General features: G+C 62.2%; 426 protein-coding genes, 1 tRNA gene, 14 pseudogenes and 1 other annotated feature (2 of these 442 only partly in view). Of the genes and pseudogenes, 190 read left to right on the top strand and 251 right to left on the bottom strand.

Features of this window, described 5'->3' with window-relative positions; all coding sequences use genetic code 11:
- Positions 1–299 carry the start of an MFS transporter gene (locus V1279_RS12265; RefSeq protein WP_334435885.1) on the bottom strand. The gene continues 913 nt to the left of window position 1, outside the view, so 299 of the gene's 1212 nt are visible here — the first part of the coding sequence; its start codon is at positions 297–299; its stop codon lies off the left edge, out of view.
- A 366-nt stretch (positions 300–665) separates the two neighbouring features.
- Between V1279_RS12265 and V1279_RS12260 the strand changes: the two genes are divergently transcribed.
- Positions 666–1670: a calcium-binding protein gene (locus tag V1279_RS12260; protein WP_334435883.1), complete on the top strand. Its 1005-nt coding sequence runs from the start codon at positions 666–668 to the stop codon at positions 1668–1670.
- 141 nt (positions 1671–1811) lie between these two features.
- Here the strand turns inward: V1279_RS12260 and V1279_RS12255 are convergent, their stop codons facing one another.
- Complete coding sequence (locus tag V1279_RS12255) at positions 1812–2690, bottom strand: NAD(P)/FAD-dependent oxidoreductase (RefSeq protein WP_334435881.1); 879 nt, start codon at positions 2688–2690, stop codon at positions 1812–1814.
- 133 nt (positions 2691–2823) lie between these two features.
- Here V1279_RS12255 and V1279_RS12250 point away from each other — a divergent pair, with 133 nt between their 5' ends.
- The 3 genes from V1279_RS12250 (at position 2824) to V1279_RS12240 (ending at position 4261) form a co-directional block, all read left to right on the top strand.
- The gene (locus V1279_RS12250) at positions 2824–3234 is read left to right on the top strand and encodes an Rrf2 family transcriptional regulator (RefSeq protein WP_334435878.1); all 411 of its coding nucleotides are present in this window, start codon (positions 2824–2826) and stop codon (positions 3232–3234) included.
- Between the two features lie 113 nt (positions 3235–3347).
- On the top strand, positions 3348–3782 hold the full coding sequence (locus V1279_RS12245; protein ID WP_334435875.1) for an antitoxin Xre-like helix-turn-helix domain-containing protein: 435 nt from the start codon (positions 3348–3350) through the stop codon (positions 3780–3782).
- The gene (locus V1279_RS12240; RefSeq protein WP_334435871.1) at positions 3779–4261 is read left to right on the top strand and encodes an RES family NAD+ phosphorylase; all 483 of its coding nucleotides are present in this window, start codon (positions 3779–3781) and stop codon (positions 4259–4261) included. Before V1279_RS12245 ends, V1279_RS12240 begins: the two co-directional genes overlap by 4 nt.
- An 81-nt stretch (positions 4262–4342) precedes the next feature.
- Here the strand turns inward: V1279_RS12240 and V1279_RS12235 are convergent, their stop codons facing one another.
- The gene (locus V1279_RS12235) at positions 4343–5188 is read right to left on the bottom strand and encodes a helix-turn-helix domain-containing protein (protein WP_334435868.1); all 846 of its coding nucleotides are present in this window, start codon (positions 5186–5188) and stop codon (positions 4343–4345) included.
- Between the two features lie 173 nt (positions 5189–5361).
- Here V1279_RS12235 and V1279_RS12230 point away from each other — a divergent pair, with 173 nt between their 5' ends.
- Complete coding sequence (locus V1279_RS12230; protein WP_334435865.1) at positions 5362–5829, top strand: hypothetical protein; 468 nt, start codon at positions 5362–5364, stop codon at positions 5827–5829.
- Positions 5830–5924: 95 nt separating this feature from the next.
- The gene (locus V1279_RS12225; RefSeq protein WP_334435862.1) at positions 5925–6422 is read left to right on the top strand and encodes a peptide deformylase; all 498 of its coding nucleotides are present in this window, start codon (positions 5925–5927) and stop codon (positions 6420–6422) included.
- 660 nt (positions 6423–7082) lie between these two features.
- Here the strand turns inward: V1279_RS12225 and V1279_RS12220 are convergent.
- From V1279_RS12220 to V1279_RS12210, 3 genes are all read right to left on the bottom strand, one after another.
- The gene (locus V1279_RS12220; RefSeq protein ID WP_334435859.1) at positions 7083–8504 is read right to left on the bottom strand and encodes an amidase; all 1422 of its coding nucleotides are present in this window, start codon (positions 8502–8504) and stop codon (positions 7083–7085) included.
- Positions 8505–8829: 325 nt separating this feature from the next.
- A complete protein-coding gene (locus V1279_RS12215; RefSeq protein ID WP_334435856.1) occupies positions 8830–9489 on the bottom strand; it encodes a DNA alkylation repair protein in 660 nt (219 codons plus the stop codon).
- A 236-nt stretch (positions 9490–9725) separates the two neighbouring features.
- Entirely contained in the window at positions 9726–10733 is a 1008-nt protein-coding gene (locus V1279_RS12210; protein WP_334435853.1) for an alpha/beta hydrolase family protein, read from the bottom strand.
- 206 nt (positions 10734–10939) lie between these two features.
- Here V1279_RS12210 and V1279_RS12205 point away from each other — a divergent pair, with 206 nt between their 5' ends.
- Positions 10940–11542, top strand: coding sequence for a TetR/AcrR family transcriptional regulator (locus V1279_RS12205; RefSeq protein ID WP_334435850.1), 603 nt, complete (start codon positions 10940–10942; stop codon positions 11540–11542).
- Between the two features lie 140 nt (positions 11543–11682).
- On the opposite strand, the gene V1279_RS12200 is transcribed toward V1279_RS12205, so the two are convergent.
- On the bottom strand, positions 11683–12756 hold the full coding sequence (locus V1279_RS12200; RefSeq protein WP_334435848.1) for an alkene reductase: 1074 nt from the start codon (positions 12754–12756) through the stop codon (positions 11683–11685).
- 85 nt (positions 12757–12841) lie between these two features.
- Between V1279_RS12200 and V1279_RS12195 the strand changes: the two genes are divergently transcribed.
- The 3 genes from V1279_RS12195 to V1279_RS12185 all read left to right on the top strand — a co-directional run bounded on the left by V1279_RS12195 (position 12842) and on the right by V1279_RS12185 (position 14455).
- Entirely contained in the window at positions 12842–13717 is an 876-nt protein-coding gene (locus tag V1279_RS12195) for a LysR family transcriptional regulator (RefSeq protein WP_334435845.1), read from the top strand.
- A 113-nt stretch (positions 13718–13830) separates the two neighbouring features.
- Positions 13831–14061, top strand: coding sequence for an AbrB/MazE/SpoVT family DNA-binding domain-containing protein (locus V1279_RS12190; protein ID WP_247511663.1), 231 nt, complete (start codon positions 13831–13833; stop codon positions 14059–14061).
- Complete coding sequence (locus tag V1279_RS12185; protein ID WP_334435840.1) at positions 14051–14455, top strand: PIN domain-containing protein; 405 nt, start codon at positions 14051–14053, stop codon at positions 14453–14455. Before V1279_RS12190 ends, V1279_RS12185 begins: the two co-directional genes overlap by 11 nt.
- Positions 14456–14517: 62 nt before the next feature.
- On the opposite strand, the gene V1279_RS12180 is transcribed toward V1279_RS12185, so the two are convergent.
- From V1279_RS12180 to V1279_RS12170, 3 genes are all read right to left on the bottom strand, one after another.
- On the bottom strand, positions 14518–14853 hold the full coding sequence (locus tag V1279_RS12180; protein ID WP_334435837.1) for a hypothetical protein: 336 nt from the start codon (positions 14851–14853) through the stop codon (positions 14518–14520).
- 40 nt (positions 14854–14893) lie between these two features.
- Positions 14894–17404 (bottom strand): DEAD/DEAH box helicase, encoded by a 2511-nt coding sequence (locus V1279_RS12175; RefSeq protein ID WP_334435835.1) that lies wholly within the window; start codon positions 17402–17404, stop codon positions 14894–14896.
- 814 nt (positions 17405–18218) lie between these two features.
- Positions 18219–19115 carry a LysR family transcriptional regulator gene (locus tag V1279_RS12170; RefSeq protein ID WP_334435832.1) on the bottom strand — a complete coding sequence of 299 codons (897 nt, stop codon included), beginning with the start codon at positions 19113–19115 and terminating at the stop codon, positions 18219–18221.
- Between the two features lie 260 nt (positions 19116–19375).
- Here V1279_RS12170 and V1279_RS12165 point away from each other — a divergent pair, with 260 nt between their 5' ends.
- Positions 19376–20110, top strand: coding sequence for an SDR family NAD(P)-dependent oxidoreductase (locus V1279_RS12165; RefSeq protein ID WP_334435830.1), 735 nt, complete (start codon positions 19376–19378; stop codon positions 20108–20110).
- A 41-nt stretch (positions 20111–20151) separates the two neighbouring features.
- Positions 20152–20751, top strand: coding sequence for an NADPH-dependent F420 reductase (locus tag V1279_RS12160; RefSeq protein WP_334435828.1), 600 nt, complete (start codon positions 20152–20154; stop codon positions 20749–20751).
- A 263-nt stretch (positions 20752–21014) separates the two neighbouring features.
- Here the strand turns inward: V1279_RS12160 and guaA are convergent, their stop codons facing one another.
- Positions 21015–22610, bottom strand: coding sequence for a glutamine-hydrolyzing GMP synthase (guaA, locus tag V1279_RS12155; protein WP_334435826.1), 1596 nt, complete (start codon positions 22608–22610; stop codon positions 21015–21017).
- A gap of 232 nt (positions 22611–22842) precedes the next feature.
- Between guaA and V1279_RS12150 the strand changes: the two genes are divergently transcribed.
- A complete protein-coding gene (locus tag V1279_RS12150; protein WP_334435824.1) occupies positions 22843–23175 on the top strand; it encodes a DHCW motif cupin fold protein in 333 nt (110 codons plus the stop codon).
- Positions 23176–23276: 101 nt separating this feature from the next.
- Here V1279_RS12150 and V1279_RS12145 read toward each other — a convergent pair whose 3' ends face one another.
- Entirely contained in the window at positions 23277–24575 is a 1299-nt protein-coding gene (locus tag V1279_RS12145) for an RsmB/NOP family class I SAM-dependent RNA methyltransferase (RefSeq protein ID WP_334435822.1), read from the bottom strand.
- Positions 24576–24585: 10 nt separating this feature from the next.
- Complete coding sequence (locus V1279_RS12140) at positions 24586–25008, bottom strand: MAPEG family protein (protein WP_334435820.1); 423 nt, start codon at positions 25006–25008, stop codon at positions 24586–24588.
- Between the two features lie 195 nt (positions 25009–25203).
- Here V1279_RS12140 and V1279_RS12135 point away from each other — a divergent pair, with 195 nt between their 5' ends.
- The 3 genes from V1279_RS12135 (at position 25204) to V1279_RS12125 (ending at position 27938) form a co-directional block, all read left to right on the top strand.
- On the top strand, positions 25204–25896 hold the full coding sequence (locus tag V1279_RS12135; protein WP_334435817.1) for an acriflavin resistance protein: 693 nt from the start codon (positions 25204–25206) through the stop codon (positions 25894–25896).
- Positions 25897–26066: 170 nt separating this feature from the next.
- Positions 26067–27035: a dienelactone hydrolase family protein gene (locus tag V1279_RS12130; RefSeq protein ID WP_334435814.1), complete on the top strand. Its 969-nt coding sequence runs from the start codon at positions 26067–26069 to the stop codon at positions 27033–27035.
- A 69-nt stretch (positions 27036–27104) separates the two neighbouring features.
- The gene (locus V1279_RS12125; RefSeq protein WP_334435812.1) at positions 27105–27938 is read left to right on the top strand and encodes a metallophosphoesterase family protein; all 834 of its coding nucleotides are present in this window, start codon (positions 27105–27107) and stop codon (positions 27936–27938) included.
- A 65-nt stretch (positions 27939–28003) separates the two neighbouring features.
- On the opposite strand, the gene V1279_RS12120 is transcribed toward V1279_RS12125, so the two are convergent.
- The 5 genes from V1279_RS12120 to V1279_RS12100 all read right to left on the bottom strand — a co-directional run bounded on the left by V1279_RS12120 (position 28004) and on the right by V1279_RS12100 (position 32059).
- The gene (locus V1279_RS12120; protein WP_334435810.1) at positions 28004–28273 is read right to left on the bottom strand and encodes a hypothetical protein; all 270 of its coding nucleotides are present in this window, start codon (positions 28271–28273) and stop codon (positions 28004–28006) included.
- 118 nt (positions 28274–28391) lie between these two features.
- Positions 28392–29414 carry an NADP-dependent oxidoreductase gene (locus V1279_RS12115; RefSeq protein ID WP_334435808.1) on the bottom strand — a complete coding sequence of 341 codons (1023 nt, stop codon included), beginning with the start codon at positions 29412–29414 and terminating at the stop codon, positions 28392–28394.
- A 70-nt stretch (positions 29415–29484) separates the two neighbouring features.
- Positions 29485–29883, bottom strand: coding sequence for a hypothetical protein (locus V1279_RS12110; RefSeq protein WP_334435806.1), 399 nt, complete (start codon positions 29881–29883; stop codon positions 29485–29487).
- Positions 29884–30111: 228 nt separating this feature from the next.
- Positions 30112–31602 carry an IMP dehydrogenase gene (gene guaB, locus V1279_RS12105; protein WP_334435804.1) on the bottom strand — a complete coding sequence of 497 codons (1491 nt, stop codon included), beginning with the start codon at positions 31600–31602 and terminating at the stop codon, positions 30112–30114.
- A 208-nt stretch (positions 31603–31810) separates the two neighbouring features.
- Positions 31811–32059 (bottom strand): hypothetical protein, encoded by a 249-nt coding sequence (locus V1279_RS12100; protein WP_028346604.1) that lies wholly within the window; start codon positions 32057–32059, stop codon positions 31811–31813.
- 139 nt (positions 32060–32198) lie between these two features.
- On the opposite strand from V1279_RS12100, the gene V1279_RS12095 reads away from it, so the two are divergent.
- The 3 genes from V1279_RS12095 (at position 32199) to V1279_RS12085 (ending at position 34827) form a co-directional block, all read left to right on the top strand.
- The gene (locus tag V1279_RS12095) at positions 32199–33674 is read left to right on the top strand and encodes a DHA2 family efflux MFS transporter permease subunit (protein ID WP_334435802.1); all 1476 of its coding nucleotides are present in this window, start codon (positions 32199–32201) and stop codon (positions 33672–33674) included.
- 346 nt (positions 33675–34020) lie between these two features.
- Positions 34021–34500, top strand: coding sequence for a phasin family protein (locus V1279_RS12090; protein ID WP_334435801.1), 480 nt, complete (start codon positions 34021–34023; stop codon positions 34498–34500).
- 114 nt (positions 34501–34614) lie between these two features.
- The gene (locus V1279_RS12085) at positions 34615–34827 is read left to right on the top strand and encodes a hypothetical protein (RefSeq protein ID WP_334435798.1); all 213 of its coding nucleotides are present in this window, start codon (positions 34615–34617) and stop codon (positions 34825–34827) included.
- Between the two features lie 36 nt (positions 34828–34863).
- Here V1279_RS12085 and V1279_RS12080 read toward each other — a convergent pair whose 3' ends face one another.
- Together V1279_RS12080 and V1279_RS12075 are read right to left on the bottom strand one after the other, a co-directional pair.
- Positions 34864–35697, bottom strand: coding sequence for a Crp/Fnr family transcriptional regulator (locus tag V1279_RS12080; RefSeq protein ID WP_442894758.1), 834 nt, complete (start codon positions 35695–35697; stop codon positions 34864–34866).
- Between the two features lie 207 nt (positions 35698–35904).
- Positions 35905–36594, bottom strand: a complete 690-nt coding sequence (locus V1279_RS12075) for an RlmE family RNA methyltransferase (RefSeq protein WP_334435796.1) — start codon at positions 36592–36594, stop codon at positions 35905–35907.
- 323 nt (positions 36595–36917) lie between these two features.
- Between V1279_RS12075 and V1279_RS12070 the strand changes: the two genes are divergently transcribed.
- Complete coding sequence (locus tag V1279_RS12070) at positions 36918–37514, top strand: phasin family protein (protein ID WP_334435793.1); 597 nt, start codon at positions 36918–36920, stop codon at positions 37512–37514.
- A 140-nt stretch (positions 37515–37654) separates the two neighbouring features.
- Here V1279_RS12070 and V1279_RS12065 read toward each other — a convergent pair whose 3' ends face one another.
- Positions 37655–38698, bottom strand: coding sequence for a Ppx/GppA phosphatase family protein (locus V1279_RS12065; protein WP_334435790.1), 1044 nt, complete (start codon positions 38696–38698; stop codon positions 37655–37657).
- A gap of 210 nt (positions 38699–38908) precedes the next feature.
- On the opposite strand from V1279_RS12065, the gene V1279_RS12060 reads away from it, so the two are divergent.
- Entirely contained in the window at positions 38909–41278 is a 2370-nt protein-coding gene (locus V1279_RS12060; protein WP_334435788.1) for a xanthine dehydrogenase family protein molybdopterin-binding subunit, read from the top strand.
- 204 nt (positions 41279–41482) lie between these two features.
- On the opposite strand, the gene V1279_RS12055 is transcribed toward V1279_RS12060, so the two are convergent.
- Positions 41483–41863, bottom strand: a complete 381-nt coding sequence (locus V1279_RS12055) for a rhodanese-like domain-containing protein (protein WP_334435786.1) — start codon at positions 41861–41863, stop codon at positions 41483–41485.
- A 195-nt stretch (positions 41864–42058) separates the two neighbouring features.
- On the opposite strand from V1279_RS12055, the gene V1279_RS12050 reads away from it, so the two are divergent.
- Positions 42059–43129, top strand: coding sequence for an AraC family transcriptional regulator (locus tag V1279_RS12050; RefSeq protein ID WP_334435784.1), 1071 nt, complete (start codon positions 42059–42061; stop codon positions 43127–43129).
- A 78-nt stretch (positions 43130–43207) separates the two neighbouring features.
- A complete protein-coding gene (locus tag V1279_RS12045) occupies positions 43208–44380 on the top strand; it encodes an IS110 family transposase (RefSeq protein ID WP_334435782.1) in 1173 nt (390 codons plus the stop codon).
- Positions 44381–44952: 572 nt separating this feature from the next.
- On the opposite strand, the pseudogene V1279_RS12040 reads toward V1279_RS12045, so the two are convergent.
- Positions 44953–45745: pseudogene (locus V1279_RS12040) on the bottom strand (hypothetical protein).
- A gap of 150 nt (positions 45746–45895) precedes the next feature.
- On the opposite strand from V1279_RS12040, the gene V1279_RS12035 reads away from it, so the two are divergent.
- From V1279_RS12035 to V1279_RS12025, 3 genes are all read left to right on the top strand, one after another.
- Positions 45896–46393 carry a YaiI/YqxD family protein gene (locus tag V1279_RS12035; protein ID WP_334435779.1) on the top strand — a complete coding sequence of 166 codons (498 nt, stop codon included), beginning with the start codon at positions 45896–45898 and terminating at the stop codon, positions 46391–46393.
- 8 nt (positions 46394–46401) lie between these two features.
- Positions 46402–48210, top strand: a complete 1809-nt coding sequence (locus V1279_RS12030; protein ID WP_334435777.1) for an ABC-F family ATP-binding cassette domain-containing protein — start codon at positions 46402–46404, stop codon at positions 48208–48210.
- A gap of 118 nt (positions 48211–48328) precedes the next feature.
- Positions 48329–49411 carry a D-TA family PLP-dependent enzyme gene (locus tag V1279_RS12025; RefSeq protein WP_334435774.1) on the top strand — a complete coding sequence of 361 codons (1083 nt, stop codon included), beginning with the start codon at positions 48329–48331 and terminating at the stop codon, positions 49409–49411.
- Positions 49412–49484: 73 nt separating this feature from the next.
- Here the strand turns inward: V1279_RS12025 and V1279_RS12020 are convergent, their stop codons facing one another.
- The 8 genes from V1279_RS12020 to V1279_RS11985 form a co-directional block, all read right to left on the bottom strand.
- A complete protein-coding gene (locus V1279_RS12020; RefSeq protein WP_334446342.1) occupies positions 49485–50714 on the bottom strand; it encodes an NAD(P)/FAD-dependent oxidoreductase in 1230 nt (409 codons plus the stop codon).
- A gap of 187 nt (positions 50715–50901) precedes the next feature.
- Positions 50902–51819, bottom strand: coding sequence for an SDR family NAD(P)-dependent oxidoreductase (locus tag V1279_RS12015; RefSeq protein WP_334435772.1), 918 nt, complete (start codon positions 51817–51819; stop codon positions 50902–50904).
- Between the two features lie 125 nt (positions 51820–51944).
- Positions 51945–52424, bottom strand: a complete 480-nt coding sequence (locus tag V1279_RS12010) for a MaoC family dehydratase (protein ID WP_334435770.1) — start codon at positions 52422–52424, stop codon at positions 51945–51947.
- A gap of 3 nt (positions 52425–52427) precedes the next feature.
- Positions 52428–54158 carry an AMP-binding protein gene (locus tag V1279_RS12005; protein WP_334435767.1) on the bottom strand — a complete coding sequence of 577 codons (1731 nt, stop codon included), beginning with the start codon at positions 54156–54158 and terminating at the stop codon, positions 52428–52430.
- Between the two features lie 10 nt (positions 54159–54168).
- Positions 54169–55056 carry a 3-hydroxyisobutyrate dehydrogenase gene (gene mmsB, locus V1279_RS12000; RefSeq protein ID WP_334435764.1) on the bottom strand — a complete coding sequence of 296 codons (888 nt, stop codon included), beginning with the start codon at positions 55054–55056 and terminating at the stop codon, positions 54169–54171.
- Between the two features lie 34 nt (positions 55057–55090).
- Positions 55091–56170 (bottom strand): enoyl-CoA hydratase/isomerase family protein, encoded by a 1080-nt coding sequence (locus V1279_RS11995; RefSeq protein ID WP_334435761.1) that lies wholly within the window; start codon positions 56168–56170, stop codon positions 55091–55093.
- Complete coding sequence (locus V1279_RS11990) at positions 56167–57312, bottom strand: isobutyryl-CoA dehydrogenase (protein ID WP_334435759.1); 1146 nt, start codon at positions 57310–57312, stop codon at positions 56167–56169. Before V1279_RS11990 ends, V1279_RS11995 begins: the two co-directional genes overlap by 4 nt.
- Before the next feature lie 26 nt (positions 57313–57338).
- Positions 57339–58835 (bottom strand): CoA-acylating methylmalonate-semialdehyde dehydrogenase, encoded by a 1497-nt coding sequence (locus V1279_RS11985; protein ID WP_334435756.1) that lies wholly within the window; start codon positions 58833–58835, stop codon positions 57339–57341.
- A 101-nt stretch (positions 58836–58936) separates the two neighbouring features.
- Between V1279_RS11985 and V1279_RS11980 the strand changes: the two genes are divergently transcribed.
- Complete coding sequence (locus V1279_RS11980; RefSeq protein WP_334435753.1) at positions 58937–59851, top strand: LysR family transcriptional regulator; 915 nt, start codon at positions 58937–58939, stop codon at positions 59849–59851.
- Positions 59852–59855: 4 nt separating this feature from the next.
- On the opposite strand, the gene V1279_RS11975 is transcribed toward V1279_RS11980, so the two are convergent.
- Both V1279_RS11975 and V1279_RS11970 read right to left on the bottom strand, forming a co-directional pair.
- Entirely contained in the window at positions 59856–60473 is a 618-nt protein-coding gene (locus V1279_RS11975) for a TetR/AcrR family transcriptional regulator (RefSeq protein ID WP_334435751.1), read from the bottom strand.
- A gap of 62 nt (positions 60474–60535) precedes the next feature.
- Positions 60536–61072, bottom strand: a complete 537-nt coding sequence (locus V1279_RS11970; RefSeq protein ID WP_334435749.1) for a PaaI family thioesterase — start codon at positions 61070–61072, stop codon at positions 60536–60538.
- A 138-nt stretch (positions 61073–61210) separates the two neighbouring features.
- Between V1279_RS11970 and V1279_RS11965 the strand changes: the two are divergent.
- From V1279_RS11965 to V1279_RS11950, 4 genes and pseudogenes are all read left to right on the top strand, one after another.
- Positions 61211–61982: pseudogene (locus V1279_RS11965) on the top strand (enoyl-CoA hydratase).
- A gap of 12 nt (positions 61983–61994) precedes the next feature.
- Entirely contained in the window at positions 61995–63686 is a 1692-nt protein-coding gene (locus V1279_RS11960; protein WP_334435746.1) for an FAD-dependent monooxygenase, read from the top strand.
- Positions 63683–63868 (top strand): hypothetical protein, encoded by a 186-nt coding sequence (locus V1279_RS11955; RefSeq protein ID WP_334435744.1) that lies wholly within the window; start codon positions 63683–63685, stop codon positions 63866–63868. The genes V1279_RS11960 and V1279_RS11955 overlap by 4 nt, the downstream gene beginning before the upstream one ends.
- 286 nt (positions 63869–64154) lie before the next feature.
- Complete coding sequence (locus V1279_RS11950; protein ID WP_334435741.1) at positions 64155–65435, top strand: MFS transporter; 1281 nt, start codon at positions 64155–64157, stop codon at positions 65433–65435.
- A gap of 115 nt (positions 65436–65550) precedes the next feature.
- Here V1279_RS11950 and V1279_RS11945 read toward each other — a convergent pair whose 3' ends face one another.
- Positions 65551–67110 (bottom strand): acyl-CoA carboxylase subunit beta, encoded by a 1560-nt coding sequence (locus V1279_RS11945; RefSeq protein ID WP_334435738.1) that lies wholly within the window; start codon positions 67108–67110, stop codon positions 65551–65553.
- Positions 67040–68017 carry an IclR family transcriptional regulator gene (locus V1279_RS11940; RefSeq protein ID WP_334435735.1) on the bottom strand — a complete coding sequence of 326 codons (978 nt, stop codon included), beginning with the start codon at positions 68015–68017 and terminating at the stop codon, positions 67040–67042. The genes V1279_RS11945 and V1279_RS11940 overlap by 71 nt, the downstream gene beginning before the upstream one ends.
- Positions 68018–68149: 132 nt before the next feature.
- Between V1279_RS11940 and V1279_RS11935 the strand changes: the two genes are divergently transcribed.
- The 4 genes from V1279_RS11935 to glsA all read left to right on the top strand — a co-directional run bounded on the left by V1279_RS11935 (position 68150) and on the right by glsA (position 73694).
- A complete protein-coding gene (locus V1279_RS11935) occupies positions 68150–68371 on the top strand; it encodes an acetyl-CoA carboxylase biotin carboxyl carrier protein subunit (RefSeq protein ID WP_334435732.1) in 222 nt (73 codons plus the stop codon).
- Between the two features lie 171 nt (positions 68372–68542).
- The gene (locus V1279_RS11930) at positions 68543–69703 is read left to right on the top strand and encodes a TAXI family TRAP transporter solute-binding subunit (protein ID WP_334435729.1); all 1161 of its coding nucleotides are present in this window, start codon (positions 68543–68545) and stop codon (positions 69701–69703) included.
- Between the two features lie 45 nt (positions 69704–69748).
- On the top strand, positions 69749–71812 hold the full coding sequence (locus V1279_RS11925) for a TRAP transporter permease (protein ID WP_334435727.1): 2064 nt from the start codon (positions 69749–69751) through the stop codon (positions 71810–71812).
- A 22-nt stretch (positions 71813–71834) separates the two neighbouring features.
- Positions 71835–73694, top strand: coding sequence for a glutaminase A (gene glsA, locus V1279_RS11920; RefSeq protein WP_334435724.1), 1860 nt, complete (start codon positions 71835–71837; stop codon positions 73692–73694).
- A 187-nt stretch (positions 73695–73881) separates the two neighbouring features.
- Here the strand turns inward: glsA and V1279_RS11915 are convergent, their stop codons facing one another.
- Positions 73882–76215, bottom strand: coding sequence for a Tex family protein (locus tag V1279_RS11915; protein ID WP_334435721.1), 2334 nt, complete (start codon positions 76213–76215; stop codon positions 73882–73884).
- 234 nt (positions 76216–76449) lie between these two features.
- Between V1279_RS11915 and V1279_RS11910 the strand changes: the two genes are divergently transcribed.
- Positions 76450–77706: an Hsp70 family protein gene (locus V1279_RS11910; protein ID WP_334435717.1), complete on the top strand. Its 1257-nt coding sequence runs from the start codon at positions 76450–76452 to the stop codon at positions 77704–77706.
- A 22-nt stretch (positions 77707–77728) separates the two neighbouring features.
- Here V1279_RS11910 and V1279_RS11905 read toward each other — a convergent pair whose 3' ends face one another.
- The 14 genes from V1279_RS11905 to V1279_RS11840 all read right to left on the bottom strand — a co-directional run bounded on the left by V1279_RS11905 (position 77729) and on the right by V1279_RS11840 (position 91432).
- Entirely contained in the window at positions 77729–78256 is a 528-nt protein-coding gene (locus V1279_RS11905; RefSeq protein WP_334435714.1) for a carboxymuconolactone decarboxylase family protein, read from the bottom strand.
- 525 nt (positions 78257–78781) lie between these two features.
- The gene (locus tag V1279_RS11900; protein WP_334435711.1) at positions 78782–79141 is read right to left on the bottom strand and encodes a Zn-ribbon domain-containing OB-fold protein; all 360 of its coding nucleotides are present in this window, start codon (positions 79139–79141) and stop codon (positions 78782–78784) included.
- Positions 79138–80277 carry a thiolase family protein gene (locus V1279_RS11895; RefSeq protein ID WP_334435708.1) on the bottom strand — a complete coding sequence of 380 codons (1140 nt, stop codon included), beginning with the start codon at positions 80275–80277 and terminating at the stop codon, positions 79138–79140. The genes V1279_RS11900 and V1279_RS11895 overlap by 4 nt, the downstream gene beginning before the upstream one ends.
- Positions 80278–80292: 15 nt before the next feature.
- Entirely contained in the window at positions 80293–81459 is a 1167-nt protein-coding gene (locus tag V1279_RS11890) for an acyl-CoA dehydrogenase family protein (RefSeq protein WP_334435706.1), read from the bottom strand.
- A gap of 10 nt (positions 81460–81469) precedes the next feature.
- On the bottom strand, positions 81470–82672 hold the full coding sequence (locus V1279_RS11885; protein ID WP_334435704.1) for a CaiB/BaiF CoA transferase family protein: 1203 nt from the start codon (positions 82670–82672) through the stop codon (positions 81470–81472).
- A gap of 124 nt (positions 82673–82796) precedes the next feature.
- On the bottom strand, positions 82797–83012 hold the full coding sequence (locus tag V1279_RS11880) for a hypothetical protein (protein WP_334435702.1): 216 nt from the start codon (positions 83010–83012) through the stop codon (positions 82797–82799).
- 121 nt (positions 83013–83133) lie between these two features.
- Positions 83134–84303, bottom strand: coding sequence for an acetyl-CoA acetyltransferase (locus V1279_RS11875; protein ID WP_334435699.1), 1170 nt, complete (start codon positions 84301–84303; stop codon positions 83134–83136).
- Positions 84304–84358: 55 nt separating this feature from the next.
- Positions 84359–85009: a bifunctional 4-hydroxy-2-oxoglutarate aldolase/2-dehydro-3-deoxy-phosphogluconate aldolase gene (gene eda, locus V1279_RS11870; protein WP_334435696.1), complete on the bottom strand. Its 651-nt coding sequence runs from the start codon at positions 85007–85009 to the stop codon at positions 84359–84361.
- A complete protein-coding gene (locus V1279_RS11865) occupies positions 85006–85953 on the bottom strand; it encodes a sugar kinase (protein ID WP_334435693.1) in 948 nt (315 codons plus the stop codon). The genes eda and V1279_RS11865 overlap by 4 nt, the downstream gene beginning before the upstream one ends.
- Before the next feature lie 33 nt (positions 85954–85986).
- The gene (gene denD / locus V1279_RS11860; RefSeq protein ID WP_334435690.1) at positions 85987–86973 is read right to left on the bottom strand and encodes a D-erythronate dehydrogenase; all 987 of its coding nucleotides are present in this window, start codon (positions 86971–86973) and stop codon (positions 85987–85989) included.
- A 48-nt stretch (positions 86974–87021) separates the two neighbouring features.
- On the bottom strand, positions 87022–87957 hold the full coding sequence (locus tag V1279_RS11855; protein ID WP_334435686.1) for a carbohydrate ABC transporter permease: 936 nt from the start codon (positions 87955–87957) through the stop codon (positions 87022–87024).
- Positions 87950–88909: a carbohydrate ABC transporter permease gene (locus tag V1279_RS11850; RefSeq protein ID WP_334435684.1), complete on the bottom strand. Its 960-nt coding sequence runs from the start codon at positions 88907–88909 to the stop codon at positions 87950–87952. Before V1279_RS11850 ends, V1279_RS11855 begins: the two co-directional genes overlap by 8 nt.
- A 95-nt stretch (positions 88910–89004) precedes the next feature.
- Positions 89005–90324: an ABC transporter substrate-binding protein gene (locus tag V1279_RS11845; protein ID WP_334435681.1), complete on the bottom strand. Its 1320-nt coding sequence runs from the start codon at positions 90322–90324 to the stop codon at positions 89005–89007.
- A 40-nt stretch (positions 90325–90364) separates the two neighbouring features.
- The gene (locus tag V1279_RS11840; protein WP_247778446.1) at positions 90365–91432 is read right to left on the bottom strand and encodes an ABC transporter ATP-binding protein; all 1068 of its coding nucleotides are present in this window, start codon (positions 91430–91432) and stop codon (positions 90365–90367) included.
- A 181-nt stretch (positions 91433–91613) separates the two neighbouring features.
- On the opposite strand from V1279_RS11840, the gene V1279_RS11835 reads away from it, so the two are divergent.
- The 8 genes from V1279_RS11835 to V1279_RS11800 all read left to right on the top strand — a co-directional run bounded on the left by V1279_RS11835 (position 91614) and on the right by V1279_RS11800 (position 98422).
- Positions 91614–92645, top strand: coding sequence for a LacI family DNA-binding transcriptional regulator (locus V1279_RS11835; RefSeq protein WP_334435670.1), 1032 nt, complete (start codon positions 91614–91616; stop codon positions 92643–92645).
- A gap of 184 nt (positions 92646–92829) precedes the next feature.
- Complete coding sequence (locus V1279_RS11830) at positions 92830–94650, top strand: IlvD/Edd family dehydratase (RefSeq protein WP_334435668.1); 1821 nt, start codon at positions 92830–92832, stop codon at positions 94648–94650.
- Between the two features lie 125 nt (positions 94651–94775).
- Positions 94776–95510, top strand: coding sequence for an SDR family oxidoreductase (locus V1279_RS11825; protein ID WP_334435665.1), 735 nt, complete (start codon positions 94776–94778; stop codon positions 95508–95510).
- Positions 95511–95525: 15 nt separating this feature from the next.
- Positions 95526–96272, top strand: a complete 747-nt coding sequence (locus V1279_RS11820; protein ID WP_334435662.1) for an SDR family NAD(P)-dependent oxidoreductase — start codon at positions 95526–95528, stop codon at positions 96270–96272.
- Between the two features lie 110 nt (positions 96273–96382).
- Positions 96383–96766 carry a RidA family protein gene (locus V1279_RS11815; RefSeq protein WP_334446340.1) on the top strand — a complete coding sequence of 128 codons (384 nt, stop codon included), beginning with the start codon at positions 96383–96385 and terminating at the stop codon, positions 96764–96766.
- Positions 96767–96821: 55 nt separating this feature from the next.
- On the top strand, positions 96822–97214 hold the full coding sequence (locus V1279_RS11810) for a GFA family protein (RefSeq protein WP_334435659.1): 393 nt from the start codon (positions 96822–96824) through the stop codon (positions 97212–97214).
- A gap of 50 nt (positions 97215–97264) precedes the next feature.
- Positions 97265–97945 (top strand): site-2 protease family protein, encoded by a 681-nt coding sequence (locus V1279_RS11805; RefSeq protein ID WP_334435656.1) that lies wholly within the window; start codon positions 97265–97267, stop codon positions 97943–97945.
- 42 nt (positions 97946–97987) lie between these two features.
- Positions 97988–98422 carry a hypothetical protein gene (locus tag V1279_RS11800; RefSeq protein ID WP_334435653.1) on the top strand — a complete coding sequence of 145 codons (435 nt, stop codon included), beginning with the start codon at positions 97988–97990 and terminating at the stop codon, positions 98420–98422.
- 46 nt (positions 98423–98468) lie between these two features.
- On the opposite strand, the gene V1279_RS11795 is transcribed toward V1279_RS11800, so the two are convergent.
- Positions 98469–99380, bottom strand: coding sequence for a helix-turn-helix domain-containing protein (locus V1279_RS11795; RefSeq protein WP_334435650.1), 912 nt, complete (start codon positions 99378–99380; stop codon positions 98469–98471).
- A gap of 168 nt (positions 99381–99548) precedes the next feature.
- On the opposite strand from V1279_RS11795, the gene V1279_RS11790 reads away from it, so the two are divergent.
- Genes V1279_RS11790 through V1279_RS11765 form a run of 6 tightly spaced genes read left to right on the top strand, consistent with a single transcriptional unit; the run spans position 99549 to position 105562 of the window.
- Entirely contained in the window at positions 99549–100775 is a 1227-nt protein-coding gene (locus V1279_RS11790) for an amino acid ABC transporter substrate-binding protein (RefSeq protein WP_334435647.1), read from the top strand.
- 27 nt (positions 100776–100802) lie between these two features.
- Complete coding sequence (locus V1279_RS11785; RefSeq protein ID WP_334435644.1) at positions 100803–101672, top strand: branched-chain amino acid ABC transporter permease; 870 nt, start codon at positions 100803–100805, stop codon at positions 101670–101672.
- Positions 101669–102613, top strand: coding sequence for a branched-chain amino acid ABC transporter permease (locus V1279_RS11780; protein ID WP_334435641.1), 945 nt, complete (start codon positions 101669–101671; stop codon positions 102611–102613). Before V1279_RS11785 ends, V1279_RS11780 begins: the two co-directional genes overlap by 4 nt.
- Positions 102610–103359, top strand: a complete 750-nt coding sequence (locus V1279_RS11775; RefSeq protein ID WP_334435639.1) for an ABC transporter ATP-binding protein — start codon at positions 102610–102612, stop codon at positions 103357–103359. Before V1279_RS11780 ends, V1279_RS11775 begins: the two co-directional genes overlap by 4 nt.
- Entirely contained in the window at positions 103352–104086 is a 735-nt protein-coding gene (locus V1279_RS11770; protein ID WP_334435637.1) for an ABC transporter ATP-binding protein, read from the top strand. The genes V1279_RS11775 and V1279_RS11770 overlap by 8 nt, the downstream gene beginning before the upstream one ends.
- Before the next feature lie 24 nt (positions 104087–104110).
- Complete coding sequence (locus V1279_RS11765; RefSeq protein ID WP_334435635.1) at positions 104111–105562, top strand: aldehyde dehydrogenase; 1452 nt, start codon at positions 104111–104113, stop codon at positions 105560–105562.
- A gap of 137 nt (positions 105563–105699) precedes the next feature.
- Here V1279_RS11765 and V1279_RS11760 read toward each other — a convergent pair whose 3' ends face one another.
- From V1279_RS11760 to V1279_RS11745, 4 genes and pseudogenes are all read right to left on the bottom strand, one after another.
- On the bottom strand, positions 105700–106491 hold the full coding sequence (locus tag V1279_RS11760; RefSeq protein WP_334435633.1) for an energy transducer TonB: 792 nt from the start codon (positions 106489–106491) through the stop codon (positions 105700–105702).
- A complete protein-coding gene (gene exbD, locus V1279_RS11755; protein WP_334435628.1) occupies positions 106488–106958 on the bottom strand; it encodes a TonB system transport protein ExbD in 471 nt (156 codons plus the stop codon). Before exbD ends, V1279_RS11760 begins: the two co-directional genes overlap by 4 nt.
- Before the next feature lie 3 nt (positions 106959–106961).
- Entirely contained in the window at positions 106962–107936 is a 975-nt protein-coding gene (gene exbB, locus V1279_RS11750; RefSeq protein ID WP_442894757.1) for a tonB-system energizer ExbB, read from the bottom strand.
- Positions 107933–108382 (bottom strand): annotated as a pseudogene (locus tag V1279_RS11745) (Fe2+-dependent dioxygenase); the annotation flags it as partial. The gene exbB and the pseudogene V1279_RS11745, both read right to left, overlap by 4 nt.
- 486 nt (positions 108383–108868) lie before the next feature.
- On the opposite strand from V1279_RS11745, the gene V1279_RS11740 reads away from it, so the two are divergent.
- From V1279_RS11740 to V1279_RS11725, 4 genes are all read left to right on the top strand, one after another.
- Complete coding sequence (locus tag V1279_RS11740; protein ID WP_334435622.1) at positions 108869–110041, top strand: efflux RND transporter periplasmic adaptor subunit; 1173 nt, start codon at positions 108869–108871, stop codon at positions 110039–110041.
- A complete protein-coding gene (locus V1279_RS11735; protein WP_334435619.1) occupies positions 110038–113184 on the top strand; it encodes a multidrug efflux RND transporter permease subunit in 3147 nt (1048 codons plus the stop codon). Before V1279_RS11740 ends, V1279_RS11735 begins: the two co-directional genes overlap by 4 nt.
- A 57-nt stretch (positions 113185–113241) precedes the next feature.
- Complete coding sequence (locus tag V1279_RS11730; protein ID WP_442894756.1) at positions 113242–113808, top strand: invasion associated locus B family protein; 567 nt, start codon at positions 113242–113244, stop codon at positions 113806–113808.
- An 884-nt stretch (positions 113809–114692) separates the two neighbouring features.
- Positions 114693–115130, top strand: a complete 438-nt coding sequence (locus V1279_RS11725; RefSeq protein WP_161855475.1) for a hypothetical protein — start codon at positions 114693–114695, stop codon at positions 115128–115130.
- Between the two features lie 101 nt (positions 115131–115231).
- Here the strand turns inward: V1279_RS11725 and tnpC are convergent, their stop codons facing one another.
- The 4 genes from tnpC to galE form a co-directional block, all read right to left on the bottom strand.
- Positions 115232–116848 (bottom strand): IS66 family transposase, encoded by a 1617-nt coding sequence (gene tnpC / locus V1279_RS11720; protein WP_334446238.1) that lies wholly within the window; start codon positions 116846–116848, stop codon positions 115232–115234.
- A gap of 95 nt (positions 116849–116943) precedes the next feature.
- Positions 116944–117291 carry an IS66 family insertion sequence element accessory protein TnpB gene (gene tnpB / locus V1279_RS11715; protein ID WP_334433644.1) on the bottom strand — a complete coding sequence of 116 codons (348 nt, stop codon included), beginning with the start codon at positions 117289–117291 and terminating at the stop codon, positions 116944–116946.
- Positions 117288–117662: an IS66-like element accessory protein TnpA gene (tnpA, locus tag V1279_RS11710; RefSeq protein ID WP_334433643.1), complete on the bottom strand. Its 375-nt coding sequence runs from the start codon at positions 117660–117662 to the stop codon at positions 117288–117290. Before tnpA ends, tnpB begins: the two co-directional genes overlap by 4 nt.
- A gap of 1092 nt (positions 117663–118754) precedes the next feature.
- Positions 118755–119783 (bottom strand): UDP-glucose 4-epimerase GalE, encoded by a 1029-nt coding sequence (gene galE, locus V1279_RS11705; RefSeq protein ID WP_334435617.1) that lies wholly within the window; start codon positions 119781–119783, stop codon positions 118755–118757.
- A gap of 754 nt (positions 119784–120537) precedes the next feature.
- Here galE and V1279_RS11700 point away from each other — a divergent pair.
- Positions 120538–120849 carry a hypothetical protein gene (locus V1279_RS11700; protein WP_334435615.1) on the top strand — a complete coding sequence of 104 codons (312 nt, stop codon included), beginning with the start codon at positions 120538–120540 and terminating at the stop codon, positions 120847–120849.
- Positions 120850–120872: 23 nt separating this feature from the next.
- Here the strand turns inward: V1279_RS11700 and V1279_RS11695 are convergent, their stop codons facing one another.
- A complete protein-coding gene (locus V1279_RS11695) occupies positions 120873–122210 on the bottom strand; it encodes a polysaccharide biosynthesis/export family protein (RefSeq protein ID WP_334435612.1) in 1338 nt (445 codons plus the stop codon).
- Between the two features lie 37 nt (positions 122211–122247).
- Positions 122248–123804 carry an oligosaccharide flippase family protein gene (locus V1279_RS11690; protein ID WP_334435609.1) on the bottom strand — a complete coding sequence of 519 codons (1557 nt, stop codon included), beginning with the start codon at positions 123802–123804 and terminating at the stop codon, positions 122248–122250.
- Between the two features lie 169 nt (positions 123805–123973).
- Between V1279_RS11690 and V1279_RS11685 the strand changes: the two genes are divergently transcribed.
- Complete coding sequence (locus V1279_RS11685; RefSeq protein WP_334435606.1) at positions 123974–124756, top strand: glycoside hydrolase family 16 protein; 783 nt, start codon at positions 123974–123976, stop codon at positions 124754–124756.
- Positions 124757–124761: 5 nt separating this feature from the next.
- On the opposite strand, the gene V1279_RS11680 is transcribed toward V1279_RS11685, so the two are convergent.
- Genes V1279_RS11680 through V1279_RS11630 form a run of 11 tightly spaced genes read right to left on the bottom strand, consistent with a single transcriptional unit; the run spans position 124762 to position 137272 of the window.
- Entirely contained in the window at positions 124762–125826 is a 1065-nt protein-coding gene (locus V1279_RS11680; RefSeq protein WP_334435603.1) for a glycosyltransferase, read from the bottom strand.
- Positions 125823–126716 carry a hypothetical protein gene (locus tag V1279_RS11675; RefSeq protein ID WP_334435600.1) on the bottom strand — a complete coding sequence of 298 codons (894 nt, stop codon included), beginning with the start codon at positions 126714–126716 and terminating at the stop codon, positions 125823–125825. The genes V1279_RS11680 and V1279_RS11675 overlap by 4 nt, the downstream gene beginning before the upstream one ends.
- Positions 126717–126718: 2 nt before the next feature.
- Entirely contained in the window at positions 126719–127966 is a 1248-nt protein-coding gene (locus V1279_RS11670; protein WP_334435597.1) for an acyltransferase family protein, read from the bottom strand.
- The gene (locus V1279_RS11665) at positions 127963–129252 is read right to left on the bottom strand and encodes a glycosyltransferase family 4 protein (RefSeq protein ID WP_334435594.1); all 1290 of its coding nucleotides are present in this window, start codon (positions 129250–129252) and stop codon (positions 127963–127965) included. The genes V1279_RS11670 and V1279_RS11665 overlap by 4 nt, the downstream gene beginning before the upstream one ends.
- Before the next feature lie 12 nt (positions 129253–129264).
- Entirely contained in the window at positions 129265–130191 is a 927-nt protein-coding gene (locus V1279_RS11660; RefSeq protein ID WP_334435591.1) for a glycosyltransferase family 2 protein, read from the bottom strand.
- Positions 130188–130865 carry a class I SAM-dependent methyltransferase gene (locus V1279_RS11655; protein ID WP_334435589.1) on the bottom strand — a complete coding sequence of 226 codons (678 nt, stop codon included), beginning with the start codon at positions 130863–130865 and terminating at the stop codon, positions 130188–130190. The genes V1279_RS11660 and V1279_RS11655 overlap by 4 nt, the downstream gene beginning before the upstream one ends.
- Before the next feature lie 29 nt (positions 130866–130894).
- Positions 130895–132688 carry a Wzz/FepE/Etk N-terminal domain-containing protein gene (locus tag V1279_RS11650; protein ID WP_334435585.1) on the bottom strand — a complete coding sequence of 598 codons (1794 nt, stop codon included), beginning with the start codon at positions 132686–132688 and terminating at the stop codon, positions 130895–130897.
- Positions 132685–134118, bottom strand: a complete 1434-nt coding sequence (locus tag V1279_RS11645) for a hypothetical protein (protein ID WP_334435583.1) — start codon at positions 134116–134118, stop codon at positions 132685–132687. Before V1279_RS11645 ends, V1279_RS11650 begins: the two co-directional genes overlap by 4 nt.
- Positions 134115–135359 carry a polysaccharide pyruvyl transferase family protein gene (locus tag V1279_RS11640; RefSeq protein ID WP_334435581.1) on the bottom strand — a complete coding sequence of 415 codons (1245 nt, stop codon included), beginning with the start codon at positions 135357–135359 and terminating at the stop codon, positions 134115–134117. Before V1279_RS11640 ends, V1279_RS11645 begins: the two co-directional genes overlap by 4 nt.
- Before the next feature lie 42 nt (positions 135360–135401).
- A complete protein-coding gene (locus tag V1279_RS11635) occupies positions 135402–136571 on the bottom strand; it encodes a glycosyltransferase (protein ID WP_334435578.1) in 1170 nt (389 codons plus the stop codon).
- Positions 136571–137272: a sugar transferase gene (locus V1279_RS11630; RefSeq protein ID WP_334435575.1), complete on the bottom strand. Its 702-nt coding sequence runs from the start codon at positions 137270–137272 to the stop codon at positions 136571–136573. The genes V1279_RS11635 and V1279_RS11630 overlap by 1 nt, the downstream gene beginning before the upstream one ends.
- 510 nt (positions 137273–137782) lie before the next feature.
- Between V1279_RS11630 and V1279_RS37805 the strand changes: the two genes are divergently transcribed.
- On the top strand, positions 137783–138250 hold the full coding sequence (locus tag V1279_RS37805) for a transposase (protein WP_442894755.1): 468 nt from the start codon (positions 137783–137785) through the stop codon (positions 138248–138250).
- 409 nt (positions 138251–138659) lie between these two features.
- Here V1279_RS37805 and V1279_RS11625 read toward each other — a convergent pair whose 3' ends face one another.
- Positions 138660–140114 (bottom strand): family 16 glycosylhydrolase, encoded by a 1455-nt coding sequence (locus V1279_RS11625; RefSeq protein WP_334435573.1) that lies wholly within the window; start codon positions 140112–140114, stop codon positions 138660–138662.
- A gap of 987 nt (positions 140115–141101) precedes the next feature.
- Between V1279_RS11625 and V1279_RS11620 the strand changes: the two genes are divergently transcribed.
- The gene (locus tag V1279_RS11620; protein WP_334435571.1) at positions 141102–141251 is read left to right on the top strand and encodes an FAD-dependent oxidoreductase; all 150 of its coding nucleotides are present in this window, start codon (positions 141102–141104) and stop codon (positions 141249–141251) included.
- Positions 141252–141347: 96 nt separating this feature from the next.
- Positions 141348–142211 (top strand): NAD(P)/FAD-dependent oxidoreductase, encoded by an 864-nt coding sequence (locus V1279_RS11615; protein ID WP_334435568.1) that lies wholly within the window; start codon positions 141348–141350, stop codon positions 142209–142211.
- A gap of 684 nt (positions 142212–142895) precedes the next feature.
- Here V1279_RS11615 and V1279_RS11610 read toward each other — a convergent pair.
- The 6 genes and pseudogenes from V1279_RS11610 to V1279_RS11585 all read right to left on the bottom strand — a co-directional run.
- Positions 142896–142973, bottom strand: a pseudogene (locus V1279_RS11610) (ferredoxin FdxA); the annotation flags it as partial.
- Between the two features lie 63 nt (positions 142974–143036).
- Entirely contained in the window at positions 143037–144014 is a 978-nt protein-coding gene (locus tag V1279_RS11605) for a HEAT repeat domain-containing protein (protein ID WP_334435566.1), read from the bottom strand.
- Positions 144015–144016: 2 nt separating this feature from the next.
- On the bottom strand, positions 144017–144250 hold the full coding sequence (locus tag V1279_RS11600; RefSeq protein WP_334435564.1) for a 4Fe-4S dicluster domain-containing protein: 234 nt from the start codon (positions 144248–144250) through the stop codon (positions 144017–144019).
- Between the two features lie 32 nt (positions 144251–144282).
- Complete coding sequence (locus V1279_RS11595) at positions 144283–146025, bottom strand: fumarate reductase/succinate dehydrogenase flavoprotein subunit (RefSeq protein WP_334435562.1); 1743 nt, start codon at positions 146023–146025, stop codon at positions 144283–144285.
- A gap of 162 nt (positions 146026–146187) precedes the next feature.
- Positions 146188–146961 (bottom strand): ferredoxin--NADP reductase, encoded by a 774-nt coding sequence (locus V1279_RS11590; RefSeq protein WP_334435559.1) that lies wholly within the window; start codon positions 146959–146961, stop codon positions 146188–146190.
- Positions 146962–147103: 142 nt separating this feature from the next.
- The gene (locus V1279_RS11585; protein ID WP_334435557.1) at positions 147104–148345 is read right to left on the bottom strand and encodes a YeiH family protein; all 1242 of its coding nucleotides are present in this window, start codon (positions 148343–148345) and stop codon (positions 147104–147106) included.
- Between V1279_RS11585 and V1279_RS11580 the strand changes: the two genes are divergently transcribed.
- The 6 genes from V1279_RS11580 to V1279_RS11555 all read left to right on the top strand — a co-directional run bounded on the left by V1279_RS11580 (position 148272) and on the right by V1279_RS11555 (position 153091).
- Positions 148272–148577: a gamma-butyrobetaine hydroxylase-like domain-containing protein gene (locus V1279_RS11580; RefSeq protein ID WP_334435555.1), complete on the top strand. Its 306-nt coding sequence runs from the start codon at positions 148272–148274 to the stop codon at positions 148575–148577. The genes V1279_RS11585 and V1279_RS11580 overlap by 74 nt on opposite strands.
- A gap of 101 nt (positions 148578–148678) precedes the next feature.
- On the top strand, positions 148679–149461 hold the full coding sequence (locus V1279_RS11575) for a Crp/Fnr family transcriptional regulator (protein ID WP_334435553.1): 783 nt from the start codon (positions 148679–148681) through the stop codon (positions 149459–149461).
- 163 nt (positions 149462–149624) lie between these two features.
- Positions 149625–151046 carry an ABC transporter substrate-binding protein gene (locus V1279_RS11570; protein WP_334435550.1) on the top strand — a complete coding sequence of 474 codons (1422 nt, stop codon included), beginning with the start codon at positions 149625–149627 and terminating at the stop codon, positions 151044–151046.
- Entirely contained in the window at positions 151043–151948 is a 906-nt protein-coding gene (locus V1279_RS11565; RefSeq protein ID WP_334435547.1) for an ABC transporter permease, read from the top strand. The genes V1279_RS11570 and V1279_RS11565 overlap by 4 nt, the downstream gene beginning before the upstream one ends.
- Complete coding sequence (locus V1279_RS11560; RefSeq protein ID WP_334435544.1) at positions 151945–152817, top strand: ABC transporter ATP-binding protein; 873 nt, start codon at positions 151945–151947, stop codon at positions 152815–152817. Before V1279_RS11565 ends, V1279_RS11560 begins: the two co-directional genes overlap by 4 nt.
- 79 nt (positions 152818–152896) lie before the next feature.
- A complete protein-coding gene (locus V1279_RS11555; protein WP_334435541.1) occupies positions 152897–153091 on the top strand; it encodes a hypothetical protein in 195 nt (64 codons plus the stop codon).
- Positions 153092–153147: 56 nt separating this feature from the next.
- Here the strand turns inward: V1279_RS11555 and V1279_RS11550 are convergent, their stop codons facing one another.
- A complete protein-coding gene (locus V1279_RS11550) occupies positions 153148–154629 on the bottom strand; it encodes a SulP family inorganic anion transporter (RefSeq protein WP_334446336.1) in 1482 nt (493 codons plus the stop codon).
- A gap of 80 nt (positions 154630–154709) precedes the next feature.
- Positions 154710–154763, bottom strand: a sequence feature (sul1 is cis-regulatory element that is thought to sense ions involved in sulfur or methionine metabolism; They are found in Alphaproteobacteria).
- A gap of 474 nt (positions 154764–155237) precedes the next feature.
- Between V1279_RS11550 and V1279_RS11545 the strand changes: the two genes are divergently transcribed.
- Positions 155238–155311 (top strand) — tRNA-Gln (locus V1279_RS11545).
- A gap of 34 nt (positions 155312–155345) precedes the next feature.
- Here V1279_RS11545 and V1279_RS11540 read toward each other — a convergent pair.
- The 10 genes and pseudogenes from V1279_RS11540 to V1279_RS11495 all read right to left on the bottom strand — a co-directional run.
- A complete protein-coding gene (locus tag V1279_RS11540; RefSeq protein WP_334435538.1) occupies positions 155346–156560 on the bottom strand; it encodes a cytochrome P450 in 1215 nt (404 codons plus the stop codon).
- A gap of 127 nt (positions 156561–156687) precedes the next feature.
- Positions 156688–157638: a catechol 2,3-dioxygenase gene (locus V1279_RS11535; protein ID WP_334435535.1), complete on the bottom strand. Its 951-nt coding sequence runs from the start codon at positions 157636–157638 to the stop codon at positions 156688–156690.
- Between the two features lie 12 nt (positions 157639–157650).
- Entirely contained in the window at positions 157651–158496 is an 846-nt protein-coding gene (locus V1279_RS11530) for a hypothetical protein (protein WP_334446334.1), read from the bottom strand.
- A gap of 7 nt (positions 158497–158503) precedes the next feature.
- On the bottom strand, positions 158504–159196 hold the full coding sequence (locus V1279_RS11525) for a 4-carboxy-4-hydroxy-2-oxoadipate aldolase/oxaloacetate decarboxylase (RefSeq protein WP_334435532.1): 693 nt from the start codon (positions 159194–159196) through the stop codon (positions 158504–158506).
- The gene (locus V1279_RS11520; RefSeq protein ID WP_334435529.1) at positions 159193–159918 is read right to left on the bottom strand and encodes a PIG-L deacetylase family protein; all 726 of its coding nucleotides are present in this window, start codon (positions 159916–159918) and stop codon (positions 159193–159195) included. Before V1279_RS11520 ends, V1279_RS11525 begins: the two co-directional genes overlap by 4 nt.
- 55 nt (positions 159919–159973) lie before the next feature.
- Entirely contained in the window at positions 159974–160972 is a 999-nt protein-coding gene (locus V1279_RS11515; protein ID WP_334435526.1) for a Bug family tripartite tricarboxylate transporter substrate binding protein, read from the bottom strand.
- Between the two features lie 13 nt (positions 160973–160985).
- Positions 160986–161855 carry an amidohydrolase family protein gene (locus tag V1279_RS11510; protein WP_334435523.1) on the bottom strand — a complete coding sequence of 290 codons (870 nt, stop codon included), beginning with the start codon at positions 161853–161855 and terminating at the stop codon, positions 160986–160988.
- Positions 161856–161900: 45 nt separating this feature from the next.
- Positions 161901–162626: a TetR/AcrR family transcriptional regulator gene (locus tag V1279_RS11505; RefSeq protein ID WP_334435520.1), complete on the bottom strand. Its 726-nt coding sequence runs from the start codon at positions 162624–162626 to the stop codon at positions 161901–161903.
- Positions 162627–162763: 137 nt separating this feature from the next.
- Positions 162764–164023, bottom strand: a complete 1260-nt coding sequence (locus V1279_RS11500) for an MFS transporter (RefSeq protein ID WP_334435517.1) — start codon at positions 164021–164023, stop codon at positions 162764–162766.
- Between the two features lie 96 nt (positions 164024–164119).
- Positions 164120–165871, bottom strand: a pseudogene (locus V1279_RS11495) (EAL domain-containing protein); the annotation flags it as partial.
- Between the two features lie 587 nt (positions 165872–166458).
- On the opposite strand from V1279_RS11495, the gene V1279_RS11490 reads away from it, so the two are divergent.
- The 11 genes from V1279_RS11490 to V1279_RS11440 all read left to right on the top strand — a co-directional run bounded on the left by V1279_RS11490 (position 166459) and on the right by V1279_RS11440 (position 177444).
- Positions 166459–168219 (top strand): ATP-binding protein, encoded by a 1761-nt coding sequence (locus V1279_RS11490; RefSeq protein WP_334435512.1) that lies wholly within the window; start codon positions 166459–166461, stop codon positions 168217–168219.
- A gap of 108 nt (positions 168220–168327) precedes the next feature.
- Complete coding sequence (locus V1279_RS11485; RefSeq protein WP_334435508.1) at positions 168328–168912, top strand: peroxidase-related enzyme; 585 nt, start codon at positions 168328–168330, stop codon at positions 168910–168912.
- 129 nt (positions 168913–169041) lie between these two features.
- Positions 169042–169419: a hypothetical protein gene (locus V1279_RS11480; protein ID WP_334435505.1), complete on the top strand. Its 378-nt coding sequence runs from the start codon at positions 169042–169044 to the stop codon at positions 169417–169419.
- A gap of 991 nt (positions 169420–170410) precedes the next feature.
- Positions 170411–171370, top strand: a complete 960-nt coding sequence (locus V1279_RS11475) for an alpha/beta hydrolase (RefSeq protein ID WP_334435502.1) — start codon at positions 170411–170413, stop codon at positions 171368–171370.
- 79 nt (positions 171371–171449) lie between these two features.
- The gene (locus tag V1279_RS11470) at positions 171450–171980 is read left to right on the top strand and encodes a hypothetical protein (protein WP_334435499.1); all 531 of its coding nucleotides are present in this window, start codon (positions 171450–171452) and stop codon (positions 171978–171980) included.
- 126 nt (positions 171981–172106) lie between these two features.
- Positions 172107–172685, top strand: coding sequence for a GyrI-like domain-containing protein (locus V1279_RS11465; protein WP_334435497.1), 579 nt, complete (start codon positions 172107–172109; stop codon positions 172683–172685).
- Between the two features lie 511 nt (positions 172686–173196).
- Positions 173197–173490, top strand: a complete 294-nt coding sequence (locus tag V1279_RS11460) for an acyl carrier protein (RefSeq protein WP_028346689.1) — start codon at positions 173197–173199, stop codon at positions 173488–173490.
- A 9-nt stretch (positions 173491–173499) separates the two neighbouring features.
- Positions 173500–173973 carry a 3-hydroxyacyl-ACP dehydratase FabZ family protein gene (locus V1279_RS11455; RefSeq protein ID WP_334435495.1) on the top strand — a complete coding sequence of 158 codons (474 nt, stop codon included), beginning with the start codon at positions 173500–173502 and terminating at the stop codon, positions 173971–173973.
- Complete coding sequence (locus tag V1279_RS11450) at positions 173966–175168, top strand: beta-ketoacyl-ACP synthase (protein WP_334435493.1); 1203 nt, start codon at positions 173966–173968, stop codon at positions 175166–175168. Before V1279_RS11455 ends, V1279_RS11450 begins: the two co-directional genes overlap by 8 nt.
- Before the next feature lie 43 nt (positions 175169–175211).
- Entirely contained in the window at positions 175212–176489 is a 1278-nt protein-coding gene (locus V1279_RS11445) for a beta-ketoacyl-ACP synthase (RefSeq protein WP_334435490.1), read from the top strand.
- 19 nt (positions 176490–176508) lie between these two features.
- Positions 176509–177444 (top strand): lipid A biosynthesis lauroyl acyltransferase, encoded by a 936-nt coding sequence (locus V1279_RS11440; protein WP_334435487.1) that lies wholly within the window; start codon positions 176509–176511, stop codon positions 177442–177444.
- 394 nt (positions 177445–177838) lie between these two features.
- On the opposite strand, the gene V1279_RS11435 is transcribed toward V1279_RS11440, so the two are convergent.
- The 9 genes from V1279_RS11435 to V1279_RS11395 form a co-directional block, all read right to left on the bottom strand.
- Entirely contained in the window at positions 177839–178903 is a 1065-nt protein-coding gene (locus V1279_RS11435) for a polyamine ABC transporter substrate-binding protein (protein WP_334446332.1), read from the bottom strand.
- Between the two features lie 45 nt (positions 178904–178948).
- Positions 178949–180121 (bottom strand): aminotransferase, encoded by a 1173-nt coding sequence (locus V1279_RS11430; protein ID WP_334435484.1) that lies wholly within the window; start codon positions 180119–180121, stop codon positions 178949–178951.
- A gap of 8 nt (positions 180122–180129) precedes the next feature.
- Positions 180130–180459 (bottom strand): rhodanese-like domain-containing protein, encoded by a 330-nt coding sequence (locus tag V1279_RS11425; RefSeq protein WP_442894754.1) that lies wholly within the window; start codon positions 180457–180459, stop codon positions 180130–180132.
- Positions 180460–180622: 163 nt separating this feature from the next.
- Positions 180623–181078, bottom strand: a complete 456-nt coding sequence (locus V1279_RS11420; RefSeq protein ID WP_334446329.1) for a GNAT family N-acetyltransferase — start codon at positions 181076–181078, stop codon at positions 180623–180625.
- Between the two features lie 85 nt (positions 181079–181163).
- Positions 181164–182201, bottom strand: a complete 1038-nt coding sequence (locus V1279_RS11415) for an ABC transporter ATP-binding protein (RefSeq protein WP_334435481.1) — start codon at positions 182199–182201, stop codon at positions 181164–181166.
- Entirely contained in the window at positions 182194–183174 is a 981-nt protein-coding gene (locus V1279_RS11410) for an ABC transporter ATP-binding protein (protein WP_334435478.1), read from the bottom strand. The genes V1279_RS11415 and V1279_RS11410 overlap by 8 nt, the downstream gene beginning before the upstream one ends.
- Entirely contained in the window at positions 183171–183992 is an 822-nt protein-coding gene (locus tag V1279_RS11405) for an ABC transporter permease (protein WP_213253539.1), read from the bottom strand. Before V1279_RS11405 ends, V1279_RS11410 begins: the two co-directional genes overlap by 4 nt.
- 67 nt (positions 183993–184059) lie before the next feature.
- Positions 184060–184992, bottom strand: coding sequence for an ABC transporter permease (locus tag V1279_RS11400; protein WP_334435474.1), 933 nt, complete (start codon positions 184990–184992; stop codon positions 184060–184062).
- 61 nt (positions 184993–185053) lie between these two features.
- Entirely contained in the window at positions 185054–186643 is a 1590-nt protein-coding gene (locus V1279_RS11395; protein ID WP_334435472.1) for an ABC transporter substrate-binding protein, read from the bottom strand.
- Positions 186644–187116: 473 nt separating this feature from the next.
- Here V1279_RS11395 and V1279_RS11390 point away from each other — a divergent pair, with 473 nt between their 5' ends.
- Complete coding sequence (locus tag V1279_RS11390; protein WP_334435470.1) at positions 187117–188595, top strand: serine hydrolase domain-containing protein; 1479 nt, start codon at positions 187117–187119, stop codon at positions 188593–188595.
- Between the two features lie 142 nt (positions 188596–188737).
- On the opposite strand, the gene V1279_RS11385 is transcribed toward V1279_RS11390, so the two are convergent.
- The gene (locus tag V1279_RS11385; RefSeq protein WP_334435467.1) at positions 188738–190009 is read right to left on the bottom strand and encodes a serine hydrolase domain-containing protein; all 1272 of its coding nucleotides are present in this window, start codon (positions 190007–190009) and stop codon (positions 188738–188740) included.
- A gap of 482 nt (positions 190010–190491) precedes the next feature.
- Here V1279_RS11385 and V1279_RS11380 point away from each other — a divergent pair, with 482 nt between their 5' ends.
- The 3 genes from V1279_RS11380 (at position 190492) to V1279_RS11370 (ending at position 194119) form a co-directional block, all read left to right on the top strand.
- On the top strand, positions 190492–191730 hold the full coding sequence (locus tag V1279_RS11380) for a vanadium-dependent haloperoxidase (protein ID WP_334435465.1): 1239 nt from the start codon (positions 190492–190494) through the stop codon (positions 191728–191730).
- Positions 191731–192475: 745 nt separating this feature from the next.
- Complete coding sequence (locus V1279_RS11375) at positions 192476–192799, top strand: hypothetical protein (RefSeq protein ID WP_334435463.1); 324 nt, start codon at positions 192476–192478, stop codon at positions 192797–192799.
- 948 nt (positions 192800–193747) lie between these two features.
- The gene (locus V1279_RS11370; protein ID WP_334435461.1) at positions 193748–194119 is read left to right on the top strand and encodes a nuclear transport factor 2 family protein; all 372 of its coding nucleotides are present in this window, start codon (positions 193748–193750) and stop codon (positions 194117–194119) included.
- Positions 194120–194297: 178 nt separating this feature from the next.
- On the opposite strand, the gene V1279_RS11365 is transcribed toward V1279_RS11370, so the two are convergent.
- The 3 genes and pseudogenes from V1279_RS11365 to V1279_RS11355 form a co-directional block, all read right to left on the bottom strand.
- Positions 194298–194747, bottom strand: a complete 450-nt coding sequence (locus tag V1279_RS11365) for an ATP-binding protein (protein WP_334435459.1) — start codon at positions 194745–194747, stop codon at positions 194298–194300.
- A pseudogene (locus tag V1279_RS11360) lies at positions 194653–196206 on the bottom strand (PAS domain-containing sensor histidine kinase); the annotation flags it as partial. The pseudogene V1279_RS11360 and the gene V1279_RS11365, both read right to left, overlap by 95 nt.
- Positions 196207–196389: 183 nt before the next feature.
- Positions 196390–196848, bottom strand: a pseudogene (locus tag V1279_RS11355) (CHASE3 domain-containing protein); the annotation flags it as partial.
- Between the two features lie 212 nt (positions 196849–197060).
- Between V1279_RS11355 and V1279_RS11350 the strand changes: the two are divergent.
- The 4 genes from V1279_RS11350 (at position 197061) to V1279_RS11335 (ending at position 201913) form a co-directional block, all read left to right on the top strand.
- Positions 197061–198452 (top strand): ABC transporter substrate-binding protein, encoded by a 1392-nt coding sequence (locus V1279_RS11350; protein ID WP_334435456.1) that lies wholly within the window; start codon positions 197061–197063, stop codon positions 198450–198452.
- A 447-nt stretch (positions 198453–198899) separates the two neighbouring features.
- A complete protein-coding gene (locus V1279_RS11345; RefSeq protein ID WP_334435453.1) occupies positions 198900–200639 on the top strand; it encodes a pyrroloquinoline quinone-dependent dehydrogenase in 1740 nt (579 codons plus the stop codon).
- A gap of 124 nt (positions 200640–200763) precedes the next feature.
- Positions 200764–201123, top strand: coding sequence for a c-type cytochrome (locus tag V1279_RS11340; protein ID WP_334435450.1), 360 nt, complete (start codon positions 200764–200766; stop codon positions 201121–201123).
- Positions 201116–201913, top strand: coding sequence for a substrate-binding periplasmic protein (locus tag V1279_RS11335; protein WP_334435448.1), 798 nt, complete (start codon positions 201116–201118; stop codon positions 201911–201913). Before V1279_RS11340 ends, V1279_RS11335 begins: the two co-directional genes overlap by 8 nt.
- A gap of 11 nt (positions 201914–201924) precedes the next feature.
- Here the strand turns inward: V1279_RS11335 and V1279_RS11330 are convergent, their stop codons facing one another.
- The 11 genes from V1279_RS11330 to V1279_RS11280 form a co-directional block, all read right to left on the bottom strand.
- The gene (locus V1279_RS11330; protein ID WP_334435445.1) at positions 201925–202497 is read right to left on the bottom strand and encodes a hypothetical protein; all 573 of its coding nucleotides are present in this window, start codon (positions 202495–202497) and stop codon (positions 201925–201927) included.
- A gap of 1205 nt (positions 202498–203702) precedes the next feature.
- The gene (locus V1279_RS11325; RefSeq protein ID WP_334435442.1) at positions 203703–204569 is read right to left on the bottom strand and encodes an SMP-30/gluconolactonase/LRE family protein; all 867 of its coding nucleotides are present in this window, start codon (positions 204567–204569) and stop codon (positions 203703–203705) included.
- Positions 204570–204779: 210 nt separating this feature from the next.
- The gene (locus V1279_RS11320) at positions 204780–206705 is read right to left on the bottom strand and encodes a potassium transporter Kup (protein ID WP_334435439.1); all 1926 of its coding nucleotides are present in this window, start codon (positions 206703–206705) and stop codon (positions 204780–204782) included.
- A 155-nt stretch (positions 206706–206860) separates the two neighbouring features.
- Positions 206861–208765 (bottom strand): potassium transporter Kup, encoded by a 1905-nt coding sequence (locus V1279_RS11315; RefSeq protein WP_334435437.1) that lies wholly within the window; start codon positions 208763–208765, stop codon positions 206861–206863.
- 158 nt (positions 208766–208923) lie between these two features.
- Entirely contained in the window at positions 208924–209751 is an 828-nt protein-coding gene (locus V1279_RS11310) for an OmpA/MotB family protein (protein ID WP_334435434.1), read from the bottom strand.
- 34 nt (positions 209752–209785) lie between these two features.
- Complete coding sequence (locus tag V1279_RS11305) at positions 209786–210559, bottom strand: motility protein A (protein ID WP_334435431.1); 774 nt, start codon at positions 210557–210559, stop codon at positions 209786–209788.
- A gap of 189 nt (positions 210560–210748) precedes the next feature.
- Positions 210749–211717, bottom strand: a complete 969-nt coding sequence (locus V1279_RS11300) for a Bug family tripartite tricarboxylate transporter substrate binding protein (protein ID WP_334435428.1) — start codon at positions 211715–211717, stop codon at positions 210749–210751.
- 36 nt (positions 211718–211753) lie between these two features.
- Positions 211754–212425, bottom strand: a complete 672-nt coding sequence (locus V1279_RS11295) for an RraA family protein (protein ID WP_442894886.1) — start codon at positions 212423–212425, stop codon at positions 211754–211756.
- A 180-nt stretch (positions 212426–212605) separates the two neighbouring features.
- Positions 212606–213487: a CDP-alcohol phosphatidyltransferase family protein gene (locus V1279_RS11290; RefSeq protein WP_334446328.1), complete on the bottom strand. Its 882-nt coding sequence runs from the start codon at positions 213485–213487 to the stop codon at positions 212606–212608.
- A gap of 80 nt (positions 213488–213567) precedes the next feature.
- Complete coding sequence (locus V1279_RS11285) at positions 213568–214266, bottom strand: phosphatidylserine decarboxylase (RefSeq protein ID WP_334435422.1); 699 nt, start codon at positions 214264–214266, stop codon at positions 213568–213570.
- A gap of 58 nt (positions 214267–214324) precedes the next feature.
- Positions 214325–216313 (bottom strand): ABCB family ABC transporter ATP-binding protein/permease, encoded by a 1989-nt coding sequence (locus tag V1279_RS11280; protein ID WP_334435420.1) that lies wholly within the window; start codon positions 216311–216313, stop codon positions 214325–214327.
- Between the two features lie 212 nt (positions 216314–216525).
- Here V1279_RS11280 and V1279_RS11275 point away from each other — a divergent pair, with 212 nt between their 5' ends.
- Entirely contained in the window at positions 216526–217146 is a 621-nt protein-coding gene (locus V1279_RS11275) for a TIGR00730 family Rossman fold protein (protein WP_334435417.1), read from the top strand.
- 12 nt (positions 217147–217158) lie between these two features.
- Here V1279_RS11275 and V1279_RS11270 read toward each other — a convergent pair whose 3' ends face one another.
- From V1279_RS11270 to cysS, 4 genes are all read right to left on the bottom strand, one after another.
- Positions 217159–217536 carry a VOC family protein gene (locus V1279_RS11270; RefSeq protein ID WP_334435414.1) on the bottom strand — a complete coding sequence of 126 codons (378 nt, stop codon included), beginning with the start codon at positions 217534–217536 and terminating at the stop codon, positions 217159–217161.
- Between the two features lie 127 nt (positions 217537–217663).
- Entirely contained in the window at positions 217664–219262 is a 1599-nt protein-coding gene (cimA, locus tag V1279_RS11265) for a citramalate synthase (RefSeq protein WP_334435412.1), read from the bottom strand.
- Positions 219259–219771 (bottom strand): GNAT family N-acetyltransferase, encoded by a 513-nt coding sequence (locus V1279_RS11260; protein WP_334435409.1) that lies wholly within the window; start codon positions 219769–219771, stop codon positions 219259–219261. The genes cimA and V1279_RS11260 overlap by 4 nt, the downstream gene beginning before the upstream one ends.
- A gap of 117 nt (positions 219772–219888) precedes the next feature.
- Positions 219889–221304 carry a cysteine--tRNA ligase gene (gene cysS / locus V1279_RS11255; RefSeq protein WP_334435406.1) on the bottom strand — a complete coding sequence of 472 codons (1416 nt, stop codon included), beginning with the start codon at positions 221302–221304 and terminating at the stop codon, positions 219889–219891.
- Between the two features lie 304 nt (positions 221305–221608).
- Between cysS and V1279_RS11250 the strand changes: the two genes are divergently transcribed.
- Both V1279_RS11250 and V1279_RS11245 read left to right on the top strand, forming a co-directional pair.
- Entirely contained in the window at positions 221609–221917 is a 309-nt protein-coding gene (locus V1279_RS11250; RefSeq protein WP_334435404.1) for a hypothetical protein, read from the top strand.
- Between the two features lie 168 nt (positions 221918–222085).
- Positions 222086–223246, top strand: coding sequence for a DUF2865 domain-containing protein (locus V1279_RS11245; protein WP_334435402.1), 1161 nt, complete (start codon positions 222086–222088; stop codon positions 223244–223246).
- A gap of 86 nt (positions 223247–223332) precedes the next feature.
- Here the strand turns inward: V1279_RS11245 and V1279_RS11240 are convergent, their stop codons facing one another.
- Positions 223333–224247 carry a DUF2189 domain-containing protein gene (locus tag V1279_RS11240; RefSeq protein ID WP_334435400.1) on the bottom strand — a complete coding sequence of 305 codons (915 nt, stop codon included), beginning with the start codon at positions 224245–224247 and terminating at the stop codon, positions 223333–223335.
- Positions 224248–224790: 543 nt separating this feature from the next.
- Here V1279_RS11240 and V1279_RS11235 point away from each other — a divergent pair.
- The 5 genes from V1279_RS11235 (at position 224791) to V1279_RS11215 (ending at position 229334) form a co-directional block, all read left to right on the top strand.
- Positions 224791–225624, top strand: coding sequence for a cytochrome c oxidase subunit II (locus V1279_RS11235; RefSeq protein ID WP_334435398.1), 834 nt, complete (start codon positions 224791–224793; stop codon positions 225622–225624).
- Between the two features lie 82 nt (positions 225625–225706).
- Positions 225707–227485: a cbb3-type cytochrome c oxidase subunit I gene (locus tag V1279_RS11230; RefSeq protein WP_334435396.1), complete on the top strand. Its 1779-nt coding sequence runs from the start codon at positions 225707–225709 to the stop codon at positions 227483–227485.
- Positions 227482–228186: a cytochrome c oxidase subunit 3 gene (locus V1279_RS11225; RefSeq protein WP_334435393.1), complete on the top strand. Its 705-nt coding sequence runs from the start codon at positions 227482–227484 to the stop codon at positions 228184–228186. The genes V1279_RS11230 and V1279_RS11225 overlap by 4 nt, the downstream gene beginning before the upstream one ends.
- 11 nt (positions 228187–228197) lie before the next feature.
- On the top strand, positions 228198–228920 hold the full coding sequence (locus tag V1279_RS11220; protein ID WP_334435391.1) for a heme-copper oxidase subunit III family protein: 723 nt from the start codon (positions 228198–228200) through the stop codon (positions 228918–228920).
- A gap of 9 nt (positions 228921–228929) precedes the next feature.
- On the top strand, positions 228930–229334 hold the full coding sequence (locus V1279_RS11215; protein WP_334435389.1) for a cytochrome C oxidase subunit IV family protein: 405 nt from the start codon (positions 228930–228932) through the stop codon (positions 229332–229334).
- 106 nt (positions 229335–229440) lie between these two features.
- On the opposite strand, the gene V1279_RS11210 is transcribed toward V1279_RS11215, so the two are convergent.
- The 3 genes from V1279_RS11210 to V1279_RS11200 are packed head-to-tail and all read right to left on the bottom strand — an operon-like array spanning position 229441 to position 232981.
- Entirely contained in the window at positions 229441–231192 is a 1752-nt protein-coding gene (locus tag V1279_RS11210) for an NAD+ synthase (protein ID WP_334435386.1), read from the bottom strand.
- A gap of 45 nt (positions 231193–231237) precedes the next feature.
- Positions 231238–231591, bottom strand: a complete 354-nt coding sequence (locus V1279_RS11205; protein ID WP_334435383.1) for a diacylglycerol kinase — start codon at positions 231589–231591, stop codon at positions 231238–231240.
- Between the two features lies 1 nt (position 231592).
- Positions 231593–232981 (bottom strand): class II 3-deoxy-7-phosphoheptulonate synthase, encoded by a 1389-nt coding sequence (locus V1279_RS11200; RefSeq protein WP_334435380.1) that lies wholly within the window; start codon positions 232979–232981, stop codon positions 231593–231595.
- A gap of 171 nt (positions 232982–233152) precedes the next feature.
- Here V1279_RS11200 and V1279_RS11195 point away from each other — a divergent pair.
- Positions 233153–234058 (top strand): annotated as a pseudogene (locus V1279_RS11195) (alpha/beta hydrolase family protein).
- Positions 234059–234141: 83 nt separating this feature from the next.
- Here V1279_RS11195 and V1279_RS11190 read toward each other — a convergent pair.
- From V1279_RS11190 to V1279_RS11155, 8 genes and pseudogenes are all read right to left on the bottom strand, one after another.
- A complete protein-coding gene (locus V1279_RS11190) occupies positions 234142–234498 on the bottom strand; it encodes a hypothetical protein (protein WP_334435377.1) in 357 nt (118 codons plus the stop codon).
- Between the two features lie 413 nt (positions 234499–234911).
- Positions 234912–235763, bottom strand: a complete 852-nt coding sequence (locus V1279_RS11185) for a 3-hydroxybutyryl-CoA dehydrogenase (protein ID WP_334435374.1) — start codon at positions 235761–235763, stop codon at positions 234912–234914.
- 89 nt (positions 235764–235852) lie between these two features.
- Entirely contained in the window at positions 235853–236116 is a 264-nt protein-coding gene (locus V1279_RS11180; RefSeq protein WP_334435371.1) for a hypothetical protein, read from the bottom strand.
- A 146-nt stretch (positions 236117–236262) separates the two neighbouring features.
- Entirely contained in the window at positions 236263–237648 is a 1386-nt protein-coding gene (gor, locus tag V1279_RS11175; protein WP_334435368.1) for a glutathione-disulfide reductase, read from the bottom strand.
- A 140-nt stretch (positions 237649–237788) separates the two neighbouring features.
- Positions 237789–238328: a DUF2059 domain-containing protein gene (locus V1279_RS11170; RefSeq protein ID WP_334435365.1), complete on the bottom strand. Its 540-nt coding sequence runs from the start codon at positions 238326–238328 to the stop codon at positions 237789–237791.
- Between the two features lie 24 nt (positions 238329–238352).
- Positions 238353–239051, bottom strand: coding sequence for a ribose-5-phosphate isomerase RpiA (gene rpiA, locus V1279_RS11165; RefSeq protein WP_334435362.1), 699 nt, complete (start codon positions 239049–239051; stop codon positions 238353–238355).
- Positions 239052–239144: 93 nt separating this feature from the next.
- On the bottom strand, positions 239145–239420 hold the full coding sequence (locus V1279_RS11160) for a hypothetical protein (RefSeq protein WP_334446770.1): 276 nt from the start codon (positions 239418–239420) through the stop codon (positions 239145–239147).
- 25 nt (positions 239421–239445) lie between these two features.
- Positions 239446–239978, bottom strand: a pseudogene (locus V1279_RS11155) (SDR family NAD(P)-dependent oxidoreductase); the annotation flags it as partial.
- Positions 239979–240056: 78 nt separating this feature from the next.
- Between V1279_RS11155 and gph the strand changes: the two are divergent.
- The 5 genes from gph to V1279_RS11130 all read left to right on the top strand — a co-directional run bounded on the left by gph (position 240057) and on the right by V1279_RS11130 (position 244687).
- Positions 240057–240743 carry a phosphoglycolate phosphatase gene (gph, locus tag V1279_RS11150; RefSeq protein ID WP_334435360.1) on the top strand — a complete coding sequence of 229 codons (687 nt, stop codon included), beginning with the start codon at positions 240057–240059 and terminating at the stop codon, positions 240741–240743.
- 77 nt (positions 240744–240820) lie between these two features.
- Positions 240821–241006 (top strand): hypothetical protein, encoded by a 186-nt coding sequence (locus tag V1279_RS11145; protein ID WP_334435358.1) that lies wholly within the window; start codon positions 240821–240823, stop codon positions 241004–241006.
- A gap of 136 nt (positions 241007–241142) precedes the next feature.
- Positions 241143–242171: a GTP 3',8-cyclase MoaA gene (gene moaA, locus V1279_RS11140; RefSeq protein ID WP_334435356.1), complete on the top strand. Its 1029-nt coding sequence runs from the start codon at positions 241143–241145 to the stop codon at positions 242169–242171.
- Between the two features lie 378 nt (positions 242172–242549).
- Positions 242550–243089: a TRAP transporter small permease subunit gene (locus V1279_RS11135; protein ID WP_334435354.1), complete on the top strand. Its 540-nt coding sequence runs from the start codon at positions 242550–242552 to the stop codon at positions 243087–243089.
- Complete coding sequence (locus V1279_RS11130; protein WP_334435351.1) at positions 243086–244687, top strand: TRAP transporter large permease; 1602 nt, start codon at positions 243086–243088, stop codon at positions 244685–244687. Before V1279_RS11135 ends, V1279_RS11130 begins: the two co-directional genes overlap by 4 nt.
- A gap of 96 nt (positions 244688–244783) precedes the next feature.
- Here V1279_RS11130 and V1279_RS11125 read toward each other — a convergent pair whose 3' ends face one another.
- From V1279_RS11125 to V1279_RS11110, 4 genes are all read right to left on the bottom strand, one after another.
- On the bottom strand, positions 244784–245872 hold the full coding sequence (locus V1279_RS11125) for a TRAP transporter substrate-binding protein (protein ID WP_334435349.1): 1089 nt from the start codon (positions 245870–245872) through the stop codon (positions 244784–244786).
- 164 nt (positions 245873–246036) lie between these two features.
- Entirely contained in the window at positions 246037–247125 is a 1089-nt protein-coding gene (locus V1279_RS11120) for a TRAP transporter substrate-binding protein (RefSeq protein ID WP_334435347.1), read from the bottom strand.
- Positions 247126–247309: 184 nt separating this feature from the next.
- Positions 247310–248443, bottom strand: coding sequence for an Mrp/NBP35 family ATP-binding protein (locus V1279_RS11115; RefSeq protein ID WP_334435344.1), 1134 nt, complete (start codon positions 248441–248443; stop codon positions 247310–247312).
- Between the two features lie 178 nt (positions 248444–248621).
- Complete coding sequence (locus V1279_RS11110; protein ID WP_334435341.1) at positions 248622–249059, bottom strand: VOC family protein; 438 nt, start codon at positions 249057–249059, stop codon at positions 248622–248624.
- Positions 249060–249230: 171 nt separating this feature from the next.
- Between V1279_RS11110 and V1279_RS11105 the strand changes: the two genes are divergently transcribed.
- The 4 genes from V1279_RS11105 to V1279_RS11090 all read left to right on the top strand — a co-directional run bounded on the left by V1279_RS11105 (position 249231) and on the right by V1279_RS11090 (position 252736).
- Complete coding sequence (locus V1279_RS11105; RefSeq protein ID WP_334435338.1) at positions 249231–250103, top strand: NAD(P)-dependent oxidoreductase; 873 nt, start codon at positions 249231–249233, stop codon at positions 250101–250103.
- 199 nt (positions 250104–250302) lie between these two features.
- Positions 250303–251907 (top strand): sensor histidine kinase, encoded by a 1605-nt coding sequence (locus V1279_RS11100; RefSeq protein WP_334435336.1) that lies wholly within the window; start codon positions 250303–250305, stop codon positions 251905–251907.
- 45 nt (positions 251908–251952) lie between these two features.
- A complete protein-coding gene (locus V1279_RS11095) occupies positions 251953–252156 on the top strand; it encodes a DUF1289 domain-containing protein (RefSeq protein ID WP_334435332.1) in 204 nt (67 codons plus the stop codon).
- A 28-nt stretch (positions 252157–252184) separates the two neighbouring features.
- A complete protein-coding gene (locus V1279_RS11090; RefSeq protein ID WP_334435329.1) occupies positions 252185–252736 on the top strand; it encodes a TIGR02281 family clan AA aspartic protease in 552 nt (183 codons plus the stop codon).
- 26 nt (positions 252737–252762) lie between these two features.
- Here V1279_RS11090 and V1279_RS11085 read toward each other — a convergent pair whose 3' ends face one another.
- Positions 252763–254106 carry an IS5 family transposase gene (locus V1279_RS11085; RefSeq protein ID WP_334431663.1) on the bottom strand — a complete coding sequence of 448 codons (1344 nt, stop codon included), beginning with the start codon at positions 254104–254106 and terminating at the stop codon, positions 252763–252765.
- A gap of 346 nt (positions 254107–254452) precedes the next feature.
- Here V1279_RS11085 and V1279_RS11080 point away from each other — a divergent pair, with 346 nt between their 5' ends.
- Positions 254453–254707 (top strand): hypothetical protein, encoded by a 255-nt coding sequence (locus V1279_RS11080; RefSeq protein WP_334435326.1) that lies wholly within the window; start codon positions 254453–254455, stop codon positions 254705–254707.
- 315 nt (positions 254708–255022) lie between these two features.
- The gene (locus tag V1279_RS11075; protein ID WP_334435323.1) at positions 255023–255217 is read left to right on the top strand and encodes a hypothetical protein; all 195 of its coding nucleotides are present in this window, start codon (positions 255023–255025) and stop codon (positions 255215–255217) included.
- A gap of 63 nt (positions 255218–255280) precedes the next feature.
- Here the strand turns inward: V1279_RS11075 and V1279_RS11070 are convergent, their stop codons facing one another.
- On the bottom strand, positions 255281–255763 hold the full coding sequence (locus tag V1279_RS11070; protein ID WP_334435320.1) for a MarR family winged helix-turn-helix transcriptional regulator: 483 nt from the start codon (positions 255761–255763) through the stop codon (positions 255281–255283).
- A gap of 174 nt (positions 255764–255937) precedes the next feature.
- On the opposite strand from V1279_RS11070, the gene V1279_RS11065 reads away from it, so the two are divergent.
- From V1279_RS11065 to V1279_RS11045, 5 genes are all read left to right on the top strand, one after another.
- On the top strand, positions 255938–256456 hold the full coding sequence (locus V1279_RS11065) for a flavin reductase family protein (protein WP_334435318.1): 519 nt from the start codon (positions 255938–255940) through the stop codon (positions 256454–256456).
- A 53-nt stretch (positions 256457–256509) separates the two neighbouring features.
- Positions 256510–257742 (top strand): flavin-dependent monooxygenase, encoded by a 1233-nt coding sequence (locus V1279_RS11060; RefSeq protein WP_334435316.1) that lies wholly within the window; start codon positions 256510–256512, stop codon positions 257740–257742.
- A gap of 27 nt (positions 257743–257769) precedes the next feature.
- The gene (locus tag V1279_RS11055) at positions 257770–258795 is read left to right on the top strand and encodes an amidohydrolase family protein (RefSeq protein WP_334435313.1); all 1026 of its coding nucleotides are present in this window, start codon (positions 257770–257772) and stop codon (positions 258793–258795) included.
- Positions 258796–258838: 43 nt separating this feature from the next.
- Positions 258839–260215: an MFS transporter gene (locus V1279_RS11050; RefSeq protein ID WP_334435310.1), complete on the top strand. Its 1377-nt coding sequence runs from the start codon at positions 258839–258841 to the stop codon at positions 260213–260215.
- Between the two features lie 80 nt (positions 260216–260295).
- Positions 260296–261366 (top strand): maleylacetate reductase, encoded by a 1071-nt coding sequence (locus V1279_RS11045; protein ID WP_334435307.1) that lies wholly within the window; start codon positions 260296–260298, stop codon positions 261364–261366.
- Between the two features lie 22 nt (positions 261367–261388).
- On the opposite strand, the gene dusA is transcribed toward V1279_RS11045, so the two are convergent.
- On the bottom strand, positions 261389–262378 hold the full coding sequence (gene dusA, locus V1279_RS11040; protein ID WP_334435305.1) for a tRNA dihydrouridine(20/20a) synthase DusA: 990 nt from the start codon (positions 262376–262378) through the stop codon (positions 261389–261391).
- Positions 262379–262821: 443 nt separating this feature from the next.
- Positions 262822–263313 (bottom strand): TRAP transporter large permease subunit, encoded by a 492-nt coding sequence (locus V1279_RS11035; RefSeq protein ID WP_334435303.1) that lies wholly within the window; start codon positions 263311–263313, stop codon positions 262822–262824.
- A gap of 520 nt (positions 263314–263833) precedes the next feature.
- On the opposite strand from V1279_RS11035, the gene V1279_RS11030 reads away from it, so the two are divergent.
- Positions 263834–264805, top strand: a complete 972-nt coding sequence (locus V1279_RS11030; protein ID WP_334435301.1) for a Bug family tripartite tricarboxylate transporter substrate binding protein — start codon at positions 263834–263836, stop codon at positions 264803–264805.
- A 55-nt stretch (positions 264806–264860) separates the two neighbouring features.
- Here the strand turns inward: V1279_RS11030 and V1279_RS11025 are convergent, their stop codons facing one another.
- The 3 genes from V1279_RS11025 to V1279_RS11015 are packed head-to-tail and all read right to left on the bottom strand — an operon-like array spanning position 264861 to position 267487.
- Entirely contained in the window at positions 264861–265694 is an 834-nt protein-coding gene (locus V1279_RS11025; RefSeq protein ID WP_334435298.1) for an N-acyl homoserine lactonase family protein, read from the bottom strand.
- 23 nt (positions 265695–265717) lie between these two features.
- A complete protein-coding gene (locus V1279_RS11020; RefSeq protein WP_334435295.1) occupies positions 265718–266095 on the bottom strand; it encodes a carboxymuconolactone decarboxylase family protein in 378 nt (125 codons plus the stop codon).
- A gap of 48 nt (positions 266096–266143) precedes the next feature.
- On the bottom strand, positions 266144–267487 hold the full coding sequence (locus tag V1279_RS11015; RefSeq protein WP_334435293.1) for an MmgE/PrpD family protein: 1344 nt from the start codon (positions 267485–267487) through the stop codon (positions 266144–266146).
- 183 nt (positions 267488–267670) lie between these two features.
- On the opposite strand from V1279_RS11015, the gene V1279_RS11010 reads away from it, so the two are divergent.
- The 14 genes and pseudogenes from V1279_RS11010 to V1279_RS10945 all read left to right on the top strand — a co-directional run bounded on the left by V1279_RS11010 (position 267671) and on the right by V1279_RS10945 (position 282243).
- Positions 267671–268564, top strand: a complete 894-nt coding sequence (locus V1279_RS11010) for an NAD(P)-dependent oxidoreductase (RefSeq protein ID WP_334435291.1) — start codon at positions 267671–267673, stop codon at positions 268562–268564.
- A 33-nt stretch (positions 268565–268597) separates the two neighbouring features.
- Complete coding sequence (locus V1279_RS11005) at positions 268598–269995, top strand: MmgE/PrpD family protein (RefSeq protein WP_334435289.1); 1398 nt, start codon at positions 268598–268600, stop codon at positions 269993–269995.
- A gap of 115 nt (positions 269996–270110) precedes the next feature.
- Complete coding sequence (locus tag V1279_RS11000; protein ID WP_334435286.1) at positions 270111–271061, top strand: branched-chain amino acid ABC transporter permease; 951 nt, start codon at positions 270111–270113, stop codon at positions 271059–271061.
- A pseudogene (locus tag V1279_RS10995) lies at positions 271058–272852 on the top strand (branched-chain amino acid ABC transporter ATP-binding protein/permease). Before V1279_RS11000 ends, V1279_RS10995 begins: the two are co-directional and overlap by 4 nt.
- Entirely contained in the window at positions 272839–273546 is a 708-nt protein-coding gene (locus V1279_RS10990) for an ABC transporter ATP-binding protein (protein ID WP_334435280.1), read from the top strand. The pseudogene V1279_RS10995 and the gene V1279_RS10990 overlap by 14 nt, the downstream one beginning before the upstream one ends.
- A gap of 26 nt (positions 273547–273572) precedes the next feature.
- Positions 273573–274829, top strand: a complete 1257-nt coding sequence (locus V1279_RS10985; protein ID WP_334435277.1) for an ABC transporter substrate-binding protein — start codon at positions 273573–273575, stop codon at positions 274827–274829.
- 36 nt (positions 274830–274865) lie between these two features.
- The gene (locus V1279_RS10980; protein WP_334435274.1) at positions 274866–276101 is read left to right on the top strand and encodes an ABC transporter substrate-binding protein; all 1236 of its coding nucleotides are present in this window, start codon (positions 274866–274868) and stop codon (positions 276099–276101) included.
- Between the two features lie 31 nt (positions 276102–276132).
- Positions 276133–276513, top strand: a complete 381-nt coding sequence (locus V1279_RS10975) for a carboxymuconolactone decarboxylase family protein (protein WP_214486147.1) — start codon at positions 276133–276135, stop codon at positions 276511–276513.
- Positions 276514–276528: 15 nt separating this feature from the next.
- Complete coding sequence (locus tag V1279_RS10970) at positions 276529–277302, top strand: SDR family oxidoreductase (RefSeq protein WP_334435267.1); 774 nt, start codon at positions 276529–276531, stop codon at positions 277300–277302.
- A gap of 33 nt (positions 277303–277335) precedes the next feature.
- Positions 277336–278076, top strand: coding sequence for an SDR family oxidoreductase (locus V1279_RS10965; protein ID WP_334435265.1), 741 nt, complete (start codon positions 277336–277338; stop codon positions 278074–278076).
- A gap of 28 nt (positions 278077–278104) precedes the next feature.
- A complete protein-coding gene (locus V1279_RS10960) occupies positions 278105–278821 on the top strand; it encodes a GntR family transcriptional regulator (RefSeq protein ID WP_334435263.1) in 717 nt (238 codons plus the stop codon).
- A gap of 58 nt (positions 278822–278879) precedes the next feature.
- Positions 278880–279848, top strand: a complete 969-nt coding sequence (locus tag V1279_RS10955) for a tripartite tricarboxylate transporter substrate-binding protein (protein ID WP_334435261.1) — start codon at positions 278880–278882, stop codon at positions 279846–279848.
- 1083 nt (positions 279849–280931) lie between these two features.
- The gene (locus V1279_RS10950; protein ID WP_334435259.1) at positions 280932–281258 is read left to right on the top strand and encodes a hypothetical protein; all 327 of its coding nucleotides are present in this window, start codon (positions 280932–280934) and stop codon (positions 281256–281258) included.
- 205 nt (positions 281259–281463) lie between these two features.
- Positions 281464–282243, top strand: coding sequence for a response regulator transcription factor (locus V1279_RS10945; RefSeq protein ID WP_334435257.1), 780 nt, complete (start codon positions 281464–281466; stop codon positions 282241–282243).
- 32 nt (positions 282244–282275) lie between these two features.
- On the opposite strand, the gene V1279_RS10940 is transcribed toward V1279_RS10945, so the two are convergent.
- The 4 genes from V1279_RS10940 to V1279_RS10925 form a co-directional block, all read right to left on the bottom strand.
- Positions 282276–283784: an HlyD family type I secretion periplasmic adaptor subunit gene (locus V1279_RS10940; protein WP_334435254.1), complete on the bottom strand. Its 1509-nt coding sequence runs from the start codon at positions 283782–283784 to the stop codon at positions 282276–282278.
- Positions 283781–285514: a type I secretion system permease/ATPase gene (locus tag V1279_RS10935; RefSeq protein WP_334435251.1), complete on the bottom strand. Its 1734-nt coding sequence runs from the start codon at positions 285512–285514 to the stop codon at positions 283781–283783. Before V1279_RS10935 ends, V1279_RS10940 begins: the two co-directional genes overlap by 4 nt.
- A 112-nt stretch (positions 285515–285626) precedes the next feature.
- Entirely contained in the window at positions 285627–286148 is a 522-nt protein-coding gene (locus V1279_RS10930) for a hypothetical protein (protein ID WP_063791843.1), read from the bottom strand.
- Between the two features lie 269 nt (positions 286149–286417).
- Positions 286418–287602: a hypothetical protein gene (locus V1279_RS10925; protein ID WP_334435243.1), complete on the bottom strand. Its 1185-nt coding sequence runs from the start codon at positions 287600–287602 to the stop codon at positions 286418–286420.
- Positions 287603–288317: 715 nt separating this feature from the next.
- On the opposite strand from V1279_RS10925, the gene V1279_RS10920 reads away from it, so the two are divergent.
- Positions 288318–289136 (top strand): universal stress protein, encoded by an 819-nt coding sequence (locus tag V1279_RS10920; protein WP_334435240.1) that lies wholly within the window; start codon positions 288318–288320, stop codon positions 289134–289136.
- A gap of 95 nt (positions 289137–289231) precedes the next feature.
- Here the strand turns inward: V1279_RS10920 and V1279_RS10915 are convergent, their stop codons facing one another.
- The 9 genes from V1279_RS10915 to V1279_RS10875 all read right to left on the bottom strand — a co-directional run bounded on the left by V1279_RS10915 (position 289232) and on the right by V1279_RS10875 (position 300271).
- Entirely contained in the window at positions 289232–290080 is an 849-nt protein-coding gene (locus V1279_RS10915; protein ID WP_334446326.1) for an ABC transporter ATP-binding protein, read from the bottom strand.
- A gap of 80 nt (positions 290081–290160) precedes the next feature.
- Positions 290161–291480: an ABC transporter substrate-binding protein gene (locus tag V1279_RS10910; RefSeq protein ID WP_334435238.1), complete on the bottom strand. Its 1320-nt coding sequence runs from the start codon at positions 291478–291480 to the stop codon at positions 290161–290163.
- 108 nt (positions 291481–291588) lie between these two features.
- A complete protein-coding gene (locus V1279_RS10905; RefSeq protein WP_334435235.1) occupies positions 291589–292716 on the bottom strand; it encodes a branched-chain amino acid ABC transporter permease in 1128 nt (375 codons plus the stop codon).
- A gap of 15 nt (positions 292717–292731) precedes the next feature.
- Positions 292732–293661, bottom strand: coding sequence for a branched-chain amino acid ABC transporter permease (locus V1279_RS10900; protein ID WP_334435232.1), 930 nt, complete (start codon positions 293659–293661; stop codon positions 292732–292734).
- Between the two features lie 10 nt (positions 293662–293671).
- The gene (locus V1279_RS10895) at positions 293672–294457 is read right to left on the bottom strand and encodes an ABC transporter ATP-binding protein (protein ID WP_334435229.1); all 786 of its coding nucleotides are present in this window, start codon (positions 294455–294457) and stop codon (positions 293672–293674) included.
- Entirely contained in the window at positions 294454–296424 is a 1971-nt protein-coding gene (locus tag V1279_RS10890; protein ID WP_334435226.1) for an AMP-binding protein, read from the bottom strand. The genes V1279_RS10895 and V1279_RS10890 overlap by 4 nt, the downstream gene beginning before the upstream one ends.
- Before the next feature lie 274 nt (positions 296425–296698).
- Positions 296699–297055: an Mth938-like domain-containing protein gene (locus V1279_RS10885; protein WP_334435222.1), complete on the bottom strand. Its 357-nt coding sequence runs from the start codon at positions 297053–297055 to the stop codon at positions 296699–296701.
- 164 nt (positions 297056–297219) lie between these two features.
- A complete protein-coding gene (locus tag V1279_RS10880) occupies positions 297220–298875 on the bottom strand; it encodes an amidase (protein WP_334435219.1) in 1656 nt (551 codons plus the stop codon).
- Positions 298876–299542: 667 nt separating this feature from the next.
- The gene (locus V1279_RS10875; RefSeq protein WP_334435216.1) at positions 299543–300271 is read right to left on the bottom strand and encodes an SAM hydrolase/SAM-dependent halogenase family protein; all 729 of its coding nucleotides are present in this window, start codon (positions 300269–300271) and stop codon (positions 299543–299545) included.
- Between the two features lie 153 nt (positions 300272–300424).
- Here V1279_RS10875 and V1279_RS10870 point away from each other — a divergent pair, with 153 nt between their 5' ends.
- The gene (locus V1279_RS10870) at positions 300425–300631 is read left to right on the top strand and encodes a DUF2905 domain-containing protein (protein ID WP_442894753.1); all 207 of its coding nucleotides are present in this window, start codon (positions 300425–300427) and stop codon (positions 300629–300631) included.
- Here V1279_RS10870 and V1279_RS10865 read toward each other — a convergent pair.
- Positions 300621–300953, bottom strand: coding sequence for a hypothetical protein (locus V1279_RS10865; RefSeq protein WP_334435213.1), 333 nt, complete (start codon positions 300951–300953; stop codon positions 300621–300623). The two genes, V1279_RS10870 and V1279_RS10865, sit on opposite strands and share 11 nt — an antisense overlap.
- Positions 300954–301237: 284 nt before the next feature.
- Between V1279_RS10865 and V1279_RS10860 the strand changes: the two genes are divergently transcribed.
- Positions 301238–301723, top strand: coding sequence for an adenosine-specific kinase (locus V1279_RS10860; protein WP_334435210.1), 486 nt, complete (start codon positions 301238–301240; stop codon positions 301721–301723).
- A 157-nt stretch (positions 301724–301880) separates the two neighbouring features.
- Here the strand turns inward: V1279_RS10860 and V1279_RS10855 are convergent, their stop codons facing one another.
- Positions 301881–303662: a Rieske (2Fe-2S) protein gene (locus tag V1279_RS10855; RefSeq protein ID WP_334435207.1), complete on the bottom strand. Its 1782-nt coding sequence runs from the start codon at positions 303660–303662 to the stop codon at positions 301881–301883.
- A 338-nt stretch (positions 303663–304000) separates the two neighbouring features.
- Between V1279_RS10855 and V1279_RS10850 the strand changes: the two genes are divergently transcribed.
- From V1279_RS10850 to V1279_RS10840, 3 genes are all read left to right on the top strand, one after another.
- Positions 304001–305278, top strand: a complete 1278-nt coding sequence (locus V1279_RS10850; protein ID WP_334435205.1) for a S41 family peptidase — start codon at positions 304001–304003, stop codon at positions 305276–305278.
- A 585-nt stretch (positions 305279–305863) separates the two neighbouring features.
- Positions 305864–306454 (top strand): ubiquinol-cytochrome c reductase iron-sulfur subunit, encoded by a 591-nt coding sequence (locus V1279_RS10845; RefSeq protein WP_442894752.1) that lies wholly within the window; start codon positions 305864–305866, stop codon positions 306452–306454.
- 81 nt (positions 306455–306535) lie between these two features.
- A complete protein-coding gene (locus V1279_RS10840; RefSeq protein ID WP_334435200.1) occupies positions 306536–308263 on the top strand; it encodes a methanol/ethanol family PQQ-dependent dehydrogenase in 1728 nt (575 codons plus the stop codon).
- A gap of 140 nt (positions 308264–308403) precedes the next feature.
- On the opposite strand, the gene V1279_RS10835 is transcribed toward V1279_RS10840, so the two are convergent.
- Positions 308404–310719 (bottom strand): xanthine dehydrogenase family protein molybdopterin-binding subunit, encoded by a 2316-nt coding sequence (locus tag V1279_RS10835; RefSeq protein ID WP_334435197.1) that lies wholly within the window; start codon positions 310717–310719, stop codon positions 308404–308406.
- 1 nt (position 310720) lies between these two features.
- Positions 310721–311170 carry a (2Fe-2S)-binding protein gene (locus tag V1279_RS10830; protein ID WP_334435194.1) on the bottom strand — a complete coding sequence of 150 codons (450 nt, stop codon included), beginning with the start codon at positions 311168–311170 and terminating at the stop codon, positions 310721–310723.
- 453 nt (positions 311171–311623) lie between these two features.
- Between V1279_RS10830 and V1279_RS10825 the strand changes: the two genes are divergently transcribed.
- Complete coding sequence (locus V1279_RS10825) at positions 311624–312484, top strand: c-type cytochrome (protein ID WP_334435191.1); 861 nt, start codon at positions 311624–311626, stop codon at positions 312482–312484.
- Positions 312485–312908: 424 nt separating this feature from the next.
- Here V1279_RS10825 and V1279_RS10820 read toward each other — a convergent pair.
- From V1279_RS10820 to hydA, 4 genes and pseudogenes are all read right to left on the bottom strand, one after another.
- Positions 312909–313097 (bottom strand): annotated as a pseudogene (locus tag V1279_RS10820) (pimeloyl-CoA dehydrogenase large subunit); the annotation flags it as partial.
- An 80-nt stretch (positions 313098–313177) separates the two neighbouring features.
- On the bottom strand, positions 313178–313915 hold the full coding sequence (locus V1279_RS10815; RefSeq protein WP_334435188.1) for an SDR family oxidoreductase: 738 nt from the start codon (positions 313913–313915) through the stop codon (positions 313178–313180).
- 14 nt (positions 313916–313929) lie between these two features.
- Positions 313930–314118 (bottom strand): hypothetical protein, encoded by a 189-nt coding sequence (locus V1279_RS10810; protein WP_334435185.1) that lies wholly within the window; start codon positions 314116–314118, stop codon positions 313930–313932.
- Between the two features lie 169 nt (positions 314119–314287).
- Positions 314288–315757: a dihydropyrimidinase gene (gene hydA / locus V1279_RS10805; RefSeq protein ID WP_334435183.1), complete on the bottom strand. Its 1470-nt coding sequence runs from the start codon at positions 315755–315757 to the stop codon at positions 314288–314290.
- 219 nt (positions 315758–315976) lie between these two features.
- On the opposite strand from hydA, the gene V1279_RS10800 reads away from it, so the two are divergent.
- The gene (locus tag V1279_RS10800) at positions 315977–316639 is read left to right on the top strand and encodes an aspartate/glutamate racemase family protein (protein WP_334435181.1); all 663 of its coding nucleotides are present in this window, start codon (positions 315977–315979) and stop codon (positions 316637–316639) included.
- A 56-nt stretch (positions 316640–316695) separates the two neighbouring features.
- On the opposite strand, the gene V1279_RS10795 is transcribed toward V1279_RS10800, so the two are convergent.
- Positions 316696–317628 (bottom strand): N-carbamoyl-D-amino-acid hydrolase, encoded by a 933-nt coding sequence (locus tag V1279_RS10795; protein WP_334435178.1) that lies wholly within the window; start codon positions 317626–317628, stop codon positions 316696–316698.
- Between the two features lie 519 nt (positions 317629–318147).
- On the opposite strand from V1279_RS10795, the gene V1279_RS10790 reads away from it, so the two are divergent.
- From V1279_RS10790 to upp, 3 genes are all read left to right on the top strand, one after another.
- Entirely contained in the window at positions 318148–319404 is a 1257-nt protein-coding gene (locus V1279_RS10790; RefSeq protein ID WP_334435176.1) for a GTP cyclohydrolase II, read from the top strand.
- 92 nt (positions 319405–319496) lie between these two features.
- Positions 319497–320663, top strand: a complete 1167-nt coding sequence (locus V1279_RS10785; RefSeq protein ID WP_442894885.1) for a DUF1688 family protein — start codon at positions 319497–319499, stop codon at positions 320661–320663.
- 16 nt (positions 320664–320679) lie between these two features.
- Positions 320680–321309: a uracil phosphoribosyltransferase gene (gene upp / locus V1279_RS10780; RefSeq protein ID WP_334435170.1), complete on the top strand. Its 630-nt coding sequence runs from the start codon at positions 320680–320682 to the stop codon at positions 321307–321309.
- A gap of 24 nt (positions 321310–321333) precedes the next feature.
- On the opposite strand, the gene V1279_RS10775 is transcribed toward upp, so the two are convergent.
- From V1279_RS10775 to V1279_RS10755, 5 genes are read right to left on the bottom strand one after another with little or no spacing between them, the layout of a single operon-like run.
- On the bottom strand, positions 321334–322332 hold the full coding sequence (locus V1279_RS10775) for an ABC transporter ATP-binding protein (protein WP_334435166.1): 999 nt from the start codon (positions 322330–322332) through the stop codon (positions 321334–321336).
- Positions 322329–323318 (bottom strand): ABC transporter ATP-binding protein, encoded by a 990-nt coding sequence (locus V1279_RS10770; protein WP_334435163.1) that lies wholly within the window; start codon positions 323316–323318, stop codon positions 322329–322331. Before V1279_RS10770 ends, V1279_RS10775 begins: the two co-directional genes overlap by 4 nt.
- 50 nt (positions 323319–323368) lie before the next feature.
- Complete coding sequence (locus V1279_RS10765) at positions 323369–324292, bottom strand: ABC transporter permease (RefSeq protein WP_334435161.1); 924 nt, start codon at positions 324290–324292, stop codon at positions 323369–323371.
- Positions 324289–325230, bottom strand: coding sequence for an ABC transporter permease (locus tag V1279_RS10760; RefSeq protein WP_334435159.1), 942 nt, complete (start codon positions 325228–325230; stop codon positions 324289–324291). The genes V1279_RS10765 and V1279_RS10760 overlap by 4 nt, the downstream gene beginning before the upstream one ends.
- A gap of 17 nt (positions 325231–325247) precedes the next feature.
- On the bottom strand, positions 325248–326852 hold the full coding sequence (locus tag V1279_RS10755) for an ABC transporter substrate-binding protein (protein WP_334435156.1): 1605 nt from the start codon (positions 326850–326852) through the stop codon (positions 325248–325250).
- A 95-nt stretch (positions 326853–326947) separates the two neighbouring features.
- Between V1279_RS10755 and V1279_RS10750 the strand changes: the two genes are divergently transcribed.
- Positions 326948–327220 carry an Lrp/AsnC ligand binding domain-containing protein gene (locus V1279_RS10750; RefSeq protein ID WP_334435153.1) on the top strand — a complete coding sequence of 91 codons (273 nt, stop codon included), beginning with the start codon at positions 326948–326950 and terminating at the stop codon, positions 327218–327220.
- 123 nt (positions 327221–327343) lie between these two features.
- On the opposite strand, the gene V1279_RS10745 is transcribed toward V1279_RS10750, so the two are convergent.
- Positions 327344–329065, bottom strand: coding sequence for a methanol/ethanol family PQQ-dependent dehydrogenase (locus V1279_RS10745; protein WP_334435151.1), 1722 nt, complete (start codon positions 329063–329065; stop codon positions 327344–327346).
- Between the two features lie 73 nt (positions 329066–329138).
- A complete protein-coding gene (locus V1279_RS10740; protein ID WP_442894751.1) occupies positions 329139–329699 on the bottom strand; it encodes a ubiquinol-cytochrome c reductase iron-sulfur subunit in 561 nt (186 codons plus the stop codon).
- Between the two features lie 347 nt (positions 329700–330046).
- Here V1279_RS10740 and V1279_RS10735 point away from each other — a divergent pair, with 347 nt between their 5' ends.
- Genes V1279_RS10735 through V1279_RS10725 form a run of 3 tightly spaced genes read left to right on the top strand, consistent with a single transcriptional unit; the run spans position 330047 to position 333214 of the window.
- The gene (locus tag V1279_RS10735) at positions 330047–330463 is read left to right on the top strand and encodes a hypothetical protein (protein WP_334435146.1); all 417 of its coding nucleotides are present in this window, start codon (positions 330047–330049) and stop codon (positions 330461–330463) included.
- Positions 330444–330896 (top strand): (2Fe-2S)-binding protein, encoded by a 453-nt coding sequence (locus tag V1279_RS10730; protein WP_334435144.1) that lies wholly within the window; start codon positions 330444–330446, stop codon positions 330894–330896. The genes V1279_RS10735 and V1279_RS10730 overlap by 20 nt, the downstream gene beginning before the upstream one ends.
- A 2-nt stretch (positions 330897–330898) precedes the next feature.
- Complete coding sequence (locus V1279_RS10725) at positions 330899–333214, top strand: xanthine dehydrogenase family protein molybdopterin-binding subunit (protein ID WP_334435141.1); 2316 nt, start codon at positions 330899–330901, stop codon at positions 333212–333214.
- 160 nt (positions 333215–333374) lie between these two features.
- Here V1279_RS10725 and ald read toward each other — a convergent pair whose 3' ends face one another.
- On the bottom strand, positions 333375–334490 hold the full coding sequence (ald, locus tag V1279_RS10720) for an alanine dehydrogenase (protein WP_334435138.1): 1116 nt from the start codon (positions 334488–334490) through the stop codon (positions 333375–333377).
- Between the two features lie 147 nt (positions 334491–334637).
- Between ald and V1279_RS10715 the strand changes: the two genes are divergently transcribed.
- A complete protein-coding gene (locus tag V1279_RS10715) occupies positions 334638–335108 on the top strand; it encodes an Lrp/AsnC family transcriptional regulator (protein WP_057851215.1) in 471 nt (156 codons plus the stop codon).
- Between the two features lie 47 nt (positions 335109–335155).
- Here V1279_RS10715 and cbbX read toward each other — a convergent pair whose 3' ends face one another.
- The 7 genes from cbbX to V1279_RS10680 form a co-directional block, all read right to left on the bottom strand.
- Positions 335156–336049: a CbbX protein gene (gene cbbX, locus V1279_RS10710; RefSeq protein ID WP_334435135.1), complete on the bottom strand. Its 894-nt coding sequence runs from the start codon at positions 336047–336049 to the stop codon at positions 335156–335158.
- A 152-nt stretch (positions 336050–336201) separates the two neighbouring features.
- Positions 336202–336621: a ribulose bisphosphate carboxylase small subunit gene (locus tag V1279_RS10705; RefSeq protein ID WP_334435132.1), complete on the bottom strand. Its 420-nt coding sequence runs from the start codon at positions 336619–336621 to the stop codon at positions 336202–336204.
- A gap of 12 nt (positions 336622–336633) precedes the next feature.
- A complete protein-coding gene (locus V1279_RS10700) occupies positions 336634–338094 on the bottom strand; it encodes a form I ribulose bisphosphate carboxylase large subunit (protein WP_334446322.1) in 1461 nt (486 codons plus the stop codon).
- Between the two features lie 55 nt (positions 338095–338149).
- Positions 338150–339235: a class II fructose-bisphosphate aldolase gene (gene fba, locus V1279_RS10695; RefSeq protein WP_334435129.1), complete on the bottom strand. Its 1086-nt coding sequence runs from the start codon at positions 339233–339235 to the stop codon at positions 338150–338152.
- Positions 339236–339269: 34 nt separating this feature from the next.
- Positions 339270–341309 (bottom strand): transketolase, encoded by a 2040-nt coding sequence (tkt, locus tag V1279_RS10690; RefSeq protein WP_334435126.1) that lies wholly within the window; start codon positions 341307–341309, stop codon positions 339270–339272.
- On the bottom strand, positions 341306–342181 hold the full coding sequence (locus tag V1279_RS10685) for a phosphoribulokinase (RefSeq protein ID WP_334435123.1): 876 nt from the start codon (positions 342179–342181) through the stop codon (positions 341306–341308). Before V1279_RS10685 ends, tkt begins: the two co-directional genes overlap by 4 nt.
- An 11-nt stretch (positions 342182–342192) precedes the next feature.
- Positions 342193–343230: a class 1 fructose-bisphosphatase gene (locus tag V1279_RS10680; RefSeq protein WP_334435121.1), complete on the bottom strand. Its 1038-nt coding sequence runs from the start codon at positions 343228–343230 to the stop codon at positions 342193–342195.
- 149 nt (positions 343231–343379) lie between these two features.
- Here V1279_RS10680 and V1279_RS10675 point away from each other — a divergent pair, with 149 nt between their 5' ends.
- Positions 343380–344351, top strand: coding sequence for a LysR family transcriptional regulator (locus V1279_RS10675; RefSeq protein WP_334435118.1), 972 nt, complete (start codon positions 343380–343382; stop codon positions 344349–344351).
- Positions 344352–344567: 216 nt separating this feature from the next.
- Positions 344568–345878, top strand: coding sequence for an ABC transporter substrate-binding protein (locus V1279_RS10670; RefSeq protein WP_334435115.1), 1311 nt, complete (start codon positions 344568–344570; stop codon positions 345876–345878).
- 182 nt (positions 345879–346060) lie between these two features.
- Here V1279_RS10670 and V1279_RS10665 read toward each other — a convergent pair whose 3' ends face one another.
- The 6 genes from V1279_RS10665 to xoxF5 all read right to left on the bottom strand — a co-directional run bounded on the left by V1279_RS10665 (position 346061) and on the right by xoxF5 (position 353087).
- Positions 346061–347230 (bottom strand): Gfo/Idh/MocA family protein, encoded by a 1170-nt coding sequence (locus V1279_RS10665; RefSeq protein WP_334435112.1) that lies wholly within the window; start codon positions 347228–347230, stop codon positions 346061–346063.
- 34 nt (positions 347231–347264) lie between these two features.
- Positions 347265–348455, bottom strand: a complete 1191-nt coding sequence (locus V1279_RS10660; protein ID WP_334435109.1) for a fumarylacetoacetate hydrolase family protein — start codon at positions 348453–348455, stop codon at positions 347265–347267.
- Positions 348456–348915: 460 nt separating this feature from the next.
- Positions 348916–349485, bottom strand: a complete 570-nt coding sequence (gene gfa / locus V1279_RS10655) for an S-(hydroxymethyl)glutathione synthase (RefSeq protein ID WP_334435106.1) — start codon at positions 349483–349485, stop codon at positions 348916–348918.
- A gap of 33 nt (positions 349486–349518) precedes the next feature.
- Positions 349519–350625, bottom strand: a complete 1107-nt coding sequence (locus V1279_RS10650) for an S-(hydroxymethyl)glutathione dehydrogenase/class III alcohol dehydrogenase (RefSeq protein WP_334435103.1) — start codon at positions 350623–350625, stop codon at positions 349519–349521.
- A gap of 73 nt (positions 350626–350698) precedes the next feature.
- Entirely contained in the window at positions 350699–351175 is a 477-nt protein-coding gene (locus V1279_RS10645) for a c-type cytochrome, methanol metabolism-related (RefSeq protein WP_334446321.1), read from the bottom strand.
- Positions 351176–351281: 106 nt separating this feature from the next.
- A complete protein-coding gene (gene xoxF5 / locus V1279_RS10640; protein ID WP_334435100.1) occupies positions 351282–353087 on the bottom strand; it encodes a lanthanide-dependent methanol dehydrogenase XoxF5 in 1806 nt (601 codons plus the stop codon).
- Positions 353088–353491: 404 nt separating this feature from the next.
- On the opposite strand from xoxF5, the gene V1279_RS10635 reads away from it, so the two are divergent.
- A complete protein-coding gene (locus tag V1279_RS10635) occupies positions 353492–354460 on the top strand; it encodes a helix-turn-helix domain-containing protein (RefSeq protein ID WP_334435097.1) in 969 nt (322 codons plus the stop codon).
- Positions 354461–354568: 108 nt separating this feature from the next.
- On the opposite strand, the gene V1279_RS10630 is transcribed toward V1279_RS10635, so the two are convergent.
- Positions 354569–357007, bottom strand: a complete 2439-nt coding sequence (locus V1279_RS10630; protein WP_334435095.1) for a TonB-dependent receptor — start codon at positions 357005–357007, stop codon at positions 354569–354571.
- Between the two features lie 163 nt (positions 357008–357170).
- The gene (locus V1279_RS10625) at positions 357171–358523 is read right to left on the bottom strand and encodes an ATP-binding protein (RefSeq protein WP_334435093.1); all 1353 of its coding nucleotides are present in this window, start codon (positions 358521–358523) and stop codon (positions 357171–357173) included.
- A gap of 187 nt (positions 358524–358710) precedes the next feature.
- Here V1279_RS10625 and V1279_RS10620 point away from each other — a divergent pair, with 187 nt between their 5' ends.
- The 7 genes from V1279_RS10620 (at position 358711) to V1279_RS10590 (ending at position 364761) form a co-directional block, all read left to right on the top strand.
- Positions 358711–359331 (top strand): response regulator transcription factor, encoded by a 621-nt coding sequence (locus V1279_RS10620; protein ID WP_334435090.1) that lies wholly within the window; start codon positions 358711–358713, stop codon positions 359329–359331.
- A gap of 28 nt (positions 359332–359359) precedes the next feature.
- Positions 359360–360205 carry an S-formylglutathione hydrolase gene (gene fghA, locus V1279_RS10615; protein WP_334435088.1) on the top strand — a complete coding sequence of 282 codons (846 nt, stop codon included), beginning with the start codon at positions 359360–359362 and terminating at the stop codon, positions 360203–360205.
- A 114-nt stretch (positions 360206–360319) separates the two neighbouring features.
- The gene (locus V1279_RS10610) at positions 360320–361501 is read left to right on the top strand and encodes an ABC transporter substrate-binding protein (protein WP_334435086.1); all 1182 of its coding nucleotides are present in this window, start codon (positions 360320–360322) and stop codon (positions 361499–361501) included.
- Complete coding sequence (locus V1279_RS10605) at positions 361498–362490, top strand: YVTN family beta-propeller repeat protein (RefSeq protein WP_334446320.1); 993 nt, start codon at positions 361498–361500, stop codon at positions 362488–362490. The genes V1279_RS10610 and V1279_RS10605 overlap by 4 nt, the downstream gene beginning before the upstream one ends.
- Positions 362487–363308 (top strand): ABC transporter ATP-binding protein, encoded by an 822-nt coding sequence (locus tag V1279_RS10600; RefSeq protein ID WP_334435084.1) that lies wholly within the window; start codon positions 362487–362489, stop codon positions 363306–363308. The genes V1279_RS10605 and V1279_RS10600 overlap by 4 nt, the downstream gene beginning before the upstream one ends.
- The gene (locus tag V1279_RS10595; RefSeq protein WP_334435082.1) at positions 363305–364153 is read left to right on the top strand and encodes an ABC transporter permease; all 849 of its coding nucleotides are present in this window, start codon (positions 363305–363307) and stop codon (positions 364151–364153) included. The genes V1279_RS10600 and V1279_RS10595 overlap by 4 nt, the downstream gene beginning before the upstream one ends.
- Positions 364150–364761 carry a hypothetical protein gene (locus tag V1279_RS10590; RefSeq protein ID WP_334435079.1) on the top strand — a complete coding sequence of 204 codons (612 nt, stop codon included), beginning with the start codon at positions 364150–364152 and terminating at the stop codon, positions 364759–364761. The genes V1279_RS10595 and V1279_RS10590 overlap by 4 nt, the downstream gene beginning before the upstream one ends.
- Positions 364762–364886: 125 nt before the next feature.
- On the opposite strand, the gene V1279_RS10585 is transcribed toward V1279_RS10590, so the two are convergent.
- On the bottom strand, positions 364887–365462 hold the full coding sequence (locus tag V1279_RS10585; protein ID WP_334435078.1) for a PQQ-dependent catabolism-associated CXXCW motif protein: 576 nt from the start codon (positions 365460–365462) through the stop codon (positions 364887–364889).
- Positions 365459–366343, bottom strand: coding sequence for a substrate-binding domain-containing protein (locus tag V1279_RS10580; RefSeq protein WP_334446318.1), 885 nt, complete (start codon positions 366341–366343; stop codon positions 365459–365461). The genes V1279_RS10585 and V1279_RS10580 overlap by 4 nt, the downstream gene beginning before the upstream one ends.
- 236 nt (positions 366344–366579) lie before the next feature.
- On the opposite strand from V1279_RS10580, the gene V1279_RS10575 reads away from it, so the two are divergent.
- Together V1279_RS10575 and V1279_RS10570 are read left to right on the top strand one after the other, a co-directional pair.
- Positions 366580–367503: a quinoprotein relay system zinc metallohydrolase 2 gene (locus V1279_RS10575; protein WP_334435076.1), complete on the top strand. Its 924-nt coding sequence runs from the start codon at positions 366580–366582 to the stop codon at positions 367501–367503.
- A 63-nt stretch (positions 367504–367566) separates the two neighbouring features.
- A complete protein-coding gene (locus V1279_RS10570; protein ID WP_334435073.1) occupies positions 367567–368385 on the top strand; it encodes a quinoprotein dehydrogenase-associated SoxYZ-like carrier in 819 nt (272 codons plus the stop codon).
- A gap of 20 nt (positions 368386–368405) precedes the next feature.
- On the opposite strand, the gene V1279_RS10565 is transcribed toward V1279_RS10570, so the two are convergent.
- Positions 368406–368765, bottom strand: coding sequence for a hypothetical protein (locus V1279_RS10565; RefSeq protein ID WP_334435071.1), 360 nt, complete (start codon positions 368763–368765; stop codon positions 368406–368408).
- A 105-nt stretch (positions 368766–368870) separates the two neighbouring features.
- Between V1279_RS10565 and V1279_RS10560 the strand changes: the two genes are divergently transcribed.
- From V1279_RS10560 to V1279_RS10540, 5 genes are read left to right on the top strand one after another with little or no spacing between them, the layout of a single operon-like run.
- Positions 368871–369827 carry an ABC transporter substrate-binding protein gene (locus V1279_RS10560; protein WP_334446317.1) on the top strand — a complete coding sequence of 319 codons (957 nt, stop codon included), beginning with the start codon at positions 368871–368873 and terminating at the stop codon, positions 369825–369827.
- A gap of 1 nt (position 369828) precedes the next feature.
- On the top strand, positions 369829–370566 hold the full coding sequence (locus tag V1279_RS10555; protein ID WP_334435069.1) for an ABC transporter permease: 738 nt from the start codon (positions 369829–369831) through the stop codon (positions 370564–370566).
- Positions 370556–371284 carry an ABC transporter ATP-binding protein gene (locus V1279_RS10550; protein ID WP_334435067.1) on the top strand — a complete coding sequence of 243 codons (729 nt, stop codon included), beginning with the start codon at positions 370556–370558 and terminating at the stop codon, positions 371282–371284. Before V1279_RS10555 ends, V1279_RS10550 begins: the two co-directional genes overlap by 11 nt.
- A gap of 47 nt (positions 371285–371331) precedes the next feature.
- Positions 371332–372123 carry a pentapeptide repeat-containing protein gene (locus V1279_RS10545; RefSeq protein ID WP_334435064.1) on the top strand — a complete coding sequence of 264 codons (792 nt, stop codon included), beginning with the start codon at positions 371332–371334 and terminating at the stop codon, positions 372121–372123.
- Between the two features lie 35 nt (positions 372124–372158).
- Entirely contained in the window at positions 372159–372503 is a 345-nt protein-coding gene (locus V1279_RS10540) for a hypothetical protein (protein WP_334435062.1), read from the top strand.
- Positions 372504–372531: 28 nt separating this feature from the next.
- On the opposite strand, the gene V1279_RS10535 is transcribed toward V1279_RS10540, so the two are convergent.
- From V1279_RS10535 to V1279_RS10515, 5 genes are all read right to left on the bottom strand, one after another.
- Positions 372532–372768 carry a hypothetical protein gene (locus tag V1279_RS10535; RefSeq protein WP_334435060.1) on the bottom strand — a complete coding sequence of 79 codons (237 nt, stop codon included), beginning with the start codon at positions 372766–372768 and terminating at the stop codon, positions 372532–372534.
- Positions 372769–372877: 109 nt separating this feature from the next.
- Complete coding sequence (locus tag V1279_RS10530) at positions 372878–373708, bottom strand: hypothetical protein (protein ID WP_442894750.1); 831 nt, start codon at positions 373706–373708, stop codon at positions 372878–372880.
- A 336-nt stretch (positions 373709–374044) separates the two neighbouring features.
- On the bottom strand, positions 374045–374125 hold the full coding sequence (gene pqqA / locus V1279_RS10525; protein ID WP_108512900.1) for a pyrroloquinoline quinone precursor peptide PqqA: 81 nt from the start codon (positions 374123–374125) through the stop codon (positions 374045–374047).
- 323 nt (positions 374126–374448) lie between these two features.
- Positions 374449–374778 carry a hypothetical protein gene (locus tag V1279_RS10520; protein ID WP_334435056.1) on the bottom strand — a complete coding sequence of 110 codons (330 nt, stop codon included), beginning with the start codon at positions 374776–374778 and terminating at the stop codon, positions 374449–374451.
- Positions 374779–375266: 488 nt separating this feature from the next.
- Positions 375267–376709, bottom strand: coding sequence for an amidase (locus V1279_RS10515; protein ID WP_334435053.1), 1443 nt, complete (start codon positions 376707–376709; stop codon positions 375267–375269).
- A gap of 116 nt (positions 376710–376825) precedes the next feature.
- Here V1279_RS10515 and V1279_RS10510 point away from each other — a divergent pair.
- Positions 376826–377712 (top strand): annotated as a pseudogene (locus tag V1279_RS10510) (LysR family transcriptional regulator).
- An 86-nt stretch (positions 377713–377798) separates the two neighbouring features.
- Here V1279_RS10510 and V1279_RS10505 read toward each other — a convergent pair.
- From V1279_RS10505 to phnG, 9 genes are read right to left on the bottom strand one after another with little or no spacing between them, the layout of a single operon-like run.
- Positions 377799–378410, bottom strand: a complete 612-nt coding sequence (locus V1279_RS10505) for a pyridoxamine 5'-phosphate oxidase family protein (protein ID WP_334435051.1) — start codon at positions 378408–378410, stop codon at positions 377799–377801.
- Between the two features lie 13 nt (positions 378411–378423).
- A complete protein-coding gene (phnN, locus tag V1279_RS10500) occupies positions 378424–379023 on the bottom strand; it encodes a phosphonate metabolism protein/1,5-bisphosphokinase (PRPP-forming) PhnN (protein ID WP_334435049.1) in 600 nt (199 codons plus the stop codon).
- Positions 379020–380171: an alpha-D-ribose 1-methylphosphonate 5-triphosphate diphosphatase gene (locus V1279_RS10495; RefSeq protein ID WP_334435046.1), complete on the bottom strand. Its 1152-nt coding sequence runs from the start codon at positions 380169–380171 to the stop codon at positions 379020–379022. The genes phnN and V1279_RS10495 overlap by 4 nt, the downstream gene beginning before the upstream one ends.
- Before the next feature lie 15 nt (positions 380172–380186).
- A complete protein-coding gene (gene phnL, locus V1279_RS10490) occupies positions 380187–380885 on the bottom strand; it encodes a phosphonate C-P lyase system protein PhnL (protein ID WP_334435043.1) in 699 nt (232 codons plus the stop codon).
- An 8-nt stretch (positions 380886–380893) separates the two neighbouring features.
- On the bottom strand, positions 380894–381694 hold the full coding sequence (phnK, locus tag V1279_RS10485) for a phosphonate C-P lyase system protein PhnK (RefSeq protein WP_334435041.1): 801 nt from the start codon (positions 381692–381694) through the stop codon (positions 380894–380896).
- The gene (locus V1279_RS10480; RefSeq protein WP_334435039.1) at positions 381687–382571 is read right to left on the bottom strand and encodes an alpha-D-ribose 1-methylphosphonate 5-phosphate C-P-lyase PhnJ; all 885 of its coding nucleotides are present in this window, start codon (positions 382569–382571) and stop codon (positions 381687–381689) included. Before V1279_RS10480 ends, phnK begins: the two co-directional genes overlap by 8 nt.
- The gene (locus V1279_RS10475) at positions 382568–383671 is read right to left on the bottom strand and encodes a carbon-phosphorus lyase complex subunit PhnI (protein WP_334435036.1); all 1104 of its coding nucleotides are present in this window, start codon (positions 383669–383671) and stop codon (positions 382568–382570) included. Before V1279_RS10475 ends, V1279_RS10480 begins: the two co-directional genes overlap by 4 nt.
- A 2-nt stretch (positions 383672–383673) precedes the next feature.
- Positions 383674–384279, bottom strand: a complete 606-nt coding sequence (gene phnH, locus V1279_RS10470; protein WP_334435033.1) for a phosphonate C-P lyase system protein PhnH — start codon at positions 384277–384279, stop codon at positions 383674–383676.
- Position 384280: 1 nt separating this feature from the next.
- On the bottom strand, positions 384281–384694 hold the full coding sequence (phnG, locus tag V1279_RS10465; RefSeq protein ID WP_334446315.1) for a phosphonate C-P lyase system protein PhnG: 414 nt from the start codon (positions 384692–384694) through the stop codon (positions 384281–384283).
- Between the two features lie 173 nt (positions 384695–384867).
- On the opposite strand from phnG, the gene phnF reads away from it, so the two are divergent.
- Positions 384868–385596 (top strand): phosphonate metabolism transcriptional regulator PhnF, encoded by a 729-nt coding sequence (gene phnF / locus V1279_RS10460; protein ID WP_334435030.1) that lies wholly within the window; start codon positions 384868–384870, stop codon positions 385594–385596.
- A gap of 15 nt (positions 385597–385611) precedes the next feature.
- On the opposite strand, the gene phnE (V1279_RS10455) is transcribed toward phnF, so the two are convergent.
- From phnE (V1279_RS10455) to phnC, 4 genes are all read right to left on the bottom strand, one after another.
- A complete protein-coding gene (gene phnE / locus V1279_RS10455; RefSeq protein WP_334435028.1) occupies positions 385612–386466 on the bottom strand; it encodes a phosphonate ABC transporter, permease protein PhnE in 855 nt (284 codons plus the stop codon).
- Positions 386463–387350: a phosphonate ABC transporter, permease protein PhnE gene (gene phnE, locus V1279_RS10450; protein WP_334435026.1), complete on the bottom strand. Its 888-nt coding sequence runs from the start codon at positions 387348–387350 to the stop codon at positions 386463–386465. Before phnE (V1279_RS10450) ends, phnE (V1279_RS10455) begins: the two co-directional genes overlap by 4 nt.
- A 68-nt stretch (positions 387351–387418) precedes the next feature.
- The gene (phnD, locus tag V1279_RS10445) at positions 387419–388327 is read right to left on the bottom strand and encodes a phosphonate ABC transporter substrate-binding protein (RefSeq protein ID WP_334435023.1); all 909 of its coding nucleotides are present in this window, start codon (positions 388325–388327) and stop codon (positions 387419–387421) included.
- Between the two features lie 75 nt (positions 388328–388402).
- Positions 388403–389218, bottom strand: a complete 816-nt coding sequence (phnC, locus tag V1279_RS10440) for a phosphonate ABC transporter ATP-binding protein (protein ID WP_334435021.1) — start codon at positions 389216–389218, stop codon at positions 388403–388405.
- A gap of 189 nt (positions 389219–389407) precedes the next feature.
- Here phnC and V1279_RS10435 point away from each other — a divergent pair, with 189 nt between their 5' ends.
- The 3 genes from V1279_RS10435 to V1279_RS10425 are packed head-to-tail and all read left to right on the top strand — an operon-like array spanning position 389408 to position 391982.
- Positions 389408–390073: a transferase hexapeptide repeat family protein gene (locus tag V1279_RS10435; RefSeq protein ID WP_334435019.1), complete on the top strand. Its 666-nt coding sequence runs from the start codon at positions 389408–389410 to the stop codon at positions 390071–390073.
- Positions 390070–391263 carry an alpha-D-ribose 1-methylphosphonate 5-triphosphate diphosphatase gene (locus V1279_RS10430; RefSeq protein WP_334435017.1) on the top strand — a complete coding sequence of 398 codons (1194 nt, stop codon included), beginning with the start codon at positions 390070–390072 and terminating at the stop codon, positions 391261–391263. Before V1279_RS10435 ends, V1279_RS10430 begins: the two co-directional genes overlap by 4 nt.
- A 20-nt stretch (positions 391264–391283) precedes the next feature.
- A complete protein-coding gene (locus tag V1279_RS10425; protein ID WP_334435015.1) occupies positions 391284–391982 on the top strand; it encodes a DUF1045 domain-containing protein in 699 nt (232 codons plus the stop codon).
- 12 nt (positions 391983–391994) lie between these two features.
- Here V1279_RS10425 and V1279_RS10420 read toward each other — a convergent pair whose 3' ends face one another.
- The 3 genes from V1279_RS10420 to V1279_RS10410 all read right to left on the bottom strand — a co-directional run bounded on the left by V1279_RS10420 (position 391995) and on the right by V1279_RS10410 (position 395047).
- On the bottom strand, positions 391995–393494 hold the full coding sequence (locus tag V1279_RS10420; RefSeq protein ID WP_334435013.1) for a tripartite tricarboxylate transporter permease: 1500 nt from the start codon (positions 393492–393494) through the stop codon (positions 391995–391997).
- A gap of 112 nt (positions 393495–393606) precedes the next feature.
- Entirely contained in the window at positions 393607–394056 is a 450-nt protein-coding gene (locus tag V1279_RS10415) for a tripartite tricarboxylate transporter TctB family protein (protein ID WP_334435011.1), read from the bottom strand.
- Between the two features lie 10 nt (positions 394057–394066).
- Positions 394067–395047, bottom strand: a complete 981-nt coding sequence (locus V1279_RS10410) for a Bug family tripartite tricarboxylate transporter substrate binding protein (protein WP_334435008.1) — start codon at positions 395045–395047, stop codon at positions 394067–394069.
- A gap of 232 nt (positions 395048–395279) precedes the next feature.
- On the opposite strand from V1279_RS10410, the gene V1279_RS10405 reads away from it, so the two are divergent.
- Both V1279_RS10405 and kdgD read left to right on the top strand, forming a co-directional pair.
- Positions 395280–396206, top strand: coding sequence for a LysR substrate-binding domain-containing protein (locus tag V1279_RS10405; RefSeq protein WP_334435005.1), 927 nt, complete (start codon positions 395280–395282; stop codon positions 396204–396206).
- A gap of 63 nt (positions 396207–396269) precedes the next feature.
- The gene (gene kdgD / locus V1279_RS10400; protein WP_334435002.1) at positions 396270–397220 is read left to right on the top strand and encodes a 5-dehydro-4-deoxyglucarate dehydratase; all 951 of its coding nucleotides are present in this window, start codon (positions 396270–396272) and stop codon (positions 397218–397220) included.
- Positions 397221–397229: 9 nt separating this feature from the next.
- Here kdgD and mmsB (V1279_RS10395) read toward each other — a convergent pair whose 3' ends face one another.
- The 11 genes and pseudogenes from mmsB (V1279_RS10395) to ytfQ form a co-directional block, all read right to left on the bottom strand.
- The gene (gene mmsB, locus V1279_RS10395) at positions 397230–398411 is read right to left on the bottom strand and encodes a multiple monosaccharide ABC transporter permease (RefSeq protein ID WP_334434999.1); all 1182 of its coding nucleotides are present in this window, start codon (positions 398409–398411) and stop codon (positions 397230–397232) included.
- The gene (gene mmsA, locus V1279_RS10390; protein WP_334434996.1) at positions 398408–399970 is read right to left on the bottom strand and encodes a multiple monosaccharide ABC transporter ATP-binding protein; all 1563 of its coding nucleotides are present in this window, start codon (positions 399968–399970) and stop codon (positions 398408–398410) included. The genes mmsB (V1279_RS10395) and mmsA overlap by 4 nt, the downstream gene beginning before the upstream one ends.
- An 89-nt stretch (positions 399971–400059) precedes the next feature.
- A complete protein-coding gene (chvE, locus tag V1279_RS10385) occupies positions 400060–401133 on the bottom strand; it encodes a multiple monosaccharide ABC transporter substrate-binding protein (RefSeq protein WP_334434993.1) in 1074 nt (357 codons plus the stop codon).
- A gap of 110 nt (positions 401134–401243) precedes the next feature.
- Positions 401244–402128 carry an SMP-30/gluconolactonase/LRE family protein gene (locus V1279_RS10380; RefSeq protein WP_334446313.1) on the bottom strand — a complete coding sequence of 295 codons (885 nt, stop codon included), beginning with the start codon at positions 402126–402128 and terminating at the stop codon, positions 401244–401246.
- A gap of 122 nt (positions 402129–402250) precedes the next feature.
- Complete coding sequence (locus V1279_RS10375) at positions 402251–403333, bottom strand: aldose epimerase family protein (RefSeq protein ID WP_334434991.1); 1083 nt, start codon at positions 403331–403333, stop codon at positions 402251–402253.
- Entirely contained in the window at positions 403330–404262 is a 933-nt protein-coding gene (locus V1279_RS10370) for a Gfo/Idh/MocA family protein (protein WP_334434989.1), read from the bottom strand. The genes V1279_RS10375 and V1279_RS10370 overlap by 4 nt, the downstream gene beginning before the upstream one ends.
- Positions 404259–405038 (bottom strand): FadR/GntR family transcriptional regulator, encoded by a 780-nt coding sequence (locus V1279_RS10365; protein ID WP_334434987.1) that lies wholly within the window; start codon positions 405036–405038, stop codon positions 404259–404261. Before V1279_RS10365 ends, V1279_RS10370 begins: the two co-directional genes overlap by 4 nt.
- Positions 405035–406018 carry a galactofuranose ABC transporter, permease protein YjfF gene (gene yjfF / locus V1279_RS10360; RefSeq protein ID WP_334434985.1) on the bottom strand — a complete coding sequence of 328 codons (984 nt, stop codon included), beginning with the start codon at positions 406016–406018 and terminating at the stop codon, positions 405035–405037. The genes V1279_RS10365 and yjfF overlap by 4 nt, the downstream gene beginning before the upstream one ends.
- Positions 406015–407000, bottom strand: a pseudogene (locus tag V1279_RS10355) (ABC transporter permease). Before V1279_RS10355 ends, yjfF begins: the two are co-directional and overlap by 4 nt.
- Entirely contained in the window at positions 407000–408544 is a 1545-nt protein-coding gene (locus tag V1279_RS10350; protein WP_334434982.1) for a sugar ABC transporter ATP-binding protein, read from the bottom strand. The pseudogene V1279_RS10355 and the gene V1279_RS10350 overlap by 1 nt, the downstream one beginning before the upstream one ends.
- Before the next feature lie 130 nt (positions 408545–408674).
- Positions 408675–409640, bottom strand: a complete 966-nt coding sequence (gene ytfQ / locus V1279_RS10345) for a galactofuranose ABC transporter, galactofuranose-binding protein YtfQ (RefSeq protein ID WP_334434980.1) — start codon at positions 409638–409640, stop codon at positions 408675–408677.
- A 325-nt stretch (positions 409641–409965) separates the two neighbouring features.
- Here ytfQ and garD point away from each other — a divergent pair, with 325 nt between their 5' ends.
- Positions 409966–411501, top strand: coding sequence for a galactarate dehydratase (gene garD / locus V1279_RS10340; RefSeq protein ID WP_334446311.1), 1536 nt, complete (start codon positions 409966–409968; stop codon positions 411499–411501).
- Between the two features lie 60 nt (positions 411502–411561).
- On the opposite strand, the gene V1279_RS10335 is transcribed toward garD, so the two are convergent.
- Positions 411562–412017 (bottom strand): host attachment family protein, encoded by a 456-nt coding sequence (locus tag V1279_RS10335; RefSeq protein WP_334434978.1) that lies wholly within the window; start codon positions 412015–412017, stop codon positions 411562–411564.
- A 202-nt stretch (positions 412018–412219) separates the two neighbouring features.
- Here V1279_RS10335 and V1279_RS10330 point away from each other — a divergent pair, with 202 nt between their 5' ends.
- The 4 genes and pseudogenes from V1279_RS10330 to V1279_RS10315 all read left to right on the top strand — a co-directional run bounded on the left by V1279_RS10330 (position 412220) and on the right by V1279_RS10315 (position 413639).
- Positions 412220–412543 carry a hypothetical protein gene (locus V1279_RS10330; protein WP_334434976.1) on the top strand — a complete coding sequence of 108 codons (324 nt, stop codon included), beginning with the start codon at positions 412220–412222 and terminating at the stop codon, positions 412541–412543.
- A gap of 143 nt (positions 412544–412686) precedes the next feature.
- Positions 412687–413118 (top strand): CBS domain-containing protein, encoded by a 432-nt coding sequence (locus tag V1279_RS10325; RefSeq protein WP_334434973.1) that lies wholly within the window; start codon positions 412687–412689, stop codon positions 413116–413118.
- A gap of 45 nt (positions 413119–413163) precedes the next feature.
- Positions 413164–413238, top strand: a pseudogene (locus V1279_RS10320) (SDR family NAD(P)-dependent oxidoreductase); the annotation flags it as partial.
- Between the two features lie 248 nt (positions 413239–413486).
- A complete protein-coding gene (locus V1279_RS10315) occupies positions 413487–413639 on the top strand; it encodes a hypothetical protein (protein WP_334434971.1) in 153 nt (50 codons plus the stop codon).
- A 5-nt stretch (positions 413640–413644) separates the two neighbouring features.
- Here the strand turns inward: V1279_RS10315 and V1279_RS10310 are convergent, their stop codons facing one another.
- Positions 413645–413791 carry a DUF6496 domain-containing protein gene (locus V1279_RS10310; protein WP_334434969.1) on the bottom strand — a complete coding sequence of 49 codons (147 nt, stop codon included), beginning with the start codon at positions 413789–413791 and terminating at the stop codon, positions 413645–413647.
- A 421-nt stretch (positions 413792–414212) separates the two neighbouring features.
- Between V1279_RS10310 and V1279_RS10305 the strand changes: the two genes are divergently transcribed.
- Complete coding sequence (locus V1279_RS10305; protein ID WP_334434967.1) at positions 414213–414524, top strand: hypothetical protein; 312 nt, start codon at positions 414213–414215, stop codon at positions 414522–414524.
- Between the two features lie 13 nt (positions 414525–414537).
- A complete protein-coding gene (locus V1279_RS10300; protein WP_334434965.1) occupies positions 414538–414795 on the top strand; it encodes a hypothetical protein in 258 nt (85 codons plus the stop codon).
- Positions 414796–414802: 7 nt separating this feature from the next.
- Here V1279_RS10300 and V1279_RS10295 read toward each other — a convergent pair whose 3' ends face one another.
- Positions 414803–415039, bottom strand: coding sequence for a hypothetical protein (locus tag V1279_RS10295; protein WP_334434963.1), 237 nt, complete (start codon positions 415037–415039; stop codon positions 414803–414805).
- Between the two features lie 296 nt (positions 415040–415335).
- Positions 415336–415494 carry a hypothetical protein gene (locus V1279_RS10290; RefSeq protein WP_334434960.1) on the bottom strand — a complete coding sequence of 53 codons (159 nt, stop codon included), beginning with the start codon at positions 415492–415494 and terminating at the stop codon, positions 415336–415338.
- 460 nt (positions 415495–415954) lie between these two features.
- Between V1279_RS10290 and V1279_RS10285 the strand changes: the two genes are divergently transcribed.
- From V1279_RS10285 to V1279_RS10275, 3 genes are all read left to right on the top strand, one after another.
- Entirely contained in the window at positions 415955–416182 is a 228-nt protein-coding gene (locus V1279_RS10285; RefSeq protein WP_334434958.1) for a DUF2188 domain-containing protein, read from the top strand.
- A 327-nt stretch (positions 416183–416509) separates the two neighbouring features.
- The gene (locus V1279_RS10280; protein ID WP_334434955.1) at positions 416510–416737 is read left to right on the top strand and encodes a hypothetical protein; all 228 of its coding nucleotides are present in this window, start codon (positions 416510–416512) and stop codon (positions 416735–416737) included.
- A 93-nt stretch (positions 416738–416830) separates the two neighbouring features.
- Positions 416831–417106 (top strand): hypothetical protein, encoded by a 276-nt coding sequence (locus V1279_RS10275; protein WP_334434953.1) that lies wholly within the window; start codon positions 416831–416833, stop codon positions 417104–417106.
- Between the two features lie 134 nt (positions 417107–417240).
- On the opposite strand, the gene V1279_RS10270 is transcribed toward V1279_RS10275, so the two are convergent.
- The 13 genes from V1279_RS10270 to V1279_RS10210 all read right to left on the bottom strand — a co-directional run bounded on the left by V1279_RS10270 (position 417241) and on the right by V1279_RS10210 (position 428604).
- Positions 417241–418572, bottom strand: a complete 1332-nt coding sequence (locus V1279_RS10270) for a c-type cytochrome (RefSeq protein ID WP_334434950.1) — start codon at positions 418570–418572, stop codon at positions 417241–417243.
- An 11-nt stretch (positions 418573–418583) separates the two neighbouring features.
- Positions 418584–418964, bottom strand: coding sequence for a DUF971 domain-containing protein (locus tag V1279_RS10265; RefSeq protein WP_334446309.1), 381 nt, complete (start codon positions 418962–418964; stop codon positions 418584–418586).
- A 14-nt stretch (positions 418965–418978) separates the two neighbouring features.
- Positions 418979–419134, bottom strand: coding sequence for a hypothetical protein (locus V1279_RS10260; protein WP_334434948.1), 156 nt, complete (start codon positions 419132–419134; stop codon positions 418979–418981).
- A gap of 35 nt (positions 419135–419169) precedes the next feature.
- Positions 419170–420192 (bottom strand): formate dehydrogenase subunit gamma, encoded by a 1023-nt coding sequence (locus tag V1279_RS10255; protein ID WP_334434946.1) that lies wholly within the window; start codon positions 420190–420192, stop codon positions 419170–419172.
- A 67-nt stretch (positions 420193–420259) separates the two neighbouring features.
- A complete protein-coding gene (gene fdh3B, locus V1279_RS10250; protein ID WP_028348819.1) occupies positions 420260–420856 on the bottom strand; it encodes a formate dehydrogenase FDH3 subunit beta in 597 nt (198 codons plus the stop codon).
- Between the two features lie 14 nt (positions 420857–420870).
- Positions 420871–423837 carry a formate dehydrogenase subunit alpha gene (locus V1279_RS10245; RefSeq protein WP_334434943.1) on the bottom strand — a complete coding sequence of 989 codons (2967 nt, stop codon included), beginning with the start codon at positions 423835–423837 and terminating at the stop codon, positions 420871–420873.
- Positions 423838–423850: 13 nt separating this feature from the next.
- On the bottom strand, positions 423851–424081 hold the full coding sequence (locus V1279_RS10240) for a hypothetical protein (protein WP_334434941.1): 231 nt from the start codon (positions 424079–424081) through the stop codon (positions 423851–423853).
- A 31-nt stretch (positions 424082–424112) separates the two neighbouring features.
- Positions 424113–424901: a molecular chaperone TorD family protein gene (locus V1279_RS10235; RefSeq protein WP_334434939.1), complete on the bottom strand. Its 789-nt coding sequence runs from the start codon at positions 424899–424901 to the stop codon at positions 424113–424115.
- A 124-nt stretch (positions 424902–425025) separates the two neighbouring features.
- Entirely contained in the window at positions 425026–425730 is a 705-nt protein-coding gene (locus V1279_RS10230; RefSeq protein WP_334434937.1) for a DUF3306 domain-containing protein, read from the bottom strand.
- Positions 425727–426239, bottom strand: coding sequence for a DUF3305 domain-containing protein (locus tag V1279_RS10225; protein WP_334434935.1), 513 nt, complete (start codon positions 426237–426239; stop codon positions 425727–425729). Before V1279_RS10225 ends, V1279_RS10230 begins: the two co-directional genes overlap by 4 nt.
- 28 nt (positions 426240–426267) lie before the next feature.
- Complete coding sequence (locus tag V1279_RS10220) at positions 426268–427290, bottom strand: DUF6352 family protein (RefSeq protein ID WP_334434933.1); 1023 nt, start codon at positions 427288–427290, stop codon at positions 426268–426270.
- Positions 427287–427862: a DUF6505 family protein gene (locus V1279_RS10215; RefSeq protein ID WP_334434931.1), complete on the bottom strand. Its 576-nt coding sequence runs from the start codon at positions 427860–427862 to the stop codon at positions 427287–427289. The genes V1279_RS10220 and V1279_RS10215 overlap by 4 nt, the downstream gene beginning before the upstream one ends.
- Before the next feature lie 7 nt (positions 427863–427869).
- A complete protein-coding gene (locus V1279_RS10210; RefSeq protein WP_334446307.1) occupies positions 427870–428604 on the bottom strand; it encodes a biotin/lipoate--protein ligase family protein in 735 nt (244 codons plus the stop codon).
- A 189-nt stretch (positions 428605–428793) separates the two neighbouring features.
- Between V1279_RS10210 and V1279_RS10205 the strand changes: the two genes are divergently transcribed.
- Positions 428794–430830, top strand: coding sequence for a 4Fe-4S binding protein (locus V1279_RS10205; RefSeq protein ID WP_334434929.1), 2037 nt, complete (start codon positions 428794–428796; stop codon positions 430828–430830).
- Between the two features lie 7 nt (positions 430831–430837).
- On the top strand, positions 430838–431689 hold the full coding sequence (locus V1279_RS10200) for an Mrp/NBP35 family ATP-binding protein (RefSeq protein WP_442894749.1): 852 nt from the start codon (positions 430838–430840) through the stop codon (positions 431687–431689).
- 27 nt (positions 431690–431716) lie between these two features.
- Here the strand turns inward: V1279_RS10200 and V1279_RS10195 are convergent, their stop codons facing one another.
- Both V1279_RS10195 and V1279_RS10190 read right to left on the bottom strand, forming a co-directional pair.
- Positions 431717–432742, bottom strand: coding sequence for a histone deacetylase family protein (locus V1279_RS10195; RefSeq protein WP_334434927.1), 1026 nt, complete (start codon positions 432740–432742; stop codon positions 431717–431719).
- On the bottom strand, positions 432739–433479 hold the full coding sequence (locus tag V1279_RS10190; protein WP_334434924.1) for a GntR family transcriptional regulator: 741 nt from the start codon (positions 433477–433479) through the stop codon (positions 432739–432741). Before V1279_RS10190 ends, V1279_RS10195 begins: the two co-directional genes overlap by 4 nt.
- 128 nt (positions 433480–433607) lie before the next feature.
- Here V1279_RS10190 and V1279_RS10185 point away from each other — a divergent pair, with 128 nt between their 5' ends.
- The 8 genes from V1279_RS10185 (at position 433608) to V1279_RS10150 (ending at position 442812) form a co-directional block, all read left to right on the top strand.
- Positions 433608–434396: a class II aldolase/adducin family protein gene (locus tag V1279_RS10185; protein ID WP_334434922.1), complete on the top strand. Its 789-nt coding sequence runs from the start codon at positions 433608–433610 to the stop codon at positions 434394–434396.
- A gap of 53 nt (positions 434397–434449) precedes the next feature.
- Positions 434450–436003 (top strand): ABC transporter substrate-binding protein, encoded by a 1554-nt coding sequence (locus tag V1279_RS10180; protein WP_334434920.1) that lies wholly within the window; start codon positions 434450–434452, stop codon positions 436001–436003.
- A 72-nt stretch (positions 436004–436075) separates the two neighbouring features.
- On the top strand, positions 436076–437047 hold the full coding sequence (locus V1279_RS10175; protein ID WP_334434918.1) for an ABC transporter permease: 972 nt from the start codon (positions 436076–436078) through the stop codon (positions 437045–437047).
- Complete coding sequence (locus tag V1279_RS10170; protein WP_334434915.1) at positions 437044–437883, top strand: ABC transporter permease; 840 nt, start codon at positions 437044–437046, stop codon at positions 437881–437883. The genes V1279_RS10175 and V1279_RS10170 overlap by 4 nt, the downstream gene beginning before the upstream one ends.
- 2 nt (positions 437884–437885) lie before the next feature.
- Entirely contained in the window at positions 437886–439493 is a 1608-nt protein-coding gene (locus V1279_RS10165; RefSeq protein WP_334434912.1) for an ABC transporter ATP-binding protein, read from the top strand.
- A 15-nt stretch (positions 439494–439508) separates the two neighbouring features.
- Positions 439509–440444, top strand: coding sequence for a 2-hydroxyacid dehydrogenase (locus V1279_RS10160; protein ID WP_334434909.1), 936 nt, complete (start codon positions 439509–439511; stop codon positions 440442–440444).
- Between the two features lie 9 nt (positions 440445–440453).
- Positions 440454–441530 (top strand): phosphotransferase, encoded by a 1077-nt coding sequence (locus tag V1279_RS10155; RefSeq protein WP_334434907.1) that lies wholly within the window; start codon positions 440454–440456, stop codon positions 441528–441530.
- A 4-nt stretch (positions 441531–441534) separates the two neighbouring features.
- Positions 441535–442812: an aspartate aminotransferase family protein gene (locus V1279_RS10150; protein WP_334434905.1), complete on the top strand. Its 1278-nt coding sequence runs from the start codon at positions 441535–441537 to the stop codon at positions 442810–442812.
- 354 nt (positions 442813–443166) lie between these two features.
- Here the strand turns inward: V1279_RS10150 and V1279_RS10145 are convergent, their stop codons facing one another.
- Positions 443167–444033 carry an alpha/beta fold hydrolase gene (locus tag V1279_RS10145; RefSeq protein WP_334434902.1) on the bottom strand — a complete coding sequence of 289 codons (867 nt, stop codon included), beginning with the start codon at positions 444031–444033 and terminating at the stop codon, positions 443167–443169.
- Between the two features lie 30 nt (positions 444034–444063).
- Complete coding sequence (locus V1279_RS10140; RefSeq protein WP_334434900.1) at positions 444064–445113, bottom strand: hydroxyacid dehydrogenase; 1050 nt, start codon at positions 445111–445113, stop codon at positions 444064–444066.
- A gap of 339 nt (positions 445114–445452) precedes the next feature.
- Here V1279_RS10140 and V1279_RS10135 point away from each other — a divergent pair, with 339 nt between their 5' ends.
- The 3 genes from V1279_RS10135 (at position 445453) to V1279_RS10125 (ending at position 447060) form a co-directional block, all read left to right on the top strand.
- On the top strand, positions 445453–446007 hold the full coding sequence (locus V1279_RS10135; protein ID WP_334434898.1) for a decarboxylase: 555 nt from the start codon (positions 445453–445455) through the stop codon (positions 446005–446007).
- 8 nt (positions 446008–446015) lie between these two features.
- Positions 446016–446630, top strand: a complete 615-nt coding sequence (locus V1279_RS10130) for a thiamine pyrophosphate-dependent enzyme (RefSeq protein WP_334434896.1) — start codon at positions 446016–446018, stop codon at positions 446628–446630.
- Positions 446631–446706: 76 nt separating this feature from the next.
- A complete protein-coding gene (locus V1279_RS10125) occupies positions 446707–447060 on the top strand; it encodes a VanZ family protein (protein ID WP_334434893.1) in 354 nt (117 codons plus the stop codon).
- A 63-nt stretch (positions 447061–447123) separates the two neighbouring features.
- On the opposite strand, the gene V1279_RS10120 is transcribed toward V1279_RS10125, so the two are convergent.
- The 4 genes from V1279_RS10120 to gcl all read right to left on the bottom strand — a co-directional run bounded on the left by V1279_RS10120 (position 447124) and on the right by gcl (position 451175).
- Positions 447124–447507, bottom strand: coding sequence for a DUF1236 domain-containing protein (locus V1279_RS10120; RefSeq protein ID WP_334446305.1), 384 nt, complete (start codon positions 447505–447507; stop codon positions 447124–447126).
- Between the two features lie 143 nt (positions 447508–447650).
- Positions 447651–448538, bottom strand: coding sequence for a 2-hydroxy-3-oxopropionate reductase (locus tag V1279_RS10115; RefSeq protein ID WP_334434891.1), 888 nt, complete (start codon positions 448536–448538; stop codon positions 447651–447653).
- A gap of 34 nt (positions 448539–448572) precedes the next feature.
- On the bottom strand, positions 448573–449358 hold the full coding sequence (hyi, locus tag V1279_RS10110; RefSeq protein WP_334434889.1) for a hydroxypyruvate isomerase: 786 nt from the start codon (positions 449356–449358) through the stop codon (positions 448573–448575).
- Between the two features lie 17 nt (positions 449359–449375).
- Positions 449376–451175 (bottom strand): glyoxylate carboligase, encoded by a 1800-nt coding sequence (gene gcl / locus V1279_RS10105; RefSeq protein WP_334434887.1) that lies wholly within the window; start codon positions 451173–451175, stop codon positions 449376–449378.
- A gap of 334 nt (positions 451176–451509) precedes the next feature.
- On the opposite strand from gcl, the gene V1279_RS10100 reads away from it, so the two are divergent.
- Positions 451510–451851, top strand: a complete 342-nt coding sequence (locus tag V1279_RS10100) for a hypothetical protein (RefSeq protein WP_334434884.1) — start codon at positions 451510–451512, stop codon at positions 451849–451851.
- A gap of 99 nt (positions 451852–451950) precedes the next feature.
- Here the strand turns inward: V1279_RS10100 and V1279_RS10095 are convergent, their stop codons facing one another.
- Positions 451951–452202, bottom strand: coding sequence for a PepSY domain-containing protein (locus V1279_RS10095; protein WP_334434882.1), 252 nt, complete (start codon positions 452200–452202; stop codon positions 451951–451953).
- Positions 452203–452564: 362 nt separating this feature from the next.
- On the opposite strand from V1279_RS10095, the gene V1279_RS10090 reads away from it, so the two are divergent.
- Positions 452565–453983 (top strand): APC family permease, encoded by a 1419-nt coding sequence (locus tag V1279_RS10090; RefSeq protein WP_334434880.1) that lies wholly within the window; start codon positions 452565–452567, stop codon positions 453981–453983.
- Between the two features lie 36 nt (positions 453984–454019).
- Here the strand turns inward: V1279_RS10090 and V1279_RS10085 are convergent, their stop codons facing one another.
- The 4 genes from V1279_RS10085 to V1279_RS10070 form a co-directional block, all read right to left on the bottom strand.
- Positions 454020–455081 (bottom strand): ketopantoate reductase family protein, encoded by a 1062-nt coding sequence (locus V1279_RS10085; protein WP_334434878.1) that lies wholly within the window; start codon positions 455079–455081, stop codon positions 454020–454022.
- Between the two features lie 154 nt (positions 455082–455235).
- Complete coding sequence (locus V1279_RS10080; protein ID WP_334434876.1) at positions 455236–456297, bottom strand: aminoglycoside phosphotransferase; 1062 nt, start codon at positions 456295–456297, stop codon at positions 455236–455238.
- A 299-nt stretch (positions 456298–456596) separates the two neighbouring features.
- Positions 456597–457361 (bottom strand): NYN domain-containing protein, encoded by a 765-nt coding sequence (locus V1279_RS10075; RefSeq protein WP_334434874.1) that lies wholly within the window; start codon positions 457359–457361, stop codon positions 456597–456599.
- A gap of 136 nt (positions 457362–457497) precedes the next feature.
- A protein-coding gene (locus V1279_RS10070; RefSeq protein WP_334434871.1) for a HupE/UreJ family protein crosses the window boundary here: on the bottom strand, positions 457498–458172 show its 3' portion. 348 nt of this gene lie beyond the right edge of the window; 675 of the gene's 1023 nt are visible here — the last part of the coding sequence; its start codon lies off the right edge, out of view; its stop codon occupies positions 457498–457500.

The following is a 458172-nucleotide window of genomic DNA, read 5'->3' as shown; positions in this document are numbered from 1 at the left end:
AAGACGACCAGCGAGGTCGCAAGGCTGGCCAGCCCCAGGCTCACCGCCAGCACGACTGAGCCTGTCAGCACCACTGGCAGCGGCCCCAGCCGATCGGACAAAGTGCCCCAGACCATGCTGGTGAAGGCCATGGCGAGAAAGCCGATGGTCATGGCGCTGGATATGCCGGTGACCGACCAGCCGGTGTCCCGCGCGATCGGCTGCAAAAACACCGGCAGCGAAAACATGCCTCCGATCGCGACACAGCCGAGCAGGCCACCGGCCGCGACGATCACCCAGCGATAGTGAGAATTTTCCATTCCTGGTCTCCACTTCAGATCTCTCTGGGTGGAAGACGAGCGGGATGGACCGAAGCCGACATGCCGGCGAGCAGGCCACCTCACTTTTTCGCGAGGGAACGGTGAAGCGGCAATGCGAGGCTCCTCGCAGTTTCCGACCCGACCGAAACGAACTCCTTGCAGGGAGGCATGATCCATCCACCTTCAAAGGTGATGGCATCGGTATCTCAACCTGCAACCTGGGAATGTCACCACTCACACCTCGCCTGCGGCAGATTGACCCCGCGCACAACATGTCAGCTTTGCTTTGACACATCATTAATTCTTCTGGGGCAAAAGAACGAAACAACACCAGAGGTTGTACATCCAGAACGGGAGTAAACAGTCATGCAGATCGGAACCTTGAGCGCTTGGAATGTGACGCTGACGCTACTTCAACCGCCGTCACCGCCTCGATTCTCCTGGCCCAGTCCGACCGCAGAGCAGAATACGGCCGCTACGGGCATGCCTGCAGTTGACCCGGGTGCAGCGGAGAAGGCGACAAGCAGCATTGGTCTTTCCCCGGTTGTTCAGGCGTTCCTGCTCCGTCTTCAGGAGCTCGGAATGACATCCGTCAGCGGAACGGACGGCCACGACAGGCTTGCAGGGTGGAGCAAAAGCCTTGTTGATGGCGGTAACGGCAACGATACGGTCGATGTCTGGTCGGACAGCGTGGTGGACAGTGGCGCCGGCAACGACTCCATCCGGGCCTGGTCTGGATCCGGCGTCCACGGCGGGGCTGGAAACGACCAGATCGATATCTGGTCGGACAGTGCGGCGGACGGCGGGGATGGCGACGACACCATACGAGCCTGGTCCAACACTGTGGTCCTCGGCGGCAACGGCAACGATTCCATCAGTGCGTGGTCCGACAGTCAGGTCGACGGCGGCGCCGGCAACGATGTAATCAGCGCCTGGTCCAATAGCCGCGTGAGCGGTGGCGAGGGCGATGATCGGATCTCCGCATGGAGCAACGGCTTCGTCGACGGTGGTTCCGGCAACGACACACTTACGGTCTTTACCGACTCTCTCGCGTCTGGCGGCACGGGAGATGACACGATCTTCGCCAACCGCGGCTCCACGGTTTTGTTCTCAGCCGGCGACGGCAAGGACACGGTTCATGCCGGTCTCGACACCACCCTCAGACTGGGAGAGGGATTGACGGCCGACAAGATGCAGGTCGCGGTTTCCGGCAACACTGCCACGATTTCCTTCGGCGATGGATCAGATCAGATCACGCTCCATCTTGACCCTCGCTCTCCCGTGACCGTGGCGTTTGCAGACGGAACGACGACCGAGATCAAAGGCAATGGCCCCACGGCGCGAGCTATCGAAGTGCGCCGACTGGCATAGGCTGCGTAGCGCCCTGCTCAATATCGAATTGCAGGTTGAACGCGCCACACAGCTCGACTTGATGAGAGGATGTGGTGGATTACGCCCATCGGGCCGCGCTTCGCGCGGGCCCGTTGAGCTAATCCCCCCTTCGAGCCGAGATCAAAAGATGAGGGATCGATGGGCGGCCACGCCCGCCATGCTTCCGTCTGATACCGCGAGCGCGATCGATCCGGCGGCGCGCGCGACGTCGCCACAGGCAAATACTTTGGGAACTGACGTTTGCTGCTGCTCATCAACCCCGATGAATTTTCCGAGCGGTCCGTCCTTCAAATCGCAGCCAAGCTGTTCGGCAATCGGCCCTCCCATGGTCCGGCCAAGCGTGAAGATGCCGGCGAATTCAATCGTGCGGCCATTTGCGAGTTCAACGGTCGGGCGCTGACCGAATATCTGCCGGACGCGCCCCTCCTCCACCGAGACCCTCCGCATAGCCAGAGCTGACAATTGTGCTTCGTCGGGGATAAAGCTGTCGTTGATCAGAAGCGTGGTTGGACCCCAGTCGGGCAGCATCATGGCATGATGCATGGAGAACGCACTGGTGGCCAAAACGCCGATCGGGCCTCGTTCGAGTTCGTAACCATGACAATAGGGGCAGTGGAAGATCGAGGTGCCCCAGCGATCGGCGAGGCCCGGGATGTCAGGCAGGATATCGGCGACGCCACCGGCAAGGATCAGCCGCTTGCCGCGGAAGATGTCGTTGTGCGTCTCGACGTAAAACCCCTCCTCCGTGCGCCCCGCCTTTGATGCGGATCCCTTCAGGGTTGCGACGGTAACATAGCGCGCCAACTGTCTCGTTGCTTCGGCGATGATCTCGCCCGGCGCAACGCCATCCCGGCCCAGAAAACCATGAGAGGCCGATGCAAAGCGGTTGCGCCGCTGCCCCGCATCGATGACGAGCACGGTCCGACGCGCCCGGCCCAGTTGAAGCGCCGCCGACAGGCCGGCGAAACTGCCGCCAATAATGATGACATCAAAGTGCATGCTGATTTCCTGTCGCTACTCGTAACTGTTACTAGTACGATATTCGGAAAATGCGTCAATAATTTGTCACTGTGTCTGTTGCGATAACGGGGGAAGCGGTCTAGGCTGCGATGACATCAAGCGAGGTACCGCCGTGAGCAAGGACACCCGGCTCGCCCGCGTGGCTCATGTGCTGGTTCACATGAGCTTCAACGAGGGCACAGCAACATCCGAGACGATCGCTGCCATGCTCGACACCAACCCGGTCGTCGTCCGACGAATCATGGGTGCGCTCCGCGAAGGCGGCTATGTATCTTCCGAGCGGGGGCCGAAAGGCGGATGGCAGCTCGAGCGGCCGCTTCACGAGATCACGTTCCTGAATATCTACAAGGCGTTCGAGCCGGGATCGCCGTTTACGATCGCAACCAGCGACGATCATCCCAAATGCGTCGTCGAACGTTCCGCCAACCGCGCTTTGTCGCGCGCATTGTCCGAAGCTGCAGCCCGCTTTGAGCAGGCGCTTTCGAAAATTACGCTCGACCAATTGCTGCCCGGAAAGCGCTAGGCTGCGGCGGCCCTGGCCCGCGACGGGCACGGCAACGGGCCCCTTGACTTTGCCTCATCTGAGGCATATCTTTGCCTCAACTGATGCAAGGGATTTCAGTTTCAGAGGGCTTCATGGGCTACCAGGCTGCGACCGCCGCCGAACTGCTCGGCGTCAAACCAAAGAACACCGAGACGACGCTGACGCTGGCCTACTCCGTCGAGAAGGGCCTGCCGGTCTCGGCGCTGGACAAACTCGCGGGCCGTGTCAGCCCGAACGATGTCCGCCGCTTCACCTATCAGGTCGTGCCAAAGCCGACGCTCGAACGCCGGCGCAAGCACAAGCAGCTTTTGACCATCGATGAAAGCGACCGCCTCGCGCGCGTCGCCAAGGTGTTCGCCTTTGGGATCGATGTCTTCCGTGACGAAACCAAGGTCCGCGCTTTTCTCGAGCGGCCGCACCCGATGCTCGACGACAAGGCCCCGCTCGAAGTGGCGCTGGCGACCGGCCCCGGCGCCGATGCGGTGATCAACCTGATGGGCCGGGCGGCGTATAGCGGCGGCGTATGAGCTTTCAGAAGACCGACCGGGTCCTGAAATGCTATCGCATCGGGGATCCGGACGGCGCGTTCCCGATCTATGATGCCGAAGGCGCCCGCCTGTATCCCGGACGCTGGAACACGCATACGAGCCCGACCATCTACACCTCGGAGCACTATTCCACCGCGCTGCTGGAAAAGCTGGTGCACGCCAATCAGGTGATGCCCGCCAATCAGCACTTTATCGAGATCACGATTCCAAACGGTGTCTCTTACGAAGTCTTTCAGACCGCCGCGCATACGGGCTGGGATTCCCGAAACGAAACCATCTGCAAGACTTTCGGCCAGCAATGGTACGAGGAGAAGCGTTCGGCGCTCCTGATCGTCCCCTCACTGCCGGCGCGGCCGGAGCGCAACTTTCTGATCAACCCGGCTCACTCCGACGCCAACGGCATCACGCACACCCTGCCCGAGCCGGTGTGGTGGGATGAGCGGCTTTACGGGCGGTAACCAGCTCGTACGACGGATAGCGAAGCGCGTCGTGTCGGCGATACCGATTGGTGGAATACGCTGCGCTATTCCACCCTGCAGCTAAGTCGCGAACAACTGAGCGTTGCTGCTGGGCACGTTGTTGAGCTGGACCTCGTGCTCCCGCACCATGCTTCCCGCAATCTCAATTGTCCTGGCATCGGCAGGGAAGAGCATTTCCAACGCGAGCTCGGCCAGCGTCACGTCATTGGGAGTGCCGAAAACAGTCACGGTATTCAGGAACGACACCGTGCCCAGGCGCGTCGCGATACGCAGTGGCGTTGCCAGATGCTGCCTGGCCTCGAAGCCACCGAGCGGTTCGGAATTGGGCGGCACGGGATAGGCCGCTATTTCTGCATGCAACCGCTGAATCGCCGGATCGGCTCCCGTCTCGATCTGCTGGCGAAGGACGCTCAGTGAATGCACCCGCCACTCTTCGAAATTCAAGATGCGCGGCCCCATTCCAGCCGGATGCAGGATGAGACGCATGGCATTGACAGGCTTGCGCAAGAGCTCCGCCGAACAACCTTCGTAAAGTTGCGGAAGCGCCGAATTCGATAGCACCACGTTCCAGTGCCGATCTACCGCGAACGCAGGATACGGCCTGTGAGCGCTCAGCACACTATCAATGGCGCTCTTTGCCGCCTCCAGTTCCTCCAGCGCCCGCTCCTGGAAAGCGGGGGCGAAGCCCGCGGCGAGAAGCAGCTTGTTCTGATCGCGAAGCGGAAGATCCAGGTGCTCGGCAAGTCGCATGATCATTTCACGACTGGGTTGCGACCTGCCGGTCTCAAGACAAGACAGATGCCTGGTCGAGCTCTCCGCTGCGTGTGCGAGGTCGGCCTGCGTCATGCGGCGCCGCTCGCGCCAACGCCGGAGAAGGATGCCGAAAGGAAGCTGATAGGCACTCATCGCGCGAATCTAGCGTCCGACACGGCCGCTCTCAATGACCTCAGAGGTCAAGTTGGCTGCGCGGAACATGCGCTTTTTGACCTGTGGGGTCATCGATTTCGGCTGACGTTCAAGCGAATGCTGACGCGGGGCTTTGGTTCGAACTTGAGACCAGCGAAACTTCGAGGTGGAACATGCCCAGGCTTGATCACTACCTGCTCGCACTTTTGATGAGCGCAGTGCTTGCGATCCCTGCTCTCGCCCAGAACACCAGATCGCCAATTGGAGAAAAAGCGATGCTCGACCCACAGACGCTAGCCGATCGATACGTTGCCGTATGGAATGAAGCCGACGAGAAGCGCAGGCGGGACGCCACATCAGCGCTTTGGGTGCCAAACGGCCAGCACTTCGTCGAAGGCCGGCAGGCCCGCGGCTATGAGGAGTTGGAGAAGCGGATCCAAGGATCACACGAAAAGAATGTCAGGGATAACGGCAACAGATTTCGCGCAGCGCCCGGCGCCCGCCGTCTGCACGACGTCGTTACGTTCCATTGGGAGATGCTGCCCGCCAATGGTGACACCGTCCTGGCCAGAGGATTGGAGTTTCTGATCATCGACGACGACGGCCGGATCCTGATCGATTATCAGTTCTTCCCGGCTTAGGGCATGATCCGGAAAAGACAGAGCGGGATGACGATTCGAAGAAAAATCATCCCGCTCTGGTCAGACACATCCCGCTTCCCTGTGCCAACCGGATCATGACCATCCGCCCCATCGTCCGTTATCCCGACCCGCGGCTTGCGCTCCCGGCGCAACCCGTGACTGTGTTTGACGACGCGCTGGGCGACCTTGCCAGCGACCTGCTCGAGACCATGCACGCCGCGCCGGGAATCGGGATTACCGCCCCGCACATCGGCATCCCGCTGCGGGTCGTGGTGCTCGACCTCGACCCCGTCGATGGTGCGCGGACCTACGTCAATCCGGAGATCATCTGGGCGTCGCCCGAGATGATCCTGCATCGGGAAGGCAGCGTCTCGATGCCCGGTGTCAACGACGAGGTAAGTCGTCATGCGCGGGTCCGGATCAGCTATCAGGACGTCCATGGCAACCTGCAGACCGAGGAATCGGAGGGTCTGCGCGCGGTCTGCCACCAGCATGAGATCGATCAGCTCAACGGCCTGTTCTGGATCCAGCGGCTGTCCCGCCTCAAGCGCGAGCGGCTGATCAGGCGCTTTGAGAAGATGTCGCGCAGTTGAGATGAATGCGGCCCTCCGTTAAGATTACGCCTTAACTAATAATTAATTATGCCTTTGCGGGCACAAAAGGCACGGCTTAGCGTCTTAGGAATGCTGCTCGGTAACCTACGAATGGGTGAGTGCCATGACCTATAGAACGACGTTTATCGCGTCCCTCGGTGCAGTCGCGCTTGTCCTTGCCGCGAGCGAGGCAATTGCCGATCCGGGAGCACGCGGTGCGGGGGTTGCTCCGGCGCGCCCGGCTTTCCCGTCTTTCCCCCGATCGACGCATCATCACCATCACCGGCCAACAGGCGGCTTCTTCCCTGCGACCGGAGGCGTCTTCTATGGTCTACCGAATGAGGTTCGGGAGCCGGTGGTAGAGGCTCCGCCACCAAAGATGTCAGACGATCTCCGCTTCACGTGCGTATATGATATTCCCTGGGATTACGTGCATCGTTGTCCGCAGTTTCGGTAGTCGTTTTCGGAGCATGGTGTGCCGGGCGCAAATATCGTTCGTGCATGGCAATGAGATCGGCTCGAACGGCGAGTTAGCGAAAGCGTAGTCCGCCATTACGGGCATGCGGTGGATTACGCCGGAGCCTGTCATCGGGCCACGCTTCGCGCGGACCCGTTGGACTTATGCCCCTCCTCCCACTCGATTATCCAGACGCATCATAGCTATTGTTTTTCCTCTTGAGGAGGGCCGCCTGCTCCAAGGCTCGGCCGCGCACCGGTGGCGCAGGCCTGCTCGACGCAGCGGCTCGCCCGGAGGATGTTCTGCTCGCCGAACATCGGTCCCACGATTTGCAAGCCGATCGGCAGACCCTCGACAAATCCGCAGGGCACCGAGGCCGCAGGCTGGCGGGTGAGGTTGAACGGCCATGTCAGCGGCGTCCAATCGAACCATTGGGGGAAGCGCGTGATGTCGGGCGTGTCGACGCCGGCCGCGAACGCGGTGATGGGAACGGTCGGCGTCAGCAGCAGATCATAGTCCTGATGAAACAACTGCATCTTCTGGCTCAGCGCGCGCATCTCGGCATAGGCCGCCTGCAATTGGATCGCGGAAATATTTTGGGCTGATATGACTAGCCGCCGCAGGCCCGGATCGAGCGCCGCCAATTGCGCGCCATCGAAATCGCGCACCAATGCGGCATGCGATGCGCCCCAGATCACTTCCAGCGTATGCTGCGCACCGGAAAGATCGAGAGAAACATTCTGCACGTCAGCACCGGCCTTCACCAGCGCGTTGATGGCCGGCTGCATGCCGGCCACGACGGCAGGATCGGCGACCGGAAAGCCGAGATCGGGCGACCACGCGGCCCGCATGCCCGCCACCCCGCCGTCGAGGCCATCGAGATAATCGACGCCACGATAGGGAATGGCGAAGGAATCACGCGCGTCCGGCCGCGTGAGCACGTTCAACATCAAGGCGCTGTCAGCGACATCGCGCGACAGGCCGCCATAGACCGCGAGCGTGCCCATTGGGCCCAGAAAATTCGGCACCACGCCGTAGCTCGGCTTCAATCCGAACACACCGCTGAACGCCGCCGGGATGCGGATGGAGCCGCCGCCGTCGCCGCCGGTGGCCAGGGGTACGACGCCTGCCGCCACCAATGCGGCCGAGCCGCCGCTGGAGCCGCCGGGCGTGCGGGATATATCCCAGGGATTACGCGTGATGCCGGTCAGCGGGCCGTGCGTGATGCCCTTCCAGCCGAATTCGGGAGTAGTCGTCTTGCAGAAGAACACCGCGCCGGCCTCACGCAGGCGGGCGACACCGGGCGTATCCTCCGTGCTCGGCGCCGCTGCCGTCGCGTGCGAGCCGATGCGCGTCGGCCAGCCGGCGACATGCGCCGTGTCCTTGATGGCGACAGGCAAGCCGTCGAACGGTCCGAGCGGCGCGCCGCTGTGCCAACGTTCCGCCGACTCGGCGGCCAGACGCCGCCCCTGCGCTTCATCCAGCAAGCAGATGGCATTGAGAACCGGATTGACCGTGTGCAGCTGCGCCAGGGTGGCTTCCAGCACATCGACCGGCGACAACTCGCCTTTGGCGAAGCGCCGCGTCATCTCGCGGGCGGAAAGCCAGTTCAAGTCGTCAGACATGCCGCCCGACCCGAAAATGTGGTGAAGCCTTCGAACATTCCGTCGAACATGCCACGACGAGCAGTGGGCCGCAGCCCCTCGACCAGAATGGCAGATCTGCTTGATGCTTCAGGTCGAACACTGCGCAGTTGCGTGCAAATGGTTCATGCAAGATACAACCTTCTGATTCGAGACCGGGGTTTTCGGAGGCCGACATCGTCCTGCAAACTTTTTCCACGTTGAGGCGCAGAGCCGCGAATAGCCGCTTCCAGGTCAGGTATCGCGATAGCGCGATGAGTTGACCGGCCTTAGACCTAGGCGCAGCTCCCTCAGACATCAATCAGTATCAGCGACGTCGCAGGCGCTGCGTGTCCTCGCTGCGGCGAACCATCTCAGCGATCCAGACCGGCGCATAAGGCGGCGTGCAGCCGGGCGATGCAGGATAGTCGATCAGGACCGCGAGTTGCTCGCCGATCCTGATGGCGCGCGCGCGATGTTCGGCGTGACGAATGCCGATCTCGGCGAGGCAATGATTCATGGCCCACTGTTTTTGAGCTGGTGCCTGCTTCATCTCTTTCTCGATCTGGTCGAGCAGCGCGTCGAGGTCGAGGCCTGCAGCCTTCTTGACGACCCTTTCGGTTGTCAGACTCCAGCCCGCCCGACCGACGAGGTCGTCGCCGGCCTTCCAGCGCTGACGAAGCTCCTCGGCATGGGGAGAAGGCTTCACCACGTTCACGATGAACCAATCGAGGAGCTTGGGCGAGCGAATGTCGCGGATCATCGCATCGAGCTCGGCCGCCGAGAAGGCCTTTGGTCTGCACACCAACGTTGCAAGAAGGCGGCCGGCCGTGTCGCCTGTGGCCCACAGCTCTAGCGCGAGATCGTGCTGCGTCTTGAGACGCTTGGCTAAAGCGCGCAGATGCGTGAGGTTCACGCCATGGTCGTCGCCGCGGCGCCTGTTGGCTTCCCGCATCGTCGGATCTTCGAGCGCGGCAAGCTCGCGCATGACGTCCTTGATCGTCTTTCCTGATGACATGATGCCTCCTTCGCCGTTCTTCCTTCGCGGTTGGCTCGATCCGCGCGGTCTTCGCGGCGAGAACATCAGCCTTGCTGACGCGAACCTGCGACTTCGTCAGAAGCCCGTCGGACGGCGTCAGATTGTCGTAGGAGGCTAACGACCCGGAGCGTTCCAACGGTGCGGTCGCGCAACCAGCAGCCATCAGGCTTATACCAGGACCCATCTCATGGCGAGGCAACCGGGCCAACCGCCGATCCGTGCACAATGCGCCGGGAACGCGCGACCGGAACAGGAGAAAGCGCGGTGCCGGGCGACGATGCCAGGATTGGCTGCCAAGTCGCATTCCAGCGCGTCAGCATCGTCCCGTTGCCGTCGAAGGCCAGGTCGAGGAAAGCCAGAGTGAGTTCCGCCGTGGCAGCCTTCACTTTCGGGTTTAGAGCCGGACCGCCTGTGAACGAGCGATCGGTAAAGATGCTGTGCGAGCCGCCTTCAAACACGGCGAGCAGCTTGCGCGGAGTGGCAATGGCGTCGAAGACGGCTAGCCGGTCGGCGGCGGGCGAGTGGTATCCGGGAATTTCGATGACGTCGTTGGTCGCAGTCACGTGCAGGCTCGGAACGGTGATTTTGCTCAGCACCGAAGCAAGATCGGACTCGCCGTAGAACGGCGGCGCAGAGATCACGATCGCCGCCGCAAAGCGCGGGTCACGGGCCTCGACCCACTGCCCTTCGCGCATCACGCGCGCGCCGACCGCAAGAAGAGCCGTGTTTGCGCCATACGAATGGCCGGCCACGACGATACGCCGACGGTCGATCTGGGCGCCGGCGCCGCTCGACAGCAGGCGATCCAGGGCGAAGCGCAGATCCCAGGCCCGCGCAAGCGCTTCGCTCTCGTGAGCCGCTCGCTGCAAACGGTCTACGACGGTAAGAGGATTGCCTACCCAGAGCGACGAGTCGCTGCCGGCATGCTGAACATGCAGACTGGCAATGCCGCGCGCAGCCCAATAGCGGCCCAGATAACTGTATCCCCGGCGGGAGCCGCCCATGCCATGGGAGAACACGATGAGCGGCACACGCGCCCCCGGCGCAATGCTCGTGGGCCAATGCAGGCGCGCCGGAACGGCCCGCGAACGCGCGGAGTCGATCCAGTTGAAATCAATGAAAGAGGGCGCGGCGGACTGCGCTCGCGCTGGATCTATAGGAACCGCGGACGTGACTGCAACGGCGAGCAGCATGGCACCGAGGCACCGCCGCGTCATGTTGACCGATACGATTGCGTCGCCCCGGCTGCCCGCGAGAGTGGATTGAACACGCCGCGAGGGAGTATCGCCGCCCACCCTGCCCTTCATAAACACACCTTGAACACAATTCGCACTGGGTGTAATATTATATTACACTGAGTGTAATTTTGCAAGATCACAAATTCGTGTCAGAATTGGTCATGGAAAGTTCGGCCCCCAACGAGGAACGTCCACGCGAGCGGAAGCGGCGCGAGACGCTGCATCGTATCGCCGAGCAAGGCCTGAAACTGTTTTTGACCCGCGGCTACGAGGCCACCACGCTCGACGCGATCGCGGAGGCCGCGGGGATCTCGCGGCGGACGTTCTTCTACTATTTCAAATCCAAGGAAGAGATTCTGCTGGCGTGGCAGGACGGCGGTTTCACCGAGACCCTGCGAGCCGCCGTGCTGGAGCAATCGACCAAACAGTCGCCACTCAACGCCGCGAAGAACGCCTTATTGGAGCTGATGAGCCGCTTTCAGGCCGATTACAAGCAAACCCGGGTGATCGAACGCCTGATGTGTGCGAACGAGTCGCTTCGCATACGACACCAGGCAAAATATGTAGAGAAGGAACAAGCGGTGTTCGACGCGCTCTGCCAGATGTGGCCGCAGCCCAAGCGGCAGCCTGCACTGCGCATTGTCGCGATGATGTCGATCGGAGCACTTCGTCTTGCGATCGACAACTGGAACCGCGACCAGGGGAAGAGACCTATCGCCATTTATCTAAAAGAGGCGTTCGCCGACCTGAAGTCGGAGATTTGAATTGGGCCGGCAGCGGACTGACCGCTTTCGAGAACTGAGACCATGAAAGCTGCCGATCCGCGGCAACCTTATGAGAACGGCGGCCATTCAAGGCGGGCCCGCCCGCTGGAGCGGAACGACGACTGGAATGGCCGCGAACCCTAGGCGCTCAGGGCGGGGTAATCGATGTAGCCTCGCGCGGTGCCACCGAAGAAGGTGTTGTGGTCTGCCTCGTTCATCGCTGCATTGGCCTTCAACCGCACGACGAAGTCCGGATTGGCCAGGACCATCTGGCCATAGGCTTCCAGATCGGCCAGCCCCGAAGCCACGTCGGCGCCGATCTGGTCGCGCGGATGACCCGGCCGGTTCAGGATCAGCGATTGGTGCCAAAGCTTGCGAATATCGGCCAGCAACGGCTCGTTGCCCTGGTGCATGACGTGCACATACGCGAGCCCGAGCTTGTCGAGTTCGGCGACGAGATAGCGGTAGAGGTCCGGCCCTTCGGCGCCTTCGTCGATCCCCCATATCGTCGTGCCGGGGGACAGGCGGATCGCGGTGCGGTCCGCGCCGATCTCCTCGGCGATCGCCGTGGCGACCTCGATGGCGAAGCGGGCGCGGTTCTCGATGGAGCCGCCATATTCGTCGGTGCGCGTATTGGCGCTCGGCGCGAAGAACTGCTGGACGAGGTAGGCGTTCGCGCCGTGAATCTCGACGCCGTCGGCGCCGGCCTCGATCGCTGAGCGGGCCGCGTGGCGGAAACCGGCGACGGTCTGACGCACCTCTTCGGTCGTCAGCGCGCGCGGCGTGGGAATGTCCTGCATCCCGGTCGCCGTGAACATGCCCGTCCCCGGCGCGATCGCGGACGGCGCGACGCCCTGGCGGTGATGCGGCGTGTTGTCGGGATGCGACATGCGTCCGGCATGCATGAGCTGGATGAAAATGTGACCGCCCCCGTCGTGCACGGCGAAGGTGATCTTCCGCCAGCCGGTGACATGTGCGGGAGTGTAGATACCCGGGGTGGTGAGATAGCCCTGCCCGTCATCCGAGGGCTGGGTACCTTCGGTGACGATCAGGCCGACGTCGGCGCGCTGGGCATAATATTCGGCAGCCAGCTCTCCCGGCGTACCGTCGAAGGCGGCGCGGCTGCGGGTCATGGGCGCCATGACCAGCCGGTTGGGAAGCATGTAGCGGCCAATGCGGACCGGGGTGAACAGTGGATTCATCGGGTTCTCCATTCGTTGGAGAGTCCTTGTCCACCATTCCGATTTCGGGATAAATCCGGCAGAATTGAAATCACCTTTCCATCTATGGAGCAATCAGTTGAGCCATTTGAACGACATGGCGCTGTTCGTGGAGGTGGCCAGAGCCAGGAGCTTTCGGAAGGCCGCGGAGGCTCTCGGCATGCCAAACTCCACTCTGTCGCGACGTATCAGCGAGCTGGAGAAGGCGATCGGCCTGAGACTGCTGCATCGCACGACGCGCAAGATCGAGCTCACCGCGGCCGGTCAGCTCTATTATGAGCGAAGCAAGCGAATCGTCGACGAGGCACGGCTCGCGCACGAGCAGCTCGGCGCGATGCTTGAGCAGCCGAGCGGTGTCCTGCGGGTTTCGCTCCCTGTCGACTTCGCTACGCTTTACCTCACGCCGATCATCGGCGATTTCGCGCGGCACTATCCCGGCATCACGTTCGAATTCGACCTGACCCCACGCCGTATCGATTTGGTGGCCGAGCCGTTCGATGTGGCGATCCGCATCGGCAAACTGGAAGATTCCAGTCTGATCGCGCGCCTGATCGGGCGGCATTCGCGCCACCTCTATGCGTCTCCTGGCTATATCAAAGCGTCAGGCGAGCCCGCGACACCGGCGGACCTGGCGGAGCATGAATGCATCTGCATGCCGCGGATCCCGACCTGGACTTTGCACCAGGGGATGAACAAGGTCGATGTCGGCGTTCGCGGCCGCTTCACGCTCAACAGCGTCGGGATGATCCGCGCCCTGGCGGTCAACGACCAGGGCATCGCCTTGCTTGCCGAGAAGATCGTCGCCGACGATCTCGCCTCTGGCCAGCTCCGACGCATCCTGCCCGAATGGCAGGGGTCGTCGGTCAGCATTTACGCCGTCACCGAAACTCGCCTTATTCCAGCCAAGACCCAGCGCTTCATCGAATTCCTGTCCTCCAGGCTGATGGAAGCTTGAACATGCTGGCGGTTCTCATGGAAGCTCGCGGGCCTACTCTGCTTCCTTGACCTTCAGCATCATGAGATATACATTCAAAAATATGTATATCCTGATGAACGGAGGAGCTGACAATGCAGGTCGCAAAATGGGGGAACAGCCTTGCGGTTCGGCTTCCCGCCATCGTGGTCGAGGCGCTCGGCCTCAAGGAGGGCGACGAGATCGAAATCCACGTCGCTGACGGGCGACAGTTTGGCGTCGCGCGCAAGCCCGGGCGCGACGAGCTATTGAAACGCCTTCGCGCGTTCCGCGGCCGTCTCCCTGCCGATTTCAGGTTCGACAGGGACGAGGCCAATGCCCGTTAGTTTTTTCGATACCAACATCCTCGTCTACCTCGCATCCGGCGATGCCGCGAAGGCCGATCGGGCGGAGGCGGCCATCGCCGGCGGCGGTTCAATCAGCGTGCAAGTTCTGAACGAACTTGCCAACGTCGCGCGCCGAAAAATGCAGATGTCCTGGGACGAGACGCATGCATTCCTCAACACGTTGCGCGGCCTGCTGACGGTTCATCCCCTCACCGTCGAGACCCACGAAACGGGACTTCGACTGGCGGAGCGATACGGCCTTTCAATCTATGACTCGATGATTGCAGCCTCGGCACTTGACGCCGGTTGCGACACGCTCTGGTCGGAGGATATGCAGCACGGCATGAAGCTCGACGAGGGTTTACGCATCGCCAATCCGTTTCGCGGTGGATAGCGCTTCGCGGTCGCGCCGCTGTGCTCATGGCCCGAGCCAGACGTGGAGCACGGCTGCCGCCGCTACCCCTTCGCAGCGAAAGTAAGGAACGAGCGAATGATCTCGCGCTTCTCTTCCGACAGATCGGAAAGGAGGCTTTCATCCAGATGCCCCTCTCGAATGAGACGGGCAAAGACAAGAGGAAGTTGCGAGTACCGATAATCGAATGTTTCATCGATCTCCCGCCGTTGCTGACGCAGATAGTCTTCGATCTCCCACATCTCGGACGGCGTCGACGCGGCGTTAGCCTTTCGCTTGAATTCGGCCATTACCTTGGCGAGTGCCGATTCCAGCGCGATGTCGAAGGCCCTGCGTGTGATCTTCTTTTCGGATGGAGACCATTTAAGATCATGGAACACTGCGGACCTCCATCCAGGATGTTGGCGAAACTACGCATCGTCACGCAATCTTGCCGCGCAGGCCGTCCGCGAGCGCAGAAAGTGCATTGGCAAGTTGTCGCGCGATTTCCGGCGGCGGCAGAGGCATTTTGAGGCTTTGCGCGCCGGTTGCCGGATCGCGCTCGATCCAGGGATGCGCCGCAGCCTTGGGATCGTTAGCAGCCTTGGGATCATTGGCCGCCGCCAGTGCGGCAACAAACTGCGCACCGACCTGCATCAGGGCTTGCCACGGATCGGGAGCGGTATCGCGAGGCGGTGCCGCGAACCCGTCAGTCTGCGCTATCTCACCAGCGCGAATGTTCCGATCGGCATTTATTTTTTCCGCCGATCCGGCATCGTCATCAACAGCGGCGACGATGCTCCCCACCTCCTCGGCCGGCGTCACCGCTTCGCCCTCGCCCATGCTTCCGGTGACGCTTTCCACGTCCTTCATGAAGCGGTTGAGGCGCGAACCGCCGAGCGAAATCTCGCCACTGCTACCGTCGAGAATTCCTGCCGACAAGGAGCGCTTGAACGCCAGCACCGAAAGCATGCCCTCCTCGATGGTGCCCTTTGCCACGAAATTGATGACCCGCACTGGCCGCTTCTGGCCCATGCGATGGATGCGTCCGATGCGCTGTTCGAGCACCGCCGGATTCCACGGCAAGTCCATATTCACCAGGGTCGAAGCATGCTGCAGATTGAGGCCCGTGCTGCCGGCATCGGTCGAGAGAAACACGCGGCAGGCCGGATCATCGCGGAACCGATCGATCAGCGCCGGCCGCTTGTCCGACGGCACGCTGCCGTGGAAGCTGACATAGCCGATCCCGCGCGCTTCGAGGCGGCGGATGACGATGTCGTGGGTCCGCGTCCACTGCGAAAACACCACGGCCTTGGCCTCGGGATCGGCGAACAAATCATCGAGCAGTGCCGCCAATTCGTCGGCCTTGACGCCGTGGTCGGTTTCCTGGTCCAGCAGATAGGTGCTGTTGCACGACATCCGCATGTTCTGCAGGGCAATCATCAGCGCCCGCTGGTCCCGATCCGAGAGAAATTTGGTCTTGCGCCAGCGGCGGACGATTTTCGCTACCTCGTCGGCGTTTTCCTTATGGTACTCCAATTGCATTTCGGTCATCGGCACCAGCAGGTTCTGGTCGGTCCGGCTGGGCAATTGCCGCAGCACCTCGGATTTGCGGCGACGGATCATGACCGGCGCCAGCGTTTGGCCGATCTTATCCAGTCCGGTATAGCCGGTGACGCGCCCGGCTTCGTCCTTGACCTGATGCTCATGCAGCAGCTTCCAGGTTGGCCCCAGCCGATGTTGATCGACGAACTGGACGATAGAGATCAGTTCCTCGAGCTTGTTTTCCAGCGGCGTACCGGTCAGCACGATCGCATGGGAACTATCGATGCGTTTCAGGGCACGTGCCGCAATCGTGTTCCAGTTCTTCACCCGTTGCGCTTCATCGACGATGACCAGTTCGGGCGCCCACGCGGCGATCTGGTCGAGATCAGGCTTGAGCTTCTCGTAGTTGGTGATCTTGCAGAAGTCATCCAGGGCAAAATCCTTCGCCCTCTGCGCCCGACCGCCGCTGATGACGCGTGCCGCATGTTTGCCCTGCCGCCCCGAGAAGCGCGCGATCTCGCTTTGCCACTGGTATTTGAGCGAGGTCGGACAGATCACCAGCACTTTCGAGACGCCAAAATGCCGCGCCAGTATTTCGGTCGCGGCAATGGCCTGTATGGTCTTGCCAAGCCCCATATCGTCGCCGATCAGCGCCCGGCCGGCCCGTACCGCAAACAGCGCGCCCTCGGCTTGATAGGCATAGAGCGGGACCTTCAGAAGCCCCCGCAGCTTTGGATCGGCTGCACCGCGCGGAAATAGCTGCTCCAGCTTCGAGGCCCGCCGATCAGCGTCCCGTCTTCCCGCGACAAAATCGAGCGCATCGTCATAAGCGCGCAGCTCATGACCATAGTTCGACGCCATGGTCATAAAATGCTCGAGCTCGCCAAGCCGCTCCTCCGGCAGCATCCCGTCGCGTTCAGCATCGAACAGGCCGGCGGCGGCCTCGCGCACCGCCGGCGGGCAATCCGTTCCGGCGCGAAAATGCACGCAGCGTTTGCCTTCATTGCGCAGGTATAGTTCAGAAAATGCAGGCTGGTAGCCGCGCGTGAACGCCGCCTTTGCGCCGCGCTTTTTCTCCAGCTTCGCAAGCGTGAATTCGAGGTGCTTGCAGGTCCCCAGTTCGCTGGTGGCATAATCGGGACAAGAACAGAAATTGCCGCCCGGCCCCAAGCCTCGAATCGCGACGCGATAGCTGGACTTCGACACCGGATTGCTGACCCGAAACTCGGAGAAAAACGGTTCGTCGGTCAGGTTCTCAAGCCCGAAGGCCTGCTCGCGGCCGAACTGTCGGCGCAAGCCGCGTTGCCAGTCCACGGGCGACAGATCGGCCGGAGCATGGGTGCGGGAAAGCTTGGGTTCCTTGGTCGACTTGGCAACGAGATTCGGTTTTCGGCGCGTGGATTTCATCGAAGCATATTCCGTTCACAAATTGCGTCGGGAGAGAGCGATCTTCCGAGGGCAGGCAGCGAAGCGGAGATTACCGGGCCAGCCAGCCCGATCCAAATGGTCTTTGAGGGTGTGGGTCCGCATTCTCGCGGCGCTCATCGCCCGAGGTTTGCATCTTCGTTTGGCCCTCTTCGAAATCTGAGGGCGCAGGGAAGACCGGGTGCTTGCTGCACCCGCGGTCTCGCGTGCGATTTGCGCAAACAAAAATGCACACGAGCATACAGGGCAGCGGGAACACTCCGGCCTTCCCTGCGCAATGGCTTTACGGCTTACTTCGTGCTCTTCCCGGAGAACGGCTCTTTTGCCTCCGTTATTGGCGGGACACTCCCCGCCAACGTAGCGCCAGCACCGCGGCGCCCGAACCACACGACTTCGCCGTACGCATCCGGCGCGCACGTCTATCGCGCCCTCAGCGTCCACCGCATCTCACCGCACGTTCGTGACGTTCGCGAGCGCCCCTCAATCGGGTGAGACGGGCGGAGTTATGGGACTGATTTGGGTGAGAACGAAAGCAGAATATTTTTGATTCCCGGGCTTGACACGATTTCGGAAAATCAGAAGTGATTTGCCTGTCATGCATGCGAAAACTCTCATTCGTCATTGCGAGCGAAGCGAAGCAATCCACAGCGCCCCTTGCCGGGGCGGCCGTGGATTGCTTGTGGGTAGGAATAGTACGCAGCTTTGGGGCACAATCCTCGGCTAGTTTAGTGCACTGTCACCGCAACGTGCCTACAGTAGTATGCTCGGGACAGCGCCATCGGCTACCTGCCGCGCGTCAGTCACGCGATAAGGACAGTCCCGCGAGAAGCGGCGCGTACGCGGCGAGCCTGCGGGATACGAACTCAGTGAAGAGACGCACGCGCTTCGTCTTGCGTGTCTCCCCCTGCGTGAGAAGCCAGAGCGTTCCATGCATGTGCAGGTCGGTGCCCGGCACCCTCACCAGTAGGGGGTCGGCATCTCCGACGAAGCACGGCAGTGTCGTGATCCCGAGCCCTTGCCGTACCGCAACGATCTGCGCCTCGCCGTCCGTGGTCCTGAACGGAACCCCCGTGGTGCGAACCTCACCCTCGCTGGCCCAGTCAGGGATTCCATGAATGCTTATGACGATCCACCGAATGGGATCAGGAGCGCCCGCACGCCACGCGGCTAGTCGATCGCGGGACATGTAGACGCCGCCGAACAATTCCGGTCCCTTCAGGCCGTGGAGATTGAGCGGCAGAGTTTTGCGATCGTAGACGACGCGGATCGCGACGTCGGCCTCTCGGTTGGTCAGATTTGCCAGCTCGCCGGACGACAAGATTTCCATCTCGATGTCCGGATGCAGACGCGCGAAAGCGGTCAAGTCGGGCATGAGCAGGTGTGTCGCGAGGGTCGGTGCCAGCGTCACCCGCAGAAGCCCGCGCACGCTCTGGTCGCGCCCGAAGACGCGCGTCTCCAGCAGGTGCGACGACACTTCCATCTGGTTCGCGAGCTCGAGGACCTCCTCGCCCGCAGCCGTCAGGCGGTAGCCCGAAGGCAGCTTTTCGAACATCTGCGCCCCGAGGCGTTCCTCGAGCTGAGCGATGCGTCGCAGCACGGTCGAGTGATTCACCCCGAGGCGCTCGGCGGCGGCCCGCACTGAGCCTCCGCGCGCGACGGCAAGAAAGTAGCGAACGTCATCCCAGTCGATCATGGTGCAATCCGGCACCACGCGGTGCGCCTTCCAAAGCCCGCATCTAACACATCGAACAGCAGTACGGGCGGTCATATGTCGACGAGCGCGGCCCAATTCCGAACGGCGGACACCGATCGTCGCGGCTGGCGTCAGTCGTCCAGCCGGATCGATTTCGCACCACCGATGTGCGCGCTTCCGCACTCAACAACTGACGCCGGTGGACCCATTTCGAGGTTCTCGGAGGCAGATGCTGTCCCGACACTACGAAAGGAGAAGTCATGGGAAAGCTTGAGGGTAAGGTTGCAGTCATCACGGGTGGATCGAGCGGCATGGCGCTGGCGAGCGCCAAGCGGTTCGTTGAAGAAGGCGCCTATGTTTTCATCACGGGCCGGAGACAGGAGGCGCTGGACGAGGCCGTCAAGCTGATCGGCCGGAACGTGACCGGCGTGCGCGGCGACGCGTCCAATCTCGACGACCTCGACCGCCTGTTCGATACAGTCAAGCGGGAAAAGGGCAAGGTCGACGTCCTGTACGCGAGCGCCGGCATGGGCGAAGCCGTCCCACTGGGCGAGATTACCGAGCAGCACTTCGATGCGGCCTTCAACCTGAATGCGCGCGGCACGCTGTTTACGGTTCAGAAGGCGTTGCCGCTGTTCAACGATGGCGGATCGATCTTCATGACCGGGTCAGTTGCTTCGGTGAAAGGTTTTCCTGGTTACGGCGTGTATTCGGCGAGCAAGGCGGCGTTGCGCTCATTCGCACGCACTTGGCTCAACGAACTGAAGGGCAGGAATATCCGGGTGAACGTGCTGAGCCCGGGGCCGATCGCCACACCGATGCAGGACCAAGTTCTCACCGAGGAGGCGAAGCGGATGTTCGAATCCCTGATCCCGCGGGGAAAGATGGGTCGTCCTGAGGAAATTGCGGCGGTCGCGCTGTTTCTTGCTTCAGACGATTCGAGCTTCGTGAATGGGGTGGAGTTGTCTGTCGACGGCGGCTTCTCGGCCATCTGAAAGGCCGGGAAATCAATATCAACACGGATCGGAGAAGTGTTATGAGCTATGCGATTGTAGGATTCGGTGCGGTAGGCCAGGCTCTCGCCCGGGCCTTCGCCCGTAAGAACATCAAGGTGGCCGTCGCGAGCCGCCGGCCGCCTGAGGCGTTGGCGCCGCAGGCTCGGGCGATTGGACCCACGGTCGTCGCCAAGTCGCTGCGGGATGCACTCGAGGCCGACACAATCATCTTGGCGGTCCCGTTCGGGGAGCATCGCGAGGTTGCGAAGGCCCTGCCGAGCTGGAAAGGCAAGACGGTCATCGACGCGATGAACGCGTTAGTTCCGCTTGAGGAGCTGGACGGCCTCCCGTCCTCCGCCTTCGTTGCGAAGTCGTTCACCGGCGCCAAGCTCGTGAAAGCTTTCAATCACCTGATTGCGGCCACCCTGGCTGCCGATCCGATCGTCGAGAGCGGGCACCGGGTCGTCTTTCTGTCGAGCGACGACGAGGACGCGACCGCTCCCGTGGCGGCCTTGGCCAAACAACTCGGGTTCGCACCCGTCAAGCTGGGAAAGCTCAACGAGGGTGGCGCGCTGGTGCATGCACGCGGCCGCACTTGGGGCCAGCTCATCTTCCAGGATTTGTTCAAGAAGGAGCAGTAATCGATCTACGACCGTGTGATCGACGCCGAGAACTGGTCGCGCGCGCTAACTTCTTCGAGCAGCGCGCGACCGAATATTTGACGGCCACAAAGTCGCGAAGGTGGGGTGGGCCTGACGGCGTATGGGCGCCGTTCGAAGAGCGGCGAGACGCCCGACAGAGCGGCAGATCTGCGGGTCGCCTAGCATCTATCGACTGCTATCGATGGCCTAGGATTCGCCCGAGTGTCCTCTGCTATCCGATACTACTCCACGGTACTCCCCCGTCACTCCCACTCGATCGTCCCCGGCGGCTTGCTCGTCACATCATACACCACCCGATTCACCCCCTTCACCTCGTTGATGATCCGCGTCGCCGTCGCGCCGAGGAAGCTCATGTCGAATGGATAGAAGTCGGCGGTCATGCCGTCGGTAGAGGTGACGGCGCGCAGGCCCACGACGTATTCGTAAGTTCTGCCGTCGCCCATCACGCCGACGGTTTTCACCGGCAGCAGCACGGCGAAGGCTTGCCAGATGGTGTCATAGAGGCCGGCTTTGCGGATCTGGTCGATATAGACGGCGTCGGCCTGGCGCAGGATGTCGAGCTTTTCCTTCGTGATATCGCCGGGGCAGCGGATGGCGAGGCCGGGGCCCGGGAACGGGTGACGGCCCACAAAAATTTCGGGGAGACCAAGCTCGCGGCCGAGCACGCGGACTTCGTCCTTGAACAGTTCGCGCAACGGCTCGACCAGTTTCATGTTCATGCGCTCGGGGAGACCGCCGACATTGTGGTGCGACTTAATCGTCACCGACGGGCCGCCGGTGAAGGAGACGCTCTCGATCACATCGGGGTAGAGCGTGCCTTGGGCGAGGAAATCCGCGCCGCCGATCTTCTTCGCTTCCGCGTCGAAAACGTCGATGAACAGGCGGCCGATCGTCTTGCGCTTTTGTTCGGGATCGCTGACGCCGGCCAGTTCGCCGAGGAATTGTTTCGACGCATCAACGTGCACCAGCGGGATGTTGTAGTGATGCCGGAACAGATCGACGACGGTCTTGGCTTCATCGAGCCGCAGCATGCCGTGATCGACGAACACGCAGGTGAGCTGGTGGCCGATCGCTTCATGAATCAGCACTGCGGCGACGGCGGAATCGACGCCGCCGGAGAGGCCGCAGATCACCCTGCCCTTGCCTACCTGGGCGCGGATCTTTTCGATCGCCTCTTCACGAAACGCGCGCATGGTCCAGTCGCCGGTGAGGCCTGCGACCTTGCGGACGAAATTGCGGATCAGCTTGGCGCCGTCCGGCGTGTGCACCACTTCGGGGTGGAACATCAGGCCGTAATATTTGCGCTTCTCGTCCTGGATCACGGCGAACGGCGCGTTCGGCGAGACGGCGGCGACGGTAAAACCCGGCGGCATTTTTGTGATGCGGTCGCCATGGCTCATCCACACCGGATGGCTCTCGCCCATCGACCAGGTGTCGTCGAACAATCTGCTCGCCGTCTTCACCTCGACATCGGCGCGGCCGAATTCGCGGTGGTGGCCGCCCTCGACCTCGCCGCCGAGCTGGGCGGCCATGGTCATCTGGCCGTAGCAGATGCCAAGCACGGGGACGCCGGAATCGAAGATTTTCTGCGGCGCGCGCGGCGAGCCTTTTTCGTGCACCGATTCCGGGCCGCCGGAGAGGATCACCGCTTTCGGCTTCATCTCGTCGAAGGCAGCTTCCGCCTTCTGGAACGGCACGATCTCGGAATAGACGCCCTCCTCGCGCACCCGGCGCGCGATCAGTTGCGTCACCTGACTGCCGAAGTCGACAATCAGAATCTTGTCATGCGCCGAGGCCACGGAGGTGGTCTGCTCGCGGGCTTTCTGTGCTGCTGTCATGGACAGGAATTACGCGACGGGGCGCGGCGTCGCAACCGCGAGAAGCGACTGACCCACATTCTTTCTGGGGCATGGACAAGCGACATTAGGTAAGTATTATTGACCTAATTTGTCCAAGCCTAATCTGTCCGAGGACGAATTCGAAAGCCTACGGAGGAAACCATACCGAGGACGCCGAGATGACCTCCGAAGGCATGAGTTACTCAACTCCTCTTACTGCAGGATTGTCCGCATGAAAATTCCCGCACTGCCCTTCACTGTCACCGACTGGAGCCAGATCGCCGCGACGAAACATCCCGGAGAAACCGGCGAAGCGCTGTGGCGCACGCTCGATATCGGCGATCTGCGCGTGCGGATGGTCGAGTATTCACCGGGCTATCTCGCCGATCACTGGTGCGACCGCGGGCATGTGCTCTACGTGCTGGAAGGCGAGCTCGACACCGAATTGCGCGACGGGCGCACGTTCAAGCTCAAGGCGGGCATGAGCTATCAGGTCTCGGATTTCGGCGACGCCGCGCATCGGTCGTCGACGAAAACGGGTGCGAAGTTGTTCATTGTGGATTGAGGGTCTAACCGCGTCATTGCGAGCGTAGCGAAGCAATCCATCCATCCGTTATGCCGCGAGATGGATTGCTTCGCTACGCTCGCAATGACAGGGAAAGACCGTCAACCCTTCTTCAGCACCGACACGAAGAAGCCATCCGTGGCGGTGCGACGCGGGGTCATCAGCCACCCCTCCGGAGACTTCAACGCGGCTTTCTCAAAATCTTCCGCCTTGTCCCACAGCACGCTCGCCGTCTCGTTCAATGGCTGAATCGAAAATTCCGGGTGGCGGCCGAGAAAGCTGCGGATCTGATCGCCGTTTTCGCTTCGTAGCACCGAGCACGTGACATAGGCGATACGGCCGCCCGCCTTCACCAGACCGCTCGCCCGATCAAGCGCTTCGGCCTGATCCTTCAACCGGACTTCCAGCGCGCCGGGGCGCATCCGCCATTTGGCGTCGGGGTTGCGGCGCCAGGTGCCGGTGCCGGTGCAGGGTGCGTCGATCAGCACGAGATCGGCTGATGCCTTGATGTCGGCCAATGGATCACTGTCTCCTTTCGGCGCGCGGATATCGGCGTTGTGGACGCCGGCGCGGGACAGCCGTTCGTAGATCGGCGCAAGCTGGCGCTTGTCGCGGTCGGTCGCAATCAGCCGGCCCTTGCCTTGCATCATCGCCGCGAGCGCCAGCGTCTTGCCGCCAGCGCCGGCGCAGAGATCGATCACCTGCTCGCCGGGCTTTGCGGCCGTGAACAGCGCCGCGAGCTGCGAGCCCTCGTCCTGCACTTCGATGCCGCCCTTGATAAAATCCTCCTCGGCATGAATGCCGGGATTGCGGGCGTCGGCGCCGAGCTCGATGCGCAGGCCGATCGGCGACCACGGCGTTTCCTGCGCGCCGAGATGTTTTAGGGAGGCGAGAACCTTCTCGCGTTTGGCCTTCAGCGTGTTGACGCGCAGATCAAGCGGCGCGCGGCTCGCCATCGCGGTGGCCTCCGCCACGCGGTCCTCGCCGAACACGGCTGCCAGCGGCGCATCCAGCCATTCCGGATAGTCGCCGGCGATGTGCGGCGGCGCGCCGTCGAGCGTGCGCGAGGTTAGCGCTGTGCGCTCGGCCTCCGTCAGCGGCTCCGGCGCAAAACGGCCGCCGTCGCACAGCGCGGCGATGGCCTCGGTCGTCATGCCGCGCTCGAGCCGCATCATGCCGAGCGCACGCGCGCGCGGCGTGTCCGCGTCCATCAGCCAGGCGCTGGACGCCCGCCGCCGCAGCACGTCCCAGATCAGGCCGGAAATCGCGGCGCGGTCGCCCGAGCCGGCATAGCGATGCGCGGTGCCCCACTCCTTCAGCGCCTTTGCGGCCGGAACGCGTTGCGTGTCGATGGTCTCGATCAGTTCGATGGCTGCGGACAGCCGGGCAGCGGGGGTCATCAATAACCTTCTAGATCAGAAGCAGCAGCTTCAGCGCGAAGTAGATCCACATCGCCAGCAGCACCAGCGCGCCGGCAAACCACGCCAGGCTGCGCTGCTGGATGTTGTTCGATGTGACGAAAATGCCGGCATGGGCAAATCGCGTCACCACGAACACCCAGGACATCAGCACGATGAAGAGATCAGCCCGGCGCAGCGGCAATGCCAGCGCGATCAGGATGTAGAACAGGAGGGGTACTTCGAACTGATTGCTGAAGCAATTGCCGATCTGGGCCACGCGGGCGGGATATTTCGGCTGCCCCAGCGCGATGTCCTTCAGGCTGGTTTCCCGGGCTTTCACCGCCTTTGTGCGGGCGGTCACCATCCACATGAGCAGGAAGAAAGTGAGCCCGATCGACACGAAAACCGGCAGCAAAACCATTTGAACCGACATGAGAATCTCCCCCGAAACCTGCACCAAGCCTTAAAGCAATAACGAGGCACACCTCGCCTGACAAATCCACTTGCCGGGCTCGCTTGAACCACCGCCCGAGCCTTTTGAACCACAGACGGAGCCTTGGCGACCAACTATCGAGAATTCCGATGGTTCTGGTCTCGAACCGGCCATCAAGCAACCCGCGAGCAGGCGATGAATATCACCTCCCCGATCCTGACCGGCGCCGGCCGCGCTGCCGAACTGCCCGGCGATTCCTTGACCTCCCTGCTCCGGACCTTCGGGTTCAGCGATAGCCCCGATGGCGGCCTCGGCATCATCATGTCGGCATTGGCGGGTATCGCCGCGGCGTTGGCGGTGGCGATCATGCTGTCCGTCTATTTCCGCAGCGGCCACCGCAGCCGACATGATCTCCTGAAGCACGGGCTTGCCGCCTCCGCGGTGCTGGTCCTGCTCGCCTTCGTGATCTCGGACACGCGGCAGGCGGCGCAGGCCTATCTCGGCCTCAATCCGGCGAAACCCGCGGTGGAATTTGAAATCCGCCTGCCGAAGGCTGTGTTGACGACCGGCGCCGACACCCAGGTGGAACTGCTGACCGACCGGAACCAGAAACTGGCGAAGGTTCAGGAGGCGCTGGCCTCCACCTCCGACGGCCGCAGCCTGTTGCGGGGAACGGTGACGCTCGATTACCGCACCACCGAACGTGTGATCGTGCTGAACCTGCCCGGCCGGGCCCAAAGCACGTTCCGGCTGCGGCTGCCGGCGAGCCCGTCGCATTCCGGCCAGTTCGGGCCGTGGCACCTGGCTGACGGCATCGTCCCCGCCAATGGCGGCCCGGTGACATCAGAGCATCATGACGCCTTCGCGATCCGCTACCGCGTGCTCTGACACGCTGCGCTGGAATGCCGCCAAGGGGCTGGAGCGCCTGTGTTGCCCATTTGCCCTGAAGGACAAGGATGGCAAGACCGCGGGGCACATTTACTTTGACGGGAACAACTAGCGCTTTACTCTATCCCTGACGGTCGCCAAAAAAGAGCGGCCGCGGGAGGAGTGCAACTTTGCGATTTCGCGATCAGGACATTGTTTTCGCTGGCGGCGCCAAGGGACAGAATATCGACATTCTAACCGCCAATCCGGCCAACTACTTCCACGTCATCAGCAATGCCGCCGAACTGCCGAGACTTGTGGTCGACGGCAAGCTGTTCCTGCCGGCTTCGGATCATCGCAAACGCAACGGAAAGCTGCCGCTTGTCATGGTGGTGCCGGGCAGCCTCGGCGTTGCGCCCTCACACCTCAAACATGCCGAAACGGTGGTCGCCGACGGGTTCGCGGCTTTTGTGCTTGACAGTTTTGGCGCGCGCGACGTGACCTCGACGGTCGCCAACCAGACGCAGTTTTCATTTGCCGCCAGCGCCTATGACGTGCTGGCGGCCTGGATGGTGCTGTCGGCCCATCCGGAGATCGATGCTTCAAGGATCGGCGCGCAAGGCCACAGCCGCGGCGGCTCGGCAGTGCTGACCGCGGCGACGCGCCGATTTGCCGATGCGGTGGTCGGCGCCGGCGCCGGTTTTCGCAGCGTGCTCGCGGCCTATCCCTGGAGCGGTCACCAGTTCCTCGATCCCTCCGTCGATGAAACTGAAATCCGCGTTATCATGGGCGATGCCGATGAATGGTGCTCGCCGATGCAGGTGCAGGGCCATTGTCAGGCCATCCGCCTCTCCGGCGGCAAGGCAACGATGCGGCTGATCGGCGGCGCGCAGCATAGTTTTGACCGCGGCACCGGTATCGAGAACGTTCCCGATGCATCCGTCTCCCCCGCCGCACCGACGGCCTATATTGCCAACGACGGCGCCTTCATCCATCCGCTCACCGGTGTCGCGGACAGCAAGCTGACCGATCGCGACCTGATGATCTACGCGCTGAAGGCCGGCTATGGCCGCAAGGGCGCCCGGATCGGAAGCCGCGAGGGGGACGCCGAGTTGTTTAAAACAGACATGCTGGCGTTCTGGCGACGGACGCTGGGGTGACACGCCATGTGTTCCCGTCATCGTACCGACTTCAGGTCCGGCTATGATCGGATCTGAAAGGAAGGCTGCATGACCGAATTTCGCCTGACGCAAATTTCCGACACCCACCTCGCGCGCCGCCTGCAGAAACTGACCGACAATTTTCACCGCGTCAGCGAACACATCGACGCGACGCGCCCGGATCTTGTGATCAACAGCGGCGATATCTCCTTCGACGGGCCCACCAGCCGCAGCGATCTCGAATTTGCCAAGGAACTGCACGATGCACTGCCGGTGCCGTGTCGCCATTTGCCCGGCAATCACGACATCGGCGACAACCCGACCGCGGTCGGTCCCGCACCGAAACAACCGGCGACCGAGAAAGAGCGGCAGAACTATCTGTCCGTGATCGGCGAAGACCGCTGGCGCTTCGACGCGGCCGGCTGGAGCTTTATCGGGTTGAATTCGCTGATCATGAACACCGGAATCGAGAGCGAGGCCGAGCAGTTCGGCTGGCTGGCTTCAGAGCTTGGGCGCCTCAACGGCCGGCCCGTCGCGCTGTTCCTGCACAAGCCGCTTTATCTGAACACGCCTGATGATCCCGAAACGGAGGCAACAGCAATCCGCTATGTGCCGCAGCCACGGCGCAGAAGTTTGATCGAGATGTTTGCGGCGGTCGATCTGCGGCTGGTCGCCTCAGGCCACGTGCATCAGCGGCGCGACTTCACCTTTGGCCGTACCCGCCACGTCTGGGCCCCCTCGGCCGGCTTCATCATTTCCGATGAGAGACAGGAACGGATAGCCATCAAGGAAGTCGGGCTGGTCGAATACCGTTTCCAGCCCGACGCCTTTGAGGTCCGGCACGTCAGGGCGCCGGGACAAATCGATGTTGATCTGGATTCGCTGATTGGCAAGGGTTCCTAGCAAGGGTTCCTAGACTTCTTCAGAGCGCCTCGAAATAGAGCGCCTCGAAATCCTTACCTCCCGGATCAGTATCCCCGCTCAACGTAGCCATAGTAGGAACCGTCGGTCCAAGGCTCGCTGGCAAATGCGCCCACGCGTGGGGCCGGGTGAAACCGGTTACCATAGTAGTAGCCTGGTCCGGGCGTGGCCCTGACGCCGTAGCCTCCTGTGACGTAAGCGGAGTTCGGATAGTAGCCTGTCACGCCGGGTTCCTGATAGACCACTTGAGCCATTGCAGGAGTGGCCAGCATCGTTGCGGCAACCAGGCCGAGCGATAGTTTCTTGAAGTTCGTCATTTGGCTTCTCCATTGGATGTCAAAGCCAAACGACAGTTTCGAAGGGACGTTCCCCCATCAGTCTCAAGTGACCGTGAGGTTTCGTCGTTGAAGGTTCCCTGCAGCTTGTCGCTGGGCCTCAAGCCTCGTCCGGTCCGACGCGCACCAATTGCTTGCCGAAATTGGCGCCCTTCAGAAGGCCCATGAACGCGGCCGGCGCGCTGTCGAGGCCTTCGGTGACGAACTCCTTGTGCTTGACCTTGCCTTCGCGCACCCAGCCCGACATGTCGCGCAGGAAGTCGGCGTGACGCGCGGCGAAATCGCTGACGATGAAGCCGCGAATGGTCAGACGCTTGGTCAGCACATTGCGCATCATCGCCGGCGCCCATTTCGGCGCCACCGCCTGCGTATCGTTGTAATGCGCGATCAGGCCGCACACGGGAATGCGCGCAAAGGCATTGAGCAGCGGAAACACTGCTTCGAACACCGCGCCGCCGACATTCTCGAAATAGACGTCGATGCCCTTCGGGCAGGCATCCTTCAGCTTCGCCGCCAGATCGGGATCGCGGTGATCGAGGCAATCGTCGAAGCCGAGCTCATCCCTGACATAGGCGCACTTGTCCTTGCCGCCGGCGATGCCGACCGCGCGTGCGCCTTTGATTTTTGCGATCTGGCCGACCGCCGAGCCGACGGCGCCCGAAGCGGCGGCGACGACGACGGTTTCACCCGCCTGCGGCTTGCCGATGTCGAGCAGGCCCGTATAGGCGGTCATGCCGGGCATGCCGAGCACGCCGACCGCAGTTGAAATCGGCGCAATCTTGGGATCGATCTTCGCCAGCCCCTTGCCATCGGAGATCGCATGCGTCTGCCAGCCGGCGCGCGACAGCACGATGTCGCCCTTGGCAAAGGCTGGATTGTTGGACGCGATTACTTCGCTTACGGTGCCGCCCTCCATCACGCCGTTGATCGGCACCGGCTGCGCGTAAGACGGACCGTCGCTCATCCGCCCGCGCATATAGGGATCGAGCGAGAGCCAGATGGTGCGCAGGAGAACTTCGCCGGCGCCCGGCGTGGGGATCGGGCAATCTTCAAGACGGAAATCAGATGGCTTGGGTTCGCCGACGGGACGGGAGGCCAGAACGATGCGCTTGCCTTGGGACATGGGGGCTTCCTCCGGTTTATGAGATTATTTGATCGCGTGGGCCCGCGCCGCGTCAACGCCCAAACCGAGGTCAGGCCGCGATTTTTGAAAGCGCCGCCTCGAACGCGGCTGCCGCACTCGCCAAATCCGTGAAGGCCAGGCCGCTATCCGCGGTCTGCTTCTGCGCTTCCGTTGCCGTCGGGCGAATCTCCGCGATCGGTTTTCCTCCATCAAGCAAAGCCGACGGCGCGATCACATGAAACTCATGGGTTTCGACGGGCTGGTCTTTCAGCAGAAAGACCCCGATCGAGACGATATCCTTGCCACGCCGATATGAAATATAGCGGTCGACCGCAACCGAGCCGTCGCGTTGCATCCCGCCTAGTTTTGCATGGCCATTTGAGTCCAGCAGTTTGTGCGCCTTGAAGCCCTTCACGCCCGCCGATCTTGCTTTCGCGGTCTCCTCCGACAGATCGTATTTCGCGGCCATCGCCTTGCCGATTTCAGCGAGTTGCTCCGACATGCCGTGCTCAAACTCTTTCAGCTCGGTACGCTTCGATGCCTGGCGCGGCTTTGACGTATCCCGCTTATCCATCTCGGCTTTGCATCGCGCGATGATTTCGGCGGCGGATTTCCGCTCAGCATTGGCGAGCAGATTCTTCAAATCCTGCTTTGAAAGCGCGGCAATCCTGTCGTCTGACCAATCGACCATAATCAACTAAGCTCCGCCCGGATAATTCGGGCTTTCGCGGGTGATAGTGACGTCGTGGACATGGCTTTCGCGCAGGCCCGCGCCGGTGATGCGGACGAACTGCGCCTTCTCGTGGAATTCGGCGAGGTTGCGCGCGCCGACATAGCCCATCGCGGCGCGCAGGCCGCCGGCGAGCTGGTGCATGACGTTGGCGACCGGGCCCTTATACGGCACCTGGCCCTCGATGCCTTCCGGCACCAGCTTCAGCGTGTCCTTGATGTCCTGCTGGAAGTAGCGGTCGGCCGAGCCGCGCGCCATCGCGCCGACCGAGCCCATGCCGCGATAGGCCTTGTAGGAACGGCCCTGCCACAAAAACACTTCGCCCGGCGTCTCGTCGGTGCCGGCGAGCAGCGAGCCGACCATGGCGATGTCAGCGCCGGCGGCGAGCGCCTTGGCGAGGTCGCCGGAATATTTGATGCCGCCATCGGCAATGACAGGCACGTTGGCCTTCTTCGCGGCTTCCACCGCGTCCATGATCGCGGTGAGCTGCGGCACGCCGACACCGGCGACGATGCGCGTAGTGCAGATCGAGCCCGGGCCGATGCCGACCTTGATCGCGTCCGCGCCCGCATCGATCAGCGCCTGTGCACCCTCTTTCGTTGCGATGTTGCCGGCAATCACCTGCACGGCATTCGAAAGCCGCTTGATGCGGTTGACCGCCTCCAGCACGCGGGAGGAATGGCCGTGCGCGGTGTCGACCACGATAAGATCGACGCCGGCATCGATCAGCCGCTCGGTGCGCTCGTAGCCGCCCTCGCCGACGGTAGTTGCCGCGGCCACCCGCAAGCGGCCGTGCGCGTCCTTGCAGGCCAGGGGATGCGCGACCGCCTTTTCCATGTCTTTCACGGTGATCAAGCCGACGCAGCGAAACTGCTCGTCGACAACCAGCAGCTTTTCGATGCGGTGCTTGTGCAGCATCCGCTTGGCCTCGTCCTGGCTGACGTCTTCGCGCACCGTGACGAGGTTTTCGTGCGTCATCAATTCCGAGACTTTTTGTTTCGGATCGGTGGCAAAGCGCACGTCGCGGTTGGTGAGAATGCCGAGCAATTTGCCAGGTACATTCTTGCTGGCGCCGGTGACGACGGGAATGCCGGAAAAACCGTGATCCTTCATCAGAGCCAGCGCGTCCGACAGCATCGCATCGGGGCCGATGGTCAGCGGATTGACCACCATGCCGGATTCGTACTTCTTGACCTGCCGCACCTGGGCGGCCTGCCCCTCCGGATCGAAATTGCGGTGAATGACGCCGACGCCGCCGGCCTGCGCCATCGCGATCGCCATGCGCGCTTCGGTGACGGTGTCCATCGCGGACGCGATAATCGGGATGTTGAGCGGGATCGCGCGGGTCACATGCGAGCGGATATCGGCCTCAGAAGGCAGGATATCCGAGAGACCGGGTTTCAGAAGCACATCGTCGAACGTGAAGGCTTCACGGATACCCTGAAGTCCCTGCGCCATTGCCAACTCCTTTCCGCGGCTCACCGCCGCGATCAGTCTTATGGATGAACGCCGCCTTCGGCGATGCTATCGGCATCGCCGTCGAATCGAAGCCCATCGGTGGGGTTGACGGTGGTCGATAGCATGGCGGCACGCCGAATCAAAGCGTTAGACTGCTATGCACAGGCTTTTCGGGAAAAGCCGCAATCCCAAGGGGTTAGCGACGGCCTTAGGGCCGGTATCCCGGCGGCGGGCCGTGCTGGCGGATCGCCTCCACCACCTCGCGGTGGCGGCGGTCCTCCCGCTTCATGTGGACCGCGATCAACGCATGCGCCGAGGGCACCAGCAGCAGGACGTGGAAAATCAGCCCGAAAACCAGGCAAAACACGATCAGGACCAGGTTGAAGATCGCCGAAAACGGCTGCCCGTTCAGCAGCAGCCCGAGCGGCGGCAACAAGGCAGCAAGCACATAGATCATGCGGACCTCCAGCGGCTGGCGCGGTGCATACCAGCGTCACGCAGGATTTAGGTGGTTTGCCCGGTTCCGCAATGGCTTGTGTGACGACGGGATGATACAGGCCCCCTCGCCCGCCTCGTTTTCCGGTCCGCCGATTCCGATGACCAAAGAACGCCTGATCCCGCTGATCGTCGCCACCGCCCTGTTCATGGAGAACATGGACTCCACGGTGATCGCGACCTCGCTGCCGGCGATCGCGGCGGATATCGGCACCAGCCCGCTGACGCTGAAGCTGGCCATCACCTCCTATCTGCTCTCGCTCGCGGTGTTCATTCCGGCCAGCGGCTGGACCGCCGATCGGTTCGGCGCGCGCATGGTGTTCTCGATCGCCATTGGCGTGTTCATGATCGGGTCGATCGGGTGTGCGCTGTCGCAGAACGTCACCCATTTCGTCATCGCCCGCATCCTGCAGGGCATGGGCGGGGCGATGATGACGCCGGTCGGGCGGCTGGTGCTGTTGCGCTCGATCGACAAGAGCGCGCTGGTCAATGCGATGACATGGGTGACGGTGCCGGCGCTGATCGGGCCGGTGATCGGCCCGCCGCTCGGCGGCTTCATCACCACCTACTTCTCCTGGCACTGGATCTTCCTGATCAACATCCCGATCGGGCTGCTCGGCATCTTCATGGCGATGAAGTATATCGACCCGATCAAGAGCGAGGATCCCGAGCGCTTCGATCTCTACGGACTGGTGCTGGCCGGGATCGGCCTTGCCGGCATCGCCTTCGGCCTCTCGGTCGCCGGCCTCGGCCTGCTGCCCTGGCCTGTTGTCGCCGGCCTCATTGCGGTCGGCACGATCTCGATGACGCTCTATGTGATGCATGCGAGGCGGACCGGATCGCCGGTGCTGGATTTCTCGCTGCTGCGGCTGTCGACGATGCGCGCCAGCATCATCGGCGGCTTCCTGTTCCGGCTCGGCATCGGTGCGCTGCCGTTCCTGCTGCCACTGTTGATGCAGGAAGGTTTTGGGCTGACGCCGTTCCAGTCCGGCGTCGTGACGTTTGCCTCGGCCGTCGGCGCCATGGGGATGAAGACGCTGGCCGCGCGCATCATCCGCGCCTTCGGCTTCCGCTACATGATGACGGTCAATGCGGTCATCAGCGCGGTCTTCCTCGCCGCCTGCGCGCTGTTCACGGTGACGACGCCGTTGATGTTGATCTTCATCATCCTTGTCGTCGGCGGCTTCTTCCGTTCGCTGCAGTTCACCGCGATCAATACGGTCGCCTATGCCGAGGTCGAGCCGGCGCAGATGAGCCGCGCCACCACGCTGGTCAGCGTCAACCAGCAACTGGCGATTTCCGCGGGTGTCGCGATCGGTGCGTTCTCGGTGGAATCGACCATGCTCTATCAGCACGTCACCGAACTGAGCGCCGGTGTATTCCCGCCGGCGTTCCTCGTGGTCGCGGTCATCTCGGCGGCGTCGGCGTATTTCTTCTGGCAGATGCCCGATGACGCCGGCCACGAAATCTCCGGCCGCAAGGCGGTCGAGATTTCCAGCCGCAAGGGCGCGGAAAAAGCGGCGACCAAGGCCGCCAGCGAAGGCACCGAGGACGCGCGCGATCAGCGGCTGGGCTGACCGGGCGCTGCTACGCCTCACCTGACGGCAGCACCGGCAAGACCGAAGGCCCGAGCCTCCCCAAGAGTTTTTCCATTGCCGGTATGTAGGACACCCAACATTTAAAAATTCGCCGTGAGAGTCAGAAAGCGAACGGAAGCCCCGGCGCCAGTCCGTCATATACTTTGGTATAGGCGGGCGCGAGGCGGTCATCCGCGGCAGCACCTGCCCTTGTTGGAGGTTGGGGAAATGGTTCTCGGCTCCGTCTCTGCGGCACAGCACGCGCCTCGGAAGGTCCGGGAACAAAAATCCGATCGTTATTGATTTCAGTCGCTTGAAAGGATGAAAACCCGTGGGTGATGCCAATATGAACGTTGACGTGAATAACAATACGCCGAACCCGAAAGCCGCCGGACCACACGAAAAGCGCGGATTTGACATGCCGTTCTTCGCGGTGCCTGGGATCTTTAATGGGATCGCCGAGCAGAACATGACGCGGGCGAAGGAAGGCATCGAGAACATGAAGATTGCCTCGGGAGCAGTCACCGACGTTCTCCTGGAATCCTGTTCAACCAACGCAAGAGGCGCTGCGGACTACGCCGCCAAATTGATCGAGTTCTCGGCCGCCAACACCAGCTCCGCCTTCGATTTTCTCACCCATCTGATGGGTACGAAGTCGCCCTCGGAAATCTTGCAGCTCTCCGCCGCACAGGGCTGCAAGAACTTTGGAGCCACGGCAGCACAAAACCGGGAGATGTGGGAGCTCACCCGCAAGATCGCGACCGAGAGTGCCGATCCAGTCAAGAAGAGCTTTGCCGGCATGCTGCAGAAAGCGTCCTGGTTCTAAGTCACTTTCGCAGCCCGACAGGATCGGCTGGAACGAGCGCTCCACGAGAAGGGCGCATTCCAGCCGATGTCGACCTGACATGCCGCAATACAAAATCCAGGGACGGAAGAGCAGATGGGCGTCGTCATGATCAAATGCCCCGCGACGGGGCGCGCTATCCCGACCGGCATGAAAGCGGATCGGGAGAGATTTCGCTGCAGTCCGGTGTTTTTCGCGCGCACCTACTGCTCGATCTGCGAGGCCAGTCACGAATGGTTTGCCAGGGAGGCCTGGGTTCACGAGCCAGCAGAGAAGCGGCTCAAGCTAAAGGCCTTTCTCAGCCTGTAATCAGCGTAGAGCGGCTGAAGCCCTTGCTGCAACTCGTCAATGGCCCCTCGAGCGGGGGCCGGTCACTCTCTGGCTTGGCGTGTGGCGATGAACCTCCTCTGCCTCGGCAAACAAGGCATGTCGATCGCGGGGATGCCGGACAGGCCCCGGCGGCGTCATCTCCTCCGGCAAGACGATCCGACCGATCCTGCGGCGCATGAGCTGGTAGCACTCGCATGCCGCTGCTTCGAGTCGCGGCCTGTCGATCTCAATGAAGGACCGCCGATTGGATCGGACCGCACCCGAGTCGCGGAGCTTGCAAACGGCATGCGTCACCGTCGTTCGCCGAACACCGAGAAATTCCGCAAGCGTCTCCTGCGTCAGTGGCAGGGTGTCGCCATCAAGCCGATCGTGGACGTGCAGCAACCATCTCGCCAGACGGGCTTCGACCGAATGTAGCGCATTGCAGGCCGCGACGTGCTGGAATTGTGCCATCAGCGCCCTGGAGAGGATCTGAACCGCGCCATTCAAGGCGCTGCTGCGGTCGAGCACCGCTTGAAACCGTGCTGGCGAAATCTGCAACGTGGTCCCCGCCACCCGCACCACCGCGGTCATCGGAGAGCGGGAAGGCCCCAGCGTCGACAGGATGCCCACAGCTCCCTCGTTGCCGACGAGAGCGGTCGCGACCGTTTGCCCGCTCGGCATATCCATGATGAAGGCGATCAATCCACTAAGAGGGAAATAGATCTTTTCGACTACGTCACCCGACCGCATCAGCACGGCGTCACGTTCAAGCGGGACCATTCGGAAATGAGGCACTAGGAATTTAAGGTCTGCTGGCGGCAATGCAGCTAACAGTCGATTACCAACTCTGGCCCTGTGCTCCATCACGGGAAAGCTCCTTCCCAGACGGATGCGCCGTACGCTGCAGAACTGCTGCTGGCGTCAGGCTGCATGCGAATGAACAGACCGCGCCGAGCTGGTAGTATGCGCCATCCGGGAAAAGGTTCCAATAGGCATTACTCAGGCTGCGCGTCAGCGCCGCTCGCACCGCAACCAGGCAGGCAATCATCGATCGCGGCCGCGTAAAAGTTGCGCTTAAAGCCGGGTGGGCTGCCCGCGAAATCCCATCGCCAGCACGTAGCGCTCCGAGGAATCCTGCCGGCTGGAGGCCGGCTTGACGTGACGGACGCTGGCGAAATCGCGCTTCAGTTGCGCGACCAGTTCGGCATCGGCGCCGCTCTGAAAGGCCTTGGCCAGAAACGTGCCGCCGGGATTGAGCACGTCGGTGGCAAACGCTGCCGCAGTTTCGATCAGGCCGACGATGCGCAACTGATCCGTCTTGCGGTGGCCGGTGGTGTTGGGCGCCATGTCGGACATCACGACGTCGGCGCGACCGCCCATCATGGCGATCAGTTTCTCGGGCGCGTCCTCGCTAAGAAAATCGAGCTGCGCGAAGTTGACGCCGGGGACTTCCGGCATCTCCAGCAGATCGATCGCCACCACCTTGCCCTTGCCGTTGACCGCGCCGACGCGCTTGGCTGCGATCTGGCTCCAGCCGCCGGGGGCGGCGCCGAGATCGACCACAGCGATGCCATGCTTGAGGAAATGATACTTGTCGTCGATTTCGATCAGCTTGTAGGCCGCGCGCGAGCGATAGCCGTCCCGCTTGGCCTGCGCCACATAGGGATCGTTGAGCTGCCGCTCCAGCCAGAGCTTCGACGACAGCTTGCGCTTGCCACCGCTCTTGACCGTGACGTGCAGCCGTCCGGTGGTGTCTTTTGCCATATCGGTACTTTTCTTATGTCAGCCGGGCCCAGAGCTTGGAATTTGATAGCACGCAACCGGACGCGCACCGACTCGAGTATGATGAGTGCCACGCCCATTCGGTTCTAGTCGCCATCAGCCCCATAGCGGGCACACGGAAATATAACAAGATCGGCGAAATAGCCCACCTGCCGCGCCACCCAGTCCGCGGCACAACCGAGACATGCGGGCGTTCCTGAGAGGATCACCGAAATATCGGGAGACCTGGAACGGGCGCACAGTGATTGCGTTGCTCGGGAAGGGGCCGGGGCAAGTCATCAACCTGCAATCAGCGGAGAATGAAGATGGCAAACCCACGCCAGGAGGAAAAGTCTACGCAAGGCATGGAAGACGCAGCCCGCCGCACCGGCGAGAGGACAGCTGAACAGGCCGGCCGTATCGGACAGGTTGCGGCTGAGGCCGGCGAGGAAGTGGCTCGGGCAAGTGCCAACCTGCTCAAGCAAAACGCCGAGACGGTACAGAACGCCTGGCGCTTCGGTCTGGATATGGCGACCACGGTCATGGGCCGGTCTACCGAGCAATTTGGTCGCACGCTCGGCTTGTCGGGAGACGGGGTGCAACAGGCAACCGAACGGTCGGCCCGCAGCGCCCAAACCATACTTTACACCAGCACCGCTGCTGCCAAAGTAATGGGCGGAATGTCTCGAGAATATTTGCAGTTGGTTCGGAATCAGGTCGAGAAGAACATGGACCACATGAATGAATTGTGGACGTGCCGAACGCCTCAGGACTTTGCAGCCGTACAAAGTGATATGCTGCGTGAGACCGTGGAAACTGCTTTGGAGAGCAGCCGTCGGATAGCCGACATGTCGCTCAAAATGGCCGACGACGCCGGAAAGCAGATCAATAAAAATATGGAAGAGATCCGGCGCGCCGCCTAGCTCGGTCCGCCGGCCGGACTTTGCAGGAAGAGCGGCTGACCGTCAGCCGCTTTTCCCGCTTTTGAGCATAGCGCAACGTTTTTCGACTGAAGCCAGTCCATAGATAGATACGCAATCTGACAGATCAGAGCGCCCGCGCCTCAGCACGGCCTCAGCGCGCCGTCCTCGCGCATCATCTCGACCAGCATACCCTCGCGCAGGCCCCGGTCGGCGACGCGCAGCCGCGGCAGCGGGAAGGCATCGCGGATCGCGTCCAGGATCGCGCAGCCGGCCAGCACCAGATCGGCGCGCTCGACACTGATGCAATTATTGTTGGCGCGCTCCTGATAGCTCATGCCGCGCAGCCGCTGGATCACCGTGGTGACGTCGGAACCGTTCATCCAGATGCCGTCGATGCGGCGGCGGTCGTAGCGCGCCAGATTGAGATGGACACCGGCGAGCGTCGTCACGGTGCCGGAGGTGCCCAGCATGTGCATGTCGCGCAAATCCGAGCCGTGCTCGGCGGCAAACGGCGCCACATGTTGCGCGACTTCGCGCACCATCCGCGCATAGGATTCGGCCGTGACGTCACGTCCGCCGAAATGCTCGGCCAACGTGACGACGCCAAGCGGGATCGACATCCACGCCTGGATCCGCGGCGTCGCATTCTGCTCGGCGGGATCGCGCTCGATCCGGACCAGTTCGGTCGAGCCGCCGCCGATATCGAACAGGATCGCGCCCCGCCCCTTTACGTCGAGCAGCGGCGAGCAGCCGATCACGGCAAGCGTCGCTTCGGTCTCGCGATCGATCACCTCGAGACGGATGCCGGTCTCGCTCGCCACGCGGGCGCGAAAGCTGTCGGCATTGGCGGCGGCGCGGCAGGCTTCGGTTGCGATCAGCCGCAGGCGGCGGGCCTTGCGGTAGCGGATCTTGTCGCTGCAGATGCTGAGCGCTGCGATGGCGCGGTCGATCGCCGCCTCGCTGATGGAACCGGTTGCGGAAACACCTTCGCCCAGCCGGATGATCCGCGAAAACGAATCCACCACGCGAAAACTGTCGCCAGCCGGACTGGCGATCAAAAGCCTGCAATTGTTGGTGCCAAGGTCGAGCGCGGCATAGACACCGTTTGCCGTGGCCGCCGCAATCGACCCTGACGGGCTTGCGCGAGCCTGAAGGCCTTCGCGCAGCCGCGTATCTTCATTCATCAAAACTGTCTTTCCGCGGCCGCTTCCGGGCCGCCGAAGAAAATTACCGTTCACGGAAACTTTAACAGCGCCAAGGGGCTACGCAACAACCCATCACATAGGACTATGCCCAATCAGGCGTTGTCGGGCATGACGCGGTGCGTTATCTCAGCGGGAACTCGCGGAACCCAAGAAATCCGAGAGAATCCCAAGCATTTCAGGTGTTTTTCGATGCAAGATCACACGTCGGCCTCCTCCCTGGACAACGCTATCGCACTGCAAAAATACGGTGTGGGGCAGCCGGTGCGCCGCAAGGAAGACGACACGCTGGTGCGCGGCCAGGGTAAATACACCGACGATTTCACCCTGCCCGGCCAGGCCTATTGCTGGATGGTGCGCTCCAGCCATGCCCACGGAATCATCAAGGGGATCGACACCGCTGCCGCCAAGGCGATGCCGGGCGTGCTCGGCGTCTGGATCGGCAAGGATCTCGAAGCGGCCGGTTACAGCCCCTTCACCTGCGGCCTGCCCTTGAAGAGCCGGGACGGCTCGCCGCTATTGCAGACCAACCGTCCGGCGCTGGCGACCGACAAGGTCCGCTTTGTCGGCGATCCCGTGGCCTTTGTGGTTGCCGAAACACTGGCGCAGGCGCGCGATGCGGCGGAGGCCGTCGAACTCGACATCGAGCCGCTGCCCGCCGTGACCGATGCCGCGGAGGCCGCCAAGCCCGGCGCGCCGCTGCTCTACGATCACATCCCGAACAACGTCGCGCTCGACTATCACTATGGCGACAGCACGAAGATCGACGCGGCGTTCGCTGCTGCTGCGCATGTGACAAAACTCGACATCGTCAACACCCGCGTCGCCGTGGTGTCGATGGAGCCGCGCGTGGCGCTGGCCGCCTTTGACAAGGCGGCCGAACGCTTCACGCTGCAGGTGCCGACGCAGGGCGTCTCCGGCAACAAGGTGACGCTGGCGAAAATCCTCAACGTGCCGAACGACAAGGTTCGCATCCTGACCGCCAATGTCGGCGGCTCCTTCGGCATGAAGAACGTCAGCTATCCCGAATATACCTGCATCCTGCACGCGGCGAAGGCGCTGGGCCGCCCCGTGAAATGGACCGACGAGCGCTCGACCAGCTTCCTGTCCGACAGCCATGGCCGCGCGCAGCTCATTCATGCCGAACTGGCGCTCGATACTGAGGGCAAATTCCTCGCAGTGCGCCTGCAGGGTTACGGCAATCTCGGCGCCTATATCACCGGCGTCGCGCCCGGCCCCTTGTCGCTCAACACCGGCAAGAACCTTGCGAGCGTCTACCGCACGCCGCTGCTCGGCGTCGACATCAAGACGGTTTTGACCAACACCACGCTGATGGGCGCCTATCGCGGCGCCGGCCGGCCCGAGGCCAATTATTACATGGAGCGGCTGATCGACCGTGCCGCCGACGAGATGGGCATCAACCGGCTGACGCTGCGCAAGCGCAACTTCATCAAGCCGTCGCAATTGCCGTTCGCGGCGGCCTCCGGCGTCACCTATGACAGCGGCGATTTCGCAGGGGTCTTCAACAAGGCGCTGGAGATTTCCGACCACGCCAATTTTGCCGGACGGAAGAAGGAAAGCAAGAAGAGCGGCAAGCTGCGCGGCATCGCGGTCGGTTCGTATCTGGAAGTGACCGCGCCGCCGAGCGGCGAACTCGGCAAGATCACCTTCGAGCCTGACGGTTCGGTGAAGCTGACGACCGGCACGCTCGATTACGGCCAGGGCCACGCCACACCGTTCGCGCAGGTGCTGTCGGCGCAGCTCGGCGTGCCCTTCGAAAAGATCACCATCGAGCAGAACGACAGCGATCTCGTCCGCTTCGGCAACGGCACCGGCGGCTCGCGCTCGATCACCGCGACCGGCCAAGCGATCGTGGAGGCCTCCGCGCTCGTGATCGCAAAAGGCAAGCAGGCCGCCGCGCATCTGATGGAGGCGTCCGAAGGCGATATCGAATTCGCCAGCGGCCGTTTCACCATCGCCGGCACCGACCGCTCGATCGGCATCATGGAGCTGGCGCAGCGCTTGCGCGAAGGCAGGATGCCCGAGGGCGCGCCGCTATCGCTCGACGTCGACCATGCCACCAAGGACACGCCGTCGACTTTCCCCAATGGCTGCCATGTCGCGGAAGTGGAAATCGATCCCGAGACCGGCGTCGTGCAAATCGTGCGCTACTTCGCCGTCAATGATTTCGGAACCGTCGTCAATCCGATGATTGTCGCCGGCCAGTTGCACGGCGGCGTGGCGCAAGGTATCGGCCAGGCGCTGATGGAGCAGGTCAGCTACGATTCCAGCGGCCAGCCGATCACCGGCTCGTTCATGGACTATGCCTTGCCGCGTGCGGAAGACATCCCGCCGATGGAAGTCGGCGACCATCCCTCGCCCGCCAAATCCAATCCGCTGGGCACCAAGGGCTGCGGCGAGGCCGGCTGCGCCGGCAGCCTGGTCTGCATCGTCAACGCGGTGGTCGACGCGCTGTCGGACTACGGCGTCACCCATATCGACATGCCCTTAACGCCGGAACGGGTTTGGCGGGCAATCCAGGATGCGAAGGCGGCGGCGTGAGCCACCGCCACGGCCGCCCTACACTCAAACTGTCATCGCCCGCGAAGGCGCGAAGGCGGGCGATCCAGTATCCCAGAGACGTTTAGGATAGAACCGAGAAGCCGCGGCGTACTGGATGCCCCGCCTTCGCGGGGCATGACGACTGATGGATTGACGGGGCAAGTCCGCCAATGACGAGTTACGCCGCCGCCTACTCGCTTCTGGTCACACCTTCTCGACCGCGCCGCCGCTTTCGGCCCAGCCCTTGAAGCCGCCGAGATTGCGGACGTCCTTGTAGCCCATGTCCTGCAGCGTCTTGCCCGCGAGCGCGGACCGGCCGCCGGAGGCGCAGTAGACGATTACGGTTTTTTCCCGATCGAATGCATTGTCATAATAGGGGCTGTCGGGATCGGCCTTGAATTCGAGCATGCCGCGCGCGACGTGCTTCGCGCCCTGGACCTTGCCGGTGCTTTGCAGCTCAAGCCCGTCGCGCACATCGACCACCAGGACCTCGCCGCGCTCGATCAGGGCTTTCGCGTCCTGCGGGCTGATGGCTGGAACGGAGCTGTTAGCCGCTGCAAGTAAATCCTTCACTGAACTCGGCATCATATTCTCCCGTATGCTGTTTTATCGTTGGGCACTGATAATTGCGCAGTATGTGGCGAAGCTTGGTCAATAGCGCAATGACCATGGCTCCAAGAAGCTTTGCCGCGACGCTATAGCGCTTGACTGGGGCGTGCATTCTGAAAAGCTTTCGCCCAGCCCGCAGGCGTGCCGACAGCAGGAATTTGGGATCAGATTGTGGACGTATTGTCGGAAGTCCTGCGCGTCGTGCGTTTGTCCGGAACCATTCATTTTCGCGCGGAGTTCACGCATCCGTGGGCCATTCTTTCATCCCCGCCGGCGCTGCTTGCGGCGCGCCTGCAATCCTCCGAAGGATCGGTGACACCGTTTCATGTGGTCACCGAGGGCAATTGCCTGGTGACATCAGGGGCATTGCCGCCAATCCACATCGAAGGCGGCGACGTGATCGTGTTCCCGCGCGGCGATCAGCACGTGATGGCCAGCGACCCTGAGCTGGCGCCTGTCCCGATACAGGACATCTATTCGCAACCGTCCGCGGAGCAGATCACGGTCGTGAATCACGGCGGCGGCGGGCCGCCGGCGCGCTTCATCTGCGGCTTTCTGCACGCCGATCAGCGCTTCGATCCGCTGCTGAAATCGCTGCCGGCGATTCTTTGCGTCCGCTCGCGCGACGACATCCTTACGCTCGAGACGCTGGACGGCACCGGAAGGCGTGTGCAGGCGATCACGCATCCGCAGGAGAAGGAGTGGTGGCGGGCGTCGGTGCGCTACCTGATGAGCGAAACCGCGACGCCGGGTCCCGGCAATCGCGCCGTGCTGGCACGATTGGCCGAATCGCTTTTCCTCGAACTGCTGCGGTGGCAGTTGCAGTTTGCGACGCAGGGCCACGGCGGCGGTTGGCTGGCGGGCCTGTACGATCCTCAGGTGGGTCCCGCGCTCACCCTGCTTCATGCGCAGCCGGGCCGGTCGTGGACCGTCGAAGCGCTTGCAAAAGAAGTCGGCGTCTCGCGGGCGGCGCTCGCCAAACGCTTCGTCGAACTGGTCGGCGAGTCACCGATCCAGTATCTCGCGGGTTGGCGGATGCATTTGGCGCAGCATCTGTTGCAGGACAGCACGCTTGGTGTCGCCGAGATCGCCGGACGCGTCGGATATGACTCCGACGCGGCGTTCAATCGGGCGTTCCGGCGGGTGGTCGGCTCGCCGCCCGCGACATGGCGGCAAGCCAGGGAGGAGCGGCCACTCGCAGCGGATGGCATCCAGCTCAACGGCGGTCGTCGCCCGGCTTGACCGCCCAGATGCTATGGGGGGAGCGGCGGCGAGGGTGTGGATACCCTCGAGCGCCGTGATCACGCAATGGAGCACCCCATGTCGCAATCGTTTGACGCCAGCAGGTCCCTCACCGCCTTCGAACAGGATAGCACGTTGGTCGCAGTGATCGAGATGAGCCAGTCGAAGTGGCTCGTTGCGGCTGTGATCCCTGGCGTCGCGCGCCAGCCCCTGAAGAAGCTTGGTGCAAATGCGGACGCTCTGCTGAAGCTGTTGCAGCGCTGGCAGGATGAAGCGCGCAAGGCCGGGCGGACGGTCAGGCGGATCGTCTGCGCCTATGAGGCCGGGCGAGACGGATTCTGGCTGGCGCGCTGGCTGCAGGCGCGCGCCATCGAGGCCTACGTCATCCATGCCGCAAGCATCGCAGTGTCCCGCGAGCACCGCCGGGCCAAGACCGATCGGATCGATACGGAACTGCTGATGCGCTCGTTTTTCGGCTGGCTGCGTGGCGAGAAGCGCCATTGCAGCATGGTCGCGATCCCGACCATGGCGGAAGAAGATGCGCGGCGGCCGAGTCGTGAGCGGGAGAGCCTCGTGGGCGAGCAAACACGGATCGTCAACCGGATCAAGGCTGTCCTCGCCCTGTTCGGCATCGGCGGGTTCAATCCGAGGCTGCGCAAGGCGGCGCAGAAGCTTGCGACACTGCACACCGCGGAAGGAACACCGTTACCGGAAAATGCCCACGCCGAATTGCGCCGCGATCTGGAGCGGCTGCGCCTGGTGCACGACCAGATCCACATCATCGAAAGTGAACGGTTGCGCCGGCTCGCGCTCGCGCCGGCCGCAACGACAAGGCCTCACGCGATGGTTCGTCTGATCGCAAGGGTTTTTGGCGTCGGCATTGCGACCGCCGACATGCTGGTAAATGAGGCGCTGGCGCGCAAGCTGCGCGATCGCAAAGCTGTTGCGCGCTATGCTGGACTGACCGGCGCGCCGGACGAGAGCGGCAAGCGCCGGCGCGAGAAGGGACTGGCCCGCGCCGGCAATGGTCGGGTCCGCCGCGGCATGATCCAACTGGCCTGGCGCTTTCTGATCTTCCAGAAGGATAGCCGGCTCGTCCGCTGGTTCCGCGAGCGCACCGCAGATGGCCGCAGCGCCACGCGCAAAACCATGATCGTGGCGCTGGCGCGCAAGCTGCTCATCGCGCTGTGGCGGCTGGCAACCACCGGCGAGATGACGGAGGGGCTCAAGCTGCGCCCGGCCGGAACCTGACCATGCAGCTTCCGCAACCCCAACACGATTGACAGTTCGGCAGCCGGCAGTCTGCCGACGACATCCGAGGTGGCGGTGATCCGCCGGAATACATGGCCTTTGCGCCGCGACCCAGAATGGACCCGCCGCCCCGGAGCTTCGCCCCCCGATGCGCATGCATGCATCATGGTTCTGGTCCCGATCGATCAACCGAATACAAGTCTGCGACGCGGTATCGCGTCCACGGTGGGCTCGCCTCGGAAATCGTCCCTATGCCGCTAACGCCAAACCTCGTCCCGCCCTCAAGCCTGCCGCCGGGCTCACGACCGTCAAGGGCTGCGTCGCTCCGCGATGGCCTGCGGCCACCCTTGACCGTCGTTCCGCCCAGGCGGCTAGTCGTCTCGGGGTCGGGACGAGGAGATGTCGGTCTTCGTCGAACAAGGAGACGATAGCAATGATCTGACAACGATCACTCTTGATCACCCCCATACAAGTATTCCAGAGACATGAGAGATAGAACCGTGAGGCCGCGGCGTACTGGATACCCGCATGCGCGGGTATGACGAACTGAGGATGATGCCGCGCCCCTCCCCCTACGCTGCCGCCTGCTCGCGCGGCTGGTAGATCGCGATGTGGTGGCAATGCGCCAGCGCCGTCTTGCCGTTGGCGACGACCAGCGCGTCGAGCTCGACGAAGCGGTGGCCCTTCTTGTCGTAATTGCCGATCACCTTCGCACGGGCCGTGATCACATCGCCGGTCTTCGCGGCGGAAAGCAATTGCATGCGACTGCCGACGTGAATCCAGGGCCCCAGAATGGCGTTGTCGACCAGCGTCCGGTTCATCACCCGTTGCAGCAGGCCGGGATGACCCAGGCCCTCCTTCGCGTAGATCGGATCGGCTTCCCTGATATCGGCAAGATATTCGCTCGCCGCATCGCCCGCCCAGTCGCGCGGCGTGGTGCCGAGCCATTTGCCGACTTCGTAGGAAGCGGCGTTGACCGGCTTGCGCTCCGCAACGGCCGCGACTTCCTTGTAGTTTGCAATCGAAACAGCCGGCGGATGCCGGCAATGACGCGGTGCCGGTGGCGCAAAGCTGGCCGCGGCTCTGCACCTGGATCGAGAGCACGCCGTCGCTTTCGTCTGCCGTGAGTTCGGCCATCTCGCCGTCATAGACCGGCTTGGCGAAACGAGCGTCGATCAGGCCGCGTTCGAGGAAGGCGCGGCCCCATTTTGCGACCGGCAGGTGCATCATGTAGGCCATCACGTCGACGCCCGGCACCAGCCCGCCTGAGAATCCGAACCGCTTTGCCACGGTGTCGTCATGCATCTTGTTTTCGGATTGCTTGGCGGTGTTGTAGGCCTGGACGCGATACGGCTCGATGGTCATGCCGGTTTCCTCTTATTCTTGGTTGTTTTCAGCCATTTATCGTACGCAAAGAATGTACCGTGGCAAGCGTGTTCCCACCCCTGTTTCCCTCGCATTTTGATACCCGATGGAGTACCACCCGCGGGCAAGAATACGGAACGAATCCAACTTATGCTGCCTGACGCGAACCTGACCCGCATCTATATCGATGCCGACGCCTGCCCGGTGAAGGACGAGATCTATCGCGTCGCGATCCGGCACGGCCTGCCGGTCAGCGTGGTCGCGGGGAATTTCATCCGCGTGCCGCAGGATCCGCTGATCGAGCGCATCGCCGCCGGTTCCGGGATGGATGCCGCCGACGACTGGATCGCGGAGCGTGCGGGAAAAGGCGATATCGTCATCACATCGGACATCCCGCTCGCCAGCCGCTGCGTGAAAGCAGGCGCCGAGGTGATTGCGCCGAATGGCAAGCCGTTCACCGAACAATCCATTGGCATGACGCTGGCGGTGCGCAATTTGATGACCGACCTGCGCTCATCGGGCGAAGTCACCGGCGGCCCAAGATCCTTTGCGCCGCGCGACCGCTCGACATTCCTGTCGGCGCTCGACCAGGCCATCCGCCGCATCCAGCGCCAGCGGGCGCAACAGCCCGCGCAAGATCAAGGTTAAAGCGAACGATGGCGCCGCCGCTGATCCAGTTGAAAGATATCCGGCTGACCTTTGGCGGCACGCCGCTGTTGTCGGGCGTCGAGCTCTCGGTGTCGTCGGGCGAGCGCGTCTGTCTGATCGGCCGCAACGGCTCGGGCAAATCGACGCTGCTCAAGATCGCGGCCGGCCTTGTCGAGGTAGACGGCGGCAGCCGCTTCGTGCAGCCCGGCGCCACTATCCGCTATTTGCCGCAGGAGCCTGATTTCGGCGATCACAAGACGACGCTGGCCTACGTCGAGGCTGGCCTTGGCCCCGGCGACGATCATTATCAGGCGCGCTATCTCGTCGAGCAGCTCGGGCTACATGGAGACGAAGACCCCGCGCATGTCTCCGGCGGTGAGGCCCGCCGCGCAGCGCTGGCGCGGGTGCTGGCGCCCGCGCCCGACATATTGCTGCTGGATGAACCGACCAACCATCTCGACCTCCCGACCATCGAATGGCTGGAAGGCGAACTGGAAAGCCGCCGTTGCGCGCTCGTCATCATCAGCCACGACCGCCGCTTCCTGTCCAACCTGTCGCGTTCGACCGCCTGGCTCGATCGCGGCCAGATCAGGCAGATCGACCGCGGCTTTAGTGCGTTCGAAGCCTGGCGCGACGAGGTGCTGGCGGAAGAAGAGCGCGACCAGCACAAGCTTGACCGCAAGATCGTCAACGAAGAACACTGGCTGCGCTACGGCGTCTCCGGCCGCCGCAAGCGCAACGTCAAGCGGCTCGGCAATCTGCACGCGCTGCGCGACCAGCGGCGCGATTATCGTGGTGCGACCGGCAACGCCAACCTCGCCGCCGCGGAAGCCGACAAATCCGGCAAGCTCGTCATCGAGGCCAAGAACATCGCCAAGGCCTATGGCGATCGCACGATCGTCGAGGACTTCTCGATCCGCGTCCAGCGCGGCGACCGGATCGGCATCGTCGGACCGAACGGCGCCGGCAAGACCACGCTGGTTCATCTCCTGATCGGCAACGATCCGCCCGACAGCGGCACGATCCGTCTCGGCGCCAATATCGAAATGGCGACGCTCGACCAGCATCGCGAAAGCCTCGATCCGAAATCGACACTCGCCGAAGCCTTGACCGGCGGCCGCGGCGACCACGTCATGGTCGGCGGCAGGCCGAAGCACGTGGTCAGCTACATGAAGGACTTTCTGTTCGCCCAGGAACAGATGCGCACGCCGCTGGAGGTGCTCTCCGGCGGCGAGCGCGGCCGGCTGATGCTGGCGCGCGCGCTGGCAAAGCCGTCCAATCTGCTGGTGCTGGACGAGCCGACCAACGACCTCGATCTCGAAACCCTCGACGTGCTTGAGGAGATGCTCGGCGACTACGAGGGCACGGTGATCCTGATCAGCCATGACCGCGACTTCCTCGACCGCGTGGTGACATCGGTGATCGTGCCCGAAGGCGATGGCCGCTGGATCGAATATGCCGGCGGTTACTCCGACATGCTGGCGCAGCGTGGCGAGGACCTGACGCGTGAGGCGGCGAATGCTGTCGTCGAGGAAAAGAAGGAAGCCAGGACGGCCGCGCCTTCCGCGGCATCAAAGCGCCGATTGAACTTCAACGAGAAGCACGCACTGGAAATCCTGCCGAAGACGATCGCGAAATTGCAGGCCGAGATTGCGAAACAGCAAAAGCTGCTTGACGATCCCGATCTCTACACCAAGGATCGCAAGAAGTTCGACGCGGCCTCATCAGCGATTGCAAGGGCGCAGGAAGAACTCGCGGCGGCCGAAGACCGGTGGCTGGAGCTGGAAGTTTTGCGGGAAGAGATTGAACAGGCGTAGTTTGTAGGATGGGTGGAGCGAAGCGATACCCATCACGAACCAACCGTTGACAAGATTGATGGGTTTCGCTGCGCTCTACCCATCCTACGGTCCATCAATTTCCAACAGAGAGAAGAGCATGACAACGCCCCTCGCCGCCAAAATCGCCCGTGAATACGGCACGCCCTGCGCTGTCATCGACATGGACCGCGTCGAGCGCAATATTGCACGCATCCAGGTGGCCTGCGATACGGCCGGCGTCGCCAACCGGCCGCATATCAAGACCCACAAGAGCACCTTGTTGGCTCAGATGCAGGTCACGGCTGGCGCGAAGGGCATCACCTGCCAGAAGCTCGGCGAGGCCGAGGTGATGGCGGAGGCTGGGATCGACGACATCCTGATCAGCTACAATCTGATCGGCGAGGAGAAGATGGCCCGCCTCGCCGCGCTGCAGGCCAAGGCCAACATGACGGTCGCCGCCGACAATTCGACCGTGATCGCGGGCCTGCCGCAGGCCGCCGCCGCTTCCGGCCGCCCGCTGTCGGTCGTGGTCGAATGCGACACCGGGCGCAAGCGCGCTGGCGTCGAGACGCCGACTGAGGCTATCGCGCTGGCCCGTGAGATCGCGGCTTCCAAGGGGCTGACCTTTGCGGGCTTCATGCTGTATCCAACCGAAACCGGCTGGACGGAAGCGCAGAAATTTTTCGACGAAGCACTGGCTGGCGTCCGCGCGCACGGGCTTGATGCGACGATGGTTTCCACCGGCGGCTCGCCGAACCTGAAAAATCTCGGAAAACTCAAGGGCGCGACCGAGCATCGTCCCGGCACCTATATCTACAACGACCGCATGCAGGTCGCGGCCGGCGTCGCCAGTTGGGACGATTGCGCACTCAACATCTATTCCACCGTCGTCAGCCGCGCCGGCCCGGATCGCGGCATTCTCGACGCCGGCTCGAAAACGCTGACCTCGGATCCCGGCGGCGGGCTCGACGGTTATGGGCTGATCCTGGAGCACCCGGAAGCGAAGATCGCGCGCTTTGCCGAGGAACACGGCTTCCTCGACCTTGCCCGCAGCAACACCAGGCCTGTCGTCGGCGACGTCGTGCGCATCGTGCCCAACCATGTCTGCGTCGTCGTCAACATGATGGACGAAGTGGTGATGGTGCGCGGCGACGAGATCATCGGCGCGCTACCGGTCGCGGCGCGGGGGAAATTGCGGTAGGCGCCCCGTAGAATGGGTAGAGCGCAGCGAAATCCATCATCCATCAACAAGTTTCGATGGGTTTCGCTACGCTCTAGCCATCGAGCCACTTCAGCGCACCCCGCCCCGCCGCTGCCCCGGTCGCGAACGACGCCTGCAACAAGTAGCCGCCGGTCGGCGCTTCCCAGTCCAACATCTCGCCGGCCGCGAACACGCCGGGCAAGCGGCGGAGCATGAAGTCGCTGTCGAGTTCGCTGAACGGTATCCCGCCGGCGGTCGAGATCGCGCGCGCGATCGGGGCTGTGCCGGTAAGTTCGATCGGGACGGAGTTGATGAGGTTTGCGAGATCGACCGGTGACATCGACGCCAGCGGAGCGCCAGATGCCTTGGCTGCTTCCTGCAGCAAGCCGATCGCGACCGGCGAAAGATTCACGGCCTTGCGCAGAAAAGTGGACAGGGATTGCTTTTCCTTGGGCGCTGAGACTTTCGCGATCAGGTCATTGATGTCGAGATCCGGCCGCAGCGTGATGTGCAGCGTTGCCGACCCCGACTTATCGATCGCCTCGCGCAACTCGGCGGACAGCGCATAGATCGCACCACCCTCGATGCCCGAGCGCGTCACGATGGCCTCGCCACGGACATTGTGCGCGCCAAAATTCAGCGCGATGCCCTTGAGCGGCTGGCCCTGGAACCTGTCTCGAAATATGTTCGACCAGTTTATGGTAAAGCCGCAATTGGCCGGCCTGAGCCGGGATATCTGCACACCTTTCGCGGCGAGCGCTTCCGCCCATGCCCCATCGGAGCCCAGCCGGGGCCAGCTTGCGCCTCCGAGCGCCAACACGGTAGCGCTCGTCTTAATGGCACGCGGGCCGTGCGGCGTGTCGAAACAAAGGTCGCCCTGCTCGTCCCAGCCGGTCCAGCGGTGACGAGGCGTCAACCTTACGCCCATCGACTCCAGCCGCCGCAACCACGCCCGTAGCAACGGCGACGCCTTGAAGGCCTTTGGGAACACGCGACCGCTTGAGCCAACAAAGGTCTCTTGCCCCAGCGCTTCGCTCCAGTCGCGCAAGGCGCTCGGCGGGAACGCTTCGATCGCAGCTTTCAGATGCGGCGTTGCCTCGCGGTACCGCGCAAGGAATTGCGGCAATGGCTCACTGTGCGTGAGATTCAGCCCGCCTCGCCCCGCCATCAAGAATTTGCGACCAGCCGACGGCATCGCGTCGTAGACGGTGACGTATGCACCGCCCTGCGCGAGCACTTCGGCTGCCATCAGACCAGCGGGGCCAGCGCCGATGACAGCGACGAATTGTGAAATCGTAGACATGGCGGGAGTGTAAGCCGTCGCTGCCACAATAACAGTCGTCATGCCCGGGCTTGTCCCGGGCATCCACGTCTAACTTGCAGTCGGTGACAAAGGCGTGGATGGTCGGGACATAGGCGAGCGGAAGCGACGCCGTCCTTCGGACGGCTATGCCCGGCCATGACGAGAGAGTTTGACGTGAGCCCCAGCGCTACAGCTTGATCCCCGCCCGTGCCGCAGCTTGCGCGACGTACTTCTGCGTCTGCTCGAATGCGCCCTGCAGCGCCCTGGCCTTCGAGACGTCGTCGATCTCGGCGAAATGCGCCGCTATGGCATCCGGCGTCCAGTCGGACTGCGGCAGGTTGATGCCTTCGGTCTCGATAATCTTGATCACGGCGAACGAGCCCGCGCCGGCGCCCATGATGGTGCGGGTCGGCGCGTCCTCGCTGAGCAGGAATTCCACCGCCGGCGTAATCGCCTCGGGGCGCATCAAGGCCAGCGCCTGCGGCGGCAGCAATTCTTCGGTCATCCGGGTCGCGGCCGTCGGTGAAATCGTGTTGACGCGGACGTTGTTCTTGCGGCCTTCCTCGGCCAGCACGTTCATCAGGCCGACCATGCCGGCTTTGGCCGCGCCGTAATTGGCCTGGCCGAAATTACCGAACAGGCCCGACGACGAGGTAGTCAGCACGATGCGCCCATAGTTGCGCTCGCGCATGCCATCCCACACCGCCTTGCAGCAGTAAAACGTACCGACGAGATGAACATCGAGTACTTTGGCAAAGTCCGCTATGTCCATTTTTGCGAACGACTTGTCGCGAAGAATGCCAGCATTGGCGCACAGGAGATCGACGCTGCCCCACTCCTTCGTGGCCCGCTCGACCATCGCCGTGACTTGTCCGAACTTCGAGACGTCGGCGCCATCGGCCATTGCCGTGCCACCGGCTTTGCGGATTTCCTCGACCACGGCTTCGGCCGGCGTCAGCGACCCGCCGGTGCCGTCGCGCGCGCCGCCGAAATCATTGACCACCACCTTGGCGCCGCGGCTCGCCAGCCCCAGCGCATGCGCCCGTCCCAGACCATTGCCCGCGCCGGTGACGATAGCGACGCGTCCGTCAAACCTGATTGCCATGAGTGGAATTCCTGATGTGGGTTTCTCTCGTCATGCCCGGCCTTATGCCGGGCATCCACGTCTTCTTGGTTGCTGCATAGCAAGACGTGGATGGCCGGGACAAGCCCGGCCATGACGCGCAGAGGCTAAGCGAAATAGATCAGCCCGATCCAGTCGGCCACCAGCGCGGGCTTATCCTCGCCCTCGATCTCGACGGTAACGTTGGTGCGCGACTGCAGCTCCTTCGGCTTGCGCAGCTTGGCCTCCATCAGCGTAAAGCGACCGCGGACCCTCGAGCCGGCCCGCACCGACGACAGGAAGCGCAGCTTGTCAAAACCGTAGTTCACGCCCATCGCCGTGCCCTCGATGACCGGCATCACCTCATAGGACATGATACTCATCAAAGACATCGTAAGAAAGCCATGCGCAATGGTGTTGCCGAACGCGGTTTCCTTCTTCGCGCGTTCAGGATCGACATGGATGAACTGATGGTCCTCGATCACGTCGGCATAGACGTTGATACGCCTCTGGTCGATCAGGTGCCATGACGACACGCCGATCTCCTTGCCGACCATGGCCTGATAGGCCTCAAACGAGACCGGCGGCTTCTTCCAGACTTCATTCATTCGCTAACTCTCCAACCCGGCAGTCCGCACCTTCTGCAGCTCCGGAAATTCTTCTTCGCGGAACTCGGCACCGCGCAGCGCGTCACTGCGGTTATTATCATGTTCGAGCCGGCGCAACTGGACGCGGCGGATTTTGCCGGAGATCGTCTTCGGCAGCTCCGTCACCAGCTCGATCTTGCGGATGCGCTTGAACGGCGCGAGCCGCGTGTGCAGATGCCAAAAGATCGATAGCGCGGTTTCCGGCGTGCGTTCGACGCCAGAGACCAGCAGCACATAGGCCTTCGGGATCGCGAGCCGGATCGGATCGGGGCTCGGCACGACGGCGGCTTCTGCGACCGATTCATGCTCGAGCAGCACGCTTTCCAGTTCGAACGGGCTGATACGGTAGTCGGATGATTTGAAGACGTCGTCGGAGCGGCCGACGAACGTCAGGTATCCTTCGTCATCGGCAAACACCACGTCACCGCTGCGGTAGAGATCGCCGTCCGCCCCGCTCAGTTTGCCGTCCTCGCCTTGATAACCCTGCATCAGGCCGGCCGGGCGGTCGGCGCCGAGCACCAGCGTGACCTCCCCCTCTTTGGTGACGTGGCCGTCGCCGTCGGTGATCTGCACGCGATAGCCCGGCAGCGGGCGGCCCATCGAGCCGACCTTGACCTTCTGGCCCGGCGAATTGCCGGCGAGCGCCGTGGTTTCGGTCTGGCCATAGCCGTCGCGAATGGTCAGGCCCCACGCCGCCTTCACCTGGTCGATCACTTCCGGGTTGAGCGGCTCGCCGGCGCCGCAGACCTCGCGCAGGCTGACCTTGAAGTCGGCGAGCTTCTCCTGGATGAACAGCCGCCACACCGTCGGCGGCGCGCACAGCGTGGTGACGCCGCAGCGCCCGACGGTCGCGAGCAAGGCTTTTGCGTCAAAGCGCGGCTGGTTGACCACGAACACGGTGGCGCCGGCATTCCATGGCGCGAAGAAGCAGCTCCAGGCATGCTTGGCCCAGCCCGGTGAGGAAATATTGAGATGCACATCGCCCGGCTGCAGCCCGAGCCAGAACATCGTCGACAGCGCGCCGACGGGATAGCTGCGCTGACTGTGCCGCACCAGTTTTGGCTTTGCCGTGGTGCCCGAGGTGAAATAGAGCAGCATCGGGTCGTCGGCATTGGTCGGACCATCTGGCGCAAAGGTTTCGGACCCGCCGGCCGCCAGCTCGAATGGCAACCAGCCGTCATGCGTCGTCGATGCACCGACCACGATACGCACCAGATTGTCAGCACCGAGGCCTGCGAACTTCGCCACCTGATCCTGCGAAGCCACCACCACCCTCGCCCGGCCGCGATCGAGCCGGTCGCGCAATTCGTCCGAGGTAAGAAGCGTGGTGGCGGGGATCACGACCGCGCCGAGCTTCATCGCCGCCAGCATGGTCTCCCACAGCGGCACGACATTGCCGAGCAGCAGCAACAGATGATCGCCGCGCCTCAGCCCTTGCGCGCGCAGGAAGTTTGCGACCTGGTTGGACCGGCGCGACAGCGTCGCGAAGGAGAGTTTCGTCTCCTTGTCGCCGGGATCGACGATCCAGAGCGCGGTGCGGTCCCGGCTGTCGGCATTGCCTGCGAGTTCCGCATCGAACCAGTCCAGCGCCCAGTTGAACGGAACAGGGTCCGGCCAGCGAAATCCTTTTACGGCCGCATCATAATCAGCGCGGTGCTTGAGCAGAAAGGTCCGCGCTTCCTGGAAGGTCGTCATCCCGTCTCCGTTATTTCCCGGCGAGGCTCCGAACGTGCTGGATAATACCGGAAAAATCCACCCCGCCATGGCCGGCAGCGTCGAACGCCTTATAGATTTCCTGCGCGTGCTTGCCCAGCGGCGTAGCGGCCCCGGCGGCGTTCGCCGCGTCCTGCGCCAGCGTCAGGTCCTTGACCATCAAACTGGAGGCGAAGCCGGGCTTGTAGCCGTTATTCGCCGGCGAGGTCGGCACCGGACCCGGCACCGGGCAATAGGATGTCAGCGCCCAGCACTGCCCCGAGGAGGTCGAGGCGACGTCGAACAGCGCCTGATGCGACAGGCCCAATTTCTCCGCGAGCGTAAAGGCCTCGCCGACCCCGATCATGGAGATGCCCAGGATCATGTTATTGCAGATCTTGGCCGCCTGCCCTGCACCAGCGCCGCCGCAATGGACGAGCTTCTTGCCCATGTTCTCCAGCACGGGTTTTGCCGCTGCAAAGGCCTTGTCCTCGCCGCCGCACATGAAAGTGAGCGTCGCGCCCTTGGCGCCGCCGGTTCCACCCGACACCGGCGCATCCACCGAAAGCATGCCGCTTTTGGCGGCCAGCGCATGCGCCTGCTTGGCGCTTTCGACGTCGATGGTCGAGCAATCGATGATCAGCGTGCCCTTGGTCATCGCCGGGATCACTTCGTTCCAGACCGACAGCACGTGCTTGCCCGCGGGCAGCATGGTGATGATCACGTCGGCGCCCTTGACGGACGCGACCGAACTCTCGGCGATCGCGGCGCCGTCGGCTTTGGCCTGATCGCGCGAGGCTGCCACCAGGTCGAACGCGGTTACCTTGTGGCCGGCCTTGACCAGATTGGAGGCCATCGGCCCGCCCATGTTGCCGAGGCCAATGAATGCGATGTTTGCCATCTCGAATCCTCCGCTTGGAATTTTTCTGGTTTGGTCAGTTGAATTTCAGCTCATTGGCGCCGATCTCGGCGAAGTAAGGCGCGACCATTGCCGGCGTCACGTCTTCAATTCGCGGCGGCGACCACCTTGGATTACGGTCCTTGTCGATCACGGCGGCGCGCACGCCCTCGCGAAAATCATCGCTGGCGAAGACTTCCAGCGCGGCGCGATATTCCCGCACCAGGCATTCCTCTAGCGACGATGCCGCGCGCGCCAGCCGCAGCAGTTTCAGCGTCACCACCATGCCGCGCGGCGATTTCTCGTTCAGCGTCTTCAGCGTTGAAAGCGCCAGTTCTGAGCCGTCGCGCTGCAAGGAGGCGATGATGTCTTCCATGCGGTCGTAGGCGAACCAGCCATCGATCTTCGCCTGCATCGCGGCGACAGGTCCGGCCGTCTCACCGGTTGCGAAGCCGGCGATCAGAGCTTTGACTTCTGCCGATGAAATCTCGGTACGAACCTTGGTCAGGGCCTCCCGCAAGGCGGCAAGCTTGGCCGACGGCACGACCGCGTCGGCAAAGCCGGCATGGATCGCGTCCGGACCGTTCATGGTCTGCCCGGTCAGTCCGAAGTACGTGCCGAGCTCTCCCGGCGAATGCGACAGCAGCCAGGTGCCGCCGACGTCGGGAAAGAAGCCGAGCCCGACCTCGGGCATCGCAAGTTTCGTCTTGTCGGTGACGACGCGGTGGCTGGAGTGCGCGGACAAGCCGACGCCGCCGCCCATCACGATGCCGTCCATGAAAGCCACATAGGGTTTCGGGAATTTCTTGATCCGGGCGTTGAGGATGTATTCCTCGCGCCACAGGATCTTGCCGAGATCGCCCTTCACCTGTGAGCTTTCCCAGAGCGCGCGAATGTCACCGCCAGCACAGAGGCCGCGCTCGCCCGCGCCTTCCAGCAGGATCACGGCGGCCGCTGGGTCGGCTTCGAACGCATCGAGCGCCCTGTCGACGTCGCGAAACATTTCCAGCGTAACGGCGTTGATCGCCTTTGGCCGGTTCAACCGAATCACACCGCAGGCGCCTTCGCGCTGCGCGATCAAGTCACCTTCGATGAGCGCGTCTGCCGCGTCCGTCATCGCGCGCCCTCGATCAGCTTGCGCGACACGATCAGCCGCATGATTTCGTTGGTCCCTTCCAGGATCTGGTGCACGCGCAGATCGCGCACGATCTTCTCGATGCCGTATTCGCTGAGGTAGCCGTAGCCGCCGTGCAGCTGCAGCGCCTGGTTGGCGACCTCGAAACCGACATCGGTGCCAAAACGCTTGGCCATCGCGCACAGCATGGTGGCGTCGGCATCCTTGCGGTCGAGCGCTGCAGCCGCACGCCACACAAAAGTCCGCGCCGCCTCCAGTTCGGTCGCCATGTCGGCCAGGCGAAACTGCAGCGCCTGGAATTCGTCGAGGCGCTTGCCGAAGGCCTTTCGCTCCTTCATGTAGGCCAGCGATTTCTCCAGCGCGCTTTGTGCGCCTCCGAGCGAGCACGCGGCGATATTGATGCGGCCACCGTCGAGCCCCGCCATCGCGATCTTGAAGCCGATGCCCTCGTCGCCGAGCCGGTTCTCGACCGGCACGCGGGCGTTCTCGAAAATCACCGCGCGGGTCGGCTGCGCGTTCCAGCCCATCTTGCGCTCGTTGGCGCCGAATGAGAGCCCGGGCGTGTCGCCGTCGATCACCAGCGTCGAGATGCCGCCGGGTCCGTCGCCGCCGGTCCGCACCATCACCACATAAAGATCGCCCTTGCCGGCGCCGGAGATGAACTGCTTCTGGCCGTTGAGCACATAATGGTCGCCATCGCGCACTGCGCGAGTGCGGAGCGCCGCGGCATCCGACCCTGAGCCCGGCTCGGTCAGGCAATAGCTCGCCAATAGCTCCATGGTGCAGAGCTTTGGCAGCCATTTCTGGCGCTGGGTGTCGTTGCCGTAGGCGTCGATCATCCACGACGCCATGTTATGGATCGAGATGAAGGCCGACACGGTCGGGCAACCGGTCGCCAGCGCCTCGAAGATCAGTGCGGCATCGAAGCGGGTCATGGCAGAGCCGCCGACGTCATCCTTGATATAGATGCCGCCGATGCCGAGGCTCGCGGCCTCGCGCATCACATCGATGGGGAAATGCTTTTCCTCGTCCCAGCGGAGCGCATGCGGCGTGATCTTTTCCGCGGCGAATTCGCGCGCCATGTCGCGAACCGCCACCTGATCCTCGTTGAGAGCGAACTGCATCCCGCGCCCCGGCTGTGATATGCGCGTCAGTTCATCGTCGGGATCGAGAACTCCGCGCCCTCCTTGACGCCCGACGGCCAGCGCGAGGTGATCGTCTTGGTCTTGGTGTAGAAGCGGATCGAATCCGGGCCGTGCTGGTTGAGATCGCCGAAGCCGGACTTCTTCCAGCCGCCGAACGTGTAGTATGCGATCGGCACCGGGATCGGCACGTTGATGCCGACCATGCCGACGTTCACCTTGGCAGCAAAGTCGCGGGCAGCGTCGCCGTCGCGGGTGAAGATCGCAACGCCGTTGCCGTAATCATGGTCCGACGGCAGCGCCAGCGCCTCCTTGTAATCGTGGGCGCGCACCACCGAGAGCACCGGGCCGAAGATCTCTTCCTTGTAGATCCGCATGTCCTTTGTGACGTTGTCGAACAGGCAGCCACCCATGTAGAAGCCGTTTTCATAGCCCTGCATCTTGAAGCCGCGGCCGTCGACGGCGAGCGTCGCGCCTTCCTTGATGCCGATCTCGACATAGTTCCTGACGCGGTTGAGCGCTTCTTTCGTCACCAGCGGACCGTAATCGGCGGAGGGATCGATCGAGGTACCGATCTTCAGGCTCTCGACGCGCGGGATCAGCTTTTCCATCAGCCGATCGGCGGTGGGCTTGCCGACGGGCACCGCCACCGAGATCGCCATGCAGCGCTCACCGGCCGAGCCGTAGCCCGCGCCGATCAGCGCATCGACGGTCTGATCCATGTCGGCGTCGGGCATGACGATGGCGTGGTTCTTGGCTCCGCCAAAGCACTGCGCGCGCTTGCCGGTAGCGGCCGCGCGCTCATAGATATACTGCGCGATCGGCGAGGAGCCGACGAAGCCAACGGCCCTGATATCGGGATCGTCGAGAATGGCGTCGACCGCTTCCTTGTCGCCGTTGACGACGTTGAGGATGCCGGGCGGCAGCCCCGCCTCGATCATCAATGCAGCCAGCATCATCGGCACGCCGGGATCGCGCTCGGACGGCTTCAGGATGAAGGCGTTACCACAGGCGATCGCGGGCGCGAATTTCCACATCGGGATCATCGCCGGGAAATTGAACGGGGTGATGCCGGCGACCACGCCCAGCGGCTGCCGCATCGAATAGATGTCGATGCCGGGGCCGGCGCCCTCGGTGTATTCGCCCTTCATCAGATGCGGAATGCCGCAGGCGAATTCAACGACCTCGAGGCCGCGCTGGATATCGCCCTTGGCGTCGGGAACGGTCTTGCCGTGCTCGCGCGCCAGAAGCTCTGCGAGCTTGTCGTAATCGCGCTGGGCGAGTTCGAGAAACTTCATCATCACGCGGGCGCGGCGCTGCGGATTGGTGTTGGCCCACTCGACCTGGGCGTCCCTGGCGTTCTCGACGGCGGCGCGAACCTCGGCCTTGGAGGCCAGCGCCACCTTGGCCTGAACGTCGCCGGTCATCGGCTCGAAAACGTCGGCCGTCCGCCCGGACGTGCCCTTGACCTCTTTGCCACCGATGAAATGTCCGATTGAGCGCATGAATAACCTCCCGAAGATACCGGCTGGATCCCTTTGGACCCCTTTTTGACCTGCATTTCTTAGGATACAAGTCCGATATATTGCACCATAGATGTGCGGAAATGCTGGATCAAGGCACCAGGACGATCGACTGGGATGACTTCCGTTTCGTGCTGGCAATCGTCCGCGGCGGATCGGTTTCCGCTGCCGCCAAGCAGCTATCGGTCGATCATGCCACAGTGATCCGGCGTGTCGACCGCCTGGAACGGCATCTCTCGGCAAAACTGTTTGACCGCCGCAAGACCGGCTACCTGCTGACCGAAGCCGGCCAGCGTGTCGCCGACAGCGCGGAGGCGATGGAATCCACCATCGTCGCCAACCAGGAGGCGGTCGGCGGCTCGCGCGCGCATCTGACCGGCACCGTGCGGATCGGCGCCCCCGACGGTTTCGGCAGCCATTTTCTGGCCTCGCGGCTGGTCAAATTCACCGAGCGGTATCCCGATCTCGACCTCCAGCTCGTCGCCACCGCGCGGCTGTTCAGCCTGTCGAAGCGCGAGGCCGATATTGCGATCAGCCTGACGATGCCCAAGGAAGGTCGCATCGTCGGGCGCAAGCTGCTCGACTACAGCCTCGGGCTCTATGCCGCGCCGGCCTATCTCGACCGCGCGCCGAAAATTACAGGCCGTGGCGACCTGCCCGCGCATCGCTTCGTCGGCTACATCGAGGAATTGCTGTTCACGCCCGAACTGGACTACCTGCCGCAGGTCTCGCCAAAAATTTCCGCGAAATTCCGCAGCGCCAATCTGATCGCGCAGCTCAACGCCACCATCGCAGGCTTCGGCATTGCCGTGCTGCCGCACTTCATGGCGACGACGCATCCGGAATTGCGGCCGGTGTTGCCAGACGAGATCAGGATATCCCGGACGTTCTGGATGCTGATGCACGCCGACAGCAAGGATCTAGCACGAATTCGCGCGGTTGCTGACTACATCTACGAGACAGCGGAGAGCGAACGCGCGCTGTTTGGCGGAAGGTGAATTCCTAATTCACCTTTGCCCGGGCCTTCTTCGCGACCGGCTTCGCCTCGGCACGGGCCAACGCCGCCTCGCGGCCCGAGGCGAGAATTTCGTCGGACAGTTCGCCGCTGCCGGTGACGCGGGACATCACCAGCGTGCCCATCATCGTCGCCAGCGTACCCATCGCCTGCCTGCGCGCCGTCTTCCGTGGCACATCCGGAATCTGGTCGGCCATCACCTCGATCAACTGTTCCAGCTTGGCGGCAAAGGCCTTGCGAGTTTTGGCGCTTTCACGGGCGATCTCGGCGCCGAGCGTGGGAACCGCGCAACCGCGGCCGGGATCGTCGCGATGTACCGTCGAGACGTAGGAATCGATGATCGTCGACAGCCGCTTCTCCGGCGGCGTCTCAGCGGCGATCTTGCGCCAGTGTTCGACCGAGCGGTCCATCGCATAGGCAAAGGCCTCGATCACCAGCGCCTCGCGGGAATCGAAATGCGCGTAGAAGCCGCCATGGGTAAGGCCCGCCTCCTTCATCAGGTCGGCGACGCCGATGCCATGCGCGCCCTTTTCGCGAAGCCGCACCGAGGCCTTCTTCACGATCCGCGCGTGGGTCTCCTGCTTGTGCTCTTTCGAATAACGCATCAACCCGTCCTATTAAATGTCCGCAATCATATAATAGCAGTTGTGCGGGCAAAAAGCTGCATCTATTTCGCTTTTTCAACGCCGATCATCGTGAATGTGGCGGTCGCGTGCACTGCAAGATTTCCCGCGCCGTCACGGACGAAGCCTTCGGCATAGCTGGTCTGACGACCGAGTTTTACCACTTTGCCTTCCGCCGAGATGGTGCCTGACCGTACCGACAACGGCCGCAGATAGGTCAGCTTGAGGTCCAGCGTGACCGAGGTCTGCCCCGCCGGCTGCATGGTAGCAATGGCGCAACCCATGGCGGTATCCGCCAGCGCCGCGGCGGTCGCGCCATGGAGCAGCCCGACGGTATTTTCGAGGCTCTCATCCGGATCCAGTTCCATCACGATCCGACCGGGTTCTGCAACACGCATCTCAAAACCGATCAATCGGGCCATCGGCGGCGGTGGCAAGATGCCGTCGCGGATCGCGTACATCGTTTCCAAGCCGGACATCCCGGAGGCTGCCTTTGCCACAGGTCCCGGCGCCTGCCACTCCACCACCCGATGCCTGCGTGTATCGAGCGAAAACAGATCGACAGTCTCGGTCGCGGTCATGGCCGGCTCCTTTAAATGATGGCTGTAATTCTATATCGGCCTGCGCCGCCACGCAACGCCCGCCCCGCCTCCCCTTGACAAGCCGGCGAATGCCCTTGGAAGTGACGCCGACCGCCAGAACAAGCCCGGAAAAACAAAATGGAAATGCTCAATCCCTACTGCGGCATCGAGCGCGATGGCCGAGGCGTCGTCCGCCTCTCGATCTGCAATGCCGGCACCCTCAACATCCTCTCCTCCGCCGTCACCAACGGGGTTCGTGAAGGGTTCGAGAAGCTCGCCGACGACAAGGGGATTCGCGCGGTGATCCTCGCCGGACAGAGCGAGAAGAGCATGATCGGCGGCGCTGACATCAAGGAGATGGCGCGTCTTGACCAGAAATCCGCCGAAGCCTTCATCACGCGCTTACGCGACCTCTGCGAGGCCGTGCGCAACTTTCCCGCGCCTGTCATCGCGCGGCTTCCCGGCTGGTGCCTCGGTGGCGGCCTCGAAGTCGCCGCGGCCTGCGATTTCCGGATTGCGGCTCATGATGCCAAGTTCGGCATGCCGGAGGTGCGTGTCGGCATCCCCTCGGTGATCCATGCGGCGGCTGCTGCCCCGGCTGATCGGCTGGGGCCGCGCCCGCTGGCTGGTCATGACGGCGGAAAACATCGACGCGCCGACCGCGCTCGCCTGGGGCCTGGTCGATGTGGTCGCGAAGGAAAATGGCCTCGATGCCGCCGTCGAGCATACGGTCAACGCGCTGCTCGAATGCGGTCCCGAAGCGCTGCGCGCGCAGAAGGCGCTGCTCCGCCAGTGGGAGGAACTGCCGCTGACAGAATCGGTCAATCTCAGCGTCGGCGTATTCGGGCAATCGTTCCTGACCGGCGAGCCGCAGCGGCTGATGCAGGGATTCCTCGACCGCAAGAAATAGACGGAGAGACGCATGAGACCTGCCGGCAAGGGAGCGCTGGATTCGCTCTACTTCGACTATCCGAGGTTTGCGGCGCGACGCGTCCCCGAGCTTGACGGTGTCGCGACACGGCATCCCGTGCTGATCGTGGGCGCCGGGCCAATCGGCATGACGGCGGCGCTAGTGCTGGCGCGCTATGGCATCAAGAGCGTCTTGATCGATCGCAAGGACACATTCAATGACGGCAGCCGCGCGATCTGCATCGCGCGTCCCAGCATGCACATTCTGGAGCGGATCGGCGCGGTGGCGCCGTTTGTCGAAAAGGCGCTCGGCTGGCGGTTCGGCCGCAGCTACTATCGCGGCGAACAGATTTTCCGGCTGGAGATGCCGCAACCGCCGGGCGAAAAATATCTGCCGATGTACAATCTGCAGCAGCAGTACATCGAGAAATTCCTGCACGACGCGGTTGCCGCCCGTGACCTGATCGACATGCGCTGGCAGAGCGAATTATCGGCCATCGAGCATCACAACGATGGCGTATCGGTTCGGATTTCATCGTCCGAGGGCGATTATCGGCTCGATGCCGACTACGTGCTGGCAGCCGACGGCGCACGCTCGCCGATCCGCTCCATGCTCGGGCTGCGGCTAAAAGGCGACAATTACGAAGGCCGGTATGTGATCGCGGATATCCGCATGGATCACGATTTCCCAACCGAGCGCCGCGCCTTTTTCGAGTCGGTCGGCAATCCCGGCGGTACTGTCCTGATTCACAAGCAGCCGGACGATATCTGGCGCGTGGACTACCAGCTCCGCGAAGGCGAGAGCGAGGCAGATGCCCTGAAAGAGGAAAACATCCGCGCTCGCGTCGGCGCGATCCTGGCCGATGTCGGCCACACAAAACCCTGGGAACTGGAATGGTGGAGCGTCTACTCCGCCAACACCTTGTGCCTCGATGACTACCGGCATGGCCGCGTCTTCTTCATTGGCGATGCCGCGCATATCGTGCCGATCTTCGGCGTGCGCGGGCTGAACAATGGCCTCGCGGATGCCGAGAATATCGGCTGGAAGCTGGCGCTCGTGCTCCACGGCGAGGCGGACGAGCGGCTGCTCGACAGCTATTCACCGGAGCGGCGCGGCGCCACGCTCGATGTCTTCGCCAATGCCACCAAGAGCACGCGCTTCATGACGCCGCCAACGCGCGGCTGGCGATTGGCGCGCGAGGCCGCGCTGTCGCTCAGTTTGAAGCACGCATTTCCGCGGGGGCTCGCCAATCCGCGCCAGATGCAGCCCTACGCCTACTCGGAAAGCCTGCTGACGCCCTATGCCGGACGCGACGCCGAATTTGCCGGCGGCCCTCCTTGCGGCGGCGCCGCGCCGAACGCTGGGCTCACCGACGGAAGCTACCTGCTGGACCGCGCCGGCAACGGCATGACGGCGATCCTGTTCTGCGAGGGGCAACCCACCGCCGAACAGGCGGCGCTGCTTGGGCAACTCGGCCGCATCGACAAGCGGTTCGTTCCAGTGCTGGTCACGTCACGCGACTCGGCCTCCGAAGCGAAAACCATTACGGACAATGACGGCGAAATCGCCCGCCTGTTCGCGGCAGCGCCCGGGACGCTCTATCTGCTGCGGCCCGACCTGCACATTGCCGGACGATGGAAGGCCGTCGTTCCCGACGAAATCCTGAAAGCCGCAAGCCTTTGCCTGGGAAGCGAGACGCCATGAACGCCATGCCGTTCGAGGACTTCGAGACCGCCTATGAGACGCTGGCAACCGCAATCGACCAGGCCGGGCCCGCGCGCGAAGCGCTGTTCCTGACCCGGCTTGCGCTCGTGCTCGGCCACGAGCTCGGCGACGTCGCCGCCTTCAGGAAGGCCATCGGGACTGCGCTCGACGGGCTGGAATAGCGAGCGTTCACGACAATCCCTGTCCAAGTGCGCCGATCGATCAATTTCTCTCATGCGAGCGGCGAAATTTTTCATGGGATGATCGGTTGCGGTTTTTTGCAACGCATAATATTATAATCATAATCTCATTCCGGAGTTGACCCTGCGCGCGGATCGATCCTGACGCCAACGCTCCCTCGTCATGTCCTGAAACGAGGGAAGTACGACATTCTAGTCAGACTGCCGTCACGTCAGAATGCACACAGCAAACCAGACAAACCTTCCCACTGGAATCCCCTGAGGTTCAATGATCTCGAACTGGCTGTCAGCCGCCCTCGCCCGCCGCAACATCCATTACGGCTGGGTGATGGTCGGCGTGACCTTCCTCACCGCCCTGATATCAGCGGGCACGGTCGGCGCCCCCGGGGTTTTCATCGTGCCCCTGCAGAAGGAATTCGGCTGGACCACGGCGGAGATTTCCTCGGCGCTGTCGATCCGCTTCATCCTGTTCGGACTGATGGCCCCCTTCGCTGCCGCGCTGATGAACCGCTACGGCCTGCGCAACGTCACGCTGTTGGCGCTGCTGATCGTCGTATCAGGGCTCGTCGCGTCGCTGGCGATGACGCAGGTCTGGCAGCTGATGCTGCTGTGGGGCGTGGTGATCGGGCTCGGCACCGGCATGACCGCGCTGGTGCTGGGCGCCACGATCGCCGCGCGCTGGTTCGTGGCACGGCGCGGGCTTGTCGTCGGCATCCTCACCGCGAGCGTTGCGACCGGACAGCTTGTCTTCCTGCCGCTATTGGCGAGCCTGACCGATCATTATGGCTGGCGGATCGCGCTGGCCCTGGTGTGCGTCATGCTGGGCGTGGCCGCCTTCGCCGTGCTGATGGTCATGCGCGACCGCCCGAGCGACGTCGGCTTGCGGCCGTTCGGCGACGAAGGCACCGAGCCGCTGCCGGCGCCGTCTCCCAACACCACGCCAATCATGGCGGCAGCGCTCGGCACTCTCCGAGATGCCTCGAAGTCGGGCGTGTTCTGGATCCTGTTCGCCACCTTTTTCATCTGCGGCGCCAGCACCAACGGCCTGGTCCAGGTGCATTTGATCCCGATGTGCCTCGATTTCGGCATTCCGCAGGTGCAGGCGGCAAGCCTGCTCGCGGCGATGGGCATTTTCGATTTCGTCGGCACCATCGCCTCCGGCTGGCTGTCCGACCGCTACGACAACCGCGGGCTCCTGTTCTGGTATTACGGGTTGCGCGGCCTGTCGCTGTTGTTCCTGCCGTTCACCGATTTCTCGTTCTACGGCCTCTCTATCTTCGCGATGTTCTACGGACTCGACTGGATCGCGACCGTGCCACCGACGGTGCGGCTCACCGCACAACGATTCGGCCCCGAGCGCGCCAACCTCGTGTTCGGCTGGATTTTTGCCGGTCATCAACTGGGCGCGGGCGTTGCGGCTTTCGGCGCCGGCCTGTCGCGAACGGTGCTGCAGACCTACCTGCCGGCCTTCTTCGTCGCCGGCGCGCTCTGTGTGGTGGCGGCGCTGATCGTGCTGGCGATCTCGCGGCCGAAGCCGGTGGTGGCGTGATGCGATCGTAGTAGGGTGGGCAAAGGCGCACTTGCGCCGTGCCCACCATCTATCCTCTTCGCTGTAGAATGGTGGGCACGCTTCGCTTTGCCCACCCTACGGTTCTCGCGTCCAACTACGGCCGGATCGCCATGTTCGTCGCCGGCCCCACGGTGCGGATCGGCTCCGCCAATCGCGCGAATTCGCACAACAGCGAACGCGTCTTGCGGGGATCGATGACCTCCTCCACCCAGAATTTCTCGGCGGAGCGGAACGGCGAGCGGAGCTTGTTGAGGCGCTCCTCGATCTCCTTCAGCTTCGCGGCCGGATCATCTGAAGCGTCGATGTCGGCGCGGTAGGCCGCCTCGATGCCGCCTTCCAGCGGCAGCGAGCCCCAATAGGCCGACGGCCAGGCGTAGCGCATCGAATAGCGGTTAGCCGGTTGGTGCACGACACCCGCCACGCCGAAGGCGTTGCGTACGATGATGGTGCACCAGGGAACGGTCGATTGGTTGACCGCAGCCATGGCGCGCACACCGTGGCGAATGGTCGCCGACTTCTCGGCCTCGAGCCCGATCATGAAGCCGGGGCAATCCATCAGATAAACCACCGGCAGATGGAAGGTTTCGGCGAAATCGACCCAGCGCACCACCTTCTGGCACGCCTCCGCCGTCCACGACCCGCCATAGTGGAAGGGATCGCTCGCCAGCAGCAGCACGGCGCGGCCTTCGAGCCGGGCAAGCCCGGTAATGATCGGTCGGCCGAAATTGGCGTTGACCTCGAAGAACGAGCCCTTGTCGACGACGGCGTCGATGATCGGCCGCATCTTGTAGACCTGGCGGCGGTTGCGCGGCACCGCCTTCAACAGCGATTCTTCCGCGCGCTCCGGATCGTCGGTGCAGGGCGTTGTCGGCGGCAGGTCATACACCGATGACGGCAGATACGACAGAAAACGCCTGGCGCGCTCGAACGCCTCCTCCTCGGTATCGACGGCATCGTCGACGCCGCCGGCCCGGGTCTGGATCTCGGCGCCGCCGAGCTCCTGCTTGGTCAGATCCTGGCCGAGCCGCTTCACGACCGGGGGACCCGCGACGAACATCGCGGAGTTCCGGGTCATGACCGAATAATGACTGGCGGCGAGCCGCGCCGCGCCAAGGCCTGCGACCGAACCAAGCCCGAGCGCCACCACGGGAACGCGCGCCATGTTTGCGGTCGTAAACCAGTACCAGCGCGTGCCGCCGACCCCGCCGGGCAGATTGGCAGCGCCGCGCGTTTCAATCGTCTTCACCGAACCGCCGCCGCCGGAGCCTTCGATCACGCGAATGATCGGCAGGCGGAAATCATGCGCCATCTCCTCGGCCATCAGCGGCTTGGCGGAAATCGAGGCGTCGGCCGAACCGCCGCGCACGGTGAAATCGTCGCCGACCACGACCACGGTGCGGCCGTCGACCTTGCCGCGTCCGAACACGCAGTTGGCCGGCGTCAGGTGCTTGAGTTCGCTGTTTTCGTCGTATTCGGCGACGCCGGAAATCGCGCCGATCTCGTGGAAGGAATTCTTGTCGATCAGTCTGTTGATGCGCTCACGAACCGTGAGCCGGCCCTGGTCATGCTGACGCTTGACCTTGTCAACGCCTCCCATCTCGCGCGCGAACGCTTCGCGCCGAGCGAGGTCGTCGAGCTCCGGCTTCCAGTTCATTCGTATCCTCCGTCTTGATAATCTTGTTGTTATTATGGGGCGGCACCGGAAGCGGCTTTCTTTCGATACGGTTGGCGAAGATGTCGCCCTCGGCACCTTCGAGCAAGCTGCCAAGCGCAACACCGAGCTGGAGCATCTGCGGCGCCACTTCCCTGTGCAGCCGCTTCTCATCAAACATCGCGGAGAGCAGGCCAATCGTCGCGACAACGAAGGTTTGATATTGCGGCGACCACACCGGCACCGCGCAACCGTTGATATGCGGGCTCCAGGTGCCACAGCCCACGACATAGCCGTGTTCGCGCAAATGGCGGCGGTTGTCTTCGATGCGCGACTTCAACAATCCCGCGTTTCCCGGGATCTCGCGCTCCATTTCGGCGATCAAGGCGTCGCCGACGTCGGTATCGAGCGCTGCGGTGTAGGCAAAGCCGGCCGCGGTGCTCGCCATCGAGATGCGGCTGCCGGTGCCTTCATGCAGGCCGAGCGCATTCGCTGCACGCGCGAATTCGAGATAGACCAGATGATAGCGATCGGGAATCACGAAGCCGACGGTACCCGGCAATTGATCGGCGACATCCTGCAGCCGCAGCCGAATCAGGTTGCGAAGCTGCAACCCCTTCATCATCGAGGTGCTCATCGCCACCGCGCTTGGACCGATACGGTATTTCTGGTCGCGCGGCAGATAAACGAGCTGGCCCATCCGCGTCAGCGTGTGGGTGAGCCGCGATACCGTCGACCGCGGCAGGCCGCAACGGCTGGAAATTTCCAGATTTCCTAGTCTGGCTTCATGACCCTCGAAGCAGCGCAGGACGTCGAACGCCCGCGACACCACCTGGATCACATCACCCTCGCCTGCCAGATCGCTGGCAAGCATTCCCTGTTTGCTAAGCCGTTCCGAGCGTCTTCCCATTTTTTATGGCTCCATTCCGCTCTGCGGAATAAAATTCCACTTGCAGAACAATCTACCTCAGGCAATCTGCGGCCACAACAAAAAGCCGTTCACGAGGACAACCAGTCCGTCAGACGGTCCCGGAGAACGGAAATGCCAGACATCAAGATCGTCACCGAAGTCGCCGGTCGCGTGTGCGCACTTCCCGTCACAACCGGCGGAAATGTCGGTGACGGCGACGAGATTGCATTTGTCGAAGCCATGAAAATGGAAATTCCGGTCACGTCGACGACGGCAGGAAGAATCAAGGCTATCCTGGTCAATCTCGACGACGTCATCGCCGAAGGACAGGTCGTCGCAATCATCGAAGCTTAACGGATCACGGCATAGATGTGCTTGCGACGTGCTTGCGACGATTTCCGCGACAATCTGTCCAGCTCGGGTGTAGACGTCTGCGCACCTAACGTTGCCATCGCCAGCCGCCGATGACATGATCAACGCTAACAAGAGACTTTCGCAAAGCGAAAACCATCTGAGGGAAAAACTATGATTCATCGGTTGACGGCGCTCGCGCCAATTGCCCTGGCAGGCATCTCGCTGCTGGCCTCGCCGGCCTATTCCCAGGACGTCAAGCTGCCGCCGACCATGGTCGTCACCGCCTATGACACCGGAACGGCGGGCTTCAACATCGCCGTCGGCATCGGCAAGATGATGAAGGACAAATACGGTACCGATGTCCGCGTGCTGCCCGCCGGCAACGACGTGGCGCGACTGGCACCGTTGCGCGCCAAGCGCGCGGCCATGTCCGCGATGGGCTCCGGCTCCTATTTCGCTCAGGAAGGCGTGTTCGAATTCGGTACCAAGGAATGGGGGCCGCAAGCCCTGCAATTGGTGCTGTCTACCGTCGACTGCAACGCCGCCACGCTCGGCGTCGCCAAGGATACCGGCGTGACCGAGATCAAGCAGCTCAAGGGCAAGCGCGTCGGCTTCGTGGTCGGTTCGCCGGCGCTGAACCAGAACGCGCTCGCGATCCTGGCGTTCGGCGACCTCAAGCAAAGCGACGTCAAGATTGTCGAATTCTCGAGCTATGGCGCGATGTGGAAGGGCATGATCAACAACGACGTCGATGCCGCCTTCGCCACCACCATCACCGGCCCGGCGAAAGAACTCGAGACATCACCGCGCGGCATCATCTGGCCGCCCCTGCCCGCCAGCGACAAGGCCGGCTGGGAGCGCGTGAAAAAGGTTGGCTCGTTCTTCTTCCCGCACACCGCGACCTGCGGTGCCGGCATCACCAAGGACAAGCCGATCGAGCTCGGCAACTACCCCTACCCGATCTTCGTGTCTTACGGATCGCTGGGCGCCGACGAGGTCTATGCCATCACCAAGGCGATGATCACGGGCTACGACGCTTACAAGGATGCCGCGCCGGGCGCGGGCGGCCTTGCGGCCGACCGCCAGACCAAGAACTGGGTGGTCCCGGTGCATCCGGGCGCCGTGAAGGCGCTGAAGGAAGCCGGGCAATGGTCCGCCGAGCAGGACGCACACAACAATGCGCTGTTCAAGCGCCAGCAAGTGCTGGCCGCCGCATGGACGGACTATGGCAAGTCCAGCCCACCGGCAGATGACAAGGCGTTTCTCGACGGCTGGATGAAGGCGCGCGCTGCGGCGCTGGCCAAGGCGAATATGCCGAACGGCTTCGAATAGCACCGACGCTACTCGCTCAAGTCGAACACCGTCTCGAGGGAAATAATGTCACCTTCTGCGAGCGATAGCGTGGTCGTGCCGGCACAGCGGATTGTGTTCGACGACCCGCATGCCAACATGCAGGAAGCTGAAGTCACGCGCGTGCGAACGTTGCACGGCGCGTGGCGCTGGGCGCTGGTGGTCGCGACCGCGGCCACCATCCTTTTGTGCATCAACCAGCAATTCTCGCTGCGCTTCTTCCTCGGCTATACGCAGCTCAACACCGAGTATTTCTATCTCCTTATCGCGCTGATGCTGCCGTTCACGTTCCTGATCTTTCCCGGAACCGGGACCGCGCCGCTCAACCGAATTCCCTGGTACGACATCCTGCTTTTCGTCGTCACCTTCGCCTGCGCCATCCTCCTGATGCGCAGCGTCCGCAAGGCGGCGGAAGCCGGCTGGGAATTCGGCGGCGCACCGACGGACGTCATCGTCGCCGGCGTCATCATGTGGGCGGCGCTGATGGAGGCGTTGCGGCGCACCGGCGGCTGGAGCCTGCTGCTTAGCGTGCTGCCGTTTACGGTTTATCCCCTATTCGCCGACGCGAAATGGCTGGGACCGTTCCGCGGCACGCAATCGACGCTCGAACAGGCGACGTCCTATCATGTGCTGTCGGGCGAAAGCCTGCTCGGCATCCCGATCCAGGCCTTTGCCGACACCGTGATCGGCTTTCTGGTGTTCGGCACCGCGCTGATGATGACGGGCGCCGGAAAATTCTTCATCAACATCGCCTTTGCGCTGTGCGGCACCTTCCGGGGCGGCGCCGCGAAGGTCTGCATCTTTGCCTCTGGCCTGCTCGGCATGATGTCCGGTTCGATCATCTCCAACGTGCTGACCGCCGGCACCATGACCATTCCGGTCATGAAGAAGAGCGGGTTCCGCGCCTCCTATGCCGCCGCGATCGAGGCCTGCGCGTCGACCGGCGCGGTGCTGGCGCCGCCGGTGATGGGCGCAACCGCATTCGTGATCGCGCAGTTCCTCAACGTCAGTTACGCCGACGTCGCGCTCGCCGCGATCATTCCGGCTGTGCTGTATTATGTCGGCCTGTTCATGCAGGTGGATTCCTATGCCGCGCGCCACGGGCTGAAGGGCATTCCGCGCGCCGAGCTGCCGAAGGTGTGGGACACCATCAAGGAAGGATGGTACTACATTTTCGTAATCGCGCTGCTGATTGTGATGCTGCTGTATTTCAAGCGCGAGAGCCACGCGCCGTTCTACGCGACCGCACTGCTGCTGGTCCTGAACCAGCTCTTCTCCAAGGATACGCGCTGGACGCTCTCGACCATCAACAAGTTCCTCGAGGTCAACGGCCGCACCTTCGTCGAGCTGGTCGGCATCCTGGCCGGTTGCGGGCTTCTGATCGGCGCGTTCTCGATGACCGGCGTGGTCTCCAGCCTCGCCAACGATCTGTTGCGGATCGCCGGCGACAATGCGTTGCTGCTGCTCGTGATGTGCGCTTTTACGAGCCTCGTTCTCGGGCTCGGACTGACGACGACGGCTTGCTACATCTTCCTCGCCATCCTGGTGGCGCCTGCGCTGGAAAAGCTCGGGCTCAACCGCATGGCCGTGCACATGTTCATCTTCTACTGGGGCATGCTGTCCTCGATCACGCCACCGGTCGCCATCGCCTCCTTTGCCGCGGCCGGCATCGCCGGCTCACCGGCGATGAAGACGGGATGGGAATCGATGTGGGTCGGCAGCATCATCTACTTCATTCCCTTCTTCTTCGTGCTGAACCCGGCGTTGGTGCTGCAGGGACCAAGCCCGTATCTCGAAGGACTCGGGCTGATGGGGCTGGCGGGCTTCGGTACGCTGTTCATCTGCGGCGGCATCCAGGGCCATCAGGTCTTCGTTGGCGACCTCAGGGGCACTGGATCATTGGAATGGCCACTACGGGTATTGCTCGTAATCGGCGGGTTCGTGATCGCAACGCCCGGCGGCGGCATCATGCCGCTGTCACAATGGCAGGTCACCTCTCTTGGATTGGCGATCCTGATCCCGACCGTTCTGATCGCGCTCGTGCTGATACGGCGCCGGACGCTGGCGCCGAACCAGTTGCACGCTCCCTGATTGCGTTGCACAAGAGGAGGCGATGAAGCAATCGCCTCCTCCGCTTAACGCCGGCCCCGCTGCCTGGACCAGCTCGAAACCGCCCTTGCTGCGGTTCCTGAATGCGTGCCACGCCGAGTTCGCAACTGAGACCAGCGGCGCGGTCGCCAACTACATCCCCGAGCTCGGCAAGGCCGAGCCTGCCCATTTCGGCATCAGCCTCGCCACCCTCGACGGTCATGTCTACGAGGTCGGCGACACCCAAATCCCTTTCACCATCCAGTCGATGTCGAAGCCATTCGTGTTCGCGCTGGCGCTGGACACGCTGGGCGCGGCGCGGGTCGAGAGCGTGATCGGCGTCGAGCCATCGGGCGATCCTTTCAACTCGATACGCCTCAACGCTGAAAACCATCCCTTCAACCCGATGGTCAATGCCGGCGCGATCGCCTGCTCCGGCCTGATCTATGAGGCCAAGGGCGACACCGCATTCGAATACATCAGGCAGGCGCTGGGCCGGTTTGCCGGGCGCGATCTCGATGTCGACGACGCGGTCTATGCCTCCGAAAGCGCAACCGGCGACCGCAACCGCGCGATCGGCTATTTGCTGCGCACCAATGCCGTGATCCGGGACAACGTGGCTGCCGTGCTGGAGGTGTATTTCCGGCAATGCGCCATCCTGGTGACGGCGCGCGATATCGCTGTCATGGCGGCCACCCTCGCCAACCGCGGCATCAATCCCGTCACCGGCGAACAGGTGCTGACGCCGTATGCCATCTCGCGGACGCTCTCCGTCATGACGAGCTCCGGTATGTACGATTACGCCGGGGAATGGATCTACCGGATCGGCATCCCCGCGAAGAGCGGCGTCGGCGGCGGCATCCTTGCGGCGCTACCGGCGCGGCTCGGGCTCGGCAGCTATTCGCCGAAACTCGACAAGCACGGCAACAGCGTGCGCGGCATCAAGGTCTGCGAGGCGCTGTCATCGCATTACGACCTGCATATGCTCAACCGCAGCGACGATGCGCGCAACAGCATCATCGCCGATTACGACATCGGCAACAGCCCGTCGCGGCGCGTGCGGCGCGCACAGGAACAGAACATCCTGGCCGCGCATCATCAGGATGTCCGCGTGATCGAACTGGTGGGCACGCTGTCGTTCTCCAATGTCGATTACGTCTCGCGACAGCTGGCGGCCAAGCCGCGGCCACAACTCGTCATCTTCGACCTGCGCCGCGTCACGGCCATGACCCGCGCCGGCACCCGCCTGCTCGCCGAGGAGTTCCGCGAGCTCGCAGGCTTCCACGTCACCGTGGTCCTGTCCGGCATCAGGCGATCGTCGCCGGACTGGAAGATGATCGGGGAATGGACGGAAGGCCTGACCAATATCCGCAACTACTACCTGCTCGATGCCGCCATCGAGTGGGCGGAAGACCAGGTGGTCTATCGTTACGGCGGCGCGATCGATTTCTTCGAGGCGACCGAACTCTCCGAACAGGCGCTGCTGGCGGGGCTAACGGGCGAGGAACTGATCGATCTCGCCTCGCTCGCTTCGATCCGGACCCATCAGGCGAGCGAAAAGATCATCGCCGCCGGCGATCCCGCGACCTCGGTGTTCTTTCTGCGGAGCGGCGTAGTGCATGTCACCCTGCCCGACGGCATCCGCCTGGCGACGCTGACGGCGGGAATGCCGTTCGGCGAGATGGCGCTATTGGAGCCGCGCCGCTCCGCCGACGTCTTCGCCGACATGGCCGCGACCGCTTACGAAATCCCGCTCCGCGATTTCGAACGTTTCCGAAAACAGCATCCGCGAGCCGGCGAGCGGATCATGCGCAACCTTGCGCAATTGCTGGCCGATCGCCTGATCCTCGCCAATGCGAAGTTGAATCTGTTGACGCCCGGTTAGTTAGTTCCGTGTCCCGGACGCGGTGCAGCCTAGGCGATGCGAAGCATCGTCCGGAAACGCTGCCCCGCAGGGCCGGGACCCATCACCGCAGCATGGACCCCGGATCAGCAGCGCACCGCTGCGCGCTGCGCAGCATCCGGGGAAAGCAGCCGAATACTCAACGCCAAATGGCTAACTCCTGCTCTCCTTACCCCGCCTTACCCCGCCCGTTCTTCTCGGCGGCACGCCGTAAGGCCTCGGCGAGCGCGCCGCCCTGTTCCTGCGCCTTGCTTGGCGCGGACGATGTCATCGACGCCTTGGAAAACTCGCGCATCTTGCTGTCTGAAAGCTTGGGCCCCTTGGTGCCCACTTCGTCATCGAGGCGCAGCGTCAGGGCGATGCGCTTGCGGGCGACCTCCACCTCCAGCACCTTGACCTTGACGATGTCGCCCGGCTTCACCACCTCGCGCGGATCCTTGATGAAGGTTTTTGACATCGCCGAAATGTGCACCAGGCCGTCCTGGTGCACGCCGATATCGACGAAGGCGCCGAACGCCGCGACGTTCGTCACCGTGCCTTCCAGGATCATGCCGCGCTTGAGGTCCTTGATCTCTTCGACCCCCTCCTTGAAGACGGCGGCCTTGAAGGCCGGACGCGGGTCGCGGCCGGGCTTTTCCAGCTCACGCAGGATGTCGGTGACCGTGGGCAGGCCGAACGTGTCGTCGACAAAGGCCTGCGGCTTCAACTGGCGCACGATCTCGGCATTGCCGAGCAGCGCCTTGATGTCGCTCTTGGACGCGGCGATGATTCGCCGCACCACCGGATAGGCCTCGGGGTGCACGCCCGACGCATCGAGGGGATCCTCGCCATCATTGATGCGCAGGAAGCCGGCGCATTGCTCGAACGCTTTCGGTCCCAGCCGCGGCACTTCCTTCAGCGCCTTTCGCGATTTGAACGGCCCGTTGGCGTCGCGGTGCTGCACGATGCTTTGCGCGAGCCCTGCGCCTATGCCCGACACCCGTGCCAGCAGCGGCGCGGAAGCCGTGTTGGCATCGACGCCGACGGCGTTGACGCAGTCTTCGACCACGGCATCGAGCGAGCGCGCCAATTTGGTTTCGCCGAGGTCGTGCTGATACTGCCCGACGCCGATCGCCTTCGGATCGATCTTGACGAGCTCGGCCAGCGGATCCTGCAGGCGCCGCGCGATCGACACCGCGCCGCGCAAGGTGACGTCGAGCTCCGGCAGTTCCTCGGATGCAAAGGCGGAGGCGGAGTAGACCGATGCGCCCGCTTCGGACACCACGATCTTCGACATCTTCAGGTCCGGCAGCAGCTTGACCAGTTCGGTCGCCAGCTTGTCAGTCTCGCGCGAGGCGGTGCCGTTGCCGATCGCAATCAGGTCGACACGATGTGCGACCGCGAGCTTGCCCAGCGTCGCCAGCGTCGCGTCCCATTGCCTTTGTGGTTCGTGCGGATAGACCACGGTGGTCGCCACCACCTTGCCGGTGGCGTCGACGACGGCGACCTTGACGCCGGAGCGATAGCCGGGGTCGAGCCCCATGGTCACGCGCGCGCCGGCCGGCGCCGCCAGCAGCAGGTCGCGCAAATTCGAGGCGAACACCCGCACGCCCTCGGTCTCGGCCGCCGTCCACAGCCGCATCCGCAGGTCGATGTTGAGATGCACCTGGATCTTGGTCCGCCAGGCCCAGCGCGCGGTCTCGATCAGCCAGCGGTCGCCCGGGCGGCCCTGATCGGTAATCGCAAAGCGCTGCATGATTTTCAGTTCATACGTGCTGGGGACGCCAGCCGCCGGAACATTCGCCTCGGGCATCATCTGCAGCTCGAGGATTTCTTCCTTCTCGCCCCGAAATAGCGCGAGAATGCGGTGCGACGGTAGCTTGTGGAGGGCTCCGTTGTAGTCGAAATAATCCTTGAACTTCTCGCCTTCGGTCTTCTTGCCCTTGCGCACGGTCGAAACCATCACCCCGTTCGACCACATTTCTTCGCGCAAGCGCCCGATCAGATCGGCATCCTCGGCAAAGCGCTCCACCAGGATCGCACGCGCGCCTTCGAGCGCCGCGGCGACGTCCGCCACCTGCTTCTCGGCGTCGACGAAGGTCGCGGCCACGGCCTGCGGATCGTTCTGCGGCTGCATCAGCAACAGTTCGGACAATGGTTCGAGCCCGGCCTCCCTGGCGATCTCGGCCTTGGTGCGGCGCTTCGGCTTGAACGGCAGGTAGATGTCTTCCAGACGCCCCTTGCTGTCGGCCGCCATGATGGCGGCTTCCAGTGCGGCGTCGAGCTTGCCCTGCTCGCGGACCGAGTTGAGGATCGCGACCCGGCGCTCCTCGAGTTCGCGCAAATAAGTCAGCCGCTCTTCCAGCGTGCGCAATTGCGCGTCGTCAAGCCCGCCGGTGATTTCCTTGCGATAGCGCGCCACGAACGGCACGGTGGCGCCGCCGTCGAGCAGTCCGACTGTCGCCGAGATCTGCTCTTCGCGAACACCAAGCTCTTGCGCGATCTGTCGATTGATATTTGCCACGCCAAATCTTCCTCAAAACCATTAGGGCTGGTGAATCGCCGGACGCCGCCGGGAGGTCGCTTATGGACCATCGCGGATTATTTCATCAAGGCGTCCGCGGAAACAAATTGATCTGTGGATGGGCTCACCGGGCAACGCAATAGATATTGAAGCACCCGTCGGGATGAGAAGGCGAGATAAAGGTGGATCGATGGCCTTGTTATGTGTAAACGGACGCTCCCTCCCGGAGCACCCATGTCGATCTGCGGCCTTGATTTCGGAACGTCGAACACGACGCTTGGCACCATCGAAGGCCGGGCGCCGGTTCTGGTGGCGCTGGAGGCCGCCCAGACCACGATTCCCAGCGCGATTTTCTATGAGACCGACGGCGCCGTTTTGATCGGCCGCAGGGCCGTGGAAGCCTATGTCGAAGGCGCACCTGGCCGCCTGATGCGGAGCCTCAAGTCGGTGCTCGGAACCTCGCTGATCGACGAAACCACCCGGCTCGGACGCGCGCGGGTCAGCTTTCGCGACGTGATCGCCTATTACCTCGGCGCGGTCAAACGCCGCGCGGAACAGGCCACCGGCCATGAACTGCGTAATGTTGTCCACGGCCGGCCGGTTCACTTCGTCGACAATGCGCCGGACGCCGATCGCAAGGCGGAGGAGACGCTACGGATAATTGCGCGGGGAATCGGTTTTGACGAGGTCACGTTTCAGTTCGAACCGATCGCCGCGGCGCTGGACTATGAGCGACAGATCACATCCGAGGAAGTGGCACTGATCGCTGATATTGGCGGCGGCACGTCCGACTTTTCGATTGTGCGTCTGGGGCCCGAACGCCACGGCAAGGCCGATCGCGCGGCCGATATTCTCGCCAATGACGGCGTGCGCATCGGCGGCACCGATTTCGACCGTCAGCTCAGCCTCGGCGTGATCATGCCGCTGTTCGGATTCCGCAGCGCCATGAAGCGTCCCGGGCTTGACGTACCGTCGAGCTACTTCCACGACCTCGCGACCTGGTCGAGCATCAACCGCATGTATGAGCCACGCGTGATGGCCGATATCCGCCAGGTGCGGCAGGAGGCCAGCGAGCCGGAACTTCTCGACCGGTTGATACGCGTGGTGCACGAACAGCGTGGCCATACGCTCGCGATGGAAGTCGAAGACGCCAAGATCGCCCTGTCCGAGAAGCATCGGGCGGACATTCCGCTGGAGTGGGTTACCCCCGGTCTTGGCGCTGATATCGGCCGCCCCGATCTCGTCAGCCATACAAAGCAGCTGGCCGATCGCATCGCGGCGCGAATCAACAATTGCCTTGTTCAGGCGGGATTAGCCGCCGGTGATATCGACGCCGTGTTCCTGACCGGCGGCTCGGTGAAACTCGCTCACGTCCACAAGGCGATCACCAAAGCCGTGCCGTCGGCCCGGATAGTCGAAGGTGACATCTTCGGCGCGGTCGGCAAGGGATTGACGCTCGAGGCGCTGCGACGGTACGGGCCGGAACGATAAGATCACCGCTCGCGGAACACTGTCAGCCCACCACTTCCGTCACCGGCTGCAGATCGATGGCAAACGTTTCCAGGAACTTCGACGTCATGATGTAGAAGCCGACCGAAAGCTGTAGTTCGACAAGCGCGGCGGGGGTCAATTTCGCTGCGATGGCGTTGAAGGTCGCGTCCGTTGGCTTGTTGCGCTTGACGATTTCATCGGTAAAGGCGAGCGCGGCGCGCTGTACCTCGTTGAAACAGGTCGCCGACTGCCAGTCTTCCAGCGCCTCGTTCTGCTCGTCGGTGACGCCCACGTTCTTGCCGATACGCTTGTGGGCGACGATTTCATAGGGCGCCTCGCACAGGATGCCCGTGCGGGTGATGGCGAGTTCGCGCACGATCGGGTCGAGTTCACCCTTGTGCCTGATAGCCCCGCCCAGCCGGCAGTATTGTTCGAGGTAGCTCGGCGAATGCGCCATCATGCGAAAGATGTTGGCATTGCGGTTTTTGCCCAGCAATTCGCGGGTGCGCTCGTTGTGCTTGGCGGGATCGCTATAGTCGACGCGGGCCATACATCACCTTGGGTTTTGCGGATTTTCTGATTTGTTGACAGCGGGATCATGCACCGCAGCAGGAAGCCGATCAACCGTCGAAACGACGCCGCCACAGGTCCTGGCCTGCGTCCAGGCGGTTAGACCCGCGCCAAAAAACTCCCTCTCTCGTGCACAAACCGGCTGCGAGCGAGCCAAATTGCCGCCTCATTGCTGGTCGATTCTGACACTGTCGATATTCGCTGAGTGGGGACTCAAAGGAGCGAATACTCGTCGCGGGGTGTTCCGAGTAAAACCAAACTGAGTTCATCAGGCCTTCACGGGCAAGGATGACTCATGCCCAAGTCTAGGGAGTTAGGCATGAAGGAAGCCACCAGGAAGGCGGCCTCGGAAGCGCTTGCGCAGACGCTGGCGGTAACAGCGATGCTCGTCATCGCCGGCGTTGTGTTCTACTGGCACTGAATGTTGACGCGTCGAAGCACTCAGATTTTCACCTGTTCCGCGTAATTCTGGGTTGCTTCGTAGCGTGAGCATTTTGCCTGAAGCTCACTTCGTTTTCTCGAAATACGGGACCAGCATTCCCGCAAACGGCCGATAGCTCACGGTCACAGAGTCACCGATCGCCAGATCGTTGTCACCATGGGCCATCATGCGAAAGCCCTCGGCCGCATCTACCAGCACGATATTGTAGGGAACATGCGCGCGTGTCTCCGGCGTCGCGGCGCGGCATACCAGCGACGCCGCATAGACCGTCGCAACCCCGCTGGCGCGCTTTTCCACCGGATCCGGCGCACCGCAGACGGCGCAGAAGCTGCGGTGGAAATACTGCACGTTCCCGCAAGCCGTGCAGGATTGATAGACGATGGTCTCGGCGCCCTTGGTCCAGTCGGCGAGTTTGTCGGTCATCGCACCCGTTCCAGAAGAAACATGCTGACGTGCGACGAAAGCACGCCGCCGTCACCGTGCAGCAGCGCGACCGAGGCGTCACGGACCTGCCGGGCGCCGGCGCGCTCCGTCATCTGCAAATGCGTCTCGACCAGATGCGCCATCGCACCGCCGACGCCGCAATGGCCATAGCTTAGGAGCCCGCCATGGGTGTTGAGCGGCATGGCGCCGTCGCGGCCAAAATGCCCTGCCCGCACCCGCGCCGCCGCCTCGCCGCGCCCGGCTAGGCCGAGGTCTTCCAGCAGCATCGCCAGCGTAATGGTGAAGCTGTCATAGACTGCGGCATAACGCACATCCGATATCGCAAGGCCGGATGCGGCCTTTGCCTTGGCAACCGCAATCTCGGCGCCAAGTTCGCTCAAGCCCGGCGCCGCCGTGACATGCTGATGGGTATGCGCCTGCGCAGCGCCGCGCACGCGAATGCCGGTCGCGGAGGTTGGCTCGCGGCTGAGCACGAACGCTGCGCCGCCGTCGGACACCGGGCAGCAATCCAGGAGCTTCAGCGGCATCGCCACCGGTTTTGAGGCCATCACGTCGGCGACGGTGATCGGATCGTGAAACTGCGCGCCGGGATGGGTCACGGCATGGGCGCGCATCAGCACCGCGAATTCGGCGAGGTCTTCCTGGGTGACGCCGTATTCGTGCATGTAGCGCGACGCGACGAGGCCGTAATAGGCGGGGATCGTCGGCCCCAAGGTCACCTCGTAATCGGGGTGACCGACCTGCGCCAGCGCCTGGATCGAGGCGTCGCGGCTCTGCCCGGTGAGACGGTTTTCGCCGCCGACAACAAGCACATGCTTCGCCACCCCGGCGTCGACCAGGTGATGCGCCAGCATGGTCATGGCGAGACCTGTGGCCCCGCCGACCTGCACCGCATGCGCATAGGATGGTTGAATGCCGAAATGCTCGGCGAACACGGTCGCCAGCATGATGTGCGGCGACACCGTGCTGTAGCCGCAAAGAATGCCGTCGATCTCGGACCGCTTCAGCCCGGCATCGGCAATGGCGAGCTCGGCCGCCTTGCTCATGAGATCGAGCGAGGACGAACCTTCGTGCTTGCCGTAGGACGTGAGCCCGACGCCGGTGATGAAGCTCATACTCGTCTCGACTTTTCAGTACGACTTCGGCAGACCCAGCACCTTCTCGGCAATGAAGCTGAGAATGAGCTGCGGGCTGATCGGCGCAATCCGCGGGATCAGGGATTCCCGCAAATAGCGCTCGACGTGATATTCCTTGGCGTATCCAAACCCGCCATGCGTCATGACAGCCTGTTCGCAGGCGTGGAAGCCGGCTTCGGCGGCGAGATATTTCGCAGCATTGGCGGCGGGCCCGCAGGGCAAGCCCTGATCGTATTGCCAGCCGGCCGAGAGCACCATCAGCCACGCGGCTTCCAGTTCCATCCAGTTCTTCGCCAGCGGATGCTGGATGCCCTGATTCATGCCGATGGGGCGGTTGAACACGATGCGGTTCTTCGCATAGGCCGACGCCCGCGACAGCGCGATCTGGCCCAGCCCCACCGCTTCGGCCGCAATCAGGATGCGCTCGGGATTCATGCCGTGCAGGATATATTCGAAGCCGCGGCCTTCCTCGCCGAGACGATCCTCGACCGGGATCTCGAAATTCTCGAAAAACAACTCGTTGGAGTCGACGGGCTTGCGGCCCATCTTCTCGATCTCGTGCACAGTGACGCGCTGCTTGTCGAAGTCGGTGTAAAACAGGCTCAGCCCGTGGGTCGGATTCTTCACCTCTTCCAGCGGCGTGGTGCGCGCCAGCAGCAAGATCTTGTTGGCGACCTGTGCCGTGGAAATCCAGACCTTTTGGCCGTTGACAACATACTTGTCGCCCTGGCGCACTGCGCGGGTTTTCAGTTGCGTAGTATTGAGCCCGGTATTGGGTTCGGTCACCGCAAAGCAGGACTTGTCGCGGCCGTCGATGATCGGCGGCAGCATGCGCGTGCACTGCTCCTTGGTGCCGAACACGACGACGGGATTGAGCCCGAACACATTCATGTGCACGGCAGAGGCGCCGGACATTCCGGCGCCCGATTCCGAAATCGTCCGCATCATGATCGCGGCGTCGGTGATGCCGAGCCCCGACCCGCCATATTCCTCGGGGATGCAGATGCCGAGCCAGCCGGCATCCGCCAGCGCGCGGTGGAAGTCGGCGGGGTAACCGCCCTCCTTGTCTTTCTTCAGCCAATAGGCATCGTCGAAACGCGAGCAGATTTTTCCGACCGCGTCGCGGATCGATTCCTGGTTGGCCGACAGCGCAAAATCCATCTATCTCGTCCTATTTGTTTGACGCGGCCTTGGTGACGCCATCGCGCACCAGCGCTGCGATTTCATCCGCCGAAAAGCCGGCTTGCTGGAGTATCTCCGCGCTATGCTCGCCCAGGCGCGGCGCCAGCCGCTTGGTCTCGACCGGTGTTTCCGAAAATCGCGCCGAAGGCCGCATGTTGCGGATGCGGCCCTCGGTTGGATGATCGACGACCGGGAAGAAATCTGTCGCGACGATGTGGGGATCGCCAAGCAGGCTTTCGAGATCATGCATTGGCATAACCGGCACGTCGGCCTTCTCGAGGATAGCGGTCCACTCGGCGGTGGTCCTGGTCTCGAGGATGCGCGCCAGTTCGGCATAAACCGCGTCTATATTGACGGCGCGGCCGGCGAAGGTCGCAAATTTCGTGTGGACGCGAAGATCGTCACGCCCGGTTGCATCGAAGAAATTCTGCCACTGCTTGTCGTTATAGACGATCACGCAGATATAGCCGTCCGAGGTCTTGTAGGGCCGCCGGTCCGGCGACAAATGCCGCGCATAGCCGCCCTTGTCGAGCGGCGGCTCATAGGTGAGACCGCCCATGTGATCGCCCATCACGAAACCGGCCATGGTTTCGAACATCGGGATATCGACGCGCTGGCCGCGCCCGGTACGATTGCGATCGACGAGGCTGGCGCAGATGGCGCCCACCGCTGTGAGCCCGACGATGCGGTCGACCAGCGCATTGGGGACATAGCGCGGCACGCCGTCGGCGGTCTGCGCCATCAGCGCCGGCAAAGCTGTCGCGCCCTGAATCAGATCGTCATAGGCGGGCTTCGCCGCATAGGGCCCGTCCTGCCCGAAACCGAACACGCCGGCATAGATCAGCCGCGGGTTGATTTTCGACACCACGTCGTAGCCGAGGTTCAGCCGCGCCATCGCCTGCGGGCGCACATTATAGACCAGCACGTCGGCGGATTTGATCAGCCGCAGCACGGCCTCGCGCCCGGCCGGCTTCTTCAGATCGAGGCAGATCGAGCGCTTGCTGCGGTTGGTGTTGAGGAACACCGGCCCCATGCCGGGATGACGGGTCGGCCCGATCTGCCGCGTCACGTCGCCATCGAACGATTCCACCTTGATGACGTCAGCGCCGTAATCGCCGAGCATCTGGGTGGCATAGGGCCCCATCAGCACGGTCGTCATGTCGATGACCTTGATGCCTTCCAATGGTCCCATGGATCAGCCCCGCTCCCCGCTATGCTGGCCATCCGGCCTCGCATTGTTGTGAGGACCAAGTAACGGCAGGCCCTTGCGAAGATCAAGGCGCGCCCAGCGTATGGCCGTATGCGCGCGATGGCGGCTATTTCCTCGACGGCTCGTTCTTCGATCTGGCGTCGCGTTCCCGGGTCAGGCGCTCCAGCTCTTCGTTCTGCTGGCTGAGGCGGTCGGCGATGCGCGCTTCGTTCCGTTCGCCGGAGGCGGCAGCAGCCTGTTCGATCAACTGCCGGATGTTGTCTTCCAGAATCCTGATCCGGCTGTTCAGTTCTGCCGTGGACAGCGAACTCTCATTGCTCATGATGCACGCTCCGGATGACTTCGCAGGGTGGGCAAAGCGAAGCGCGCCCACCACCTTCATCGCGCGACACTGAGCACGGCGCTAGCGCGCCTTGCCCACCCTACGGTAGCACGTTTCTCGGCTACTTCGCAGGCTCCAACACGGAGACGTAGTTCGCCACCGCCGCACCGCCCATATTAAAGATGCCGGCGAGCTTGGCGTTCTTGAGCTGCATGCCCTCGGGCGCCTGGCCGACGAGCTGCATTGCGCTCATCACGTGCATGGAAACGCCGGTGGCGCCGATCGGGTGGCCCTTGGCCTTCAGGCCACCGGATGGGTTGACCGGCAGCTTGCCGTCCTTCTGGGTCCAGCCTTCCTTGATGGCGCGGGCGCCCTGCCCGCGCGGCGTCAGGCCCATCGCCTCATATTCGATCAGCTCGGCAACCGTGAAGCAGTCATGGGTTTCGACAAAGGAAAGATCGGAGAGCTGTATGCCAGCCTGCGCTAGCGCGCGCTGCCAGGCGACCGTGCAGCCTTCGAACTGCAGGATGTCGCGCTTGGACATCGGCAGAAAATCCTGTGCGTGCGCGGTGGCGCGGAAGTTCACCGCCTTGCCCATGGTCTTCGCGGTTTCCGAATCCGTCAGCACCAACGCCGCCGCGCCGTCGGACACCAGCGAACAGTCCGTGCGCTTCAGGGGACCGGCCACGAACGGGTTCTTCTCGCTCTCGGCGCGGCAGAATTCAAAGCCAAAATCCTTGCGCAGCTGCGCATAGGGGTTGGCTACGCCGTTCTTGTGGTTCTTGGCCGCGATCATCGCCAATGCGTCCGACTGGTCGCCATATTTCTGGAAATAGCTTTGCGCGATCTTGCCGAACACGCCGGCAAAGCCGCCGACGGTTTCGCCGTCCTCAGGCAGATAGGACGCCTTCAGGAGGTAACGCCCGATATCGGCCGAGGGCGTCCGCGTCATCTGCTCGACACCGACCACCAGCACGATTTTGGCCGCGCCCGAAGCAATCGCCCGGATCCCCTGATGCACCGCCGCCGAACCGGTGGCGCAGGCGTTCTCGACCCGCGTGGCCGGCTTGAAGCGCAGTTTCGGGTCGGCCTGCAGCACCAGCGAGGCCGTAAAATCCTGCGGCGAGAAGCCGGCGTTGAAATGGCCGAGCACGATCTCGTCGACGTCTTCGGCTGATATGCCAGCGTCGGCCAGCGCATCGGTCGCAACCTTCACCACGAGGCTCTCGACGGTTTCCGCGTCGAACTTGCCGAACGGCGTGTGCGCCCATCCGACGATGCTGGCTGTCATGGTCGTTCTCCCTGTTTCGGTTCTGAAGCCTTTGTAGCCTATCGGGAAAAAGACTTCACGCCGGTTTCAGGGATTTCATCGCCCGCGCGCACATGGCGGTTATGCCGGCCCAGTTGCCGGACCTGATATCGGCGGCCGGGCAGAGCCAGGAACCGCCCACCGCCACCACATTCGGCTCGGCCAGCCAGGCTGCCGCATTGGCCTCGCCGATGCCGCCGGTCGGGCAGACCCTGATATTGGGAAACGGCCCGGCCAGCGCCCGAAGTGCCTTGATACCGCCGGCCTGCTCGGCGGGAAAGAATTTCACGAGATCGAAGCCGGCCGCCAGTGCCTGCATCAGCTCGGAAGATGTCGCGATCCCAGGCGCAAACGGCAGGTCGCTTGCGGCTGCAGCCTTCAAAAGCTCCGGCGTCGCACCCGGGCTGATGCCGAATTTGGCCCCGAACGCCCTCGCCCTCGCCAGATCGTCGGCGTTCAAAATCGTGCCGATGCCGACCACGGCTTCCGGCACCTCCGCGATCATGGCCTTGGCGGCCTCGACGGCAACCGGCGTGCGCAGGGTGACTTCCAGCACGCGTACACCGCCTGCAACCAGCGCGCGAGCCAGCGGCACCGCATCTTCCAGCCGTTCGATGGTGAGCACGGGGATCACCGTGGCGGACTTGAAGATGGCGGCGAGTTGTTCCTGCCTTGTGGCTGCGGTCATGGGGATGCCTTGCGAGAGGTCGCGGGAAAGAGGCCGGGCGGCATCGCCGCACGCGGGATAATCGCACCGGGATGGCATACCACAACCCCGGCGAGGCGGTGCCCCGCCCGCGCGGCGTCGATCGGCTCCGCACCAAAGAGGCGCGCGGCAACATAGGCGGCAGCAAAACTGTCGCCGGCCGCCGTGGTATCGACAACGGGCGTCTTCAACGGCTCGGCCTTGATCGGATGAAGCCTGCCCTGAAGACGAAGAAGGCTCGCCGGTTCCGCAAGCTTCAGCACCACCTCGGCATCCGGAATCCGCGCCAGCAAGTCTTCATTGCTTTCGCTGGGGTAGAGCGGCAGCAAGTCCTCGGTAGAAGCCAGCACGATATCGGCCGTGGCGAAGGCCTCCTGAAAAACGGCGCGGGCGACGTCGAGATCGGGCCAGCCGCGGGCGCGGAAATTGGTATCGAAGGCGAAACGTGCGCCATCTTCGCGCGCGCGTTTGAGGGCCGCGAACAGCCGCGCCCTTCCCTCCGCGCCATACAGTGAGAGCGTGATCGCCGAGAGATAGACCACATCATAGCCAGCGAGCGAATTGAGGATATCCGGTGTCTCCGGCAGATCCATCAGGCTGCGCGCCGCCGCGCTGTCGCGCCAGTGAAAGAACCGGCGCTCGCCCTTGTCGTCGGTCTGGATCATGTAGAGGCCCGGAAGCTTGCCCGGCAGCCGCACCACGTGGCTCGTCCCGACCTCCTCCGCTGCCCAGCCGGCGATCATCTCATCGCTGAGGGGATCGTCGCCGAGCGCGGTGACATAGTCGGCGCCGACGCCGAGCCGGGCGAGATAGACGGCGGTATTGAGCGTGTCGCCGCCATAGCCGCGCGAAAACAGGCCGGCCTCAGTCTCTTGGGCCTGCTTCAGTTCGATCATACATTCGCCGATGCAGGCTACCCTGGTCATGACCGCATCCGCGTCAAGAAACGTGAAGTCACGTTAGCCTGCGAACTTGCCGCCCAGCTCATCCTCGATGTGAATCCGGATGATGTCGTCAAACTTCTTCTCGGCGGTGGTGAAGCCGAGCTTGAGCGCGCGGTCGGTGACGAAGTCGCGTGGCCAGCCAGAGACGATGCCGATAATGGTCGGATCGGGCACGCGCTTGATGCGCGCGGTGACGTTCTTGCCGGCGACGCGATCGAGAGCTGCGATCTGTTCGCCGACGGTCACCGACATGCCTGGCATGCTGAGATTGCGCCGCGGTCCCATCGCGTTGAGGTCCATGGTGCCGGCGTGGATCAGGAAACCCACCGCCGATTTCGGCGAGGCGTGCCAGTGCCGCACGTCCTCGGAGACCGGCAGCACCGCCTCTTCGCCCGCCAGCGGCTCGCGGATGATGTTGGAGAAAAAGCCCGAAGCGGCCTTGTTCGGCTTGCCCGGCCGCACGCAGATCGTCGGCAGACGGATGCTGATGCCGTCGAGCAGGCCCTTGCGGGTGTAGTCGTTGATCAGGAGTTCGCAGATCGATTTCTGCGTGCCGTAGCTCGTCAGCGGCGTATGGAAGAATTCGTCACCGATCTTTTCGGGGAACGGCGCGCCGAACACCGCGATCGAAGACGTGAACACCAGCCGCGGCTTGTAGCCGCCGCCGGCGTGGCGGATGGCATCGATCAGATACCGCGTGCCGTCGAGATTGATCCGGTAGCCCTTGTCGAATTCGGCCTCGGCTTCGCCGGAGACGATCGCAGCGAGATGAAAGATCACGTCCGGCCGATCGGCGAGCAGCGGCGCCGCCGCCCCGGCGTCAGCGAAATCAGAGGCCACAACCTCGATCGGAATCGACGCGTTGGCCGGTTTGGCAGGCGCCACCACGTCCTGCAACGTCATGCGGGTGATGTCGTGCTTGCCAAGGCGGCCGTCACGCAGCAGCCGTTCGGTCAGCTTGCGGCCCACCATGCCGGCGGCGCCCAAAATCAGAATGTGCAAGACCCGTCTCCTTTTTGAACCCTGTTGTCCGACACGGGCCTCAAGCGCTCACTCTTTCACGGCTCCCGTCATGGCCGACACATAATGCTCGACGAAGAAGGCGTAAAGGATGACCAGCGGCAGCGAGCCCGCCAGCGCTCCGGCCATCAACGAACCCCAGCGATAGACGTCGCCGTCGACGAATTCGTTGACGATCGCGACCGGCACCGTCTTGTTGGAAGTCGATTGCAGGAACGTGAGCGCATAGATGAATTCGTTCCAGCACAGCGTGAAGCAGAAGATGAACGCCGAAATCAGGCCGGGGATCGCCAGCGGCAGCACGATCTTGACCAGGATCTGCCAGCGGCTGGCGCCATCGATCAGCGCGCACTCTTCCAGCTCGAACGGGATGGTCTTGAAATAGCCCATCAGCAGCCAGGTCGAGAACGGGATCAGGATGGTCGGATAGGTCAGGATCAGCGCCATCGGCGAGTCGAACAGGCCGTACTGGAACACGACGGTCGCAAGCGGGATGAACAGGATCGACGGCGGCACCAGGTAGGACAGGAAGATCAGCCCGCCGACCCACTGCGCGCCGCTATAGCGCAGCCGCACGATCGCATAGGCTGCCAGCACGCTGGCGACGATCGACAGGATGGTGGCGCAGACCGCCACATACATCGTGTTCCACAGCCACATCGGATAGTGGCTTTCGAACAGGAGCTTGTAAAAGTGCTTGAGGGTCGGATTCCAGGTCCAGAACGGGTTGTACTTGTCGAGGTCGAGCAGTTGCTCGTCCGGTTTGATCGCCGTCAGCCCCATCCAGTAGAACGGGAATAGCAGGACGAATACGATGATCGCCAGCGGCATATAGAGCGTCACCATCCGTCGTGGCACCGACTGCAGATAGCTCATGCCCTCGCTGTGATCGTCCTTCGCAACGGTCGGCGCCGAGCCATGCAGTACGGCCTTGAGATCGATCCGCGAGGTGGGAAGATCAGTCATTATTTTCACCCTGCTGCCACTTGCGACGCTGCAGCCCGAACCAGGAAACCATGATCGCGGCGAGCAGGAACGGGATCATCGCGCTGGAGATCGCAGCGCCCTCGCCGAGCTGGCCGGCAATGATGGCGCGCTGATACGACAATGTTGCCATCAGGTGCGTTGCGTTGACCGGGCCACCCCGCGTCATCGCCCAGATCAGCTGGAAATCGGTGAACGTGAACAGCACGGAGAACGTCATCACCACGGCGATGATCGGGGTCAGCAGCGGATAGGTGATGAAGCGGAACATTTCCCATTTGCTGGCGCCATCGAGCGTCGCCGCCTCGTAGAGCGAGGGCTGCACCGTCTGCAGGCCGGCGAGCAGCGTGATCGCGACAAAGGGAACGCCGCGCCAGATATTGGCGAAGATTACGCAGATCCGCGCCCAGGTGACATCACCGAGGAAGTTGATGTTCTCGGTGATCACGCCCAGCTGCTTGAGCGACCACGAGATGATCGAGAATTGCGAATCGAAGATCCACCAGAACGCCAGCGCCGACAGCACGGTCGGCACGATGAAGGGGATCAGCACCAGCGCGCGCAGCATCGCCTTGAACGGCATGTTCTCGTTCAGCAGCAGCGCCAGATAGAGCCCGATCCCGAATTTGATCGCGCTTGCGATGAATGTGTACAGCAGCGTGTTGAATACCGACAGCCAGAAGATGGTGTCGCCCCACAACCACTCGTAATTCTCGACGCCGATGAATTCGCCGGGCCGGCCGATCTTGGCGTCGGTGAACGAAATCCAGACGCCGAGGCCCAACGGATAGGCCAGGAAGAATATCAGGAACGCCATCGCCGGCATCATGAACCAGAAACCGAGCCAGTTGCGGTTGGTCCTGAGCTGATCCCACGCGGTGGCCTCGCGAATCTGCCGCTTGGCCGTCCGGGGTTGCATTGCGATGTCGGCCATTGGCGAAATCCCGCGATGTCATCGACGGCAATACCGTCGTCCGCATTTTTGTTGTTGAAGCGAGCCGCAATCGCTCGCGGCTCGCTTCAGTGTCGTTAGCGATAGATGCGCTTCAACTGCCGTTCCGTCACCGCGATCGTTCCCTTGATGTCTTCGCGGCCGGTGCAGTAGTTGGCAAACATATCGACCACCAGGAAGTCGGCGATCGCCGTCGCCGCCTTCTCGCCCGGCGTACCGATGCCGGATGCGGGAAGCGCGCGCTTGCTGGCCTGGCTGAACACCTGGTTCTTCGGATCGGCGGTCCAGACGGGCGAATTGTCGTAGGAGTTGAGCGTGTGGGTGAGATACCCGCGCGCACCCGTCAACCACTTGTCGTAGTTTTCCTTCTCGAGCATGAAGGCGACGAAGGCCTTCGCGGCGTTCGGATACTTGGTGAACTTGAACGCCAGGATCGGCACGGTGAGCTGCAGTTCGGTCGGCTTCCCGATCGGACCGACGGGCCACAGCGCGTGATAAGTGTCTTCCGTGAGCTCCTTCTTGGAAGGATCGTCCTTGGCCGCGACATAGATCGAGATGCCGTTGGCGGTGCAATGCAGTTCACCTGCGAGGAACGCCTTGTTGTTCGACGAATCGTTCCAGGATGCGACGCCGGGAATGAAGGTGTCGGACAGGGCCTTGCAGTATTCGAGCGCCTTGACGGTTTCGGGCGAGTTGATGATGACCTTGTTGTCCTTGTCGACGGTGTAGGCGCCGTGACCCCAGAGGATCCAGTGCAGCCAAGCATTGGCGTCGCCCGAGGCGTGCCCGAGCGGGAAACCGGCCGGCGTGTTGTTCTTCTTCAACTCCTTGCACAATTCCAGAAAGCCGGGGAAGTCCTTCGGGAAATCCTTGAAGCCAGCCTTTTCCACCGACGACTTGCGGTAGGTCATGTAGCCGCCGATGGTCGCGACCGGGATGCCGAGCCAGTTGTTGCCCTGCTTGCAGGTCACCGCGGCTGCGTCGGTCCACCCGCCATACTTCTTGCCGAGATAGTCGGCGACGTCGTTCATCTGCAGTACCTGCGACGGGAACAGCTGCGGCAGCGTATGCAGGCCCCAGGCGAGGTCGAGACCGGAGCCGGTGTTGGCGGCGACCGCAGCCTTCGGCTGCACGTCCTCAAAGGACTCGCTGAATACGTTCATTTCGGTGCCGGTAGCGGCCTTGAATGCCGCGACCATGGCGTTGAACGCGTCGTCCTCCGCCGGCACGAAGCGCCTCCAGCGCATCACCGTGAGCTTGGCGCCCTTCTCTGCCTTCCACGGCGCCGATTGCGCCCAGGCCTTGGCAAAGTCGAACAACGCCGACCCCGTGAGCGCACCGGTTGCCGCAAGCGCGGTGCCGCCCTGAAGCAGGGTACGGCGGGTAAAATCCTGCATAGTCCATCCTCCCGTTGATTTATAATTTTGACTTTATTTTTTAGGCGTTCAGTCGTTTCCCGGTCTGCTCGTCGAACAGATGCACGAGTGCCGGGTCTGGCTTCAGCCGGACCTTGTCGCCCGGGTTGAATTGGTGACGTTCGCGGAATACGGCTACAACCTGCTCGCCGCCAAGCTTGGCGAACACTTGGGTTTCGGAGCCAGTCGGCTCGACCACGACGATCTCGGCCTCGGCGCCGTCATCGGCGATGGTGAAATGTTCGGGACGGACGCCGTAGACTGCGGGCCGCCCTTCCGAATTGGCCGGTGCCGACGCCAACGGCAGCTTGACGCCATTCGGCCCCTCAAAGCCCGCGCTGCCGTTCGACTTCACCTGGCCCTTGAGGAAGTTCATCGCTGGCGAGCCGATGAAGCCTGCAACGAACTGGTTGGCCGGGGTGTCGTAAAGTTCGAGCGGGGTGCCCATCTGCTCGACGACGCCATCATGCATCACGACGATCTTGTCGGCCATGGTCATGGCCTCGATCTGGTCGTGGGTGACGTAGACGGTCGTGGTCTTCAGCCGCTGATGCAGTTCCTTGATTTCGGTGCGCATCGCGACGCGCAGCTTGGCGTCGAGGTTGGAAAGCGGCTCGTCGAACAAAAACACCTGCGGATCGCGCACGATGGCGCGGCCCATGGCGACGCGCTGGCGCTGGCCGCCCGACAATTGCCGGGGATAGCGCTCGAGCAACGGCGTCAGGGCCAGGATTTCCGCGGCGCGCTTGACCCCGTTCGAGATTTCATCGGCACTCGCGCCGCGCAGCTTGAGCGAGAAGCCCATATTGTCGGCGACGGTCATGTGCGGATAGAGCGCGTAGTTCTGGAACACCATCGCAATGTCGCGCTCTTTCGGCTGGACATTGTTGACGACGCGATCGCCGATCGAAATCGTGCCCGAGGTGATGTTTTCGAGGCCGGCGAGCATCCGCAACAAGGTCGACTTGCCGCAACCGGAGGGGCCGACCAGCACGACGAACTCGCCATCCTCGATCGGAATCGACACGCCGTGCAAAACTTCAAAATTGCCGAACGACTTCCGCACGTCGCGAATCTGTACCGACGACATCGAATTCTCTCCCCTCATTGTCTGTTTTGTGGCGCCACGGGTGGGCGGCAGCGCCCTGCTGTCTTTTCGACTTTAATGCCGGAAGCCGAATTCAACCGTCATCATCATCCGCAGTTTGGCGGTTTTTAGCAATCCGATGGTAGCGCTGTCAATAATCGTTCAAACGTGATAAGAGCGCAAGATGGGACGAAAACAGACAAAGTCTGGCAAAATCCGCCTCACCGAGGTCGCCAAGCTCGCTGGCGTCAGCCCAATCACGGCATCGCGTTTTTTCAGGAACCCCGAAGCACTGTCGTTGAGCAAGCGGGAACGCGTCGATAGCGCGGTGAAGGAATTGGGTTACGTACCCAATCTCGCCGCGCGTGCGCTGGCCTCGCACCGCACGGAAGTCATCGGCGTCGTGATTCCTTCCCTCACCAACAACGTATTCGCCGATGTGTTGCGCGGCATCTACGATTCTTCCGAAGGTAGCCGCTACACCATCCAGCTCGCCAATACCCGCTACAGCATCCTGCAGGAGGAAAAGCTGCTGCGCCTGTTTCGGGCGCAGAAACCCGCGGGATTGATCGTCACCGGCATCAACCAGACCGCGGAATCGCGCACGATCCTGGAGTCGATGAATTGCCCGGTCACGCAGATCATGGAGATCGGCGACAGTCCGGTCGATATGATGGTCGGATTCTCTCACTACGATGCAGCTTCTGCGGCCATTTCGCACATCCTCAAGCAAGGATACCGCCGCATCGGATTTCTCGGCGCGCGAATGGATCCTCGCGTGCAGCGGCGGTTCGAAGGGTATCGTGATGCCATGAAAGGGGCCTCGCTGTTCGACCCGAACCTCGTCGTCACCACTTCGGTGCCAACCACCGTCACACTCGGTGGAACTTTGTTCACCGATCTTCTCGCCCGGACGTCCGACATCGACGCGGTGTTCTGCGTCAATGACGACCTCGCGCTCGGCGTCCTGTTCGAATGCCAGCGTCGGCAAATGTCGGTTCCCCGCGATTTGGCCATTGTCGGCTTCAACGACCTGGAATTCACGGCCTCTGCGGTCCCCTCGCTCACCAGTGTGCGCACCAATCGCTACGAAATGGGCCGGCACGCTGTTACGATGGTGATCGACGCGATCGAGGGCCGTCGCCCGCGGGAGCCGATTCTCAACCTTGGTTTTCAGTTGATGGTCCGCGAGAGTTCGTCGCCACAAAGCGCTTGATCGCCGCCGTCTCCGGTATGGATTGCGCGTGGACAGAAAATGGTAGCGCTATCTTTTGGGCCGAACTAAGATCGAATTGCTCAGGCGGGAGAAGGCAAGCGCGTTGCAGCGGATGAAATTCTTGGCATGGTGCATCGCTGCCGTGACGTAAGCCGTCCACAAGTTTGCAGTGCGGGAGGAACCAGTGAAAAAGAACGACAACAAAACTGCCACCAATGGCAAGGGCCGGAAACTACGTTCCCTCGAGTGGTTCAACAACCCGCATAATCCGGGAATGACCGCGCTCTATCTCGAGCGCTATCTCAATTACGGCCTGACCCGCGAGGAATTGCAGTCCGGCAAGCCGATCATCGGCATCGCACAGACCGGCAACGATCTGTCACCGTGCAACCGCCACCATCTCGAACTGGCGCACCGGGTGCGCGAAGGCATCCGCGCCGCCGGCGGCATCGCGATGGAATTTCCGACGCATCCGATCCAGGAGACCGGAAAGCGGCCGACCGCGGCGCTCGACCGCAACCTCGCCTATCTCGGCCTGGTCGAAATCCTGTTCGGCTATCCGCTGGATGGCGTTGTGCTGACCACCGGCTGCGACAAGACCACGCCGGCCTGCCTGATGGCGGCGGCGACCGTCAATCTGCCCGCGATCGTGCTCTCGGGCGGCCCGATGCTGAACGGCTGGTTCAACGGCGAGCGCACAGGTTCCGGCACCGTCGTCTGGAAAGCCCGCGAGCGGCTCGCTGGCGGCGAGATCGACTACAACGAATTCATCGATATCGTGGCCTCCTCGGCGCCGTCGGTCGGCCATTGCAACACCATGGGCACCGCCTCGACGATGAACTCGCTCGCGGAAGCGCTCGGCATGTCGCTGCCGGGCTGTGCGGCGATCCCCGCGCCGTATCGCGAACGCGGCCAGATCGCCTATGAGACGGGAAAACGGATCGTCGAGATGGTCTGGGAGGATCTCAAACCTTCCGACATCCTGACCCGCAAGGCGTTCGAGAACTGCATCGTGGTGAATTCGGCGATCGGCGGCTCAACCAATGCGCCGATCCACATCAATGCGCTGGCACGGCACATCGGCGTCGAACTCTCGATCGACGACTGGCAGAAGCATGGCCATGACATCCCGCTGCTGGTGAACATGCAGCCGGCCGGCTTCTATCTCGGCGAGGAATATCATCGCGCCGGCGGCGTACCGGCGGTGGTGCGCGAATTGATGGCGCACAAGCGCATCCATGAGGACGCCGTGACGGTCAACGGCCGCACCATGGGCGAGAACTGCCGCGAGGCGGCCAAGCCAGACGGCGACGTGATCTGGAGCTACGACAAGCCGCTGGTGAAGGACGCCGGCTTCCTGGTGCTGCGCGGCAACCTGTTCGATTCCGCGATCATGAAGACCAGCGTGATCTCGAAGGAATTCCGCGACCGCTACCTGATCAATCCCAAAGACCCGAATGCGTTCGAAGGCCGCGCCATCGTGTTCGAGGGGCCTGAGGATTATCACGACCGCATCGACGATCCCTCACTCAACATCGACGAGCACTGCGTCCTGTTCATCCGCGGCGCCGGGCCGATCGGCTATCCCGGCGGCGCCGAGGTCGTGAACATGCAGCCGCCGGCAGCGCTGATCAAACGCGGTATCCTGTCGCTGCCCTGCATCGGTGATGGCCGGCAGTCCGGCACCTCGGGTTCGCCGTCGATCCTCAACGCCTCGCCGGAAGCCGCCGCCGATGGCGGGCTTGCGATTTTACAGACCGGCGACAAGGTTCGCATCGACCTCAACAAGGGTGACGCCAACATCCTGATCACGAGCGATGAATTGAAGAAGCGTCGTGCCGAGCTGAAGGACAAGGGCGGCTTCCCCTACCCGGCCAACCAGACACCGTGGCAGGAGCTCTATCGCTCCACCGTCGGCCAGCAGGCTACCGGCGCCTGCATGGAACTCGCAACGCGCTATCATAATATTGCCGGCACAGTCGGCGTGGCGCGGGATAATCATTAGATAGTAGGATCGTCATTGCCGGGCTTGACCCGGCAATCCATCCCTTTTGCGAAGAAGATGGATACGCGGGTCAAGCCCGCGTATGACGTCGAGAAACAATCCTCAATCGCTCAAGGAAGAAGAAAATGTCAGACCGCCTGAAGGGCAAGCGCGCATTCGTCACCGCGGCCGCCGTCGGAATCGGCCGCGCCTGCGCGGTGGCCTTTGCGCGTGAAGGGGCAACGGTGTTCGCCACCGACATCGACGAGGCCAAGCTCGCCGCGCTCAAGAGCGAAGGCATCGCCGAAGTGGCGAAACTCGATGTGCGAGACAGCGCGGCGGTCGCTGCCGTGGCCAAGCGCGCCGGCAAGACCGACATCCTGCTCAATGCCGCCGGCTTCGTGCATCATGGCACCGTGCTGGATTGCTCCGATGAAGACTGGGATTTTTCGTTCGACCTCAACGTCAAGTCGATGCACCGCACGATCCGCGCGTTCCTGCCGGGCATGCTGGAACAAGGCCGCGGCGCGATCGTGAATATCTCGTCGGCTGCAGGCGTCTTCAAGGCCGCGCCGAACCGCTACGTCTACGGCGCGACCAAGGCCGCCGTTGCGGCGCTGACGCGCTCGGTCGCCACCGACTTCATCAGCAAGGGTATCAGGTGCAACTGCATCTGCCCCGGCACCATCGAAACCCCTTCGATGCTCGACCGCGCAGCCGCCGCCGGCCCCAACGGACGCGAGATGTTCATCTCACGGCAGCCGATGGGACGGCTCGGCACCGCCGAGGAGATCGCTTCGCTCGCCGTCTATCTGGCCAGTGATGAAAGCGCGTTTACCACCGGTGTCGCGCACGTCATCGACGGCGGCTGGACGCTGTAACGCAGGAGAAATCCCATGAACAAGATCGATCTGAACGGCCGTTGCGCCGTCGTCACCGGCGGGGCGCAGGGGTTTGGCCGCGCGATCACCGAACGCTTCGTCGCATCCGGAGCCAAGGTCGCGATCTGGGATCACGATCTGCCGTTCGCTGAAAAGACCGCCAAGGAAATCGGCCCTGCCGCGTCGGCCTTCAAGGTCGATGTTTCCGATCTCGCCGCGGTCGAGAAGACCCGCGATGAGACGCTGAAGGCGCTCGGCAAGATCGACATCCTCGTCAACAATGCCGGCATCGCCGGCGTCAACAAGACGGTGTGGGAAACCGACCTCGACGAATGGCGCAAGGTGCTGCGCATCAATCTCGACGGCCCCTTCATCTGCTGCAAGGCGGTGGTGCCGGCGATGCTGCAGCAGAAATACGGCCGCATCGTCAACATCGCCTCCATCGCCGGCAAGGAAGGCAATCCCAACGCCGCGCATTATTCGGCCTCCAAGGCCGGTCTGATCGCGCTGACCAAGTCGCTCGGCAAGGAGCTCGCGCAGCAAGACATCCTCGTCAACGCGGTGACACCAGCGGCGGCGAAAACCGCGATCTTCGACCAGCTCACGCAGCAGCACATCGATTTCATGCTTTCGAAGATCCCGAAGGGACGCTTTGTCCTGGTCGAAGAACTCGCGGCGATGGTCGCGTGGCTGGCGTCGGAAGACTGCGCCTTCTCAACCGGCGCGGTGTTCGACATCTCCGGCGGCCGGGCAACCTATTAGCCGATAGACGGCTGGCGCCGAGGCGAGACCCCATGCGACAACGGCGGTTGCCTTCTTACAGCTTACCTGTTGGATCGCTCGAGCAAACTGCTGGACCAGAAACGATGCCGTTGAAACTTCGATCGATAAACGCCAAGTCGGCCCCTGAGGCGGTCGGCGGTTATTCCCAAGCCCTGGAAACAACGAACAGCATCCGGCGGCTTTACATCAGCGGTCAGATTCCCATGGCTCGCGGCGGCGCGGTGCCGGACAGTTTTGCTGAGCAAGCGAAGCTTGTATGGGCCAACGTCGTTGCACAGCTCGAAGCCGCAGACATGACGATCGGCAATCTTGTGAAGGTTACGATCTTCCTATCCGACAGAAAACACGCGCTCGAAAACCGTCAAGCGCGACAAGAGGCTTTGGGTGATCACGCCCCCGCACTTACAGTTATCATTGCAGGCATTTTCGACGAGGCCTGGCTATTGGAAATAGAAGCCATTGCCGAGGCGTAACGGGTATCACCAGGATATCAGCCGCCAGAACGGCGAATGCAGCCACGGAGACACAATGACCAGAGAAGGCGGATGTTTCTGCGGCGCGGTCAGGTTCAAGACCGAGGGCGAGCCGGTCAATGTCCGCATCTGCCACTGCCGCAACTGCCAGAAGGCGATGGGCTCGCCGTTCTTTGCCCGGGCGCTGTTCGACCAGCGGGCGCTTTCGGTCGAGGGCGACACCGCGCGCTATCCGTCGTCGGAGGCGCTCGACCGGGTGTTCTGCAAGGTTTGCGGGACGCGGCTGTTTTCCCGGCGGACCAACGGCACCGTGATCGGCGTCGCGCTGGCCGCCTTCGACGACCGCAACGCCTTTGCACCGACCGAGCACATCTGGGTCTCGGAAAAGATGGCCTGGGTGCGGCTCGACGACGGTTTACCGCAATACCAGGAGATAGTTCCCCAGTAGCGGCGCCGTGCTAGGCTACCGGCTTCGAAGCGCAAACCGGGACAGACCGCTTGAACATCTCACTCTACGGCATCTCCGTCTGGGTACTCCCCCTCCTTATCGCCATCACGTTCCACGAAGCCGCGCACGCCTTTGTGGCATACAAGCTCGGCGACAATACCGCTTGGCAGCTTGGCCGGGTCAGCTTCAACCCTTTCAAGCATATCGATCCGTTCGGGACGGTGATTCTTCCAGGCCTGCTCTTGCTGGCGCACTCTCCGTTCCTGTTCGGCTACGCCAAGCCGGTCCCGGTGAATTTCCGGAACCTGAACCATCCCCGGCTCGACATGGTCTGGGTGGCGCTGGCCGGGCCAGCCACCAACATCATCCTGGCGACGATCGTGGCGTTTGCCTTCCATGCCCTGCCCCTGGTGCCGGCCGAGGCCGCCAAATGGACCGCGGACAACCTCAAAAACGCTTTCCTGATCAATATTGTGCTTGCGATCTTCAACATGATGCCGATTCCGCCGCTGGATGGCGGCCGGGTCGCCGTCGGACTGCTGCCGCGGGTGCTGGCTTACCCGCTGTCGCGGCTGGAACCCTACGGGATACTGATCCTGCTCGGTCTTTTGATCCTGCTTCCAGTTATCGGTGCACAGCTCGGCCTAAATCTTGATGTTATTTCGGCGATACTGCGAACATTGACCGGTTATGTGATCAGCGCGCTTCTCTTCATCACCGGCAACGCTTAACTTCAGATAGAAACAAGGGACAGGGAAGAATCGACCCGGACCATGGCGACAAAAGCTGCCGATATGTTGATTGCACGACGCGCCGACACCCGCGCGAGGGCAGATTTCGCAACCTGGAAAATGCTGGCCAAGCTCAACGGGTTTTCCGCCCTGCCCGCCGAGGCGCAGAACTTTCTTGAAGGCTACAGGCAGTTGTTGCTCGCGAGGATGACCGAGGCGGACGCGTCCGAGGCCACCATCCAGCTCATGTACAAGAGCTATTATGCCGAGATGGGCGGCTCCGGAACGCCACCCGAAATTCCCTCGCGCGCGAGCGAGCCGGTCACCGAAGCCGGCAACGTCACCGCGTTCCGAAGGCCGCCCCCGCGGCCCAAAGCTGCCGCATCCGGCCCGGTGACAAAACCAAGGCTTCCGGTGGCGCTGATCTTTGCGTGCCTCGCCGTGGTCTATGTCAGCATTCGCTACTTCTGGCGCTGACGCGGACGCATTCCCGCGCCGGTTGAATTTCCGCGATACAATCGCTTCATGGCCACGCCGCGTAGGAAGGGCCGCTGCGCGCGTGCTCCAGTCGTATTTGCCGGCGATAATTCCCCGGTGATGCGCCGCGGTACTTGCGGAAGAAGCGATTGAAATAGGCCGGATCGCGGAAACCCAGACCGTATCCGATCTGCTCGACGGGAAGATCGAGCTGCTGCAGCCGCGTGCAGGCCTCGCGGACCAGGCGCTCGTGGATGATCGCGCGCGGGCCGCAATTTTTCTCGCGCTGGCAATGGGCGTGCAGCTTGTCCGACGTGACGCCAAGGGCGTCCGCATAGCGCGCCACCGGCCAGCCGTCACGATAATGCAGCTCGACCATTTGCAGGAAATTGCCGACCAGCGCCGGACCGCCGCCGCGCGCCGCCACCTCGTGACGCTCATCGTGCGAGGCGCTGAGCCGCCAAAGTTGCAAACACTGCAGCAGCAAATGCGAGGATATCAGCGTCGCGCCGCCAAAGCCCGGCGTGCGCAGCTCCGCCACGATGGCGCGGCATGATTCAGCGATCGTGTCGAGATATGGCGGAAGCGCCTCGCCGGCGATCAATGCAACGCGCTCGGTGGTCCTGCGCAGATGCAGCGCCTCGGCATTGCCTGCGACGATCTTGATCAGGAAATCATCGTCTACCGACAACAGGAACCCGTGCGCGCCCGGCCCTACTTCCACCGTCGCATCGATGCTCCCCGGCAGCCAAAGCAGCGCTGGCGCTTCAAGTGCAACGCCGGTCCCGTGCCATGACGCACGGCCACGATCCGATTGCAGCAGCAACAGATGCGCGCGACGCCCGGACTTCTGACGGATCACCCACGATCGTGCCGCCAAGGATGCCGAAAATGCCTCCGCACGCACCGCCAGCGCGATGCCGACCGGCAGTCCGTTCAGCCCTAGTGATACCGACATGGTCCCGTCTCCTGAGACAATCCGCCGCCAGTAAACCGGGGCATTACCCGAAAAGTACAATCTTTACCCGGTTTCGTCCAATTCCAAGCCTCCTATGACCTCCCCTAACGTCAGGGCGATCACGAGCGCCAGCCAATGGCGCCACCGAAGCATCCCCGGGAGGAGAACATGACGACATTTCTGACGCGGCGCGCCGCCCTGTTCGCGGCCGCCACCTGCGCCGCCACCCTCGGCCTGGCCGCCATCGCGCAAGCGCAAACCTCGATCAAGATCGGCTACGCGATTTCGCGCACCGGGCCCAACACCGGCGGTGCTGCCGTCACCACGATCCCCAACTACGAATTGTGGGTGAAGGAAGTGAACGCCGCCGGCGGCATCAAGCTCGGCGACAAGCGCGTCCCGATCGAGGTCGTGCAGTACGACGACCGCTCCAACGCCGAAGAGGCCGTGCGCGCGCTCGAGCGGCTGATCAATCAGGACAAGGTCGATTTCATCCTGCCGCCATGGGGCACCGGCCTCAATCTGGCGGTCGGCCCGACGCTCAATCGCGAAGGCTATCCGCACCTCGCCGCGACTGCCGTGACCGACCGCGCGCCGGAACTCGCAAAACGCTGGCCCAACAGTTTCTGGCTGCTCGGCACGTCAGCGGATTCCGCCAAGACACTGGTCGAACTGCTTTCCAAGCTGCGCGACGAAAAGAAGATCGGCGACACGGTCGCGATGGTCAGCATCGCCGACGGCTTCGGTATCGACCTGTCGAGCGCGGCGCGGCCGGCGCTCACCAATGCCAAATTCAAACTCGCCTACGACAAGAGCTACCCGATCGGCACGCAGGATCTCGCTCCGATCATTAACGAAGTGAAAGCGCTCAATCCGGATGTCTTCATCGCCTTCAGCTATCCGCCGGATACGCTGGCGCTGACCGAACAATCGCGGATCACCGGCTTCAATCCGAAAATATTCTATACCGGCGTCGGTACCGCCTTCCCGCTCTATCGCCAGAAATTCGGCAAGAACACCGAAGGCGTGATGGGCATCGGCGGCTGGAGCGGCGACAGCCCGGCGATCAAGGACTACCTCGCCCGCCACAAGGCCTCCGCCGCCAACGGCGCCGAGCCGGACCGCTGGGCCAGCGCGGTCACCTACGCCAGCCTGCAGATGCTGCAGCAGGCGATCGAGCGCGTCGGCAAGATCGACCGCGCCGCCGTCATCAAGGACCTTCAGACCGGCTCGTTCGATACCGTGATCGGCAAGGTCAAGCTCGAGAACAACATGCCGACGCGCTACTGGTGGGTCGGCCAGTGGCAGGACGGCGAGTTCTACGGCATCGCTCCGGCAAAGAACGAAGGCGCGCGCACCGCGATCGTGCCGAAGCCGGCTTGGGTGGCGCCGTAACGTCACGCCAACGCGGCCGGTTCTGTCATGACGAACGCCATCCTGACCGGCCTGATGCTGGGCGGCATGTATGCGCTCATCGCCATGGGGCTCACGCTCCAGTACGGCGTTGCGCGGATCATGAACCTCTCCTATGGCGAGTTTCTGATTGCGGCGGCCTTTGCGTCGCACTGGCTGTTTACGGGCTGGGCCGTCAGTCCGTTTGTCGGACTGGTGCTGATCGTGCCCGCGGCCTTCCTGCTGAACTTCGCCATCTACAAGCTGCTGCTGACGCCGCTGGTGCGCCGCGCGCCCAACCGCGACGCGCTTGAGGTCGACAGCATTCTCGCGACCTTCGGGCTCACCTTCGTGATTCAGGGCTCGATGGTCGCGCTATTCGGCGGCGCCTATTACAGCTACTCGTTCCTTGCCTTCCCCGTGCAGTTTCTCGGCGAGACCGTCGCGGCCAACCGCCTCGCCGCACTCGGCATCACCATTCTGCTTGGCCTCGCGCTTTATCTGGCGCTGACGCGGACCCGCGCCGGCACGGCGGTCCGTGCCGTTGCCGTCGATCCTTTTGCCGCCCAGCTTGTCGCGATCAACGTGTCGCAGGCTTCCGCGCTCACGTTTGCATTGGGCGGCGCGCTGGTGGCCGCCGCGGGCGTTCTGGTCAGCACATTCCTCACCTTCAGCGCATCATCCGGTGTGGTCTTCACCATGAAGGCATTGATCGTCGTCGTGATGGGCGGCGTCGGCAACATGCTGGGCTGCCTGGTCGCGGGCCTTGCGCTTGGTCTGAGCGAGGCGCTGGTTGCCTCCTATGTCGATCCCGGCCTGACGCTAGCGGTCAATTTTGCATTGTTTCTCGCCGTGCTGCTGGTGAAACCCGCCGGCCTGTTTGGCAGGGCAACACGATGAACGCGCGAACCGCAGGCTTCGGCGTCGTTGCGCTCGCAGCCCTTGTGCTGCTGGCCTTCGTGCCGCGTCTCGGCAACGCCTATTATCTCGCGCTCGCCATCAGCCTCTTGCAATACACCGTGCTGGCGACGGCCTGGAGCATGTTCTCAGGCCCGACACGCTACGTCTCGCTGGCGACGACCGCCTTCTTCGGCGTCGGTGCCTATACCGTCGCCGTGCTCGGCGAGATATTGCCCTGGCCGCTGGTGCTGCTGATCGCGGCGGCGCTCGGCGCCTTCGTGGCTGCCATCGTCGGGCTCTCGACGCTGCGCCTGAGCGGCGTGTACTTCGTCATCTTCACGTTCGGCCTGACCGAGTTGATCCGCCAGCTCGTGGTCTGGTTCGAGGTCAACAAATCGCGCGTGCTCGGGCGCTATGTCTTCGTCGACATCACTCAGGCCGATATTTACTGGCAGTTGCTGGCGCTCACGGCCGCCGTGTTCCTGCTGGGCTGGCTGATCGCGCGCTCGCGCTTAGGCTTTGCGCTGCGGGTGATCGGCGAGGACGAGACGGTCGCTAAGCATTGCGGGATTAACACCACCTTCGCCAAGGTCGCATTGTTCACGATCAGCGCCACCGTCATGACGCTGGTCGGCGCGATCATGGCGCCGCGATGGACCTATATCGAACCATCGATCGCCTTCAATTCGATGATCTCGTTTCAGGTGCTGATCATGGCGCTGCTCGGTGGCGCGCACCGACTGTGGGGACCGGTGCTCGGCGCCGTGCCGCTGACGCTGCTGTTCGAGCTGCTGAGCGCGCGCTTTCCGAACACGTTCACGATCATCCTCGGCTGCATCTTCCTGTTGATCGTCTACATGCTGCCGCGGGGCGTCGCGGGATTGTTCGAGAAGCTGGCGGCGACGCCGGACGGCAAAACCACCAGACGGGTGGCCGCATGAGCCGGGATAGCACAACGCGGGTACTCGAAGTCGACGGCCTGCGGCGCGCCTTCGGCGGGTTGGTCGCGGTGAATGATCTCGGCTTTGCCGTCGGGCAAGGCGAAATCATGGGCCTGCTCGGCCCCAACGGGTCGGGCAAAACCACAGCGCTCAATTTGATGTCCGGCGTGCTGCGTCCCGATTCCGGCGCCATCCGCCTGATGGGTCGGGACATCACGGGCCTTGCGTCGTACCGGATCGCGCGGCTTGGCCTGGCGCGGACATTTCAACTCGTCCGCGTGCTCGACGGCATGGATTGCCGCGAAAACATTAAGGCCGGTCTGGCGTTTCAGAAACCTCATCTGCCCGCCGCCGAGGCCGAGGTCCGGATCGACGCCCTCCTCGACCGCGTCGGCCTTGCCGGGCACGACCGGCGGCCGGCGGCCGACCTCACCTATATCGACCGCAAGCGCCTCGAACTCGCCCGCGCCCTCGCCGCCAAGCCGCGGCTTCTGCTGCTCGACGAATGGCTCGCGGGCTTAAATCCATCCGAACTCATGATCGGCATCGACCTGATCCGGTCGTTGAAATCGGACGGGATCACCATCGTGCTGGTCGAGCATGTGATGAACGCGGTGCGCGCGCTGTGCGATCGCTGTGTCGTGATGAGCAGTGGCCGCAAGATCGCCGAAGGCGCAACCACCGATGTTCTGAGCCATGCGGCGGTCGTAAAAGCCTATCTTGGCAGGGTGGCCGCCGATGCTTGAGGTCGCCAATCTCAGCCTGGCCTATGGCCTGCATCGCGCGCTCGACGGCGTTGCGCTGAACGTCGGGCGCGGCGAGATCGTGACGATCCTCGGCGCCAACGGCGCGGGCAAGACCTCGCTGCTGAAGGCCATCGCGGGCGTTGTGCGGACGCTTCCGGGCAAGCAGGTGCGCCTCGGCGACCGCGATATCTCCACGCTTGCCGCGCACGACATCGTCGAGAGCGGGCTGGCGCTGGTGCCGGAGGGCCGCGGCATCTTCGGTGACCTCTCGGTGAAGGAAAATCTCCTGCTCGGCGCCAATCCGAAGCGCGCCCGCGAGGGCGAAGCGGCGCGGCGTGAACAGGTACTCGGGCTGTTTCCCCGCCTGCGCGAACGCGCCGCCCAGATCGCGCGCACCATGAGCGGCGGCGAACAGCAGATGCTCGCCATCGGCCGCGCACTGATGTCCAATCCGGATATCCTTTTGCTGGACGAGCCGTCGCTCGGGCTCTCGCCCGCCATGGTGCAGGAGTTGTTCGCCACGCTGCGGCGGGTGCACGAGGCCGGCGTCGGATTACTGCTGGTCGAGCAGAACGCGCAGCAAAGCCTGCGGATCGCCGACCGCGGCTATGTGCTGGAAAACGGCGTCATCGTCGGCCACGGCACCGCCGATCATCTGAAGTCTGATCCCGCCGTCCAGCGCGCCTATCTCGGCGGCGTAGCGCCGGCCGCCACACCATCATCATAACGCCACGCTTGAGGAGAGAAAGCCATGTACGAAATCTCACTGCTGCTCGATAGCAAGGATGTTCCGGCGTCGAACGGCGGAACGTTCGATCGCCTGAATCCGGTCACGGGTGACGTGGCAAGCCGCGCCGCGGCCGCCCAGATCACGGATGCCAGGCGCGCGGCCGACACCGCCGCTGCGGCCTTTCCGGCCTGGTCCGCCACCGGCCCGAATGCCCGGCGAGCGATCCTGCTGAAAGCCGCCGATCTTCTGGCATCGAAGGCACCGCAGTTCATCGAGCTGATGGCCGCCGAAACCGGCGCGACCGCCGGCTGGGCCGGCTTCAACGTCCACCTCGCTGCCAGCATGCTGCGCGAGGCCGCCGCCATGACCACGCAGATTTCGGGCGAAGTTATCCCCTCGGACAAGCCGGGCTGCATCGCGATGGCGGTACGCCAGCCCGCCGGCGTGGTGCTGAGCATGGCGCCGTGGAACGCGCCGGTCATCCTCGGCGTACGCGCGATCGCGCTGCCGCTGGCCTGCGGCAACACCGTGGTGCTGAAGGCCTCCGAAATCTGCCCGGGCACCCATCGGCTGATCGCGGAGTGCTTGCGCGACGCCGGTCTGCCGCCGGGCGTCCTCAACGTTATAACCAACGCGCCGGAAGACGCGCCGGCCCTGATCGAAATGCTGATCGGCCATCCCGCGGTGCGCCGGGTCAATTTCACCGGCTCGACGCGGGTCGGCCGCATTATCGCGCAGGTCGCGGCGAAATATCTCAAGCCGGCCTTGCTCGAACTTGGCGGCAAGGCGCCGATGATCGTGCTCGACGATGCCGATATCGACGCGGCCGTTGCCGCGGCTGCGTTCGGCGCCTTCATGAACCAGGGCCAGATCTGCATGTCGACCGAACGCCTCGTCGTCGACGAGAAGATCGCCGACACTTTCGTGACAAAACTCGCGGCGAAAGCCGGGTCGCTGGTCGCCGGCGATCCCCGCAAGGGCAATGCGCCGCTGGGATCCTTGATCGGCACCGATGCTGCGGCCCGCATCCAGGCCCTGATCAACGATGCCGTCAGCAAGGGCGCCAAGGTGGTTGCAGGCGGGCGCAGCGAGGGCACGCTGATGTCGGCAACTGTCATCGACGGCGTCAACTCGTCGATGCGCATCTACGGCGAGGAGTCGTTCGGGCCGGTGGTCTGCGTCGTGCGCGTCAACGGTGTGGACGAAGCCGTGCGCGTCGCCAATGACACCGAGTACGGACTATCAGCCGCCGTATTCGGCCGCGACATCGCCCGCGCCTTCGAGGTCGCCAAACGGATCGATTCCGGCATCTGCCATGTCAACGGCCCCACGGTTCACGACGAGGCGCAGATGCCGTTCGGCGGCGTCAAGGCATCAGGTTATGGTCGCTTCGGCGGCAAGGCCGGCATCGCCGAATTCACCGAGTTGCGCTGGATCACGATCGAGACGGGACCACAGCATTATCCGATCTAAACCAAACCTGTAGCCCGGGCGAGCGAAGCGACCCCGGGAACAGCAGTGACAAACAACCGGCTATTGAATTTGGCTAGCACCGCCCCCGGATGTCGCTGCGCTCATCCGGGCTACGGCTTCCCAGCAAGGCGCGAACGTCAGCTCTTGCTCTTGACGCGGAAGATCACGGGCAAGGTGAAGGTCAGACCTTCGTCGGCGATCACCGGTGGCGGCATCGGCACCGGATCGGAGCGCCGCAGCATCGCCAGCGCCGCTTCGTCGAAGGCCGTATCGCCCGAACCTTTTTCGATATCGGTCGAGAGCACGTGGCCCATGCGGTCGAGCGTGAAGCGAATCTGGATCTCGGCGGATTTTTGCTGCCGTTCCTTCGGGTACCGCTTGTGCTTGTCGAGATGCGCGACCAGCTCCTTCTGCCAGGTCGCGCGTGCGCGCCGCGCGCTCTCGCCAGTGCCGATCACCGGCGCGACGGAATGCTGCCCTTCCGGAATCGCCTCCGAACTCGGCGTCGCGGTGGCTTCGGAGGCAACCGACTCGGTGGAAGCCGAGGTCTGCACCGCCGCGATCTTCGGATCGTCCTCTTTCGGCTTCTTCGACTCGTTCTCCGTCACCACCCGGTCGGCCTCTTCGGGCTCGGTCGGCTTGTCCTGCGGGAGTTCGGTTTCCTTGACCTCGGCCTTCTGTTCGGAGAGCTGAGGCGAAGCCGCGGAAGCATCGGTGTCCGGCCCCGGTGGGAGGTCGGTCACCTCCCGACGGACGGAGGCCATTTCGAGCCCGATCTCGATCGCCGTTGCGCCGAGGGCGTCATCGGCTTCCTCGGTCTGCAAATGCACAATCGCCAGCGCTGCTCCCCCGATGTGAAGCGCGAGCGCGATCACCGCGGCAGAAATCCAGAGCCGCCGGGATGGCTTTTGCTCGTCGAGACCGGTCAAGGCTTTGCCGGCGCCGCCGCTTGCGACGCCGCTCCATCTGGAACACCTTCGAGCGCCACCAGCTTGATCTTCGAATAGCCGCCGGCGCGCAGGATTTCGAGAATGTCCATCAACTCGCCATAGGGTACCGCGCGATCGGCGCGCAGAAAGACGTGGCGCTCCTTGCTGGCATCCGGCATCGCATCGAGCGAGCGCACCAGGTCGACGCGCTTGACCATGTTTTCCCCGATCGCAACCGAGAGATCCGGCTTGATGCTCACATAAGTCGGCTTGTCCGGCTTCTTCTGCGGGGTGGCGGTCGACGTCGGCAGATCGATCGGCAGGTCGACGGTCGATAGCGGCGCCGCGACCATGAAGATGATCAGCAGGACGAGAATGACGTCGATGAACGGCGTGACGTTGATTTCGTGCGATTCCGCAAAATCGCTGTCGTCATCGACGTCGGTGTCTGCGATCGAGGCGCCCATTGCCTACTCCGCTGCCCCGCGGGCGCGCTGCCCGCCGCTGACGTGTGTGCGGTCGAGATCGCGCGACAATAGCCGCCCCGCAACGCCCGACGCCCGGTTGACCAGTTCCAGGTAGCCTTTGGTAACCCGCGCGAAGTGATTGTAGATGATGACGGCGGGGATCGCGGCGACGAGACCGATGGCGGTGGCCAGCAGCGCTTCGGCGATGCCGGGCGCCACCACGGCCAGGTTCGTGGTCTGCGATTTCGAAATGCCGATGAAGCTGTTCATGATGCCCCAGACGGTGCCGAACAGTCCGACGAAGGGCGACGTCGCGCCGATGGTCGCTAACAGTCCCATGCCGAGCCGGATGCGCCGTGCCTCGGCGCGCACGATTTCAGCAAAACTGGAAGCGGCGCGCTCCTTGATGCCCGCGTCGCTCGAGATGCCGGCCGACAGCCGCGCCTCGCGCATCGCCGCTGCAAGGAAGGATGCCAGCACGCTGCCCTTGGCGCCCAGCGCGAATTGCGCTTCCGCCAGCGACCGTGCGTCGGCGATCTTGGCAAGAGCCCTGCGCAGCTTACCCTGAACCACGGTCAGCTCGAACATCTTGGCGATGAAGATGGTCCAGGTCACCAGCGAAGCAAAGGCAAGACCGATCATCACGGCCTTCACCACGACGTCGGCATCCTGATACATTGACCACGGCGACAACTCGCGCGGCACGGCGGCCGCCGCCTTCGACAATTTGCCTTCACGATCGGCCGGTGCGGCGGTCGCATCCGAAGGTGCGGTCACGCCGGCGCTCGCCGCTGGGGCCTGAGCCGGCTGCGCTGCCTGGACTGGCGCCGCAGGGGTTTGCGAAACGGCGGGAGCCTGCTGGACCGCGGACGGGGCTGCGGGAGCCGTGCCCTGCTGGGCCGAGGACGGCATCGCCAGCGATAGCATCGCCAGCGTCGAGATCACCGTAAGTGTCGTGCGAGAAAGTGACATATTCATACTTCGGCCCAGTAGCGGATCAGGTTGTGATAGATACCGGTCAATTTGACCGTTTCAGGGTCGTCTCGCCCAAGCCGCTCCACCAGGGCCTGGATCGAGGTGTCGAGATCGAAGATCAGGCTGCGGGCGTGAGCATCTCGTACCATGCTCTGCAGCCAGACAAAAGACGCCACGCGCATATCTCGTGTGACCGGCGTGACCAGATGCAAGCTAGACGCAGGATAAAGCACGAGGTCCCCGGGCGCGAGCTTGATTTCGTGCGACCCGCAGAGACCCTCGACCACCAGCCCGCCCCCGTCGTACTCGTCCGGCTCCGACAGAAACAGCGTCACCGACGGGTCGGTCCGGATCCGCTGGCCGGTGAGACGATCTCCCCTCACCGCGTTGTCGACATGGAGGCCGAAATGGTGCCCGCCGGAGGCCACGTAGCGATTAAATAGCGGCGGATTGCTTCCGAGCGTTCGGCCGACCGAGTTGATCGTCGCTTCAAAGCGACGCGACCTCGGTGCCTTCGCAAAATTCATTATGCCTCTGATCAATTTCAATTCACGCAAGTCGACATGCGGCGAGTAGTCCCGCGGTAGGTACCGAGCGAGAAATTTTGGGTCAACGCGATTGGAGCAGGACTCCGGTTGAATCCGCTCAGATCACAGCGATTCTAATCTGTAGTTTGAAATGGTTCTAAGAACTCCGCTGCAACCAATCGCGTATTCGACCCTGCGCGAAATTCACGCCGGAGATCGCGAGAGATTTGGCGGCGCCGAACCATGCGCACCGCGGCTTCAAACCTTTCCGATTGTTTAGGATTCTCAAGCCTTAGTGTTTGTACACCTCAAACGCGCGCACTTTATATCTGCCCTGATGGGAACTCGTCCTGATGGGAACTCTTCCTGAGCAACCATTGGTCTTTTTCCTGAACCTGTGAGTCAGGCATGTCGAGGTCGCACACCGTCCGTTGGGTTTTGTTGCTCGCAGCGATCGGCGCGCTGGGTTACCTGGGCTGGCAGCGCTTCCACGGCGAGAACCACGCCGCACAGGCCAATGCCCAACAGCGTGCTCCGGCCCATGTCGCCGTTCCCGTCAAGATCGCCACTGTCGAGAAGGCCGATTTTCCTGTCTATCTGACCGGCCTCGGCACCGTTCAAGGCTTCAACACGGTGCTGGTCCGCACCCGGGTCGACGGCCAGATCAACAGGATCGCGTTTCAGGAAGGCCAGTTCGTTCGCGAAGGCGACACGCTGGTCGAGATCGATCCGCGGCCGTTCCAGGCTGCGCTCGATCAGGCCAAGGCCAAGAAGGCGCAGGACCAGGCCAATCTCGCCAATGCCAACCTCGACCTGCAGCGCTCCACCCGGCTCGGTGAGTTCGCGACCCGCCAGCAAACGGATACCCAGCGTGCTTTGGTCGCGCAACTGACGGCGCAGGTGGCCGGCGACGATGCAGCAATCGCCAATGCGCAGACGCAGCTCGATTACGCGACCGTCAAGGCGCCGTTCTCGGGCATTGCCGGCCTGCGCCAGGTCGATGTCGGCAACATCGTCAACGCCGCGACGCAGACCGGCATTGTCAGCATCGCCCAGATCGAGCCGATCGCGGTGATTTTCACTGCGCCGGAAGACCAGTTGCCGGAGATCAAGGCCGCGCTGGCAGCCGGGTCTCCCAAAACGATCGCGCTCTCCACCGACGGCAAGCGGGTGCTGTCCACCGGCACGCTTTCGCTGATCAACAACCAGGTTGACACGTCGAGCGGAACGATCAGGCTCAAGGCGGTGTTCGACAACAAGGATCACGCGCTGTGGCCGGGCCAGTCGGTTTCGACCCGGCTGCTGGTTGCAACGCTGAAGGACGCGACCGTGGTTCCCGACGACGCCGTGCAGCATGGCAGCGATGGTCTCTATGCCTACACGGTCAACCAGGACAACAAGGCCGAGCTCCGCAAGATCAAGGTGACACGCTCGATCGACGGACGTTCCGTCGTCGATGAGGGACTGTCGCCCGGCGAGCGGGTGATCACGGCGGGCCAGTTCAAGGTGCAGCCGGGCACGTCAGTCACGACGGCGGTCGCCAGTTCGGAGCCAGCCCAATCCAGGGATGCCCGAGAATGAGCGGCGGGATCTCCGCGCCCTTCATTCGCTACCCGATCGGCACCTCGCTGATGATGGCCGGAATCATGTTCGTCGGCCTCGTCGCCTATCCGCTTTTGCCGGTCGCGCCCCTGCCGCAGGTCGATTTTCCGACCATCCAGGTGACAGCCTCCCTGCCCGGCGGCAGCCCGGAAACCATGGCCTCGTCGGTGGCGCAGCCGCTGGAGCGTCAACTCGCGCAGGTTCCCGGCGTCGCGCAGATGACATCGACCAGCTATCTCGGCACGACGGCGATCAATATTCAGTTCGATCTCAACCGCTCGATCGATGCCGCCGCGAACGACGTGCAAGCGGCGATCAATGCCGCCGGCGGCCAGTTGCCGAAAAACCTGCCCTCGCCACCGATCTATCGCAAGGTCAACCCGGCCGACTCGCCCGTGCTCCTGCTGTCGGCGACGTCGGACACGCTGCCGCTGACATCAGTCAGCGACGCCGTCGATGCCCAGCTCGCGCAGCAGATCAGCCAGATCTCCGGCGTCGCTCAGGTCATCATCGGCGGGCAGCAGAAGCCGGCGATCCGCATTCAGATCGACCCGGCCAAGCTCGTCGCCAAGGGGCTGTCGCTGGAGGACGTACGCAACCAGATTGCGATCACGACTGTGAACAGCCCCAAAGGCAATATCGACGGCGACCGCCGCGCCTACACCATTTACGCCAACGACCAGTTGCCGGACTCAAAGGATTGGAACGACGTCATCATCGCCTATCGCAACGGCGGCCCGTTGCGAATCCGCGATATCGGCCAGGCCGTTACCGGGCCGGAAGACGCCAAGCAGGCGGCCTGGGCCAATGGCAAGCGCGGCGTGTTCCTGATCGTGTACAAGCAGCCCGGCGCCAACGTCATCGAGACCGTCGACAAGATCAAGGCGGAGTTGCCGCGGCTGGTCGCTGCGATTCCATCGGCAATCAAGATCGACGTCATCAGCGATCGCACCCAGACTATCCGCGCAGCGGTGCACGACGTGCAATTCACTTTGCTGCTCACCATCGCGCTGGTCGTCATGGTGATCTTCATCTTCCTGCGCAGTTTCTGGGCGACTGTGATTCCGGCCGTGACGGTGCCGCTGGCGCTGCTCGGCGCCTGCGCGCTGATGTGGGTATTCGACTATTCGCTCGACAATCTTTCGCTGATGGCGCTCACCATCGCCGTCGGCTTCGTGGTCGACGACGCCATCGTGATGCTGGAGAACATCACGCGATACATCGAGCAAGGCGAAAAGCCGCTTGCCGCCGCCTTCAAGGGCGCCCGTGAAATCGGCTTCACCATCGTCTCGATCAGCGTCTCGCTGGTCGCGGTGCTGATCCCGCTGTTGCTGATGGGCGGCATCATCGGCCGGCTGTTCCGCGAGTTCGCGGTGACGCTGGCGATGACCATCCTGGTGTCGATGATCGTGTCGCTGACCCTGACGCCAATGATGGCCTCGCGCTTCCTGCGCGCGCACGGCGAGGTCAGGCACGGCCGGTTCTATCAATGGAGCGAGCGCGGCTTCGACGCGATGCTGCACACCTATGAGCGCGGTCTCGATCTCGCGCTGCGCTGGAAGTTCACGACGCTGATGATCTTCTTCGCTACCCTCGGTCTGTCGGTCTATCTGTTCGTCATCATCCCCAAGGGCTTCTTTCCGCAGCAGGACAACGGCCTGATCACGGCTACTTCGGAGGCCAGCCAGGACATCTCCTTCGCCGACATGAAGCGGCGCCAGGAGGAACTCGGCAAGATCGTGCAGGCCGATCCCGATGTGGCCTCGGTCGCGATGGTGATCGGCGGCAGCGGCCGCGCCGGCAACAATGGCAATCTGTTCATCACGTTGAAGCCGCGCGACGAGCGCAAGGCGTCTGCGCAAGCGATCATCGCCCGCCTCCGTCCCCAACTCGATAAGGTCGAGGGCGCCCGCCTCTATATGCAGGCGGCGCAGGACGTGCGGCTCGGCGGCCGGCCGACCCGGACCCAGTTCGAGTTCACGCTGCAGGACGCCGACCTTGCCGAACTGAACGAGTGGGCGCCGAAGATCCTGGCGAAGATGCAGACGCTGCCCGAGCTTCGCGACGTCGCCACCGACCAGCAGACCAACGGCACCACGCTGGAGCTGAAGATCAACCGCGATACCGCCTCGCGCTACGGCGTCCAGCCGCAACTGATCGACGACACGCTGTATGATGCGTTCGGCCAGCGCCAGGTGACGCAGTACTTTACGCAGCTCAACACCTACAAGGTGGTGCTCGAAGTGCTGCCGGAATTGCAGGGCAGTCTCGACACGCTGAACAAGATCTATGTGAAATCGCCAGCCACCGGCGACCAGGTGCCGCTGTCGGCCTTTGCCACCTGGACCAGCGTGCCGGTGCGGCCGTTGTCGATCAGCCATCAGGGCCAGTTTCCGGCGACCACGATCAGCTTCAACCTGGCGCAGGGCGTGGCGCTGGGCCAGGCGACCGACGCGGTGCAGAAGGCGATGGCTGAGCTTGGCGCGCCGGCGACGCTCAAGTCGAGCTTCCAGGGCACGGCGCAGGCGTTCCAGCAGTCGCTCGGCACCGTGCCGCTGTTGATCCTTGCAGCCCTCGTGGTGGTGTATTTGATCCTCGGCATTCTCTACGAAAGTTACATCCACCCGATCACCATTCTGTCCACGCTGCCGTCCGCCGGCGTCGGTGCGCTCGCCATATTGATGCTGTTCGGATTCGATTTCAGCCTGATCGCCCTGATCGGCATCGTGCTTCTGATCGGCATCGTGAAGAAGAACGGCATCATGATGATCGACTTCGCCATCACGGCCGAACGCGACGAGCGCCTGGAGCCTGAAGCCGCGATCCGCAAGGCCGCGCTGCTGCGGTTTCGCCCGATCATGATGACGACGATGGCGGCGCTGCTTGGCGGCGTGCCGCTGATGCTCGGTACCGGCACCGGATCGGAAATCCGCCAGCCGCTGGGTTACGCCATGGTCGGCGGCCTGATCGTCAGCCAGGCGCTGACGCTGTTCACGACGCCGGTGGTTTACGTTTATCTCGACCGGCTCTCGAATGCGTTTGCGCGCTGGAGCCGGTCGGCCAATCCGGACCGGGATGCTGATCCGGGCGAACGCGACCCCGTCAAGCAAGCCGCCGAATGACTTGACTTTGGTCGGTGGCCGGCACATCCGAAGGACGTTCATTTCGGAGCCGGATTAGTGAAGATTTCAGTAAAGTTTGTCGTCGCGTTGGCCCTGACATTCGGATGGCCCGGCCATGGCCAGGCGCAATCGGCCAAAGCCAAAAACGCGGCGCCCACGGCGCAGGCAACCCCGGCTCCCGCCGCGGCCGATGGAGCGCCCGCCAACACGCCCGCCCCTCCCGGCTGGGTTGCGCGGTGCAGCAGCGCAAGCCGCGGCGCGCCGCTCGAATGCGCGATCGAGCAGAGCGCGGTTCTGACCAAGACCGGCCAGTTGATCGTGCTGATCAATGTCCGCGTATCAGCCGAAACCCGCGCGCCGATCGCGCTGGTGCAATTGCCGCTCGGGCTCAACCTGCCGGCCGGCGCCAAGCTTCAGGTCGACGACGGCAAGACGTCCGAGCTGCAGATCCAGACCTGCGAGGCGCGCGGCTGCTACGCCAACCTCCAGATTTCGCCTGACGTGCTGGCCGCGTTGAAATCCGGCAAGCAGTTGAAGGTTTCGTTCCAGAATATGGCCAAGGAAACCATCACGATTCCCATGCCGCTGGCCGATTTCGCCGCGGCGTATGAGAAGATCAAGTAGCTGCGCGTTGTAGGCCCGCGTGATGGCAAGAACCGTCATTGCGAGGAGCGAAGCGAACGACGCAATCCATTCTTTCTGCGGCATGATGGTTGCCTCGCGCAGCTCGCAATGACGGCGAGTTCGTCTGGGCGGCACCTGCTGCCTCGCCATGTACGCCGTCCCAAAAACCCCTCCTTCCGCGCTTGCCAAGGCCCGGACCGAGCGAGTAGAACGACGCACCAGCGAAAGCGGCGATTTGCAAAATCCCGCTCCAGCCGATTGCTCGGACATTCGTGTAAGATATTGATGTCATTGAAGCAATTATTGGGGAATGGTGTAACGGTAGCACAACGGCTTTCGGGCTAGGCCGTTGAAATCTCTCACCTAGTTTTGCAAACCCCCTGTCTTTTGATCCGGCCATTTCCGGCCACTTCTGAGACGTTTGCAAAACTCTTCTCGTTGTCCTCGGTGTTGAGCAGACTAGCTAGGCGTTGTCTCCAGCCTGCTAAAATTACCGAATGGAACGCCAACTAAGACCCTTCTCGAAGCACTGGAAGCTGGTCGAGCGCGCCGAGTCGTTCGAGGTTCAGGACTCGGCCAGCCGAACGCGAGCCTTTGTCTATTTCTCCGACGATCCGTCGCGCTGCGTCTTCTATCCGGGCTCCGAGCCCCGGACGAACGCATCGCAAGTCCGCGACCGCACGCCCGTGATCTTCACTGAGTCGACACGCACGGGCCCACCCCGAATGTGGTGATGGTCGGCTTTATCGTAAGCATCCGCCCAAGGCCGCGGGAGACTCTGGTCCGAACTCCAGGCCGGCCGTGCAATGATGTGTGGACGGCGTATTTTCCGCGATTGACGGCCGGTTCGTGCGATGGCCTCGTTTCTATCAAGGAGCGAGGTTATGCTGATCGAAGAGCAGCTTCGGGAGCGGCTAAAGAAGGTGGAAGCGCTATATTTCGGCGCGACCACTGCGGGAGAACGTGATGCCGCCGAAGCCGCGGCAGAGCGGCTGAAGGCCAAGCTCGAGGAGGCCTGCCGCCGCGATCCCGCCGTCGAGATGAAGTTCAGCTTGCCGGACCAATGGTCGGTCCGATTGTTCATCGCCTTGTGCCGGCGTTATGGCATTCGGCCGTTCCGATATCCGCGGCAGCGCTCGACGACGATCATGGTCAGGGCACCGCGCCGCTTTTTCGACACCGTGGTGTGGCGGCAGTTTTCTGACCTGCACACGGACCTCTGGCTCTATTTCGAGCAGACGACGGAGCGGCTGATCCGGGAGGCTATCCACGCCGATACTGCGGACGCCGAGACCGCAGTCGAGCCGGCCAGCCTGCGATGATGCGCATCATGCCGCCATCCCAGTTCGTTCGGGTGCGACACTCCAATTCCACGCCAGAAGATCGCGCAGCCCGTCGATGCCGTTTTGACCCGACGTGATAGTTAGGCTGCCTGAGCGGCGGCGGGATTTGACGCCGTGCGTTTCCATTCCCAGGGCAGCAGCTCATGGAGCCGCCCCTGCGGGATGCCGGCGATGCGGCCGAGTACGTCGGCAAGCCAGGCCAGCGGATCGATATCGTTGAGCTTCGCCGTCATGATTAGCGTGGCCATGGCAGCGGCACGATCGGCACCGCGTTCGGAGCCGGCGAACAGCCAGGATTTGCGTCCCAGAGCAAAGCCGCGCAGCGCGCGTTCGGCCGCGTTGTTGGTGAGGCAGATCCGGCCGTCGTCGATGAATCGCGCAAACCGGTCCCAACGCTTGAGCATGTAGTCGATCGGCTCGACAACGGAGGCCGAGCGCGACAGGCGGGCACGCTCCTCCCGCAGCCAGGCTTCCAGGGCCGTCACAAGAGGGGCGCTCTGCTCCTTGCGGACGCGCCGCCGCTCGTCAGCGACAAGGCCATTGATGCCGCGCTCGATATCAAACAGCATATCGATGCGCCTGACGGCCTCCAGCGCGACAGGCGAGATCGCGGCTGCCTTCTTGCCACGCCGGGCATTGGCGGCAATATCAGCCAACTCGAAGAACTGCCGCCTTGCGTGCGCCCAACACAGCGCCGATGTGATCGGCCCCGGCAAGCGGAACGCCGCGTAAAGCTCGTTGTACCCGTCATAAGCGTCGGCCTGCAGAATGCCGGCGAAGTCGCGAAGATGCCGGACGGGATGTTCGTGCCGTCGGTCGCGCGAGGCGTAATACAGCGCCGCCGGCGGTGCCCGACTGCCGAAGGAACGATCGTCACGGACGTAGGTCCAGATGTGCCCCTTGACCGTCTTGCCCTTCGCCAGGATCGGGATCGTGGTGTCGTCACCGTGCAACCGTTCCGCGGCCAGGACATGGGCCTCGATCAGCGCGTGGAGTGGCTGCAGCACCGTCGTGCAGGCGCCCACCTGGTCGGCCAGTGTCGATACGCTCAGATCGATCCCCTCGCGGGCATATCGCTCGCTCTGCCGGTTCAGCGGCTGGTGCTGGCCGAACTTCTCGAACAGGATCATGGCCAGAAGGTTCGGCCCAGCGAAGCCGCGCGGCGTCACATGGAACGGTGCCGGTGGCTGCGCGATCGTCTCGCAGCTCCGGCAGGAGAATCTCTCCCGCACCGTCTGGATCACCTTCCAGGACCTGGGAACGACCTCCAGCGTCTCAGTGACGTCCTCGCCGAGCTTCGACAGCTTCGCCGAGCCGCAGCAGGGACAATTCTCGGGCGCAGCAATCACCACGCGCTCACGCGGCAAATGCTCGGGAAAGGGTTTGCGCGAAGGTCGCCTGCGCTCGAACGACTTGACCGTCTCCGTTCGCGCCGCCGCTTTCTCCGCTGCCAGTTCATCCTCGGTTGCGGCGGCCTCCAGGTCTTCCAGTTGCAGTTCCATCTGTTCGAGAAGCCGCGCCGTGCGTTCCGAGCGGCTGCCGTAGAGTTCGCGCCGCAGCTTCTCGATCTGGAGTTTCAGATGGGCGATCAGCGCTTCATGGCTGGAGAGGTCCGCCTGAGCGGTGGCCGCCTCGGCTTTGGCGCCCGCCGCAACAGCTTCCGCTTCCACTCGCGCGGCGCGCTCCGCGAGGATCATCGCGTGGGCGGCAGCAAGATCGGACGGAAGCGATTCAGACGCGGGTTTCACAAGGCGATGGAATCACATCCATCATCGCCTGCAAGCCAAATCCATCATCCCACCGACGTCGGACGCCAACTTTCCTGCGGATGGCGCCAATCGATCCCCGACAGCAGATAGCCGAGCTGCGCCGGAGAGATCGTTATCGCGCCGTCCGCCACGCTCGGCCACAAAAAGCGGCCTCGCTCCAGCCGCTTCGTGAACAGGCACGCGCCTTGGCCGTCGTGCCAGATCACCTTCAACAGATCGCCCCGACGTCCCCGGAAGCAGAACAGATGACCGCTCAGCGGATCGCGCCGCAGCACCTCCTGCACCAGCAACGACAGGCTCGCAAACCCCTTCCTCATATCGGTGTGGCCGGTCGCGAGCCAGACCCGCACCCCCTGCGGAAGTGGGATCATGGGCGCTCCAACACATCGAGAACCCGGCGAAGCGCCGCCGCATCGACACCAGTGTCGACGATCACGCGAGGCCCGTGCATCAGCACGATCTCGATCCGGCCTGATGCCGTGGTCAGACAGGACGGAGATGGCACGTTCTCCGCAGGGACGACATGTTCCGGCACCGACGTCTGACTGCCCGCCAGGGATTCGCCTCGGATAATCGCCGGTGCAAACACTGTGGTCTCATCCGCCTCGACAAGCCGGCCTTCCCGAGCCAGCCGGCGCCACGTGAACAATTGGCTCGCGGACAGCCCGTTTCGCCGCGCCGTCACCGACACAAGCCGTGGCCCGCTATAGCTCTCCGCCACGATCCGGTGCTTCGCGTCCAATGTCCAACGGCGCCGGGCTCCCGTCGAGATAACGTCAAGCCGAGAGGTCTTCGGAATAGGCGTATGCTCAGTCATACGCCTATGTCTTCACCGTCACATCATTTCAGGCAAGGCGGCCTTCGCCGGAGGAATACGCTTTATCGGCGCGCCATCCCAGTGGGAGCGCTTCGACAAGCGGCTCGCAAAACTCCAGCCGCCTTGATCCATTTGGGTCATGCTTCAATAGGCTTGGCCGGCTTCGCTCGGGAGTCCAGCCGTGCCACTATGGTGTCTTCGCAATACCGTTGCGGTCGCCCCGCAGCGGGAGAGAACCGACGCTGCCGTGCTTTCCAAACGCACCTTAAAATTTAGCCCCGAAAAGAGCTATCTGATAACGAACTCAGCGCTTTAGTGCTGGCTGCAGTCATCGGACTTGTCGGGGTCGAATGGCGGAATCAAAATCAGCTTGATTATTCAATGATTTCAGGGCGCATTTGGAAAAAAGGCCAAAAACGCTCTCTAGCAATTTCGATAGCTTGGCAGTCATTTCCAAATAAGCAAGCAGCCCTCGCAGGGAGGATCAGTCCCAGACTCCGCTGCGGTAACCGCATCGGTCACTATGACCTAACATGGTCTCCCCGTGAGCGGTAATTCGCCCCTTGGCCGCCAGTTGATTTCCGCTGTTGCCACTGCTTGTGCAATGCCTGCTTCGATATCCCTAGGCAAGCACCAATCATTTCCAGCGACGCTCCCTTCGAACGAGCTTTTCCAACTGCTGCAGAGAATTCAAGACCGCTTCTCAGCTCGATAGCGGCTTGCACTGCAGCCGACGATTTCTCTTTGTTTCGAGCTATGCGGCGCATGCGCCTATATTCCTTCAACCGCTCATCGCGTTTGACCTGTGAGGGGTGTTGGACGCCTTTCAGGCGATAGTATCGACCGGCCACCGACCCACGCGGCAAGCAAAGCTGAATCGATATCTCGGTGAAGCTTAATCCTTCCGACTTGAGCCGCAGAATGACTCTATCGCTTGGATACTCTTTACGGATCGGCATCGACTTCGCATGGGTTAGAAGTTCTTAATCGGGCTCAGTGAAACGCGTCGAATAAACTCTAAAATCGTGAGAGCACAGTCTGCCTTGCCTCGGATGCTTTGGCGCAGCGAAAGCTTTGATGCCATTTCCACGCTGAGCAAACGATAGTTGAGAGATCCGAATACTTCGGCGCGAAACCCAGAACCGCTTTGGCGCGCGCCGGATCGGCGACAAGCACTGGCGGATCTCCATGGCGTCGGGCTTTGATGGCAAAGGAGGGATTCCTCCCAGTTTCGGTGCGAATCTGGCGAAGGATTTGCTTTACGGAATGCCCCCGGCCCGTGCCTAAATTGAAGCAACCACCTGCTTCGCCTGAAACAAGGTACTTCAATGCCAATATGTGGGCATGCGCTAAATCCATGACGTGGATGTAGTCGCGGATCGCCGTGCCGTCCGGTGTATCGTAGTCATCCCCATAGATCGCAAAATCATCGACTTCTCCTTGGACGGCCAACAGGGCGCGCGGTATCAAATGCGTTTCCGGGTCGTGATCTTCACCGATCTCACCCGATAAATCGGCACCGCTCGCATTGAAGTAACGAAGGCAAACTGGTGCCAGCGCGTATGCCTTCTGAAAATCAGCCAACATTTCTTCGATGATCAATTTTGTTCTGCCATACGGATTCACAGGTTTCGGCAATTCGGACTCGCATATCAAGCCTTGGTGGGACTCACCATAAACCGCCCCGCTGCTGGAAAACACCAACGTCTTGCATTGCGTCTGCCGCATGGCGCGCAGCAGCGACAGCGTTCCTTCAACATTGTTGCGATAGTATTTCTCAGGATCGCTGACGGACTCCGCGACAAGACTTGACGCCGCAAAGTGTAAAACCGCGGTCACACCATGTTGCTTGATGCTATCCGCCAGATGCGACTGATCGCGAATGTCGCCTTCGATGACGGGTCCCCATTTGACAAAGCCCCGATGCCCCGTCGAGAAATTATCAAAGCAGACCGGCCGATAACCCGCGTCAGCCAGCGCTTTGCAGCAATGGGAGCCAATATAGCCAGCGCCGCCCACCACAAGAACACGATTCTTGTCACTCATTTCCTTTTACCCCTCGGGCTATCCACCATACCACCAACGATCAATTCAGGTTTCGGTACATCCCTTGGAACAGGCTAACGCGCCGTTGCCGCAAGCAGAAGTGCGGAAAAATAGAGGACCCATTTGGCATTCGACACATACGCAAAGACCTCGCAGAAAACGCTCTGTCCTTCGAAGGTTTTGCTGCTGCCTGCGATCGGGAGAATGAGCGGGAGCGCCCCAAGCAGTAGACACAGCGCAACTAGATCGGACTAATCTGCCCACCACAGGCACGTCCCGCAGCACAAGAGACGTGGATCGACAGATACTTCAAACTGTCAGCCATCGAGAGACCTATAAGCCTTCCATGTCATCAGGGCTTTCTTGCAGTGTTGACACCTGACGACGTCTCTATCCCTGAGCCTTTGCGGCGGCGCAATTGCGGGACAACCGCACCAATCGCATGCAAAGTCTTCTGCAGTTGTCATCCTGCAACTCTTCGCTTCTCGATCAAACCGGCGATCGTTTTGCTCGGCTATAGGCGCATCCAGCCCTCCCAATCCTCCCGAAAGAGGGGGGGCGGCGGGTCCAAAATGCGATCCTGGCGCGCCCGGTGCGGTTTCTGCCGAGTTTTTAGGCACGGCGCGCTTATTGATTTGTTTATGCATCTTGAAAGTAGTATTTGTCGCGGGATCGGAAGGACAGTTCTATAGACGCTGGGCAGAACACGCTTGGACCATGTCGCCGACGCGATATATCGCAAGGATTACCGAGAATGCTCGCAGGTCTGTTGTTCACGGCCGCAGGCTTTGCCTGCGGCTTCATCGTTCGACTAGGCGGATTTGCACTCGGCCTAGCAGTGCTTTCTGCCGGATATGGCCTACTGCTCTGGTGGACTGGCGCCTCATTGAAGGTGTTGGCCATCGAGCTGCTGTTGGCCCTGCTGTTCTTGCAGATCGGATACGCCGCGTTTGTCGTCGCGCGCGTTTTTTTCGCGAAGCTGAAAGCTCGCTGGCCCGGATTTGGGCGATTGAATTCCAGCCTGCATTTTCTTCGCACCGGCAAGACAGACCATTCTACGAGATGAATCTGCGACATAGCTTCGCCCTCTTACTGCCGGCTGGATTGCGAAACCGCGGTGGTGCCGCCCTCGATGTTTAGCGCTGTTGCCGCCACGCTCGTGCGCGACATTGATGCCGTGGAATTCGGTACTGTGCGGTCGACCTCGACGCGGACCACATCGCCAGGCTGCACAAGCGTTCCCTCATCCGCTGAAAGCGTTGCCATCACCCCGTCCTTGCGCCGCTGTACAAAATAGGACAGCGATTTTCCGACAGTCCCTTGCGGCGTGATCCGTGGCGCGGGTACCGCTTCAGCGATGAGGGTTTCAGACGTGGTCATTCGATTGATCAGTTGTTCGATATTCGCCTTGGCCTCACGTAGTTCGGACGAGGCTTTCGCCCTGCGGTCCTTGACGAGATCGGTTGCGTCGCGCTCGGCCTTTCGCATCTCCTCCCGGGCCCGCACGAGAGCCGTGTCCACGTCCAGCATTGCGCTTTGCAGATCGGCGGTAACTCGCTCAAGCGCGAATTCGCGCGATGTGACCGCGAGTCCCTTCTCGACCAGGGACCCGACGGTCTTCAGCTCGCGCTGCGCCAGAGCCACTTGCTTTTCTTGAGTCGACCGCTTGCTTTCAAGCGATGCGATTTCCTTCTCATATAGCGACCGCAATTCCGAGAATGCAGTGAGCTGCGATTGCAGCGCGTCGCGCCGCGTAGTCAGGATCGTTGCTTCCTCCGCCAGCAGGCTGCTGACATCCCTTTCACCAGCAAGCTCTGGCGGGAGCGAGATCACATCCTGCTCGGCAAGTTCAGCCTCAAGCCGGGCACGGCGGACATATGTTCGTCGCAGCTCCAGGCGAGCAGCTACGAAACTTCCCGCCGCGTTTATCCGTTCGCGTGTCCCGGCTTCGCTCGGCCGATGCAGTCCACCGGCGACACCCACCGCCTGCAAGACAGTCAAGCCTGGCCGAAAGGAAAATTCACCCGGACGGTCTACGTCACCCAGCACATAAAACGGACGGTACTGAACGATCTCGACAGCCGCCTCTTGGGCATCCATCAGGCCGGTACGCTTGTACAACTCGGCCGTGATCGCGCGCGCGAGCTGGCTGCTGGTGCGCCCCTCCGCCGTGATCTCGCCGATCATAGGCAACGACACGCGGCCTTCCGGGTTGACGGTGTACTCAGCGCCGAACGGTATCCATTCATAGTATTCCGCCTTGCCCGCCCGCCACTCGACAACCTTTACGCGCAGCTTGTCTTGCGGACCCAGCAGATATTCGGCACTCAGCGCAGGCGCGACGAAAAGCTGAATTGCCCCGATAGCCACAAGCAGCGCGCCACAACGCCGGGGCATGGCGCGTATGAACATTTCTGAACTTGTCATCGCTATTCTCCGAATCGCGTGATCCACATCACTGATCTCATGGCAGCAGCATTTTTTCGTTGCGCTTCGTTGTACTGACGAAGGCTATGAGGCGGGTAGCGATCTCAACGAGAGCCGGCGGCAACGGCCGCGTGAGATTGCTCAGGAATGCCACATCGCTGGATTCAAGCGCATTTGCGACGCGCAGCGCGATCAGATAAGTGACGGCACCCGCAACGATGGCAAACGGCACGCTTGAAGGGTGGCCAATGGCTCTGATGCAAATCGACGCCGCTGCAGCGCTGGCGAGCGCCGCCGCACCTAGCTTAAGTACCGCTACCACCGGAAAAGCGAAGCCAAGCCGCGACACCACGAACCAGCAGCCCAGGCTGATCATCAGGATCTGAATGGCGACGCGCGCCAGCGCTGCCCCCATCAGGCCGTACTCGGGGATGAGCAGGAAGCCGGCAGCCAGTGCGCACGCAGCGCCGCAAAGAGAACTTGCAAAGATGAAGTCGCTTCGTTCCAGCGCTTGCACCAGACTCGTGGCAACCGTTGACAACACGCTGAGCGCCGCAACGGAAACGAGAATCATGGCGGCGGGCACAGCAGAGGAAAACTTGCCGCCATAGAGAACCGGCAGCAGTTCGGGCATGATCGCCGCAGTGCCAAGGCAGATCGGAAACACCAGCGCCGCCAGAAGCCGAACTGCGGCGGCAAAATCGTCCTTCATGCCGTCCAGTTCGTCGCGCCCGCGCTTCTCAGCGAGCGATGCTAGCACCGCGCTGGTCAGAAGCATGGGACCCTGGATGGCAAGCTGGGTCAGCGCCAGGGCGATGGCGAACATCGCCACTGAATCCATTCCCCAGTAGCGCTCCAGAAAGAACAGCTCGATCCGTGACCAAACAAGAGCGCTGGTGACATTTGCGCCCCAGCAGAAGAGCGCAAATAAAGTCACGCGTCGGCTCAGGACGTGATCGATTCGCGCTGGCCCGAACATCATCGAAATGCATACGACCGCCGGGAGCAGCATGCCCGCTGCATAACCTGCCAGCGCGCCGGTGACCTCGAACAGGAGCGATCCGATCGTAACCAGCACGACCTGAAGCAACAACGACGCGCCCGCGATGCGCGCCGCCGCGCCAAATTCCTGCCGTCCTCGCAAATGAGCATAGACATAAGTGGTCAGCGCCTGGCCCACGACGAGCAGACCGACGAGTACGACAAGCAACGTCGGTGCGCCCGGCGCCGTGCCACCGCTCAAGAACTCCGCGACAGATTGGTCGCCATAGAGACGTACCAGCATGACAGCGCAGGCAGCCGCCGCCAGGACTGAAATCGCGAGCCGCCGCGCCAGTATCCTTCCCAGATGCTTCGCGACTTCGCTCTGACCGCTTCCACGCAGAAACGGGACGAACCGCCCAACGGCCGACGATAAACCCAGATCGACGAACGGTGCGGCCATCCACACCAGCCAGATGACGTAGGCCACCGATCCCGTTTCCTTGACGCCGAGCGTCCGAGCCACGGCAATGCTGCTGAAAAAACTCGCCAACGCGACCGCCCCGCCGGCAAGCGCGCCAAGTATTGAATTTCTTGCAAAGCGGTTAGACATCGGGAGCACCGCTCAGCTTCGATCTTGCATGCCGCTTGTTGTCTGCTTGTCGAGCGAGACGCCTCTCGAGCTTCCAACCGATCCGATGAATGACATTCCACACATGTGGAGTTATAGTTCGTTCGAATCCGTGGCTTCCCTCGCAACAGCGTGAGCCGGTGACATGCACATGCGATTTTTCCTGCTTCTCCTTCTGATTGGATTGCCGACTTTCGTACGCGCGGAGACCGGCGACGAACTCAACCTTTCGGATTTCACGCAAACATTCACCGAGGATTTCGACTCGCTCGCCGTATCTGCGTGGGGACCGGGAACGCGCTGGATCGCCCACACGCCGTGGAACGGAGACTTTGGCAGCGCGGTTTTCGTCGATCCGAAGCCGGGTTTTCCATTCACTACTCGGGACGGCCACCTTCGCATCGAAGCCGCGAAGGGCGCGGATGAGAAATGGCGCAGCGGGCTTCTGGCATCTGTCGACCGGTCGGGTGTAGGCTTCGCCCAGCAGTTCGGATACTTCGAGATGCGCGCCAAATTTCCAGCGGGCAATGGTCTCTGGCCGGCGTTCTGGCTGATCGGACTCGATCGTTCGACTCACACGTCCGAGGTCGACGTGGTCGAGCACTACGGGCACATGCCGGCGCGATACACCGCTTCGATCCATGTGTTTGATCGCAAGGAACCCAAGAAATCCCGCACGATCCATCAGCGCGTCAATGTACCGGTCAACTCGCTCTACGAAGGCTTCCACACCTACGGCGTCAAGACCGACAGCGAATGGACGCGCTTCTATTTCGATCGGCGCGAGGTCGCGAGCGTGCCGACACCTGCTGAGCACCGTCAACCGATGTACATGCTGATCGACCTGGGGCTTGGTGCGGGATGGCCGATCGAGGAGGCGCCGAATCCGTCCTACATGTACGTTGACTATGTTCGCGTCTGGCAGAAGCGTTAACGCGGTCATGCAGCTATCCTCGCTGCGACGGACAGAAACGTGTCGATCTGCCGATTGAAATCGAGCGCAGCACGGCGCGAATGCGCCAGCGCCGCCTGTTGCAGCCGCTGGTAATATGCATCGTCGGTCCACATCCGCTTCAGCTCAGCGGCCCAGCGTTCGGCGGGCGCATTGTACCTGATGATGGCACCACCAGCGCCGACCGTTTCAGGCAATGCACCCCGATCGCTTGCCAGGACTGGGATGCCGCTGAACTGCGCTTCTGAAACGACGCGGCCCCAGGTCTCCGCCTCCCATTGACTTGGCGCTAGCAGAACGCGCGTGGAGGCGTAGATCGGAGACATGTCGTTGCTGCGCTGGACCAATTCGACGTTGCACAGCCTGCGAAGGCGCGAGTTCAGTTTCGCGGCCTGCCGGATTCCCAGCGGCCACCCTTTTACGAAGCGAAATGGAATTTCCGGACATTGTTCGGCAATTGCGAGGGCGACCTCGACGCCCTTCTCGGTAACCGGATTGATGAAAGTGACAAAGCGGCGATCACCCGCCATGCAATAACGCTCGGCTCGAAACACCGGCGGAATGACGCAAGCCTCAATGCCGAACCGTTGGCGAAACCGTGCGGCAGTGAATTCGGAGTTGGCAATATAGGCGCGAAACGGCAAACCGGCGGTCGATCCGGTCCAGCGTCTGCGGCCGATGTCGAATTCAAGCCCGTGCAGGTAGGCAATCGGTGGCACGCCGCGACGAATGAAAGCCTTGGCAATCTCGATCATGTTGCCATTCTGCACGACGACAAGACGAGGCTGCGGCAGTCCGTCGAGTTTGTCCCAAGGACTGCGCGACAGGTAGACATCGTAGCCAAGCTGCCGGTCCACTGAAATGTCAGTGCCGCGGAGGAAATTGACGGCGGCGCGCAATGCGCCGTCCACCCGCCGCAACGGTAATCGTGACAACACCGATGTTCTGACCCCACGTCGGTTCAGTTCGAGCGCAAGCTCATGCGTATTGATTTCCAGGCCACCTACGACGTAGGGAAGGTATGACGTGCCGCTGGCAAGCAGAATGTTCACGAGTTGCCCCGGTTCGATGCCATTGTTGCCACTTTGGCGGCCTTGACATCCGGTTGCCGCTTGGCCGTGAGATAAAGCCATTTCTGGGTTCCAGTTCGCCGCTCGTTCATCAACTCGACGGCAGTGTGGGGCATGAACCTCGAAAGCTCCGGGATGATTGCCGATGGGAAATCCGCAAGCGAACGCGGCCGCGCCACGATCTGCTCGATGACGTGCGTTCTCGTGAAGCGCGCCATCAGCTTTGCAGTGCAGTTCGGCACGAACGCGTCATGCGTTTCCACGAGGATGTCGACGTCCGACAGACCCGCCACCTTGACGGGGTCGAGCATGTCCACCTCCCCGCCCTCGATATCGGCAAGAACCAGCGCCGGACTGTCGAGTTCGGCGAGTTCGCTGCTGAGATCTTCCGGACGGCAAAAACCCCTGAGTTCGAACCGCGAGGTCACGCCATTCAGCTCCGCCGCCTGGGCCAAGCCGGCGTGATGTTCGTGCGCCCCTTCGAAGGCGATCACCTTCGTTCGCGTCATTTGTCGCAGCAAGCCGATCGCGTAGTACCCGTCGGCTGCGCCGACATTGATGATGCCCGGATAGCCGCGTGCAATCACGCGGCGCACGACGTCATGCAGCTCGATTTCCTGCGTACCGAGAAGATAGCCAAGCAAATTCCTGCTCGAGACCGGCGTAAGGCTCAGATGCATTCCCCTGAACGGGCCGGAGAGAACTGTGTTCGCCGCACGATGCCGAACCAGTGCCGCGGCAACATTCCAGCGCGGCATCGCAAGCCAGCGCACCAACGTGCGTACCGATGGCGGAAGAAGCCTTCGGTAAGCACGATAGACGCTCATCGCGGCGGGATAGGCTTCGATGGCATTCCAGGTTGCGTGCTGCATGGCTAGCGGATCCTTCTGGCTGCGATGTTCTGGGGGACGTTCGTGCGGCGAGACGCCGTCAGATGCGACGGCTCGAACTGCGGTCCGGCGCCTTTTAAGGCGCCGGCTGTCGTCTCGACGGCCTCTCTCCGCGTCGGGTCTGGGAAACCGCCGCGTCGCAGTGACCGACGCGTTCTGACCAACGCAATCAGTTGCCGCAAGCGATTGCAGACAGGCTGTTCCACGAACCGATGAATCGCAGCCGATGCCAGAATCGCAGCGGCGGCGGAAACGGAAACGAAGATCCAGGACCCATCTCTGCCAAAGGACCACCACCACAGCTTCTCGACGGCGACAATCGCGAAGAAATGGAAAAGATAGAGGCTGTACGACGCGTCCCCCAACCGCACGAGCTTTTGAATAAACCATCCGGTGTCGTCGATTCGCACCATCGCACAAAGAACCACGCAGACTGCACTGATGATCCAGAATGTAACCAGCCACTCGATTGAGGGCGGATGGATCCCAACGAACGTTGCAAATAACGAGATATCAACAACCAGCATCGCGGCCAGGAGGCTCAACAGGACCGCGCTGCTGCCATTGGCACGCATGCCTTCGAAGAAGCGAGCGACCGCTCCGATCAAGACGCCGACGCCGAACAGTAAAAGGATAGGAGCAGAATAGAACGTAATCAGGCTGGTAGGCTCGCGCGTATCGGCGATCGGCTTGAAGAACGTTCCCGCCAAAACAACGCCAGCCATCGCAAGAAGCAGCACAGCCAGTCCCTTCTTGCGCGGCAGGAAGAGCACCGAGGCAAAGCATGCGTAGAACATCATCTCGTAGTTCAACGTCCAGCCGACACCGAGGGTCGGCCGCATTGCCGCCGTGGCGCCCGGCTCGACCGCGACGGGAATGAAGAACAGCGAGCAAATCAGCCTGTGGGCGTCAAGACTGGATCCGTGACGAAGGCGCAGCGCAACTTCAACCGCAGTCGCCAGCCAATAGATCGGAACGATCCGGATTGTGCGACTGGCCATGAACCGCCCGGGAGCACCGGACACACCAAAGTTGTCGTAGTTCGTGTACGACATGATGAAGCCGCTGATGATGAAGAAGATCCAGACGCCCAGGGCGCCCATGTGATTCGCAATGTCTTTCGTCGACTGATCGGTCGGCGCCCATTCCGCCTGCCGCAGGATCGCATGGTCTAACACGACAACCTGTGCTGCAATTGCACGCAATACTTGGATCGCGGAAAGCTTTTTCATCGCGCTGCTGCCTCCTGCAAGGCATCGCTATAGTGCGACAAGAGCCGTCGCGACCATTCAGCGGGGGTCAGCGAGAAGCGCGCGGCGTTACCATGGGCCACATCGCTCATCGAGGCGACGAGGCCGTCGTTGGATGCCAGACTCGACAGGAGCTCGCCGAACGCAGCGCGATCATAAGGGTTGCAGGACACGCCCGCTCCGACCTCCGACAGCTCGTCGGCGATCATCGCGAAACCGGAAACAACAACGGGCAAACCGCTGGCGAGCGCTTCGAACGCCACCAGGCCAAACGGCTCACGGTAGCGGCTCGGCATAACCAGCGCGCGGGCATCGCGGACAAACGCAGGGATTTCACTCGCGTTCTTCCATCCGACGCATTCCACCTCTGGATAGATGTCTTGGAGCCTGTCTTCGAGTGGACCACCACCGATCACGCGCACCGGCACCTTCGCATCGCGGGCCGCGGCCAGGAAGAGATCGACACCCTTATCTTCTTCGAGTCTTCCGACAAACAGAAATACCTTGTTCTGTTCGGCTTCGATGCGCCGAGCGTGCCACGGCGTGACGGGGTTGCGTAGCGTCGCGAGCCGAGTCGGTGGAATTCCCCCACGCTCGAGATGCGGCAACATGCCTTCGTGCACCGCGAGGACTTTGGCGCCGATCGATACAAAATCAAATGCAGCGCGACGAATTTCCTGACGTGCCGATCGCCACAGCTTGTGGGCATAGTTGCGCCGGTCACACGAGCAAAGCACGCACGACGTGCTCATTGGACGTAGAGTACAGGGACTTTCTTTGCGGAAGTCGAAATACCCGCCGTTTGGACAGACCAGGAAGAAATCATGGGCACTGACGATGAGGCGCCTTGCGACCGGGCGCAATGCATAGAAAACGGAGGGCGACAGTATTTTTGACCAGCCATGGAGGTGGTAAACTGTACCAAGCGTGTCGTTGGCGGCAATCCAGTCGGCGAGCCGTCGCTCCGCCGAGGCATTATACAGCCCATGGAGCATCGCCCGCGAACGCGGCATTCGAAGGATATGTTCGCCGCCCACTGCGACAACATCCGCGTTGCGGAGCCGAAGGTCGGAGTGTGTCCCTCGGTCGCCGGTGAAGTAGGTGACCGGAATTTCCGCAGCATCCAGCAATGCAGCAGACTGCAAAGCGACGTTGGTGGCGCCACCACGCTGATCGGATAAGTCGTTAATGATAACGACCCGCTCCGGCACAGGTCGTACCTGCAGCTCCCCCAATGACGGATGACAATTGTCAATTACTCGGAGCATCGATGACACACTCTATAAATTCAGTACGCGTTCCGGCGACAGGCGTCCGCCCATCAGGTCGAGCAGAGCCCGAATGTTGCCCATCAGCCGACCGGCGCGATCGATGTAGGGCTCGGGGCGAAACGTCTTCGCGACATTGGCTGCGAGATTGCGGCTCATGAGCTTCAGCGCCTTGCGGCGCGAACACGTGCCTTTGCGAACCAGATAAAGCGGATTGGCGACCTGCGAGTAGCCGAGGCGGCGGCCCGACTGACGGCCGGATTTCGCGCCCAGATGGACGCCGCGCGCCGCGCTGATCTTCACGATCCGGCCATACGCTGCCATGCGACGGCTGAAGTCCACATCTTCCAGCCAGCCATAAAGCGGAAGGGTCTCGTCAAACGTCAACCCGCCTGCCCGCACGGCGTCGAGACGGATGGCCATGTTGCAGCCATATGCGTTGTAAACGTCCACAATCTCTCGTGTCGATGCGGCGGCCGAGCCGTCATCACGGAGCATATTCAGCGCATCGTCGACGTCCAGCCCGGGACCAAGAATTCCGTCGGCGACGACGCGGCCCGTGCCGACAACGACGTCGGGTGCGTCCTGGAAGACCTGTTCGACAACTTCGAGGTAACGGGGAGAGGGCACGAAATCGTCATCAAGGAAGATGACCACGTTGAAGTCCGAAACCGCCCTGAGGATCGCATTGCGCTGTATCGTCAACCCCCGATCGCCCGTAATGCAGCGAAGATCCGGCAGATCGGTATTGACCCCCGAGACATCGGCCATCGACGGCGCTGAGACTACGATCGCGTCGGGGACGCGCGTCTGCTCGCGTAAGCGTTCGAGCACGCGACGGAGAATGAGCGGACGCCCCGTCGTCGCGATACCTACCGCAATCCGGAGCGCCGCGTTTTGCGCTCGCTTTGCAGACAGCCCGAGGGGAGCACGGTTCATTCGGACGCCCTCACCGGCTCGAACGGCTTCTGTGCGAACGCCCAGACCATGACGGGATAGTCGGGCTCATTACGCAGCGATCCGAAGAAGCCGCGCTTGCGCCACGCCGACAGGTTCGCCTTGAGGCACGCCCGGTTGCCCCAAGCAAAGGTTTGAATGCCGGTCTCGGGAAATCCGGCCTCTTGCAGGAAGTAGGAAAGTCCCTCGGCCGTCCAACGGTTGCAATCGATCGGCGACGGGTGATAGCGGACGAGAAACGGCGTCGCAATGATGAAGTAGCCGCCCGGTCGCACCATTGCGTAGACGTTGCGCGCCGCTCGTGCCGGCCATTTCAAATGCTCGAAGATCTGGTCGGCGATGACGAGATCGAACTGCTCGGTCAGTACATCCTTGCAGATATCGAATGTCGGATAGCTCGTCCCCGTGAACGACTTAAAGGCAAACCTGCTCCGCCATTGTGAACCGGCCGAGATCTCCATCACGCGCAGTTGTTCCGGCGTAAGCTGTTCGATGAACTCGAAGGCGTGGCGATACATCGCCACACGCACCCAGTCCGTCGTATCGTAGCCGATCGACGTGAGACATTTCTTCATCGCCGCCTTGAGACGGGGACGATTTCGAATGGCCGAAAGCACGGTAGATGCCGAAGGTGCCGAAATGGTGCTGCTGGTCAATGCACGTCCTCCCGTATGTCCCGCCGTCGTCATGACCAGGTCTTCCGGACAATCGCCGGCACGCGGTTGAGAACGGCGCCAAGCACCCTCCCACCTGCCAGGTGCAACTCGACCAGACCGTCTTTAGCTTCGTCGATCGTGGTCTTCCCGTAGGCCGTTACAACGATCACCTGATCAATGTACGGAATGAGCGGCTTCCATTGATCCGATGAGAACAATGCCGGCAGGTCGACGATGATCCGTTCGAACTTTTGTCGTGATTCCTTCAGCACCTCCGTCGTCCGCTCGATCAGGCGCCGATCGGTTTCGCCCTGCTGCAGGTAGCTGTTAGCGGACGGCAATAAGGCCAGCGTCAAGACGCCAAGCTCGGTCACGGCGTCGGATTCAGGCTGCCCGTTCGATTGCGCTTCAACCGCCGTTCCGGCAAGTTCCTGGCTCAACGTCCGGCTATCCGCGCACCCATCGACAAGTAGCGTTCGAGCGCCACTCTTCGCATAGTCATTCGCCAGACACGCGGCAACGGTCGTTGACCCGTCTCCGTCGGAGCATGCTATCACTCCGATGCACATAACTCCTGAATTTGCTGTCAGCGCCGCGACTGCCGTTCTTATTCTTCGGAGATCGGTCCTTGTCGAAACAGACAGGCGACCTCCAGCGATACCGCCCAGGATGTCCGCAACGCCTCGTGTCTCAGCGTTCCTGCTGCGCCACGGAAGCTTCCAATCCCGCCAGACGCTCGCCTCCCAAAGATCGTTGATTGGACCGAGCGGTTTCACGCCGACATCCGCACTCAACTGCGCCGGCGAGCGAACAGTGTGATCGCTGGAGGCGCGCGCCGCTGCAAAAGCCGTCCCACTCAGGCCTCCGAGGACGATGGCAAATCCAAGAACCAGAGACGTGCGGGGACTGCTCTTTCCCAACGGCGCCGACGCCCGGGAAATGATCCGCACGTCCGCTTCTGGATAGCTGATGCGCTGCAGCGTCTCGTTATACTGATGCTGAAAGCCGTCGTATATCTTGCGATAGCTGCTCGCGATGCTCTCCAGCTCCTCGAGCTTTGCACGAGCATCCTGGCTGGACAGAGAGTCACCAACGGACCGGAAGTTGTTGACCTTGCGTGCCGCCTCGAACGCCTGCTGCCGCAGGGTCTCCAGCCGCTCGGAAAGCCACTCACCCTGCTCTTTCGCCAGCCTTGATTTGGCCTCAACGATCTCGCGGATGAAGGATTCGGCCGTCGCGTTGGCGATCTCCGCGGCCGCTTTTGGTTCGGCGGAGGAGAATGCGATTTCTATGACAAGAGACTGGCCAATCCGTCTTATGGATAATTTTTCGGCGAAACGTGATGCAGCCTCGCGCAGGTTCGCGGGGTCTGCTTGGCCCGCCTCGCTCGCCGCCGAGGCCCGCGAGGTCGGAGTTAGCCACGCCAGAATTCTTTCGCCGACCGAAGGCGACGGTGCGAACTCCGGCCTTTGCTCCAGCTTCAGCCGGCCAATCACCGAATTGGCGACGCGATCCGACTTTATCACCTCCATCTGGCTCTCGACGCGGGACTGGTCCGACGTCATCGCGGAAGGCATTGCCACCGTGTTGAACAGTTCCGCGCCGCGGGTGGTGTCGATGATGAGACTGGTCGAGGCGATGAATATCGGCTGGGCCGTCAGGAGGTAGATCACGGCAGCAGTGACAGTCGCTGCCGTGAACGCAAGGATCGTCCTGAGGTTCTGTATGAGAAACGCAGCGATATCCCATACACCAAACACCTCCTCGCGACTGTCGCGCGAGTCCCCCAAGGCATTTGTTGGCGAAAAGAATGACTGCGTCATTGCGCCCCCTGCAACCTGAAATGATATGCGCCGACCAAAGCGTTGCTTTCCGCCTGCTCCGATGCAACACGCGCGCGCAATCTCCACCTGCTGGCCGCAAGCGCGAAGAAGATGGCAAACACCAATCCAAGGTCGACGCTGGCTGCAGAAATGCAGGCTGCGCCTGTGAGTGCCATGCACGCACGAAACCCTGCTCGTGCCACGACATCTTCAAACGAGACCAACCAGCCGGTCGAAAAGGCCGACGCCAGCGTCACAACGAACAGGATGAGACCGAGCACGCCGAGATTGGCGAGCAGTGCAACCACAAAACTTGATGACCGAACGCTACCAGGCCCGGCGCCGAAGCCCCAGGTGTCCTGGAAATTCTGCAGGGCATAGTGGTTCCAGCGCATACGCTCGATTCCGGACTGGCTCGCGAGTTTGTTCGAGACAGTTGCGTCGAACAGGCCTGTCAATGCGGACCATACCGACGGCATGAACATGACAACGACCAGAAGTAGAACCGGGATCAATGCGACCATGGTCAGATAGCCGCAGTCCCTCTTCGTGGCCTGACACCTGCCAAGCTTCAGAAGTGCACCGAACAGCATGAGCAAGGTAAATATCGCGAATGATCCGTAGGCTGTCGTGGAGGTGGACAGCAGCAGCGATATCGCAAGAAGAAGCGAGAGCGCCCCGGTAAGACGGGTACGAAATCCGTCCAGCCAAAGACTTAGCGAAAACGCGTAGAAGCCGAGCGCCGCATAGCTATAGGCGCCTGCTTCGGTGAATGTGCCGACGATACGTTTGAGGCCGCCGATTTCACCGGCTTCAAGCATCCGGTAGTTGGCGTTGCGTAGCCAGGAGAGCAAAAAAGCCGTCCCGGTATAGTGCGTGACGACGTCGACGACGGCAAAGAAGAGGAGCGCTGCCGCACTCGCAAGCAGCGCGTTGGTAATTGCCTTCGCTTCACCGCGAACCATAAGCGCCCAGACGCCCATGAAGCAGACAAGGTTCGCAACGAGATATGCTGCCTGCGTCGCATTGCTTGCCCGCGGTCGCAACGGAAGGCTGACAATTCCGATGCCCGCATCGTTGCGTGCAAGCGAATAGGCATATGTCAGCCCTTGAAACAACCGCGGCATGAAATAGGCGGAAACAACGGCGTAGACCGAGAACAACAGTATCCAAAAGCCGGGACCTGCCGTGGTCAGGCTTTCGATTGCCGCCACACGCATGCGTGCCCGCAGAACGACAGAAAGCACAAAGAATCCAGTTAGGACCAAAGCCGGAGGGACACTTGCGTCACCCAGCGCCGGAAGCTTGAGAGCGGCGGCGGCCCCCAACAAAGTGGAAAGGGCCAGCAGCCAGAACGCCGCAACCGGACCTCGCCACAGCCCCCAGAAACCCGCCAAAACAGTCAAGGCACCGATAACCTCGATAGTCATGAACTTACCTTGCTGAGCCGCATCGTGTGCAAGTCGGATTCGTCACGCTCAAGGAGTCTCGGCCTTGCTTTACGTTTCACGAGCAGCGCCAGCCGATCGATCGACGCATTGGTTAACTCCAGCACGCGTTCATGTTGAACGTTGCAGATTGACTCCGCACGAGCGCTGTCCAGCAGCTCCGGCATCGTGCGCACGGTCTCTGAGTTGAAATCTACGAGATACTGGCTGCAGCCGACATTCGCGAAGAAGGCTGCGAGCTTCGGATCCCAATTCAAGCCAATGTGAACGACGCCATAGGAGTATGCGAGGATACACGCGTGCAAGCGGTGCGCGATGACAGCATCGAAGCTGCCGACCAACTGCGCGAGCTCCTGCGGCGTCTTGCAATCTGGCGCGCGCGTCAACCGGTCGCCCGCGGCGTCGATCGAACCGACGACGTTATCCAGGCATGTCTGATCCTCTCGGGCGCCGTTCGAGAAGCAAGTCACGTCGTATCCCGACGCCAGCAGTTCGCGCACGAGACTTCGATAGAGCTCCACAATTTTCGGACTGTCGGATTGTTCCTGACCGTGGTGTCGCAATACGACGGGATGGGTTATGCCGACGCCGACAACCGGTCGTTCGCGATGCGGCCGATCGGATACTGGCCACACTTGCGAGGCCAGCAGACCGGGATCCGGCGTCACGACAACGCCCTTGACGCCGCGACGACGCAACCGCCTAGCAGACTCTGTGTCCCGTACCCCGGCGAACACCAACTGCTCCGCCTGCAACAACGACGACATCAATGCTGCGCCACGGCTTGACTGGCTCTCGGCGACACCGACCCCGAACAAAGCGATGGGCACATTGTTCCGCCGGCATTCTGACGCAACAATCGATAATTTGACTGGAAAATTGAGATCGCCGTCCTGGATCAGTTGGCCGCCACCTACGATCGCGAGATCAGCATCGCGCAATGCACTTCGCCAGATCGGTCGGCATTTCCTCTTCAAGCGGAGCCGAAGGACAACCTCGACCAGTATATCGCGCAGGATCGACGGCATCGCCTGCAATGCCTTCAACGCAAGGACACGACCACTTGCTTTTGCCCGGCGGTCGCGATCCGTGCGACCGGCAAGGTCAAGGGCATTGATGTTGATGCAAGTCAGCCGCCGCGCAAGTTCAGCTTCGAGGCACTCCGCGATCACGCCGTCGCCGAGATTCGGACTAAACTTAACGTTGAAGGTGACGACCCTCATAATATTCCACCAATCAAAACTGGAACGGCTATTGACTCACCCCTACAACGACCGGCTGGCGTAAATAACGCGCGGCTCCGCGCGAGACGGAATCTGATTTCGGCGACCGACGGCGGCGGTGGCATCTTCGCGTAGCGCCCGTTCGACCGTGGCCTTTATCTGACGCTTGAAGCGCTCTCGGCTGAAGCCGGCCGCGTGCCGCACAATGTCGCCAGTGATGAAGTCGATAGTCTCGGCGCGAGCGATCGCGTCCTCAAGCGCCTCGACAGTCTGGCTTTCGAAGAAGACACCGGTTACGCCATCAACGACAGTTTCGGTGGCGCCGCCGCGGCCGAATGCAATGACCGGTCGACCGCTGGCCATCGCTTCGACCGGAACGATGCCGAAATCCTCTTCGCCGGGAAAAATGAGCGCACGGCAACGCGCGTAGTGATGGCGTAAAGCGGCGAACGGCTGAGGTCCCAGCATAACGACATTCGGACGCGCGCGATGCTTGAGCGCGTCGAACATCTCTCCACCGCCGATGACAACAAGTTTTATGCCGGACACATTGAAGGCGTCGACAACGAGGTCGGCACGCTTGTAGGCAACCAGCTCTCCGACCATAAGATAGTAGTCTCCGATTTCGGAGGCTGGCACCTGTTCGAAGGCGTCCACGTCAACCGGCGGGAATACAACCTCGGCTTCGCGACGAAAGTATCTTCGGATGCGGGACGCAACGGTTTGGGAGTTCGCAACAAATAGATCGACGCGCGCGGCTGAACCTTGATCCCAATTCCGCAGATAATGGGCGAACAACGTCATTGCCATCCGTGTCACGATGCCCGACGTCGACCTGTAGTCATGGTACATGTTCCAGATGTACCGCATCGGGGAGTGGCAGTAACAGACGTGCACGGCATGCGCGGCGGGGATGACACCCTTCGCGGGCCCCGATTCACTGCTGATGACAAGATCGTAATCGCGAAGATCGAGTTGCTCGAGCGCGAGTGGCATGAGCGGCAGGTACTTCTTGTACCAGGATTTTGCGCGCGGCAGCCTCGCGATGAACGACGTGAAAATCCTGTGTCTTGCAATCGTAGCGGAGAGCGCTTCATGCGCAACCACATGCGTGAAGATGTCGGCGGAGGGATAGAGTTCACACAAGGCATCGAGGACCTTCTCGCCTCCCCGCATGCCGACGAGCCAATAGTGTACGATCGCCACGCGCATCAATACGTACCTTTGGCTGCGATTACGGCGGGAATGGTTTTCACAATGATCTTGAGGTCTTTCCAGAATGACCAATTTTCGATGTAGTCGCGATCCAACGAAACGCGGCGTTCGTAGGAGACATCATTCCGACCGCTGATCTGCCACGCACCGGTCAGACCCGGCCGGGCCAAGAGGTAGTGCTCGGCGCTCGGTCCATACATCTTGACCTCGTCGAAAACGATTGGTCTCGGACCCACGATGCTCATATCGCCGCGGAGGACGTTCCAGAGCTGCGGTAGCTCGTCGAGGCTGAGTTGACGCAGCACCCGTCCAAGTTCGGTCACTCGCGGATCGCGCTTGAGCTTGCGTGTTTCAGCCCACTCGGTTGCAGCATCGGGGAAATCGCGAAGATGCTGCGCAAGAACGGCGTTGCCGTCCGTCACCATCGTTCTGAATTTGAGACAGGCAAACCTCGACGAACGAAAGCCGACGCGCGTTTGCTGGAAAAACACGGGACCGCGATCGGCTATTTTCAACAGCAAGGCAATGAAGCAAAAGAGCGGAGCGAAGACCAGCAGAGCAGTTGATGAAATCACGACGTCCAGTATCCGTTTTGGGAAACCACCAACCGGATATCTTGCCGTTTTCTGCGTTATACTCTTGTCGATGAGTAGTTTGACGTCGGTCGTCGCACTCTTTGGCAATGGAAATAGCTGCATTTGAACACACGCTCCAATGAACATGCAGACCAGCACTTCTCGTTCCGCGAATCGCTGCGCGGCAGCCTCAACTTAGGTCTCGCTATTTGTGACGCTGCCCGGAATGAGCAGGGCCGTTGCTTAAACTAATGCTCAATTTGCGTTGCACTAATTAATGCGGAAGGATTGGTGCGCCGCAACTTGATTATTCTAACCCACGCATGACCGAGACTTGTGCAGCTTGAGCGCTCAATGAGCAAGTTCCCGTGACGACCAGCCGACACTCATAATCGTGAAGCGCGACTCCGCACTCCAGCACTGACGTTTTCACCCAAGGTTGTGAAGGCTGCATGCGAAAAGAAAACCTGCGTGAAACCACAACAACACGGATTCTCGTTCACAGCGCTGGCTGTACGAGTGCTTAGACGTTAGGCACTTGCTCCATCTCGCGATCGTCACAAAGACTTGGTATGTTTTTCGCATAAGTCTAACCAGTAAGATTTGGGGTGGGGGCGTTCACCAAGCAATTGCATGAGGCCCCATATGCGTACCGACCTACTGCTCTGCTTCAAGGATGAAGGTGCCGCGCTTAGTTTGGTTGAAGCGCACGTTTGGCCGGATGGCGTTGTGTGTCCACACTGCGGGGAAACTCGCCGGACCGGCTTGTTGCGTGGGCTCAGCACCGTGCCGGGTACACGCAAATGCTACCGCTGCCGCCGGCTGTTTTCCGTCCGATCGGGAACAATCTTTGAATGTAGTCATGTGCCGCTGCACAAGTGGCTGCAGGCCTTCTTCCTCACAGGCTGTGGTAGGGAAACGATCAAGCCGTATCACCTGAGCCAGACTATTAACGTCTCATTCAAGACCGCGGCGCTCATGATCGAAGAGATCAAGCGATCCGCCGTAGCGTCTGAGTTGCGATCGGAGGTAGATGAAACTGTGATCGCTCCGCAACTTCCAGCCCGTCATTCATCGGCCAAACGTCGAAGTTTGCCCTAACCGCACGGAGCTAATTCAATGCGGAAGCGAACTGACCACGCGACGCACCAAAGCAAGGAGGCGGATTCCGATCTTGATCCAGACCCGGAGACGAGCAGCAGCAATTTGATCGCGGAATTCGAGCAGGACTTAGCTCGCATCCTACGCTCGGGTCTAACTCGGAAACGCGTGCCCCGCGAACGAAGCGAGACGGAGAAAGACTGACCATCTATCCAGATCGTATTGATTGATCCAATCAGACACGCATGGCGGTAATTCAATAACGCGCCCTAAGCTCGGCCGGCCGCCTCCTTGACCAGCGGCGGTCTGGTGCGTTTGAGCGCGTCGCCGCTGTCTGTTGCCAATCCCGCGGCGCTTACCGCGCCAGCATGCCAAGGCTCGTTGCCGTCCACGCGCAGCAGTTAAAGCCTCAGAGGATGAAGTAATCAGGACTAAGATGCGCCGCGCCAATGACCACACCAAAGTCGGCCGTATGATCGCCGTTGACGTCGGCTGACAGAATCCCGTTGCTCAATCGAAGCTGTCCTGCCGCGCTAAAGGGATCCGATCCCATGAAGGTAAAAGCTTGATTGCCACTGACCAGCGTGTTGGCATCAACAGCACTAAAGTCGATGCGATCTCCTGCGGCCCCTGAAAACGCGATAATGGTGTCCCGCGCAGAATACGGGCTTTCCACGATACTTTCGAAACGGAACGTGTCCGCCCCTCCTTCGCCGTCCAACCGATCGATACCAAAACCACCGATCAGCAGATCGCTCCCGTTTCCACCATAGAGCTTATCGTTCCCACTCCCTCCGAGCAGCCTGTCATTGCCGGCATCGCCATACAGATAATCATCGCCGGCCAGACCCGACAGCGTATTGGCGTTTCCATTGCCATAGAGCTGATTGTTTCCGCTGTTTCCGGTCGCGTCGAGGGGGCCTGAACCAAAAAGACGCAGCTTTTCGACGTTCTCGGGCAGGGTGTAGGATACCGTTGCATTGACGGTATCGAACCCGCCTCCGGGCTGTTCGCGTATTACAGTGGACGCGATATCAACGACGAAAGTGTCGTTGCCGTTCGCTCCGACGAGTACCGGACCGGGGCCGGGCACCAGACCGTCCAATTCATAGGCACGAAAATAATCTACATACAGCATCTGATGATCGAGCGCTGGATCAATCGGCCAGCCGCCACCTGCGGCCAGATCGATCATGAACATCAGATCCATGTTGAGCGTGGCAGGCGTGGGCAGCGAAAAGTGGGCGTGACCATCCATGGAAAACGTCATGGTATCTGGACTGATTTCGACGCCGAAGGTATGCCATCCCGTCGTCAGCACACCTTGACCGACTATGTTTTGATGGGATTGGTTCGTGTGGCCTTCCAGGACCGTCCCGTTCCAATTCCAGTCGTGCAAAGAGCTTGAATATCGATCGACCAGTGCGATACCGTGCTGCTCCATCACGTCGATCTCAAAGACATGATCTCTTGTCGTCGAGAGACGCTCTTCCTCAATGGCCCAGAAGGCGGGCCACACGCCCTGGCCTGCGGGCAACCACATTCTGACCTCGTAGTACCCATAGGGATCACCATCCTGCGGAGTGGTGCTGGTTCCGTTCGGAAACGTGTTCGAGATGAGGCCGCTCTGGAGCTGGCCTGCCGCAGTCCGTGTCATTTCGATCTGCAGGGCACTCTCGCCGCCCTGCTGCACGATTGAGAACGGAGAACTGCCGCCGCCAACAGGCATGAACGAAGCACTGCCAAAGCCGCCGCCCCAAGCCTGAGCGGTGTACCAATTGGCCGTTGCGGTCGTGGTGTTGGCAATACTCAGCCCAGTAAATTCGTCTGCAAACACGAGAGAATAGGTGGCTGGTGCGGGCACGTTTCCCTCGCCATGCGTAGGAGATTCCGACGCGCTTGAAGTACTCGGACACCAAGGTCGGATCGCGGCGATCGCCTCGATCTCCTCTCGAAGAGACCATCAACTTGCTGTGAAACGTTAAGAGAGAGCATAACCCCACATCTTGCGGCATACCGCGGCGATTTGGTTGATGCAGCGAGGTAGGAGTCCAAGAGCCTCGGCTTTAATGAAGAAATTCTTCAGTGTAGTCGCCGCCCAGGCGATCTCGCGTGCCCAGATGGCGTCAAATGGGCATATGAGCTTCGTGGGCAATTCGACAATTTCACCCACGCGAACCGAGTCCTGATGCGCATGCTGGAGCGGCACGGGCAAGTCGCGTAGTCTGGCCGTAGCCTAAATCGATCCTGACAGGCTGTTGCGGGGAAACAACCAGGTGATCGTCCGCGTCGCCTCGCAGGCGAGCAAAGGCGGCCGATTGGCTGCTCGCTTTCCTGACAAACCATGGGGACAGCGCGAGCAGAGATCGCGAGGCCGCGCGGATATTGAATCGGAGCGTTACTCGGCCTATCATTTACGTGCTTCGCATGATGCCTCTTCGCCGTCTGGCTTGGTCTCGATCAGGGTCCCGTCCTCCATACCGTGGAGGTTACCGGCGCAGCCCCAAGGCGCGGCGTGCAGGGCTTCTCCGTGAGTCACTTTCAACCTTTGGAGAACATCATGCGACGTAAGCTGACGTAAGTCAGTCCGCTATACCGATGCCGAAATTGAGCTCGCGTAGCAGCTTTTTGCCAAAGCGCTGGCCGCTGGGACGCTGAAACCTCCCCGTGGTCTCGCCGAGATCGTACTGAGCAATGGCTATCGGCAATCCATTTCCCCCTATTTCGAGAGGCACCAAAGACTTGCCACCATGATGGCCAATAACCAGCCGTCAAACGGGGGGGCGAGCGGGTGGCCAATGAAGCGGACGTGGGCTGGCTCGGCGCTTCTGTAGGTATCCATGGAGACATCATGCGGGTCGTTATTTGCGGAGGCGGCGTGATCGGAGCCTGCACCGCCTACTTCCTCGCTCGCCGCGGGATCGACGTCATTGTGGTGGAGCGGACGGAAGTGGCCGCCGCGGCGTCCGGCAAGGCCGGCGGTTTTCTGGCGCTTGACTAGTGTGCCGGCACTCCGCTCGATGCGATGGCACGGCGGAGCTTCCAGCTTCATGCCGCCCTGCCCCGCGAGATTGGCGCTGATTGGGCCTTCCAGCGCATGACCGCGTACAGCGGGTTCGTTGTTCCCGATGATGACGCTCGTCGTCATGTGCCATCCAAACTCGATTGGCTTTCCGACGGAGTGACCATCGCCCAGCAACTCGGCACGCCAGAGACAACGGCGATTGTTCACCCGCGCAAATTCAGCTCCGCAATAATGAGCGCCGCGCAAGGGTATGGTGCCGAATTGCGAACAGCGCAGATCACCGGGATGGTCCGGAGCGCGGACGGATCGATGATAAGAGGCGCTGAGATCGATGGCTCCCTCATCGAGGCGGATGCCGTCGTGATCGCCATGGGACCTTGGTCACTGATGGCGGCGGCGTGGCTGGCTCTGCCCGCTGTGTTTGGGCAGAGAAGCCCAAGCCTCGTTTACGACACCGGCACGGACGTCCCGGCGGACGCGCTCTTCCTCGAATATCATGAGGAGAGCGGCGCCGTCGTGACGGTCGAAGTGTTCCCGCGGGTCGACGGGAGTACTCACATCACCGCTTTCTCTGATCAGGCTCCTCTGCCCCTCGAACCGGCCACCGTGACGCCGGACCAGAGAGAAATCGATCGCCTGCAAACGATCTCCGAGCGGCTGTCGCCTGTGTTCCAGCCGGAAAGGATAATCGCGCGGCAAGCCTGCTTTCGTCCGGTCACACAAGATGGCCTGCCGCTGATCGGCAGGCTGCCGCAGAACAAGGGCGCCTACGTCGCCACGGGTCATAACGTCTGGGGCATCCTCAACGCTCCTGCAACGGGCGAAGCGTTGGCAGAACTGATCACCGAAGGCGTCTCGCGCAGCACCGATTTGACGCCTTTCGATCCCGTCCGGCTCCGGCCACTCGACCCATGGCTGCTGCGCTCCAGCTACTAAGTTGGCGCAGAAATGATGGGGCGGAACGGGCAAGGAATCGAACTCTCGTATTCAGCTTGGAAGAGTCTTCGGACTCCCGGAATGCTTTCAAAGGCCGTTCTCGATTCCGAAATAATCGCAAGCATTGAAGATTCGCGGCCTCGCCGACCAGCTTGCGCTAAGGAATGAAGTGCAGCGTTCCTACTACCCTGCCGAGGCGGACGCCTGATCGTCGGCGCATGGCAGCGCATATATACCAGCTCAATGCCGACTAGTCCGGTCACCTTAGCTTTGGTCGTCTGCGCCAAGCATAGCAGAACGCATATTGCCGCGCCGACATAGAAGATGACGTTTCTCTGAGGAGAACCGATACACGCTCGCAACGTCTGGAAGCAGCAATATCTCTTTGTAGTTCTGAAGCCGCACCAAGGCGTATGTCACTGCAACGAATTGCCGAAGAGGATAGTTCGCCCGGTATTCGCGCTACTGGATGCCTTTGCGGAAAGACGCCAAAAGGCCTCCCCCACGGACCTGACGCTCATTCGTGCTGAATGCCAAGTTCAAGAACGTTGCTCCAGTAACACCCGAATCTCGCGAAGCCATTTCCTTAGGCGTTTTACTTCACCTTCAACGAGAGACGGATCACTCTGCGCATAGCCTGGAAGTAGTGAGCCGTGATAACCAGCCATTAGGGAGCAGGATTTAGAAGCAATCGACGGGGCACACCTCAACGCAGTCGGTGTATTTGCACTTGATGCAGGCTTCGGTGACGACATACGTCATCTGAGGCTCCTAACTATCTCGCCACGCTTACTGGGTACCCAGGTTATCCCGCAGTTCAGGGCGCTAAGAACTCGTCTTCGCCTTCCTGGCAACGATCTGCTGGAGCGCCCAGCGCGCGTTTTTTCTGACTTCGGGATCCGAATCATTGGCGACAAGGACGAGAAACGCTTCGGCGGCTGGATCGGCAATCTCGCCCAACGCCGCCGCAGCTTCCTTGCGCAGATTTGCCTGCTCGTGAGTGATGCACTTGCCGATCGGAATGACCGCCCGGTCGATTTTCATCTTGCCGAGGCTTCTGATCGCCTTGAGTCGCACCTGCCAGAAATCGTCCGTCAACGCGGCAATCAATTGATCCGCCGCGACCATGCCATTGGCGTTCTGGCCCAACGTCTCCGCCGCCATCTCGCGGACCATCCAGTCTTCATCACCAAGCGTACGCGTGATCGATTCGGCCGCAGGCTTCATCTGCGAAAACGCCAGCGCGCTAACCGCCGCCCGCCTGACATGGGCATCCGGATCGCCAGTGGATGCAGTGAGTGCAGGTATTGACTCCTCAAGCTTCAGAAAGCCGATCACGCCGATTGCCTGTACGCGGACCGCGGCATCGCTGTCCCTGAGCGCCTCCAGCGCCGGCTTGAGCGTGTCCTTGCGCCGTAGTTCCTTCAACGCACGGAGAGCGCCCATGCGGACAAACGCGTGCCCGTGCTTGACCAGGGGAAGAATCGCGTCAGCACATGCCGGATCCTTGAATTCGGCCATGCTGTCAGCCGCAGCTGAAGCGACCGCCGGCTCGGGATCGACAAGCAGTTTCGCCAGGGCCGCTGCCGACTCCGGACCGTCGAACTCCCCGAGTGCCATCGCCACCTGCTGACGCACCCCGGCGTCGGGGTCCGCGACCATGCCGCTCAGATGTCCGACGGCTGCGGGATCCCCGGAATGGCCAAGCGCAATGATCGCGACGCGGCGCTCGCCCGGATCGGCCGCCCCGAGCCGTTCATCGGCGTCCTTGAGATCGTCATAGGATTCGAAAGGGCCCGACATGATTACCTCAGGAGATAGGGAATGTTGACGGTAACGGCGCCGGTCGGGCAATCGGCCTCGCAAGGCATGCAATACCAGCACTCGTCGTAGGCCATGTAGGCCTTCCCGGTCATGTCACTGATGCGAAGAACGTCGAGAGGACAAACGTCGACACAGACAGTGCACCCCTTGTCCGCGATACACTTGGCATTGTCGACGACGACCGGCACGGAGGTCTGATAACTGGCGAGAGGCATTGATAATCTCCTGTTGCTTCGTTGCAGGGCCGTTACGCGCTGGCGCGGATGCGCTGCTTGTCGTAGAGATCCTTCTCTTCGTCGGCGATCGGCACGACGTATGGCTCCACATCCCGCTTCTCGCTGGTCATCCTGCCGTCCTTCTTGCTGAGAAGCGTGTGGCAGAACCAGTTCTCGTTGTCCTTCTCCGGGAAATCGGTACGAAGGTGATAGAGGCCCCAGCGGCTTTCCTCGCGGTAGAGCGTGGCGTGGGCGGCCATGTCGGCACAATCCAGTATCGACTGGGTCTCGAGCGCGCGCAGCAGTTCGTGCGAGTTGCGCGCGATCATCTGCTGCTCCATATCCTCACGAACCTCCGCCAACCGGCGCTGACCGAGTTCGAACTTGCGCGTGACCTTCGGCGGCTGCAGATAATCATTCACGAGGCGACGGGCCTTGTATTCGATCTGGTTCGGCGGGATGCCGTCTTCCCGCTTGGTCGGCGCCATCACACGGTCGCGCTCCTTGGCCACGTCAGCGGCATCGAACGTGGCGAAGTCGTGATTGTCCGCGAATTCCATCGCGTCGGTGCCCGCGACCGAGCCGTTGGTAAAAGCGCCGAGCATGTAGTTGTGAGGCACGCTGGCCATATCGCCGGCGGCATAGAGGCCGGGCACGGTCGTGCGCGCAAAATCATCGACGAACACACCGGACGCGCTATGTCCTGAACAGAACCCGATCTCGGAAATGTGCATCTCAATCGATTCTGTCCGGTAGTCGGTACCCCGTCCCTTCTGGAACAGCCCGCGTGTCGGGCGCTCGACCTTGTGGAGCGTGGACTCGATTTCCTCGATCGTCTTCTCGTGAAGATGCGAGAGCTGAAGGAACACCGGTCCCTTGCCGGACAGCAATTCGTTGTAGAATTCCAGCATCATCTGGCCCGACCAATAATCGCATTCGATGAAGCGCGATCCTTCGTTGTTGGCGGTGAACGCACCGAAGGGACCAGCGACATAGGCGCAGGCCGGTCCGTTGTAATCCTTGATCAGCGGATTGATCTGGAAGCATTCGAGGTTCGCGAGTGCCGCGCCGGCATGATAGGCCATCGCGTAGCCGTCGCCTGAATTGGCGGCATTCTCGTATGTTCCGAACATGTAGCCGGAGGTCGGAAGGCCTAGGCGCCCTGCGGCACCCATGCAGAGTATGACGGCCTTGGCCTTGATGACCAGGATTTCCGCCGTGCGGGTGTTGACGCTGATGGCCCCTGCCACGCGCCCGTCGCTCGACGTCAGCAGGCGCGTCGCCATATACCGGTTCGAGATCAGGATTCTCGCGCGCCGGAGCTGCCGGTAGATCGCCTTCTTCACCGTCTCGCCGTTCGGCATCGGCAGCACATAGGTGCCGATGTGGTGCACCTTCTTGACCGCGTAATCGCCGTTCTCGTTCTTCAGAAAACGGATGCCGAAGCTGTCGAGCTCCTCGATGATCTTGTAGCAATTCTGGGCGTACTTGTAGACCGCCTTCTGATCGACAATGCCGTCGTTCGCGATGGTTATTTCCTTGGTGTATTGCTCCGGCGTTGCGTAACCGGGAATGACGGCGTTGTTCAACCCATCCATCCCCATCGAGATAGCGCCCGACCGCTTGACGTTCGCCTTTTCGAGCAGAACGACATTCGCTTTGGGATTTTTCAGCTTGGCCTTGAGTGCAGCCATCGGCCCGGCCGTACCGCCGCCGATAACGAGCACATCGCAGGAAACTTCCGAAAGCCCGTCGACGATCTCATCCATTGCCATCACTCGCTCCTGGTTCGGCGTTTTCGCCGTCTTAGCGCTAGATTTGTTCGGTTGGCCCCTCGACGATAGCAATTAGTTGTCGCCGGAGAGAGAAACCCAATGTTTGGGCCTGCTGCCGAAATCGAAGTCAGCTCTTGAACAACAAAGAGGCAGACGCGACCATTATCGTTCGACGAAGGCTTTCTCGATCACGAAGTGCCCCGCCTCACTGTGATTGCCTTCGACAAAACCCCGCCCCGTGAACATCACGCGGAGTTCCTCCAGCATGCCGGGGCTTCCGCACAACATGATGCGGTCGGTCTCCTGGTCCAGCACGGGAAGTCGCACGTCGTTGAAGAGCTGACCTGATTCGATCAGGTCGGTGATGCGGCCACGGTTGCGGAAAGGCTCCCGGGTCACGGTTGGATAATAGATGAGCTTGCCGGCGAGGAGCGATCCGAACAGCTCGTCCTGTCGAAGCTTCTCCACCAGGCGCTCACCGTAAGCCAATTCGGAAACCTGGCGGCAGCCATGGGCGAGAATGATCGTCTCGTAGGACTCATAGACATCGGGATCCTTGATGAGGCTGGCGAACGGCGCGATGCCGGTACCGGTCGAAAGCAGCAGCAGCCGCTTTCCCGGTATGAGATTTGCGATGATGAGTGTGCCGGTTGGCTTGCGGCCGACGAGAATGATGTCGCCCTCCTTGATCTTCTGCAGGCGCGAGGTCAGCGGTCCATCACTTACCTTAATGCTGAAGAATTCGAGGGCGTCCTCATGATTGGCGCTCGCCATGCTGTAGGCGCGGACAAGTGGCCGTCCATCGACCTCCAGTCCGATCATGGCGAATTGCCCATTCTGGAAGCGAAAGCCCGGATCGCGCGTAGCCGTAAAGCTGAACAGTGAATCGGTCCAGTGTTTCACCGACAGAACCGTTTCCTTCTGAAAAGCGCTCATCGTCCTTCTCCTCCTTCGATCGCTCGATCGCCAAAAAGCGCATGTCTGCGCGACGATGGAACGTTGGGTGAGAAGCGAAAATCTCGCAACGACGGACTTCAATTCTTGGTCGATTAGTTTCTAATTTTTCGCGCGGGCTTCATCAGAACGAATGATACTTAACGTACGTTAACGACAACCCGATCAGGATCGCGGAAAGAATCAACAGAAGCATGATGGGTTTCAAGCCGAAGGCGCGGATGCTTCTCCATGGCAACGTCAATCCGATCGCCGCCATCGACGTGACGAGGCAGAAACGCGATAGCGGCGTGGTCACCTGAGACAGTTCGCGCGGGACAAGCCCCGAAGCATTGAGTAACGCAGCCACAACAAAACCGACCAAAAAAGCTGGCGGCAACGGCAAAGATGGCTTTTGCGAAGCACGGCTACCCGTTGCGATGAAGGATATAGCGATGCACACTGGTGCGAGAAGCGCCACACGTAGGAGCTTTGTCACCGTGGCCATATCGCCGGTATCGGGATTGACGCTGTAGCCGGCAGCAACCGCGTGGGCCACTTCGTGAATACTTCCGCCGAGAAAAATGCCGCCTGCGGCCGAGCCGAGTCCGGCCATGTGAACCAGGAGCGGATATAGGATCATCGCCACGGACGATATGATGCTGACAGCGCCAATAGTGCAGGCAACATCTCGATTGGCCGAATCGTTACGCATGACTACACACGCCACGGCGGCGGCAGCCGATGCGCCGCAAATGGCGACCGAAGCGGCCGCGACCAACGACAACTCCCTTGTGATTCCGAGCATCGGGCCCAGGAGCCAACCTGCGACCAGGACGATCGCCACATTGATCGCGAGGGCGGCGACGTCGGCCATGTCGAGTATCTGCAAGGTCGCGAGCGAAATCTGAAATCCGAGCAGCGCGACGCCGATCCGCATCACCTGCCTGACAGCAAACGAAATGCCCGTTTGAAACAGTGCCGGGGGCGACCAGATCGCGGCAAGGACGAGGCCGAAGATCAAGCCCCAGATGACAGCAGACCCGGCCAGAAGCGCCATCCAGGTCGCAGCGCAGGCGATAAGCGCGCAGAGGGCGATACCCGGAATATCCCTCCAAAGCCAGCTCGGTTCAATGATCCCTCCCGACCGGTGCAACATTATCCTACCCCGCGCGATGTTCGCGAAGTGGTGTTCGCGATACTGACGCGAGACAAGCAAGTAATTTCCAAAACCGAGATTCGGCGCACGCCGGCAATTAGTTGCTATCTGTGCGATCACTCGGAAAGTAGCCTGTCCGAGGATGGATTTGCCGATGTCGATGTCACCACCGATTGCCGCAGAAGGAGCGAGTTGCGAGATAAGCGCCGATCTCGCCTCAATATCCATGATTGCAAACGGCGAATCTCGGGTGACTCTTACAGCGGAGAAGCTTCGGCTATCCTGCAAATGCGCGCATTGCACCCGCGCGCGCTTCGACGAACGCTTCCCCGAACGTTTCCCTGGGATCGCCATCGTGGAGGTCGCTGACCTCGGCTACGGTCTGAATATTTCGTTCTCGGACGGACACAACCGGGGCATCTACCCCAAAAGCTATTTGGCCAAATTGGCTGAGCCTTGATTCTGTTTGGGTTTTTCGTCCGCGTCTTTGGCGGCAACGATCAATCTGGCACGAAGATTGCTGCTTTTTAGATCAGTTCTTAAATGGTCTGGAGACCGGCAATGTTGTTGCAGGCTGGAAATGTGGTGAGCGGACGCTCGCCTTCGGCCGCGGCTGCGGCGACGAAATCAACCTCATCCCTGCTTCTTTCCGAGAACCAGCAATTGATGGGCGGTCCGCCGTCCCTGATGGAAAAGCTGACGATACGCGAGCGGGAGATCGTCCTGAAACAAGGGCGCCGAAAGGTCCTCAGTCGGGGGCAGACTATCTTCAGTCAGGGCGCGAAGCATGACGGCATCTTCCTGATCGAAAGCGGCCGAATCCGCGTATTTTATTCTTCACCGCTCGGACGCGAGATCACCCTCGCTTATTGGCATGCGGGCAATTTTGTGGGCGGGCCGGAGGTTTTCGACACCGGCATTCATCAGTGGTCCGGCGTCGCCTCCAGCAATTGCAGCATCGTGCAGCTTCCCGGGAAGGAACTGCGAACGCTCGCAATTGAAATTCCCAATCTCGCGATTGGGCTGATCGAGGGGCTCGCGTTCAAGGGCAAATGCTATTCAGCGCTCGCCCAGATGCTGGGGACGCGCTCGATTACGCAGCGGCTCGCGCATCTCCTGTTGCACCTCATGGATCTATACGGCGTCGAGGATCCCGATGGAGTCGTTATCGCCGCAGCTTTCACCCACGCCGACCTGGCGCACATGGTAGGGGCGACCCGGCAATGGGTGACGATCAGTCTCAAGCGAATGCAAAAAAAGCGGATTGTGCTGACGAAACGGTCGCAGATCGTCGTCTGCCTGCCAAATATTCTGGAAGAAATGCGCGGTCAGGCATCGGATTGAGCTTGAATGCACACGTAAGCGGCTTTGCAGAGCAAAACTGCCCAACGAGCATGCAACCGGCCTTTAACGGCAACTAATCTACTCCGATGCCAAGTCCGCATTTGCCTGGAACGCTGGCCCAACCAATCATGTGTGCAGTGCTTCCAACCGAATGGGGATGAACATGGTCCGCCAAGTCCAATCAATCTCGATAGCGCTATCCATAGCGTCCGTGGCTTTGGCTCTCGCGCAGCCGGCCAGAGGCGAAACGGTCACAATCGGCATCGGCACCCAGGATACCACGACCAACACCGTGACGACCGGCATCGTCATCCGCCAACTGCGCCTCCTGGAGAAGTACCTTCCGACGGACGGCAAGTATGCCAAAATCAAGTTCGAGCTCGAATGGCAGAACTTCACCTCGGGTCCTCCCGTCACCAACGGTATGATGGCCAACAAGCTGCAATTCGGTGCCATGGGAGACTATCCGCTCGTCGTCAACGGTTTCACGTTTGAGAAAAACCCTGAAAGCAAAAGCCGCCTGATCGCCGTCGCGGCTTACAGCATGTCCGGCTCTGGCAATGGTCTCGTCGTCCATAAGGACTCGCCGTATTACGAGTTCGCGGACCTCAAGGGTAACTTGGTCAGCGTCCCCTTTGGGTCGGCCGCTCATGGCATGATGCTGAAGGCGATGCAGGACCGGGGCTATCCGGCGGATTTCTTCCAGTTGGTCAGTCAAAGTCCTGAAGTTGGTTCGACGAATCTTCAGGAGAAGAAGATCGACGCCCACGCTGACTTTGTCCCGTTTGCCGAACTGCTGCCGTTTCGCGGATTTGCCCGCAAGATCTTCGACGGCGTGGAGACGAACCTGCCGACCTGGCACGGCGTCGTGGTCCGCACCGACTTCGCCGAGAAGTATCCGGAGGTCGTGGTCGCCTACATGAAAGCGATCATCGCCGCCAACCAGTGGCTCCGCGCCGATCCCAAACTGGCGGCGGAAAAAGTCGCGGAATGGACCGGCATCAGCAAGGAAGTCGTCTACATCTTCCTCGGTCCGAGCGGCAACATGACCACCGATCCCACCATCAAACCAGCCCTGATCGACGCGGCGGAAGTCGATGTCAAGGTGCTGCAGAACCTTGGACGAATGAAGGAATTCGATCCGAAGAAATGGGTCGACGACTCTTTCATCCGCAAAGCCTATGCCGATATGAAGCTGGACTATGATGCCCAACTCGCCAGCACCAAGAACTACGAGATTTCGGGCGACGACAAGTTCTGCAAGAAGCCTATCTCGGATCCGCGCAAGTCCGGCGAAGTGTGGGTCGAAGATGAAGGCATCCTTCCGTTCAGCAGCGCCACCTGCACGCTCGGCGCCTACGCGGATTTCAAAACCAAGGGAAAGAAGATCAACGTCACTTACGTCTTCGACACGGCGCGCGGCATCAAATTGTTCGCCGACCAGGCCTTCTTTGCGGTCGCCGGCGGCGATATCGCGCCGTTCCTGCTGAAGAAGGACGCCGAAGCTTACGCCGCCAAAAACAATGGCAAGGTTCTCGGCTTCGAGGAGGCGGTGAAGTCGGCCGTGGGCGGAGGCAAGACATGAGCAGTAGTCCTGCGCATGCGCTGCATCCGACGGAACGCGAAACACCCGCGATCGCGGCCGAACGGGCGCCCGCCGCTGAACCGGTCAACAATCCCGTCACGATCGGCGCCCTGGCTGCGCGCTGGTTCCGGCTCAACAAGGGTCGTCTACGCGCTACGCTGATCGGCGCCCTTTCCCTGGTCGCATTTCTGATTCTCTGGCACCTCCTGACAAAGTATCGCGTCGTGTTTTTCGTACGGTTCACCAACGTCCCTTCCCCACTTGCCGTCTACGAAAGCTTCACGACAGCAATCCATGACCCCAAATTCCTGATGCATGTTCTGCTGAGCTGCCGCCGAATCATATTCGGCTTCTCACTGGCGGCACTTGTCGCGATACCGCTCGGTCTCGTCATGGGCCGCTTCAAGCTGATCCATGAAATAGTATTCCCGGTTGCCGAAGTGCTTCGTCCGATTCCTGCGATCGCCTGGGTACCGATGGCGATCATGCTGTGGCCGACCAACGAACAGAGCATCGTCTTCATCACCTTCCTCGGCTCGTTCTTTCCGATCCTGGTGAACACGCTGCACGGCATGGTTCTGGTCGATCCGGTTCTGGTCCGGGCCGCGCGATGCCTCGGGGCCCGGGAAGCCTCGATCTTTCGCGAGGTATATTTTCCGGCTTCGCTTCCACACATTTTTACCGGACTTACCGTCGGAATGGGCGTTGCGTGGGTTTCGCTGATCGCCGCCGAGATGATCTCCGGCCAGTACGGCATCGGCTATTTCACCTGGGAAGCCTATTCGCTGGTCCAGTACGCCGACATCGCACTCGGCATGATCGCGATCGGCGTGCTCGGTCTAACGTCCAGTCTGCTGATCCGGTCCGCCGGCCGGCTCGCAATGCCGTGGGGGCGCACATGAGTCTGGTCGAGGCAAGAGCGGCCGAAGGCCACATTGAGGTCAAGAACTTCGCGCTCAGCTATGAAACGATTGACGGGCCCGTCGCCGCCGTTACGGACACACAGATCGATGTCAAGCCGGGCGAATTCGTCTCGATCGTCGGCCCATCAGGTTGCGGAAAATCCACGCTATTGAACGCGGTCGCGGGCTTCCTGAAGCCTACCGCGGGAACGGTCACGGTCGACGGAGAAGAGGTAAAGGGTCCGAGCGCCGAGCGCGGAATGGTCTTCCAGCAGTACTCGCTTTTCCCCTGGAAAACGGTCCGGGAGAACGTCGAATTCGGACTGAAGATGCGCGGCATGGACCGTTCCCGTCGTGATAGAGCTGCTCGCACCCTGCTCGGACTGGCCGGCCTTGAAGCGTTCGGAAAGCATTACCCAGACCGCCTTTCCGGCGGTATGAAGCAACGCGTTGGTATTGTGCGAGCCTTGGCGACGGGGCCGAAAGTTCTTCTACTCGATGAGCCCTTCGGCGCCCTGGATGCGCAGACGCGGGTCATCATGCAGCAAATCCTCAATAACATGTGGCAACGGCTGAAAATCTCAGTCCTGTTCGTGACCCATGATATCGACGAAGCGATCTTCCTTTCCGACCGCGTCTATTGCATGACGGCTCGCCCCGGCTCCATCAAGGCGGAAATTCCCATCCCGCTGGAACGGCCTCGTCAGCAGTCGATGATGATGTCGTCGGAATTCCTTGCCCTGAGACGCGGCCTGATGTCGTTGATCCGCGAGGAAAGCCTGAAAGCAATGGGGGGCGAAATCAGCGACCAAGGCTTGCAGGGCCTCAACATAGACCTCCACGGGCAATCCCTGGCTGACGTACTTTGAACAGCAAAGCCCCAACCAGTACCGGTCAGCAACCCAATTTAGGCGCTCGCTCAACAACTTTGTGTCCGGCGAGGATGCCATGACTTACGCCATTCACGCATCACGAGACGGACAAAGCGTCGTCACTATTCGCATCAGCCCCGATGCGGCGATCGACAAGGCTCGTCTGCTCGAACGCCTTGGCTGGCGGGTTCATATTACAGACTCGGCCGGGCACCAGTTCGGCCCATCTGACTTTTGTCTGCTGCTTATGGTTGATCGAGAAACGGCTTAAGGGCCTGTAGCCTCCTAGGTTTGATTCCCGAAAGCGGAGAGTTGGCGCGACCATTGTCAGTGCGCTAACTTCTGACTCGACTTTGGCTTGTGGTGAGTGCCGAACCGCTCGACCATAGTCGCGCTCGCCTCGTTCAGGCCGATCACTTCAACATGCGCTCCGTGGCGGCGAAGCTTCAGAACTATATCGTCTAGCGCGCCGATTGCGGTGATGTCCCAGAAATGCGCGTCGCTCACGTCAATGCGGACGTGCTCGGGGACATCCTGGTAATCAAAGGCATCGACAAGGCTATTGGAGGACGCGAAAAACACCTGCCCGGTTACAAAATAGGTAATCTCCTGGCCGTCTTCTGACAGTTCGGTGACGATCCCGAGCAACCGCGCAACCTTTGCGGCAAAGAAGACACCGCTCAGGACGACGCCGGTGAGAACACCCATCGAAAGGTCGCCGGTGGCCACCACAACCACGACGGTCGCCAGCATCACCACGCTTGAACTCAACGGGTGCGACCGCAAGTTGGTGACGGACGACCAGTTGAAGGTGCTGATCGAGACCATGATCATCACAGCGACCAGCGCCGCCATCGGGATTTGCTTGACCCAATCGCCCAGAACGACAATCAGGAACAGCAGGAATGCACCGGCGAAGAATGTCGAAAGTCTCGTCCGGGCACCGGCGGTGACATTGATCACCGATTGGCCGATCATCGCACACCCGCCCATCGCGCCCAGGAAGCCCGTGACGAAGTTGGCGACGCCCTGGCCGACGCATTCCCTGTTCTTGTTGCTGCCCGTGTCGGTCATGTCATCCACGATCGAAGCGGTCAGAAGGCTCTCCAGCAATCCCACGGCAGCCATCGTCAGCGAATAAGGCAGGATGATCTTCAGCGTCTCCAGATTGAGCGGGACGTCAGGCACCGCGAAGAACGGAAGGCTTGACGGCAATTCACCCATATCTCCGACGGTGCGCAGCTCGATGCCGGAATAGATCGCGAAGCCAGTCAGGACCACGATGCTGACAAGCGCCGACGGCACCCGCTTCGTGACATACGGGAAAAGATAGATGATCGCGAGGCCGACGCCGACCATCGCATAGGTTTCCCAACCGACATGCATCAGCTGCGGCAACTGGGCCAGGAAGATCAGGATGGCAAGCGCATTGACGAAGCCAGTCATCACCGAGCGCGATACAAACTTCATTAGCAGACCGAGGCGCAAGGCTCCGGCCACTATCTGGATCACACCCATGAGGACCGTGGCTGCGAACAGATATTGCAGGCCGTGGTCTCGCACCAGCGTGATCATGAGAACGGCAGTAGAGGCGGTTGCCGCCGAGATCATGGCCGGTCGGCCACCTACGATGGCGGTTACGCACGCAATCGAGAAGGAGGCGTAGAGGCCGACCTTAGGATCAACACCGGCCACAATAGAGAACCCGATTGCCTCTGGGATAAGCGCCAGTGCGACGAGCACGCCTGACAGCAGTTCCGTTGGGATGTTCGTCAGCCACTCGCGGCGCAACGATTGGAGGAATCTCATTTTTCTAGAACCAATATGACCAGCGAGGCGACGGGCAATGCCCGGTCGGCCTTGAATTAGGCAGATCGCGATTCGCTGAGGGGTTTCCGGGGGATAGGCGCCCGGCCGAGCCACCCGATCACATCGGGTCCGACGAGGCTTGGATAATGCCTTCGCTGCACCGCAACATCAAGAGAGAATATTGACCAGCGGACTGAACTGAAGATTTTGAGATTGGGCGTTAGTTGAGGCGCGGCAGGTTAAAAACCGGACATCCGCCCACGTCTACGCGTTTTACCCTGAAGGCCGGACATTCCGTAACCGCTCATTACCCGAATCGCGGCGGCCAACGCGAAGTGCGACGGCCAAACGGAGCGACTGACGCGATAGGCTAGCTAGTTCAACTCAGTCAGAGTCAGATAAGGAAGATCAGGGATCCGCTTTGGCGACCAATGCCATATCGGAGCAATAAAGCAGAAAAGCCTGCGAAAACGGCTAGGTGCAGGTTTATTCGCGGGCGATTCAACAAGGGCTAGACCGATATCATCTATGCGGGTATACGACCGTACCGATTTTTCGAAGCCATTTTGCAAACTTTTCGGAAAAACCGTTGTTAAATCAGCGACTTATGGGGAATGGTGTAACGGTAGCACAACAGACTCTGACTCTGTTTGTCTAGGTTCGAATCCTAGTTCCCCAGCCAGTCTTCCCGGCCCTTTCCCTCAGCCGCGCCCTCATCACACACCGGCCACAACCGGCAGCTCCGCGATCATGCGAATGCCAGGCCGCCTCCGCCAATGAATTTGCGAGGGCTCGACCGCCAGCTTGAGTGCGGGCCAGCGCGTGAACAGCGCCTGCAGTGCGCAAATTCCTTCGATCCGCGCGAGCTGGTGGCCGAGGCAGAAATGAATTCCTGTGCCGAACGCGAGATGCCGGTTCGGCCGCCGTTCGAGATCGAGGCGTTCGGGGCACTCGTTCGCCTCAGGGTCCAGATTGGCGGCGACGATCATCGCCATCACCCGATCGCCCTTCTTCAGTTTCACGCCGTCCAGATCGACGTCCTGGCGCACGTAGCGCGGTTTTGAGAATTGCACCGGCGAGACGAAGCGCAGGAATTCCTCCACCGCAAGCCCGGCACGGCTCCAGTCCGCGGCGAGCCAGTCACGGCGATCCGGATCCTTCAGCAGTTCGAAAACCGATCCGCTAATCAGATGGGTTGTGGTCTCGGAACCGGCGCCCAGCAGCAGAAACACCATCGAGACCATCTCGTCCGGCGTGATGCGTCCGCCTTCCCTCTCGACACGCACCAATTCGGCGATCAACCCTTCGCCGCCCTGCTCGCGCGTCAGCCGCAAGCGCTCTTTCAGATAGCGCCGCATCTTGATGAGGCCGCCGATCAGCCACAGAAAGCCGAGTGCATTGGTGAGATGCGCCATCGAATTGGCCCAGGCCATAAACTTCGGCCGATCCGCTGGCGGCAGGCCCAGCAACTCGCAAATTACCGCAAGCGGCAGCATCCGCGCATAACGTTGCACCAGATCGGCAGGGCTGCCATCGGCGAACAATTCATCGGCGAGGCGATCGGCGATGGCACGGATGTGCGGCTCCATGTCGAGCACCGCGCGGCGGCGAAACGCCTCATCGACGATATTTCGCAGCCGGGTGTGGTCCGGCTCGTCCATCGTCAGCATGTTGTTGGCCAAGTTCCCGATCAGCCTCGGCATCCACCAGGGCACACCGCCGAGCGCCCCGCCTTCCTTGCGCAGCGTGAACACTGTGCTGTCCTTCAGCACCCGCGCGGTCGCCTCAAAGGTCGTGGTGATCCAGACCCGGCCTATGATCGGGAATCTCGTCGCGACGGCAGAACCGATCGAGCGCAGTTGCGCGACGCCGGCCTGCGGATCGCGAAAAAACGCCTCGCTGGTGAAATCGAAATCCACATGCTGTGCCATCGCGCCGTTCCACACTGCCGCTTCGCCACCTGATCAAGATGGTGCGCGACAGCGAAGCCGCAAGGCTCGCCCTTTCGATCGCCCTCGCCGTAACTTTGTCGCGATCGATGATCCCAGCGTGCGCCTCTCACACTGGCGGCGTACCGTGCGTATGGAACGACTCGATCGTCTTCAGCCCCCAGGCCTGGCCCTTCTTGCGCTCCTCCTCGGTCCAGACGATCGGTTTCCAATCGGGCGCGAGGATGAGGCGGGCGCCGGCGTTGGCGACCTCGACGCGGTTGCCGCCGGGCTCCCAGACATAGAGGAAGAAGGTCTGCTGGATCGCATGCTTGTGCGGGCCGGTCTCGATGTGGACGCCGTTTTCGAGAAAGATATCGGCGGCGCGCAAAATCTCTTCGCGGCTGTCGAGCGCGTAGGTGACGTGATGGAAGCGGCCCGCCTTGCCGTAGTGATCGCGGGTATAGGCAAAATCGTAGCTCTTGTTCGACATCGTCATCCACATCGCGGCTTCGGTGCCGTCGTTGAGCACGATCTGCTCGGTGGTGCGCAAGCCGAGATAGTTTTCGAAGAACAGGCGGTTGGCCTTGATGTCGACGGCGAGGCAATTGAGGTGATCGAGCCGCCGCACATTGACGCCGCGCGCGGGAAACCGCTGCGCCTGGTTCTTCAGCGCCGGCTTCAGTTCTGGCGGTGCTTGATACCATTCGGTCTCGTAATAGAGCTCGACGATGTGACCATCGGGATCGCGGCAGCGGAACGCCGGTCCCTGCCCCATATCGCCGTCGACCCAGCCGATGTCGAAGCCGGAGTCTTTTAGCGCAGCGACGCGGCGCTCCAGCGCCTGAGGGCTGCGCGCCCGCAACGCCATGTGCTCCATGCCTGATGTTTTCGAGGCCGTCAGCTTGAGCGAATAGCGCTCGTAATCGTCCCAGCCGCGCAGGTAGACCGACTCGCCCTTCCGGCCGCTGACCGTCATGCCCATGACGTCAACGAAGAATTTCAGGCTCTCGTCCGGCTTCGGCGTCAGCAATTCCATGTGGCCGAGATGGGCGAGGTCGAAAATCGGCTCGGGGGTCATTGCACCTCTCCTCTAGCGCAATGCGCGCGTTACATCATCGAACAGTTCATCGACGGCAAACGCGCGCGGAATGAGTTTTTGCTGCGCGGAATAATCGATAATCAGCTCCAGCGAACGCTGCATCTCGCCCCGGTCAAAACGCGGTGCAGCGGGCGAAGCGGCAGCAGATTCGGCGAGTAGCCGATGGACCTCCCGCACCACATCCGGGTGCTGGTCGGACAACGTCCGGCTCACCACCACCATGTGGTTGATCGGCACCACCTTGTGTTTCTCGAACCAGGCTTTCTCTTCCGCGGCGACATCGGCAAACAGCGGCTTCAAATCCGGATGGTCCGATTTTTCGCCCAGCATGGCATCAAGCTCGCCATCGATCAGCATCTGCACGATCTGCTTGCCTGCGCCCGCCCGCTTCGTCGTGTCTACGAATTCGGCGACATGGGCGTCCTCGAACGTCACCCAGTCGATCGAATCGAGATCGACGCCGTAATCATTGGCGAGAATGCCGCGCAGCCACGCGCCGGTCGTGGTGGTGAAGGAGCGGATGCCGACGCGCTTGCCATTGAGGTCGCGCGGCGCGAGCTTTCCGGCCTTCGCATTGTAAAGCGCATGCCCATGCTGGAACCGCGCCAGCACGACATCCGGCAGCAGTACCATCGGCTTGCCGAAAGATTTCGCCATCAGATAGGTGACGATCGCCATCTCCGAGACGTCGAACGCCGCTTCACGGACCATCGGCTTGAAGCCTCTGTTCGTCGGCGAATAGTCGGCAAAATCGAACTGAACCAGGTCGGATTTGATCGACCCGTTCTTGAGCGCGGTCGTGCCGGGATAATCGCCGAGCAAGGTGCGCAGGCGCATCGCCACTTCAGTCTTCCTCCAGCTCATCGACATAGACGAGCCCGGCTTTCGCCAGTGGCTCGCGCATATTGTACATGTCGAGCCCGAGCACGCCGGCCGCCAACTGCTTGCGCTTGCCGTCTTCGTCGGCGACGCGCTTCTCGCCCTTGGCGACGACATCGGCGGCGTCCTTGCGCCCGATCACCACCACACCGTCGTCATCGGCGACCACGGCATCGCCCGGCACGACATTGATACCAGCGCAGACCACGGGAACATTGACGGCGCCGAGCGTCGCCTTCACCGTGCCCTTGGCCGAGATCGCCTTCGACCACACCGGAAAGCCCATTTCACGCAGCGATTTGGCGTCGCGCACGCCGGCATCGATGACGAGCCCCTTGACGCCGCGTGCCATCAGCGAGGTCGCCAGCAGATCGCCGAACATGCCGTCGGTGTTGTCGGTGGTGCAGCCGACCACCAGGATGTCGCCGGGCTGGCACTGCTCCACCGCGACATGGATCATCCAGTTGTCGCCGGGCTGCGCCAGCACGGTCACGGCGGTGCCCGATGTCTCGGCCCCGCTCCAGACCGGCCTCAGATACGGCTTCATCAGCCCGAAGCGGCCATAGGCCTCATGTGCGGTAGCGACGCCAAGCGCGCCCAGCCGTTTCACCAACTCAGCATCGGTGCGCTTGATGTTGCGGACGACGACCGTCTTCATGCCAGTTCCTCCATCGCCATCGGGAACAGCCGCTGATACGCCTCACCATAGGTCATCGGCTTGCCGGTATTGCGGCCGCCCTGCACGCCCCGCTGCAACGCGACCCGCTCATAATAAGCCCACAGGTGCTTTTGCGCGGCGAGAATCTCGAACGTCTTGCGCTTGATGTCCCAGACCTCGTCGATGTTGAGGATCACCTGCGGCTTGAAATTGCACATCTCGGGCTGGTGCGGCTCGAACAGGAACACCGGCGGCGCTGAATAGGTGTATTTGGCGCCAGGCTTGTGGCCCATCGCCTGCGCGACCACGCGGGTTTCCTGGGCGAAGTGCGCCGCATTCGGATGATCGAAATTATAGGGATCCTCCAGCGCATGGGTCAGCACGAAGGACGGATTGAGCTCACGGTAGATATCGACCATGCGGTCGAAATGCGCTTCCGTCAGCCGCAGCGGATAATCGCCGGCGTCGAAGAATTCGATTTCCGCGCCCAGCATTTCCGCCGCGCGCTGTGCCTCGTCGCGCCGTCCGGCCTTGACCTTCTCCATTGTCGCGCCCGCCTCCTTCCAGGCGAACTGGCTTTCGCCGCGCTCGCCAAACGACAGGCAGGCGATCTTGATGCGATAGCCCTTCCTGGCGTGCAGCGCGATCGCGCCGCCCGCGCGCCAGACGAAATCGCCGGGATGCGCCGTGACCACCAGACCCGTTTTGCCAGCGTTGCTCATGATCGGGATTTCCTCCTTCGCTTGTTGCACATTGCCGGCCACACCGGCAGCGTGACTACTGTTTGGCGATTCCCGCCCGCTCGATCACTTGGGCCCATTTGTCGATATCGACCTTGAGCCGATCGAGGATTTCCTCGGGTGAAGAGGCCTTGGCCTCGATGCCGAGATCGAGCGCGCGCTTCTTTAAGTCCGGCATCGCGAGCACCTCGCGCAGCGCGGCGTTGAGCGTCTTGATCACCTCTGGCGGCGTGCCCTTGGGCGCAAAAATCGCATTCCAGGACCGCGCCTCAAAATCGCCGCCTCCCACTTCCTTCACCGTTGGCACATCAGGCAGGAACGTGGTGCGGATCGTGCCCGAAGACGACACCGCAATGGCCGCCTTGTCGGCAACATGCGACTGCACCGCAGTGTAGTTCTCTATCGCCATCTGGATATCGCCGCGCAAGAGCGCGATCAGCACCTCGGGCGAACTGCGGAACGGAACGATGGTGACGTCGACACCGGCGGTCGATTTGAACAATTGCGCCGCGAGGTTCTGGGTCGACCCGACATTGATGGTGCCGACATTGAGCGTGCCGGGTTTTGCCTTGGCCGCCTTGATGAATTCGGCCAGCGTCGGATATGGCGAGCCGGCCTGGGTGACGAAGATGAAGTCGAAATAGCCCATGCTCGAAACCGGGACGAAATCGGTCACTGGATTGAACGTCAGGTTCTTGAACAGCGACATGGAAATCGCGGTGCCGTTAGAGAGCAGCGCCAGCGTGTAGCCGTCCGCTGGTGCGGACAGCACGGCACGCGCGGCGTTGATGCCGCCGGCGCCCGCCATGTTCTCGATGACGAAGCGCTGGCCGAGCTTTTCGCCGAGTTTTTCGGTAACGAGCCGCGCCGTGACGTCGGCAACCCCGCCGGCGCCGAACGGCAGGATCAGCCGCACCGGCCTGTTTGGATAATTCTGCGCACCGGCGATTTGCGGCAGCAACAATGCCGCCACCAGCATAGCCATCCCGACGAACGACGCGCCGCGCCGGCTCATGGTGTATCGTTTGTCCGCCATCGCACGTGCTCCTTCAAAACTCGAACAGCCGCGCCGGGTTGTCGACCAGGATCTTCTGCTGCAACTCCGGCTCCGGTGCAAACAACGGAATGAGATCGACCAGATCGCCGTCGTTGGGCATCACCTTCACATTGGGGTGCGGCCAGTCGGTTCCCCAGATTACGCGGTCCGGCGCGGTCTCGACGATGCGGCGCGCGAACGGCACCGCGTCGTGGAACGGTGGTCCTCCGGATGACACCCGCTCGCAGCCGCACACCTTGACCCAGCATTTCTCGTCCCGCGTCATCAGGTCAATCAGCGTCCGGAACGGAAGCTGGTCGAGACCGTCAGATGCCTTGACGCGCCCCATGTGATCGATGGTGTAGCGCACCGGCAATTTTGCCAGCATCTCGGCATATTCAGGCAGATCGATCGCATCGAAATGCAGGTCGATATGCCAGCCGAGCGGCGCGACCATCGCGACGATGCGGTGGAAGACCGCCATGTCCGGCACTCCGCCGAGGTGACGCACGAAGTTGAAGCGGCAGCCGCGGAAACCGCCTTCATGCAGCTCGCGAAGGCCGCGCTCGGTAATGGTCTCGTCGATATTGGCGACGGCGCGAAAGGTCCCGTTGCTCACGGCGATGGCATCCAGCGCCACCCGGTTGTCGGTGCCGTGCACGCTTGCATTGACGATGACGGCGCGGCCGATCCCGAGCTTCTTGTGCAGCGCCCGAAAATCTTCGAGCGGCGCATCGGGCGGCGTATAGGGCCGTCCCGGCGCGTACGGATATTTGTCACCGGGGCCAAAGATGTGGGTATGCGCGTCACACGCCAGCGCCGGCAGTTTGAACTTCGGCGTTCGCGTATCGGGATCGGGTCCAGGAATCGTTGGCTTGTCCATGATGCCTTCTGCAGTTTGGCGCGCGCTTGATAATTTCCGCGATACCTAATCGGCCGAATTTTCTTTCCGCTTTCGAGCGGCGGCCACGGCGCGCGGTTGAACAGGCTTGGTCAGCTGTGACGCGCCGTCGATATGATCGACGTCGGACGCCTGCAACGAGGCGACCGTCGCCGAGACGATTTGCTCGATCGCTTCCGCCATGTCGGCGCCGTCGGCTTCACCGCGGGACAGCCTCGTGACCCGCTCCGGATTGACGAGGGTATAATAGAGCGCGCCGAGCAGGAATTGCGACCGCCACACGATCGTCGTCCGCGGCAGATGCGGCAGGCTTTCCTCGATAGCCTCGATAAATGCGCTGGTTGTGTCGTCGAAGATCTCCGCGATGATGCGCCCCACCACGGCGTTGCCTTCGGCCGACATCACGGCCCGCAGCCGCGTGAACCGCGCCCCGCCGCCGGCGAGGTCGCTGCTGGATGAAAACGCCGGCTGCACATAGGCCCGCACGATCGCTTCCAGCCGGTCCTGAACGTCGCGTACGCGTCTTGCAGCCACCAACAATTCGATGCGGCGCTTGTTCATGGGACCGCAATGGCGCTTGTAGATTTCAAGCAGCAAGCCGTCCTTGCTCTTGAAGTGATAGGTGATGCTGCCCGGGTTGGCGCCCGCTTCCAGCGCGATGTCGCGGATCGACACGGCATTGAAGCCGTGCGTCGAGAACAGCAGTTCAGCCGCGCTCAGGATGGCTTCCCGCATGTTGGGATTTCGCGTCATGGCATTTGCTTTCCGTTCTCGACTTTTGTACGTTTGTACAAAATATCAGGTCTAGTCAACAAACATCTAGGCGTGGGAGCCGGTGCTGAAGGAGGGGAAAATCAAGGTTCAGTGAGGCCGCCGGCTGCCCAGTCAACTCACCGCGCATTCGCCGGCGCGTGCACGTGCCACAGATCGGCGCGCCAGTGCAGCGCGACCGCCAGCATCAAGGCGAGTCCGGCCGCCGCGTAGAGTGTTCCGGTCGCCGCAAATCCGATCTCGTCGATCAGGCTGCCGGCGGCCAGCAGGCCGATTGGCAGGCCATAGATCACCATCATGCGCACCCCCATCACCCGGCCGCGGAAATTCTCGCTCGCGGTCCGCATCAGGATGACGGCGATCGAGATCATGGCGAGGCTTTGCGAAAAGCCCGCCACCACCAGGCATATGATCGCGGTCGGCACCGTCTGCATCTGCACGAAGATCAGCAAGGTCGCGTACCAGACGACGGTGGCGCCGATCATCAGCCGCGCCACCCGGATATCGCGGATCAGGCTCAACACGATCGATCCGGCCAGCGAGCCGATCGCGAAACTCGCCGACAGATATCCAAGCCCGGTCTGGTTGGTGCCGTAGATCGCCTTGGCGATATAGGGCAGCAGGCCATTGGAGAGCGGATACGCCGTCAGGTTGGCCAGGAATGCGACCCACAGCGCGGCCTGCATCCGCGGCGTGGTCCAGACATAGGCCACCCCCTCCTTGAGGTCGCGCAGCGGCGAGCGCTGCAACGCCTCGCTGGCAGCCTCGCCCGCGAGTTGCGGCTTTGCCGGCGCCACGATGCACAGCGTCAGCGCGGTAGCGGTAATATAAAGGCAGACGATCGCCACATAGGCCGGGCCCATGCCGAGCGCGGCAAACAATCCGGCGCCACTCAGCGCGCCGGCGATGCGCGCGGTATCCATCGTCGTGCGCGAGATGCTGATCGCCCCGATCAACTGGCCATGCGGCATGATGGTCGCGACCAAGGCGCCACGCACACCGAGGTCCGATGGGCGGACGATGCCCATCACGGCCGCGACCATGAAGACATAGAGCGGCGCGAGGTGGCCGGACAGCGCCAGCGTCATCAGCACGGCCGCCAGCACCGCGTAGATCGCGCGCATCATCGCCAGCAGATCGCGGTGACCGATCCGGTCGCCGACAACGCCAAACATCGGCGCTACCAACGTACCGATATAGCCGAGCGAGGCGAACAGAGTGAGCAACAGCACCGACCCGGTCTCGACCAGCACGTACCAGCCGAGAATAAGCATCTCCATCTCGAACGCCCACGAGGTGAGCAGATCGGCCGGCCATTGAAAGCGGTAGTTCCTGACACGGAATGGTGCGAGCGCGGAGCGCGGCGCCGGGTCGCTCAAGATGCGTTGTCGCGATTCATCGCGGTCCACCCCTGCCTGTTTCTTGTTATGGAGAACTGGATAGCAAGCCGCGCCCGGCGTTTCAAGCAGCCGACTTCACGCAGCCGACATGGCCCTGCCGCGGTGCGAGAGCAACAGCCGCCTCACCTCGGCGGCCGGTATCGCGGGGCTGAACAAATAGCCCTGCATCTCGGTGCAGCCGAGGATGTACAGCAGATTCCGCTGCTGCTCGGTTTCGACACCCTCCGCCGTCGTCGTCATGTCGCTGGCGGCCGCGATGTTCACCACGGCCTGGACGATGGACGAGGACGCGCCGGGACCGGCGATATCCCTGATGAAGGAGCGATCGATCTTGATCTTGTCGAACGGGAAACGCTGCAGGTAGCTGAGCGAGGAATAGCCGGTGCCGAAATCGTCCAGCGCGATCCGAACGCCCAGCTTGCGCAACTGGTGCAGCATGTCGAGCGCCGCCTCGTCGTCGCGAATGAGCACGGCCTCGGTGATCTCGAGCTCCAGCCGGCTGGCGGGAAGGCCGCAAGCCGCGAGCGCCGCCGCCACGTTCAACGCCAGCGACGGGCTCCGGAACTGGACCGGCGAGACGTTGACCGCCACACGAACATGGTCCGGCCAGGTGGCGGCCTCCGCGCAGGCGGTATTGAGCACCCACAGGCCGAGCTGATTGATCAGGCCGCTGTCTTCCGCGACCGGAATGAATTCCGCCGGCGAGATCATGCCGCGTTCGGGATGCCGCCACCGCAACAGCGCCTCGCAGGAGCTGATCTTGCCGTCCTCGATGTTGACCACCGGCTGATAGTAGGTCTCGAGGCCGCCTTTGCTGATCGCCTGCCGCAGCTCGAGCTCCAGGCTGCGACGCGCTTTGGCGTGCTGATCCATGCCAGCCTCGAAGAAGCGGTAGGTTCGCCGTCCGTCGGCTTTGGCGCCGTAGAGCGCGAGGTCCGCATTCCTCAACAACTGGTCGAGGTCCACCCCGTCGCCGGGGGCAATCGCTATTCCGATGCTGGCATCGGTGGTGATCAGATGCCCCATGCAGTCCAGGGGCTGCCTGATCGCCGAGTGGATTTCATCAACCAGCCGAGTGGTTTCCGACCGGTCCTTGATAGCGGTTTGAATGACGGCGAACTCGTCGCCGCCGAGCCGTGCCGCCACATCGGTTTCCTTGAGGCAACCGCGCAGGCGCTCGGCGACGCCCTTGAGCAGTTCGTCGCCGGTCGGATGGCCCAGCGCGTCGTTGACGCTCTTGAACTCGTCGATGTCGATATAGAGCACCGCCAGTTCCTCGCCCGGCCGTATCGCCCTGAGTGAGTGTTCCAGCCGCTCACTGAATTGGATCCGGTTCGGCAGATCGGTCAACCCGTCGTAGTGCGCCAGATGCGCGATCTTCTCGTCCGCGCGCCGGCGCTCGGTGATGTCCTCGATGGTCGCGACCCAGCCGCCGCCCTTCAGCGGCCGATTGATGATCTCGATCGCCCGGCCACCCGGCGCTTCCGTCAACTGCCGCGTCGCCTTGCCGAGCGACACTGTCTGGATGATCGCGGTGCAGAATTCATCGACGTCGCCATCGAATGATCCGGTTTCCTTCCGGTGGGCGATCAGCCGCTGCATGGTGCAGCCGGGCTTGGCCACGTCGGGCGACAGTCCGAACATGTCGAGATAGGGCTGGTTGCAAATGATGATCCGCGCGGATGCATCATAGAGAACAAGGCCTTGCGGAATGTTGTTCACGGCAATCGAGAGCTGGCGCCGCTCGGCCGCCAGCCGCCGGTCGGTCAATCGGTCACGCCGCAGCAGCAGTCCGGCGACCGCGGCCAGGACGGCGACAATCGCAAGCAGCACGCGTTCGCGAAGACTCCATGCCGATGTCGCCAAGTCGGCCGCAACGATCGCCGCGAGCAGCACCCCGCACACCGCAAGCAGTTTGACCGTTCCGCCCCCTTGCGCAGAACCGACCGAACCGCCCGATACTTGATGACCACCCTCGTTGCTCACCCGACGTGCCTTTAGAATGCGACAACGGTCAGTACGAATGGAAGACAGCTGATCGCGCGCCCCGTGGCAGTGTTGCGCAGAACTGATGGAAGGCGCGTTACAACTTGCGGTTAGCAATCGGTTACCTTGCACATGCATTGGCGCCAATCCGCGATCCGGAATCGGAGGTTACCGAGCCGCAGCCCTGGGGCGGCTCCTCTCGTCCAAAGTGGTAAATGAATGATTAATTCGAAGCCGGCGTCGCGCACGGCCGGAAATGCAAGAAAGCCCTTGTTTCTCAGCGCAACTTGCATTCGACAACGCGGACAGAGCTCGGCTGCAAAAACGAATCCGGACCGAGATGCCGCAGATTTAGCCGATACGAAACCGCACCTGTTTAACCGTTTCGCTAGTCGCGGCCGACCATAATGGGGGTCAGACCCCAATTCATGAGATCCAGGTTCAACACCGTGACATCCTTTGGACGTGTGATTTCCGTGCGCGGCTCCCTCGCCCGGATCGGACTGCTGGCGGTGAGCCAGATGCCCGTCTCCGAAGTGCGCGCCACCGTCGGCCGCTTCATCAGTATCCGCTGCGCCGATTCCACCATCGTCGCGATGATCACCGAGGTGTCGTGCGAGGATCTGCCGAACCTGGACAGCTACATCGCCAGCGCGTCGGTCGACCTGCTCGGCGAAATTTCCGGTGGCGAGCGTCCCAAATTCCAGCGCGGCGTCACCAATTATCCGACGATCGGCGATGCCGTCGACGTCATCACCGCCCAGGACCTTCGCACCGTCTATGCGCCGAGCGGGTCGGACCAGATCAATATCGGCACCCTGCAGCAGGACCGCTCGGTGATCGCCTATGTCGACGTCGAGGAGATGCTCTCCAAGCACTTCGCCGTGCTCGGCTCCACCGGCGTCGGCAAATCGACCAGCGTGTCGCTTTTGCTCAATGAGATTCTGAAGGCACGGCCGAACCTGCGGATTTTCCTGCTCGACGTTCACAACGAGTATGGCCGCTGCTTCGGCGATCGCTCGCTGGTGCTCAACCCGCGCAACCTGAAACTGCCGTTCTGGCTGTTCAATTTCGAGGAAATCGTCGACGTGCTGTTCGGCGGCCGCCCGGGCGTGCCCGAAGAGCTCGACGTTCTCGCCGAAGTCATTCCGATGGCGAAGGGCCTCTACACCCAGTACCAGAACTCCGACCGGCTCGGGCTCAAGCGCATGGACCCGAAGTCGGGCGGCTACACCGTCGATACGCCGGTGCCGTACCGGCTGGTCGATCTGATCTCGCTGATCGATGAACGAATGGGCAAGCTGGAGAACCGCTCCTCGCGCATCATCTATCACAAGCTGATTTCGCGCATCGAGACCGTGCGCAACGATCCCCGCTACACGTTCATGTTCGACAACGCCAATGTCGGCGGCGACACCATGGCGGAAGTCATCAGCCACCTGTTCCGCCTGCCTGCCAACGGCCGGCCGATGACCATCATGCAGCTCGCCGGCTTCCCCGCCGAAGTCGTCGATTCCGTGGTGTCGGTCCTGTGCCGCATGGCGTTCGATTTCGGCCTGTGGAGCGATGGCGTCTCGCCGCTGCTGTTCGTCTGCGAGGAAGCGCACCGTTACGCCTCGGCCGACCGCAACATCGGATTCGGCCCGACCCGCAAGGCGGTCTCGCGCATTGCCAAGGAAGGCCGCAAATACGGCGTCTATCTCGGCCTCGTCACCCAGCGCCCGGCCGAACTCGACGCCACCATCATCTCCCAGTGCAACACGCTGTTTGCGATGCGCCTTGCCAACGACCGCGACCAGGCGCTGTTGCGCTCGGCGGTCTCGGACGCCGCGGCCAACCTCTTGTCGTTCGTGCCCTCGCTCGGCACCCGCGAGGTGCTGGCCTTCGGCGAAGGCGTCGCGCTGCCGACGCGCCTGCGCTTCAAAGAGGTTCCGGTCCATCAGTTGCCGCGCAGCGAAGCCACCATTGCGACCGTGCCGTCGGTTTCCGCCGGCCACGACATGCATTTCGTCTCCGCCGTGCTGGACCGCTGGCGCGGCGCCACCTCGCATCGCGACGTGCCGAACGATCCCGGCATCAGCGATCGCCCCGCCGCCCGCGTCATGACGCCGGTGGAAGCGCCGATGCTGCAGCCCTCGATGGGACTGGACCCCGACCGGTTCTCGCTCCTGAAGAAGCCGCTGCGCTGATACCGGAATCGTTCGCGCGAATTCTTGACGCGAGCCGGTATCCACTTCACCGCAAAAAGCTATATGGTCCCGGCAACGCCGCCTTGCGGCCTCAGCCGGAACCCTTTCATGAGCAAGCCCGCGCCCAAACGATTTCAGCCGCCCGCCATCGACAAGCTGCCGGAGGACATCCGCACCCGAATCCTCGCAGTGCAGGAGAAATCCGGCTTCGTCCCGAACGTCTTCCTGACGCTGGCTTATCGTCCTGACGAATTTCGTGCCTTCTTTGCCTATCACGACGCGTTGATGGAGAAGGACGGCGGGCTGACCAAGGCCGAGCGTGAGATGATCGTGGTGGCTACATCCGCCGCCAACCAGTGCCATTACTGCGTGATTGCCCATGGCGCGATCCTGCGCATCCGGGCCAAGAACCCTGTCATCGCCGACCAGATCGCCGTCAACTACCGCAAGGCCGACATCACGCCGCGGCAGCGCGCCATGCTCGATTTCGCCATGAAGGTGAGCCAGGCGGCCAACACGGTTTCGGAGGCGGATTTTGCGGAAGTTGCCGGGCACGGCTTTTCCGACGACGACATCTGGGATATCGCGGCGATCGCGTCCTTCTTTGCGCTGTCGAACCGGCTGGCCAACGTCACCGCGATGCGCCCGAACGACGAGTTCTACATGATGGGACGGCTGCCGAAGCAGGGCTGAGCCGGCCTGCCGGCGCCCGGTTCCAGGCATTGCGGGACGGGATGGCTGTCCTGCGGCCGGCAACATTTCATGTTGGAAGTGCGGCTGGCGTGCTAAGAAAGGCGCAGGATTTTTCGCGGATCGGCGGCAGTGAAAACCCAGCGGCCCATTATTTCGGACGACGAGCACGTCGTGCTCAAGTTCCGGCCGCGCACCTCCGCCCACCCGCCGGGCGGACGGGAAGAACCCGGTCCGGCCAAGTCTTCTCCGACCAAGTCTTCTCCGACCAAGGCTTCTCCGGCCAAGGCTTCGCCCTCGGCGAACGACCTGTCCCGCTACGAGCAGCCGCGCGACGAGGGCGACGATTTCCGTCATCGCATGCTCGCCAATGTCGCAGCGCTCGCGTTCACCGTGGCGCTGACCGCGATCGGCATCTGGCTTGCGGTCAGCATCGCCGATTTGCGCAAGACCCAGGACTGCGTGCTAATGGGCCGCCGAGACTGCGCCGGGATTTCGGTGACGCCGTAGGGGTAGCGGGCGCACGCCGCGCAATTCAATTGTCAAACAGCCCGGCCACGTAGCCCGGATGGAGCGCAGCGCAATCCGGGATTCCCTGACCGCATCGAGACTGCCCCGGATTTCGCTGCGCTCCATCCGGGCTACGAAAGTTCCTCGCTCCGCCGTCATTCGGATACACGTTCGCGTTCTCGCGGCGCGCTGCGCCCGAGCTTTGCTGAAATTCCTTTCCCTCAAACAGAGGGAGCAGGGAATGCCGGGTGCTTGCTGCACCCGCGGTCTCGTGTGCAATGTGCACAAGGAAGTGCGCACACGAGCATACAGGTACAGCCGGAGCACTCCGGCATTCCCTGCGCAATGGTTTGACGGCTTATGCCGCGCTCTCCCTGGAGACGAATTCGTCTTGCCTCCATCGCTGCCGGCTTGATGGCGGATCGATCCGGTTGGATCAATTTCGCCACCGGCAGCTTGGCACCAGCCACGGGTGTCAGGACCACACGGTTTTGCCGTACGCTTCAGCGCCGTACGTCCTGCGCGCCGTGTCCGCTCACGGGAGAACCCGCCCTGCGAACAACTTCTCGCGCCTGACGCTGCTGCGTCCACCGCATCCCATCCCAACGTTCGTGACGATGGCCAACGCCCCTCTTCTTTAGGACGGGATGGCCGGAGTTTTAGGGCTGATTTGGGGTCGCGGCGAAGCAGATTATTTTTGCAACCGAGACTGGACGGGGCAAATCACGTTGAAGTTGTTACGAAAAATCGCGTGATCGCGCAGCGCCGATTGCCCCCTCGCCACCCCGTCGTGGAGCCCATCCGGCGCTTCAACCGGAATGCGAACGGGGGCGAGAATTGAGATGCAACGTCGCCGCAATTCCCGTTACGTTAGGTAAGGACAAAAACTAAGAATACGAGGGAGGCTCCGTTGAGAATCTCAATCGCTGCAGCAGGCTTTTTTCTCGCAACTCTCTTTTCGATTCCAGCACTGGCACAGACGAGGGCTCTGGTGACTGAAGAGATGATGGTCAAGACGTCCGATCCCGGCATCGAAATATATGTCCGCAACAAACGTCCGGCGGACATGACCTCGTTCCGGCCGGAGCAGACCGTGCTCTACGTCCACGGCGCGACCTACCCTTCCGAGACGGCGTTCGACCTCAAGCTCGATGGCTTGTCCTGGATGGAATACATCGCCGCCCGCGGCTATGACGTCTGGCTTCTGGACCTGCGCGGCTATGGCAAATCCACGCGCCCCAGCGAGATGGCCGACAAGCCGGAAGCCAACGCGCCTATCGTCACCGGCCAGACCGCGGTCAAGGACATCGGCACCGCAGTCGATTTCATTCTGCAGCGCCGCAACATTCCGCGTCTCAACCTTCTGGGCTGGTCCTGGGGCACGACGCTGATGGCCACCTACACCACACAAAACGCCTCGAAGGTCGAACGTCTCGTCCTCTACGCACCTTCCTGGATCCGGCAAACACCTTCACTCGTTCAGACAGGTCCGGGCAAGCTTGCCGCGTACAGGATGGTCAATCGCGATCAGGCGAAAGAGCGGTGGTACACCGGCGTGCCGGAGGACAAGAAAGCCAATCTCATTCCCGCCGGCTGGTTCGACGCCTGGGCGGACGCGACATTCGCAACCGATCCCGTCGGCGCAAAGATGACGCCCCCGGTCGTTCGCGCGCCCAATGGCGTCGTGCAGGACGGCGCCGAATTCTTTGGCGCCGGCAAACCCTATTACGATCCCGCCAAGATCACGGTCCCAACCTTGCTGGTCGGCGCCGAATGGGACCGCGATACGCCGCCTTACATGGCACAGACCCTGTTTCCGCTGCTGGTGAACTCGCCGGGCAAACGCTACGTCGCGCTGGCCGAGGGAACGCACACCATCATCATGGAGCGGAATCGCCTCAAGCTGTTTGAGGCGGTGCAGGCGTTTCTCGATGAGGCGAAGCGGTCGTGAGCGGCAGGCGGAAGCTTGTATGTGAAAAGCGCAAACCCTAGATCGAGATTCTCTTGAAAAGCGTTGAGCGTGAAAAGCGATGATGTCGGCTCGATGGACCAAGGGCTACACAGACGCTGAGCTCGACAGCGCACAGCATCGATTTGGCTTGGTCTTTCCTCCGGACTTGGTTGCTCTGCTGAGGGAGAAGCGGCCGGTAGAGGGGCACGATTGGACGGACGACGCCGCGATACGGCGAGCGCTCGACCGGCCCTTCAATGGGCTCTTCGATTCTGTCGAGCGTGGCCGGTTGTGGTGGCCGGAATGGGGAGCGCGCCCCTCCAGCGCGCACGCTCGCGAGCAAGTTCTGCGGGGGGTCGTTTCTCTCGCGCCGAAATTGATCCCCTTGATCGCTCACCGATACTTGCCCGAGGAGCCGCATGAGTCAGGCAACCCGGTGTTTTCCATCTTCTACACCGATGCAATCTACTACGGTGCTAATCTGGACGACTATTTCGAAAGAGAGTTCACAGGTTGGCATGGCCGGCCCTGGCCAAAGTCAATCAAGTACATTCCCTTTTGGTCCGACCTCGTGGAGCGGTTCGCGGAGAACCGCAACTGCCCTGCATAAAAGTACAGGATGGGTGGAGCGCAGCGATACCCATCAACTGCGGCCCGAGGCGGCGATGGGTTTCGCTGCGCTCTACCCATCCTACTGGCCTGGACACAGCGCACCGATAACCGACCAGAGACGAACATGGCCAAGATCGATTTCAAGAAGAAACTCTCAACGCTCTACAGCGCGCCTAATGGCAGTTTTGCTACCGTCGACGTGCCGGTCATGAAATTCGTCAAGATCGACGGCAAAGGCGATCCCAATCGTGATCCAGCCTACAAGCGTGCCATCGAGTGGCTGTATTCCGTGAGCTACGCGATGAAATTTGCCAGCAAGACCAAATCGGGAAAAGACTACGTCGTTCCGCCCCTCGAAGGCCTTTGGTGGGCTGACAATCCCGACGATTTTGTCGGGCGCCGGAAGCATCTGTGGCGATGGACGATGATGATCATGGTGCCCGACTTCGTCGAGCGATCCCTGTACGAGGCTGCCCTGGCAAGATCGCGGGACAAGCTCGGGGAGCCTCCGGTCTCGCTGCGCCTTGAGCCATTGGACGAAGGGCGATGCCTGCAGACGCTGCATATCGGCAGCTATGATGACGAAGGCCCGACGCTCGCCAGGCTTCACAACGAGATCATGCCTGCGAAGGGGGTGACGTTTGCAGGGCCACATCACGAGATCTATCTGAGCGATCCACGCAAGACGCCTCCGGCGCTATAGCGAACTCCGCACGCATCATTATCGACGTACAAGGTCTGACTTTCATCGATCCGAAGAAGAACCACCGTGCTGGCGGCTTTGAACGACCAATCTATACTTTCCATCGGCCGCAAAGTCGCATCAGCGTCGCTGAAGGACTGCGAGACCAGCAGGACTGTGAACACAACTTTCAAAAAGCTCCCTACAACAGCAAAGCGCTTCGACATTGCACAACACCCCCGCCTTCACCTGAGGGACCAAAACCATCCAGTTCGAGGATGGGTGGAGCATAGCGATACCCATCAATTGCGGCCCGGATCACAACCGCGCCACCACCGATCCCGGGACCAAAAACCGCCATTTTTGCTCCCAAATCCGTCCCCGCCCGATCGGCCCCTTTCCATTGAACTCGGGCCCCCGCTCCGATATACGGGCACTCGACTCCGGCCGAGGAAATTGGGCCCTCCGCGGCGCCGCGCCCCGCCTCCTCCAAGCCGTTCCGGATTATCTCCAATATATCAAAGGCTTAATGATGTCTTCCACATTCGATCAGATCGCCAACATTATCGCGGAGACCTGCGACATTCCGCGCGACACGATCAAGCCGGAGAGCCACGCCATCGACGATCTGGGCATCGACAGCCTCGACTTCCTCGACATCGCCTTTGCCATCGACAAGGCATTCGGGATCAAGATGCCGCTCGAGAAATGGACCCAGGAGGTCAACGACGGCAAGGCCACGACCGAGCAGTATTTCGTGCTGCAAAATCTCGCCGATCGCATCGACGAACTGGTCGCCGCCAAGAATGCAGCGCCGGGCGCCTAGTCGCCCGCCATGGACATTGATTACTTTCGGCTGATCGACCGCATCGTCGACCTCAATCTCGACGAGAAGAGGATCACGGTCGAGGCACAGGTTCCGACTGATCACACCATCTTCGAAGGGCATTTTCCCGGCTTCCCGATCATGCCCGGGGTTTTGCTGACCGAAGCGATGGCGCAAAGTTCCGGCTGGCTGATACTCGGCGTCCTGAAGTTCGAGCGCATGCCGTTCCTCGCCATCGTGAAGGAAGCCAAGATGCGGGGTTTCGTCAGTCCCGGCCAGTTGCTGACGATCGAGGCAAAGCTCGAGCACGAAGGCTCAGGCTTTGCCGTCACCAAGGTAAAGGGGCGCGTTGGCAAGGAGCTGAAGTGCAGCGCTGAACTCACCTTCGGCCTTGCCCCCTTCCCCGACCCGGCCTTGCGCGTGCACATGGACGCGATGGCCAACAAGATCGGCTTCCCACTGCAGGCGATAACGCATGACTGAGCCAAAATCCGCGGGCACAAAGGAAGTCTGGATCACCGGCATCGGCATCGTCTCCTCGCTCGGCGAGGGGCTGGATGCGCATTGGGATGCGCTGAACGAGAAGAAGATCAACGTCGACGACAAGCGCTTCGCGCCTTACATCGTGCATCCGGTGGCGCCTGTTACCTTCGACGCCCAGATCCCGAAAAAGGGCGACCAGCGCCAGATGGAAGCGTGGCAGCGCATCGGCACTTATGCGGCGGGGCTGGCGCTGGATTCGGCCGGCGTCAAAGGCAACAAGGAAATCCTCGGCCGGATGGACATGATCGTAGCCGCCGGCGGCGGCGAGCGCGACCTCGCGGTCGACCTCGCCATCATGACCGCCGACGCCAAGGGCAATTCGAGCCCCGCCTTTCTCAACGAACGGCTGATGAACGATCTGCGGCCGACGCTGTTTCTGGCCCAGCTCTCCAACCTGCTCGCCGGCAACATCGCCATCGTGCATGGCGTGTGCGGAACGTCGCGCACCTTCATGGGCGAGGAAGCCGCCAGCATCGACGCCGCGCGGATCGCACTTGCCCGCATCGAGTCCGGACAGAGCGAGATTGCCCTGGTCGGCGCCGCCCATAATGGCGAGCGCTCCGATCTCCTGGTCCTCTATGAATTCGGCGACTTCAACCTCAAGGAAAAGTTCGCCCCCGTATGGCAGCGCGAAGGGCAAAGCGGCTTTGCGCTCGGCTCCGCCGGCTGTTTCCTGGTGCTGGAATCCCGCGAGCACGCCGAAGCGCGCGGCGCCAAGCCCTACGCTAAATTGACCAAGGTGGTCGCCGACCTCGCGCAGCGCAAGCAGCCGGGCGCGGTGACCAAATCGCTGGAAGCGCTGTGGCCAAAACTCGGCATAGCCGGCGACAGCGGCCATCTGATCACGGGCGCGACCGGCGCCGAGCCGGCGACCTCGGAAGAAAAGGCGTTCTTGCGCCAGCACCCCGGATTTGCCGTGCGCGCCACCGGAACGATGTTCGGCCATACGCTGGAGACCCAGTTTCCGCTAGGCCTGGCGCTTGCCGCGCTCTCGCTCTCCCGCGGCGCGCTGTTTCCGCCCAACGATCCGACCGGGCTTGAGGTTGAAAAGGCCGGTCACCCGGACCAGATTGTGGTGGTGGGGGCCGGTCACTGGCAGGGCGAAGGCATGGCTCTGGTCGAGGCCGTCAAGTAGAGCGCGAGAGCGCATTCAGTCACGGCGCAACATCGGGGGAACCATGTCAGCACCATCAGATAAATTCGGCAGGCCGATCGTCGTCGTCACCGGCATGGGCGTGGTGACGTCGCTTGGCGCCGGCAAGCAAGACAACTGGCACAAGCTGACCGCGGGTGTATCAGGCATCAAGACCGTGACGCGCTTTCCGGTCGAGGGCCTGAAATCGACCATGGCGGGCACGGTCGACTTCGTCACCGTCGATCCCGTTACCTCAACGGGGCTGACCGAACGGCTGGCCGAAATGGCGACCGAAGAAGCGCTCGGACAGGCCGCGATCGGAGCCAAGGCCGATTTTCCGGGACCGCTGTTTCTGGCGGTGGCGCCGGTCGAGGTCGAATGGCCGCAACGGCTCGAACTCGGGCGCGCGATCGGAAAGACCGAATTCGGCTACGAGGACATGCTGCGCGTCAGCGGCGGCGGCCGGTTCGCGCCATTTCATCACCGTTTCATGTTCGGCTCGGTGGCGAGCCATCTGGCCGAAGCTTTCGGCACCAAGGGGTCGCCGATCTCGCTCTCCACGGCTTGCGCCTCCGGCGCGACCGCGATCCAGCTCGGCGTCGAGGCGATCCGCCGTGGCGATGCCGACGCTGCGCTGTGCGTGGCGACCGACGGCTCGGTCAATCCGGAAGCTTTGGTGCGCTTCTCGCTGCTGTCGGCCCTGTCGACGCAGAACGATCCGCCGCAGGCGGCTTCGAAGCCGTTCTCGAAGAACCGCGACGGTTTCGTGATGGCGGAAGGCGCCGGCGCGATGGTGCTGGAAAGCTATGAGTCGGCAACCGCCCGCGGCGCGAAAATTCTCGGCGTGGTGGCCGGTTGCGGCGAGCTGACGGACTCGTTCCACCGCACCCGCTCCAGCCCGGACGGCAAGCCAATCATCGGCTGCATGCGCAAGACGCTGGCCGACGCCGGCTTGGAGCCGGAACAGATCGACCATATCAACGCGCACGGCACCGCGACGCCGGAAAACGACAAGATGGAGTACAACACGACCGCGGTGGTGTTCGGCGAGCATTTGCCGAAGATTCCGGTCTCGTCGAACAAATCGATGGTCGGGCATACGATCTCGGCGGCCGGCGCAGTCGAGGCCGTGTTCTCGCTGCTGACGCTGGAGCATCAGCGGATTCCGCCGACCATCAATTACGAGATTCCGGATCCGGCGATCCTGTTCGACGTGGTCGGCAACAAGGCGCGCGACGCCAGGGTGACCGCCGTGATGTCGAACTCGTTCGGTTTCGGCGGGCAAAACGCCTCGCTGATCCTGACCCGCGAACCGGTGTAGCAGGCTGGCTCCTTTAACAATGAACCGCCTGCTCCTGCGCACCAAGGCGCGCCTTCGCGATGCCGCCAAGCCGATGACGGAAGCCGCGGTGGGCGCGCTGACGATCGCGCTGTTGCGCACCACGCGCTATTTCGATCCGATCAAGACCGCCAATTTCTTCGGTCGCATCACCCGCTTCATCGGCCGCAGGCTGCGCGAGGACCGCATCGGCCGCGAAAATCTCACGGCAGCTTTCCCCGAGAAATCTCCGCACGAGATCGAAACCATTCTGGCCGGCGTCTGGGACAATCTCGGCCGCATCGGCGCCGAGTTCGCCCATCTCGATCACATCTGGGACTACGACCTCGATCATCCGGACAAGCCGAGCCGCATCGAATTCGGCGCGCGGACCAAGCAGATTTTCGATCACCTGCGCGACGACGGCAAGCCGGCGATTATCTTCGCGAGCCATCTCGGTAATTGGGAGATCCCGGCGCTTGGCGCGGTCGCCCATGGGCTGGATTGCGCGATCCTGTTCCGCCGGCCGAACATCGAGGCTGCCGACCGCGCCATCGAACGGATCCGCGCCGTCAAGATGGGCACGCTGGTGCCGGCCGGCCGCGAGGCGCCGCTCAAGCTCGCCGAGGCGCTGCAGAAAGGCCAGCACGTCGCGATGCTGGTCGATCAATACATGGGCAATGGCGTCGAGGTGACGTTCTTCGGCCGCAAGACCAAGGCCAACCCGACCCTGGCGCGGCTGCTGCGCCAGGTCGATTGCCCCGTGCATGGCGTGCGCATCATCCGCCTGCCCAATCACCGCTTCCGCGCGGAACTGTCCGAAGAGGTCAAGCCGGTGCGCGACGCCTCCGGGCAAATCGACATCCAGGGCACGATGCAGGCGGTGACGTCCGTGATCGAAGGCTGGGTGCGCGAGTATCCGGATCAGTGGCTATGGCTGCACAGACGGTGGCGGTAGTTAAGCGAGCGTAGCCCGGATGGAGCGAAGCGCAATCCGGGACTATTTTCGCGCTGTCTCGCATTTTCCCGGGTTGCGCTTCGCTTCACCCGGGCTACGGGAAGCTTATCCGCCGAACAGCAGGCCAAGGCTCCATGCCTTCATCGCGACGGTCGATGCCAGGACGAAGATAATCTGCAGCAGCGTGCGCGTTGAGAAGAACTTGAGGATGTTGGTCATGTGATGCTCCCGGAGGGGGAGCTATAGATTCTCGCTCGGGTTTCGGCAACAGAAGTTTGTCGGGAGGCGTAGCCCGGATGGAGCGAAGCGCAATCCGGGGCCGGTGTTGCAAAGTCCCGGGTTGCGCTTCGCTACACCCGGGCTACGCACTACGGGCTCGCAATGACGGCAGGAATCACCTCCCCGTCTTCACCTTCGTCCACAGCCGGTTGATGATGCGCTGCGTCGCCGGATCGCGGGCCCGGATCACGAACAGCTTTTTCTGCATCGTCTCGTCCGGATAGATGTTCCTGTCGTTGAGGATTTTTGGATCGACCAGCTTCTGGCTCGCCAGATTGCCGTTGGCGTAGGACAGGAAGTCGGAATTCTTCGCCGCGACATCCGGGCGGTAGAGATAGTTGATCAGCTCATAGGCCTCCGCGACGTTCTTCGCATCAGCGGGGATCGCGAGATTGTCGAAGAACATCTGCGCGCCTTCCTTCGGGATGGTGTAGCCGATCTCGATGCCGTTCCTGGTTTCCGCCGCGCGGCTGCGCGCCTGCATGATGTCGCCGGACCAGCCCACCACAAAGCAGATCTCGCCGGATGCCAGCGCGCCCAGATATTCCGAGGAATGAAACTTGCGGACATTGGGCCTGATCTTGCTGACGAGCTCGGCGGCCTTTTCCAGATCGGCCTGCCTGGTCGAGTTCGGATCGATCCCGAGATAGCTGAGCGCCGCGGGCAGAATGTCGTCGGCAGAGTCCAGCATGTGGATGCCGCAATCCCTAAACTTTGCGAGGTTCTCTGGCTTGAAGACGATGTCCCAGCTATCGATCTTGACGTCGGGCCCAAGGATTTTCTGCGCGATCTTGACGTTGTAGCCGATGCCCGTGGTGCCCCACATGTAGTTGGCGGCGTAATTATTGCCGGGATCGTAGGTCGCAAGCTGGCTGGTAACCACCGGCCAGGCGTTGGCGAGGTTGGGCAGCTTCGACTTGTCGAGCTTGACGAAGACTTTTGCGGTGATCTGGCGCTGCAGGAAATAGCCGGTGGGCACCACGACGTCGTAGCCCGACTTCCCGGCCAACAGCCGCGTCTCCAGCGTCTCGTTCGCGTCGAAGGTGTCGTAGACCACCTTGATGCCGGTCTCCCTGGTAAAATCCTCCAGCACCCCCGGCGCCATATAGTTCGACCAGTTGTAGAAGTTCACGGTGCGCTCCTGCGCCCATGCGGGCGAGAGCGACAGCGCGACCGTCATCACACCGATCAGGCGAAGCGAACCTCGGAGAAGGTCATGCATCTGCTACCTCTTGCGGCGGCCGTGCACCGCGTCCGACAGGCGCTCCAGCGCGGTGTCCAGCGTTTCGTCCTTCTTGGAAAAACAGAACCGCACCACCGAGGTCACCGCGTCCTGCTCGTAGAACGCCGATACTGGAATCGCAGCGACTTTATAATCGGTCACGATCCGCTTGCAAAACTCGACGTCGGTTTCGTTGAGACCGAGCGGCGACAGATCGACGGTGAGAAAATATGTGCCCTGCGACTTCAGCACGGGAAAGCCGATGCTCTCCAGTCCCTTCGTCAAACGGTCCCTGCTCCGCGCCAGTTCCTTGCGCATGTCGTAGAAATATTCATCTGATTTGCCGAGGCCATAGGCGACGGCAGCCTGCAGGTTCGGCGCGGTGGTGAAGGTCAGAAACTGGTGCACTTTTGCCGCCACCCGCAACAGCGGCGGCGCAGCGCAGACGAAGCCGACCTTCCATCCCGTCAGCGAAAAAATCTTGCCGGCGCTGCCGACCTTGATGGTGCGGTCGCGCATGCCCGGAATCGTGATCAGCGGGATATGCTCGCGGCCGTCGAAGATCACGTGCTCCCAGACCTCGTCGCAGATCGCGATGGTATCGAACTGCTGGCAGAACCGCGCCAGCAATTCGAGATCCTCGCGGGGATAGACGACGGCGGCCGGATTGAGCGGGTTGTTGAACAGCACCGCCTTGGTCTTGGGATTGAAGACGCTGGCCAGCATCTCTTCCGTCAGCCGCCAGCCCGGCGGCTCGAGCCGCAGCAGGCGCGGAATGCCGCCGGCCTGGCGGATGATCGGCAGATAGCTGTCATAGACCGGCTGGAACACCACGACCTCGTCGCCGGGTTCGACGACGGCGAGGATAGACGCCGTCAGCGCCTCGGTGCCACCCGAAGTCACCATCACTTCCGTCATCGGATCGAGCGAGAGACTATGCCAGCGGCCGTAATGCGCCGCTATCGCCTGCCGCAGTTCGGGAATGCCCATCATCGACGGGTACTGGTTGTAGCCGTTCACCGTCGCGTCGGCTGCAGCGCGGCGGATGTCCTCCGGTCCGGGATCGTCAGGAAAGCCCTGGCCGAGATTGATGGCGTTGTTGTCGCGGGCGGCCTGCGACATCGCCTCGAACACGGTGACGGGAAGGTCGGCAAAGACCTTGTTCATGGATGTCATGGTGGAGATCAGCCGCCGGTTTTGGTCTGCAATCCCGCAGCCTTCCACGCCAAAATGCCGCCCGCCAGATGCTTGTCATAGGGCAGACCAGCCGCCTGCGCCGCCAGCGACGCCGTCACCGAGCGCTTGCCGGAGCGGCAGGCAAACACCACCTGCTTGCCCTTGGGATCGGAAATGGCCGCCGGATCGAACGACTGCAGCGGAACCACCACGCCGTCCGGATAGGCTTCCACCGCGACCTCGTTCGGCTCGCGGACATCGACCAGCAGATAGCGGCCCTCCGCCATCCCCTTCGCCACATCTTCCGGCGTCAAATCGTGCACCTGATGGTCCGCCACGCAATATCCTCCTGACAACCCGTCGCCAGGGCTCCGATAGGCCCCGGCCAAGCGGGCGCCAAAGTCGCCCCTCGCGAGACGAAAATCAAGCGCCGTGAACGGTTTAAACGGTCGCCAGAACCCTGCCGCTGCCCAGCGCGCTTATTCTCCGCCACCCCTGTTTTCAGGTCAGAAGTTCTTTCGCGATGGGCCAGGCGCCTTGCGGCGTTTGAGGGCCGGTCGCCTTGTAGCCGCGACAAAGGTAGAAGTCGCGGGCATTTGAGCTTGCCTCAGCGCGCACCGAAGGGAACTCGCGGTCGCGCATCAGCCCTTCGAGCCTATCGAGCAATCCGGCGCCTACGCCCTGCCCGGCAAATTCAGGCGCAGCATACAAGCCCTCCAGCGTGTCGCCGCGAATGGCCCCCCATCCGGCTATGACGCCGTTGAGCTCGGCAACCCATACTTCCAGCTCACGCAGCTTTCGCTCCATCCCGGAGAGCGTGAGCTTCGACGCCCACGCCTGCGCTTCGGCCTTCGGCATCATTGGAGGCGCGAGTTCAAGGATCGATCGCCGCCGAATGTCGTACAGGCGGGTCGCGTCCTTGCGGATCGCCCGACGGTAAACGGCACCCATCGTCACCTCCCCCAAGTCAACGGACCTGCCGAATCAGCGTGGCAATGTCCGCTATTTTAGGATGACGACCCATAGCAGACGTGCCTCCGTCCTAGGGATGTCCGCCTTCGGTCGAGGCCAACGCCGTCTGACCGGCAATCTCGTCAGCTCGCCAGCACCGGACCGAGTGTCCATCGGGACGCGTTTCAAGCGATGGGCCAGGCTCGCGATGACACACGGCTTCGGCGTAACGACAGCGCGGACTGAACGCGCATCCGTCCGGCGGATTGAGCGGATTGGGAAGCTCGCCCGGTGTCGTAGCTAACGGCGCGCGGCGTAACGGATCGGGAATGGCTGATATCAGGGTTTGCGTATACGGGTGCGCCGGCCGTTCGAAGATCTCGCGCCAGTCGCCGGTCTCCACAATGCGGCCGAGATACATCACGGCGACCCTGTCGCTCATGTGCTCGACTACGCCGAGATCGTGGCTGATCATGATGTAGGAGAGGCCGAGCGTTTCCTTCAATTCCAGCAGCAGATTGATGATTTGGGCGCGGATCGAGACATCCAGCGCCGATACAGGTTCGTCACAGATGACAATCCTGGGATTGAGGATCAGCGCGCGAGCGATGCCGATGCGCTGACGCTGGCCGCCGGAGAATTCATGCGGGTAGCGGCCGGCCTGTTCGGGCCGCAGGCCGACATGCCTGAGCATCGCCGCAATGCGTCCGTCGATCTCGCTTTTGGCCGTCACGCCATGCAGGCGCAGCGGGGCTTCAAGCGTGCGGCGAACGGTCTGGCGTGGATTGAGCGAGGCGTAGGGATCCTGAAACACGATTTGCACGATACGGGCCAACGCCTTTCGATCGACCGATTGCCGGTCCGTCACGACCTGACCATCCAGCACGATGCGGCCGCGCGTCGGCTTCTGCAGGCCAAGGATCGAAAGTGCGACAGTCGACTTGCCGCAACCGGATTCGCCGACGAGACCGAGGCATTCACCGCGCTTCAGCTCGAGATCGATGCCGTCCACTGCGCGCAACAGCCGCCGGCCGCCGCCCAGCAAGCCACCGCCAACCGGAAAATGCACCGCGAGATCCTCCACGCGGAGAATGACATCGTCGCCAGGTCTCGCCGCAGGTTCATGCATGGTGATGGCACCGGACCAGCCCGCCCGCATCGAGCAATGTCAGCTCCGGCGCGGTGGTCCGGCAAATCTCGGTCGCCTGCGCGCAACGCGGATTGAATCGGCAACCGTCCGGAAAATCAGCGATCGCCGGTACCACGCCCGCGATCTCGCGGAGCCGGGTCCGGCCAAGTGCTGCGCGACTGCCCAGCCGCGGCAGCGAGTCGACCAGGCCTTGCGTATAGGGATGCGAGCATGCGCGGAAGATATCGGCCGAGCCGCGCTCCTCGACAATGCGGCCGGCATACATCACGGCGACGCGGCGGCAGACGTTGGCGACCAGGCCGAGATCGTGGCTGATCATCAAGATAGCCGTACCTCGCTCGGCGCATAAATTCCGCATCAGCTCGATGATCTCCGCCTGCACCGTGACGTCGAGTGCGGTGGTCGGCTCGTCGGCGATCAGCAGATCTGGCCCGCATGCCAGCGCGATGGCGATCATCACGCGTTGACGCATGCCGCCCGAAAGCTGGTGCGGGTAATCCTTCACCCGTCGCTCCGGTGCGGGGACGCGGACGCTCGCCAGCGCCTCGACAGCCAGCTGGTTTGCTTCCCGCCAGTTCTTGCCCTTGTGCAGCACGAACATCTCCGCGATCTGCTGGCCAACAGGTGAGACCGGATTAAGCGCCGTCATCGGCTCCTGGAAGATCATGGCGATGCGATTGCCGCGCAGCGCCCGTTGCTCGGCCGCCGGAAGTCGCTGGATCTCCCGGCCCTCAAACCGTATGACGCCGGCGCCGATCGAAAGCGGCTGGCGGAGCAGTCCGATCAAAGCGAGAGCCGTAATGCTCTTGCCGCAGCCGGATTCGCCGACCAGGCCAAATGTCTCGCCACGATCGATACGGAATGAAACGCCCTCGACCGCCGCAACATGGCTGGACCGGTCGTTGAGATCGATGCGCAAGTCCTCGACTTCGATCAGGGGAGGGCCCGTCATGCGCGCTGGCTCCGCGACTGTGGATCGAGAATGTCACGCAAGCCATCGCCGAGCAGATTCAGGCCAAGCACCGTCAGGAATATGGCGAGCCCGGGGAAAATCGAGAGCCACGGCGCCGTTGTGATCTGCTCGCGGGCCTCTGACAGCATGCTGCCCCAGCTTGGATAGGGCGGGCGGATTCCGAGGCCAAGGAACGAAAGCGCGGCTTCGGCCAATACCGCGCTGCCCATACCCAGCGTGCCGATGACGATGATGGGTCCGAGCATGTTCGGCAGCAGCTGCGTGATCATGATGCGCAGATCTCCGTAGCCGAGCACTCGTGCAGCCTGCACATAGCCTTGGCTCTTGAGCGACAACGTCGACGCCCGTGCGATCCGGCAAGTGAACGACCAGTTGGTCAACCCGAGCGCGATCAGCAGGCTAGTCAGGCCGGATCCAAGCACCGCCATGATGGCAAGCGCGAAGATTAGCGAGGGGATCGCGAGCATGAGATTGGTCAGCCCGTTGACGAAGTCGTCCCACCAGCCGCCCCAATAGCCCGCGGTCAGGCCCAGCGTCACGCCGATGACGCTGTTGACCAGTTGCGAGACGATGCCGACCGTCAGCGAAATGCGCGCGCCGTGCACGACGCGGGAGTAAATGTCGCGGCCCTGCGCGTCGGTGCCGAACCACCACGTCCAGCTCGGTGGCTCTTCCGCATTCATCAGGTTGGCATCCATCACAGGATCCGTATGCGCCAGCCAGGGCGCGAGCAGGCCGACGAAGATCGCAAGCGCGAACAACGCCCCGCCGATGATGAGACTGGTTCCGAACTTCATCGCGGCCGCCCCGACGCGACAGGCGGTACAGTCAATCGCGCGCTGGTGTGATGGAGTCGACCTGCGCTCATGCGTATCTGATCCTGGGATCGATCACGGCATAGAGCACGTCAATCACCGTATTGATCGTCAGAAAGAACAGCACCACCACGAGAATCGAGCCCTGCACGGCGGGAATGTCGCGCTGCAGCACACTGTCGACGAGCAGCGAGCCGATGCCCGGCCAGGAGAACAATTTCTCCACCACGACCGCCTGCCCCATCAACGCGCCGAACTGCAGGCCGATGGTCGTGAGAATGAGGACGAGAGCATTGCGCATCACATGCCACTTCACGACCAGGGTCTCGCTCATGCCCTTCGACCGCGCCGTCCGGACGAAATCCGCGGTCATGATCTCAAGAACCGCGGCGCGCGTCGTCCGTGCCAGCAGTGCCATCGGCGAGACACCGAGCGTCGCCGCAGGCAGGATCAGATATCTGAGCCCGCCATCGCCATAGCCAAAACTCGGCAACCAGCCGAGTTTCAACGCGAACAGATACATCAGCAGCAGCCCGAGCCAGAATTTGGCCATTGAAAGGCCGGACACCGCCACGACCATCGAGATCGTGTCGATGATGCCGCCCGGCCGTAGCGCTGCGATGAAACCGAGCGGTACGCCGATCACAATCGCGAACGTCATGGCTGCGAATATCAATTGCAGGGTTGGCCACGCTCGTTTGGCGATCATGCTGGTGACCGGCTCGCGGGTCCGGAACGAGGTCCCGAAATCACCTGTCGCGAGGCTGGCAATGTAGGAGCCGAAGCGTATGTAGACGGGATCGTCGAGGCCGAGTTGCTTCTTCATGCGCTCGACGATCTGCGGGTCCGTCGCTCTGCCGTCATCGCTCATGCTCGACATGATGCTGCCTGGAACGACGCTGAACAGCACAAAAATCACCAGCACGACAGCCAGCACGGTCGGGATGGTTTGCAGGATTCGACGGATCACGAACGAGAGCATTGCAACTGTTCCTCCCTCCCTCCATCATTTTCTGCAATGGAGGGAGGCGCGAGAGCGCGTGTCACTTCGCGGGCGAGGTCTCATCGACCCAGAGGTCTTCGACGTTTTGATGGGTCAGTTCCGTCGCGTTCAACTGGATCCCCTTGAGCCACGGCTGCACCGCCATGACCGCCTTGTTGTAGTTGAAGAACCAGACCGGCGCTTCTTCATAGAGCAAAGCATTGGCCTTTTGCAGCAGTTGGCCGCGCTTTGCGGCGTCGTCGGTCTGCCCGGCCTCATCGATCATCTTATCGAAGTCCGCGTTCTTGAAGCTCGTGTAGTTGCAGGCTGATTGTGGCGTCGTCGAGTAGAAGCACTTGAGCGCCGCCTGGGGATCGGGGCCGGTCGCCATGGAATAAACATAGGCCTGGAACTCGCCCTTGCGAATGACGTCCGCCAGCACCGCGGTCTCGACCTGCTTGACCTTCACCTTGATGCCCACCCGATCCAGCATCGGGATAATGGCCTCGACGATCGGCAAACCCCAGCTTTCATTTGGACTCGTCGTCCATTCGAATTCAAAGCCGGTCGGATAGCCCGCGTCCGCGAGCAACGCCTTCGCCTTGGCGGGATCGAAGGCGTAGGGCTTCATGGTCTTGTCGTAAAGCGGTGAAGTCAGAGGCAGCCAGCTGGTGGCCCGATAGGCCTTGCCCTTGACCAGTTTGGCGATGATCAGATCGGTATCGATCGCATGGTTGATAGCCTGCCGAACCCGCTTGTCGGCGAACGGTTTGAATCCGGGATTCATCCCCATGTGACGCGTGAAGACCTCGGCGACCTCGACGATGGTGCCCTTGAGGCCGGGGTCGGCCTGATAGGCGACATACTGCGCGGGCCCGAGCACCGAGGTGTCGATTTCCTTGTTGCGGAAGGCGACATCGCGCGCCGCGGCTTCGCTCATGAGCGACACGACGAGCTTGTCGGCGTACGGCTTGCCGGACTGGTAGAACCTGTCCCACCGCTCCAGAACGACGCGCGATCCCGGCACGTGCTCGAGAAATTTGAATGGCCCAAGGCCAATCGGCTTCTGGATGTAGCTCTCCTTCGCGCCCTCGTCGGCGGGATAGATCGAGGTTATCGCGTTGAAGAAGTAGAAACCCGGATCAACTTTTTCGGTCAGCTTCATTTCGAGCGTGAAGTCGTCGATCTTTTTCAGACCGGAGATTTCCTTGGCTTTGCCCTTCTCGACCTCGGACGCGCCCTCGATGACGCGGACAAAACGCGCGCCGGGATAGGCCTTGGTGCCGTCCATGATCCGATTGTAGCTCCAAATGATGTCGTCGGCCGTCATCTTGCGGCCATGGTGGAAATAAGCGTCGTCGCGCAGCTTGAAGGTATGAACAAGACCTCCGCCCGAGACAGTGACCTGCCTGGCAAGCTCCAGCACCGGCTTGCCGTCAGCGGAGTTCCAATTGTAGAGCGACCGATGCAGAGCCTTGGCGTATATCTCGTCCTGGGCGCGCTGTGTCGTATGAATGTCCATGCTGGTGAAACTTGAGCCATAGGGCGCCGTCATGCGAATGGCGCCTCCCTTGCGCGGTGTCTGAGCCTCCGCCGCGGCGGAGAGTGCCAGTGCCAAACCGGCCACGATCGCAATCTTCTTGAGCATCATGTTTTCTCCAACAGTGCAGGAGTATTCCGATCAGCGAGTTGACCACTCGCAGCGTATCAAGCGCAAGGGGTGCCGTCCTGAATTCGTGAAGCCAGGGCTCCGGAGACAAATGACCGTCGTAAGCCTTGGTGCCGGGACCCGGGCCTGTGCCGTCAACCTTGCAGACGCTCGCCGACGAGGTGACTGAATGAGGTCTCATTGCTGCGGTGCATGAGTCTGCTTTTGAAAGCTGAGTGGACTTGATGACTGCGCACGCCCCTGTCCAAGATTGACCCAGTGTTTTTACACAGCCTGGACCCGAAACGGAAGTCGCCGGCCGCAGCCAGCGGCCGAGCGGTTGTGCCGCCGATCTGATATCCTGCACCGCGAGGGCTGGTCCATACTCTCACTCAGATACGCGTCAGGGTATATTGATGTGTTGCATGCGCAGCCATTGAACCAAGCGATTATTGTTCGTTTTCGCGGGAGCGATCATGAATAAGTGTCTTCTGGTGACGATTCTTGTGGCTCTCACCGGTACGGTGGCGGCTGCGCAGGCTCCCACCAGAGATGCGCTCATCGCCCGCGCGAAATCATTCGAACTCGATACGCCCTATGTGCCGCCGCCAGGTGACCCCTTGACGCATCATGCCGCCGGGTTTGCGAAGGTCATGTGCTCAGCTGTATTCATGACCGGCCTTGCGCCCGATTTCGTGGCCGGAAATGTGGGGTTTTTCACGGCGCCCTACCGACAGCGCGCGAAGCTCGGCAAGCCGGTCATCGATCGCGCCAACAAGGCGGTCCACGTCACGCTCCCTAACGGTGTGACCCGTACGGCCAAATATCTCGGGAGCCAGGGTTGCGTCACATTCCCGATCGGCGAGAGCGCCGTGAATTTCAAGCCGGTCGCCGTCAAGAGCCGATTGCCCGATCCCGCGACCCAACTGTGGCCCATGGGCGACATGCTGCCGCAGGATCCGTTGCCGACAGAGATCGACGCCGAGAAACTCAAAGCTGCCGTGAATGCAGCATTCCAGCCGGCCGAAGCATTGACCGCAGCGTTCGTTGTGACATGGAAAGGCCGCCTCATTGCCGAGCGCTACGCGGAAGGTATTACGGCGCAGACGCCGCTCGAAAGCTGGTCCATGGGCAAGAGCGTTACAGCAGCGCTCCTTGGTATTCTGGTCAAAGACGGCGTCTATGATTTGGACCAGCCGGCACCGATCCCTGAGTGGCAAACGCCCGGCGACCCGCGCGCCAAAATACGCATTGCGGATCTTCTTCACATGTCGAGCGGGCTTCGGATCAGGGCGCCGCAAGACCCGGATTATGACCCAACGGGGCCCTACCCGGATCACATCTATCTTTATACCGGCGGCATCGATTCCTTTCACTACGCGGCGACACGGCCATTGCAATGGCCTCCCAACACGGTCGGACGCTATCGCAACACCGATCCGGTCCTGATCAACTATCTGATCCGGGTCGGTGTCGAAAAAAGCGGCGGCGAGTATCTCTCATTCCCTCAGCGGATGCTGTTCGACAAGCTCGGCATCCGTACCATGGTGATCGAAACTGATCCGTTCGGAAATTTTCTAGGGCAAGGTTATGAGGTGGGCTCCGGGCGCGATTGGGCGCGGCTTGGCAATCTCTTTCTTCAGGGGGGCGTTTGGAACGGTGAGCGCATTCTCCCAGAGGGCTACACCACATTCGTCAGCACGCTTGCGCCCGCCTGGGCCGCGGACAATCGGCCGGTCTATGGAGCTTTATTCTGGCTCAACGGCGACAGGCAATATCCAGTCCCGCGCGATGCCTATTACATGGCGGGCGCTGGCGGGCAGACCACGCTGATCATTCCCTCGCACGATCTCGTCGTCGTGCGTCTCGGGCACTCTCGCGGCGAATCTTACGCCGCTTCAGGCTTCAGCAAGGCGCTCGCGCTATTGATCGAGGCGGTGCCAAAAGCACAATAGGCCCGTGATGCGCCGCTTCGATAGCGAGAGCGCGTTTGCGCTGACCGCGACAACACGAACTACCCCCAAGAACACCCCCAAAAAATCCCCAAGTGTGGGCGGGCACCTGGTGCCGTGGCGCGGCCAGTGCTGGGTATCGAACTCAATCGGCCGTATAAAACGCTTCACGGATGGGGTTCGAGATCGCGCCGGAGCCAATAATCGCCGTCTGGGTCATGACCAGGCCGACAACGCGGTTTGTCGGATCGATCCAAAACTGCGTGCCATAGATGCCGCCCCACCCATAGCTGCCGGCCGGAAGACGGCTCTTGGCTGCAGCCGGATCGGTCACTATCCCAAAGCCCAGCGTGAAGCCCCAACCCGGCCCGCGAATCGTCCGCATATCGCCGGTCGCGTTCTGCGTCATCTGCCGGACCGTCTCAGCGCGGAGCACCCGCGCGCCGTCAAGTTCGCCCTCGTTCAGCAGCATCTGCAGGAACCGCGCATAGTCATCGATGGTGCCACTCATGCCGGCTCCGCCAGAATTATAGGCAGTCGGAGAGAAGGCGCGGCTCGGGTCGAGATTCGCAGTGCCCTTGGTGGGTGGGAACGGCACGGCCTCAGGTCCCATCACAGGAACGTAGCCCGTGCCGAGCGCGCCCGTGACCTGTGCGGGCCGCGTCACCTGCACGAAGCGTGAGCGGATGGCCTCAGGTGCGTTGAACACAAAGCTCTGGATGCGCAGGGGCTTTGCAATACGCTCGGTTACAAAAGTTTCCAGGCTGCCTCCCGTCACCTTCTCGACGACGGCCCCGAGCACGTCAGTGGCGAGCGAGTACTCCCATCCCGTACCGGGTTGATAGCCAAGCGGAACGGAGGCGAGACGCTGCATCGCTTCAGCCGTGGTCAGCTCGGGCTGGTCTAGCCCGTCGGTCACGCGCGCGTCGCGGTATGCATCAACGAGCCGGGGATTATTGATGAAGTTATAGGAGAGCCCGGCGGTATGAGTCAGCAGTTCGCGGATGGTCGGCGGCCTGCTCGCAGGATTCTCGGCGCTGTCGGGCCCGCGCACGTGCAGCTTGGCGAACTCGGGGAGGAAGCGGCTGACCGGATCGTCCAGGTTGATCTTGCCCTGTTCGACAAGGATCATCGCTGCCACCGAGGTGACGGCCTTCGTCATTGAGGCGAGGCGGAACATGTCGTTCTCGCCGATCGCCGCGGCGCTCCCGACCTCGCGAACGCCGACACTGCGGCTGTAGACTGGGCGGCCGTGCTGGAGAATCAGCACGGCAATGCCCGGAGTGCTGCGGCCTTCGACCAATCCCCGAAGGGTTTCATCGAGCTTTGCGTTGCGCGCCTCGGGCGAAAAAGCCAGCGCAACCGGGGTGGCATAGAGCGCAAACGCTGTCACCCCTGCCCCCAGCAGTCCGATCACAAGACGACGTGAAATCATGATGTTCCTCCCATAGATCCGTTCTGACCGCCCATTCTCCAGCTAATCCAGATCGGAATAAATCGGAGCCCAGACGGCGCCGTGGCACTTCTGACTTGAAACGCAAAAGGCAAGGTCACGAATGACCCTGAGGAGCTTTGCCGCGATTCATCAGCGAGCAATTCGCCCACAGTTCGGGGATTTCATGCAGCACCTGCATGATCGAGAGAGCAACGTATCACATCCGGCGGGTGCCGTCGCGCTCCGAAGCACGCCGTGTAGCGCGGCGGAATCTGCATCGACGTTCGCAAATGCCCCCCAGAAGACTTACCGCGATCCGACGGTTTGTTTCCAGCACCCCTCGGATGTCTCGCGCCACAGGTGAAGTGGTTCACACCAAGATGAAATAGCGAGGGATAAAATGCCCCTGCCCACCTGGCGTGAAACAACACCCCATCGCGTGGGCGGCATAAAGGAGTCTTCCGATGAAATCCGTTTTAGGAATGTCGGCAGCTACTCTGCTGCCGGGCATGATCGCTGTCGCGCTGTTGGGCGCGCCGGCGCGCGCCGATGTCGTCACTGACTGGAACGTGACCACCGGTACCCTGGTGGCCAACGACGTCGGCAACAACCCCAAACTGCGCACCCTGGCTATGGTGCATGTTGCGATGTCGGATGCGATCAATACCGTGCAGAACCGCTACGCCCGCGTGGTCGCGACGGTTCCGGCTGCGCCTGGCGCGTCGGCCGAAGCCGCGGCCGCGACGGCCGCGCGGCAAATCCTTGTTCAGGTCTATCCAGCAAAGAAAGACAAGATCGAAGAGGCCTACGCGGCATCGCTCAAGGCGATCCCTGACGGGTCTTCCAAGACCGAAGGCATCAAGCTGGGTATGGCGGTCGCCGACGCGGTACAGGCCGACCGCGCAAACGACGGCACCGACGCTCCGGACACTTACCGGCCGCACACTGCACCGGGGGTATATGTGCCGACCACGCTGCCGATGCGGGAGCAATATGCGCGAGCCAAGCCATGGGTGCTCAAGAGTGCCGACCAGTTCCGGCCCGGCCCGCCGCCGGCACTGTCGAGCGCCGAGTGGGCCCGGGACTACAACGAGGTCATGCGCCTCGGCGGCACCAAGAGCACGGCGCGCACCGCTGAGCAGACCGAGGCGGTCAGGTTCTGGGAAAACATTAATTTCGGCCCGGCATGGCAGGCGGCGGCGCGTGAGCTCGCGATGAAGCAGGAGATGCCGCTCGCCGAATGTGCCCGCCTGTTCGCGCTGCTCAACGTGAGTCTGGCGAACGCCTACATCGTCAATTGGGACGCGAAGTACACCTACAATGTCTGGCGACCGGTCACCGCAATCCGCAATGGCGACCAGGACGGCAACGATGCCACTGCGCGCGATGCCGGCTGGACCTCGTTCAACCCGACGCCGATGCATCCGGAATACCCCTCGCAGGCGACGATCAACGCAACGATCGCGTCGGCCATTCTGGAATCGGTGTTCGGTCCCGTGAAGGCCATTCCTTTCACGGCAACCGATGTGCGGGATGCGAAGCGAACGCGGCAGTTCGCCAGCTTGGCCGATATGGCCGAAGAGCAGAAGAATGTCCGCGTCTGGGGCGGCGTGCACTACAGATTCGCGATCCGCGCCAGCGAGGACGTGGGCCGAAAGGTCGCGGCCTACATGATCGAGAATACGCTCAAGCCGGCGCGTTAAGCCTTGTGTTGGCCGAGCGCGAAGCCCCGGATGCGAATCCGGGGCTTTCACCGATGTTCGAATGCGGCGCTTAACGAACGCAACTTGTCGAGGCGATGTCCGATCACGCGGCATCGTTCGAGGCGCGAGTTCAAGGATTGATTGCCCCCGCATGTCGTAGAGACGGCTCGCGTCCTTGCGCATCGCCCGACGGTAAACGGTCTCCATCGTAGCCTGCCTCGAATTAAACGAACTGGCCGAACGAGCGCGACAATGTCAGCTATCGAGAGATGAGCGGACTTGATGGCTGGGGATGACCCATCTCGGAAGTCGACGTTGCCGCTAGGCGGCCGAATTTTGCGTCGCAAAATGCTCAACGCGAAACATATAATGCACTAAATCGCTGCGCGGTAATGAGCGCGTGCATGGTGTCAGAGACCTTGGTTATCAGCCTATCTCGCCGTCGTTCTTGTCTCTCATTTGCCGATATGCCGGCGCCGGCTCGCCCCTTCCGAGAATGCCTAGATTTGCCGCTGCCGGCGGACATCGACCCCTGCCGAAACAGGGTGGGGTCGGCACCAGTAACTGTGACTGGTATCGTCGCGCGCCCCATGTTAGCGGGCCGCAGAAGGCCGCCTATGCGCGCGGCGAGCGCTGGGGGTACGAGTGGCTGCCCGGCCAGGGTATCCTGCTAACGCAGCAAGGGTGCGGCGTGGGTCGTGCCGGCTGCCGCAGCCCATTTTCGAGTTACATTAGGAGCACGCCGATGACCCCGCTCGATGTATTCGGAGGCGTCATGTACCTCCTCTTCTTCGCACCGTTCCTCTTTCCGCTGGCGCCGTGGTTCGCCAAAAGGCCGCGCGGAGCCTGGCTAGTCTGTTGCGCGGCCGTTTCCGTACTTGTCCTCCTTTTCCCGGCCATGTTTTGGTGGGGGTGTGACTGGTCAAACTGCGGCCAAGGAGCCGTTGCAATTTTCGTCGTCGCTCCAGTTTGGCTGCTCTTTGCCGTGATCACGCCGCTTTCCGCCTGGGCGGCGGCGCGCAAACTTGCACGCACGCCGACATCCGACCCGCCCCGGTCCGTTCCCTGACAGGCTGCCGGTACGAGGTGTCGGCGTCAGCGCCGCTGATCTGTCGCGCGTCAGCCGTCACAAACAGCTCGCACCTCACCCTCAATTGAGAATGCTCATTGTCCACTACTAAACGTCTGAAAGAGTCAAAGTGTGCTCCGAGATATCAATCCGTTCATGCGCGACAAGACCGATTACACGACGCATTGTGCCGCGAAACAGATATACGATGTCGACAAAAGTCTGTTTGCAAACAACCAGCGCTATATTGCTGCGGTGCATGAGTCTGCAGTTGGCACGAGCCGGACCGACCGGGGCCGGTCTGGCGATGTCCGTTTGTCGGGGTAGACCGGAAGTGGTCGGCGGACGGTCAGAACGGCGCTAATGATCCAAGCGCACTTGAATACGGCACCGTTTGCCGCTCTATTACCACTCACAATTTCCGGGAAAGTAATTATGAAAGCCATTTGGTTGGCCGGTGCACTTGCGCTTGGCATATTCTTCTTTTCAGTGCCCGATACGGCAACAGCCCAGGAAGCACGCAACCTCGGGGAGTTCTGCGCGGTCTGGCAACGTGTCTGCAACCGAACCTGTCCGAGTGGCGGCAATTGCGCAAGCGTGTGCAGAGAGCGAGTGGCACAGTGTCAGTCGAGCGGATGCTTCCACTTCAACTCGCCGGGGCCTCGTTGCTTCAATAACGCTTCAGACCGCGGGCTGACGAACTTGCGGCTCGCGCCTAATCCGGAACAGGAACGAAAGCGGCGCGGGTACTAAGCGGCTCGCTCAGGACCGGAACATATTTCAAGCCATGAACCCAAATCGGCTGTTGCGACATGCCCGGCTTATCCTGCGAACGTCCGCTAACAGGGGTAGACTGGAAGTGGTTGATCGACCCTCAAGCGCGGCGAACGGCTCACCTCGGACCGTCGGACGCGCGCGAAAAAATATCAACTGGGATGGAGACAACAAATGGACATTCGAGCCGAACTGAAGGAGCTATGTGAAGCCTTCAACGCGCACGATCTTGATCGCATCATGGCATGCTTTTCTGATGATTGTGTCTTGGAGATGCCGAGGGGAAGCAGTCCCTGGGGCTCCCGTTTCGAGGGCAAACGGAATGTACGAGAAGCGCTGGCAACACGCTTTGAAGGCTTGCCCGATGTCCACTACGGCAACGATGAGCATTTTGTGGATGCGGCTGCCGATACCGGCATCTCAAAATGGACCCTCACAGGCACCACCCGCGAGGGTACGAGAAAGGAGGTCCGAGGTTGTGACTTCTATACGTTCCGCAATGGCAAGGTGATCCGCAAGGACTCGTACTGGAAAATCGTAGATTGAGATTGCGGTGTTGGCATTTGTCAGACATGGCGCCGTGTCCGGCTTGAGTCCTTAATGCGCTTCCAGGCGGACATTCGAACTGCCAGCCGCGATTGCGCGGCGGGTCCACTACATTGGGCGCAGGTCCGCCCCTGGCTCAAGGGGAACACCGGTAACGCGGAGCTGCAGTCCTGCAATCTCATGCGGCTGGATTGGACCGGACGTGCTGGGCTGGAATGCTCTCGTCTTGTTCCAGCGGCAGGGTGAATTGAAAAACGGCACCCCGAGGTTCATTCGCGCTTGCCCACATCCGTCCCCCGTGAGCCTCGACCATCGACCGGCAGATAGCGAGGCCCATGCCCATGGGCTCCGTCGTGTAGAAGGCCGTGAAAACCTGCTCCACATCCGCCGGGTCCAGGCCCGGGCCGGAATCGCGAACCGTGACGAGCACGCCGCCGGCGACCTCCCTCTCGGTGTTGATCTGTAGCACGCGCGTCCCCTCGTCGATGTCGCCCATGGCTTCAACAGCATTGCGGAGCTGCAGTCCTGCAATCTCATGCGGCTGGATTGGACCGGACGTGCTGGGCTGGAATGCTCTCGTCTTGTTCCAGCGGCAGGGTAAATTGAAAAACGGCGCCCCGAGGTTCATTCGCGCTTGCCCACATCCGTCCCCCGTGAGCCTCGACCATCGACCGGCAGATAGCGAGGCCCATGCCCATGCCCTTGGGCTTCGTCGTGTAGAAGGCCGTGAAAACCTGCTCCACATCCGCCGGGTCCAGGCCCGGGCCGGAATCGCGAACCGTGACGAGCACGCCGCCGGCGACCTCCCTCTCGGTGTTGATCTGTAGCTCGCGCGTCCCCTCGTCGATGTCGCCCATGGCTTCAACAGCATTGAGGATCAGGTTCAGGATCACCTGCTGCAGTTGAGTGCGATCGCCATCCACCCTGGGCAATCCCGGCGCGAGCTCGGTCTGCAGCAAGATGCCATGATTGAGCACTTCGCTTCGGGTCAGCGCGACCATTTCGAGGACGGCTTCATTGAGGTCGAACCGATCCTTCCGCGGCGGCAACTTGTTGATGAGGGCCCGGATCCCGCCGATGACGTTGCCGGCGCGCTTGCCGTCCTCGACGATACGGCTGAGGGAGTCGCGAACCTCGCCGAGATTGGGCGGTTGAGCGCGCAGCCAGCGCAGGGCGGCCTGGGCGTTGGTGACCGTCGCGGCGATCGGCTGGTTGACCTCGTGGGCGATCGAGGCCGTCAGCTGTCCCATCGTCGTGACGCGATTGACGTGCGCGAGCTCCGCCTGCGTGGCGCGCAAGGCTTCTTCGGCAAGCCTGCGTTCGGTGATGTGCCGCCCGACGCCGCGGTAGCCGACGAAGCGCCCCGTATCGTCAAACACCGGCAGCCCAGAGACAGACACGTAACGCCTGCTGCCGTCGGGTGCAGGCCGCGCGAGCTCAAAATCACGGAACGGCAGGTGGGCATCGAGCGTCTCCCGGTGCTTGCGCCAAGCTTCTTCATCAGGCTCCAGGTAAGGCACTTCCCAACGTGTCTTACCGATCTCGGAGTCCGACGCCGGCGCGTCGGCAAGGCTCTCCGCGAACTCCTGGTGAGTAAAGCGATGTTGCGCATCGGTCTCCCAGTACACGTCGAAGGAGAACTGCACGAGGGTGCGAAAGCGCTCCTCGCTCTGCCGCAGCGCTTCTACCGCCTGCTTGCGTTCGGTCAAATCGAGGACAAAGCCAACGCCTTGATTTGGGCTTTGTTCGAACATCGCCCCGCCCATCAGCACGGGCACGCGACTGCCATCCTTCCGGAAGTACTCCTTCTCGAATGGTTGGACGGTCCCCATCCGCTTCAGCTCGTCCACGGTGCGTGCGTCGCGGTCGCGCCATTCCGCCGGCGTCAGGTCCGTCCGGTTCACCCGCCCCAAGGCAAGATCCTCCCGGTCGTAACCCAACATATGGAGAAACGCATCATTGGCCTCAAAAATGCGACCTTCGAGATCCCAGATGATGATCCCGACGATGTTGGCGTCGACCAGGCGGCGGATCTTCTTGTCGCGCGCCAGGAGATCGCTGTGGAGCGCGATGTTCTCCGCGATCGCCTTACGCCGCCGGATCGCTTCGAGTCGTGCGAGCGCCAACGCCACCCCTGCCAGGACTGCGACGATGACGATGGCGGTTGCGATCAGCCAGGCTTTGCGTTGTTCGAGCGCCTCGGTGCGCCTCTCCTGATCCACCTGCAGGAAGCGCTCGTGGTCCACCATCTGGTCGATCTGCGATCTTATTTCGTCCAGGCTGCGGATCATCGCCAGCGCTGCCGGCCCGGAGCCGGTTCGGGCAGTTTTGACGATGTCATCGATCTCGCGCAGCTTTGCTGCGACGGTCAGTGCCAGATGTCCGGCACGATGGTTCTGCAATGGATCGCCCACTACCAGCGCCTGAAGCGCCTGCGCGTCCCGCCGCACGCTTTCGTCGGAGACGCCGTAGGCCTTGAGATATGAGGGATCGAGAGTCAGCAGATAGCCGCGCCTTTGGGCCTCCACGTCGGCGATGATCGTTTTCAGCCGATCCAGCGTCTCAAGCACCTGGCGGCTGCGCTCGTGCGCAAGATTTGCCGCTTGTCGCTCCTGCCAATATCGGAGGCCGAGAAACCCGGTCGCGACAACCACAGTCAGAAGCGCCACGACCACCAGCGCCAGCGGACGCGCAAACCACCGAAAGGACTGGCTCAGAAGGATTGACATGGGCCCAGGTCTTCGATGCTCGCGTGAGCGATTGTTTTCTGATGCCGACGCTGAGCATTGCTAGTATAAAATATTGCCACGGTCCGCGTGGGTAAGACGGGAACCGGCACGTTCTACCGCGCAGATTACACGCAAGGGGCAAGAACGTCACGGGTAAGGCCCCGCCCGCGCGTTGTGAAGACCAAGGCCGATCCCCCGGCAGGAGCAAGTACATGGCTCCAGATGAAAAGTTGCAGAGTGAAAATTCGCCGAGCACTCCAAGATCGGCCAGCCGGCGCAGCTTCGTCAAGGGATTGGGCGCGGCGGGGGTGGCCTTGCCGGCCCTCGCCATGCTGCCGCGGTGGGGTTTCGCAGAGGATGTCGCCGCGATCTATGCCAACGCTGCGATAGATTGGAAACAATTTGCGGGGCAGACGATCACGCTCGCAGGCGCGATCCATCCCTGGTCGAACGCAATCACTCCGCTTTTGTGGGATTTCACCAAGCTCACCGGCATCAGCGTCGTTACCGACTTCCGATTGGAGACCACGTACCTCGGCGCGCTTCCGATCCAGCTCGCCCGTGGCGGCGGCACACCTGACGTCTTCATGTACACGACCTATGGCCAGGGCATCTCGAACGGATGGCTCGAGCCGCTGAGCGCCCATTTTTCCGACAAGTCGCTGACCAATCTCGGCTGGTATGACGAGGGCGACCTACTCAAGACCGCCCGAGCCTTCCCGTTGTGGCGGGACGGCGAACGCTACGCCATGCCGATCACTTCCGAGGCGGTGACCTTGTTCATCAACGGCGATGCGCTGGCAGCCAAGAACCTGCCGGTTCCCCAGACTTTCGATGAGCTGCTGGTTACCGCGAACGCGGTCAAGACCAATGAGATGTCCGGGATCGCCATGCGGGCCCAGGCCGGCGGCAATTCGTCCGTGCCGGCCATGAGCTTCGTGTTCTCCTACGGCGGGGACATGGTCAAGGACAACAAGGCCGCTTTCGCGAGCCCGGAGGCCATCGCGGCCATCGAGATGTACGGTCAGCTGCTCAGTCAAGCCGGCCCTGGCGGTGTGGGCGGCTACGAATGGTACCACGTGCTGGACGACTTCCTGCAGCGCAAGACGGCGATGGCGATCGACAGCAGCAACTTCGCTACCGACATCTCCAATCCAGCCAAAAGCCACGTTGCCAGTCAGGCCGTGTTTGCCGCCTTTCCGCATGTCGCCGGTCGCACCTCCGTGCCCTTCATGTCGCACTGGCAGGCGTGCATCAATTCCAAATCGCGAAACAAGCGGGCGGCTTTTTTGTTTCTGCTGTGGGCGACAAGCAAGCCGACCTCGATGCGGACCGCAGCAGCGGGACTGGCGACGACACGCGTATCGGCCTGGTCGAGCGAGGACTTCAGGAAGGCGTTCGGCGCACAAGCCGCGGAGGCGGCGCTGACCAACTTGCAGAATGCCGATGTCGAGCGCGCCAAGGCGATCCTTTTCCATCCGCACTCGAGACCGATCCTCGACGCTTTCATGATCGGCGTGAATGAAGTGGTCTCCAGAGCGAAGCCGGCGAAGATTGCGATGACCAACGCCGCCGAGAAGGCCAATGCGGTGATCCGCGGTTAGCAGAGCTGTTCCGCCCGGCACGAGTTGCGGCTGCTGCAGCAGTACTATCGCCGGCGCTCCCGCGCGCCGTCGCCGGAATGACTGGACTTCAGCTCAAGGTTGCCACCGCCGACTGGCGCTCCACAAAAAAACAACAATCCGGTCAACTAATGGGCGCGCATCGAGGGACGTGTCATGGTGCACCGCACCGACATCGCCGGGCGCAGCGTGGGGCAGGCAAGTCCTGGCCATGACGGCGTATGCCGCCCTGCCCTGAATGGCGCCCTTCTCGAGAACAACTTCTCACTCGGCCGACAAGAAATGCTGCCATCCCCTCACGATGGTGGTCCCGCCGGTCCATGCCATCTATCTCGAACTCCTGACCCTATGAGGCTTTGACGCGAGAGCATCCTGCAAGGGTCGCGACGAAAATTCGGCCCAACAAACAACGACAAGGGGAGGATACAGATGACTTTCCATGAACGATATCTCGTCGGCTGCGCCGCGCTGGCGGTGGCTGCCCTGGTCACCGTCTCGCCGACGCGCGCTCAAGCGCCGACGCAGCCTCAAGACGCGGCCCTGAATGCCGAGGCGACCCAGAACGACTGGCCGACGTATCACGGCACCTACAAGTCCTACCATTACAGCGGCCTCGACCAGATCAATACCGGCAACGTCAAGAATCTCGAAGTCGCCTGGATGCATTTTCCGGAGCGCGCCACCCGCGGCATTCAGTCGACGCCGCTGGCCCTTGACGGCGTGCTGTACTATTCGGGCTCCTACAGCCGGATCTACGCGCTGGACGGCGCGACCGGCAAGACCATCTGGGCCTACGCGCCGGAGCTCGACGAGGACCTGGTCTCCAAGCAGACGCACTCGCCATACAACCGCGGCATCGCCATCGGACACGGCAATCTCTACGTCGGCACGGTCGATGGGCGCTTGATCGCGCTCGATCTGAAGACCGGCAAGCCGGTGTGGGACACCAAGCTGCTGGATTCCAAGAAGGTGACGGTCGGCTTTACCGGCGCGCCGCTGGTGGTGAAGGACAAGGTGATCATCGGCGCCCAGGGCGGCGAATGGACCGGTCGCGGACCGATCTTCGGCGTCGACGGCAAGACCGGAGCGAAGAAATGGGAGTTCTTCACGGTCGCCGGCACCGAAGAGGCCATGAAAACCTGGGGTGGTGACTCCTGGCGGACCGGCGGCGGTGGCGGCTGGATGCCCGGAACCTATGACCCGGAAAGCAATACGGTGTGGTGGGGCACCGCCAACCCGGCGCCGCTCTACGACTGGTCGGGTGCGGACTGGAAGAAGAGCGGACCGCGGCCGGGCGACAATCTTTACACGACATCGGTGATCGCGCTCGATCCCGATACCGGCAAGCTCAAATTCTACCACCAGGAGCTGCCGCATGATGCCTGGGACTTCGACTCTTCCGTCGGCGAGTTCGTCATGATCGAGCGTGGCGGCAAGAAGCTCGTGGTGCACGCCAACAAGAGCGGATACGTCTTCGTCTATGATCGTTCCAACGCCAAGGTCGAGAACGTCTGGCCGCTGGTAAAGAACATCAACTTCGTCAAGAGCATTGATCCGAAGACCGGCGAACTGATCGGTCGCCGCGATCTCGCGGAAGGCAAGGTCGACCCGCCGTTGTGTCCGGCTATCATGGGCGGCATCAGCTGGAACTCTGGCGCCTATAGTCCCAAGAACGGGCTCTTCTACCGGATCGGGCAGGAGTGGTGCATGGAGCTGACCGTCGAGAAGACCACGCCGATCCTGGAGCCGATGGCTCAGCTCAACCTCGGCGCCACGTTCAAGGCTATAGCGCCGCCGGACGGACCGGCCCGTGGTCATCTTAGCGCCCGCGATCCGGTCACCGGCGCCAAGAAGTGGGAGGTCAACTACAAGCAACCGCCGCTCGCCAGCGTTCTTGCCACCGCCGGCAATCTGGTATTCGTGCCGGATTCCGAGGGCATTGTGCACGCCTATAACGCGGACACCGGCGAAGAGCTGTGGTCGCGCAACAACGGCATGGGACACAACGCCGGCATCATCAGCTACATGGCCGGTGGCAAGCAGTACATCGCCGTACCGGCGGGCTGGGGCAGCCTGGTGGCCGACGAGTTTGTCGCGCTCTATGGCGAGCCCTTCAAGAGCATGACGAAGAATACCGGTGCCCTGGTTGTGTTCGCGCTCAGGCAATAACGATGGCGTTGGCGGCGGGGATCGATCTCTCCCTGCCGCCCTTGCCGGTCCATACGTTGCCGCCCTTGCGGTCAACCGTTGCCGCTCTTGCGGTCAACACGTCGCGGTGAATGCGGATGCCGGAATGCGAATACCGTTTGTAATCGTTGCTTCCCTGGCCATCATCTGGCCATGGCTGCCAAACGCCTCGTTTGCACAACAATCCACCCCAGCGGGCGCGGCAAATCCGCTGCCGCAAGCCGAAGCCTCGCCGGACGACATCGAAGGCGGGAAAATGTTCGCTACCACCTGCGGCTTTTGCCACCAGGACGGCGGCCGTCATGCGGGCAGAGGTCCGAAGCTGTCGAAGTCCGAGCGCAGCGACGAATACATCATCGAGCGTATCAAGAAGGGCAAGACGGGCGCCATGCCCGCGTATGGGTCGGTGTTCAGTGACGGCCAGATCATCGCGATCCTGGCCTACATTCGAGGGCTCGATGACTAGAGCGTTCTCCGCGGCGCGATATCGCCGCGCCCGATACGCGGCAAGCCTCTCGCTGCTGATGCTCTGGAACGCGCCGGCGGATGCCCGCTCGCTGGAAACCGTCATCGAGCGCGGCGCGTTGACGCTTTGCGCCAGCCCCAACGCGCTGCCGTTTGCAAGCAAGGCCGGACCGGTCCCGGGATTTCAGATCGAACTCGGCGAGAAAATCGCCGAGCAACTCGGCGTCAAGCTCACGCGGGAGTGGGTGGTCAGTGCGATCCAGTATCGCCGCGCCGATTGCGACCTCGTGCTCGACGTCATCGCCCGCAAGGATACGCCGCCCGCGGGCGGTGTGCGGATTTCGCGTCCCTACCATCGCAGCGGCGTCGTACTCGCAGTGCGCGGCGATTCGCCGGCGTCGTCACTGGCAAGTCTCGGTTCCGATCAGCGGGTCGGGGTACCGGTCGGCTCGCTGGTCTCCATGACGCTCGCCAAGGCCGGCACCGCCACGTCTCCGTTCGTGTTCGAGGACGATATTGTTGCAGCGTTGACCAATCGCGAAATCGAGGCAGCCGCCGTCACACCGATGACGGTCGGCTGGTTCAATCTGCAGCATGCCGACAAACCGTTGCGCCTTATTCCGGCGTTCGACAACGACCAGGATTTGAACTGGAATATTGCGGCTGGGCTACTTGGCCCCGACGACAAGCTGCGAGCGCGCGTCGATACGGCGATCGAGGCCCTGCTCGCCGATGGCACCATCGCGCGGATCTATGCCCGCTACGGCATCGAACTGCGACCTCCGCAATGAGAGGTGGAACGCTATTTCTGCTGCCACTGAATGAATTTTTCAAGCAGAGCTTGGGATTTTTCGGGTCCCTCTTTAGCCGTACCAACGGAGGCGGATCCAGAAACAGCATGTTCCGGGTTTTGGCCTTCCTGCGTCTTTTGAAATTGCTTGAATCCTTGGAGCAGTGCCTGGGAGTCTTCGGAAATCACTTGGGCCGGCGTAGCCGATGCAGGAGTCGAAATGGAAACGGCGAGTTCCGAGGGATCACTTTTTGACCTTGGAAGCGCGTTAAACAGAACGAGCGCCAAGATCACAGTGACACCGATTGCCGCGGCAATTGCGCCCGCGGTGGCGAGCAATCCGCGTGGTCGACGGCGTTCGTAAATGAATTGTGACTCCAACGGACGGCTGGACTTGGCGAAGGCTTCCTCGCGCATCTCATCAAAACGAGACAAAGGGGGAGTGGGAGGCAAATGGTCCGATCTCGTCCGCGGTGTCGCGTTGGATCGTGGGTTCGCCATGCTGCGCACCGAGCGCGGTGCGTAGTACAGCGGGTCTTCCGGACTATCGGGATTGGGATGGTCGTTCGCGCGGATGAAACTCATTTGCGCTACTCCTCACAATGTCAGCATCGCATCGGAATATCTCTGCCACTCAAGGCTTCAGCCTGGGCTTTCCGAGCACAGTCCCACAGTCGCACATGAAATGCCGCGGGCATTCGCGCCCTGCGGCCAGCCGGGTAAAACTTCGATCCGCCGACCCCCGGCTTCAAGAGACTGATCCAAGCCGGGATGCGTGTGGAGTCAGATGTTCTGTTCCGCCCAAGAAACAATGAAGCTGTTGCCTTCCTGCGACAACATAAGATCGCGGAACTTGAGCAGAAGCTCCGGGAGACCGACAAGTAAGGCCGCCTCAGTTGCCGCTGGCCGTTGAACCTTATTGCGCCTCCGTAGACAGATAATTGCCGGGGGATTGCACTGTCCGGATTTCAACACAGCGCCACCAAGCATTATTCGGCTTGGGGGCGCTGTTTGCATTGGTGACCTGCTTTGATCCAGCGAATGGCCCATTTCGGCCGGCACCGGTCGTCGGGGATTTGACTCGAAATTGTCCTGAGCTGCGGGCAGTGTCCTAATTCGTTCTGGACAAGGGTTCGGAGAGTTAAAGTTTCTTAAGTTGGCAACCGAAAATAATGGGAATCTACTGGTTCCATCACCGTCCCGTCTTCGGCTTCCATCGGTGACTGAGAGTATTGTGCTCCCGCCCGTTTCGGAGAGCCACTATGCCCCTCATCCAGCGCAACCAACCCAAAGCACCGTTACAAGACCGTCTAACGCCGGAGGCCGTGCGCCTCAATGACGAGGCGAATGAACTCCCGCCGGGTCCGTTGCGCGACGCCAGGATCAGAAAAGCTCGCCAGGCTGTAACTGCTTCGCAGGTGAATGCGTGGCTTTCGTCTCCCGGCCTGCAAGCGCCGCAGTAAGGCCGCCTCAATTGGCGGCCTCTTTCATTCATTTGAAGCCAACGTATTGATCGTGCCGCATGCCGAGCAGCGGTGTCCGAGCGTTTTACGGTAGACCGGATGGCCGATCGATATCTGGACCTGTACCGATCGCTCCTTGGCTAAGGACTTGCTCGGCTTTCATGGACCTAGCTCCCGATGCTCGATGCGTGCGGAGCGGCACACCTCGCACACGACTGGACAACGCCATGCCAGGGCCGCCTACGTCGATTGCATCCTCAAGGACGAAGATCCAGTACGGTTCCCTCTCGCGGGCGCACGTGCCTACGCTGCTCAGGCGCAATCCTTTCAGCGTGGGTCGATCCTGTAAGCCACAACAGTGCCGTCCATCATCATCGGGATCATGACGGTACCGTCCGGCCCCACGCCGAGATCGGCGCTCCCCTTCGTGAGCGGAAGGAGGCGCGTCGGCTTTCCATTGTTCGCGACGCGGAACAGGCCGCCGCTTACCCAGTCGGTGACAAGATAGCCGCCCTTGCCATCGGGCTCGACGCCATCGAAATTGCCGACTGGTGTCGGGTCACCGAGAGCAGACACTTTCTTCGTTGCGAGATCGATCGCCTTCATGTGGCCAGGTACCTTGGTCGAGAAGTCCGGGGCCATCTTGCCCCACGACGCGACCACAAGCCTACCGTCCTCGACGAAAAGCCCGTTCGGGTTGTCGAGCGCGTCATCCTGCATCAAGAGAGACAGCTTGCCGCCGTCGAGCACCCAAATGCTGTTTGTCACCATATCGGAGACGTAAACCCGTCCCCTCTTGTCAGCCGCGAGGTCGTTCAAGAATTTGGATCCGGGTGCCTCGTATCGGTTGATAATTTCGCCCTTGGCGAGGTCGATTTCCGCAATCCGATCCACGTCTGCGGCGTACAGCTTGCCGTTGGAAAGCGCGAGTCCGGTCGGACTGTCGAGCCCCTTGACCCACTCAATTGTCACGACCTTTCCATCCGGCGCGAGCTTTGAAATGAAGCCGTTGCCATCCTTTTTCATCGCATCGCCGTTGACGTTCGACACATAAATGGCCCCCGCGGCTCGGTCAAAGACCACCGACTCGGGCTGCTTGAAGCCACTCGCCTCCCACAGCTTCTGAGGTTCCGCGGCGACGGCATTGAAGGTAAGCAGAGCAAACACCAATGCGGAGAGCTGAGGTGTCCTCATGGTAGCCTCCTCCTGATTGCCCCGAGAAAGGAAAGAGCCCGTCAGGGCAGATGTTCCTCCCGTTTTTCCTTTTATGGCAGCGCCAATTTGCCTTTGACGTCTTTGCTCACAGGGGGCCGCCGCTATTCCCTGAAACGTTCTTTCCGCGCGTCCCGTGCGAATGAAATTGCGAACTCATTGCAAAACTCGTTCGTGGCTGAGTTCACGCCCCTAGATCGTGACCTGCGTTCCCACTTCCACCACCCGCCCGGTCGGGATCTGGAAATAGTCCGTGGCGTCGTTGGCGGACTGGCTGAGGCGGATGAACAGCAGGTCCTGCCAGCGCGGCATGCCCGAATGCGCGGCCGGCTTGAGCGCACGGCGGGACAGGAAGAACGACGTCGACATGATGTCGAACTGCCAGCCGAGCTTGCGGGCGATCGCCAGCGTCTTCGGCACATTGGGCGATTCCATGAAACCGAACCGCAGCGTGACCTTGGAGAAGGTCTCGCTGAGCTGCTCCATCCGCACCCGCTCGGCATCGTCGATCCGCGGCGTCGGCGCAGTCTCGATGGTGAGGATGACGTTCTTCTCGTGCAGCACCTTGTAGTGCTTCAGGCTGTGCATCAGCGCCGTCGGTGCGCATTCGGGATCGCTGGTGAGGAACACGGCGGTGCCGGGCACCCGCTGCGGCGGGCGCTTCTCCAGCATCGCCACCAGCTCGGCCAGCGGGAATTCCAGCTTGCGCGATTTCTCGAACAGCAGCCGGCTGCCGCGCCGCCACGTGTACATCAGGAGCATCACGACGCCGCCCAGCGCCAGCGGCACCCAGCCGCCCTCGAACACCTTCAGCAGATTGGCCGCGAGGAAGGTGATGTCGAGGAACAAAAACGGCGCGATCAGGGCTGCGGCCGCGATCGGCGACCATTTCCAGACCCGCCAGATCACGACGAAGCCCATCATGGCCGTGACCACCATGGTCCCGGTCACGGAGATTCCGTAGGCCGCGGCCAGCGCGCTCGACGAGCGGAACAGGACCACCAGCAGCATCACCGCAACGAACAGCAGCATGTTGATGCGGGGAATGTAGATCTGGCCGGAATGGGCTTCCGATGTATGACGAATTTCGAATCGCGGCATCAGGCCGAGCTGGATCGCCGTTCGCGTCAGCGAATAGGCGCCGGTGATGACGGCCTGGCTCGCGATCACGGTCGCCGCCGTCGCCAGCGCCACCATCGGGATCAGCGCCCAGTCCGGGAACATCAGGAAGAACGGGTTCTCGATCGCCTTGGGATCGGCAATCAGCAGCGCGCCCTGCCCCAGATAGTTTATCGCCAGCGACGGCAGCACGATGAACAGCCATGCGGTCTGGATCGGCCGCTTGCCGAAATGGCCGAGGTCGGCGTAGAGCGCCTCGGCGCCGGTGACGGCGAGAAACACTGCGCCCAGCGTGATGAAGCCGATCATGCCGTGATGGAGCATGAAGGAGACGGCGTGGAGCGGGTTGAACGCCGACAGCACTTCGGGGTGGCGCGCGATCTGCGGCACGGCCGCGATCGCGATGACGGCGAACCAGACGCACATGATCGGTCCGAAGAATGCGGCAACGCGCGCGGTGCCGTGGGACTGGACCGCAAACAGAGCAACCAGAATGACCAATGTCAGCGGCACGACATAGTGTTCAAAGGTCACTGTGACGAGCTTGATGCCCTCGATAGCCGACAATACCGATAGCGCCGGTGTCAGGACTGCGTCGCCGTAGAACAGCGCACCAGATATGATGCCGAGCAGCACGATCGCACCGCCGCCCTTGCCGACCGCACGTTGCGCCAGCGCCATCAGCGCCAGCGTTCCGCCCTCGCCGTTGTTGTCGGCGCGCAGCAGGATCAGCACATATTTCATCGTCACCACGACGACCAGCGCCCACAGGATCAGCGACAGCACGCCCAGCACCGCTTGCGGATTGGCAGTGCCCGCGTGCCCGCTGGCCGCGACGATGGCTTCGCGCAATGCGTACAGCGGGCTGGTGCCGATGTCGCCATAGACGACGCCGATGCTGCCGAGCATCAGGGCCTTGAAGCCGGCGGTGGAATGCGTTTCACCATGACCGTTGGCCGCGGGCGTTTCCGCCGCGGGGATCGCAAACTGGACTGACATGAGAGGGGCCTCGGTGGTTTACCGCACTGCACAAATGCAGGAGGGCTGCCCTATACTCCCGGCGTGCCCGCACAGGTTAGCCGGAATTCAGGCCTCCGGTATGCGCCAAAAGCATGGATGACGGAAGCTTTCCGGAGAATTTTTTCTTATAAATATCAGATGGTTACTTGAGTTCCAACTTCCACCACCCGCCCCGTGGGGATCTCGAAGTAGTCGGTGGCGTCGTTCGCCGACCGGCTCATCGCGATGAACAAATGATCCTGCCACAGCGGCATGCCCGACTGCGCCGACGGCTTGAGCGACCGCCGCGACACGAAGAACGAGGTTGCCATGATGTCGAACTGCCAGCCGAGCTTGCGCGCGATCACCAGCGCCTTGGGCACGTTCGGCGATTCCATGAAGCCAAACCGCAGCCGCACCGTGGAGAACTTCTCGCTGATGGTTTCCATCTTGACGCGCTCGGACGGATCGACCCGCGGCGTCTGGGCGGTTTCGATGGTCAGGATCACATTGTGTTCGTGCAGCACCTTGTTGTGCTTGAGGTTATGCATCATCGCGGTCGGCACGAAGCTCGGATCGGAGGTCAGAAACACCGCCGTGCCCTTGACGATGTGGGGCGGCCGCTTTTCCAGGCTCTTGATCAGGTCCGCCAGCGGCACCTCGATGCGCCGCGTCTTCGCGGTCAGGATCGCGGCACCCCGCCGCCAGGTCCAGATCATCACCGCCACGGCGACGCCGAACAGCAGCGGCACCCAGGCGCCTTCGAGCAGCTTCAGCAAATTTGCGGCGAAGAAGCTCATGTCGACGACGACGAGGGGCAGGATTACGGCCGCCGCCGTCGCTGCGCGCCAGTTCCACAATTTCCAGATCACCACAAAGCCCATGATGCCGTCGACCACCATGGTCGTGGAGACGGCGATGCCGTAGGCCGAAGCCAGACCGCTCGAGGTGCGGAACAGCAGCACCAGCAGCACGACACCGATCAGCAGCAGCCGGTTGACGCGCGGCAGGTAGATCTGGCCGGCATGCGTCTCCGAGGTATAGCGCACCTCGAACCGTGGCAGGAGGCCGAGCTGCACCGCCTGGCGGATCAGCGAAAAAGCGCCGGTTATCACCGCCTGGCTCGCGATCACGGTCGCGGCGGTCGCCAGCACGACCATCGGCAACAGCAGGATTTCAGGAACCAACCGGTAAAACGGATTTTGGATCGCCGCCGGGTCGGCCAACACCAGCGCGCCTTGCCCGAAGTAATTGATCAAGAGCGCTGGCATCACGAAATAGAACCAGCCGGTCTGGATCGGCTTGCGTCCGAAATGGCCGAGGTCCGCATAAAGCGCCTCGCCGCCGGTCACGGCCAGAAACACCAAACCCATTGTCACCAGTCCGATAGTGCCGTGCGAAAGCATGAACTGGATCGCGTACCAGGGATTGATCGCGTAGAGCACCGTAGGATCGTCGCTGATGTGGATCAGGCCCAAAATCGTCAGCGTTGCGAACCAGACCACCATGACCGGCCCGAACAGCGAGGCGACGCGCGCGGTGCCACTGCTCTGCACCGAGAACAGCACGACGAGAATGAAGATCGTCAGCGGCACCACGTAATGTTCGAGCGCGGGCGTGACGAGCTTGAGACCTTCGACCGCCGACAACACCGAAATCGCCGGCGTAATCATGGAATCGCCGATGAACATCGAGGCGCCGACGACGCCGAGCGCCAGCAGAGGCCAGCTCCGGCGGCCCAACGCCCGTTGCCCCAGCGCCATCAGGGAAAGCGTACCGCCCTCGCCGTTGTTGTCGGCGCGCAACAGCAGCAGCACATATTTGGCCGTCACGACGATGAAGAGCGACCACAGGATCAGCGAGAGCACACCGAGCACGATGATGCGTGATACCGGCTGGCCCTCCGCCGCGTGGGTGACGGCCTCGCGAAACGCATACAGCGGCGAGGTGCCGATATCGCCGAACACGACGCCGATGCTCCCCAGCGTCAGGGCCCAAAAGCCTGAGGTGGCCTGCCCGTGCCCCTCATGGGCTTCGGTAGATGTGACGCTGACAGCCATGATGGAGAGGAACGTTCTCGTCGTTGAATTGATCCGGGCGGCTATCGACGCTTCCGCGCTGCCTGTCAATCGTCGGGCAAGCATAGCACCGCATGCGATGCGGAGCGCACGCAAAGCGGATCGAAATGGCGGAGTGGTATTATGGTAGTTCCGGCGTCTTACGGCTTCAGGTTGGGTGGAAGCGGCGGATTTTCGCGCATCAATGTGATGGTGACGCGGCGGTTTGCCGACAATGTCGGATCATCGGGAAACAATGGCTGGCTGTCGGCCCTGCCGCCGACGGCGTAGATGTGGGATGCCGGCAGCCCCTCGCGTTCGAGGATCTGGCGCACGACGTTGGCGCGGTCCGCCGACAGATCGAACGGGCCATATTCGCTGCGCGCCGGCACGAAACCGGCCGAGGTGTGGCCGACAATTCTGACCCGCAGCGGCGTCGCCTTCAACGGCACGGCCAGTTTCTGGATCAGCCGGCGGGTGCGGTCGAAGGGGACCTTGGAGCCGTCGGCGAACATCGAGCGGCCATCCTGGTCGACGATTTCGAGATTGAGACCCTCTTTGGTTTCCTCAAACATGATGTGCTTGGACATTTCGGTCAGTTCCGGCATGTCCTGCAGCGCCTGGCGCAATGAGGCCGAGGCGAGCGCGAACTCGCGATCGACCTTCAAGCGGGCGCCGGTTTCGCGCTGACGGTCCTTCTCGTCAGGCGTCGGGGTATTGGAGGAATCCTCGGGCGAAATATGCTCGACATTTTTCAGCTTCGGGCGCGTCGGCAGGCCGTCGGATTCGACGATTCCAGAATATCGGGATTCGGTCTGCACGCCGAACGCTTCGCGCATCGAGCCGGCAACGATTTTCAGCTTGTCCTTATCCTGACTGGAAAACGCGACCAGCATCACGAAGAATGCCAGCAGCAGCGCCATCAGATCGGCGAACGTCACGAACCAGCCGTGACCGCCATGTGCCTCTTCGCGCTTTTTCTTGGCCATGTTCTCTATTTCCGCGACTGGATGCCGGTACCGATCAAGCCGGAGCCAGTTCGCCTTCCTCGTGGCGATGCTTCTCGGGCAGATAGGCCAGCAGCATTTCACGCACCAGCGCCGGGCTCTTGGAATCGCGGATCATCAGGATGCCGTCGATGATCAACGTGCGATTGGTTTCCTCGTCGATCAGCTTGCCGTGCAGCTTGTCGGCGATCGGCAGACAGATCAGGTTGGCCACCAGCGCACCGTAAAGGGTCGCCAGCAAGGCCACAGCCATGAATGGACCGAGTTTCGAAGGGTCCGACATGTTGGAGAACATCTGCACCATGCCGAGCAGCGTGCCGATCATGCCGAACGCCGGGGCGCAGTCGCCGATGGCGCGATAGATCTTCGAGCCCTCGTTCAGGTGCATCAGGAAGTTGTCGCGGTCGCGCTCCATGTTGTCGCGGATGAATTCGAGATCGTAGCCGTCGGCGACGTAGCGGATGCCCTTGGCGAGAAACGGCTCGTCGGTCTCGACCTTTTCCAGCCCGACCGGGCCCTGCTTGCGTGCGATTTCCGCAATCCGCGCCAGTTCGTCGACCAGATCGCGCGCCGAGAGCCGGCTCATGGTGAAGGCGAATTTTGCACCGAGCGGCATGCCATGGAGGATCGCGCTGAGCGGAAAGCGGATCAGTGTCGCCGCGAACGAACCGCCGAAGATGATGATGACGGCATGGATGTCGTAGAACATCCGGAAGTCACCGCCCATCAAGATCAGCGTCGACAGGACGATGCCGCCGACGACCAGGCCAACGAGCGTGGTGATATCCATTCTGCACTCCGACGCACACGCGAACTACCGGCCGTCCTGGACGGTCGCGCCCCCATTCGGAGCCGCGCAAGCGGCACCCTACGACCGCGCCATTAAAGACGCGTAAAGGTTAAACCTAAAGCGCGGTCGTAGAATTGCGGGCCCACGCCCCGCATGGTCTCAAGGATTCGCTAACCATAGCGTTGGCGCTCACTGCGCCTGCACGCCGATCCCGGCGGCCTTGATGATCGGCCACCATTTTTCGATCTCGGCCTTCTGGAAGGCGGCCAACCCTTCCGGCGTCTGCTGCGCGCGGGGCGCGATGTCTAGCCCCAATTCGGTAAACCGCTTCTGGATCGCGGGGTCGGCCAGCGCCTCCACCGTCGCGGTGTTGAGCCTGGCGATAACATCCTTCGGCGTGCCCTTTGGCGCCCAGAAGGCGAACCAGCCGGACATATAGGGGCCGGGCACGCCGGTCTCGTCCGCGGTCGGAATGTCAGGCATCGAGGCCGAGCGCGTGGCCGAGAGATTGGCGAGCGCCTTGATCTTGCCGGCGCGGATTTGCGGCAGCGCCACCGCGCCCTGCACGACCAGCAGATCCACCGTACCGGAGATCAGGTCGGTCATCGCGGGACCTGCGCCGCGATAGGGAATGAACTGCACTTTCTGCTTGGTCAGGTTCTCGAACATCACGCCGGTGACGTTCGCCGCCGCGTTCTGGTTGACGAAGTTGATCTTGCCGGGGTTTTCCTTCATCCACGCGACCAGTTCGGCCAGCGTGTTCGCTGGCAGGTCTTTCTTGGCGACCATGAGCTGGGGATTGTTGGAAACAAGCGCGATCGGCTCGAAGTCTTTTTCGAGGTCGTAGTCGAGCTTGTAGATGATGCTGCCGACGTGGGTGTCCCACTGGCCGATGTCGAAGGTGTAGCCATCAGGCGCGGCGCGGGCGACGCGCCCGACACCAATGCTGCCGCCGGCGCCGCCGACATTTTCGATCACGACGGATTGCCCGAGCGTTGCGCGCATCCGCTCGGCCATGATCCGGGCGGCGGCATCGGTCGATCCTCCCGGCGGGAACGGCACCACCAGCGTGATCGGGCGGGAGGGATAGGTTTGCGCCTGCGCAGCCGCAGCACCGAAGAGGATCAAGAATGACAGCGCCGCCCAGAACCCCTTCATGACGTTTCCCCCTGTTTGTTGAACCCCGACTTTTCGTCAGTGGATCTCGGACGAACGCTTCAGCGCCTCTTTGAGCTTTTCGAGCGTGAAGTCCGGGCTGCGTGCGATCTCCAGGATCGGCGTTTCGCGCCGGCCGCAGAGTTCGGCGGCTTCCGGAATCTTCGCCGCGATGTCGACCGGGATCACGATGGCGCCGTGCTGGTCGGCGTGGATCAGATCGTCGGAATGCACGGTCATGCCCGCGACGCGCACTTCGCCGCCCCAGTTTTCGGCGTGAACCCAGGCGTGCGACGGCCCGACCGAACCGGCCAGCGCCTGGAAACCCGGCGCCCATTGCGGGATGTCGCGGATCGAGCCGTCGGTGATGACGCCGAGGCAGCCGAGCGCCTTGTGCACGTTGCTCTGCACCTCGCCCCAGAACGCGCCGTAGCCGACATCGGCGCCATCGATATCCTGGATCACGGTGATGCGCGGACCGAAGCCGGTGCCGACATATTCGTAATAGGCGATGCGGCGCTTCGCCTGCTCGTCGGCTGGAAGGGTAGATTTGAGCACCGAGCGGATCGTCACGGTGCGGGCATAGCCGACCATGGGCGGCAAATCGGGAAACGGGCAGACCAGCGGCTTGGTGGTGTAGCCGATCAGGCGGCGCTCCGGCGCGACGATTTCCATCGCGTTGCAGATCGTCGGCGTGTCATAGCGCGCCAGCGCTTCGAGGACGGAAGCAGGCAGCGGGGCGGTAACGGCTTTGTTCACGGCGTTCTCTCCTGATTATTGTCGCGCCGGCTGTTTCTTGAGAGCCGTGCATGGAAGCCGTATAGCCGAGATCGACCGCGAACCCAACTCGGTCGCGGCTCATGGCAGATATATCGGAAATGGCGCGAGGGTTCAGTTGAGCCGAACCGGCCGCTCGTCCTCGGTATCGCTTGGGGCCGGCGGAAAGGCCGCCGCCGGAGTTGACGGCGCGGCGGCTTCAGCCGTGGCAGGCGGCTGCGCCGCTGCCGCCTTGCGCTCATGGTCGCGATAGGACTTCCACCCCCAGGGCAGGCTTCCGAGGTAGAGCACCGAGCCGATCGACAGGATGTGCCAGGGATAGCCGATCAGCAGTGCGACGAAGAACACCACGGAGACGAAAACCGGCAGCACCATTTCGGGCGGCACGCGCATCCGCACAGTCTTGCCGGAAAACACCGGCAGGCGCGACACCATCAGGAACGCGATGACAAGTATATAGCCCGCGGTCAGCATCGCCGGCGGCTTCGGGACGCCGAGAAACGACAGATAGAACGGCAGCATCGCAAGGATGGCGCCGGCCGGCGCCGGTACGCCGGTGAAATAATTCGCCGCAAAGGCGGGTTTGTTCGGATCGTCGATACTGGCATTGAAGCGCGCGAGCCGCAGGCCGCCCGCGATCGCAAACACCATCGCCGCGATCCAGCCGCCATTGTTCAGCTCTTGCAGCTGCCAGAAGTACAGCATCAGGCCGGGCGCAACGCCAAAATTGACGAAATCCGCAAGGCTGTCGAGTTCGGCGCCGAATTTCGACTGGCCCTTGATCATGCGCGCGACACGGCCGTCGACCCCGTCGAGGACGGCTGCGAATACGATGGCGGCAACCGCAAGCTCCATCCGCCCTTCGATCGACAGGCGGATCGCCGTCAGCCCGGCGCAGATCGCGAGCAAGGTGATGACGTTGGGCACCAGCATCCGCACCGGGATCGGGCGAAACCGGCGGCGGCGCAGTTCAGGGTATTTGGGATCTGGGGTCAGCATGGCTTGCCATTATATAGCAAGCGCCGGCCCGGTTCACCATTGGCGGCGGCTTAGCCTTTTAGGCGGCCGGGGGTTGGTTAATCGGCCCGAAACGTCCGGCCCTGCTCGCTCGACCCGAAATCGGCCAAAATCGTCTCGCCGGCAACCGCGGTCTGGCCCTCGGAAACCAGCGATTTCGAACCTTCGGGCAAATAAACGTCCAGACGCGAGCCGAAACGAATCAGGCCGAACCGCTCGCCGGCGCCGATCGACTGGCCTTCCCGCACGAATGAGACAATCCGCCGCGCCACCAGGCCGGCGATCTGGACCACGCCGATCCGCCCGTTCGTGGTCGAGATGACAAGCGAATTGCGCTCATTGTCTTCGCTGGCCTTGTCGAGCTCGGCGTTGACGAAGGTGCCGGGCCGGTAGACGATACGGTCGATGCGGCCCGACACCGGGCTGCGGTTCACGTGGCAGTTGAACACGCTCATGAAGACCGAAATGCGCAGCAGCGGCCGGTCGCCGAGACCGAGTTCGGCCGGCGGCAAAACTTGCGCGATCATCGAGACACGGCCATCGGCCGGCGACACCAAGATGCCATCGCGCACCGGCGTGACGCGAACGGGATCGCGGAAGAACAGCGCGCACCAGACCGTCAAAAGCGTGCCGATCCAGCCGAGCGGCGTCCAGATCCAGAACAGGATCAGGCTGACCAGCGCAAAGCCGCCGATGAAAGGATAGCCCTCGGGATGGATCGGCGGAATCTGCGCACGGATGGAATTCGCAATCGACATCGAGGCTCACTGTTGTCTGGCCGACTTCCCTGGCTTTGGAAGTAGCGGGGTATTTGGATTATTCCGCGGCGGTTGCCAAGGGATCTTTGGGTTTGGGCGGGTCTCTGGACGGCTCATTGAGCGGATCATCGACCGGCGGCGGGGCACGGTTCGGCGCCTCGTTGCCGTCGCCGATCTGGGCGAGCTTCTCCCGCGCCTCCTCGGCTTCGCGCTGCCTGTTCCACATACTGGCATAGAGCCCGCCGGACGCCAAAAGCATGATATGGGTGCCGCGCTCGGCGATGCGCCCTTGATCCAGCACGATAATTTCGTCGGCGCCAACGATGGTCGACAGCCGGTGTGCGATCACCAGCGACGTGCGGCCACGCGAGACGCGCTCCAGCGCTTCCTGGATTTCATGCTCGGTGTGGCTGTCGAGCGCGGACGTCGCCTCATCCAGCACCAGGATCGGCGGCGCCTTCAGCACGGTGCGCGCAATCGCCACGCGCTGCTTCTCGCCGCCGGACAATTTCAGGCCGCGTTCGCCGACCTGGGTTTCGTATCCCTTCGGCGACATCCGGATGAAGCTGTCGATCTGCGCCAGTTGCGCCGCCTGCTCCACCTCGGCATCGTTGGCGTCCCAGCGGCCGTAGCGGATGTTGTAGCGGATGGTGTCGTTGAACAGCACGGTATCCTGCGGCACCATGCCGATCGAGGCGCGCAGGCTCGCCTGCGTCACGTTCCTGATGTCCTGGCCGTCGATCAGGATTTTTCCGCTGGAGACGTCATAGAGGCGGAACAGCAGCCGCGAGATCGTCGACTTGCCGGCGCCCGAGGGACCGACGATCGCCACCGTCTTGCCGGCGGGCACTTCGAAACTGAGGCCTTTGAGGATCGGCCGCTCCGGATCATAGGCAAACCGCACGTCGTCGAAGCGCACATTGCCCGAGCTCACGATCAAGGGCGCAGCACCCGGGATGTCCTTGATCTCGGGATTGCGCTGCAGCACGTTGAACATCTTCTCGATGTCGATGATCGCCTGCTTGATCTCGCGATAGACCATGCCCATGAAATTCAGCGGCTGGTAGAGCTGGATCATCATGGCGTTGACCATGACGAAATCGCCGACCGTATTGGTGCCGTTGCGGACACCGAGCGCGCACATCAGCATGGTCGCGGTGAGGCCGATGGTGAAGACGACCGCCTGCCCGGCATTGAGCACCGCCAGCGAGGTATAGGTCTTCACGCTGTTGTGCTCGTAGCGCTCCATCGAGCGGTCGTAGCGTTCGGCCTCGCGGCTCTCCGCGCTGAAATATTTCACCGTCTCGTAATTGAGCAGCGAGTCGATCGCCTTGGTGTTCGCCTCGGTGTCGGAATCGTTCATCTTGCGGCGAATTTCGATCCGCCATTCGGTCGCGATATAGGTGTAGTACATGTAGATCACGACGGTGATCGCGGTGACCAGCACGTAGCGCCAGTCGAACTGCCACAGCAGCACCGCCATCAAGAGCGAGACCTCGACGATGGTCGGGATCAACTGCAGGATCACCATCCGCACGATCACCTCGATGCCGGTGCGGCCGCGCTCCAGCACGCGCGTCAAGCCGCCGGTCTTGCGCTCCAGGTGAAAGCGCAGCGACAATTCGTGCATGTGAACGAAGGTGATGTAGGCGAGCTTGCGCACCGCATGCATCGCGACGCGGGCGAAGATGCCGTCGCGAAACTGCGTCAATACCGCCATCAGCACCCGCACCGCGCCGTAGCTTGCAGTCATCAGCAAGGGCGAAGCGATTAGCCACAGCGTCCAGTTCGACGGCTCGACCGGCGCAGAGCCCGTGCCGTTGAGCGCGTCGATCGCCCATTTGAAGGTAAACGGCACAATCAGCGTCGCAAGCTTCGCCGCCAGCAGCAGCACCATCGACCAGACCACGCGCATCTTCAGATCCGCGCGGTCGCCGGGCCAGATATAGGGCCACAGATGCACCAGCGTCCCGGTCAGGGTCGCTTTTTCGGGAGAGTTGTCGGCCGGAGGCCGGGTGGCACCGTCAAGCGAATCAGGATCAGCCATCGCTGTCGCGCCCAACGCAAGATGGCGCACCGGCCGCCGTCAGATGGTTTTTGATGATCTGCATATGTCGGTCATATAGAGCGTTTGACTGTCCCGTACAGCCTTGAAAGATAAATCTTTCCCCCGTTTGGTTTGAATTCGGGCCTATTTCTGCTGCATCAGCGAAGTCAACCAGACTTGAGCTTTCCTGGGTGCGGTGCCACATGGTCTGCATGGATCAAATCAAAACCGAACAAATCAGAACCGTTTGTGTCTATTGCGGCTCCGGCGCCGGCTCCAGCCCCCGCTTTGTCGAAGCTGCCCTCGCATTGGGAAAGGCGTTTGCCGAGAACAGTATCCGGCTCGTCTATGGCGGCGGATCGGTCGGCCTGATGGGCGCGATCGCCAAATCCACGCTGGATCACGGCGGCTTGGTCACCGGGATCATTCCGGATTTTCTCAAGTCCCGCGAGCTCGCGCTGTCACGCGTTCAAGAAATGATCGTCACGCCCGACATGCACGAGCGCAAGCGGCTGATGTTCGAGCGCTCGGATGCCTTCGTCGCGCTTCCCGGCGGCATCGGCACGCTGGAGGAACTGGTCGAACAGATGACCTGGCAGCAACTCGGCCGCCACTCCAAGCCGGTGCTGCTCGCCAATATCGACGGCTTCTGGGAGCCGCTGATCGCGCTGCTGGCGCATATGCGCGCAACCGAATTCATCCGTCCGTCACTGGATATCGACATTCTCAAGGCTGAACGGGTCGAGGACATCGTGCCGCGCCTGCGCGCCGCTGCCGCCCGCGCTCCCGAAGGCACCAAGGAAATGGCGCCGGAATTGGCGCGGAAGCTTTAGGCCTTCGGCGCTTCACGCCGTTGGAAACGTCACCGCCTCGATGCGGTTGCCGTCGGGATCGATGACGAAGGCCGCGTAATATTTTACGCGATCATGCGGACGCAGCCCCGGCGCGCCGTCGGAACCGCCACCGGCGCTAAGCGCCGCCGCGTGAAAGGCATCGACATCGCCGGTTGCTTTGGCGCGCAGGCAGACATGCGTTCCGCTCTCGGGCGGGACCGGCGTCATGCCGGCGCGCAGGTTGATCCAGAATTCGGGGTATGTCTTGCCGAAGCCGACCGTGACTGGCCGGGTGACGAGGCGTGACAGGCCGAGCGTGGCGAGTGTCGCTTCATAGAAACGCGCGGCGCGTTCGAGGTCACTGACGCCGACGGAGATGTGGTCGATCATCTAATGCCCCTGCTCTCTCCCTGCAGTCACTTGTAGCCCGGATGGAGCGCAGCGAAATCCGGGGGCAGTCAAGCCACGTGCGAGAATCCCGGATTGCGCTGCGCTCCATCCGGGCTACGATCTCACATCACGCCGGCGCGCCTGATTTCACCAGCTTGTAGACCACCGAATCCATCAGCGCCTGGAACGAGGCATCGATGATATTCGGGGACACGCCGATCGTGGTCCAGCTCTCGCCGTTCTCGTCCTCGCTCTCGATCAAGACCCGCGTTACGGCTTCGGTGCCGCCATTGAGGATACGCACGCGGTAATCGATCAGCTTCAGGCCCTCGATGTATTTCTGGTATTTGCCGAGGTCCTTGCGCAAGGCGACATCGAGCGCGTTGACGGGGCCGTTGCCTTCCGCCGCCGAGATCAGCCGCTCGCCGGCGACGTCGACCTTGACCACGGCGAGCGCCACCGTGACGCGCTGGCCGTTGGCGTTGTAGCGCTGCTCGACATTGACGTCGAACTGCTCGACCTTGAAATATTCCGGCACCCGGCCGAGCGTGCGCCGCGCCAGCAGGTCGAACGAGGCGTTGGCGGATTCGTAGGCATAGCCCGCCGCTTCCCGCTCCTTCAATTCCTCGACCAGACGCGCCAGTTTTGGATCGCTCTTCTCGTAAGCGATGCCGGCGCGGTCGAGTTCGGCCATCACGTTGGAGCGGCCGGCCTGATCGGACACCAGCACCTTGCGATGGTTGCCGACGGATTCCGGTAGCACGTGCTCGTAGGTCTGCGGGTCCTTCATGACCGCGGAAGCATGAATGCCGGTCTTGGTCACGAAGGCGCTCTCGCCGACGTAAGGCGCATGGCGGTTCGGCGCGCGGTTGAGCATGTCGTCGAGCGTGCGCGACACCTTCATCAGCGTCGTCAGCTTCTCCGCGGTGACGCCGATCTCGAAGGCATCGGAAAACTCGTTCTTCAGGCGCAGCGTCGGGATCAGCGAACAGAGATTGGCATTGCCGCAGCGCTCGCCAAGCCCGTTCAGCGTGCCCTGGATCTGCCGCGCGCCGGCGCGCACCGCGGCCAGTGAATTGGCCACCGCCTGCTCGGTGTCGTTATGGGCGTGGATGCCGACATGGCTGCCCGGGATATGCTGGATGACGGAGCCTACGATGATCTCGATCTCGTGCGGCATGGTGCCGCCATTGGTGTCGCACAGCACCACCCAGCGCGCGCCGGACTCATAGGCCGCGTTGGCGCAGGCGAGCGCAAAATCGGCATTTTCCTTGTAGCCGTCGAAGAAGTGCTCGCAATCGACCATCACCTCGCGGCCAGCGGCCTTCGCAGCAGCGACGCTGTCGCGGATCGAGGCGAGGTTTTCCTCGTTGGTGGTTTCGAGCGCGACCCGGACCTGATAAGCGCTTGCTTTCGCGACGAAGCAGATTGCATCGGCCCTGGCCTCGATGAGTGCCGCGAGCCCCGGATCGTTCGAGGCCGAACGGCCCGGACGGCGTGTCATGCCGAACGCGGTGAACTTGGCGCTCTCGAACTTTGGCTTGTCCGAAAAGAATTCGGTGTCGGTCGGGTTGGCGCCGGGATAGCCGCCCTCGACATAGTCGATGCCGAGATCGTCCAGCATGTGCGCGATGATCTGCTTGTCATCCAGCGTGAAATCGACGCCGTTGGTCTGCGCGCCGTCGCGCAGCGTGGTGTCGAAGAGATAAAGGCGTTCGCGGCTCATGTCGGCGCTCCCGGCGCGGCGCTGGCGGCCAGCGTCTTCTGCATCGTGGTGTTGGCGAGCCATTCACCATTGAGGGTTACGGTGTTGCGCTGCATGGCGACGTAACCGCGCTTTTTGAAAAACGGCTCTGCGTTATCGCTGGCATCGACCGTCAGATGCTTGGCGCCACGCGCGCCCGCCAGCTTCTCCAGCGCATCGACCAGCATCGAGGCAATCCCCTGCCCCGCCACGCTTGGATGGACGAAGAGCATGTCGATGTGATTAGGCCCTTTCAGCGAGGCGAAGCCGACCGGCGCGTTCTGGATGGTCGCGATCAGGGTCAACTGCCCGGCAAGTTTCTTGCCGAACGATTCCTCGTCCTCGGCAGCCGCAGCCCAGGCCTCCTGCTGCGCTTCGCTATAGTCATCACCGGTCAGCCCCTCGATGGCGGCAACGAAGATCGCCGCCAGCATTGGAACATCCGCCGCGAGATACGGTCGCAAGCCAGGTTTGGGCAACGCCTGTCCCATCGCGTCAAAACACTCCGAACAGTCGCAAGGCGAGCACGACCGCGGCAACGATCAGCGCCCATTTGACGAAGATGTAATAGCGCCAGTGTTTCGGGAAAGGCGTATCGGGACGGGTCATCACGCGATCTCCCATGTGGTCACGGGTTTGCCGTCGGCATCCTTGCCATCCTTGATGGCGACGCCCATCGCGGCAAGCTCGTCCCGGATACGATCGGACTCCTTGAAATCCTTCCGCGCACGCGCCGCCGTGCGGTCCGCAACCAGCCGATCGACCTGTTGCGGATCGATGCCGCTTGCCTGCTGCTTGCGTCCCTTCCATGCGGCACCACTCATCGACAGAAAACCGAGAAGGCGAAGCGAGGCCGCGAACTCACCGCGTTCGCGCTCCCCGCCGGACGCCGCCGCACTGCGCAGGCCGTGCAGCACAGCCATGGCCTGCGCCGTGTTGAGATCGTCATAGAGCGCCTCGATCATCGTCGGCGACGGCTGACCGCCCTCTGCGTCGGCCGCGACCGCGTACCAATCGTCGAGTGTCTTCGCGCTCTCTTCCGCACCCTTCGTGGTCCAGTCGAGCGGCGAGCGGTAGTGCGTCTTGAGCATGCTCAGGCGCAGCACCTCGCCCGGCCAATCGGCCAGCATCTCGCGGATCGTGAAGAAGTTGCCGAGCGACTTCGACATCTTCTCGCTTTCGAGCTGCAGGAAGCCGTTGTGCATCCAGACATTCGCCATGCGGTCGGAATGAAAGGCGCAGCAGGTCTGCGCGAGTTCGTTCTCATGATGCGGAAACACCAGGTCGATGCCGCCGCCATGAATGTCGAATTTCTCGCCAAGATGCTTCCAGGCCATCGCCGAGCATTCGATGTGCCAACCCGGACGTCCTTCCACCTTGATGCCTGATGGCGACGGCCATGACGGCTCGCCCGGCTTCGACGGCTTCCACAGCACGAAGTCGGTGTTGTCGCGCTTGTAGGGGGCGACATCGACGCGGGCGCCCGCGATCATTTCGTCGAGCGAGCGTTTTGACAGCGCGCCATAGCGCGGCATCACGGAATTGGCCTCGTTCATCGCCTGCGGGGAGAACAGCACGTGGTCCTCGGCGACATAGGCAAAGCCGCCGGCCACGAGCTTCTCGATGATCGCCCGCATCTCCGGGATGTGCTCGGTCGCGCGTGGCTGCACCGTCGGGGCCAAGCAGCCGAGCGCGGTGACGTCGTCCTGATATTGCCGATAGGTCTCTTCGGTGACCTTGCGGATCGCCTCGTTCAGCGGCACGCCGGGATAGTCGCGCGCGGCGCGGACGTTGATCTTGTCGTCGACGTCGGTGATGTTGCGGACATACGTCACATGGTCGGCGCCATAGCGATGGCGCAAGACGCGGAACAGCACGTCGAACACGATCGCCGCGCGACCGTTGCCGATATGGGCGAAGTCGTAGACCGTCGGTCCGCAGGCATACATGCGGACGTTGTCGGCATTAAGCGGCACAAATGGCCGCTTCTCCTTCGTCAACGTATCGTAGAGGCGTAATTCCATGGAAAACCCATCCGTTGCGGCCGGGCGTCCAGTGATCTCAGTTTTTGAGAAAAGACGGCCTCAGCCAGCGAATCGCTAGCTAATAATCTCGCGGCAAATGCTGCAGATGGCGAGGAGACCGTTCATGGTTCCACCATTGCGGGATCGAGGGGATGTCGTCAAGGCCTTGCTTGTGCCCGATTTGGGGCCGATCAGGCCGCCGAACCCCCGCCATTCGCTGCCGCCGTTCGGGCTCATGGTTAATCATTATTAACCCTTTGGGCCTATCTGTGCGGGGCGATCCCTTTCCCCTGCCGGTGTCTCCATGCAACTTTCCTCCGCACTCATTGCCAGTGCGTTCCTGCTTGCCGCCTCGGCCGCTTCCGCCGACAGCCGCGTCTTCATCGTGGCCAACCAGGCCGACGGTTACGGCGTCGACCAGTGTCTCGCCAGGGGCGACAAGTGCGGCGCCCATGCCGCCCGCTCCTATTGCCAGTCACGGGAATTTGCACAGGCCATCGCCTACCGCCGCGTCGATCCCGACGAAATCACCGGCGCAGTTCCGAAAGACGGCGGCGATAGATGCTCTGGCCACGGTTGCGGCGAATACGTCGCCATCACCTGCCAGCGCTAAAGGTAATTACTCCGGAGAATCAAGGGCTGGTTGCCACATCTGCGCCCCGGAAACGACGTGACGCTGCCCCGAGAAGCAGGTATTGGATGCGGCCTTGGTTGCAGAACGCCGCCTTGGCCGCGCGATTAAGGCTTTCGAGCCGCGCGGATCAGCTCTCAATGGCCGGATATGCTGGAAATTCGCAACACTCCGCTCTCCCTTCGAATTTTGACCTGCGCCATCCTGCTCGGCATCGCGACCCCGGGCGCGCCCGCTTTGGCGCAGACGAACGACGATGCCATGGCGCAAATGAACCAGGACGCCCCGCCACAGCAGGGCGCGCAGGCCAATCCGATCTGCATCCGGCTCGAAGGACAATTGGCGACCATCGACCGTGGCGCCGGTACCGGCGACCCCGCCAAGGATGAACAGATCCGCCGCTATCAGGAAGCCCAGGCCAAGCAACAGGCCGAACTCGATCGGGTCACGTTGCAGGCCAAGCGCATGGGCTGCGAAAGCTCGGGCTTCTTCTCGCTGTTCAACGGCCGGTCCGCCCAGTGCGGTCCGGTCAACAACCAGATTCAGCAGATGCGCGCCAATCTCGACCAGATCACCACCAGCCTGGAGCGCCTGCGCAGCGGCGGCATCGGCGGCGCCGACCGCGAAAACCAGCGCCGCTCGGTGCTGACGGCGCTCGCGCAGAACAATTGCGGCCCGCAGTATGCCGCTGCCGCGCGCGGTCCCGGCAACTTCATCGACAGTCTGTTCGGCAACAACCAGACGCTGCCGCCGCCCAGCGCCGAACTCGGCCCGCCGTCCGGCACCTTCCGCACCGTCTGCGTCCGCACCTGCGACGGCGGTTATTTCCCGGTGTCGTTCGCCACCTACCAGGCGCGATTCCAGGACGACGAGAGGACCTGCAAGGCACTTTGCCCGGCGACGGAAGCGACGCTGTTCACCTACCGCAATCCTGGCGAGGACATCAACCAGGCGGTCTCGATCAACGGCCAGCCTTACTCGTCGCTGCCCAACGCGTTCAAATTCCGCACCGAGTTCAACGCCTCCTGCGCCTGCAAGGCCGCAGGCCAAACCTGGTCGGAAGCGCTGAAGTCGGTCGACGACAGGGCCGGGGTCGAACAAGGCGACATCATCGTCACCGAGGAGAGCGCGAGGCGGATGCAGCAGCGCGCGCAGAAGGGCGCGACGCCACCGCCCACCGCCAACAAGAAGGGCACCACCGCCGCCGCGCCGCCTGCGACAACGCCGCCGCCCGATACGACCGCCACCGCCAGCGACAAGGACAAGCCGGTCCGCACGGTGGGCCCAACCTTCATCCCGCCGAAGCAGTAGGCGGGCTACCCTCGAACGCTTCGGGCAACGCGGGCGGCAGCGCGATCTCGGGCTCGCAATGCGATGCCCGGGCTCCCATTTCGCGGCTACGGCTCGCGTTCACGACTCCACGGGAAGAGAACGGCCGGGAAATCTGCGGCGTAGCGGTGTCCTTTTCGCAGGTGGGGTTCTTCCTGTGGAGGGTTGGGATTCGGCTCCACCACTTTCCGGTACAGATGCCAGGTGGCATGACCGAGCACCGGCAGAACGACGGCGAGACCGACGAAGAGCGGTATCGAACCGATCACCAGCAGCGCCGCGACAATCAGCCCCCACCCGGCCATCGCAACCGGATTCATCATCACAGCCCGCAGCGACGTCCGGATGGCGTCGATTGCAGTCGCATGGCGGTCGAGCATCAACGGAAACGACACGACACTGACGCACAGCGCCACGACCGCGAACAGAAAACCAACGCCGCAACCGACGATGATGAGCGACCATCCTTCCGGCGTCGTCAGCACGCGCGTTGCGAAATCGGGGATGCTCGCAGCCGGTGCGTGGCCGAAGATTGAAACGTAGATAGCGTTCGCTGCGCCGATCCAGGCTCCGAACAGAACGAGCAGAAGCACGCCGAGTTCGATCATGGCGCCGAAAGCCGGAGCGCGCAGCACGTGAAGCGCTTTCGATACGTGAACTTCCTCGCCGCGCTCGCGGCGGCGGCTGAGCTCGTAGAGCCCAATCGCGGCAAAGGGTCCAAGCAGGGCAAAGCCGGCGGCCAGCGGAAACAGCAACGGCAGTACCGAATAGCCAAGGACCATCCTGAACAGGGCAATACCGAGAACGGGATAAATCACGCACACCACAACCGCGTGACTAGGCATGGCCTTGAAGTCTTCCCAGCCCAGGCGCAGCGCCTCAGTCAGGTCGGATAGTTCGATTTTGCGAACGGGATATGTGGCGGCGTCGCCGAATAGGTGCCGTCCAACCTTTGCGATGTTGTCGGAATACGTAGTGGCCATGAATGCACCCTCCCGTGCTGAAAGCCGCGGCGGCGAAACGGCGCGCTTTCCAGCCACGCGTGTCCGCCCTCATATGCGGGAAACGCGATCGAGCCGAGTACGGCAAACCCAGGTTCCAAGAAGGAGCTTAGCCGGACGAAACTGGTCGCGACCTGCCCAACAAGCTTAGCGCTATGGGACCCAGGCAGCGCTCACGGTTCGGTGAACTGTGCACGTTCACGGTCATTTGGTGCATTGCGTCATCATCAAACGATTGTGCTGGCTGCTGACGCTCGCCAGCTTGCTGGCATCCGCGCAGCGTCCCGACGCTCAAGTGATCTATTGACGCCGGCGCCGACGCGTACCATCCTCACTTCTGACGCCCCAGATCCGATGAAAGCGGTCGCAACGTGTGCTCGGTGCCACGTTTGGATGTCGCGACCGGTCAAAGTGGGCGAGGCTAGACGCACTGCGATGGCGCGTGTGAAGTCGGCCATCGAGACTGGCGTGAGCTCCGCCCTTTAATTCGTCTCCGTTGCCTTTAATGGCAAGAAGGAGCGAGGGATGGTTGTCGCGTTCATACTGCTTCTGGTCGCAGTCGGCTCGGTGCTGTTTCACATCTACAGCCCGTGGTGGTGGACGCCGATCGCCACCAACTGGCGCTACATTGACGACACCATCAACATAACCTTCTGGATCACCGGGGCGGTTTTCTTCGCGGTGATCGCGTTCATGGCCTATTGCGTCTTCCGCTTTCACCACAAGGAAGGAAGACAGGCAGCCTACAATCCCGAAAACAAAAAACTCGAATGGTGGCTCACCATCGGGACTGCGATCGGGGTCGGAGCCATGTTGGCGCCCGGCCTGGTGGTCTGGCATCAGTTCGTCACGGTTCCGGCCGACGCTACCGAGATCGAAGTCATGGGCCAGCAATGGAACTGGAGCTTCCGCCTCCCCGGCAAGGACGGTCGGATGGGCACAACCGATGTTCGCTACGTCAGCTCCGACAACCCTATGGGTTTGAACCCCGACGATCAGCACGGGCAGGACGACGTTGTCATCGCAAGTGACGACTTGCACCTCCCCGTCGGGAAGCCGGTCAAGGTTTTGCTTCGCTCCCTCGATGTCCTGCACGATTTCTATGTGCCCGAGTTCCGCGCCAAGATGGACATGGTCCCGGGCATGGTCACCTATTTCTGGATGACCCCGATCCGAGCCGGAACGTTTGATGTTCTCTGCGCCGAGTTGTGCGGCGCAGCGCACGCGCAGATGCGCGCCAAGGTTTTCGTCGACGAAGAGAGCGACTATCGGGCCTGGCTGGAGAAGCAGAAGACGTTTGCGGAATTGTCAGGCCGAAGCGCCGTTAAGAGGGCGACGTACGAATCCGGCGGCAAATAAGAAATGCTGCTGCGAAGATGGATTGGGCGCGCAAGACCCTCTCATCGCGCCCTGATGGAAGAAACGACCGGGAGGTAAGTCGATGGTCGATGTCCCGTATGATAGAATCGCAGACGTTCCGCCTGCCGAAGTGCCGGAGGTTGAGCTCTATCACCCCAAGAGCTGGTGGACGCACTATGTCTTTTCGCAGGACGCCAAAGTCATCGCCATCCAGTACTCGCTGACGGCGACGGCAATCGGGCTGGTGGCTTTGGTGCTGTCGTGGCTGATGCGGCTGCAACTGGGATTTCCCGGCACATTCTCCTTCATTGATGCGAACCAGTACCTTCAGTTCATCACCATGCACGGCATGATCATGGTGATCTACCTGCTCACGGCGTTGTTCCTTGGAGGCTTCGGCAACTACCTGATCCCGCTGATGGTCGGCGCCCGGGACATGGTTTTCCCCTATGTGAACATGCTGAGCTACTGGGTCTACCTGCTCGCGGTCATCGTGCTGGCGGCGGCCTTCTTCGTGCCCGGCGGGCCCACCGGCGCCGGCTGGACGTTGTACCCGCCGCAGGCGATTCTCTCCGGCACCCCCGGGCAGGATTGGGGCATCATTCTCATGCTGTCCTCGCTGATCCTGTTCATCATCGGCTTCACCATGGGCGGGCTGAATTACGTGGTGACCGTGCTGCAGGCGCGCACGCGCGGCATGACGTTGATGCGCATGCCCCTGACGGTGTGGGGCATCTTCACGGCTACCGTGATGGCGCTATTGGCCTTCCCGGCGCTGTTCGTCGCCTCCGTCATGATGCTGTTCGACCGTGTTCTGGGAACCAGCTTCTTCATGCCGGCCCTCGTCGAGATGGGGCAGCAGATGAAGTATGGCGGCGGCAGCCCGATCCTGTTCCAGCACCTGTTCTGGTTCTTCGGCCATCCTGAGGTCTATATCGTCGCACTTCCGGCCTTCGGCATCGTTTCCGATCTGATCAGCACCCATGCGCGAAAGAACATCTTCGGCTATCGCATGATGGTGTGGGCGATCGTGGCGATCGGCGCGCTCAGCTTCATCGTATGGGCGCACCACATGTATGTGAGCGGCATGCACCCGAGTTTCGGGTTCTTCTTCGCCACCACGACGCTCATCATCGCGATCCCGACCGCCATCAAGGTCTACAACTGGGTGCTGACCCTGTGGCGCGGTGACATCCATCTCACCGTCCCGATGCTGTTCGCCCTCGGCTTCATCATCACGTTCGTGAACGGCGGGCTCACCGGCCTCTTCCTCGGCAACGTCGTCGTCGACGTCCCGCTTTCGGATACCATGTTCGTCGTCGCGCATTTCCATATGGTGATGGGCGTAGCGCCGATCATGGTTGTGCTGGGCGCGATCTATCATTGGTACCCCAAGGTCACGGGACGGATGCTGGATGACTGGATGGGCAAGTTCCACTTCTGGGTGACGTTCCTCGGTGCCTACCTGATCTTCTTTCCCATGCATTACCTTGGGCTGCTCGGAGTTCCGCGCCGCTATCACGAGATCGGCGAAGTGGCATTCATCCCGCCATCGGCCCAGACGCTCAATGCCTTCATCACCGTGGTGGCATTGATGGTCGGCTTCGCCCAGATGGTGTTCCTGTTCAATCTTGTCTGGAGCTATTTCAAGGGCAGGCCCTCGGGTGGAAATCCATGGCGGGCGACAACACTGGAGTGGCAGACGCCGGAGACCCCGCCCGGGCACGGCAACTGGGGCAAGGAGCTCCCGGTGGTCTACCGCTGGGCATATGACTACAGCGTGCCGGGCGCTGCCCAGGACTTCATTCCGCAGAACCAGCCGCCGCGACCGACACAGGCCGTTCAGGAAGCTGCGCCATGAGCGCCATCATCCTGTTTATGGCGGTGATAGCGGTCATCGTCGGATGGTGGCTCTCGCAGCAACGGCTGACAGCCAAACCCTGGTTGGAAGAAGGTCCGATCGATCGCTTCCCGGGCACGGGAGCAATGACCTTTCCGGCAGCGAAGATCGGACTGGGAGTGTTTCTCGCGGTCGCCAGTTCGTTGTTCGCACTTTTCATGAGCGCTTATTCCATGCGCATGAACATGGTGGACTGGCGGGCGCTGCCCGTGCCGGGGCTGCTATGGTTCAACACCGGCGTCCTGGTCGTGAGCAGCGTCGCGCTGCAATGGGCATACGTGGCCGCGCGCCGAAACAACATGGACGGTGTAATCGTCGGCCTGTGCGCAGGGGGAGCGTCTGCCGTAACATTCCTGATTGGGCAATTGCTGGCGTGGCAACAGCTGAGGGCGGCGGGCTATTTCGTCGCGTCCAATCCAGCCAATTCCTTCTTCTACATGATCACCGCGGCGCACGGGCTGCATCTGATCGGCGGTTTGGTGGCCCTGGGCAGAACGACTGCCAAGGTGTGGCGTGGCGCTGAGATGCCCCAGGTGCGCCTGAGCGTGGAACTCTGCACGATCTACTGGCATTTCCTGCTGTTGGTCTGGCTGGTTTTGCTTGGTCTGTTGACGGGCTGGACAGACGATTTCGTCGACATCTGTCGCCGGCTGCTCAGCTAGGGAGAGACCAGATGGCAGAGACGGCGCTGACAAACTCTGAAAAATCGCCTGCGCAGACCGCCGGCTGGAAGGGCATCGCCGCCGACTGGTCCTCGGATCAGCGCGCTTTCAAGAACGTCTCCTGGGGGAAGGCCATGATGTGGATCTTCCTCCTGAGCGACACCTTTATCTTCAGCTGTTTCCTGCTGTCCTACATGACTGCGCGAATGTCCACGACCGTGCCGTGGCCGAATCCGAGTGAGGTATTCGCTCTCACAATTGGCGGGCATCATATCCCCCTCATCCTGATCGCCATCATGACCTTCGTCCTGATCAGCAGCAGCGGGACCATGGCGATGGCCGTCAATTTCGGTTACCGCCGTGATCGCACCAAGACCGCGGTATTGATGCTGGTCACAGCGGCACTTGGCGCAACCTTCGTCGGAATGCAGGCCTTCGAATGGACCAAGCTGATCCAGGAGGGCGTACGGCCCTGGGAAAACCCGTGGGGAGCGGCGCAGTTCGGCTCCAGCTTTTTCATGATCACGGGCTTTCACGGCACCCACGTTACATTCGGCGTGATTTTCCTGGTCGCTATCGCACGAAAGGTTTGGCGCGGAGATTTCGATCACGGGCGCCGCGGCTTCTTCACGAGCAGGAAGGGGAATTACGAGATCGTCGAAATAATGGGCCTGTACTGGCACTTCGTCGATCTTGTGTGGGTTTTCATCTTTGCCTTCTTTTATCTGTGGTGAGGTCAGCGCATGGTAGACGCAGCGGTACATCTAGAACGACAACAACCTTCGTTACACATGCCTGTGCATGAAGCACACGTATCAGGAGCCGTGCACGCAGAGGGGCAGCAGCATCCGATCAAGCTCTATCTCGTGGTCTGGGGATGGCTGTTCGTCCTCAGCACCTTCTCTTATCTCGTCGACTACTTCGGCTTACACGGCTATCTCAGATGGTCGCTGATCCTGCTGTTCATGGTGTTGAAGGCCGGCTTGATCGTCGCCGTCTTCATGCACATGGCCTGGGAGCGGCTGGCGCTCGCCTATGCCATCCTGCTGCCTCCTGTGCTGGTGCTGGTGTTCGTGGCCATCATGGTGTTCGAATCCGAGTACACGCACCTCATACGGGTCCTGTTCTTTGCTGCGTCGCCGACCTAGAGCTCTTTCCGTTTCGATGGAATCGAAACGGGGCTCTAGTTTCTTTTTTGACGCGTTTTCGCTAGGTTAGACCAGGGCGCGATGACTTAAACGTGCGCCTTAGAGTTTATCCGTCAAATACGTCCGCCGACGCGCGGCCGACGCGCGCAACCAGCTTCTCGTCGGGCGCGGGCAGCGCCTTGCCATTGTCGCGGAAGCGGTTGGTGATGGGATAGCGGCGGTCGCGGCCAAAGTTCTTTTCCGTCACCTTGACGCCCGGCGCCGCCTGCCGCCGCTTGTATTCGGCGACATTGAGCAGCCGATCGATCCGTGTCACCACGTCGGCCGGGAAGCCGGCCGCGATGATCGTGGCGAGCGGCTCCTCGCGCTCGACCAGCCGCTCCAGGATGCCGTCGAGCATTTCATAGGGCGGCAGCGAATCCTGGTCGGTCTGGTCCTCGCGCAACTCTGCGGTCGGCGGCCGGGTGATGATGTTGACCGGAATCACCTCGCCGGATGGCCCGAGCGCGCCGTCCGGCTTCCATTCGTTGCGCAGGCTCGACAGGCGGAACACTTCGGTTTTGTAGATGTCCTTGATCGGATTGAAGCCGCCGTTCATGTCGCCATAGATGGTGGCGTAGCCGACCGACATTTCCGACTTGTTACCGGTCGTGACCACCATCGCGCCGGTCTTGTTCGAGATCGCCATCAACAGCGTGCCGCGGGTGCGCGCCTGCAAATTCTCTTCGGTGATATCGCGCGGCAGCCCGGCGAAGGGTTTTGACAGGATCTTTTCGAATCCATTCACGGCGTCTGCGATCGGCAGCACCTCGTAGGGAAAGCCGAGCGCTTTCGCGAGCTTGGCGGCATCGTCGAGCGATACTTGCGCGGTAAATCGAAACGGCAGCATCACGCCGCGAACCTGGTCGGCGCCGAGCGCATCGACCGCGATCGCCGCACACAGCGCGGAGTCGATGCCGCCGGAGACGCCGAGCAGCACGCCCGGAAACCCGTTCTTTCGGACGTAATCGCGCAGGCCCAGCACGCAGGCCGCGTAATCGGCCTTGTCGCCCTCGACCAGCGGCACGACGGGCCCGGAGCAGCGCCAGCCGTCGGCGCTTTTGGTCCAGCGCAGCGTGGTGATGTTTTCCTCGAAGGCGGGCAGCTGCGCCGCGACCGAAAGATCGGCGTTGAGCGCGAAGGAAGCGCCGTCGAACACCAGTTCGTCCTGTCCGCCGATCTGGTTGAGATAGACCAGCGGCAAGCCGCTCTCGGTGACGCGGGCGACCGCGATCGACAGCCGGAGATCGTTCTTGTCGCGCGCGTAGGGCGAACCGTTCGGCACCACCAGGATTTCCGCGCCGGTCTCGGCGAGACACTCGACGATGTTTTCGTATTCTTCTGATTCTTCGAGCCAGATGTCCTCGCAGATGGGAACGCCGACCCGGACGCCGTTGACGGTCACCGGCCCCGCGGCGGGACCGCGGGCGAACAGGCGCTTCTCGTCGAACACACCGTAATTCGGCAGATTCGCCTTGAAGCGAAGGGCTGATATGCGGCCCTGATCGAGCAGCGCGCAGGCATTGTAGAGCTTGCCGTCTTCGACCCAGGGCGTGCCGATCAGGATCGCCGGGCCCCCGCCCGCCGTCTCGCGCGCCAGCTCCTCGACCGCGCCGCGGCAGGCCGCCTGGAACGCGGGCTTCAGCACCAGGTCTTCCGGTGGATAGCCGCAAATGAACAATTCCGGCAGCACGACGAGGTCGGCGCCATCGGCTTTCGCCCTCTCGCGCGCCACCCGCGCCTTGGCGGCGTTGCCCGTGACGTCGCCGACCGTCGGGTTCAATTGCGCCAGCGTGATCGTAAAGGTGGGTTCGGTCATGGGAGCAATGGTGCCTCGCACAAGAGCAAACTGCAATTGCTCGCTTTAGATCGCGCCTATGCGTTCGGCGAGGGCAAACAGCCAGAACACCCCGGCCATCAGCAGCGCGACGCCGACCGCCGCCGAACCCATGTCCTTGACCCGCCCGATCTGCGGATCGTGGTCGGTGGTGAGCCGGTCGGCGAGTTTCTCGATCGCGGTATTGAGCAACTCGACCACCAGAACAAAAGCGACGGCCGCGACAAGTTCCACGCGGCGCATGACCGTAGCGCCGACCAGCCAGGCCAGCGGCACTGAAAGCGCCAGCGCGAAAATTTCCTCGCGAACGGCCTGCTCCGAGCGGATCGCAAAGGCGAGCCCGTTACGCGTGTTGATGGTAGCCCGCCAGAGTCGCAGCAAGTCAGAGTCCCGCTGCAGCCGGCATCGGCTTTTCCTTGCCCGCGCGTTCCTGCTTGAGCAGTTCGGCGATCAGGAAGGCCATGTCGATCGATTGTTCGGCATTGAGGCGGGGATCGCAGACCGTGTGATAGCGGTCGTTGAGGTCCTCGTCGGTGATAGCACGCGCGCCGCCGATGCATTCGGTGACGTCTTGCCCGGTCATTTCCAGATGCACGCCGCCGGCATGCGTCCCCTCCGCCGCATGGATGGCGAAGAACGACTTCACCTCCGACAGCACCCGGTCGAACGGACGGGTCTTGTAGCCCGAGTTCGAGGTGATGGTGTTGCCGTGCATGGGATCGCAGGACCAGACCACGACGCGCCCTTCCCGCTGCACGGCCCGAATCAGCGGCGCGAGGTGGTCGCCGACCTTGTCGGAGCCGAAGCGGTTGATCAGCGTCAGGCGTCCGGGCTCGTTGTCCGGGTTGAGGATGTCGATCAGCTTCAATAGCTCATCCGGCTTCAGCGAGGGACCGCATTTCAGGCCGATCGGGTTCTTGATGCCGCGGAAATACTCGACATGGCCGTGGTCGAGCTGGCGGGTGCGGTCGCCGATCCAGATCATGTGGCCGGAGGTCGCGTACCAGTCGCCGGTGGTGGAATCGATCCGGGTGAAGGCCTGCTCGTAACCCAGCAGCAGCGCCTCGTGGCTGGTGTAGAAATCGGTGGCGCGCAGTTCGGGATGGCTTTCGAGATCCAGCCCACAGGCGCGCATGAAATTCAGCGCGTCCGAAATGCGGTCCGCCAGTTCCTTGTAGCGGCGCGACTGCGGGGAATCCTTGAGGAAGCCGAGCATCCACTGGTGCACGCTGCCGAGATTGGCAAAACCGCCGGTCGCGAACGCGCGGAGCAAGTTGAGCGTTGCCGCCGACTGCCGGTACGCCATCAGCTGGCGCTGCGGATCGGGGATCCGCGACTCCGCTGTGAAGGCGATGTCGTTGACGATGTCGCCGCGGTAGCTCGGCAGCTCGACACCGTTGATCTTTTCCGTGTTCGACGAACGCGGCTTGGCGAACTGCCCGGCGATGCGGCCGACCTTCACCACCGGCAGCGCGCCGGCATAGGTCAGCACAACCGCCATCTGCAGCAGCACGCGGAAAAAGTCGCGGATGTTGTTGGCGCCATGCTCGGCAAAGCTCTCGGCGCAATCGCCGCCCTGCAGCAGGAAGGCTTCGCCCGCGGCGACGCGCGCCAGCGCCTTTTTCAGGTTGCGGGCCTCGCCGGCAAACACCAGCGGCGGAAACGTGGCGAGCTGCGCCTCGACATCGGCCAATGCCTTGGCATCGGGATAATCGGGGACCTGCAGCACCGGCCTGGTGCGCCAGCTATCGGGCGTCCACCGCTCGGACATGACGTTAACTCCTGAGCAAAAACCGCTACTTACAAGCGATTGTGAAGGCCGGGTTATACACAGGCCTTCGGCCGACCGCCAGTTAGATTTCCGGTAGTCCTGACAAGCCCTTGCGGCAAAAGCCGATTTCGCTTCTGTTAATAGCCGCTCGCAACCTGAGGAGAAGAAGCAGTGGCCGAGCCGGGGCTGGACGACGTATTTAGCGACGATATCACGGTGCCCGCGACGGATGGATATCCCCTTGCCGCGACGCTGTTTCTGCCCCGCGGGGCCAAGCGCCATGCGGTCCTGATCAATTCGGCGACCGCAGTGCCTCGCAAGCTCTACCGGAGCTTTGCCGGCTATCTCGCCAGGCGCGGCTGCGCGGTTCTCACCTACGACTACCGCGGCACCGGCGACTCCAGGCAGCGGGGCGCTGACCGGCTACAACCAGCCGAAATCGCTGGTCGGCTTCAAGGCCTCGATGTCGGACTGGGCCGCACAAGATATTACGGCGACAGTCGCCTGGATGCGGCGAGCGCTACAAGGCGCTCCCCTTCGCCTATGTCGGACATTCGTTCGGCGGCCAGGCGCTCGGTCTGTTGCCGAACAATTCGGAGATTTCGCGCGCGCTGTTCATTGCAGCCCAGGCCGGCTACTGGAAACTGATGACGGCGCCGGAGCGCTACCGCGTCTACGCGATGCTGAATTTTGTCGGCCTCCCGCTCACCCGCGCGCTCGGCTACATGCCGGGCAAGGCCGGCCTCGGCATGGACCTGCCGAAGGATGCGTTCCTGCAATGGGTCGGCTGGGTGATGAGTCCGCGCTATCTGTTCGACGACGCCAGGCTCGACGCCGTGCGGAATTTTCCGAAATACCAGGGCGCGTTGCGCGCTCTGCATGTCCGACGATCCCTGGGCGACGCGGCCCGCGGTCGAATTGCTGTGCTCGGGATTTACCTCGATCAAGCCAGAGATCGTTACGGTGACGCCGGCGGATACCGGCGCGAGCAGGATCGGGCACATGGGATTCTTCAAGCCCGAACATCGCGACACGCTGTGGCGTGGGGCGGCGGAGTGGATCGAGGCGGGGGGATAGCCTTCCTCGCGCGCCGCTGGTTGTTGTCGTCATTGCGAGCCACGGCTCGCAATGACGGTGGATATAGTTGCGGCCGCTGCTCACTACACGCGTCGGAATGCGATCGCGCGGGCGAGTGATCGGGCTCGCGTACGAACCGCGCCGCCATCGTTGCCGCTATGAACGATCCACTGGCCGTCAGGTGTTTGTCCCGTGATGATCCCGACGTGATGCGGCCAGACAACCACCACGCCGATTCCGGGGCCGCCGGCATTCATGCCTTCGCTCGCCCAGGAGCGTGCGAGCGCAAGGCGACGGTCCGGTTTGCCAAGATATTTGCTTAAGTAACTGCCGCACCAGCCGTGCGCCCGGTGACCGTGATGCCGGTGTTGGGGGCGCGCCTCTGCCTGGGTGGAAAAGGCGAACAGGAACGTCGACGCGACAAGGAGGGGCTTTAGCATGGATGACTCCACGAAACGCTGATGGTGGGGAAGGTACAAACGCGCCCCCAACAGCGCTCTTCGTGGATTGTTCCAGCATGGCTGCCATTTCCTGCCTCGCTGAGACGACCCTCAGTCCGCGTTCGTCCTCCTGCACAAGGTTCACACCGGGCGCTGGACGAGGACCGCGACTTTCAGGAGGAGACGATCAACGCCGCGCGCACTCGGCAATGCGGTGAAGCTGACGCGCGGGGAAATTCGAAAATCCGGCAAAGGGTCTCGCCGATCCCAATCCGAAATAGCTGCGGGTGGGCAAAGGCGCGTTAGCGACGTGCCCACCATCTATCCCCCGATCGTTAACTGAATTGGGCACGCTTCCGCCTTCGCTCTTCGAGCTACGGCGGACAAGTCGCTTTGCCCACCCTCCGCCACCCTCACTTGCCGTAGCTATAAAACCCCCGCCCGGTCTTGCGGCCGAGATGGCCGGCGGCGACCATTTCCTTCAGCAACGGTGCGGGGCGATATTTCGGATCGTTGAAGCCTTGGTAGAAGACCTCCATCACCGACAGCATGGTGTCCAAACCGATCATGTCGGCCAGCGCCAGCGGACCGATCGGGTGGTTGCAGCCGAGCTTCATGCCGGCGTCGAGATCTTCGGCGGTGGCGAGGCCTTCCTGAAGCGCGAAGATTGCCTCGTTGATCATCGGGCAGAGGATGCGGTTGACCGCAAAGCCCGGGCTGTTCTTCGCGGTGATCGAGACCTTGCCGATCCTTTTCGAAAACGCTTCGGCCTTGGCGTGGGTATCGTCCGACGTCTGCAATCCGCGGATCAATTCCAACAGCGCCATCAGCGGCACCGGATTGAAGAAGTGCATGCCGATGAAACGGTCCGGCCGGTCGGTCGCCGCGGCAAGCTTGGTGATCGAGATCGAGGACGTGTTGGTAGCGAGCAGCGCCTGCGGCCGCAGCTTCGAACAGAGATCTTTCAGTATCTTGATCTTCAAGTCTTCATTCTCGGTCGCCGCTTCGATGACGAGATCGCAGGTCGAAAACTTCGCGGTGTCGGTGCTCGTCGTGATCCGCGCCAGCGCGGCTTGCCGGTCGGCGTCGGTCATCTTCTGCTTGTTGACGAGCCGCTCCAGGCTGTTGGACACGACTGACATGCCCCGGGCGAGCGCCGCATCCGAGATGTCGGTCATGACCACGGGAAGACCGGCGGCGGCGCACACCTGCGCGATGCCGTTGCCCATCGTGCCTGCACCAACGATGCCAATTGATTCGATCATGGGAAAAACTCCGTTATTGAATGGTTGCCTGCACCGTTATCAGAGTGCCACGGCCGCCGGTAGTCCTTGGCACGCCCACACGGCCGCCCTTAGGACGCGTCGGGAGCACCAAAAACCTGATAGAGCACATGCCGGAGTTCAAACTGGTTGCAACCGCGAGAGGGAATGTTGCCGCGACCATCCGGCACCTCGAGCTCCCACCCCTCCTCGATGTCCGACCAATAAAGCAGCTTCTCATCGAGAACCGCCACCGCAACGACGAATTCTCCGGGGGAGTCACTCACGCCGACTGTACGCGGACGGATCAGCGCGCTTTCGAGTGCCGCCTGATGCTGCGGATGAAGCGATGCCATGTCCGTTGCGAGCCGACTCATTACCAGAGAAATTTCGGGCTCGCGCGGCACAGGACTATAACCTAAATCAATTGTCAGCCGTGGCGTTTCACAGAAGTTGATGGGTATCGCTTCGCTCCACCCATCCTACGGCCCTACGACCCCACCTACTCCGCTGCTTGCCTCACATAGCTCGCCGTCGGCGTGCGCATCGTCACCAGCTCTTCCGCCGCGGTCGGATGCAGCGCAATCGTCGCGTCGAAATCGGCCTTGGTCGCTTTCATCTTCACGGCGATGGCAACCGCCTGGACGATTTCGGCCGCGGTGTCGCCGACGATGTGACAGCCCAGCACACGGTCCGTGGTGCCATCGACGACGAGCTTCATCAGCACGCGGGTGTCGCGGCCGGACATCGTCGCCTTGATCGGGCGGAAATCGGCCTTGTAGATGTCGACATGGCTCACTTGCGCGCGCGCCTGCGCTTCGGTCAGGCCGACGGTGCCGACCTCGGGCTGCGAGAACACCGCCGTCGGGATGGTGGCGTGATCGACCTGCACCGGGCGCTTGCCGAACACGGTGTCGGCAAAGGCATGGCCCTCGCGAATCGCCACCGGCGTCAAGTTGAGGCGATGGGTGACGTCTCCGATCGCGTAGATGTTGTCGACCGAGGTCTTCGACCATTCATCGACCGCGATGCCGCCATTCGCCGGGTTGATGGCGACACCGGCCTTCTCGAGCCCGAGATTGGCGACGTTCGGATGGCGGCCGATCGCGAACATCACCTTGTCGGAGGCAATGCTCGACCCGTTCGACAGATGCGTGGTGAGTTCGTTGCCGTACCTGTCCACTTTATCGATGGTGCAGCCGGTGATGATCGTGATGCCCTGCTTCTCCATCTCGGCGCGCACGTGCTTGCGGACGTCCTCGTCGAAGCCGCGCAGGATGTTGTCGCCGCGATAGATCACCGTCACGTCGGAGCCGAAGCCGGCGAAGATGCCGGCGAATTCCAGCGCGATATAGCCGCCGCCCTGGATCACGATGCGCTTCGGCAGCTCGGTGAGATGAAACGCCTCGTTCGAGGAGATGACGTGTTCGATGCCGGGGATTTCGCGGCCGTGGTTGGGCGCACCGCCGGTCGCGATCAGGATGTATTTCGCGGTGAGCTTTTCGCCGGTCATCAGCCGCAGCGTGTGGGCATCTTCCAGCACCGCGCGGGTCTTTGCGATGCGCGCGCCGCTCTTCTCGACATTGGCGGCGTAGATGCCTTCGAGACGCGCGATCTCCTTGTCCTTGTTGGCGACGAGAGTGGGCCAGTCGAAGGAGACTTCCGATATGGTCCAGCCGAAACCGGCTGCGTCCTCGATCTCGTGGCGGACGTGCGAGCCGAGCACGAACAGCTTTTTCGGCACGCAGCCGCGGATCACGCAGGTGCCGCCCATCCGGTATTCTTCGGCGACCATGACCTTGGCGCCGTAACCGGCGGCGATGCGGGCGGCGCGCACGCCACCCGAACCACCGCCGATGACGAACAGATCGACGTCGAACTCAGCCATCTCAACCCCGCCCGAAGCCGCCTCTGGTTTCTCTTTTTGTTTGACGCGTTTTCCACGCAGACAAGTCTGCGTAGATTTGATTGCTATGCGAACCGTAAGTCCGCCCTCGGATCAAGTCCGAGGGCATGCTTCACTGAAGATCAGATATCCTTGCCGCGCTTCTTCATCTCGGCGCGGAACTGGCCGTTGATGGTTTCGGCAAATTGCTGCGCCCACTGGTTCATGTAGGACATGCTGAACTGAATGGCGCGGGGCTCGCTCGCGAGCAGCTTCTGGCCGAGCGGCGACTTGTAGAAGGCGACCAGATCCTTCAGCTCCTGCTCGGTGAACTCGTTGGCGTAGACCTGCGCCATGCCGTCGCCGATTTCCTTCTCGCGGCCGGCGAGATTCTTGGCCACGATCACGGCGACCTCGTTGAGATCCTTCTGATAGTTCAGATTGCTCTGCATCAGCACGTTCTTGGTCTGCTCGACGAGATTGGGAACGGCGTTGGCATACATCGCGCTCGCGTTCTTCATCGCCAGGATTTCCTTGGCGGCGGCGAGCGCTGCCGGCGAGCCGGGCTTGAGTGGTGTCGTCGCGGCGGGCGCATTTTTCTGCTGCGCGTCGGCCGGAACGGCGGTCAGGGCCAGTCCGACTGCGAGGCCGACCGCCGACAAAATCCGTGAAAGGCTCTTCATTCCAATTCTCCTCGATTACCGGCGTTACCGCCGCTCAACTACGCGAATTCCCTGGGCACCTGCCAGGACGGCGATGCTGGCCAGGCCAATGAACAATCCGTGTTCGACGACACCCGGGATCAGGCTCAACAGGCCCGCCAGACGCGGCGCATCCGTGATGCGTCCCAGATGGGCATCGACAATCCAGTGGCCGCCATCGGTGACAAAAACGTGGCCGTCCTTGCCCTTGCGGAGCCCCATTTGCCCGGAAACGCCGCTTTGGGCAAATGCCGTGGCCATGGCCCGCTGGGTGGCGGCCAACCCGAACGGAATCACCTCTACAGGTAGGGGGAAACCGCCGAGAACATCGACCCATTTGGTATCGTCGGCAATCACGATCATGCGATCGGAGGCCGCCGCCACGATCTTCTCCCGCAACAGCGCGCCGCCGCCGCCCTTGATCAGGTTGAGCGCGCCGTCAACCTCGTCGGCGCCGTCGACGGTGAGATCGAGCCGGTCGATCGCATCGAGCGTGGTCAGGGGAATTTTGCAGGCTTCGGCCTGGGCGCGGGTCGCTTCCGAGGTGGGCACGCCCACCACTTTCATTCCGCCCGCAACCTTCTCGCCGAGCAGTTCGACAAAATGCTTGGCGGTCGAGCCGGTGCCGAGCCCGAGTTTCATGCCGTCCTGCACATGCGCCAGCGCCCGCGCCGCCGCCTGCCGCTTAAGTTGGTCCATATCCACGTGCTAACGATGCCTCTCAAGAACCCGCCGGTGACGTTTCTCTAGCGTCGTTTTGGCCTTGGGAACAGCGCTTAAGGTCCTGCGTAAGAAGGATTATGGGGGTGAAACCCCGTCCATCGCGGCCAGAATCGCGACGAAACGCGGCTCTACCTCGGCCCGCATGCCGGGATGGGTGAAAATATAGAGCTCATCGTCCCGGATCGCGGCAAGCACGCGCGCGGCGACCGCGTCGGGCTCAAGTCCTGCGTCGATATTGCGGGCGATCTCGGCCACCATCGCCGCGGCCGGACTGGCAGGATCGAGCGGCTGCGACTGGCCGTAGCGCTCCGGCCGGTTGCGCCCGCTCCCGCCGATGCGGGGTGCGGACAAAGCTTGGGCACAATACGCTCACGCCGATGCCGTGCGGCTTGAACTGCATGGCGAGGCCCTCAGACATGCTGACGACTGCAAATTTGGTCGCCCCATAGGGGCTGAATCCCAAACCGGTCTGCATCCCCGCCATCGACGCGGTGTTGACGATATGGCCGCCTTCGCCATGGGCGCGGATGTGCGGCAGAAAGCTTTTGATGCCGTGGAGCACGCCCATCAGATTTACATCGATGACCCATCGCCAATTATCCAGCGAGATGTGATCGATGCCGCCGCCGGCAACGCCGGCATTGTTACAAACCACATGAACCCGCCCGAAGGCGTCTAACGAAGCCTGCGCCGCACGCTCGACGCTTTCCGCATCGGCCACATCGCAGATGGTGCCGCGGATATCGGGAGAGATTCCTGCAGGCTTTTGACGGCGGCCTGCAGTGTATCCGTCTCGATATCGGCGAGCATCACCTTCATGCCGCCTTGCGCAAACGCCCGGCCTAGCGCCAGCCCGATACCGCTGGCCCCACCTGTCACGAAGGCCGTCTTGCCGGCGAGATCACGCATGGCTGTTCTCCGAAGGGATTGGGCGGAAGCCGGCATATCCACTTGCATGATGCCGCGCCTGCCGCTAGCGAATTCCGGATGAGCCTTCCCCGCACTGTTGTCTTCGACCTCGACGGCACGCTGGTCGACACCGCGCCCGACCTGATTGCCGCGCTCAATTTCGCGCTCGACCGCGCGGGCGTGCCGCCCGTGCCCCTGAAAGCGGCGCGCAACATGATCGGCGCCGGCGCCCGCAAGCTGATCGAGCGCGGGCTCGAACTGGAAGGCCGCGCGATGAGCGTGGAAGACGTCAACCGCCTCATGCGCGATTTCATCGACTATTACGCCGCCCATATTGCTGACGCCTCGCGGCCGTTCGAGGGGCTGGAGGCCGCCCTCGATGAGCTTGCGGCGCAGGGCTGCCGCTTCGCGGTGTGCACCAACAAGCTGGAATGGCTGTCGAAGCGGCTGCTCGACCAATTGGGCCTGAGCGGACGATTTTCCGCCATTTGCGGCGCCGACACGTTCGGCGTCTCCAAGCCCGATCCCATCATCCTGCAGCAGACAGTGGCGCGGGCGGGTGGCGATATGGCTGCGACCATCATGGTGGGCGACGCCGGCCCCGACGTCGGCGTGGCGAGGCGGGCCGGCATTCCCGTGATCGGCGTCGAGTTCGGCTATACCGATGTGCCGATCGCCGAATTGAAGCCCGACCGGCTGATCGGCCATATGCGCGATTTGCCGGCGGCGGTGGAAAGCCTCAGCAAGGTCGCATCTCGGACCTAACATTCTGATTTATCGCTTGTATCGGGAACGCTGATTTTCGGCGTCCCAAGTTCCAGCCGGTCACGGTTCCGGTCCAGGTGATCCGCAATCCCGGCGATTTTGCCTCGCCGCCGACGACCATCATCGAGCCCAGCCCGGTGTTCGCGGAACTCAAGCCGGCCGCGCCGCCGCCGAAGGCGCGCAAGCCGATGCAGCCGAAGAAGCCGAAGCCCAACGCCGCCGCGGCGCCGAACCCGGCCCCCGCGCAGGCCGCGGCCCGCTGAATCCCGGCGGCCCCCTGCCGGACCTCGCAACTGCACCCGCCAGCTCGCTGATTGTAGACGCCTTACAACGCGCCTAGATTATGCTAGCGAGCTAATACGTGAAGACCCGGTACAAGGCAGTTGCAAGGCAGCTTGAATGAGCGGATCCCCGTCACCCGATCAGTTGTTCCGTCCGATGGTCGATCCGTTCGGCCGGACCATCCGGTATCTGCGCGTATCGGTGACCGATCGCTGCGACCTGCGCTGCTTCTACTGCATGTCCGAGGACATGACCTTCCTGCCGAAAGCCGATCTCTTGACGCTGGAAGAACTCGACCGGCTGTGCTCGGCCTTCATCGCCAAGGGCGTGCGCAAAATCCGCCTCACCGGCGGCGAGCCGCTGGTCCGGCGCAACGTGATGTCGCTGGTGCGCTCGCTGTCGCGGCATCTTTCAAGCGGCGCGCTCGATGAGCTGACGCTGACCACCAATGCTTCACAACTGGCGCGCTTCGCCGGCGAATTGCGCGACTGCGGCGTCCGCCGCGTCAACGTCTCGCTCGATACGCTCGATGCGCAGAAGTTCCGCGCCATCACGCGCTGGGGCGATCTCGACAAGGTTCTGACCGGCATCGAAGCCGCGCGCGACGCAGGCCTTGCGGTCAAGATCAACGCGGTGGCGCTGAAGAACATGAACGAGGAGGAAATCCCCTCGCTGATGGAATGGGCGCACGGCAAGGGCATGGCGCTGACGCTGATCGAAGTCATGCCGATGGGCGACATCGGCGAAGGCCGCATCGATCAGTACGTGCCGCTGTCGCTGCTGCGCGCCCGCCTCGCCAAGCACTACACGCTGACCGACCTCGATGAGGATACCGGCGGCCCCGCCCGCTATGTCCGCGTTGCCGAGACCGGCGGCAAGCTCGGCTTCATCACGCCGATGACGCATAATTTCTGCGAGTCCTGTAACCGGGTGCGGATCACCTGCACCGGCACGCTGCATACCTGCCTCGGCCACGAGGATGCCTCGGATTTGCGCAAACCGTTGCGGGCTTCTCCCGACAACGACCTGCTGTCAGCCGCGATCGATCGCGCCATCGGGCTGAAGCCGAAGGGCCACGACTTCATCATCGATCGCCGGCATAACCGCCCGAGTGTCTCTCGCCACATGAGCGTGACCGGCGGCTGAGTTCGCCGATTAATTTATCATCCGCTCCAACGCGGATTTATCAGACCAACCAATCAATTAATCCCCGCGTCAATGTGTCCATTTTCCGATTGACGCCGCCGCGGCGCGCTGAAATGGTGCGGCTGCTTCACGCCAGCACGGCCGGGACAGGCCGCTGCATCCCTTGGGTTGCGGTCAAGACGGCGGTAGCGCGAGACGGGGGAGGACTATCGTTGCAATCGCATCTGCGAATGAGTTGCGGACTCGCGCGTTTTTCGCGCGAGAGCGAACCTGCGCGTTGGGTGCAGGACGGCAGCTCCAGGCGCCCGGCGCGCGATGGCAACGCAATATCAATAAAGACATCCGGCGCGCGTCGATGACGCGTCCGAGGAGAGCGTAATGCGCCCATTGTTGGCACTGAGTAACTCAATCGATTGGATCAATGAGAAACTAGGCGGCGTCTGCAACTGGCTCGTGCTCGCAGCCTGCGTGGTGAGCGCCGCCAACGCGATGATCCGCTATGCGTTCGGCTACAGTTCCAACAGCTGGCTCGAATTGCAGTGGTATATGTTCGCCATCTTCGTGATGTTCGGCGCCTCCTATACGTTCAAGAAAAACGAGCATGTTCGGGTTGAAATCCTCTACCTGACGCTGTCCGAGCGCGGCCAACTCTGGCTCGACCTGATTGGCACGCTGTGCTTCCTGATCCCGTCCTGCCTGCTGCTCAGCTATCTGTCGTGGCCGTTCTTCATGCAGGCCTACGTCGTCGGCGAGACTTCGAGCAATGCCGGCGGCCTGCTGCGCTGGCCGATCAAGCTCGTCGTTCCCGTGGGCTTCGTTTTCCTGGCGCTGCAAGGCGTCTCCGAGGTGATCAAGCGCATCGCTGCACTGAAGGGTTATGTCGTGATCGATGCGAAGTACGAGAGGCCGACCCAATGATCACGCTGGAGATGATGCCGCCGCTGATGTTCGGCGGCTTGATTCTGGCCATGCTGATCGGCTTTCCGGTGGCCTTCACGCTGGCCTCGCTCGGGCTGTCGTTCGGGTTCCTGTCGATCTATCTCGGCTTCTTCGACATGAACTTCCTGCAGGCCATTCCGGGCCGCATTTTCGGCGGCGTGCTTTCCAACGAATTGCTGCTCGCGATTCCCTTCTTCACATTCATGGGCTCTGTCCTCGAGCGGTGCGGTCTCGCTGAAGACATGCTGGATTCGATGGGCCAGTTGTTCGGCCCGGTCCGCGGCGGCCTCGGCTATTCCGTCATCATCGTCGGCTTCATCCTCGGCGCGATCACCGGCACGGTGGCGGCGCAGGTCATCGCCATGGCGCTGATCTCGATGCCGGTGATGCTCCGCTACGGCTACAATGTGCGCTACATCACCGGCGTGCTCGCCGCGTCCGGCACCATTACCCAGCTGGTGCCCCCCTCGCTGGTGCTGATCGTGATGGCCGACCAGCTCGGCAAGTCGGTCGGCGACATGTATCTCGGCGCCTGGGGCCCCTCGCTCCTGCAGATCGCGCTGTTCGCCGGCTACACGTTCGTTCTGAGTATCTTCCTGCCCCATCACGTCCCGGCCGTCCCCAGGGATGCGCTGACGCTGCGGGGCTGGCCGCTCTGGCGCAAATGCCTGATGGGCATCATTCCCTCCGCTGTGCTGATCTTCGTGGTGCTCGGCACCATGATGATGGGCCTGGCCACCCCCACGGAAGCCGGAGCAATGGGTGCCATCGGCGCCATCGTGCTCGCCGCGATCCATCACAAGGATCTGAGCAGCAAGGGCCACAAGATGCTGCTGGTCGGCATCGCCGCTACCGGCATCGGCGTGATCGTTGGAATTCTCGTCGGCGAAGGCAAACTGCTCAAGCTGACCTTCGCGGTGCTCTATCTCGCCGTCGTCTGGCTCTGTCTGGAAGCCGTCCGCATTCCGGACCTGCGCGACCTGATCAAGCAGGGCTACCAATCGACCATGCGCCTCTCCACCATGGTGGTGTTCATCCTGATCGGCTCGACCTGCTTCTCGGTGGTATTCCTCGGCGTCAATGGCGGGGTCTGGCTCGAGCACCATCTGACTTCGATCCCGGGCGGCGTCTGGGGCTTCCTGATCTTCATCAACCTCTTCATCTTCTTCCTGGCGTTCTTCCTCGACTTCTTCGAGATCGCCTTCATCATCCTGCCGATGGTGGCGCCGATTGCGCAGAAGGTGCTGGCGCCGGTCGTCGGACCCGATGCCGCGCTGATCTGGTTCGGCGTCATGCTCTGCGTCAACATGCAGACCTCGTTCCTGCATCCGCCGTTCGGCTTTGCGCTGTTCTATTTGCGCGGCGTGGCGCCGAAGGAAGTGAAGAGCTCCGACATCTATTGGGGGGCGCTACCCTGGATCGGCCTGCAGGCGATCATGGTAGCGATCGTGATCGCTTTCCCGGTCGTGGTGACGGCGCTACTCGACAAGCCGCTCGACGTCGATCTCAGCAAGGTCAGGATCGAGGTGCCGCAGATCGAACTGCCACCGCTCGATTTCGGCGGACCGAAACAATAGCAGTGCGGCGCATCCCCAAACACAAAAAAACCCGGAGCTTTCGCTCCGGGGTTTTCCTTTGTCGAGACGTGATATCGCGCGATCGACCTTGACCGATCAACCTTGCGGATTGCGCGCCATGAAGCTGTCGTAACCGAGCTCGGCGACCTGGAACCACTGATATCCGTTGGCCGTGAACGAGTTCATCGATTCCAGCACCTTCTTGAAGTTCGGATTGGCCGACGCCGTCTCCGCGTACAGTTCTTTCGTCGCTTTCAGGCAGGCCTGCATGATCGGCGGCGAGAAGCTGTGCAGCTTGGTGCCGCCCGCCAACAGCTTCTTCAGCGCCGCCGGGTTGCCCTGGTCGTATTTGGCCATCATCCAGCTATTGGCAGCCTGGCCCGCCTGCTCGATGGCGCTTTGATAGGCCTTCGGCAGCGAATTCCATTTATCCAGGTTGACGAGCCCGAGCAGCATCGGTCCGCCCTCCCACCAGCCGGGATAGTAATAATGCGGCGCGACCTTGTTGAAGCCGAGCTTCTCGTCGTCATAGGGCCCGACCCATTCCGCCGCATCGATCGTGCCCTTTTCGAGCGCGGGATAGATGTCGCCACCGGCAAGCTGCTGCGGCACGACGCCGAGCTTCTGCATCACGCGGCCCGCAAAGCCGCCGATGCGCATCTTCAGCCCCTTCAGATCGTCGACGGTGTTGATTTCCTTTCGGAACCAGCCGCCCATCTGGCAGCCGGTGTTACCGGCCAGAAACGAGGTGACGTTGTAGCCCTTGTAGAACTGGTTGAGCAGCTCCTTGCCGCCGCCGAGCATGTACCAGGCCTGGTTGAGACGCTGGTTGGGGCCGAACGGCACGGCGGTTCCAAAAGCAAACGTCGGGTCCTTGCCGAAATAATAGTAGGACGCCGTATGGCCCATCTCGACGGTGCCGTTCTGCACGGCATCGAGCACCTGCAGGCCGGGAACGATTTCGCCGCCGGCGAAGGCCTGGATCTGGAATTTGTTGTCGGTGGCTTCGCCAACGAGCTTGGCCATCAGCTCGACCCCGCCCCAAAGCGTGTCGAGCGACTTGGGCCAACTAGCCGTCACGCGCCATTTGAGCTCCGGCATCGATTGAGCGATGGCGGGAGCCGCCAGAGTTGCAGCGCCAGCCGCGCCAATACCAGTAACTTTAAGAAAATCTCTTCTTTTCATTGAATCCATCCCTGTTGGTGAGCATGTCATGGCCTTCTTGGCGAGGCCTTCGCAGCCAGCATGGAACATCCAGTTCCCGATATCCATCCCGAACTATACGGGGTAAACGAAAAAGCCCGGCCTTCTTACGAAGGCCGGGCATCTTTCTACGACTTAAGGCGTAATCAGCCGCGGGTGCGCGAGCGGATCATGAAGCTGTCATAGGTGTATTCGGCAACCTGCCACCACAGATACTGGTCGGAGCGGTAGGCCTGCATCGCGTCGATCGACTTCTTGAAGTCGGCGTTCTTGCCGGAGATCTCGGCCCACAGCTCGTTGGTCGACTTCAGGCAGGCTTCCAGCACTTCATTGGTGAAGGGACGAAGCTGCGTGCCGCCGGCCACCAGGCGCTTCAGCGCGGTCGGGTTCTGCATGTCGTAACGTGCGTTCATCCAGGTATTGGAGTGGGCGCACGCGTTGGTCAGGATCGCCTGGTAGTTCTTCGGCAGCGAATTCCACTTCTCGAGATTGCAGAAGGCGTGGATCATCGGGCCGCCTTCCCAGAAGCCCGGGTAGTAGTAGTACTTCGCGACCTTCGCGAAACCCAGCTTCTCGTCGTCGTAGGGGCCGACCCACTCGGCCGCGTCGATGGTGCCCTTTTCGAGCGCCGGGTAGATGTCGCCGCCGGCGAGCTGCTGCGGCACCACGCCGACCTTTTGAAAGACCTGTCCGGCGATGCCGCCGATGCGCATCTTGAGGCCCGAGAGATCGGCAACCGTCTTGATCTCCTTGCGGAACCAGCCGCCCATCTGCGCGCCGGTATTGCCGCAGGCGAAGCCGATCACGCCGAACTTCTTGAAGAACTCGTTGCCGAGTGCCTCGCCGCCGCCCTGATACCACCAGGAGTTGGCCTGGCGCGCGTTGAGGCCGAACGGGACCGAGGCAAAGATCGCAAAGGTCGGGTCCTTGCCGACGTAGTAATACGAGACGGTGTGACACATCTCGACGGTGTTGTTGGAGGTCGCATCGAGCGCCTGCAGACCCGGAACGACTTCGCCGGCCGCGAACACCTGAATCTGAAACTTGTTATCGGTCATCTCGGCGACGTATTTCGACACCTGTTCAGCGCCGCCATAGATGGTGTCGAGAGATTTCGGGAAGCTCGACGTCAGGCGCCATTTGATCTCAGGCGACGATTGCGCGATCGCCGGCGAGGCAACGGCTGTCGCGGCAGCACCGGCCGCTGAAACCTTCAAAAAATCACGACGCTTCATTCAAGTCTCCTTAAGACGGGGCGTTTCCCATATTGCTCGAGCTGTCCTCCGGCGGGGCGAATTCCACATCATCCGGGGCGCTCTGGCGGGGCGGCTTTAACACGGAAGTTGGCTATCGAAAACGCGACAAAGGCATGACTGCACTGATTAAACCAAAGTCTTAGGGGGAACGGATAAAGGGGTGCTACGCCGCGGCGATGACGCCCTGAAGCTGGTCGCGAACCTTGGTCCCGATGGCCCGGTAGATCGCGGCATGCGGACCGTCCGGCTCGCTCGCCACCACCGGGTTACCGTCATCGGAGGTGGTCCTGATCGACATGTGCAGCGGGATCTCGCCCAGAAACGGGACACCCAGCCGTTCCGCTTCATGCCGCGCGCCGCCATGACCGAAAATGTCCGAGCGCGTGCCGCACTCGGGGCACTGGAAGTAGCTCATGTTCTCGACGATGCCGAGCACCGGCACGTTGACCTTCTTGAACATCGCGAGCCCTCGCCGCGCGTCGATCAGCGAGAGATCCTGCGGGGTCGAGATGATCACCGCTCCCTTCAGCGGCACATTCTGCGCCAACGTCAATTGCGCATCGCCCGTGCCGGGCGGCATGTCGACGACCAGAATATCGAGCGTGCCCCATGCCACGTCGCGCAGCATCTGGGTAATCGCCGACATCACCATCGGCCCGCGCCAGATCATCGCGGTGTCTTCCTCGACCAGAAAGCCGATCGACATGATGGCAAGGCCAAAACGCTGGATCGGAATCATCTTCCTGTTGTCATCGAGTTGCGGCTTCTCATTGATGCCGGTTAGCCGCGGCACCGACGGGCCGTAAATGTCGGCATCGAGCAGGCCGACACGCAGGCCGAGATCGCGCAGACCCAGCGCCAGGTTGAGCGCGGTGGTCGACTTGCCGACGCCGCCCTTGCCCGAGGCCACCGCGATGACGGCGGCAATGCCAGGGATCTCCGCCTGTTTCGACATCGGCGACGCCGCGCCTTGCGGCGGACGGTGGGCGGAAACCGATTGCACGCCGTGCGCGTGCCGATGCGGCGCAGGCGCGGGTGGTGGCGAGCCGGGCTTGCGCTCGGCCGTCAGCGCGATCATCGCGGCAGTGACGCCGGGAAGCGCGCGCACGGCAGCTTCGGCCTGCGCGCGCACGCTTTCCCAGGCGCGGGCTTCCGCGGCGTCGACATTGATGGAGAAGAACACCTTGCCGTCGGTGACCGAGATCGCCGACAGCACGTTGGCATTGGTCAAGGGCACGCCACGCGGCGACGCCACCCGGCTAAGGGAATCGAGAACCTGTTGCTGCGTCACGCTCACTCGCGCATCTCCTGAAGCCCTTTCTGTTCTGATTGAGAACCGGGCTCTACTCACTTGTATTGACGCGCTTTCTTGACGCGACCTGATCGGCCTCGGACCAAATCCGAAAAGGCTGGGCCGCGTTTCGAAACCGCTACGTCAGTCGGATGCGACCCATAGAGCGGTTCAGCGCGAAAGGCTACCTCGCTCCGACGTCGTCCCGCCGCTCGGCCGGCGCCGCGATACCCTGCTCCTCGGCAGCCTCGTAATTCAGCTCGATCATGACGCCGTTGGGATCATTGACGAAGATCTGCCAGAGGTCGCCACCCGGCACCTGCCGGGAGTCGTATGCCATGCCCTTCTGTTCCAGCCGCCGCTTCATGCCGTCAAAGCCGTAGCTCGCAAACGCGACATGGTGGACGACGCCGGAATCGGGCTTCTGCGGTTCCTCGGTCTTGGAGATATCGACGAGGTGCACCACCGCCTTGCCCTCGCTGTACATCCAGGCTCCGGGGAAGGCGAAGTTCGGCCGGGCGCCCTTTTCCAGGCCCAGAACGTCTTCATAGAACCGGACCGTGTCGGCAAGGTTGCGGGTCCGGATGTTGAAATGGTCGAGCACGCCAACACTGACGCCCATGCGATGTCACTCCCTTTTTTGTGAGGTTCTTGAGACCCTATCCTAGCACAAATCCTAGCTTACCCGCCAAATGAAGGCGTTGCCCTCCCCTGCGCAGGGGGTATGGTGCGGCTTCCTCCAAAACAACGTCCGGCCCGTCCAAGGTCGCCGGCGAACTCTAAGGTATTGCATATGGCTAAAGTCGCTTTTCTCGGTCTCGGCGTGATGGGTTTCCCCATGGCAGGACATCTGGTGAAAAAAGGCGGCCACGAGGTGACCGTGTACAACCGGACCGGCGCCAAGGCGAAGGAATGGGCGGACAAATTCGGCGGGCGCACCGCGCCGACGCCGAAGGCCGCGGCCGAAGGTCAGGATTTCGTGATGTGCTGCGTCGGCAACGACAATGATCTGCGCGCCGTCACGATCGGCGCTGATGGCGCCTTCGCCGGGATGAAAAAGGGCGGAATCTTCGTCGATCACACCACCGCCTCCGCCGAGGTTGCCCGCGAGCTCGACGCCGCCGCCATCAAGGCGGGCTTCAAGTTCATCGACGCGCCGGTGTCCGGCGGCCAGGCGGGTGCGGAAAACGCCGTGCTGACGGTGATGTGCGGCGGCAAGGAAGATGCCTATGCTGCTGCCGAGCCGATCATCGCCGGCTCCTACGCGCGGATGTGCAAGCTTCTCGGGCCCGCCGGCGCCGGCCAGCTCACCAAGATGGTCAACCAGATCTGCATCGCCGGTCTTGTCCAGGGCCTATCCGAGGGCATTCATTTCGCAAAGAAGTCGGGGCTGGACGTTGCGGCCGTGATCGAGACCATCTCCAAGGGGGCAGCGCAGTCCTGGCAGATGGAGAACCGCTACAAGGCCATGAACGAAGGCAAGTTCGATTTCGGCTTTGCGGTCGAATGGATGCGCAAGGACCTTTCGATCTGCATCACAGAAGCCCGCCGCAACGGCGCCAACCTGCCGGTGACCGCTCTGGTCGACCAGTTCTACGCCGAGGTCGAGAAGATGGGCGGCAAGCGCTGGGATACGTCGAGCCTGATGGCCCGGCTGGAGCGGTGAGTTAAAAAAGCCGGTTAAGATCGCAGAACGGGCCCCGCTTCTTGTCCCGTCAGAAGCGGGGTTCCGCCTGGGGAACAGGTTAATTTTAACTTCCCGCTAACGGAAATTTTTAGCTCTTTAAGTCATCGCTTAATGATTTAGGGCACAGATAGACAATGCAAAAGCGCGCGCGGTTCGCGGGCAGGATTTGTGTTGTTTGATGAGTAACCCCGCAGAAAAGCCTGAGGTTGTCCAGCTTCCGGCAGAAGCGCCCGCCGGACCGCCGGTCAACACCCGGCGCGTGGCGGCGCAGCGGGTACGCGAGGCGCGGGATCGGTTAACGTCATCAAGCGGAACCCGCCCGGCGTTCGATACCGAATTGCTCCGGCAATATGCCCAGACCCGGGTATCGGCCTCCTTTGTCGTCATGCTGCTGGTGGTTGCGACCGGCGTGCTGTTCGGCCTCTGGAAGTACGCCGTGCCGGCCGCGATCTGGACCGTCGGCATGCTCTGCATCCATGCCGCCATCATTCGCAATTGCTGGCGCTTCCTCCGCGAGAAGCCCTCGCTCGCGGCGACGCGCAAGTGGCAGACCCGGTTCGTGCTGCTCGACCTGCTCTACGGCCTGTCCTGGACCGCGATCCTGCTGCATCCGGCCGGTCTCGATACCGTCTCGAACACGATGATGATGTTCCTGATGCTGCTGGTGATCGCGGTGTCGAGCATGCTGGCGGCGACGCTCCCCATTGCGGCGATGGCGGCGACCGCACCGGTGACGGCAGCGATCGCGCTCAATTTCGTGCTGAGCGGAACCTTCGACAATTACGCGCTTGCGCTGCTTGCGGTTGCCGCCGAAGCCTATTTCGCCCTGCTCGCCCATCAACTCCATTCGACCACGCTGGCGACCCTGGAAGCGCGCGCCGAAAAGGACGCGCTGATCGGCGAGCTCGAACAGGCCAAGGCGATCTCGGACGAAGCGCGGCACCGCGCCGAATCCGCCAACGTCGCCAAGTCGCGCTTTCTGGCGCAGATGAGCCATGAGCTGCGCACGCCGCTGAACGCGATCCTCGGCTTCTCCGAGGTGATGAAGAGCGAAATTTTCGGCGCGCATGCGGTGGCGGTGTACAAGGAATATTCCGCCGACATCCATAATTCGGGCGTTCACCTGCTCAATCTCATCAACGAGATTCTCGATCTGTCGCGGATCGAGGCCGGCCGCTACGAACTGAATGAGGAAGCGGTGTCGCTGCTGCACGTCGTTGCCGACTGCCACCATCTCTTGAAGCTGCGCGCGACCAGCCGCGGCATCACCATCCACGAGGTGTTCGAGCACGGCATGCCCAGGATCTGGGGCGACGAACGCGCTACGCGCCAGATCGTGCTCAACCTGTTGTCCAACTCGATCAAGTTCACCCCGCAAGGCGGCGATATCTGGCTCAAGGTCGGCTGGACCGCTTCCGGCGGGCAATATCTGAGCGTCAAGGATACCGGATCCGGCATTGCCGAGGACGAGATCCCGATCGTGCTGGCCTCGTTCGGCCAGGGCTCCAACTCGATCAAGTCCGCCGAACAGGGCGCGGGGCTGGGCCTTCCAATCGCAAAGAGCCTGATCGATATGCATGGCGGCACCTTCACGCTGAAATCGAAATTGCGCATCGGCACCGAAGTCATCGTCACCTTCCCGCCGGAACGCGTGATGAGCGCGCTGGCGCCGATGGCCGAGGAGGCCCCGCCGCTGCAGCCGGAGCCCACCGTCACAGCGGTCGCCGACGACAAGCGGCGGGCGCGCCACAAACCGATCATGAGTGCAGGAACCGGGTTGTAGCTGGAGCGCTTGCGCAAGGAACGCAAACCATTTCACTATCGCTATATGAGCAAAGAAACGCCGTGTATCGCAGTCTGTATGATGGACCCCAAAACCAAACTCTGCTTCGGCTGCGGACGAACGTTGCCGGAGATCGCGCGCTGGCACCGCATGGAGACAGCGGAACGATTGGCCGTGATGGAAAGGCTTGCGGCGCGCATGGCGGAGGCCGGCCTCGTGCAGATGCCGCCGCGCAGCGAGCGCGGCTGATCACCGGACGAACCGGCGGAGGCGCGCTGTGATCCGCTTCATGCTCGTTCTGGCGATGCTCGCCGCCACCGCCGGCGCCGTCGTGGCCTACGGCGATCCGGACCAGATCGCGCGCGCCAGCAATTCGGTATCGAAAATGCTGCGGCAACGCAGCCTGGAGCCGGCGCCCGCCGTGCAGATCGCGCGCGGCAAGGCCGGCGAATTCGCGCTTCATGCCAAGATCAACGGCGTCAAGGCGCCGATGGTGATCGACACCGGCGCAACGTCGGTGGTGCTGACCTGGGAGACGGCGAAGGCGATCGGCCTGCCGATCGAAATGCTCGAATACAATGTCGACGTCGAAACCGCCGGCGGTCACACCAAGGCGGCGCGGCTGACCCTCGATCGTCTCGCGGTAGGTCAACTCGTCGAGAAATCGGTTCCGGCGCTGGTCGTGCCGCGCGGCCAGATGAAGACCAACCTGCTCGGAATGAGTTTTCTGGACCGGCTGGAAAGCTGGGGCGTGCGGGCCGACAAGGTGATGCTGCACGGCTATCCCGAGGTGGCAGGCCGGAGCAAGCGCCGCGCGGCTGCGAACTAAGGCGTCGTCCGTGAAGAAGACCGATTTCACGCCGGATTATTCAGCGGGCTGAGGAAGAGTGTGGTCAGGAACAGGCGCAGCAAGAGCCTGAGCCAGCGGATGAGACGGCGGAAGTTGTAGCCGGCGGCGGCGAGGACGGCGTTGGCGGCGTCGCCGCGACGGAACCAGAGATAATTGCGGCCCATGCGGTGCTCGGCTTTGAGATGGCCGATGACGGGTTCGACTGCGGCCCTGCGGCGCAGTTCGCGCTTGATCTTCGGCGTCACCCCTCGCTTCTGGCCGGAGAGGAAGACCCTGAACTTGTAATCGGGTGGCGCATTGTGGCCGCGGTATCCCTTGTCGGCGAGGAGGCGCGCGATGATGTTGCCGATGAGCGCCTCCATGTCCGGGATCACGTTTGCCAGCGTATGGCCGTCATAGGGATTGCCGGGCAGCGACTTCACATGGGTGACGAACTGGCCACCCTTGGCGTGGCCGATCGTGGTGGCGACGGAGACTTTGACGCCGAACTCGTAAGGCCGATGAGCCTTGCCTTTGCCGATGCATTCGACCTCCGGCGCGTGCAGGGAATAGACCTTCGGTCCGCGCTGATGCTGCTTCTGCTCGCGCACGCGACGCGCCAGCGCCAGCAGCTTTGCGAACGCCATTTCGAGCACGCCGTTACCCTCGATCTTGCGGCCAATGTCGCGGATCACGCGGCCGAGACAGGTGCGCAGCTTCTTGAGCATCCTGTTGGCGCGCTTGAACTGCTTGGCGTGGGCATAGCGCTGATGCTGGATCAGGGCGAACTTGCCCACCCGCGCATAGGACTGGCGCAAAGCCACCCCGTGACGCTTCGCCAGCCGCACCAGCTTCTCGCGCGCCCGGTTCAGAAGCCTCGCATCGGTGGGGAACGTCACGTTCTTGGGCTGAACCGTGGTGTCGACGATCACCCGCGACAGCTCGGACGGCTTGATCGCCTTGGTCCTGGTGGCAACCGACAGGCTCTCCTGGATTAGCGCAGCCAGCCGCTCCTCGCCCATCCGGTTGCGCCAGCGCGTCAGCGACGAGCGATCGAACACCAGCCGGTGCTGGAAGAACTCTTCGCCGCAGAAGTATTGGTAATAGGGGTTCTCGACCCACCGCTCGCACAGCACCTCGTCGGACAGGTCGTAGGTGTGCTTGAGGATCGCCAGCCCCGCCATCAGGCGCGTCGGCAGCGGTGGCCGGCCGGGATCATCGGTGTAAACCTCGCCGAACCGCTCCTCCAGGAACCCCCAATCCACCGTCCGCCCCAGCGTCACCAGCGGATGCTTCATGTCGATGATCTGATCAAGCCGGGAGCGGAAAAGGTCCTGTTCTCCCGTCTCGCTCCGCTCCCGTGGTCGCATCGAATCCCCTCGCCAACGCCGTTCACGGCGAGTGAATCACAAATCAAGTTTGCAAGGAATCACGTTCCAAAGGCCAACTTTCCGGCAAATGCCGTTACCGCAAAATGCCGTTTCTGGATTCCAAATCAACGGTTTGGGAATTCTTCACGGACGACTAAGGCGTGGACTCACAAACTGATCATGTCCGCTTAGCTTCCATGAGGTTCGCAAAGGCAGACATGCCGATAACGACGCGATCAGACATCCGCAGGTCTACCCCGCACTTTAAGGTCGGGATTTCCTCCTGACGCCTTTCGGTTGGAACAGACTTGGCTTAAGCTGGTTTGCTGAATTGGAGAATGCACAGATGAAGCCCTTCTTGATGGCATTCGCTACCGCACTTGTAAGCAGCACTTTCGCGCTTGCTGACACCCCAGTAACACCGGCAGAGGCCGAGAAGATCAAGGCTGCCTTGGAAGTCTTTGGCTGCACGGGCGGCAAGATGGAAAAGGAGACCGAGGGCAGCGGCTACTTTGAAGTCGATGACGCCAAATGCAAGGACGGGCAGTACGACATCAAGCTCGACAAGGACTTCAAGGTGGTCGCGATGACCCGCGACTGAGCATGCTCAAGACCTGTTTTGCAGTGGGCCGTCCAGCGATGTCCGAATGGGGTCACTCGCGTCGTTTTAACGGTGTACCGATCACATCTGGTCTGCCCCGATAAACAGACACCTCGATCGCCGTCGGAACTCTCGCAGGTGCCAAGGGCGGAAGTGATTCCGACCCACGGCGTCGCGAAACGGCGATTGTGCGACACATCGAAAGTGGCTCGGTTAAAACCACTTCCTGTTCAAGGGCAGTGGCCGCCGCGCCGGTCCCTCCCCATTTTGGCTTCAGGGAACGAGCATGTCCCCGTGGGCCGTCGGAGATGGGCAATGACCATAAGAACCTTTTGCACGCTTGCCGCCGCCATCTTTGCCCTGATCGCACTTCTGCAGTTGATCCGGATTGTGATGGGATGGACAGTCGCCTTGAATGGCGTCGATGTGCCGTTCTGGGCGAGCTGGATTGCCGTCATCGTAGCGGGCGCGTTGAGCTTCGTCGGCTTCCGCGCCGCCATGCGCAGCTAAAGGCGGACGCCAGTTTGGCATAAGAGGCGCGTCCAGCGCTCCCCCCGCGTACCCGCGGAGACGTCAGCCTTTTGACTTTGCCGCCTTGCGCGCCTTGTTCGCTTCCTCGATCTCGGGTTCGAGCGATTTCAGGCTCTCGTAGATCTCTGCCAGAATTGTCTTCAGGTCCGAAATGTTCTTCGACGGAAAATCGCGCACCGCAACCTCCTCGAAGTGGATGGCGATCGGGATCAACTCTTCGACCAGTGTCCGCCCCTTCGGCGTGAGGTTGATCGCAACGGTGCGGCCGTTGTCCTTCAGCCGCGCGCGCGTGACGAGGCCACGCCGTTTCATCTCACCCACCAGCCGCGACAACGTCGATATCTCGATCGTCGTCATCGCGGCGAGATCGCCGAGCCGCTGATCGCCGGTTTCCCAAAGCGCGGCCATGACACGATACATCGGCAGGGTCACGCCGTAGCCGGCAATGCGCCTGGAAAACAGCTCGCCCATCTGCACGCCGACGCGGTTGAGCAGGTAGGGAAAGGAATTTGTCAGCCTGTACAAGGTCTTGCGTCCTGCCTCGGTGCAACTTTTGCAATCTTCCAATAGCCGGGCACGGATCGCTTTTCAAGGCAATTGTTGCATTTGAAAATTTCCCTTGACCGATATTTGCATGTGCAACTATTGTTGACGAAAGTTAAGCCGCCGGACAAGAGCGGAATTTCAGTGGAGGAAACCATGTCGCTGGATTCTGCATCCGACGAATTGCGTGAAACGTTCAAGCGCGCGTTGCGGCGATTTCCCGCGGCGGTCTCGGTGATCACGTCATCAGACCAGAACCGCCGCCACGGCATGACGGCGACCGCGGTGACGTCACTGTCGCTCGATCCGCCTTCGCTGATCGTCTGCGTCAACCAGCAAACGCTGCTGCACGACATCATGCTCCTGGCGCGCCGGTTCTGCGTCAACGTGCTGCGCCGCGATCAGGCCACTCTTTCATCCGCCTTCAGCGGCGCGCTCCCGGCCGAAGAACGGTTCGGGCTCGGCGACTGGATGACCTCGGCCGAGGGCGTCACCTACCTCGCCGACGCACAGATCAACATCTTCTGCAAGAAGGCGGCCGCCGTGCCCTACGGCACGCACACGATTTTCATCGGCGAAGCCGAGACCGTGAACGTGCGCGATCCGATCGAGCCGCTGATCTACCAGGATGCGACCTACTGTTTCTCGGTGCCGCACGACAGCCAGGCTGCGTAAACCGCGCCCACCACCTGACCGCCTTCAACCCATCGAAGCCACGGAGCAAACCAATGGTATCAGTCGCCCAGTTGAAGGACGTGCCGGCACAGCAGTCGCTTCGCCCTGATATTGTCGAGTTGCGCAGCCGCGTGGCGCAGGTCGCACCGCAGATCAAGGCGCGCGCCCACACCACGGAAAAGGCCGGGCGCGTTCCCGAAGAGAACATCATTGCCCTACGCAACATCGGCTATTTCGACATCGTCAAGCCGGCGATGTTCGGCGGCTATGAGCACGATTTCGACGTGCTGGTCGAACTGAACATCGAGCTTGCGAAAAGCTGCGCCTCGACGGCCTGGGTCGGCGGCCTGCTCGCGGCCCATCAATGGCTGATCGCGGGATTCCCGGAAGCGGCGCAGTGCGACGTCTGGGTCAGCAATCCCGATGCAGTGGCCTGCGGCTCCTACGCGCCGGCGGCCAAGGCGATCGAAGCCGACGGCGGCTATCGCCTCACCGGACGCTGGTCGTTCGCCAGCGGCTGCGACAACGCGCAATGGTCGTTGTGCGCGGCGCTGTTGCCGTCGAAGACCGAAAGCGGACAGTTTGCGCCGGCCTTCCTGCTGGTCCCCGCTTCCGACTACGTCATCGACGACACCTGGAATGTCGTCGGCCTCAGCGGCACCGGCAGCAAGACGCTGGTGCTGTCGGACGTGTTCGTGCCGGCGCACCGCCTGCTGTCGTTCGCCGACACCACGTCCGGCAAGACGCCGGGCGCCGCGCTCTATGCCAATAACCCCGCCTTCGCGATCCCGATGCTGTCGAACATCCCTTCCTGCCTGGCCTCGGCCGCGGTCGGCGCGGCGGCCGGCGCGCTGGAAGACTATCTTGCCGTCACCTCCAGGCGGATCACCCGCGGCGCGGTGGCCGGCCACAACAATCGCATGGCGGATTTCCCGACCATCCAGTTGCGCGTTGCGGAAGCGACCGCTTCGGTCGACGCGGCGCGCGAAGTGCTGCTGCGCGATCTCAAGGATCGTGCGGCGACGATCCGCGACCTCAAGCCGGTCTCGATCGAGGATCGCATCGTCAGCCGGCGCGGCCAGGCCTTTTCGGTCGCACTCGCCATCCGCGCCACCGAAGCGCTGAACGCTTCGACCGGCGGGCTCGGTCTCGATCTTTCCAACCCGGTACAGCGCGCCTGGCGTGACGCCAATGCCGTCGGCCGCCACATCAGCATGAACTGGGACGCCGTCGGCACCATGTACGGTCAGCTCGCGCTCGGGCTGACCCCGCAAGGCCAATACTAATCAACATCAGACATCAGCGAGGACGACATGCAGGGCAAGATCGCACTAGAGGAACATTTCGCTATCCCGGACACGCTGATGGATTCGGCGGGCTTCGTCCCGGACTCCTACTGGCCGGAGCTGAAGGATCGCCTGCTGGATATCCAGGACAAGCGGCTGGCGCAGATGGACCGGCACGGCGTCGAGATGATGATCCTGTCGCTGAACGCGCCCGCCGTGCAGGCGATTCCCGACGTCGCGCGCGCCAACGAGATTGCGATCCGGGCCAATGATTTCCTCGCCGAGCAAGTCGCCAAGCGCCCGTCGCGGTTTCAGGCGTTCGCGGCGCTGCCGATGCAGGATCCGGATCTCGCGATCAAGGAACTCGAGCGCTGTATCGAGACGCTCGGTTTCCGCGGCGCATTGGTCAATGGCTTCTCGCAAATCGGTGACGGTAAGCGCCCCGTTTATTACGACCTGCCGCAATACTGGCCGTTCTGGGCGGCGGTTGAAAGAACCGGCCTGCCCTTCTACCTGCATCCGCGCAATCCGTTGCCGGAAGACTGCGGGATTTACGAAGGGCATCCGTGGTTGATGGGCCCCACTTGGGCCTTTGGACAGGAGACCGCGGTGCATGCGCTGCGCCTGATGGGATCGGGCCTGTTCGATGCCTATCCAAAACTCAAGATCATCCTCGGCCATATGGGCGAAGGCCTGCCCTACAGCATGTGGCGCGTCGACCATCGCAACGGCTGGGTCAAGGCACCGCCGAAGCACAAGGCCAAGAAGAAGATCTGCGATTACTTCAACGCCAACTTCTTCCTGACCACGTCGGGCAATTTCCGGACGCAAACGCTGATCGACTCCATTCTCGAGATCGGATCGGACCGCATTCTGTTCTCGGTCGACTGGCCGTTCGAAAACGTCGATCATGCCTCCGACTGGTTCAACAGCGCCAGCATCAGCGAGAACGATCGCCTGAAGATCGGCCGACGTAACGCCATCGACCTGTTCAAGCTCGATCTCGGCGAAACCACTGTCACCGGGCACGGCATCCATCAAGCCGCAGAATAAGCGGTCTCACACGACATAATCACCATCTGGGAGGGATACGGCCATGACTGCGAAAGCAATCGATCTTCACGAGGAACTAGCCGAGGCAAAGGTCGGCAAATTTCACTGGCGCCTCGGCGCCATCATGGGACTGCTCACGCTGTTCGATGGATATGACACGTTCAATCCGGCCTACGTCATTCATTATGTGGCAAAGCCGTGGGGCCTGCAGGCCGGACAGGCCGGACTATTGATCTCCAGCGGCCTCGTTGGATTCCTGCTCGGCGCTGCGATCCACGGCATCATCGCCGACCGCCTCGGCCGCCGCGGCACCTTGCTCGGGGGCCTGTGGATCACCAGCATCTTCACGCTGCTGACCGCGACGTCCGCGGACTCCTTCCTGTCATTCTGCATCCTGCGACTTCTGACCGGCATCGGGCTCGGCGTATTGCTGCCTTTGGCGACGACCTACATCAACGAGCTGGCGCCGCGGCGGGTGGCGAATACGTTTGCGCTATGGGGCGTCGCCCTCGGCTGGGCGCTCGGCGGAACGCTCGCCGGCGTCGCCGGCGTGTTCGCGACGCCGGCGTTTGGCTGGACCTCGTTGTACTGGATCGGGTCGCTGTCGTTCCTGCTGCTTCCCTTCATGCACTTCATGTTGCCGGAGTCACCGAAGTTCCTTGCCCTTCAAGGCCGCACCGGCGAAATCCGCGACATGCTCAGCAAGCTTCGGCCCGAGCGCGCAAGCGTCTATCAGTCGGCCGAAATTGCCGTCGGACACGCGGAGAAGCCGGTCAATTCGGTGGCGGTGCTGCTTCATACCAAATATCGCCGGACCACGTTCGCGATCTGGGCGTCGGCGTTCCTCAGCCTGTTCTGCATCTTCGGCCTGTCGGGGTGGATTCCAACCGTGATGATGCAGCGGGGAGAAACCTTTGCCGCAAGCTTCGGCTTCGGCGCGCTGATGCAGATCATGTCGTTCGTCGGCGCTCTCGTGCTTGGGCATCTGGTCGACAAGTCCGGCAGCAGCCGCGGCCTGATCGCAACCTGGTGGGCGATCGGCGGCGTCGCGGTGCTCTCCCTCGTGGTGCTGAATGATCACATCGTCAACATCACGTCGGTTGCGGCCGCCGGCTTCTTCATCATCGGCGCACAGTTCGTGCTGAACAACTTTACCGCGGCGTCCTACGAGACTGGCGTGCGCGCCACCGCGGTTGGCATGGAACTCGGGGTCGCGCGGGTCGGCGCCATTCTCGGCCCGTTCGTCGCCGGCGCGCTGCAGCAATATTACCAGAGCCCGACGCCGATGTTCCTGTCGATCGGCATCTCGGCGATCGCAGCGGGCGCGATTATCCTGCTGGCCCGGCGGCCGGCGAGCGCACCCGCGAGCAGCCTTGAAGAGACTGCCGGCTTGCGCAAGGTTGCACAGCCCGCCTCTTGAGACGGGGCGTCAATGCGGAAAGTCCGGCTCCGGCAGCGATCTGATCCCGGAGCCGGCCATTTCGTCCGCAAGGAGCGGCCATGCAAGACTTCGTCTATCAGAGCGCGCCGATGCGGGTGGTGTTCGGCACCGGCACGCTGCGTCAATTGCCCGACGAATTGTCCCGCCTCGGCGTCGTCAGCGCGCTGGTGCTGGCGACTCCGCGGCAGAAAGATCTGGTCGCCGGCATCCGGGAGATGATCGGCGAACGCTTCGCCGGCGTCTTCACGGGCGCGGTGATGCATACGCCCGTCGAGGTGACGGAATGGGCCATGGAAACCGTGCGCGACGTGCAGGCCGATTGTCTCGTGGCGATCGGCGGCGGTTCGACCACCGGCCTCGGCAAGGCGATCGCGTTGCGCACCGACCTGCCGCAGATCGTGCTGCCGACAAGCTACGCCGGCTCGGAGATGACGCCGGTCGTCGGCCAAACCAGCGGCGGGATCAAGACCACGCAATCGAGCCCGAAAATTCTTCCCGAGATCGTCATCTATGACGTCGACCTCACGATGACGATGCCTCCGAGATTGTCCGCGACATCAGGCATCAACGCCATCGCGCACGCGGTCGAAGCGCTCTACGCGCGGGATCGTAATCCCGTGACATCGCTGATGGCGCAGGAGAGCATTCGTACGCTGGCGCACGCCCTGCCCATGATCTGTGCTCGGCTGGACGACAGGACCGCGCGCACCGACGCACTCTATGGCGCCTGGCTCGGCGGCATCTGTCTCGGCGCCGTCGGCATGGCCCTGCATCACAAGCTCTGCCATACGCTGGGCGGGTCGTTCAATCTGCCGCATGCGGAGACCCACACCGTCATTCTTCCGCATGCCCTCGCCTACAATGCGCCTGCCGAGCCTGAAGCGATGACGCGTATCGCCACCGCGCTTGGCGTGCCCGACCCGGCGCTAGGTCTCTATGATCTGGCGCGAAAGCTTGCTGCGCCAGCATCGCTGCGCGAGATCGGTATGCCCGAGAGCGGTATCGACCAGGCTGTCGACCTCGCCATGAAGAATCCCTACTGGAATCCGCGCCCGATCGAGCGAGAGGCGATCCGCGAATTGATCGCGCGCGCCTGGCGCGGCGACGCTCCAGAAACCACCATCTTCTGAAGATAACATCGACTATGGCGCTTCACGCCGCGACCAACGCCGCCGCACGATCCTCGACCAGCGCGATCGCATCGCGCAATACGTCGACGCCGGCGCCCGGCCGGACGCCCTTCTCCGCCAGATGGCGGCGGAAGGCGCGCGCGCCCGGTACGCCGTGAAACGCGCCGACGAAGTGCCGCGTCATCGAATGCAGCCGCGCGCCCTGTGCCAACTGGTCTTCGATGTAGGGAAACATCGCTTCGAAGACATCCTTCATGGTGGCGTATGGTGCCGCCTCGCCGAACAATTCCGGATCGACGTCGAGCAAGCGCCACGGCTCCTGATAGGCCGCCCGCCCCAGCATCACGCCGTCGACATGGCCGAGATGCCGCGCAGCCTCCGCAAGGCTGCCGATCCCGCCATTGATGATAACGGGCACATCCGGCAGCGCGGCCTTGAGCCGATAGACCCTGTTGTAATCGAGCGGCGGGACGTCGCGGTTTTCCTTAGGCGACAGTCCGTTGAGCCAAGCCTTGCGGGCATGCACGACCAGCGCGTCCGCGCCGGCCGCGACCACGCCGCGCGCCAGCAGGTCGAGCGCCACTTCCGGATCCTGGTCGTCGATGCCGATCCGGCACTTGACCGTGACGGGAATCTTGACCGCGCGCTTCATGGCCGCAACACCGTCGGCAACCAGCGCCGGCTCCGCCATCAGGCACGCGCCGAAGCGGCCGTCCTTCACCCGGTCGGACGGGCAGCCGACATTGAGATTGATTTCGTCGTAGCCGAAATCCTCGCCGATCCTTGCAGCGGTCGCGAGATCGGCCGACTCCGAACCGCCGAGCTGCAGCGCCACCGGATGCTCGCTTGGATCGAAGCCAAGCAGCCGCCTGCGGTCGCCATGAATGATGGCGCCGGTTGTCAGCATCTCCGTATAAAGCCGCGCGCGCCGGCTCATCAGACGGTGGAACACGCGGCAATGCCGGTCGGTCCAGTCCATCATGGGTGCGACGGAAAATTGATGCGCTAACATATTGATGTTATTTCGCTTTATCGTCTTGTCCGGAATAGCTGATTTTTGGGCCGACACAAATTCAAAGCTGACTATTGGGGCATTTTCCTTTCGTTTCAAGTGCTTAAGCCGATCGCCTGTTCGTTCTTCGATGATGCCGCGCCTTGTCCGGTACAGCATTGCAGTACCGGATGAGCGCGTGCAGCACCACGCTGATTTGTGCCTACTGATCAATCCCATCTACTTCGGCCGCAAAGTAGCATGCCGCTTTCGCCAAGCCAGCGCTTCAGAACCGCGGTCGTAGTTTTGGCGATGGTAGCGTAAGAAAACTTGCGCGCTGCGGGTCGAGCAGTTGCTCGCCATAGCGAAGATGCTGCGATAAAGCGAACCGCTACGCGGTCCACTCAGGAAGTGCGGAGGTAATGTCCGCTCCCACTCAATAGATCGTCAGGGCCGGGAAGTAACTAACGGCAAGCAGCACAGCCATCGCCACGGCAAAGAACGGCCACAGCTCCCGCTGTGGTCTCCACCAGGGAGCATCTGGCGATCGCAGCCGAAATGAATAGTGTTGTGCCGATCGGCGGCGTGTAAAGACCAATGCCGAGGTTGATGATCATGATCAGGCCAAGTTGCACCGGATCGAGCCCAATGGCCGCGGCAAGCGGCACGAAAATCGGGCCAAGCAACAGGATGGCCGGCGGCAGATCGAGCGGCATGCCGACGATCAACATCAGCAGATTCAGCACAAGAATGATAAGAAGCTTGTTGTCGATCGTCGCCTTCACCCACTCCGCAAAACGGGTAGGGATCTGGTCGAAGGTCAGAAGCCAGCCAATGACGGCGCTCCCCATGATGACGAGCATCACGACGCCTGTAGCGATGCCGGCCTCAACCATCGACTCCCGAAAGCGCGTCTCGGCCACACTGACGCCACTGACCAGCGCGTACAGGATCATCGGGATGGAGGGCGGGATCAGAATGTCGATAACCGAAGGGGTGGCGTTGTTCGCTGCAGCCAGCTCTCCGCCACTGCGAGGGCCTGATAGCAGAGCACGGCATATGAGCCGACAATGATCGCATTGCCGAACAGCAGCAGGCCGCTCTTGCCGCGGCCATCCAGCCGATCGAGCAGCCAGCATCGCTCGCGGAGCGCACATTCATTGGCTTACCCCGCCCCCTTATAGACGAATTACATTGCCCCGGAATCTGGCCGGGCATGACCGAATGTTGCTGCTCGACCGCTATTTATGTCGAAAGGTGTCCAAGTGAGCTGGGGAGAGCCTTCGTTACAAATATTTCCCTCTAATCTGCTCCGTCCCATGCTTCCGTTCGAACGCCTTGCCACTCTCGCCGAGCCGGCTCGCCTTCGGTCGACAAGGTCTTTCCGACGCGCGAGCAGCAACCACGCTAGCTCAACTTGTCTGCGGGCGAGGCTGAGATATGGTCACAACAATAAGAAATTTCAGGGAGCGGATAATGGCAAAGCATTTGATAGCAGCGGCCCTTTTTCTCATGACGGTCGGAATGAATGGCGCAGAGGCTCAGGACTATCCCTCAAGAACGGTCACGGTCATCGTTCCCTTTGCCGCCGGCGGGCCGGCCGATGTCACGGGCAGGATCGTCGCTGACATCTTCAGCCGCCATCTTGGCCAGAAATTTGTGGTGGAGAATGTCGGGGGTGCCGGAGGTACCACGGGAGCGCTTCGCGCCGCCCGCGCGCCGGCCGACGGATACACGATCCTTTCCGGTCATCTCGGCACCAATGCGCTGGCGCCGGCGTTCTATCCGAATTTGGGCTATGACCCGCAAAAGGACTTCGCGCCGATTGGGCTGACGGCCGAATATCCCGAATTGCTGGTCGTCCGAAAGGACTTCCCCGCCAATAGCCTCAAGGAATTTGTGGCTTACGCTAAATCCAACCCAGACAAGCTCAATGTCGGGCACGCCGGGCTTGGCTCGGTATCCTATATCGGCTGCCTGCTGCTTCACGCGGCGATCGGCATCAAGCCGACGATGATTCCATTTACCGGCACGGCGCCGGTGTTGAATGCCATGCTGGCGGGTCAAGTCGACTATGAATGCGATCCCGTGCTCGGAACGCTGAGCCAGGTGCAGGCAGGCAACGTCAAGGCGCTGGCGGTCGCCGCGAAGAAACGCAGCCCATTGCTGCCCGATGTACCAACCTCCCACGAGCAGGGCCTGCCCGAATTCGATATTGCCCCGTTCTACGCGGTGTTTGTGCCAGCCGGCACGCCGCAGGCGGTGGTCGACAAGCTTGCGGACGCCCTGAGCAAAGGGCTCAACGAGGAGGCCGTGCAGAAGCGGTTGACCGATCTCGGCGCCGAGAGCGTGGAGCAAAGCCGCCGCGGACCGCAAGCCCTCGCGAACCTGGTCAAAAGCGAATCCGCACGGCTAATGCCGATTCTAAAAGCCGCGGCGGAGAAATAAGCACGGCATCGCGCCTCGAAGGCACTCGCCTCCGTCGAAATCGTATCGAGATCGGCTAGTGCTCCGACAGGTAGTCAGCGCGAACGGGCGCGGCTCCCGATGGCGGCACGTCGAGGCGTACGGCAATGCCCTCTAATTCCGGGCTCGGGGCCGGATATAGCTTCATCACGAGCGGATCATGGCCGGGAATGACGTAGCTCTCGTCCGGCGCCAGCTTCAGCAACCGGTCGAACCCCTCCATCATTTCGCCGATATGAAGAGCGGTCGTAAACGGACGTTCACTTGCCATATTCTCATAAAAGTGACTGACGTCGGAGGCCAGCACGACAAAGCCCCGGCGGGTCCGAACGCGAACGAACTGAAGTCCGGCCGAATGGCCTCCCGCCGCATGTATCGTAAGGCCGGGAGCGAGTTCGGCGTCGCCATCGTAGAACAAGACGCGGCGTGCATAGTTGAGCCGCACGATTCCGCAGACATCCTCGACCTCGAATGAATGCGACAGCCTCGGATATCGCATAAAGCGCCCCGTGGCATACGCAAGCTCGCGCTCCTGGAGATGGAATCGCGCGCTCGGGAACCGATCGAAATTGCCCGCATGGTCGTAATGCAAATGCGTGAGGATGACATCTTCGACCGCATTCACATCGATGTCGAACGCGCTGAGCGTCTCCACCGGACAGCGCAGGAATGTCCGTTTCCGCTTCTTCGATACCTCCGCGTTGAAGCCGGTGTCGATGACGAAGGTACGCCCTCCTCCTTTCGCCACCCACATGAAGTAGTCCATCGGCATCGGCCCGTCGTGCGGGTCGCCGCCGATGAAATGGTCGCTGCGCCGCGCCTCCCGGGTGGCGTAGCGGATGGCAAAGAGCTCGTACTCCTGCTCGACCATGTCACCTCCGGATGGACCGGCAATCACTTCGCATCGACCTCGTTGAACGCTTCGCGCGCGTTGCGGAATGCGTCGATTCCCGCCGGCACGCCGCAATAGACGGCGACCTGAAGCAGGATTTCCTTAATCTCTTCCTTCGTAAGACCGTTCTTCAGCGCGCCCTTCACATGCAGCTTCAATTCATGCGGCCGGTTGAGGGCGCCGAGCATTGCCAGATTGACGATGCTGCGCGTCCGGCGATCAACCCCGGGCCGCGTCCACAACGCACCCCAGCAAAATTCGGTCGACCATTCCGCCATCGTCCGGGTGAATTCGTCGGCGCCTGCGATGGATTTGTTGACGTAGTCCTCGCCGAGCACTTCCTTGCGGACCTTCAGGCCCTTGTCGAACAACTCACTCATCGTTGGCTCCTTCCATCGTTTGAGAACTGTTTTTCAAGGCGGCGCGGCTCAGCCGTGCGCCCTCATCAGGCCCGAGACGTCCGCAAGCGTGTCGAGACGCCAAACATCGTCGATGATGCGATCTGTATCCCAATCGGTTCCACCCAGCCGCGCGCAATCGCGCAATTTCGCTTCGATATCACGATCCGACAGCGGGTCGGCAAGACTGCCCTTCGCTTCCATCACGATCTCGCTGAACGTCTCTCCCGACGTCAGATGGATAGCGACGCGCGCGGCACCATCCGGAAGCGAAGCGTCAAGCGCCGCCCTCACCTTCTGGCGCAGGGACACGATGTCCGGCCGAAATACGGTCGCGTCTGCGAACTCAGTGACGCCGGCCGCACCCAACAGCAGCGCACAGGCGGCGCAATGATGAATGCTGACCCGTGCATCGCGTTCGTTGCGAACCGGCCGGTCGCCACGCGCCAGCAGGAGCGCGGAGCCCTGCACCGTGATGGACGCGATATCATCGATGCGCCGGTTCAGCTTCGCCCGCAAACTGAAGCAGGCGTCGATCACCGCATGAAACACGATGCCCGCCGGATAGGGCTTGTAGGAATTCTTCGCGATCTCCCAGGCCTTGCCGAGACCGCCCGTCAAGCGCGCAATATCGGGTTCGTCGCCCATGGCGCGGGCCCAGCCGAGCGGTCCCTCAATGGCCCGTGGTGATGCCGAATAGCCTTCTGCCGCGAGCAATGCCGCGAACAGGCCATTGCGCGCCGCGTTGCCGACGCTGACATTCTTGGCGGCGCTGGGCAGGTTTTCGACGATCCCGGCCGACTGGCTGGCGGCAATTCCAATCGCATTTGAAATCTGGTCCGCCGAAAGCCCGAGCAGTTTCGCGCAGGCTGCGGCCGCACCGAACACCCCGCAAGTCGAGGTGATGTGCCAGCCACGCGCGTAATGTCCCGGAGACACCGCGTTGCCGACGCGGCATTCGACCTCCACGCCGAGAATGAACGCCGTGAGAATAGCCTGCCCCGAAAACCCTCGCGCTTGCGCCAATGCCAGGACCGGCGCTGCGACGGGCGCCGCCGGATGAATGATGGTGTCCAGATGGGTATCGTCAAAATCGAGCAGATTAGCCGAAATCGCGTTGACGAACGACGCAGCCAGCGCATCGAGCCGTTCTGGACGACCGATGACCGCGGATGTCGCGGTGCCGCTGAACGGCAACAACGTGCGCAACGCGGCGGTGACAGCAGGGTCATTCGCCGACCCAAGCGCGGTCGCGAAAAAGTTCAGGATCGAGCGTTTCGCTTCGTGATTTTGCGCGACGACATCCGCCCACACCGTACCGGCAACGAAATTGGCGAAAATTGTGCCGGCGCCTTGCGCTTCATCTTGCCGCACTGAGCGAATTCCTCGGACCCTTGTTTTTCCGACCCTATTCCGGCGCGACAGGGCCTGTCGACAAGAATCTTATGCTTGACAGATTGACTGACAATCTTGAAATTCGGCGAAACGCGACCGGGGAACTCTGGTGCGGCAAGAACAAGAATGCGCCCGTGCTTGCGGCGCGACAGGGAGCGAATCATGGCAGCGGAAACAATCGGCTTTGTCGGAACGGGTCGCATGGGCGGGCCGATGGCCGGGCGCCTGCTCGACGCCGGCTATTCGCTGTGCGTTTACGATTCGCAGAACGAGGCGACAAAGGCGCTGGTTGCGCGTGGCGCACGGCTTGCGAAATCGCCCGCCGAAGTCGCATCGAGCACCGATCTCGTGCTGTGCAGTCTGCCGACTCCCGACATAGTCAAGGCGGTTGCGCTGGGGCCCGATGGAATTGTTGCCGGAAACCGCGCCACGGTTCTGATCGACCTTTCCACCACCGGACCCGGCGCCGCCAAATTGATCGCGAAAGGGTTCGAACCGAGGAACCTGACGCTGGTCGATGCGCCAGTCAGTGGCGGTATCAAGGGCGCGGTGAATGGCACGCTCGCGGTGATGGTGTCCTGCCCGAAGGCGACCTATGACCGGGTTGAGCCTATCCTGAAGCACTTTGGAAAACTGTTTTACACCGGCGACAAGCCGGGCACGGCGCAGACGGCAAAACTCGCCAACAATCTGATGGCCGCGGCAGCCCTGGTGATCACCTCCGAAGCGGTGGCGATGGGCGTCAAGGGCGGCGTCAATGCCAAGGTGCTAATCGACATCATCAACGCCAGCAGCGGGCGCAACAGCGCCTCCGAAGACAAATTCCCCCGCGCCGTGCTTCCCGGCACCTTCGATTTCGGATTTACCACCGGCCTCTCCTACAAGGACGTGCGGCTCTGCGTCGATGAAGCCGAAGCCATGGGCGTCCCGATGGTCTGCGGCTCGTTGGTCCGGCAGATGCTCGCGATTACCAACGCCAAGTACGGCGCGTCATCCGACTTCACCTCGATCGCGAAAGTGCTTGAGGAATGGGCCGGCGTGGAAATGCGCGGCTAGACCGAAGCCGCCAGCGCGCGAGGGGCGATTGCCATGACGATCGGATCGACCGGACCAGGCGAGGTTTCGTTGGCGCGAGCGCTGACGCGCACCGCGCTTGCCGTCGATCCCCATTGCTTCGATGGCGAAGTCATCGCCAAGGCGAAGATCTGCCTGCTCGATTTTCTCTCCTGTGCCTTCGAGGCGCGGAACCACCCGTGGAGCCGCCAGGCGATCGGCATCGCACGCGCGGTCGGAGACGGCGCAACCATCATCGGCACCCGCACCGTCGCCTCACCGGGCGACGCGGCTTTCGCGAACGCGACCATGGGCCACGGCCTGGTGCGCGAAGACATGCACGCCGCCAGCATCTGCCACCATGGCGTGGTTATCTGGCCAGCCCTGCTCGCTTTGTCGGAACGAACGCCGCTATCCGGCGCGACATTCCTTGGCGCCGCAATCATCGGCTACGAGGCCGGCGCGCAGATCGGCCGCGCGCTCTTTACCACCGACCTCGCCCGCCTCTACCGGCCGACCGGCCTTGTTGCGCCACTCGGCGCAGCGTTGGCGGGAAGCTATGCTCTTGGCCTTACCGAAGATGCCGCAACCAGCGCAGTCGCCATTGCCGCCAACACATCGTCCGGCTTGAACGAATGGCCGCGCGCGGGCGGCTCCGAGATGTATTTCCATCCGGGCTTCGCCGCGCGCAACGCAATTGCCGCGATCGAACTGGCCGAGGCCGGCGCCCTCGCCTCGGAGACGATCCTTGAGGGCGAGGCCGGATTGTTCGCCGCCTTCCGCCGTCAGCCTGCCCCGTCCGAGATCCGATTGTTTGCCGGCCCGCAGCCCCAGATCATGGCCGTCTACAACAAGCCGGCTCCCGCCTGCAATTTTGCACAGACCGCGGCGCAGACAGCCCTGCGCGTCGCGCGCCAACTCGGGACATCGGAGGACATCGAGACAGTTTCGATCCGTGTCCCGGAGGCAGCGGCCCGCTACCCCGGCTGCGACTCCAAAGGGCCATTTCACAATGCACTGCAGGCAAAAATGAGCATTCCCTTCAGCGTCGCTGCGGTGCTGGCGCGCGGTGCGCTCGAAGAAGACAATTACGCTGATGTCGGCGATTCCAGGATACTCCGCCTCGTTGAACGGACCGATCTGCAAAGCGCGCCTGATCTCACCGCCGCATTCCCGGGCAACCAGGGCGCCGAAATCTTCATTGGTCTGCGCAATGGAGCGACCGTCCATCACCGCCTCGACAACGTGATCGCCGCAACGCCGGACGAAATCCGCGCCCGCTTTCGGCAGGCTGCTTCCGACGTCATCGGCGGCAAGCGCGCGCGGCATCTGGAAGAACTCGTCGACGATTGCACGTCGCTTGCGGACAGCCGCGTCATCGCCGCATGGTGCCGGCTTGAGCCGACCGAACAACGGCTGCGGCCAGCATCATGATCGATAGCGATAAACGGAAATTGGGGAGCACGATGTTCAAACCGGAAATGGCCAAGACTGCCACACCTATAGGCGGCGCGAAACCGGGATACTCCCTTCCCGCGCGAGGTCTCCGGTGACCCAGGCGCTGGAAGGATTCCTGCAGGCGTTGTCCGCCGGACTCTTAATCGGCGCGGTCTACGGCCTGATGTGCGTCGGGCTCGGGCTGATCTTCGGCGTCATGCGGGTCATTAATTTCGCCCAGGGCGATTTCATGATGCTCGGCATGTACGCGGCGTTCTATTTCTTCACCGCACTCGGCGTACAGGCCACGTTCGGCAACACCTTCGGACCGTTCGTCGCGATCCTGCTGGCTGGCCCGGTGCTAGCCGTCTTCGGTTACTTCGTTCATCTTACCCTGATCTCGCGCGTATCAGGCATGCGCACCTCCTCGCTCGAGGGCGAGGGTCACTATGCCCAGCTCATCCTGACGCTCGGAATCGCGCTTATCCTGCAGAATGGCGGCCTGCTCGTGTTCGGCTCGGTACTGGCTTCGATCCGGACGCCGCTGTCGAGTTCGGCGTGGGAGCTCGGACCGATGTTTTACGACGTCAGCGTCTTCATCAACAAGGCGCGCGGGATAGATGCGGTTGTTTCGCTGGTGACGATGCTGCTGCTGACGCTAATGATCACGCGGTCGCGGATCGGAAAATCGCTGCGCGCCGCCGCCGATAATCCTACCGCGGCAACCTATATGGGGATAGACGTCGACCGCGCGCACCGCATTGCTTTTGCACTCGGCACCGGCATCACCGCGATTGCCGGCGGCCTGCTCGCCACCAACTATCCCTTTCACCCCTTTGTCGGCGTCGAATACGTCATCGTCATGTATGCGGGCGTCGTGCTTGGCGGCATGGGCAGCATCATCGGCGCCTTCTGGGGCGGCATGACGATCGGCCTGGTTCAGCAGATGTCGACGCTGATCCTGCCCACGCAATTGCAGAACGCGGCGATCTTCGTCGTGTTTCTGCTGATCATCTTTTTCCGCCCGCAAGGCTTCTTCGGGCGCATGGTCGAGAGGACATGACCATGCGCGGATGGCGTTCGCTGCTGCCTATCCTTGTCTTCACCGCGCTCTATGCCGCGGTGTCGCTGAGCGTGACCAATTCCTACTACCAGCTGGTGATGACGCTGGTTCCGGTCTGGGCGATCTTCGGCCTATCGTGGAACCTGCTTAGCGGATACACCGGACTGATCTCGTTCGGTCACGCCGCCTTCTTCGGCGTCGGCGCCTATACCGTCGTGCTTTGCCAGATCCATTTCGATCTGTCGCCGTGGGTAACGATCCCCATCGCGGCCATTCTCGGCGGTATCGCCGGATTGCTGATCGGCTTTCCAACCTTCCGCCTGCAGGGGCACTACTTTGCCCTGGCGATGCTGGCCTACCCGCTCGCCATTCTCTACGTGTTCGAATGGCTCGGCCTTCAGGAAGTCACGCTGCCAATCAAGCGCGACAATCCGATCGCCTATATGCAATTCGCCGATCACCGTCTCTACACACTGCTGGCGCTGGCCATGATGCTCGGCACCATCCTGTTGACGCGCGCGATCGAACGATCGCGCTTCGGCATGGCGCTGCTTGCGATCAAGCAAAATGAGGCGGCCGCGGAAGCCGCCGGGATCAACACGCTGGCCTGGAAGCTCCGTGCCGTCATGCTCAGCGGCGCCATCGCCGGAGCGGTTGGTGGATTTTACGCCGTCGTGCTGCTGGTGGTGACCCCGCAATCCGTGTTCGGCATGCTGGTGTCGGCACAGGCGCTGACGGTCGCCATGTTCGGTGGTGTTGGAACGGTCTGGGGTCCGGTGATCGGATCGGTGATCCTGATCCCATTGGCCGAAACGCTCAATGCCGAAGCGGGCTCGCGCTTTCCCGGCATTCAGGGGGTGATTTACGGCCTCGCTATCATATGCGTCATCCTTCTCGCGCCTGAAGGCCTGTTCTGGAAAGTGCGTGACTTCCTGCGCAAGCGGTCGGCGTCACCGGCTGCGGCGAAGCCGAGCGCGCCGGATGATGCCCCGGTTGCGGCTGCCGTCCCCGCCGCACCGGCGCCAGCGCGTGCCAAACGATCCACTGGGACAGGCGACGTCGTCCTCGAAGTCCGTAACCTGTCGCGTTCCTTCGGCGGGTTGAAGGCCGTGCAGGACGTCAGCTTCAAGCTACGACAAAACGAGATCCTCGGAATCATCGGTCCCAACGGGGCCGGCAAGACCACGCTGTTCAACCTGCTGAACGGATTCCTGCGGCCGGGTACCGGCGAGATTTTGCTCGACGGACGCGAGATGTCCGGCCGCAAGCCGCACGAACTCTGCGAGGCCGGCATTGGCCGCACTTTCCAGATCATGCGTCCGTTCCTGCGCATGTCGATTTCGGACAATGTCGTGGTCGGAGCCTATGTGCGCGCCAGGACCGATGCCGAGGCAAGGAAGCTGGCGGCCGATGCGATTGCCCGCGTCGGACTGTGCGAGATCGCCGAGCGCATCGCGGGCGAACTCACGACCAAGGAATTGCGGCTGATGGAACTCGCCCGCGCGCTGGCCGGACAGCCACGCATCCTGCTGCTCGACGAGACGCTCGCAGGCCTCGGACATGACGAAGCCAACGAGGTCGTTGCAGTGATTCAGCGCGCTTGCCCGCGACGGCATGACGATCGCGATCATCGAGCACACGATGCAGGCGATGGTCCGCCTGGTCGACAGTTTCCTGGTACTCGACCACGGCGCCGTGATCGTTGAGGGCGAACCTGAAGCGGTCACCCGCGACAGCCGCGTCATTGAGGCTTATCTCGGCAAAAAATGGGTGGCGCATGCTCCGCATTGAAGGGCTGACCGCCGGCTACTCCGCGATTCCGGTGTTGAACGGTGTCTCGATCAAGGTCGACGAAGGTCAGTTCGTCGCGATCGTCGGACCGAACGGCGCCGGCAAGACCACGCTGTTCAAGACGATTTCCGGCATCGTGCACCCGAGCGCGGGAACGATCACATTCGGGGATCACGACCTGCTGTCGATCCGGCCCGCGCAACGCGCGCATCTCGGCATCGCCCACGTACCGGAAGGCCGTCAGGTCTTTCCTTCGCTCACGGTGATGGAAAACCTCGAAATGGGCGCGATGACCGAGGCCGGCCAGCGCGACTGGAAACACAACATCGAGCGCATCTTCGAATGGCTTCCCATCCTGGCCGAGCGCCGCGGCCAGTTCGCGGGCACCCTCTCGGGCGGACAGCAGCAGATGCTGGCGATTGGCCGCGGGCTCGCAGGTTCGCCCAAGCTCCTGATGCTGGATGAACCCTCGATGGGTCTCGCGCCGACCATCGCAGATTTCATCTTCGAACGGCTGATCGAAATTCGCCGGCAATCAAACTTGACGATCCTGCTGGTCGAACAGCGCGTGGCGGAGGCGCTCGAGTCCGCCGATCACGGCTACGTCCTCGAGGCCGGCCGTGTCGCGCTCGAAGGCAACAACGAAACCTTGCGGGCGGACGACCGCATCCGCAAGGCCTATCTCGGCATGTAACCAACAACACCATTGAGAGGACGAAAATGGGCCAGGACAATGCATCCGACAATATCTCAAGGACGTCGCTGACGCGCCGAACCGTGCTCTCAGGTGCAGCCGCCGTCGGTCTGTCGACGGTGGCGCGCGCGCAGCAGCCGGCCGAGGTCAAGGTCTGCCTGATCGTGCCGTTGTCCGGCATCTATACCCGTCCGGGCCAGGTGATGCGTATGGGTGCCGAGATGGGCATCGAGCACATCAACGCGCAGGGCGGTATCAAATCGCTCGGCGGCGCTAAGATGAAGCTCGTCGTGATCGATTGCGGCGACACCACGGAAAAAGCCAAGAACGCAGCGCAGCGGATGGTGGCCCAGGAGGCCGATCTGGTTGCGGCGACCGGATCCTATCTCAGCTCCTTCACGCTGGCGGTGACCGAGGTTACCGAGCGTGCCGAACTTCCGATGCTCACGCTGTCCTATTCGGACTTGCTGACTGAACGCGGCTTCAAATTTATCTTCCAGACCGCGGCGCCCGCGAGCCGGCAATCGGAGCTTGGCCTGCCCGAACTGATGAAGCTTGCCGAAGCCGCATCCGGCAAACGCCCGAAAACGGTAGCGATGCTGATGGACAATACGGCGACGTCGGTCGCGACCGCCAAGGCGCTCAAGGAGAAGATCTTTGCGCAGGAAAGCCTGCAACTGGTCGTGGAGGAAGTGTGGACGCCGCCGCTTTCGGACGCCACGCCGCTGATCCAAAAGGTCAGGTCGGCTCGTCCGGATTTGCTGCTGTTCATGCCCAACGCCATCTCGGACGCCAAACTCGGCCTCGAAAAAATCAACGAGTTCGGGCTCGGCCAAGGCAAGATTCCAACTGTCTCCTTCTCGATCACAATCGCCGAACCCGACATGCTGCAAAGCGTCAGCACCGACGCCGTGCAGGGCATCATGACGGTCGTCGCCAACTGGGGCTCGAAGGGCCACGAAGCCCTGATCGCCGAGTTGAAGGCGAAGTACAAGGAGCCCTGGATGACGCAGAACGTTATCTCGACCTATGGCGACATGTGGCTGATGAAGGCAGCCCTCGAACAAGCCGGCAAGGCCGACCGTCTTGCCGTTGCGCAGGCGTTCCGCACCATGGATGGCGGTCCGTCGAAGCACTACCCCGGCGGCCAGCTCAAGTTCGACGAAAAGGGCCGCCGTGTCGGCGCCGGCGTCGTCATTGTGCAATGGCAATCCGGGGTGCCCGTCACCGTCTATCCGTCCGACCTCGGATTAGCTGCTCCGTTCTGGCCGAAGAAAGCTTGATCGCAACGCGTTTCAACACTTCAGGGAGGAATAGTCATGACAAAGAATACCCGGGTCGCATTGACGCGGCGCAGCCTGCTCGCCGGGGCATCCGCCGGTCTGATCTCGTCTCGCGTGTGGGCTCAGCAACCGTCCGAAGTGAAGGTCGGATTGCTGGTGCCGATCTCGGGCCTCTATGCGCGCCCGGGAGCCGTGATGCGCCACGGTGCCGAGATGGGAGTCGAACACATCAATGCGCAGGGTGGCATCAAGTCGCTCGGCGGCGCCAGGCTCAAATTGGTCGTGCTCGATTCCGGCGATACGACCGAGAAAGCCAAGAACGCCGCGCAACGCATGGTCGCCCAGGAGACCGATCTGGTGGCCGCGAGCGGCGCCTATCTGAGTTCATTCACGCTGGCCGTCACGGAAGTCACGGAACGGGCCAATCTTCCGCTCCTCACCCTCTCCTACTCCGACCTGATTACCGATCGCGGCTTCAAATATGTCTTCCAGACATCGGCTACGGCGGGATCACAGGCAAAGCAGGCGTTGCCGCAGATCGTGAAGCTGGCGGAAACGGCCTCAGGCAAGAAACCCAAGACGGTCGCGATCATCACCGACAACACGGCAGCCTCAGTTTCCTCGGCAAAGGCGATGCGGGACGGCCTGCTCGCCGAAAACGGGCTGCAACTGATCGTCGACGAAACCTTTACCCCGCCGCTCGCCGATGCCACCCCGCTGGTTCAAAAAATCCGGTCGGCGAAACCTGACCTTCTGTTCTTCCTACCGACCGTGATTTCCGACGCCAAGCTGCTGCTCGAGAAGATGAACGAGTTTGGCCTCGGGCAAGGCAAGATTCCGACCATCTCGTTCGGCATCGCCATCGCCGAACCCGACATGCTGCAGACCGTAAGCCCAGAACTGCTGCAGGGCCTCCTCACCTGCGTCGCCAGCTGGGGCGCCAAGGGGCACGAGGCGCTGATCGCCGAACTCAAGACCCGCTACAAGGAGCCCTGGATGACGCAGAACGCGATCTCCACCTATGGCGACATGTGGGTGATCAAGGACGCGCTCGAAAAAGCCGGCAAGGCTGACCGCGTTGCCGTCGCCGACGCGCTGCGCTCCATGGATGCCGGTCCCTCCAAATATTACCCGCTCGGCGAGATCAAGTTCGACGAAAAGGGCCGCCGCGTCGGCGCCGGGATGACCATCGTGCAATGGCAGTCCGGCGTACCGGTCACGGTATTCCCGCCGCAACTGGCGCTCGCGCAGCCGTTCTGGCCGAAAAACTAGCTGCCGAAAAACTAGCTGATTGGAAACCGACATGGACAAGGCGACATACGATCGAGGCCTCCAGATCCGCAAGAGCGTGCTGGGGAACGAGTTCGTCGACAAGGCGATCGCATCGGCCGATGACTTCAACCGGCCGATGCAGGACCTCACGACGGAATATTGCTGGGGCTACGTCTGGGGCCGCGAAGGCCTTTCGCACAAGACCCGCAGCTTTCTCAACCTGGCGATGCTGTGCGCGCTGAACCGGCCGCAGGAACTCAAGACCCACGTGCGGGGCGCACTAACCAACGGCGCCACGCGCGAAGAGATACGCGAGGTGTTCATGCAGGTCGCGATCTATTGCGGCGTGCCGGCCGGCGTAGACGCTTTCCGTAACGCCAAGGAAGTGTTTGCCGAACTGGACAAGAAATAGCCGAGGCCTGAGACGATGTTGAAGGGCAAATGGGCTCTCGTGACCGGGGCAACGGCAGGCTTGGGCCTGGCCGTGGCCGAAAGCCTTGCCGGCGCGGGAGCCAGCATTGTCCTGCATGATTTGGTCGAACCGGCCCAGACGCGAGATCGTCTTCGCACGCAGTTTGGCGTCGAGGTGGTCAGCATCGCAGCCGACCTGTCGCAGCGCACCGCCATAGAAGCGATGATGGCCGACCTGCTCGGCCGCACCAGCGCGGTCGATATCCTGGTGAACAATGCGGTGGTCCGGCATTTTTCACCGGTCGAACACTTCCCGCCGGAACGATGGGACGAGGCGCTCGCCGTCAACCTGTCGGCCCCGTTCGACCTGATCCGTCTCGCATTGCCCGGGATGAAAGAGCGACGCTGGGGCCGCATCATCAACATGGCCTCGATCTATTCGACCCGCGCCGTCGCGGACCGCATCGACTATGTGACCACCAAGACCGCCATCCTCGGCATGACCCGTGCGGTCGCAATCGAAACCACGAAGAGCGGGATTACCTGCAACGCGCTGTGCCCGGGCACGCTGCCCACGCCGGCCATTCAGGTAAAAATCGCAGGGATCGCGGCCGACAAAGGCCGCACCATCGACGAGACCACAAGCGACTATCTGGCGACGCGTCAGCCGACCGGACGATTTGTCGCCATGGAAGGCGTCGGCGCGATGGCGGCCTTCCTGTGCAGCCCGGCCGCGCAGGACATCACAGGAGCAACGCTGCCGATCGATGGGGGCTGGTCCATCGCATGAGCGCCATCGGCCGTCCGCCACAGGAGATACGCAATGACTGAAGCATCGAGCCGAAATGCCGTGGTAACCGGCGCCGCCGGTGGCATGGGTCGCGCCATTACGAAAGCACTGGTCGAAAGCGGGCGACGGGTCGTGCTGGCTGACCGCGACCCGGCCTCCCTTCGCGAGTTCGCCGCCGAAATGGGCGACAAGACATTGCCGATCGAACTCGATATTACCGACGCCAAAGCCGTGGACCGCCTGCCCGACCTCATCCCGGACGCCTTCAAGCCTGTCGACATCCTCGTCAACAACGCCGGTCACGACATCGGCGGCCGGACGCGCTTCGATGCCGGCGCGGCCGACGATTGGTCCGCGATCATACAGACCAATTTGATCGGCCTGATGCGGGTGACCCGTAGCCTCCTGCCCGACATGGTCAGACGTAACTCAGGCCACATCGTCAATGTCAGCTCGATCAATGCCGTACGCATCGTTCCCGACATGGCCGCTTACAGTGCCAGCAAGGCGGGCGTCCACATGTTTACCGGGACGCTCCGTGGAGAGCTGGCGGAAACGGCGATCCGGGTGACCGAAATGCAGCCCGGCTTGACCAGGACCAACATCATCCTCACCCGCTATCGCGGCGACCGGACCAAGGAAAAGGACTATTTCGACCAGTTCAAGATGGCGCTCGATCCGGCCGATATTGCCCGGTCGATCGTCTTTGCGTTGGATCAGCCGCCGCATGTTCAGATTGCGGAGATGATGATTCTGCCCGTAAATCGCTATTGAACCAATGCCGGTACCAAGGCGGTAGACAATGGATAAACGCGGTGAATTGCAATGCACGCTCCGGATCGAGGACGTTCCGACCGTCCGGTCGAGGGTCGCCCAAAAGCTGCGTGAAGCGATCATGTCCGGGACCCTGAAGCCAGGCCAGCGCCTGATCGAACGTGAACTTTGCGAGATGACCGGCGTGAGCCGCCCGTCCATTCGCGAGGCGCTTCGGCTGCTGGAGGCCGACGGCCTGGTCAACACGGTCCCCCATCGCGGTCCCGTCGTCAGCACCATCAGTCTCGAGGAAGCAAAACAGCTCTACGCGGCGCGTGCCGTTCTCGAGGGATTTGCCGGACGTGAATGCGCACGCCTGCGCGATCCCGCTGTCGTTCGACGGATCGGCGATGCACTCTCCAAACTGAAAGCCGCATTCGCCGATGGCGACCTGATGACGGCCCTCGAAGCCAAGACGGAGTTTTATGCGGCGCTTATCGGCGGCTGTCAGAACGCTTTCATTGAACGAATGCTCAGGCCGCTGCATGACCGGATCACGCTGTTGCGGATTACCTCGATGTCGCAGCCGAAGCGCATCAACAAGAGCCTGCGCGAGGTCACCGCGATCTGGCGTGCCATCCAGAGCGGCGATCCTGATCTTGCCGAGCAATGCTGCGTCGATCATATCAAGGCAGCGGCCGTGGCCGCGCTCAGCATGATCGAGCAATCATCCGCGTCGAACGAGAAGGCGATCGCCGATGAGTGACCAGTCCTTATTCCAATCAAGTTGTTTCAAAGGGCCACGAGGCCAATAGGAAGTTGTCATGAGGTTTGTAAGCGTTCTGCTGATGCTGTTGCTGTCGCCCGTACTGCCGGCATTCGCCCAGGAATTCCCGAGCCGGCCGATCACGCTTGTCGTGCCGTTCTCGGCCGGCGGCCCAGGCGACGTAATTGCCCGCCTGCTCGGGACATCGATGAGTGCGACACTGAAGCAGGCGATCGTTATAGAAAACGTCGTCGGCGCCGGTGGCACCCTCGGTACCAATCGTGTCGCCAAAGCCGCGCCTGACGGTTACACCCTGCTGCTGATGCATGTCGGCCAAGCAACCGCGCCCGCTCTCTACGCGAAATTGCCGTTCGACCCAGTCGGCGATTTCGCGCCAATCGGTCTCGTCACCGACGTACCGATGATCCTGGTGGCGCGCGCGAACTTTCCAGCCAAGGACCTGAAGGAGCTCGTCACCTACGTGCGCGCGCAGGGTGATAAGGTCACCTACGGCAATGTGGGGCTCGGTTCCGCGTCACATCTGTGCGGGCTGATGTTCATGAGCGCCATCGAAGCCAAGCTCACACCTATCTATTACAAAGGTGGCGGTCCCGCGCTGAACGATATCATCGCCGGTCACATCGACGTCTATTGCGATCCGGCCACCGGGCCGACGCCCTATATTCAGGCCGGCACCATCCCGGGCTACGCCATCACCAGCAAAAAGCGCGTCCCGACCCTGCCGAACGTGCCGACTTCGGCGGAGGCCGGAGTGCCGAAGTTTGAGGTCACGACCTGGTACGGGCTGTATGCACCACGCAATACGCCGAAGCCGATCATGGACGCGCTCGTCGACGCCCTGCAAAAAGCGCTGAAGGACCCGCCCTTGGTCAACCGCTTCGCTGAACTCAGCATGGCTCCCGTCGAGCAGGAACGCGCAAGGCCAGCGGCGCTCGAAGCCCTCCTCAAGAGTGAAATCGACCGATGGGGTCGGATAATCAAGGATGCCGGCATTACTCCGCAGTAAAAGCCGACTCGCTCGCAGCACGGCGTTTTCCCGATGGTCGGCGCAGCTCTTGCTTCACTTCATTTCAGCAGATCATCCCTCGAAATGAGTTCGTCGCAAAGATCCGCTTTCCTTGTTTCTGAAGCAGCCCTCCCTTGAAGCATCAGCCTGCTACTGACACTGCAGAGGGTTCAGTTCAGCTTGCTCACGTTGGTGCCGTTTGATTTTCTTTGATCTCCCGGTGCACACATCGTGCACACACCGCTCTCTAACTATTTGAAAATCATGAACTCTCGCTCCAATCCATCATGGGGAAGTTTGAGCTAGGTCAGCCAACCGGATACAGCCAAATCCAACATCAGGCCACATCGGCCGCTTTGCGCAAAAAGCGGTCGACTCCGAATTTCGTCAATGAAGGTCATGCGCCGCTTAGTCGAAGCCCGCTCTATGACCCGCCTTCGGCGCGCAAAGTTAACACGTCGGCATTTACGCGATCCGAACCCAGGCGAAGCCTGCGCTCGATGGAGCGCACGCTATCGTGCGCCATTCGCAGGACGGCAGTCGCAATGATGTCCAGCAAGGCCGTAATGATAGCGCAAACCGGGTGGAGTCAGATATCGACCTGCTGAGCAGCTTCGCCCGATCCACCACGAAAACCTGATGCGAACTGTAATGCGCCGGCATAGCGATGTAAGAGCTTGCCGCGGCGAAGGACGGGCGTTTAACAAGCAGTTAATACTTTTGCGCAAATGATAGACAACCAGCGCAACATTAGATCGCCGCAAGAAGTGCGAGCGGAACTCAGGCCCCTTATGAGGGATTAGCATGAGAACGCTTCTCATTGGTGTTATGGCTGCGACCCTGGTTGGCTGTAGCTGCCTTTTACCGCCGCAAGCGAGCATGGAAGCATGCACGGACGCGAGCGGGTCCGGCTGTCTCAACGGGATGGCGGTCAGTCGGTCGATTGAACCGGCGTCAGCGTCATCCAGGACCAATTCCGCGACAACAAAAGTCAAGTCCACGATCGCGACGAAGACGGAACAGCCGTCGATTGCCCACGCCCGTGACAAGCCCCAACCCGCTGAGAAAAAGGCGAAGTCCCCCATGATCGAAGCGAAAGTCGAGGCTCCGGCATCTGGTCGGCCCGCTGAGACGTCCGATCCAGTCATTGTCAAGGCGAAGACCACGATTGCTGCGAAGTTGGAGGACCCGGCGTCCGCCGAGTTCGGTGAGATGAAACGGGCCATCCGCAAAAATACGCTCGGGAAGTCCGTCGACACCATTTGCGGCCGTGTCAAAGGAAAAAAGGCGGCGGGCGAAGATACCGGAGACAGGCCGTTTCTATATCTCGTGACGGAAGATGAAGCATACGTCGTCGATGGCCCCGCGAACTCGGCGGCGGCGAGCGCGTATCGCAATATTTGCAGCTAGCCTAAACAACAGAACCGCTGCCAATATCTATTGCCGCGGACCAGAAGGTCCTGACGACGTTCCTGCGAACGCACTCGAAAGTCGGGAGCAACGTCGCGATCAGCAGCAATTCGCTGCAGAGTGTGTGGGGCAGACTTTGCTCCATGGAAAATGGAAATCAAAACTGGTGGAGTGACTCAAGCCCTTCTCTGAATTCGGGGACATCATGGACGATTTTTCTAATCCCGCGGAACCAGCCTTGGTATCACAAAACTCGCCGGTGCTCGTGATCATCGAGCAACATGTCCTGGCGCGTACGTGCATCCTCAATATCCTCAAGAGAGAACTCACTGGATTCGAGATCGTCGAGATGGCAACGACGAGTGGTCTGAACTGGCTATCAGGCAGAGAAATCCGCTTGATTGCGCTGAATATCGGGGACAAGCAGATCACTGACCCTTCGATCGAGGATAGCCTCGCCCTCCTCGCAGAATCCTGCCCGAAAGCGTCCGTTGCTGTGTTGTCAAATCGCGACGACGACGCGACGGCTTCAGCTGCGATGCAACGGGGAGTGCGTGGCTTTTTTCCGACATCGATCCCGATCGAAGTCGCTATCGCCGGACTACGCCTGGTTCTTGCCGGTGGGGTCTACCGACCCCTACCGATCATTGGGCAAGATGGAGCGTCAAGCCTCAAGGCGATATCGGAATGCTCCGACGCGCCCGAGCTATTCGGAACTAACGAGGGTAACGGCGCCACCGCGATTGTGCCGGAGAAGGCGATGGTCGACCTTACGCCACGCGAACAACACGTGCTCGAGGCGCTGCAGCTCGGCCTTCCCAACAAGTTGATTGCTGTCAGGCTCAACCTTTCGGAAAATACCGTAAAAATGCATATTCAACGTATCATGCGAAAATGCTCCGCGCACAACCGCACCGAGGCGGTCGTTCGCTGGAGCCGGCGAGCCAACGGTCATGCGCAGCCCTCACGGGTGCGGTCATCTTGAGAGCTGCCTGAGCTCACAGTTCTGAGCGCAGCTTAATCCTCGCGGAACGCGCCGTGGAAGCTGTCGAGCAGAGGCCGGAGAGCGTAGAGCGCCACGGTGCCGCGACCCGTCTTGATGAACACCTGGGCCGGCATTCCCGGAATAATCTGGACACCATCGATCCCGGCGCTCGTCGGATCCTGCACGCGAATCTTCGTTGCGTAGTAGGGCTGATCCGTGCGCTTGTCGAGCAGACGGTCGGCAGAAACGTGCGTCACAATCCCATGGAGCCGTGGTACGCGGCGCTGATTGTAGGGCAACAGATTCACGTCGGCGCTCAATCCGGGACGGACCACATCGATGTCCTCGGGCCTGACGCGCGCAATCACGATAAGCCGATCCTGCCGGGGAACCAGATCCATGAGAGGTGCGCCGGCGCCAATGACGCCGCCTGGGGTATGAATCCTCAAGTCCGTTACCACGCCATCCTGGGGCGCCTTGACCGCCGTTCGTGACAGTTGGTCGTCGGCCGCCTGCAGTCGTTCGCGTATCTGAAAAATCTGGTTTTGCACCTCGCGCAGCGACTGTGCGATCTCGTTCTGGCGGTCGTTCTCGAGTTTGAGAAGAGTTGCCTGCGATTCGTTGATAACCTGCCCGGCGCGCGATATCTGCGCGACAATCTCACCCCGCCGCCCCTCGATGTCAGCCATCTCCCGCTCGAGGTTCAGAAGGCGCGGACGCCGCTCAAGTCCCTTGTTAACGAGCATGGCGACGGTCGCCGCTTCTTCGCGGACGATTTCGATGCGCCTTGAGGCCGCGCTTTCCTGCGCCCTGAGGCCCTCGATCTCTTTTTCCACCTGCGACCTTTTCTCCCGATTTACGGCCGCTTGCGATTGAAAGACCTGCCGACGCGTTTCGAAGATGGCTTGCTGTCCCGCAAGGACATCTGCGACCGACGAACCAGCATTCCGCGCCATCTCCAACCTGGCCGGAAACGACACTTGTTCTTCTCCATGCTGTTCCGCCTGCAGCCGGGCTTCTCGCGCCGTCGTCTCCCACAATTGGCCTTGCAGGCTCTGGGCTTCGGCACGGGCCTTGGTGTCCTCCAACGAGATCAGCGTTTGTCCGGCGCGGACCACGTCTCCGTCCGCGACCAGAATTTCCCTGATGATGCCACCCTCCAGGTGCTGAATCGTCTTGCGGCTCGACTCGGATTCGAGGGTGCCGATCGCAATCGCGGCACTCTCGAGGGGGGCATAGGTTGACCAGGTACCGAGACCAACGACAAAGCCGCAAACCAGCAAATTTCCAGTCCAGGTGACGCCGCGAAGTCGGTCGCGGAGCGCCGGCGGCGCCGATCTCAACCACCGTGGGACCTCCCAAATCTCGACGTGAGCGAATGTAATTTTCAGACGGGCCCATCCCCTTCGGGCAAAGAGACCGTGAAAACGTTTGATGCGGATCCAGGTGACACTGCGAAGCCGGTCGCAGAGCGCGGGCGCCGCCGATCTCAACCACCGTGGAGCCTCTCGAAGTTTGAAGTGAGCGACTGAAATTTTCATGAGACAGGCTCGCGCGAAGCAACTTGGGGGCGTGTCAAACACCTTTCGAAAATTTCCCTGCTCTCTCCGAATGCGCTGACCGCACCGCCCTGCATGATGGCAAGCTTGTTCGTTGCGCCAAGGATCCCTATGCGGTGGGTGATGATGATGACAGTTGTATTGGCCGCCTTCATCCGTTCAATGGCATCGAAGAGCACGTGTTCGCCGAGAGAGTCCAGGCTGGAGTTCGGCTCGTCGAGGACCACGAGGTGCGGGTCGCCAAAGAACGCCCGTGCAAGGCCGAGGCGCTGGCGAAACCCGCGTGGGAGATTGGCCCCTCCGCCATTGACGACCGTATCATACGCCTGCGGCAGCCGGATGATCGTCTCGTGAAGGCCGGCCAGCTTCGCTGCTTCAATGACCTTCTGCAGATCGGCGTCGTCCAGCCGTGCAATGATGTCCTTTACCGTTTCTCCGAAGAGATCGATATCCTGCGGCAGATATCCGAGGCGCCAACCGCCGCCCGAATCGTGCAGGGCTAGAATGTCGATGCCATCGAGCAGGACAGAACCTGCCGTCGGTGCGGAGATTCCAGTGATGATCCTGCCGAGGGTGGATTTGCCGGAGCCTGATTGACCAATGATGCCCAGGCATTCACCGGGTGCGAGGCTGAATGACACATCCTTCAGCACCCAATGGTCCGATCCCGGCACGGCGACGCCAACATTGTTGACGATGAGGCCGCCCTTCGGGCTCTCCGGAAGAGCCCTGACGTTCGCAACCGTAGTGACAGCGGACATGATGTCATTGAGCCGGCGGTAGGCGGCCAAGGCCATCGCGAATGCCTTCCAGCCTGCAACCGCCCCTTCAACGGGGGCGAGCGCGCGTCCGAACAACAGGGTCGTGGCAAATATGATAGCGGGGCTTCTGCTCTGTTCCAGGACGAGCCAGGCGGCAGAGCCCATGATCAGTACCTGCGCCAGCGCCCGCGCGGGTTTGGAGATCAGCATGATGGTTTCGTGGCGGCGTTGGACCACCTCTTGCTCGCTCCTTGCGTCCTGCGCAGCCTGGCAGATCAGGCGCGCGGCGCCGTCGAGCATTCCCATCGCCCTGATCACGTGGAGGTTTGCGGCGGCCATGCCGAACCATCCCTGGCTCCTCGTCAGCGCGCCAGCTGACCGCGCCAGCGGTGCTTCCGTGAGCCAGTCTTCGACAAGCCCGAGACCCAGCAGGAAAAGCACGCTGAGCACGCCTATCACTCCGAGCAAGGGATGCACGAGGAAGAGAACGCCGAGGAAGAGCGGTGTCCAGAGCGCGTCAAACAAGGTCGAGCAGGCTCCGGACTGAGCGAACTGACGCAGGATCGCAAGATCGCGATATGCCTCCGATGCCCGCGCCCGATCGGCATGGGCGCATTTGAAGCACGCGGACAGCGCTGACGGATGGAGTTCTTCTTCAAGCCACTCGCCCATCCGGCCCAATGCAGCGCGGCGCAGCGCATCAAGCACGCCGCCAACCACGACGGTAAACGCAACGATGAGCGCCAGCATCAGGAGCGTAGCGCCGCTGCGGCTCGACAGCACGCGATCATAGATCTGAAGCAGATAGATGGAAGGCGCGAGAAGAAGAAGGTTGTAGCTGCAGCTATATGCGAAAACGAGTCCGAGCGACCCCGCGCACGCCCGCAGCGCCGAATTCAACGGCGTCCGCGGCGGTGACATTTTCTGCGGCTGGAGCGGTGGCATCAGCATTGCGGTCCCGCCAGATCTGAAGTCCGAGCCTTCCGCTCATTCCTCGTCGACTCCGCGACGAATTGAGAACCGGCGGCATTGCGCCGCCGGCCTCACCCCACACAGGCATTGATCAGCTGAACATGCCTGAATCGTCGATATGGAAGTACTTGGAATCGTTAAGCACGTCGTTCAGGTTCGCGGATTCGATGCTGGCCTTGAAGTAGATGTCCCCACCTTCCGCCTTGTTGTCGTTTCCGCCGTCTCCGCCGACGCCGGCCATCACAGTCTGGCTCTGGTCCGCAGCGAGCCAGTTGTCCTGATAGGCCTTCGTGTTGGCATCCACGTCGGATTTGTTATGGCCGCTTTTCGATTCCTGGTCGCCGTTCGACACGGCCTTTCCGCCCTCTGCCTTGGAATGCTTCTCCGCCTTCGCATTCGCACCGCCGGCGTCCCAGTATGCCTTCTGGTAAACGTCATCGCCGTTCTTGACGTGGACGTCGGCGCCTTCGGCCTTGTTGGTCGGCTCGAACTTGATACTCGGGTTGCTGATGATATTGCCCTCGTTGTAACCGTTTCCACCGTTCCCCGCGCTGTTGCCGCCGGTCGAGGCCTTGAACACGATCGTGTCGGAAGGAAATGATGCCTTTGCCATGTGAGTCTCCCTGATGCGGTTTGCACACTGTGCGTCCCAATGTGGACGGCAACGATCTTGAATTTGCACACCGGCTCGGTCTAGCCGCCAAAGCTGATGTCATCCGAGCGAGGGTGTACGCCCGAAATGCTACGCTCTCGCTGCCGGGATCCGGACAGCTCCAACGCCGCTCGAGCCTTTTCAAGTGAAGCTGAGAGGTTCGCGCCAGCACGACGCGTCAAATCAGAACCTGGGGCGCCGTTTCGATTCGATCGAAAAGGGAAAAGGCTCTAGGCAAGGTGATCCAGCAAGTGAAGGTCCGCCAACAGGTGCATGGCGAGATCGCCGCCAAGCGCAGCGTTGCCGTAGCCGCCGTCGCCACCGATGCCGGCAATCTGGATCGCGCTCTGATCGAACTGAACGTGGTTGCTCTGATGAGCCTCGGCAGTTGAATTGTAGCCGGCGACCGCAATGTTGATCGGCGCGTAAATGGCCACGTTGATGTCGACGAGGCTTCCTGAGAAATGGCCATTCCCGCCATTGCCGGCGCTGTTGTGGCCGGTCGCGATGACGTCAGAGCCGATCAAATCGAAGATGGAAGAGAAAATGTCCGCAGTTCCGCCAAACGCGGCGTTGCCGTTCCCGCCATCACCGCCGACGCCGGCCATCTGAACAGCGGATTGATCGAACACGACGTCGTTTGTCTGCTCGGCGTGAGCAGTGGAATTGTATCCCGCCACAGCGATGTTGATCGGGTAGTAAAACGCAAAGGTCGCGTGAATGATGCCCCCATAAGCGTATCCATCGCCACCGTTGCCGGCGCTGTTCTCACCCGTACTGATCGCGCCCGAGGCGCCAGACCCGAACGCGCCGACGCTTCCACCTGATGCGGCATTGCCATTGCCGCCATTACCGCCAACTCCCGCGATCTGGGTCGCGGATTGATCAAAATAGGCAATGTTCGTCTGATGGGCGTCGGCCTTCGAATGGGAGCCCGCCACCGCGATGTTGATCGGGCTATAGACCGCGACGGGCGCATGCACCATCGATCCGGAAAAGTGGCCATCGCCACCATTGCCGGCGCTGTTGTCACCGGTACCGATCACGCCAGGGACGACAGACCCGAACGCGCCGACCATTCCGCCTGATGCGGCATTCCAATTGCCGCCATCACCGCCGATTCCCGCGGTCTGGGTCGCGGACTGATCAACATACACGATGTTCGTCTGATAGGCGTTGGCTGTGGCATGGGAGCCGGCCTGCGCCACGTTGAGCGGTTCGAAAGCAGCGTAGCTCCTCTCGATCAGGCTCCCTGCAAAATGGCCGTTGCCACCATTGCCGGCGCCGTTATCTCCCGTGTGGATCGGGAAGAGTGACCACGATTTCGGGGGAAGCCACCACGAGCCTGGGGCATCGTGCCCGAACAGATCCTTGCGGCCGAGAGGAACGCCCTCCGATACACTCCGACGATCCATGGCTGTTGCCCCACCGAAATTGCTGCGCGCCGACTGGACGGACGCCTGCCGCACTCAAGAGAGAATGTCACCTCGGCAAGCCAAAAGCCGAGTCGCCAATTCGGATCGCAAACGTTCGGACGGTTGACATGATATCGGTTACGCCCGTTCGGATGTGGGCAGTGGTACCTTGCCGTGGATCCCGGACACCTTCGCGGAGGAAGCGGATTGTGTCCGCTTCGCGAGACGTACCAAAGTACTTTGTGCGCTCGGGACGCTGAAGGTTATTTCGCAACGATGGGAGGTGCACAAACGACTTGTCTCTATGCCGCCTAGGCCGCGCGGCTTCTGCGGACGTCACATCAATCCAACGAACGACCGCCGCTTGCATTCAATTGATTTTTCTAGATCTCCCGGTGCACACGTCGTGCACACGCCTTCCAACTAGTTGAAAGAGTTGAACTCTCACTCCAATCCATCATGGGCGCTGTAGATAATTTCCAGTGTAAGTCGTTCATTTCATTGATCTATCTTGCCTCCACTCGATCCGATGTGATTGGACCGACTGAAAAATTTTCGCGCGACCAAGCATCGGCATCCTAGTTCTTCTAGGATCAAATAGGTCCAGATTGGAAGCGACAATCGCGCTTTCGCATTCTCAGTGCACACACAGCGTGCACACGAAAGTCGAAGTGCACACGCGTAGATGCGCGATCACCTAACTGGAGGCAGACCCATGATCAAAGATATTCTTGTCAACCTGTCTTACGGGACATCGCAAGATGGCGTTTCCAATTACGCTGTATCGGTTGCGGAGACCTTCGGCGCACACGTCGTGGGGACCTCCTTCTATCCGGCAATAGTCGGTGGCGTTGACCTGTCGGCTAACTTTATTCGAGCACAGCAAGCTGAAGCCCGAGAACACGCAGAGTCCGTGGCCACCTCGTTTGACGAGGCGACGCGTCGCGCCGGCGTTTCAGCCGAGACACGCAGGATTGAAGCTGACATTGGCGACGTACCAACCCAGTTTGCGCATATCGCAAGACGATTCGATCTTTCCGTCATTGGCCAGTTTGAAAGGGACCGGGATCATCGAACGAATATCGTTATTGAGGCGGCGCTGTTCGAATCCGGAAGACCGGTGCTCATCGTACCTTTTATTCAGCAGGATCGCCTCAAACTCGATCATGTCATGGTGTGCTGGGATGGCAGCCGGGCAGCCGCCCGAGCGGTCGCCGATGCCATGCCGTTTCTTACCCGCTCCGGCACGACGAGTATTGTTGTTGCGGACACTCAGAGCGCCAAAAGCGCAGACCTTCCGGGTGCGGATATCGCGATCCACCTGACCCGTCACGGAGTAAACGCCACCATTGAGCGCATTCCCGTCAGCAAGATCGATGTTTCCAATGCAATTCTGTCATATGCAGCCGATACAGGTGCCGACCTCATTGTCATGGGCGGGTACGGGCATTCCCGGCTGCGGGAATTTATTCTTGGCGGAACGACACGTGGTATGCTTGCCTCGATGACCAAACCGACATTGATGTCGCACTGATCGGATGCCGGTGCGAGACAAAACCACAGTCTGGTCTTGCGCCGCGCCTCGCGCGGCGAGCCATTCAACGCGCGCCGATCGCTTGGCGCCACTGCCTAAATGAGCCAGCGTTTGCGCCGCTTGTAGTGCTTCACATCGCGGAATGATTTTCGCTTCTCCCCGGCGACACCAAGATAAAATTCCTTGACGTCCTCATTCGCAGCGAGCGCCCTGGCCTCGCCATCCATCACCACGCGGCCATTTTCGAGGATATATCCGTGGTTGGCGTATTTGAGTGCCATATTGGTGTTCTGCTCGGCGAGAAGAAACGAGACACCTTCCTTGACGTTCAGATCCCTCACGATCTCGAAGATCTCTTCGACTATCTGCGGCGCGAGGCCCATCGAAGGCTCGTCGAGCAGGATCATCTTCGGGCGCGACATCAGCGCACGGCCGATCACACACATCTGCTGTTCGCCGCCGGACGTATAGCCGGCGGTCGAACTACGCCGCTCCCCGAGACGGGGGAAATAGGCATAGACTCGCTCCAGATCCTGCGCGATCGCGGCCTTGCCGTCCCTACGTGTGAAGGCGCCGGTCAGGAGATTCTCTTCGACCGTGAGGTGAGCGAAGCAACGCCGTCCCTCCATCACCTGAATGCAGCCGCGCCGCACCACCTCGTTTGGCGACAGGGACTGCACTTCGACGCCGTCGAACAGGATCGAGCCCTTGGTGACCTCGCCGCGCTCCGCATGCAGCAGATTGGAGACCGCCTTCAGCGTCGTTGTCTTGCCCGCGCCATTGGCGCCGAGAAGCGCGACAATTCCGCCCCGCGGCACATCCAGCGATACCCCCTTCAACACGAGGATGACGTGACTGTAGACCACCTCGATGTTATTGACCGACAGAAACGGCGCTGCCGCTTCTGTCGCCGTAGAATCCTTGGGGGCAGAAGCCTTGGGGATTGACACGCGGTCCTCTCCAAACGGTTGCAGCTTTCGAAGGATCCGGGAGGAGACGCTCCTCCCGGATCGCCGGGAAGCGTTCAGCTTTCTTTCGAGCAGTCGCGCGGCTGGATGTTCTTCTCCGCGGCATATTTCGAGGAAATATCATTGACGAGTGGTTCGGTGTCGGACTGGTTGGCCGTGTACCAGTCGGAGATGATTTTCCAGCCCTTGCCGTCCCACTGCTGTACGCGCCCGTCCCGCGCGCCCTCGTGGTCGGAGCAGGAAATCTTGATCGGCTTCAACATGCCCTCGAAGCCCATTTCCTTAATGCGTGCTTCAGAGAGGTTGAGGTTCTCAAGACCCCAGCGGACCTGCTCGCCCGTCAGCGGCTTCTTGCCGAACTTTTCCTGCGCCTTCCGGATCGCCTCCACGCCGAGCATGGCATTCACCATGCCGCGGTTATAGAGAACTTCGCCGACCTTGCCAGGCTCCGAGGCCCCCTTGCCCTTCGCATAGACGTGCTTCTCTATGTCAGCATGCACGGGGAATTTGCCTGCGCCATGCTGAAGCATCAGCGCCTTGTAGCCAGTGGCTTGATCGCCTGCCGGCGTCACGTCCGGCTCTGCGCCTGACCACCACACACCGATCATCTTTTCGCGCGGATAGGCAACGGCCGCCGCTTCCTTGACTGCCGTGCCGTTCATGACGCCCCAGCCCCAGACCAGGACATAGTCCGGCCGGTTTTGGCGGATCGCCAGCCATTGCGACTTCTGTTCGACACCGGGGTGCGTGACTGGGATCGGCGTAAACTCGAAGCCGTTCTTCTTTGCCAGCACCTGCAGCATCGGGATCGGCTCCTTGCCGTAAGGGCTGTCGTGATAGAGCAGCGAAATCTTCTTGCCTTTCAGCTTGTCGAAACCGCCGACCTCCTTGGCGATGTGCTGGATCGCGATATCGGCTGCGGACCAGTACGTGCCGAGCAGCGGAAAATTGTACGCGAACACGGCTCCGTTCTTGGAATCGGCGCGGCCATAGCCCATCGTGATAATCGGGATCTTGTCGGTCGCGGTCTTTTCGGTGAGGGCGAATGTAATGCCGGTCGACAGCGGATTGATGAAGGCCGCGCCGGTCGGGCCCCTCCCTTTGAGGCGCTCGTAACATTCAACGCCCTTGTCGGTGGCGTAGCCGGTTTCGCATTCCTCGACCAAAAGCTTGACGCCATTGATGCCGCCGTCGCGCTCGTTGACAAGGTTGTAATAGTCGGCCACGCCGTTTGCGTACGGCACGCCATTCACGGCGTACGCGCCCGTCCTGTAGGATAGTATCGGGATGAACTGCTCGTTCTGGGCTGCAGCAGGAGAGGCAAATGCCCCGCCCGAAAGGATGGCTGCGGCCAGCATCAGTTTGTTGCGTAGCATGATTGATGTCCTCCTCTCTGAGCCCCTCTTTTGTGTCGCGGGGGCTTTGCTTCCTCACTCCTTCTACCAAACTCCGTCACCCGCGTGCGACCTCAGCCCGATTGCTCTTCAATAGGGAAACGGCCAAAGTCTGAGCTTCTCCTTGCCAATCGATATGAGCCGGGCAAATCCATGTGGCTCCTTGATGAGAAAATAGCAGATTAACGATCCAAAGATGATGAATTCCAGGTGGGTGATCGTTTCTGTCGACAGCGGCACGCCGAGCTCGGACGGAATCAGGTTCAGCAGGATCGGCAGAATGAGGATAAAGGCCGCACCTACGAACGAACCCATAATCGATCCCAGCCCGCCGATGATCACCATGAACAGCAGCTGCAGCGATCGATCGATCGAGAACGCGAGCGGCTCCCATGAGCCCAGATAGACGAACGCCCAGAGTGCGCCCGCCACGCCGATGATAAATGAAGAAACCGCGAAAGCCGTGAGCTTTGCATAGAGCGGCCGGATACCGATCAACTCAGCGGCGATGTCCATGTCGCGGATCGCCATCCATTGTCTGCCGAGATTGCCGCGAACGAGGTTCTTCGCCAGAACCGCGAACACGGTTACGAAGATCAGGCACAGCATATAGCGCTCGATCGGCGTGCCTACGTTCAGACCGAAGAAATCCAGTGTCGGTGCATTGACCGACCCTGACGGCGCATAATTGGTGAACCACGACACCCGCAGGAACACCCAGTCAAAGAAGAACTGCGCTGCGAGTGTTGCAACAGCCAGATAGAGGCCCTTGATCCGCAGACTGGGAACACCGAAGAGGATGCCGACAACCGCCGCCACGAGCCCGCCGAGCAAAATAGATAACAGTACGGGCAACGGCGGAATCGAAATCGCGAAGCCAAGCCAGGCAAGCGGAATATGAACGCCGGTCCCCAACTTGTAGGCAGAGTAGGCGCCGATGGCCATGAACGCGCCGCTGCCGAGCGAGATCTGGCCGCAATAGCCGACAAGAATGTTTACGCCGATAGCCGCGAGCGCGAGGATCAGGAAGGGCAGCAGAATGGCGCGAAGCAGATAGTCGCTGCCGAACGGCCAAATGTCGAAGTCGGCCAGCAGCGGCACTCCGATGAAGGCGATAGCGAGCAGGATACCGAGCGCAATACGATCCTGGCGGATCGGGAAAATCGCCATGTCCTCCGCGTAGGTCGTCTTGAATTGGCCTGCCTCGCGATAAAGCACGACTAGCTCCTCGTCTCAGACACGTTCGATGATCCGCTCGCCGAGCAGCCCCTGCGGCCGCACGAGCAGCACCGCCAACGCCAGCACATAGGCGAACCAATATTCGATACCGCCACCAATATGCGACCCCAGGAACACCTCGGCGATCTTCTCGCCCGCCCCTACAATGAGCCCGCCGACGATGGCTCCCGGAATGGAGGTCAAGCCCCCGATGATGAGAACAGGCAAGGCCTTCAGCGCGAGAAAGGTAATGGAGAACTGTACGCCCAGCTTGGTACCCCACACAGTCGCCGCAACCAGCGCAACGAGACCAGCAGCAAGCCAGACCACGAACCAGATCCAGCTGATTGGAATCCCGACCGACTGCGCGGCCAAGTGGTCGTCGGCAACCGCCCTGAGTGCGCGACCGGTCTTGGTTCGCTGGAAGAAGATCGCGAGACCCGCGACCAGAATGCCGGCGATAAAGGCGCCCCAAACATCCAGCTTGTTGACCAGAATTCCACCGGGAAAGAGATTTTCAAACAGGAACCAGGCGTCCGTCGGAAACAGCCGCAAAGGGTAAGCATCGGAACCGAAGATCATCTGCGCCGCACCCTCGAGGATGAATGTCACGCCGATGGTGGACATGAACAGCGTGAGGCCGTCCTGGTTGACAAGAGGTCCGATCACGAACCGCTCGATCAGCCAGGCGGTTATCGCCATGATCACGGCAGCGAAGCCAATGCCGAAGATGATCGCAGCCCAAAGCGGGAAACCCCATGCCACCAGCAGGTCGAGCGAGCGAACCAGCGCAAGCCCGGCGAGCAATACCATTGCACCTTGCGCAAAGTTAAAGACGCCGGATGCCTTGAAGATCAACACGAAGCCGAGCGCGACCAGCGAATACAGAACGCCGGACATCAATCCGCCGATCAGAACTTCAAGAAATTGACCCAACGCGATCACGCAACGCTCCTTAATGCGCGACGCCGAGATAGGCGTCGATCACGCCCTGATTCTTCTTGACCTCATCCGGGGTGCCGTCAGCGATCTTCACGCCGTGATCGAGCACCGCCACGCGATGGGAGAGATCCATCACCACAGCCATGTCGTGCTCGATCAGCGCAATAGTCGTGCCGTAATGATTGTTCACGTCGATGATGAACCGCGACATGTCCTCCTTCTCCTCGAGGTTCATGCCTGCCATCGGCTCGTCGAGGAGAAGAAGATCCGGCTCCATCGCAAGGGCACGGCCGAGTTCGACGCGTTTCTGCAGGCCATATGGCAAACGCGCAACCGGCACCTTGCGGATCGCCTCAATCTCCAGAAAATCTATGATCTCCTCGACCCGGTGCCGATGCTCGATCTCCTCCGCCAGCGCAGGGCCGTAGCGCAGCATCTGCCACAGAAGGCCCCGGCGCATCCTCAATGTGCGGCCGGCCATAATATTGTCGAGCGCGCTCATTCCCTTGAACAGTGCGACGTTTTGAAAGGTGCGCGCGATGCCGCCACGGGACGCCTCGAACGGCTGCATCTGGGCGCGGGTCCGTCCCTTGAAGGTGATCGCGCCGTGATTGGGATGATAGAAGCCGTTGATGACGTTGAGCATCGAAGTTTTTCCGGCGCCGTTCGGTCCGATGATGGCGCGAACTTCGCCCTTCCTGATGTCAAACGAAACGTCCCTCAACGCTTTCACGCCACCAAACGCCAGTGATACGCCCTGGACCAGAAGCAAAATTTCGCTCGTATCCGACATCCTCATGCGGCTTTCCCCAAAGGTTCTGTCGCACCAATTGTTTGCAGGTCGCGGATCTTAACCCGTGCCGCGATCACGCCCTTGCGACCGTCCTCAAAGGTGACCTCGGTGGAAATGTCGGCTTCATGCGAACCGTCGTAGAGCGCCGTGATCAGTGGCGCATAGCGCTCGGCGATGAATCCGCGGCGAACTTTCTGCGTGCGGGTCAATTCGCCATCGTCTGCGTCGAGTTCCTTATGCAGAATGAGAAAGCGGCGAATCTGCGCGCCCGCCAACACCCTTCCCTCCGCGAGAGAGCGGTTCACCTCGGCCACATCTTTCGCCACCATGTCGTAGACGAGCGGATGCCCCGCCAGCTCCTGATAGGAACCGTATGCGATGTTGTTGCGTTCGGCCCAGTTCGCCACAGCGACCGGGTCGATGTTAAGAAAGGCACAAACGAAATCCCTGGAGTCGCCGTAAACGACCGCTTCCTTGATGTTGGGAAAAAACTTCAACTTGTTCTCGAGATACTTCGGCGCAAACATCGTGCCGTCAGGTAGCCGACCGACATCCTTCGCGCGATCGATGATCTTCAGGTGTCCGGTCTTCTCATCGAAGAAACCGGCATCGCCGGTCTTGACGTAGCCGTCGGATGTCATGGCCTCCGCAGACTTCGCCTGATCCTTGAAGTATCCGACGAACATGCCCGGTGAGCGGAACTGCACCTCGCCTGTTTCCGCAATGCGGATGTCGACGTTCGGTGCAGCCGGGCCGACTGTATCGGAGTAGATCTCACCGTCAGGCTGGCAGGTAACGTAAAGGAACGCTTCGGTCTGACCGTACAGTTGCTTCAGGTTTAGTCCGATCGAGCGGTAGAACGCGAACAGATCCGGACCGATGGCTTCACCTGCAGTATAGGCGACGCGCACGCGAGACAGGCCAAGAACGTTCTTGAGGGGCTCGTAGACCATCAAACGCCCGACCGCATATAGCAGCCGGCCAGACAGCGGCACCGACTTTCCGGTCAAAATCGACTCGCCATACCGCCGCGCAATGCCAAGGAAGTAGTTGAACATGCGCCGCTTGATGGCTGCAGCGTCCTCCATGCGGATCATCACCCGCGTCAGCATGGCCTCGAAACCACGCGGCGGAGCGAAATAGAAGGTTGGTCCGATCTCGCGCCGATCCTGCTCGATCGTCTCGCCGCTCTCGGGACACGCCATACAGAATCCAGCGACAATGCCCTGTGCATAGTTGAGGTAATGATCGCCGACCCAGGCGAGCGGCAGGTAGGCGAGCGCCACGTCCTTGTCGGTCAGGCTGTCGAACCTGACGGTATCAGTCGCAGCGTCGATGCAGCCTCGCGCCGACAGCATGACGCCCTTCGACGCGCCGGTTGTTCCCGAGGTGTAGAGGATGATCGAGATATCAGAACCTTCACCCTGCCGGGTGAACTCATCGATCTGCCTGCCGAGCGCCGCGCTGGCCGCAAGCGCGGCGCGGCCGTCTTCGATGACATCGCTGATTGCGATCAGTCGGTCGTGGTCGTAGTCGTCGAGGCCACGCGGCTCGTCATAGACGACCTTGTGGAGATGCGGCACCCGGTCGGATACAGAAAAGACCTTGTCGACCTGCTCCTGATCTTGCGCCGCAACAAACCTCACGTCAGCGTGAGCGAGGACATAAGCAAGCTCGTCAGCCACTGCATCCGAATAGACCGGAACCGGAATCGCGCGCAGCACTTGCGCTGCCATCAGCGTCCAATAGAGCTTCGGCCGGTTGGAACCAACGATGGCGATCGTGTCTCCCGGCTGCAGTCCAAGTCGATGCAAGCCCGCAGCGTAAGCGCGCACTATCGCTGCGACCTGGGCCCAGGTCCACGTCTGCCAGATGCCGAGATCCTTGTGCCGAAACGCAGGACGGCTGCTAAACTGCGCGGCATTTCGCGCCAGCAGCTTGGGGAACGTGTCAAACGATCCGCCAACGGCCATGTCGGTCTCTATCTAAAACCGGCACGTTGGTTCGCGCCTGCTTATTGTGCGCTGCGCCCTTCGGGAAGCAGCCATACGGATTCCACATGCATCCCTTACATTACAACGGATCGGAAGTCCTACAAGTTCCGGCTTGACCGACCCGAACCCGTTGGTGGGTATCAGTTGGTATAAATGAGAAAGCGGGCGACCGACGGTGGCGTAGCTCGCGCTACTTGCAGTAGCAGGCCTTCGAGGATGCAGACCGCAATTCACCGATTCAGCAGGTACCGATTCAGCAGGTAACGTGAAAAAGGCCAATCTTCTTAGCGCGAGAGTTGTTGAACGTATGGATCGCCTCAGGGGTCGGCTGCAATAGGACCGTGCAACCCTTTTTCGCAAAATACGCCTCAGCTTCCGGCGATAGATGCACATTGCCGAACTGGCCCGAACCTAGAACTAGCTGCTCACATCCCTTCTCAAAGACGAACTTCGCTTCGTCCTTCGAGAGGACATGCGAGGTGCCGTAGTACTTCTTCGACAGCTTCTTCTTCCGCCTTGCCACTTCGCCGCACAGACGAATGATTACGTCGTGTTCATAGGTCTTCCCGTCAATCGTGATGGTGCCAAATGTAGTACGTTCGATCTCCATGGCCTGACCTCCTCATGATCCCGGCACGAGGCCCCGACTCCGCCTCGGCAGACGAGCCTGGCATCGATGTCAGGGCAGCCCGCGTCGCTCGCCGTCTCGCGAGCCTCCTGTTTCCGAACCTCGGACCCCGGCGGTGCCGTTAGCCGGCTATTCGCTGCTGCTGTCTACCCGACGATCTGGAACGCATCAGCCGCGCGCAACACGGTGCCGTCCTCCCAGTGGCGTCCGACCAGCATCATGCCAACAGGGAGCCCTGCCGACATGCCTGCCGGAACCGTGGCGGCAGGATGACCAGTGACGTCGAACGGGCAAGTGTTGGAAATCATCTCGAGTGCCCGCGCAACGTAGTCCTCGCGGCTCGCGTCCGGCGGTGGGAGTAGCGTGGCCTTCAAAGGTAACGTCGGCATGAGCAGGAGATCGACGCCTTTGAGTTGCTCATCGTAGGCGGCGCGTAGCACGCGCGCGAGGTTTTGGGCCTTCGCGTAGTAGCGGCCCTGATAATTATCTTGCATGTACTGGCCGAGCAGGACAACGAGCTTGACGGTCTCCGAAAGGTCGTTGGCTCGCACCCGCCGGCTCCGGCCGTAGAAGTCCAGCAGCGAAGTCGTGTAGTGCCCTTTCCAGTTGGTTCCCATGCTGTTGCCGGCGACCATCAGCATCGTGGCGCCCTCGACAGCGATGGCGTTCCAGATATGGATGCCGTCGCGGTGGAGGGGGATCGATAGCTCAGTCACGGTTGCCCCGGCTCGGGTCAGGCGCTGCGCCGCCTCGCGCACCATGGCGTCGACATCGGGCTCGGAATTGGGCCAGCCAAACCCTTCCTTAACGATCCCGATCCGCAGGCCGCGGGCGTCTCCGGTGAGCTGCTTGGTATACGCTTCCGTACGCAGTCCCGCCGGTTGGCGCGGGTCGAGGCCATCGGCTCCGGCGAGCACCTCGAGAAGCCGGGCGGCATCGCCGGCGGTGCGGGCAATGGGCCCGGTATGATCAAGCGTCAATTCAATCGGGAAGACACCTGTGTATGGCACAAGCCCGTGCGTGGGCTTGTGGCCAACCGCTCCGCAGAACGAGCTGGGAATTCGGATCGACCCTCCCTGGTCGCCCCCGATGGCCATGTCGCATTCGCCGGCGACGACGAGGGCCGCGCTGCCACTGGAGGAGCCTCCGGCAGATCGCTTCGGGTCGTGCGGGTTAAGCACGGGGCCGGTGTCGGAGGTGTGACTGCCACCGGAGAAGCAAAGATGCTCGCACACCGCCTTGCCGACGATCTCCCCACCGGCATCGAGGATGCGGGTCACAATCGTCGCGTCCACGTCGGGGACGTAGCCCTCCAGCACGTTGGAACCGTTCATCATCGGGATGCCGGCGACGCACACATTGTCCTTGATGGCGATTTTCTTGCCCGCGAGAGGCCCCGAAGTTGCGCCTTTGATCGAGCACCTCCAGTACCAGGCGTTGAGCCGATTGTCCGAGGCGGGTGGACGGAACCCCGCGTCCCGCGGGTACTTCACCGCCAACGTCGGCTCCGCGAACTGGTCCAGGCGACGGTACGACGCCAGCACGCCGTCCATGAGGTTGCGGAACGACGTCAGATCGCCGCGGCTAAGAGCCAAGTTGTAGGATTTGGCGATGCGCTCCAATTCAGGCAGCGGTGGCTTGCGCAGAATCCGCGGCGCCGTCGCCGTCGAGGGTGGCGGTTGCGTACCCGCCTCGGCGGCCGCACGAACGGGCGTTGTCGCCGCGGCGACAACGGTTGCTGCTGCGCCGGCCGCGCCGGCATGAAGGAAGCGACGACGCGAATAGTCTGGCGAGGCTCTCATGGCACATCCTCCCTCGACCAATGGGCTGACTTCTCAAATCCACCGCTCGCCCTGAAGTGTCGGGGACCGTCTGGTGGTCGGTAGCCGCGACGGTCACCAAGCGGAGGCCGCCGACGCTGCGGCCGGCGTACCAAGCTGCAACATGAGTCCTTGCATCCGGACAGGGCTGAGGCGCAGCGCCCGCATGAAGTTGGGACGTGAGGCCTGGCCGAGCGGATCGTGACGACAATTAAGGCCTGTACTGGATGCCTCCGGCATCCTCGCGGAGACTGCGGCGCGACGCGCCGTCCAGCAACAGATTATCGCGCAGCCACCGGCGATTTCAAGAGCTTGCATCTTTCACGGTCCGCGCTCGGCAGCCACGTCGCGGAGTACTTCCATCTTCGCGACACACGCACAGTCAAGCCACACGCGGGATGTTCCTGGCAGGTTTGAGAACTGCCGACGGACAATGGGAGCGACCTGTGTCAAAGTTCAGTCTTCGCGATTTCACTGCACCCGGTATTTGCTCATGTAGTGTTTGCGCAGGATCTTGCGGGTCTGCTCAGCAAGGCGCCTGTTAGCGCTGGCCTGCGGCTTGTCGCGGCACTGCGGCGGCTTCGGCCGATGCGGATGAGGGCGCTGTTTGGTCGAATATTGCCTTCGGGTCAAAGCGGCAGACCTTTGTTCATGCGACAAACTCGACCGGACTGCCGATGGCAAGACCGAGATCGCGGTCCGCCCGCCCCTGATTGACGGCAATTTCGGCAAGCCCGTTGGAGTTCTCATACCAGAAAGCCGCGCCTGGCGGCAGATCACTGAAAGTCCTCGCGCGGTCCAGAACCCGACCCACTGCGGCGAGCCTTGCGCCGGGCGGCAGCGTAGCCGCCCTCAGCCCGGTCATCGCATTGCCGTAGTGATCGACGTAAACGATCTCGCAGAGGTCATCCGGCCAGTCTGCCCTTCGATCTGCGCCATCGTGACGTGGCCGGCCGGGGGGCGGATCACCGCGCGCCAGCATGCCAGCCACCGGGGCGAAGAGGTCGCGCCCGTGAAAGCTGGCCGAGAGATGCTTCGGCTTCCAGTCGATGTCCCAGCTGCGCGTCTCTTGAGCTCTGCGCTGGATCAGCTCAAACAAGCCGTTGCCGGGGCCGATATACCAGCGGCCATCGGCCTCGAGAAAAATGGATGGCCGCGTCCCGCCGACGCCGGGATCGACAACGCAGAGAAAGACGGTTCGCACCGGAAACCATGCCGCATAGGCCGCCAACAGATACGCCGATGCCCTGGGATTGCCGACTGGCGCATCGGCGAAGAGGTCGATAACAGGTATGCCCGGCGCTATCTGGTGCAGCACCGCCTTCATCTGACCCGTATACGGGCCGTGCAACCCAAAATCCGTAAACAGCGCAATCATGGTGTCAGCTTGCCCAAGTGCGTGTGTCCACTTCGCTCGAAAACGCTATACTGACGCATCCGAGCCGTGCGACGGACGCGGTCACAGCAGCAGGCCAAATCCCGCTTGCTCTCCCTCAATCGGCTCACCCACTGTGATCGTAGGCTCGGCGCAATGTCGATCTCGCGTCTGCTCATCATCTTCGGCTTGTCGCTCGTTGCGCTTGGGCTGCTATGGCCAGTGATCAACAAGGTCGGCTTGGGCCGGTTGCCCGGCGACATTGTCATCGAGCGCGAGAACTTCCGCGTTTATATCCCGCTCGCAACATCGCTGCTGGTCAGCGTGATCCTTTCCCTGATCCTTTGGCTCGCTAACCGTTAGCCGTCGGCGCCTCTCGCTCTGGGTGGACGGCGCTCGGGAGTGTTCGCGTCTGGCCTGCCGGCAGCATCATCGTCTGCGCCGTGAGCAGCCACGGCATCCACATAAATCGCGTGGCATGCACCCAAAACGTGAAAGGGTTAGCTGCCTCGAACAAAGACCCGAGCGCGTCGAAGGACGGTGTTGCCCGCAGGTTAATTGACATCTGCTCCCAATCACCATTCGGCGATTGCCGGTGAATGATGTCGATGTCGAGGCCGGCCAAACGGGCGCTTGCTCTTGTGGCATCGATATCGCTCTCTCGACTGCATGTACGCTCAGGCATCGGCCCTCACCATCTCCGTGCACCGCTTCCATCGCGCTGGTGATTATCGCTCATCATTCCCGGTAATGAAAGCTCGCAGACTCGCTGCCGCGACCATGGCCGCTCCCCGCGGGCCGCCGTGATGTTCCGCGCCATCAACGCGGCCGGCGAAGTGGTCCAGGTGTTCGAGCCCCGCGAGGAAGCCGAAGCGTGGGCGGCAGCGAAATCGGCCGCCTGTGGCGGCTTGCAATCACCTTCCGGCGGCCTACCATGGAATGCGTAGCTCACCCTGCAGGAGCGCAGCCATGGAACTCACCGTGGTGCCCATCGCCAAGCCGGACGACGCCAACTTCATCTTCGGCCAGTCGCATTTCATCAAGACCGTGGAAGACCTCCACGAGGCGCTGGTGGGCGCGGTTCCGGGCATCCGCTTCGGGCTGGCCTTCTGCGAGGCCTCTGGCAAGCGGCTGGTGCGCTGGTCGGGGAATGATGAACCCGCCCTCGCCCTCGCACGCGACAACGCATTGGCCATCGGCGCCGGCCACACTTTCCTGATCTTTCTGGGCGACGGGTTCTTTCCCGTCAACGTGCTGGCTGCGGTGCGCGCGGTGCCGGAGGTCTGCCGCATCTATTGCGCGACGGCCAACCCGACACAGGTGATCGTCGCACAAACGGAGCTGGGCCGAGGCGTGCTCGGCGTGGTGGATGGCGCCTCGCCGCTGGGTGTCGAAACCGACGCCGACATTGCGTGGCGGAAAGACCTACTGCGCCAGATCGGCTACAAGCTGTAGTGGCTGGATGAAGCCGAAGCCGACAGGATGCACCACCACCTGCAGCTGACGCTGCCAGGCATCGAACGCGACGAAGCGCGCACCAGGATCGCGGCGAAGATCGCAGCGCGTCAGGTCTGCTTTCAGATCGCTCTTAATGCGCCCTCAGCGCGTGACGTCAGGACGATCCCGCCTCTTGATGTAGCTCGCCACCCCGCATCAAGCGGCGGGCTATATCGGCTGTCTGCAGTGACGCGCGTTCGGTCGGTGAATGGGCCGCCAGATAGCGGGCAACCGCGATGAGGATGTGCCGGCCCTCGTCCGTGTCGCCCCACGCGCCGAATTGCCGGACTCCCGCCTCCAGCATCTGATACGCATGGAAGCCCGCATCTTCGCGCAGCACCGCATGCGCGAGCGTGGCGATCAGCGCCTGCGGCGAATGGCCGAGCGTGAGATGCCGTGCCACCAGGCGTGCGGCGAGATCGACCTGTCTCTGCCGGTCGAAGGCGTCGAGCAAGGCGGCGCCGATCATCTCTGGATCCGCGGGCAGATCACCGAGCTGCTCGCCGCCGTCGCCCGGGATGCGCGCCGGCGGCACATTGAGATAGCGAGCAAGGTAGAGCGCCATCGCACCGTGCAATACGCCGCGGACGGCCGTGACGTGAGTGTCGACGTTGGCAATCCCGATCCGCGTCAGCATCTGGTGGACTGCGTTGGCGAAGGTGAAGACGTGATGCGCCGTCTCCCAGTCGGCGTACTCGTTGGCATTGCCGAAGCGCGCCACCCTGAGCGCTGCTGCGTATGCGAGGGATTGGCCAAGGTCAGCAGGAGCGGCACCGGCGCGGATCGCTTCCTTGAGCGCGTCAACAATCCTGGCCGGATCGTCACCGAGCAGCTCTTGAGCAAGCGCGGCGTGGCCCGACCAGTCACGCGAGCCGCGTCTGGCAGCGAACAGGTCCGCGAGTTCGTTGCTTGATTTTTCACACAACGCAACAAGGTCAACGGGCTGACGCCAGGCAGTTGATTCCTCGGCGCCACGAGCCGATACCATCTGACCGACGACTGTCGGCAGCAGAGCCGCCGCGTGTTGCCAGCCGACCAGGTCGAGGCACTCGAATGCCTTGTTGATGAAGTCGAGCGAGTGCCCGGTGTCGGCGAACGCCCGCTCGGTCTCGGCAGCGAACAGGGCATCAGCGAGTTCAGCCGGGGAGAAGCCGGCCGCAACCGCCGTGAGCAGGGTGCGCTCGGCCGCCTCGCGATGGCGCACTTTTGTCCAACGCCGCAGCCAGCGTTTGAGCGCGGCCGGATCCGGCCGGCTTCCAAGCGGCGCGCGTTCCCGCCGCGGCGCCTCGCCGTCGCAGTCCGCCGCCACGCGGCGTGCGCCGTGGAACAGAGCGAGATAGGCGTCCTCGTCCGGCAGCATAGGCAGGAGATTGGCGAGTGCCGTCAGAATCGTAAGACCCACGCCCCAGCCGTCGCGATTTTGCGCCCCGAACAGTGCCACCTGCCGTACGATCTCGGCCTGCGGTACGCCGGTCGCGAGCTGACCATGCATGGCCTTGGCAATGACGAGGCCAAGGTCGTGGGCGAGGCCGTTCGCAAGCCGCTGATGCCAGTGCGCGGCGAGATCGACATGGGTGAACGTGGTCTTCACCCAGACATCACCATTGCGCACCTCGACCGGGCATATCGGCACGTCGTCCGCCCATAGGTCGAAGGTGCAGCCGCTTTCGAGATCGAAGCGAGCGTGGTGCCAGTGACAGGTCAAGATGCCGTCCTCGACGCTGCCGCGCTCGAGCGGGAAGCCCATGTGCGGGCACCGGTTGTCGAGGGCGAAGACGCGCCCGCGGTTGTAGATGACGAGGATCGGGCGATGGCTACCGTGCACAACGAGCCGCCCCTTGATCTTCAGCTCCTCAAGGCTGCCCGCCAGCGCAAAATCCTTGCTAGGCATGTCCATGAGCGTACCTCCCATCGTCACTCTGGGGCCGCTGCAGGCACTCCGCAACATAGGCATCCTCTCGCGCAAGAATGCCATGTGGGGCCGCGCAAAAGGGCGCGAGCTGCCATGACGAGATGGCCCAAGGTATTTCAAAAATGCGCTACAAGCGCTTGCACCTCTTCCAATCTTTCTGGCGATCCCTTTATGCTATTTGACTATCAGTTCGAACGATCGGATGGAGCCTCGAAACGGCAAGTATACATCCTGACCAGACAAACACCATGAAAGTTAGAAGAGAGCTTGTTCATCATCACGTTCCAACCTGATGTGAAGCGACGAGCTCCAAAGGTTGCACGATGAAGGAGGCAATCAACTTAGCACCGTCGCGCCGCCAATTTTTGCGGCTAACATCAATGGCTGCGGCATCAGCCCTGGCTCCAGCGTGGGCCGAGCAGCTAGAACCAGCGGATTCGGCTACATCCCAGCCCGTATCCGCACGCATCGCGACGTTCGAGGAGGTATGGCGGACCGTCAGAGACCGATTCTACGATCCGCACCTACACGGGCTCGATTGGTCGGCTGTTCGGGAACGTTACTTGCCAGACGCCACACGGGCGAGTTCCGAAGAGGCGCTTGCCAGCGTCACTAATAGCATGCACTCCGAGCTGCATGCTTCGCACACCCGCTACTACACACGGTACGAACCAGAGTACTACCAGCTTTCCGATATCTTTGCCGGTGCGCTAAGGCGACGCGGACTGGAACGCGCTTTTCCGGGTGGCCGTATCTCCTATCCCGGCATTGGCATCCTCTCGCGTCTCGACGTGCAGGGCCACAGTGTGATTACCGGTGTTTTAGAGCGCACGCCGGCCCAACAAGCCGGCCTGCTCGCTGGCGATGTGATCGTCTCCGCCGACGGTGCACCATTTCAACCGGTACGGTCGTTCCGCGACAAAATTGGCAAGGAAGTAGTGCTGAGCCTGCGTCGTGGCGGCGCGCTTATGCAAATATCAGCTACCCCAGTCGATATTGAACCCAACAAAATGTTCTTGGACGGCTTGAAGGCCAGCGCCCGCATAATACGGGCCAACGGCCGAAGCATCGGCTATGTTCATGTCTGGTGTTACGCTGGCTCCGTGTATCAGCGGACGCTCGAGCATCTTCTATCGCAAAATCCGCTGAACGAAGCCGACGCGCTGATCTGGGACCTGCGCGATGGCTGGGGCGGCGCGATTCCCGAGTATCTTGATTTGTTCAACACGCGAGCGCCGACGATGCAAGTCACTGATCGCAATGGTGCCAGCGAACTCCGGAACGTGAAGTGGCGCAAGCCTGTCGCCATGCTTGTCAACGGTGGCACCCGCAGCGGCAAGGAGATCCTTGCCTATGGCTTCAAAAAATACTGGCTTGGCGAGGTCATCGGTACCCGTACCGAGGGAGCTGTCCTCGCTGCGACGGCATTCCTCATTGGCGGCGGCTTGCTGTTGCTCGCGGTCGAGGACGTGCATGTCGACGGCGAGCGGCTGGAAGGCGTTGGCGTCGCACCCACGATCGAGGTCCAGGCTGACCCGGACTCCATGGGTCGTAGTGATCCTCAACTCAATCGTGCAATCGCGGTCCTATCCGGGGTCTGATCTTCGGGAGGCAGCCTGCTGGCTCTTCGGGCGTGAGCTACGTGAGGGCCTGCGAGAACTCAGTCGCATCAAAGAACAACAATACCTTATCGAGTTTCAGTCAGAGAAAGGACAGCTGAGGCCGTTCGCGCTGGGATCATGTTTACGCGGATCGGCCTTATGCCTTCTATGTTGCGTATCTTACTGGCGGCGCGGCTGCGCGCCTTGCCGCATCCCTTGTCTTGAAAATAGCAGGATGAACTAGGAAACCATCGCGAGCCGGCGCGTTGGTGTTCTTAGAAGTGACGCTGCGATGGGGAGGACTCGCCAGTCCGGTGAGTCGGGGTATGTTGGCGAGCAGGAAAAGCCCGGTGCTTCTGCCCGCTCCCTGGGAAGACTGACTCTGCTCCGCCGACAACGGGCTCAGCCACGGGCACTTCGACCGGGGCGACAGGCAGCGGTGAAAAGCCGCGCTGAGCCTTCTGGAAGTGTAGCACGACTGAGCGTAACCTCGTCTTCCCGACGCGGGCTACATTACCCTTGCCGTCAAGCGCCGAGGTTACACGCCACTGAGATCCAGGCTCATAGCGGAGCTGGAGAAGACAAATGTGGTGTCCGAAGCAAACGCGACGCTCGCTTCTTTTGACGACGCTCGCCACCGGAGCGTTTCTGACGGGGCGGAGGTTCGCTGCGGCACAAGAAGATCAACCCGGCAGCAGCGACCGGCCGAAGAAAGGCGATCTTCTTGTTGTCTCCGAAGGCGAACGCGTCGGCGCCGTCATCGCGCCCGATGACGTGAAGCGCGGCGAACCGCCGCTGCACGCCTGGCCAAAAGACCCCAAGACTTCGGTCGTCCGCAACGGCTCGCGGTTGAACGAGATCCTGGTCATAAGGCTTGATCCCGGCGAAATGGATGAGGAGACCCGCTCACGCTCTGCTGAGGGCATCGCAGCCTATTCGGCCATCTGTACTCACACCGGATGTTCTGTCACCGGCTGGCTGAAGTCCGAGACGGGCGACAAAGACGTTCTCAAGTGCTTTTGTCACAATTCCGAATTCAATCCGCGAGAAGGCGCGCAAGTCGTGTTCGGGCCCGCGCCCCGGCGTCTGCCGGCACTCCCGCTGGCAATAGCCGACGGCTCGCTCACCATAGCTGCGACATTCGTTGGAAAGGTAGGTGCTCAACAACCAGGGTGATGGGGTGCGGTCGCATCGGATCCCCTGCCCCAGATGATCGCACCACCAAGGGTGGCAGAGAGAAAGAGGGAGATGACGTCCATGACCAGAAAGCAATGGCTATTGTCGAGCTTTGTTGCGTCCACGTGCCTGTTTTCAATCGCTGCCCCTGCCGGCCCGATTGAGAAATACGCCCCAGTGACAGCCGACCGCCTGAAGAACCCGGAACCCAGCAACTGGATGCTCTATCGCCGAACCTATGACGGCCAGGGATACAGCCCACTCGACCAGATCAACACCTCGAACGTGAAAGACCTGGTGCCGGTGTGGACCTTCTCGACCGGCGTGATTGAAGGGCACGAGGCTCCGCCGATCGTAAACAACGGTGTGATGTTCGTCGCGACCCCACAGGGCCAGGTGATCGCCCTCAACGCCAAGACAGGCGATGAGTACTGGCGTTACAAACGCCAGCTCCCCGACGATCTCTTCCAATTGCACCCGACGAACCGCGGGGTGGGATTGTGGCAAGACAAGCTGTACCTGGCTACAACGGATGACCATGTGGTCGCGCTCGATGCCAAAACGGGCAAAGTCCTCTGGGATACCAAAGTCCAGGACTACAAAAAGGGTCAGTACCTGACCCTGATGCCGCTCATTGTTGACGGAAAGGTTATCGTCGGTGCCGCCGGCGGTGAATTCGGCGTGCGGGGCTATGTCGTCGCGTATGATGCCAATGACGGCAAAGAATTATGGCGGACCTTCACCATTCCCGGCAAAGGTGAACCTGGCAACGAAACGTGGAGCGGCGACGACTGGAAAACGGGGGGCGGCTCTGCGTGGATGACGGGTAACTACGATCCCGACACCAGGACCATTTATTGGGGCGTCGGCAACGCCGCACCTTGGCCGGGAGATACTCACCCCGGCGACAATCTCTACACAACCTCGGTGCTAGCGCTCGATCCGGATAGCGGCAAGATCAAAACCTATTTCCAGTACCATCAAAACGATTCCTGGGATTGGGACGAGGTGGATGCACCAATGCTGGTCGACGTGCAAAGGGATGGACGCATCTTCAAGGGCCTCATCCATCCGGGACGCAACGCGATCTTCTGGATACTCGAGCGCAGGCCGGACAGCATCAAGTATGTAGCCGGCTGGCCTTATGTCTATACCGACGTCTGGAAGGGCATTGAGCCCGAGACGGGCAAGCCGATTGTCGATCCGGCTCACAAGCCGGTTATTGGCAAGCGGGTTGAGTTCTGTCCGTCGTTATGGGGCGGCAAGGATTGGCCGTCGGCGGCCTATAGTCCGAAGACCCGCTTTGTCTACGTTCCCGCCAACGAGAATTTCTGCGGCGGCTTTACCGGCGAGAAGGTGCCATTGGTTCCCGGTCAGCTTTGGCTCGGGACCAAGCCCGAAGATATCGGCCTGAAGGTTCGCTCCGGCGCCACTCATTTTGGCGAGCTGCAGGCGTGGGATCCGGCCACGGGAAAGAAGGTCTGGTCGCATAATTTCCCCAGATCGCACCTGTTTGGTTCGGTGACGGTCACCGCTGGCGACCTCGTCTTTGTCGGAGGTACCAATGACCGGATGTTTCGCGCCTTCCACGCCAAGACAGGCGAACTGCTTTGGGAGCAGAAGACCAACTCCGGCATCATGGGCATGCCGGTGGCGTACGAAGTGGACGGGACGCAGTACATCGCCATCCAGTCCGGGTGGGGTGTAGACGCCCAGCGCATCCAGGACGCCCTGACGACCAACAACATCGGTATCGAGAACAACGTGCCGCAGGGCGGCGTCGTCTGGGTGTTTGCCGTCAAGAAGTGATTGGCGGGTATCTGCCGGGGGGAACTAAGGGAGAGCGGCGGACAAGGTGCCCGCCGCTCTTTTATGGCTACCGACTGATGACGTTCGGGCTGCTTAGCCTTGGTCTTGGTCTTCCGCTTCTATCCTCGTTCGAACCCGCCTTAGGCTTCAAGTTGCTTGCCGATCGGCAGGGCGCGGATGCGCTTGCCGGTCGCGGCGAAGATCGCGTTGATCAGCGCCGGCGCAAAGGGCGGCACGCCCGGCTCACCGACGCCGCTAGGCGGCGTGTCGGCGCCGGCAGGCACGATGTAGACGTTCGTCACGGCCGGGGACTCGTCGATCCGGAGCACCGGGAAATCGTCGAAATTACCCTGTTGCACCTTGCCGTCCTTGAAGGTGACCGCGCCGTGTTTGGCAAGGCTCAGGCCCATGATCGCGGCGCCCTCGATCTGCGACTGGATCCGCTCCGGATTGACGTAGGTTCCGCAATCGATGGCGGTATCGACCCTGGGCACAGTGAGCTTGCCCTTGTCGTCAACCGCCACCTCGACGATGGTCGCGATATAGCTGACGAAGCTGCGATGCACGGCAATGCCGAGCCCGTGTCCCTTGGGGACGGACCGGCCCCAGCCGCCTTTGTCGGCGACCAGCTCGACCACCTTGCGCAGCCGTCCAGTATCGATCGGGTAGCTGCCGTAGGGCTCGCCGTAGTTCCACAGATCCTTCACCGAGGTGAGGTTGAGGATCCGCGGCACGCCGATCAGCTCCAGCAGCATATCCTTTTGGTCGCGTTTGGTGGTATGGGCGATTTCACCGACCATGGACTGCACCGCGAAGGCGCGCGGGATATTCGACACCGAGCGGAACCAGCCGATCCGGGTACGCGCGGCCGCTTCCGGATTCTCGCACTGGACGTTGGCGATCTCGAAGGGCATGTCGACCAGCCCCATGCCGAGTTCGAACGGCGCCTGATGCACCGCACCGGCGGCAAATGTCGAGGCGATGCTCGGCGCGACGCTGCGATGCCGCCAAGCCGTCACCTTGCCGTTCTTGTCGAGGCCGGCCTCGATGCGTTCCACCGAGACGGTGTGCAGGAAGCCGTTGCGAACGTCGTCTTCCCGCGTCCATTGCACCTGTACGGGGGCGCCGAGTTCCTTTGAAAGCAGGGCCGCTTCGAGGGCGAAATCGCACTTCGACTTGCGGCCGAAGCCGCCGCCGAGCAGGGTGACATTGACGGTGACATTCTCCTGGGGAATGCCAAGCGTCTTGGCGACGTCCTCGCGCGTTCCGCCCGCGCTTTGCACCGGTCCCCAGATCTCCGCCTTGTCGCCCTTGACGTCAGCGACCGCAACCGGCGGCTCCATGGCGACATGGGCGAGATGCGGCAGATAGTACTCGCCTACGATCACCTTGTCGGCGCCCTTCAAGGCGGCTTCTACGTCCCCCTCCTTGCGTACCACCAGGCCGGGCTTCCGCGCGGCTGCCTCCAGTTCGGCCCGGTAAGCGACCGAGTCGTATTTGCCGTTGGCGCCATCGTCCCAGACGATCTTCAGGGCGTCGCGGCCCTTGATCGCCGCGCCGGTGTTGCGGGCAATGACGGCGACGCCGCCGAGCGGCTGGAATTTCGAGGGCCACGGCCAGCCCTTCACTTCCAACACCTTCTCGACGCCGGAAACCTTCATCGCCTCCGCCCCGTCAAACGACACGGCCTTGCCGCCGGTCACTGGCGGCCGGGCGATGACGGCATATTTCATGCCGGGTAGCCGCACGTCTGCACCGTAACGGGCCGCGCCCGTCGTGATGTCGTGGAGGTCGACGATCCCGATCTCGCCCTTGCCGAGATAGCGGAAGTCCTTGGGGTCCTTAAGCTTGAGGCCCTCGACGCTCGGCACCGACTGCTTTGCGGCGTCAGCGGCCAATTCACCAAAGCCGAGCTTGCGACCGCTGGCGCTATGGATGACTTCGTGATTGACGGCCTTCACTTCGCTCGCCGGCACGCCCCAGCGTTTCGCTGCGGCCTGCTCGAGCATCGTGCGGGCCGACGCGCCGATCTGGCGCATCGGCATCAGGTAGTGCCGCGTGCTGCGCGAGCCGTCGGTATCCTGGTTGCCGAACTTGACCTCGTCGCCATGCGCCTGCTGGACCCGAACGCGCTTCCAGTCGGCCTCCATCTCTTCGGCGACGATCAGGGGCAGGCTGGTGCGCACACCGGTTCCCATCTCGGCGCGGTGCGCGACGACGGTGACGATTCCATCCGGCGCGATGGCGACGAACACGCGCGGATCCACCACGGTTCCGTGCGGCATCTGACTGGCGCCGGTCTCATATGCAAAGGCCGTACGCGTCATCACGGGGGCGGCCAGCACGAACCCGCCGGCGAGGCCGAGACCCTTGAGGATGCTGCGACGCGAAACGTTCTCGATTTTGATGTGCTTCTCGAAGCCGCGAAGCTTGCTGGGATTGGTGAGGATATTCATGTCACACCCCCGTCGATGCGAGATGGACCGCGTTTTCGATGCGCTGGTAGCAGCCGCACCGGCAGATATTCCCGGACAGGGATTCGCGGATCTGGTCGTGCGACGGTTTTGGATTATCCATCAACAGCGCCGCTGCCTGCATGATCTGGCCGGTCTGGCAAAAGCCGCATTGCGGCACATTGAGCTGCCGCCATGCCTTTTGCACCGGGTGATCGCCAGTTGGATGAAGGCCTTCGATAGTGGTTACCTCGCGGCCGCGGACGTCGGACACGGAGGTGATGCAGGCGCGCACCGCCTGCTTGACGATGACGGTGCATGAACCGCAGAGGGCCTGGCCGCAGCCGAACTTGGTGCCCGTCAGGCCCACTTCGTCACGGATAAACCACAGTAGCGGAAGATCAGGATCGCCATCCCAGTTCAGTTCCTGGCCATTAACATTCACCTTGATCATGATCGTCTCTCCCTCCTCATACAGAGCCGTCATGCGTCTCTTCGAGGTGAGCGAGAACATCTATCCTGGGGCACCCCCTCGTACGGTCTCAGGCAAAGCTGACCTCGCAGAGAAACTGCAGACTGCACCGTAGGATCTGATTGATTGTCTGCTCGGGCCCATCCTCCTGTTTTAACTTTCTTTGTTCAAGGTATGGACGTCAGGAAAGCTACCACAAATCGGGGGCGAATAGGGTTCACAACACCTTGTTTACTCTTGTATTTAGCGAGGGCTGCCTAGTCGAAGCGGCGCGCTTTTGGTCAAGAGCCCTTACGCAGTGGCCCACACGAGACGAGATTTTTTCGAAGAGTTGGGCTTCGCTGCTGGAGGAGTTGGGAATAGGTGTAACTCTGCGATAGTCGCATTGTGCGTCTAACATTGCCGCGTCCGAGGGATGTTTCGGATATGCCTACGATGATGATCGGGCTCGCTGTCACGTTAGCTTTCTCGCTGGTTTCCTTCACAGTGCCAACATCGGTTTGGGCAACCGGTCCGACGTTGACGGTGTCAGCCGATGGCGGCGTCCAAATCTTCGATCGGGACGCGCTGCTTGCCCGCACGGATGTCGTCGAAATCACCACGTCGCGTGATGTCGCATACCGTACTCCTCGGACGTATCGAGCCGTGGCGCTCGCGAAGTTGCTTGAAGGAGTTGCCATTCCGCCCGATGCCGTGGTGGAAGCGGTAGCGCAAGACGGCTTCGTGACGCAACTCCCTCGCGATCTGGTGTACGCCAAAGACGGCGTCGTCGCGTATATGGCAATCGAAGCCGCCGACAGGCCGTGGCCGCCAATTCCAGGTAAGGATAAGAGCGCAGGCGCCTTCTATGTCGTATGGCTCGGCGATCAAGCGTCATCCGTCCCAACCATGATGTGGCCCTACCAACTTGTCAGTTTATCGGTGCAAGACGCGCCAGCCAAGCGGTGGCCCACGCTCGCGGTTGATCCCATGCTCCCTGCCCTCCATCCGGCGCGAGACGGGCAAACCCTTTTCGTGAACAAATGCTTCACATGCCACACGATGAACCAGGCAGGATCGGCATCGGCTGGCCCCGATCTGAATTTGCCGATGAACCCAACCGAGTACTTCACCGATGCCGGTTTGCGCGCGCTGATCCGAAATCCACGCTCGGTCCGGGTTTGGCCCGAGCAGCGGATGCCCAGCTTTGCCGAAGAGGAGCTGAGCGATGAGGAACTCGGGCTGATCTTGGCGTATTTGAATCACATGGCGGATAGGAAGAACCGAGCAACGGAGGGCGGAAGCAGCAAACGCTAAGTTAAGTAAATCGTAAAACTCGAGTACGGTTAGCGACAATGAGGGCGTAGTCGCCGCCGACAGGTTCATCGCCTCTCGCAGACCGGCCACGGGGCGGCTGCGAGTCTTTGCACGTAAGCTGTTTTTGGTCGGCGGAGGCGCGCAGCGCGCTCAACTAAAATATCGAAAACAACCCCATGCAAAGTAGCCAAGCGGTTGCTGGCATGGATGGTTTTGGCGATCCCGCGAAAGCATTTGACACGTCGGGCAAATCAGCGGCACCACTTCATCATCGCGCATTTGTTTAGTTGAACCAGGTCCGACTTTTTCAATTGATTTACCTGCATCGATTTTATCCGGGTCTAGCACTGCATTGCCGTACTAGCTGAGGGCTGCAGTACCGGCGCCGCTGGCCAATAGCGCGCACCTCTCACCGCCCCATTCGACCAACACCGAATACCATGTAAGCCCACCCCTTGTTTTCCTCTCCGATCAAATTCTCAGCAGGGAGGCGCACGGTGACCCCGGGCGATTTCATGTCGATCAACGGGAAGGAGATGCCCGCGTGAGCCTTGGCCGAAGGATCGGTCCGCACCAGGCAGAAAATCCAGTCGGCATGCCGGGCCAGCGTCGTCCTCCGCGATGAAGGCGCACCTCGTCACGAAACGCAGCCTCCTCACTGGATAGGTTAAGCTCCATCGCAGACGGCTCCCGCTACCACTTTTCGCCGAACGGGCGAATCTCGAGCTCGAAGGTCCAGGCGCTGCGCGGCTGCTGATAGAGCAGCCAATAGGATTCTGCGACCGACGATGGCGGCATCAAGAGATCGGGGTCATCCAGCGCATTGGGGCCAAGCGCCTCGATTCGCCGCTGCCGCACCCATTCGGTGTCGACACCGGAGTCGATAATGAGATGCGCGACATGGATATTCCTGGGGCCCAACTCGCGCGCGGCCGCCTGTGCAACGGCGCGCAGGCCGAACTTGGCGCTGGCGAAAGCCGCATATCCCGCCCCACCGCGAAGGCTCGCTGTCGCACCGGTAAAGAAGATATTGCCTTTGCCGCGGGGAAGCATCAGGCGAGCTGCCTCGCGACCGGCGAGAAAGCCCGAATAGCAGGCCATTTCCCAGACCTTGCGGAATACGCGTTCGGTCGTATCCAAAATCGGAAAGTTGACGTTGGCTCCGATGTTGAAGATGCAGACCTCCAGCGGAGCGTGTTTGTCCGCATCGCCAAGGAAGGAGATAATCTCCTCTTCCTTGCGTGCATCGAGGGAGCGTGCGTGGATTTCGCCTCCGGCCTTCTCGATTTCCTTGACCAACGGCTCAAGCTTGGCGCCGTTGCGTCGCCCGGCGAACAACGTGAAGCCCTCTGAGGCGAACTTCTTGGCGATCTCGCCGCCGATGTAGTCTCCGGCGCCGATCACGGCCACGGTTGCGTTTCTCTTCTGCAAGGGTGTTCTCCCGGTCAGGTTAGATATACCGTCTGCGAAAATTCGACCGTCCGCGCCGGAGGGGTTTCACCACCTCCGACACGCAAGGACGCCGCAAGCTTGTGCTTGAGTATCTTGCCGGTTGAGCTGGCCGGCAAGGCATCAAGGATAACGATTTTGGACGGCCGCTTGTATGAGGTGAGCTGAAATCGGATGAAACTCATCAGTTCCTCCGGCGTCACGCGTGACCCCGGCAGCAAAGGCGGCAATCTCCTCATTGCCGTCGGCGGCACTGCCGACCACGGCGGACTGCACGACGTCCTTGCCGCATGGCGGGCTTCAACGAAAACAAGGATTCTCATCGCTCAATCCAAACACATCGCGGCGGATGGATCATAGAAGTGTCGCGCCGAAATTCTGTTCCGGGTCCATGTCCGGCATCAGGCGGCCGGTCGGTTTCGCAGCCTCCCCTCCCGTGCGTGCGAGAAAACGTCCGGAGCCCGCTTCGACCGAACGTTTGCCGTCCGCCACGATGACGCGCCCGTGCGACAGCACCGTAATCGGCCAGCCGCGCAACTTGCGGCCAGCGAACGGCGTATAGCCTGCGAGGTCGTGCATCATCGCGTCGCTCAGCGTGACCTCGCGCGCCGGGTCCCAGATCGCGATATCCGCATCGGCGCCAACCGCGATCGAGCCCTTGCGCGGATGCAAATTGTAGATCTTTGCCGGTGCGGTCGCGGTCAGTTCGACGAATTTTTCAAGCCCCAGACGCCCCCCAGACACCATGGCGTCGAACAGCACCGGCAAGCGGACTTCCAGCCCCGGCAGACCATTCGCCACTTGCTTGAAATTGGGATTGGAGCCGGCGCGCAGTTTGCCCGTTTCGTCGAACCGGTACGGTGCGTGATCGGATGAAACGGTCTGGAGATCGCCGAGGGCAAGCGCCTGCCACAGCGCTTCCTGATCGGCGGCGCGGCGCGGTGGCGGACTGCACATCCATTTGGCGCCTTCCACGCCGGGCTTGTCGAGATCGTCGGCGGTGAGAAAGAGATATTGCGGACAGGTCTCCGCGAACACCTTCAGCCCCTGCCCGCGGGCATCGCGGATCACCCTGGCGCCTTCCGCTGTCGACACGTGAAAGATCATGATCGGTTGATCGATGAGCGCGGCCATGCCGATCAGCCGGTTGAAGGCCTCCGCTTCCGAGACGCGGGCATGGCTGATGGCGTGATATTTTGGATCGGTATAGCCGCGGGCGAGAAGCCGCTTCACCATCCAGGAGATAATCCCGTGGTTCTCGGCATGCGCACAGAGCATCGCGCCGCCGTCGCGCGCCGCAAGCAGAATGTCGAGAAGCGGTTCGTCGTCGATTTTCAGGCGATCATAGGTCATGAAAATCTTGATCGAGCCATGGCCCTGCTTGATCAGTGCGGGCAGATCCGCGTCCAGCGTTTCCCTGGTCGGATCGGCGATGATCATGTGAAAGGCATAGTCAATGACAGCGCCCTTTCTCGCGAGCGCGTGATACTCCTCCAGCACCTGCGGCAGCTTCATGCCGACATGCTGGGCCGCGAACGGGATCACGGTGGTGGTGCCGCCGAAGGCTGCCGAGACGGTCGCACTCTCGAACGTATCGGCGTTCACGATGCCTGCGGCCGACAGCTGCTCGATATGGGCGTGGCTGTCGACACCGCCGGGCAGAACCAGCTTGCCCCGCGCGTCGATCTCCCGCCGCGCGCCCGGCAGCCCACGGCCGATGGCTGCAATCGTCTCACCGGAAATGGTAACGTCGGCCTCGAACACGTCGCTTGCGGTCGCGACGCGTCCGCCGCGAATGAGAAGATCGTAGGCAGGCTCGGTCATGGCAAACTCTCCAACTATTGAGTCCTGAATCCTATGTCTTGCATTGACTGAACAAAAGCACGGATCGTGCCGCTACACTCCCTGTGCCGCAACACTCCCTTGCGCTTTCGCAGCAGACAGTGGACCATGCATCACTGGATGGCATGGTCATTGCTTCCATTGTCGTCTTGTTGTCGGCCGCGCTGTATCGACCGACGCGTCGTCCCGCAGGAAAACATCATGTCCCGGCCGCGCATTCTCGTCATCAATCCCAACTCCAACCTGCTCGTAACACAAGGGCTGGAGCAAGCCTTGAAGCCGCTCGGCTTTGAAGGCGGACCGGAGATCGTCTGCGAAACGCTGACTGAAGGCCCCTACGGGATCGAGAGCCAAGCCGACGTCGATGGTGTGGCGATGCCGCTGCGCCGCCTGGTCGAAGGTGACAACCATTCGGCCGCCTTCGTCATTGCCTGCTACAGCGATCCGGGCCTGCATGTCTGCCGCGAAGCAACCGACCGGCCGGTGTTCGGCATCGCCGAATGCGGCGTGCTGACGGCGCTCGCGCGCGCTGAAACCTTCGGCGTCATTGCGATCGCGCAGCGCTCGATTCGCCGCCATGTCCGTTACCTCAGGCAGATGGGCCTGATGGATCGCCTGACCAGGGAGCGGCCGCTCAACATGAGCGTGGCGGAGGCAGCGTCGGGCGAAGGAACGCTCGCGAAGATGATCGAGGTCGGACGCGCGCTCAAGGACGAAGACGGATCCGGCGCCATCGTGATGGGCTGTGCGGGCATGGCGCGTCACCGCCGACCGCTGGAGCAGGCGCTCGGGATTCCCGTGATCGATCCGACCCAGGCGGCCGTGACCATGGCGCTGGGCACGGTGCAGTTCTCGCATCACTGACTTTGGTCGGACGTTTCGGCCGCTCCGTCGCAGGCTAGCAAGGAGATGCCGGACATCTAGTTTTCCGGAGGCAGCACCGCGCCGGTGCGGCTGGTGATCAGGCCGTAATGCTCGATGCGGCGGTGACGCGCGAAATTGAAGATCGTGTTCTTGCCGAAGATGGTGGCGTCGAGATCGCAGGCGTGGACCAGCAGTTCGTCCTCCTCGGTCCTGGCCTCGACGACGATCTCACCGTCCGGATCGACGATCAGGCTGCCGCCGATCAAGGGGTGGCCATCCTCTACCCCGGCCTTCGCAACGCATACGACCCAGGTCGAGTTCTGGTAGGCGCCGGCCTGCGCGGAGAGCCGGTTGTGGAACAGCCGCTTCGCAGGCCCCTCCTCGCTCTTCTCGGCATTGACCGAAGGCGTGTTGTAACCGATCAGAACCATCTCGACGCCTTGCAGGCCCATCACGCGATAGGTCTCCGGCCAGCGCCGGTCGTTGCAGACCGCCATGCCGAAGATGCCGCCGAGCGCGCGCCAGACGTTGAAACCGAGATCGCCCGGCTCGAAGTAGCGCTTCTCCAGATGCTGGAAGGCGCGTGCCGTGTCGAACTCCGAATGACCGGGCAGATGAATCTTGCGGTACTTGCCGACAATTTTCGCGGACTTGTCGGTGAGGATGCAGGTGTTGAAATGATACCCATCCGGCGTCAGTTCGGCATAGCCAAAATTCATTGCAATCTTGTGCTGGGCGGCCCGCTCAAACAAAGGCCTTGCTGCCGCATTCGGCATCTCGCGTTCGAACCAGGCGTCGACCTCGGCTTGATCTTCCATGTACCAGCGCGGAAAGAACGTGGTGAGGGCGAGCTCCGGATAGACGATCAGGTCGGCCCCCCTCGCCTTGGCTTCATCCATCAGCGCGATCATGCGCTTGACGACGGCTTCGCGGCTGTCGGCTTTCTGAATCGGGCCCAGCTGGGCTGCGGCAACATTGATGACGCGCATGGATAACTTTCTGGATGCTTCCATTTAAGGCGGCGCTTGCATGAAAATGAGCAGTCTGCGGAGCTCGGAGTCCTGTCGGGCTCGATCGAAGTCGGCAGTTAAAGTTTTGGTTCACACGAAGTCAATTCCGGAGACAATCCGCGTGACGCACGTCAGTTCTGCGTTTCTGCTCGCAACCCGTGACCGGAAGTACTGATGCGGCAGCGATCGCCCAACGCAACGAAGCGAGGGGTCTTCGTGCGGGCCGCGCGCCCCCTGATCGAGTACGCCAAGCGCATGACGAATGATCCCACCGCTGCGGCGATGACCCGCGGCGGCGCAACCACCGGCAGCGCCGCCCCCTGCGTCGAAAGGGTTAACGGCCGAGGTGGCCCCAACGGTACCGCGTTCAAATCGCCGTTGTGCTCGCTCCAAATCTGATTATACTACTGTCTCAGCCGCAACCGCTGCTGAGATTTCATTTTTGGTGACCAGGCCCGTCTATTCAGGCGGGCCGTCGCCGTTTCAGGGTTCGTGGCGATGACTCGTTCCAATCGGATTGATCATATTCGCATTACGTCGCACCCGGCACCGGGTGCCAAGCTCAAATTCCCGATCACCTGGGGCGCAGCCAGCGCGCGCGAACGCGGACCGGTGATTGGCACGGTGTCACGTCCGGCGGACCGCAACGTGATCGGCACACATGGCGGCTCCTACTCGGTCTATCGCGCGCTCGCCGTTTCATCCGGCGCCCTGGACCCGATCCGACGTCCGGATCTCACCAACACCCACCCTGCTGAAACGATCGGGCCGTTTCCACAATGGGCCGAGCCGCAGCGGATCGTCTCGCTCGATCCTTGGGGACATCTCGCCGCGGAAAACTTCGCGAACGAGATCGCTGAGGGCATCGACATCCGTCCAAGCATTGCCATCACACGTGCCCGTCTCGATCTGCCCGAACTGCAAGCAGCGATCGAAGCCGGGCGGCTCAAGCAAGATGGCGAGGTCGTGCACAAGAATGGCAGCGTCTCCGTGGTCAAGATTGCGATCGACCCGGTCTGGTATCTGCCCGGCCTGGCGGCGCGCTTCGCCACCACCGAGAACAATCTGCGCCGACAATTGTTCGAGCAGACCGCAGGCATGTTTCCGGAACTGGTGACACGACCCGATCTGCAGGTCTTTCTGCCGCCGATCGGCGGCACGACGGCCTATCTGTTCGGCGACGTCAGCAAACTTCCGGACCACTCCACCAGGATAACCTGCCGCGTGCATGACGAATGCAACGGCTCCGATGTGTTTGGTTCTGATATCTGCACCTGCCGTCCATATCTGATTCACGGCATCGAGGAATGCGCGCGCGCAGGCCAAACCGGCGGGCTCGGCATCATCATCTACAACCGCAAGGAAGGCCGCGCGCTCGGCGAGGTCACGAAGTTTCTCGTCTATAACGCTCGCAAGCGTCAGGAAGGCGGCGATGCCGCCGCGCAGTATTTCGAGCGCACCGAATGTGTCGCCGGCGTGCAGGACGCCCGATTCCAGCAACTGATGCCGGATGTGGTGCACTGGCTCGGCCTGAAGCGAATCGACCGCTTCATTTCCATGAGCGACATGAAGCATGACGCGCTGACCGGTCAGGGCATCGAAATCGTCGAGCGCGTGCCGCTTCCCGATGATCTTGTGCCTGCCGACGCGCATGTGGAAATCGCGGCAAAGAAGGCCGCGGGTTACTACACGCCCGAACCGCTACAGCAGGAGGACTTGATCAACTCGGTCGGCCGTCCGCTCGAAAAATACTGAGAGAGGCGGCGGCCTTGTCCACTACCAACCCGGAGACGTCAGCCGCTTTGACATTGTTAAGCGCGAAGGCGGTCCGCGAGCGCGCCCATCGCATGCTTGCGATCGGCCTTGACGGCAAGCTGCCGAATTTCCGCATTGACCTCGATCGCATGGACAGCGCAATCGATCTGGTGCTGGAAACAACGCGCAAGGCCTATCCGTCGTTCGACGTGCCGTTTCATTCGCGCTGGCGGCACTTCGTCGCCAATGGAGACGATCGTTGGGTTACCGTTGCCGACCGGACCGGCTGGGCCGATCGGGCCGCCCGCGCCCGGGCTGAATTCGATCTGGCCATCGTCAGCGTCTTCCTCGATGCCGGCGCCGGTCCATCGTGGCGCTACCGCGATCCAAAAACCGGATCAGCCATCGGCCGCTCGGAAGGATTGGGGCTGGCCAGCCTGGCCATGTTCGCGGGTGGCGCCTTCTCGGCGACGCCGCTTGAGCCGTTGCGCGTCGATGCCGACGTGCTCGCGAATCTTGGCGTTGCCGACCTCGAGCGCGGCATGCAGGTCTCGGATGCCAATCCGCTGGTAGGGTTGGACGGCCGCGCCGACCTGTTGCGTCGCCTGGGCCAGCTGGTGACCTCGAAGCCGGACATATTCGGCAGCCGCGACACGCCGCGGCCCGGCTGCCTGTTCGACCGGCTTGCGATGCTGGCGGCCGGTGGAACGCTGCCGGCGCCCACGATTTTAGCGGAACTGCTGCAACAACTCGGGCCGATCTGGCCATCACGGCTGACGCTGGGAGGGGTCGCGCTCGGCGACTGCTGGCGGCATCCGGCATTGACGACCGCGGATGCAACCAGCGGCCTGGTCCCCCTGCACAAGCTCTCGCAATGGCTGGCCTATTCTCTCATCGAGCCGCTGCAAACATCCGGCATCAGCGTGACCGATATCGATGGCCTGACCGGCCTTGCGGAATATCGCAATGGCGGGCTGTTCGTCGATACCGGCGTGCTCACGTTTCGCCATGCAGAAGCGGCGCAGCAAGAACACGAAGTATCGTCACAGCTTGTCGTGGAGTGGCGTGCGTTGACGGTGGCGCTGCTCGACCGCGTCGCAGATGGTCTGCGGCACCGGCTTGGGCGCGATGCCACGTCGATGCCGCTGGCGAAAATTCTCGAGGGCGGCACGTGGGCTGCGGGCCGACGGCTGGCGCGCGAACGTCGCGCCGACGCGTCGCCTCCGGTGAAAGTCATCAGCGACGGCACGGTTTTCTAGATCCGAGGTCACAGATATGGACGGCGTTACGATCGTTAATCACCCGCTGGTACAGCACAAGCTGACGCTGCTGCGGCAGAAAGACAGATCAACCAAGTCGTTTCGCGAACTCCTCAAGGAGATCGGGATGCTGCTGTGTTACGAGGTCACCCGAGATCTGCCGCTGGCCGATATCGAAATAGAAACGCCGCTTGCGCATATGAAGTCGCCGCAGATCGCGGGCAAGAAGCTCGTGTTCGCACCGGTGCTGCGTGCCGGCGTGACCTTTGCGGAAGGCATGCTCGATCTGGTGCCGACCGCGCGGATTGCGCATATCGGCCTTTACCGTGAGCCGGAAACCTTCACGGCGGTAGAGTATTTCTTCAAGGCGCCGAGCGATCTGCATGAGCGGCTGGTGATCGTGATCTCGCCGGTGCTGGCAACGGCGAACTCCGCCGTCGCCGCGGTCGATCGGCTGAAAGAGCGTGGTGCGAACGACATTCGACTGGTCTGCCTTATCGGCGCGCCGGAAGGCGTCGAGCGCATACGCGGCATTCATCCGGACGTTCCGATCTGGCTTGCGGCGATCGACCAGGGGCTGGACGGCAACGCCTACATCGTGCCGGGTCTCGGCGACGCCGGCGACCGTGCCTACGGCACCAAGTAGATTAGCGAGCGCCGCAGCACAGGATCAGTGAGCGGATCCCGGCTGCTCTGGCAGCGCCTTGAGATGACACGCCACCCATTGACCGCCTTCGGTCGACCGAAGCTCGGGTTCTTCCGTCCGGCAGCGATCGAACACGTATGGACACCTTGTGTGGAAGCGGCAACCGCTGGGCGGGTTGATCGGGCTCGGCACGTCGCCCTTGAGGATGATCGGGTTGCGAATGGCCCCGGGCTCCGGAACCGGCACGGCTGACAGCAGCGCCTTGGTGTAGGGATGCCTCGGCGCGGTAAAGATTTGCTGCCTTGGCGCCATCTCGACGATCTTGCCGAGATACATGACGGCAACACGATGCGTCATATGCTCGACGATCGCCAGATCGTGACTGATGAAGAGCAGCGCGAGGCCGAACTCGCGCTGCAGATCCTGCAGCAGATTGACGATCTGCGCCTTGACGGAAACGTCGAGGGCCGAGACCGCCTCGTCGCAGACGATCAGTTCGGGTTCCGCGGCGAGCGCCCGCGCGATGCCGATGCGCTGGCGCTGGCCGCCCGAGAATTCGTGCGGCCGGCGGCCCAGTGCGTCGCGCGGCAGGCGCACGGTGTCCATCAGCGCCGCAACCTTCGCCTCGAGTTCGGCGGAAGATTTGGCGAGGCCGAAATTGCGGATCGGCTCGGCCAGGATATCGCGCACGCGCATGCGCGGATTGAGGCTGGAGAACGGATCCTGGAACACCACCTGCACGCGGCGGCGCATGCTGCGCAGCCCTCCGGGTGAAAGACCGTCGATACGCTGGCCATCCAGCACCACCTGGCCGGAGGTGATGTCGAACAGCCGCAGGATCGCCCGGCCGACAGTCGACTTGCCGCAACCGGATTCGCCGACGAGAGACAGCGTCTCGCCACGCTCGACCTCAAAGGACACGCCGTCCACCGCATAGACCCAGTTGGACTTGCGGCTGAACAGACCGCCACGGACCGGAAAATGCTTCTTGAGGTCGTTGACCTGGAGCAGTGGGGCGCTCATGCCGCGGCCGCCTCCTTGCGCGCGTAATGGCAGGCAACGATGTGGCGGGGCCCCTTTTCTTCTAGACCCGGGGCAACCTGCCGGCAGAGATCGGTCGCCAGCGAACAGCGCCCGGCAAAGACGCAGCCTTCGATCCGCCCCTTGAGGCTGGGTACCTGACCGGGGATCTCGGCAAGCCGCCGCGCCGCACCTGATAGCGAGGAGCCGAGCTTGGGCACCGCGCCGAGCAGGCCCTGCGTATAGGGATGACGGGGCGAGCGAAACAGTTCGGCCACCGGCGCCTCTTCAACCTTGCGGCCGGCATACATCACCATGACGCGCTCGGCGATTTCAGCGACCACGCCGAGATCATGGGTGATCAGAACGATCGCCGCGCCGACGCGGCGCTTGAGGTCCAGCATCAGTTGCAGGATCTGCGCCTGGATCGTGACATCCAGCGCCGTGGTCGGCTCGTCGGCAATCAGGAGCTTTGGATTGCAGGCGAGCGCCATGGCGATCATCACGCGCTGGCGCATGCCGCCGGAAAGCTGATGCGGATATTCGCGCACGCGCCGCGCCGGCTCGGGGATGCCGACCAGCGTCAGCATCTCGATGGCGCGCGCTTCGGCGGCCTTTTTGTCGAGCCCCTGATGCATCCGCAGCGTCTCGCCTATCTGGCGGCCGACCGTCAGCACCGGGTTGAGGCTCGTCATCGGCTCCTGGAAGATCATCGAAATGTCGTTGCCGCGAATGGCGCGCATCTCGCGTTCGGAGAGTTGCAGCAGATCCTTGCCCTGGAAGCGAATGGAACCCGCGATCTTGCCCGGCGGCTCCGCAATGAGCCGCATCAGCGACATCGAGGTGACCGACTTGCCGCAGCCGGATTCACCGACGATGGCCAGCGTTTCGCCTTCGTTGACATGGAAGGACACGCCGTCGACGGCCCGGTTGATACCCTCGGGCGTACGGAAATGGGTTTGCAGATTATGGACTTCGAGCAACGCCATCAGATCAGAACCTTATCGGAAAACCGGTACGCATTTTTCCGGATCATGCGTTAGAGGCTTTTGGCCATTCGCGGATCGAGCGCATCACGCAGGCCGTCGCCAAGCAGATTGACGGCGAGCACGGTGACGGACAGAAACGCGGCAGGAAAGAACACGATGTAGGGCTTGACCTGCCATAGCGCCCTGCCCTCGGCCATGATGTTGCCCCAGGACGGAATGGTGGGCGGCGTGCCGGCGCCGATGAAAGAGAGGATCGACTCCACGATCATGGCACTGGCGCAGATATAGGTTGCCTGGACCAGCATCGGCGCCAGTGTGTTGGGCAGGATGTGGCGCAGGATGATCATCGGCGTTCGCGTGCCGGAAGCTGTGGCAGCGTCCACGTAGGGCTGCTCGCGCAGTGACAGCACGACACTGCGCACCAACCGCGAGACGCGCGGGACTTCGGCAATCGTGATGGCCAGGATGACGTTGCCGACGCTCGCGCGTGTCAGCGCCATCAGCGCGACGGCAAGCAGGATCGGCGGGATCGACATCAGCCCATCCATGAACCGCATCAGGATGCCGTCCGCCCATCGCACGAAACCCGAGACGAGGCCGATGGCAAGACCGGCGAGCGAGGCCAACACCGCGACCGACAGGCCCACGGTGAGCGAGACCCGTGCCCCGTAGAGCACGCGCGAATAGATGTCGCGGCCCAGCAGGTCGGTGCCGAACCAAAAATCCGCGGAAGGCAAGCGCGTGCGCTTGGCGGGCGCGAGCGCGGTCGGATCGACGGTCCCGAGCCAGGGCGCGAAGATCCCGATCAATACGAGGCAGAGCAGCAAGGCGCCGCCGATCGCAACCGTCGGATGATTGCGCAGGAAGCCGAGGACGCCGCGCCGGATTGCCACCGGCATGAGCAGGTCCGGCAGTTGCGGTGCAATGACGAGGCCCGGCGGCACCGGTGCCGTGCTTGACGTGGAGATGCTCAATAGCGGATCCTCGGATCGACCAGGGTGTAGGTGACGTCGACCATCAGGTTGACGAGCACGTAGAGGAAGCTGAACAGCAGCACGATGCCCTGGATGACCGGGTAATCGCGGCGCAGGATTGCGTCGATCGTCAGCCGGCCAAGCCCGGGGATGGCGAACACGCTTTCGGTCACCACCGCACCGCCGATCAGTAGCGCGATGCCGATACCGATCACCGTCACGATCGGAACGGCTGCATTTTTCAGCGCGTGAACGAACAGGATGGTGCGCTGGTCGAGTCCTTTGGCGCGGGCGGTGCGGACATAATCCTGCTGCAGCACTTCGAGCATGGAAGCGCGGGTAATGCGCGCGATCAGCGCGATGTAAACGCTACCGAGGGCCAGGGCGGGAAGAATGAGGTTCTGCAGCCATGGCCAGACGCCTTGGGACAACGGCGTATAGCCCTGCACGGGAAGCCATTCGAACTGCAGCGCGAACACATAGGCAAGCACGTATCCGACAACAAAGACGGGAAGCGAGAAGGCAAACACGGCGAACGCCATGATGGTGCGGTCCACCCAGCTCCCTGCCTTCCACGCCGCCGCCACGCCGAGCGGCACCGCGACAAGGATGGTCAGGACTAGCGTAATCGCCATCAGCGAGAACGTCGGCTCGATGCGCTGCGCGATCATCGCGGCGACCGGCATGTTGGTGAAGATCGAGGTGCCGAGATCGCCATGCAGGATGTTCCAGAGCCAGGTCCCGAACTGGACCAGAAACGGCCGGTCGAGGCCGAGGCCCTGGCGAATGCGCTCAACGTCGGCGGGGCTCGCCTGGTCGCCTGCGATCACCGCGGCCGGATCGCCTGGCGCGATGTAAAGCAGACTGAAGACGAACAGCGCGACGATCCCCATCACGGGCAGGGTCGAGAGGACACGCCGGAGGATATACGAGAGCATGTGGGATCACCGCGCCATCATGCGCTCTTCGACACGCCCCAGAAGAAGGGCAGCGGCCCCTTCGCGATACCGGCGACGTTCTTGCGCCACGCCGTGTAGCTCAGGAAGAAGCCGGTTGGCGCATAGACGACATCGTCCATCGCCGCCTTGTTGAGGCGCTTCACCGCAGCCTTCTCCTCATCGAGATTCTTGGCGTCGAACCATGCCAGGACTTCCTTTTCCACGGCCGCGCTCGTGGGCCAGCCAAACCACGCCTTGTCGCCAGTGCCGCGAATGGCGTTGTAGGCGGCGGGATTGATGCAGTCCGCGCCGGCGTGCCAGGTGTGAAACATCCCCCAGCCGCCCTGGCCCGGCGGCGTTTTCTGGGCGCGGCGGGAACCGACCGTGCCCCAATCGGTCGCGACGAAGTCGACATTCATGCCCATTTGCTTCAACAGATCCGCAGTGACATCGCCCTGCGCCTTGGTGATCGGTTGATCCTGCGCCACGACGCAGGTGACCGGCTGGCCTGAATAGCCGCTCTCGGCCAACAGCTTCTTTGCCATTGCAAGATCGCGCTTGCCTTTCAGGATCTCGCCGCCCTCTTCGGTGTAGAGCGGTGTATCCGGCGTGAAGAAGCCCGGCAGCGGCTTCCAGAGCGCGGTATCGTCACCGACCAGCGCGCGCATGTAGTCTTCCTGGCTCAGCGCCGCGAGCACGGCACGTCGCACCTTCACATCGTTGAAGGGCGGATGCAGATGGTTCATCCGGAACGAACCGACGTTGCCGAGGGGATCGGCGATGTCGACGTTGATGTTGCGGTTCTTCTTGAGCGACGGCACGAGATCGGTGATGGGGCTCTCCCACCAATCGACCTCGCCATTCTGAAGTGCTGCCGCCGCCGTGGCAGGATCCGGGATCACCACCCATTCGATGCGGTCAACCAGCATCTGCTTGCCGCCGGCGAGCCAGGATGCCTTCTCCTGTCGCGGCACATAATCGGCGAACTTCTCGAACACCGCCTTGGCGCCGGGCACCCATTCGCCCTTTGCGAACTTCATCGGGCCCGAGCCGATATATTCGGGGATCTGCTTGAACGGATCGGTCTGGGCGATGCGCTCCGGCATGATGAACGCGCAGGGCGTGCTGTTCTTGCCCAATGCCAGCAGCATTTTCGGATAAGGCGCCTTCAGCGCCCATTTGAAGGTCCTGTCGTCGACTGCGGTCAGTTCGTTCTGGATCGCCTTGATCATCAGGCCCATGGGATCGCGCGCCGACCAGCGCGTCAGGCTCGCCACTACATCCTTGCTCAGCACCGGCTCGCCGTCGTGAAACTTGAGCCCCGGCCGGAGCCGAAAGGTCCAGACCAGCCCGTCATCGGACACCTCCTCGGACTCGACCATCTGACGCTGCGGCTGCAGCGTGGCGTCGAGGCCGTAAAGGGTGTCCCACACCAGCGCAGCCGCGTTGCGCACGACATACTGGGTCCCCCAGATCGGATCGAAATTCGCGAGGTTAGCCTGCGGCACAAAGCGTAAGGTGCGCGCGGCAGCGCCTTGGGAAAGAGCCGGCATCGAAAAGCCGCCCGTCGCCGCCAGGCCGCCGACCCCGGCCAATCCCTTCAACACAGTCCTGCGATCCATAGGGCTCTCCCAGTCTCGGGTTGTCATGGCGGTTCCGGCCAATTCATTGGCCGGTAGTTCGCCGGCGCGCGAGGTGAAACGGGCCAGTCAAACCGATGCCAATCAGTCTCCTTTTGCTTGCAAGCGGTATGCCAGCACGGCCAGCTCACGCGCCCGCCGATTTCCGGCTGCCCACACGGCAAGCACTTTCGAGCGATCACATTTTTGCGCTGTCACATTCATTTGCGGACACCACTCACTACGAGCGCTTTCTTCGGGAGAAGCTCTACCGGATTCAAGGCATCCGGCCCACGCGATCGACCTTTTCGCTGCGGACGCTGAAGCTCGTGATTTCCGTCGATCCGCTGCTCGTCAATGCGAGTGTCTAGCTCTCACCGCAGGCAAAGCGGGCGACAGGCCGGCTTGAAAAATCGTAAGATTGTCGGCGAGGCAGCGCGCCTGGCCACTACTGCCTGTGCAGCGGCCAGGCGCCGGATCCTGCCTTCTCGCAGTCACTTCTTGACGGCGAACACCCAAACGACGCCGCCCTGCGGCACGTTATTCTCCAGGCCAGGGACCTTGCCCACCAATGCGTCCTGGATGCGCTGCGCGTCTACGCCCCAGCCCGACTGGACAGCGATATACTGCGTGCCGTCCACCTCGTAGGCGATCGGCATGCCCATGATGCCGGAGTTGGTTTTTTGCTCCCAAAGCAGTTCGCCGGTCTTGGCATGGAAGGCGCGGAACATCCGGTCATTGGTGCCGCCGACAAGGATGAGGTCGCCCGCGGTAGCGGTCACCGAACCGAACAGGTGTGACTTGGGGAAATTATGTGACCAGGCCTTCTTGCCCGTGGCCGGATCCCACGCCTGCAGCTCGCCAAAGTGGGTAGCGCCGGGACGAGGCGTCAAGCCGATATCTTCGGGCTTGGTTCCGAGCCAAAGCTGGCCGGCAACCAACGGCACTTTCTCTCCGGTGAAGCCGCCGCAGAAATTCTCGTTGGCCGGAACGTAGACCAATCCGGTTTTCTGACTATATGCCGCCGACGGCCAATCCTTGCCGCCCCACAATGACGGACAGAATTCAACCCGCTTGCCAATGCCCGGCTTGTGAACGGGATCGACGATTGGCTTGCCGGACGGCTCGATGCCCTTCCAGACATCGGTATAAACGAATGGCCAGCCTGCCACGTATTTGATGCCTTCCGGCTTGCGCTCGAGCACCCAGAAAATCGCGTTGCGGCCCGGATGGATCAGACTCTTGATGCTGCGTCCGTCCCTTTGCAGGTCGATCAGCATCGGTGCATCCACCTCGTCCCAGTCCCAGGAATCGTTTTGATGGTACTGGAAGTATGATTTCATCTTGCCGCTGTCGGGATCGAGCGCGAGCACCGATGTCGAGTAGAGATTGTCGCCGGGGTGCGTTTCGCCCGGCCAGGGTGCGGCGTTGCCGGTGCCCCAGTAGATTGTCCTGGTATCGACATCGTATGTGCCTGTCATCCAGGCAGGTGCGCCGCCCGTTTTCCAGTCGTCGCCTTTCCACGTTTCATTGCCAGGTTCCCCCTCGCCCGGAATGGTGAAGGTTCGCCACAGCTCCTTGCCAGTGTTGGCATCGTAGGCAACGATGTAACCGCGCACGCCGAATTCGCCGCCGGAACCGCCGACGATCACCTTGCCGTCGACGACCAACGGCATCAGGGTCAGATACTGCCCCTTCTTGTAGTCCTGAACCTTGGTATCCCAGACCACTTTGCCGGTCTTGGCGTCGAGCGCGACCAGATGGTCGTCCGTCGTGGCGAGGTAAAGCTTGTCTTCCCACAGTCCCACGCCGCGGTTGGTCGGGTGCAATTGAAAGAGGTCCTCGGGAAGCTGGCGCTTGTATCGCCAGTACTCGTCGCCGGTCTTGGCGTTGAGCGCAATCACCTGCCCCATCGGCGTTGCGACGAACATCACGCCATTGTTGATGATCGGTGGGGCCTCATGCCCCTCAACCACACCGGTCGAGAACGTCCACACCGGCGTCAGGCTTTTCACGTTCGAGGTGTTGATCTGATCGAGGGGGCTGTATCCTTGGCCGTCATAGGTCCGGCGATAGTGCATCCAGTTGCCGGGCTCAGGATTCTTGAGTCGCTCGGCAGTCACCGGGCTGTAGTTCTCGATCGGACCGGCGGCAGCGATCGAAACGAGGCATGTGGACGCGAGCAAACCCGACAAAAGCCATTGCTTCAAGGCCATAACGCAACCTCCCCTTTGTTTTCATCTCACGAATTCTGTTTTGTCTTTGTCGTGGATCGACGGCCGGCCGCCGTCATCTGCCCTGCTGCGCACCTACCTTTCCAACGAATGCCGCGGCCACCGTCAGCGGACCGTCTTCTGCCACCAACGGAAGCGCCGGCAGACGCCGGGGCGCCGGCCCAAACACCACTTGCCCGCTTTGTCTCGGGTCAAATTCCGAATTATGGCAAACGCATTTGAACACGTCCTTGTCGCCGCTTGCCGCCTTTACCCATGCGGTGATCGGACAGCCGGTGTGGACGCAGATCACCGAATAGGCCACGACGCCGCCGGCCGCGCGTGAGCGCGTCTCCTCATCCAGTTCGGCCGGATCCAGTTTGACGACGAGCACCTCGTTCAGGCGCGAGCCCTTGCGGACAACCGACGTCTTGGGGTCCTTTGGCCAGGCCCGCACCGGCGGTCCACCGGCTTTCAGATCCTGCGGCTTGATCACCTCGCCCGCACGGTCCCCTTCGGCGAAAACCAGGACGTCGGCTTTCTGCGGCCGCTCGTTGCTACCGAGCAGATCTTCCTCGGCAACGGAGGACCTGGACGACGCCAGGCAAGCGCCCGTGGCGAGAGCGGTCAGGATCATTGCACGCCGCGTCGGATCCTGACACATCGCTGTTGCGAGCTCCGTGTCTGTGCTTGTGATCGACGTTGTGGCCTGATCGGATTTGCACATGACACAAACTGAAGGAGGGAGTCGGTCAAAAGAAAGGCGACGAACAAATTTGTCTTTTGCGCAATGCGCCTTGCAGTTGCATCAGTGATTCCAGGAAAAGCCAGCAATAACGGGAGTCCATTGCATTTCACGCGATCGTAACTGCCGATTTGTGCATCATGCATATTTCGCAGAACAGCTCAGCCTTCTGCAGTGTGCGGTGCGTTATCGCGCGTGCGGTCAAGAGTGAGAATTGCAGGATTCGCGCGGAGCGTTCGGTGCACGTCGATGCCTGTGGCGTGCAAATGGTGAAAGACTCTGCAGCGCCGGGCGACGTGGAAGAGACGATCTCCGCATCGGTCATGACAACGATGTCCAAGTTTGACGAGAATTTGTTTTGCAGTGTCGCTGCGTCAGCGTTACTGACCAAATGCAATCTTTTCCCGATGCCCCGCTTTCGCCAAACATGCGGACGCAAATATAGAATGGTTCTATGGCGGCGATCCGCCAGTCGGCCTACTGAACAACAGCCAATAATAACGATTCAGGAGGATGGCTCGAAGAAATCCCAGCCAGACAAGACAGCAAGGAATTTCGAGGCGGCGTTGAGCGGTCAGCAAGAATGTTTTCGCTCGCGTCGGAGCGACCATCAGCAGCTTACGAAGGGGATCGATCATGATTACTTTGAAGATTAACGGCCAGCAGAAAAACTGGGATGGCGATCCCGATCTTTCGCTACTCTGGTTCCTCCGCGATGAAGCCGGACTGACGGGCACGAAATATGGCTGCGGCCAGGCGCTTTGCGGCGCCTGCACCGTGATCGTCGACAAGCAGGCGGTGCGCGCCTGCATCACGTCGGTTTCCGACGTGGTCAATCGGGAGGTCACGACGATCGAAGGTCTTCATCCGACCGGTGATCACGCGGTTCAGAAGGCCTGGCGCCAGCTCAATGTCCCGCAATGCGGTTTTTGCCAGGTTGGCCAGATCATGCAGGCCGCCGCGCTGCTGCTGGAAAATCCGAAACCCACGCACGATCAGATACGCGATTCGATGGCGGGCAATATCTGCCGCTGCGGCTGTTATCAGCGCATCGAAAACGCGGTTCATCTTGCTTCGACGGGGGTCTGACCATGAACATCATCACCAATCCCAAGAAGCTCCGCGGCTTTGAGCGATACGTCAAGGTCGACAACGTTTCACGCCGCAGCATCCTGAAGGGCCTCGGGCTGGCCGGCTTCGTTTTGGCCGCACCCGTGATGTCACGCCCCGGCTTTGCCGCGTACAAGACCGGTGCGGGCGAGATGCCGCACGGTACCGTGGTGGACCCGCGTGTGTTCGTCGCGATCGCACCGGATGGCATGGTCACGATCGTCGCACACCGCGCCGAGATGGGAACCGGCGTCCGCACCAGCCTGCCCCTGATCGTCGCCGAAGAGATGGAGGCCGATTGGTCGCGCGTTCGGATCCAGCAGGCGCCTGGCGACGAGGTCAAATTCGGCAACCAGGATACCGACGGATCGCGCAGCACGCGCCACTACCTGATGCCGATGCGTCAGATCGGCGCGTCGGCCCGCACGATGCTCGAGCAGGCCGCAGCGAAACGCTGGGGCGTGCCGGCGAGCGAGGTGAAGGCCGTCAATCACGAGGTCGTCCACAGTGCGAGCGGACGCCGCATTGGCTTTGGCGATCTGGCAGCCGATGCCGCCAAGCAGTCGGTACCGAGTGTCGAAGGTTTGAGGCTGAAAGACCCAAAGGACTTCCGCTATCTGGGCAAAGGCCAGATCAGCATGGTCGATCTCCGCGATATCACGGTAGGCACCGCGCGTTACGGCGCCGACGTGCGGCTACCCGGCATGAAATATGCCGTCATCGCACGGCCGCCAGTGACCGGCGGCAAGGCCGTGTCGTTTGACGGGGCGGAGGCGATGAAGGTTTCCGGCGTCGAGAAGGTCATGGAAGTCAAGGGCTGGCCGTGGCCTTCAAAATTCCAGCCGCTCGGCGGCGTCGCGGTGATCGCGCGCAACACCGGCGCGGCAATTAAGGGCCGCGACGCGCTGAAGATCACGTGGGATGACGGCGCTAACGCCAAATATGACTCAGTCGCCTACCGGGCCGAACTGGAGGCAGCCGCGCGGAAGCCCGGCCTGGTGGTACGCAAGGAGGGTGACGTGGACGCCGCCTTGAAGGGCGCCGACAAGGTGATCGTAGGCGAGTATTATCTGCCGCATCTCGCCCATGTCGCCATGGAGCCGCCGGTTGCGGTCGCTGACGTCAAGGGCGACAAGGCGGAGATCTGGGGACCGGTGCAAAGCGCGGGCGGAACGCGCGAGGACGTCGCCAAGACGCTTGGCATTCCGCAGGAGAATGTCACCGTCAACGTCACCCTGCTCGGCGGCGGCTTCGGGCGCAAGTCGAAGTGCGACTTCGCCCTCGAAGCGGCCCTGCTTTCAAAGGAACTCGGCGCCCCCGTGAAGGTGCAATGGACGCGGGACGACGACATTCGCAACGGCTTCCTGCACACCGTCTCGGTGGAACGCATCGAGGCCGGCCTCGACAAGAACGGCAAGGTGACGGCCTGGCGGCATCGCAGCGTCGCGCCGAGCATCGCCTCGACATTTGCTGCCGGTGCGGTGCATCAGGCGCCGTTCGAACTCGGCATGGGGCTGGTCGACATGCCCTTCGAGATCGCCAACGTCCAGTGCGAGAATCCGGAAGCGGCCGCGCATACCCGCATCGGTTGGTTCCGCTCGGTGTCGAACATCCCGCGCGCCTTTGCAGTGCAATCGATGGTGGCCGAAATAGCGCATGCCACCAAACGCGACCAAAAGGATATGCTGCTGGAACTGATCGGCTCGCCCCGGATCGTCAAGCTCGATTCGGTGAAAGACCTGTGGAACTACGGCGAGCCCTATGACAGCTATCCAATCGATACCGCGCGTCTTCGCAAGGTCGTCGAGCTGGTCGCAGACAAGGGCGGCTGGGGACGGTCCGTCCCCAAGGGACACGGGCTCGGCATTGCCGTGCATCGCAGCTTCGTCAGCTATATCGCGACCATCGTCGAGGTGGCCATTGACGACAAGGGCAAGCTCACTGTGCCCAGGGTTGATACAGCGATAGATTGCGGAACCTACGTCAATCCGGAGCGGATCCAGTCGCAGATCGAGGGCGCCGCGATCATGGGCCTGAGCCTCGCCAAACATGGCGCGGTTACCTTCAAGGACGGCAAGGTGCAACAGGGCAATTTCGACGATTGCCCATTGCTCCGGATCGACGAATCCCCGGCCGTAACGAACGTCTACATCGTACCTGCCGGCCCCGACACGCCGCCGAGCGGCGTCGGCGAGCCGGGCGTGCCGCCCTTTGCGCCGGCGCTGATCAACGCGATCTTCGCCGCGACCGGCAAGCGCATCCGCGCCCTGCCGATCGGCAAGCAATTGGAGGCGTAACGGGAACGTTAGGCCGAACGGAAAGACAACTGCGCGGGATGCCCAAGGGCGCCCGGCGCCGCTGTTCTGGAATGCAGTGAAGCTCGGACAGGCTCACCCGCCGATTGACCGGCTGCGCAAGCGGGCGTCCGTGACCTTCACGGACATCAGCCGGCGGGCTTCACGCCGCCAGAATTTTCTCGGGCGCCGCCGCGGGTAAATTCTGGCTGTCGGCGACTGCACGGTTGGTGATCTGCCCGCGATGCACATTGAGCCCGGCGCGCAGATGCGGATCCTCGATCAGCGCGCCGATGCCCTTCCCGGCCAACGCAAGGCCGAACGGCAGCGTGGCATTGTTGAGCGCGTGGCTCGACGTCACCGGTACGGCGCCGGGCATGTTGGCGACGCAATAATGCACGATCTCGTCGACGAGATAGGTCGGCGCCTGATGGGTCGTCGGCCGCGAGGTCTCGAAGCAGCCCCCTTGGTCGATCGCGACGTCGACCAGCACGGCGCGGCGCTTCATCCGGGCCAGATGCGCGCGGGAGACCAGTTTCGGCGCGCTGGCGCCCGGCACCAGCACCGCGCCAATGACGACGTCGGCGCCGATAATCTCCTCCTCGATCGCTTCCAGCGTCGCGTAGCGCGTGCGAGCGCGCCCGAGGAACATCTCATCGAGGACACGAAGCCGCGGCAGCGAGCGGTCAAGGATGACGATATCAGCGCCGAGACCTGCCGCCATCCTGGCGGCATGCGTGCCGACCACGCCGCCGCCGATCACGGCGATCCTGCTCGGAGCGACACCGGGCACACCGCCGATCAGCTTGCCCATGCCATCAGCCGATTTTCGCAAGGCGGCGCCCGCCGCCTCGATCGCCAGCCGTCCCGCCACCTCGCTCATAGGTGCCAGCAGCGGGAGCCCGCCATGGGCATCCGTCACTGTCTCGTAGGCGATCGCGGTGCAGCCGGATGCGAGAAGCCCCTTGGTCTGCGCGGTGTCCGGCGCAAGGTGCAGATAGGTGAAGAGGATCTGGTTCTCGCGAAGCTGGCGCCATTCCGTCGGCTGCGGTTCCTTGACCTTGACCACCATGTCGGCGGTCGCGAAGATCTCGGCTGCCGTGTCCACGACCGCTGCGCCGGCCGAACGGTAGATATCATCGCTGGCGCCAATGCCGAGCCCGGCGCCTTGTTCGACGATCACGTCGTGTCCATGCGCCAGATATTCCCGCACCGACGCCGGCGTCAGACCAACGCGATATTCCTCGACCTTGATTTCCCTGGGAACACCGATGCGCATGGCCTTGCTCCTGCATTGGAGACTGCTGTCCGATGTCAACAAACTACTCTTGAACGAGCAACGGTTCTCTGCGAATTGCGGCTTGCCGGGGGCAATTTGCGCAGATATTCTGCGTCTGGATATTAAGTATTAGGGAATAGCGGCGTGATCGAGCTCGATCGCATTGACCTTCGGATTCTGACGGAGTTGCTCTCCGATGCAAGGGCGAGCCAGATCGAGCTCGCCGAAAAAGTCGGGCTGTCGCCGACCGCCTGCGCGCGTCGCATTCGTCAGCTCGAGGAAACCGGCATCATTCGCGGCTATCGGGCCGACCTCGAACCGACTGCGCTCGGGCTCGTCACGACGGTTGTCGTCACCATCACGCTGGAAAAACAGAGCGAGGAATATCTCGCCGCGTTCGAAGCAGCGATCGCCCGTTGCCCCGACGTGGTGTCCTGCCACCTGATGTCGGGCAGCGATGACTATCATCTGCAGGTGATCGCGCGCGATATCGCGGACTTCGAGCGGATTCACAAGCAGCATCTGTCGCGGATGCCCGGCGTCGCGCGCATCCATTCGAGCTTTGCGATGCGCGAAGTGGTTCGCAGGGCGATCCCTGAAACTGCGCTACAGCGCTAGCTCCGCCGATCGTGGCCCGTCTATCCCGGCCCCAGAGAAGGTAGGCGCTAACCAGCTTCGGCGGACTTTCCGCCCTCCCCAAACACGCGGCTCGCAAGCACGTCGGAGGCCTCAATCGACCTGATATCGTCCACTGTCAGGACATGATCGAGATCGGCGACGAGGCGGTTGGCCTGGCGCAGCCGCAGACGATCCAACGCGTTGCGGATCGAGCGCGCGTTGGAGAACATCGGCTGGTTCTTGCGCAATGCGATGTAGCGAACGAACTCCGCGCGTGCATCCGGGGTGAAGCGATAGTTCATGTCGCGCAGCATCAGCTCTGCGATGGCGAGCAACTCATCGTCGGCATAATCCGGAAAGTCGATGTGGTGCGCGATCCGCGAACGGAAGCCGGGATTGCTGGTAAAAAACTTGTCCATGCGGTCGCCGTAGCCGGCGAGGATCACGACCAGATCCTCGCGCTGCGTTTCCATCACCTGCAGCAGGATCTCGATCGCCTCCTGGCCGTAGTCGCGTTCGTTGTCGGGCCGGTGCAGATAGTAAGCCTCGTCAATGAACAGCACGCCGCCCATCGCCTTCTTCAGGATCTCCTTGGTCTTCGGCGCGGTGTGGCCGATATATTGCCCAACCAGTTCGTCGCGCGTCACCGATACCACCTGGCCGCGGCGCACGAAACCGAGCCTGTGCAGGATGCTGGCGATCCGCAGCGCCACCGTGGTCTTTCCGGTGCCGGGGTTTCCCGTAAATGACATATGCAGCGTCGGCGCATCCGACGTCAGACCCATCCGCTTGCGGATGCGTTCGATCAGAAGCAGCGACGCAATTTCGCGGATACGCGTCTTTACCGGCTTCAAGCCGATCAGTTCGCGGTCGAGCTGCGAGAGGATCTCCTCGATGCCGACGGCTTCGAGTTCATCGCGCAAGTTAACCGCATCAGTCATTGGGGTGGTATCCACGTCCATCTGCTAACCTCAATGCGCTGCACGCGTCGTTTCGGAAAAGACTCCGTCGCCGCTTCCGCAGCGACGGAGCAGTGCATCCGGCAGACGCAGGCACGTTCAGGGAGAACTCGTCTGCCGGACCGAACACGTGCCTAACCGTAGCGCCGACCCTCCGGACGATCGGCGGCGTAGGAAGTGGTGGTGTAGCGAATGTTGCGGCCGGCCATTTCATGCCGTTCGAGGCGGAAGCCGGGCTCCTCCTTCGGGCGGTTGACGATGAAGGACAGCCGCACCGATTCCCAGCCGTGACTGGAATCGAACGCCGACAGGCGGATGTACCGGTCGCCATACACCTTGCGGCATTCATTCAACTCCATCATGACGCCGGCCGCGTCGCGGAGATCGAACATCGGCAGGCCCCACATCTCCCAGAAATTGTTTCGAGGATGCGGATCGTCGGTGAATTCGATGTTCACCGCCCAGCCCTGCTCCAGGCAGTACTGGACCTGACGGGAAATCTGCTCGTCGGTGAGATCGGGCAGGAACGAGAAGCAGCCTTGGGTAATGCGCATGATTTGCTCTCCTTACATCGCGACAGAGGGCGTGGGGACGTAGTCCGGCATGTCGGTCGATTCATAGTTGAAGGTGACGTCCTTCCAGACTTCGAGCGCCGCCTTCAACGGCGTGCAGGTCTCCGCCGCCCTGGCCAGAATCTCGGGGCCCTCGTGCAGGTAGTCGCGGCCTTCGTTACGGGCGAGGATCATCGCTTCCAGCGCCACCCGGTTGGCGGTGGCGCCAGCTTGGATGCCCATGGGATGGCCGATCGTTCCGCCGCCGAACTGCAGGATCACGTCTTCGCCGAGATGATCGAGCAGTTGGTGCATCTGGCCGGCGTGAATGCCGCCGGACGCCACCGGCATCAGCTTGTTAAGGCTCGCCCAATGCTGATCAAAGAACACCCCGTGCTCCAGCCGCGCCGGATTGTAATCCTCTCGGCAGATATCGTAATAGCCGCGCGTGGTCGCGGGATCGCCCTCGAGCTTGCCGACCACGGTGCCGGCATGAATGTGATCGACACCGGCGAGCCGCATCCACTTTGCGATGACGCGGAACGAGACGCCGTGGCTGCGCTGCCTTGTATAGGTCGAGTGCCCTGCCCGATGCAGATGCAGGATCATATCGTTACGCCGCGCCCATTTGGCCATCGACTGGATCGCGGTGTAGCCGATCACCAGATCGATCATGATGACGACCGAACCGAGCTCCTTGGCGAATTCGGCGCGCTCGTACATATCCTCCATGGTGCCGGCCGTGACGTTGAGGTAAGTGCCCTTGATCTCGCCGGACGCAGCCTGCGCCTTGTTGACGGCCTCCATGCAATAGAGGAAGCGTTCGCGCCAATGCATGAAGGGCTGTGAATTGATGTTCTCGTCATCCTTGGTGAAGTCGAGCCCGCCTTTCAGCGCCTCATAGACCACGCGTCCGTAGTTGCGGCCGGACAGGCCGAGCTTTGGCTTCACGGTGGCGCCGAGCAGCGGCCGGCCGAACTTGTCCATCCGCTCGCGTTCGACCACGATGCCGGTCGCCGGGCCCTGGAATGTCTTCACATAGGCCACCGGCAACCGCATGTCCTCGAGCCGCAACGCCTTCAGCGGCTTGAAGCCGAACACGTTGCCGATGATCGAAGCCGACAAATTGGCGATCGAGCCGGGCTCGAACAGGTCGAGGTCGTAGGCGATGTAGGCAAAGTACTGCCCCGGCGAGTTCGGCACGGGATCGACGCGGAAGCACTTCGCCCGGTATTTTTCCGCAGCCGTCAGCCGGTCGGTCCAGACCACCGTCCACGTCGCGGTCGAGGATTCACCGGCCACCGCCGCGGAGGCCTCGACCGGATCGACGCCGTCCTGCGGCGTCACCCGGAACAGCGCGATGATGTCGGTGTCCTTTGGCACGTAGTCGGGCTCCCAATAGCCCATCTTCTTGTATTCGAGGACGCCGGACTTGTAGCGATCCTTGCCGCGAACGGTCATCGAGTGCATGTTCATGTTGGTCTCCTCGTGTGATGTGCGGCGACTGGTCGGGATCGAGGTGGTCATCAGCTCATTCAGCGGCATCGGCCATTCCTCCCATGCGTGGGTCCAGCGCGCCCGAGCGGTAGCGCTTTGCCATCTCGGCCAACGGAATGACCTTGATCTTTGAGGCGTGGCCTGCGGTGCCGAACTGCTCGAAGCGCTCGCGGCAGAGGTCGCGCAAGCCATCCATCGCCGGTTTCAGGAATTTGCGCGGATCGAATTCGCTTCTGTTCTGCGTCGCCACCTTGCGGAACGCCGCGGTCATCGCCAACCGGCAGTCGGTGTCGATATTGACCTTGCGGACGCCATGCTTGATGCCACGGACGATTTCCTCGACCGGCACCCCCCAGGTCTGCGGCATCTCGCCGCCGAACGCGTTGAAGGCGTCCTGCAGCGGCTGCGGCACCGACGACGAGCCGTGCATCACCAGATGCGTATTGGGCAGCCGGCGATGGATTTCCTCCACCACCCGCATCGCAAGGATGTCGCCGTCCGGCTTGCGCGAGAATTTATACGCGCCGTGCGAGGTACCCATCGCAATCGCCAGCGCATCGACCTTGGTAGCGCGAACGAAATCGACCGCCTGGTCGGGATCGGTCAGCAATTGATCGTGGCTGACCTCGCCTTCGACGCCATGGCCGTCCTCCTGCTCGCCGCCGCCGTGCTCCAGCGAACCGAGCACGCCCAGTTCACCTTCCACCGAGGCGCCGATCCAGTGCGCCATGTCGACCACGCGGCGGGTGATGTCGACGTTGTATTCGTAGCTCGCCGGGCTCTTGGCATCGGCCTTCAGCGAGCCGTCCATCATCACGGAGGTGAAGCCGTGTTGAAGAGCGGTAGCGCAGGTCGATTCCTCGTTGCCGTGGTCCTGATGCAGGCAGAGCGGAATCTGCGGATGCATCTCCTCCAGCGCGTCGATCATCTTCGACAACATGATGTCGTTGGCATAGGAGCGCGCGCCGCGCGAGGCCTGGATGATCACGGGCGCATCGACAGCCGCCGCCGCATCCATGATCGCGAGCCCCTGCTCCATATTGTTGATGTTGAATGCCGGCACGCCGTAAGCGTGCTCGGCGGCATGATCCAGCAATTGCCTCAGGGTAATTCGCGCCATCCGAGCCTCCGTGTCATTGATCGGCGTAGTGGTGTCATGCGTAGGTCACCGCCATCCGCGAGCGCGCGATGCCGCGCAGCGCGGCCTTTGCGACCTCATCGGCGGTGATGCCGAATTCGCGGTAGAGCGTTTCCGCCGGCGCCGAGGCACCGAAGCCCGTCATGCCGACGAATTCGCCGCCATCGCCAAGCCAGCGCGCCCAGTCGCCCTCGATCGCAGCTTCGACGCCGACCCTCGGAACGCGTCCCAGAACGGCGGTGCGGTATTCGCGGGATTGCCGGCGAAACAGCTCGAAGCACGGCGCCGAGACGACCGCGGCGCGGATATTGTCCTTCTCGAGCACCCTTGCCGCCTCGAGCGCGATCGACAGTTCGGAGCCCGTTGCGATCAGGGTGACGTCGCGGCCGGCCTCCGGTTCAACGACGACGTAGGCGCCGACCGCGACCAGATTGGTCTCGCCCTCACCGTCACGGAACGTCGGGAGCGCCTGCCGCGACAGGCATAGCACCGACGGATTGGTATCTGCCCGCAACGCGCAGTCCCACGCCTCCGCCGTCTCGACCGCGTCGCCCGGGCGGAATACCAGCAGGTTCGGTATCGCCCGCAGCGAGGCCAGATGCTCGACCGGCTGATGCGTCGGGCCGTCCTCGCCCAGCCCGATCGAGTCATGCGTCATCACATGGATGACGCGGATCCCCATCAACGCGGCCAGCCTGATCGCAGGACGGCTGTAATCGGCAAAGCTGAGAAACGTGCCGCCATACGGGATGAAGCCGCCATGCAATGCGATACCGTTCATCGCCGCCGCCATGGCATGCTCGCGGACGCCGTAATGGATATAGCTGCCATCGAGGGAATCGTACCGCACCGGCTGCTGCGTCTTCGCGCGCGTCAGATTCGAATGGGTCAAGTCGGCCGAACCGCCCAGCAGATTGGGCAGCGCTTCCGCGATGACGTCGATCACCAGTTGCGACGCTTGCCGGGTCGCGATTTTCGGCCGTTCGTTACCGAACCGAGTGCGTATCTGCGCCATCGCGTCAGCGTATCCACAGGGCAGCTTTCGATTCAGCGCGTCATGAAATGGCGACCGTCCCGTCGAACTGAGGCGCCTGCTTCGCTCGATCCACGCCCGCCGTGCCGCATGACCTTGTGCACCTATTTCGCGCCAGGCATCGGTTATGGCCCCCGGGACCTGAAATGGCGCGTGCGGCCAATCCAACGCGCGGCGCGTCTTCTCGACTTCCTCCGTACCGAGCGGCGCGCCATGCGCCTTTTCCGTCCCCTGACGGTTGGGTGCGCCGAAACCGATCACCGTGCGGCAGGCAATCAGGGATGGCCGGCGGTCATGCCGGGCGTGCCGGATCGCCGCGGCAATCGCCTCGGGGTCGTGGCCGTCGATCCGGGTCGCCGACCAGCCCGACGCCTTGAAGCGCGCGAGCTGGTCATCCGAGCATGACAGTGATGTCGATCCGTCGATCGAGATTTCGTTGTCGTCATACAGCACGATCAACCGGCCGAGCTTCAGGTGTCCCGCCAGCGAAATCGCTTCCTGGCTGATGCCCTCCATCAGGCAGCCGTCGCCGGCGATCACATAGGTGTAGTGATCGACAAGATCGTCGCCGAAGCGCGCATTCATCAGGCGCTCTGCCAGCGCCATCCCGACCGCGGTAGCGATCCCCTGCCCCAGCGGCCCCGTGGTCGTCTCCACGCCGGGCGTATGCCCGTACTCCGGATGGCCAGGGGTCTTCGATCCCCACTGCCTGAACGCCTTCAGTTCGTCCGGCGTCACGCCCTGGTAGCCAGTCAGATGCAGCAACGCATACAGCAGCATCGAGCCGTGACCGGCCGACAGCACGAACCGGTCGCGATCAGGCCACGCCGGATCGGAGGCATCGAATTTGAGGAAGCGCGAGAACAGCACCGTAGCCACATCGGCCATACCCATTGGCATGCCGGGATGGCCCGACTTCGCGTTTTCGACGGCGTCGATGGCCAGAAAGCGGATCGCGTTCGCCATTTCAGCATGCGAGACGACCGGCTGGGTGGCGATACGGGACAGAGCGAGATCAGTCATAGCATGCGCCTCTTGCGTTCCATCAGTTGCAGGATCAGCGGGGTGAGGATGAGCTGCATCGCGAGATCGAGCTTCGAGCCGTGGATCACGATCGAGTTGGCCCGCGACATGAAGCTGTTCGGAATCATCGACAGCAGATAGGGAAAGTCGATGCCGCGCGGATTCTTGAGCCGGATCACCACCATCGATTCGTCCGGCGTCGGTATCCAGCGCGCAATGAACGGGTTCGACGTGTCGACCGTCGGCACACGCTGGAAGTTGATGTCGGTTTCGGTGAATTGCGGGCAGATGTAGTTTACGTAATCCGGCATCCGCCGCAGGATGGTGTCGGTCACCGCCTCCGCGGTGTAGCCGCGGTCGCTGCGGTCGCGATGCAGCTTCTGGATCCACTCCAGATTGATCACGGGAACGACGCCGATCTTGAGATCGGCATGCTGCGCGATATTGACCTTGTCGGTCACAACGGCGCCATGCAGACCTTCATAGAACAACAGATCCGACTTTTCGGGCAACGGCTTCCATTCCGTGAATGTGCCGGGATCTGCGCCATAGAGCTTGGCCTCTTCATGATCGTGCACGTAATGCCTGGTGGTCCCGGTCCCGGACTCGCCGTAGTCGCGGAACAGTTTCTCCAGTTCCTCGAACAGGTTTGTTTCCGGGCTGAAATGGCTGAAATGCTTGTTGCCGTGCTCGGCCTCCTCAGCCATTTTTGCACGCATCTCAAAGCGGTTGTAGCGGTGGAAGGCATCACCCTCGACATAGGCGGCTGCGACCTTTTCGCGGCGGAAGATGTTTTCAAACGTCTTCTTCACCGAGGTCGTGCCGGCGCCGGACGATCCGGTAATCGATATGATGGGATAGCTGCGCGACATCTGGTTTCCGATCAGCGAAACAGGCCGCGCCGCGCGAATAGCGGCGCGTCGCTATTGTCGAACATCGGTTCGATAGCTTCGTGAATGGCGGCAACGTCGCGAACGCCGCGCATCGAACCCATGATCAACGGCACCCGCTGGTGTGGCGTTTTCGCCGAGAGCTCGAGAATGCGCCGGCGGCCGGTGGACGCGGCCCCGCCCGCCCACTCCATCACGAGCGCCATCGGATGCGCCTCGTAAAGCAGGCGAAGACGTCCGTCGCGATATCCCGGACGCGCATCCGCCGGATACAGGAACACGCCGCCGCGGACGAGGATACGAAGCGACTCTGCGACCAGCGACCCGATCCAGCGCATGTTGAAATCGGCCGAACCGTTGCCGCTGGTGCCGGCGAGGCATTCGTCGATATAAGTCCGCACCGGCCCGTGCCAGTGCCGCCGGTTCGACGCGTTGATGGCGAATTCAGGCGTGTCGGACGCAATCCTCACGCGACGCGCGATCAGCAGGAATTCCCGGGCACGCCTGTCCAGAATGAAGATATCGACGCGCTCGTCGAACGCCAGAACCAGCGTCGTTTGAGGGCCGTAGACCACGAAACCTGCAGCACATTGCGCCGTGCCCGGTTCGAAGAAGGTGGAGATGATGTCGTTGCCGCGCGAACGAATCGAAAAGATGGTTCCGACCGAAATGTTGTTTTCGAGGTTGGCCGATCCGTCGAGCGGATCGATCGCGACGCAGAGAGACGCCTCGGCATTGAGCACTTGAGGCAGATCTAGTTCCTCGGACAGGACGGCGGCGACCGGCGTGGTGCGTAACGCCGCGCGCATCATCGCGTCGGCGGCGAGGTCGATATCCTTCTGATGGTCGCCATCGGAATTGACGCCACGGGTTCGTCCGGTAATGCCCGCCAACGGTCCGTCGGCGATGAGATCGGAAAGGCCGATCGCAGCAGTGGCGATCGCCTCGATCACAGCGGCCACGGCCGGGCCGGTCGGCGTCTCCGACCCTGTATGATCGAGATGCGAGCATAAGGTTATGCGTGCGTCCATGGCCGTTCCCCGATTGGCGCCCTCTGCGGAGCCACTCCAACGCATCATGCCGTTCGGCACTCCGCGCCTAACAACAACCCAGTTTGCAAAATTAGTGAAATTTTCTTATCTTTGGCTTTGGCAAAGTTTTTCTTATATTGGGTGAGCCCATGGCAGGCAAATTTCCGCGGGAATTGACCATTCGCCAGCTGCGCGCGCTCGCGGCCGTTCACAGGGACCGGTCGGTTACCGCCGCCGCCAAACACCTGCATCTCACGCAGCCGGCGGTCACGCTGCAGATCCGCAATCTGCAGACGCTTGCAGGCTTGCCGCTGATTCAGCGCACCAGTGACGGGATGCTGTTGACCGATGCCGGGCGCGAGGTGCTCTCACTCTCCGAGCGCATCGAGGCGGCGATTGCGGACTGTGAGACCTCGCTCGAGATGATGGCGGGAAAGACCGCGGGCCGTATCTCGATCGGCGCCGTCAGCACCGCGAAATATTTCGTGCCGTTCATGATCTCCGGATTTTCCAAACGGCATCCGAACATCGATGTCACGCTCTCGATCGGAAACCGGCAGGAGATCGGCACGGCGCTACGCGGCTACGATCTCGATTTCGCAATCATGGGCCGCCCACCGGCCGACATCGACATGGACGTTCATCCGATCGGCGATCATCCCCATGTCATTATCGCGCCGACGAGCCATCGCCTGGTGCGAAAATCCCGCATCGCGCTGAGCGACCTTGCCGACGAAACATTCCTGACCCGCGAACCCGGTTCGGGCACGCGCGGCCTGATGGAGCAATTGTTCGAAACGGCGCGAATTCGGCCGAAAATCGGCATGGCGATGAGCAGCAACGAGACGATCAAGCAGGCTGTGATCGCGGGTCTCGGAATTGCATTTATTTCGGCACACACGGTCGCTACCGAACTCGATGAGCGCCGGCTGGTAACACTCGACGTGGCTGGCCTTCCCGTTATCAGGCAATGGTTCGTCCTTTCCCGAAAGGACAAGATTTTGCTGCCGCCGGCACGCGCCATGCTGGAGTTCCTCAGCGCCCGCGGTGCGCAATTCCTCCCGCGAACCCATGGCAGGATAAGGATCACCCGCACGTCGGCGCGCAGCAGACGCCGATAGCGCGATATGCGAAACGACGTTCGCATCCTCCCTTCCGCTATCAGACTTTAGTTGGTGAACCTGCCGCCCCTTCACCTGCGTGACAACACGTTTCCGCAGCCATGAGCGACCCGTGGAGCGCGAGCGCAGGTTGACTTCTCGCCGCATTCTCCAAATACTTGACCGAGAACTGGAAGAACCGGTCCCGGCGATAATAATAACCAGTGGGAGGACACGATGCCGACTTCACGCAGAACGCTGCTGAAGACTTCTGCGGCTGCCGCCGCCGCATTCAGCCTCGATTGGACACGCGCGCAAGCACAAGCCGAGACGGTGCGCATCGGCCTGATCTACGACCTGACCGGGCCCTTTGCTGCTGGCGGGTCGGTCGCCTCCTCGATCGGCGCGCAGATTGCCATCGATCTCGTCAACGAGAAGGGCGGCATCGGCGGCAAGTACAAGGTTTCCCCTGTCGCCGCCGATTCCCAGAGCAAGCCCGACGTTGCCATCAATGAGGCCAATCGCCTGATCGACCAGGAGAAGATCGACATCATCAACGGCGTTTATGCGAGCTCGCACGCCGTCCCGCTCGCCGCCAAGGTTGAACAGCAGAAAAAGATCCTCTGGATCACGACCGCGGTTTCGACCGCCGTGTTCAAGGACAAGAACCTGCAATACGTCTTCCGCGCGCAAATCCATTCCGACCAGTACGGCCAGGCCTTTGCGAGCTTCATCACCGAGCACGCCAAGACCAAGCTCGGCATGGAGCCCAAGGACGTCAAGGTCGCGCTGATTCACGAGGACGGCCCCTATGGCGTCGGCGTTGCCGTCGCCGACGAGGCCTATGCGAAGCAGGCCGGCCTGCAGGTCGTGCTCAAGGAAGGTTATTCCGCCTCCGCCCCCGACCTCTCGGTGCTGGTAACCAAGATCAAGCGCGCCAGGGCCGACGTGATTTCGCACGCGGGCTACAACCCTGATATCACCCTGTTCCTGCGCCAGGCGCGCGAGAACGGCCTCAAGTTCAAGATGCTGTTCGGCGCCGGCGCGGGCTACAGTCAGCTCGACAAGTTGCGCGCGACATTCGGCGCTGATATCGACAATTTCTGCAATATCGATCCGGTGCCGGCGCAGTTGCTCGATCCTTCGAAACTCGCGCCCGGGATCGGCGATCTCACCAAAATCATGATCGCGCGCTACAAGGAGAAAACCGGCGCGACCGATGTGCCGCCGCACTGCTCGATGGGCTTCAACCAGACCTGGATCCTGCTCAACAATGTGCTGCCGGTGGCGAAAGAGAAATACGGCGGTTTCGATCCCGAAGCGGTTCGCAAGGCGGCGCTCGACGTGGACATCCCGCCGGGCGGTACCATCCAGGGCTATGGCGTGAAGTTCTACCCGCCCGGCACGCCGCTCGCCGGCCAGAACGAGCGATCGACGCCGGTGGTGATGCAAAACGCCGGCGAACACATCTCGGTGGTCTGGCCGACCAATATTCGGACGCGTGATCCGGTGTTCCCGCTGCCGAAATCGTCGGTGTACGCGGCGTAGCGCCGCCATTGCTGTCGATCTCCCTCGCCCCGCTCTTGCGGGGAGAGGGTGGGGTGAGGGGCTGTCTCAACAAATTCGAAAGACGTGAGTGCACGGAGAGTCCCCCTCACCCGGATCGCATCTTCGATGCGATCCGACCTCTCCCCGCACGCGGGGCGAGGTGACACGAGCACCGGTGCCGATCACAGCGTGACGCGGCGGCCTTCTTCGGCAGCCCAATAGCCGGCGTAGTTGACCTTGATGGTCTCAAAGGCCAGCGCCAGATCCGAGAGCGGCTGCCGGCCGGTTGCGACGCATTCCATGAAGTCCTGAATTTCCTGCACGTAGCCGCGCGTCCATTCTTCCTCGAGGCAGATATATTGCCAGCCGGTCTTCCGATCGACCTTTTCAGTGATGTAGACGCTTGCGAGCTTCTCCTCGCTGGTCTGATAGCTCATCATGTGCGTATTTGGCGTGATGTTGGCGAATAGCGAGCCGCTGCTGGTATAGGTTTCGATCAGGTTGCGCACGCCGCCGAGGATCATGTCGCCGGAAAAAACCGTGGCCTTGGTGCCATCGGAGAAGGTGGCTGTGAGCATGCCCCAATCCTCGACATCGACGGGATTGGCCTTGAGCACGGCCCGTTCGTCCGGACGCAGGCACGCCGTGACATTGCCGACATCACACGTCACGTTTTCCACGCTGATCGATTCGCCCCGCGCCTTCGCCTCGACCTGCTTGAGATAGAGTACCGCCGAAAGCGGGTGGCATCCCATCCGGATCAGCGAGCCGCCGCCGGTCAGCGCCCATTGTGCGGCGTGCGCGGCATGCGAGCCAGAGTGACTCTCCTCCCCCTTCATGAACAGGATCTTGTCCTTGGTGGCCTTGAGGATCTCGACGGTCTTGGTCACTGCCGGCGCGTAGATCCAGTCCTCCGCATACATGAAGAGCCTGCCGGTCTTGTCGATCGCCGCGCGGGTATTTTCCATTTCCTCCAGCACGCGCTCGTACATCAATGCTTTCGGCACATGCTTGCCGATCGGCAGCTTGTCGCCTTCGCGCCCGAAATAGCCTCCGAATGGCTTTTCGCAGATCACATGCTTACCGGCTTGCATCGCATCGACGATCATCGACGCGTGCAAATTGGGCGGCGTGCAGATGTCGATGACGTCGATATCAGCGTCGGCGATCAAGTCGCGAAAGCTGCGATACGCCGTCGGGATCTGGTGACGGCGGGCAAACTCGACGACATGATCGCCTCGCGCCGCAACGGCCCTGACTTCGACATCCACGCCATAGACGCGCCGGTAGGCATGCATATGCAGCTCGGACACGAAGCCGCAGCCAGCCAGACCGATCCTGATTTTCGCCATTGCGCAAATGCCTCCCGGTTGTCGCGGCTAGAGGCTAATTGCCGCTTCGGCCGACACCCTTGCGGCGCATCAACGCGGCGAAGAGCTCGGTCAGGCCGAATTTCCAAGGTTCGCAGTCGCCGCTGTGGCGCATGCGATTGGTCAGCCGGCCGAGTTTCGGGGTTGCGACCGTCACCAGATCGCCTTCCACGTGGGTGAACCCCTGCCCCTTCACGGCACGGTCCTGGATCGGCGCGAACATGGTGCCCAGGAACAGCACGAAACCGTCTGGATACTGGTGGTTCTCGTTGATCGTCTGCCCCACGATGTCGGCCGGATCGCGGCTGATCTGGGTCAGGGAAGATGCGCCGTGCAGCACGAAGCCTTCCGGTCCCTTCACCTCCAGCGAGATCTCCATCTTCCGCACGTCGTCGAGCGTGAAGCTTTCATCGAAGAACCGCACGAACGGCCCGATGGCGCAGGACGCGTTGTTGTCCTTGGCCTTGGACAAGAGCAGCGCCGAGCGTCCCTCGAAGTCGCGCAGATTGACGTCATTGCCAAGCGTGGCGCCGGCGATACGGCCGTCGCTCGTCACCACCAGCACTACCTCGGGCTCCGGATTATTCCAGGTCGATTTCGGATGCAGGCCGGCATCCACGCATGTGCCCACCGCCGACAGGACCGGCGCCTTGGTAAATACCTCGGCGTCCGGTCCGATGCCGACTTCGAGATACTGGCTCCAGGCATTCTGGGAAACCAGCACGTCCTTTACGTGCTGCGCTTCGGCCGAGCCCGGCTTCAGCCGGGACAGGTCGGTGCCGACGATCCGCGTCACCTCGGCCCGGATCGCCTCTGCCGAATCCGGATTGCCGCGCGCCCGCTCCTCGATCACCCGCTCCAGCATCGACACCGCGAAGGTCACGCCGGCAGCCTTGATCACTTGGAGATCGATCGGAGCCAGCAACCATGGCCTGGTCGGATCGCGGGTGTCGGGCGGCGTGTTGTTCAACAGATCCTGCAGCGTGCCTACCCGCTGGCCGCGCGCGGCGCGCAGCGCCTGCGCCGGATCCGCGGCGGCGGCAAGCTGGCTGGCGGTGGGGAAATCCTCGGTGATGTCGAACACGCCGTCCTGGCGGATCGCGACCACCGACGGGCCGGCGAGGTCGGGACGCCAGATCCGCCCCATCAGCGCGGCGCCGGCGAAATCGTCGGGTAGAATGAATGCGGCGTCTGTGGCGATCGGCATCGTGGCGAATCCTTGCGAGGTCACGTCTGTGCGGTCAGGGCAGCATCGTCCATAGAAGGGAACCGCTCAATGGGTCAACACCTTCGAAAGATATCCGCCTTCAGCATCGCGGCTGCCACGACAAGGCGCATCGCGCTGCAGCATGCAAAATCAGACGATCGGTCAAATGCAGCCGGTTGTGCACGCGCCGCAACTTGCCATGGACGGCATGGCGATGAGCAAAGACCTCGGAGGGCTTCGATGTCCTGGAATTATCCGCGGCGCCAGTCGCGCCAGCGAGCCGCCGGCTCGGGATGGTTGCACGACCCCGATAGCCGGCAGGCTGCTTTACCCACCGGCATCAACGAAGGAATTGCACGACCTCATGCACTCGGCGTGCGGCGCCGCTGATGGCGATCGCCATCAGCGCGAGTTCGAAGTCGGGCAGGATCAGGCCAGCACCCGTTTCAAGCTGCCTTGTTCAAGCAGCTTTGGCCTTGGACTTTGCCACATGGCTCGAGATCGCATCCATCAAAGGCGGCGACAGGCAATCATAAGGCTCGAGCCCGAGTTCTTTCAGCCTCGCCCTGATTCCGTCCATCTCGCCCGGTTGAACACCGGACTCCAGCACGGACGACACGAACGCAGCAAACCCAGGAGCCGCCCATCCACCTTCCTGGAACAGCTCGGGATGGATGAAGTCGAGCCCGTAGAATGGATGCCCGGTGTTCTCGATCCGGCCGTACATATGCGTGCCGCAGGCCTTGCAGGCATGGCGCTGGATCGCTGCCGAGGTGTCGACAATCTGCAGCTTGTCGCCATTCTCGAGCACTTTCACATTATCGCGCGGCACGACGGCGACGACGGAGAAGGTCGCCCCCTCGGGCTTCCAGCATTTGGTGCAGCCACAAGCGTGGTTGTGGGCGACATCGCCCGTGATAGCGACCTTGACCGGCTTGTCTTTGCATTTGCACACAAGGGTGCCACCGGCGAAGCTGCCGGTCCCCTTCTTTACGCCGCTATCAATCGCTGGGTGAATATGAACAGTCATGGGCTTATCCTCCTTGTGTTTGAAGTTCTCCAGTCAGAACACGACAACCGAGCGGATCGACTTGCCCTGGTGCATGAGATCGAATCCGTGGTTGATCTCCTCCAGCTTGAGGACGTGGGTGATCATCGGATCGATCTCGATCTTTCCGTTCATGTACCAGTCGACGATTTTCGGCACATCGGTGCGGCCGCGCGCACCGCCAAAGGCCGTGCCCTTCCAGACGCGGCCGGTCACCAGTTGGAACGGCCGGGTGGCGATTTCCCTGCCAGACTCCGCGACCCCGATAACGACCGAGACGCCCCAACCGCGATGGCACGCTTCAAGAGCCTGCCGCATGACGGTGGTATTGCCGGTGCAGTCGAAGGTGTAGTCGGCACCGCCATCGGTGAGCCCGACCAGATGCTGGACGATGTCGCTCACCTTGGTCGGGTTGACGAAATGGGTCATGCCGAAACGACGGCCCCAGTCTTCCTTGGAATCGTTGATGTCAACGCCGACGATCTTGTCGGCGCCCACCATCTTCGCGCCCTGGATGACGTTGAGCCCGATGCCGCCGAGACCGAACACGACGACGTTGGCGCCCGGAGTCACCTTGGCCGTATTGACTACGGCGCCAACGCCCGTCGTCACCCCGCAACCGATGTAGCAGCTCTTGTCGAAGGGCGCGTCCTCGCGAATCTTGGCCACCGCGATCTCCGGCAGCACGGTAAAGTTCGAGAAGGTCGAGCAGCCCATATAGTGGTAGATCGGCTTGCCCTGATAGCTGAAGCGCGAGGTGCCGTCCGGCATCAGCCCCTTGCCCTGGGTGGCGCGGATGGCGGTACAAAGATTGGTCTTGCCGCTCAGGCAGCTTTTGCACTGGCGGCACTCCGGCGTGTAGAGCGGAATCACATGATCGCCGGCCTTGACCGACGTCACGCCCGGCCCAACCTCCCGGACGATGCCTGCGCCTTCATGACCGAGAATCGAAGGAAAGATTCCTTCGCTGTCGAATCCATCGAGCGTGTAGGCATCGGTGTGACAGATGCCGGTCGCCTTTATCTCGACGAGGACTTCACCGGCCTTCGGGCCTTCCAGATCGACCTCAACGATTTCAAGAGGCTTTTTGGCCTCGAATGCGACAGCAGCGCGGGTCTTCATCTTAAACTCCACCTTAGCTTTTCAAATCGCTGCACGGACGCACCAGGATGTGCACCTCGCATGTTCGGCATGATCATTTGCTTCCCATGCAGGACTTTTCTGTCTCGGTGTAGGCATCGGGTTTGTCTTCACGCTTGGCAGGTCGCACGCGCCCGACGGCGTTATTGGCGCGGGCACGCAGATAGACGTAGAAGTCGTCCATGTAGCAGGCGACGTTCGGATTATCGCCGAGCGCAGGCATGACGGAGTTGCCGTTCTGGCGACCGCTCGCAACTACGCCGACGAAGTCACCGTAACTCATGGTCTTGAGTGAATCCGTGAGAGCAGGGGCGTAGGTCGATCCCATCCCGTCGGGGCCATGGCAGACGTGGCATTCCGAGTGATAGCGGCGGTACCCGGAGTAGGTATACCAATCCACCGTGCCGTCGGCCGCGACCTTGAAGGTCGGATTGCCTTCCTTGTCGAGGTACTTTCCGTCCTCGGACTTGACGGCAGTCGTATCGACGGCATTTTCAGCGATGGTAATTCCTCCTGATACCACGAGGATCATCGCGGCACCCACAAACCAGATTGTACGCAAGAGCTTTTCCTCGAGATTCGGTAAAGGCGAACCGGCGCATGGAGCAATCCACGCGCCGGAACGAGGCTGGTTCAGTTCACTGCGGCAGCGCGAACACCGTGAGCGTGCCGCCGAGCGCGGTATAGTTGCTCAGCGCGGCATAGCCACCGACCGCGCCGAGACCTGCTGTCGGATCGGTCAGACCTGCGGCAAGGCCGATACCCGCCCAGCCGCCAACGCCGGACAGCACTGCGACATACTGCCGGCCGCCGTTCTCATAGGTCGTGACGTTGCCGATGATGCCGGAGGGGGTCTTGAACTTGTAGAGCTCCTTGCCCGTCTTGGCATCGACTGCCTTCAGATAGCCTTCGAGCGTTCCGTAGAACACCACGCCGCCTGCCGTCGCGAGCGCTCCCGACCACACCGAGAACTGCTCCTTGTTCGACCAGACGATCTTGCCGGTCTTGTTGTCCCAGGCAATGAAGTTGCCCATGTGGCTCTCGCCCTGAGGCGGATACATCGACAGGGTCGCGCCGACATAGGGCTGGCCCGCGGTGTAGCTCACCTTGAACGGCTCGTAGTCCATGCAGACGTGGTTGGTCGGCACGTAGAACAGTTGCGTATCGGGCGAATAGGCTGCCGGCTGCTCGTCCTTGGTGCCGAGCGCGGCCGGGCAGATGCCCTTGGTGTTCTTGTCTTCGCCGCCCTTTTCGGTCGAATACTGATCGACCACCTTGGGACGGCCGTAGGTCGGCGAACTCTTGTTCATGTCGACGCCGGTGGTCCAGTTCACCTTCGGATCGTACTTCTCGGCCACCAAGAGTTCGCCGTTGGTACGGTCCATCGTGTAAGCCAGACCGTTGCGGTCGAAATGGGTCAACAGCTTGCGCGCCTGGCCATTGATCTCCTGGTCACTGAGGATCATTTCGTTGACGCCGTCGTAGTCCCACTCATCATGGGGCGTCATCTGATAGACCCAGTTGGCCATACCGGTGTCCGGATTGCGCGCAAAGACGGTCATCGACCACTTGTTGTCGCCCGGACGCTGTTTCGGGTTCCAGGTCGAGGGGTTGCCGGACCCGTAATAGACCATGTTCAGACCGGGGTCATAGGACAACCAGCCCCATGTGCAGCCGCCGCCGATCTTCCACTGATCGCCTTGCCAGGTCTTGATGCTCGAATCCTTGCCGATCGGCTTGCCGAGCTCGGTCGTCTTCACGGGGTCGACCAGGATCTGGTCGTCCGGCCCTTCGGAGAACGCCCGCCACACTTGCTTGCCGGACTTGAGATCGTAAGCGGTGACGTGACATTGCACGCCAAACTCGCCGCCGGAAATGCCGACCAGGACCTTGTCCTTGACGACGAGCGGCGCGGAGGTGCCCGTGGCGCCCTTGCCCGGATCTCCATTCTTGACGCTCCACGCAACCTGGCCGGTCTTGGCATCGAGCGCGACCAGCGTGGTGTCGGCCTGATGCAGGAAGATCTTGCCGTCGCCATAGGCCACGCCGCGATTGACGGTATCGCAGCACATCACCGGAATGACGTTCGGATCCTGCTTCGGCTCGTACTTCCAGACGATCTTGTTCTCCTGCGAAAGGTCAAGGGCATAGACCTTGTTCGGGAACGGCGTATGGACGTACATCATGTTGCCGATGATGAGCGGCCCGCCCTCATGACCACGCAGCACGCCGGTCGAGAAGGTCCAGGCGACCTGGAGCTTGCCGACGTTGGACGCGTTGATCTGGTTAAGCTTCGAGAAGCGTGTATTGGCGTAGTCGCCGGCCGGCTGCACCCAGTCCTTTGGGTTCTGCGACATCTTGATCAGTTCTTCGTTGGCGTATGCGATGCCGACAACGAATGTCGCCATAGCGCCAAGACAGGCTGCGGATAGCACCTTGCGCATAGTGGTTTCCTCCAAGATACGAGTTTTGGGTTTCCGCCGAAACGGCCCATTCTTCCATTGTTGGTCGCTATTCCTATCCCGTTCGGGAATAGGAAACTTGCCCAAGAGCGAAGCGCGTTTGCTCAGAAGCGAAACCCAATGAACTTTTTAATTTCGGGCCTCGGAAGCCGTCTTCTCATGCTGCGAAGCATCAATCGTGGGCTTGTTCCCACAAGCACCCGCGCGGCCCCCGGTCGAGGTTTCCCTTGACGCCGCCGAAACTAAGTTGGAGGATTGTCAAAGGGATATTGGGAAGAATCTGCGCAACTTCCCTGGCGACTGCCTAAATTGGGGCCAAATGTCACGACCATCTGACCGACGCCTAGGCGGAGGTCGCGGCCTGTTCTCAAATCGGTGGCTGGGCAATGTCTGATACAGTTCGTTCACTCAGCACTTCCGGGTTGGCGCCGAAGAAACAGATCCAAACTTGGTCAGATGCACTGACAGATCTCTGCGGCCAGTTTGACGTCGATCCGCTGGAAGGTTCTTCGCTCGAGGGGCGGATAAACTACACAACCGTTTCGCAGCTAAAGCTGTGTCAGATCGAGGCAAGCCAGCATCGTATCGCGCACACGGTCTCAGGTACCAAGCTGAGCGAGCATCCCTACGTCAAGATACTGTTCCAAACCTACGGCATCTCTCATTTCGAACAGGGTGGCCGTCGCATCGACATCATGCCCGGCGACTGCCTCGCCTATGACGTCTCCTGCCCGCACACGATCGTGAGCCCGTCGTTGACCCGGCACGAGGTCGTGATCGTCCCAAAGGCACTGCTGCACGAACGCGGCTTCCGCACGGCTAAGATGTTGCCGTGCAAGCTCTCCGCGCGTAACGGCACCGGCCGCATCGCCTACGACTTCGTGCACACCGCGTTTGATGAAGCGAAGAGGCTGTCGCCCTACAACGCCATCGGCGTCGCCGATTCGCTGATCGATCTGCTGCTGTTGCCGCTGCGCGAGGCCGACACGATGTTCGATCGGGTCGGTCCCGAGGCGATGTACATTCGGGCTCAAGCCTTCATCCGCGAGCATCTGCGCGACCCGGATCTTTGCATCGACCAGATCTCGGCGGCATTGGGCTGCACCAAGCGCTACCTGCACATGCTGTTCAGCGACAAGGGCATGACCGTCAGCGATTACATCTGGCGGGCGCGACTGCTGCACTGCCGGCAGGAGCTGGAGACCCAGCACGGAAAGACGATCACGGACGTCGCATTTTCGTGGGGCTTTTCCAGTTCGTCGCACTTCAGCCGCGTGTTCCGGAAGCATTTCGGGTTCGTTCCCTCCGCGATCCACAAGGCGCATTGCGCCGATCCGGCGCCGGATGTTTCCTGACGGTCCCCGTAGCGCGGCAAGCTGACGCTCTGCCGCGCATCATTGGTCGCTTCAAATCGCTTCGTGTTCTCCCGCACCGGCAGCCATGATGGCTGGCTCGTTACAGGCCTAGAAGGTCGCCTTTAACCCTGCGTAGAAGGCACGCGGCCGCGCCGGGAGGACCGAACGCGGGTCGGTGAAATCGGCGCCGCCATTGGTGAAATTGGGAATATCATCCCTATCGAAGAACGTCCCGTAAGTCGCATAGCGATTGTCCAGGATATTGTCGACGCGGCCGTAGACCTGAAACGTCTTGTTGATCTGGTACGAGGCGTGCAGGTTGAAAACCGAATACCCTGGCAGCCTCGCCGCCTGATTGGATTCATCGCCGACAAAATACTGGCTGCCGACGAACAACGCGTCGCCGCCGACCTTGAAGGCGTCGGTGACCGAGTAGTCGATGCCAACCTTGACCCGGTTGCGCGGAATCGCCGGAATTCGGTTGCCCGGCAGAACCTGGACTACGTCGTCAACGGCGAACGGGCTATTGGAGCCGATCTCCAGGGCATCGAGGAAGCGCGCATCCACGAGGGTATAGCTGGCATAGAGTTGCAGCGTCTTTGACGTCAGATTGACCTGAGCCTCGATGCCCTGGCGCCGCGTCCTGCCCACGTTCTGGAAATAGCCAAAGCCCTGCAGCTCCGGACTGGGAATCGCCAGAATGTCATCGGCATTCGTCGCGCGGAACGCCCCGACCTTCCACCCGAGCGTTCCGATATTCAGCTCCTTGGTGCCGCGCAGACCGGCCTCAACGGTGCGGGATACAACCTGCTTCAGCGGCGGGTCGGCAATGAGGAATGCCGCGATGAGACAGGGGCGCGCCGGATCGGCACATGCGAGTTCCAGCGGGGTCGGCGCGCGATTGGCTTCGGAATACCCTGCATAGGCCGTCATTTCAGGCGTAATCTTGTAGGTGCCGCCGATCATCGGATTGAAGCGGCTGAACGTATGATTACCATTGAGCGCGGTGCCGATTTGATCTTGAAGCACGATGCTCGCATGGTTGAACCGGCCGCCGCCCGAGATCGAAAACGCGTCCGTCACATCGAAGGTGTCGAGCGCGTAGAGGCCGGTGTATTTGTTGGTGGCTCGAAGCGAGACCGGGCCGATCGAAATCGGACTGCCGGACGGACCGAGGAATATGCCGCTGCCGTTGACGACGTAGTTTGAGCCGATCGTGCCCAATTCCGCGCTGGCCCCGAAGCGAGTGACGCCGGAGTCGAAACTGGTGCCAACCATGAACTGGTTGTTGTGTCCGAACAACTGGTCGGTGTTGGTTGCCTGCAGGGTCGCTCCGGTCGTCGTCGAACGGGTTGTCGTCCGGTCGATCTGCCCCAACACGGCGTCGGCCGGGAAGGGATTTACGATCGGGACTCCGTTGAGGCCATTTGCAAAGTTGGTGTCGTCGTTGAAGCAAAGCAGCGTGTCGTTGGGGGCTGCACATGGCTCCGTCTCGGTCGGGTTACCGTCCACCGTTTTCTGCCGGAACGCGCGGACGCGCGCCGAGCCTTCGATCGTCCAGGTCGGCGTGGCCTCGACCTTTCCGGTCAGGTTGACATAGGCAACGCGGTTGTCCGTGGTCTGCGGCGTCGTATAGGTCGCGCCCCAATACTTCTGCAGCAGTTCGACCGGCACCGCCGCCGCCGCGCCGAAATTGTTCTTGGCGACGCCCATGTTGAGGTGAAATTCACTGCTGTCGGTCCGGTAGCCAACATCCCCGTAAAATCGACGAATCGCCGACTCCGAAAAATTGCGATAGCCGTTGTCACGCACGCCTTCGAGCGCGCCATAGACCGAAAAATTGTCGATCTGCTTGCCATACTGCGCCGAACTCTGGATGCGTCCGAACGAGCCGCCCATCGTGTTGATTTCAGCGCCGTGATAGTTGAAGCCATCCTTCATCAATACGTTGACGGCTCCGCCGAGCGCATTGAGGCCAAACGCGGGGTTATTGGTCACGACGGTGACCGACCTGATCGCGGCCGTCGGGATCAAGTCCCAGTTGACGGTGTCACCGAACGCTTCGTTGATGCGCATCCCGTTCTGGTAAACCGCAAGCCCTTGAGGAGTACCGGCCACTGGCGATGCCACAAAACCACGAAATTGTACGTCAGGCATAAATGGATTTCCGGTAGTATCACTGATGATGATACCCGGTACCTGTTGCTGTAACGCGTCCGCGATGTTCAGCGAGCCCGTGCGCGCGATCTGACCGGCACCAACCGCGTTGATCGCTGCCGGCACCTTGTCGACGTCCATTCCCGAGCGGGCCGTCGGTGTCGGCGCGGTCGGGTAGATAAGAACCCTGCGCACATTTCGGGTGGCTCGAGGCGCCGCACTGCCGCGGGTTGGTCTGGCTGCTGGTCGGGCTGATGTCGTCGGGGGAGCAACTACCTCGATGGCCGGCAGGACCTCGCTATCGCTGGACGCGGTTTGGGCCTCGGCACGGTCGATCCCGGGAATCAGGCAAAGCGAGATTGTCCCGATCACCAGTACACGTACGCCCATGTCCCCATCCCCACTACATTCCGGCTCATTGGCGACGCCGGTTCGATGCGGACGATACTAGTGAGAAGTCAATGACACGCGCTAGCCGCAAAAGGTCGCGTTCCCTAAATGCCTTCCTTCCCGAAGAGATCGGGAAAAATTCCCGCACAGCGCTTCGAATCCATCAGTGGTGCGATCCGTGGGGAACGACCGCCTCTACCGTGACGCCCCCATTGCCGGAAACGACATTCAGGGTCCCGCCCAACGCCAGTATTCTCTCGCGCATACCGGTCAGGCCGAAGCCGAACTTGTGATCCGGCGCCAAGCCGCGGCCGTTGTCGCTGACGCGAACCAGGGCGCAGCCGCGACTGCCATTCATTCCTGCGGCCTGTTCGACCGTGACGCTGACGGAGGTCGCGTCGGCATGGCGGAAAGCGTTCGTCAGGGCTTCCTGAACGATTCGGTAAACCGTCAAGTCCGTAACTTCTCCGGTCTCCTCCGGCGCGCTCGCAATGTTGGCGTCGATGGTTACGTCGGGACGGGACTCACGCCACAGGCGCAAGAGCACGCCGAGCGCCTCGCGCAGTCCGAGCTCCGCCAGCCCAACGGGCCGCAGCTTTTCCAATATCCTGCGATTGAACTGCTGGAGCGCATTGATCTGCTCCATGATGGCGGTGCCATGTTTGCGCAGCGCATCCGCGCCGGAAGCGCGCCCGTCTTCCGAAAGCCGCATCAGGGCACCGGCGTGGGCGCGTAGCGTAAAGAGATACGGCCCAAACTCGTCATGCAATTCGCGCGCAATCTCCTTGCGCTCCAGATCCTGCAGCGAGACCGTGCGTTCGGCGAGCCGCCGCTTGTCCTCAATGGCCTCGCCGAGGGCGCCCGCCAGGTGGTTCAGCTTGGCACAGATCGCCGCCAGTTCGGGCGCGCCGCCGGGCTCGACGCGTGAACCGTAGTGCCCGGCCTCGATGTTCGCCATGGCCTGCGAAAGCGCCTGCAGCGGCGCCAGCGCGCGGCCAACCACCATCATCGTCACCAGGAAGAGCGCGATGGCGAGGGCGGAACTGACCGCAAGCTGGGTGACGATTCCGTCCCAGATCTCGGCCATTTCATCGTTCGGATGCGACGTGATCACGAGCGACTGCGGCTTTCCATGGATGGTGATCGGTACGCTCACGGCGGTCGTTTCCGGATGAACGAGCGCGATGAACCAGGCCGGCGGCGACCGTTCGTCATCGCCGTTACCGGAGCGCTCGCCTGCGGAGGTATCGCCCTGCCGCGTGATACTGACGTGCCGGAGCCGGCTGAGGTCACGAACGATCTGATTGAGCCGCGCGTCCGGGTCTGATGCCTCGTTCAGGCCGGGAACGATCGTCTCCACGAATTCGCGCGCCAGCCGTATCACGCCTTGGTCCTCGGCCCGAACGCGGGGCCCCGCCTCCACCACCAGCCGCGCGATATTGATGGCCAGACCGAGCGTCAGGCCCAACGCAAGCAGCAAGTTGATCCGGGCACGCAACGATAATTTCTGCCACATGAGGTTTGCCCCAATCGCGTCGCAATCAGTTCCCGGTCGAGACGACCGGTTGACAGTAGAAAAACCGACGATCAGATTGAAGCGTACAGTAATCTCGCGGGCGATGCATGACCGGTCTCGCGCCGGCTCCGGTGCAGCCCGACGCGATGCAGCAACGAAACTGAAGCGGCTATCGGGGATCGATGCAATGCGTGTTCTGATCGTTGACGATCATCCCATCGTTGCTTCGGGCTGCCGTACCGTGTTTGCCGACGAACCGGAGGTCGTGCTGCTGGAGGCCGCCGATGCGGAGAGCGGCGAACGCGTGTTCGTCACCGAGCGCCCCGACATCTGTGTAATCGACATCAACCTGCCGACCGTGTCGGGGTTCGAACTGGCGCGGCGCATTCTTGCGCGTGCCGCTTCCGCTCGGATCATCATGTTCAGCATGAACGACGATCCGGTCTTCGCCGCGCGTGCCATCGAAATCGGCGCCAAGGGCTATGTCACCAAGACGGGCGATCCGCAGGATCTGGTCGAAGCCATCCGTGAAGTCGGTAAAGGCGGGGTCTACCTGCCCTCCGCGATCGCGCGCAGCATCGCGTTCGCCGGACCTGCATTCGCCCGCAGCCCGCTTTCCAAACTCACCTCGCGGGAGATGGAGATCCTGCGCCTGCTCAGCGCGGGCAAGAGCCTTTCCGAGATCGCGTGGATGGTTCATTCCTCGTACAAGACCGTTGCCAATACGTCGTCGATCATGCGCCAGAAACTCGGCGTACGAACTTCTGCCGAACTGGTACGGCTGGCAATAGAAAGCGGCGTGGCGTGAGAGCCCGCGGCGCAGGAGTCCAGAGATCATGACCATGCAGACCGTTTCACTCAACACGTCATACGGCGGAACGCAGGGTGTCTATCGACACGCCAGCCGCGAAACCAGGACCGACATGACCTTCTCGGTCTATGTCCCTCCGCACGCCGGCGGCGCCAGGCTGCCGGTGGTCTGGTATCTCTCCGGCCTGACCTGCACCCACGCCAATGTGACGGAAAAGGGCGAATTCCGCAGCGCCTGCGCGGCCCTTGGACTGATCTTCGTTGCGCCCGACACCAGCCCGCGCGGCGAAGGCGTGCCCGGCGATCCCGCCAATGGCTATGATTTCGGGCTTGGTGCCGGCTTCTATGTCGATGCGACGCAGGAGCCGTTCGCTCGCAATTACCGGATGTGGAGCTATGTCACGGAAGAGCTGCCGAAACTGGTCGCCGAAAACTTTCCGGTCGACCCCAATCGACAATCCATTCTTGGTCACTCTATGGGCGGTCACGGCGCGTTGACGGTGGCACTACGCCATCCCGACCGCTATCGCGCGGCAAGCGCGTTTTCGCCGATCGTCGCGCCCTCGCAGGTACCGTGGGGCATCAAGGCGCTCGGCGGCTATCTCGGCAGCGACCGGCAAGCATGGCGCAAGCACGATGCGGTTGCGTTGATCGAGGATGGCGCCAGAGTGTCCGATCTAATGGTCGACTATGGCGATGCCGATCCGTTTCTGACCGAGCAGCTCCGTCCGGAGCTGCTGCAGAGCACGTGCGAGAAAGCCAAAATCCCCCTCACCTTGCGCCGGCAGCCCGGCTATGACCACAGTTACTACTTCATCTCCACGTTCATGTCCGATCATCTGCGCTGGCACGCCGAGCGCCTGAAGGGCTGAAACGGCGTCAAGCGGTCGCAACAAAATTGAGTTGCAAGCCAAGACAATTCGGTCATGGTTCAGGCCAACGGTCTTCGACGCGGCGAAGTCGAGGAGACCTGTCAGGGAGGAGCCATGATCCGATGGTTGGTCGCTGCGATCGGTTTCTGCATCGCGGCCACCCCCGTGCTCGCGGCCGACCCGATCGAGATCGGCATCGGCTATCTCGGCCGTGTCGGCGTCAAGGCGAAATTGTCGCTCGTCGAACTGCCGGCGGAGAATGATGGCCTTGCCGGCGCGCGCCTTGCGATCGAGGACAACAACACCACGGGCAAATTCCTCAATCAGCACTTCACACTGGAGGAGGTCCGGCTCAAAGACAATGAGGATGTCGCGAAGGCTGCGGCGGCGCTGGCCGAGCGCAGCAGCTTCATCATTGCCGACCTTCCGGCGGACGAGTTGTTGAAGGCGGCCGACGCGCTCCGCGATCGCGGAACGCTGCTGTTGAATGCCGGCGCCATCGACGACCGGCTGCGCGAGCAAGACTGTCGTGCCAATGTGATCCATGTCGCGCCGACGCGCTCGATGCTTGCGGATGCGCTCGCCCAGTATCTGGTATGGAAGCAATGGAAGCGCTGGCTGTTCGTCGTCGGCTCGCATGATCAGGACAAGCTCTACGCCGACGCATTGCGCCGTGCAGCGACACGCTTCGGCGCCAAGATCGTCCAGGAGCGAATTTTCGAAGATATCGGTGGCGCACGCCGTACCGACAGCGGCGTCACCTTGATCCAGCGGCAAATGCCGGTGTTCACCCAGCAAGCGCCGGCCTATGACGTCCTCGTTGCAGCTGACGAAAGCGAGGTGTTCGCGTCCTACCTGCCCTACCGCACCTGGGACCCGCGGCCGGTTGCAGGCTCGGCCGGGCTGGTTCCGACCAGTTGGCACGCCGCGCAGGATCAATGGGGCGCGATCCAGATCCAGAACCGGTTTGCAAAATTGAATTCGCGACACATGACCGCACTGGACATGCAGGCATGGACGGCAGCGCGTATGATCGGCGAAGCAGCGTCGCGCACCAAGTCTGGTGATTCAAAGGCGGTATCGGACTTCCTCAAAGGACCCGACTTTTCCATTGCGGCATTCAAGGGTCGGCGGCTGACGCTGCGGGACTGGAATCTGCAGCTTCGTCAACCAATCCTGCTGGTCGATGGACGCATGGTGGTCTCGGTTTCGCCGCAGGAGGGATTCCTGCACCAGGTTTCGGAGCTCGACACGCTTGGCGCCGATCGGCCGGAAACCAAGTGCAAGTTACGTTGAAGGAGGAGAAATTGCGTATGTGGCGGTGTTGCCTGCTTTCCGTAATAGCTGCCTGGCTCGCGACGGCGACCCCCGCCTCGGCCTTCATCGCCTATGTGTCCAACGAGAAGAGCAACACCGTATCCGTAATCGATACGAACAGTTGGACCGTCACCAAGACGATCAAGGTCGGCCAGCGGCCGCGCGGCATCGAGTTCACGAGGGACGGCAAGTTTGTATTCGTGGCCGTGGGCGACGACGACAGCATTCAGGTCATCGACGTTGCCAAGCAGGAGGTGGTCGATACCCTGCCCTCCGGCCCGGACCCCGAACTGTTCGCCCTCGATGCTGACGGCAAGATGCTCTACGTCGCCAATGAAAACGACAACACGGTGACGATCATCGACGTCGAAAAGCGCGCCCGCCTCGGCGAAATCCAGGTCGGCGTCGAGCCGGAGGGCATGGCCATCAGCCCGGATGGGTCAATCCTGATCAATACTTCCGAGACCACCAACATGGCGCATTTCATCGACACCAAGACGCGCCAGATCGTCGCCAACGTGCTGGTCGATGCGCGCCCGCGCTTCGCCGAGTTCAAGCGTGACAATTCCGAAGTGTGGGTATCGTCAGAGATCGGCGGCACCGTTTCGGTCATCGACCCGGTCAAGCGGGTCGTGACGGACAAGATTTCATTCAACATTCCCGGCCTACGGAGCGAAGCCATCCAGCCGGTCGGCATCGGCATGACCAAAGACGGCAAGACTGCTTTCGTCGCGCTCGGCCCCGCCAATCGCGTCGCGGTCGTCGATGCCACCAGCCACAAGGTCACCAAATATCTGCTGGTGGGGCAGCGGGTGTGGCACATGGCATTCACCCCGGACGAGAAATATCTGATGGTCACCAACGGCGTATCGAACGACGTCTCGGTGATCGACGTCACCGCGCAAAAGGTCATCAAGACGATCCAGGTCGGCGAGTTGCCCTGGGGTATCACGATTGCACAACCATGACGGCCACTGACGCATTTTCAGCCGGTCAGAACAGGCAGGATACCCCTTCCCGGCCCGAAGCCGCGGAGATACCTGCATTGTCGGTCGGCGGCGTCAGCCATTCCTATGGCGCCCGACAGGCGCTGATCGACATCGGCTTCACCGTCGCACCGGCCAGTTTCACCGCGTTGCTTGGCCTGAACGGCGCCGGCAAGAGCACCCTGTTCTCGCTGGTCACGCGGCTGTTCGGAATCCAGCGCGGACATATCGGCATCTTCGGTCACGACGTCGCGCAGGCGCCCGGGGAAGCATTGCGGCTGCTCGGCGTGGTGTTTCAGCCCCGCACGCTCGATCTCGACCTTTCGGTGACGCAGAACCTGCTTTATCACGCCGCCTTGCATGGCATCGCCAGACGCGATGCCCGCGAACGGAGCCGCGAGGTGCTGGCGCGCCTCGGCCTTGCCGACCGCGCAGCCAGCAAGGTGCGCGACCTCTCCGGCGGCCAGATGCGGCGATTGGAAATCGCCCGCGCGCTGCTGCATCGCCCGCGCCTGCTCCTGCTCGACGAGGCGACGGTCGGCTTGGATGTGAAGGCGCGCGCGGATATCCTCAACCACGTCCGCCAGCTCGTTACCGAACAGGGAATAAGCGTGTTGTGGGCGACGCATCTGTTCGACGAGATCGGCTCAAATGACGATCTCGTTGTCCTGCATCAGGGCCAGGTACTGGCCCAGGGCAAAGTCGCGCAGGTTATCGCCGACACCGGCGGCAGCGATATCAACACGGCGTTCATGCGGCTGACCGGCTCCACCGCACCAAGCGGGAGCCCAACGTCATGACATCAGCAACCACACAGCCGATCCGGAGCGGCTTCTCGCTTGGCGAATATTTCACCTGCTTGAACGGTATAGTTTGGCGCGAGGCGCTTCGTTTCCTGCATCAGCGTGAACGCTTCGTCTCGGCGCTGGTGCGGCCTCTGGTGTGGCTGTTCATCTTCGCCGCCGGCTTCCGCCAGGTGCTCGGCCTCTCCATCATCCCGCCATACGAAACCTACATTCTGTACGAGGTCTACATCGCGCCGGGGCTGATGGCGATGATCCAGCTCTTCAACGGCATGCAGTCTTCGCTCTCCATGGTCTATGACCGCGAGATGGGCAATATGCGGACGTTGCTGGTGAGCCCGCTGCCGCGATGGTTTCTCCTGTCCTGCAAGCTTCTGGCGGGAACCGCGGTCTCGCTGCTTCAGGTGTATGCCTTCCTGCTGATCGCCTGGTTCTGGGACATTGCACCGCCGCCGGCCGGCTATCTGACGGTGCTGCCGGCGCTGGTCCTGTCGGGCCTGATGCTCGGCGCCTTAGGCATGCTGATCTCCTCCGGCATCAAGCAGCTTGAGAATTTCGCGGGCGTGATGAACTTTGTCATCTTTCCGATGTTCTTCGCTTCTTCAGCGCTCTATCCGCTGTGGCGTATTCTGGAGAGCAGCCCGATGCTCTACTATGTCTGCCTGTTCAATCCGTTCACGCATGCCGTGGAGCTGATCCGTTTCGCGCTGTACGGACAAATGAACTGGATCGCGCTCGCGGTCGTAGGCGGCTGCACGATCGCCTTCATGATCGGCGCAATTTACGCCTACGATCCATCGCGCGGCCTGATCCGCCGCGGACCGGCTGGAGGCGAGACATGAGGTATCGGATCGCGATCGCGGCATTGCTCGCCGTTACGGTGACCGGCGGCTTCTGCCATGCCGCCGATCCCCGCTATCCGGACTGGCCGTGCACCCAAGCCAAGGTACCCGAGATTTCTCTCGCTGCGGTGTGGGCAGGCCCGTCGCTCGATGACGTCTCCGGCAAGTGGAAGGACGATGCCAAAGTCAGCGCGCTGGTCGCGAAGCTGGCGGCAAGGCGGACCCCGCTCGAGGAAGGGCAAAAAGCGATTACGGAATATCTGAGCGGTGCAGCCGACAAGACCGGAAGCGGAAAATTGCTGTTTGCCGGCCTGTTCGACTCCCTCAATGCCCAACGCTCCCAGGTCTTGAACGGGCTGGAGCGCGTCACCCGCAAGCAGCGCGAAGCGGCGGATAAAATCCGCAGCGACACGCTTGCCTTGCAGGCGCTGCAGGGCGAATCGCCGCCCGATCAGGCGAAGATCGACGACCTCGGCAATCAGCTTGTTTGGCAGACGCGCATCTTCGAAGACCGGCGGAATGTCATCAAATTCGTCTGCGAGGTGCCGACGGCGATCGACCAGCGTCTGTTCACCCTCGGACGAACGATTCAGCAGGAGATCGAATAGTCGTGCGTGATGCCGTTTCTTCGAATCGTCATCACGCCCTGGCTTATCGTTTGAGCATGATCTCCGGGCAAACGCTTTGCGTTTGTCCCGAGGGAAAACCGGTATCCACTTTTCCGGATCATGCTCTAACGCGACGATGAAGTCTCCTCGCCTGTCCGCGGCTCCGGTTGCGAATCAGCGAGGTCCAGGCCGGCGCGCTCCCAGCCATCGGTTCCTTCGGGATACCAAGCTACATTGGAATAGCCGTATGTCAGGATTCGCTTTGCCGCGTTCCAGGACATCCAGCAATCGGCCTGACAGTAAACCACCACCAGCGCAGTATTGTTGCCCGCCGTCGCCCGGACGAGGCCGCGCCGCAGATAATCTTCCGTTGCCGCCGCGAGCTTTCCGTAGCCGGTGTCCGGCAGCCATATGCTGCCGGGAATGTTGAGCCGCGGCTGGTCGCGCCAGACTGTGCCTTGGGGAAGATTTTGCGGCTTCGGCGCACGAGGCATTACGTCGATGAACACGCCCGCCTTGGATCGCCAGATCGACGCGGCCTCAGCGGTCGTCAGAACACGCACGCCGGCAAGGCTTGCGGGAACCAGCGCACGGTAGTCTTCCATGCGGTATCCGTCGGGCTCGGGAGGCCTTTCCTGCGCTGATGTCGGGACAATGAATGTGAATGCCGCAAGGACCAGGCCTGCGATCTTTTCCTTCATGGCGCTTTCGTTGCGGTCTCTGCGCCGATCGGCCGGTCGTTGTCGTCCAGCAAGGGAACGCCGTAGTCCAGCAATATCTTGTTGATCGCGGGCTGGTTCTCCTGGATCAGGCGGTTGAGCTGCCGCTTCCAGTTCTGGTCAGCCGCCCGCACCCCCAAGCCGATGCGGAACGCCAGTCGCGGGCCCGTCTTTTCCTTGACGAGAGGCGTGACGTGGAGCGGCGGGCTCGCCTTCTTCGCATAGTAGCCCGCCATCGGTCCCCAGAGAATGCCGGCGTCGATCTGACCCGACATCAGGTCGGCGATCATGGCCTCCGCTGAAGAGTCCAGGCGGGTATCGACCATCAACTGATATGGTCTGGCATTCGCCATCAGGCCGTTGACCGCCATGTTCGTGGCCGGCGGCGTGCCGGCCACGATGCCGATATGCTTGCCCTTCAGGCGCTCGTCTTCCAGCGCCGTCACTTCCTCGAGGCCGCTGCCCTTCTTGGCGACCAGCGCGTATGCGGTGCGGTAGTAGGGATTGGTGCCCTGAACCAGATCGTCGCCTTGCGGGAAGCCCATGATCACATCGCAACGATGGGCGCCAAGCGTCATCCGGACGAAGCCGGTCGCCTGCGGGAAGTACATGTAGTCCAGTTTCTTCTGCAGCTTCTCGGCGAGCAGTTCGGCGAACTTATTCTCGAATCCCTCGCCCTTGTCGTTGGAGAACGGCAAATTGTGCGGGTCGGCGCAGACGCGCAGCACCTTGGGATCGACGAGTTCGATCGACAAATCGCCGGTTTCCTTGATTTGCGCGCGTGCCACATCGCGGCCGCTGAGTACGGCGAGGACCGCCAATGTTGCGATCGCCAGCCAGCGCTTACGTCCGGCATATATCATCGAAAGCAGCTGCACTTCCGGCCCACCATGGTTGCCAACTACAGAAAAGTATCGGCAACCCCGACGAACGAAGTTCCGTTGAAGCCGCAGACAAGCAAAATGCTATGCTTGTCAATTGGAGCCTGCAACAGGAATAATCCCTGTCGCAGACTCGCCGCCCGTGCTGCGACGCAAACCTGGCTGAGACGAAGCATGGAATTTCCGATAGCGCTTCGTGATGAGACGGAGGCCGAAATATGGCTCGTGCCGCATCGATCCTTGCCGCGCTCGCGATGCTCGCTACTGCGACAGCCTCGCGCGCGCAGCAACAGGAGTTGCCCGTTAGCTCCATTGCGGATGGCGTATTCGTGCACAACGGCCAAACCGCGCAGATGACGCGCGAGAACCACGGCGCGATTGCCAATGTAGGTTTCATCGTTGGCGAGGATGCAGTCGCCGTGATCGATACGGGCGGCAGCCTGCGCGAGGGACGACAATTGATGGCGGCTATTCGTGCCCGGACCGGCAAGCCGATCCGGTACGTCATCAATACGCACGGCCATCCCGATCACGTTTTCGGCAACGGCGCTTTCGTGCAGGACGGCACGACCTTTGTCGGCCATGCGAACCTGCCGCGCGCACTGGCCGCGCGCGGGAAATTCTATCTCGATGCATTTCGCCGTACCATGGGCGATCAATTGATCGACGAGGTCAGCATCGTGCCGCCAACGCTGCTCGTCAGCGGCACGCTCAATCTGGATCTCGGCGCACGAACCCTCGTGTTGCGGGCGTGGCCCGTCGCGCATAGCGATTGCGATCTCACGGTGCTCGATGAAAAAACCGCTACCCTGTTCGCGGGCGATCTGGTGTTTCTGGCCCACACGCCCGTACTGGACGGCAACCTCCGCGGCTGGCTGGGCGCAATCGGTGAGCTCAGCACTCTCCCCGCACAGCGCGTTGTTCCTGGTCACGGTCCTGTGAGCGGATGGCCGGCCGCCCTCGTCGACCAGCGCCGCTATCTTGAAACCTTGGCTTCAGATGTACGCGGGCTCGTCGCCCGCGGCGAGCCGATTGCGGCGGCAAGCACTGCAGCGGGCTCCGAGCGATCCCGATGGGAATTATTCGACGACTTCAACACCCGCAACGCAACCGCAGCATTTTCGGAAATTGAATGGGAATGACGCGGGCATTGCCCTATATTGCATTTATTGCGTTCGTTGCTTCCGTCCTAACGAAGGTGGTGCATGCCCGGATCTCTTTTCCGCCTGTTCGTCGTCGCTGGCCTGCTGCTGTTCGGCGCAGCGCCAACGCTCGCGGCAACACCAAATGACCCCTGGCCTGGCCTGGCCCAGGACATCTTCAACAATCGCCCAATGAACGATGGCAGCGACGTGATCGCCATCGAAATGCCGGCCCGTGCCGAGGATGCCGCAATCGTGCCGGTGACCTTGCGAACGAAGCTGTCGCCCGGCGACAGCCGAAAGGTGCTGAACATTACGCTTGTCATCGACCAGAACCCCGCGCCGATGGCGGCCAAATTCCAGCTCGGGCCGGACGCCAACGTGTCGGAGATCTCCACCCGCGTTCGCGTCAACAATTACACCAACGTTCACGCGGTGGCCGAACTCAGCGACGGCAAACTTTACATGACCAAGACTTATGTGAAGGCGTCCGGCGGCTGCTCGGCGCCCGCCGCCAAGAACGCCGACGAAGCCAAGAGCAGATTAGGCCAGATGCGCTACCGGCAATTCGGAAAAGCCGGTGAAGGCCCCGCCAGCGGCGCACGCGAGGCCCAGATCATGATCGGGCATCCCAACAATTCCGGCCTGCAGATGGACCAGGTCACGCAACTATATGTCCCGGCATTCTTCGTTAATGAACTGCGGCTTTGGCAGGACGACAGCCTGGTGTTGACCATGGAAGGCGGCATTTCGATTTCGGAAGATCCCAATATCAGGTTCACCTACGTGTCGAATGGCGCGAAAAATTTCCGTGCCGAGGCAAAGGATACCGAGGGACACGTTTTCCAGCGCGAATGGAAGATCGATGATTCCGGAATTTGATCCGAACCGCGTGCAGCGCCTCAGAAACAGCGTACTTCCGCTTCGGCCTGGGCCCGCCTGAGCTCGTTGAGCGCATTTGCCGCCTGCTCGGATGTGCGGAATGGCCCGCCCATATCTCCCCGGACCTGCGACACACTGAGCACGGTTTCGGCTGTAACATAGCGCTCATAAGGCACGAGCGAAGCGATAACATCGATCGAACAGGAGCATTGCTCGATCGCCTGCCGCGTCTCGCCATTTGCTTTCAAACAGCCAAACGCGTATTCGACGCGCGCCGACGTCGGATAATCGTTGAAATCCTGGGCACGCGTGATCCCTGTCGTCACCATTAGCGCCGTCAGCGCGGCGACAATACGTCCTATCGATCCGACAAGCGTCATCGTCTTCCCTCCCACTCCTAACCGTGGAAGCTATGCTATGACTGTCCCGCTGAAAAGCAGACGTTCGAGAAAACGGCTCAAGGTGCCATGAAATTTTTTGTTCGCATGCTGCTTGCTACGATTGTTTCTGTCTCGCTCGGCACGTGCTGCAGCGCCGAGGCTTTACGCGTTGCGGTGCAGAAGACCGGAACATTCGCCTGGGAACTCGCAGTGATCCGCGCGCACGGCCTCGACAAGCAGGCCAACCTTTCGGTGCAGGTTCTCGAACTGGCGAGCCCCGAGGCGGGCAAGATCGCGCTTCGCGCCGGGAACGCCGACATTGTGGTCACCGACTGGCTTTGGGTGTCGCGCGAACGCGGCCTTGGCGCCAAACTGACATTCTATCCTTATTCGAGCGCGCTCGGCGCCGTGATGGTGCCTGCCTCATCACCGATCCAGACCTTGCCTGATCTCAAGGGCCGCAAGCTCGCCGTCGCCGGTGGCCCGATCGACAAGAGCTGGCTACTGCTGCTGGCGTGGTTGAAGCAGGCCGGCATCGACCTGAAGTCGGACGCGACAATCGCCTATGGCGCGCCGCCGCTGCTGGCTGCGAAGACGCTCAGCGGAGAAATGGATGCGACCTTGAACTACTGGAATTTCTGCGCCGTGCTGGAAGCGAAGGGTTTTCGCCGCATCGCCGGCATTGAGGATCTGCTGCCGAAACTCGGCGCCAAAGGCCGCACCGCGATGATCGGCTACGTCTTCGATGAAAAATGGGCGACCGCAAACCAGGACAAAATTGCCCGCTTCATCGCCATGACCCGCGCGGCGAAAGAGATCCTGTCGACCTCGGACGCGGAGTGGGAGAAAATTGCGCCACTGACCGGCGCTCCGGACGCCGCAACGCTGCACGCCTATCGCGATCGCTATCGGGAGGGAATTCCGCGTCGCCCGGTCGCGGACGAAGAAGCCGATGCGCGCATCCTCTACCGCGTGCTGGCTGACATCGGCGGCCGCGAACTTGTCGGGCCGGCGCCTGAACTCGATTCCGGAACATTCTATCACGCGATCCCGGGAGGCTGAGGTGCCGCGCCTGCTGTCATTCGCCGTGCTTCTCGCAACCTGGTGGATCGCCTCGCTGTTTGCCGGTGACGCCAAGCTGCCACCTCCTCCCACCGTGCTCACGGCCATGATTGCGGAAGCGAGGTCAGGTGACTTATTCTTCCATCTCGGCGTGACATTGGCGCGTGTTACGCTGGCCTTCACGCTGGCGATGACGCTGGGCGCCGCGATTGGATACCTGATGGGCCGGGTACGGCTTGCCGATCGGCTGGGCGACCCCTGGCTGATCCTGCTGCTCAATCTGCCGGCGCTCGTGGTTATCGTGCTCGCCTACATCTGGGCTGGATTGACTGAAGTCGCCGCTATTGCGGCAATCGCCATCAACAAGCTCCCAACCGCCGTCGTTACGCTGCGCGAGGGCGCGCGTGCCCTCGACGCGGCGCTCGACGAAATGGCGACCGTATTTGCGTTGCCGCGCTGGAAGAGGTTCCGGCACGTCATTTTGCCGCAACTGTCGCCCTATATCGCAGCCGCCTCGCGATCGGGGCTTTCCCTGGTCTGGAAGATCGTCCTTGTTGCGGAATTACTCGGACGTCCGAACGGTGTTGGTTTCGAGATTGGCGTGGCGTTCCAGCTATTCGACATTCCGCTATTGCTTGCCTATTCACTGAGCTTCGCGGCGGTCGTGCTCCTCATTGAAACCGTGTTGGTACAGCCATTTGAGGCCCGGCTATCCCGGTGGCGTCCCCGTGCGGCTTGAGGTCGATATCGCCAGCAAGACGTTCAAAAGCGCAGCGGGCGAACAGCATGACGTGATCGCAGGCGTGGCCTTTGCACTTGATGCAGGAGAAGTTGGCGTATTGGTCGGTCCATCCGGCTGCGGCAAAAGCACGATGCTCAGGATCCTCGCCGGCCTCGACCCCGACTTTCAAGGGCGCGTCTCGCGTCCCGTCGGCGCGCGGATCGGCTTCGTCTTCCAGGAGCCGCGGCTGTTGCCCTGGCGGTCAGTCGAAGAAAATGTGCGACTTGCCGCGCCCCAAGCCAATGAGTCGAAGCTTTCAGCCCTCTTCGAAATTCTGGAATTGAACGCGCATCGCAACCACTTTCCCGGCGAGTTATCGCTTGGCCTCGCCCGGCGCGTCGCGCTCGCTCGTGCCTTCGCCATCGAGCCAGAATTCCTCATTCTCGACGAACCGCTGGCCTCGCTCGATGTCGCCCTCGCCGCCCGCCTGCGCGATGAGATAGCCCTGCTGATGGACGGCCGTTCCATGATAACGCTGTTGGTCACCCATGACGTGGACGATGCGGTTCGACTGGGCGACCGCCTGTTCCTGCTCTCGCCGCGTCCGACTCGGGTCCTCGCCGAGCTGCCTATCCGCACACCGCGCAGCAAGCGCGGAGATGCCGAGATCGCCGCAATCAAGTTGGACGTCATGCGGCGGATCAATGGCGATCCCTCCGAACGGGAAAGCGCATAGGCAGTGCTTGAGGCCGGTGCTAGGATACGTCATCGGCGGGGTTGGAGATGAAACGCTCGATCGTAACCGCAGCGCTCGGTCTCGCGCTTGTCACCATGACGGCGACGGCGCAGGACATGATGCGTCATGTTGACCTGTCGTCACCCGATATGGTTTCGGCCGAAATGACCCGCGGAGAGGTCGAGACCGCGCTCGCTGCGGCGACCACCGCCACGCCCGCCGATTTCACGGGAAAGAGATTATCCGGCCTCGATCTCTCCGGGCTCAACCTGTCCGGCGCGATTTTTCGCGCGGCGCGTCTCAACAGGACGAAGCTCGCCGGTGCCAGACTCGACCGTGCAATCCTCGACCAGGCATGGCTGCTCGAGGCGGACCTGACCGGAGCAAGCCTGAAGGGCGCAAACCTGTTCGCCTCGCAGATGGTTCGCGCCCGCCTCGACGGCGCCGATCTCTCGGGAGCACGCATCGCTGCCGATCTCACGGGCGCCAGTCTTGTCGGAGCTTCGATCGCAGGAGCAAATTTGGGCGCCGACATGCGCAACCAATCGATGGGCCTGATGCGCGCGATCCTGAAATCCGCCAATCTGGAAAGGTTGAACGCACGCGGCGCCGACCTGTCGCGCGTCGATCTTGAGTTCGCCTTGCTGAAAGGCGCCGACCTGACGGGCGCCTCTCTCAAGGGTGCCCAACTCGGAGGGGCCGACCTCACGGGTGTGACGGTCATCGACACCGATTTCGACGGCGCCGATCTCACTTCCGTGAAATTGACCGATCCAGTTGGCCTCGACCAGGCAAAGAATTTTGACAAGGCGAAAAACCCCAACCGTCTGATAAGGTAGCGACGGCTCCAGGTTCATTTTGGGAGGATTGCTTGATGGGACGGATACTGGGCTTGGTCGCGTTGTTGTTGGCGAGCACCGGCGAACTTGCCGCACAGGGCAAAGGCATCAGGCTCTGGAACCTGACCACCTCGACCGTTTCGGAGTTTCAGCTTTCCCCGGTCGGAAAAAACGACTGGGGCCCCAACCTGACCCTGAACGACAAGGACAAGGAAGTCGACCACGACGAGCGCCTGCGCATCACCGGCGTGGAGCCGGGACGCTATGACGCCAAGGTTGGCTATCGCGGCTCTAAACATTGCTTTGTGCGCGGCATCGAGATCAAGGCCGACGCCGTGTTTTCGATCGCAGACAAGGATTTGAAAGACTGCAACAAGTAGCCGCTACAGCCTTCTCGCCGACGATGGCTCAGCCTACGGACCACACGGCATCCTGGAATGCCTTTTGGTTGTTACGTGGATATTCGCAACGCCATTTGACCGCGGTCCATTTCGGATGCTCGCTAACCCACTTCGCGATGTAGGGCTGCGCCGCCATGGTGCACTGCCGCAACGAAACTTCTGAAGAAAAGACCAGATGGGTTTCCTCGCAGGTGGTCGGCGAGAGTACCGCACAGACGGTCACGATCAAATCTATCGGAGTCATGCCTGATATCCCTTGAATTGCTCCCGAATAGATAACGCAAAAAGCTACGGTAACGAGCGGTGTAAAGTTTCACTACCCCGTGAAAAGCCGGACCCCGCCGGCCCCAGCCCTAAAAGTTAACGCCAAATACCAGCCGTGCCTGGTGGCGTTCGAAATTGACGAGATCAAGGCTGGACGTTGACCCCACCGAACGTCCCCATGCCTGAACGCTCCAGCTCGCAGTCAGTCGCGAGCGTTTCGACAATTGGAAGTATGCCGTTGGACCGACAAACAACGCCTGCCCTGCAAGTTCCTCCAAACCGGTCCCTTCATATTTCCGCAAGTACCGCGCTTCACCGCCTAACAGGAAACCGGGACGCAACTGCGCCATTAGCCCAAGCGCCGCTCCTGCCGCGGATCCCCGCTCCATCACACCACTGCCGACAAGGCGCGTCCACTCCGGCCCGTAGATCAGATTGAACGCCGCGACGACGCGGTTTGGCACGAGCTCGCGGTCGAACGCCAGCCTGAATTCCGTTCCGAAACTTCGGACCCCTTCAGCCGTCGTCTCATCGACCCGATGAGCATGCGCTTCCGCCGCGAAAGTGAGCCCGAATGGCGCCGTTTCCCGATCGAGAAAGCGGTAGCGCAAATCGAGCGACCCGCCCTGCCACGATAACCGGCGCTGGTCGTCGAGACCTGGCACACCACTGATCAGGTGTGACGCAAACGTGCTTCCGATCTCGATTCGAAAATTCCGGACAGGCACAAACTCCAGTTCGAACTCCTGGCCGACAGCCCGATAACGGCCGCCGTTCTTGCCGAAAACTCCGGTCGTCTCGCTTTGAAACTCCCGTTCGCCGACATTGCCGACATCGGTGCCGATCATGAAGCCGAACAGATGCTCGGTATCGATGCCCTCGGCGTGGACGCACGCCGGCAGCAGCGCAGCAAGAGACACTACCGCCGCCTGGAAGGTTTTTGCACGCGTAGATATTCGCATTCAGCGGGTCATGGGATTGAACCGGCAAGTCCGGCGGAGTCGGCCGAGGACATACCCTAGCATGATGCTGGGAACAGCGGCGAGCCGTGGGAACGATTTGAATGCAGCTTGGACACAGACGTATCCGGACCGGATCGCCTTCCGGCGAACGCCTACAGGTGATTCCTGTCCCCTTTGGCAGGATCCACGCCTTGCTCTTGATGCAGGTAGTGGAGAACTTCCTGGAGATCGAACAGCTTGCCCGACCCGCAGCAACAGGCTGTTGCCGGAGCCGGGCAGACCGTTTCGACGCGTCTATTGACGCGCCGCGCAGGCGTACATGTTGATTTCCATGCCCACCGGCACTTCCACAATCTTCGGAGTCTTCCAACTCATCAGGGTTCTCCCAAGCAGTGCTGGCACGACGTTCGTGCCGGCATCAAAACTAGGTTGACCTCGAACGTAGCGCAAGCGCGGAACATCCGACATTGAAGGCATACCGACGCACCTGACGCCGGAAACTTCCCTCTTGGGCAAAGCCACTTCGCTCTTGGACAAGGCGAACGAGCGAAAGCGACGAATCGACGTATGCGCCGCGTCGGTCACGATTGGCGAATTCGGTTTGCCTGACAAAGCTGTCTGTTGCAGTCGAACACTTCGGGGATGTCGGAGAGTCGGCCGAAGCGCCGACAATCCGACACCGCCTCAGCTGCACGCCCTCAGCAATCCTTGTCTGCTTCTGTGGTCTTGCTGTCAGCTTTGGCGCCTTCGGCCTGCTGTGCAGCCGTCGGCTCGCCTTGCATCTGCCGCTGCGTATCCTGCGAAGATGCCGCAACGTCTCCGGTCGACCGATTCATCTTGTCGGTCGGCGGATGCTGATCGGTGCTGCTGGCCATCCCCGTCGTCTGGCTCTCACCCATCTTGGCCGGTCCGGAGCCTGCGTCTCTCAGGTTGGCGGCGCGGCCTGTGTCACAGGGACCAGCCAATGCTGCGCCGGTGCTCAAAACCAGGAAGGAGCAACCAGCAGTCATGAGCTGCTTCATTTTCATCTGTCTCTCCTGTTCTCGTGAAGCACGCACAACGTGATGAGAGGCAACCGACCCGTTGCCTGCAGGTTCCGGGTGGCTACGTAAATCTCGACATGTTTAATCTGACGCACGAGCTTTTTTTGGCGAGGACAGCCTATGGAACCGATTCACCGAAGGTTGATCAGTTTTCTTTTCGCGGTGTGCCTGGCATCGGCGGCCCTTGCGCAGGACAGGCAGCCTGACCAAGCCGCACCAAATGCCGAGACCGCTGTGCCGGCCAACGGGCCGTCACTGACTGGAAAAGAACGCATGGGCAGGAAGTGGATGGACGAGCAACGGCTCGACAATTGCAACGTGCCGATCGACAAGCGCGGGAGCAAGCCACGATCCGGCGCCTGCCCGCATGTTCCGGCGGGATGATCCGCGACGACGGTGCAACGGCACGGTTGCGCAATGTGATCCAACGCTGTCGCTCTTGTCCGCGACACGACGACGCCGACCAGCTGAACTCATGCAGCGCCACGGCCGGGCAGGCTCGGCCACCGGCCGAGAAGATCTTGCGAGGCCTCAAACAGCGCGCTGACGCGCAGCAATTCGACGTCTCCGCGGAATTGCCCGACCAACTGGATGCCGATCGGCAGACCGTCCGCGTCAAAGCCGCAGGGCAGACTGACGGCGGGATGACCGGTCATGTTGAACGGCATTGTCCAGGGAAACCAGCTCGGCCGCACGTCGCTGAATACCCGCCCGTCGATTTCTATCGTACCGAACAGGTCCTGGTCGATCGGAAGCGCGGTGCGGGTGATGGTTGGCATCGCGAGAATATCGACCCTCTGCAACAATGTCTGAACCCGCCGGAACAGAGCCGTCCGGTCGAACATCGCCCGCTGATAGTCAACACCGCTTACCTTCGTGGCCAGCGCCAGTTGCTTCATGAAGGTCTCGCTCAACACGTCGCCATGATCGGCCGCAAGCTTCTCAAATCGTGCGCGCCACGCGGTGTGATTGATGGCGCGCCAGATCGGCTCCACCTCAAATCCGTCGCCGGGCATTTCCTCGACCTCAGCCCCGAGGGCCTCCAGCCTGGCAAGCGCGACCTTGAATGCAGCGACGACATCGGCCGCAACCGGCCGGCCGAGCGGCGCGAGGCAAAATGCAATCTTGCGCCCGCGCAGATCGCTGTTCGGCGCCGATCCGTCGACAAAATTCCACTGCGGGAATCCGATCGACCACGGATCAGAAGCGTCCTCTCCCGACATCGCCTGCATCATCAAGGCGGTGTCCGCGACGGTGCGCGTCGTCGGGGTCACATAGGTCTGGTTGCCGAACGCGTCCTGCACCTGACTGTGGGGAATAACGCCGTTGCTTTGCTTCAGCCCGACAACCCCGTTGCAGGCTGCCGGAATCCGCGTCGAGCCGCCGCCATCGGTCGCGATGGCAAGCGGCGCGATGCCGCTGGCAACCGCAACCGCCGCTCCCCCGCTTGAACCACCGCTCGAGTGCGCACCACTCCAGGCATTGCGCGTGCGACCGAACAACGGCGAATCCGTCAGGCACTTGGTGCCGAACTCCGGCGTCGTGGTCTTGCCCACGAGGATGGCACCCTCTGCCCTCATCCGCGCCACGGCGACCGCATCATGGTCAGGAACGTTGTCCTTGTAGGGGACCGCCCCGAAGGTCGTCCGCACCCCCTTGGTATTGACGATATCCTTCACGGTGAACGGAATGCCGTGAAGAAGGCCGAGCCGCGCCCCGGCCATGATCTCACGCTCCGCATTCCTCGCCTCGATCATGGCCTCATCGCCGCACAGCGTGATGAAGCAGTTCAACTCGGGCTGCATCCGCTCGGCACGCGCAAGAACGGCACGCGTAATTTCGACGGGTGAAACATCCTTGCGGACGATCCGCGCGCGCAGTTCAGTCGCAGGCAGAAAGCACAGTTCGTCACTCATAATCTCAGCCCCCAGGTAGGATCGATGTGGGATCGACGGCCCAAGGATGACATTCACATTGACTTCAGGTCCAATACCATCGCACAGCTGACCCATACCAGTTCGGTATAGCAAAAGTGGACCTCCGGCGTCTCCGCTACTTCGTTGCCGTCGCAGAAGAGCGCGGCGTTGGCCGGGCGGCCGTCCGCCTGCGCATGGCGCAGCCACCACTGTCGGTCCAGATCCGCAAACTGGAATCGGAAGTAGGAACCCCGCTGTTTCGCCGCGGCGCGCGGGGAATGGAGCTGACGGCGGCCGGTCGCGCCTTGCTGTCGCGCGCGCGTGAAGCGCTGGCCCTGACGGCTGAAGGTTTTGAGGCAGCCCGCGCCGTGGCGGCGGGGCGCCGGGGAAGATTGTCGGTCGGTTACATGTTCGTGCTGGGCCACGCCGTACTGCCACGGCTCGTTCCGGAACTTCGAAGGTCCCTTCCCAAGGTCGATCTGGAGTTCATCGAACTGAGCGCATCGACGCGTGAGGCACGGCTGCTGGATCACAGCGTGACGGTCGCGCTGTGCATGCCCGCAATTCGCCACAGCGAAATTGAGGTCTCCACGATCGGAAAGCAGCGATTGATGCTGGCCATGCCGGCCGGTTCGCAGCTGGCGCGCTCGGCGGCCGTACCGGTGAGAAAGCTGCAGGGCCGTCCGCTGATAAGTTTGCCCGGGCCGGCCGAGGATCCAGCGACGTCCGTTGTGGCATCACTGCTCCGGCGGCATCAGGTCAGCATGCCGGTCGGAACCGGGTCGAGACGGTGCACTCGGCGCTCAGCCTCGTCCTTGCCGGAGAGGGCATGGCGATTCTTCCCGCCTGCGCCCAGCTCGGATGCCCGACCGGCGTCGTGTTCAGGCCCTTCCTCGACGCCGACGATGCCATCGACGTCGCGGTCTGCTGGCGAAGGGATTCTCTCAATCCGCTAGTTCGGAATTTTCTCAAATGCGCGGAAAAGGTGATCCGCCAGGCCTGACATTGTCGGCTTTAAGGTGCTCGCGTCGATCGTTCTGGATTGCTTGCCGTTTGCCCGCTGCCCGATCGCGATACGATATCAGCGCGTCACCACATCGTCTGCCGCGCGCGTTCCGGCCATTCCCGATCGTATTTCTCGCCGCCGACGGTGTTGTCGCTCATCTCGGCAAGAATCTGGCCGGGCGTCGGCAAGCCTCTCGGATCGACACGCTTGTCGGGATTCCAGAGATCTGAGCGCACGATGGCGCGCGCGCACTGGAAGTAAACCTCCTCCACCGTCATGACGATAACGGTGCGCGGCGCCTTGCCCTCCATCTTGAATGACGCGAGCAGCTCCGGATCGGCCGAGACTTGCGCGCGGCCGTTGATGCGCAGCGTACTGCCGGAGCCCGGAATGAGAAACAACAGCGCCACCCGGGGATCGCGCACGATGTTGCGCAGCGAGTCGCACCGGTTGTTGCCGCGGCGATCGGGCATCATCAGCGTCTTCTCGTCGTGGGTACGAACGAAACCCGGCAGGTCGCCGCGCGGCGAGCAGTCCAGCCCCTCCGGCCCGCAGGTCGCAAGCGCTGCGAACGGCGACTTGTCCATCAACGCCCGATAGGCCGGCGTGATCCGGTCCGCGACCTTGACCGTCGAGGCATCGTTGGGAAAGCCATAGATGGCCTCGAGCTGCTCGATGGTTGCGACAACGGTCATTTCCGGTCTCCTGTCAGTCGTCCCACTTCTCGCCCTTGATGACGCGGACGAGCCGGCGGGCATGGTATTCCGCGCTGCCGGTGTTGACGATGGTAGCGTCGGGCGCCGCCGAGGCGTCCTCGACCGTGCGGCGCAGGCGGTTTTCGACCATGCCGTCGCTGCTTCGTGCGCGCATCGCAATCCGTTCAGCCAGGACGTTTGGCGGCGCGGTGATCAAAACCACCAGTACATCGGCATAGGTGCGGCGCGTTAGGCCAATCACGGTGCGCGATACGTTGGCGACGATGGTGCGTCCGGCGCGGATTTCGTCGTCGATCGCGCGCGGCAGCGCGTAACAATGGCCGTGAGCTTCCCAATGCATGGCATATTCGCCACGCGTCAACGCCTCATGAAACGTGCCGACGCTGACCTCTTCGTTTTCCTCCGATGCCGACGCCTCGCGCGTAATCACGCGGCGTGGAAATACGACGTTGCCATCATCAGCACAGGCTGCCTTGGCAACACCAAGCAGCGTATCCTTGCCGGCACCGCTCGGACCGACCACGAGCACCAACCGGCCCGGCCCGATTGCAGCGGTCTGATCTGCTGTTGTGGTCGTCAGCGTCTCCGTCATGCCACACGCCGCCCTTCCCGCCAGACGCTACGCACCACCGGAATGTCGCGGGCGACATGCACCCGGATCAAATCGGCCCGCTTGCCGGCTGCAATCTCACCCCGGTCGGCAAGGCCCACGGCTTCAGCAGGGGTCTTGGTGACGGTGCGGACGGCGGAGGCTAGATTGATCGCCGGAACATGCTGCGACAATTGCAGCGCGGCCATCAACAGGCTCGAGGGGATGTAGTCGGACGACAGGATATCCAGAAGCCCCTCGCGGGCGAGATCGATGGCGGCGATGTTGCCGGAGTGCGAGCCGCCCCGGACCACGTTCGGCGCGCCCATCAGGATGCCGATGCCGGCCTGATGCAGCCCGCGCGCGGCTTCCATCGTGGTCGGGAATTCCGCCACCGAAACCCGATCCTTTATCGCGTCAGCGACATTTTCCTCGGTGGTATCATCGTGGCTGGCGAGCGGGATTTCATATTGATGCGCAAGGGCCACGATTTCGCGCATGTTGGTCGCGGCATACGTCTTCTGATAATGGAAGCGCTTCTCGAACAGCGCATCGAGCTCGGCGTCGGTCTTGCCGCCGCCCTTGCCGCGGTAGTAGTCGCGCAGCTTGACCTCGTCGCGGAACTGGCGCTGGCCCGGCGTGTGGTCCATCAGCGACATCAGCCGCACGTCCGGCCGGTCGATCAGCTCTTTGGCTTCCTCGACCACGCTTGGCATCGGGATTTCGCAGCGCAGGTGCAGGAAGTGATCGGCACGGAGCAGGTTCGCGTCGCGCGCGGATGTGATCGCTTCCGCGAGCACGCCTGCCCTGCCGTCAACCTCCTCGGCGCCGTCCTCGCGCCAGACCCGCAGCGAATCCAGCACGGTGGTGATGCCCGACGTGGCCAACTGCCCGTCATAGGAAACTACCGCCGCGATCGGATCCCAGAATACTTTCGGGCGCGGTACATAGTGCATTTCGAGATGGTCGGTGTGCAACTCGATCAGGCCGGGCATGATAAGATCGCCGCCGGCGTCTTCGCTGCCTGCCGGCGCGCTTCCCTCGCCGAACTCGGCGATGCGGCCGTCGGCGAAAGCGACCCAGCCGCGTTCGATCACGCGATCGGCCAGCACAACGCGGGCGTTGCCGAGAACAGTTTCTTGCCTTGTCATCTCACATCTCTTCCTTCAGGCCGCGGCGGCAAATGACGTCACATCGACGATGCGGTCGGCGATCAGATGGCGTATCTCGTCGTCATGGACGATCGCCACCATCGCGACGCCCTGTCGCTTCTTCTGCCCGATCAGCTCGACGACGACAGCGCGATTGGCCGCATCGAGCGAGGCGGTCGGTTCATCCAGCAGCAGAATGGGCAGATCGGAAATGAACCCGCGCGCAATGTTGACCCGCTGCTGCTCGCCGCCGGAAAATGTCGACGGCGGCAGTGCCCATAGCCGCTCGGGAATGTTGAGACGGCGCAGCAGCGCGCCCGCCTGCTCGCGGGCTTCCACGCGTGCGGATCCGTTCGCAATCAGGGGCTCCGCCACCACGTCGATGGTGGCGACCCGCGGCACCGCACGCAAGAACTGGCTGACATATCCGATAGTCGAGCGGCGTACGCTGAGCACCTGCCGCGGCTCGGCAGTGGCAAGATCGATCGCCACGCCTCGGTGCCGGATGCCGATCCGGCCGCCATCGCAGCGGTAATTGCCAAAGATCATTTTCAGGATCGAGGATTTGCCGGCGCCTGATGGGCCCGACAGCACCACGCATTCCCCTGGCTCGACCTGAAACGACACGCCGCGCACCACCGGCAGCTCGACACCACCCTGCAGATGCATGGTGAAGGTCTTTTCGGCATTTGTGATGTCGATCATCGCAGTCATTGGCGCACTCATGCCGGCAGGATCGAAGAGACGAGCAATTGGGTATAGGGCTCGCGGGGGTCGTCGAGCACCTGGTCGGTCAACCCGGTTTCGATGACGCGGCCGCCCTTCATCACCATCACGCGATGCGACAATAGCCGCGCCACCGCGAGATCATGGGTGACGGCGATGGCGGCAAGGCCGAGTTCACTGACCAGATTGCGCATCAGATCGAGCAGCCGCGCCTGCACCGATACGTCGAGCCCGCCGGTCGGCTCGTCCATGAATACCAGGCGCGGCTCGGTGACCAGATTGCGCGCAATCTGCAGCCGCTGCCGCATGCCGCCGGAATAGGTCCGCGGCGCGTCGTCGATGCGGGCGGTATCGATCTCGACGCGCTCCAGCCAGGACGAGGCCATATCGCGGATGCGCCCGTAGTGATTCCAACCCACCGCCATCAGCCGTTCGCCGACATTGGCCCCGGCCGAGACCGCCATCCGCAGGCCCTGCGCGGGATCCTGGTGCACATAGCCCCAGTCGGTGCGGAACAGAAAGCGCCGCTCGGCTTCGCCAAGGCTTGCGAGGTCGCGCAACACGCCATCCCGCATCCGGTATGACACGCACCCACCAGTCGGCGTGAGCTGCGCGGACAACAGTTGCAGCAGCGTGGACTTTCCCGATCCGGACTCGCCGACGATTGCCAGCACCTCGCCGGGATAGAGCGCAAAGGATACGTCACGGCAGGCAGTCAACCGGCCATAGGTCTTGCCGAGGTGATCGGCGACCAGAAGCGGCTGGTCGTCCTGCACGAGATTGCCGGGCTCAAACATGTGCCCTCTCCTTGTGCGGCGCGGCGCTCTCGCTGCCGCGATGGCCGGCCTGCTGACGCTGCTCGCAATAGTCGGTGTCGGAACAGACGAACATCCGCCCGCCCTTGTCGTCGGTGACGATTTCGTCAAGATAGGAATCGCTGGCGCCGCACAGCGCGCAGGGCGCGTCGAACCGGTAGCGCGTGAACGGGTGATCCTCGAAGTCGAGCGAGACCACGTCGGTGTGCGGCGGGATCGCGTAGATGCGCTTTTCGCGGCCGGCGCCGAACAGTTGCAGCGCCGGACAATTATCCATCTTCGGATTGTCGAACTTCGGCGTCGGCGACGGGTCCATCACATAGCGCGCATTTACCTTCACCGGATACGCATAGGAGGTCGCGATATGGCCAAAGCGCGCAATGTCCTCGTACAGCTTGACGTGCATCAGGCCGTATTCGCCGAGCGCATGCATGCGCCGCGTCTCGGTCTCGCGCGGCTCCAGGAACCGCAGCGGCTCGGGGATCGGCACCTGATAGACCAGCACCTGCCCGGCATGCAGCGGCGCTTCCGGAATCCGGTGCCGGGTCTGGATCACAGTGGCATCCGTCGTAAACGTAGTGGTCGCGACGCCGGCCGTCTTGCCGAAGAATTTCCGAATCGAGATCGCGTTGGTGGTGTCGTCCGAACCCTGGTCGATCACCTTCAGCACGTCATCAGGGCCGAGGATTGCCGCCGTCACCTGCACACCGCCGGTGCCCCAGCCATAAGGCATCGGCATCTCGCGGCTGGCGAACGGCACTTGATAGCCGGGAATCGCGATCGCTTTCAGGATCGCGCGGCGGATCATCCGTTTTGTCTGCTCGTCGAGATAGGCGAAATTGTAAGCTGGCGCGTTCATTCGGCGGCCTCCCGCATCGGCGGCGTCTCGTTCGCCTCGACGAATTCCTTGCGCAGCTTTCGCAACAGGCCGAGTTCGGACTGGAAATCGACGTAATGCGGCAGCTTGAGATGCTCGACGAAGCCGGTCGCCTGCACATTGTCCGAATGCGACATCACGAATTCCTCGTCCTGGGCCGGCGCGACAACTTCCTCGCCGAGCTCGCGGGCGCGCAGGCTGCGATCGACCAGCGCCATCGACATGGTCTTGCGCTCGCTTTGTCCGAAGGCCAGACCATAGCCGCGCGTAAAACACGGCGCTTCTGTCGCCGATCCCTTGAACTGGTTGACCATCTGGCATTCCGTCAGCGCAATCGAACCGAGCGGAACGGCAAAGCCGGCGTCCTCGGCCACGAATTCCACCTCCACCTCGCCGAACCTGATCTCGCCGGCAAAGGGATGGTTGCGGCCATAGCCGCGCTGCGAGGAGTATCCGAGCGCCAGCAGAAAGCCCTCATCGGCGCGCGCCAGGTTTTGCAGGCGCAGATCGCGATCCGCCGGAAAACTGAGCGGCTCGCGCGTCAAGTCACCGATGGGAGCGCTAGCATCCGCGACAGGCGACGGCTCGATCAGGCCATCGCGGCCAAGAATATCGGTTACGCGTGGGGTCGCGCCTGTGGACACCTCACCGGTCGCAGGCGTATCGGGAGCGAATCCATCGGCGAGTTGCGGATCCAGCAGGCGATGGGTGTAGTCGAAGGTGGGACCAAGAATTTGCCCACCCGGAATATCCTTGAAGGTCGAGGAAATCCGGCGGCGCACCTGCATCGCACCCGTATCGACCGGCTCGGTCGCGCCAAAGCGCGGCAGCGTGGCGCGGAATGCGCGCACCAGAAAGATCGCCTCGATCAGGTCGCCGCGCGCCTGCTTGATGGCGAGCGCCGCGAGTTCGCGGTCATATAGCGAGCCTTCGGTCATGACGCGATCGACCCCAAGCGAAAGCTGCTCGGAGATCTGGGCCAGCGATACTTCGGGAACATCGCGGTCGCCGCGCCGCTCATGCGCCAGAAGACGATGGGCGTTCTCGATGGCGCGTTCGCCACCCTTGACGGCAACATACATGGTCAGCCTCCTCTCACGAGCCGCGTCGTGCGTGGTATTGCGACAATGGCGTCATCATGGACCAGCACGACGTCGATGCCGCGCGGAAACAACGCGGCATTTATGGCCAACCGCTCGAACAGATCCTGCGGCTGGATTGAAGCACGAAGCGCTGCCGCGCCGTCGATGCCGGGGCCCTGCAGCTCGACAACGGGGCCATCCGTCAGGCTTTCGACCTGCAGGATCAGCGTCGTCGAACGGTCCGGATATTCATTGCTGCCGAACGCGAAGCGATCCAGTGCCGGAAGGCTTTCGGCGCCGCCTATCAGCGCAAAACTGGCGATCGACGAGTCCGTAATAACTGGCGCGCTGGTGTGGAATTTGAGCCATTTGGCGGCATCCGGCGTCGCTGACATCCGCGAATCCAGCCAGACCGGCGTATCGTGATCGAACAGGGTCAGCGCTATAGCGGCCGTGCCGCGCATCATCGCAGCCGGCGTGCCAGCCGCAGGCGCGATACGCTGAACGCTGCCGGGACGGGCCATCGCATCCATCACGGACCGGAAGACCGATTGTGCCGACAACACCTTGTCGGCAAATCCTGCGGGCAGTTCGGCAACGCTCGTCATGTCAACCCTCACCCCGTACCAGTGTGTAGAAATCGACCCGTGTTGCCGCCGCCTCGGCTGCCTTGCGGTTTCGCCCTTCGATCATCGCCGCACGCAACGGCGCGACGACCTGGCCTTCGATCGCGCCAACGAATTTTTCCGATTGCACCATGGCATCGCACAGCGCGATCAGCCTGGCCTTCTCCCGGTCGCGGCCCAGCGTGTAGCCGAAGCCGACCTCGCCGGTCGACAGCCGCACGGCGGCACGCGACACCGTCGCCTCGCCGAGATTGAACGGCGCACCGTCACCGCCGACGCGGCCGCGCACCATGACGAGCCCATTTTCGGGCTCCCGCAGGTCTTCGTGCACTGGCAACGCCACCGTCGCGAGGTGCCCGGCGATGTCAGCCGTTGCGGAATGAGCCAGCACCGCCATCACGGCCTTGCGCCGCGCCTGCCCGCCGTTTTCGTCTGCCAGACTTTCGTTACTCGCCATCATATCGGCCTTGCCGGAATCAAGTTGTCTATGATAATAGACAACTTGATAACGAAGCGCCATGACAGATTCGTGACAATGAGGTGATTTTTGCCGATGCGCCATTTCGTTCCATGAGCGTTCAGGACACGCCCTCCGGCGTCGCGTTGTGGCGGCAGGTCGCCGACGGCATCGAGCGCGGCATTGCCGACGGCCGCTTTGCTGCCGGCGAAAAATTGCCGGGCGAGATCGAGATCGCCGAGACCTATCGGGTCAACCGCCACACCGTGCGCCGGGCGCTCGCCACACTCGCCGAGCGCGGCCTGGTGCGCGCCGAGCGCGGCAGCGGCACCTATGTCGAGACCCGGCGCCTCGCCTATCCGCTGCGCTCACGGACGCGGTTTTCCGAAATCGTCGGAGCCGGCGGCCGGGAGCCGCGCGGCCAATTCATCGATTCGGCCGAGGAAGAAGCCACGCGCGAGCTGGCGCGGGAGCTTGGATTGAAGACCGGAGCGCCCCTGATCCGGATCGAATCCGTACGGCTTGCCGACCGCGCGCCGATCTGCGTGAGCACCACGTGGCTTTCAGCAGGGCGCTTCCCCGACGCCGGAAAAGTGTTCGCCAATGTGCGCTCGATGACGAAATTGCTGGCGCATTACGGCATCCGGGATTTTCGCCGCGCGTCGACGCGGATCACCGCCGGTATCGTCGAGGCCATCGACGCCACCCGGCTGGACCTTACGCTCGGACGCCCAATTCTGGTGGTCGACAGCACCGACGTCGATACCGACGGCAAACCATTGGTGACCAAGCGCTCGCGCTTTGCTGCGGAGCGCGTCGAGTTTTTGGTCGAGAGTGGCTAGTCTAGCAGCGAGACATCATGAGATTGCCCGGTTGCCGATGATCGCGAAACGCAGTTTGCCCGAGATCCAGTCAATTGCCGATACCGCCATCAGGATAAGCAAAATCAGAAACGAAACCTTTTGCCATTCCAGCACCCGGATTTGTTCGGCAAGCTGAAGTCCAATCCCGCCTGCTCCGACGATTCCGATAATCGTCGCCGACCGCGTATTCGATTCAAAATAGTATAGCACCTGACTTAACAAGATCGGAAAGACCTGCGGCAGCAATCCGAACCGGACGCTATGGAGATGGTTGCCGCCCGATGATCGGACGCCTTCAGCGGGGTTCTTGTCGGCAGCCTCGATCGCTTCCGAGAATAACTTCCCAAAAGTCCCAAAATCGCTGCAGATCACCGCAAGGATACCTGCAAACGGGCCCAACCCCACGACGCCAACCCAGATGAGGGCCCAGATCAAGGTATCGACGCCACGGATGGTATCGAGGCTGCGGCGTGTCAAAAGGTGGACGATCCAGTTTGCAACCACATTGCGCGCCGCCAGCAGGGATACCGGTAACGCGAGCAGCGCCCCGCCCAGCGTGCCGAGAAATGCGATCGAAACCGTCTCTCCGAGCGCATGCAGATATTTCAATACTTCCGCCCAGGAACCAGGATTAGGCGGCAACATCAGCCGAACGAATTCACCCAGCCTGACCATTCCCTCGGAGAGCCGGTGAAAGGGAATGTCGAGTTGGACGATCCCGAACAGAAAAAGCGCAACCGCCCCGCCAACGCCTATTGCGATTTTTCCACGATGCCACCAATCCGGCCGGAAAAGGTCCGGGTGACGTTCGACGATGCCGGCCCGGCTTTCAAAACTGAAAGAATTCATGCAGCGGAGCCCTCCAGCCCGAGAAGGCGGTGGCGCACCCGCTCCGTGATAAAGTCGATCAACATGACGGTGACGACAATGAGCAAAAGGATGGCACTGACATCGGTGTAATAGAACTTGCGAACGGCCTCGATCAAATCCTGGCCGATCCCGCCGGCGCCGACAAAGCCCATCACGGCCGCGCCGCGCACGTTAATCTCAAATCTCAGCAGGGCATAGCTTACGAAGTTCGAGAGAACCTGAGGCACTGCGCCAAACCGGACAATCTGAAGCCAGCTTCCTCCGCTTGCCGCCACCCCCTCGATCGGTTTGTTATCGATATTCTCAACAACTTCGGCGAACTGCTTGCCCAGCGCTCCGGTGGTATGGATTGCGATGGCGAGAACGCCCGGCAGCGGCCCCAGACCAAACGCCAGCACGAAAATCAAGGCAAAGACGATCTCCGGCACGGTCCTGCAAAGTTCGAGAACGCGCCGCGTGACAAAAACGGTGGCACGCGACCTGACGAGATTGGCCGATGCAAGGAAGCAGAGAACGAATCCGCATATCGCTCCCGTGAGGGTTCCCATATACGCGATCAGCAACGTGTCTCCGAGGAGCTGCGTCCAGCGGGGCAGTCCCCAAAGCCACTCCGTGAGATCAACCCACGCAGTCGAGAACGAAAACTTAGGGGCGATGCTGACAAAATAGGCCGGAAAGCGCCAGAAATTCTCGACGAAGTTCCCAAAGTTGACATCGCCCATCCAGCCAGCGGCAATCGCCGCGGCGATCAGGACCGCCAAACCCAGCCATACGCGCCGCCGCTTGGCGGCAACTGCAGCTTCATAGCGATCGGCAAGCTCTTGCAGCCTGGCTTCCGGGAATTCGGGGACTGCTGTTCGCATGGGATGTTCAGGCAAGAGAATGGGCAGATCTCGCGATCTGCCCGATCCATCTGGACCCGCAGCTCCGTTCAGGATTTCTGCTTGCGGATGCTGTCGACAAACTTGGTCAGATCGATCACAGCCTCATAGGCCTTGTGATCAACCTCGACGAAGGGCAACTGCTTGCCCTCGTAGATCTTGTCGAAAGCGGCCTTGTCCTTCACCGCAATTTCCAGCACTGCCTTCTTGATCGCCGCCTTGAGGTCGGCAGGCAGGGAGGCGAGATACGCCATGGGCGAATTCACAATCTGTTCGGACTTCATGATGATCTTGAAATCGGCCGCCTTCGCCATGCCCTTGCGTTCCATTCGGAGCAGGTTCGACTCCTTCTCGTCGTTCCACCAGTTGAACGCCGCATCACAAGTACCTTGCGCAAGTCCGATCACCGCGTTTTCATGGCTTCCCGAGTAGACCACCTTGGAGAAAAACTTTTCCGGGTCGATGCCCATCTTGTCCATCGCGAAACGCGGCACGTTGTTGCCTGACGTTGAATTGGGATCGACAAGGCAGAGATTCTTCCCCTTCAGGTCCTTGATGTCCTTGTAGCTCGAATCGCTTTTGACATAGAGAACCGAATAATAGCCCTTGGTTCCGTCCCCATTCACTTCGATCGCGAACGGCTCAACCTTCGCACCGATGATGTAAGCGCGCGCGTAAGCCGACGGACCGAACATCGCTATATGGATGTTGCCTGACCGCTGACCTTCGATAACCGCGGCATAATCGTTGGCGATTCGCAGCGTGACTTTTGTGCCGAGTTCGCGCGACAGATACTGCGTCAGAGGTGTCCACCTATCGGTGGTGCCCGAGGCATTCTCATCGGGAACTTTTGCGAACACCAATTCAGGATATTTTGCCTTCCAGTCCTGAGCCGTGGCAGCCGAGGCTGAGAATGCCAACGCCGCCGCAGCGGCGAAAATCATACGACGATCTATCATGACGTCTCCTGTTTCGCAGTGATGAAGCTTGCGGGATTTCAGTCCCGCGCCACTCTTGATTTACAGACGCAGCACTCAGGCTGCGGCAACCGTGCCGAGAACAGGAATCGCCGCGCTGGCCGGCACATGCTCAGGCGCAACGCCCATCACCTCATCTGCCTCGAGATCGTAGAGTTCGCGCGCAATGCGATCGGTCAACGCCGCGGGCGCGCCGTCGAATACGATTCGCCCCGAAGCCATGCCGATCAGGCGGTCGCAGTAGCTGCGCGCCAGATCCAGCGAATGAAGATTGCAGACCACCGTGATCCCGAAGTGCTTGTTGATCCTCAGCAGCGCATCCATCACGATCCGGGTGTTGCGGGGATCGAGCGAGGCGATCGGCTCGTCGGCAAGTATCATTGCAGGCTGCTGAACCAGCGCACGCGCAATCGCGACGCGCTGCTGCTGGCCGCCCGAGAGCTGGTCGGCGCGCTGCGCCGCAATCGAGGCCATGTCGAATTGCTCGAGCGCCGACATCGCAATTGCCTTGTCCTCTTCGGGCCAGAGCTGCGCCAGCGACCGCCATGTCGGCACTGTTGAAAGCCGCCCCATCAGCACATTGGTCAGCACGTCGAGCCTTCCCACCAGATTGAACTGCTGAAAGATCATCGCCGACCTTGCACGCCACTGCCGCAAATCCTTGCCGCGCAGCGCGGTCACGTCGACGCCTTCGAACAGGATGCGCCCTTCGGAAGGTTCAGCGAGGCGGTTGATCATCCGAAGCAGCGTCGACTTGCCGGCGCCGGAGCGGCCGATCACGCCGACGAAGCTGCCGGGCGCGATCGAGAATGACGCGTTGTCCACTGCGGCTTTGGTGCCGAACCGGCACGTCAAACCTTCTACCACCAGCATGCACTGCTCCAGAGTTCCGGTCGTGGAGCATCGCTAACGGCTCGATCTTACAGTTGTGTGACACGAGTGCTGCGGTGCGGCGTTCGTCCACAGCCGTGGACGTCACGTGACCGTCATGATCCTGTCATCAAGCGCATCGAAGACGGGCAGACGCCGATGATCTTCCTCGATTGCTGATGGACGCTACCGATGGCCGGCAAGATGCTTTCCACTGAACCGGCCGTCGATCCCACTGCGTCGGTGCACGACTGCCAGCTTGGCGCTTACACTGAGGTCGGCGCCCGGACCATCCTGCTCGAGGTCACGATGGCGGATTATTCCTACGTCGTGAACGACTCGCAGATCACCTACACGACAACAGGGAAATTCTGTTCGATCGCGGCGATGACGCGAATCAACCCGGGCAATCATCCAATGCACCGCGCCTCGCAGGCGCATTTCACTTACCGCGCCAGCAGCTATTTTCCGGGCGAGAGCGACGACGCCGAATTCTTTGCATGGCGGCGCGGGCATCGCGTCCATATCGGCCATGACGTCTGGATCGGCCACGGCGCGGTCATCCTGCCCGGCCGCTCGGTCGGCACCGGCGCTGTGGTCGCTGCCGGCGCCATCGTGACCAAGGACGTCCCCGCCTACACGATCGTTGCAGGCAACCCGGCCCGGCCGATCAGGCGACGGTTTCCCGAATCCATTGCCGGGCGCCTTGCGGAACTTGCATGGTGGGACTGGGACCATGAGATGCTTCGCCGCGCCCTGCCCGATTTCCGCAAGCTCGATGTCGAGGGCTTTCTCGAGAAGTACGAAGCCGCCACCGGCTCGAGCCAACCGCGTTTCAACCAGAGTGCAGCATCGTGACCGAACTGTTCATCGAAGGTGGCCGGACCCTGCTCGGCCACGAGATCCTCGAAACCACGTTGCGGATTGCCGGCCGCGAAATCGTCGCCGTGGGTACGGACAACAGCCATGGCTCACCCGGCATAGATGCCAGCGGTTTGCTTGTGCTGCCGGGCATAGTCGATCTGCATGGCGATGCCTTCGAACGACAGATGATGCCGCGCCCCGGCGTCGACTTTCCGATCGACGTGGCGCTAATCGACAGTGACCGGCACGCGGTCAGCAACGGCATCACGACGGTCTATCACGCCACGACCTGGTCGTGGGAGCCTGGCCTGCGCAGCGCGGACAATGCACGGAAGTTGCTGGAGGCGATCGAGCAGATGCGGCCGCAGCTCGCCGCCGACACCCGCTTCCATTTGCGCCACGAGACCTACAATCTCGACGCGGAAAGCGAAATCATCGACTGGCTGTCGGAAGGCCGCGTCGACCTGTTCGCATTCAACGACCACATGGACTCGACCGTCGCCAGCCTCGCCAAACCGCAAAAGCGCAGCCGAATGGTCGAGCGCACGGGGCTCGCCAACGAGGCATTCGACCGCCTGGTGCAAAGCGTGGTCACCCGCAGCGACGACGTGCCGGCTTCGATCGCCCGGCTGGCACAGGCAGCGCGCGCCGCGGGCGTCCGGATGCTCTCGCACGACGACGAAAGCCCGGCGATGCGGCAGGCCTTTCGTGCGCAGGGCGTTGCCATCGCCGAATTTCCGGTCAACGAGGAGACCGCCCGCGACGCCGCTGAAGCCTCCGACTTCATCGTGTTCGGCGCGCCCAATGTCGTGCGCGGCGGCAGCCACACCGGCTGGACCAGGGCCTCCGACATGATCGCCAAGGGCCTGTGTTCGGTGCTGGCGTCCGACTATTATTATCCGGCGCCGCTGCTGGCGGCGTTTCGTCTCACGGCCGACGGCGTGCTGCCGCTGGCCGCCGCATGGCAATTGATCTCGTCGGCGCCGGCGCGCGCCGCCGGCCTCGCCGATCGTGGCTTGCTCGCCGCGGGACAGCGCGCCGACATCATTCTCGTCGATGACACGGTGCCGTTGCGGCCACGAATCGTCGCGGTCGTTGCTGCGGGGCGTCTGGTGCATCTGACCGAGGCACACCGTCTCGTCCGTTCGTCCATCGCTCCACGCAAGGCAGTTGCAGCCGCGTAAGGCGCCCCTATTCTGGTGAGATGGCAAACTATCCCCGTTACGCAATCTATTACACTGCCGCACCCGGCAGCGCGCTCGACCGGTTCGGCGCGTCGTTGCTCGGTTACGACGCCTATGGCGGCGACGAACTGCCCTTTCCGGACGGCGTCATGCAGACGATCCCGGACTGGCGCGACCTGACGCTGGATCCCCGCAAATACGGCTTTCATGCCACGCTGAAAGCGCCGATGACGCTGGCCGACGGCAAAGCCGAAGCGCGGCTTGCCGCAGCATGCGAGTTGTTCGCCGATCTGGCCCGGCCTGTGCCGGTGATCCAACCGGTCGTCGATTCGATCAGCGGCTTTATCGCGGTGATTCCAGCCGAACCGTCGGCAGAGCTCGAAGTGCTCGCCGCCGACGCGACCAAGGCATTCGATTCGTTCCGCGCCCCCCTTAGCCCGGAAGACCGTGCGCGGCGAAATCCGGCGGCGCTGGCCCCGCGGCAGCGCGACTATCTCGACCGCTGGGGCTACCCTTACGTCTTTGAAGAATTTCGCTTCCACATGACGCTGACGGGGCGGCTTCCCGCAGAACGGCGCGAGCAGGTTGTGGCGATGCTGCGCAGCAGGTTTGCAGCGACGGGCATCGGTCCGCTCGCGATCGACGCGATTGCCCTGTGCCGTCAGGACAATCCAAATTCGCGGTTTCGGGTCATTGGCCGCTGGCAACTGCAGAACTGACGCTGCCGCCCCTCATTCCGCCAGCGCTTCTTTCCGCGTTTTCAGTATTTGCGGCGACAGCATTGCCAGCAACAAAATGGCGACGACGCCGAGGATGACGGCGCTGATCGGCCGCGACAGAAAGACCGTGAAATCGCCGTCCGCGATCAGCATCGCGCGCCGAAAATTTTCCTCGAGCTGCGGGCCCAGCACGAGGCCGAGCAGCAGCGGCGCCGGCTCGACGCCGATCTTGATGAAGAAATAGCCGATCAGGGCGCACCCCATCATCAACCAGACATTGAACAGGCTGTTGGCGATGCCATAGGTGCCGATGCAGCAGAACAGGACGATGGCGGGAAACAGCAGCCGATAGGGAATCTTCAGCATCGAGACCCATAGGCCGATCAACGGAAGGTTGATCACCAGCAGCATCAGATTGCCGACCCACATGCTGGCGATGACGCCCCAGACGAGCTTGGGTTGCTCGGTCATGATCTGCGGGCCGGGCTGGATGCCCTGCATCATCAGCGCGCCGATCATCAGCGCCATCAGGGCGTTGGCGGGAATGCCGAGCGTCAGCAGCGGAATGAAGCTGGTCTGGGCGCCGGCATTGTTGGCGGCCTCTGGCCCTGCGACGCCCTCGATGGCGCCCTTGCCGAAGCGCGAGGGATCGCGCGCGAGCTTCTTCTCCAGCGCGTAGGAGGAGAACGGCGGCAGCGCGGCGCCACCGCCAGGCAATACCCCCAGCACGGAGCCCAGCGCCGTGCCGCGCAGCATGGCCGGAAAGGCGGCCCGCAGGTCCTCCCGGCTCGGGATCAGGCTGCGGATCGACTGGCTGACGACGCGGCGCTCGGTCGGCCGCTCCAGATTGGCGATGATTTCGCCGAGCCCGAAGAGACCCATCGCGATCGGTACGAAATCGAGGCCATCCGACAGAGCGGGAATGCCGAAGGTCATGCGCGCAACGCCCGAGCTGACATCGATCCCGACGAGACCGAGCAGCAGCCCTAGCAGCACCATCGCCAGTGATTTGGCGACCGAACCATGCGCGAGGACGACCGCGGCGATCAGGCCGAGCACCAGGAGACTGAAATATTCGACCGCGGTGAATTTGAGCGCCAGCATCGACAACGGCACGCTGAGCACCGCGATCACGATCGTCGCCATCGTGCCGGCAAAGAACGAGGCGATGGCTGCAATGGCGAGCGCAGTTCCGGCCTTGCCCTGCTTGGCCATCTCGTGACCGTCGATACAGGTGACGACCGACGACGTCTCACCCGGCACATTGACCAGGATGGCGGTGGTCGAGCCGCCATATTGCGCGCCGTAGAAGATGCCGGCCAGCATGATCATGGCGCTGGGGGGCGACAGGCCGAAGGTGAAGGGCAACAGCAACGCCACCGTCGGAATCGGGCCGATGCCGGGCAGCACGCCGATAGCGGTGCCGATGACCACGCCGATCAGGCAGAACATCAGGTTGTTGAGCTCAAGGGCCGTCGAAAGACCCATCAGCAGATTGTCGAAAAGTTCCATATGCGTCTGCTTTCGGGGCGCGATACCGGGAGAAGCGAGCCCGTTGACGGCGACGAGCTCGATCGTGATGCAGGACAGGTCAGGTTACGGCGCGCATGCCAATCGTGCTGCGCTAGCGGGGCCAGATCGGGATCGGCAAGCCCAATAGCTTGACGAACAGAAGCACCGCGGCACCCGAAAGCACGACGGCAAACGCCACTGTCTCGACGAGCCGCCCTTCCCGCGTGCCGAGGCTGGCGAGCAGTACAGCGGCGACGGAGGCGATCGCGAGGCCGAGGCGCTCGGCCGTCAGCGCGAAAACGCCGACAGACGCCAGAATCGCAAGCAACGGCCGCAACTGAACGGGCGCGATGCCGACTTGCATGCGCCAAAGCCCGCGCCCGCTGAAGAAGAGACCGAAGGCCATCAGCGCGAGCGCGACAACGCGAGGCATGTAGCCCGGCCCCATATCGGCCGCGTGGCCGATCACCAGGTTGCGCGTGGCGACGAGGGTACCCGTCGACACCGCCACCAGAAACAGGCCGAACAGCAGATCCTGCAGGTCGATCCGGGAACGCGTCATCGGCCCAGTCTCAGCTACCCTTGATGCCGGCTTCGCGGATGATCGTGCCCCAACGGGCCGTCGCATCCTTGAGCCAGTTGCGGAACTCCTCCGGCGATTGGGCCTTCACGACGCCGCCCTGCTCAGCGATCTTCTGCTGAATTTCGGGCATCTCCAGGATCTTGCGGATTTCGGTATTCAATCTCGCAACCATGGCCGGCGGCGTGCCGCCGGTGGTCAGGATGCCCTGCCAGGTCCCTGCATCGCCGCCGGGCAGGCCCGCCTCCTTGAAGGTCGGCAGATCGGGAGCCGACGCGATGCGCTGCTCGCCGGTGACGGCAAGTCCGACAAGCTGCTTGTTCACCACGAAGGGCATCGTTGCCGCAGCGCCGTTGATGATCACGCCGCTCTCGCCGGATACGACGGCGCGCGAGGCAGCCGCCCCGCCCTTGTAGGGAATGTTCTTCCACTGAATTTCGAGTTGCTTCGCCATCGCCACGGCCGTGATGTGGGTGGCGCCACCGACGCCTGAATTGGCGATGGTGAGCTTGTTCGGATTGGCCTTGGCGTAGTCGATCAGTTCCTTCGTCGACTTCACCGGGACCGATTCATGGACGGCCAGGACGTAGGGGCCGAACATCACCATGGAAATGGGCGCCAGGTCCTTTTGAACGTCGAACGTGAGATCGGAAAACAGGCTGGGCGCCGTCGCAAGCGAGGCAACATCCATCAGCAACAAAGTGTGGCCGTCAGGCTGCGCCTTGGCGACGGCGTCGGCCCCGAGATTGCCGGCCGCGCCGGGTTTGTTCTCGACCACGACCGACTGCCCGATGGCGGCGGATAGCTTCGGGCTGATCAGGCGGGCAAGAATGTCCGAGGTGCCACCGGGAGCGAAAGGCACGATCAGGCGCACGGGCCGCTCGAAATTCTGGGCCTCGGCCCCGCTTGATGCCAGGGCACTCAGCGAAAGGACTGCGGCGGCGATCGCCCGGGCGAGAGATGGCATAGACATCGTTCTTCCTCCGTTTCAAAGCGCAGTTCAGCGCGATCCCGCCGTTTCACCGGCAGGCTGCAGGCCTTCGAGGCTGCGTTGGGAGAAATGATAGGTCATGGGCAGGGTCGCCCATGAACTAGTCTGCGGATAGGTCGATACCTTTTTTGGATGGATCGGCCGTGTCTCAGCCTGTAGAAGCAAGGCATCCGGCAGATGGCCGGGCCCGTCTCAGGTCGAAAATGCAGGTTTCATGTTTGAGTTGAGCCAGTTGCGCTGCTTCGTTGCAGTTGCAGAAGAACTGCATTTCGGGCGTGCGGCGCTGCGGCTGAACATGACGCAGCCGCCGCTCAGCCGCCAGATCCAGATTCTCGAACGCGTCCTCGATGTGACGCTGCTGGAACGCAGCAACCGGGCCGTCAGGCTGACGCCCGCGGGGCAGCGTTTTCTGACCGATGCGCGGCATCTCCTCAAGCTGGCGGAAAGCGCGGCCGTGCTGGCCCGGCGGATGGCGAACGGCAAGGCGGGATCGATCAATATCGGCTTCACGGCGACCTCCGCCTACAGCTACGTGCCGGCGCTGGTCGCCGCCTGCCGGCGTGAACTGCCCGACATCGAGATATCGCTGAAAGAAATGGTCTCCAGCGACCAGCTCAAACGGCTCGATTCCGGCGAGGTCGATATCGGCCTGCTCCGCCCGCCGATTCCACGTGGCAATCTTGCCGCCTTCCGCGTGACGGCGGAGCCGCTGATCGCGGCACTGCCGAGCGGCCACCCGCTGGCGCAGGCGGCCCAGTTGCGTCTGGAGGATCTCGCGGGCGAGCCCTTCATCATGTATGAGCCCTATGAAGCCCGCTATTTCCACGATCTTCTGGTCGAGCTGTTTTCACGCGCAAGTCTGGCGCCGAACTATACGCAGCATCTCGCTCAGATCCATTCGATCCTCGCCATGGTGCATTCCGGTGTCGGCGTAGCGCTGGTCCCCGAGGCCGCGTTGAATCTGAATTTCAGCGGCGTGGTGCTGCGTCCCGTCCTGATGCAGTGGCAGCGGCCGGCCGAGTTGTTCTTTGTCTGGCGCGGCGACAACGACAATCCGCTCCTTCCCGTCATTGCCGGCGTCGCGCGAAACCTTGCCGCTCAGGCCGGCTCGATCCAATCAATGGATCGATCGATACAGTGATTGGTCTCCGTCCGTAGCCATCTTGCATTAATCCTTCGGCGTAAGCCGCTGAAGGATTAGAGCATGAGCAGGATGACCCCCAAGGAGATGGCCAGCCGGATCGGCGATGGCCTGCTGTCGTTCCCCGTCACACCGTTTCGGCCCGACAACGTGTTCGACGAGATCCGCTACCGCTCCAATCTCGATTGGCTGTGCGGCTATGACGTGGCGGGCCTCTTTGCCGCCGGCGGCACCGGCGAATTCTTCTCGCTGAGCCCGGCCGAGGTCGCGAAGGTGGTGGCAACGGCCGTGAGCGAGACCAAGGGCCGCGTGCCGGTCCTCGCCGGGATCGGCCACGGTACGGCGGTGGCGACGCAACTCGCTATTGCGGTCGAGGCGGCTGGCGCCGACGGCGTGCTGCTGCTGCCGCCCTATCTGGTCTTCTCCGAACAGGAAGGGCTGGCGGCCCATATCGAGGCGGTGTGCAACGCCACAAAGCTCGGCGTCATCGTCTACAACCGTGACAACGCGATCGTGAACGAGGATACGCTTGAGAGACTGTGCCAGCGCTGTCCCAACCTCGTTGGCTACAAGGACGGCATCGGCGACATCGAGCTGATGACGCGCATCCATCTGCGCATGGGCGACCGGCTGACCTATATCGGCGGGTTGCCCACGGCCGAGACCTTTGCACTGCCTTATCTGGAAGTGGGCGTAACCACCTATTCCTCCGCGGTATTCAACTTTGTCCCGCAGTTCGCGACCAAGTTTTACGCGGCCGTGCGCCGTCGCGACCGCGAGACGGTGCAGGCGGGACTGCGCGACTTCATCCTTCCCTTGATCGCGATCCGCAATCGCAAGCGCGGCTATGCCGTCTCGATGATCAAGGCCGGCATGAAGGTGATCGGCCGTGACAGCGGTCATGTCCGTTCACCCCTGACGGACCTGACGCCGGCCGAGACCGAGGAACTGGCGACGCTCATCGCGCGTCTCGATACGTGCGAGTTCGCAAAGCGCGAACCGGCGGCCGCCTAGCCAGCCGCCCTATCGTCGCTGGTTATAGACATCGAGGCAGACGGCGCCGAGCAGCACCAGCCCTTTGATCACCTGCTGGTAGTCGATGCCGATGCCAAGGATGGACATGCCGTTGTTCATGACTCCCATGATCATGGCCCCGATCACCGCGCCGCCGACCCTGCCGACACCGCCATAGGCCGACGCGCCGCCGATGAAACAGGCCGCGATGACGTCGAGCTCGAAGCCGGCGCCGGCCTTCGGCGTCGCGGTATTGAGCCGCGCGGCGAACACGAGGCCGGCCAATGCGGCCAGCACCCCCATATTGACGAAGGTCAGAAACGTCAGCCGTTCGGTCTTGATGCCGGACAGGCTCGCGGCCCTGGCGTTGCCGCCGATGGCGTAGATGTGGCGGCCAATCACCGTGCGGGTGGTGACGAAGCCATAGAGCGCGATCAGCGCCGTCATGATCACCAGCACGTTGGGCAGGCCGCGATGCGAGGCGATCAGGCCGGCGAAGAACACGATCACGGCGAACAGCACCGCGCTCTTGGCGACGAAGAAGCCAAAGGGCTCGACTTCGATGCCGTGCGACGCCTGCCGTGCCCGGCCCTTCGCGCTGGTATAGAGCAGCGCCACCGCCAACACGGCACCAATCAACAGCGAGGTGGGATAGAGCGTGCCGGCGCCGGGAAACAGTTCCGGGATGAAGCCGGAGGACAGTTTCTGGAAGGTCGGCGGAAACGGTCCGACCGACTGGCCCGCCAGGATGGCGAGCGCAAGCCCCTTGAACACCAGCATGCCGGCCAGCGTCACGATAAAGGACGGAATCTTGAAGTATGCAACCCAATAGCCCTGTGCGGCGCCGATCGCCGCGCCGACGAGCAGGCAGGCGACGAAGGCGAGCGGATAGGCAATGTGATAGCGCACCATCAGCACCGCGGCGACGGCGCCGACGAAGCCCGCGACCGAGCCGACCGACAGGTCGATATGGCCGGTGACGATGATCAGCAGCATGCCGAGCGCCATGATCACGATGTAGCTGTTCTGCAGCACCAGATTGGTCAGGTTGAGTGGCTGCAGCAGCGTGCCATCGGTCATGACCTGGAAGAACAGCATGATCGCAAACAGCGACAGCAGCATGCCGTAATTGCGCAAATTGTTCTTGATGAAACCGGTGTGCCCGGGCAGCGCAACCGCCTTGTCGGTCATGGCCGCAAATCTCCCTGAAGTACCTTCTTGTCGATTTCCTTGTTGCGCATGATGGCGCGCATGATCCTTTCCTGCGTGGCCTCGGCGGCGGCGAATTCTCCGACGAAGGCGCCGTCATTCATCACGCAGATGCGGTCGCAGACGCCGAGCAGTTCCGGCATTTCCGACGAGATCATCACCACCCCCTTGCCGGCCTCGGCAAGCTCGTTGATGATACAATAGATTTCGTATTTTGCCCCGACATCGATGCCGCGCGTAGGCTCGTCGAGGATTAGTACTTTCGGATCGGTCATCAGCCATTTCGACAGCACCACCTTCTGCTGATTGCCGCCGGAGAGCTGGCCGGTCTCCTGATAGACGTCGGAACACCTGATCCGCATCCGATTGCGGTAATCGCTCGCAACGCGCAATTCGGACATGTCATCGATCATGCCTTGGCGCGCCACGCGGCCGAGGCTTGCCAGCGTGATGTTCTTGCGGACGTCGCTGTCCAGAATCAGGCCGAGTTGCTTGCGATCCTCGGTGACGTAAGCGAGGCCAGCATCGATTGCCGCCGCCACGCTCGACAGGTTGACTTCCCTTCCATCGAGCCAGATGCGTCCGCTGATCCGGTCCCCCCAGGCGCGGCCGAACAGGCTCATGGCGAATTCGGTGCGGCCGGCGCCCATCAGCCCCGCGATCCCGACCACCTCTCCGCGCCGGACCTCGAAATCCACGCCCTTGATTGTCAGGCGATCCCTGTGCTGCGGATGATGCACCGTCCAGTCCTGCACGGCGAACACCGGTGCGCCGATCGTGGCGGTGCGTTGCGGAAAGCGATGGGCAAGGTCGCGATCGACCATGCTGCGGATAATCCGGTCCTCTTCCACCGGCTCAGCCCGGCAATCGATGCTGTCGACGGTGCGGCCGTCGCGCAGCACCGTGATCCGGTCGGCGACGCGCGCGACCTCCGACAATTTGTGCGAGATCAGGATCGAGGCGATGCCTTGCGCGCGGAATGCAAGCAGGCGATCCAGGAGCGCAGCGCTGTCGTTCTCGTTCAGACTGGCGGTCGGCTCGTCGAGGATCAATAGTCGCACCCGCTTGGACAAGGCCTTGGCAATTTCCACCAATTGCTGCTTGCCGACGCCAAGATCGGTCACCAGCGTATCGGGCATCTCGGTGAGGCCGACCTGGCCGAGCAATTCCTGGGTCCGGCGGTAGACCGTGTCGCGGTCGATCACGCCAAGGCGCGAGGGCGGATGCGACAGGAAGATGTTCTCCGCGATCGACATCAGCGGAATCAGCGCCAGCTCCTGATGGATGATGATGATGCCCAGCGCCTCGGAATCATTGACGTCGCGAAAGCGCCGCTCCTCACCGTCGAAGATGATGCTGCCTTCGTAATCGCCATAGGGGTAGACGCCGCTGAGAACCTTCATCAGGGTCGACTTGCCGGCGCCGTTCTCGCCGACCAGCGCATGGATCTGGCCCGCCTCCACCGTGAAGTTGACATCGCGCAGGGCCTGAACCCCAGCAAAGCTCTTGCTAACGCCGCGCATTTCGAGAATTGCAGTCATCGCGCTATCACGTCCATGATCTATCCGTCCCGCAACGGCAGGATACACGCAGGTGGCGGCGCCGGTCGTCACCGGCGCCGCCGTTCGTCTTAGTCGAACTGCGAACGCTTGTAGTAGCCGCTGTCGATCAGCACCTTCTCCCAGTTGCTCTTGTCGACGACGACAGGCTTCAGGAGATAGGAAGGCACCACCTTGACACCGTTATTGTAGGTCTTGGTATCGTTGACGGTCACTTCCTTGCCGCTGAGCGAGGCGTCCACCATGTCCGCGGTGACGCGGGCGAGATCGCGGGTATCCTTGAAGATGGTCGAATACTGCTCGCCGCGCTGCATCGACTTGATCGAGGGCACCTCGGCATCCTGCCCGCTGACGACAGGCATCGGCATGTTGCCGCTGCCATAGCCGACGCCCTTCAACGAAGAGAGAATGCCGATGGACAGGCCGTCATAGGGAGAGAGCACGGCATCGACCCGCTTGCGGCCGTAGAACGCACTCAGGAGGTTGTCCATCCGCGCCTGGGCTGTGGCGCCGTCCCAGCGCAGGGTCGAAACCTTGTCCATGCCCTTCTGGCCGCTGCCGATCACCAGCTTGCCGCTGTCGATATAAGGCTGCAGCACCGACATCGAGCCATTGTAGAAGAAATAAGCGTTGTTATCGTCCGGCGAGCCGCCGAACAATTCGATATTGAAGGGCCCCTTGCCTTCCTTCAGCCCCAGCCTCTGCTCGATCGACTGCGCCTGCAGCACGCCGACCTGGAAATTGTCGAAAGTGGCGTAGTAGTCGACATTGGGCGTATCACGGATCAATCGATCATAGGCGATGACCGTGATCCCCTTGGCCTTGGCCTGCTTCAGAACGTCGGACAGCGTGGTGCCGTCGATCGCCGCGATCACCAGCACCTTGGCGCCCTTGGTGACCATGTTCTCGACCTGCGAGAGCTGGTTCGGAATGTCGTCCTCGGCATATTGCAGGTCGGTGCCGTAGCCGCGCTCCTTCAGGATTTTTACGATGTTGTTGCCATCGTCGATCCAGCGTGCCGACGATTTGGTCGGCATGGCGATCCCGACGGTCCCCTTGCTCTGGGCGAAAGCGCCGGTCACCGCCGTTGCGGCCATGGTTGCTGCCAGCGCAAAGGCCGACAATGTGATCTTCAGACTAGTCATGCTTCACTCCCTTGATCATCGAGGATCTATGGTTCCTGGATCGTCAGACCGCTGAATGCGGTTCTTGAAACTCAGTCGTTCTGCGCGTTTGTGCGCGCCTCATTCCTCCATCAACCCGTTGCAAGTTTAACGTCTGGTTCAGGTCGGCCACGCGCGGCGGCGTCGAGCACGAAGGTGCGGCCATGATCGGGATCGGCACGTTTCGCTTCCTCGGCCATTCCCTGCCAGGCCGAGGTGACGAGCAGGCGTGAGAGATCCTGCCCGACAAAAGCAGGGCAGCTCGACTGCCGTGCCGGGACGCGGAGCGTGCGCAGATGCTCGCCTTGCGGGCTGTAGACGTCAATGCAGCCGCCGCCCCAGCGCGCATTCCAGATCAGTCCGTCGGCATCGACCACTGCACCGTCGATGCCGCCGCCGCCCCGCCGGGTGACCAGCGCGGCAGGCGCGCCGCGCGGCAGGCCGGTCGCCGCATCGAGATCGACGCGAAACAGCACATTCTGCCCTGTATCAGCAAAATAGCCGACAGTTCCGTCCGGCGAGAAGCAGATCGCATTCGGGATCGTGATGTGGTCATAAAGGCGCGACAGCTCACCGCGATGCAGCGCATAAATGGCGCCCAGTCCCCGCTCGGCCTGGCGGCCCATGGTGCCGATCCAGAACGTGCCGGACGGATGAACCCGGGCATCGTTCGAACGCGTTGCGGCATTGCCGGCTTCGAGCGGACAGAACAGCGTCATCCGCCCATCCGCCGGCTCACGTATATAGAGACCATCGTCGGCGACGAGGAGCTGACGATGCGCGTCGATACGCCCAAGCGCGCTGCCCATCACGCCGAGCGAATGGATGGTGGTGCGGCCGGTGTCGAGCCGCGCCTCGAACAGCCGGCGTTCGAGGATATCGAACCACCAGGCCGTGTCGGTGGTGGCGTCGTAGGTCGGGCCCTCGCCAAGATGGCATCGCTCGCCACAGAGAACGGCCGTCGGTACCGCTTCCATTTCGTCGTCATTGATCATCGCCCGCCCTCTCAGGCACTCTACCACGGATTGTGTCCCGATTGCGGAGTCGCCTCTCGCCAGTGCCGCTCTGTTGGTTGGCAGGTACATCGCTTGTTCCGTCATCAGGCATGCGTAAAACGGTATAGCGTGGTGTGACGATAGACTTCGCCCGGCAACAGGCGTGCTGTCGGGAAATCGGGCCGGTTTGGCGTATCGGGCCACGCGTGCGGCTCGAGACAGATGGCGTCGGACTGCCGGTAAAGGCGGCCGCCCTTTCCGGCGGTCGAGCCATCGAGAAAGTTTCCGGAATAGACCTGCAAGCCGGGCTGATTGGTGAACAGTTCGAGCACACGGCCGGAACCCGGAGCAGCAAGCCGCGCAGCGAAACGAGGCTCGTCGCCTGGCGGCGCGAGGCAGAAATTATGGTCATAGCCGCGGCCGAGGCGGAGCTGCGGATGGTCGTCGCGAATCCGCGCGCCGATCTCGACACCTGCACGGAAGTCGAACGGCGTGCCGGCCACCGCACAAGGCGGCTGCGGCAGCGGGATCGCGCCGGCATCAATGGCGAGAAAATGATCGGCGGCGACGGTGAGGTGATGATCGAGGATGCTGCGGCCCGAGGATGCGCCAGCCAAGTTGAAAAAGCTGTGGTTGGTGAGATTGACCACGGTGGGGCGATCGGTCCGCGCCGCCATGTCGAGCCGAAGCTCCATCGGTCCGGCCAGGCGCCAGGTCAGCTCCACTTCCAGCGCGCCGGGATAACCCTCTTCGCCATCGGGACTGGTGCGCGCAAGCGTTACGGCCGGACGATCTCCATCCTCGATCGCGACGATCGTCCAGTTGCGGCGGTCGAAACCTTCCAGCCCGCCATGCAACGCATTGGGCCCGTTATTTGCCGCGAGTTGCACCTCAGTGCCGTCGAGCGTGAAGCGCGCCCCCGCGATACGGTTGGCATAGCGCCCTACGGTGGCGCCAAAGAACTGCCGGCGGGCGAGATATCCCTCGAACGCCTCATGACCGAGCACGATGTCGTCACGGCGTCCGGCGGCATCCGGCACCAGCAATGCCTGCAGCGACGCGCCGTAGGTCATGATGCGCGCTTCCAGTCCGTCCGCGGCCTGCAAGGTCACGCGTTCGACTTCGCTGCCGTCAGGCAGCAGCCCGAAGGTAGAGCGCGCAACGCGAGGAATGGACGACACGTTCATGCCGCCTCCTCGAATGGCTCAACCGTGCGGCGCCGCCCCAGCAGAAACGCGTCGGCGACGAGTTGGAGCGGCGCGAGATCGACATCGGCCTCGCCGGTTGCACAGAGTTCGCGGAAGCGGCGATAGAGCCCGGCATATTCGGCGTCGGGAGCATCGACGAGCTGCTTGCCTCCTGCTCGCAACCTTGCCCCACCCATGGAGAGCGTGACCGGGCCACCATCGGTGTCGAGATCAATGTCCCAGCTCTGCGGGCCGGTCTGGCGGAAATCGAATTCGGCCGTGATCTTCAACCCCTGCGCATCGCTGAGTGCAAGGCTGGCTGCGATCGGCGCGTCGCGATTGGCGGGGAATGCGAGATCGGCCGACGTCACGAACAAGGGCTGCGGCAGAATGCGGGTCAGGATCGAAAGCGCGTTGATGCCGGGGTCGAACACGCCGAGCCCGCCCGGCTCAAAGATCCAGGCCTGCCCCGGATGCCAAACCCGCACGTCTTCCCTCCAGGCAATTTTGACTGATGTGACCTGCCGGCCGGCGAGCAATAGCCGCGCCGGCTCGACCGCGGGAGCGAACCGCGAGTGCCACGTGGCGAACAGCGTGCGTTGCGCGGCCCTCGCAGCGGTCACGAGCGGATTGATTTCAGCTACCGTCGCGCCCGGCGGCTTTTCCAGCATCACGTGCTTGCCGGCGGCAAGCGCCATCGCCGCCTGCGCGTGACGAACCTGCGGCGGGGTGCACAGCGCCACCGCGTCGATCGGCGGACCGTCGCGCAGCAGTTCATCGAGCGTCGCCGCATGCGGCACGCCGGCAAGCGAGGCATTGCGGCTGGCGACGGCAACCAGCTCCACGCCATCGGTCGCAGCGATCGCCGGCACATGCTGGTCGCGCGCGATCTTGCCGAAGCCGACGATGGCGACGCGAAGCGGGCTCATGATTGCTCTCCAGACTCGACGGCCGCGGGGGTCGCAGGCACAGTGCCGGACGATGCCGGCGTTCCCTCATGACGGCGCAATCCATTGTGGATCACCTCGGCCATGGCGACGGTCGCCGCCTCGGCATCGCCGCTCTCGATCGCATCGACAATGCGCTGGTGCCACAGCAGCACCGTCTCGCGGTCCTGCGTCTCGACCGGCGCGCTGAGCAGGAACGAGGCGCGCAGCGCCGCCTCGATGACGTTGCCGATCGAACGCATGAACAAATTGCCGGAGGCGTTGGCGACGGCCAGGTGCAGGGCAAGATCGCCATCGGCAAAACCAACGGTGTCGGAGGCCTCCGCCCGCATTCGCGCCATGCTCCGGCGGAGTTCGGCGATGTCGGCCTCCGAGCGGCGGCCAGCCGCGAGCGCGGCGGCGCGCGGTTCGACCGCGAGCCGGATTTCGGCGAGATCGTTGAGGAAGCGCCGGTCGATGCCGGCATCGAGATGCCAGGCCAGCACGTCGGCATCGAACATGTTCCAGGCGCCGCGCTCGCGCACCACGGTGCCGACCCGCGCCTTGGTGGTGAGCAGCCCCTTTGCAACCAGGGTCTTGACGCTCTCGCGCAACACCGGCCGCGACACGCCGAACATCGCCGTGAGTTCGGCATCGCCCGGAAGGCGTCCGCCTTCGGCGTAACGGCCGGCGATGATGTCGACGCCGATGCTGCGGGCAACCTCGGCGTGGTTGGAATGCGCGCGCCGCGTCGGGATGACGACAAGCCGGGACGTCATGATTTGAGGACTCCTGCCTTACGGGGGCCGGCGCGGCGGGCGATGCCCAGCATGGCCTGCTGCAGGGCGATGAAAGCGAAAAGAAGAACACCGGTCACGATCTTGGTCCACCAGCTCGACAAGGTTCCATCGAAATTGATGTAGGTCTGGATCAGGCCCTGAATCAGCACGCCGAGCAACGTGCCGACCACCGACCCCTGCCCGCCGGTCAGCAAGGTGCCGCCGATCACCACAGCCGCGATGGAATCGAGTTCGACGCCCACCGCCGACAGAGAGTAGCCCGCCGCAGTGTAGAAGGAGAACACAATGCCGGCGAGCCCGGCAAGGACGCTCGACAGCATGTAGATGCGCACCGTCATGGACCCGACCGGAATGCCCATCAGGGCCGTGGTCGCGCGGCTGCCGCCGAGCGCATAGACGTTGGCCCCGAAGCGGGTGAAATGCAGCAGCACGGCTCCTGCCGCGACCACCGCGAGCATGATAAGGGCGATGGCGGTGAGCCGGCCTCCCCCGGGCAGCCGCAGTGCGAAATCCGACACCTTCGAATAGAGCGGCGCTGATATCGGCGTCGATTCCGTCGACATCAGGAAGCTGGCGCCGCGGGCGAGGAACATGCCCGCCAGCGTGACGATGAACGGTGGCATGTCGAAGAAATGGATGACGGCGCCCATGGCCGCGCCAAAGGCGGCGCACAGCAGCAGGATTGCGGCGAAGGCTATCAGCGGCGGCATGCCGAGTCGCTCGATCGCCAGCGCGACGAACACGGTGGTGAAGCCGATCACCGAGCCGACCGACAGGTCGATGCCCCCGGAAATGATCACGAAGGTCATGCCGGCGGCGACGATGCCGAGAAAGGCGTTGTCGGTCAGCAGATTGGCGGCCACGCGGGTGGAAGCGAAATTGGGAAATTGCGCGGTGCAGAGCGCAAATCCAACGACGAACACCATGGCCGTGATCGCGGCCGGCGGCAGACTCCTCATTGGCGGGCCCTCCCCAGCACGGCCCCGGCGTTGGCGAAGCGCGGCGACTGCAGCAGCAGAACGACCAGCACGACGGCCGCCTTTACCACGAGATTGAACTCCGGCGGATAACCCGACAGCAGGATACCCGTGTTCATGGCCTGGATGATCAGCGCGCCGACCATCGCCAGCACCAGGCTGAAGCGCCCACCGAACAGCGAGGTGCCGCCGATCACCACCGCAAGAATGGCGTCGAGCTCGAGCCAGAGGCCGGCATTATTGGCATCCGCGCCCATGATATCGGCGGCGGCGATGACGCCGGCGAGTGCCGCACACAGGCCGCACCAGACATAGACCGCGAGGATCATGCCGCGCGTGCCGATCCCGGCGAGTTCGCTTGCCCTTGCGTTGCCGCCGGTCGCCTCGATCAACAGGCCGAGCGCAGAGCCTCGGACCACCGCGCCCGTGACGATCAACATGCCGAGGACGACCACCACCGGCGCCGGCACGCCGAGCACCGAGCCGTTGCCGAGCCAGACCAGGTCGGGCGCGGTGAAGGTGACGATCCGCCCTTCGGTAATGAGCTGCGCGACGCCGCGGCCGGCCACCATCAGGATCAAGGTGGCGACGATCGGCTGGATGCCGAGCACGGCAACGAGAGAAAGCCGTTCCACAGCCCGCATAGCAGCCCGGCGCCGAGGGCTGCGGCGAGCGCCAGCGGCAGTCCGTGGGCGTCGGCCAGGCTCGCGGCAATGGCGCCTGATATCGCCATCACCGCGCCAACCGACAGATCGATGCCCCGCGTGGCGATGACCAGCACCATGCCGAGCGCAAGCAGCGCGACCGGCGCCCCGCGGTTCAAGACGTCGATCAGGCTGCCGAACAGCCGCCCGTCCTGCATCCGCAGATCGAAGAATTGCGGCGAGACGGCGCGGTCGACCGCGAGGATCACCAGCAAGGCGATGATCTGGGCAAGGCCACGGCGTTGCAGCAGTCTTGGCATCATGGCTGTCCGGCTCCCGCGCCGGCAGTGCCGGCGACAGCGATCGCTGCTAGAATATTCGAGACGTCGATGGCTTCCCCTTCCAGCTCATCGACATGGGCGCGATCGCGCAGCACAACCACCCGGTCGGAATAGGTCACGATCTCGTCGAGCTCGGAAGAAATCACCAGCAGCGCCAGGCCGTCGTCGCACAATTCACGGATCAGGCGAATGATCTCGGCATGGGCGCCGACATCGATGCCGCGAGTCGGCTCGTCCAGCACCAGAAGGCGCGGCGCGGTGGCAAGCCATCGAGCGAGAAGTACCTTCTGCTGGTTGCCGCCGGACAATAGCCCGATCGGGCGCTCCGGCTCCGGCGGGCGGATGTCGAGCAGCCCAATGAAACGCATGGCGATCTCGTCCTGCTCGGCGCGAGACAGCGGCTTTGCGAGGCCGCGCTTGGCCTGCAGCGCCAGCACGATGTTTTCGCGCACGGTGAGATCGGCAATGATGCCCTCGGTCTTGCGTTCTTCGGGGCAATAGCCGAAGCCGTGGGCAACCGCATCGCGTGGCGACTGCAGGCGGACCGGCTTGCCTTCGACGGTAGCGCTGCCGCTGTCGGCGCGCTCGGCGCCAAACACCAGCCGAGCGGTTTCGGTGCGCCCCGATCCGAGCAGGCCCGCCAGACCAACCACCTCACCGCGGCGGAGCGCGAGATCGAACGGCGCGACATAGCCGGCCTTGCCATAGTTTTCGAAGCGCGCGCAGATCTCCCCCACCTGCCGCACCTGCGCCGCTGCGCGCTCGCTGGTCGTCTCGGCGAGTTCGCGGCCGAGCATCATGCGGATCAATTCGATCCGCGGCAGTTCGGCGGTCGTCCGCTCGCCGATCAACCGGCCGTTGCGCAGGACCGTGATGCGGTTGCAGATTTCATAGACCTGATCGAGAAAATGCGTGACGAAGACGACGCCGATGCCGCGCTGCGCGAGCTTGCGCATCACCGCGAAAAGGATCTCGACCTCGTGGCGATCGAGGCTCGCGGTCGGCTCGTCGAGGATCAGTACCCGCGCCGACTGGTTGACGGCGCGCGCGATCGCGGTGATGTGCTGAACCGCGACCGAATAGTTTCCGAGCGGCTCAGCGACGTCGATATGCAGGTCGAACTCCGCAAGCAGTTCGGTGGCGCGGCGGCGCATCTCGGCCTCACGCACCAGACCGAATCGCGTCGGCTGCCGTCCGAGATAGAGGTTTTGCGCCACCGACAGGTTCAGCAGCAGATTGACCTCCTGATAGACGGTCGCAATCCCCGCATCGACCGCGGCCTTGGCCGAGCGCGGCGCGACCTCGGCACCGTCGAGCCGGACGATGCCGGCGTCGCGCGGGAACACACCGGTCACCGCCTTGATCAGGGTGGACTTGCCCGCGCCGTTCTCGCCGAGCAGCGCGTGAATTTCGCCGGCCCGCAAGGTGAAATCCACCTCCTGCAGGGCCCGCAGCGTGCCAAAACTCTTGCTCAGGCCGCGCACTTCCAAGAGAGCGGGGCCAGGGTCGGAACTTGCATTCATGCCGACATCACTCCCACCGACATTCGCGTCGAACGCGAATGCCCGGCATGTTCGCCTTAGGAGGCGGATTCGCCGAGAAGGCTTTTGCCGCCGGGCCCGTTCAGGACCCGGCGGCACGACTTAAGGCCGATCAGTAGCCAAGGCCTTTCTTGCTGTCATAGATCTTCTGCGGATCGTCGGCAGCCGTATAGAGATTCGACTCCGTCTGGATCCACTTCGGCGGCACCGTTCCCTTCGCCTTGAAGGCCATGATGGCGTCGAGCGCCGGACCCGCCATGTTCGGCGTCAACTCCACGGTGGCGTTTGCCTCACCGGCCGCGATCGCCTTGAAGATGTCAGGCACCGCATCGATCGACACCGTCAGGACGTCCTTGCCCGGCTTGAGGCCGGCTTCCTTCATCGCCTGGATCGCACCGACCATCATGTCGTCGTTATGGGCGTAGACCGCGCAAATCGTCTTGCCGCCGCCTTCGGCCTTGATGAAGCTCTCCATCACCTCCTTGCCCTTGGCGCGGGTGAAGTCGCCGGTCTGGCTGCGCACCACCTTGAGGTTGGCGTTCTTGGCGATGACGCCGTCAAAGCCCTTCTTGCGATTGGTCGCGACGCTCGCGCCAACCGTGCCCTGCAGCTCGACGACATTGCATGCCTTCCCCGCCACGGCCTTCGCCAGCCATTCGCCGGCAACGGCACCTTCATGCACGCTGTCCGAGGTGACCGCGGTTAGATAAAGCTCCTTGCCCGAAGGATCGATGTCGCGATCGAGCAGCACGACCGGAATCTTGGCTTCCTTCGCCTCCTTCAACACCGCGTCCCAGCCGCTCGACACGACAGGTGCGAGGAAGATCGCGTCGACGCTTTGGGCGATGAAGGACCGGATCGCCTTGATTTGGTTCTCTTGCTTCTGCTGGGCGTCGGCGATCTTAAGCGTGACCTTGCGCTTGGCGGCTTCCGATTTGGAGACGGAGGTCTCCGCCGCCCGCCAGCCGGATTCGGATCCGATCTGCGAAAAGCCGACGGTGAGTTCAGCGGCGGTTGCCGGAAGTGAAAGCGTGATGGCGACCAGGGCGGTGGCCGCAAGGAGGGCTTTGGAGGTCATGAGGCGCGTTCTCCCAAAATGTTGTTCAGGGTGCCTGCATGCCCGAATTTGGTATCAAGGCACCTCTAGAGCTGTCCATTGTCGGCAGCGCGGGCAATATTTCACGGAAGATCGGTCCTGACTAGTAATATTATTTGACTAATAGGTTCCGGCTGACGCCGTCGCCAAGCTAGGATTAATTCCCCATACGGCCGGATATCGAGCTCGTAGCCGCCGGCTTCTTCCCTGAAGGCCGCTTGATAACAGGCGTGGTTTGACCTTGATTGCCTCGATCATGCAGCGCCGCTACGCGTTGTCTGATGCCGCCAGTGAACAAGGATTCGACATGCAGCCCGTCACCGCGAAACCGCTCTACATCCGCATGCAGGCGGACGATAACGTCGCGATCGTCGCGAACCGCGGAGGTCTGCACCCGGGTGCCGAATTTGCCTGCGGGCTGCGGCTGATCGAGCAGATTCCGCAGGGACACAAGGTTGCCCTCACTGACATCAACGAGGGCGAAGTCATTCGCCGCTACGGAGAGGTCATCGGCCATGCCGCGGCGCCGATCGCGAGGGGGAGCTGGGTCAAGGAATCGCTGGTGCAAATGCCCGACGCGCCGTCGTTCGACAATCTGCCGACGCCGAACGGCGACGCGATCAGGCTGCCGCCGCTGGAAGGCTACACGTTCGAAGGCTATCGCAATGCCGACGGTTCGGTCGGCACCCGCAACATCCTCGCGATCTCGACCAGCGTGCAATGCGTCGCCGGCACGGTCGAGTTCGCGCTGGACCGGATCCGCAAGGAGCTGTTGCCGAAATATCCCAACGTCGACGGCGTGGTGGCGATCACGCATGCCTATGGCTGCGGCGTTGCGATCAACGCGCCGGGCGCCGCCGTCCCGATTCGCACGCTGCAGAACCTTGCGCGCAATCCCAATTTCGGCGGCGAGGTGCTGATCGTTGGCCTCGGCTGCGAGAAGCTGCAGCCGGAATTGTTGTTGCCCGAGGGCATGAGCGCCGATGACGAAATCATGCGCATGCAGGACGAAGGCCTCACCGGCTTCGGCGAAATCGTCGAGGAGATCGTGCAGATGGCCGACGCGCGCCTCAAGATATTGAACCAGCGGCGCCGCGAAACCTGTCCGGCGTCGGCGCTGGTGGTCGGCATGCAATGCGGCGGCAGCGATGCGTTCTCCGGTGTGACTGCCAATCCGGCGCTGGGCTTCGCCGCAGATCTCCTGGTACGCGCCGGCGCCACCGTGATGTTTTCCGAAGTAACTGAGGTGCGCGACGCCATTCATCTGCTGACGCCGCGCGCGGCGAACCAGGACGTTGCGGATGCGCTGGTTCGCGAGATGGCCTGGTATGATCGCTATCTTGCCGGCGGCGAGGCCGACCGCAGCGCCAACACCACGCCGGGCAACAAGAAGGGTGGCCTCTCCAACATCGTCGAGAAGGCGATGGGTTCGGTGATCAAGTCAGGCACCAGCCCGATCGCGGGCGTGCTAGCGCCGGGTGAGCGGGTAAGCCAAAAAGGGCTGATTTTTGCGGCAACGCCCGCAAGCGATTTCGTCTGCGGTACGCTGCAATTGGCCTCGGGCATGACGCTGCACGTCTTCACCACCGGCCGTGGCACGCCCTACGGGCTTGCCGCTGTGCCGGTCATCAAGGTCTCGACGCGCAGCGAGTTGAAACAGCGCTGGCACGATTTGATCGACGTTGACGCCGGCAGCATCGCAACCGGCGAAGCAACGATCGAAGACGTGGGCTGGGAGATATTCCGACTCATGCTCGATGTGGCGAGCGGCCGCGAGACCTGGGCCGAACACTGGAAGCTCACCAACTCGCTTGCGCTGTTCAATCCGGGCCCGGTGACCTGACGACGGCTCGGCGCCCGATGGTCGTGGAGTTGCAACCGCCATGGCCCAGCCGATACATGGCTAGGCCGCCACCAGCCTTTCGATCTGCGGTATCGGATGCGAAGTTAATTGCTTCGGAATCTCGCCCACGATCCGATCTGTAACCTCGGCATGAAATGCCTTGCGCAGGTTGCCGAGAATCTTCGCCGGCGCTATCACGACGAGCTTGTCGAAACGATTGTTGTGAGCATGACGGTAGAGCGCTTCTGCGATCTCTCCGGCGAACCGCTCCTTTGCGATGTGGTGCCAGTCAGCCTCCTCTACCGCGCTTCGCGCCGCGCCGACGCTTGAGACGACGCGCCCCGGACGATCAGTGCCCTGCTCGCGAGTTGCCGGATTGTCCTGTTCCAGGATTTGCTCGACTTCGAACTTGACCTGCCGCGCGGTACCTTTGTTGCGCAGAAAGAGCGCCTTTTGGCCGTCGCCGATCAGAACGAGTGCATTGTGAGAGATGGCGGGGGTCGGTTCATTGGTCATTATCGATGCTCCACGCAGGCCAACGCCCGAATCGCGGCGTGGTTGCCTGTGCGACGATGACGCCCAGGCCGATCTCATCGGCCACCATCGGCGCGCCCACTCCGGGCCGATGGAACTCCGGTCTGATTGCTTCCCGCGCCGGAACCAAAGCGAGAGCGATGCTTTGAGCCCCGAGGGCAGCATTCGAATGAGGAGGAACTTAATGAGGAAGATCGCAATCGGCCTGCTGGCCGGCGCGGGTGCGCTCCTGACCGGCAGCGCAAATGCGTCTGACATCTACACCAGCAGCGAATATACGAACTCCGACCTGATACAGCAGGTCCGCATGGTCTGTGACGACGACGGGCGCTGCTATCGCACCCGCGGCCGCAGCCGCGTGATCGTCCGCGATTCATACGCCTATGCACCGCGCGAGCGATATATCGAGCGTCGACGCTATCGCGACTGGGACGAGCCGCGAGCCGGCGTCGGTATCCGCGCCCCCGGCGTGAGCGTGGGCGTCGGCGTCGACAACGACCGCTGGTAAACAGACCAGGAGAAACTCGGCGAGAGACTTCAGCTCAGTCTGAAGCTCTCCGCCGGAGTCGGCAATATTTCATTTGCCGGGCAGGAACGGCGGTCGGCGTGGCCTGTTAGCCGGTGAAGCAACGGCCAAACGGAGAGGCTCACATGAAAGTTTCCGATGTGATGACGCCTGAGGTTCAGCTCTGCACTCCCGATGACACGTTGAAGGACGCCGCGCAGGCCATGGCGGCGCTCGGCGTCGGATTGCTGCCGGTGACCGACAATGACCGCCTGGTCGGCATGATCTCCGACCGCGATATCGCGATCCGCGGTATCGGCATGGGCCGAGGCCCGGAGGGACGGGTCGGCGACGTGATGACGGCCGACGTCAAGTATTGCTACGACGATCAGGATCTCGACGAGGTGAGCGCGAACATGGGTGACATCCAGGTCCGTCGCCTGCCAGTGCTCAATCGCAACAAGCAGCTCGTCGGCATCATTGCGCTGGGCGACATCGCGCTGGTTCAGGGCGGCAACGGCACGGGCGCGGCGTTATACGGAATTTCGCGGCCCGGCGGGCAACATGTACAGGTTTGATCTGCGCAAGCCCGCTTGAATGACCCTGTTGCGAAATGAGCGGCCATGAAGCGCTTTGAGGGGAAGGTCGTCATCGTGACAGGCGCCGCCTCCGGCATTGGCGAGGCCACCGCGCGCGCGCGGCCCCATCTTCTGCTTCCAACGGTCAGCCGCCGCTGGCCTAGCTAGAGCATGATCCGGAAAAGCGGCCACCGGTTTTCCGAAAGATTCATACTCGAATCAAAGAGATAGAACGGGATGACGAGAAGAAACGTCACCAGTGACGCCGCCGTTCTTTTTCACGACGTTACAGGAACCTCGATCAGCCGCTCGCCGTTTTAACGCTCATCATACAGACGGGGGGAATGCCGACGGAGCGGCGAAGACCGATGGCAGCCAAACCCACGTTCCCTCGAAACCGCAAGATGCCGTCCCGAAATCCAGAGCGTTACCGATTCCGTGCGTTCGATGATTTCGGAGATGAACTACTCGACGACTGGATGGTGGCCTATCCGGCCGCCGATCTGGCCCGGTTGGACTGAGCCCTTCAGGACTTCTTCTTCGAACGCTTCTTCGGCACCTTGGCGCCCTTCTTCCGGGCTTCGGACAGGCCGATCGCGGTCGCCTGTTTCCTGCTCTTTACGTTCTTGCCGGATCGGCCGCTCTTCAGCGTGCCGGATTTGCGGCTTCGCAATTCCTCCCACCGGAAAGCGGAGACCCTTTCGAATCATATTTCCGGAAATCATGTGTCAGGGATCAGACAGACGACAAACCGGTTGCAGGCTATTTTTGTAGCGAGGCAACCAATGCTCGCCGCGCTCTCGTGGATGTCGGCGTTGTGTCAGCTGCCTGGCCCGAATGTGATTGGCAAACGTCGGCTTGGGCGCCGGCTATTCGGCGGATACTCGAATGCGCAGAGTGCGGCGCCTCGAAATCCGGTTCGTTGCGGACCCGCTTCGACTCGGGGGAACTGAACCGTTTAACGGATAAGATCAGGCCGCTGGCATGAGTCTGACTGTCATTCGGATTGCAATGCGGATCGGAATATCCTGCGCGTTTATTGCCGTCGGTGCCGTCGGCCTCTTCATTGTCATCAGATATATGGCGTGGGTTGGATGACGCTGCTGCCTCCAATTTTTACCCTGGATATCGGCGGAAGACCCACTCTCGCTTTCGAAGCCAAGAACTTGCGAGAATCCCAGCAACTTTGTCACGAGCATTGGCTGCGTCGCGACATCGCCGGCCTGATGTCGAACGGTTCACCCCTATGGGATGGCAAGGCGCGGCTCCGGGCTCGGCGCTCGACCGAGAATGAAATTGCCACGTATCGGGGGGTCGCGCGGGATGCCGTGCCGACGCAGGGAGACCTGCTGTTGGCCTATCTCGTGAAGCTGGACAACCTCGAAGAAGCGCCGGATCAGGCCTGATACTCACGCACCAATGTCGAATAGCTGCTTTCAGGCGAATGCCGCTGCCTCGCAGGCCAGCGGCATTCGCCAAGGGTTCAAAGGCCGCCAGGCCGAGCGCCGGAATTATTTTTTAGTGCCGGTCCCGGCATTCTCCATGCTGGAAGGGGCACTGCTGGACGAACTGCAGGACTTCATTTTTCCGGTGACCGCTCCCGTCGTCGTTCTTTTTCATGTTCGCGTGCTTGGTGAACCAGCACTCGCGCAAGGGGGTTCCGACGCAAACAAGTGAACGGCCATTAGGCCGAGGCGAGCACGGGAGGTATGGACTGCTGCCGCCTGAATTGTTGATAGGCCGTGATTGCCTTGTTGGCCAGCATCAACCGCCGCCGCTCGCCGTGGCGCACCATCAACTCTATCGTGTCGCTGAGAAAGCGGCCGGCCACCATCGCATCGCCCAACTCCCCGGTACGGTCGAGATAGTCCCAGGCGATTTCAATCGAACTCTCTATCAGCAGGGGCAGCGGTTCCGTCATGTCTACGTCCAACCATTTCTGGGAGAACGTCCGGCGGCAATCTCTGTTCCTGATTCAGCTTGCCGGCGGAAGGCAGGCTTCCCGAAAAGCCGTTACGGTCCTCCTGCAACGGCGCCCGCGATCAGCATCGCCAGATCGTCCAAATCGATCCTACCCTTGACGACGAGGCCGTCGGAGCTCTCAATGCTAAGCGACTGCGGATCATTCGCCGCTTGCCGTTTCAGCTCTGCGACAATCGCCTCCTTCAGTTTGCTCTTCGAGCATTCGCAAGGCCTCCATCCGTCGCCAACGCGCGGCTAATGAGTGTTGGTCTCATGCCACTTTTCCAGATCGGGTTTTGACGATCCCGACCGCTGCTCCTTTTCCGGATTCCCCTTCCAGGGCTTGTCGGTCTGCTTGTGCGATCCCCAGTCCGTCTGCTGGCGCGGATCATCGGCAGGCTTTTCTTTGCTCATTGGACACCTCCAGAATTGGAAGCGGCCAGCACGTCGTTTGGTTCCTGACGAATCTGTGAACTCAGGGTTCCAACGTCCGGAACCGAACAGACAGAGGATGATGCTCCCTCCTAGTCTTTTTGAATGGACAAGAAGAAAGTCGAGGATCGGCCCCAGCGGGACTTGCATATGGAAGCGCTCGTGGCGCTTGAGCAAGCACGAGCCATGCCTCATGGTCCTGCACGAAGCGAAGCTTTGAAGCGCGCTGGTATTCTTCAGTATGCGGCCGACATGCAGGGACTGACGTTCGCCAAACGTGGTCGCCCACCGAAAACCTAACCCGTCCCTTCGATCAGGATTGTCTGCGATGGCAACCGCGAGCGCCGCAGCATGCAAGTGCCTGCCACCTTACCATGCGGTAAGCCGCTGGAACCCGAGAACAGGTCTCAACGTTGCTCTGGCGGGCAGCAAGGAGGCAACGATGGGATTGGCCGAATACATGATCGTTTCCAAGCCGGACGGCTGGACGGTCCTCCATGACGGGACTGCGCAGCACGACTACGACACAAAGGAAGCGGCATTCGAAGCAGCCGTCGCCGCCGCGTCGCTGGCGATCCGCCAGGGCCATGAGGTCCACGTCAGCGTCCCCGGTCGCGAGGCCGGCTACAAGACTGCGCTTGGCGCCAAGAATTCCCAAAACGTACCGTGAAACGCTCGCGCGCGCCGTGGAGCTAAAAATCTGCGGCTGAAATCGACTCCGCGGCGATGCGACTGCAGACTTCGTCGAACGCGGCTTACATCGCCATTACCGTTTCATGATTGAAGGCCCATGCACTCCCTTCGAGAGGCCGCGCGGCTACGGTACAGGGGATCGAATTCGTTTGGCTTCTCACTCTGGTTCTGCCTGTACCGTTCCCGCACGATTTCACCTCCTGCGCGCGTCAATTTAACGGCTCCGGCTGCCCGACCGAGGGGGAACACTGTACTCCAGTCCGCGTTTCCGAGCGTGCAGGTCGATGAACGTCGGGAGAATACCATGAGCGACTTCAGGGACATTCAGCACGGCGTCAACGATCCCGTCGATGGCGTCGACGTAAAGCGAAAATTCAACGACAACCAGACTCCACACGAACGTGCCCAGTCCGCGGCAGACGTCCGCTCCAGCGCCATTCCCGCGTCGGACGAGGAATTCCTGCCGGAAGCGCTGAGGCGCCGGCCGACGGGGCCGCTCAATCCACGGACCGGTCGTCGTCCCAACCCGTAGGCGAGTTGGACGCGCTGTCACCCTATGCGCCGATGGAATCGGCTCACATATCGTAAACAAGATCGTGATAGGTGACGCAGGCCACATTCACGCGTGGCCGTTGGCCGTAATGCGGTGGTGCAAGCCACACTGCATATCGAGCCAACGGAGTTTTCCATGAAGCGTCTGTTGATTTCCGGATTCGTGGCAGTCACCCTGCTCGCTGTCGCAACCACATTGCGTTCGTACTCAATTTCCTATGACCATTCTGGCGTGACCACAGGCGTCGCATCGCCGAAGAAATCTCCGGCCACCGCGAGCGTAAACAAGCTTCCGATCGAGGAGTTCGAGGATATGTCGCTGGTCTTTTCAGCCCCCGCGAAACCTTGATCGAGTCAGGATAGAGCGTTTTCCAGCGAAGTGGAGACCGGTTCGCGTCAAGAAAACGCGTCAAATCAAAAATCTAGAGCCCCGTTCCGATTCCATCGGAACGGAAAAGGCTCTAGTCGCCGCGTCGATCGGTCCTATCGCCTTGTCGCCCGCTCGAGGAATTGCACCAGCGCGGCGCGGTCCTGCTCCGAGCCGATGCGCTGCTCCGGCATCTTGGTGCCGGGCGTGTAGGCCTGCGGCCCGATCTCGAACAGTTTGGAAACCGTCTCCGGCGTCCAGACGATATCGAGCCGCCTGAGTGCTTCGGAAAAATTGTAGCCCGGTGCCGTGGCGATACGCCGGCCGAAGATGCCGGCGAGCGTCGGGCCTGCCCTGTTGGCTTGGTCCGCGGCGAGCGTGTGGCAGGCGACGCAGGCGCGAAAGATTTGCGCTCCGCGATCGCCGGCATAGGGGGCGAGCGGATCTCCCGCCGTCTCCAGCAGAATCGGGTCGACCGGCTCGCCTGTCGCCGCGTTCCAGCGCCGGATGCTGTTATCAGCGCCGCCCGTCAGCAGCGTGCGGCTGTCGGGCAGGAATACCACCGACCAGACCGGCAGGCCCGGACCGACCAGCGTGCGCGTGAGCGTGCGCGCCTTGCGGTCAATCACGGCGACCGTGCCGCCGATGCCCGCGGCAGCAACCAGCGCACCGTCAGGCGAAATCGCAATCGAGATCACCGGCCTTGGCCCTGCCGCAACCTCGCCGGCCCGCGCGCCGCCAGCGGTCAGGAAATAAACCTTGCCGTCGGCGCCGCCGACCGCGATTTCACCATCGGCGGCGGCCACGGCGTTGAGCGGGGTCGGCATCGGAACGACGGTCGGCGTTTGCGCTCCCGACAGTGGCCAGATGCGAACGCTGAGGTCGTAGCTGACGCTGACCAAAGCGCGGCCATCGGCGGTAAACGCCACGCCGTTGACGTTCTGCGTATGCTCATCGAGCACGCGCGGCGCGCCGCCTGCGAGCGGCCAGAGCCGCACCGTGTGATCCCACGAGGCCGATGCGAGCGTTGCGCCATCAGGCGATGCCGCCAGCGCGACGATCGGCGCCGTGTGGCCTTCGAACACCGTGTCGGGCTCTGCCTTGCCCAAAGTCCAGATTGCAATGCGGCCATCGGCACCGGCGGTCGCGGCACGCCCCTCGCCGAGCAGCGCGACCGCGTTGACGGCGTCGGAATGGAAACGAAGTACCTGCTCGGCCGCATTGCGCGTCAGCGACCAGCGGATCGCGGTTGAATCGAAGCTTCCGGAGATCGCGCTTTGCCCGTCGGCCGATATCGCCAGTCCTCGCACCGGCCCGCCATGCCCTCGCAGTTGCGCGAAGGCCGAGGTGGTTCCGATCGACAGAACGATCAACAAGGCCGCAAAGCTCAGAAGCGCGGACCGGCCTCCCCTGGCGAGCGAAGCGTTCGCGGCAATCCTTTGCTGCATCCGCATCGGCCTCAGCGCACGCCCGGCCTGTCGCGGTCGAGGCCTTTAGCCTGGAGGTCGTCAAGATAATCCTGAAAGCGCCGCCCGGCGTTCAAGCCGAGATCGCGCAGAAACGCCCAAGAGTAGATGCCGGTTGAGTGCATGTCATCGAACCCTATTCGGACAGCATAATTGCCGACAGGATCGACGGAAAGAATGGTCACATTACGTTTGCCGCCGACCGTCTTGCGCTCGGCCTCGGAATGCCCCTGCACCTCGGCGGACGGGCTGGTCACCCGAAGCAACTCGGCGGAGAGATCGAAGGCGCGGCCGTCGTCAAAGGCAACGTGCAGCGAGCGGCGGTCCTTCAGCAGGCGAATTTCGACCGGCCACGCCAGCGCGACTTCAGGCAGGCCCACCGCCGGCGTCAGCTCGGGCCAATCAGGTTATGGCCGGGATCGCCGACCCTGGCGCCGCTGGTCGTAAAGCTGACCGAGCTGGACTGCTGCATGGTGTTGAGCACCATCGCGACGCCGACGGCGGCAACCACTGCGAACGCCAGAGCAGCAATAAACGATTTCATGTCACTTCCTCACATTTGACTTGAGCCGAGCCGGCTCATTCGGCAGGCACGGCTCGCGGGCTATCCGGGGGAGCGCTGGCCTTCGCCTGCTCTTCCTCGACCCAAAGAGAATGGTGCTCCTTGGCCCAGTTGAGATCGACCTCACCGGTTCCCATCGCGTCGAACGCGCCTTCCATACCGACCGAGCCGATATAGATGTGCGCCAGCATGGCGGCGATGAAGAGCATCGCAATCACGGCGTGGATCACGGTCCAGAACTGCAACGCCGTGACGTTGGCCGGCAAATACGGGAACAGCAGGAACCAGCCGGACACCGACATCAACACGCCGCCGATGATCACGATCCAGAAAATTCCCTTTTGCCCCGCGTTGAAACGCTTGGCCGGCGGATGCTTGTCATCGGACAGAAGGCCGCCGCCCTGCTTGATCCACTCGAGATCGAGCTTGCCGGGGATGTTATCCTTGATCCAGATCAGGAACATGATCACGAGGCCCAGCATGAACGGGAATGCCAGGTAGTTATGCGCAAGCTTGGCCCAGGACGACATGGCCGCAAACGCGTCCGCGCCGAACAACGGCAGGACCAGGGTGCGGCCAAAGCTGACATTGAGGCCCGAGAGCGCCAGCACGATGAAGCAGCTTGCCGTGAGCCAGTGGGTGAAGCGTTCGAAGCTGGCGAAGCGCAAGATCGTCTTCCCCGAGAACCCCTGATGCACGCGAATCCGGCCGCGCACCATCAGGAAGATCGCCAGCACGGCCAGCATTCCGAGAATGGCAATGCCGCCGATCCACGGCAGCTTGCTGCGCTGGAAGTCGCGCCAGTCGCGGCCGGCGGGCTGGATCAGGCTGGCAGACATGCCGTCGGGGATCGATACGCGCCCGGTGATCTTGTCGCCCTCCTTCAGCGCGTTCAGCAGCTTGTCTTCCTGAACGGCCTCGGCGGTCGGCTTGAAGGAAAGCTGGGCGGCTGCGGGATTCGCGAGCACGAACAGCAGCGCAAGTGCGGCAAGCAACGGCTTGAACACGGCGAGCTTGAGAATTGAAAGTGAGCCTGGCATTTGCACAACGCCTTTCGGTTATCGAATTACCCTGATGCCGCCGCGCCGGAGCGCGGCGGCCGTTGCATCAGCCGGTCGGTGAGTCGCTGTAGGCGGTCTTCCAGCCCCACATGCCGGAGCCGTAACCGCGCTTCATCACCCGCTCCTTGTAGATCTCGGCGATGATCGCGCCGTCTCCGGCGAGCAGCGACTTGGTCGAGCACATCTCGGCGCAAATCGGCAGCTTGCCTTCGGCGAGGCGGTTGGCGCCGTATTTGGCATATTCGGCCGGCGTGGAGTCGGCTTCCGGTCCGCCCGCGCAATAGGTGCACTTGTCCATCTTGCCGCGCGATCCGAAGTTGCCGACCTTCGGATATTGCGGCGCGCCGAACGGACAAGCGTAGAAGCAGTAACCGCAGCCGATGCACAGATCCTTGGAGTGCAGCACCACGCCGTCGGCGGTGGTGTAGAAGCACGACACCGGGCAGACCGCGGCGCATGGCGCATCGGTGCAATGCATGCAGGCCATGGAGACCGAGCGTTCACCGGGCTTGCCGTCATTGATGGTGACGACGCGGCGGCGATTGATGCCCCACGGCACTTCATGTTCGTTCTTGCAGGCCGTCACGCAGGCGTTGCACTCGATGCAACGGTCGGCATCACAAAGAAATTTGACGCGAGCCATGATCTATTCTCCTCTCACGCCGATTGGATCTGGCAGAGGGTCACTTTGCCCTCATGCATGCCGGTGACCGGGTCGTAGCCGTAGGACGTGATCGTGTTGACGCTTTCGCCGAGCACGATCGGATCTGAGCCCTTCGGATATTTGCCGCGTTGGTCGACGCCCTGGAACCAGCCGGAGAAGTGGAATGGCATGAATGCCACGCCCTTGCCGACACGGTCAGTGACCAGCGCCTTGACCCGGGCCTTCGAGCCGTTTTCCGGACCGAACACCCAGACCCAGCCGCCGTCCTTGATGCCGCGCTCGGCGGCATCCGAGGTGTTGACCTCGACGAACATGTCCTGCTGCAATTCGGCGAGCCATTTGTTCGACCGGGTTTCCTCACCGCCGCCTTCGTATTCGACGAGACGTCCCGAGGTCAGGATGATCGGGAATTGCTTGGCCAGCCCCTTGTCCACCGCCGCCTTCTGAACGGAGAAGCCGAGATTGGCCATACGGAACTGACGCCCATCCGGACGCGTCGGGTATTTCGCGACCAGATCGGGCCGCGCCGTGTAGATCGGCTCACGATGGACCGGCACGGGATCGGGCAGATTCCACGCCACCGCGCGGGCCTTGCCGTTGCCATACGCCATCACGCCATGTTCGAGCGTGACGCGGATGATGCCGCCCGACAGATCGACCGCCCAGCCGACGCCATCAGGATTGTTGCCGCCGATCTTGTTGATGGTGGCAAGCTCCTCCGCGGTGAGGTCCTTGTCCCAGCCAAGCTTCTTGAGCACGCCATAGGTGAACTCGGGATAGCCGTCGGTCAGCTCCGAGCCCTTGCTGTAGGAGCCTTCGGCCAGCAGGTTGACGTTCTTCACCGAACCGTCCGGCTGCTTCTCTTCGTAGACCACACCGAAGCGGGCGCGGAACGTGCCGCCACCATCCTTGGCGTGAAGGTTGGTGTTGTAGAGCGTGTGCGTGCCCGGATGCCGGATTTGCGGCGTGCCCCAGCACGGCCACGGCAGGCCGTAATAGTCGCCGCCGATCTCGGGCTCGTCCGCCTTGGCGCGCAAGGTCACCAGGTCGAACTTGCCCTGGTTGTTCATGTGCGCCTTCAGCCGTTCCGGCGACTGGCCGGAATAGCCGGTCGAGAAGCCGCCGCGGTTGATTTCCCGCAGCAGGTCTTCGGCAGACGGATGATTGTTTTCCACCTTGATGTTCTTGAACATCGGATCCGCGAAGCCGAGCTTCTTGGAGAGCAGGTAGATGATCTCGTAGTCGTCCTTCGATTCGAAGATCGGCTTGACGATCTGCTCGCCCCACTGCAGCGATCGGTTGGACGCCGTGCGCGACCCCGAGGTCTCGAACTGGGTGCAGGCCGGGAGCAGATAGGTGCCGTTCTTGCGGTCGGAGATCGCGGCAAACGTGGTGGGATGCGGATCGGCGACCACGAGCAGTTCGAGCTTTTCGAGGCCCTTCACCATCTCCGTCATGCGCGGCACGGTATTGCCGCCGTGCCCCATGATGACCACGCCCTTTACGACATCGCGTTGATCGACGTCGTCGGGATTGGCCAGCGTCGCATCGAACCAGCGGGTCCACGGAATGCCCGGCAATTCCATGTTCTGCTTGCGGGTACGCGCCGGACGGCCGGCCTTTGCGGGGACTTCATCGAAGCGCGACTGCAGATAATCGTATTCGACCTCCCAAACCCGCGCCCAGTGTTTCCAGGCGCCTTCGACCAGGCCGTAATAGAGCGGCAGCGTCACGATATCGAGGCCGATATCGGTCGCGCCCTGCACGTTGCAGTGGCCGCGGAAGATGTTGGCGCCGCCGCCGAAGGTGCCGACATTGCCGGTCGCCAGCAGCAGGTCGCAATAGGCGCGGACGTTGGCGGTGCCGACGGTGTGCTGGGTGCCGCCCATGCACCAGACAAAGGCCGATGGCTTCTGCTTGGCAAAAGTCTCGGCAACCTTCTTCAACTGCTCGCCGGGAATTCCGGTAACGCGCTCGACCTCTTCCGGCGTCCACTTCGCAACTTCGGCGCGGATCTGGTCCATGCCGTAGACGCGTTGCTTGATGAATTCCTTGTCTTCCCAGCCATTGTTGAAGATGTGGTGCAGCATGCCCCAGATGACGGCGATATCGGTGCCGCCGCGGAACCGAACATATTCGGTGGCATGCGCCGCGGTGCGGGTGAAGCGCGGATCGAGCACGAACACGTTGGCGCGGTTGAGCTCTTTGCCGCTGAGGATGTGCTGCAACGAAACCGGATGGGCTTCGGCGGCGTTCGATCCCATGAAGACGATGGTCTTCGAGTTGCGCATGTCATTGTAGGAATTGGTCATCGCGCCGTAGCCCCAGGTATTGGCGACGCCGGCGACGGTGGTCGAATGACAGATGCGGGCCTGGTGATCGATCGAGTTGGTGCCCCAGAACGCCGCGAACTTGCGGAACAGATAGCCGCCTTCATTGGAGAATTTCGCGGAGCCCAGCAGATAGACCGAATCGGCGCCGGACTTGGCGCGGATCTCGAGCATCTTGTCGCCGATCTCGTTGATCGCCTGATCCCACGAGACCTTCTGCCACTCGCCGTTGACGAGCTTCATCGGATATTTCAGCCGGCGGTCGCCGTGGACGAGTTCGCGCACGGCTGCGCCCTTGGCGCAATGCGAGCCGCGATTGATCGGGCTGTCCCAAGCCGGCTCTTGGCCGACCCAGACGCCGTTCTGCACTTCGGCGATCACGGTGCAGCCGACCGAGCAATGTGTGCAGATGTTCTTCCTGATTTCGGTCGGTGCGCCGACCTTCTCAGGACCGGCCTGCGCCTTGCGTACCGAGCCGAGCGGCATCAGGCCGATCGCGGCGCCCGCACCGGCCGCCAGACCGGACCGCCGCAGGAACGTGCGGCGGTCGAGAACTCCCGACGCGAGGCCGGCAGCGATACCCTGCAAACGCGCCTTGCCCGCGGATCCGTCTCTTCGCTTCATCAACATGTGCGTTGTCCCATCAATAGCGATTGACGCGATAGAAATTCTTGACGTGATCGGTTTCCTTGTAGCGCGCCTTGACGCGCTCAGGCTGCGACTCGTCTGCCTCGGCCTCGCCGCTCGCAAGCGGCATGACCGCGGCCGCAGCGACGGCCGACCCGCCCATCATGAAGAACCGGCGCCGATCCACGGCTGCATCCTGCGACTTGCCCTTGCTGGCGAGCGCCTTGCTGTCGGATATCTTACTCATTGCGATCTCCCCTTTCGGCTCGCCTTCGCCGTCACTCGGACAGCGTGAAGGCCTCGGATTCCAATTCCATGAAGACACGGCCGGTGCGGCCGACGGCGCGATAGAACCGCGCCGATTGCGACATTTCCAGATCGGCGAACATCCGCGCCGCCCACGGCTTGAGATGCCGTTCGAAAAAACGCGCCTGTTCGGCGAACTCAGCCTCGAAGTCGTCGCGTGCGAGGCCAGCCATGACCTCGAGCAGGATAGCGATGTGATCTTCCGGCTCACGCGAGGTGCCCGCGCGCTCGATCCCGAGCCCGCGCAGATCCTCGCGCACCCGCGCCAGCGGACGCTCGTGAAGAAAGCCGGTCAGATAGTAGGAGGCATAGGGAAGTAGTTCGCCGCGGCCGAGGCCGATGAAGAGATCAAAGAACTCTTTGCTCACGGCGCGGTCGTCCGTCGCGGCAGCGGCGGAGGCGAGTTCGACATGGGCCATGCCGAGATCGGAGCCATCGCCCTTCAGCGTGGCCACCCGCTTGAGCGTGTCGGCGTCAGGCGCCTTGCCGAGCAGCAAGGACAAAAGGCCGTATTCCGCGGCACGCAATTGATCGATCTCGTCGATTTCGGGCTTCGACGTCACCTGACCCCCGGACTGTCCATAGAGATCGGGACGAAGAACAAATCGATTCACCCGCGTCAGCGCTTCGACGGCAAGAACGCGCTCGGCGGGAATGCGCGACCACGCCGAGACCGAGGGCTGCGCAATGCCCATCCCTCGCGCCAGCGATGCAACGCCACCCGCTGCCCTGATTGCTAGTTCCAGACCGGCGTCACGCATGGTGCTACCGATTTCTTCCCCGCCCACCCTGTGCCTCTTATTCAGGCATACAAACTTAGAACTGGAATTATTCCAAGGTGGGAATCTCTAACATAGCCTTTGGCTATGTCGCAAAAACTTTTGTCTAAACAATCGGTTTTGCGGTGCCATGACGTCGCACTGGTTGCTGCAACGCAACAGATCTCGCGGACTGAGCCTCGCCGGCCGGTGCGGCCTCGTCGGCGCCGCCATCGGCCTTTGAAGCGGCCTCCGTCTCCGCCGTCGGTTCCCCAACACGTCGTACAGGCTGCGCCGGGAGATCTTCCTGCGGTTCTGCCGAATGTTCGCGTTCGGACGGCTGTACCGGAGAAACTGCCGCCTCGCCTCCGGACTTGGCGTCAGAGTTTGTCGTTTCGGCTGCGGGCTCGCCCATGATCTGCGACACCAGCCGCGCCACGTCGACGCCTGCGCCGAGTTCGCCGCCGCCGGGGACCCCGCCCGGCGTATTCCAGTCATAGGCGTATTCGAGCGCGGGATTGACGTAATTGCGGATCGCGGGATCCAGCGCCCAGGATTTTTGCAAGGCCGCATTCCGCAAATGTTCGGGAACGCCTTTTCGAAGAAATGCGGTGATATCGGTGCTTCCCGTCAGTTCCTCGAGTTTTGGCAAGGTAGAGAGATCGAATTCCGGCGTGACGTCTTCGCCTTGTGGTGCGGGCGAGCCTGACGATTCGACGCTTTCGCCAGCCGGCACGTCCGGCTTCGGCTCCGGCTGTTTTGCCTCCTGCTTGCGCTGCGACCATCGCGCCAGAAAGCCCTTGTCCCGATCGGCTTCGTCCGGACCACTCATCGTCGTCCCGTTCCCTCATCCGGCCGGCCGCCCGGCACGCGCGGCCGATCGCCGCTCGCGCGATCCCGTTTGCGCTTATGGAACACGCGCTCGACATGGAATTCATCGACAAAGGCTGCAATCCATGACGCGATCTCGGGCGGCATCGGCACGGTGCCAATGACGTCGCAGCCGCTTTCGAACATCGCCTCCCCTTCGGTCGGATCGGCGGTGACTTTGGTCAGCTCGAGCTCGGCGCCGCCGTCCTGGCGCCGCAGCGCGACCCAGATGCGCGGCTCGCCGTCGGCGAGGTTATCGCGATAATTCGCCGTTTCCGCGCTGAACAGATCGATGCTGGCCGAGCCCGCGTAATAGGTCGTCGCATTGGGTTCGTTGGATAGCACGGTCCACGGCGCGGTCGCGGGCGCCTCGTCCAAAATCATCGCCGGCGACCACAACTGGTCGATCCAGGGATTGTCGATCGAGCGGCGGCGCACCACCACGCCAACCTCGCGGGATGCTTCAGTCATTGCCAATCCCGATCCTCCCTTCGGTGGATCATGTGACGTTCGCGGCCGCCGCAAGCGGCAACCCCGCGACCAGATTCTGCGGCTTTAATCGCACCACCTTGTCCGCGCCCATGGCGAGGATGAGGTAGACCGGCTTGTCGCCGACCCGCTCGTCCACCAGCCGCGAATCTTCGATGGTCAGCCGCATCAAAGCCACGATACGTTCGGCGACGCCGCCGTCCAACCGCTCGCCATGCCACAGGGCATTGCCGATCCGCGTCGCCTCGCTGTCGAGGCCTATGAACCAGCGCCAGTCGCGATCCTCGATCGAGGCGATGGTTTCGACGGTAACGGTAACGCCGAGCAGGTGGCTGATCCACTGCTCGATGACCCGGCACAGCCCGGCGCGCGCCTTGGCGTTGCCGCCGAGATTCATGACCATCGCGTGCGCGTCCGAACGCGACCAGTAGGACCAGGCGTTTTCGTCGTCCATGACGTCCATCTCGCCGAACGCCTTCGGCTGTTGCAGCATGGCCGTCAGCGGCGACAAGTGCACGTCGTGCTGGGCGTGCTGCTCCGCCTCGATCACCTCCGCATCGGCGAGCAGCAGCGTGCCGTCGTGAACGGCCGCCAGCTGGCTGCGATAGAACAGCTCCGCCGCGCGCAATACATAAGGATCGTCGCAGCCTTCGAGGGCGTTGCGCAGGATCAGGTGGCACAATTGCGACAGGAAGATCGGCGGCAGATCGCCGGCCCCTTTGCGGGCCAGCGCGACATAAACCGCCTCCAGCGACGGCGCTGCCATCAGCCGGTCGCGGAAATTCATCATGAAGGACCAGTTTTCGCGCGCGTCGGCATCGGCAAGCCGGGCGATATCCACGCCCGACACAGGGCGCAGCGGGTCGGCCATCAGGCTCGCATGCAGATCGCGCTCGGCGTCGCAGGCGTCGGCCGGTGGCATCAATTCGGGCCGCGCCAGATAAGCCATGATGAGTTCAGGCGTCGCGACCAGCCCGCCATGATCGGCGCGGCGCGTGAGGTGATGGCCCGAGGCGACCCAGAATTCTCTCATGTACGATCCGTCGTCCTGGCGTCGGTCCTGATCAGCCCGAGAAGATCAACCTCTTCGGCAGGTTCAACATCGCCTTCGACTTCATGGAAGGTAAAGGCGCTGGCATGCGCGTGCAACCGGTCGGCATCTGCGGCACCCGGGCGCGGCTTGAGGGTGCGAAAGCGTTCGCGAATTTCGCCGTTTTCGACGCTGCGCTGCACGGCGAGCAGGGTCTGCGGCGGATGTTCGCACAGCGAGCCTGCAAACGCGATCTCCTCCTCGGCGGCAAGGCGCGCCGCCTCCGCATCAGGCGCCCCGAATTTCTCCACTAACTGCCCAGCGAGCCGCTCGATCATCGCCTGCCGCTCCGCTTCCGTCGCTTCGGTGACAATCGCAAGGGTCGACCATCCGAGGCTGTCGATCCCGAGAAAGCCCGAACGCAGCGCCACGCGCTGTTTCTGGCTCAGCGTCGTTGGATCCTGGTTCCAGAACAGGAACGCGCCGGAAACCGCCCACTCCCCGGGTTCCGCCGCCCGCTCAAAAACGAACGTATCTGATGGGTCCAGTCTGATGGTTCGCGGAAACTTCAACATGTCCGCCTCATCCGAATTTCGGACCGCGTGCCTGCGGATCATACCAAGTAGCGCGTCCAAGCGCATCCACCAGACTGCTGCGCTCTGGCTGTCCGCTGCCGGCCGGCACGCTGACCAGAAGATCGCCGTTGATGTCGATGCCCCGGCGCTCGCCGGCCTCGGTTTTGGGCAGCCGCTCCAGATAGTCCCGCGCAATCGCCTCAAAGCCGCGCTCTTTCCAGCGGTCGAAGGCCGTCATGAGGTGGCGACTGAAGCTCTCGATGATCGCATCGGTATCGACCATCTCGAAACCTTCGCTCAGCAAGGACACGCCCGAAGCCGCCTGCACCTCCGGAACATGTGCCATAGTGGCAGCGCGCAGGATCACGCCGAAAACGAGCCATTCAGGTATGTCGTCTTCGGTGCATTCGGCCGGCCAGCCCAGCCGTCCGCCGCCGAGCAACCCCGCATCGAACCTGACAGCATCAGGCCAGTCGAACGTGACCTCCCGCTCCGGCGGACAATGGGCGGCAATCGCATCGGCCAGCGCATTCATGCCGGCAAAGAATGCCCGGCGCGCCGACCTGAGCGGTTCGTCTGGTTCAAGTACCACCGCGAACTCGACCAGATCGTAGCGGCGCACCCACACGAGCGTTCCGGCCCCCGCCTCGGCCGCGATGTCGCGAGCATGGGCGAAGGCGTCACCTAGCTCGCGCAACGCGACCAAAGTATAACCGGGTGGCAAATCGAGCGTCTGTTCCATATCTGTTGGACGAGCGATCACGAGCGACTAATCCCTAATTGCTCCACGAGCCGCGGGTGTATGCTATTCCGCGCGAGTTGGCCACGCGAGCGGCCTTTGTATCTTGCAGATATCCGTCCGAGCGGTTACCGCAGAACCGTAGGATGAAGCAACAACCCGCTTGATGCTCCGGGTTCAAGGTATTTCAAAATGAGTGCGGCGACGTCTCGACTCCTGATTTGCAGTTGCGAGAAGACCATGCCGCTCGACGCGGAAGCGATCGGTCGTGGCTGCACGGCCAGAATCACGCAGGCAAATCAGCTTTGCGGCCTCGATCTGGACCGCTTCAAGGAGGCGCTCGCCGAAGGCCCGCCGATCACGGTTGCCTGCACCCAGGAAGCGCCGCTGTTCCGGGAAGTCGCGGAGAATTCGCCGCAGGCCGAGCTTACCTTCGTCAACATCCGCGAGACTGGCGGCTGGTCGAAGGATGCCGCGGCGGCAGGTCCAAAGGCAGCAGCGCTAATTGCCGCAGCAGGCGAAGACATGCCGCCGATCTCGCTGGTCACGCTCGAGAGCAGCGGCGTTGCGATGATCTATGGTCGCGACGAGATTGCCATCGAGGCGGCGCAGCGTCTCGCCGATCGGTTGGACATTACCGTGCTTCTGACCAGGCCCGGCGACGTGACGCCGCGCCGCACGAACGAATTTCCCGTGCTCAAGGGCACGATCCGCAACGCCCGCGGACATCTCGGGCAATTCGAGCTTGCGATCGACGATTACGCGCAGCCGTCGCCGTCTTCACGCGCGAAGCTCGTGTTCGGGCCTTCGCGCAACGGCGCGACCTCGACCTGCGATCTCATCCTCGATCTCTCGGGCGGCAATCCCTTGTTTCCCGCGCATGAACTGCGCCCCGGTTATCTGCGCGCCGATCCGCGCGACCGCGCCGCCGTCGAGCGCGCGATTGCAAACGCCGGCGCGCTCGTCGGCACCTTCGACAAGCCGCGCTTTGTCAATTTCGAGCCGTCGCTGTGTGCGCATTCGCGCTCTTCCATTACCGGATGCACGCGCTGCCTCGATCTGTGTCCGACCGGCGCAATCACGCCGAACGGCAATTCGGTCGTGATCGACGCCAATGTGTGCGCCGGCTGCGGTTCCTGCGCTTCGGTATGTCCGACCGGCGCGGCCTCTTATGCGCTGCCGAGCGTAGACGCCCTGATGCGGCGGCTGCGGACGCTGCTGCAGACCTACCGCAAGGTCGGTGGGAGCGACGCCGTGGTCTTGTTTCACGACGGCGAGCACGGCGAGGAAAACATCGATGCCCTGGCGCGGTTTGGCGAGGGCTTGCCAGCCAATGTGTTGCCGCTGCGGGTCAACGAAGTAACCCAGGTCGGACCGGAACTCCTCGCATCCGTCTTTGCCTATGGCGGCAGCGGCATCGCGCTGCTCACGCGCGCCAAGCCCCGGCACGACATCACGGCACTCCGCCGCGCGGTCGAGACGTCGGATCGGATCGTTAGCGCGCTGGGCTTCGGCACCGGCATCATTCAGATCATCGAGACCGACGATCCGGACCAGCTGCGCGCCATGCTGGATGCCGCCCCGCGCGGGGTCGCAACGCAAAAGCCGGCCGGCTTTGTTCCGCGCGGCGCGAAACGCGGCGTGCTCGAGACGACGTTCCGCGAGCTTCACCTCGCCGCCCCCGCGCCGGTCGACGTGGTTCCGCTGGCGCCGGGCGCTCCGTTCGGCACCGTAAAGCTTGACGTCGAAGGCTGCACGCTGTGCCATGCCTGCGTCACCGCCTGTCCGACCGGCGCGCTATCAGATAATCCCGATCGCGCGATGCTGCGCTTCACCGAAAGCCTCTGCGTGCAGTGCGGGCTTTGCGAAGCGACCTGCCCCGAGCAGGTCATCACCATCGAGCCGCGTCTCGACTTCCAGGCCTGGAACACGCCGCAGCGCGTGCTGAAGGAGGAAGAGCCGTTCAACTGCATTGCCTGCGGCAAACCCTTCGGCACCAGGAGCTCGATCGACCGTGTGCTTGCAAAACTCGGCGAGAAGCACTGGATGTTCCAGGGCGCCAACGCCAAACGCCTCGACGTCATCAAGATGTGCGCGGACTGCCGCGTCGAAGCCGTGGTGAACGAAAGTTTCGATCCGCATGCGGCGCCGCAACGCCCGCCGGTCATGACGACGGAAGATTATCTGCGCGCGCGCAATGTGAAGAAGGACGATCCGCTTGGATCGTGAGCAGCCCGTGTCCGCCACCCCTCCAGATCTCAAGGCCCGTGCGACGTCGAAAGCCGCCGGCATTCCCGGCGTCAAGCACATCGTCGCGGTCGCCTCCGGCAAGGGCGGCGTCGGCAAATCCACCACCTCCTGCAACCTCGCGCTCGGCTTCGCCGCGCTGGGACTGAAGACCGGCATTCTCGACGCCGACATTTATGGTCCGTCGCAACAAAAACTGTTCGGGCTGCGGGGCAAGCCACGGCAGCTCGGCCCGCGCATGCTGGAGCCGATGGAGCGTTTTGGCGTCAAGGTGATGTCGATCGGCTTTCTGGTCGAGGAAGACAACGCCATGATCTGGCGCGGACCGATGGTGATCTCGGCGATCACGCAGATGCTCCGCGAAGTCGCATGGGACGATCTCGATATCCTCGTCGTCGATCTGCCGCCCGGCACCGGCGACGCACAGCTCACCATGGCGCAGCAGGCGCCGCTGGCCGGCGCGATCATCGTCTCGACGCCGCAGGACCTCGCCCTGATCGACGCGCGGCGCGGCATTGCGATGTTTCAGAAGGTGAGCATCCCGATCCTGGGGCTAATCGAAAACATGTCGAGCTTCTGCTGCCCGACCTGCAACCACGTCACGCCGATCTTCGGTCATGGCGGCGCGCGGGCGGAAGCCGAAAGTCGCGGCATTCCCTATCTCGGCGAAATCCCGCTCGACATGCAGATCCGCCAGACCTCCGACGACGGCCGTCCGGTCGTCGCGATCGAGCCTGACGGCGTCCATGCGAAGCACTACATCGGCATTGCGCGTGAAATCTGGACCGCGATCGTGACCGGCGCGGCGCATCGACCGCCGCCGCGCATCGTCATCGAGTAGCCGCGGCACAGCCTATCGGCGAACCTGCTAACGCGCCTCTTCGAAGCCGCCGAGCACAGCCGTGAGATTGGCACCGAGAATATCCGAAAGATAACCGCCCTCCTGAACGAAAACGGTCGGCAGGCCCAGCCGCGCGATCGCAGCACCAATGCGCCGGAAGCCGGCCGTCGTCACCGCAAGGCCGGCGAGCGGATCGTGCTCCGAAGCATCGAGACCGAGCGCCACCACCAGCGCGCCGGGCGCAAATGCGCGGATGGTTTTTTCCGCCTCGCCGATCGCCTTTATGTAGTCGTCATCCCCGGTGCCCTTCGGCAATGGAATGTTCAGATTGGCGCCGAGACCGGGCCCGGCGCCGCGCTCATGCGCAAATCCCCACACGAATGGATAGAAGAAGACGGGGTCGGCATGGATTGACACCGTCAGCACGTCGGGGCGCTCATAAAAAATGCCCTGCGTGCCGTTGCCGTGATGCACGTCGACATCGAGGATTGCGACGCGCTCATGCTGCAGCCGAAGCTGCGCCGCTGCCACCGCGCTGTTGTTGAAGAAGCAGAAGCCACCCGACATGTCGGCATAGGCGTGATGGCCCGGCGGCCGGCACAGCGCATACACAGCGTCTTCACCGTCCATGACAAGTTGCGCCGCAGTCGTGGCGACATCGGTGGCGGCACAGGCGGCGGCGTAAGTGCCCTTGCCGATCGGAGCCGCCGTATCCGCCGCGTGCCAGCCGAGGCGGCCGACGATATGGGTGGGGTATGTCGCGCCGTAGCGAACGGGATGGATGTTGGCGATCATCTCCGAACCGGAATCGCCGAGCGCGGCCCAGGCGTCCCAAGCTTCCTCAAGAAAACGCAAATACTCCGCGCTGTGGACGCGTGCCCGCGGGCCCCGGCCGAACACCGTCGGCTCAAGCAGAGTGTGCTTGCCCGCCTTCAACCCTGCCAGCAAGCGGTCGGCACGTTCGGGCTGCTCGGTGGTGCGCTTGATAACACCGCGCACCAGGAAGAATTGCGGATCGTGGCTGCGATGCAGTTCGGTGTAGACGGCCTTCACGCGGGTACTCCGTTGGTGGGCAATAGAATTCCGCCTGGCGCCGCACCAGCATCGCTGCTCGGAGGCGTCAGCTCCCGCACCAGTCTGCCGACCTCGCGCCAGGCGTGACCGATATGGTGATCGACATGCGCGGTGATGCGTTCGGGGTGCCCGGCTTCGATGGCCGCAAGCAGCGGCTCGTGCGTCCGCGCGATCTCATGCGGATCGTCGTACAGGCGGCCGATCAAGCCGATGACCATGCGCAGCTCTGCTGCGAGATCATCGAACAACCGCAGCAGGCGCCTGTTATCCGCGATTTCGAAGATCAGCCGGTGAAAGCGATAATCTTCTTCCACCTGGCGCGCGGGATCGTCGAGATCGGCGGTCTTGTGCAGAATATCGAGTTGTCGCCTGAGCGCGTCCCGCGCGTCGGTCGTGAGATTTCGTGAGGCCAGCACGCCGGCGTGGCGCTCAATGCAAAGACGCAGATCATAGATCTCATCGATGTTTCTGATTTCGAGCTTGCGCACGAAAAAGCCGCGGCGCGGTCTGGCTACCAAGAGCCCCTGCTTCTCCAGCAGCCGCGCCGCTTCCCGCACGGGCGCCCGGCTGATGCCCAATTCGCGGGCAATCCCCGCTTCCACCACCTTGGAACCGGGCGGCAAACGGCCCTGAACGACCGCCTGCGTGAGGATGCGCGCGACCTGGCCGACCAGATCGCTGTCGGTAAGTGCCGGCAATCCAACCGGAAGGGACATGGAGCGCATCGGCCTAAACCTAAGTCAGCTCGTGTATATTTTTTAATCGTCGATTGTCGACAGATTCATCTTGCCAAATTGTTCAGCCGCCCGCAACTTGAAAAGGTTGAAAATGGGTAAAGGCGGAAATGACCAGCGCAGCTCAGAACATCGCAAAGGCATGGCCGGCGGCGGCAGACCAGACTCTTCAAATCCGGATCGACCTCGCGGCAGCCTACCGGCTGATTCACCGGCTCGGTCTCGACGACAGCATCTACACCCACATCTCCGCCCGGCTTCCGGGCCGGCAGGACAGCTTCCTCATCAACCCCTACGGCCTGCGCTTCGAGGAAGTCACGGCGTCCAACCTGGTGACGGTCGATCTGGACGGCAACGTCATCGATGACCCCATGGGCCTCGGCATCAACCCGGCCGGCTTCACGATTCACAGTGCGATCCATGCCGCGCGGCATGACGCGCTCTGCGTCCTGCACACGCACACGGTGGCGGGCATCGCAATCGCCTGCCAGAAGCGGGGCCTGTTGCCGCTCAATCAATGGTCGCTGCAGTTTACCGATTGCCTCGCCTATCACGACTATGAAGGCATCGCGCTCGATCTCGATGAGCGTTCGCGCCTTGTCGCTGATCTCGGCGACAAGTTCGTAATGGTGCTGCGCAACCACGGCATGCTGACCTGCGGACGGTCCGTCGCCGAGGCCTTCAAGCTGATGCACAATCTGGAACGCTCCTGCCGCGCCCAGCTCGCCGTGCAGTCGTCCGGCGCCGAGATCATCGAGCTGTCCGCAGCCGTGGCCCGCAAGACGGCCGGCCAATACGCCAGCTTCTACGACGCGATCGAAACCAATGGCGTACCCGACAGCGAATGGGGCGCCTTCAAGCGGATGCTTGAGCGGACCGATCCCGATTTTGCGAGCTGACAAACGTAACGCCCGGTAGCGCGCCGGCCAGCTTTTTTTGAACGAGGTAAGTAATGTCCAAGCGAAAGATATTGATGAGCTTTGCCGTGCTTTGCATGCTGAGCACGTCGGCAGTAGCCGAGGGGCCGAAGGCAGGCGGCGTTGTCAATGCCGTGATTCAGCCGGAGCCGCCGAGCCTGATGATGGGCCTGGTTCAGAACGGCCCGACGCAGATGATCGCCGGCAACATCTATGAAGGCCTGCTGCGCTACAGCCCCAAACTGGACCCCCTGCCCGGCCTCGCCGAGAGCTGGACGGTCAGCGAGGACGGCAAGATCTACACGTTCAAACTCGTGAAGGGCGCGACCTGGCACGACGGCAAGCCGTTCACCTCAGCGGACGTCCTGTTCTCGATTGAATTCCTGAAGCAAACCCACGCGCGGGCGCGCGGCAATCTGGTGCAGCTCGACAAAGTCGAGGCGCCCGATCAATCGACGGTGGTCTTCACGCTGAAGCAGCCGTTCGGCCCGTTCATAGGCATTTTCGAGGTCGGCTCGCTGCCGATGATTCCGAAGCACATCTATGAAGGCACCGATTTCAAGACCAACCCGGCCAACAACACGCCCATCGGCACCGGCCCCTTCATGTTTAGGGAATGGCAGAAGGGCTCGTTCATCCGCCTGGTCAAGAATCCGAGCTACCACGTCAAGGGCAAGCCCAATATCGACGAGATCTATTGGCACGTGATTCCAGATGCTGCCGCACGTTCGGTCGCTTACGAAACCGGCAAGGTCGACGTGCTGCCCGGCGGCTCGGTGGAAAATTTCGACGTGCCGCGCCTGAGCAAGCTCAAGAACACCTGCGTCACCGGCGCCGGCTGGGAATTCTTCAGCCCGCATTCCTGGCTCTGGCTCAACAACCGCGCAGGGCCGACCGCGAACAAGAAATTCCGTCAGGCGCTGATGTTTGCGATCGATCGCAGCATGGCCAAGGACGTGGTCTGGAACGGCCTCGGCAAGGTCGCGACCGGTCCGTCAGGCTCCGCGATCAAGTACTACACGGGCGCGGTGCCGAAATACGACTACGATCCGGCCAAGGCAAAGGCGCTGCTCAAGGAAGCCAACTACAAGGGCGAGAAAGTCCGCATGCTGCCTTTGCCCTATGGCGAGACGTGGCAGCGCTGGGCCGAAATGGTTAAGCAGAACCTGCAGGACGTCGGGATCAACGTCGAGATGATGGCGACCGACGTTCCCGGCTGGAATCAAAAGGTCAGCGAGTGGGACTACGACATCGCCTTTACCTATCTCTATCAGTACGGCGATCCCGCGCTCGGCGTCGGCCGCAACTATGTCTCCAGCCAGATCGCCAAGGGCTCGCCGTTCAACAATGTCGAGGGCTATTCGAATCCCGAGATCGACAAGCTGTTCGCCGATGGCGCGGTCGCCTTCCCCGATGCGGCGCGCGGGGAGATCTACGCCAAGGCGCAGAAGATCCTGGTCGAGGACGTGCCGGTCGCCTGGATGCTCGAACTGCAATTCCCGACCATCACCCGCTGCAGCGTCAAGAACCTGATCACGACCGGCATCGGCGTGAACGACGGTTTCCGTGACGCCTGGATCGAGAAGTAATCCCCAGCCCGTCGGGCGTCAGGCCTCAGATCTGACGCCCGGATATCGCGCCTCCAACGCAATCGATAGAACATGATTTCCTTCATCGCCCAGCGGATCGCGAAGGCCATCGTCGTCCTTTTCGCGCTCGTCGTTCTCAACTTCTTCCTGATCCGGATGGCGCCGGGCGACCCGGCGCTGGTGATGGCCGGCGAAGCAGGCGCAGGCGATCAGGTTTTCCTGGCTCAACTGCGCGAGAAGTTCGGTCTCGACCAGCCGCTGCCGGTGCAATTATTCCTGTACGTCAAAGGCATCCTCAGCCTCGATCTTGGATTCTCGTTTCGCCAGCAGATGCCGGTCGCGACGCTGATCCTGCAGCGCCTGCCGGCGACACTGTTGCTGACGGGGACCGCGTTTGCGATTTCGTTGGCTTTCGGCATCCTGTTCGGCGCATTGGCAGCGCGCTTTGCCGGGACCTGGGCCGATACCACGATCACGGTCGCGGCGCTGATCTTCTACGCCACACCGCTGTTCTGGGTCGCGCTGATGGCGATCCTGCTGTTTTCGGTCACGCTGGATTGGCTGCCGAGCTTCGGCTACGAGACCGTGGGCGCAAACTATACCGGGCTCGCGCATGTGCTCGACGTCGCCGCCCACCTCATCCTGCCGGCGACAACCATCGGCCTGTTCTTCATGGCCACCTATGCCCGCATGACGCGCGCCTCGATGCTCGAGGTTGTCAGGCTCGACTTCGTCAAGACCGCGCGCGCCAAGGGCCTCTCTGACACCGTGATCCAGCGCCGTCACGTGCTGCGCAACGCGCTGTTGCCGGTGGTCACCCTTGCCGGCCTGCAAGCCGGCACGCTGGTCGGCGGCGCTGTGCTGACCGAGACCGTGTTCGCGTGGCCGGGCATCGGCCGCCTGATGTACGAAGCCCTGCTGCAGCGCGACTACAATTTGCTGCTCGGCGTCTTCGTCGTCTGCTCGGCGATGGTGCTGGCCTTCAACCTGATCACGGACCTGGTCTATCGCTCCGTCGATCCTCGCATCGAGTTCGCCTCATGAGACAGGTCTGGCGAATGCTGTTGCGCAATCCCGGCGGCATGATCGGCGTCGCGATCCTGACCATCGCGATCGCGGTTGCGCTGTTTGGTCCGCTGCTGTTTCCGACCTCACCCTGGCGCATGGTGCAGCGGCCGTTCCTGCCGCCGTTCACGGTTGCCAACCTGCCGCTCGGCACCGATGCGCTCGGCCGCGATGTGATGGCCGGCATCATCTACGGCGCGCGGGTTTCTCTGCTGGTCGGCCTGATCTCCACGCTGGCATCGCTGGCGGTCGGCATTCCGCTCGGCGCGGCGGCCGGATATTTTGGCGGGCGCGTTGACGATGCCCTGATGCGCTTCACCGAATTCTTCCAGACCGTACCGAGCTTTGCGCTGGCGATCGTGCTGGTCGCGATCATGCAACCCTCCATCGTATCGATCGTGGTCGCCATCGCGATCGTAAGCTGGCCCCCGGTGGCGCGGCTGGTGCGCGGCGAAGTGCTGTCGCTGCGCACGCGCGAATATGTCCAGGCGGCAGTCGTGACCGGCCAAACCAACTGGTGGATCATCTGGCGCGAGATCCTGCCCAACGCGCTGTCGCCGGTCATCGTGCTGGCCTCGCTGATGGTCGCAACCGCGATCCTGCTCGAATCCTCGCTCTCCTTCCTCGGCCTCGGCGATCCCAATCTGATGTCGTGGGGCTACATGGTCGGCGCCGGCCGCACGGTGATCCGCCAGGCCTGGTGGATCACGGTATTTCCCGGCATCGCCATTCTGGTCTCGGTGCTGGCGCTGAACCTGATCGGTGAAGGCCTCAACGACGCGCTCAACCCTCGCCTCGCCAAAGGGGGACGCTGAGCATGACCGTCGTCATCAAGAACCTGAAGCTGGCACTGCCCCCGGGCGGCGACCGCCCCCATGCTGTGGATGGCGTTTCGTTCGAACTATCTGCCGGAAAAATCCTCTGCGTGGTCGGTGAATCCGGCTCCGGCAAATCGATGTGCGCCCATGCGCTGATGGGCTTGCTGCCGGACACGGTGACCACTGAATCCGGTGAGATCCTGTTCGAGGGCAAGAACCTGTTGTCGCTCAGCCCAACGGAATGGCTGGCGCTGCGCGGCCGCGGCATCGCCATGGTGTTCCAGGAGCCGATGACGGCGCTCAATCCGTTGATGCGGATCGGCGACCAGATCGCCGAAATGTTCGAGGCGCATGATCTTTTGACGCCGAAGGAGCGCCGCGAAAAGGCCCTCGCCTTGATCCGCGAAGTCGGCCTGCCCGACCCGGAGCGGATCGTTCGCGCCTACCCCCATCAATTATCCGGCGGCCAGCGCCAGCGCGCCATGATCGCCATGGCGCTGGCGCTCGAGCCGGCGGTGCTGGTGGCCGACGAACCGACGACCGCGCTCGATGTCACGACGCAGGCGCAAATCCTCAAGCTGATCCGCGACCTGCAGCGCCGCCGCAACATGGCCGTCATGTTCATTACCCATGATTTCGGCGTCGTCGCCGAGATTGCCGATCGCGTGGTCGTGCTTCAGCACGGCAAGGTGGTCGAACAGGGCACGGCCGACGACGTGCTGTTGCGCGCTCAGCATCCCTATACCCGTGCATTGCTCGCCGCCGTTCCCACCCTGCAGCCACCGCAGCGGACGCCTCTGCTCGACCGCAGCAAGGCGGTGGAAGTGATCGGCCTCGGCAAGACTTATGTCAGCGGCGGCGGATGGTTCCGCACCGAACGCCGCGTGCAGGCGGCCAGGGAAGTCAGCTTCGACATATTCCGCGGCGAGACGCTCGGTCTGGTCGGCGAATCCGGCTCAGGAAAATCCTCGGTGGCGCGGCTTGTGATGCGCTTGATCGAACCTGACGCCGGCACCGTCCTTATCGGCGACGTCGATCTCACCCAGATCAAGGGAAAGGCGCTGCGCGAACAGCGCCGCCGCATTCAGATGGTGTTCCAGGATCCCTTCGCCTCGCTCAATCCGCGCCGGAAGGTCGGCAACATCATCACGGATGGACCTATTGCGCATGGCGTCGATCCGGCGGCGGCGCGCAAGCGTGCTGGTGATCTGCTCAGCCTGGTCGGCCTCAATGCAGGCGCGATGGAGCGATTTCCGCACGAATTCTCCGGCGGGCAACGGCAGCGCATTGGAATCGCGCGGGCGTTGGCGCTCGACCCGGAAGTCCTCGTCGCCGACGAAGCGGTCTCTGCGCTCGACGTATCAGTGCAGGCGCAGGTTCTGGATTTGCTCGAGGATTTGAAGGCCCGGCTCGGCCTGTCGATGCTGTTCATCACCCACGATTTGCGCGTGGCCGCGCAGATCTGCGACCGCATCGCCGTGATGCAGCATGGCGCGATCGTCGAACTCAAATCCGCTTCGCTACTGTTCGCGGCCCCCGAGCACGCCTACACGCGCGAGCTGCTTTCCGCCGTACCCGGCCGGGCGTCATCGTCCAGGGCGGCATGAACGGGACCACGAACGATGCGCTGCGTCCTGGTTAGCAAGAGCCTCGATCTTCGCGGCTATCTCGGCCCGCAATTCATGCGCGCCGCCGACCGTATCGAAATCATCAGCCATCCGCACGAGGGTCCGGCAACGGACGTCCGGCTGGCGGTGGCCTGGCATCCTCCGGATGACGCATTCGAACGCTATCCCAATCTGCAGGCGGTCTGCTCGATCGGCGCCGGTGTCGACAATATTCTGGCGTGCCCCAGCCTTCGCCCCGAAGTCGACGTGATCCGTGTCGTCGACCCTGCGCAGGCGCAGATGATGTCGGGCTTCGTTGCCTGGCACGTGATTGGGCATCAGCGGCGCCTTGCGACGTATCAGGCGCAGCAGCGCGAGGAACGCTGGCAGCGTCTTGGCCTGCGCCGGGCGCAGGACGTGCCGGTCGGCATTCTAGGCTTTGGCGAGATCGGCCGTAGGGTCGCCGCCGATCTCGCTTTGCTTGGTTTCCCCGTCTTGGCGTGGAGCCGAACCGCAAAGCCTGCGCCGCAAGGCATCCGCGGCTTCGATGGCGCTGCAGGCCTCGATGCCATGCTCGGCCAGACCGAGGTTCTCGTGAACCTGCTGCCGCTGACGCCGGAGACAAAGGGTATCCTCAACCGCAAGACGTTCGCCCGAATGTATCGTGGCGGCTACCTGATCCAGGTCGGCCGCGGCGAGCATCTGGTCGAAGCCGACTTGCTTACGGCGCTGGAGAGCGGCCAGCTTGCCGGCGCAGCACTCGACGTGTTCTCGGCCGAACCATTGGCGCCGCGGCATCCGTTCTGGCGACATCCCCGCATTGTCGTCACGCCGCACGATGCCAGCGAAGTGAGCGTGGGAGCCATCGGAGCGACGTTTCGCGCGACGGCGGAAGCGATACGCGCCGGCCGGCGCCCACCTCACTCCATCGACCGCGAACGCGGCTACTGAGCGACGCCAATGGATACTCTAGTGCCGGCCTCGTCTGCTGCGACGATTGCCGCTCACCCGATCAACACCCTGCGCGCCGCATCCGCCATCCCGGAAGCGCTGGTCCAACGACTGGCGGCCGAGCACTACGGCCTGATATCAGCCGTGCACCGGCTCGACAGCGAGCGCGATCAAAACTTTCGGCTGCGCGCGCTGAGTGGCCGTGAATATGTCCTGAAGATCGCCAACCCTGCGGAAGACCGCGCGGTGACCAACTTGCAGACGGAGGCCCTGCTCCACCTCGCGGCCGCAGACCCCGGCCTGCCGGTCCCGCGCATCTTTCCGGCGCGCAACGGCATGACGGAGCTTGATGTTGCGTTCGATGACGGCTCGAGCCGGGTTGTGCGCCTGTTGTCGTATCTCGCGGGAACCCCGATGCATGCGGTCGCAGGGTCGACGGCGCTGCGGCATGATCTCGGCCGATGCGCCGCAAGGCTCGCGCGCGGTCTTTCCGATTTCAGCCATGGCGCCGCCAGTCACAAATTGCTCTGGGATCTTCAGCACGCCGCCGAACTGCGGCCGCTGATCGACGCCGTCCCGGGCGAGCGGCGCGGTCTGGTTGAGGATGTTCTCGGCGGCTTCGAAAGCCACGCCCTGCCGATACTGCCGCAGTTGCCGAACCAGCCCGTCCATAACGACCTGAACCCGCATAACGTTGTCGTCGACCCCGAAACCCATGCCGGCGTTGCCGGGATCATCGATTTCGGCGATCTCACCTGCACAGCGCGGGTCAACGACCTTGCGATCGCGGCAGCGTATCAGGTGGCCGATGACGAAGATCCGCTTGCGCCGGCCTGCGAGATGATCGCGGCCTATCATGCCGTGCTGCCGCTCGAGGCGGCCGAATTCAGCGTGCTGTTCGACCTGATCGCGACGCGCATGGCCATGACGGTCGTGATCAGCAGTTGGCGAGCCGCCCGTTATCCTGCTAACCGGAACTACATTCTGCGCAACAATGCCGCGGCCTGGGCGCGGCTGCGGCGCATGGCGACGCTGTCGCGAGACCAGGTCGCCTTTCAGATCCAACGCGCATGCGATGTGGAGTAGAGAGATGTCCGCCGCCGATGAGGCCATTTCGACACAAGACATGATCGCGCGGCGAAGCCGGCTGCTCGGGCCGGCGTACCGGCTGTTCTACGACCAGCCGGTCCAGTTTGTGCGTGGTGAAGGCGTCTGGCTCTACGACGCCGCCGGTCATCGCTACCTGGACGCCTACAACAATGTTGCATCCGTCGGGCACTGCCACCCGCACGTCGTGCGGGCGATTGCGCGGCAGGCCGCCGTGCTCAACACCCATACGCGCTACCTGCACGAGACCGTGCTCGACTTCGCGGAAAAATTGCTCGCGACGTTTCCGCCCGGGATCGGTCACGTCATGTTCACCTGCACCGGCAGCGAGGCCAACGATCTCGCTTTGCGCGTCGCGCGGACCTGCACCGGTGGCACCGGCTTCATCGTCACGGCAAACGCCTATCACGGCGTCACCAGCGCGCTGGCCGAACTATCTCCCTCGCTCGGACTTCCGCTTCCGGAAGCAAGTCACGTGCGGCTGGTGTCGGCGCCGGGTTCGGCCGCAAACGCCGGTGAAGTCTTTGCCGGTCACGTCAGCGACGCATTGGTCGACATGAAGAGGAGCGGCATCCGTCCGGCGGCGCTTCTGGTCGATACCATTTTTTCCAGCGACGGCGTGTTCGCCGATCCGCCCGGCTTTCTGCGCCCCGCAGTCGAAGCCGTGAGGGCGGCCGGCGCGCTGTTCATCGCCGACGAAGTGCAGCCCGGCTTCGGCCGCTGCGGCGGAGGGATGTGGGGCTTTGCCCGCCACGGCCTCGTGCCCGATCTCGTCACCATGGGCAAACCGATGGGAAACGGACATCCGGTCGCAGGGATGGCGGCACGGCCAGAGCTACTGGCGGAGTTTGGCCGGCGATCGCGCTATTTCAACACCTTCGGCGGCAACCCGGTTTCGGCTGCCGCCGGGATTGCGGTGCTCGACGTGATCGAGTCCGAGCGGCTGATGGAGAACGCGCAACGTACCGGCGCCTATCTGATCAAGCTGCTCATCGAGCTGCAGGCGCGGCACGCGTTGATTGCCGAAGTGCGTGGAGCCGGCCTGTTCGTCGGCGTCGAGCTGCGGCACGGCGGACCGGCAGGCGCGCCTGCCACAGCGGAGACCGCGCGGATCGTGAACTTGCTGCGTGAACGGCGCGTGCTGATCAGTTCGGCCGGACCGCACGCCAACGTCCTCAAGATCCGTCCGCCGCTGGTGTTTGGCACTGAACATGCCGACCTGCTCGTCGAGGCGCTCGATCAGGCGCTGGCGGAAGTATAAGGTAGTGTCGGAGAAGTAAGGACGCGACTTAAGCGCCGGCGGCCGGCAGGCTGGCGGCGGCGATGGCGACGATCTGGGCCAGCCGGCGTCCGATCCGGGACGGGGCGTTGCGCAGAAATGAACGAACCTGTCGCATCTGACATCTTCCATGGGCGCCGATGGAACAAGGGCGCACACGGAAAATGGTCTCAAGCCGCCAACTAGTCGAGATCCCGGGGAAAATAGCAATGCACGCTACGTCCAGGCGTCCTTCGGCAGTGAAATTATTGCCCCGATCGACCTGCCGGCGGATGAAATCTTCTCCCGGATTTGGGCTCATAACCCGGTGATCCGGCATTCTTGCACCACTCCGGTTTATGCAGGCTGCGGCGCATCGAGAAACCGCCGTAGCGACGCCAGGACCACGTCGAGCCGGTCATGATGGAGCCAATGTCCGGCGCCCGCGATCTTCTGCAGTTCAGCTTGCTTGAAATGCGCGAGCAGTCCCGCGGCCTCGGGATCGGGCAGAAAGCTTTCGTCGCCCCACATCAACAGGGTGGGACAGGCAATGCGCGACCACAAGGCGGCATAGTCATCCACCGACAGCCGATACGGCGCCCTCGCCCGCTGATAATGATCGAACTTCCAGCGATAGAGGCCGTCAGCGCCCTTCCGAACGCCGTGCCGGGCCAGATGAAGCGTCAGCGCCGGTGTCAGCCGCTTGTTGCGCGCCGACAATCGCTTCGCCGCCTCATCGATCGTGCGGAACGCGCTCGGTTGATACTCCGAGATACGGTCGAGCTGGTCGATCCAGCGCGACATCTGCTCGGCGATCGGCGCAGGCTGCGAGCCCGACAGGAAAGCGCCATCCAGCACGACGAGGCGCGATACCCTCTCCGGATAGGAGCCGGCATAGGCCAACGCGACCATACCGCCCATCGAGTGGCCGACAATCGCCGCGTCCTGCAGCGCCGCAAAACGCATCAGCCGGGTGAGGTCATAGACATTGTCGGTCAGGCTGTAGCTGCTTCCTTTCGCCCATTCGGAATCGCCGTGCCCGCGCAGATCCGGGGCGATGATATGGAAATGCGGCTGCAATTCCCGCGCGATCGCATCCCAGTTGCGGCAATGGTCGAGTCCGCCATGGACCAGGATCAGGGGCGGCGCGGTTTCGTTGCCCCAGTCGACATAGTGCAACCGCAGCCCCTGGGATTCATAAAAGCGGTCTGCCGGTTCGGCCATCGTGGGATCGTCTCTCGCGGAGGTGATGGCCTATTTCGGCGCAAATCCGAACGCGCGCTCGAAGCGCTTCACGTAGTCGGGCCACACCTCGGGATTGACGACGCGCGGCGGGCGCTTGCCGTCGAGCGCATCGAGAATCTGTTCGGCAGCGATCCTGCCCATGTTCACCCGCGCTTCCTTTGTCACACCCGCCGTGTGCGGGCTGGCCAGCACATTGTCGAACTGCAGCAGCGGATGTTCCGGCGGCGGCGGCTCCTTGTCCCAGACGTCGAGGCCGGCGCCCGCAATCCGCTTGTCGCGCAACGCCTCGTACAGCGCTTCCTCATCGTGAATGAAGCCGCGCGCGGTGGTGATGAAAAATGCGTGCGGCTGCATCAGCGCGAACTCGCGGGCGCCGATCATGCGGCGATTGTCCTTGGTCAGGGGGCATGAGATCGAGACAAAATCCGAGCGGCGCATCAGATCGTGAAGCTCAACCTTTTCGCCGCCGCGGGCGGCGATTTCTTCCGCGGTCAGATAAGGATCGTAGGCAATCACCTTCATATGCAGCAGGCCGTTGCAGAGCTCTGCGATACGGCGGCCGACATTACCGATGCCGACGATGCCGATGGTCTTGCCCTGCGCTTCGTTGCCGATCAGCGCGTTGCGATTGACATTGGCCTGGCGGCGCAGCGCGCGGTCGGATTCGAGGATGCGCTTGGACAGCGTCAGCATCATCCCCAACGCATGCTCGGCGACAGAATTGGCGTTGCCGCCGGATTGATTGACGACGAGCACGCCCGCCGCCGTGCAGGCATCGACATCTACGGGATCGAAGCCCGCGCCGTTCGAAGACACGATCAGGAGGTTCGGCGCCCGCCTCAGCAAATCCTTGTCGACATGGAAATGCCTGGCGATTTCGTCGCGGGCCGCTCCGACCTGATAGGCATGCGCCGCCGCCAGAATCGGCGCTGCGACCGCGTCGGGACTTTCGTTTTCCAGCCGGTCGAGCCTCACATCCGGGCGGGCTTTGAGGATATCGATATAGATCTCGTGGGCGAGATATTTGACGTAGAACACGCGCTTGTTGTTGACGGTCATTTTCCTTGACAACTTTCAGTTCGAAGAGCGTAGGGCTTGACTGGTTTGGCGGGAGGGCCGCTGGCGGCCATGGTCAGGTAACAGGTCTTAGCGGAAGTGCCCGCGGCGCAGCGGCCGCGGCAAGCGCCGCCGCGTTGGCAGCATTTCGGATATATCCAGCCATTGCCCCTCCCGGTATCTTTTCTTGCTTATCTCATATCGTCGCATACCCGATGTAGCGGCGCGCGGCGCAGAGCAGGATACGATCGGAACATGTTGACAATCTCGCCGACGGCGTCAAGTTTCGCCGCTCCAAGAATGAAAGCCGACGAATAATCGGCGCGGATGAGGGAGATCAAAATGGCGGTTGCGGAGGAAAAAACCTCGCCCGAAACATCTGAGAAGAGCTGGCACGGCATCGTGCTGCAAACCCTCAAGCGCAACGATATCCGCCTGGTCCCCTACGTGCCCGATCGCGTCCTGACGACGCTGATCAAGAACCTGCACGCCGACCCCTTTTTCACGACCTTCCCCACCGCGCGCGAGGAGGAAGCGGTCGGCATCATTTCAGGCGCCTGGATGGGCGGCATGCGCGGCGCGGTGCTGATGCAGACTTCGGGATTTGCCACGCTCGCGAACGTGCTGGCGTCGCTGGCGATCCCCTATCAGATCCCGCTGATCATGTTCGTCTCTGAGCGCGGCACGCTCGGCGAATTCAACTATGGCCAGTCGCTGGTCTGCCGCACCATGCGCCCGGTGCTGGATTCGCTCGCCATGGAGCACCACACCGCCACACGGCTCGATGAGTTCGAATTCATCGTCGACCGCTCCATCAAGCAGGCCATCACGACCCAGGCGCCGGTGGCGCTGATCCTCTCGCCGCTTTTGACCGGCGGCAAAGTCTTCGACAAGTGAGCGATCTCATGAACAGCGCCAAAGACACCCCGGCCCGCAACACCAAGGTCATGAACCGCTTCGATCTCACCTCGCGGCTGATTGCGAAGCTGAAGCACGAGGAAGCCGTGATCGGCGGCATCGGCAATACCAATTTCGACCTGTGGGCCGCCGGCCACCGGCCACAGAATTTCTACATGCTCGGCAGCATGGGCCTCGCCTTTCCGATCGCACTTGGCGTGGCGCTGGCGCAGCCGGACCGGCGGATATTTGCGCTCGAAGGCGACGGCTCGCTGTTGATGCAGCTGGGTTCGCTGACGACGATTGCGACGCTGGCGCCGAAGAACCTCACCATGGTGGTGATGGACAACGGCATCTATCAGATCACCGGCGCGCAACCGACACCGGGGGCCGCCGTCGCCGACATCGTCGCCATCGCTGTCGCGAGCGGGCTCACCAACAGCAGTTGGGCGGCGGACGAGGACGATTTCGAGCGCCTGATCGAAGCGTCCTTGTCGGCCGCAGGCCCGAGGCTGATCGGCGTGCGCATCGACGACAAGCCGGGCACAGGCACCACCCGCCGCGACCCCGTACAAATCCGGGAGCGCTTCATGCACGGTATGGGCGTACGGGAGCCGCTCTGAAGGGCAGTTAACCACAGGCATCGCCGGTTCGCGCGCATGGGGGTATCCAGCACATAAATCGTGCTATGCCACCGCGATGACGATCACCCTTCGACTATTCGCCTGGGGCCTTGCCGCCGCCATCGCCTTTGCGACGCTCGGACCGGCGGAACAGCGGCCACACTCAACCTTGGGACAGAATGGCGAGCACGCGCTCGCCTTTGTGCTGCTGGGATTGGCATTCGGACTGGCCCACACGCGCAACCGGTTGCAGACGGCGGCCTGTGTCATCGCCTTCACTGGCCTGATCGAAATGCTGCAGTTCCTGGCGCCGGGCCGGCACGCACGGATGGAGGACTTTGTGGTCGACGCGCTGGCGGCATCCCTCGGCCTTGCCGCTGCTGCGGCTTTCGACTGGACGATCAGGCGAACCCAGCGATCGCTGCCCTAACGCAACAAAAATCCCCGCGGGACGAAGGCCCGCGAGGACTTGCCTGCCTGGATGGTGCGTTCGTTAGTCGAGTATCCGGACGACCCTGCGGGTGCGCGGCTCCACGATCACACGGCGATCATTGATGACGGCATAGCGGTATTCAGTGTGCCGCGGCACTGTGCGCAGTGCGACGGCCGGCGGCAGCGGCTCGCCCACCACCACCTCTTCACGAACCACGACAGAACGATCGCGCGGAATCGAATTGATCACGGCGTTCGGGATTTCCACGGCTGCGCCGACCGCGGCACCCACGGTGCCGCCGACGATTGCGCCGACCGGGCCACCCACTTCGCCGCCTGCGGCGGCACCGTCCGCCGCGCCTCTGGCGGTGGTCGACTGGGCAAATGCCGCGCCCGGCACCAGCAGCGCGGCAGCGATCAGAGAAACGGCCAAACGATTATTCATCGCATCCTCCAGTAAATTGACGATGCGTCTCAACCGCTGGAAGCGTGACAAGGTTCCGGTTCCAATGCGGCAGCAAAAAGGACCGCGCCGAAATTTCGACGCGGTTCCAGTCACAGGCGAGTTCCGGTCTTGGAGATTCAGATTCAGCCTTTTGCGACCTGGTGGTTCGCCATCATTTCCAGCGCGCGGACCATTCCCGAGTGGTCCCACGCCTTGCCGCCATGGGCGGCACAGGAACTGAACAATTGCTGGGCGACCGCTGTGCTCGGCAAGGAGATGCCCAGCGCACGCGCGCCCTCCAATGCCAGGTTGAGATCCTTCTGGTGCAACTCAATTCTGAAGCCCGGTTCGAAGTTGCGCTTCACCATGCGCTCGCCATGCACTTCGAGAATTCGCGACGATGCAAAGCCGCCCATCAGCGCCTGCCGCACCAGCGCCGGATCCGCTCCGGCCTTCGACGCGAACAGCAGCGCCTCGCCGACCGCCTCGATCGTCAGCGCCACGATGATCTGGTTGGCTACCTTGGTGGTCTGTCCGTCGCCATTGGCGCCAACCAACGTGACGTTCTTGCCCATCTTGTCGAACACCGGCTTCATGGTGTTGAACGCGCGCTCCGGCCCGCCGACCATGATGGTTAGGCTCGCCGCCTTGGCGCCGACCTCGCCGCCCGAAACCGGCGCATCGAGATAATCGGCGCCGAGTGCCTCTACTTTCTTTGCAAACTCTTTGGTGGCGAGCGGCGAGATCGAGCTCATGTCGACGACGATCTGCCCCTTCGACAGCCCGGCCGCGACGCCATCCTGCCCGAACAACACCGCTTCCACATGCGGCGTATCCGGCACCATGATGATGACAACGTTCGCCTTCTCGGCGACCTCCTTGCTCGATTTGCAGACCACGCCGCCGGCAGCGACCAGCTCCGCTGCAATCGGCGCGACATCGTGCAGGAACAGGCGATGCCCGGCGGCCTGAAGATGGCCGGCCATCGGGCGCCCCATTGTGCCGAGGCCGATGAAGCCGATATCGATCATTTCAAACTCCCCTTTGTCTTTTCTTGCTTCTTGTTCAAGTATCGGCCGTCAGCGCGGCGTGCCAACCGAGGCCTTCGACCGTCGTCGTCCTCGGCTTGTATTCGCACCCGATCCAGCCGCGATAACCAATAGCGTCGAGATGGCGAAACAGGAAGGGATAGTTGATCTCGCCCGTACCCGGCTCATTGCGGCCGGGATTGTCGGCAAGCTGGACATGGGCGATGCGCGGCAGATGTTTTTGCAAGGTGCGCGCAATGTCGCCCTCCATCACCTGCATATGGTAGATGTCGTATTGCACGAACAAATTGCTCGAACGCACGTCCGCAATGATCTGAAGCGCCTGCTCGGTCCGGTTCAGAAAGAAGCCCGGGATGTCGATCGTGTTGATCGGTTCGATCAGAAGCTTGATCCCCTCCCTGCCAAGTGCCTCCGCCGCGAAGCGCAGATTGCCTACCAATACCTCGTTGAGATCGGTGGTATCAGCGCCGTCAGGCATGATGCCGACGAGGCAGTTGAGCTGACGGCAATCGAGCGCCTTGGCGTAGTCGATGGCGCGCGCGACGCCATCGCGGAATTCGTCGACCCGGTCAGGCAAAATGGCGATGCCCCGCTCACCCGCCCCCCAGTTGCCCGCGGGAAGATTGTGCAGCACCTGGGTCAGGCCGTGCTGGTGCAATTGCTCGCGCAGTTCGGCTTTGTCGAAATCATAGGGGAACAGATATTCCACCCCGCTGAAGCCGGCGGCCTTGGCGGCGGCGAAGCGATCGAGGAACGGCTGCTCGCCGAACAGCATGGTGAGATTGGCGGCAAATTTCGGCACGATCTACTCTCCTCGATTTATGCCGGCAGCAGCTTGCCGGATTGCGGTGCGCTCGGCCTTGCCGGCGTGGCGTCCAGCGGCAGGTCGAGCACCTCCTCGAATTCGACGATGTTGTCGATCTCGGTGCCCATCGAGATGTTGGTCACTCGCTCGAGAATGAACTCGACGACAACAGGCACCTGGAATTCGGCCATCCATTCGCGCGCAGTCGCGAACGCCGCCTGCGCATGGTTCGGATCGGTGACGCGGATCGCCTTGCAGCCCAGTCCCTCGGCGACCGCGACGTGATCCACGCCGTAGACCCCGAGCTCGGGCGCGTTGATGTTCTCGAAGGAAAGCTGGACCTGGTAGTCCATGTCGAAGCCGCGCTGCGCCTGGCGGATCAGTCCGAGATAGGAGTTGTTCACGACGACGTGGATGTAAGGCAGCTTGAATTGGGCGCCGACCGCGAGCTCCTCGATCAGGAACTGGAAATCATAATCGCCCGACAGCGCGACGATCTCGCGGCTCGGGTCGGCCGCGCGCACGCCGAGCGCCGCCGGCAGTGTCCAGCCGAGCGGACCGGCCTGCCCCGCATTGATCCAGTTGCGCGGGTGATAGACGCCGAGGAACTGCGCGCCGGCGATCTGCGACAGTCCGATCACGCTGACATAGCAGGTGTCGCGTCCGAATGTCTTGTTCATCTCCTCGTAAACGCGCTGCGGCTTGATCGGCATGTCGTCGAAATGGCTCTTGCGCAGCATCGAGCGCTTGCGGTCCTGGCACGCCGCCGGCCACGCCTGCCGCTCCCTCAGCTTGCCGGCCTTCCGCCACTCCCTGGCGACCGTGACGAACAGTTCGAGAGCCGCCTTGGCGTCGGACACGATGCCGAAATCGGGATTGAAGACGCGCCCGATCTGCGTCGGTTCGATATCGACGTGCACAAACGTCCGCCCCTTGGTGTAGGTCTCGATCGAACCGGTGTGCCGGTTGGCCCAGCGGTTGCCGATCCCGAGCACGAAGTCGGATTGCAGCATGGTCGCGTTGCCGTAGCGGTGGCTGGTCTGCAGTCCGACCATGCCGGCCATCAGCACATGATCGTCGGGAATGGCGCCCCACCCCATCAGCGTCGGCACCACCGGAACGTTGACGGTTTCGGCGAACGCCACCAGCAAGTCCGACGCATCGGCATTGATGACGCCGCCGCCCGCCACGATCAGCGGACGCTCGGCGGCATTGAGCATTTCGAGTGCTTTCTCGATCTGCTTGCGCGTGGCGGCCGGCTTGTAGACCGAGAGCGGCTCATAGGTCTCGTCGTCGAATTCGATTTCGGCAAGCTGCACGTCGAGCGGCAGGTCGATCAGCACGGGTCCGGGACGCCCGGAACGCATGATGTGAAACGCCTGGCTGAATACGCGCGGCACCAGCGCCGGTTCGCGCACGGTCACCGCCCATTTCGTCACGGGTTTTGCGATGGATTCGATATCGATGGCCTGAAAGTCCTCCTTGTAGAGCCGCGCGCGCGGCGCCTGGCCGGTAATGCAGAGGATCGGGATCGAATCCGCGATCGCCGAATAAAGCCCCGTGATCATGTCGGTGCCGGCCGGACCTGATGTGCCGATGCAGACGCCGATATTGCCGGCCTTGGCGCGGGTATAGCCCTCGGCCATGTGCGAAGCGCCCTCGACATGGCGCGCCAGGATGTGGCCGATCGAGCCGCGCTTCTTCAGCGCGGAGTACAACGGATTGATCGCCGCGCCCGGCACGCCAAAGGCGATGGTCACGCCCTCCTTCTCCAGGATCCGCACAGCCGCATCGATCGCCCGCATCTTCGCCATGTCGCGCCTCGCTCAACTCTGTTCGCTCTGGCTGCGATCTTCGCGGCGGCGACGTGCGATCTCAACGCGGCTGATTTTATTTCCCGCGGAGTGGAAGGGATTGACGAAAGACACGATAAATCAATTGGTTGACGCCATCACGGGATGGAAACACGCCACACATCAGAGATATCGCTGCACAGACAAGCTAACTGCTTTGCTAGGCGACAATACATGCTAACGTTGCATCAGGGTCGGCTGAAGAAATTGCGAATGTCTTGGTTGGGAAGTCGTGGATTGGTCCGTTCCCCTGTATCGCGCAACCGGCGAAACTCAACTAAGGCAGGCGGTGGAGATGTTCGCCGTCGTCAATGCAGCCAACCTGTTGCCGATCTATCCCCTCGATGGCGGACTGATCCTCAACGCGCTCATTGGCTCGGTGAGCCGGAAGTCGGCACTGATCGCAGGCTGGATCGGGGTACTGGTTGGCCTCGGCCTCGCTATATATCTGCAATCTTTTCTGATCGGGATCCCGTTTCTGCTGTTTGCACTGCAGCGCTATCTCAGTGGTGGCCAAACCGTCGAACTCGAACGGCTGTCGGTCGGCGGCGGATTAGCCCTTGCCCTCGCTTCGATCGCAGCCTTCGTGCTGTATGTCGTTGTCATCACATTGGCGGGTCCAGTCGTCCGCATCTGATGCGTCACGGCGCGGCGAAATGGATTGCGTCGCCGAATCTGTCATCGGGTTGCATTCGCCCGACCCCGCTGGCTCGTAATAACGCATGCGCGTCGGAACTCAGTCCAGATTCTTTCGTTTCATGCGCATTTGCATATCAAACTTGAGATCATACTTCTTGCCGTCCGCGCAGACGGCGTCATCGACCTCAAACTGCTGGTCGTCTTCATCCATCTCGAGCTTGCCGCCTAAACATCCCTCCGCCTGGACCGCAGCGACAAGCTTTGCGCGCTCGTCTTCAGTGACCGCGCGATCGGCGAGCGCAGGAAGCACCGATAGGATCAGTATCGCAGTCGATGTGATCAATCGCATGGTTGTCCTCCTGTGGGACCGCATCGCGCCAACCAGCTCGCAGGGTAACCGGCCTCACGGCAGACGTGTCGACCAAGCCCGCCTCCATGCCGTCTGTACCGCGAACCGGAACGCACGCGAACTGAATGCCCGCAACTGGAAATTGTTCCGCAATTTCAGCTAATTCGCTGGCCCATTGCCCAATCACTGGGAAGCCGTAACCGTGCAGCTTGAACGGTTCGAGCAGGCGTCTTCCTGATCGCGGCAGCGAGCTGCGGATTGGTGAGTAAGGCCGCCTCATAGCGTTCCGGAAGCCGCTATTGCACAAGGGTTTCAACTGCCCATACACTGCACTTGCGTCACCGATAATAAAGAGGCGTGCCATGACCGATGTCCCAATGAACGCTGGCACTCTATCAAGCGGTGCTGAACCCAGCCTTCGTAGGGTCATGGGGCCCTGGCTGCTCTTGCTGTTCATCGTCGGCGATATTCTCGGCACCGGAATCTACGCGCTCACGGGCCAGGTGGCGAAGCAAGTCGGCGGCATTGTATGGCTGCCTTTTGTGGTTGCGTTTGTGGTCGCCCTCGTGACCGCGTTCAGCTATCTCGAGCTGGTCACGAAATATCCGAAAGCCGCGGGCGCGGCTCTCTACACCCACAAAGCTTTTGGCATCCATTTTGTCACGTTCATCGTTGCATTTGCGGTGATGTGCTCAGGTATCACCTCGGCATCGACTGCATCCCGGGCTTTCGCCGCGAACATGTCGAATGCGATGGGGCTCAATCTGTCGGGCTTTGCCATTACGGTCACTGGTCTCGTTTTCATGGCAATCGTTGCTGCGGTCAATTTCCGCGGCGTCGGCGAAAGTGTGAAGGCTAACGTCGTCCTCACCTGTGTGGAGCTGACGGGGCTGTTGATTATTATCGTAATCGGCCTTTGGGCGATCGGGTTGGGCCAAGGCGATGTCTCGCGAATCATTCAGTTTCGTTCGACCGCGGACGGCAGCATGTTCTGGCCGGTGATTGCCGCGACCACGCTCGCATTCTTTGCCATGGTAGGCTTCGAGGATTCGGTCAATATGGCCGAGGAATGCAAGGATCCAAGCCGTCACTTTCCAAGGGTCTTGCTTACCGGCCTTGTGATTACAGGTCTCATCTATGTTCTTGTCTCGATCTCGGCAATCACGCTGGTGGCGCCGGAGCAATTGGCCGAAGGCGAGACACCGCTTCTGAAGGTGGTCCAACAAGGCGCGCCAAATTTTCCACTTTGGATCTTTGGATTCATCACCATGTTTGCCGTGGCCAATAGCGCTCTCATCAATATGCTGATGGCGAGCCGCCTTGTGTATGGCATGAGCCGCGAGCATGTGCTTCCGGCACCGCTTGGCAAAGTACACGAGACGCGGCGGACGCCTTATGTCGCCATTGGCTTCACGACGTTGCTGGCATTTGCCCTGATCACGTTTGTCGGTGAGGTGCCGGCGCTCGGAGGCACCACCGCGCTTCTCCTGTTATGCGTTTTCACGGTGGTGAATGTCGCGGTCCTGGTGCTTCGGCGCGATCGTGTGGATCACCAGCATTTCCGCACGCCAACTATTCTGCCGATCCTGGGGGCTGTGTTTTGCGCTTTCCTCACGGGTCCCTGGACCGGCCGAGCCATTGTTCAGTACCACGTCGCCGGTGTCCTGCTCGCGGTGGGCGTCGTTCTTTGGCTCGTAACAATCATGGTCAACCGGATGACCGGGGTGAAGCCAGCGGAGCCAGATACTGAACATTTAGGTCATGGCGGGCCCGTCAACTAGGCGACGCGCCAGCGAAGCTGCCGACGCACGTCCGGCTCAGTTCAGCCGCAGTTCGGTGATGTGCCGCGGATCTGGACTCAACTCGCCACGCTCCACCCGCTTGACGATATCCGTCAGCGCGGCATTTGCGGCGCAGGAAATGCCGACCTTCTCGCCCTCGCGTACCACCAAACCGTTGAGGAATTCGATCTCGGTGCGCCGGCCTTTCTGCATGTCCTGCCCCATCGAGGGACGCTGCTGGGACGATGTGCGCTTGGCATCCTTGAAACGCTGCTCGTCGCAGACGCGCATCGCGGCCGCGTCGCCTTCGCCGGCGCGCGCGATCGTCTCCGGCGGCAGATGCAGGATCTCCTCCAGTTGATAGCCCTGCGCCTGTCCGACGCGGATCGCTTCGCTCCCTAGCCGCGTGGAAAAACGGCGCAGCGGCTCGCTTTGCAGGATTTCCCCGCCAGGCAGGCCGGTGCAGGCGGAGAGCCCGTTGCCCATGACATTGGCGACCAGTTTCGACCAGCGCTCGCCCCAGAGATTGTCCGTCACTTTAGCGCTGTCGGAGTAGCCGACCAGGCGGCAGACCTCTTCCGCCCGCGGCGTGATGCGGCCGTGCACTTCGCCCGCGCGGAATACGGTATGCGCCGCCCCGCCCTTGCCGGCGCCGCGGTGGATGTGGCCGGCCTCCGGCAGGTTCACCGTGATGCTGCTGGCAATGCAGCCCAGCGTCTTGCCCCAGCCGACAATGCCGGCAATCGTCTCCTCGTTCATGCAGTTCTGCAGCGACACGACATAGCCGTCCGCCGCCAAATATTGCTGGATCAGCATGGTGGCCCAGGCCGTGTCGTAGGACTTCATGCAGACGAAGGCGATCTCGACCGGCTTCTCCTTGGCGAGCTGCTGCGCGTCCGTGACGTGGAGCGCGCGCACCGGAACCTGGAATTCCGAGATGTCCATGGCGTGCGTGACGCGCAGCCCGTGCTTCCTCATGTGCTCGACATGCTCGGGCCAGGGATCGATGAACGTGACATCCTCGCCCGCCTGCACCATATGGGCACCGGCATACCCGCCGACGGCGCCCGCTCCGACGATCGCGATCTTTCGGCCCATGCTTCCCCCCGACATTTTCTTAGCGGCAGACGACGCAACCGCGTCCGCTCATCCGTTGCAGGACAGTCTAGCGGATCGAGAGGCCCTGCCAACCGTCCGCCACCAAAAGCGGTCATTCCCAAGAGGTGAGCTTCTGACCAAATTCGGACTGGGTTCAGGTAAGTAGCGACCTGCAATCGAGATCATCGACGGCAAGCATGATGCGTTCAAGACCATTCCACCAGATCACGGCGGGGATATTGTTCACAGCTTGCCACACGGGCGTCGTAATTTGCCAAAGCACCGACAATCGATAATCGGCTTCGAGCACATGTCGATCGTAGCCCTGGACCCCGTGAGCAACCAGCGTCTCGTGGTATTCGTCGAGAAGTGAACGTTCCATCGCTTGTCGACGGTCAGGATACCAGTGCATCGCGATCATGTAGGCAAGGTCCCGCGATGCGACATCGAGGCGCCAGCTGTCCCAGTCGAACAGTCGAGCATCGTCGGACTGATGGTCTCGCGGCAAAAACGTATTCCAAACATGCGCGTCGCCTTGGGTGATCGTAAAGTTTCGATGGGAGTGATAGCGCTGAAGCAGACGAGGTGCAGAGCCGAGCAATTGTTCATAGAGCCGGCGCCGCTCGCGTGACAGTAGGTCACCCGCGCGATCAGCAAAACGTTGGAAGTCGTTCGCGACAAGCTGCATCTGCCGATCCATGGCCTCGGGATCGAGCCACGTCCCTACGGAGACACCGAGTCGCGGGCTGTCCCACCAAGAAGCATGGAGGCGAGCGTGCGCTCGAACGATTGCTCCACATTGCTGCCTTGTGGGCGGCAGCGGCCACTGCGTCGGAACGGCGTGGGTTTCTGTGAGGTCCTCAAGGAGGAGATGCCACGCGCTCGTCTCTGCATCGCGATACGCCTCGAAACAGCGAGGCACTATGTTGGTCACCATCAGTGGCGCAATCTGATCATAAAACGCGACCTCCTGACGGCCGGCATGCAGCGCATCTCCGACGCGATCAGGGTGACAAGTCTTGAAGATGAGGGAGTGTGGGGCGTCGTCGGTCGGTACACTGTACATCAAGCGTACCCGAATAATTCGAGAGAGGATGGTATCGCGGGAGCTTTCGACCGTGACATCGCTGACGTGAGCCTCGCCAAGCACGCCAGTTCGGCGGAGTGCCGCGGTGAGACGCTCAGCCTGGATCGCTTCTGGAATCGGTTGCGTCATCGCGCTCTCCCAAATTCGGCGAAGCTAACCCTTTTTCGGTCATCTGCGCAACTATCGGTTGAGCACGTTCGCCGTGATCGGCAGTAGTCGGTAAGGATGACCGCTAGTGGATGTCAGCGTGACCGCTCAATGTCCGTCCATGTGAAGGTTTTCGGATGCCGGCCCCATGAAGGTGGCGCCGCGGACTCCGGGGCCGGCGTCCGCAAACCTTCACAAAAGCGGGCCCGTGCCATGCGCTTAATCATGGATGGCTTGTGGCCGCGCTCGTTGCGGTCTGGGCTGAGACAGCCTTCGGTTACTCAGCCCGCAGGTTTTCGAGCGGTTCGCGTCTTCGGCGGTGATCCGGCCGGCGGCTTGATCCGAATTCGCATGGCTCCGCCCTTGGGCTCGATCTCGAAAGAATTTGTCTTTCGCACGAGGTCGCTCAGCTTGCGGGAGCCGAAGGTCCTCGAATCGAAATCGGGGGCCAGGTTGGTAATCCGTTTTCCGACCTCCCCAAGATCGACCCACCCGTCTTCGCTTTCCATCTGGGCGATGACCTTCTTGATGATGGAGGTGGCTTCATCAGGGGATTGCAGCGGCTGCGACTTCGAGGCGGCATCCTGAATGTTGGCCGTGCCGCCAAGCAGGTTCTCGGTATAGAAGAATCTTCGGCAGGCCTGCCTGAAGCTTTCCGGCGTCTTCTGCGCGCCGAACCCGAACACATCGACGCCGTGCTCCCGGATGCGGGCGGCAAGTCGCGTAAAATCGCTGTCGGAAGATACCAGACAGAATCCGTCGAACCGACCGCTGTGAAGCAGGTCCATCGCGTCAATGACGAGGGTTATGTCGGACGCATTCTTTCCGGTCGTATAGGCGAACTGCTGCTGGGGTATGATGGCATGTTTCGACAGAATGTCGGACCAGCCCTTGGATCGGGCATTGGAGAAGTCGCCGTAGATACGGCGAACGCTGGCCTCCCCGATCTTGGCAATCTCCTCGAACAACCCGTCCGCAATCTTTGCGGACGCATTGTCGGCATCGATCAGAACAGCGAGACGGGGCGAGCGAGTTTCAGAAGGCATGACTTTTCCCCAATCGTTGAATCGGAGGACATCGTCCCTCGAAGCCGCGCCGTGGGCAGCGATGGATGGATATAGCGATGTCGGGGCTCTCGCCGCCAGAGCTAATTTCCCTTGGCGGGCAATGACGGACCGCAAACTATGCGAAGAAGGCGGTCGTTCGCTCAACCAGCCAGTAGGCCGCCACGACGCCTATGGCGTAGCCGACCGTCACATCGAGCCGGTCAAGTGCGCGCTGTAAGGGCGCAGGTTCCAATAGTCGGGACGCTGTGTAGCGCAATAGCGAAATTGCCGACAAGACTGCGGCGACAAAGATAAGCTGCCCGACCTCCACCCCAATATTGAAAAACAGCAGCGCAACGGGGATCGCATGTTGAGGTAATCCGACCTCCGCCAGCGCCCCGGCGAAGCCGAAACCGTGCAAAAGTCCAAAGCTGAAGGCGACCAGCCACGGCATACGCGTCGTCAGACTCGGCTTTCCGCGGCGCGCATTTAGAATCTCGACCGAAACAAGCACAATGCTAAGCGCTATGGTTGCTTCAACAGGCGGACCGGGCACGTTCACGAAACCGAGCGTCGCCGCGGCAAGCGTAATGCTGTGCGCGATGGTGAATGCCGTCACTGTAAGGGCGACGCGGGCCCAGCCTCGAACGAGGATCACCAGCGCCAGCACAAACAGCAGGTGATCGAAGCCGAACAGAATGTGTTCGACGCCAAGGCGCAGATAAGTTGCAGCCACCTCGCCCGCGCCTGGCGTGGCCTGAACAATGAACGTCGTCTTCGTCGGGGAAAGCCGCTCGGTCTGTACTGCGCC

Source organism: Bradyrhizobium sp. AZCC 1610 (genome assembly GCF_036924515.1).
Lineage (GTDB): Bacteria > Pseudomonadota > Alphaproteobacteria > Rhizobiales > Xanthobacteraceae > Bradyrhizobium.
This window is presented reverse-complemented; position numbering and strand designations above follow the sequence as displayed.

Bases quoted from the DNA above. Each gene is read 5' to 3' on its own strand.
- V1279_RS12030 (WP_334435777.1), top strand. From the start codon at position 46,402: ATGGCGCCGCCGCTGATCCAGTTGAAAGATATCCGGCTGACCTTTGGC.
- V1279_RS11365 (WP_334435459.1), bottom strand. From the start codon at position 194,747: ATGAACCTCGGGGCGCCGTTTTTCAATTTACCCTGCCGCTGGAACAAG.
- V1279_RS11695 (WP_334435612.1), bottom strand. From the start codon at position 122,210: ATGACAAGTTCAGAAATGTTCATACGCGCCATGCCCCGGCGTTGTGGC.
- V1279_RS11180 (WP_334435371.1), bottom strand. From the start codon at position 236,116: ATGGCATCGCTTCATCCGCAGCATCAGGCGGCACTCGAAAGCGCGCTG.
- V1279_RS10245 (WP_334434943.1), bottom strand. From the start codon at position 423,837: ATGTTGATGAAGCGAAGAGACGGATCCGCGGGCAAGGCGCGTTTGCAG.
- V1279_RS11585 (WP_334435557.1), bottom strand. From the start codon at position 148,345: ATGGATATTGAGGCGAGATCGGCGCTTATCTCGCAACTCGCTCCTTCT.
- V1279_RS10830 (WP_334435194.1), bottom strand. From the start codon at position 311,170: ATGATCAAGGTGAATGTTAATGGCCAGGAACTGAACTGGGATGGCGAT.
- garD (WP_334446311.1), top strand. From the start codon at position 409,966: ATGCAGCCCGTCACCGCGAAACCGCTCTACATCCGCATGCAGGCGGAC.
- V1279_RS10775 (WP_334435166.1), bottom strand. From the start codon at position 322,332: ATGAGCGCCCCACTGCTCCAGGTCAACGACCTCAAGAAGCATTTTCCG.
- V1279_RS12110 (WP_334435806.1), bottom strand. From the start codon at position 29,883: ATGGCCGCGAAATACGATCTGTCGGAGGAGACCGCGAAAGCAAGATCG.
- V1279_RS12160 (WP_334435828.1), top strand. From the start codon at position 20,152: ATGAGCTATGCGATTGTAGGATTCGGTGCGGTAGGCCAGGCTCTCGCC.
- V1279_RS11765 (WP_334435635.1), top strand. From the start codon at position 104,111: ATGTACGAAATCTCACTGCTGCTCGATAGCAAGGATGTTCCGGCGTCG.
- V1279_RS11060 (WP_334435316.1), top strand. From the start codon at position 256,510: ATGGTATCAGTCGCCCAGTTGAAGGACGTGCCGGCACAGCAGTCGCTT.
- V1279_RS11135 (WP_334435354.1), top strand. From the start codon at position 242,550: ATGCGCCCATTGTTGGCACTGAGTAACTCAATCGATTGGATCAATGAG.
- V1279_RS10135 (WP_334434898.1), top strand. From the start codon at position 445,453: ATGGCGGTTGCGGAGGAAAAAACCTCGCCCGAAACATCTGAGAAGAGC.
- V1279_RS11345 (WP_334435453.1), top strand. From the start codon at position 198,900: ATGACTTTCCATGAACGATATCTCGTCGGCTGCGCCGCGCTGGCGGTG.
- mmsA (WP_334434996.1), bottom strand. From the start codon at position 399,970: ATGACTGCAATTCTCGAAATGCGCGGCGTTAGCAAGAGCTTTGCTGGG.
- V1279_RS10170 (WP_334434915.1), top strand. From the start codon at position 437,044: ATGAGACAGGTCTGGCGAATGCTGTTGCGCAATCCCGGCGGCATGATC.
- chvE (WP_334434993.1), bottom strand. From the start codon at position 401,133: ATGACTAGTCTGAAGATCACATTGTCGGCCTTTGCGCTGGCAGCAACC.
- V1279_RS10150 (WP_334434905.1), top strand. From the start codon at position 441,535: ATGTCCGCCGCCGATGAGGCCATTTCGACACAAGACATGATCGCGCGG.
- phnF (WP_334435030.1), top strand. From the start codon at position 384,868: ATGAGCGTTCAGGACACGCCCTCCGGCGTCGCGTTGTGGCGGCAGGTC.
- V1279_RS12230 (WP_334435865.1), top strand. From the start codon at position 5,362: ATGCCCAGGCTTGATCACTACCTGCTCGCACTTTTGATGAGCGCAGTG.
- V1279_RS11465 (WP_334435497.1), top strand. From the start codon at position 172,107: ATGGCCAAGATCGATTTCAAGAAGAAACTCTCAACGCTCTACAGCGCG.
- V1279_RS10880 (WP_334435219.1), bottom strand. From the start codon at position 298,875: ATGAGAGCCTCGCCAGACTATTCGCGTCGTCGCTTCCTTCATGCCGGC.
- V1279_RS11325 (WP_334435442.1), bottom strand. From the start codon at position 204,569: ATGAGGACACCTCAGCTCTCCGCATTGGTGTTTGCTCTGCTTACCTTC.
- V1279_RS11370 (WP_334435461.1), top strand. From the start codon at position 193,748: ATGGACATTCGAGCCGAACTGAAGGAGCTATGTGAAGCCTTCAACGCG.
- V1279_RS11930 (WP_334435729.1), top strand. From the start codon at position 68,543: ATGATTCATCGGTTGACGGCGCTCGCGCCAATTGCCCTGGCAGGCATC.
- V1279_RS12055 (WP_334435786.1), bottom strand. From the start codon at position 41,863: ATGCCGAGTTCAGTGAAGGATTTACTTGCAGCGGCTAACAGCTCCGTT.
- galE (WP_334435617.1), bottom strand. From the start codon at position 119,783: ATGAGTGACAAGAATCGTGTTCTTGTGGTGGGCGGCGCTGGCTATATT.
- V1279_RS10935 (WP_334435251.1), bottom strand. From the start codon at position 285,514: ATGCTGATGCCACCGCTCCAGCCGCAGAAAATGTCACCGCCGCGGACG.
- V1279_RS12175 (WP_334435835.1), bottom strand. From the start codon at position 17,404: ATGAAATCCACGCGCCGAAAACCGAATCTCGTTGCCAAGTCGACCAAG.
- V1279_RS10545 (WP_334435064.1), top strand. From the start codon at position 371,332: ATGAAACGCTCGATCGTAACCGCAGCGCTCGGTCTCGCGCTTGTCACC.
- V1279_RS10185 (WP_334434922.1), top strand. From the start codon at position 433,608: ATGACCAGCGCAGCTCAGAACATCGCAAAGGCATGGCCGGCGGCGGCA.
- V1279_RS10295 (WP_334434963.1), bottom strand. From the start codon at position 415,039: ATGACGGAACCGCTGCCCCTGCTGATAGAGAGTTCGATTGAAATCGCC.
- V1279_RS10610 (WP_334435086.1), top strand. From the start codon at position 360,320: ATGATCCGATGGTTGGTCGCTGCGATCGGTTTCTGCATCGCGGCCACC.
- V1279_RS11390 (WP_334435470.1), top strand. From the start codon at position 187,117: ATGAATAAGTGTCTTCTGGTGACGATTCTTGTGGCTCTCACCGGTACG.
- V1279_RS11525 (WP_334435532.1), bottom strand. From the start codon at position 159,196: ATGAAGACGGTCGTCGTCCGCAACATCAAGCGCACCGATGCTGAGTTG.
- V1279_RS10560 (WP_334446317.1), top strand. From the start codon at position 368,871: ATGCTGCTTGCTACGATTGTTTCTGTCTCGCTCGGCACGTGCTGCAGC.
- V1279_RS10600 (WP_334435084.1), top strand. From the start codon at position 362,487: ATGACGGCCACTGACGCATTTTCAGCCGGTCAGAACAGGCAGGATACC.
- V1279_RS12165 (WP_334435830.1), top strand. From the start codon at position 19,376: ATGGGAAAGCTTGAGGGTAAGGTTGCAGTCATCACGGGTGGATCGAGC.
- V1279_RS10595 (WP_334435082.1), top strand. From the start codon at position 363,305: ATGACATCAGCAACCACACAGCCGATCCGGAGCGGCTTCTCGCTTGGC.
- upp (WP_334435170.1), top strand. From the start codon at position 320,680: ATGGACGGCGTTACGATCGTTAATCACCCGCTGGTACAGCACAAGCTG.
- V1279_RS11075 (WP_334435323.1), top strand. From the start codon at position 255,023: ATGACCATAAGAACCTTTTGCACGCTTGCCGCCGCCATCTTTGCCCTG.
- V1279_RS11210 (WP_334435386.1), bottom strand. From the start codon at position 231,192: ATGACCGAACCCACCTTTACGATCACGCTGGCGCAATTGAACCCGACG.
- V1279_RS12205 (WP_334435850.1), top strand. From the start codon at position 10,940: ATGGAAAGTTCGGCCCCCAACGAGGAACGTCCACGCGAGCGGAAGCGG.
- V1279_RS10570 (WP_334435073.1), top strand. From the start codon at position 367,567: ATGCCCGGATCTCTTTTCCGCCTGTTCGTCGTCGCTGGCCTGCTGCTG.
- V1279_RS10505 (WP_334435051.1), bottom strand. From the start codon at position 378,410: ATGACCGTTGTCGCAACCATCGAGCAGCTCGAGGCCATCTATGGCTTT.
- V1279_RS11415 (WP_334435481.1), bottom strand. From the start codon at position 182,201: ATGCATGAACCTGCGGCGAGACCTGGCGACGATGTCATTCTCCGCGTG.
- V1279_RS11120 (WP_334435347.1), bottom strand. From the start codon at position 247,125: ATGAAGCGTCGTGATTTTTTGAAGGTTTCAGCGGCCGGTGCTGCCGCG.
- V1279_RS11905 (WP_334435714.1), bottom strand. From the start codon at position 78,256: ATGGCCCGCGTCGACTATAGCGATCCCGCCAAGCACAACGAGCGCACC.
- V1279_RS10075 (WP_334434874.1), bottom strand. From the start codon at position 457,361: ATGCCTTCTGAAACTCGCTCGCCCCGTCTCGCTGTTCTGATCGATGCC.
- tnpB (WP_334433644.1), bottom strand. From the start codon at position 117,291: ATGATCCCACTTCCGCAGGGGGTGCGGGTCTGGCTCGCGACCGGCCAC.
- V1279_RS11925 (WP_334435727.1), top strand. From the start codon at position 69,749: ATGTCACCTTCTGCGAGCGATAGCGTGGTCGTGCCGGCACAGCGGATT.
- V1279_RS11050 (WP_334435310.1), top strand. From the start codon at position 258,839: ATGACTGCGAAAGCAATCGATCTTCACGAGGAACTAGCCGAGGCAAAG.
- V1279_RS11270 (WP_334435414.1), bottom strand. From the start codon at position 217,536: ATGATCGACCACATCTCCGTCGGCGTCAGTGACCTCGAACGCGCCGCG.
- V1279_RS12245 (WP_334435875.1), top strand. From the start codon at position 3,348: ATGGGCTACCAGGCTGCGACCGCCGCCGAACTGCTCGGCGTCAAACCA.
- V1279_RS10175 (WP_334434918.1), top strand. From the start codon at position 436,076: ATGATTTCCTTCATCGCCCAGCGGATCGCGAAGGCCATCGTCGTCCTT.
- V1279_RS10190 (WP_334434924.1), bottom strand. From the start codon at position 433,479: ATGTCCCTTCCGGTTGGATTGCCGGCACTTACCGACAGCGATCTGGTC.
- V1279_RS11505 (WP_334435520.1), bottom strand. From the start codon at position 162,626: ATGACGCGAAATCCCAACATGCGGGAAGCCATCCTGAGCGCGGCTGAA.
- V1279_RS11970 (WP_334435749.1), bottom strand. From the start codon at position 61,072: ATGACCGCGACCGAGACTGTCGATCTGTTTTCGCTCGATACACGCAGG.
- V1279_RS12005 (WP_334435767.1), bottom strand. From the start codon at position 54,158: ATGACGACCTTCCAGGAAGCGCGGACCTTTCTGCTCAAGCACCGCGCT.
- phnL (WP_334435043.1), bottom strand. From the start codon at position 380,885: ATGACTGCGATGATCGACATCACAAATGCCGAAAAGACCTTCACCATG.
- V1279_RS10515 (WP_334435053.1), bottom strand. From the start codon at position 376,709: ATGAGTGACGAACTGTGCTTTCTGCCTGCGACTGAACTGCGCGCGCGG.
- V1279_RS12240 (WP_334435871.1), top strand. From the start codon at position 3,779: ATGAGCTTTCAGAAGACCGACCGGGTCCTGAAATGCTATCGCATCGGG.
- V1279_RS11315 (WP_334435437.1), bottom strand. From the start codon at position 208,765: ATGGCTGTCAGCGTCACATCTACCGAAGCCCATGAGGGGCACGGGCAG.
- V1279_RS12190 (WP_247511663.1), top strand. From the start codon at position 13,831: ATGCAGGTCGCAAAATGGGGGAACAGCCTTGCGGTTCGGCTTCCCGCC.
- V1279_RS12150 (WP_334435824.1), top strand. From the start codon at position 22,843: ATGAAAATTCCCGCACTGCCCTTCACTGTCACCGACTGGAGCCAGATC.
- phnH (WP_334435033.1), bottom strand. From the start codon at position 384,279: ATGACGAGCGTTGCCGAACTGCCCGCAGGATTTGCCGACAAGGTGTTG.
- V1279_RS11235 (WP_334435398.1), top strand. From the start codon at position 224,791: ATGGTTGTCGCGTTCATACTGCTTCTGGTCGCAGTCGGCTCGGTGCTG.
- V1279_RS10985 (WP_334435277.1), top strand. From the start codon at position 273,573: ATGGGCCAGGACAATGCATCCGACAATATCTCAAGGACGTCGCTGACG.
- V1279_RS11395 (WP_334435472.1), bottom strand. From the start codon at position 186,643: ATGATGCTCAAGAAGATTGCGATCGTGGCCGGTTTGGCACTGGCACTC.
- V1279_RS10670 (WP_334435115.1), top strand. From the start codon at position 344,568: ATGCCGACTTCACGCAGAACGCTGCTGAAGACTTCTGCGGCTGCCGCC.
- V1279_RS10565 (WP_334435071.1), bottom strand. From the start codon at position 368,765: ATGACGCTTGTCGGATCGATAGGACGTATTGTCGCCGCGCTGACGGCG.
- V1279_RS10405 (WP_334435005.1), top strand. From the start codon at position 395,280: ATGTTTGAGTTGAGCCAGTTGCGCTGCTTCGTTGCAGTTGCAGAAGAA.
- gor (WP_334435368.1), bottom strand. From the start codon at position 237,648: ATGGCTGAGTTCGACGTCGATCTGTTCGTCATCGGCGGTGGTTCGGGT.
- V1279_RS11995 (WP_334435761.1), bottom strand. From the start codon at position 56,170: ATGACGGACGCGGCAGACGCGCTCATCGAAGGTGACTTGATCGCGCAG.
- V1279_RS11515 (WP_334435526.1), bottom strand. From the start codon at position 160,972: ATGGCGGACAAACGATACACCATGAGCCGGCGCGGCGCGTCGTTCGTC.
- V1279_RS10215 (WP_334434931.1), bottom strand. From the start codon at position 427,862: ATGTTGAAGTTTCCGCGAACCATCAGACTGGACCCATCAGATACGTTC.
- V1279_RS11975 (WP_334435751.1), bottom strand. From the start codon at position 60,473: ATGCGTTATTCGAAAGAGCACAAGCAGGAGACCCACGCGCGGATCGTG.
- phnD (WP_334435023.1), bottom strand. From the start codon at position 388,327: ATGATAGATCGTCGTATGATTTTCGCCGCTGCGGCGGCGTTGGCATTC.
- V1279_RS11215 (WP_334435389.1), top strand. From the start codon at position 228,930: ATGGTAGACGCAGCGGTACATCTAGAACGACAACAACCTTCGTTACAC.
- fba (WP_334435129.1), bottom strand. From the start codon at position 339,235: ATGGCGCGAATTACCCTGAGGCAATTGCTGGATCATGCCGCCGAGCAC.
- V1279_RS11190 (WP_334435377.1), bottom strand. From the start codon at position 234,498: ATGCTAAAGCCCCTCCTTGTCGCGTCGACGTTCCTGTTCGCCTTTTCC.
- V1279_RS10370 (WP_334434989.1), bottom strand. From the start codon at position 404,262: ATGAGCCCGCTTCGCGTCGCCATCGTCGGCTTCGGCAAGATCGCGCGC.
- V1279_RS10860 (WP_334435210.1), top strand. From the start codon at position 301,238: ATGGAACTCACCGTGGTGCCCATCGCCAAGCCGGACGACGCCAACTTC.
- ald (WP_334435138.1), bottom strand. From the start codon at position 334,490: ATGCGCATCGGTGTTCCCAGGGAAATCAAGGTCGAGGAATATCGCGTT.
- V1279_RS10080 (WP_334434876.1), bottom strand. From the start codon at position 456,297: ATGACGCAACCGATTCCAGAAGCGATCCAGGCTGAGCGTCTCACCGCG.
- V1279_RS11405 (WP_213253539.1), bottom strand. From the start codon at position 183,992: ATGAAGTTCGGAACCAGTCTCATCATCGGCGGGGCGTTGTTCGCGCTT.
- V1279_RS11445 (WP_334435490.1), top strand. From the start codon at position 175,212: ATGTCAGCACCATCAGATAAATTCGGCAGGCCGATCGTCGTCGTCACC.
- V1279_RS11490 (WP_334435512.1), top strand. From the start codon at position 166,459: ATGAGATCCAGGTTCAACACCGTGACATCCTTTGGACGTGTGATTTCC.
- V1279_RS11910 (WP_334435717.1), top strand. From the start codon at position 76,450: ATGTCGATCTGCGGCCTTGATTTCGGAACGTCGAACACGACGCTTGGC.
- V1279_RS10945 (WP_334435257.1), top strand. From the start codon at position 281,464: ATGGACGATTTTTCTAATCCCGCGGAACCAGCCTTGGTATCACAAAAC.
- V1279_RS11790 (WP_334435647.1), top strand. From the start codon at position 99,549: ATGACGACATTTCTGACGCGGCGCGCCGCCCTGTTCGCGGCCGCCACC.
- V1279_RS12075 (WP_334435796.1), bottom strand. From the start codon at position 36,594: ATGGCAAAAGACACCACCGGACGGCTGCACGTCACGGTCAAGAGCGGT.
- V1279_RS10770 (WP_334435163.1), bottom strand. From the start codon at position 323,318: ATGGCGTTGCTCGAAGTCCATAATCTGCAAACCCATTTCCGTACGCCC.
- V1279_RS11455 (WP_334435495.1), top strand. From the start codon at position 173,500: ATGGACATTGATTACTTTCGGCTGATCGACCGCATCGTCGACCTCAAT.
- V1279_RS11735 (WP_334435619.1), top strand. From the start codon at position 110,038: ATGAGCGGCGGGATCTCCGCGCCCTTCATTCGCTACCCGATCGGCACC.
- V1279_RS11085 (WP_334431663.1), bottom strand. From the start codon at position 254,106: ATGCGACCACGGGAGCGGAGCGAGACGGGAGAACAGGACCTTTTCCGC.
- V1279_RS11575 (WP_334435553.1), top strand. From the start codon at position 148,679: ATGTTGTTGCAGGCTGGAAATGTGGTGAGCGGACGCTCGCCTTCGGCC.
- cbbX (WP_334435135.1), bottom strand. From the start codon at position 336,049: ATGACTGATGCGGTTAACTTGCGCGATGAACTCGAAGCCGTCGGCATC.
- phnK (WP_334435041.1), bottom strand. From the start codon at position 381,694: ATGTTTGAGCCCGGCAATCTCGTGCAGGACGACCAGCCGCTTCTGGTC.
- V1279_RS10480 (WP_334435039.1), bottom strand. From the start codon at position 382,571: ATGAACGCGCCAGCTTACAATTTCGCCTATCTCGACGAGCAGACAAAA.
- V1279_RS10280 (WP_334434955.1), top strand. From the start codon at position 416,510: ATGAGCGACTTCAGGGACATTCAGCACGGCGTCAACGATCCCGTCGAT.
- V1279_RS10580 (WP_334446318.1), bottom strand. From the start codon at position 366,343: ATGATATATGCCGGACGTAAGCGCTGGCTGGCGATCGCAACATTGGCG.
- V1279_RS11980 (WP_334435753.1), top strand. From the start codon at position 58,937: ATGCTGGATCAAGGCACCAGGACGATCGACTGGGATGACTTCCGTTTC.
- V1279_RS10750 (WP_334435153.1), top strand. From the start codon at position 326,948: ATGCCAATCAGTCTCCTTTTGCTTGCAAGCGGTATGCCAGCACGGCCA.
- V1279_RS11260 (WP_334435409.1), bottom strand. From the start codon at position 219,771: ATGGGACAGGCGTTGCCCAAACCTGGCTTGCGACCGTATCTCGCGGCG.
- V1279_RS11320 (WP_334435439.1), bottom strand. From the start codon at position 206,705: ATGTCAGTCCAGTTTGCGATCCCCGCGGCGGAAACGCCCGCGGCCAAC.
- V1279_RS10315 (WP_334434971.1), top strand. From the start codon at position 413,487: ATGGCAGCCAAACCCACGTTCCCTCGAAACCGCAAGATGCCGTCCCGA.
- V1279_RS10520 (WP_334435056.1), bottom strand. From the start codon at position 374,778: ATGAAAATGAAGCAGCTCATGACTGCTGGTTGCTCCTTCCTGGTTTTG.
- V1279_RS11945 (WP_334435738.1), bottom strand. From the start codon at position 67,110: ATGAACTGGAAGCCGGAGCTCGACGACCTCGCTCGGCGCGAAGCGTTC.
- mmsB (WP_334435764.1), bottom strand. From the start codon at position 55,056: ATGGCAAACATCGCATTCATTGGCCTCGGCAACATGGGCGGGCCGATG.
- V1279_RS11280 (WP_334435420.1), bottom strand. From the start codon at position 216,313: ATGGCTGATCCTGATTCGCTTGACGGTGCCACCCGGCCTCCGGCCGAC.
- V1279_RS11770 (WP_334435637.1), top strand. From the start codon at position 103,352: ATGCTTGAGGTCGCCAATCTCAGCCTGGCCTATGGCCTGCATCGCGCG.
- V1279_RS10130 (WP_334434896.1), top strand. From the start codon at position 446,016: ATGAACAGCGCCAAAGACACCCCGGCCCGCAACACCAAGGTCATGAAC.
- V1279_RS11310 (WP_334435434.1), bottom strand. From the start codon at position 209,751: ATGGCCAAGAAAAAGCGCGAAGAGGCACATGGCGGTCACGGCTGGTTC.
- yjfF (WP_334434985.1), bottom strand. From the start codon at position 406,018: ATGAGGAGTCTGCCGCCGGCCGCGATCACGGCCATGGTGTTCGTCGTT.
- V1279_RS10115 (WP_334434891.1), bottom strand. From the start codon at position 448,538: ATGATCGATATCGGCTTCATCGGCCTCGGCACAATGGGGCGCCCGATG.
- V1279_RS11675 (WP_334435600.1), bottom strand. From the start codon at position 126,716: ATGCAGCACGCAACCTGGAATGCCATCGAAGCCTATCCCGCCGCGATG.
- V1279_RS10950 (WP_334435259.1), top strand. From the start codon at position 280,932: ATGATCGAAGCGAAAGTCGAGGCTCCGGCATCTGGTCGGCCCGCTGAG.
- V1279_RS10160 (WP_334434909.1), top strand. From the start codon at position 439,509: ATGCGCTGCGTCCTGGTTAGCAAGAGCCTCGATCTTCGCGGCTATCTC.
- V1279_RS11170 (WP_334435365.1), bottom strand. From the start codon at position 238,328: ATGAAGAGCCTTTCACGGATTTTGTCGGCGGTCGGCCTCGCAGTCGGA.
- V1279_RS11095 (WP_334435332.1), top strand. From the start codon at position 251,953: ATGAGCAAAGAAACGCCGTGTATCGCAGTCTGTATGATGGACCCCAAA.
- V1279_RS12255 (WP_334435881.1), bottom strand. From the start codon at position 2,690: ATGCACTTTGATGTCATCATTATTGGCGGCAGTTTCGCCGGCCTGTCG.
- V1279_RS11275 (WP_334435417.1), top strand. From the start codon at position 216,526: ATGGATCAAATCAAAACCGAACAAATCAGAACCGTTTGTGTCTATTGC.
- V1279_RS11725 (WP_161855475.1), top strand. From the start codon at position 114,693: ATGCTGATCGAAGAGCAGCTTCGGGAGCGGCTAAAGAAGGTGGAAGCG.
- V1279_RS12225 (WP_334435862.1), top strand. From the start codon at position 5,925: ATGACCATCCGCCCCATCGTCCGTTATCCCGACCCGCGGCTTGCGCTC.
- V1279_RS12090 (WP_334435801.1), top strand. From the start codon at position 34,021: ATGAACGTTGACGTGAATAACAATACGCCGAACCCGAAAGCCGCCGGA.
- phnG (WP_334446315.1), bottom strand. From the start codon at position 384,694: ATGGCGGTGCTGGCTCATTCCGCAACGGCTGACATCGCCGGGCACCTC.
- V1279_RS12025 (WP_334435774.1), top strand. From the start codon at position 48,329: ATGACAACGCCCCTCGCCGCCAAAATCGCCCGTGAATACGGCACGCCC.
- V1279_RS11125 (WP_334435349.1), bottom strand. From the start codon at position 245,872: ATGAAAAGAAGAGATTTTCTTAAAGTTACTGGTATTGGCGCGGCTGGC.
- V1279_RS11825 (WP_334435665.1), top strand. From the start codon at position 94,776: ATGTCAGACCGCCTGAAGGGCAAGCGCGCATTCGTCACCGCGGCCGCC.
- V1279_RS11105 (WP_334435338.1), top strand. From the start codon at position 249,231: ATGGCTAAAGTCGCTTTTCTCGGTCTCGGCGTGATGGGTTTCCCCATG.
- V1279_RS11600 (WP_334435564.1), bottom strand. From the start codon at position 144,250: ATGCCTCTCGCCAGTTATCAGACCTCCGTGCCGGTCGTCGTCGACAAT.
- V1279_RS10095 (WP_334434882.1), bottom strand. From the start codon at position 452,202: ATGCGATTGATCACATCGACTGCGATACTGATCCTATCGGTGCTTCCT.
- V1279_RS11660 (WP_334435591.1), bottom strand. From the start codon at position 130,191: ATGAACCGTGCTCCCCTCGGGCTGTCTGCAAAGCGAGCGCAAAACGCG.
- V1279_RS11785 (WP_334435644.1), top strand. From the start codon at position 100,803: ATGACGAACGCCATCCTGACCGGCCTGATGCTGGGCGGCATGTATGCG.
- V1279_RS10260 (WP_334434948.1), bottom strand. From the start codon at position 419,134: ATGAAATCGTTTATTGCTGCTCTGGCGTTCGCAGTGGTTGCCGCCGTC.
- V1279_RS10970 (WP_334435267.1), top strand. From the start codon at position 276,529: ATGTTGAAGGGCAAATGGGCTCTCGTGACCGGGGCAACGGCAGGCTTG.
- V1279_RS10585 (WP_334435078.1), bottom strand. From the start codon at position 365,462: ATGAAGGAAAAGATCGCAGGCCTGGTCCTTGCGGCATTCACATTCATT.
- V1279_RS11955 (WP_334435744.1), top strand. From the start codon at position 63,683: ATGAACGCCATGCCGTTCGAGGACTTCGAGACCGCCTATGAGACGCTG.
- V1279_RS11080 (WP_334435326.1), top strand. From the start codon at position 254,453: ATGAAGCCCTTCTTGATGGCATTCGCTACCGCACTTGTAAGCAGCACT.
- V1279_RS11440 (WP_334435487.1), top strand. From the start codon at position 176,509: ATGAACCGCCTGCTCCTGCGCACCAAGGCGCGCCTTCGCGATGCCGCC.
- V1279_RS10325 (WP_334434973.1), top strand. From the start codon at position 412,687: ATGAAAGTTTCCGATGTGATGACGCCTGAGGTTCAGCTCTGCACTCCC.
- V1279_RS12060 (WP_334435788.1), top strand. From the start codon at position 38,909: ATGCAAGATCACACGTCGGCCTCCTCCCTGGACAACGCTATCGCACTG.
- V1279_RS10365 (WP_334434987.1), bottom strand. From the start codon at position 405,038: ATGACGTCCCGGCTTGTCGTCATCCCGACGCGGCGCGCGCATTCCAAC.
- V1279_RS12170 (WP_334435832.1), bottom strand. From the start codon at position 19,115: ATGATCGACTGGGATGACGTTCGCTACTTTCTTGCCGTCGCGCGCGGA.
- V1279_RS11530 (WP_334446334.1), bottom strand. From the start codon at position 158,496: ATGCGCCTGCGCACCTTGCTCGGCGATTATCCCGGCACGACCGCGCTC.
- V1279_RS10920 (WP_334435240.1), top strand. From the start codon at position 288,318: ATGATCAAAGATATTCTTGTCAACCTGTCTTACGGGACATCGCAAGAT.
- V1279_RS10855 (WP_334435207.1), bottom strand. From the start codon at position 303,662: ATGGACATGCCTAGCAAGGATTTTGCGCTGGCGGGCAGCCTTGAGGAG.
- V1279_RS11200 (WP_334435380.1), bottom strand. From the start codon at position 232,981: ATGTCCGAGCGGTGGACGCCCGATAGCTGGCGCACCAGGCCGGTGCTG.
- V1279_RS10290 (WP_334434960.1), bottom strand. From the start codon at position 415,494: ATGAGCAAAGAAAAGCCTGCCGATGATCCGCGCCAGCAGACGGACTGG.
- V1279_RS11130 (WP_334435351.1), top strand. From the start codon at position 243,086: ATGATCACGCTGGAGATGATGCCGCCGCTGATGTTCGGCGGCTTGATT.
- V1279_RS10415 (WP_334435011.1), bottom strand. From the start codon at position 394,056: ATGACGCGTTCCCGGATCGACCTGCAGGATCTGCTGTTCGGCCTGTTT.
- cimA (WP_334435412.1), bottom strand. From the start codon at position 219,262: ATGAGCCGCGAACGCCTTTATCTCTTCGACACCACGCTGCGCGACGGC.
- V1279_RS10940 (WP_334435254.1), bottom strand. From the start codon at position 283,784: ATGAAAATTTCAGTCGCTCACTTCAAACTTCGAGAGGCTCCACGGTGG.
- V1279_RS11540 (WP_334435538.1), bottom strand. From the start codon at position 156,560: ATGGCACAGCATGTGGATTTCGATTTCACCAGCGAGGCGTTTTTTCGC.
- V1279_RS10255 (WP_334434946.1), bottom strand. From the start codon at position 420,192: ATGCCAGGCTCACTTTCAATTCTCAAGCTCGCCGTGTTCAAGCCGTTG.
- V1279_RS11300 (WP_334435428.1), bottom strand. From the start codon at position 211,717: ATGAAGGGGTTCTGGGCGGCGCTGTCATTCTTGATCCTCTTCGGTGCT.
- V1279_RS12145 (WP_334435822.1), bottom strand. From the start codon at position 24,575: ATGACCCCCGCTGCCCGGCTGTCCGCAGCCATCGAACTGATCGAGACC.
- V1279_RS10795 (WP_334435178.1), bottom strand. From the start codon at position 317,628: ATGCGCGTCATCAATGTTGCCGCAGCCCAGCTGGGCCCGATTCAGAAA.
- V1279_RS10825 (WP_334435191.1), top strand. From the start codon at position 311,624: ATGATGATCGGGCTCGCTGTCACGTTAGCTTTCTCGCTGGTTTCCTTC.
- V1279_RS10620 (WP_334435090.1), top strand. From the start codon at position 358,711: ATGCGTGTTCTGATCGTTGACGATCATCCCATCGTTGCTTCGGGCTGC.
- V1279_RS12125 (WP_334435812.1), top strand. From the start codon at position 27,105: ATGACCGAATTTCGCCTGACGCAAATTTCCGACACCCACCTCGCGCGC.
- V1279_RS10210 (WP_334446307.1), bottom strand. From the start codon at position 428,604: ATGGAACAGACGCTCGATTTGCCACCCGGTTATACTTTGGTCGCGTTG.
- V1279_RS10730 (WP_334435144.1), top strand. From the start codon at position 330,444: ATGATTACTTTGAAGATTAACGGCCAGCAGAAAAACTGGGATGGCGAT.
- V1279_RS11885 (WP_334435704.1), bottom strand. From the start codon at position 82,672: ATGGGACCATTGGAAGGCATCAAGGTCATCGACATGACGACCGTGCTG.
- V1279_RS12140 (WP_334435820.1), bottom strand. From the start codon at position 25,008: ATGTCGGTTCAAATGGTTTTGCTGCCGGTTTTCGTGTCGATCGGGCTC.
- V1279_RS10865 (WP_334435213.1), bottom strand. From the start codon at position 300,953: ATGCCTGAGCGTACATGCAGTCGAGAGAGCGATATCGATGCCACAAGA.
- V1279_RS11845 (WP_334435681.1), bottom strand. From the start codon at position 90,324: ATGCAGGATTTTACCCGCCGTACCCTGCTTCAGGGCGGCACCGCGCTT.
- V1279_RS11335 (WP_334435448.1), top strand. From the start codon at position 201,116: ATGACTAGAGCGTTCTCCGCGGCGCGATATCGCCGCGCCCGATACGCG.
- gph (WP_334435360.1), top strand. From the start codon at position 240,057: ATGAGCCTTCCCCGCACTGTTGTCTTCGACCTCGACGGCACGCTGGTC.
- V1279_RS11960 (WP_334435746.1), top strand. From the start codon at position 61,995: ATGAGACCTGCCGGCAAGGGAGCGCTGGATTCGCTCTACTTCGACTAT.
- exbB (WP_442894757.1), bottom strand. From the start codon at position 107,936: ATGAATATGTCACTTTCTCGCACGACACTTACGGTGATCTCGACGCTG.
- V1279_RS11840 (WP_247778446.1), bottom strand. From the start codon at position 91,432: ATGTCGTCGGTACAGATTCGCGACGTGCGGAAGTCGTTCGGCAATTTT.
- V1279_RS10990 (WP_334435280.1), top strand. From the start codon at position 272,839: ATGCTCCGCATTGAAGGGCTGACCGCCGGCTACTCCGCGATTCCGGTG.
- V1279_RS11520 (WP_334435529.1), bottom strand. From the start codon at position 159,918: ATGAGCAACGCTGGCAAAACGGGTCTGGTGGTCACGGCGCATCCCGGC.
- V1279_RS10235 (WP_334434939.1), bottom strand. From the start codon at position 424,901: ATGCGTGACGCCGGTCTGGAACTAGCAATCAGGGCAGCGGGTGGCGTT.
- V1279_RS11055 (WP_334435313.1), top strand. From the start codon at position 257,770: ATGCAGGGCAAGATCGCACTAGAGGAACATTTCGCTATCCCGGACACG.
- V1279_RS10230 (WP_334434937.1), bottom strand. From the start codon at position 425,730: ATGAGTGGTCCGGACGAAGCCGATCGGGACAAGGGCTTTCTGGCGCGA.
- V1279_RS10810 (WP_334435185.1), bottom strand. From the start codon at position 314,118: ATGAGTTTCATCCGATTTCAGCTCACCTCATACAAGCGGCCGTCCAAA.
- V1279_RS11985 (WP_334435756.1), bottom strand. From the start codon at position 58,835: ATGCGCTCAATCGGACATTTCATCGGTGGCAAAGAGGTCAAGGGCACG.
- V1279_RS11240 (WP_334435400.1), bottom strand. From the start codon at position 224,247: ATGGCCACTACGTATTCCGACAACATCGCAAAGGTTGGACGGCACCTA.
- V1279_RS11185 (WP_334435374.1), bottom strand. From the start codon at position 235,763: ATGATCGAATCAATTGGCATCGTTGGTGCAGGCACGATGGGCAACGGC.
- V1279_RS10955 (WP_334435261.1), top strand. From the start codon at position 278,880: ATGAGGTTTGTAAGCGTTCTGCTGATGCTGTTGCTGTCGCCCGTACTG.
- V1279_RS11685 (WP_334435606.1), top strand. From the start codon at position 123,974: ATGCGATTTTTCCTGCTTCTCCTTCTGATTGGATTGCCGACTTTCGTA.
- V1279_RS10700 (WP_334446322.1), bottom strand. From the start codon at position 338,094: ATGAACATGCACTCGATGACCGTTCGCGGCAAGGATCGCTACAAGTCC.
- V1279_RS10960 (WP_334435263.1), top strand. From the start codon at position 278,105: ATGGATAAACGCGGTGAATTGCAATGCACGCTCCGGATCGAGGACGTT.
- V1279_RS11855 (WP_334435686.1), bottom strand. From the start codon at position 87,957: ATGACTGATCTTCCCACCTCGCGGATCGATCTCAAGGCCGTACTGCAT.
- V1279_RS12120 (WP_334435810.1), bottom strand. From the start codon at position 28,273: ATGACGAACTTCAAGAAACTATCGCTCGGCCTGGTTGCCGCAACGATG.
- V1279_RS11550 (WP_334446336.1), bottom strand. From the start codon at position 154,629: ATGAGATTCCTCCAATCGTTGCGCCGCGAGTGGCTGACGAACATCCCA.
- V1279_RS11025 (WP_334435298.1), bottom strand. From the start codon at position 265,694: ATGGTCGAGCAGGAGTACGAGCTCTTTGCCATCCGCTACGCCACCCGG.
- V1279_RS11880 (WP_334435702.1), bottom strand. From the start codon at position 83,012: ATGAGCAATGAGAGTTCGCTGTCCACGGCAGAACTGAACAGCCGGATC.
- V1279_RS10650 (WP_334435103.1), bottom strand. From the start codon at position 350,625: ATGAAGACCCGCGCTGCTGTCGCATTCGAGGCCAAAAAGCCTCTTGAA.
- V1279_RS10425 (WP_334435015.1), top strand. From the start codon at position 391,284: ATGGCAAACTATCCCCGTTACGCAATCTATTACACTGCCGCACCCGGC.
- V1279_RS11460 (WP_028346689.1), top strand. From the start codon at position 173,197: ATGTCTTCCACATTCGATCAGATCGCCAACATTATCGCGGAGACCTGC.
- V1279_RS10975 (WP_214486147.1), top strand. From the start codon at position 276,133: ATGGACAAGGCGACATACGATCGAGGCCTCCAGATCCGCAAGAGCGTG.
- V1279_RS11340 (WP_334435450.1), top strand. From the start codon at position 200,764: ATGCGAATACCGTTTGTAATCGTTGCTTCCCTGGCCATCATCTGGCCA.
- V1279_RS12065 (WP_334435790.1), bottom strand. From the start codon at position 38,698: ATGAATGAAGATACGCGGCTGCGCGAAGGCCTTCAGGCTCGCGCAAGC.
- guaA (WP_334435826.1), bottom strand. From the start codon at position 22,610: ATGACAGCAGCACAGAAAGCCCGCGAGCAGACCACCTCCGTGGCCTCG.
- V1279_RS11630 (WP_334435575.1), bottom strand. From the start codon at position 137,272: ATGCAGCTATTTCCATTGCCAAAGAGTGCGACGACCGACGTCAAACTA.
- V1279_RS10910 (WP_334435238.1), bottom strand. From the start codon at position 291,480: ATGCTACGCAACAAACTGATGCTGGCCGCAGCCATCCTTTCGGGCGGG.
- V1279_RS11470 (WP_334435499.1), top strand. From the start codon at position 171,450: ATGATGTCGGCTCGATGGACCAAGGGCTACACAGACGCTGAGCTCGAC.
- mmsB (WP_334434999.1), bottom strand. From the start codon at position 398,411: ATGACCGACAAGGCGGTTGCGCTGCCCGGGCACACCGGTTTCATCAAG.
- V1279_RS10760 (WP_334435159.1), bottom strand. From the start codon at position 325,230: ATGCTCTCGTATATCCTCCGGCGTGTCCTCTCGACCCTGCCCGTGATG.
- V1279_RS12210 (WP_334435853.1), bottom strand. From the start codon at position 10,733: ATGCTGCTCGCCGTTGCAGTCACGTCCGCGGTTCCTATAGATCCAGCG.
- V1279_RS10475 (WP_334435036.1), bottom strand. From the start codon at position 383,671: ATGTATGTTGCCGTCAAGGGTGGCGAACGCGCCATCGAGAACGCCCAT.
- V1279_RS10965 (WP_334435265.1), top strand. From the start codon at position 277,336: ATGACTGAAGCATCGAGCCGAAATGCCGTGGTAACCGGCGCCGCCGGT.
- V1279_RS11485 (WP_334435508.1), top strand. From the start codon at position 168,328: ATGAGCAAGCCCGCGCCCAAACGATTTCAGCCGCCCGCCATCGACAAG.
- V1279_RS11865 (WP_334435693.1), bottom strand. From the start codon at position 85,953: ATGACCAGGGTAGCCTGCATCGGCGAATGTATGATCGAACTGAAGCAG.
- V1279_RS11590 (WP_334435559.1), bottom strand. From the start codon at position 146,961: ATGAGCGCTTTTCAGAAGGAAACGGTTCTGTCGGTGAAACACTGGACC.
- V1279_RS11650 (WP_334435585.1), bottom strand. From the start codon at position 132,688: ATGACGCAGTCATTCTTTTCGCCAACAAATGCCTTGGGGGACTCGCGC.
- V1279_RS10885 (WP_334435222.1), bottom strand. From the start codon at position 297,055: ATGGAGATCGAACGTACTACATTTGGCACCATCACGATTGACGGGAAG.
- V1279_RS12095 (WP_334435802.1), top strand. From the start codon at position 32,199: ATGACCAAAGAACGCCTGATCCCGCTGATCGTCGCCACCGCCCTGTTC.
- V1279_RS12015 (WP_334435772.1), bottom strand. From the start codon at position 51,819: ATGGCAATCAGGTTTGACGGACGCGTCGCTATCGTCACCGGCGCGGGC.
- V1279_RS10435 (WP_334435019.1), top strand. From the start codon at position 389,408: ATGGCCGGCAAGATGCTTTCCACTGAACCGGCCGTCGATCCCACTGCG.
- V1279_RS11690 (WP_334435609.1), bottom strand. From the start codon at position 123,804: ATGTCTAACCGCTTTGCAAGAAATTCAATACTTGGCGCGCTTGCCGGC.
- V1279_RS10635 (WP_334435097.1), top strand. From the start codon at position 353,492: ATGTCTGATACAGTTCGTTCACTCAGCACTTCCGGGTTGGCGCCGAAG.
- V1279_RS11835 (WP_334435670.1), top strand. From the start codon at position 91,614: ATGGGACGAAAACAGACAAAGTCTGGCAAAATCCGCCTCACCGAGGTC.
- V1279_RS10380 (WP_334446313.1), bottom strand. From the start codon at position 402,128: ATGGAAGCGGTACCGACGGCCGTTCTCTGTGGCGAGCGATGCCATCTT.
- V1279_RS10375 (WP_334434991.1), bottom strand. From the start codon at position 403,333: ATGAACGTGTCGTCCATTCCTCGCGTTGCGCGCTCTACCTTCGGGCTG.
- V1279_RS10870 (WP_442894753.1), top strand. From the start codon at position 300,425: ATGTCGATCTCGCGTCTGCTCATCATCTTCGGCTTGTCGCTCGTTGCG.
- V1279_RS11990 (WP_334435759.1), bottom strand. From the start codon at position 57,312: ATGCAGTTCGCTCTCAACGAGGATCAGGTGGCGGTTCGCGACATGGCG.
- V1279_RS11950 (WP_334435741.1), top strand. From the start codon at position 64,155: ATGATCTCGAACTGGCTGTCAGCCGCCCTCGCCCGCCGCAACATCCAT.
- gcl (WP_334434887.1), bottom strand. From the start codon at position 451,175: ATGGCGAAGATGCGGGCGATCGATGCGGCTGTGCGGATCCTGGAGAAG.
- V1279_RS11940 (WP_334435735.1), bottom strand. From the start codon at position 68,017: ATGGGAAGACGCTCGGAACGGCTTAGCAAACAGGGAATGCTTGCCAGC.
- V1279_RS11780 (WP_334435641.1), top strand. From the start codon at position 101,669: ATGAACGCGCGAACCGCAGGCTTCGGCGTCGTTGCGCTCGCAGCCCTT.
- fdh3B (WP_028348819.1), bottom strand. From the start codon at position 420,856: ATGGCTCGCGTCAAATTTCTTTGTGATGCCGACCGTTGCATCGAGTGC.
- V1279_RS12115 (WP_334435808.1), bottom strand. From the start codon at position 29,414: ATGTCCCAAGGCAAGCGCATCGTTCTGGCCTCCCGTCCCGTCGGCGAA.
- V1279_RS10890 (WP_334435226.1), bottom strand. From the start codon at position 296,424: ATGGCCGTTGGCGGATCGTTTGACACGTTCCCCAAGCTGCTGGCGCGA.
- V1279_RS10220 (WP_334434933.1), bottom strand. From the start codon at position 427,290: ATGAGAGAATTCTGGGTCGCCTCGGGCCATCACCTCACGCGCCGCGCC.
- V1279_RS11935 (WP_334435732.1), top strand. From the start codon at position 68,150: ATGCCAGACATCAAGATCGTCACCGAAGTCGCCGGTCGCGTGTGCGCA.
- V1279_RS10850 (WP_334435205.1), top strand. From the start codon at position 304,001: ATGAAGGAGGCAATCAACTTAGCACCGTCGCGCCGCCAATTTTTGCGG.
- V1279_RS11580 (WP_334435555.1), top strand. From the start codon at position 148,272: ATGTCGATGTCACCACCGATTGCCGCAGAAGGAGCGAGTTGCGAGATA.
- V1279_RS11400 (WP_334435474.1), bottom strand. From the start codon at position 184,992: ATGCTCTCGTTCGTGATCCGTCGAATCCTGCAAACCATCCCGACCGTG.
- V1279_RS37805 (WP_442894755.1), top strand. From the start codon at position 137,783: ATGAGGCCCCATATGCGTACCGACCTACTGCTCTGCTTCAAGGATGAA.
- V1279_RS11645 (WP_334435583.1), bottom strand. From the start codon at position 134,118: ATGACTATCGAGGTTATCGGTGCCTTGACTGTTTTGGCGGGTTTCTGG.
- V1279_RS10685 (WP_334435123.1), bottom strand. From the start codon at position 342,181: ATGTCGCGCAGCTATCCCATCATATCGATTACCGGATCGTCCGGCGCC.
- hydA (WP_334435183.1), bottom strand. From the start codon at position 315,757: ATGACCGAGCCTGCCTACGATCTTCTCATTCGCGGCGGACGCGTCGCG.
- V1279_RS11435 (WP_334446332.1), bottom strand. From the start codon at position 178,903: ATGACGGTCGCGCTGTCGCTCTCGCCCGCATGGGCGCAGGAGCGCACC.
- V1279_RS11820 (WP_334435662.1), top strand. From the start codon at position 95,526: ATGAACAAGATCGATCTGAACGGCCGTTGCGCCGTCGTCACCGGCGGG.
- V1279_RS10895 (WP_334435229.1), bottom strand. From the start codon at position 294,457: ATGAGGATGTCGGATACGAGCGAAATTTTGCTTCTGGTCCAGGGCGTA.
- gfa (WP_334435106.1), bottom strand. From the start codon at position 349,485: ATGACTGTTCATATTCACCCAGCGATTGATAGCGGCGTAAAGAAGGGG.
- V1279_RS11670 (WP_334435597.1), bottom strand. From the start codon at position 127,966: ATGAAAAAGCTTTCCGCGATCCAAGTATTGCGTGCAATTGCAGCACAG.
- V1279_RS12020 (WP_334446342.1), bottom strand. From the start codon at position 50,714: ATGTCTACGATTTCACAATTCGTCGCTGTCATCGGCGCTGGCCCCGCT.
- V1279_RS11775 (WP_334435639.1), top strand. From the start codon at position 102,610: ATGAGCCGGGATAGCACAACGCGGGTACTCGAAGTCGACGGCCTGCGG.
- guaB (WP_334435804.1), bottom strand. From the start codon at position 31,602: ATGGCGCAGGGACTTCAGGGTATCCGTGAAGCCTTCACGTTCGACGAT.
- V1279_RS11375 (WP_334435463.1), top strand. From the start codon at position 192,476: ATGACCCCGCTCGATGTATTCGGAGGCGTCATGTACCTCCTCTTCTTC.
- V1279_RS11595 (WP_334435562.1), bottom strand. From the start codon at position 146,025: ATGGCAATGGATGAGATCGTCGACGGGCTTTCGGAAGTTTCCTGCGAT.
- V1279_RS10675 (WP_334435118.1), top strand. From the start codon at position 343,380: ATGGCAGGCAAATTTCCGCGGGAATTGACCATTCGCCAGCTGCGCGCG.
- V1279_RS11305 (WP_334435431.1), bottom strand. From the start codon at position 210,559: ATGGATATCACCACGCTCGTTGGCCTGGTCGTCGGCGGCATCGTCCTG.
- V1279_RS12045 (WP_334435782.1), top strand. From the start codon at position 43,208: ATGTCGCAATCGTTTGACGCCAGCAGGTCCCTCACCGCCTTCGAACAG.
- V1279_RS10090 (WP_334434880.1), top strand. From the start codon at position 452,565: ATGACCGATGTCCCAATGAACGCTGGCACTCTATCAAGCGGTGCTGAA.
- fghA (WP_334435088.1), top strand. From the start codon at position 359,360: ATGACCATGCAGACCGTTTCACTCAACACGTCATACGGCGGAACGCAG.
- V1279_RS11875 (WP_334435699.1), bottom strand. From the start codon at position 84,303: ATGACAGCCAGCATCGTCGGATGGGCGCACACGCCGTTCGGCAAGTTC.
- V1279_RS12260 (WP_334435883.1), top strand. From the start codon at position 666: ATGCAGATCGGAACCTTGAGCGCTTGGAATGTGACGCTGACGCTACTT.
- pqqA (WP_108512900.1), bottom strand. From the start codon at position 374,125: ATGAGTTGGAAGACTCCGAAGATTGTGGAAGTGCCGGTGGGCATGGAA.
- V1279_RS12010 (WP_334435770.1), bottom strand. From the start codon at position 52,424: ATGAATGAAGTCTGGAAGAAGCCGCCGGTCTCGTTTGAGGCCTATCAG.
- V1279_RS11810 (WP_334435659.1), top strand. From the start codon at position 96,822: ATGACCAGAGAAGGCGGATGTTTCTGCGGCGCGGTCAGGTTCAAGACC.
- V1279_RS11565 (WP_334435547.1), top strand. From the start codon at position 151,043: ATGAGCAGTAGTCCTGCGCATGCGCTGCATCCGACGGAACGCGAAACA.
- V1279_RS10270 (WP_334434950.1), bottom strand. From the start codon at position 418,572: ATGCAGCAAAGGATTGCCGCGAACGCTTCGCTCGCCAGGGGAGGCCGG.
- V1279_RS11030 (WP_334435301.1), top strand. From the start codon at position 263,834: ATGGCAAAGCATTTGATAGCAGCGGCCCTTTTTCTCATGACGGTCGGA.
- V1279_RS10535 (WP_334435060.1), bottom strand. From the start codon at position 372,768: ATGACTCCGATAGATTTGATCGTGACCGTCTGTGCGGTACTCTCGCCG.
- V1279_RS10285 (WP_334434958.1), top strand. From the start codon at position 415,955: ATGGGATTGGCCGAATACATGATCGTTTCCAAGCCGGACGGCTGGACG.
- V1279_RS10350 (WP_334434982.1), bottom strand. From the start codon at position 408,544: ATGAATGCAAGTTCCGACCCTGGCCCCGCTCTCTTGGAAGTGCGCGGC.
- V1279_RS10660 (WP_334435109.1), bottom strand. From the start codon at position 348,455: ATGCCGATCGCCACAGACGCCGCATTCATTCTACCCGACGATTTCGCC.
- V1279_RS11245 (WP_334435402.1), top strand. From the start codon at position 222,086: ATGCTGGAAATTCGCAACACTCCGCTCTCCCTTCGAATTTTGACCTGC.
- V1279_RS11795 (WP_334435650.1), bottom strand. From the start codon at position 99,380: ATGTCGGTATCACTAGGGCTGAACGGACTGCCGGTCGGCATCGCGCTG.
- kdgD (WP_334435002.1), top strand. From the start codon at position 396,270: ATGAGCAGGATGACCCCCAAGGAGATGGCCAGCCGGATCGGCGATGGC.
- V1279_RS11285 (WP_334435422.1), bottom strand. From the start codon at position 214,266: ATGTCGATTGCGAATTCCATCCGTGCGCAGATTCCGCCGATCCATCCC.
- V1279_RS11535 (WP_334435535.1), bottom strand. From the start codon at position 157,638: ATGACCCCCGAGCCGATTTTCGACCTCGCCCATCTCGGCCACATGGAA.
- V1279_RS10305 (WP_334434967.1), top strand. From the start codon at position 414,213: ATGACGCTGCTGCCTCCAATTTTTACCCTGGATATCGGCGGAAGACCC.
- V1279_RS11045 (WP_334435307.1), top strand. From the start codon at position 260,296: ATGCAAGACTTCGTCTATCAGAGCGCGCCGATGCGGGTGGTGTTCGGC.
- V1279_RS10630 (WP_334435095.1), bottom strand. From the start codon at position 357,007: ATGGGCGTACGTGTACTGGTGATCGGGACAATCTCGCTTTGCCTGATT.
- V1279_RS10495 (WP_334435046.1), bottom strand. From the start codon at position 380,171: ATGACAAGGCAAGAAACTGTTCTCGGCAACGCCCGCGTTGTGCTGGCC.
- V1279_RS10120 (WP_334446305.1), bottom strand. From the start codon at position 447,507: ATGAATAATCGTTTGGCCGTTTCTCTGATCGCTGCCGCGCTGCTGGTG.
- V1279_RS10335 (WP_334434978.1), bottom strand. From the start codon at position 412,017: ATGACCAATGAACCGACCCCCGCCATCTCTCACAATGCACTCGTTCTG.
- V1279_RS11620 (WP_334435571.1), top strand. From the start codon at position 141,102: ATGCGGGTCGTTATTTGCGGAGGCGGCGTGATCGGAGCCTGCACCGCC.
- V1279_RS11640 (WP_334435581.1), bottom strand. From the start codon at position 135,359: ATGAGGGTCGTCACCTTCAACGTTAAGTTTAGTCCGAATCTCGGCGAC.
- V1279_RS10645 (WP_334446321.1), bottom strand. From the start codon at position 351,175: ATGATCCTCGTGGTATCAGGAGGAATTACCATCGCTGAAAATGCCGTC.
- dusA (WP_334435305.1), bottom strand. From the start codon at position 262,378: ATGTTAGCGCATCAATTTTCCGTCGCACCCATGATGGACTGGACCGAC.
- V1279_RS10145 (WP_334434902.1), bottom strand. From the start codon at position 444,033: ATGGCCGAACCGGCAGACCGCTTTTATGAATCCCAGGGGCTGCGGTTG.
- V1279_RS10540 (WP_334435062.1), top strand. From the start codon at position 372,159: ATGGGACGGATACTGGGCTTGGTCGCGTTGTTGTTGGCGAGCACCGGC.
- V1279_RS10240 (WP_334434941.1), bottom strand. From the start codon at position 424,081: ATGAGTAAGATATCCGACAGCAAGGCGCTCGCCAGCAAGGGCAAGTCG.
- V1279_RS12235 (WP_334435868.1), bottom strand. From the start codon at position 5,188: ATGAGTGCCTATCAGCTTCCTTTCGGCATCCTTCTCCGGCGTTGGCGC.
- V1279_RS11350 (WP_334435456.1), top strand. From the start codon at position 197,061: ATGGCTCCAGATGAAAAGTTGCAGAGTGAAAATTCGCCGAGCACTCCA.
- exbD (WP_334435628.1), bottom strand. From the start codon at position 106,958: ATGGGCGCCTCGATCGCAGACACCGACGTCGATGACGACAGCGATTTT.
- phnE (WP_334435028.1), bottom strand. From the start codon at position 386,466: ATGAATTCTTTCAGTTTTGAAAGCCGGGCCGGCATCGTCGAACGTCAC.
- V1279_RS10420 (WP_334435013.1), bottom strand. From the start codon at position 393,494: ATGGAACTTTTCGACAATCTGCTGATGGGTCTTTCGACGGCCCTTGAG.
- V1279_RS10800 (WP_334435181.1), top strand. From the start codon at position 315,977: ATGTCCCGGCCGCGCATTCTCGTCATCAATCCCAACTCCAACCTGCTC.
- V1279_RS11450 (WP_334435493.1), top strand. From the start codon at position 173,966: ATGACTGAGCCAAAATCCGCGGGCACAAAGGAAGTCTGGATCACCGGC.
- V1279_RS11890 (WP_334435706.1), bottom strand. From the start codon at position 81,459: ATGGATTTTGCGCTGTCGGCCAACCAGGAATCGATCCGCGACGCGGTC.
- V1279_RS11700 (WP_334435615.1), top strand. From the start codon at position 120,538: ATGCTCGCAGGTCTGTTGTTCACGGCCGCAGGCTTTGCCTGCGGCTTC.
- V1279_RS11615 (WP_334435568.1), top strand. From the start codon at position 141,348: ATGACCGCGTACAGCGGGTTCGTTGTTCCCGATGATGACGCTCGTCGT.
- V1279_RS11895 (WP_334435708.1), bottom strand. From the start codon at position 80,277: ATGAGCTTCATCACCGGCGTCGGGCTCACGTCCTACGGCAAGCACGAA.
- V1279_RS11220 (WP_334435391.1), top strand. From the start codon at position 228,198: ATGGCAGAGACGGCGCTGACAAACTCTGAAAAATCGCCTGCGCAGACC.
- V1279_RS10745 (WP_334435151.1), bottom strand. From the start codon at position 329,065: ATGGCCTTGAAGCAATGGCTTTTGTCGGGTTTGCTCGCGTCCACATGC.
- V1279_RS11005 (WP_334435289.1), top strand. From the start codon at position 268,598: ATGACGATCGGATCGACCGGACCAGGCGAGGTTTCGTTGGCGCGAGCG.
- V1279_RS11510 (WP_334435523.1), bottom strand. From the start codon at position 161,855: ATGGACAAGCCAACGATTCCTGGACCCGATCCCGATACGCGAACGCCG.
- V1279_RS10980 (WP_334435274.1), top strand. From the start codon at position 274,866: ATGACAAAGAATACCCGGGTCGCATTGACGCGGCGCAGCCTGCTCGCC.
- tkt (WP_334435126.1), bottom strand. From the start codon at position 341,309: ATGACTGATCTCGCTCTGTCCCGTATCGCCACCCAGCCGGTCGTCTCG.
- V1279_RS10205 (WP_334434929.1), top strand. From the start codon at position 428,794: ATGAGTGCGGCGACGTCTCGACTCCTGATTTGCAGTTGCGAGAAGACC.
- V1279_RS10740 (WP_442894751.1), bottom strand. From the start codon at position 329,699: ATGATCCTGACCGCTCTCGCCACGGGCGCTTGCCTGGCGTCGTCCAGG.
- V1279_RS10590 (WP_334435079.1), top strand. From the start codon at position 364,150: ATGAGGTATCGGATCGCGATCGCGGCATTGCTCGCCGTTACGGTGACC.
- eda (WP_334435696.1), bottom strand. From the start codon at position 85,009: ATGACCGCAGCCACAAGGCAGGAACAACTCGCCGCCATCTTCAAGTCC.
- V1279_RS11065 (WP_334435318.1), top strand. From the start codon at position 255,938: ATGTCGCTGGATTCTGCATCCGACGAATTGCGTGAAACGTTCAAGCGC.
- V1279_RS11740 (WP_334435622.1), top strand. From the start codon at position 108,869: ATGTCGAGGTCGCACACCGTCCGTTGGGTTTTGTTGCTCGCAGCGATC.
- V1279_RS10155 (WP_334434907.1), top strand. From the start codon at position 440,454: ATGGATACTCTAGTGCCGGCCTCGTCTGCTGCGACGATTGCCGCTCAC.
- V1279_RS11110 (WP_334435341.1), bottom strand. From the start codon at position 249,059: ATGGGCGTCAGTGTTGGCGTGCTCGACCATTTCAACATCCGGACCCGC.
- V1279_RS10725 (WP_334435141.1), top strand. From the start codon at position 330,899: ATGAACATCATCACCAATCCCAAGAAGCTCCGCGGCTTTGAGCGATAC.
- V1279_RS11900 (WP_334435711.1), bottom strand. From the start codon at position 79,141: ATGACCGACAAACTCGCCGACTGGACCAAGGGCGCCGAGACCATCGTC.
- V1279_RS10665 (WP_334435112.1), bottom strand. From the start codon at position 347,230: ATGGCGAAAATCAGGATCGGTCTGGCTGGCTGCGGCTTCGTGTCCGAG.
- V1279_RS11225 (WP_334435393.1), top strand. From the start codon at position 227,482: ATGAGCGCCATCATCCTGTTTATGGCGGTGATAGCGGTCATCGTCGGA.
- V1279_RS11010 (WP_334435291.1), top strand. From the start codon at position 267,671: ATGGCAGCGGAAACAATCGGCTTTGTCGGAACGGGTCGCATGGGCGGG.
- V1279_RS11555 (WP_334435541.1), top strand. From the start codon at position 152,897: ATGACTTACGCCATTCACGCATCACGAGACGGACAAAGCGTCGTCACT.
- V1279_RS10125 (WP_334434893.1), top strand. From the start codon at position 446,707: ATGACGATCACCCTTCGACTATTCGCCTGGGGCCTTGCCGCCGCCATC.
- V1279_RS10875 (WP_334435216.1), bottom strand. From the start codon at position 300,271: ATGATTGCGCTGTTTACGGATTTTGGGTTGCACGGCCCGTATACGGGT.
- V1279_RS10180 (WP_334434920.1), top strand. From the start codon at position 434,450: ATGTCCAAGCGAAAGATATTGATGAGCTTTGCCGTGCTTTGCATGCTG.
- V1279_RS10625 (WP_334435093.1), bottom strand. From the start codon at position 358,523: ATGTGGCAGAAATTATCGTTGCGTGCCCGGATCAACTTGCTGCTTGCG.
- V1279_RS12085 (WP_334435798.1), top strand. From the start codon at position 34,615: ATGGGCGTCGTCATGATCAAATGCCCCGCGACGGGGCGCGCTATCCCG.
- V1279_RS12185 (WP_334435840.1), top strand. From the start codon at position 14,051: ATGCCCGTTAGTTTTTTCGATACCAACATCCTCGTCTACCTCGCATCC.
- V1279_RS10755 (WP_334435156.1), bottom strand. From the start codon at position 326,852: ATGGATCGCAGGACTGTGTTGAAGGGATTGGCCGGGGTCGGCGGCCTG.
- V1279_RS11380 (WP_334435465.1), top strand. From the start codon at position 190,492: ATGAAATCCGTTTTAGGAATGTCGGCAGCTACTCTGCTGCCGGGCATG.
- phnE (WP_334435026.1), bottom strand. From the start codon at position 387,350: ATGCGAACAGCAGTCCCCGAATTCCCGGAAGCCAGGCTGCAAGAGCTT.
- V1279_RS12220 (WP_334435859.1), bottom strand. From the start codon at position 8,504: ATGTCTGACGACTTGAACTGGCTTTCCGCCCGCGAGATGACGCGGCGC.
- moaA (WP_334435356.1), top strand. From the start codon at position 241,143: ATGAGCGGATCCCCGTCACCCGATCAGTTGTTCCGTCCGATGGTCGAT.
- V1279_RS12200 (WP_334435848.1), bottom strand. From the start codon at position 12,756: ATGGAGAACCCGATGAATCCACTGTTCACCCCGGTCCGCATTGGCCGC.
- V1279_RS11850 (WP_334435684.1), bottom strand. From the start codon at position 88,909: ATGGCCGACATCGCAATGCAACCCCGGACGGCCAAGCGGCAGATTCGC.
- V1279_RS12215 (WP_334435856.1), bottom strand. From the start codon at position 9,489: ATGCGCGAGCTTGCCGCGCTCGAAGATCCGACGATGCGGGAAGCCAAC.
- V1279_RS10835 (WP_334435197.1), bottom strand. From the start codon at position 310,719: ATGAATATCCTCACCAATCCCAGCAAGCTTCGCGGCTTCGAGAAGCAC.
- V1279_RS10930 (WP_063791843.1), bottom strand. From the start codon at position 286,148: ATGGCAAAGGCATCATTTCCTTCCGACACGATCGTGTTCAAGGCCTCG.
- glsA (WP_334435724.1), top strand. From the start codon at position 71,835: ATGAAGCAATCGCCTCCTCCGCTTAACGCCGGCCCCGCTGCCTGGACC.
- V1279_RS10300 (WP_334434965.1), top strand. From the start codon at position 414,538: ATGTCGAATAGCTGCTTTCAGGCGAATGCCGCTGCCTCGCAGGCCAGC.
- V1279_RS10845 (WP_442894752.1), top strand. From the start codon at position 305,864: ATGTGGTGTCCGAAGCAAACGCGACGCTCGCTTCTTTTGACGACGCTC.
- V1279_RS10680 (WP_334435121.1), bottom strand. From the start codon at position 343,230: ATGGACGCACGCATAACCTTATGCTCGCATCTCGATCATACAGGGTCG.
- phnC (WP_334435021.1), bottom strand. From the start codon at position 389,218: ATGCTGGTGGTAGAAGGTTTGACGTGCCGGTTCGGCACCAAAGCCGCA.
- V1279_RS10140 (WP_334434900.1), bottom strand. From the start codon at position 445,113: ATGACCGTCAACAACAAGCGCGTGTTCTACGTCAAATATCTCGCCCAC.
- V1279_RS11665 (WP_334435594.1), bottom strand. From the start codon at position 129,252: ATGCTCCGAGTAATTGACAATTGTCATCCGTCATTGGGGGAGCTGCAG.
- xoxF5 (WP_334435100.1), bottom strand. From the start codon at position 353,087: ATGCGCAAGGTGCTATCCGCAGCCTGTCTTGGCGCTATGGCGACATTC.
- cysS (WP_334435406.1), bottom strand. From the start codon at position 221,304: ATGGAATTACGCCTCTACGATACGTTGACGAAGGAGAAGCGGCCATTT.
- ytfQ (WP_334434980.1), bottom strand. From the start codon at position 409,640: ATGACCTCCAAAGCCCTCCTTGCGGCCACCGCCCTGGTCGCCATCACG.
- V1279_RS11035 (WP_334435303.1), bottom strand. From the start codon at position 263,313: ATGATCCTGTACGCGCTGGTCAGTGGCGTCAGTGTGGCCGAGACGCGC.
- V1279_RS12035 (WP_334435779.1), top strand. From the start codon at position 45,896: ATGCTGCCTGACGCGAACCTGACCCGCATCTATATCGATGCCGACGCC.
- V1279_RS10165 (WP_334434912.1), top strand. From the start codon at position 437,886: ATGACCGTCGTCATCAAGAACCTGAAGCTGGCACTGCCCCCGGGCGGC.
- tnpC (WP_334446238.1), bottom strand. From the start codon at position 116,848: ATGATCCTCGCGGAGCGCGCCGCGCGAGTGGAAGCGGAAGCTGTTGCG.
- V1279_RS10575 (WP_334435076.1), top strand. From the start codon at position 366,580: ATGGCTCGTGCCGCATCGATCCTTGCCGCGCTCGCGATGCTCGCTACT.
- V1279_RS10705 (WP_334435132.1), bottom strand. From the start codon at position 336,621: ATGCGCATTACCCAAGGCTGCTTCTCGTTCCTGCCCGATCTCACCGAC.
- V1279_RS10100 (WP_334434884.1), top strand. From the start codon at position 451,510: ATGTTCGCCGTCGTCAATGCAGCCAACCTGTTGCCGATCTATCCCCTC.
- V1279_RS11570 (WP_334435550.1), top strand. From the start codon at position 149,625: ATGGTCCGCCAAGTCCAATCAATCTCGATAGCGCTATCCATAGCGTCC.
- V1279_RS10840 (WP_334435200.1), top strand. From the start codon at position 306,536: ATGACCAGAAAGCAATGGCTATTGTCGAGCTTTGTTGCGTCCACGTGC.
- V1279_RS10225 (WP_334434935.1), bottom strand. From the start codon at position 426,239: ATGACTGAAGCATCCCGCGAGGTTGGCGTGGTGGTGCGCCGCCGCTCG.
- V1279_RS10410 (WP_334435008.1), bottom strand. From the start codon at position 395,047: ATGTCTATGCCATCTCTCGCCCGGGCGATCGCCGCCGCAGTCCTTTCG.
- V1279_RS12100 (WP_028346604.1), bottom strand. From the start codon at position 32,059: ATGATCTATGTGCTTGCTGCCTTGTTGCCGCCGCTCGGGCTGCTGCTG.
- V1279_RS10790 (WP_334435176.1), top strand. From the start codon at position 318,148: ATGACTCGTTCCAATCGGATTGATCATATTCGCATTACGTCGCACCCG.
- V1279_RS11100 (WP_334435336.1), top strand. From the start codon at position 250,303: ATGAGTAACCCCGCAGAAAAGCCTGAGGTTGTCCAGCTTCCGGCAGAA.
- V1279_RS11410 (WP_334435478.1), bottom strand. From the start codon at position 183,174: ATGACGGGCCCTCCCCTGATCGAAGTCGAGGACTTGCGCATCGATCTC.
- V1279_RS12070 (WP_334435793.1), top strand. From the start codon at position 36,918: ATGGCAAACCCACGCCAGGAGGAAAAGTCTACGCAAGGCATGGAAGAC.
- V1279_RS10785 (WP_442894885.1), top strand. From the start codon at position 319,497: ATGCTTGCGATCGGCCTTGACGGCAAGCTGCCGAATTTCCGCATTGAC.
- phnN (WP_334435049.1), bottom strand. From the start codon at position 379,023: ATGACGGAGACGCTGACGACCACAACAGCAGATCAGACCGCTGCAATC.
- V1279_RS11560 (WP_334435544.1), top strand. From the start codon at position 151,945: ATGAGTCTGGTCGAGGCAAGAGCGGCCGAAGGCCACATTGAGGTCAAG.
- V1279_RS11230 (WP_334435396.1), top strand. From the start codon at position 225,707: ATGGTCGATGTCCCGTATGATAGAATCGCAGACGTTCCGCCTGCCGAA.
- V1279_RS12135 (WP_334435817.1), top strand. From the start codon at position 25,204: ATGAATATCACCTCCCCGATCCTGACCGGCGCCGGCCGCGCTGCCGAA.
- V1279_RS10925 (WP_334435243.1), bottom strand. From the start codon at position 287,602: ATGGATCGTCGGAGTGTATCGGAGGGCGTTCCTCTCGGCCGCAAGGAT.
- V1279_RS11330 (WP_334435445.1), bottom strand. From the start codon at position 202,497: ATGAGTTTCATCCGCGCGAACGACCATCCCAATCCCGATAGTCCGGAA.
- V1279_RS10085 (WP_334434878.1), bottom strand. From the start codon at position 455,081: ATGGGCCGAAAGATCGCGATCGTCGGAGCGGGCGCCGTCGGCGGGTAT.
- V1279_RS11800 (WP_334435653.1), top strand. From the start codon at position 97,988: ATGGCGACAAAAGCTGCCGATATGTTGATTGCACGACGCGCCGACACC.
- V1279_RS11020 (WP_334435295.1), bottom strand. From the start codon at position 266,095: ATGAGTGAGTTGTTCGACAAGGGCCTGAAGGTCCGCAAGGAAGTGCTC.
- V1279_RS10330 (WP_334434976.1), top strand. From the start codon at position 412,220: ATGAGGAAGATCGCAATCGGCCTGCTGGCCGGCGCGGGTGCGCTCCTG.
- V1279_RS11430 (WP_334435484.1), bottom strand. From the start codon at position 180,121: ATGACATCCATGAACAAGGTCTTTGCCGACCTTCCCGTCACCGTGTTC.
- V1279_RS11635 (WP_334435578.1), bottom strand. From the start codon at position 136,571: ATGCGCGTGGCGATCGTACACTATTGGCTCGTCGGCATGCGGGGAGGC.
- V1279_RS11250 (WP_334435404.1), top strand. From the start codon at position 221,609: ATGCAACTTTCCTCCGCACTCATTGCCAGTGCGTTCCTGCTTGCCGCC.
- V1279_RS11605 (WP_334435566.1), bottom strand. From the start codon at position 144,014: ATGTCGGGCCCTTTCGAATCCTATGACGATCTCAAGGACGCCGATGAA.